This is a genomic window from Mesorhizobium liriopis, assembly GCF_024053505.1.
GTDB classification, from domain to species: domain Bacteria; phylum Pseudomonadota; class Alphaproteobacteria; order Rhizobiales; family Rhizobiaceae; genus Mesorhizobium_B; species Mesorhizobium_B liriopis.
On record NZ_JAMXQS010000007.1, the window covers coordinates 1 to 419,011 of the forward strand.

Annotated in this window: 394 protein-coding genes, 2 tRNA genes, 1 other RNA gene, 1 pseudogene and 1 riboswitch; of the genes and pseudogenes, 220 read left to right on the forward strand and 178 right to left on the reverse strand. The window is 64.4% G+C overall.

Going from position 1 to position 419,011, the window contains the following annotated elements; all coding sequences use genetic code 11:
- Positions 1-202: 202 nt before the first annotated feature.
- Complete coding sequence (locus NGM99_RS14355) at positions 203-1,441, forward strand: CynX/NimT family MFS transporter (RefSeq protein WP_252820084.1); 1,239 nt, start codon at positions 203-205, stop codon at positions 1,439-1,441.
- 61 nt (positions 1,442-1,502) lie between these two features.
- On the opposite strand, the gene NGM99_RS14360 is transcribed toward NGM99_RS14355, so the two are convergent.
- Positions 1,503-2,537, reverse strand: coding sequence for a L,D-transpeptidase family protein (locus tag NGM99_RS14360; protein ID WP_252820085.1), 1,035 nt, complete (start codon positions 2,535-2,537; stop codon positions 1,503-1,505).
- Positions 2,538-2,629: 92 nt separating this feature from the next.
- Positions 2,630-3,025: an SMU1112c/YaeR family gloxylase I-like metalloprotein gene (gloA2, locus tag NGM99_RS14365; RefSeq protein ID WP_252820087.1), complete on the reverse strand. Its 396-nt coding sequence runs from the start codon at positions 3,023-3,025 to the stop codon at positions 2,630-2,632.
- A 161-nt stretch (positions 3,026-3,186) separates the two neighbouring features.
- Between gloA2 and NGM99_RS14370 the strand changes: the two genes are divergently transcribed.
- Positions 3,187-3,753 carry a regulatory protein RecX gene (locus tag NGM99_RS14370; protein ID WP_252820089.1) on the forward strand — a complete coding sequence of 189 codons (567 nt, stop codon included), beginning with the start codon at positions 3,187-3,189 and terminating at the stop codon, positions 3,751-3,753.
- A gap of 26 nt (positions 3,754-3,779) precedes the next feature.
- On the opposite strand, the gene NGM99_RS14375 is transcribed toward NGM99_RS14370, so the two are convergent.
- Positions 3,780-4,016, reverse strand: a complete 237-nt coding sequence (locus NGM99_RS14375; RefSeq protein ID WP_252820091.1) for an Lrp/AsnC ligand binding domain-containing protein — start codon at positions 4,014-4,016, stop codon at positions 3,780-3,782.
- 287 nt (positions 4,017-4,303) lie between these two features.
- Between NGM99_RS14375 and NGM99_RS14380 the strand changes: the two genes are divergently transcribed.
- The 6 genes from NGM99_RS14380 to tam all read left to right on the forward strand — a co-directional run bounded on the left by NGM99_RS14380 (position 4,304) and on the right by tam (position 13,962).
- A complete protein-coding gene (locus NGM99_RS14380; protein WP_252820093.1) occupies positions 4,304-4,606 on the forward strand; it encodes a DUF2934 domain-containing protein in 303 nt (100 codons plus the stop codon).
- Positions 4,607-4,764: 158 nt separating this feature from the next.
- A complete protein-coding gene (gene glgX / locus NGM99_RS14385) occupies positions 4,765-6,852 on the forward strand; it encodes a glycogen debranching protein GlgX (protein ID WP_252820095.1) in 2,088 nt (695 codons plus the stop codon).
- Positions 6,849-8,627: a malto-oligosyltrehalose trehalohydrolase gene (treZ, locus tag NGM99_RS14390; protein ID WP_252820097.1), complete on the forward strand. Its 1,779-nt coding sequence runs from the start codon at positions 6,849-6,851 to the stop codon at positions 8,625-8,627. The genes glgX and treZ overlap by 4 nt, the downstream gene beginning before the upstream one ends.
- Positions 8,624-10,489, forward strand: a complete 1,866-nt coding sequence (malQ, locus tag NGM99_RS14395) for a 4-alpha-glucanotransferase (RefSeq protein ID WP_252820099.1) — start codon at positions 8,624-8,626, stop codon at positions 10,487-10,489. Before treZ ends, malQ begins: the two co-directional genes overlap by 4 nt.
- A 30-nt stretch (positions 10,490-10,519) precedes the next feature.
- The gene (treY, locus tag NGM99_RS14400) at positions 10,520-13,093 is read left to right on the forward strand and encodes a malto-oligosyltrehalose synthase (RefSeq protein ID WP_252820101.1); all 2,574 of its coding nucleotides are present in this window, start codon (positions 10,520-10,522) and stop codon (positions 13,091-13,093) included.
- A 98-nt stretch (positions 13,094-13,191) separates the two neighbouring features.
- Positions 13,192-13,962 carry a trans-aconitate 2-methyltransferase gene (gene tam / locus NGM99_RS14405; protein WP_252820103.1) on the forward strand — a complete coding sequence of 257 codons (771 nt, stop codon included), beginning with the start codon at positions 13,192-13,194 and terminating at the stop codon, positions 13,960-13,962.
- A gap of 29 nt (positions 13,963-13,991) precedes the next feature.
- Here tam and aztC read toward each other — a convergent pair whose 3' ends face one another.
- The 3 genes from aztC to aztA are packed head-to-tail and all read right to left on the reverse strand — an operon-like array spanning position 13,992 to position 16,708.
- Positions 13,992-14,984, reverse strand: coding sequence for a zinc ABC transporter substrate-binding protein AztC (gene aztC, locus NGM99_RS14410; RefSeq protein WP_252820105.1), 993 nt, complete (start codon positions 14,982-14,984; stop codon positions 13,992-13,994).
- 39 nt (positions 14,985-15,023) lie between these two features.
- Positions 15,024-15,899, reverse strand: coding sequence for a zinc ABC transporter permease AztB (aztB, locus tag NGM99_RS14415; RefSeq protein WP_252820107.1), 876 nt, complete (start codon positions 15,897-15,899; stop codon positions 15,024-15,026).
- Positions 15,899-16,708, reverse strand: coding sequence for a zinc ABC transporter ATP-binding protein AztA (gene aztA / locus NGM99_RS14420; RefSeq protein ID WP_252820109.1), 810 nt, complete (start codon positions 16,706-16,708; stop codon positions 15,899-15,901). Before aztA ends, aztB begins: the two co-directional genes overlap by 1 nt.
- Positions 16,709-16,816: 108 nt before the next feature.
- On the opposite strand from aztA, the gene NGM99_RS14425 reads away from it, so the two are divergent.
- Together NGM99_RS14425 and NGM99_RS14430 are read left to right on the forward strand one after the other, a co-directional pair.
- The gene (locus tag NGM99_RS14425; RefSeq protein ID WP_252820112.1) at positions 16,817-17,224 is read left to right on the forward strand and encodes a Fur family transcriptional regulator; all 408 of its coding nucleotides are present in this window, start codon (positions 16,817-16,819) and stop codon (positions 17,222-17,224) included.
- 127 nt (positions 17,225-17,351) lie between these two features.
- The gene (locus NGM99_RS14430; RefSeq protein ID WP_252820114.1) at positions 17,352-18,629 is read left to right on the forward strand and encodes an extracellular solute-binding protein; all 1,278 of its coding nucleotides are present in this window, start codon (positions 17,352-17,354) and stop codon (positions 18,627-18,629) included.
- A 229-nt stretch (positions 18,630-18,858) separates the two neighbouring features.
- On the opposite strand, the gene recQ is transcribed toward NGM99_RS14430, so the two are convergent.
- Positions 18,859-20,658 (reverse strand): DNA helicase RecQ, encoded by a 1,800-nt coding sequence (gene recQ, locus NGM99_RS14435; protein WP_252820116.1) that lies wholly within the window; start codon positions 20,656-20,658, stop codon positions 18,859-18,861.
- A gap of 157 nt (positions 20,659-20,815) precedes the next feature.
- Between recQ and NGM99_RS14440 the strand changes: the two genes are divergently transcribed.
- Both NGM99_RS14440 and NGM99_RS14445 read left to right on the forward strand, forming a co-directional pair.
- Entirely contained in the window at positions 20,816-21,010 is a 195-nt protein-coding gene (locus tag NGM99_RS14440) for a hypothetical protein (protein ID WP_252820118.1), read from the forward strand.
- Positions 21,011-21,164: 154 nt separating this feature from the next.
- The gene (locus NGM99_RS14445) at positions 21,165-21,314 is read left to right on the forward strand and encodes a hypothetical protein (RefSeq protein ID WP_252820120.1); all 150 of its coding nucleotides are present in this window, start codon (positions 21,165-21,167) and stop codon (positions 21,312-21,314) included.
- A gap of 128 nt (positions 21,315-21,442) precedes the next feature.
- On the opposite strand, the gene NGM99_RS14450 is transcribed toward NGM99_RS14445, so the two are convergent.
- The 5 genes from NGM99_RS14450 to bcsN form a co-directional block, all read right to left on the reverse strand.
- A complete protein-coding gene (locus tag NGM99_RS14450; RefSeq protein WP_252820122.1) occupies positions 21,443-23,923 on the reverse strand; it encodes a cellulose synthase in 2,481 nt (826 codons plus the stop codon).
- Complete coding sequence (locus NGM99_RS14455; protein WP_252820124.1) at positions 23,920-24,963, reverse strand: family 8 glycosyl hydrolase; 1,044 nt, start codon at positions 24,961-24,963, stop codon at positions 23,920-23,922. The genes NGM99_RS14450 and NGM99_RS14455 overlap by 4 nt, the downstream gene beginning before the upstream one ends.
- Positions 24,960-27,443: a cellulose biosynthesis cyclic di-GMP-binding regulatory protein BcsB gene (locus tag NGM99_RS14460; protein ID WP_252820126.1), complete on the reverse strand. Its 2,484-nt coding sequence runs from the start codon at positions 27,441-27,443 to the stop codon at positions 24,960-24,962. Before NGM99_RS14460 ends, NGM99_RS14455 begins: the two co-directional genes overlap by 4 nt.
- The gene (gene bcsA, locus NGM99_RS14465; protein WP_252820128.1) at positions 27,440-29,644 is read right to left on the reverse strand and encodes a UDP-forming cellulose synthase catalytic subunit; all 2,205 of its coding nucleotides are present in this window, start codon (positions 29,642-29,644) and stop codon (positions 27,440-27,442) included. Before bcsA ends, NGM99_RS14460 begins: the two co-directional genes overlap by 4 nt.
- Positions 29,645-29,884: 240 nt before the next feature.
- Positions 29,885-30,886 carry a cellulose biosynthesis protein BcsN gene (gene bcsN, locus NGM99_RS14470; protein ID WP_252820782.1) on the reverse strand — a complete coding sequence of 334 codons (1,002 nt, stop codon included), beginning with the start codon at positions 30,884-30,886 and terminating at the stop codon, positions 29,885-29,887.
- 349 nt (positions 30,887-31,235) lie between these two features.
- Here bcsN and NGM99_RS14475 point away from each other — a divergent pair, with 349 nt between their 5' ends.
- Genes NGM99_RS14475 through NGM99_RS14485 form a run of 3 tightly spaced genes read left to right on the forward strand, consistent with a single transcriptional unit; the run spans position 31,236 to position 37,136 of the window.
- On the forward strand, positions 31,236-32,249 hold the full coding sequence (locus tag NGM99_RS14475) for an ImuA family protein (RefSeq protein WP_252820130.1): 1,014 nt from the start codon (positions 31,236-31,238) through the stop codon (positions 32,247-32,249).
- Positions 32,146-33,738, forward strand: coding sequence for a Y-family DNA polymerase (locus tag NGM99_RS14480; protein WP_252820784.1), 1,593 nt, complete (start codon positions 32,146-32,148; stop codon positions 33,736-33,738). Before NGM99_RS14475 ends, NGM99_RS14480 begins: the two co-directional genes overlap by 104 nt.
- On the forward strand, positions 33,735-37,136 hold the full coding sequence (locus NGM99_RS14485) for an error-prone DNA polymerase (protein WP_252820132.1): 3,402 nt from the start codon (positions 33,735-33,737) through the stop codon (positions 37,134-37,136). The genes NGM99_RS14480 and NGM99_RS14485 overlap by 4 nt, the downstream gene beginning before the upstream one ends.
- Positions 37,137-37,182: 46 nt before the next feature.
- On the opposite strand, the gene NGM99_RS14490 is transcribed toward NGM99_RS14485, so the two are convergent.
- The 4 genes from NGM99_RS14490 to NGM99_RS14505 form a co-directional block, all read right to left on the reverse strand.
- Positions 37,183-37,383, reverse strand: coding sequence for a Trm112 family protein (locus NGM99_RS14490; RefSeq protein WP_252820134.1), 201 nt, complete (start codon positions 37,381-37,383; stop codon positions 37,183-37,185).
- 10 nt (positions 37,384-37,393) lie between these two features.
- Positions 37,394-38,065 (reverse strand): LON peptidase substrate-binding domain-containing protein, encoded by a 672-nt coding sequence (locus NGM99_RS14495; protein ID WP_252820136.1) that lies wholly within the window; start codon positions 38,063-38,065, stop codon positions 37,394-37,396.
- Between the two features lie 149 nt (positions 38,066-38,214).
- The gene (gene trxA, locus NGM99_RS14500) at positions 38,215-39,180 is read right to left on the reverse strand and encodes a thioredoxin (RefSeq protein WP_252820138.1); all 966 of its coding nucleotides are present in this window, start codon (positions 39,178-39,180) and stop codon (positions 38,215-38,217) included.
- Between the two features lie 60 nt (positions 39,181-39,240).
- Entirely contained in the window at positions 39,241-39,738 is a 498-nt protein-coding gene (locus NGM99_RS14505) for a prolyl-tRNA synthetase associated domain-containing protein (protein ID WP_252820140.1), read from the reverse strand.
- A gap of 187 nt (positions 39,739-39,925) precedes the next feature.
- Here NGM99_RS14505 and NGM99_RS14510 point away from each other — a divergent pair.
- Positions 39,926-40,000, forward strand: a tRNA-Gly gene (locus NGM99_RS14510).
- Positions 40,001-40,146: 146 nt separating this feature from the next.
- On the opposite strand, the gene NGM99_RS14515 is transcribed toward NGM99_RS14510, so the two are convergent.
- On the reverse strand, positions 40,147-40,851 hold the full coding sequence (locus NGM99_RS14515) for a dihydrofolate reductase family protein (protein WP_252820142.1): 705 nt from the start codon (positions 40,849-40,851) through the stop codon (positions 40,147-40,149).
- Between the two features lie 398 nt (positions 40,852-41,249).
- On the opposite strand from NGM99_RS14515, the gene NGM99_RS14520 reads away from it, so the two are divergent.
- Entirely contained in the window at positions 41,250-42,332 is a 1,083-nt protein-coding gene (locus NGM99_RS14520) for a catalase family protein (protein ID WP_252820144.1), read from the forward strand.
- Positions 42,333-42,424: 92 nt separating this feature from the next.
- On the forward strand, positions 42,425-43,336 hold the full coding sequence (gene yghU / locus NGM99_RS14525) for a glutathione-dependent disulfide-bond oxidoreductase (protein WP_252820146.1): 912 nt from the start codon (positions 42,425-42,427) through the stop codon (positions 43,334-43,336).
- Between the two features lie 6 nt (positions 43,337-43,342).
- Here yghU and bluB read toward each other — a convergent pair whose 3' ends face one another.
- The 3 genes from bluB to NGM99_RS14540 all read right to left on the reverse strand — a co-directional run bounded on the left by bluB (position 43,343) and on the right by NGM99_RS14540 (position 47,922).
- Positions 43,343-43,966, reverse strand: coding sequence for a 5,6-dimethylbenzimidazole synthase (gene bluB, locus NGM99_RS14530; protein ID WP_252820148.1), 624 nt, complete (start codon positions 43,964-43,966; stop codon positions 43,343-43,345).
- 90 nt (positions 43,967-44,056) lie between these two features.
- A complete protein-coding gene (locus NGM99_RS14535) occupies positions 44,057-46,801 on the reverse strand; it encodes a bifunctional diguanylate cyclase/phosphodiesterase (protein ID WP_252820151.1) in 2,745 nt (914 codons plus the stop codon).
- Between the two features lie 44 nt (positions 46,802-46,845).
- Entirely contained in the window at positions 46,846-47,922 is a 1,077-nt protein-coding gene (locus tag NGM99_RS14540) for a TRAP transporter substrate-binding protein (protein WP_252820153.1), read from the reverse strand.
- A gap of 181 nt (positions 47,923-48,103) precedes the next feature.
- On the opposite strand from NGM99_RS14540, the gene NGM99_RS14545 reads away from it, so the two are divergent.
- From NGM99_RS14545 to NGM99_RS14560, 4 genes are all read left to right on the forward strand, one after another.
- On the forward strand, positions 48,104-49,354 hold the full coding sequence (locus NGM99_RS14545; RefSeq protein ID WP_252820155.1) for a sarcosine oxidase subunit beta family protein: 1,251 nt from the start codon (positions 48,104-48,106) through the stop codon (positions 49,352-49,354).
- A 63-nt stretch (positions 49,355-49,417) separates the two neighbouring features.
- Entirely contained in the window at positions 49,418-49,774 is a 357-nt protein-coding gene (locus NGM99_RS14550) for a sarcosine oxidase subunit delta (RefSeq protein WP_252820157.1), read from the forward strand.
- Positions 49,771-52,572 (forward strand): 2Fe-2S iron-sulfur cluster-binding protein, encoded by a 2,802-nt coding sequence (locus NGM99_RS14555; protein ID WP_252820159.1) that lies wholly within the window; start codon positions 49,771-49,773, stop codon positions 52,570-52,572. The genes NGM99_RS14550 and NGM99_RS14555 overlap by 4 nt, the downstream gene beginning before the upstream one ends.
- Complete coding sequence (locus NGM99_RS14560; protein WP_252820161.1) at positions 52,565-53,095, forward strand: hypothetical protein; 531 nt, start codon at positions 52,565-52,567, stop codon at positions 53,093-53,095. Before NGM99_RS14555 ends, NGM99_RS14560 begins: the two co-directional genes overlap by 8 nt.
- A gap of 132 nt (positions 53,096-53,227) precedes the next feature.
- Here the strand turns inward: NGM99_RS14560 and NGM99_RS14565 are convergent, their stop codons facing one another.
- Positions 53,228-54,409 carry an amino acid aminotransferase gene (locus tag NGM99_RS14565; RefSeq protein ID WP_252820163.1) on the reverse strand — a complete coding sequence of 394 codons (1,182 nt, stop codon included), beginning with the start codon at positions 54,407-54,409 and terminating at the stop codon, positions 53,228-53,230.
- Positions 54,410-54,811: 402 nt separating this feature from the next.
- On the opposite strand from NGM99_RS14565, the gene NGM99_RS14570 reads away from it, so the two are divergent.
- The 5 genes from NGM99_RS14570 (at position 54,812) to NGM99_RS14590 (ending at position 59,817) form a co-directional block, all read left to right on the forward strand.
- On the forward strand, positions 54,812-55,096 hold the full coding sequence (locus tag NGM99_RS14570) for a hypothetical protein (protein ID WP_252820165.1): 285 nt from the start codon (positions 54,812-54,814) through the stop codon (positions 55,094-55,096).
- A 639-nt stretch (positions 55,097-55,735) separates the two neighbouring features.
- The gene (locus tag NGM99_RS14575; RefSeq protein ID WP_252820167.1) at positions 55,736-56,557 is read left to right on the forward strand and encodes a helix-turn-helix transcriptional regulator; all 822 of its coding nucleotides are present in this window, start codon (positions 55,736-55,738) and stop codon (positions 56,555-56,557) included.
- Positions 56,554-57,267, forward strand: coding sequence for a helix-turn-helix transcriptional regulator (locus NGM99_RS14580; RefSeq protein ID WP_252820169.1), 714 nt, complete (start codon positions 56,554-56,556; stop codon positions 57,265-57,267). The genes NGM99_RS14575 and NGM99_RS14580 overlap by 4 nt, the downstream gene beginning before the upstream one ends.
- A gap of 142 nt (positions 57,268-57,409) precedes the next feature.
- Complete coding sequence (locus tag NGM99_RS14585; RefSeq protein ID WP_252820171.1) at positions 57,410-57,895, forward strand: putative pterin-binding protein; 486 nt, start codon at positions 57,410-57,412, stop codon at positions 57,893-57,895.
- A complete protein-coding gene (locus NGM99_RS14590) occupies positions 57,892-59,817 on the forward strand; it encodes a putative bifunctional diguanylate cyclase/phosphodiesterase (RefSeq protein WP_252820173.1) in 1,926 nt (641 codons plus the stop codon). The genes NGM99_RS14585 and NGM99_RS14590 overlap by 4 nt, the downstream gene beginning before the upstream one ends.
- Before the next feature lie 31 nt (positions 59,818-59,848).
- Here NGM99_RS14590 and NGM99_RS14595 read toward each other — a convergent pair whose 3' ends face one another.
- From NGM99_RS14595 to motA, 6 genes are read right to left on the reverse strand one after another with little or no spacing between them, the layout of a single operon-like run.
- Entirely contained in the window at positions 59,849-60,283 is a 435-nt protein-coding gene (locus tag NGM99_RS14595) for a BspJ family T4SS effector nucleomodulin (protein ID WP_252820174.1), read from the reverse strand.
- Positions 60,280-61,365 (reverse strand): flagellar biosynthesis protein FlhB, encoded by a 1,086-nt coding sequence (flhB, locus tag NGM99_RS14600; RefSeq protein ID WP_252820176.1) that lies wholly within the window; start codon positions 61,363-61,365, stop codon positions 60,280-60,282. The genes NGM99_RS14595 and flhB overlap by 4 nt, the downstream gene beginning before the upstream one ends.
- Before the next feature lie 19 nt (positions 61,366-61,384).
- A complete protein-coding gene (locus tag NGM99_RS14605; RefSeq protein ID WP_252820178.1) occupies positions 61,385-62,401 on the reverse strand; it encodes a FliG C-terminal domain-containing protein in 1,017 nt (338 codons plus the stop codon).
- A 22-nt stretch (positions 62,402-62,423) separates the two neighbouring features.
- Positions 62,424-62,843 (reverse strand): flagellar motor switch protein FliN, encoded by a 420-nt coding sequence (fliN, locus tag NGM99_RS14610; protein ID WP_435371436.1) that lies wholly within the window; start codon positions 62,841-62,843, stop codon positions 62,424-62,426.
- 21 nt (positions 62,844-62,864) lie between these two features.
- Positions 62,865-63,839 carry a FliM/FliN family flagellar motor switch protein gene (locus tag NGM99_RS14615; RefSeq protein ID WP_252820180.1) on the reverse strand — a complete coding sequence of 325 codons (975 nt, stop codon included), beginning with the start codon at positions 63,837-63,839 and terminating at the stop codon, positions 62,865-62,867.
- Between the two features lie 5 nt (positions 63,840-63,844).
- A complete protein-coding gene (gene motA, locus NGM99_RS14620) occupies positions 63,845-64,711 on the reverse strand; it encodes a flagellar motor stator protein MotA (protein WP_252820182.1) in 867 nt (288 codons plus the stop codon).
- 149 nt (positions 64,712-64,860) lie between these two features.
- Between motA and NGM99_RS14625 the strand changes: the two genes are divergently transcribed.
- The 32 genes from NGM99_RS14625 (at position 64,861) to fliQ (ending at position 93,841) form a co-directional block, all read left to right on the forward strand.
- A complete protein-coding gene (locus tag NGM99_RS14625) occupies positions 64,861-65,982 on the forward strand; it encodes a DUF1217 domain-containing protein (RefSeq protein ID WP_252820184.1) in 1,122 nt (373 codons plus the stop codon).
- A gap of 11 nt (positions 65,983-65,993) precedes the next feature.
- Positions 65,994-66,716, forward strand: coding sequence for a flagellar basal-body rod protein FlgF (gene flgF, locus NGM99_RS14630; protein ID WP_252820186.1), 723 nt, complete (start codon positions 65,994-65,996; stop codon positions 66,714-66,716).
- Between the two features lie 6 nt (positions 66,717-66,722).
- On the forward strand, positions 66,723-68,099 hold the full coding sequence (locus NGM99_RS14635) for a FliI/YscN family ATPase (RefSeq protein WP_252820189.1): 1,377 nt from the start codon (positions 66,723-66,725) through the stop codon (positions 68,097-68,099).
- Entirely contained in the window at positions 68,092-68,658 is a 567-nt protein-coding gene (locus NGM99_RS14640) for a hypothetical protein (RefSeq protein ID WP_252820191.1), read from the forward strand. The genes NGM99_RS14635 and NGM99_RS14640 overlap by 8 nt, the downstream gene beginning before the upstream one ends.
- A gap of 190 nt (positions 68,659-68,848) precedes the next feature.
- Positions 68,849-69,217, forward strand: a complete 369-nt coding sequence (gene flgB, locus NGM99_RS14645; protein ID WP_252820193.1) for a flagellar basal body rod protein FlgB — start codon at positions 68,849-68,851, stop codon at positions 69,215-69,217.
- A 5-nt stretch (positions 69,218-69,222) separates the two neighbouring features.
- The gene (gene flgC, locus NGM99_RS14650; protein ID WP_252820194.1) at positions 69,223-69,639 is read left to right on the forward strand and encodes a flagellar basal body rod protein FlgC; all 417 of its coding nucleotides are present in this window, start codon (positions 69,223-69,225) and stop codon (positions 69,637-69,639) included.
- The gene (gene fliE / locus NGM99_RS14655; protein WP_252820196.1) at positions 69,639-69,971 is read left to right on the forward strand and encodes a flagellar hook-basal body complex protein FliE; all 333 of its coding nucleotides are present in this window, start codon (positions 69,639-69,641) and stop codon (positions 69,969-69,971) included. Before flgC ends, fliE begins: the two co-directional genes overlap by 1 nt.
- A 19-nt stretch (positions 69,972-69,990) precedes the next feature.
- Positions 69,991-70,779: a flagellar basal-body rod protein FlgG gene (gene flgG, locus NGM99_RS14660; protein ID WP_252820197.1), complete on the forward strand. Its 789-nt coding sequence runs from the start codon at positions 69,991-69,993 to the stop codon at positions 70,777-70,779.
- 5 nt (positions 70,780-70,784) lie between these two features.
- Complete coding sequence (gene flgA / locus NGM99_RS14665; protein WP_353937425.1) at positions 70,785-71,249, forward strand: flagellar basal body P-ring formation chaperone FlgA; 465 nt, start codon at positions 70,785-70,787, stop codon at positions 71,247-71,249.
- On the forward strand, positions 71,246-72,349 hold the full coding sequence (locus NGM99_RS14670) for a flagellar basal body P-ring protein FlgI (RefSeq protein WP_252820199.1): 1,104 nt from the start codon (positions 71,246-71,248) through the stop codon (positions 72,347-72,349). Before flgA ends, NGM99_RS14670 begins: the two co-directional genes overlap by 4 nt.
- Positions 72,346-72,837: a MotE family protein gene (locus tag NGM99_RS14675; protein WP_252820201.1), complete on the forward strand. Its 492-nt coding sequence runs from the start codon at positions 72,346-72,348 to the stop codon at positions 72,835-72,837. Before NGM99_RS14670 ends, NGM99_RS14675 begins: the two co-directional genes overlap by 4 nt.
- The gene (gene flgH / locus NGM99_RS14680) at positions 72,834-73,553 is read left to right on the forward strand and encodes a flagellar basal body L-ring protein FlgH (protein WP_252820203.1); all 720 of its coding nucleotides are present in this window, start codon (positions 72,834-72,836) and stop codon (positions 73,551-73,553) included. Before NGM99_RS14675 ends, flgH begins: the two co-directional genes overlap by 4 nt.
- Positions 73,554-73,562: 9 nt before the next feature.
- Positions 73,563-74,132 (forward strand): flagellar basal body-associated FliL family protein, encoded by a 570-nt coding sequence (locus tag NGM99_RS14685; protein ID WP_252820204.1) that lies wholly within the window; start codon positions 73,563-73,565, stop codon positions 74,130-74,132.
- 5 nt (positions 74,133-74,137) lie between these two features.
- The gene (fliP, locus tag NGM99_RS14690) at positions 74,138-74,908 is read left to right on the forward strand and encodes a flagellar type III secretion system pore protein FliP (protein WP_435371437.1); all 771 of its coding nucleotides are present in this window, start codon (positions 74,138-74,140) and stop codon (positions 74,906-74,908) included.
- Positions 74,909-75,135: 227 nt separating this feature from the next.
- A complete protein-coding gene (locus NGM99_RS14695) occupies positions 75,136-76,131 on the forward strand; it encodes a flagellin N-terminal helical domain-containing protein (RefSeq protein ID WP_252820207.1) in 996 nt (331 codons plus the stop codon).
- 268 nt (positions 76,132-76,399) lie between these two features.
- Complete coding sequence (locus NGM99_RS14700; protein ID WP_252820209.1) at positions 76,400-77,335, forward strand: flagellin N-terminal helical domain-containing protein; 936 nt, start codon at positions 76,400-76,402, stop codon at positions 77,333-77,335.
- A gap of 279 nt (positions 77,336-77,614) precedes the next feature.
- Complete coding sequence (locus NGM99_RS14705; protein WP_252820211.1) at positions 77,615-78,721, forward strand: flagellin N-terminal helical domain-containing protein; 1,107 nt, start codon at positions 77,615-77,617, stop codon at positions 78,719-78,721.
- A gap of 277 nt (positions 78,722-78,998) precedes the next feature.
- Positions 78,999-80,006 (forward strand): flagellin N-terminal helical domain-containing protein, encoded by a 1,008-nt coding sequence (locus tag NGM99_RS14710; protein ID WP_252820212.1) that lies wholly within the window; start codon positions 78,999-79,001, stop codon positions 80,004-80,006.
- Between the two features lie 206 nt (positions 80,007-80,212).
- Positions 80,213-81,925, forward strand: coding sequence for a flagellar basal-body MS-ring/collar protein FliF (gene fliF, locus NGM99_RS14715; RefSeq protein ID WP_252820214.1), 1,713 nt, complete (start codon positions 80,213-80,215; stop codon positions 81,923-81,925).
- A complete protein-coding gene (locus tag NGM99_RS14720) occupies positions 81,925-82,596 on the forward strand; it encodes a hypothetical protein (RefSeq protein WP_252820216.1) in 672 nt (223 codons plus the stop codon). The genes fliF and NGM99_RS14720 overlap by 1 nt, the downstream gene beginning before the upstream one ends.
- A complete protein-coding gene (locus tag NGM99_RS14725; protein WP_252820218.1) occupies positions 82,593-83,867 on the forward strand; it encodes a flagellar motor protein MotB in 1,275 nt (424 codons plus the stop codon). Before NGM99_RS14720 ends, NGM99_RS14725 begins: the two co-directional genes overlap by 4 nt.
- Entirely contained in the window at positions 83,864-85,603 is a 1,740-nt protein-coding gene (locus NGM99_RS14730; protein ID WP_252820221.1) for a MotC family chemotaxis protein, read from the forward strand. The genes NGM99_RS14725 and NGM99_RS14730 overlap by 4 nt, the downstream gene beginning before the upstream one ends.
- Entirely contained in the window at positions 85,600-87,042 is a 1,443-nt protein-coding gene (locus tag NGM99_RS14735) for a flagellar hook-length control protein FliK (protein ID WP_252820223.1), read from the forward strand. Before NGM99_RS14730 ends, NGM99_RS14735 begins: the two co-directional genes overlap by 4 nt.
- A gap of 1 nt (position 87,043) precedes the next feature.
- Positions 87,044-87,553, forward strand: coding sequence for a transglycosylase SLT domain-containing protein (locus NGM99_RS14740; RefSeq protein ID WP_252820225.1), 510 nt, complete (start codon positions 87,044-87,046; stop codon positions 87,551-87,553).
- Between the two features lie 175 nt (positions 87,554-87,728).
- The gene (locus NGM99_RS14745; RefSeq protein ID WP_252820227.1) at positions 87,729-88,394 is read left to right on the forward strand and encodes a response regulator transcription factor; all 666 of its coding nucleotides are present in this window, start codon (positions 87,729-87,731) and stop codon (positions 88,392-88,394) included.
- 98 nt (positions 88,395-88,492) lie between these two features.
- Entirely contained in the window at positions 88,493-89,752 is a 1,260-nt protein-coding gene (locus NGM99_RS14750) for a flagellar hook protein FlgE (RefSeq protein ID WP_252820230.1), read from the forward strand.
- A 44-nt stretch (positions 89,753-89,796) separates the two neighbouring features.
- The gene (flgK, locus tag NGM99_RS14755; RefSeq protein ID WP_252820232.1) at positions 89,797-91,242 is read left to right on the forward strand and encodes a flagellar hook-associated protein FlgK; all 1,446 of its coding nucleotides are present in this window, start codon (positions 89,797-89,799) and stop codon (positions 91,240-91,242) included.
- A 6-nt stretch (positions 91,243-91,248) separates the two neighbouring features.
- On the forward strand, positions 91,249-92,292 hold the full coding sequence (locus NGM99_RS14760) for a flagellar hook-associated family protein (RefSeq protein ID WP_252820234.1): 1,044 nt from the start codon (positions 91,249-91,251) through the stop codon (positions 92,290-92,292).
- 42 nt (positions 92,293-92,334) lie between these two features.
- Positions 92,335-92,682: a flagellar biosynthesis regulator FlaF gene (gene flaF / locus NGM99_RS14765; protein ID WP_252820235.1), complete on the forward strand. Its 348-nt coding sequence runs from the start codon at positions 92,335-92,337 to the stop codon at positions 92,680-92,682.
- A complete protein-coding gene (flbT, locus tag NGM99_RS14770) occupies positions 92,679-93,152 on the forward strand; it encodes a flagellar biosynthesis repressor FlbT (protein WP_252820237.1) in 474 nt (157 codons plus the stop codon). The genes flaF and flbT overlap by 4 nt, the downstream gene beginning before the upstream one ends.
- Positions 93,153-93,155: 3 nt before the next feature.
- A complete protein-coding gene (gene flgD / locus NGM99_RS14775; RefSeq protein ID WP_252820239.1) occupies positions 93,156-93,569 on the forward strand; it encodes a flagellar hook assembly protein FlgD in 414 nt (137 codons plus the stop codon).
- Positions 93,566-93,841, forward strand: a complete 276-nt coding sequence (gene fliQ / locus NGM99_RS14780) for a flagellar biosynthesis protein FliQ (protein WP_252820240.1) — start codon at positions 93,566-93,568, stop codon at positions 93,839-93,841. The genes flgD and fliQ overlap by 4 nt, the downstream gene beginning before the upstream one ends.
- 585 nt (positions 93,842-94,426) lie before the next feature.
- On the opposite strand, the gene NGM99_RS14785 is transcribed toward fliQ, so the two are convergent.
- From NGM99_RS14785 to NGM99_RS14890, 22 genes are all read right to left on the reverse strand, one after another.
- Positions 94,427-96,091 (reverse strand): hypothetical protein, encoded by a 1,665-nt coding sequence (locus tag NGM99_RS14785; RefSeq protein WP_252820242.1) that lies wholly within the window; start codon positions 96,089-96,091, stop codon positions 94,427-94,429.
- A complete protein-coding gene (locus NGM99_RS14790; RefSeq protein WP_252820790.1) occupies positions 96,088-97,236 on the reverse strand; it encodes a protein-glutamate methylesterase/protein-glutamine glutaminase in 1,149 nt (382 codons plus the stop codon). The genes NGM99_RS14785 and NGM99_RS14790 overlap by 4 nt, the downstream gene beginning before the upstream one ends.
- Before the next feature lie 35 nt (positions 97,237-97,271).
- A complete protein-coding gene (locus NGM99_RS14795; RefSeq protein ID WP_252820244.1) occupies positions 97,272-98,153 on the reverse strand; it encodes a CheR family methyltransferase in 882 nt (293 codons plus the stop codon).
- Between the two features lie 12 nt (positions 98,154-98,165).
- On the reverse strand, positions 98,166-100,343 hold the full coding sequence (locus NGM99_RS14800) for a HAMP domain-containing methyl-accepting chemotaxis protein (protein ID WP_252820246.1): 2,178 nt from the start codon (positions 100,341-100,343) through the stop codon (positions 98,166-98,168).
- Between the two features lie 82 nt (positions 100,344-100,425).
- Entirely contained in the window at positions 100,426-100,911 is a 486-nt protein-coding gene (locus NGM99_RS14805) for a chemotaxis protein CheW (protein ID WP_252820248.1), read from the reverse strand.
- Positions 100,912-100,936: 25 nt separating this feature from the next.
- Positions 100,937-103,123 (reverse strand): HAMP domain-containing methyl-accepting chemotaxis protein, encoded by a 2,187-nt coding sequence (locus tag NGM99_RS14810; RefSeq protein ID WP_252820250.1) that lies wholly within the window; start codon positions 103,121-103,123, stop codon positions 100,937-100,939.
- A 132-nt stretch (positions 103,124-103,255) separates the two neighbouring features.
- A complete protein-coding gene (locus tag NGM99_RS14815) occupies positions 103,256-103,732 on the reverse strand; it encodes a chemotaxis protein CheW (RefSeq protein WP_252820252.1) in 477 nt (158 codons plus the stop codon).
- Positions 103,729-105,792 carry a chemotaxis protein CheA gene (locus tag NGM99_RS14820; protein WP_252820254.1) on the reverse strand — a complete coding sequence of 688 codons (2,064 nt, stop codon included), beginning with the start codon at positions 105,790-105,792 and terminating at the stop codon, positions 103,729-103,731. The genes NGM99_RS14815 and NGM99_RS14820 overlap by 4 nt, the downstream gene beginning before the upstream one ends.
- Positions 105,789-106,157, reverse strand: a complete 369-nt coding sequence (locus tag NGM99_RS14825) for a response regulator (protein ID WP_252820256.1) — start codon at positions 106,155-106,157, stop codon at positions 105,789-105,791. The genes NGM99_RS14820 and NGM99_RS14825 overlap by 4 nt, the downstream gene beginning before the upstream one ends.
- A complete protein-coding gene (locus tag NGM99_RS14830) occupies positions 106,157-106,522 on the reverse strand; it encodes a hypothetical protein (RefSeq protein ID WP_252820258.1) in 366 nt (121 codons plus the stop codon). Before NGM99_RS14830 ends, NGM99_RS14825 begins: the two co-directional genes overlap by 1 nt.
- Positions 106,523-106,741: 219 nt before the next feature.
- Positions 106,742-107,113, reverse strand: a complete 372-nt coding sequence (locus NGM99_RS14835) for a DUF8776 family protein (protein WP_252820259.1) — start codon at positions 107,111-107,113, stop codon at positions 106,742-106,744.
- The gene (locus NGM99_RS14840) at positions 107,097-107,681 is read right to left on the reverse strand and encodes a chemotaxis protein CheD (protein WP_252820260.1); all 585 of its coding nucleotides are present in this window, start codon (positions 107,679-107,681) and stop codon (positions 107,097-107,099) included. Before NGM99_RS14840 ends, NGM99_RS14835 begins: the two co-directional genes overlap by 17 nt.
- A gap of 2 nt (positions 107,682-107,683) precedes the next feature.
- The gene (locus NGM99_RS14845; RefSeq protein WP_252820262.1) at positions 107,684-108,070 is read right to left on the reverse strand and encodes a response regulator; all 387 of its coding nucleotides are present in this window, start codon (positions 108,068-108,070) and stop codon (positions 107,684-107,686) included.
- Positions 108,070-109,113 (reverse strand): protein-glutamate methylesterase/protein-glutamine glutaminase, encoded by a 1,044-nt coding sequence (locus NGM99_RS14850; RefSeq protein WP_252820264.1) that lies wholly within the window; start codon positions 109,111-109,113, stop codon positions 108,070-108,072. Before NGM99_RS14850 ends, NGM99_RS14845 begins: the two co-directional genes overlap by 1 nt.
- Positions 109,110-110,012 (reverse strand): CheR family methyltransferase, encoded by a 903-nt coding sequence (locus NGM99_RS14855; protein ID WP_252820266.1) that lies wholly within the window; start codon positions 110,010-110,012, stop codon positions 109,110-109,112. The genes NGM99_RS14850 and NGM99_RS14855 overlap by 4 nt, the downstream gene beginning before the upstream one ends.
- Position 110,013: 1 nt before the next feature.
- Entirely contained in the window at positions 110,014-110,496 is a 483-nt protein-coding gene (locus tag NGM99_RS14860; protein ID WP_252820271.1) for a chemotaxis protein CheW, read from the reverse strand.
- Between the two features lie 5 nt (positions 110,497-110,501).
- The gene (locus NGM99_RS14865; RefSeq protein ID WP_252820273.1) at positions 110,502-112,724 is read right to left on the reverse strand and encodes a chemotaxis protein CheA; all 2,223 of its coding nucleotides are present in this window, start codon (positions 112,722-112,724) and stop codon (positions 110,502-110,504) included.
- An 18-nt stretch (positions 112,725-112,742) separates the two neighbouring features.
- The gene (locus tag NGM99_RS14870) at positions 112,743-113,108 is read right to left on the reverse strand and encodes a response regulator (protein WP_252820275.1); all 366 of its coding nucleotides are present in this window, start codon (positions 113,106-113,108) and stop codon (positions 112,743-112,745) included.
- Entirely contained in the window at positions 113,105-113,443 is a 339-nt protein-coding gene (locus NGM99_RS14875; RefSeq protein ID WP_252820278.1) for an STAS domain-containing protein, read from the reverse strand. The genes NGM99_RS14870 and NGM99_RS14875 overlap by 4 nt, the downstream gene beginning before the upstream one ends.
- Positions 113,443-115,374, reverse strand: a complete 1,932-nt coding sequence (locus NGM99_RS14880; RefSeq protein ID WP_252820280.1) for a methyl-accepting chemotaxis protein — start codon at positions 115,372-115,374, stop codon at positions 113,443-113,445. Before NGM99_RS14880 ends, NGM99_RS14875 begins: the two co-directional genes overlap by 1 nt.
- A 49-nt stretch (positions 115,375-115,423) precedes the next feature.
- The gene (locus NGM99_RS14885; protein WP_252820282.1) at positions 115,424-116,014 is read right to left on the reverse strand and encodes a hypothetical protein; all 591 of its coding nucleotides are present in this window, start codon (positions 116,012-116,014) and stop codon (positions 115,424-115,426) included.
- A 238-nt stretch (positions 116,015-116,252) separates the two neighbouring features.
- Complete coding sequence (locus NGM99_RS14890; protein ID WP_252820283.1) at positions 116,253-116,780, reverse strand: GNAT family N-acetyltransferase; 528 nt, start codon at positions 116,778-116,780, stop codon at positions 116,253-116,255.
- Between the two features lie 169 nt (positions 116,781-116,949).
- Here NGM99_RS14890 and flhA point away from each other — a divergent pair, with 169 nt between their 5' ends.
- The 7 genes from flhA to NGM99_RS14925 all read left to right on the forward strand — a co-directional run bounded on the left by flhA (position 116,950) and on the right by NGM99_RS14925 (position 122,156).
- Entirely contained in the window at positions 116,950-119,049 is a 2,100-nt protein-coding gene (gene flhA, locus NGM99_RS14895) for a flagellar biosynthesis protein FlhA (protein WP_252820286.1), read from the forward strand.
- A gap of 33 nt (positions 119,050-119,082) precedes the next feature.
- On the forward strand, positions 119,083-119,835 hold the full coding sequence (fliR, locus tag NGM99_RS14900; protein WP_252820288.1) for a flagellar biosynthetic protein FliR: 753 nt from the start codon (positions 119,083-119,085) through the stop codon (positions 119,833-119,835).
- 3 nt (positions 119,836-119,838) lie between these two features.
- The gene (locus NGM99_RS14905; protein ID WP_252820290.1) at positions 119,839-120,234 is read left to right on the forward strand and encodes a hypothetical protein; all 396 of its coding nucleotides are present in this window, start codon (positions 119,839-119,841) and stop codon (positions 120,232-120,234) included.
- Positions 120,235-120,282: 48 nt separating this feature from the next.
- Complete coding sequence (locus NGM99_RS21800; RefSeq protein WP_252820292.1) at positions 120,283-120,831, forward strand: rod-binding protein; 549 nt, start codon at positions 120,283-120,285, stop codon at positions 120,829-120,831.
- 22 nt (positions 120,832-120,853) lie between these two features.
- Positions 120,854-121,246, forward strand: a complete 393-nt coding sequence (locus NGM99_RS14915) for a hypothetical protein (RefSeq protein WP_252820293.1) — start codon at positions 120,854-120,856, stop codon at positions 121,244-121,246.
- A gap of 7 nt (positions 121,247-121,253) precedes the next feature.
- Positions 121,254-121,796 carry a hypothetical protein gene (locus tag NGM99_RS14920; RefSeq protein ID WP_252820295.1) on the forward strand — a complete coding sequence of 181 codons (543 nt, stop codon included), beginning with the start codon at positions 121,254-121,256 and terminating at the stop codon, positions 121,794-121,796.
- Positions 121,797-121,874: 78 nt separating this feature from the next.
- A complete protein-coding gene (locus NGM99_RS14925) occupies positions 121,875-122,156 on the forward strand; it encodes an SCP2 sterol-binding domain-containing protein (RefSeq protein ID WP_252820297.1) in 282 nt (93 codons plus the stop codon).
- A 258-nt stretch (positions 122,157-122,414) separates the two neighbouring features.
- Here the strand turns inward: NGM99_RS14925 and NGM99_RS14930 are convergent, their stop codons facing one another.
- Together NGM99_RS14930 and NGM99_RS14935 are read right to left on the reverse strand one after the other, a co-directional pair.
- Positions 122,415-122,978, reverse strand: a complete 564-nt coding sequence (locus NGM99_RS14930; protein WP_252820299.1) for a GNAT family N-acetyltransferase — start codon at positions 122,976-122,978, stop codon at positions 122,415-122,417.
- A gap of 105 nt (positions 122,979-123,083) precedes the next feature.
- On the reverse strand, positions 123,084-124,220 hold the full coding sequence (locus NGM99_RS14935) for a type III PLP-dependent enzyme (protein WP_252820301.1): 1,137 nt from the start codon (positions 124,218-124,220) through the stop codon (positions 123,084-123,086).
- A 579-nt stretch (positions 124,221-124,799) separates the two neighbouring features.
- On the opposite strand from NGM99_RS14935, the gene NGM99_RS14940 reads away from it, so the two are divergent.
- From NGM99_RS14940 to NGM99_RS14950, 3 genes are all read left to right on the forward strand, one after another.
- Positions 124,800-125,732: a LysR family transcriptional regulator gene (locus NGM99_RS14940; RefSeq protein WP_252820792.1), complete on the forward strand. Its 933-nt coding sequence runs from the start codon at positions 124,800-124,802 to the stop codon at positions 125,730-125,732.
- Between the two features lie 83 nt (positions 125,733-125,815).
- Complete coding sequence (locus NGM99_RS14945; RefSeq protein ID WP_252820302.1) at positions 125,816-126,472, forward strand: DUF1007 family protein; 657 nt, start codon at positions 125,816-125,818, stop codon at positions 126,470-126,472.
- Positions 126,473-126,495: 23 nt separating this feature from the next.
- Complete coding sequence (locus NGM99_RS14950) at positions 126,496-127,569, forward strand: nickel/cobalt transporter (protein ID WP_252820304.1); 1,074 nt, start codon at positions 126,496-126,498, stop codon at positions 127,567-127,569.
- A gap of 183 nt (positions 127,570-127,752) precedes the next feature.
- Here NGM99_RS14950 and NGM99_RS14955 read toward each other — a convergent pair whose 3' ends face one another.
- From NGM99_RS14955 to NGM99_RS15025, 15 genes are all read right to left on the reverse strand, one after another.
- The gene (locus NGM99_RS14955; protein WP_252820306.1) at positions 127,753-128,406 is read right to left on the reverse strand and encodes a hypothetical protein; all 654 of its coding nucleotides are present in this window, start codon (positions 128,404-128,406) and stop codon (positions 127,753-127,755) included.
- 354 nt (positions 128,407-128,760) lie between these two features.
- Positions 128,761-130,431: a 2-isopropylmalate synthase gene (gene leuA, locus NGM99_RS14960; protein WP_252820794.1), complete on the reverse strand. Its 1,671-nt coding sequence runs from the start codon at positions 130,429-130,431 to the stop codon at positions 128,761-128,763.
- Between the two features lie 376 nt (positions 130,432-130,807).
- Positions 130,808-131,893, reverse strand: coding sequence for an AbrB family transcriptional regulator (locus NGM99_RS14965; protein WP_252820308.1), 1,086 nt, complete (start codon positions 131,891-131,893; stop codon positions 130,808-130,810).
- Entirely contained in the window at positions 131,890-132,300 is a 411-nt protein-coding gene (locus NGM99_RS14970; protein WP_252820312.1) for a VOC family protein, read from the reverse strand. The genes NGM99_RS14965 and NGM99_RS14970 overlap by 4 nt, the downstream gene beginning before the upstream one ends.
- A gap of 201 nt (positions 132,301-132,501) precedes the next feature.
- Positions 132,502-134,517, reverse strand: a complete 2,016-nt coding sequence (locus NGM99_RS14975) for a PhoX family protein (RefSeq protein ID WP_252820319.1) — start codon at positions 134,515-134,517, stop codon at positions 132,502-132,504.
- Between the two features lie 345 nt (positions 134,518-134,862).
- The gene (locus NGM99_RS14980) at positions 134,863-135,744 is read right to left on the reverse strand and encodes a cation diffusion facilitator family transporter (protein WP_252820796.1); all 882 of its coding nucleotides are present in this window, start codon (positions 135,742-135,744) and stop codon (positions 134,863-134,865) included.
- A gap of 292 nt (positions 135,745-136,036) precedes the next feature.
- On the reverse strand, positions 136,037-138,226 hold the full coding sequence (locus NGM99_RS14985; protein WP_252820321.1) for an anthranilate synthase: 2,190 nt from the start codon (positions 138,224-138,226) through the stop codon (positions 136,037-136,039).
- A gap of 203 nt (positions 138,227-138,429) precedes the next feature.
- On the reverse strand, positions 138,430-139,983 hold the full coding sequence (locus NGM99_RS14990; RefSeq protein ID WP_252820322.1) for a DHA2 family efflux MFS transporter permease subunit: 1,554 nt from the start codon (positions 139,981-139,983) through the stop codon (positions 138,430-138,432).
- A 139-nt stretch (positions 139,984-140,122) separates the two neighbouring features.
- Entirely contained in the window at positions 140,123-141,418 is a 1,296-nt protein-coding gene (locus NGM99_RS14995) for an HlyD family secretion protein (protein WP_435371438.1), read from the reverse strand.
- Positions 141,415-141,894, reverse strand: coding sequence for a MarR family winged helix-turn-helix transcriptional regulator (locus tag NGM99_RS15000; protein ID WP_353937426.1), 480 nt, complete (start codon positions 141,892-141,894; stop codon positions 141,415-141,417). Before NGM99_RS15000 ends, NGM99_RS14995 begins: the two co-directional genes overlap by 4 nt.
- A gap of 85 nt (positions 141,895-141,979) precedes the next feature.
- On the reverse strand, positions 141,980-142,963 hold the full coding sequence (mbfA, locus tag NGM99_RS15005) for an iron exporter MbfA (protein ID WP_252820805.1): 984 nt from the start codon (positions 142,961-142,963) through the stop codon (positions 141,980-141,982).
- A gap of 10 nt (positions 142,964-142,973) precedes the next feature.
- Positions 142,974-143,459, reverse strand: a complete 486-nt coding sequence (locus NGM99_RS15010; protein ID WP_252820324.1) for an MgtC/SapB family protein — start codon at positions 143,457-143,459, stop codon at positions 142,974-142,976.
- The gene (locus NGM99_RS15015; RefSeq protein WP_252820325.1) at positions 143,456-143,848 is read right to left on the reverse strand and encodes a DUF1622 domain-containing protein; all 393 of its coding nucleotides are present in this window, start codon (positions 143,846-143,848) and stop codon (positions 143,456-143,458) included. The genes NGM99_RS15010 and NGM99_RS15015 overlap by 4 nt, the downstream gene beginning before the upstream one ends.
- Positions 143,849-143,940: 92 nt before the next feature.
- Entirely contained in the window at positions 143,941-145,620 is a 1,680-nt protein-coding gene (locus NGM99_RS15020; RefSeq protein WP_252820327.1) for a formate--tetrahydrofolate ligase, read from the reverse strand.
- A gap of 114 nt (positions 145,621-145,734) precedes the next feature.
- Positions 145,735-146,910, reverse strand: coding sequence for a DUF2333 family protein (locus NGM99_RS15025; RefSeq protein ID WP_252820329.1), 1,176 nt, complete (start codon positions 146,908-146,910; stop codon positions 145,735-145,737).
- Between the two features lie 251 nt (positions 146,911-147,161).
- On the opposite strand from NGM99_RS15025, the gene NGM99_RS15030 reads away from it, so the two are divergent.
- From NGM99_RS15030 to NGM99_RS15060, 7 genes are all read left to right on the forward strand, one after another.
- Positions 147,162-148,100, forward strand: a complete 939-nt coding sequence (locus NGM99_RS15030) for a choline ABC transporter substrate-binding protein (protein ID WP_252820330.1) — start codon at positions 147,162-147,164, stop codon at positions 148,098-148,100.
- Positions 148,101-148,217: 117 nt separating this feature from the next.
- Positions 148,218-149,087 carry a choline ABC transporter permease subunit gene (gene choW / locus NGM99_RS15035; RefSeq protein ID WP_252820333.1) on the forward strand — a complete coding sequence of 290 codons (870 nt, stop codon included), beginning with the start codon at positions 148,218-148,220 and terminating at the stop codon, positions 149,085-149,087.
- Positions 149,088-149,098: 11 nt separating this feature from the next.
- Positions 149,099-150,286: a choline ABC transporter ATP-binding protein gene (choV, locus tag NGM99_RS15040; protein WP_252820807.1), complete on the forward strand. Its 1,188-nt coding sequence runs from the start codon at positions 149,099-149,101 to the stop codon at positions 150,284-150,286.
- Between the two features lie 75 nt (positions 150,287-150,361).
- Complete coding sequence (locus NGM99_RS15045; RefSeq protein WP_252820334.1) at positions 150,362-151,132, forward strand: heme ABC transporter permease; 771 nt, start codon at positions 150,362-150,364, stop codon at positions 151,130-151,132.
- Between the two features lie 2 nt (positions 151,133-151,134).
- A complete protein-coding gene (gene ccmD / locus NGM99_RS15050) occupies positions 151,135-151,293 on the forward strand; it encodes a heme exporter protein CcmD (protein ID WP_252820336.1) in 159 nt (52 codons plus the stop codon).
- Entirely contained in the window at positions 151,290-151,862 is a 573-nt protein-coding gene (locus NGM99_RS15055) for a DsbE family thiol:disulfide interchange protein (RefSeq protein ID WP_252820338.1), read from the forward strand. Before ccmD ends, NGM99_RS15055 begins: the two co-directional genes overlap by 4 nt.
- Before the next feature lie 289 nt (positions 151,863-152,151).
- The gene (locus tag NGM99_RS15060; RefSeq protein ID WP_252820340.1) at positions 152,152-153,204 is read left to right on the forward strand and encodes a DUF2332 domain-containing protein; all 1,053 of its coding nucleotides are present in this window, start codon (positions 152,152-152,154) and stop codon (positions 153,202-153,204) included.
- Positions 153,205-153,344: 140 nt separating this feature from the next.
- On the opposite strand, the gene NGM99_RS15065 is transcribed toward NGM99_RS15060, so the two are convergent.
- The 7 genes from NGM99_RS15065 to NGM99_RS15095 form a co-directional block, all read right to left on the reverse strand.
- Entirely contained in the window at positions 153,345-153,512 is a 168-nt protein-coding gene (locus NGM99_RS15065; RefSeq protein ID WP_252820342.1) for a hypothetical protein, read from the reverse strand.
- A gap of 182 nt (positions 153,513-153,694) precedes the next feature.
- A complete protein-coding gene (locus tag NGM99_RS15070) occupies positions 153,695-154,348 on the reverse strand; it encodes a septation protein A (RefSeq protein ID WP_252820343.1) in 654 nt (217 codons plus the stop codon).
- Positions 154,348-155,847, reverse strand: coding sequence for a signal recognition particle-docking protein FtsY (gene ftsY, locus NGM99_RS15075; protein ID WP_252820345.1), 1,500 nt, complete (start codon positions 155,845-155,847; stop codon positions 154,348-154,350). Before ftsY ends, NGM99_RS15070 begins: the two co-directional genes overlap by 1 nt.
- A 6-nt stretch (positions 155,848-155,853) precedes the next feature.
- Positions 155,854-157,083, reverse strand: a complete 1,230-nt coding sequence (gene mtaB, locus NGM99_RS15080) for a tRNA (N(6)-L-threonylcarbamoyladenosine(37)-C(2))-methylthiotransferase MtaB (RefSeq protein ID WP_252820809.1) — start codon at positions 157,081-157,083, stop codon at positions 155,854-155,856.
- Positions 157,084-157,142: 59 nt separating this feature from the next.
- Positions 157,143-158,042, reverse strand: a complete 900-nt coding sequence (dapF, locus tag NGM99_RS15085; RefSeq protein WP_252820347.1) for a diaminopimelate epimerase — start codon at positions 158,040-158,042, stop codon at positions 157,143-157,145.
- An 89-nt stretch (positions 158,043-158,131) separates the two neighbouring features.
- Positions 158,132-158,314, reverse strand: coding sequence for a DUF1328 family protein (locus NGM99_RS15090; protein ID WP_252820349.1), 183 nt, complete (start codon positions 158,312-158,314; stop codon positions 158,132-158,134).
- A complete protein-coding gene (locus NGM99_RS15095; RefSeq protein ID WP_252820350.1) occupies positions 158,314-159,363 on the reverse strand; it encodes an MBL fold metallo-hydrolase in 1,050 nt (349 codons plus the stop codon). Before NGM99_RS15095 ends, NGM99_RS15090 begins: the two co-directional genes overlap by 1 nt.
- Positions 159,364-159,564: 201 nt before the next feature.
- Here NGM99_RS15095 and NGM99_RS15100 point away from each other — a divergent pair, with 201 nt between their 5' ends.
- The 11 genes from NGM99_RS15100 (at position 159,565) to lpdA (ending at position 172,446) form a co-directional block, all read left to right on the forward strand.
- Positions 159,565-160,083, forward strand: a complete 519-nt coding sequence (locus tag NGM99_RS15100; RefSeq protein ID WP_252820352.1) for an AprI/Inh family metalloprotease inhibitor — start codon at positions 159,565-159,567, stop codon at positions 160,081-160,083.
- A 16-nt stretch (positions 160,084-160,099) separates the two neighbouring features.
- Complete coding sequence (zapE, locus tag NGM99_RS15105) at positions 160,100-161,278, forward strand: cell division protein ZapE (RefSeq protein ID WP_252820353.1); 1,179 nt, start codon at positions 160,100-160,102, stop codon at positions 161,276-161,278.
- Positions 161,279-161,494: 216 nt separating this feature from the next.
- Positions 161,495-162,463 (forward strand): malate dehydrogenase, encoded by a 969-nt coding sequence (mdh, locus tag NGM99_RS15110; protein ID WP_252820355.1) that lies wholly within the window; start codon positions 161,495-161,497, stop codon positions 162,461-162,463.
- Positions 162,464-162,476: 13 nt separating this feature from the next.
- On the forward strand, positions 162,477-163,673 hold the full coding sequence (gene sucC / locus NGM99_RS15115) for an ADP-forming succinate--CoA ligase subunit beta (RefSeq protein ID WP_252820357.1): 1,197 nt from the start codon (positions 162,477-162,479) through the stop codon (positions 163,671-163,673).
- 5 nt (positions 163,674-163,678) lie between these two features.
- Complete coding sequence (gene sucD, locus NGM99_RS15120; RefSeq protein ID WP_252820359.1) at positions 163,679-164,581, forward strand: succinate--CoA ligase subunit alpha; 903 nt, start codon at positions 163,679-163,681, stop codon at positions 164,579-164,581.
- 284 nt (positions 164,582-164,865) lie between these two features.
- A complete protein-coding gene (locus tag NGM99_RS15125) occupies positions 164,866-167,937 on the forward strand; it encodes a 2-oxoglutarate dehydrogenase E1 component (RefSeq protein WP_252820362.1) in 3,072 nt (1,023 codons plus the stop codon).
- Between the two features lie 28 nt (positions 167,938-167,965).
- Positions 167,966-169,282 (forward strand): 2-oxoglutarate dehydrogenase complex dihydrolipoyllysine-residue succinyltransferase, encoded by a 1,317-nt coding sequence (gene odhB / locus NGM99_RS15130; protein ID WP_252820364.1) that lies wholly within the window; start codon positions 167,966-167,968, stop codon positions 169,280-169,282.
- 17 nt (positions 169,283-169,299) lie between these two features.
- Positions 169,300-170,061 (forward strand): SDR family oxidoreductase, encoded by a 762-nt coding sequence (locus NGM99_RS15135; protein WP_252820366.1) that lies wholly within the window; start codon positions 169,300-169,302, stop codon positions 170,059-170,061.
- The gene (locus tag NGM99_RS15140) at positions 170,058-170,555 is read left to right on the forward strand and encodes a hypothetical protein (protein WP_252820368.1); all 498 of its coding nucleotides are present in this window, start codon (positions 170,058-170,060) and stop codon (positions 170,553-170,555) included. The genes NGM99_RS15135 and NGM99_RS15140 overlap by 4 nt, the downstream gene beginning before the upstream one ends.
- 21 nt (positions 170,556-170,576) lie before the next feature.
- Positions 170,577-170,975, forward strand: coding sequence for an MAPEG family protein (locus NGM99_RS15145; RefSeq protein ID WP_252820369.1), 399 nt, complete (start codon positions 170,577-170,579; stop codon positions 170,973-170,975).
- A gap of 61 nt (positions 170,976-171,036) precedes the next feature.
- The gene (gene lpdA / locus NGM99_RS15150; protein ID WP_252820371.1) at positions 171,037-172,446 is read left to right on the forward strand and encodes a dihydrolipoyl dehydrogenase; all 1,410 of its coding nucleotides are present in this window, start codon (positions 171,037-171,039) and stop codon (positions 172,444-172,446) included.
- 254 nt (positions 172,447-172,700) lie between these two features.
- Here the strand turns inward: lpdA and NGM99_RS15155 are convergent, their stop codons facing one another.
- The 3 genes from NGM99_RS15155 to NGM99_RS15165 all read right to left on the reverse strand — a co-directional run bounded on the left by NGM99_RS15155 (position 172,701) and on the right by NGM99_RS15165 (position 175,288).
- Positions 172,701-173,126: a hypothetical protein gene (locus NGM99_RS15155; protein ID WP_252820373.1), complete on the reverse strand. Its 426-nt coding sequence runs from the start codon at positions 173,124-173,126 to the stop codon at positions 172,701-172,703.
- Positions 173,127-173,204: 78 nt separating this feature from the next.
- Complete coding sequence (locus tag NGM99_RS15160; RefSeq protein WP_252820375.1) at positions 173,205-174,239, reverse strand: TraB/GumN family protein; 1,035 nt, start codon at positions 174,237-174,239, stop codon at positions 173,205-173,207.
- A gap of 110 nt (positions 174,240-174,349) precedes the next feature.
- Positions 174,350-175,288 (reverse strand): tyrosine recombinase XerC, encoded by a 939-nt coding sequence (locus NGM99_RS15165; protein ID WP_252820377.1) that lies wholly within the window; start codon positions 175,286-175,288, stop codon positions 174,350-174,352.
- Between the two features lie 83 nt (positions 175,289-175,371).
- Between NGM99_RS15165 and rimM the strand changes: the two genes are divergently transcribed.
- From rimM to leuC, 10 genes are all read left to right on the forward strand, one after another.
- Complete coding sequence (rimM, locus tag NGM99_RS15170) at positions 175,372-175,926, forward strand: ribosome maturation factor RimM (protein WP_252820379.1); 555 nt, start codon at positions 175,372-175,374, stop codon at positions 175,924-175,926.
- Entirely contained in the window at positions 175,923-176,603 is a 681-nt protein-coding gene (gene trmD / locus NGM99_RS15175; protein ID WP_252820381.1) for a tRNA (guanosine(37)-N1)-methyltransferase TrmD, read from the forward strand. The genes rimM and trmD overlap by 4 nt, the downstream gene beginning before the upstream one ends.
- 231 nt (positions 176,604-176,834) lie before the next feature.
- The gene (gene rplS / locus NGM99_RS15180; RefSeq protein ID WP_252820383.1) at positions 176,835-177,320 is read left to right on the forward strand and encodes a 50S ribosomal protein L19; all 486 of its coding nucleotides are present in this window, start codon (positions 176,835-176,837) and stop codon (positions 177,318-177,320) included.
- Between the two features lie 75 nt (positions 177,321-177,395).
- The gene (locus NGM99_RS15185; protein WP_252820385.1) at positions 177,396-178,217 is read left to right on the forward strand and encodes a class I SAM-dependent methyltransferase; all 822 of its coding nucleotides are present in this window, start codon (positions 177,396-177,398) and stop codon (positions 178,215-178,217) included.
- A gap of 119 nt (positions 178,218-178,336) precedes the next feature.
- Entirely contained in the window at positions 178,337-179,134 is a 798-nt protein-coding gene (locus NGM99_RS15190; protein ID WP_252820387.1) for a transporter substrate-binding domain-containing protein, read from the forward strand.
- A gap of 146 nt (positions 179,135-179,280) precedes the next feature.
- A complete protein-coding gene (locus tag NGM99_RS15195) occupies positions 179,281-180,096 on the forward strand; it encodes an amino acid ABC transporter permease (protein WP_252820389.1) in 816 nt (271 codons plus the stop codon).
- Complete coding sequence (locus NGM99_RS15200) at positions 180,093-180,728, forward strand: class I SAM-dependent DNA methyltransferase (protein WP_252820391.1); 636 nt, start codon at positions 180,093-180,095, stop codon at positions 180,726-180,728. The genes NGM99_RS15195 and NGM99_RS15200 overlap by 4 nt, the downstream gene beginning before the upstream one ends.
- A gap of 27 nt (positions 180,729-180,755) precedes the next feature.
- The gene (locus NGM99_RS15205; RefSeq protein WP_252820394.1) at positions 180,756-181,319 is read left to right on the forward strand and encodes an MgtC/SapB family protein; all 564 of its coding nucleotides are present in this window, start codon (positions 180,756-180,758) and stop codon (positions 181,317-181,319) included.
- On the forward strand, positions 181,320-181,475 hold the full coding sequence (locus NGM99_RS15210; RefSeq protein ID WP_252820851.1) for a hypothetical protein: 156 nt from the start codon (positions 181,320-181,322) through the stop codon (positions 181,473-181,475).
- Positions 181,476-181,546: 71 nt separating this feature from the next.
- Complete coding sequence (gene leuC / locus NGM99_RS15215) at positions 181,547-182,959, forward strand: 3-isopropylmalate dehydratase large subunit (RefSeq protein WP_252820395.1); 1,413 nt, start codon at positions 181,547-181,549, stop codon at positions 182,957-182,959.
- 74 nt (positions 182,960-183,033) lie between these two features.
- Here the strand turns inward: leuC and NGM99_RS15220 are convergent, their stop codons facing one another.
- The gene (locus NGM99_RS15220) at positions 183,034-183,351 is read right to left on the reverse strand and encodes a hypothetical protein (RefSeq protein WP_252820397.1); all 318 of its coding nucleotides are present in this window, start codon (positions 183,349-183,351) and stop codon (positions 183,034-183,036) included.
- Between the two features lie 210 nt (positions 183,352-183,561).
- Between NGM99_RS15220 and NGM99_RS15225 the strand changes: the two genes are divergently transcribed.
- Positions 183,562-184,806: a GGDEF domain-containing protein gene (locus NGM99_RS15225; protein WP_252820399.1), complete on the forward strand. Its 1,245-nt coding sequence runs from the start codon at positions 183,562-183,564 to the stop codon at positions 184,804-184,806.
- Here the strand turns inward: NGM99_RS15225 and NGM99_RS15230 are convergent.
- The 3 genes from NGM99_RS15230 to NGM99_RS15240 all read right to left on the reverse strand — a co-directional run bounded on the left by NGM99_RS15230 (position 184,713) and on the right by NGM99_RS15240 (position 187,431).
- On the reverse strand, positions 184,713-185,603 hold the full coding sequence (locus NGM99_RS15230) for a COG3904 family protein (RefSeq protein WP_252820401.1): 891 nt from the start codon (positions 185,601-185,603) through the stop codon (positions 184,713-184,715). The two genes, NGM99_RS15225 and NGM99_RS15230, sit on opposite strands and share 94 nt — an antisense overlap.
- Positions 185,600-186,856 (reverse strand): hypothetical protein, encoded by a 1,257-nt coding sequence (locus NGM99_RS15235; protein WP_252820811.1) that lies wholly within the window; start codon positions 186,854-186,856, stop codon positions 185,600-185,602. The genes NGM99_RS15230 and NGM99_RS15235 overlap by 4 nt, the downstream gene beginning before the upstream one ends.
- A gap of 203 nt (positions 186,857-187,059) precedes the next feature.
- On the reverse strand, positions 187,060-187,431 hold the full coding sequence (locus NGM99_RS15240) for a hypothetical protein (RefSeq protein WP_252820403.1): 372 nt from the start codon (positions 187,429-187,431) through the stop codon (positions 187,060-187,062).
- Between the two features lie 110 nt (positions 187,432-187,541).
- Here NGM99_RS15240 and NGM99_RS15245 point away from each other — a divergent pair, with 110 nt between their 5' ends.
- The 8 genes from NGM99_RS15245 (at position 187,542) to msrA (ending at position 193,132) form a co-directional block, all read left to right on the forward strand.
- Positions 187,542-187,958, forward strand: coding sequence for a hypothetical protein (locus tag NGM99_RS15245; protein ID WP_252820405.1), 417 nt, complete (start codon positions 187,542-187,544; stop codon positions 187,956-187,958).
- Between the two features lie 362 nt (positions 187,959-188,320).
- Positions 188,321-188,722, forward strand: coding sequence for a succinate dehydrogenase, cytochrome b556 subunit (gene sdhC / locus NGM99_RS15250; protein ID WP_252820406.1), 402 nt, complete (start codon positions 188,321-188,323; stop codon positions 188,720-188,722).
- Positions 188,723-188,727: 5 nt separating this feature from the next.
- Entirely contained in the window at positions 188,728-189,123 is a 396-nt protein-coding gene (sdhD, locus tag NGM99_RS15255) for a succinate dehydrogenase, hydrophobic membrane anchor protein (RefSeq protein ID WP_252820409.1), read from the forward strand.
- A 3-nt stretch (positions 189,124-189,126) separates the two neighbouring features.
- On the forward strand, positions 189,127-190,959 hold the full coding sequence (sdhA, locus tag NGM99_RS15260) for a succinate dehydrogenase flavoprotein subunit (RefSeq protein WP_252820411.1): 1,833 nt from the start codon (positions 189,127-189,129) through the stop codon (positions 190,957-190,959).
- A gap of 30 nt (positions 190,960-190,989) precedes the next feature.
- Positions 190,990-191,232 carry a FitA-like ribbon-helix-helix domain-containing protein gene (locus NGM99_RS15265; RefSeq protein WP_252820413.1) on the forward strand — a complete coding sequence of 81 codons (243 nt, stop codon included), beginning with the start codon at positions 190,990-190,992 and terminating at the stop codon, positions 191,230-191,232.
- Positions 191,229-191,663: a type II toxin-antitoxin system VapC family toxin gene (locus tag NGM99_RS15270; RefSeq protein WP_252820415.1), complete on the forward strand. Its 435-nt coding sequence runs from the start codon at positions 191,229-191,231 to the stop codon at positions 191,661-191,663. The genes NGM99_RS15265 and NGM99_RS15270 overlap by 4 nt, the downstream gene beginning before the upstream one ends.
- Positions 191,663-192,442 (forward strand): succinate dehydrogenase iron-sulfur subunit, encoded by a 780-nt coding sequence (locus NGM99_RS15275; protein ID WP_252820417.1) that lies wholly within the window; start codon positions 191,663-191,665, stop codon positions 192,440-192,442. Before NGM99_RS15270 ends, NGM99_RS15275 begins: the two co-directional genes overlap by 1 nt.
- A gap of 99 nt (positions 192,443-192,541) precedes the next feature.
- Positions 192,542-193,132: a peptide-methionine (S)-S-oxide reductase MsrA gene (gene msrA / locus NGM99_RS15280; RefSeq protein ID WP_252820419.1), complete on the forward strand. Its 591-nt coding sequence runs from the start codon at positions 192,542-192,544 to the stop codon at positions 193,130-193,132.
- A 101-nt stretch (positions 193,133-193,233) separates the two neighbouring features.
- Here the strand turns inward: msrA and NGM99_RS15285 are convergent, their stop codons facing one another.
- Both NGM99_RS15285 and NGM99_RS15290 read right to left on the reverse strand, forming a co-directional pair.
- Positions 193,234-193,659, reverse strand: coding sequence for an OsmC family protein (locus tag NGM99_RS15285; RefSeq protein ID WP_252820421.1), 426 nt, complete (start codon positions 193,657-193,659; stop codon positions 193,234-193,236).
- 92 nt (positions 193,660-193,751) lie between these two features.
- The gene (locus NGM99_RS15290; protein ID WP_252820423.1) at positions 193,752-195,068 is read right to left on the reverse strand and encodes a ubiquinone biosynthesis hydroxylase; all 1,317 of its coding nucleotides are present in this window, start codon (positions 195,066-195,068) and stop codon (positions 193,752-193,754) included.
- A gap of 275 nt (positions 195,069-195,343) precedes the next feature.
- On the opposite strand from NGM99_RS15290, the gene NGM99_RS15295 reads away from it, so the two are divergent.
- The 6 genes from NGM99_RS15295 (at position 195,344) to ybaL (ending at position 203,483) form a co-directional block, all read left to right on the forward strand.
- Complete coding sequence (locus NGM99_RS15295) at positions 195,344-196,771, forward strand: MFS transporter (protein ID WP_252820425.1); 1,428 nt, start codon at positions 195,344-195,346, stop codon at positions 196,769-196,771.
- A gap of 55 nt (positions 196,772-196,826) precedes the next feature.
- Positions 196,827-198,086 carry an arsenic transporter gene (locus NGM99_RS15300; RefSeq protein WP_252820427.1) on the forward strand — a complete coding sequence of 420 codons (1,260 nt, stop codon included), beginning with the start codon at positions 196,827-196,829 and terminating at the stop codon, positions 198,084-198,086.
- Positions 198,087-198,222: 136 nt separating this feature from the next.
- On the forward strand, positions 198,223-199,164 hold the full coding sequence (locus NGM99_RS15305) for an acyl-CoA thioesterase (RefSeq protein ID WP_252820429.1): 942 nt from the start codon (positions 198,223-198,225) through the stop codon (positions 199,162-199,164).
- Between the two features lie 252 nt (positions 199,165-199,416).
- Positions 199,417-199,755 carry a P-II family nitrogen regulator gene (locus NGM99_RS15310; RefSeq protein ID WP_252820431.1) on the forward strand — a complete coding sequence of 113 codons (339 nt, stop codon included), beginning with the start codon at positions 199,417-199,419 and terminating at the stop codon, positions 199,753-199,755.
- Between the two features lie 53 nt (positions 199,756-199,808).
- Entirely contained in the window at positions 199,809-201,233 is a 1,425-nt protein-coding gene (locus NGM99_RS15315) for an ammonium transporter (protein ID WP_252820813.1), read from the forward strand.
- A 276-nt stretch (positions 201,234-201,509) separates the two neighbouring features.
- Positions 201,510-203,483 (forward strand): YbaL family putative K(+) efflux transporter, encoded by a 1,974-nt coding sequence (ybaL, locus tag NGM99_RS15320; protein ID WP_252820433.1) that lies wholly within the window; start codon positions 201,510-201,512, stop codon positions 203,481-203,483.
- 121 nt (positions 203,484-203,604) lie between these two features.
- Here ybaL and NGM99_RS15325 read toward each other — a convergent pair whose 3' ends face one another.
- Positions 203,605-203,922 carry a hypothetical protein gene (locus NGM99_RS15325; RefSeq protein ID WP_252820435.1) on the reverse strand — a complete coding sequence of 106 codons (318 nt, stop codon included), beginning with the start codon at positions 203,920-203,922 and terminating at the stop codon, positions 203,605-203,607.
- A gap of 292 nt (positions 203,923-204,214) precedes the next feature.
- Between NGM99_RS15325 and NGM99_RS15330 the strand changes: the two genes are divergently transcribed.
- The 3 genes from NGM99_RS15330 (at position 204,215) to NGM99_RS15340 (ending at position 209,044) form a co-directional block, all read left to right on the forward strand.
- Positions 204,215-207,385 carry a DNA translocase FtsK gene (locus tag NGM99_RS15330; protein ID WP_252820437.1) on the forward strand — a complete coding sequence of 1,057 codons (3,171 nt, stop codon included), beginning with the start codon at positions 204,215-204,217 and terminating at the stop codon, positions 207,383-207,385.
- A gap of 117 nt (positions 207,386-207,502) precedes the next feature.
- Positions 207,503-208,174 (forward strand): outer membrane lipoprotein carrier protein LolA, encoded by a 672-nt coding sequence (locus NGM99_RS15335; RefSeq protein ID WP_435371439.1) that lies wholly within the window; start codon positions 207,503-207,505, stop codon positions 208,172-208,174.
- Between the two features lie 63 nt (positions 208,175-208,237).
- Positions 208,238-209,044: an exodeoxyribonuclease III gene (locus NGM99_RS15340; RefSeq protein WP_252820441.1), complete on the forward strand. Its 807-nt coding sequence runs from the start codon at positions 208,238-208,240 to the stop codon at positions 209,042-209,044.
- Positions 209,045-209,112: 68 nt separating this feature from the next.
- Here NGM99_RS15340 and NGM99_RS15345 read toward each other — a convergent pair whose 3' ends face one another.
- Positions 209,113-209,565: a cyclic nucleotide-binding domain-containing protein gene (locus NGM99_RS15345; protein WP_252820443.1), complete on the reverse strand. Its 453-nt coding sequence runs from the start codon at positions 209,563-209,565 to the stop codon at positions 209,113-209,115.
- Between the two features lie 117 nt (positions 209,566-209,682).
- Entirely contained in the window at positions 209,683-210,366 is a 684-nt protein-coding gene (locus NGM99_RS15350) for a response regulator transcription factor (RefSeq protein WP_252820445.1), read from the reverse strand.
- A 181-nt stretch (positions 210,367-210,547) separates the two neighbouring features.
- Here NGM99_RS15350 and NGM99_RS15355 point away from each other — a divergent pair, with 181 nt between their 5' ends.
- Positions 210,548-211,027 carry a L,D-transpeptidase family protein gene (locus NGM99_RS15355; RefSeq protein ID WP_252820814.1) on the forward strand — a complete coding sequence of 160 codons (480 nt, stop codon included), beginning with the start codon at positions 210,548-210,550 and terminating at the stop codon, positions 211,025-211,027.
- Positions 211,028-211,083: 56 nt separating this feature from the next.
- Here NGM99_RS15355 and NGM99_RS15360 read toward each other — a convergent pair whose 3' ends face one another.
- Positions 211,084-211,326 carry a YjiS-like domain-containing protein gene (locus NGM99_RS15360; RefSeq protein ID WP_252820447.1) on the reverse strand — a complete coding sequence of 81 codons (243 nt, stop codon included), beginning with the start codon at positions 211,324-211,326 and terminating at the stop codon, positions 211,084-211,086.
- 101 nt (positions 211,327-211,427) lie between these two features.
- Here NGM99_RS15360 and gcvA point away from each other — a divergent pair, with 101 nt between their 5' ends.
- Positions 211,428-212,342, forward strand: a complete 915-nt coding sequence (gene gcvA, locus NGM99_RS15365) for a transcriptional regulator GcvA (protein WP_252820449.1) — start codon at positions 211,428-211,430, stop codon at positions 212,340-212,342.
- Here gcvA and NGM99_RS15370 read toward each other — a convergent pair.
- Genes NGM99_RS15370 through tsaD form a run of 6 tightly spaced genes read right to left on the reverse strand, consistent with a single transcriptional unit; the run spans position 212,339 to position 216,206 of the window.
- Entirely contained in the window at positions 212,339-212,713 is a 375-nt protein-coding gene (locus NGM99_RS15370) for a DUF1761 domain-containing protein (protein ID WP_252820451.1), read from the reverse strand. The genes gcvA and NGM99_RS15370 overlap by 4 nt on opposite strands.
- Positions 212,710-213,414 (reverse strand): class I SAM-dependent methyltransferase, encoded by a 705-nt coding sequence (locus tag NGM99_RS15375; protein ID WP_252820453.1) that lies wholly within the window; start codon positions 213,412-213,414, stop codon positions 212,710-212,712. The genes NGM99_RS15370 and NGM99_RS15375 overlap by 4 nt, the downstream gene beginning before the upstream one ends.
- On the reverse strand, positions 213,381-213,797 hold the full coding sequence (locus NGM99_RS15380; protein WP_252820454.1) for an EVE domain-containing protein: 417 nt from the start codon (positions 213,795-213,797) through the stop codon (positions 213,381-213,383). Before NGM99_RS15380 ends, NGM99_RS15375 begins: the two co-directional genes overlap by 34 nt.
- Positions 213,797-214,093 (reverse strand): YciI family protein, encoded by a 297-nt coding sequence (locus NGM99_RS15385; protein WP_252820456.1) that lies wholly within the window; start codon positions 214,091-214,093, stop codon positions 213,797-213,799. The genes NGM99_RS15380 and NGM99_RS15385 overlap by 1 nt, the downstream gene beginning before the upstream one ends.
- Before the next feature lie 39 nt (positions 214,094-214,132).
- Positions 214,133-215,107 (reverse strand): NAD(P)H-dependent glycerol-3-phosphate dehydrogenase, encoded by a 975-nt coding sequence (locus tag NGM99_RS15390; protein WP_252820458.1) that lies wholly within the window; start codon positions 215,105-215,107, stop codon positions 214,133-214,135.
- Between the two features lie 13 nt (positions 215,108-215,120).
- A complete protein-coding gene (gene tsaD, locus NGM99_RS15395; protein ID WP_252820816.1) occupies positions 215,121-216,206 on the reverse strand; it encodes a tRNA (adenosine(37)-N6)-threonylcarbamoyltransferase complex transferase subunit TsaD in 1,086 nt (361 codons plus the stop codon).
- A 125-nt stretch (positions 216,207-216,331) separates the two neighbouring features.
- Here tsaD and hemC point away from each other — a divergent pair, with 125 nt between their 5' ends.
- From hemC to NGM99_RS15425, 6 genes are all read left to right on the forward strand, one after another.
- Positions 216,332-217,261 carry a hydroxymethylbilane synthase gene (hemC, locus tag NGM99_RS15400; protein ID WP_252820460.1) on the forward strand — a complete coding sequence of 310 codons (930 nt, stop codon included), beginning with the start codon at positions 216,332-216,334 and terminating at the stop codon, positions 217,259-217,261.
- Entirely contained in the window at positions 217,219-217,959 is a 741-nt protein-coding gene (locus NGM99_RS15405; RefSeq protein ID WP_252820462.1) for a uroporphyrinogen-III synthase, read from the forward strand. The genes hemC and NGM99_RS15405 overlap by 43 nt, the downstream gene beginning before the upstream one ends.
- Before the next feature lie 79 nt (positions 217,960-218,038).
- Positions 218,039-219,709 (forward strand): COG4223 family protein, encoded by a 1,671-nt coding sequence (locus NGM99_RS15410; protein WP_252820464.1) that lies wholly within the window; start codon positions 218,039-218,041, stop codon positions 219,707-219,709.
- Positions 219,709-221,202 carry a heme biosynthesis protein HemY gene (locus tag NGM99_RS15415; protein WP_252820466.1) on the forward strand — a complete coding sequence of 498 codons (1,494 nt, stop codon included), beginning with the start codon at positions 219,709-219,711 and terminating at the stop codon, positions 221,200-221,202. Before NGM99_RS15410 ends, NGM99_RS15415 begins: the two co-directional genes overlap by 1 nt.
- 12 nt (positions 221,203-221,214) lie before the next feature.
- The gene (locus NGM99_RS15420; protein ID WP_252820468.1) at positions 221,215-221,688 is read left to right on the forward strand and encodes a tellurite resistance TerB family protein; all 474 of its coding nucleotides are present in this window, start codon (positions 221,215-221,217) and stop codon (positions 221,686-221,688) included.
- Between the two features lie 231 nt (positions 221,689-221,919).
- Positions 221,920-222,651, forward strand: coding sequence for a glutamine amidotransferase (locus tag NGM99_RS15425; protein WP_252820470.1), 732 nt, complete (start codon positions 221,920-221,922; stop codon positions 222,649-222,651).
- Here the strand turns inward: NGM99_RS15425 and NGM99_RS15430 are convergent.
- The gene (locus tag NGM99_RS15430) at positions 222,648-223,895 is read right to left on the reverse strand and encodes an MFS transporter (protein ID WP_252820472.1); all 1,248 of its coding nucleotides are present in this window, start codon (positions 223,893-223,895) and stop codon (positions 222,648-222,650) included. The genes NGM99_RS15425 and NGM99_RS15430 overlap by 4 nt on opposite strands.
- Positions 223,896-224,053: 158 nt before the next feature.
- Here NGM99_RS15430 and NGM99_RS15435 point away from each other — a divergent pair, with 158 nt between their 5' ends.
- A complete protein-coding gene (locus NGM99_RS15435; RefSeq protein ID WP_252820474.1) occupies positions 224,054-224,392 on the forward strand; it encodes a hypothetical protein in 339 nt (112 codons plus the stop codon).
- A gap of 4 nt (positions 224,393-224,396) precedes the next feature.
- Here the strand turns inward: NGM99_RS15435 and cysN are convergent, their stop codons facing one another.
- The 4 genes from cysN to NGM99_RS15455 form a co-directional block, all read right to left on the reverse strand.
- Positions 224,397-226,316, reverse strand: coding sequence for a sulfate adenylyltransferase subunit CysN (gene cysN / locus NGM99_RS15440; RefSeq protein WP_252820476.1), 1,920 nt, complete (start codon positions 226,314-226,316; stop codon positions 224,397-224,399).
- Positions 226,316-227,251 (reverse strand): sulfate adenylyltransferase subunit CysD, encoded by a 936-nt coding sequence (cysD, locus tag NGM99_RS15445; RefSeq protein WP_435371442.1) that lies wholly within the window; start codon positions 227,249-227,251, stop codon positions 226,316-226,318. Before cysD ends, cysN begins: the two co-directional genes overlap by 1 nt.
- A gap of 84 nt (positions 227,252-227,335) precedes the next feature.
- Entirely contained in the window at positions 227,336-228,124 is a 789-nt protein-coding gene (gene cysQ / locus NGM99_RS15450; RefSeq protein ID WP_252820818.1) for a 3'(2'),5'-bisphosphate nucleotidase CysQ, read from the reverse strand.
- A gap of 14 nt (positions 228,125-228,138) precedes the next feature.
- Positions 228,139-229,491 carry a phosphohexomutase domain-containing protein gene (locus NGM99_RS15455; RefSeq protein WP_252820480.1) on the reverse strand — a complete coding sequence of 451 codons (1,353 nt, stop codon included), beginning with the start codon at positions 229,489-229,491 and terminating at the stop codon, positions 228,139-228,141.
- 144 nt (positions 229,492-229,635) lie between these two features.
- Here NGM99_RS15455 and NGM99_RS15460 point away from each other — a divergent pair, with 144 nt between their 5' ends.
- Both NGM99_RS15460 and NGM99_RS15465 read left to right on the forward strand, forming a co-directional pair.
- Complete coding sequence (locus NGM99_RS15460) at positions 229,636-230,856, forward strand: PQQ-dependent sugar dehydrogenase (protein WP_252820482.1); 1,221 nt, start codon at positions 229,636-229,638, stop codon at positions 230,854-230,856.
- Between the two features lie 73 nt (positions 230,857-230,929).
- Positions 230,930-232,891 carry an acetoacetate--CoA ligase gene (locus tag NGM99_RS15465; protein ID WP_252820484.1) on the forward strand — a complete coding sequence of 654 codons (1,962 nt, stop codon included), beginning with the start codon at positions 230,930-230,932 and terminating at the stop codon, positions 232,889-232,891.
- A gap of 60 nt (positions 232,892-232,951) precedes the next feature.
- On the opposite strand, the gene NGM99_RS15470 is transcribed toward NGM99_RS15465, so the two are convergent.
- From NGM99_RS15470 to NGM99_RS15485, 4 genes are all read right to left on the reverse strand, one after another.
- Complete coding sequence (locus NGM99_RS15470; protein WP_252820485.1) at positions 232,952-234,400, reverse strand: YadA-like family protein; 1,449 nt, start codon at positions 234,398-234,400, stop codon at positions 232,952-232,954.
- A 242-nt stretch (positions 234,401-234,642) separates the two neighbouring features.
- Positions 234,643-235,674 (reverse strand): sensor domain-containing diguanylate cyclase, encoded by a 1,032-nt coding sequence (locus NGM99_RS15475; protein WP_252820487.1) that lies wholly within the window; start codon positions 235,672-235,674, stop codon positions 234,643-234,645.
- Positions 235,675-235,848: 174 nt separating this feature from the next.
- Positions 235,849-237,138 (reverse strand): L-rhamnose catabolism isomerase, encoded by a 1,290-nt coding sequence (rhaI, locus tag NGM99_RS15480; protein WP_252820488.1) that lies wholly within the window; start codon positions 237,136-237,138, stop codon positions 235,849-235,851.
- A gap of 27 nt (positions 237,139-237,165) precedes the next feature.
- Positions 237,166-239,268 carry a bifunctional rhamnulose-1-phosphate aldolase/short-chain dehydrogenase gene (locus tag NGM99_RS15485; protein WP_252820490.1) on the reverse strand — a complete coding sequence of 701 codons (2,103 nt, stop codon included), beginning with the start codon at positions 239,266-239,268 and terminating at the stop codon, positions 237,166-237,168.
- A 191-nt stretch (positions 239,269-239,459) separates the two neighbouring features.
- On the opposite strand from NGM99_RS15485, the gene NGM99_RS15490 reads away from it, so the two are divergent.
- The 13 genes from NGM99_RS15490 (at position 239,460) to NGM99_RS15550 (ending at position 252,584) form a co-directional block, all read left to right on the forward strand.
- Positions 239,460-240,287, forward strand: a complete 828-nt coding sequence (locus NGM99_RS15490; RefSeq protein WP_252820492.1) for a DeoR/GlpR family DNA-binding transcription regulator — start codon at positions 239,460-239,462, stop codon at positions 240,285-240,287.
- A gap of 64 nt (positions 240,288-240,351) precedes the next feature.
- A complete protein-coding gene (gene rhaS / locus NGM99_RS15495; RefSeq protein WP_252820494.1) occupies positions 240,352-241,347 on the forward strand; it encodes a rhamnose ABC transporter substrate-binding protein in 996 nt (331 codons plus the stop codon).
- 70 nt (positions 241,348-241,417) lie between these two features.
- The gene (locus tag NGM99_RS15500) at positions 241,418-242,959 is read left to right on the forward strand and encodes a sugar ABC transporter ATP-binding protein (protein ID WP_252820495.1); all 1,542 of its coding nucleotides are present in this window, start codon (positions 241,418-241,420) and stop codon (positions 242,957-242,959) included.
- Positions 242,956-243,936, forward strand: coding sequence for an ABC transporter permease (locus NGM99_RS15505; protein ID WP_252820498.1), 981 nt, complete (start codon positions 242,956-242,958; stop codon positions 243,934-243,936). The genes NGM99_RS15500 and NGM99_RS15505 overlap by 4 nt, the downstream gene beginning before the upstream one ends.
- Entirely contained in the window at positions 243,933-244,961 is a 1,029-nt protein-coding gene (locus tag NGM99_RS15510) for an ABC transporter permease (protein ID WP_252820499.1), read from the forward strand. The genes NGM99_RS15505 and NGM99_RS15510 overlap by 4 nt, the downstream gene beginning before the upstream one ends.
- Entirely contained in the window at positions 244,961-245,278 is a 318-nt protein-coding gene (rhaM, locus tag NGM99_RS15515) for an L-rhamnose mutarotase (protein ID WP_252820501.1), read from the forward strand. Before NGM99_RS15510 ends, rhaM begins: the two co-directional genes overlap by 1 nt.
- Entirely contained in the window at positions 245,275-246,648 is a 1,374-nt protein-coding gene (locus NGM99_RS15520) for an FGGY-family carbohydrate kinase (protein WP_252820503.1), read from the forward strand. The genes rhaM and NGM99_RS15520 overlap by 4 nt, the downstream gene beginning before the upstream one ends.
- 65 nt (positions 246,649-246,713) lie before the next feature.
- Entirely contained in the window at positions 246,714-247,451 is a 738-nt protein-coding gene (locus NGM99_RS15525) for an SIS domain-containing protein (RefSeq protein ID WP_252820504.1), read from the forward strand.
- Between the two features lie 141 nt (positions 247,452-247,592).
- Positions 247,593-248,708: an alkene reductase gene (locus NGM99_RS15530; RefSeq protein WP_252820506.1), complete on the forward strand. Its 1,116-nt coding sequence runs from the start codon at positions 247,593-247,595 to the stop codon at positions 248,706-248,708.
- Between the two features lie 178 nt (positions 248,709-248,886).
- A complete protein-coding gene (locus NGM99_RS15535; protein ID WP_252820507.1) occupies positions 248,887-249,981 on the forward strand; it encodes an inositol-3-phosphate synthase in 1,095 nt (364 codons plus the stop codon).
- A 34-nt stretch (positions 249,982-250,015) separates the two neighbouring features.
- Positions 250,016-250,789, forward strand: coding sequence for a CDP-alcohol phosphatidyltransferase family protein (locus NGM99_RS15540; protein ID WP_252820510.1), 774 nt, complete (start codon positions 250,016-250,018; stop codon positions 250,787-250,789).
- A 61-nt stretch (positions 250,790-250,850) separates the two neighbouring features.
- On the forward strand, positions 250,851-251,858 hold the full coding sequence (locus NGM99_RS15545) for a dimethylarginine dimethylaminohydrolase family protein (protein ID WP_252820512.1): 1,008 nt from the start codon (positions 250,851-250,853) through the stop codon (positions 251,856-251,858).
- Between the two features lie 48 nt (positions 251,859-251,906).
- Entirely contained in the window at positions 251,907-252,584 is a 678-nt protein-coding gene (locus NGM99_RS15550) for a glutathione S-transferase family protein (RefSeq protein WP_252820514.1), read from the forward strand.
- Positions 252,585-252,729: 145 nt separating this feature from the next.
- Here NGM99_RS15550 and NGM99_RS15555 read toward each other — a convergent pair.
- A tRNA-Ala gene (locus NGM99_RS15555) sits at positions 252,730-252,805 on the reverse strand.
- A gap of 161 nt (positions 252,806-252,966) precedes the next feature.
- On the opposite strand from NGM99_RS15555, the gene NGM99_RS15560 reads away from it, so the two are divergent.
- Positions 252,967-253,260 (forward strand): YggT family protein, encoded by a 294-nt coding sequence (locus NGM99_RS15560; protein ID WP_252820516.1) that lies wholly within the window; start codon positions 252,967-252,969, stop codon positions 253,258-253,260.
- A 72-nt stretch (positions 253,261-253,332) separates the two neighbouring features.
- Here NGM99_RS15560 and ppa read toward each other — a convergent pair whose 3' ends face one another.
- From ppa to NGM99_RS15585, 5 genes are all read right to left on the reverse strand, one after another.
- On the reverse strand, positions 253,333-253,872 hold the full coding sequence (gene ppa / locus NGM99_RS15565) for an inorganic diphosphatase (RefSeq protein WP_252820518.1): 540 nt from the start codon (positions 253,870-253,872) through the stop codon (positions 253,333-253,335).
- Positions 253,873-254,056: 184 nt separating this feature from the next.
- The gene (locus tag NGM99_RS15570) at positions 254,057-254,563 is read right to left on the reverse strand and encodes a GNAT family N-acetyltransferase (protein WP_252820520.1); all 507 of its coding nucleotides are present in this window, start codon (positions 254,561-254,563) and stop codon (positions 254,057-254,059) included.
- Positions 254,564-254,771: 208 nt separating this feature from the next.
- Positions 254,772-255,407, reverse strand: coding sequence for a TPM domain-containing protein (locus NGM99_RS15575; protein ID WP_252820522.1), 636 nt, complete (start codon positions 255,405-255,407; stop codon positions 254,772-254,774).
- A complete protein-coding gene (locus tag NGM99_RS15580; protein ID WP_252820524.1) occupies positions 255,407-256,237 on the reverse strand; it encodes a TPM domain-containing protein in 831 nt (276 codons plus the stop codon). The genes NGM99_RS15575 and NGM99_RS15580 overlap by 1 nt, the downstream gene beginning before the upstream one ends.
- 45 nt (positions 256,238-256,282) lie before the next feature.
- The gene (locus NGM99_RS15585) at positions 256,283-256,945 is read right to left on the reverse strand and encodes a LemA family protein (RefSeq protein WP_252820526.1); all 663 of its coding nucleotides are present in this window, start codon (positions 256,943-256,945) and stop codon (positions 256,283-256,285) included.
- A gap of 124 nt (positions 256,946-257,069) precedes the next feature.
- On the opposite strand from NGM99_RS15585, the gene NGM99_RS15590 reads away from it, so the two are divergent.
- Positions 257,070-257,288, forward strand: a complete 219-nt coding sequence (locus tag NGM99_RS15590; protein ID WP_252820528.1) for a hypothetical protein — start codon at positions 257,070-257,072, stop codon at positions 257,286-257,288.
- Positions 257,285-258,157 carry a pyridoxal kinase PdxY gene (gene pdxY / locus NGM99_RS15595; protein WP_252820530.1) on the forward strand — a complete coding sequence of 291 codons (873 nt, stop codon included), beginning with the start codon at positions 257,285-257,287 and terminating at the stop codon, positions 258,155-258,157. The genes NGM99_RS15590 and pdxY overlap by 4 nt, the downstream gene beginning before the upstream one ends.
- A 45-nt stretch (positions 258,158-258,202) precedes the next feature.
- Here the strand turns inward: pdxY and NGM99_RS15600 are convergent, their stop codons facing one another.
- The 6 genes from NGM99_RS15600 to NGM99_RS15625 form a co-directional block, all read right to left on the reverse strand.
- Positions 258,203-259,585, reverse strand: coding sequence for an MFS transporter (locus NGM99_RS15600; RefSeq protein ID WP_353937427.1), 1,383 nt, complete (start codon positions 259,583-259,585; stop codon positions 258,203-258,205).
- Entirely contained in the window at positions 259,585-264,333 is a 4,749-nt protein-coding gene (locus tag NGM99_RS15605; RefSeq protein WP_252820534.1) for an NAD-glutamate dehydrogenase, read from the reverse strand. Before NGM99_RS15605 ends, NGM99_RS15600 begins: the two co-directional genes overlap by 1 nt.
- 114 nt (positions 264,334-264,447) lie before the next feature.
- The gene (locus tag NGM99_RS15610) at positions 264,448-265,059 is read right to left on the reverse strand and encodes a LysE family translocator (protein WP_252820535.1); all 612 of its coding nucleotides are present in this window, start codon (positions 265,057-265,059) and stop codon (positions 264,448-264,450) included.
- 188 nt (positions 265,060-265,247) lie between these two features.
- Positions 265,248-267,065 carry a translational GTPase TypA gene (gene typA, locus NGM99_RS15615; RefSeq protein WP_252820537.1) on the reverse strand — a complete coding sequence of 606 codons (1,818 nt, stop codon included), beginning with the start codon at positions 267,063-267,065 and terminating at the stop codon, positions 265,248-265,250.
- Positions 267,066-267,241: 176 nt separating this feature from the next.
- A complete protein-coding gene (locus tag NGM99_RS15620) occupies positions 267,242-268,213 on the reverse strand; it encodes a small ribosomal subunit Rsm22 family protein (protein ID WP_252820539.1) in 972 nt (323 codons plus the stop codon).
- Between the two features lies 1 nt (position 268,214).
- Positions 268,215-270,260, reverse strand: coding sequence for a M3 family metallopeptidase (locus tag NGM99_RS15625; protein WP_252820541.1), 2,046 nt, complete (start codon positions 270,258-270,260; stop codon positions 268,215-268,217).
- An 88-nt stretch (positions 270,261-270,348) separates the two neighbouring features.
- Here NGM99_RS15625 and NGM99_RS15630 point away from each other — a divergent pair, with 88 nt between their 5' ends.
- Positions 270,349-271,167 carry a DUF429 domain-containing protein gene (locus NGM99_RS15630; protein ID WP_252820542.1) on the forward strand — a complete coding sequence of 273 codons (819 nt, stop codon included), beginning with the start codon at positions 270,349-270,351 and terminating at the stop codon, positions 271,165-271,167.
- 136 nt (positions 271,168-271,303) lie between these two features.
- Here NGM99_RS15630 and purH read toward each other — a convergent pair whose 3' ends face one another.
- The 4 genes from purH to htpX form a co-directional block, all read right to left on the reverse strand.
- A complete protein-coding gene (gene purH / locus NGM99_RS15635) occupies positions 271,304-272,920 on the reverse strand; it encodes a bifunctional phosphoribosylaminoimidazolecarboxamide formyltransferase/IMP cyclohydrolase (RefSeq protein WP_252820544.1) in 1,617 nt (538 codons plus the stop codon).
- Between the two features lie 106 nt (positions 272,921-273,026).
- Positions 273,027-274,691: a heparinase II/III family protein gene (locus NGM99_RS15640; RefSeq protein ID WP_252820820.1), complete on the reverse strand. Its 1,665-nt coding sequence runs from the start codon at positions 274,689-274,691 to the stop codon at positions 273,027-273,029.
- Between the two features lie 93 nt (positions 274,692-274,784).
- Entirely contained in the window at positions 274,785-276,167 is a 1,383-nt protein-coding gene (locus NGM99_RS15645; RefSeq protein ID WP_252820546.1) for an RsmB/NOP family class I SAM-dependent RNA methyltransferase, read from the reverse strand.
- A complete protein-coding gene (gene htpX / locus NGM99_RS15650; protein ID WP_252820547.1) occupies positions 276,158-277,141 on the reverse strand; it encodes a zinc metalloprotease HtpX in 984 nt (327 codons plus the stop codon). The genes NGM99_RS15645 and htpX overlap by 10 nt, the downstream gene beginning before the upstream one ends.
- A 78-nt stretch (positions 277,142-277,219) precedes the next feature.
- Here htpX and NGM99_RS15655 point away from each other — a divergent pair, with 78 nt between their 5' ends.
- On the forward strand, positions 277,220-277,450 hold the full coding sequence (locus tag NGM99_RS15655; protein WP_252820549.1) for a DUF1674 domain-containing protein: 231 nt from the start codon (positions 277,220-277,222) through the stop codon (positions 277,448-277,450).
- Between the two features lie 81 nt (positions 277,451-277,531).
- Positions 277,532-278,401, forward strand: coding sequence for a transglutaminase-like domain-containing protein (locus NGM99_RS15660; RefSeq protein WP_252820551.1), 870 nt, complete (start codon positions 277,532-277,534; stop codon positions 278,399-278,401).
- 623 nt (positions 278,402-279,024) lie between these two features.
- Here NGM99_RS15660 and acs read toward each other — a convergent pair.
- Complete coding sequence (gene acs / locus NGM99_RS15665; RefSeq protein WP_252820552.1) at positions 279,025-280,980, reverse strand: acetate--CoA ligase; 1,956 nt, start codon at positions 280,978-280,980, stop codon at positions 279,025-279,027.
- A 177-nt stretch (positions 280,981-281,157) separates the two neighbouring features.
- Between acs and NGM99_RS15670 the strand changes: the two genes are divergently transcribed.
- Together NGM99_RS15670 and NGM99_RS15675 are read left to right on the forward strand one after the other, a co-directional pair.
- Entirely contained in the window at positions 281,158-281,448 is a 291-nt protein-coding gene (locus NGM99_RS15670; RefSeq protein ID WP_252820554.1) for an usg protein, read from the forward strand.
- A gap of 9 nt (positions 281,449-281,457) precedes the next feature.
- Positions 281,458-282,531: a phospholipase effector Tle1 domain-containing protein gene (locus NGM99_RS15675; RefSeq protein ID WP_252820556.1), complete on the forward strand. Its 1,074-nt coding sequence runs from the start codon at positions 281,458-281,460 to the stop codon at positions 282,529-282,531.
- A 3-nt stretch (positions 282,532-282,534) separates the two neighbouring features.
- On the opposite strand, the gene NGM99_RS15680 is transcribed toward NGM99_RS15675, so the two are convergent.
- Genes NGM99_RS15680 through NGM99_RS15690 form a run of 3 tightly spaced genes read right to left on the reverse strand, consistent with a single transcriptional unit; the run spans position 282,535 to position 286,285 of the window.
- Positions 282,535-283,581 carry an aldo/keto reductase gene (locus NGM99_RS15680; protein WP_252820558.1) on the reverse strand — a complete coding sequence of 349 codons (1,047 nt, stop codon included), beginning with the start codon at positions 283,579-283,581 and terminating at the stop codon, positions 282,535-282,537.
- A gap of 31 nt (positions 283,582-283,612) precedes the next feature.
- Positions 283,613-285,583 carry an acyltransferase family protein gene (locus tag NGM99_RS15685; RefSeq protein WP_252820560.1) on the reverse strand — a complete coding sequence of 657 codons (1,971 nt, stop codon included), beginning with the start codon at positions 285,581-285,583 and terminating at the stop codon, positions 283,613-283,615.
- A 39-nt stretch (positions 285,584-285,622) separates the two neighbouring features.
- Positions 285,623-286,285 carry a YggS family pyridoxal phosphate-dependent enzyme gene (locus tag NGM99_RS15690; protein WP_252820562.1) on the reverse strand — a complete coding sequence of 221 codons (663 nt, stop codon included), beginning with the start codon at positions 286,283-286,285 and terminating at the stop codon, positions 285,623-285,625.
- 143 nt (positions 286,286-286,428) lie between these two features.
- Between NGM99_RS15690 and leuS the strand changes: the two genes are divergently transcribed.
- Complete coding sequence (gene leuS / locus NGM99_RS15695; RefSeq protein ID WP_252820563.1) at positions 286,429-289,029, forward strand: leucine--tRNA ligase; 2,601 nt, start codon at positions 286,429-286,431, stop codon at positions 289,027-289,029.
- A complete protein-coding gene (locus NGM99_RS15700) occupies positions 289,016-289,597 on the forward strand; it encodes an LPS assembly lipoprotein LptE (protein WP_252820564.1) in 582 nt (193 codons plus the stop codon). Before leuS ends, NGM99_RS15700 begins: the two co-directional genes overlap by 14 nt.
- A 69-nt stretch (positions 289,598-289,666) precedes the next feature.
- On the opposite strand, the gene fsa is transcribed toward NGM99_RS15700, so the two are convergent.
- The gene (gene fsa / locus NGM99_RS15705) at positions 289,667-290,320 is read right to left on the reverse strand and encodes a fructose-6-phosphate aldolase (protein ID WP_252820566.1); all 654 of its coding nucleotides are present in this window, start codon (positions 290,318-290,320) and stop codon (positions 289,667-289,669) included.
- Between the two features lie 121 nt (positions 290,321-290,441).
- Here fsa and NGM99_RS15710 point away from each other — a divergent pair, with 121 nt between their 5' ends.
- The gene (locus NGM99_RS15710) at positions 290,442-292,634 is read left to right on the forward strand and encodes a primosomal protein N' (protein ID WP_252820568.1); all 2,193 of its coding nucleotides are present in this window, start codon (positions 290,442-290,444) and stop codon (positions 292,632-292,634) included.
- 24 nt (positions 292,635-292,658) lie between these two features.
- Here NGM99_RS15710 and NGM99_RS15715 read toward each other — a convergent pair whose 3' ends face one another.
- Positions 292,659-292,862 (reverse strand): hypothetical protein, encoded by a 204-nt coding sequence (locus tag NGM99_RS15715; protein WP_252820570.1) that lies wholly within the window; start codon positions 292,860-292,862, stop codon positions 292,659-292,661.
- Positions 292,863-292,929: 67 nt separating this feature from the next.
- Here NGM99_RS15715 and NGM99_RS15720 point away from each other — a divergent pair, with 67 nt between their 5' ends.
- From NGM99_RS15720 to NGM99_RS15755, 8 genes are all read left to right on the forward strand, one after another.
- Positions 292,930-293,190, forward strand: coding sequence for a BrnA antitoxin family protein (locus tag NGM99_RS15720; protein ID WP_252820572.1), 261 nt, complete (start codon positions 292,930-292,932; stop codon positions 293,188-293,190).
- A 63-nt stretch (positions 293,191-293,253) separates the two neighbouring features.
- A complete protein-coding gene (locus NGM99_RS15725; protein WP_252820574.1) occupies positions 293,254-293,646 on the forward strand; it encodes an AGROH133_08824 family phage infection protein in 393 nt (130 codons plus the stop codon).
- A gap of 303 nt (positions 293,647-293,949) precedes the next feature.
- Positions 293,950-294,510 (forward strand): F0F1 ATP synthase subunit delta, encoded by a 561-nt coding sequence (locus NGM99_RS15730; protein ID WP_252820576.1) that lies wholly within the window; start codon positions 293,950-293,952, stop codon positions 294,508-294,510.
- The gene (atpA, locus tag NGM99_RS15735) at positions 294,510-296,042 is read left to right on the forward strand and encodes a F0F1 ATP synthase subunit alpha (protein ID WP_252820578.1); all 1,533 of its coding nucleotides are present in this window, start codon (positions 294,510-294,512) and stop codon (positions 296,040-296,042) included. The genes NGM99_RS15730 and atpA overlap by 1 nt, the downstream gene beginning before the upstream one ends.
- Before the next feature lie 9 nt (positions 296,043-296,051).
- Positions 296,052-296,948 (forward strand): F0F1 ATP synthase subunit gamma, encoded by an 897-nt coding sequence (locus NGM99_RS15740; protein WP_252820580.1) that lies wholly within the window; start codon positions 296,052-296,054, stop codon positions 296,946-296,948.
- A gap of 62 nt (positions 296,949-297,010) precedes the next feature.
- Positions 297,011-298,447, forward strand: coding sequence for a F0F1 ATP synthase subunit beta (gene atpD, locus NGM99_RS15745; protein ID WP_252820582.1), 1,437 nt, complete (start codon positions 297,011-297,013; stop codon positions 298,445-298,447).
- 230 nt (positions 298,448-298,677) lie between these two features.
- Positions 298,678-299,082 (forward strand): F0F1 ATP synthase subunit epsilon, encoded by a 405-nt coding sequence (locus NGM99_RS15750; RefSeq protein WP_252820584.1) that lies wholly within the window; start codon positions 298,678-298,680, stop codon positions 299,080-299,082.
- A 37-nt stretch (positions 299,083-299,119) separates the two neighbouring features.
- Complete coding sequence (locus NGM99_RS15755; protein ID WP_252820585.1) at positions 299,120-299,350, forward strand: hypothetical protein; 231 nt, start codon at positions 299,120-299,122, stop codon at positions 299,348-299,350.
- Between the two features lie 102 nt (positions 299,351-299,452).
- Here the strand turns inward: NGM99_RS15755 and NGM99_RS15760 are convergent, their stop codons facing one another.
- From NGM99_RS15760 to rplU, 13 genes and pseudogenes are all read right to left on the reverse strand, one after another.
- Positions 299,453-299,986 carry an RNA pyrophosphohydrolase gene (locus NGM99_RS15760; RefSeq protein WP_252820587.1) on the reverse strand — a complete coding sequence of 178 codons (534 nt, stop codon included), beginning with the start codon at positions 299,984-299,986 and terminating at the stop codon, positions 299,453-299,455.
- A gap of 6 nt (positions 299,987-299,992) precedes the next feature.
- Complete coding sequence (locus tag NGM99_RS15765; RefSeq protein WP_252820589.1) at positions 299,993-301,123, reverse strand: divergent polysaccharide deacetylase family protein; 1,131 nt, start codon at positions 301,121-301,123, stop codon at positions 299,993-299,995.
- Between the two features lie 88 nt (positions 301,124-301,211).
- Positions 301,212-302,534, reverse strand: a complete 1,323-nt coding sequence (locus NGM99_RS15770) for a S41 family peptidase (protein ID WP_252820591.1) — start codon at positions 302,532-302,534, stop codon at positions 301,212-301,214.
- Positions 302,524-303,801: a murein hydrolase activator EnvC family protein gene (locus NGM99_RS15775; protein ID WP_252820593.1), complete on the reverse strand. Its 1,278-nt coding sequence runs from the start codon at positions 303,799-303,801 to the stop codon at positions 302,524-302,526. The genes NGM99_RS15770 and NGM99_RS15775 overlap by 11 nt, the downstream gene beginning before the upstream one ends.
- Positions 303,802-303,894: 93 nt before the next feature.
- The gene (rlmH, locus tag NGM99_RS15780; RefSeq protein WP_252820597.1) at positions 303,895-304,377 is read right to left on the reverse strand and encodes a 23S rRNA (pseudouridine(1915)-N(3))-methyltransferase RlmH; all 483 of its coding nucleotides are present in this window, start codon (positions 304,375-304,377) and stop codon (positions 303,895-303,897) included.
- Positions 304,378-304,393: 16 nt separating this feature from the next.
- Positions 304,394-304,774, reverse strand: coding sequence for a ribosome silencing factor (rsfS, locus tag NGM99_RS15785; protein ID WP_252820599.1), 381 nt, complete (start codon positions 304,772-304,774; stop codon positions 304,394-304,396).
- Between the two features lie 152 nt (positions 304,775-304,926).
- Positions 304,927-305,541 carry a nicotinate-nucleotide adenylyltransferase gene (locus NGM99_RS15790; protein ID WP_252820827.1) on the reverse strand — a complete coding sequence of 205 codons (615 nt, stop codon included), beginning with the start codon at positions 305,539-305,541 and terminating at the stop codon, positions 304,927-304,929.
- 142 nt (positions 305,542-305,683) lie between these two features.
- A complete protein-coding gene (locus tag NGM99_RS15795; protein WP_252820601.1) occupies positions 305,684-306,976 on the reverse strand; it encodes a glutamate-5-semialdehyde dehydrogenase in 1,293 nt (430 codons plus the stop codon).
- Positions 306,969-308,114, reverse strand: a complete 1,146-nt coding sequence (proB, locus tag NGM99_RS15800) for a glutamate 5-kinase (RefSeq protein WP_252820602.1) — start codon at positions 308,112-308,114, stop codon at positions 306,969-306,971. The genes NGM99_RS15795 and proB overlap by 8 nt, the downstream gene beginning before the upstream one ends.
- A gap of 1 nt (position 308,115) precedes the next feature.
- Entirely contained in the window at positions 308,116-309,156 is a 1,041-nt protein-coding gene (obgE, locus tag NGM99_RS15805; RefSeq protein ID WP_252820604.1) for a GTPase ObgE, read from the reverse strand.
- A gap of 40 nt (positions 309,157-309,196) precedes the next feature.
- Positions 309,197-309,772 (reverse strand): GNAT family N-acetyltransferase, encoded by a 576-nt coding sequence (locus NGM99_RS15810; protein ID WP_252820606.1) that lies wholly within the window; start codon positions 309,770-309,772, stop codon positions 309,197-309,199.
- Positions 309,773-309,921: 149 nt separating this feature from the next.
- Positions 309,922-310,194 carry a 50S ribosomal protein L27 gene (gene rpmA, locus NGM99_RS15815; protein ID WP_252820608.1) on the reverse strand — a complete coding sequence of 91 codons (273 nt, stop codon included), beginning with the start codon at positions 310,192-310,194 and terminating at the stop codon, positions 309,922-309,924.
- A 133-nt stretch (positions 310,195-310,327) separates the two neighbouring features.
- A pseudogene (rplU, locus tag NGM99_RS15820) lies at positions 310,328-310,789 on the reverse strand (50S ribosomal protein L21); the annotation flags it as partial.
- Positions 310,790-311,203: 414 nt separating this feature from the next.
- Between rplU and NGM99_RS15825 the strand changes: the two are divergent.
- The 4 genes from NGM99_RS15825 to NGM99_RS15840 all read left to right on the forward strand — a co-directional run bounded on the left by NGM99_RS15825 (position 311,204) and on the right by NGM99_RS15840 (position 316,819).
- Complete coding sequence (locus NGM99_RS15825) at positions 311,204-312,799, forward strand: peptide ABC transporter substrate-binding protein (RefSeq protein ID WP_252820610.1); 1,596 nt, start codon at positions 311,204-311,206, stop codon at positions 312,797-312,799.
- A gap of 328 nt (positions 312,800-313,127) precedes the next feature.
- On the forward strand, positions 313,128-314,051 hold the full coding sequence (oppB, locus tag NGM99_RS15830) for an oligopeptide ABC transporter permease OppB (RefSeq protein WP_252820612.1): 924 nt from the start codon (positions 313,128-313,130) through the stop codon (positions 314,049-314,051).
- A complete protein-coding gene (locus NGM99_RS15835; protein ID WP_252820614.1) occupies positions 314,044-315,192 on the forward strand; it encodes an ABC transporter permease in 1,149 nt (382 codons plus the stop codon). The genes oppB and NGM99_RS15835 overlap by 8 nt, the downstream gene beginning before the upstream one ends.
- Position 315,193: 1 nt before the next feature.
- Positions 315,194-316,819, forward strand: a complete 1,626-nt coding sequence (locus NGM99_RS15840; protein ID WP_252820615.1) for an ABC transporter ATP-binding protein — start codon at positions 315,194-315,196, stop codon at positions 316,817-316,819.
- Positions 316,820-316,924: 105 nt separating this feature from the next.
- Here NGM99_RS15840 and NGM99_RS15845 read toward each other — a convergent pair whose 3' ends face one another.
- From NGM99_RS15845 to NGM99_RS15855, 3 genes are all read right to left on the reverse strand, one after another.
- The gene (locus tag NGM99_RS15845; protein WP_252820830.1) at positions 316,925-318,226 is read right to left on the reverse strand and encodes a nucleotide sugar dehydrogenase; all 1,302 of its coding nucleotides are present in this window, start codon (positions 318,224-318,226) and stop codon (positions 316,925-316,927) included.
- A 157-nt stretch (positions 318,227-318,383) separates the two neighbouring features.
- Positions 318,384-319,574: a SagB/ThcOx family dehydrogenase gene (locus tag NGM99_RS15850; protein WP_252820616.1), complete on the reverse strand. Its 1,191-nt coding sequence runs from the start codon at positions 319,572-319,574 to the stop codon at positions 318,384-318,386.
- 505 nt (positions 319,575-320,079) lie between these two features.
- Positions 320,080-320,841, reverse strand: coding sequence for a helix-turn-helix domain-containing protein (locus tag NGM99_RS15855; protein ID WP_252820617.1), 762 nt, complete (start codon positions 320,839-320,841; stop codon positions 320,080-320,082).
- A gap of 156 nt (positions 320,842-320,997) precedes the next feature.
- On the opposite strand from NGM99_RS15855, the gene NGM99_RS15860 reads away from it, so the two are divergent.
- The 6 genes from NGM99_RS15860 to alr all read left to right on the forward strand — a co-directional run bounded on the left by NGM99_RS15860 (position 320,998) and on the right by alr (position 326,869).
- Positions 320,998-321,363, forward strand: a complete 366-nt coding sequence (locus tag NGM99_RS15860; protein ID WP_252820618.1) for a hypothetical protein — start codon at positions 320,998-321,000, stop codon at positions 321,361-321,363.
- 104 nt (positions 321,364-321,467) lie between these two features.
- The gene (locus NGM99_RS15865; protein ID WP_252820619.1) at positions 321,468-321,761 is read left to right on the forward strand and encodes a hypothetical protein; all 294 of its coding nucleotides are present in this window, start codon (positions 321,468-321,470) and stop codon (positions 321,759-321,761) included.
- A gap of 95 nt (positions 321,762-321,856) precedes the next feature.
- The gene (locus tag NGM99_RS15870; RefSeq protein WP_252820621.1) at positions 321,857-324,280 is read left to right on the forward strand and encodes an ATP-binding protein; all 2,424 of its coding nucleotides are present in this window, start codon (positions 321,857-321,859) and stop codon (positions 324,278-324,280) included.
- 23 nt (positions 324,281-324,303) lie between these two features.
- The gene (locus NGM99_RS15875) at positions 324,304-324,738 is read left to right on the forward strand and encodes a response regulator (protein ID WP_252820623.1); all 435 of its coding nucleotides are present in this window, start codon (positions 324,304-324,306) and stop codon (positions 324,736-324,738) included.
- The gene (locus tag NGM99_RS15880) at positions 324,738-325,766 is read left to right on the forward strand and encodes a sensor histidine kinase (RefSeq protein ID WP_252820625.1); all 1,029 of its coding nucleotides are present in this window, start codon (positions 324,738-324,740) and stop codon (positions 325,764-325,766) included. Before NGM99_RS15875 ends, NGM99_RS15880 begins: the two co-directional genes overlap by 1 nt.
- Positions 325,763-326,869 (forward strand): alanine racemase, encoded by a 1,107-nt coding sequence (gene alr, locus NGM99_RS15885; protein WP_252820627.1) that lies wholly within the window; start codon positions 325,763-325,765, stop codon positions 326,867-326,869. The genes NGM99_RS15880 and alr overlap by 4 nt, the downstream gene beginning before the upstream one ends.
- On the opposite strand, the gene NGM99_RS15890 is transcribed toward alr, so the two are convergent.
- Positions 326,866-327,762 carry an aldo/keto reductase family oxidoreductase gene (locus tag NGM99_RS15890; protein ID WP_252820630.1) on the reverse strand — a complete coding sequence of 299 codons (897 nt, stop codon included), beginning with the start codon at positions 327,760-327,762 and terminating at the stop codon, positions 326,866-326,868. The two genes, alr and NGM99_RS15890, sit on opposite strands and share 4 nt — an antisense overlap.
- A gap of 95 nt (positions 327,763-327,857) precedes the next feature.
- Between NGM99_RS15890 and NGM99_RS15895 the strand changes: the two genes are divergently transcribed.
- Entirely contained in the window at positions 327,858-328,757 is a 900-nt protein-coding gene (locus NGM99_RS15895; protein WP_252820632.1) for a LysR family transcriptional regulator, read from the forward strand.
- Positions 328,758-328,816: 59 nt separating this feature from the next.
- Here NGM99_RS15895 and NGM99_RS15900 read toward each other — a convergent pair whose 3' ends face one another.
- Entirely contained in the window at positions 328,817-329,698 is an 882-nt protein-coding gene (locus NGM99_RS15900) for a LysR family transcriptional regulator (RefSeq protein ID WP_252820634.1), read from the reverse strand.
- A 139-nt stretch (positions 329,699-329,837) separates the two neighbouring features.
- On the opposite strand from NGM99_RS15900, the gene NGM99_RS15905 reads away from it, so the two are divergent.
- Both NGM99_RS15905 and NGM99_RS15910 read left to right on the forward strand, forming a co-directional pair.
- A complete protein-coding gene (locus NGM99_RS15905; RefSeq protein ID WP_252820636.1) occupies positions 329,838-331,334 on the forward strand; it encodes a CoA-acylating methylmalonate-semialdehyde dehydrogenase in 1,497 nt (498 codons plus the stop codon).
- A 352-nt stretch (positions 331,335-331,686) separates the two neighbouring features.
- Entirely contained in the window at positions 331,687-331,992 is a 306-nt protein-coding gene (locus NGM99_RS15910) for a hypothetical protein (RefSeq protein ID WP_252820638.1), read from the forward strand.
- Positions 331,993-332,066: 74 nt separating this feature from the next.
- Here NGM99_RS15910 and ampC read toward each other — a convergent pair whose 3' ends face one another.
- The gene (gene ampC / locus NGM99_RS15915; RefSeq protein ID WP_435371440.1) at positions 332,067-333,242 is read right to left on the reverse strand and encodes a class C beta-lactamase; all 1,176 of its coding nucleotides are present in this window, start codon (positions 333,240-333,242) and stop codon (positions 332,067-332,069) included.
- A 490-nt stretch (positions 333,243-333,732) separates the two neighbouring features.
- On the opposite strand from ampC, the gene NGM99_RS15920 reads away from it, so the two are divergent.
- The 10 genes from NGM99_RS15920 to NGM99_RS15965 all read left to right on the forward strand — a co-directional run bounded on the left by NGM99_RS15920 (position 333,733) and on the right by NGM99_RS15965 (position 347,278).
- Complete coding sequence (locus NGM99_RS15920; protein WP_435371443.1) at positions 333,733-334,977, forward strand: NAD(P)/FAD-dependent oxidoreductase; 1,245 nt, start codon at positions 333,733-333,735, stop codon at positions 334,975-334,977.
- A 13-nt stretch (positions 334,978-334,990) separates the two neighbouring features.
- Complete coding sequence (locus tag NGM99_RS15925) at positions 334,991-335,992, forward strand: 4-hydroxyproline epimerase (protein ID WP_252820645.1); 1,002 nt, start codon at positions 334,991-334,993, stop codon at positions 335,990-335,992.
- 161 nt (positions 335,993-336,153) lie between these two features.
- Complete coding sequence (locus NGM99_RS15930; protein WP_252820647.1) at positions 336,154-337,056, forward strand: branched-chain amino acid ABC transporter permease; 903 nt, start codon at positions 336,154-336,156, stop codon at positions 337,054-337,056.
- A 4-nt stretch (positions 337,057-337,060) separates the two neighbouring features.
- Entirely contained in the window at positions 337,061-338,455 is a 1,395-nt protein-coding gene (livM, locus tag NGM99_RS15935; protein WP_252820649.1) for a high-affinity branched-chain amino acid ABC transporter permease LivM, read from the forward strand.
- Positions 338,455-339,507: an ABC transporter ATP-binding protein gene (locus NGM99_RS15940; RefSeq protein WP_252820651.1), complete on the forward strand. Its 1,053-nt coding sequence runs from the start codon at positions 338,455-338,457 to the stop codon at positions 339,505-339,507. Before livM ends, NGM99_RS15940 begins: the two co-directional genes overlap by 1 nt.
- Positions 339,504-340,235: an ABC transporter ATP-binding protein gene (locus tag NGM99_RS15945; protein ID WP_252820832.1), complete on the forward strand. Its 732-nt coding sequence runs from the start codon at positions 339,504-339,506 to the stop codon at positions 340,233-340,235. The genes NGM99_RS15940 and NGM99_RS15945 overlap by 4 nt, the downstream gene beginning before the upstream one ends.
- A gap of 19 nt (positions 340,236-340,254) precedes the next feature.
- The gene (locus NGM99_RS15950) at positions 340,255-340,605 is read left to right on the forward strand and encodes a DUF6867 family protein (RefSeq protein ID WP_252820653.1); all 351 of its coding nucleotides are present in this window, start codon (positions 340,255-340,257) and stop codon (positions 340,603-340,605) included.
- 198 nt (positions 340,606-340,803) lie between these two features.
- A complete protein-coding gene (locus NGM99_RS15955) occupies positions 340,804-341,928 on the forward strand; it encodes a branched-chain amino acid ABC transporter substrate-binding protein (protein WP_252820654.1) in 1,125 nt (374 codons plus the stop codon).
- Positions 341,929-342,158: 230 nt separating this feature from the next.
- On the forward strand, positions 342,159-345,620 hold the full coding sequence (gene pyc / locus NGM99_RS15960) for a pyruvate carboxylase (RefSeq protein WP_252820656.1): 3,462 nt from the start codon (positions 342,159-342,161) through the stop codon (positions 345,618-345,620).
- 467 nt (positions 345,621-346,087) lie between these two features.
- Positions 346,088-347,278, forward strand: a complete 1,191-nt coding sequence (locus tag NGM99_RS15965) for an MFS transporter (RefSeq protein WP_252820658.1) — start codon at positions 346,088-346,090, stop codon at positions 347,276-347,278.
- A 63-nt stretch (positions 347,279-347,341) separates the two neighbouring features.
- On the opposite strand, the gene NGM99_RS15970 is transcribed toward NGM99_RS15965, so the two are convergent.
- Positions 347,342-347,500: a DUF3309 family protein gene (locus NGM99_RS15970; protein WP_252820660.1), complete on the reverse strand. Its 159-nt coding sequence runs from the start codon at positions 347,498-347,500 to the stop codon at positions 347,342-347,344.
- A gap of 168 nt (positions 347,501-347,668) precedes the next feature.
- Here NGM99_RS15970 and ispG point away from each other — a divergent pair, with 168 nt between their 5' ends.
- Together ispG and NGM99_RS15980 are read left to right on the forward strand one after the other, a co-directional pair.
- Positions 347,669-348,928 carry a flavodoxin-dependent (E)-4-hydroxy-3-methylbut-2-enyl-diphosphate synthase gene (ispG, locus tag NGM99_RS15975; protein WP_252820663.1) on the forward strand — a complete coding sequence of 420 codons (1,260 nt, stop codon included), beginning with the start codon at positions 347,669-347,671 and terminating at the stop codon, positions 348,926-348,928.
- Positions 348,903-349,769 carry a lytic transglycosylase domain-containing protein gene (locus tag NGM99_RS15980; protein WP_435371444.1) on the forward strand — a complete coding sequence of 289 codons (867 nt, stop codon included), beginning with the start codon at positions 348,903-348,905 and terminating at the stop codon, positions 349,767-349,769. The genes ispG and NGM99_RS15980 overlap by 26 nt, the downstream gene beginning before the upstream one ends.
- A 3-nt stretch (positions 349,770-349,772) precedes the next feature.
- On the opposite strand, the gene NGM99_RS15985 is transcribed toward NGM99_RS15980, so the two are convergent.
- Together NGM99_RS15985 and NGM99_RS15990 are read right to left on the reverse strand one after the other, a co-directional pair.
- A complete protein-coding gene (locus NGM99_RS15985) occupies positions 349,773-352,094 on the reverse strand; it encodes a response regulator (RefSeq protein ID WP_252820668.1) in 2,322 nt (773 codons plus the stop codon).
- Between the two features lie 84 nt (positions 352,095-352,178).
- A complete protein-coding gene (locus tag NGM99_RS15990) occupies positions 352,179-353,105 on the reverse strand; it encodes a polyprenyl synthetase family protein (protein WP_252820670.1) in 927 nt (308 codons plus the stop codon).
- A 194-nt stretch (positions 353,106-353,299) separates the two neighbouring features.
- On the opposite strand from NGM99_RS15990, the gene mtgA reads away from it, so the two are divergent.
- The 3 genes from mtgA to NGM99_RS16005 all read left to right on the forward strand — a co-directional run bounded on the left by mtgA (position 353,300) and on the right by NGM99_RS16005 (position 354,865).
- Positions 353,300-354,049, forward strand: coding sequence for a monofunctional biosynthetic peptidoglycan transglycosylase (gene mtgA / locus NGM99_RS15995; protein WP_252820834.1), 750 nt, complete (start codon positions 353,300-353,302; stop codon positions 354,047-354,049).
- Between the two features lie 156 nt (positions 354,050-354,205).
- Complete coding sequence (rpmF, locus tag NGM99_RS16000) at positions 354,206-354,385, forward strand: 50S ribosomal protein L32 (protein ID WP_252820672.1); 180 nt, start codon at positions 354,206-354,208, stop codon at positions 354,383-354,385.
- Between the two features lie 84 nt (positions 354,386-354,469).
- Positions 354,470-354,865 (forward strand): hypothetical protein, encoded by a 396-nt coding sequence (locus tag NGM99_RS16005; protein ID WP_252820674.1) that lies wholly within the window; start codon positions 354,470-354,472, stop codon positions 354,863-354,865.
- A gap of 24 nt (positions 354,866-354,889) precedes the next feature.
- Here NGM99_RS16005 and phaR read toward each other — a convergent pair whose 3' ends face one another.
- Positions 354,890-355,492, reverse strand: a complete 603-nt coding sequence (gene phaR / locus NGM99_RS16010) for a polyhydroxyalkanoate synthesis repressor PhaR (protein WP_252820676.1) — start codon at positions 355,490-355,492, stop codon at positions 354,890-354,892.
- 214 nt (positions 355,493-355,706) lie between these two features.
- Between phaR and NGM99_RS16015 the strand changes: the two genes are divergently transcribed.
- From NGM99_RS16015 to NGM99_RS16050, 8 genes are all read left to right on the forward strand, one after another.
- A complete protein-coding gene (locus NGM99_RS16015; RefSeq protein WP_252820677.1) occupies positions 355,707-356,903 on the forward strand; it encodes an acetyl-CoA C-acetyltransferase in 1,197 nt (398 codons plus the stop codon).
- Positions 356,904-356,934: 31 nt separating this feature from the next.
- Positions 356,935-357,660, forward strand: coding sequence for an acetoacetyl-CoA reductase (gene phbB, locus NGM99_RS16020; RefSeq protein WP_252820679.1), 726 nt, complete (start codon positions 356,935-356,937; stop codon positions 357,658-357,660).
- Positions 357,661-357,686: 26 nt separating this feature from the next.
- Positions 357,687-358,793 carry a hypothetical protein gene (locus tag NGM99_RS16025; protein ID WP_252820681.1) on the forward strand — a complete coding sequence of 369 codons (1,107 nt, stop codon included), beginning with the start codon at positions 357,687-357,689 and terminating at the stop codon, positions 358,791-358,793.
- A 432-nt stretch (positions 358,794-359,225) separates the two neighbouring features.
- On the forward strand, positions 359,226-362,723 hold the full coding sequence (locus tag NGM99_RS16030; RefSeq protein WP_252820683.1) for a helicase-related protein: 3,498 nt from the start codon (positions 359,226-359,228) through the stop codon (positions 362,721-362,723).
- Between the two features lie 11 nt (positions 362,724-362,734).
- Positions 362,735-363,115: an RNA-binding S4 domain-containing protein gene (locus tag NGM99_RS16035; protein WP_353937428.1), complete on the forward strand. Its 381-nt coding sequence runs from the start codon at positions 362,735-362,737 to the stop codon at positions 363,113-363,115.
- 130 nt (positions 363,116-363,245) lie between these two features.
- Positions 363,246-363,584, forward strand: a complete 339-nt coding sequence (fdxA, locus tag NGM99_RS16040; protein ID WP_252820685.1) for a ferredoxin FdxA — start codon at positions 363,246-363,248, stop codon at positions 363,582-363,584.
- Between the two features lie 513 nt (positions 363,585-364,097).
- On the forward strand, positions 364,098-364,682 hold the full coding sequence (locus NGM99_RS16045; protein WP_252820686.1) for a CarD family transcriptional regulator: 585 nt from the start codon (positions 364,098-364,100) through the stop codon (positions 364,680-364,682).
- A 234-nt stretch (positions 364,683-364,916) separates the two neighbouring features.
- Entirely contained in the window at positions 364,917-365,783 is an 867-nt protein-coding gene (locus tag NGM99_RS16050) for an RNA polymerase factor sigma-32 (protein ID WP_252820688.1), read from the forward strand.
- A gap of 57 nt (positions 365,784-365,840) precedes the next feature.
- On the opposite strand, the gene NGM99_RS16055 is transcribed toward NGM99_RS16050, so the two are convergent.
- The 5 genes from NGM99_RS16055 to thiB form a co-directional block, all read right to left on the reverse strand.
- On the reverse strand, positions 365,841-366,290 hold the full coding sequence (locus NGM99_RS16055; RefSeq protein ID WP_252820690.1) for a DUF1284 domain-containing protein: 450 nt from the start codon (positions 366,288-366,290) through the stop codon (positions 365,841-365,843).
- Between the two features lie 19 nt (positions 366,291-366,309).
- Positions 366,310-367,806 (reverse strand): M48 family metalloprotease, encoded by a 1,497-nt coding sequence (locus NGM99_RS16060; protein WP_435371445.1) that lies wholly within the window; start codon positions 367,804-367,806, stop codon positions 366,310-366,312.
- A 92-nt stretch (positions 367,807-367,898) separates the two neighbouring features.
- Entirely contained in the window at positions 367,899-368,654 is a 756-nt protein-coding gene (gene thiQ, locus NGM99_RS16065; RefSeq protein WP_252820693.1) for a thiamine ABC transporter ATP-binding protein, read from the reverse strand.
- Positions 368,651-370,234: a thiamine/thiamine pyrophosphate ABC transporter permease gene (thiP, locus tag NGM99_RS16070; protein ID WP_252820694.1), complete on the reverse strand. Its 1,584-nt coding sequence runs from the start codon at positions 370,232-370,234 to the stop codon at positions 368,651-368,653. Before thiP ends, thiQ begins: the two co-directional genes overlap by 4 nt.
- A 7-nt stretch (positions 370,235-370,241) precedes the next feature.
- Entirely contained in the window at positions 370,242-371,228 is a 987-nt protein-coding gene (gene thiB, locus NGM99_RS16075; protein WP_289852522.1) for a thiamine ABC transporter substrate binding subunit, read from the reverse strand.
- A gap of 55 nt (positions 371,229-371,283) precedes the next feature.
- Positions 371,284-371,409: riboswitch (TPP riboswitch) on the reverse strand.
- A 72-nt stretch (positions 371,410-371,481) separates the two neighbouring features.
- On the opposite strand from thiB, the gene NGM99_RS16080 reads away from it, so the two are divergent.
- Genes NGM99_RS16080 through NGM99_RS16090 form a run of 3 tightly spaced genes read left to right on the forward strand, consistent with a single transcriptional unit; the run spans position 371,482 to position 374,241 of the window.
- Complete coding sequence (locus NGM99_RS16080; RefSeq protein WP_252820696.1) at positions 371,482-372,117, forward strand: thiamine diphosphokinase; 636 nt, start codon at positions 371,482-371,484, stop codon at positions 372,115-372,117.
- A gap of 13 nt (positions 372,118-372,130) precedes the next feature.
- The gene (locus NGM99_RS16085) at positions 372,131-373,945 is read left to right on the forward strand and encodes an ABC-F family ATP-binding cassette domain-containing protein (RefSeq protein ID WP_252820697.1); all 1,815 of its coding nucleotides are present in this window, start codon (positions 372,131-372,133) and stop codon (positions 373,943-373,945) included.
- On the forward strand, positions 373,942-374,241 hold the full coding sequence (locus tag NGM99_RS16090) for an Rdx family protein (RefSeq protein WP_252820698.1): 300 nt from the start codon (positions 373,942-373,944) through the stop codon (positions 374,239-374,241). Before NGM99_RS16085 ends, NGM99_RS16090 begins: the two co-directional genes overlap by 4 nt.
- A gap of 84 nt (positions 374,242-374,325) precedes the next feature.
- Here the strand turns inward: NGM99_RS16090 and rpmE are convergent, their stop codons facing one another.
- Positions 374,326-374,547: a 50S ribosomal protein L31 gene (rpmE, locus tag NGM99_RS16095; protein WP_252820699.1), complete on the reverse strand. Its 222-nt coding sequence runs from the start codon at positions 374,545-374,547 to the stop codon at positions 374,326-374,328.
- 236 nt (positions 374,548-374,783) lie between these two features.
- Between rpmE and NGM99_RS16100 the strand changes: the two genes are divergently transcribed.
- Positions 374,784-376,604, forward strand: a complete 1,821-nt coding sequence (locus tag NGM99_RS16100; protein ID WP_252820700.1) for an ABC transporter transmembrane domain-containing protein — start codon at positions 374,784-374,786, stop codon at positions 376,602-376,604.
- 64 nt (positions 376,605-376,668) lie between these two features.
- The gene (locus tag NGM99_RS16105) at positions 376,669-377,652 is read left to right on the forward strand and encodes a Bug family tripartite tricarboxylate transporter substrate binding protein (RefSeq protein ID WP_252820702.1); all 984 of its coding nucleotides are present in this window, start codon (positions 376,669-376,671) and stop codon (positions 377,650-377,652) included.
- Between the two features lie 10 nt (positions 377,653-377,662).
- On the opposite strand, the gene NGM99_RS16110 is transcribed toward NGM99_RS16105, so the two are convergent.
- From NGM99_RS16110 to NGM99_RS16120, 3 genes are all read right to left on the reverse strand, one after another.
- Positions 377,663-378,694: a peptidoglycan -binding protein gene (locus NGM99_RS16110; RefSeq protein ID WP_252820705.1), complete on the reverse strand. Its 1,032-nt coding sequence runs from the start codon at positions 378,692-378,694 to the stop codon at positions 377,663-377,665.
- Between the two features lie 3 nt (positions 378,695-378,697).
- A complete protein-coding gene (locus NGM99_RS16115) occupies positions 378,698-379,807 on the reverse strand; it encodes a MotA/TolQ/ExbB proton channel family protein (RefSeq protein ID WP_252820707.1) in 1,110 nt (369 codons plus the stop codon).
- 149 nt (positions 379,808-379,956) lie between these two features.
- The gene (locus tag NGM99_RS16120; RefSeq protein ID WP_252820708.1) at positions 379,957-380,706 is read right to left on the reverse strand and encodes a YebC/PmpR family DNA-binding transcriptional regulator; all 750 of its coding nucleotides are present in this window, start codon (positions 380,704-380,706) and stop codon (positions 379,957-379,959) included.
- 112 nt (positions 380,707-380,818) lie between these two features.
- Between NGM99_RS16120 and NGM99_RS16125 the strand changes: the two genes are divergently transcribed.
- The gene (locus tag NGM99_RS16125) at positions 380,819-381,307 is read left to right on the forward strand and encodes a GFA family protein (protein WP_252820710.1); all 489 of its coding nucleotides are present in this window, start codon (positions 380,819-380,821) and stop codon (positions 381,305-381,307) included.
- 63 nt (positions 381,308-381,370) lie between these two features.
- Complete coding sequence (locus NGM99_RS16130; protein ID WP_252820712.1) at positions 381,371-382,213, forward strand: MBL fold metallo-hydrolase; 843 nt, start codon at positions 381,371-381,373, stop codon at positions 382,211-382,213.
- Between the two features lie 94 nt (positions 382,214-382,307).
- Here NGM99_RS16130 and NGM99_RS16135 read toward each other — a convergent pair whose 3' ends face one another.
- The 6 genes from NGM99_RS16135 to ada all read right to left on the reverse strand — a co-directional run bounded on the left by NGM99_RS16135 (position 382,308) and on the right by ada (position 386,522).
- Positions 382,308-383,147 (reverse strand): TerC family protein, encoded by an 840-nt coding sequence (locus tag NGM99_RS16135; protein ID WP_252820714.1) that lies wholly within the window; start codon positions 383,145-383,147, stop codon positions 382,308-382,310.
- A 115-nt stretch (positions 383,148-383,262) separates the two neighbouring features.
- The gene (locus tag NGM99_RS16140) at positions 383,263-384,087 is read right to left on the reverse strand and encodes a TIGR00282 family metallophosphoesterase (protein WP_252820716.1); all 825 of its coding nucleotides are present in this window, start codon (positions 384,085-384,087) and stop codon (positions 383,263-383,265) included.
- Complete coding sequence (locus NGM99_RS16145) at positions 384,084-384,686, reverse strand: 5-formyltetrahydrofolate cyclo-ligase (protein WP_252820718.1); 603 nt, start codon at positions 384,684-384,686, stop codon at positions 384,084-384,086. The genes NGM99_RS16140 and NGM99_RS16145 overlap by 4 nt, the downstream gene beginning before the upstream one ends.
- A 35-nt stretch (positions 384,687-384,721) precedes the next feature.
- Positions 384,722-384,879: non-coding RNA, 6S RNA (gene ssrS, locus NGM99_RS16150), on the reverse strand.
- 4 nt (positions 384,880-384,883) lie between these two features.
- On the reverse strand, positions 384,884-385,300 hold the full coding sequence (locus NGM99_RS16155; RefSeq protein WP_353937429.1) for a DUF4345 domain-containing protein: 417 nt from the start codon (positions 385,298-385,300) through the stop codon (positions 384,884-384,886).
- Positions 385,301-385,439: 139 nt separating this feature from the next.
- The gene (gene ada, locus NGM99_RS16160; RefSeq protein WP_252820722.1) at positions 385,440-386,522 is read right to left on the reverse strand and encodes a bifunctional DNA-binding transcriptional regulator/O6-methylguanine-DNA methyltransferase Ada; all 1,083 of its coding nucleotides are present in this window, start codon (positions 386,520-386,522) and stop codon (positions 385,440-385,442) included.
- Between the two features lie 171 nt (positions 386,523-386,693).
- Here ada and NGM99_RS16165 point away from each other — a divergent pair, with 171 nt between their 5' ends.
- Positions 386,694-388,283: a gamma-glutamyltransferase family protein gene (locus NGM99_RS16165; RefSeq protein ID WP_252820724.1), complete on the forward strand. Its 1,590-nt coding sequence runs from the start codon at positions 386,694-386,696 to the stop codon at positions 388,281-388,283.
- Between the two features lie 337 nt (positions 388,284-388,620).
- On the opposite strand, the gene pyk is transcribed toward NGM99_RS16165, so the two are convergent.
- Together pyk and NGM99_RS16175 are read right to left on the reverse strand one after the other, a co-directional pair.
- Positions 388,621-390,060 carry a pyruvate kinase gene (gene pyk, locus NGM99_RS16170; protein ID WP_252820726.1) on the reverse strand — a complete coding sequence of 480 codons (1,440 nt, stop codon included), beginning with the start codon at positions 390,058-390,060 and terminating at the stop codon, positions 388,621-388,623.
- Between the two features lie 69 nt (positions 390,061-390,129).
- The gene (locus NGM99_RS16175) at positions 390,130-390,633 is read right to left on the reverse strand and encodes a DUF1036 domain-containing protein (protein ID WP_252820836.1); all 504 of its coding nucleotides are present in this window, start codon (positions 390,631-390,633) and stop codon (positions 390,130-390,132) included.
- A 231-nt stretch (positions 390,634-390,864) separates the two neighbouring features.
- Here NGM99_RS16175 and NGM99_RS16180 point away from each other — a divergent pair, with 231 nt between their 5' ends.
- From NGM99_RS16180 to NGM99_RS16205, 6 genes are all read left to right on the forward strand, one after another.
- A complete protein-coding gene (locus NGM99_RS16180) occupies positions 390,865-391,686 on the forward strand; it encodes an N-formylglutamate amidohydrolase (RefSeq protein ID WP_252820728.1) in 822 nt (273 codons plus the stop codon).
- Between the two features lie 73 nt (positions 391,687-391,759).
- Entirely contained in the window at positions 391,760-392,059 is a 300-nt protein-coding gene (locus tag NGM99_RS16185; RefSeq protein ID WP_252820730.1) for a DUF1244 domain-containing protein, read from the forward strand.
- A gap of 115 nt (positions 392,060-392,174) precedes the next feature.
- Positions 392,175-392,429, forward strand: a complete 255-nt coding sequence (locus tag NGM99_RS16190) for a DUF2312 domain-containing protein (protein WP_252820732.1) — start codon at positions 392,175-392,177, stop codon at positions 392,427-392,429.
- A 340-nt stretch (positions 392,430-392,769) separates the two neighbouring features.
- On the forward strand, positions 392,770-394,491 hold the full coding sequence (locus NGM99_RS16195; protein WP_252820734.1) for a methyl-accepting chemotaxis protein: 1,722 nt from the start codon (positions 392,770-392,772) through the stop codon (positions 394,489-394,491).
- Positions 394,492-394,578: 87 nt separating this feature from the next.
- The gene (gene cobF / locus NGM99_RS16200) at positions 394,579-395,337 is read left to right on the forward strand and encodes a precorrin-6A synthase (deacetylating) (protein WP_252820736.1); all 759 of its coding nucleotides are present in this window, start codon (positions 394,579-394,581) and stop codon (positions 395,335-395,337) included.
- A gap of 77 nt (positions 395,338-395,414) precedes the next feature.
- Positions 395,415-396,629 (forward strand): aminotransferase-like domain-containing protein, encoded by a 1,215-nt coding sequence (locus NGM99_RS16205; RefSeq protein WP_252820738.1) that lies wholly within the window; start codon positions 395,415-395,417, stop codon positions 396,627-396,629.
- A 92-nt stretch (positions 396,630-396,721) separates the two neighbouring features.
- Here the strand turns inward: NGM99_RS16205 and NGM99_RS16210 are convergent, their stop codons facing one another.
- The 3 genes from NGM99_RS16210 to ykgO all read right to left on the reverse strand — a co-directional run bounded on the left by NGM99_RS16210 (position 396,722) and on the right by ykgO (position 398,764).
- Positions 396,722-397,777, reverse strand: a complete 1,056-nt coding sequence (locus NGM99_RS16210) for an alpha/beta hydrolase (RefSeq protein ID WP_252820740.1) — start codon at positions 397,775-397,777, stop codon at positions 396,722-396,724.
- A gap of 19 nt (positions 397,778-397,796) precedes the next feature.
- A complete protein-coding gene (locus NGM99_RS16215) occupies positions 397,797-398,534 on the reverse strand; it encodes a tetratricopeptide repeat protein (RefSeq protein WP_289852499.1) in 738 nt (245 codons plus the stop codon).
- 104 nt (positions 398,535-398,638) lie between these two features.
- Positions 398,639-398,764, reverse strand: coding sequence for a type B 50S ribosomal protein L36 (ykgO, locus tag NGM99_RS16220; RefSeq protein WP_252820742.1), 126 nt, complete (start codon positions 398,762-398,764; stop codon positions 398,639-398,641).
- Between the two features lie 248 nt (positions 398,765-399,012).
- On the opposite strand from ykgO, the gene NGM99_RS16225 reads away from it, so the two are divergent.
- Both NGM99_RS16225 and NGM99_RS16230 read left to right on the forward strand, forming a co-directional pair.
- Positions 399,013-399,336, forward strand: coding sequence for a hypothetical protein (locus tag NGM99_RS16225; protein ID WP_252820744.1), 324 nt, complete (start codon positions 399,013-399,015; stop codon positions 399,334-399,336).
- 127 nt (positions 399,337-399,463) lie between these two features.
- Complete coding sequence (locus NGM99_RS16230; RefSeq protein ID WP_252820840.1) at positions 399,464-399,916, forward strand: DoxX family protein; 453 nt, start codon at positions 399,464-399,466, stop codon at positions 399,914-399,916.
- Positions 399,917-399,959: 43 nt separating this feature from the next.
- Here NGM99_RS16230 and NGM99_RS16235 read toward each other — a convergent pair whose 3' ends face one another.
- Genes NGM99_RS16235 through NGM99_RS16250 form a run of 4 tightly spaced genes read right to left on the reverse strand, consistent with a single transcriptional unit; the run spans position 399,960 to position 402,420 of the window.
- A complete protein-coding gene (locus tag NGM99_RS16235; protein ID WP_252820746.1) occupies positions 399,960-400,607 on the reverse strand; it encodes a YoaK family protein in 648 nt (215 codons plus the stop codon).
- Between the two features lie 18 nt (positions 400,608-400,625).
- Entirely contained in the window at positions 400,626-401,702 is a 1,077-nt protein-coding gene (locus NGM99_RS16240; RefSeq protein WP_252820748.1) for a 5-(carboxyamino)imidazole ribonucleotide synthase, read from the reverse strand.
- On the reverse strand, positions 401,699-402,184 hold the full coding sequence (purE, locus tag NGM99_RS16245; RefSeq protein ID WP_252820842.1) for a 5-(carboxyamino)imidazole ribonucleotide mutase: 486 nt from the start codon (positions 402,182-402,184) through the stop codon (positions 401,699-401,701). Before purE ends, NGM99_RS16240 begins: the two co-directional genes overlap by 4 nt.
- A gap of 32 nt (positions 402,185-402,216) precedes the next feature.
- Positions 402,217-402,420, reverse strand: coding sequence for a YdcH family protein (locus NGM99_RS16250; protein ID WP_252820845.1), 204 nt, complete (start codon positions 402,418-402,420; stop codon positions 402,217-402,219).
- Between the two features lie 280 nt (positions 402,421-402,700).
- Here NGM99_RS16250 and NGM99_RS16255 point away from each other — a divergent pair, with 280 nt between their 5' ends.
- Positions 402,701-402,877, forward strand: a complete 177-nt coding sequence (locus NGM99_RS16255) for a YdcH family protein (RefSeq protein ID WP_252820749.1) — start codon at positions 402,701-402,703, stop codon at positions 402,875-402,877.
- Between the two features lie 81 nt (positions 402,878-402,958).
- On the opposite strand, the gene NGM99_RS16260 is transcribed toward NGM99_RS16255, so the two are convergent.
- Together NGM99_RS16260 and NGM99_RS16265 are read right to left on the reverse strand one after the other, a co-directional pair.
- A complete protein-coding gene (locus NGM99_RS16260; RefSeq protein ID WP_252820752.1) occupies positions 402,959-404,233 on the reverse strand; it encodes an MFS transporter in 1,275 nt (424 codons plus the stop codon).
- A gap of 147 nt (positions 404,234-404,380) precedes the next feature.
- Positions 404,381-405,394, reverse strand: a complete 1,014-nt coding sequence (locus tag NGM99_RS16265) for a zinc-binding alcohol dehydrogenase family protein (protein ID WP_252820753.1) — start codon at positions 405,392-405,394, stop codon at positions 404,381-404,383.
- Positions 405,395-405,498: 104 nt separating this feature from the next.
- Here NGM99_RS16265 and NGM99_RS16270 point away from each other — a divergent pair, with 104 nt between their 5' ends.
- On the forward strand, positions 405,499-405,858 hold the full coding sequence (locus tag NGM99_RS16270) for a winged helix-turn-helix transcriptional regulator (protein WP_252820756.1): 360 nt from the start codon (positions 405,499-405,501) through the stop codon (positions 405,856-405,858).
- Here the strand turns inward: NGM99_RS16270 and NGM99_RS16275 are convergent.
- Positions 405,855-406,049, reverse strand: coding sequence for a DUF1192 domain-containing protein (locus NGM99_RS16275; RefSeq protein WP_252820758.1), 195 nt, complete (start codon positions 406,047-406,049; stop codon positions 405,855-405,857). The genes NGM99_RS16270 and NGM99_RS16275 overlap by 4 nt on opposite strands.
- A gap of 119 nt (positions 406,050-406,168) precedes the next feature.
- On the opposite strand from NGM99_RS16275, the gene NGM99_RS16280 reads away from it, so the two are divergent.
- From NGM99_RS16280 to NGM99_RS16290, 3 genes are all read left to right on the forward strand, one after another.
- The gene (locus NGM99_RS16280) at positions 406,169-407,149 is read left to right on the forward strand and encodes an NAD(P)H-quinone oxidoreductase (RefSeq protein WP_252820847.1); all 981 of its coding nucleotides are present in this window, start codon (positions 406,169-406,171) and stop codon (positions 407,147-407,149) included.
- A gap of 382 nt (positions 407,150-407,531) precedes the next feature.
- Positions 407,532-409,361: a potassium/proton antiporter gene (locus tag NGM99_RS16285; RefSeq protein ID WP_252820760.1), complete on the forward strand. Its 1,830-nt coding sequence runs from the start codon at positions 407,532-407,534 to the stop codon at positions 409,359-409,361.
- A 64-nt stretch (positions 409,362-409,425) separates the two neighbouring features.
- Positions 409,426-410,622 (forward strand): phosphoglycerate kinase, encoded by a 1,197-nt coding sequence (locus NGM99_RS16290; protein WP_252820762.1) that lies wholly within the window; start codon positions 409,426-409,428, stop codon positions 410,620-410,622.
- Positions 410,623-410,638: 16 nt separating this feature from the next.
- Here NGM99_RS16290 and NGM99_RS16295 read toward each other — a convergent pair whose 3' ends face one another.
- Positions 410,639-410,809: a hypothetical protein gene (locus NGM99_RS16295; RefSeq protein ID WP_252820764.1), complete on the reverse strand. Its 171-nt coding sequence runs from the start codon at positions 410,807-410,809 to the stop codon at positions 410,639-410,641.
- A 125-nt stretch (positions 410,810-410,934) separates the two neighbouring features.
- On the opposite strand from NGM99_RS16295, the gene NGM99_RS16300 reads away from it, so the two are divergent.
- Both NGM99_RS16300 and NGM99_RS16305 read left to right on the forward strand, forming a co-directional pair.
- The gene (locus NGM99_RS16300) at positions 410,935-411,306 is read left to right on the forward strand and encodes a VOC family protein (protein ID WP_252820766.1); all 372 of its coding nucleotides are present in this window, start codon (positions 410,935-410,937) and stop codon (positions 411,304-411,306) included.
- Positions 411,307-411,348: 42 nt separating this feature from the next.
- Positions 411,349-412,095, forward strand: coding sequence for a helix-turn-helix transcriptional regulator (locus tag NGM99_RS16305; protein WP_252820768.1), 747 nt, complete (start codon positions 411,349-411,351; stop codon positions 412,093-412,095).
- Here NGM99_RS16305 and NGM99_RS16310 read toward each other — a convergent pair.
- Positions 412,061-412,759 carry a DUF1013 domain-containing protein gene (locus tag NGM99_RS16310; protein ID WP_252820769.1) on the reverse strand — a complete coding sequence of 233 codons (699 nt, stop codon included), beginning with the start codon at positions 412,757-412,759 and terminating at the stop codon, positions 412,061-412,063. The genes NGM99_RS16305 and NGM99_RS16310 overlap by 35 nt on opposite strands.
- Positions 412,760-413,133: 374 nt before the next feature.
- Here NGM99_RS16310 and corA point away from each other — a divergent pair, with 374 nt between their 5' ends.
- Complete coding sequence (gene corA, locus NGM99_RS16315) at positions 413,134-414,126, forward strand: magnesium/cobalt transporter CorA (RefSeq protein ID WP_252820771.1); 993 nt, start codon at positions 413,134-413,136, stop codon at positions 414,124-414,126.
- 53 nt (positions 414,127-414,179) lie between these two features.
- On the opposite strand, the gene NGM99_RS16320 is transcribed toward corA, so the two are convergent.
- From NGM99_RS16320 to tkt, 3 genes are all read right to left on the reverse strand, one after another.
- On the reverse strand, positions 414,180-414,743 hold the full coding sequence (locus tag NGM99_RS16320) for a putative glycolipid-binding domain-containing protein (protein WP_252820773.1): 564 nt from the start codon (positions 414,741-414,743) through the stop codon (positions 414,180-414,182).
- A 20-nt stretch (positions 414,744-414,763) separates the two neighbouring features.
- Positions 414,764-415,771, reverse strand: a complete 1,008-nt coding sequence (gene gap, locus NGM99_RS16325) for a type I glyceraldehyde-3-phosphate dehydrogenase (RefSeq protein WP_252820775.1) — start codon at positions 415,769-415,771, stop codon at positions 414,764-414,766.
- A 75-nt stretch (positions 415,772-415,846) separates the two neighbouring features.
- The gene (tkt, locus tag NGM99_RS16330; RefSeq protein ID WP_252820778.1) at positions 415,847-417,889 is read right to left on the reverse strand and encodes a transketolase; all 2,043 of its coding nucleotides are present in this window, start codon (positions 417,887-417,889) and stop codon (positions 415,847-415,849) included.
- 289 nt (positions 417,890-418,178) lie between these two features.
- On the opposite strand from tkt, the gene NGM99_RS16335 reads away from it, so the two are divergent.
- Together NGM99_RS16335 and NGM99_RS16340 are read left to right on the forward strand one after the other, a co-directional pair.
- Complete coding sequence (locus NGM99_RS16335) at positions 418,179-418,484, forward strand: DUF4164 domain-containing protein (protein WP_435371441.1); 306 nt, start codon at positions 418,179-418,181, stop codon at positions 418,482-418,484.
- An 11-nt stretch (positions 418,485-418,495) separates the two neighbouring features.
- Entirely contained in the window at positions 418,496-418,858 is a 363-nt protein-coding gene (locus NGM99_RS16340; protein ID WP_252820780.1) for a cell division protein ZapA, read from the forward strand.
- The last annotated feature ends 153 nt before the right edge of the window (positions 418,859-419,011 follow it).

Genomic DNA, 419,011 nt, shown 5'->3' on the forward strand with positions numbered 1-419,011 from the left:
CCGCAGGTTCAAATCCTGCCCCCGCAACCATGAACAACAAAACCCGCCAAACCCATGGCGGGTTTTGCCGTTTGAGACATCCGAAACCCGCTCCAGAAATAACGGCAGGAGGAGGACGGGGGGCTAGTGGATTAGAAAAGGCGGAGGCGTCACAGGTGATCGTAACCCGCTCGATCTCACCATCGGCAGTGATCACGACGCCATGACTGCAAGCGAAATTGCCGTTCCATCGCCACCTGAAGCCAAGACGAGCACCTCTGCTCGCATTATCCTGGGTGCCAGTCTCGTACTGATCGCACTCAATCTGCGCCCCTTGTTCTCAAGTGCATCGGCGCTGCTGCCGGAAATCCAGGCGCAGCTCGCCCTGTCATCGTTTGCCGCCAGCCTTTTGACGACATTGCCGGTGGTCTGTCTCGGCTTGTTCTCGCCATTCGCCGCGCGGTTTGCGGGACGAATCGGTTCTGAGCGAACGATGCTCGTCGTGCTTGTCTTGCTTGCGATCGGCACATCTCTGCGAGGGCTCTCCTCCATATTCATGCTTTTCGTGGGGACAGCGCTCGCGGGCGCCTGCATCGCCATCGGTAATGTCCTTCTCCCAGCCTTGGTGAAGCGCGATTTCCCGCATCGAACGGCCTTGATGACTGGGCTCTACACCATGGCACTCTGCGCAGGCGCAGCGAGTGCGGCCGGGTTGACGCTGCCGCTCGAGCGCGCATTTGGCGGTTCGATGAATGCTGCCCTTGCAATCTGGGCACTTCCCGCGGCGGTCGTGGCCCTGATCTGGTTGCCCCAGGTCATTCTTACGCGCGGCCAGACTGTTCGAACACGCTTCACGGTGTCGGGGCTCTGGCGCGATCGGCTCGCCTGGAACGTCACCCTCTTCATGGGTTTCCAATCAGCTTTGGCCTATTGCGTCTTTGGCTGGCTCGTTCCGATCCTGCGCGAGCGCGGTCTGGACGGCGTGACCGCCGGAGCCGCCGTGTCGGTGTCCGTCATGGTTCAGGCTGCGTCGTGCCTCGTCGTTCCCCATCTCGCGATCAAGGGGCGAAATCAAAGCGCTCTCAACGTCGCCCTCTGCGTGATCGCGGTCGGGGCGTTGCTCGGACTTCTCTTCGCACCACTTTGGACGGTCTGGTTCTGGGCAGTGCTGCAAGGGATCGGTCAGGGCGGGCTCATCGCTGCGGCCATGACCGTGATCGTGCTGCGCTCGCGCGACTCCCATGTGGCATCGCATCTATCGGGCATGGCGCAATGTGTCGGCTATCTTCTGGCTGCGTCCGGTCCCCTGCTTGTCGGCTTCATCCACAGTTGGACCGGAAGCTTCGCGGGCAGCGCTGTCCTGTTTGCCGTCCTTGGGTCGATCGCAGCGGTCAATGGCTGGCTTGCCGGCCGGCCGCATTATGTCGGTGCTATTTCACGGCAAGCCGATGCTGTATCGTGAGACCGAGGCGCGAACGCCTTCGGTCGTTCCCAGCCTCTCGGTCTAAGCGATACAGGTGCCTTTACTGCGCAAAGTGGACGGTCGCGATTTCGGGCTCGAGGAGATCGGCAAGCGTCGCGGCATCCCAGTTGGTCAGGCGCACGCAGCCATGGCTTTGCGTCTTGTCGATCTTGGATGGTTCGGGCGTGCCGTGGATCCCATAGGTCGGTTTCGACAGGTCGATCCAGATATTCCCCACCGGTCCGTTGGGACCGGGCGGGATATCGAGCACCTCGTCGTTCTTGCCCTGCTTGAAGTTCTTCTTCGGATTGTAGGTGTAGCCCGGATCGCGAACGATCTTGCCGACCTTCAACTCGCCTTCGGGTGATGGATTGTCTTCCGATCCGATGGTCGCCGGGAAGGCCGTGACGAGGTTGCCCGCACCGTCATAGGCGCGCAGCAAACCTTCGGATTTCACCACCTCGACGCGCGTGACCTTGGCGGCCGGCTCGGTCGAAGGGTCCGCGACCGTGATCTCCGTGCCTGCTTTATCGAAATCGGCTTTCGGGTTGAGTGTCTTCAGCAGCGTTTCGTCCATATGAAAACGCTCGGCCAGCATCTCGCTCGGGCTCGTGAAGCCGAGATATTTCATTTCGGCGAGCTTGGCGTAATCGTTCGGAATGCGTTTGGCGAAGCGCTGGTCGAGATCCTTTTTCGTGATCGTGTAAGTGATTATCGCAGGGCGTTGGTCCTTGAGCAGGGCGTCCCAAAGCGGCTGGTCGATTTGGCCATCGACGGGCAGCTTGTTCATTTCCTCGTAGGTCCGCACTGCCTTGATCAGATTGTCGCCTGGGTAGCCATCGATGACGCCTGGCGAAGCGTGCGCGCGATCAAGCAGAACCTGCAGGCGGACTAGCATCGGGTTCGGCTTCTTTTCTTCCTCGCTTTTGGGCGCTTCCGCCTTCGCATCCTTTGCCGGCTCGTTCTTGTCGGAGGTCAGGACCATGGCCGTGAACCCGGCTTCGTTGATGCTGTCCGCTGTCAGTGTGTCATCGGCCAGCGCGGGCGATGTGCCGGACAAGAGGAGAAGGCTGAAAGCGACAAGGGAGCGGTTCACGGCAGGCCTGAAGGAGCAGAAAAATCGGACGAGCTATCAGCGCGACAGAGCGCCATTTGTTCCCCGAACAGGCCGCCGAAACTGCGCTGGCGTCAGTCCGTCTCGTAGAGTTCCAGCGGCAGGCCGTCCGGGTCGGCGAAAAAGGTGAAGCGACGGCCGGTGTGCTCGTCGATGCGGATGGGCTCTACCGTGATGCCCGCCTCTTCCAGCGCGGCTCGGGCTGCCTCGATGTCCCTCACCCCGAATGCCAAGTGGCGCAGGCCTCGGGCTTCTGGATAGGAGGGACGCGCCGGGGCGTCGGGAAACGAGAACAGCTCGATCTGCGCCGAGCCCAGTGCCAGGTCGCATTTCCAGGATTGCCGTTCGGCGCGCCAGACTTCGCGAATGATGGGGAGGCCCAGAAGCTCGTGATAGAACCGTCGCGCGGCCGCGTAGTCCGAGGCGATGATCGCGACGTGATGGATCGCTTCGAGTTTGAGGCCGGTCATCTTCGTCTCCACGAGCAGGGTTCGTTTCGGGTGTGCGTGGCTTCGCCTGCTTTTCCATGAGAGGAAACGGACGGCAACATGCTTCACATGCGTTGAGGCTCCGGCCCTTGAGACTGTTGCCCGTCGCCTTACACTCGAAACGGCGAAGAATGGCGGCGCGGATGGGCGAAGCGGACGACGAAGAGAAGGGGGCTGCGGCGATCACGGCGCGAATGCGCCAGTGGGCGCGGCGGTCGGCCATGGATTACCTATCCAAGCACGCATCGAGTTCGGAGAACCTGCGGAAAGTCATGCAGCGGCGTGCCCTCCGGCGTTTCCCCGAAGCGGGGCCGGAAGGGGCGGCATTGCTTGCACAGGAAGCACTCGACTTCTGCCGCGAGCACGCTTTCGTGGACGATCAGGCCTATGCCGAAATGAAAGTACGCTCGGGCGTGCGCAAGGGGCATTCACAGCGACGCATCGCGCTGACGCTCGCAACCAAAGGCGTGGAGCGCGAGGTTTCACATGAGGCGCTGAAGGCATCCGACGATCTGGCAGCCGCGGCGGCACTTGCGCGGCGCAGGCGCATGGGACCTTGGCGAAGGAATGAGCTCGATCCTGAAAGCCGGCGCAAGGAGATGGCGGCATTCGCGCGCAACGGCTTTTCGGGCGATGTCGCCTTCCGCGTCATGGATATGAGCATCGAGGAGGCGGAAGACGCGATCGACGAGGCCGAGCGCAGTGCCTGAATTCCAGGCGGCCCAGAAGGCCTTGCTCAGAAAGCCTTGAAAGTCAGTGTGGTGAAGCAGCGGGTGATGCCGGGTACGTTGGCGATGTTGTCGTTGACGAATTTGCCGATGTCGATCTCGTTCTCGACATAGACCTTGAGAAGCAGATCGTATTCGCCGCTGGTGGAATAAAGCTCGGACGCCACCTCGCGCGCGTAGAGCTCGTCGGCCACCTCATAGGTCTTGCCGGGGCTGCATTGAAGCTGGACGAAGATGGCGCGCATATCGAAACTCCGCTCGCTTCGAGGGGGTGGTCGCACCGCTCATACGGCAAACCCGCTTGAAGCGCGACCGTTTCCAGTGCTTGACGCGGTCAATCTGTCACGGAAAAGTTGGCCCCTTCCGCGCGTTGACGGGCAACCAGCTATTTCTAAATGTTTTAAGGCCCGCGCGGCCTTGTTCGAACCCTTGCTTAACAAAGGTTGGCGTCCGGGCTCGGTGCCCGTGCCACTTTCGCGTGAATCAAGCTCGCGCCGAAGCAGCCTCGGGTGGGAAGAGAAAGGGACAAGAAATGTCAGACCAAGGAAGAGAAGATCGTATCCGCTCTCGCGCCTACGGCAAGTGGGAGAGCGAAGGGCGTCAGGACGGCCATCATGACCGCCATTGGGATGAGGCCTCGCGTGAGGTCGATGGCGAAGGCGATGGCCTGCCGGCGGATGCCACGCCTTCGGATGTGGCCCCTGCCAGCGAAACCGACGAAACGTCTCTCGATGCGGCCGGTGCAGTCGAGCGTGACGATGCACCTGCCAGAACGTCGAAATCCCGTTCAGCCAGAAAAGGCACCAACGGCATCGAAGCGGCTGGCCGTTCCTGAACGGAGGGCGTCATTCCATGAGCGCGGAGCCGGATGCGGCTCCGCAGCATTCTGCCGCAGGATAACCGATGCAACTTGATGGTGGGACTGGCCATTCACACGGCGCGCCATAGTTCGGTGTGTATCCTCCCTCCTCGCAGGTTCCACGAAACAACCCCATGACGAGTTCCAGATACCGTGTCTCGCACGGCTCTCCCTTTCCGCTTGGCGCGCATTGGGACGGCTCGGGCGTCAACTTTGCCCTCTTCTCGGCAAACGCCACCAAGGTCGAACTGTGCCTGTTCGACCAGACCGGCCGCCGCGAGATCGAGCGGATCGTTCTGCCCGAATACACGCATGAGGTCTGGCACGGCTATCTGCCGGATGTGCGCCCCGGCCAGCTCTACGGTTACCGCGTTCATGGCCCCTACGAGCCGCAGGCTGGACACCGCTTCAATCCGAACAAGCTCGTGCTCGACCCTTACGCGCTCGAACTGCGCGGCGACATGCGCTGGCATGACGCGGCCTTCGGCTACCGTATCGGTTCGAAGCAGGCGGATCTTTCGTTCGACAAGCGCGACTCCGCGCCGATCATGCCGAAATGCGTGGTGGTCGATCCAGCCTATACCTGGGGGCAGGATATCCGCCCCAACACGCCATGGGCCGAGACGATCACCTATGAAGCCCATGTGAAGGGCATGACGGCACAGCGCGAGGAGCTGCCGCCGCAACTGCGCGGCACCTTTGCCGGCCTCGCCGACCCGAACGTGGTCGAGCATCTCGCCAAACTTGGCGTGACGGCCGTCGAACTGATGCCCGTGCAGTCCTTCTTCGACGATCGCTACCTCATCGAAAAGGGGCTGACGAACTATTGGGGCTACAACACGGTCGGCTTCTTTGCGCCGGCCACCCGCTTCATTTCGCCCGGCGGCGGCATTCACGAGTTCAAGCTCATGGTGCGGCGCCTGCATGAGGCGGGCATCGAGGTGATCCTCGACGTGGTTTACAACCACACGGCCGAAGGCAACCAGATGGGGCCGACGTTGTCCTTCCGCGGCATCGACAATGCGAGCTATTACGTGCTCGCCGACGACCCGCGCTATTATTTCGAGACCACCGGCTGCGGCAACAACCTGAACCTGACGCATGAGCGCGTGCTCATGATGGTCATGGATTCGCTGCGCTACTGGGTCGAGGAGTGCCACGTCGATGGCTTCCGCTTCGATCTCGCCTCGACGCTGGGGCGCGACCGCGACCAGTTCTCCAGCCACGCCGTCTTCCTCGACGCCGTGCGCCAGGACCCGGTGATGTCCAAGGTGAAACTGATCGCCGAGCCCTGGGATACGGGCCCCGGCGGCTATCAGGTCGGCAATTTCCCGCCCGGCTGGGCCGAATGGAACGACAAGTATCGCGACACCGTGCGCGGCTACTGGAAGGGCGAGGAGGGCTTGGCCCCCGATCTCGCAAGCAATCTGCTCGGCTCGGCCAATCTCTTCGACAAGCGCGGTCGCCGGCCTTGGGCCAGCGTCAACTTCGTCACCGCCCATGACGGCTTCACGCTGCTCGACGTCGTTTCCTTCAATGACAAGCACAATGAGGCGAACGGCGAGGACAACAAGGACGGTCATTCGCACAATCTGAGCTGGAACTGCGGCGCGGAAGGCCTGACCGACGACCAGGGCATTCTCGATCTGCGCGACCGGATGCGGCGCAACCTCATTGCCACGACGCTTCTGTCGCAAGGCACACCGATGCTCCTGATGGGGGATGAGGTCGGCCGTTCCCAGGGCGGCAACAACAATGCCTATGCCCAGGACAACGAGATGAACTGGCTGAAATGGGAAGGCATCGGCGAACGCGACGAGGCTTTCCGCACTTTCGTGCAGAACGTGATCCGCATCCGCCGCGATCGCGAGCTCCTGCGCCAGCGCAAGTTCCTCCACGCCCAGCCGGTGGATGAGGAAGGCACGCTCGACGTGCAGTGGCTACGCCCAAGCGGCGAGCCGATGGAAGATGGCGACTGGCAGAACCCGCATACGCGCTCCATGGCCGTGGCCTTGGCCGGGCCAGACGAGCGGATGCTGCTGCTTCTCAATGCCTATCATGAAAGCCTCGACTTCCAGCTGCCGCAAGGCTTCGAGAATGGCTGGGTGAAGCTGATCGACACCGCGACGGGTGCTGCCCATGTGCGCCGGGGCGAGAAGGTCGAGGGCTCGACTTTCACCGTCGAGGGCCGAACGCTGATCCTGCTGGAGACCGTGAAGTGAGTTCTGCACGTCGCTACGAGCCGACATGGGGCGTCGAACTCCATGACGGCGACAAGGCACGCTTCCGCATCTGGGCGCCGGGCACGGAAGGCCTGTCGCTCAGGCTCGGCGGCGAAGACCGGGCAATGGATCGCGCGGATGACGGCTGGTTCACGCTCGACGCTTCTGATGTCTCCGCAGGCACCGCTTATGCCTTCGTCCTGCCCGACGGGCTCGTGGTGCCGGATCCGGCCTCACGGGCTCAGGAAGGGGATGTGCACGGGCCGTCAGTCGTCTGCGATCCTGACAGCTACCAGTGGCAGAACGCGGAATGGAAGGGGCGCCCCTGGGAAGAAACGGTGATCTCCGAAATCCATATCGGCACCTTCTCGCCCGCAGGCACGTTCCGGTCGGCGATCGAAAAGCTGCCGGAACTGGTGGAGGCCGGCATCACGGCGGTCGAGGTCATGCCGATCGCGCAGTTCGGCGGCGAGCGGGGCTGGGGCTATGACGGCGTGTTGCTTTATGCGCCGCACCGCGCCTATGGCACGCCCGACGACTTCAAGGCTTTCGTCGATGCCGCTCACGGCCATGGGCTGATGGTTTTCCTCGACGTGATCTACAACCATTTCGGTCCGGACGGGAATTATCTGCCACGGCTCGCGCCGGACTTCTTCCATCCCGAGCGCCACACGCCATGGGGGGCGGCCATCGCCTATGAGAAGACGCCGGTGCGGCGCTTCTTCATCGAGAACGTCCTTTACTGGTTGGACGAATTCAGACTGGATGGCTTGCGCTTCGATGCCGTGGATCACATCCGCGATGTGGAGTCCAAGCCCGATATCCTTACCGAAATGGCCCTGCGCGTGCGCGAGGTGTTTCCGGACCGGCCGATCCATCTGGCGACCGAGGACAACCGCAACATCACGAGCCTGCACGAGCGAGGGGAAGACGGTTCGGTGCCGCTGCACACGGCGGAATGGAACGACGACTTTCACAACGCCGCGCATGTGGTCGCAAGCGGCGAGACGGACGGCTACTACGAGGATTTCGCCGACGATCCTATCGGTCACGTACGGCGCATCCTCGCTGAGGGGTTCGCCTATCAGGGCGAGCCCTCGCGACATGCCGACGGCGAAACGCGCGGCGTGCCGAGCGCACATCAGCCACCGCAGGCTTTCGTGGATTTCCTGCAGAACCACGACCAGATCGGCAACCGCGCGATGGGCGATCGGCTGATCACCCTGTCGCCGGAGCCGCGCCTGCGCGTGCTGTCGGCCATCCTTCTGCTGTCGCCGCATATTCCGCTGCTCTTCATGGGAGAGGAGTGGGGCGAGACCAACCCGTTCTTCTTCTTCACCGATTTCCACGGCCAACTGGCGGATGCGGTGCGGGAAGGGCGGCGCAACGAGTTTTCGAAGTTCAGCTCCTACGCCAAGGAGACGATCCCCGACCCGAACGACCGCGACACCTTCGAGCGCTCCAAGATCGACTGGCTGCATGCGGAAAGCGCGCGTGGCCAGGAATGGCGCACATGGACGAAGACGCTTCTCGCGTTGCGGCAAAAGCATGTCGTGCCTGCCCTGAAACAGGCCGGCGGCCATGCGGGGCGGATGCTCGATTCCGGTGCTGAAGCGATCGCGGTGGACTGGACGCTCGGCAAGACCGTTCTTCGCTTGCGCGCACGCTTCGCGAAGGATGCCGCCCTGCCGGAGGCCGATGGCAAGACCGTCTTCGAATATGGCAGCGGCGACGACGCCTATGTCCGCGTGTCGGTCAGCGAAGGCGCAGCATGAGCAAGAAACTCGCCCGCCTCGCGGAAAAGCTCGGCATCGCTTCCGACTATATCTCGATGACGAAGCAGCGCGTGGAGATCGACGATGACGGGCGGCGGCGCATGCTGGCCGCCCTGGAGGTCGATGCGAGTTCAAAGGAGGCGGTCGAGGCGGCGCTCGAGCGTTTCAAGGACACCAAGCCTCCGGTCATGAAGCCGGCGAAGAACAGCGCCTGCTATCTGCCGAAATGGCTCGAAGACAAGCCCGCCTGGGGCATTCCGGTGCAGCTCTACGAGCTGCGCTCTGGTCGCAACTGGGGCATCGGCGACTTCAAGGATCTCGCGGATTTCTGCCGTATCGCAGGCGCGCACGGCGCGGATTTCGTGGGCGTCAACCCGCTGCATGCGCTGTTTCTGTCCGAGCCTGAACGCAACAGCCCGTTCTCGCCGTCGAGCCGGCTCTTCCTGAACCCGATCTACATCGCCGTGGATCGCTTGCCCGGCGGTGAGTTGCTGGAAGAAGAGCGCGACGAGTTCAATCGCCTGCGCGAGACCGCGCTGGTCGATTATCCCGGGGTCACCGCGCTCAAGCTGCGCGCCTTGCGCCGCGCCTGGGAAAAGGCGGATCGCAACGATCCCGCTCTGGAAGCTTTCCGCGACAAGGGCGACGAGGCGCTGGAGCGCCATGCGCTGTTCGACACGCTGGCGCTGCATCTTGCCCAAAGCGGCACGAAGGGCGGCTGGAAGACCTGGCCCGCCGAATACCAGAATCCGGAAAGCGAAGCGGTGAAACGCTTCGCGGAAGAACGCCGCGACGAGGTGATGTTTCACGTGTGGCTGCAATATCTTGCGCGCACGCAGCTCGAAGAAGCCGATGAGGCGGCCAAAGGGGCTGGCCTGCGGGTCGGCATCTATCTTGATTTCGCGGTGGGCGAGGCGCCCGACGGCTCGGCGACGTGGAGCAAGCCGAACCTTCTCGTTTCCGGCATGACCATCGGCGCGCCGCCTGACATGTTCACGCTGCAAGGGCAGGACTGGGGCTTGGTGCCGATGTCGCCGCTTGCCATGCGCGAAGAGAATTTCGCGACATTCAAGGCCATCATGGAAGGACTGATGGCATCGGCCGGTGCGCTTCGCATCGACCATGCCATGGCGCTCTGGCAGCTCTTCTTCGTGCCGCAAGGTTTGACGCCCGCCGACGGCGCCTATCAGCGCTATCCGATCAGGGAGCTTCTGGCACTGCTCACGAAATCATCGCGCGAGAACGAGACGGTGGTGATCGGTGAGGACCTCGGCATCGTGCCGCCCGGCTTTCAGGACGTGATGGCCCAGAGCAACATCTTGTCCTACCGCATCCTTTATTTCGAGCAGACGGAAAAGGGCTTCAAACGGCCCAAGGAGTATCCTGCGAAGGCTCTCGCCTGTCTCGCGACACACGATCTGCCGACATGGCGGGGCTGGTGGAAGGCGGACGATACCGACCAGCGGCTGAAAGCGGGGTTGATCGACGAGAGCATCAACAAGCGCCAGCACAAGGAGCGTGCGAAAGAACGCAAGCGGCTGGTGAAGGCGCTGGCGGCGGAGAAGCTCTTGTCGAAATCCGACGAGGAAACGGCAAAGGCTGCGATCGAGGATTGGCGAGCGCCCTTGCCGGACGCGCTGGCTGTCGCCGTTCACCGCTACATGGCGCGCACTCCGAGCCTGCTTGCCGGCGCAAGGCTGGCCGATCTCGTGGGCGAGGCGGGTCCGACGAATGTGCCGGGCACCACGAACCAGTTTCCAAACTGGTCGCCCAAGCTCGACATCGCGATCGAGGACATGCCGGCACTGCCGCTGTTCAAGGCGATCACCGTGGCACTCGCCGCTGAACGCCCGCGTCGCTGAACTTTTCTCCCAAACCGCTGTTCGAGTGCCATGACCCTGCCACGCGCCACTTATCGCCTTCAGTTCCGTGAAGGCATGACATTCGACCGGGCCGCGGGCCTGGTGCCCTATCTCAAGACGCTCGGCATCAGCCACCTCTATGCCTCGCCGATCTATACGGCGCCCGAAGGCTCGACCCACGGCTATGACGTTGCCAACCACAACGAGATCGACCCATCCTTGGGCGGGCGCAAGGGCTTCGACCGGCTGAGCGCGGCGCTGAAGGAAGCGGGGCTTGGCCTCGTGCTCGACATCGTGCCCAACCACATGGCGGCATCACTCGAGAATCCGTGGTGGCGCAGCGTGGTCGAGTGGGGGGCGGACAGCCCCTATGCGCACCATTTCGACATCAACTGGAAAGAGCGGCTGACGCTGCCGAACCTCGGCAAGACATTCGACGAGGCAGCGCAGGATGGTGAAATCAAGCTCGCCTTCGACGCACAAACCGGCGCGCTGGCGCTCGGCTATTACAGCACGCTGGTGCCGCTGCACCCGCGCACCTATGAGCAGGCCTTGGCGGCAATCGAGCATCCGCTGAAAAGCGAAATCCTCGATGCCGCGAAAACCGCTTCGCCGGATTCGGATCGCCTCCACGAGACGTTGCGCCGGCTCACCGCCGACGAAGCCTTCAAGGCCGAGCTGGAGAAGATTTCCGCCGATCCGAGCTTCCTGAAACAAATCCACGATGCGCAGCCTTGGAAGCTCTGCTTCTGGAAGGAAGCGCGCGAGCATCTGAGCTATCGCCGCTTCTTCGAGGTGACCGGTCTGGCCGGCGTGCGCGTGGAAGACGACAAGGTCTTCGACGACGTGCACCGGCTCACCCTTGAACTGGTGGACAATGGTCAAGTCGATGGCTTGCGCATCGATCATGTCGACGGCCTCGCCGACCCGCGCGCCTATCTCGCTCGCCTGCGCGGGAAGATCGGGCCTGAGACCTATCTCGTGGTCGAAAAGATTCTTGGCGAAGAGGAGCAACTGCCGAACGATTGGCCGATCGAAGGCACCACCGGCTACGAGTTCGCCGCGCGCATGCCGGAACTGTTCGTGGAGGGGGCCGGGCTTAAGGCGCTGGCGCATGCGCATGACGCGCTTCTCGGCCGTCACTTCGATCCTGAAGCAGAGGGCGCCAAGGCCAAGCGGCTGATGGTGACGCATAATTTCGCGACCGAGCTCAAGGGCCTCGCACGGATGGCTGCAGGTTTGAGCGATGGAAGATGGAGCGAAGAGGCCTTAGCGCAGGCCATTGCAGCGCTCATCGTCGCCTTTCCCACCTATCGCACCTATGGCGACAGGAATGGCATGCCCGAAAGCGACCAGCGTCTTTTGGCGGAGTCCGCCCAGAAGGCCGACAAGGCCGATCTTGATGCGCTGGGTTTCGTGCTGAAACAGCTGAACGAAGGCAAGGGTGACGAGGCCGGTGAGTTTCGCGTCCGCTTCCAGCAATTGACCGGGCCAGCCACCGCGAAATCGGTCGAGGACACGCTGTTCTACCGCGCCAATGCGTTGATCGCGATGAACGAGGTGGGCGGCGAACCGGAACAGGGCGTGGGATCGGTCGAGCGCTTCCACGAGGCGATGCTGGCGCATGCGCGGCGCCAGCCGCACGGCTTGCTCGGTTCCTCAACGCACGACACCAAGCGCGGCGAGGATGCCCGCGCGCGGCTCTACGCCTTGAGCGAGGCACCCGATGAGTGGGCGCAAGCGGTCGAGCGCTGGCGCGAGACGAACAAGAGCAAGGTCGAGACGCTCGAAAAGGGCGCGGCGCCCGAACCTGAAACCGAATGGCTGCTGTATCAGGCGCTGGCCGGCAGTTGGCCCGAAGACATCGATATATCCGACGAGGCCGCGCTCGAAGCCTTGTCGGAGCGCTTTGCGCAATATGTCGAGAAGGCGTTGCGCGAGGCGAAGCTGCGCACAGGCTGGAGCGATCCGGACGAGGCTTACGAGAATGCGGTAAAGGCCTATGCCGCCCACCTGCTCGATCCGGCGAACGGCGCATTCCTTCAGGATTTCTCGAAGGCGCTCGCGCCCTTCGCGAAGACAGGAAAACGCAACAGTCTGGCACAGACCTTGATCAAGCTTACGGCGCCTGGCGTGCCTGATATCTATCAAGGCACGGAAGGTTGGGATTTGAGCCTTGTCGATCCGGACAACCGCCGCGCACCGGATTTCGATGCGCTCGCCCAGCGTCTCGAGAGCGTGAAGGATAAGGCTGTTGCCTGGGACCTCAGCGAGACCGGCAAGATGGCGCTGACGGCAGCCGTGCTCGCGCTTCGCGAAAAGGAGTCGGTTTTCTTCGAGCAGGCTTCATACAAAGTGCTCGATATCGAAGGGCCGGGCGCTGAGACGCTTGCAGGCTTCGTGCGCGAGCATGAGGGCAAGGCACTGCTGCTGCTGGTTCCGCGCCTGACGTTGAAGGGTACGGACTGGTCCGAAACCGCGATCGTCACCTCTGCGCGTGCGTGGACGGATGTCGAAACGGGGAAGGAGATGGCTCCCAGCGAGCGCTTGTCCGTGCGTGACGTTCTCGGCCAGCGGCAGGTCGCGCTTCTATGGAGCGAGTGAGGACGCTCGGGCATCGGTGAGGGAGACGTCTCCGCTGCCTTTTCATTTCCTGCCACTTTGCATCGACGCTGCCTTTCTTCAAGGATAGAACGCGTCTCATGTCACAGTGGTCACCCAACCAGTATCTGAAATTCGCCGACGAGCGCACGCGCCCGGCCTCTGATCTGCTCGCCCGGGTGCGGAGCGAGCGGGTCGAGACGGTGACCGATCTGGGCTGCGGCCCGGGCAACTCGACGGAGCTTCTGGCAAGGCGCTTTCCTCACGCGCGCCTGTTCGGCATCGACACTTCGGCGGCGATGATCGAGGCGGCGCAAAAGCGCCTGCCGGATGCGCGGTTCGCGATGGAAGCCATTCAGGACTGGAGCCCGGACACGTCACAGGACCTGATCTTCGCCAATGCCTCGCTGCAATGGGTGCCGGGTCATGCAAGGCTCTTTCCGCGATTGGCCGGATTCCTGGCTGAGGGTGGGACCCTGGCGTTCCAGATTCCGGACAATCTCGATGCGCCGAGCCACACGACGATGAGCGAAGCCGCGCGTGATATCGGGCTCGGTGAAATCGTCAGCGCGGCCGAGGTGGAACGGACAAAAATCGCTTCCGCGAACGACACTTACGCCATGCTCAAGCCTGTCTGCCGGCGGATCGATATCTGGCGCACGACCTATTATCACCCGCTGGCCGGACTCGACAGCATCGTTGAATGGCTGAAGGGCACGGGCTTGCTGCCCTACCTTTCGCGCATGGCGCCTGAGCGGCATGAGGATTTCCTCCAGGCCTATCGGCAAAGGCTCGTGCCGCATTTCCCGGAAATGGATGACGGCACGGTGCTGTTGCCGTTTCCGCGCCTCTTCATCGTCGCGGTGCGGTAGGCGCCGGTTGCCCGGCGCCTCACTCTCAATCAGCTACCGCTGACCGCACCTTTGATGGTCGTGATGTTGTGATGCATCATGTCGAGATAGGTCGAGGCCGGGCCATCGGGGCCTGAGAGCGCGTCCGAGTAAAGCTCGCCGCCGACCTTCAGGCCCGTTTCCGATGCGATCTGCTCGATCAGACGCGGATTGGTGATGTTCTCGACAAAGATTGCCGCAGCCTTGTCCTTGCGCACCTCCTCGATCAGCTTGGCGACATCGGCGGCCGACGGGTCGGCGTCGGTCGAGATGCCTTCGGGCGCGCGGAAGGTGATACCATAGGCGTTTTCGAAATAGCCGAACGCGTCATGGCTGGTGATGATGGTGCGCTTGGCCTCAGGGATCGAGGCGACCGTTTCCTTCACGTCCTTTTCCGCCGCGTCGAGCTTGGCATCATAGGCGGCGGCGTTCTGCTGGTAGGTCGCGCAACCGTCCTTGTCGGCCCCGCAGAACGCGTCCGCGATATTCTTCACATAGATGCGCGCATTGGCGATCGACTGGAAGGCGTGCGGGTCGGTATCGCCGTGATCGTGCCCATGAGCGTGGCCAGCTTCCTCATGAGAATGGTCGTGACCGGCTTCGCCTTCAGCATGATCGTGGCCTTTTTCGGCCTCTTCGCCTTCCGCGAACTCTTCCTTCATCTCGATCGGCGCCACACCTTGGGTGAGTTCCACCACAGGCGCCTTCGTGCCGCTCGTGTCGACGAGGCGCTGCAGGAAGCCCTCGAAGTGCAGGCCGTTGACGAGAATGACATCGGCCCGCGCCATGGCTTTCGCATCGGCCGGTTTGGGCTCGTAGACATGGGCATCGCCATCCGGACCCACGAGGGTGGTGATGTTCACCCGGTCCCCGCCGACATTCTTGGCGAGATCGGCAATGATCGAGAAGCTCGCAACCACGTCGAGCTTGTCCTGCGCGAAAGCTGTCAGTGGAGTAAATGTTATAACGCTCGCAAGGGCGGCGCGCTTGATGTGCTTGAGCATGAGGAGCAATCCTTCTGCGTTTCGGTTGGAGAAGAGGGGTCAGGCCGCGCGGTGGCGCAAGCTTCGCGACCGGCGGCTGGGTAAACCGCGCGGACCGACGAGAACGGACAGAAGATAGACCACGCCAGCCGACAGGATGATCGAGGGGCCGGACGGCAGCGACAAATGAAAGGACAGAAGCAGGCCGCTGATCACCGAGGCCGCGCCGACCAGGGTCGCGACCACGCACATGGATATGACCTGTCCGGTCCAGAAGCGGGCGGCGGCAGCCGGTAGCATCATCAGCCCCACCGACAAAAGCGTGCCGAGCGCCTGGAAGCCACCGACGAGGTTGAGCACGACGAGGCCCAGGAACACGAAATGCACCGGCGGCCCGAGTTTCGAGACCGAGCGCAAGAAGAGCGGATCGAGGCATTCTGCGATCAGCGCACGCCAGAAGACGAAGAGGCCGGCAAGCGTAACCGCGGTGATGCCGCCGATCAGACCGAGCGCCTCGTCGTTGAGTGCCAGCACGGTGCCGAACAGCACATGCATGAGATCGATGGGCGAGCCGCGCAAGGACACGATCAACACGCCAAGCGCGAGGCTGATCAGGTAGAAGGCCGCCATCGAGGCGTCCTCCTTCAGCACGGTCAGGCGTGAGACGGCGGCAGCACCGAGTGCGACAACCACGCCGGCAACGAGGCCACCGACCGTCATCGGCACGATTTCGAGGCCGTAGAGCAGGAAGCCGGCGGCAGCACCCGGCAGGATCGCATGCGCCATGGCGTCACCCGCCAGGCTCATGCGGCGCAGCATCAGAAACACCCCGACCGGACAGGCGCTGAGGCAAAGGAGAAGCGCGCCGCCGAGTGCGCGCTGCATGAAGCCGAACTCGATGAAGGGCGCGAAGATGATGTCGTAGAGCGCATTCATCACGCGGCTCCGCGATGCTGGTGGGCATGATGGTGATGCTCGTGCGCGTGGTCATCGCGAGCATGATCGTGCGTATCACCCGGCGCACACCAGGGGGCGTTGTCGTCCCAGGCCTCATGGAAATGGAGGGCGAGCGCAAGATTGGCAGGGGTCAGCACCTGCGCGGTTGGACCCCAATTGACGAGACGGCGCGCAAGCAACAGCGTTTGTGGGAAATGGGCGCGGACGAGTTCAAGATCGTGCGCGACGACCAGCACCGTGCGCTTCTCGGCATGCCACTGCTTGATGAGAGCGACGAGATCCTCGACCGTCTTGTGATCGACCGCGTTGAAGGGTTCGTCGAGCAGGATCAGGTCGGCATCCTGCAACAGCACGCGGGCAAAAAGCGCGCGCTGCAGCTGGCCGCCCGACAGGGTATCGATGCCGCGCGTGGCGAAACCCTTGAGGCCGACAGCGGCAAGTGCTGCTTCGAGGCGGTCGCGATCTTCCGCCTTGTGGCGTCCGAGCAGGCCGCGACGCGGCCAGAGACCCAGCGAAACCAGATCGAAGACACGGGCGGGGAAGGAGCGGTCGAGTTCGGACTGTTGCGGCAGGTAGGCGAGGCGCATGGATGCAGGGCGCAGGATCGCGCCGTCCATCGGCTTCAGCACACCCACGATGCCCTTCAAAAGCGTGGACTTGCCTGAACCGTTGGCCCCGACAATGGCCAGAAGCGAACCGGCCGGCACCGTTCCGGATAGGTGGTGAACAGCCGGATGGCGGTCATAGCCGAGCGTCAGGTCGCGAAAGGCGAGGCTTTGTTGGGACATCAATTCGTCGCGAAAGAGCCGATGCGCGAAAGGCGCGTTCTTGAGCCTCTCTCTATGTCATGTTATTACATCTGACAAGTTGGCGAAACCAAGACGGTGGGTAAAGAGATGACGGAAGCGAAGGCGCTCACGAAAAACCAGACACTGGTGCTCGGTGCGCTTTCAGGCGCGAACGGGCCATTGAGCGCCTATGACATCCTCGACCGGTTGCGCCCCGAAGGGTTGCGTTCGCCGCTCCAGATTTATCGTGCTTTGGCGCCGTTGGTCGAACAGGGACGCGTGCACCGGCTCGAAAGCCTGAACTCCTTCGTCGCCTGCGCGCATGACCATACGCATGGGCACCATTCCCATTCGCCGGTGGTGTTCGCGATATGCGAAACCTGCGGGCAGGTAACAGAATTTTCGGATGAAAAGGTCGCCCAGCAATTGAGGGGTTGGGCCAAGGATGTAGGGTTCAAAACGGGTAAGACGACTTTAGAACTGCGTGGGACGTGTAGGACGTGTCTGGCGGCTTGAAGACGCCTGAGCAGGCTTTAAATCAGGCCTGATTCCAAGCCGATCATCCGTCTGCCTGACCTTTTCGTGTTCTCGCTGGACGCCCCGTTCCCCCGTTCCATATCGCTCCCCAACGGGAGGAATGAGCATGACATCGAAGCGATGGACGATGCCGGTCGCAGCATGCGCCGGACTGGTGGCGTTTGGATTGAGCCTGCCGGTTCTGGCGCAGGACAAGATCACGCTTACCTGGGGTGCGCACTACACGGATGCGCAGATGGCGCCGCTGACGGCATGCTTCCGCCGCTATGAGCAGGAAAACCCGACCATCACGATCCGCTACCAGCAGTCGGGTATCGAAGATTTTCTGCAGACCATCCTCACCTCGCGCATCGGCGGGACGAGCCCCGATATCTACAATGTCTATTCGATCTGGGGAAAGCAGCTGACGGATAGCGGCATCTTGGCCGAGCCGCCGAGCGACATCGCGGATTTCATCGCGCAGAACTACGAGCCAACGACCGTGAAGGCTGCGACGCTGGACGATAAGGTTTGGGGCGTGCCAGCCGAAGTCAGCCTTTACATGCTGATCTACAACAAGGCGCTGTTCGCGGAAGCGGGAATCGCGCAGCCGCCTTCCACTTGGGCCGAGGTGCTGGAGGATGCCAAGAAGATTGCCAAGCGCGATGCCGATGGCAAGGTGGTGACGGCCGGCTACGCTTTCGGACCCTCAGTGGCCAATGCCACCCACCCGTTCCGCACGCTGATGTTCTCGGCCGGGCTGCCGCTGTTGAAGGACGATTTGATGTCCACCAATCTCGCCGATCCCAAGGCGGTCGAGATCCTGTCGGGCGAGGTGGAACTTTTCAAGCAAGGGCTCACCAGCCCCTCCAATGTGGTCAAGGATTTTCCTTCGAGCCGCAACGGGATGCAGATCACGGCGAACTGGTTCAAGCAGACGCTTCGCGAGGGCATGGGAGAGGATTTCCTCGACAAGGTCGGCGTGGCGCCTATCCCGGCCGGGCCGGACTGGAAGACCTATCAGTATTCGTTCTACCAGTCGGTGGACGCCAACAGCGCGCATCCAGAAGAGGCGTGGAAGCTGATCCGCTGGCTGAACTCGCCGCAGGCGACAGGCAAACGCTCCTGCGTGGGCGACATGCTGGTGGCTCTGGGCGGGTTGACGGCCAATAATGCGGATATCGCCGCAAGTGCCGAGGCGTTCGGCGACAGCTTCACCAAGCCCTATGTGGACGCGCTGCAAAGCGGGCGGGCTTTGTCGGAACCGCCGGTCGCGCAGACGGCCGAAGCGGATCGAGCCCTGCGCTCGGCTATCGAGGCCGCTTGGCTCGGGCAATTGTCGCCTGAGGACGCGCTGAAGAAGGCGGATGCCGAGATCACGAATATTCTGGCGCTGCCGCAGTAAGGGGAAGTGGATGTTCGGGTTGGGGTTGTGCAGGTTGAGACGCTACCCCCACCCCTTACCCCTCCCCACAGGTGGGACGGGGACATGCGCGTAGAGCTGTAGCCTTGGAGCTTGACGCCAAGCTTCGAGAATTCGATGCGGCTTCGGTGTCTCCCTCCCACCTGTGGGGAGGGGTAAGGGGTGGGGGTGACATCTCCGTTTTCGCCAACACCGAGAGATTCACACCATCTCACCCCGCCCGCAAAATCTCGACGAACCGTTCCCCATACCGCTCGAGCTTGGTCTGTCCGACCCCATTCAGCGCCGCGAGTTCCCTCAGCGTCGTCGCGCCCGCGCGGACCATGTCGACCAAGGTGCGATCGTGGAAGATCACGTAGGGCGGCACGTTCTGTTCGCGGGCGATGGCCATGCGCTCGGCCTTGAGGCGTTTCAGAAGCTCGTTGTCGGCTTCGTCGTCGAGCACGGCGTCGGTGCGGACGGCTGACTTGCGCTTCGGCTTGGGCCGCGCATCGATGCGCAATTCGAGACTTTGGCGCTCGCGCAGGAAAGTGGCGCCGGCATCCGTCAGGCGAAGCGCGCCATAGGCATCGGAATCCGCTTCGACCAAGCCGTGCACCATCAGCTGGCGAAGCACGCCACGCCATTCGCGGTCGCTGTGGTCCTTGCCGATGCCGAAGGTGCTCAGCTGGTCGTGACCCAGGCGCTTGATGCGCTCGTCGTCCGTGCCCAGCAGCACATTGATCACATAGACCGCGCCGAAGCGCTCACCGGTGCGATAGATGCAGGACAGAAGCTTTTGGGCTGCCACCGTGCCGTCAAAGGTTTCGGGCGGCTCGAGACAGGTGTCGCAATTGTTGCAGGGCTCGCAGGCGTCGCCGAAATAGGCGAGCAGGGTCTGGCGGCGGCAACGGGGCGCTTCGCAATAGGAGAGCAGCAGTTCGAGCTTGGTGCGCTCGACGCGCTTCTGCTCTTCGGGGCCCTCGCCATCGTCGATCATGCCGCGTAACTGCACGACATCGTTGATGCCATAGACCATCCAGGCGGTGGCGGGCAGGCCGTCGCGGCCGGCACGTCCGGTTTCCTGATAATAGGCCTCGATGTTCTTGGGCAGGTCGAGATGGGCGACGAAGCGCACGTCCGGCTTGTTGATGCCCATGCCGAAGGCGACAGTCGCCACCATCACCACGCCCTCGTCATTGAGGAAGCGGCGCTGGTTGCCGGCGCGCACATGGTGCTCCAGCCCCGCATGATAGGGCAGCGCGTCGAAACCCTTGGAGCGCAGCCATTCGGCCGTGTCCTCGACGCGGCGGCGCGACAGGCAGTAAACGATGCCGCTCTCACCCTGTTTGCGGGTTTCGAGGAAGCGCAGAAGCTGGGTGCGTGGGTTTTCCTTCAGCCCGACGCCGTAAAAGATGTTGGGGCGGTCGAAGCTGCCGGTGAAAAGCTTCGGCAGCGAAAGCTTCTCCACGATGTCGGCGCGTGTCGGCCCATCGGCGGTCGCCGTGACTGCGATGCAGGGCACATGGGGAAAGCGCTCGCGAAGTGCCGAGAGCTCGCGATATTCGGGGCGGAAGTCGTGGCCCCATTGCGAGATGCAGTGCGCTTCGTCGATGGCGAAAAGCGCGATCTCGATGCGCTCGAGGCTGTCGAGGAAGCCGCCGAGCATCAGGCGCTCGGGCGCGACATAGAGAAGGTCGAGCTCGCCGGCGCGCAACGCCTCGCGCGTCTGGCGCTGCTCGTCTTGCGGCACGGCGGAGTGCAGCGCCGCGGCACGCACGCCGAGTTGGCGCAGCGCGGCCACCTGATCGTCCATCAGCGCGATCAGCGGCGACACGACGATCCCTACCCCTGAGCGGCAAAGGGCGGGGATCTGATAGCACAGCGACTTGCCCGAGCCGGTCGGCATCAAGACGCAGCAGGAGCCGCCCTCCGTCACATGAGTGATGATGTTTTCCTGCTGCCCGCGAAATTCTGCGTAACCGAAAGTTTCGGTCAGCACCGTGCGCGGGTCGGAATGGGGCTTGGGCATGGTGCGGGAAATGGCGGGCGTCTCGAAAAACAGGCAGGCGGGAAAGGGTGCGGATTAACCCTTTCTTCATTTTGGAGCCAAGTCACAAAGGCAGGAGTGAAACTGGTTTATAGGCAGGCCGTATCGCTTTCCAAAGGAAAACCAAGGAGGCATTTCCATGAACGACGACATGCCGCGCCCCGAAACCTGGGTTTCGATCGCAGCCGAAAGCGGCGAATTCTTCGTCCATGTCCGGGAGGGCGAGAGCCGCGACCGGTATGGGCCCTACCAGACGAACCGGGAGGCGACGCTCAAGGCGCGCAGCGAGTCCGAACGACTGGGGCTCGATCGCCGCCAAGCACTTGCGGTCTGAGGACCCGCTTTACCATTCTCTTTTTCATGCAACCTGAGAATGCAACCATTGGCTGTTGTCGCGATTGGAAACGACAGGGAGATGTTTGCAGGCGGCGGTGATGCGCAGGATCTATCCACCGGAACGACCGGAATTCGCGGTTCAGGAGAGTTGCATGGATGCGCTCGAACCGGCTTTCGAGCAACTGATCGACCGTGCCGTTCTGGCGGGCTGGCCGCGGGAGATGGTGATCGTCGCGCTTGTCGGGCTGGCGCAGGGGGGATTGGGGAAGCGGAGCGTGGCCGTATTGAACGAGACGGCGTGAATTTGCCGGATCGTCAAGGCGCCGCCCTTACCCCGCCCATGACCTTTCCCTACCTCGGGGAAAAGTTAGGGGCGGGGGTGACGTTCACACTCATCCAAGCCTTTGACGTCGCTCTTGGAGTCTCACGCTCAGCGCGGCAGCTGCCCTGCTCCTCGCTCGGCCCGGCGCTCTCTGACCAGTAAAAGTCCACGCCTCGCATTCTCGGAGCCGGATGCGGCTGCAGCGCCGAAGATTTGTTCGGCATCGTTGAAGCGATTGAGGCCCAGAAGCGCGTAGCCGCGCAGCGCCATCAGGCCGACATCTTCCGGCATCAGGCGCGAGCGCTCATCGAGGGCGATCAGGGTCTCGTTGTAGCGCTTCGCCTGGAAGGCGTCGTTGGCGCGCGCAGCGAGAAGTGCGATCTGAAGCTCGGTCGAGCGTTGCTGGCTCTGGCGCGACTTGGACGCCGAGAGTGCCGCCTTGTTGATCAGGCCCGCCTGCATATAGGCCAAGCTCTGGCCATAGGCCGCGTCTTCCTTGTCTTTCGCGTTGCGGGTCATCAAGCCCCGCTCGAAGGCCTCACCCGCTTCCAGTGGACGCTTGAGATTGAGCAGGCACCAGCCGCGCTGAAGGGCCGCGCGGGGCGAAAGCAGGTTGGGATCGACCGTGTTCGAGCAGCCGCGCGCCGAAACGCGTGAGCCGGTCGATGTGTTGTTCTGGGCGACCACGACTTCTTCGCGCGTCGCGGGCCGGGCCGGTGCGCTTTCGTCTGCCGTGATGCGCGGCGCGCGTTCGGCACGTTGGGGGACGGTTTCCTGTTCGGGTGCCGTCTGCACTTGAGCGAATTGCTGCACGCGGTTGTAGGCGGGCGTCGCCGGTTGGATTTCGGAATAGGCGGCAAGCGTCGTGCCGTAGCGTGACGGATCGGGCTCGGGTGCGGCCTGCGCATAGCGCTGCGGCACGGATGGGATCGCATCGGTGCGCTGGTCGGCTGAGCCCGTGCTCTGCTGCTGTTGCGGCGTGTATTGCTGCGGCTGGGGCGCATATTGCGGCTGCACGCGCTGCTGTTGCGGCTGCGGCTGCTGGGTCGCACCTTGCGGGCCGAACTGGCGGGGAATCGCGCTTTGCGCGGGCTGGCCCTGTTGCGGCTGGGGCTGGCCCACGGTTGCGATACGGTCCGAGCGCCCGGCCCAGAGCCGCTGCATCTGGGTCACGCCCTGCTTGTTGTTCAGCTTCCAGAACATCAAGGTCAGGCCATAGGCCGATGGCTCGTCGCCGGGCTTCCAGCCGAGCGCCGTTTCGAACCATTGCTGCGCAGTCGGGAACTGGTTGAGCGCATCGGCATACCAGCCGAACTGCTGGGCGGCGGCGGCATCACGCACCTTGCCGACTTCCGCTGCGATGCGCGCCAAACGATCGGGCGCCAGTTCGAGCGGGGGCACGATGGCGAGCATGTTGGCCACGGCCGCCATATAGGTCTTTTGCGTGTCCTCGTTCTCGTCGCGCCACTTGTAGAGCACGTCCTCGGCATCCGGCGACTTGCCGAGCGCGATCTGGGCCAGCGCGAGGCCCTGGCTCGCCTGCGCGCTGTCTTCCGCCTGGCGAGCCTGCGTGAACCAGCGCTCGGCATCCTGCGGTTTGTCGCGAACGATGTTGTACCAGCCGAGCAGCAATGCATCGGATGGCTGCTTCTTGTCCTGGGCCAACTCTTGTACGCGGTCCAGATCTGCCTGTGCAACCTCGGCCTTGGGGTCTTCGCCACCCTTGCCGACACTCTGGCGCGCAAGATCGTCGCGGATGGAATCGAACTCGCCCACCCCTTGCGGCGACTTCTTCTCAAGGGCCAGCAACTGGTTGAATTCATCGCGCGGCAACACGGCCAGCGCCTTTTGTACGGTCGCCAGCCGTTGCGGGCCTTCGTCCCCGCAGGATTGCAGCACGTAGCGATAGGCATCGAGCGCGCGGCTCGCGCGGTCTGTCTTGCCGAACGCTTCGGCCACGCGCCACAAAACGTCGAGATCGCCGCAGGTGAGCAGGCTCGGCGTGGTCGAGGCCTGGCGGATCACCGTGTCATATTGCTTGAGGTCGGAGGCATTGATGATGCGCTCGCGCGCTTCGGCCACCGCCAAACGATCGAGCAGGTCGGCCGGCACCTCCCAGCCCGGTTCCTCGGCCTGCCGGTCGGAGATGGCCTTGCGCACCTCGGCGATCTTGTTCTCCGAATAAAGCTTCCACATCGCGTCGAGCTTGGCGTCGCGCTGAACGGGAACGGCGAGCGGATCGGCGGGCGGTGTCCAATTGGGGTAGAGCGCACGCAGCCGCGCGATCTCGGCTTCGAGGCGCTTGGTGTCGCCCTGCTGGGCGAAATAGCGCAACGCGGATTCGTCGACTTCCGGCTGCGGCTGCGCTTGAGCCTGCGTTGGGGGCTGATCCTGCGCGGGCAGGGGGGCGACGCTCGAGGGCGCCGGGCTGGCGGCGGCCGGCGGCTGTGGCACGGTGCTGCTGTTCGATTGGGAACCGCTGGTTGAGGCGGGCGGCGTCGAAACCTGGGCGATGGACGCGAAGCGGCCGCCGCTCGAATAAAGCAGAACGGCCGTGCCGAGCAGAAGGACGGCGATTCTCTGGTTCATAAGCATTCCCCGTGCCTGCGCGCCACGAATGACAGCGCGAGAAGCTGGAGGGTGGACGGATAATAATTGGTCGGCTGGAAAGTCTTGAGTTCGTTCGGGATCGGCGTGCGGTCGAGCACGCAGGCGCCCATGGCCAGGATCATGCGATAACCGGGATCGCTCAAGACATCCTTGGTGACATTCGTCAAAAGAACGGTGCGCGGGTTGCCCTGTCCGTCGGTCATGCCTTTCAGAAGCGGTTCCAGCGTCTTGCGGTCGTCGATGCCGGCACGCATCAGGTAGAGCGGAATGCGGATCGCGTTGTAGCCGAACTCGGCAGGAAAGCCGTCGGCGGGTTTGGGCTCGCCGTTGAGCGAAAGCCAGTCGGGCGGCATCTGTGCATTGCCGAGCTTGATGTCGCGCGCCAGCCCCAGCCCCGCGCTGCGCAATGCCTGCCAATCGACGTTCGGCGCGAGGTTGGACAGAACCGGGAAGGCTTCGAACACCCAATAGGAGATGTTGATCACCGGACCATCCGTGCGGTCCTTGGCGCCGAAGCCGTTCGCGGCAGGCAGGATGAGGACCTCTTTTCCATCGCGCAGAAGGGCTGCGCGACCGATGGCGTCCGCGATGCCCTTGCCGGCGTCGAGCAGGTCCTGACGACGCCAGCTTTCGCCGGCCAGCCCCAGCGCATAGGCGATCAGCATGTCGCCATCCGTCGCATTGTTGGGGTCGGTCACATGCGGATTGGCGTTGGGCTCCCACTTCCAAACGGCCAGCCCGTCGTCGCGAAGCAGAAGCTCGGTCTTGGTGAAACTCCAGATCAGGTCGAAATCGGCACGTGCGCCCGCGAGATAGGCGAGCAGCAGGCCGTAACCCTGACCCTCGCTATGGCTGATATTGCCGTTGGCATCATCCACGATGCGGCCCGAGCCATCGAGGAACTTGGCCTTGTAGGCGTTCCAATCCGCGGACGAGATGGCATTGTTCTGCGCATAGGCAGCACCGATGCCGGAAATCAACGCGGCGCCCAAGGCCAATATGCGCAGAAATGCTTTCACCGATCTCTCCCAAGAGCCGACAGCATAATGCTCGTAGCAAGCCCGAGGATGACCGCGAGACCGGCAAGCGCGCCCGAATAGGCGAGGACGTTGGCGGAAAGCCAGTTGGCCGCGATCAGGCGATAGTTCGAAAGAGCGGCCGGCTGTGGGTCCGACAGGTTGAATTGACCGACCGGGATTTGGGACAGCCGGTTGTTGGACGGGTTATAGGTGGTGATATGGCCGCCGATTTCGGCCCAACTCGCGCCGCGCGCGACCGCGTTGACGCCATCCGCGAGCATGGCTGCACTCGGTGCCGTCACCACGGTCCAGGTCGCAGTGCCGCTCGGGCTCGGGTTCTGCGCCACAACCAGGCTGGCATCGCCCCCTGGCGTAAACACCTCGGACGCTGCAGGCCGGATCCGCAGGGTGTCGAGCGAGATATCGAAATTGCGCTCCAGCCAGTCCTGGAATGACGAAACCTGGCCGCGCCAGTCGCTGCCGCGCAACTGGTCGCGCCAGCGCTCGAAGGTGGCATCCGTGTTGTCGGGCGCCTGCGGCTGTTCCCCGCTCTGGCTCCATCCCGTGCGGCTCGTCTCGGAGATGCCGACCTGGGAAAGGATTTCCGGGGCGATCGAAGCAATGGGGCCGACGAAAAGCGCATTGCGGTCGCTCGCTGCAGCGGGCGATGCATTGAGGTCGATATTGACAGGCCGCCCGGCAGCGACCGACATGCGGCCGAGAACCGTCGCAGCTGCCGAAAAGCTGGCAGGGTCGGCGCGGTCGAACAGAACAGGTACCGGATGGTCGGAGCGGCCGTAAGGCGCACCGGTCCCCCCCGTGGCTGAAAGGTTCGGCCGCTGCGTGATGCGGGCATAATCCGGCATCACCCATTCGGAACTGTCGAAGAGAACGAAACGGCTGCCAGGCAGGGCCGTGGTGCCCGGTGCGCAGAGATTATCGGCTTCGGTCAGCAGGATCGCCTCGAACGCGACCGTGTTCACGCCCGGCCTGAAATGCGTCATCGGCACCTTGATGGGCAGATGGCGCAGGATCGAGCCGCCGGTGTTGGTGATCGGCAGGGTCGAGGCGATCGAACCGTTCACGTAGATGTCGATGTGGGAGCCCGGCTGCACGTCGGGACTGTAGGCCGCATCGAGCAGAATTCGCGCTTCACCATAGGATTGGGCGTAGAAGTCCGATGGCACGCCGACCGTGAATTCGGTGCGAAAGCGGCGCCCCGAGAATTCTTGGGTGGCGACGCCAAGATCGGCGAAGCGGACATTGCTTCGCGTGAACAGCATGGGCGGTTCAGGCGTGCGCCACGATCGCGTGGCGATCACGGTACGCTGAACATCACGACTGCGGTCGAGCGGGGTGAGAAGGCTTTCCACCGCTCCGTTGATGGCGTTCCAGTTGGGACCGGAGATCACAAGGGTCGAAGGGCCGAAGGTCTTGTCTTCGATCAGCCCCGCCACGCCGTCGATGTCGCTTCCCAAAGGCAGGCGTTCGACAAGCCCAGCGAGTTCTTGGGGTGTTCCCATCAGCACGTTGAGCGAACCAGGGCCTGGCTTGGGCGCTGTGCGCGCCGAGATCGCGACCGACTGGTTGGGCATGTCGGCGGTCAGGGCCAAGGCTTCCGAAAGACGGAGGGCGGGTGCGGCCGTTGCCGGCTGCGCGAGACCCGGCACGACGAGATTGAAGCGCGTACGACCGTCGGCATCCACGCCGATCGCGCGCAGGTCGTCGAGCGAAGAAAGCTTGATGGCCTCGGGGGACGAGAAATCGATGAACGTGCGCGCCGGGTCGATCTGGGTCCAGAGTTCGTAGGTGGACTGGATCGTGCAGTCGGTGCGGTGGCGCTGGGTTGCCACGAACTCGATATCGTTCCAGCCGGGCTTCAGGCTGTTGGACGGCAGCGAAAAGGACTGTTCCTTGACGTTGGAGGATGATGAGATGGGCTCATCCACAAGCTTCTGGCCGTTGATGTGCATTTCGAGGCGGGACGCCTCGGGCGCGACCACCACGGCGTTCTGATAGGCAAGCCGCAACCGTGCTTCGGATGCGGCCTGAACCGGCGTGAGGTAGATCGACCACGCGCGGCGGCTGTTTTCACCCGACAGAGTGAAGTCGTCGAAGGGAAGAAGGTAGCGGCGCGTGAGCGTGGGGTCGCCGACATTGAGCGGCGCGCCGGTGCTGGTGCCGTCCACGCTTGTGCCGTTCGCCGGCTGTTCGGTCTCGCCCGTTTGCGTGGGCGCAGGGGGCGCTTCGTCCTGTGCCGTCGGATCGGGCGTTGCAGGGCTCGGCTGGGGTGCTGCCGGCTGCGCAGGGGTCGGCTGGGCAGGAGTCGGTTGCGGTGCTGCGCGCGGCGCTGGTGCAGGCGTGCCGGCAGGCCGCTCGGTGCCCATGTCGAAGGGAGCGGCCGGTTGCGCGGCATCCTGCGCGGCTGCGGCGTTCAGGAGAACGAGAAGAGCGGTGGCGGAAAGAAGCAGCGATCTCACAGCGTGCTCTCCGCGATGCGGGCTTCCACAGCCTCGTTGCCGCCGCGCGTGCGGGCCGCGCGCCAGAGATAGACCAGTCCGCGATAGGTCTGGAACAGAGCCATACGGAAGAAGCGGATCGTTCCCATCAGCAGGCCGGGATTACCGCGTCGCGACAGCTGGAACTGCGTCCACTGGTTGGAATTGGCGAAGATCAGGTCGGCCACGAAGCGATGGTGGTCGGGAATGGAGGGCCGATAGCGGCAGCCGATGAAACCGCCATCGGGCGTGCGCTCGAAATTGCGGATCAGGATCGGCAGGCCGCCTTCGCGCTTTTCGGCGAAGGTCTGGAACTGCAGCTCGCCCATCATGTCCTGGGTGAGTTCCGGCAGCTGGCCGAAGACCTGGACGCGTGCGCCATGGACGGACACGTCCTCGATGGTCGCCTGGAAGCTCTGCTCGCCGATCTGGAAGCGGGCACGGCGGCTGACCTTGACGCGGCGCGTCGCGGCGCGTTCGCCGCGCTCGGACACGACGCCCAGCGCACAGCCCGCCATCACGAGGTTGAGCAGGTTCCAGGCACCCACCACCAGCGTCACATCGGCCTTGTAGGGCTCGTGATAAACGCGCCATGCGGTGACGAAGACGGCCGCGAGCAGAATGAAGAAGATGATGAAGAAGGGTGCGGCGATCTCCGAGAGACGGCTTTTGGCGATCGACTCGTCCTTGGCGGTCACCTTGAAGGTGGGCTTGCGCGGGTTGAGGATCACCGAGATCACGGCCGGCAAAAGGTGGATCGTCTGAACATATTCGTAGAGTTCCGAGATCCACGGCCAGCGGAACTGCCCGTAAAGGTAGTTCTGCATGATCAGGTTCACGAGCATGTAGCTCAGCGTATAGGCCATGAACTCGCCGCCCGAGGCGGTGAAGATCTCAAGATCGAAGAACAGGTAGAAAAGTGGGGCGACCAGGAAGATCGCGCGCGGAAAGGGAAACAGCCAGAACAGCGTCGAGGACATATAGCATAGGCGCTGCGGCAGCTGGAGCCCACGCTTGAGCGGAGGAAACCGGAAGCGCAGGATCTGCAGCATGCCTTGCGCCCAGCGCGAACGCTGGCCGATGAAGGAGGCGAAGGTCGCAGGCTGGAGGCCGGCGATCAGCGGCTTGTCGACGTAAAGCGAGTGCCAGCCGCGACCATGCAGTTCAAGCGCGGTTTCGCAGTCCTCGGTGATCGAGATGCCTGAGAAGCCGCCGGTTTCCATGAGTGCCGCGCGGCGCAGCACAGCTGCCGAGCCGCAGAAGAAGGCAGCGTTCCACTTGTCGAGGCCACGCTGGATGACGCCGTAGAACATCTCGTTCTCCGACGGCATCTTCTCGAAGGTCTGGAGGTTGCGCTCGACCGGATCGGGGTTGAGGAAGAAGTGCGGCGTCTGAACGAGAAAGAGCTTCGGGTCGTCCTTGAAGTAGCCGACCGTTTCGGTGAGGAAGTCGCGTGCGGGTGCGTGGTCGGCGTCGAACACCACGATCAGCTCGCCGGTGGACTGCGCCAGCGCATTGTTCATGTTGCCGGCCTTGGCGTGCTCGTTGCGCTCGCGCGTGAGGTAACGGCAGTCGAGATCGGCGGCGAGCTGCTGGAGCTCGGCATGGCGGCGCTCGGCGCGGTTGGCCTCGGCCACCTTGTCGGCATTGCGCTTCTGCGCCGTGCCGCCATCGTCGAGCAGCCAGACGGTGAACTTGTCGGCCGGATAGTCCATCGCCTTGGCGGCGGCCAGCGTGTTGGCGAGAAGTTCGGCATCCTCATTATAGGTCGGCACGAAGACGTCGACGGTGGGCAGCTGGTCGCGCGGGCCGATATTGGCCGAGCGCGAGGGGCGCGGCGGCAGGGGGGCTGCCACCACGAACAGGCTGAGCGCCAGCATGAGCACGCTGTACATCTCGGCCAGATAAAGCAGGAAGCCGGGAATGAAGTTCTCGGGCTGGTTGAAGGGCGGCAGCGTCGAGGTCGTGCGCCAATAGACGTAGCGCAGCACGATGGCCGTGCCGAAGGCGAGCGAGATCAGGCGGAACACGCCTTCGGGCCGCAACAGCTTCAACAGCATCATGCAAAGCACGATCGAAACGCCGGTGATGAGCTGGCCCTGAATGTTGATGGGCAGGGTGATCAAGGCAATCACGAATGCCGCGATCATGGCCCAGACGAGGAGGATGAGAGCCTTTTTCATGCCGAGACAGCCTTCATGTCCGCCGGGCATGGGGCGTGTGGTTCCCATGCGCCGATCACTTCAAGCCGGCCGGCTTGTCTCTGTTCCCAAACAAGACCTGCCTGGAACCAGTCAAACGCGACCTGGCTCCAAGTATAAGCAGAAGTCCCCTGCCGAAGCATGAAGCTCAATGATCGGGATACGGGGACAGATACCATGGAGTTTCGCGGATACTTAAAGAAGCGTTAAGCCGAGCATGGCTCAGTTTCGTGACGGGGCTGAGGGATCTGGCGGCGAACCGGCGGGCGGCGGCGGAACAACTGTGCCGGATGCGGGAGCTGTCAGCGCGGGCGCAGGCGCCAACGGAACCTGTCTAACCGGCTGAACGAACTCAAGCGACTGGCGCGGGCTTTGCTGGGCCGGCACCGCGCGCACCGGTTGCTGGCCGGGGGGCGGCGGAACCAGCGGGCCGATCGGCTGCGGAATGGGCTGCGGCTCGACCATCACGGCGGGCGCGGTGGTCTCGGTCCGCACGGCAGCTCGTGACACGCGGCGGGGAGCACTGCTTCTCGGGCGGGCGGGTGCGGCCGGCGCTACGTTGTTGAAGCCCGTTTCGCCTGTCGGATAGATCGCACTGCCCGGACGGCCCAAGCCCACCGCTGGCGGCAGGGTCGCGCCATAAGGGTTCCAGTGACGGTCGCGATAGAAGGCGTTCAGCGTGAAATTATACATCAGGCCGAGCAGGTTCGCCTCGCTCGAGCCGGCGCGGCACACCCGCATGCGGATGCGGATGGCGCCTTTCTCGCGAAACAACGTACGCGTCGAATTGGTCGATGACAGGGTCTGCCAGGCATACATGCACAGATCGCCGCCGCGCGTGCGGCCCATCGCATAGCCGAACGGGCCATAGCGGTTCTGCACATAGAAGGGCGACAGGTTCATCTTGACGCCGGGAATGGCGCTGCGCGCTTCCGAGCGCCATTTCAGGTCGGTGCGGAAGCCCTCGGCCACACCGTTCTGGGAACCGAAGCGCGCATCGCGCGGCCCGAAAAGCTGCACCAGAATATAGTTCTGGCCCGGCACGGCTGCGTCGGTTTCGAGATAGATGCGCTGCTCAACCGTGTTGGCGAGTTGCTCCTGCGTGACCGACGTGATGGTCGGTCCGCCCGGATCGGGCATGGCAAAGGCGGTCTCGTTGGAAACGGTCTGCAGTCCGGAGGTGGTCTCGATCGGCACGGGCGAGGCGCAGCCTGCAAGGCCCATGAACAAGCCGAAGCAGCCCGCCCAAAGGGGTGCGAGCCGGAAAGCGGCGTCTCTTTTTTCAGACCAAGGCACTATGCTCAAGCCTTCTCGTGGCAGTGGGCGTTGCTGCTTAGGGCAACTCGGTTAGGAGCCAAGGGTTAAGACTTGCAACTTGCGCGAAGCGGGAGTGTCGGAAACGTTCCGCAAGGGCAAGCATTTTCGTGAAACTGGTTTCCGTTTGATTGCCTGTGTTGCATGCATCCAACACAGGTGGATAACAAGAAAAAATTCCTCTCGGTTCTTGACTCTCCGAAGCGCTGTGGAATTTATAGAACATAACAAGAACTCGTGATCCGGAGAGACGACCGTCATGGCCCCCGCCACGGCGCATGACGCCGTTTTTGCCTTGCGTCGGGAAATCGCCCGCATCGAAGGACGGATCGCCGAGACGCTCGATGGGTCGGGCGTCTTGCATCGGTCATGCGAAGAGCCGGACGCCATTCCGCATGGCACGGTGCTCAGGCGCGAGGGCAGGGCGGATGCGCTGCTTCGCTTGCAAACCGGCGTGGAGCGGTTCGACGCGGCACTGCATGGCGGCGTGCCTTTTGCCGGTTTGACGGAAATCCACGGGGCTGCGAGCCGCGATGCGGGCGCCGTGCTGGGCTTTACGCTCGCGCTTCTTGGGGCTTCCTCGCGTGTGAATGGCGCAGCGAAACCGCTGCTCTGGATCGGCACCAAGGACGGTGTCGCCGAGGCGGGCTTGCCTTATCTCGCCGGGCTCTACCGGCTTTACGGCATTGGGCCCGAGCATCTCATCCTGTCACGGGGCGACCGCGCGGCGGATGCCTTGTGGATCGCGGGTGAAGCGGCTGGCTTGCCGAGCTTGGGTGCTGTGCTGATCGAACTGCGCGGCAGCCCGTCCGCGCTCGATCTCAACGCCACGCGGCGCCTTCAGGTGCGAGCACGGGAAGCCGGGCGCCCGGTTCTGCTGCTTCGCCAGAACGCTGTCTCCGAACCCACTGCCGCGCCCACCCGCCTCCATGTCGCGCCCGCACCCTCGGCTTTACGCGAGACGCTGGCCGGGCCGCTCGACGGCACCGTCGGCTACCCGGCCTGGCGCGTGAGCTTGAGCAAAAGCGCCAACGGCGCCGCACCGTCTGACTTCACACTGGAATGGAACTTCGATGCCAACAGTTTCCGAGAGCGAACCGAGCGGGAAACGGCGCTTCCTGGCGCTCTGGTTTCCGTATCTCGCGGTGGAGCGGATCAGGCGCGCCCAGATGGGGCCGAACTGGCGCAAACACGAAGCGAACCTGCCGCCCTTGGTCACGAGCCGGCGCGAGGCGAACGCCCAGCGCATCGCGTCCTGCGACAGGCGGGCTGAAGCTCTGGGCCTGCGCCCCGGCACCGGTATCGCCGATGCGCGTGCGCGCCATCCTGAGCTCGTCGTCGAGCCGGAAGACACTCACGCCGACCGCCATCTGCTTCTGACATTGGCCGACTGGTGCGACCGCTACACGCCTTTGGTCGGGCTCGATGAGCCGGACGGGCTTTTTCTCGATATTTCCGGCTGCGCACATCTGTTCGGCGGTGAGGAGGCCATGCGAACGGATGCCCTGGCGCGGCTCGCACGACAGGGTTTCGAGGCCCGCGCCGGGCTTGCCTCGACGCCCGGTGCCGCTTGGGCGCTGGTTCGCTACGGCTCGGAAGCGATGCAAAGCCGAGGCATCGCGCAGGCTGAGGAGCGCCAAGCGCTTGCCGCCATGCCGCTCGGTGCGCTTAGGCTCGAGGCGCAGGCGCGCCAGGGGCTCGAAAGCGTTGGGCTGAAAACGGTGGGCGTGGTGGCGGATGCACCCCGCGCGCCGCTCGCGCGCCGTTTCGGCACGGCCTTGATCGCGCGGCTCGATCAGGCCTTTGGCGCTTCGGACGAGGCCATCTCGCCGCGCTTTGCACCGGCTCCCCTATCGGCCGAACGCCATCTGTTCGATCCGCTCCAGGAGCCGGACAGAATCGAGGAGCTTTGCGGCCATCTCGCCGTCACCCTGCGCCCCGACCTCGAGCGCCAGGGGCTCGGCGTGCTCGAACTGGAACTGGCGCTGTTTCGTGTCGATGGCGTGGTGAGCCGTGTCCGCATCGCGCTGTCGCGGCCGACGCGTGAGCCTGCCGTGATCCGCCGCATCTGCCGCGAAAAGCTGAGCGCCTTGGGCAATGCGCTCGAACCCGGCTACGGTTTCGACCTCGTGCGCCTGTCGGTGACGGCGAGCGCGCCTTTTGAAACGCCGCAAACGAGTTTGGTTGCGGAAAGCCGCAAGGGCGACGAGGCCGCAATCGCGCTTCTCGCCGACCGCATCACCGCACGGCTCGGCGAAAGCACGGTGCGCCAGCCGACTTTACGCGACACGCACTGGCCCGAGCGCGCGGTGGGCTTCGTGCCCTTCGGCCGGCTCGACGGCACGCCATCCGACAACCTCGCCATCCCTGCGCGCCCGATGCGCCGCCACCCCGTTCGTCCCATCTATCTTTTCGCGCCGCCCGAGCGCATCGAGGTGACGGCGGCCGAAGTGCCCGAAGGGCCGCCCCGCCAGTTCCGCTGGCGCCGCGTGACGACCCGCGTGGTGCGCTCCGAAGGCCCCGAACGCCTTGCCCCCGAATGGTGGCTCGACCCACAGCCGTGGGACCCGCCACTGATCGATCCCAAGACCGAGGAGACGCAGGAAAGCGATCTCGGCTGGACCGGCCAGAAGGCGATCATGCGCGACTATTTCCGCATCGAGGACGAAGACGGCCGCCGCTACTGGCTGTTCCGGCAGGGTCTCTACGGCACCGGTCCTAACGGCGTGCCGCGCTGGTTCCTGCATGGGCTTTTCGCATGACGGAGAACGTCATCGCGCTGCCGGTTAGCGAGGCGCGTGAGAGAAAGGCCGAGACGGAAATCGCCTATGCCGAGTTCGGCATGCGCTCGAGTTTTTCTTTTCTGGAAGGCGCGTCCAAGCCTGAGGAAATGATGCAGGCATCCGGCGAACTGGGCTTTCACGCTGTGGGTCTTGCCGATCGCAACACGGTGGCCGGCGTGGTACGGGCCTGGGGCCAGATCAAGGTTCTTCACGCCAAGGCCGACAAAGAGCGCAGGGAGGGGGCAACGGATGTCGGAACCCCTCCCTTTTACCATCCCGGCGTCAGACTGGTTTTCGCCGATGGCACGCCCGACATCCTTGCCTATCCGCGCGACCGGACCGGCTGGGGTCATCTCTGCCGGATGCTGACCGAGGCCAACTTCGCCGGCGAAAAGGGCGCGCCCCGGCTTTTGCGCGAAGGGCTCCTGCGCTGGGGAAGGAACCTGTCGCTGATCGTTCTGCCCGATCTCGATAAGGCCGAAGTCGCTCTGCCTCTTCTGCGTGAGTTTTGCTCAGCCTTCGGCCGAGCCGTGCGTGTCGGGACCGCGCCACTTTATTGCGGTGAAGATCAGTTCCGTTTCGCACAGGCTTCAGTTCTCGCACAGGCGGCTGGCCTGCCGATGATGGCGGTGGGCGATGCACTCTATCATATGCCATTTCGCCGTCCGCTTCAGGATGTGGTGACGGCCATTCGTCACAAGACCACGGTCGCCCGGGCTGGCTTCGCGCTGGAAGGCAATGCCGAGCGTTTTCTGAAACCTCCCTCCGAGATGAAGCGGCTTTTTTATCGATACCCTGAGGCCATCGCGGAAACGATCCGATTCACAAGTGAACTCGGCTTTTGTTTAAGTGAATTGCACCACAACTATCCTGATGAGCCGACCCGTGACGGGGCCACTGCCCAAGAGGAACTGGAGCGTCTGACTTGGGAAGGTGCAGCCAAGCGCTGGCCCAGAGAAATCCCGCCCAAGCACCGCAAAACCATCCTGCACGAATTCGCGCTGGTCCGTGAAAAGGAATATGCCCGCTACTTCCTGACCGTGCACGACATCATGCGCTTCGCCCGCGACGAGGCCGGTATCCTGTGTCAGGGTCGGGGGTCGGCTGCGAACTCGGTGATCTGCTATTGTCTCGGTATCACCGATGTGAACCCGGATCTCGGCACCTGCCTTTTTGAGCGTTTTATCTCCCGCGAGCGTGATGAGCCGCCCGATATCGATGTCGATTTCGAGCACGAGCACCGCGAGAAGGTGATCCAGTACATCTACCGGAAGTATCGGGAGAAGCACACGGCGCTCGCCTGTGCCGTGATTTCCTATCGCCCGCGCTCGGCCCTGCGCGAGGTCGGCAAGGCGCTTGGCTTCACCGACGATGCACTTTCGGCTCTTTCAGGCGTCACTTGGCGCTGGAAGGGCACGGCACTGGACGAGACGGAGGCGAATGGCGCAGGTCTCAAGATGGGTGATCCCGAAACCACGCGGCTTTTTGCACTCGCCAATTCGATCATTGAGCACCCCCGCCACCTGTCCCAGCATGTCGGTGGGTTCGTCATCACCAAGGACCGGCTCGACGAGATCGTGCCCATCGTCAAAACGGCGATGGAGGATCGCAAGATGGTGGAGTGGGACAAGGACGATCTCGACGCCGTCCAGCTCCTCAAGGTCGATATACTCGCGCTCGGCATGTTGAGCTGCCTGCAGCGCTGCTTTGGATTGCTCAAAGCCCATTACGGCATGGACCTGACGCTTGCCGCGATCACGGAACGCCAAACAGAAGAACCTGCCGTCTATGCCATGATCCAGCGTGCCGACACGCTCGGCGTGTTCCAAATCGAAAGCCGCGCGCAGATGTCGATGCTGCCGCGGCTGAAGCCGAAACAGTTCTATGATCTGGTGATCGAAGTTGCCATCGTGCGGCCCGGTCCGATTCAGGGCGAGATGGTGCATCCTTACCTGCGGCGGCGGGAAGGCAAAGAGCCGGTCGAGTATCATCAGCCACAGCTCGAAGCCATTCTGGGCCGAACCTACGGCGTGCCGCTCTTTCAGGAGCAGGCCATGCGAATTGCCATCGAGTGCGCCAAGTTCACACCGGGCGAAGCCGATGAACTGCGCCGCTCGATGGCGACGTTCCGTCGAACCGGTACCATCAAATATCATGAAGAGCGCATGATCGCAGGCATGGTTAAGAACGGCTATCCGGAAGAATTCGCCAAGCGCTGCTTCGCCCAGATCAGAGGCTTCGGCGAATACGGCTTTCCCGAATCTCACGCCGCATCCTTCGCGCTGCTTGTCTATGCCTCCTGCTGGTTCAAAGCCTGGTACCCGGACGTGTTCTGCGCGGCGATCCTGAACTCGCAGCCGATGGGCTTCTATGCACCCGCCCAGCTCGTGCGCGATGCGCGGGAGCATGGGGTCGAGGTGCGCGTGGTGGATGTCAATCATTCCCTCTGGGATTGCACGCTTGAGGACGATGCGGGCGCCTATCGCTTCGATCCTACGCAGATTGCCAAGCGCCATGCGGAGATGCGCGACACGATCCGCAGCCGTTATGCGGTGCGGCTCGGTTTTCGCCTCGTCAAAGGCTTGCGCGAGGAGGATATGACGGCCCTCGCCGCCGCGCGGGGAGAGGGCTACGACTCCGTGCGGGACGTCTGGTTGCGTACGCGCCTTTCCGCTTCGGTGATCCGGCGTCTGGCTGAAGCCGATGCCTTCCGTTCGCTGGGGCTCGACCGGCGCGAGGCGCTTTGGGCCGCGCAAGCGCTCGATCCGGGCTCGGCCACCGAACGCCTGCCGCTCTTCGATAGCACCAAGACAGGCTTTCGCGAGCATGAGCCGGAAACCAGGCTGCCGCCCATGCCGCTGGGGGCGCATGTGGTGCACGATTATCGGGCCATGGCACTTTCGTTGAAGGCCCATCCTGTCTTGTTCTTACGTTCCCGCCTTGTCCAGGCGCGTGTGATGCCCTCGGCGAGACTGGCCGATACTCCCAGCAACCGGCGCGTTTCGGTGGCTGGTCTCGTGCTGGTGCGCCAGCGGCCGGGCTCGGCCAAGGGCGTGATCTTCATGACGCTCGAAGACGAGACCGGCGTGGCGAACATCATCGTCTGGAAAAAATGCTTCGAGCTTCACCGCGCCGTCGTGCTCGGTGCCCGCTTCGTGCGGGTGGAGGGACGGTTGCAAAGTCAGTCGGGCGTGATCCATGTCGTGGCCGAAAGAATCACTGACCTGTCATCCTGGCTCGGCCTGCTCGCCGAAGAAGGGCCGACCATTAAGACGCTGACCCGCGCGGACGAGATCGGTCACCAGAAGGGCAGCATGGATATGAACCATGTGGAGCCCGTGCGGCGGGTGATGCCGAAGGGGCGGAATTTTCATTGAGGGTGGGTTGCTTATCGTTGATGACGCAATGCTCGCGAGCAGAACTCTATCCCTCGTCCTCCAACGTCCGCGCTTCGGACGGCAGCAGAACCGGAATGCCATCACGCACCGGGTAAGCCAGTCGCGCGCTTCTCGACACCAGTTCGCTGCGTACGCCGTCCCATTCCAGCCGCCCCTTGGTCAGCGGGCAGACGAGCAGTTCCAGAAGCCTTGGATCGATGCGTGACTGTTCGGAGATGCGGCTCATGGGACGCACCCTATTGCAGGCTGGTGGAAAAGTCCTCGTTTTCGCGGGCGAGCGCGATCTCGGTGATGGCGATCAGGGTTTCGGCGCGCGCCTTCAAATCAGGGGCTTCGAGAAGCGCCTGTTTCTCGGCTGGCCCGTAAGGCGCCATCATGGCGAGCGCATTGACCAGGGTCGCCGTTTCCGCGCGGCTCACGCTGTCCCAGTCGGCCTGAAGATCGTTCGATTCGAGATAGGCACGAAACGCCTTCAAGAGAGCCGCGCGATCGACTTCATTGGCGCGCGCATCCTCGCCGAGATCGGTGGCGAAGGGCACCGGCTTCACGAGCCGGAACGGCGTTCTCACCGGGAGTTCCTCGGCAATGCGGAAGCGGCACAGGCCGCCGAGCGAGATCAGGTAGCGCCCATCACCTGTTTCCGTCAGCGAGATGATGCGACCGAGACAACCCACCGCACAGAGCTCGGGCTCGCCGTCCCGACGCAGCTTGCCGTCGAGCGCCGGCTGGATCATGCCGATCAGCCGCGAGCTGCCCATCGCTTCGTCCACCATCTGCAGGTAGCGCGGCTCGAAGATGTTGAGCGGCATGCGTCCGCCGGGGAGAAGGAGTGCGGCCGAAAGCGGAAAGACCGCCACCGTTTCCGGCAGGTCTGAAAGCTTGCGGTAATGGGCGTTTCCCGCCTGCAATGAACTCCACTCCCCTAGAGACGCGGCACCGACAAAAACCTTGCCGGCGCAAGATCCCGGGGCTTCATGAGCCCAAGGTGCATCAGGTTCCTAACTTGGCGCGCAGGCGTCTAATCTCAAGGTCACGAAACGTCACGCTCTTCACATGTCTAGGAGAACAGGAGCGAGGAAAGCCTGCGACGGGCGGAAAGCGTTGCCGGGTCAGTCGGGCCCCAGGCCTCGAAGAAGCGCAGAAGCTGGGCGCGTGCGCCGTCCTCGTTCCAGGTGCGGTCGGCTTTGACGATGCTGAGCAGGCTTTCGGCTGCGTCCGCGCGGTTGCCGAGCGCATTCTGGATCATGGCCAAATCGAAACGCGCCTGATGATCGTTCGGATCGGCAGCCAGTCGCCGCTGAAGTGCTGCCGGATCACCCAGCTTGGCAGCTTCCTCGGCCAGCGCCATCTTGGCCTTGAGCGAGGCCAGTGCGGCATTGTCACCCTTGCCCTCGGGCGCCATGGCGAGCACTTCCTGTGCGGCTTCGGCGTCGCCTGCATCGTAGAGAATGCCGGCAAGGCCTGCGATGGCGTCGAGATTGTCGGGGGCCTGGCTGAGCACGGCGTCGAACAGCTGCATGGCCGTTTGCAGGTCGCCCTGCGCCTGCGCCTCCTGGGCGGCCTTGATGGCGTCGCCAAGCTCGGGATCAGGACCGTTGCCGGCCACGCGCGCAATGAATTCCTTGATCTGGCTTTCAGGCACCGCGCCCATGAAGCCGTCCACCGGCTGGCCGTTCTTGAAGGCGATCACGGCAGGAATCGACTGGATGCCCAACTGCCCCGCGATCGATGGGTGCTCGTCGATGTTCATCTTGACGAGCCGGACGCGTCCGCCTGCTTCCGCCACCGCCTTTTCGAGCGCGGGCGCCAACTGTTTGCAAGGGCCGCACCAAGGTGCCCAGAAATCCACCAGAACCGGCTGACGGCGCGATTCCTGAATGACATCGGCCGCAAAGCCTGCCGTTGTCACATCCTTGACGGACTGTGTCGCCGCTGGCGTGGAAGCTTCGCCGAAAAGACCGGCGGTCGGGCTTGGCTGCTGTGCTGCAGGCTGGTTGCCGAAAAGCAGGCTCTTGTCACTCATCGGTTTCGTCCTCGGCTTTCAGCTTGCGGGCTTGGATTCGCTTGGGGCGGCATGTGGCGATCAGCTGTCGAGTTTCAAGATCGTGACAGGGTGGCCGGTGGCCTCGGCGAAGCGCTGGAGATCGGCGGACCTGATCGTCGTCGTCGCCTCGTTGGAAAGCGGATGGCAGTTCACGGTCTCGCTTTCGGCCAGTGTCGCGTCGAGGAAGAAGCGCACGCGGTGGGCCTCGTCATTGATCAGGCCGAACGCGGACACCGCACCCGGAATGACGCCGAGCAGTTCCATCAGCGCTTCCGGTTTGCCGAAGGACACGCGGCTGGCCGCACCGATCACGTGGTGGATGCTTTTCAGATCCACCACCGCTTCCTCTTCCACGGTGAGAAGAAAGAAGTTGTCCTTCTTGTCCTTGAGAAACAGGTTCTTGGTGTGCGCGCCGGAGATCGTGCCGCGCAGGGCTTGCGAATCGGCCACCGTGAAAAGCGGCGGATGCTCGGTCGTTTTCGTCTCGATCCCTAAGCTTTGGAGAAAACGGAAAAGCTCGTCGGGTGTTTTCGGCATGGCCTGACTGTCTCTCGCACCTCGGTCGGCCGAGGCTTTAGCGCCGAAGCGAGGCCGCGAACAAGCATCTCTTCACGGGCCTGCCGATGCGTCATACGCTTCATTCGAAAAGGCCCATCAGTTTCCTGTTGCAATCCCGAAGCGGTTCGGCCATAGAGGCCTCACTTGCGGCGAACGAGCCGCGCGAGCGGGTGTAGCTCAGGGGTAGAGCACAACCTTGCCAAGGTTGGGGTCGAGGGTTCGAATCCCTTCGCCCGCTCCAAATTTTCCAACCATCTCTGTTTCCGGCATGACGGTCTTCGGACCGTCGCTGGTGCTTTTGCGATGTATTCCGGTGGGCGTTGCGCAGGCGCGAACCGGCTTATCGCCGATTTACATGCTTTGGTTAGAGCACGAATGCTGAGCCCATCAGCCGGGCGTGACCGTGTAGCGCAAATGCACGGCGCCGTGATCGAGCTTTTCGACACCGGCAAGCGAGAGCCTGCTCTTTCCCTTCAATCCGCCCTCGAAGGCGGCGATACCGTCGACATCGAGCCCGCCATCGAGAGCCGGCGCAATCACCACGCTGAACTCATCGACCAGGCCCGCCGCCAGAAACGAGCCGTTGATGCCGGCCCCGCCTTCGAGAAGCAGGGTTTCGATCCCGAATTCTTTCTTCAAGGTTGCAAGGGCTTCTGAAAGGTCGATCTCGGGCTCCGGTGACACGATGTATGAGATGCCATCATCTGCAAGCTCCGCGAGATGCGTGTCCGCGATTTCGCCGCCGAGCAAAACGATGACCGGATCGCCGCCGATATCGGGCTTGGCGAAATGCACCTTGCCCGAAGGATCGAGCGCGATCGCATAGGTTTCCGCATCGGGCACGGCAACGTGGAGCGGGCGCTCGACCGAGCCGGCTTGTGCCGGCGCATGCGGCTCGCCTTTCGCCATTTCCGCCATGGTCACGCGCCCGACGATCCAGGCATCGGCATTGAAGCCGTCGTGGATGGTCTCGTAGATCCCGCTCCAATCCTTCACCACGCCGTCGGGGCTCTCCGTATAGCGGCTGGGATGCAGACGGCCGTCGATCGAGGACGTCATGTGGCAGATGATGGTCGGGCGCGTTTGCGGCATGATGTGCTTTCCAAGATCGACGGGTCTCGCGGCACCCATGGCCCACGAGGCGAGGGAGGGCAGCGGACCGTCGCTTCGCCTCATCCCAATGCGGAACAGATTGAGCGGATGCTCTCGCTTTCAAGGCTGATGCCGTCCAGCCACGCTTGAGACCTGGCCGCCGGCCGATGACGGAAAAGCGATCTGCCGTCAGGGGAGCCATTACAGCGAATAGGCGTTCTGTAGCTCCCGTATGGAGGAGTGTCGCGTGTCGAAAATATCGTGGGTCGTCGAACTCGCGACGTCCGGATGAGGCTCATGCGGCCTGCTCTGGCTGAACCGTCGAACCCGCACGGTTCGCCAAACCGATCTCAATTCCAGCGTCAACCGATCTTGTCAGCCAGCCGAAAGGGTCAGCCATGGCATCCTCAACCCCTGTTCGCTTTTCCCCTTCGGTCGAGGAGATCATGCCCGACGAGCGCGAAACCATTGAAGAGCTGAACAAGGCTTTCGACGAAATTCTGGAAACCACCTCCAAGGACTACGGCCATGCGGTGCGCTCGGTTCATGCCAAGGCACATGGTATTCTGGAAGGCACGCTGAGGATCGGCGAGAATCTGCCTCCGGAACTCGCTCAGGGGATTTTCGCCAAGCCTGGCGAGCACAAGGTCTATCTGCGCATCTCCACCAATGCCGGCGACATCCTCGAAGACGCGATCTCGCTGCCGCGCGGGGTTTCGATCAAGGTGCTCGACGTGGAAGGCGAGCGCCTGCCGGATGCGGAAGGCACGACGCAGGACTTCATCATGGTCAACGGTCCGGTCTTCCAGGCCAAGACCGCAGACAAGTTTCTCGGCAACCTGAAGCTTCTGGCGAAAACCACCGATGTGGCCGAAGGCGGCAAGAAGGTGATGTCCTCGGTGCTCCGTGGCGTTAACACGGCGCTTTCGGCGGTCGGCATCGAAAGCACGGTGGTCCAGTCGCTGGGCGGCGCGCCGAACGTCGATCCGCTCGGCGAGACCTATTACAGCGTCACCCCGTTCCGCTTCGGCGACTACATCGCGAAGTTCAGCCTGAAGCCCGTTTCGCCCGATCTGACGGCACTCTCCGGCAAGGAAATCGATGCGAGCGGTCGCCCCGATGCCATTCGCGAAACCGTGCAAGAGGAGATGAAGGGCATCGTCGGCGTCTGGGAGTTCCGCGTGCAGCTATGCCGGGATCTGGAAAAACAGCCGGTCGAAGACCCGACGGTCGAGTGGAAGGAAGACGAGGCGCCCTTCCAGACAGTGGGCACGATCACCGTCGGCCATCAGGACAGCTGGGACCCGCAGCGCGTGCAAAAGGTGGACGAGGAGATGCGCTTCAGCATCTGGACGGGCATCACGGCGCATCAACCGCTCGGCAATATCAACCGAGCACGCAAGGATCCGTATCGTCACTCGGCGAACTTCCGCCAACGCTTCAACGGCTGTCCGATCCACGAGCCGTCGGCACGCGCGTAACAGGGCAGGTCGTTCTGCAAAGAGCAATCTTGACCTTGACTTGACGGGGATCAATCGAATGATCCCCGTCTTCGCAGACACAGAGAACTCTCATGACCGACAACAAATTCCCGCCTGAAAACAACCTTCCGGCCGGCTATGTGCCGCCGACTGTCTGGTCGCCGGAAACCAAGAGCGGCGGGCAGTTCGCGAGCATCAATCGCCCTGTCGCCGGGCCGACGCATGAGAAGGTGCTGCCGGTCGGCAAGCATCCGCTGCAGCTCTACTCGCTGGGCACGCCCAATGGCGTCAAAGTGACGATCTTGCTGGAAGAGCTGCTCGCGGCCGGACATACGGACGCCGAATACGATGCCTGGCTGATCAAGATCGGCGATGGCGACCAGTTCGGCTCGGGCTTCGTCGAGGTCAATCCGAACTCCAAGATCCCGGCCCTTCTCGACCGCGCGCCCAAGGGGGAAGGCGAGGCGGTGCGGGTGTTCGAGTCGGGTTCGATCCTCGTCTATCTGGCAGAGAAATTCGGCGCCTTTCTGTCGAACGACCTGCGCACGCGTACCGAGACGCTGAACTGGCTGTTCTGGCAGATGGGCTCCGCTCCCTTCGTCGGCGGTGGGTTCGGTCATTTCTTCGCCTATGCGCCGGTCAAGATCGAATATGCGATCAACCGCTATGCGATGGAGGCCAAGCGACAGCTCGACGTGCTCGACCGCCATCTGGCGAGCCATGAATATCTGGCGGGCAGCGAATATTCGATCGCCGACATGGCGGTGTGGCCCTGGTATGGGCTGCTCGCCGCGAACGAGTCCTATCCCGATGCCGGCACCTTCCTTGCGACCGAAGGCTACACCCATTTGCAGCGCTGGCAGAAGCTCATTGGCGAACGGCCCGCGGTGAAGCGCGGGCGGATGGTCAATCGCACTTCGGGCGAGCCGTCCTCGCAACTGCGCGAGCGCCACGATGCATCGGACTTCGAAACCAGAACGGAAGACAAGATCGGCGGCGCCTGAGCGCCATCACACGACCTCCCAACTTGTCTGGCAGTTTTGCTGCCAGCCGTTGCGATGAAGGAGCGGCTGGCTGTCGTTATGTTGCGGCCAGCCGATGCAGAGGTAAAGGCTGAACCGCCAGTCTGCGGGCACGGCGAAGAGTTGTGCCATCGCCTCCGGGTCGAGGATCGACACCATGCCCACGCCCAGGCCATAGGAGCGGGCGACGAGGTTGAGGTTCTGCACCGCCATCGCCGTGCTGTGTTCGAGCGTTTGCGGGACCGAGCGACGCCCGAGGCCTGCACCCTCCTGCGGGTCCTGCGCGGTGAAGATCGCGAGTTGGACCGGTGCGATCTCGATGCCTTCAAGCTTGAGGCTTTGGTAGTGCGCGAGTTGTGCACCCTGGTAAGCCGATGCGGCCCTGTGGTTCGCCTCGCCGAAGATCGCGCGAACGGCCTGCCTGTGTTTTGCGCTTTCCACGCTGAGCACCCGCCAAGGCCGCGAGTTGCCGACGGACGGCGCCAGGTCCATGGCGCAACGCAAATCCTCCACCAATGCGTCGGGCACCGGATCGGGCAGGAAATGGCGGACGTCGCGCCGCCATTCCAGCAGCCGAAACAGGGCAGAACGTTCGGCATCAGTGAATTGCATCGCGCGGAATGAAGGCTCTTGGGTCGAGCCTGCTTCTTAATCTGATTCCGGGCAACAGAAGGGCCGGCAACACGCCATGCGATGGCGCTTTCAGCCCAGGAGGCGCGGGGCGATCTTGTTGCTCTCTTCGTTCCCGGGCATCACGAAGTCGCTCAGTCTCCTGCGTGGGTGGCCCAGGAGGAAGCCTTGCGCCTCGCGGCAGCCCGCAGCGCGCACCAGTGTCAGCTGGTCTTCCGTTTCCACGCCTTCCGCCGTGGTGTCGAGACCGAGCTGGTCGGCGAGCCGCACGATGGTGGACACGATCGCCGCCGAATTCGGATGCGTGGTCATCTCCCGCACGAATGACTGGTCGATCTTGATCTTGCTGAAGGGAAACGAACGCAGATAGCCCAGTGCCGAATAGCCGGTGCCGAAATCGTCCAGCGCGATCTTGATGCCTTCATCATGGAAGCGGCGCAGCAGTTGCGCCACGCGGTCGCTGTCGGCGAGGAGGGCTGATTCCGTGATTTCAAGCTCAAGCCGGCTCGGCGGCATGCCCGAATGCTTGAGCGCATCCATCACGGTCGTGAATATCCCGTCCGAGCGCATCTGCACCGGCGAAAGATTGACCGCGATCCTGAGCGGCACGCTCATCTGGCTCGCTTCGAGGCAGGCTTGCGCCAGTACATAAGCCCCGATCTCCTCGATCAGGCCGGTTTCCTCGGCGAGCGGCACGAAATCCGCAGGGCTGACGCGTCCACGCTCGGGGTGGTCCCAGCGGGCAAGCGCTTCAAAGGCCACCGGTGCGTTTGTCTTGAGGTCGAAGACCGGCTGGTATTCGACCACGATTTCCTGTCGCAGAATCGACTGCTGAAGGTCCTGCGCGAGGTCGTGGCGATGCAGAAGGCGGGTTTCCACAGCCGGGTCGAAGAAGCGGCAGGTGCCGCGCCCGGCGCCTTTCGCCTCGTAAAGCGCCATATCGGCCATGCGCAACAAAGTGTCGGCATCGTGCGCGAGCTTGTTGGCGATCATGATGCCGACGCTCGCGCCGATGGTGACGGGCCGCCCCTTCAGGCGGAAGGGTCGCGACAAGCTGGCAACGATCTTCTCGCCCAGCCGGCGCGACTGAAACACCGGCTCGGCGAACAGGCAGGCGATCGCGAATTCGTCGCCGCCGAGTCGCGCGACCAGGCCGCTTTCACCCACGCAGGCCTCGAGCCGCCTCGCGACCTCGCGCAGGAGCATGTCGCCCACGGGATGGCCGAGCGTGTCGTTGACCTCCTTGAAGCGGTCGAGATCGAGATAAAGCAGTGCCAGCGTGCCCGAGCCGCCGAGCTCGGAGGCGAGCGCCATGCGGTCGAGCTCGGTGCGAAACAGCGCGCGGTTGGTCAGGCCGGTCAACGGGTCGTGATGGGCAAGGAAGCGGATCTGGCGCTCCTGCTCGATCAGAACCGCGTTGCGCGCTTCCGCCTCGCGATGGGCGCGCTCGGCTTCCAGTCTTGCTGCTTCGAGGGCGGCCTGAGCCTGTTTCAGCGGTGTGATGTCGGTGCGGATACCGACCCATTCGCCGGCTTCGGTGCGTCGCTCCTTGGCCAGGAGCCAGCGTCCGTCGGCCAAGCGATATTCGAGCGAGCCCTCGGCCTTGCGATGCCAGTTCAGCAGATCGCCGATCCAGTGGTCGCGGTCGGCCTCATCTTCGCGGTGATAACGGCCGTCTCGCGCGGCGTCCCGCACCATGTCCTCGAATGAGGTGCCGGGAACGAAAAGCTCGCCGGTTTGCAAGAAGAGGTCGCGAAACTTCGCATTGGACATGATCAGCCGGTCATCGGCGTCCCACATGGCAAAACCGTCGGACATCGCATCGATGGCGTTTTCGAGCGTGCGGCGGGCGCGCATGCGTTCCTGTTCCAGCTGCTCGCGGCGGCGCAGGGCCGCGAGCAGGCCACCGGCCGACGCGAGCATCAAAAGCTCGGCAAGGGAAACGAGCATCAGGAGCCGGTCCTGATCCTGACGCCAGTCCGCCATGGTTACGGACGCATCGGCTACGACCTCCACAATCACATCGTCGTAAAGCGTGGTTCGCGTCGTGCTGAAGGAAGACGACCCGTCGGATGGTTCGGCTGCCTGCTTCCCCATGGCGAGTTCGTCATGGGGAAGGCTTGCGAGCAACGTCTTGTTCGGGCGCTCGAGACGGATTTGAAGCGTCGGGCTTCCGGCCGCCTCGAGCAGAAGCCGGGTCAGGCGCGCCGCCGGCACTTCCGCGGCGGCCCAGAACGGCTGATTGCCGGAAAGGGATACCGGGCGCACGAGATAAAGCGACCATTCACCGGTTTGCGGGTTGCGCACCGGTCCCATCAGACGCGAACGGCCGCCCAACCGTTCACCATCACCCGCGCCTGGAGCAATGCCGATCGCTTGGCCGAGCGGGCGCGAACGGCCCGATGCCCAGACCGTGCCGTCGGGCGACAGAAGAACGAGATCGCGAAAAACAAGGCTTTGCGCGTTGAAGCCCTGTAAAAGCCGCGACGCCGTTTCCGAGCTTGCAGCCGCTCCGTTCGAGCCCGCCGCTGCGAAGAGGTCAGGCAGGCTCGCCAGCACGCTGTCGATCTGAAGCAACTGGCGGTTCACCGTGCTTTCGATGATGGTCGCGGTGCGGGCAAGCGAATTCTCCGCAGTGGAACGCGCCATCTGCCAGCTGCGCTGAAGCAAAAGGGCCGAGGTGCCGATCAGCCCCGCTGAGAGAATTGCGGTGACAATCACGACGGCAGTGACGAGGCGAGCGCGGAACCCGGTCAGGAATCGACGAGCCAAGCGAATGGGGAGAGACAATGCGGCGTGAAGCGGGCGCTGCCGCATCTGACCACCGGTCCTGTTGCCGAATCTATTGCTTTCCTTTCGCGTCATCGCGTTGGAACCTTCGATCCCACCACCGGTGCGATGTACCGGTTCCACGATGTGCCGCAAGAGGATCCGCAGCGATCCAGCCAACGCGGAAGCAGGACTTCAGCCAACAGTCTTTCCCTCTCCCGTTCATCTTCCGCTTTTCGTGGAACGATCAGCATATGCGCCAGGCCTGCGGGGTCTTCGCAGGCCGTGGTGTTCAAGGCGCATTCGAAAGGCAGTGCCGTTTCTCTGGCGGCCGCATCCCAGATGCGGCTTTCGAGATCCGAAAGCCCGCGCAGTATGGTGTCGCGCCTGTCGGCCTGGATCTTGCGCCAGGCACCGTGATTGGCGGCAAAAAGCGAAATGCCCCAGCTCAACGCCATCGCATGCATATGCGAGGCGAGCTGCGTCACGCCGATCTGCCTGCCGCTCGACGCGCTGGTGATCACGCAATCCACTACATCGGCCTGAAAGGCTTCGCGTAGTTCGGCGAAGGGAATCACCACGCCGACCGCGCCCAGGCCTGATACGAAGTCGGACTGGGACGCCGAAGAGGTTCGAATCCGTCGTCCGCGCAAGTCCTCGAAAGAGGAGAAAGGTGTTCGGCAGAGCATGACCTGCGCCGGGTAGGTATAAACTGCCAGCAGTTCGGCATCGTAACGGTCGGACAGGATCTCGCTCAAGCGAGGCCGAAAGGCTGCCACCACGCGCCGCAACGTGGCAATGTCCGGATTGAGGCCGGGCAGATCGACCGCCGCGAGTTCCGGCTCATCGGCAGATGCGACCGCCGCCAGTACGGTGGCAAAAGGCACGACGCCCAGCCGCAACAACGGCAGCAGATCCTCGCTGCTCAAACCGCTCCGGTCGAATGGAGCGATGGTCGCACGGATGCTGCCGTCGGACAGGTGTTCGATCTCACGGGTCCAGAACGGCTCCTCGAATTCGCGATACTGTGCGACTGCACCCAGGCCGCCGACGATCTTGAGCTCGAGCGCTTCATGCGCGCGCGCGCCAGTCACGAGCAGCAGCAGCGCGCAGATCGCGAACAGGCCTCTTTCGAATCGCAGGCCGCTGAATGGCGGTCGGTGGAACACTAAGATCTGCCTGTGGCTAAAAACTCCGCGCCCGACCTGACCGCAAAAACTTTAAGAAGAACGAAAGCCGTTCGTTCAACTTGAACCCCGGACTGCGAGATGATCACGCCGCATTGACTTCCGCTGGCTGTCCGGCGACGAACCTATGAGCAATGGGGCGAGACAGCATGATAGGTCGGGCGTGAAGCGCTATTCGGCATGGGAACTGGTTCGCGAAGGCCTGCGCGACCACAAAGGCTGGCAGCCGGCCTGGCGCGATGCGACCCCCAAATCCTCCTACGACGCCGTGATCGTGGGCGGCGGCGGGCATGGGCTCGCGACCGCCTATTATCTTGCCAAGAACCACAACATCACGCGGGTGGCGGTGATCGAGAAGGGTTGGCTCGGCGGCGGCAATACGGGGCGCAACACGTCCACGATCCGCTCCAACTACTTCTATCCCGAAAGTGTGGCGCTCTACGATTTCGCGCTGAAACTCTATGAAGGGCTGGGGCGCGAGCTCAACTACAACATCATGCTGTCGCAGCGCGGCGTGGTGACGGTGGCGCATTCGGAAGCCGAGATGGAAATCGCAGCGCGCACCGTGAACGCGATGCAGATCAACGGCACGGATGCCGAACTGCTCGACCGCCACGACGTGCTCAAACGCGCGCCGCTGTTGAACGACAGCCCGCAAGCGCGCTTCCCGATCTTCGGCGGCTCGTGGCAGGGCCGCGCGGGCGTCGCACGCCACGATGCGGTGGCGTGGGGCTATGCGCGCGGGGCCAGCGATCTCGGCATCGACATCATCCAGAACTGCGAGGTCGCGGGCTTCCTCATCGAGAACGGACGTTGCCGGGGCGTGGAAACGTCGAGGGGCACGATCCGGGCGGACAATGTCGGGCTGACGGTGGCGGGCAGTTCCTCGGTGCTCGCGAACCTCGCCGGGTTCGAACTGCCGATGCGCACCTATTCGCTGCAGGCCATGGTGTCGGAGCCGATCAAGCCGGTACTCGATACGGTGGTGCTTTATCTCGGCACGGGCACTTACCTCTTCCAATCGGACAAGGGCGAGATCGTCGTCGGCGGCGGCATCGACCGCACGCCGTCCTATGCCCAGCGCGGCAATCCGCCGGTGCAGACGCAGGTGATTTCGGGCCTGCTCGAAATGTTTCCGTCTTTCGGTCAGTTGAGGATGCTGCGGCAATGGGCAGGAGCCGTGGATGTGGTGCCCGATTCCTCGCCGATCATCGGACCTTCCCCCGTGCCGGGCCTTTATCTCAATTGCGGCTGGGGCACGGGCGGGTTCAAGTCGATCCCGGCCGGCGGCTGGCTGCTCGCGCACCTGATCGCCAATGGCAGCCATCATGAGATCAGCCGTCCCTTCGATCTCGACCGCTTCCGCACCGGCCGCCTGATCGACGAGGCGGCGGGGTCGGGCATCGCGCATTGAAGCCTGATCCCGAAAAGTTGCAGACTTTTCGGATAAGATCATGCGCCCTTGAGAGAACAGACTATGCAGATTTTTCCCTGTCCGTTCTGCGGTTCGCGCGACGAGACCGAATTCACCTTCGGTGGTGAGGCCGGCAAGGTGCGCCCTGCACCCGCAGATGCCGTGTCGCCGGAAGACTGGTCGCGCTTTCTCCATCTTCATCCCAATCCGCGCGGGGCCGTGCGCGAGATATGGCGGCACGACACCTGCGGTGAGTTCTTTCTGATGGAGCGGGATACGCTGACGCATCGGGTTTCAGCCACGCATTCCCTGCGCGAGGAAGGCGCGCAGGCATCCTCGGCCTCCGTGCCGCACCAGGGCGAAAGCTTCGGCACGCTGACGCCGGGCGTCGAAACAGGAACCAGCGAGGCCGGCCTGTGACATCGCGGCGTTTGGGTGAAATCGGCCCGCTTTCCTTTTCCTTCGACGGCAAGCCCTATCGCGGGCGTGATGGCGATACGCTCGCCTCAGCACTTCTCGCCAATGGCGTGCGCCTGGTCGGGCGATCGTTCAAATATCACCGCCCGCGAGGGGTATGGGGTTTTGGGGCGGAAGAGCCCAATGCGCTGTTCGACGTGACGGAAAACGGCAAGACCACGCCCAATCTGCGCGGAACGACCGAACTCTTACGCGATGGCATGGCCCTCCGCTCGGTGAATGCGGCACCTACCGCCGCAAGCGATCGCTATGGCGCGCTCGACCGGCTCGCGCGCTTCCTGCCCGCCGGCTTCTACTACAAGACCTTTCTGTGGCCCGACTGGCACCGTTTCGAGCCGAGCATCCGCAACATGGCTGGACTGGGCCGGCTGGACGGGGCGCATCAGCCGGCGGCCGAGGTGGCGACGGTCAGTGCGCAGTGCGATAGGCTGGTGATCGGTGCGGGGCCGGCCGGGCTCACGGCCGCGCGGGCAGCGGCGGGTCTTGGCTCGGTCATGCTGGTGGACGACCGCGTCCTGCCCGGCGGCTCGCTGCTTTGGTGCGAAGCGGAGGTCGAGGGACGGGCGGGGCCGGACTGGGCGCGCTCTATCACGGACGATCTGCAGGCGGGGGGCCACACGGTCCTGTCCCGCGCCACCGCATACGGCATCTACGACCACAACCTCGTCGCCATCTGGGAGCGCCGCGAAAACCTGCCCGACCGGGTCTGGCGCGTGCGGGCCAAGGAGATCGTGGTCGCAACCGGTGCCATCGAGCGGCCGCTCGTCTTCGCCGACAATGACCGGCCCGGCGTGATGTCGGCCGAAGCAGGGCTCTATTACCTCAAACGGCACGATGTGCTGGTGGGCGAGCGCGTCGCGGTCTTCACCAACAATGACAGCGCCTATCGCACGGCCGGTGAACTGGCACGGGCAGGCGCCCGCGTGATCCTGGCCGACACCCGTCGTCAGGCTGGTGTCGTCGCGCCCGAAGGCGTCGAGTTGCGCATGGGAGCATCGGTCGAGGCCGTTTATGGCGCGCGTGGGGTCGAAGCGGTTTCCATGGACAAACGGCGCCGCGAGGCGGATGCGGTTCTGGTGTCGGGCGGCTTCACGCCCACAGTCCACCTGTTCTGCCAGAACAAGGGCAAGCTGCACTACGACGAGAAGCTCGGCGCACTGGTGCCGCGCGAGCCGGTGGAAGGCATGCGCGTGGTGGGTGCCGCGAACGGCGCATTCGGGCTCGATGCCGCCTTGAGCGATGGCGCCGGCGAGGAAGCGCTGGGCGAAACCTACGGCATCGCACCGCTCTGGCCGAAATCGTCGGGCAAGAGCCGCCAATGGATCGACTTTCAGAACGACGTGACGCTGAAGGACGTGGAACTCGCCGCGCGCGAGAACTTCCGTTCGGTCGAGCACCTCAAGCGCTACACCACGCTCGGCATGGCGACCGACCAGGGTAAGACCTCGAACATGAACGGCTTGGCCGCCATGGCTGCGATCACGGGGCAGGGGATCGAGGCGACGGGCACAACGACCTACCGCCCGCCCTTCACGCCGGTGCCGCTCACCGCCATTGCAGGCCGCAGGCGTGGTGAGCTTTTCAACCCTGTGCGGCGCCTCCCACTCGAAGCGCGGCATCGTGCGGCGGGTGCCACCTTCCGCGAATATGGCGGCTGGCTGCGTCCGGCCTGGTTCGGCGAGGGCACCAAGGACGAGGCCGTGCGCCGGGAGGCTGAGCGGGCACGCGAAACCGTCGCCATTCTCGACGGCTCGCCGCTCGGCAAGATCGAGGTCATGGGGCCGGATGCCGGGCGGCTCGCGGATTTCAACTCCTACAACACGCTTTCGACGCTAAAGCCTTGCCGCATCCGCTACGGCTTCATGCTGACCGAAAGTGGCGTGGTCTATGATGACGGCGTGTCGCTGAAAGTGGCGGACGACCATTATCTGGTGTCGTGCTCGTCGGGCCATGTCGCGGGCGTTTATGCGCGGCTCGAAGAATGGCGGCAGGACGGGTTCGATCCGGGGCGCGTCTTCGTCCACAACGCCACGCCGCAGTGGGCGACGCTGACGGCGAGCGGCCCGCGTGCCAAGGCCTTGGTCGAGGCGCTGAGCCTCGGCGTCGATCTGAGTGATGAAGCCCTGCCGCATATGGCGTTTGCGCAAGGCCGCTTCGGTGCCGTGCCTGCGCGCGTAGCGCGGGTGAGCTTCACCGGCGACCGATCCTATGAAATCTCGGTGCCGTCCAGGGCGGCCGGCGCGTTGCTCGATGCCATGCTGGAAGCAGGCCGTCCGCTCGATGCCGGGCTGATGGGCTCGGAAGCGCTTCTGCTGCTGCGCGCCGAAAAGGGCTATCTCATCGCCGGCAAGGACACGGACGGCACGACCATGCCGCATGACCTTGGCGTGTCGGGGCCGCGGAGCAAGCGCAAAGACGAATTCATGGGCAAGCGCTCGCTCTTCACTGAAGAAGCCGAGCGCGAGAACCGTCAGCAATTCGTCGGGCTCGAAGCCGAGACCTTATTGCCGACCGGTGCACACGGCGTTGAGCGCGTGAGCGAGAAGCGGCGCTCGATCGGCTTCGTAACGTCGAGCTACCAGAGCCCGACGCTCAAGCGGCCCATCGCGCTCGGGCTGATCGAGCGGGGTTTGAGCCGGGTTGGTGAAGAGATCGAGCTGGTTCATCTCGGGCAGACGTTCCGCGCGCGTATTTCCACGCCTTGCGCCTTCGATCCGGAAGGAGTGCGCCTCAATGCTTGACCGCCCGAGCGACAAGGAATTGCAGAGCAAGTGGTCGCCCACGCCTGATTGGCTCAGGGCCGCAATCATCCGTGGTGATTGGTCAGCGCACGCAGTACGGGGCTTGGGCCAGACGCTGGTGAGCGGTGATCTGGTGAAGGCGCGGGAAGCCCTGGCACCGGGCGCGAGCGAGGTCGGGCTTTGGGATGAGACGGGTGCCTTGCCGGTTCAGGTGCGGATTGGCCGCGACCGGGCGCTTTTCGTGACGGAAAACCCACTCGGGACTGAGAGCGGCTGGCGCGACGGGTTCGCGGTGAGCAGTGCCGATGATCTCTGGCTGGTGATCGATCTCGAAGGCGAGGGCGTGCGCGAAGTTTTGCGAGAGGGCACGGCGGCCGATCTGGATGGCGGGAGCGCATCCGCTTCAGTGCTTTTTGCCGGCGTCCCCGCGCTGCTCTACCGGTTCGAGGGGCGAACGCGGCTGCATGTGGAGGCACCGCTTGGGGCTTATCTCTGGCGGTGGTTGGAGACGCGGGTGGGGTAACGGGGGCCACACCTTACCTCATCATCGAACCTTGGCGGCTTGGAAAAATTCTCAAAGAACGAGGTGCGGGTGAAGTGGCCGTCCTATCGACTTTTCCAGCAAGCGAGATGGACAGAATTCAGCGTCTGACCCTTAAAGCACCGACACGATCGCCGCTGCCACCTCGTCCAGCCGATCTCCCGGCAGTCCCGCCACGTTGATGCGGCTGTCATCCACCATGTAGATCGCATGTTCGGTGCGCAGCCGGGCGACCTGTTCGGGTGTGAGACCCAACCGCGAGAACATGCCGCGATGGCGCGCGACGAAGTCGAAGTGGTCGGAATTCGATTTGAGGCGAAGCGCATCGGCCAAGCCCACACGGAGGTCGAGCATCCGCGTGCGCATGGATTCCAGTTCGCTCTTCCAGTCCGCCGTCAGCGCGGCGTCTTCGAGAACGATGCGCACGGCCGCGGCACCATGGTCCGGCGGCATGGAATAGGAGCCGCGCGCCACGCCCATCAACTGGCCGGCTGCAATCGTCGCTTCCTTCTCGTTGCGCGCCATGAGCATCGCGGCACCCACGCGGTCGCGGTAAACGGCGAAGTTTTTCGAGCACGAGGCGGCAACGACCATTTCAGGCACGTGGGCCGCGACCGTACGCAGGCCGGCGGCATCTTCTTCGAGCCCATCGCCGAAACCCTGATAAGCGATGTCGATGAAGGGGAAGAGGTTTCGTGTCGCCAGCAGTTGCGCAATCCGTTCCCACTGCGCCCCATTGAGGTTGGCACCCGTCGGGTTGTGGCAGCAGCCGTGCAGTAGGACGATGTCGCCGGGTGCGGCAGTTTCGAGTGCTGCGACCATCGCCTCGAAGCTGACCGTGCCGGTCTCGGCATCGAAATAGGGATAGGTTTTGATGGTCAGCCGTGCTGCCTGCATCATGGGAACGTGGTTGGGCCAGGTCGGATCGGAAATCCAGATCGTGGCATCGGGCTTTGCCCGCTTCAGGAGCTCGGCCAGAATGCGCAACGCGCCCGAGCCGCCCGGCGCCTGCACCGTGCGGATGCGCGACACGTCGAAGCCTTCCCCGAACGCAAGCGTGGTCATCGCATGGTTGAAGCCGGTATCGCCGGCGAGCCCGAGATAGCTCTTGCTGTTCTGCTCCATCAAGAGCCGCTCTTCTGCCTGACGCAAGGCACGCATGACCGGCGTCTGGCCGGTGTCGTCCTTGTAGACGCCGACACCCAGATCGACTTTGTTCTCCCGCGCATCCTCACGGAGCATGCCGATCAGGGCCAGGATCTTGTCGGGTTTGGCGGCTTCAAGCGTTTCGAACATCGGCGAACTCCTCGGGATCGCGCCTGCCATAGACGCACTGCGTCACCCCGCCAAGAGGATCGAGCTTTTCGATCGAGGAAGACGCGTTCTTCCGCGTCCCGCGATGGCGGAGCCAGCTTGGTGTGGCACGCATGCACCAATGCCGCTCTGCGCTCGCTTGCGACCTTTTGCCGGCTCGCCGGTATTAAGATTTCGGTAACTATCCGGTGGAACCATCGAAGGAGCCTAAAGAATGGGCGCGCCTCAAGAAGAGGCAGCCGACTTCGGGAACACGCTTCGGTTCGAGTGCACGGAAATATCCGGCAGGCGGGTCGAGGAAACAACAAGACGGGCCGATGTGCCGAGGGCGCATCCTGATCCCAGGCAGGATGCTTCTCAGCCCGAAGGCCGAGGGGACATTCCATGTGGAAGATCAATATTCAGGACGATTTGCGCATCAGCTTTCCCGCCCGTGATGCGGCCTTCTCCGAGGGCGTCGAGATCGGCATGCTGGCGACGCTGATGAGCATGGGCAAGACGGAGTTCTCGCGCGTGGTTTCCGCGCGCGGCCTCGAACAGGCAAGGCGGCTTGGCGAGAAGCTCGGTTACCATCTCGTGGAAAGCGAGCCGACCGAGCAGGGTTTCGTGCGCCTCACCTTCCGCGACCGCACCCAGCGCGCCAGGCTCAAGCTCGTCGCGGCCGGCTAGGCTTTCCGGCTGACGCAACGGCTGCCCTTTCGGCAGTCTAAATCCATCGGGCGAGCCGGTTTTGCTTTGCCGCCTGCCCGTTGCGAGAGTGTAAAAAAATTATTGCCGCGGTCCGGGCAGAGCAACTTGCCCGGAAAACAAGGACTTCGTCTCGGGGAGGTGTTGCACGGATGCTTCAGCACCCTCTTTCCACCCTTTTTGCGGCCTTGTGGCGAGACTCGCGGCGAATAAACTGACTGCGAATCAGCCGGCCATTCGGGGGGCAGGGCGGAGTGCATGCGAACCGTCCGCGTGAGAGCGCGATGGAAGCCTGCAGTCACGTTCAGGCGCAGGGGAGTAGGCCTTGCGCTTTTGCCGAACGGGCCGGGCGTTTCTTGCGGCGTATGCGCCGGCACCTCGGAGAGGGGCTGTCCGGCGTTCTCGTGAAGTCAATCGGACGTTTACCGCACCGCTGCCATCGCGATGGCTGGCGGGCAACGTCTTTCGTCGGCCTTTCGTGAGGTATGCGAAGGGTCTTGAGTTGCGTCTCGTTGAGGATTCTCAAGGACCTGAGCCGAAGCACCGACCAAACACATGCCTTTGCCTTCCTCCAAACCTCGATCCGCGAACAAGGCCTCACCCAAGGCGGATGTTGTTCGCGTGGAATCCACCGAGCAAAGGAGCGAGACAGAAGCTTTTCAGGCCGGCGACGCAGAGTTCGGAACGGCGGTGATCGGCGCGCTGATGTCGGCCGCGCCCATCCTGTCTTCGATGACCAGCCCGATCGAATTGCAGGATGTGTCGGGCCTTGCCATGCGCCTGCGTTCGCGCGGCGATCTCACGGCCTTCCTGACCGAGCTCGCGGGCTCGGTCGGTGCGGAAAGCTACATGCTTCTGGCCGTGCCGCAGGGACGCGCGGCAAGCGAGGCGCGTATCCTCTCGTCCAACTGGGTGTTCGACGTGATCGAACTGCTCGGTCACGGGCTGATCCAGCGGATCGCCGCGAGCCACTGGTCGGCCATGCCCGGCGTCGAGGCCCAGCCGATCCTTGCCGCCGGCAGCTTCGACAGCGAAGGCGTGGTGAACGGCGAAGAGGCGCGGCTTCTCGACGTGCTCGGCCATGGCGAATTGTGGTCGCTCAGGGTCAATGTCGGCCGCCGCCGCTTCTTTCTTTTCCTTTCGCATCCCGTGCCGGGCCGCATCATGCGCGAGCAACTGGTCGAGGCTCAGATGGAGTGCGGCTATGCGCTGTCACGCATGCCGGGCCTGCTTCTCGCCGCGGCGTCCGAGGACCCACTGTCAGACCGTGAGCGCGAATGCCTGCTCTGGGTCAGCGAAGGCAAGACCACGGAAGATGTGGCGATGATCCTCGGCGTGTCGGGCAACACGGTCAGCTCCTATATCACCCATGCCATCCGCAAGCTCGGCGCGCTGAACCGGCCGATGGCCATCGCCAGCGCCATCCGGAGCGGCATCATTTGAGCGCGGCGAAGAAGAAAGCGCCCGCCCGCGAGCGGTCGATCGACCCGGCCACCATCACCGAGGCAAGAGCGCGGTTGTTCGAGGCGGCACGTGCCGTCGATGCAGAGGGATTCGCGGCCTTCGCCGTTTCCGCGACCGCCGAGCGCCAGCTCAATCTGCGGCTCGACAGCGGCAATCCGTCGGCCGCGCAGTTTCTTTCCGGCTTTCCCCCTCACCTCGCCAGCGAGGGCGCGCGGCATGCCCAGGCGTCCGGCGCCGCCTTCTGGTGGTCGGCCGGCTCGCTCGACGGGCGGGAGATCATCGCCTCGCATTGGGCATTGCACAGCGCCTGGAGCGGGTTGCCGCAGCCGGGCGTGGGTCTGCCTTGTGCCACGGAAAGCGGGCAATGTGGGCTCGTCCTGTTCTGGGGAACCGGCCTTCATGTGGGAAGCGGGCGCGAACTGGCCAAGCTTCACGCTCTGGCTTCGGCGGTCTTCCTGTCAGTGGCGGCAGGCCGGCAGAAAAGCGAAAAACTGCCCCACATTTCCAAGCGTGAGCTCGAATGCCTCAAGCTCACGGCCAAAGGGCTGACCAGCGACGAGATCGCCGTGCAGCTCGCGCTTTCCGTGCATACCACCAACCAGTATCTCGGCAGTGCCTCGGAAAAGCTCGACGCCGTCAACCGCATCCATGCCGTCGCAAAAGCCTTGCGAAGCGGCATGATCGACTGATCTCGACTGCGGCGACAGCACCGATCATCGCGAACGCGGCAGCGCAAGCGGGCGTTAAGCATGGCACTCGGTTCATGCTGCACCTGCTCACTTCGTTAACTCGTGGAACCTAGCGTGAAACGCATCGCATATCGAGTGTTGCATGCCTTTCCGCCTCCTTGCCCTTACTTCGGCCATTGCTCTCGGTCTCGCTTCGCTATCCGCTCCCGCAAGCGGTGGCGCACCGATCCTCGTTCTGGGCGGGACGGCGGCCAAGCCTGCACAGGCGCTCGATCTGGCCGGGCTCGATGCGATGCCCCAGACGAGCTTCGAGACGAACACGCCGTGGCATAAGGGACCGGTTACATTCTCCGGTGTGCTCCTGAAGGATTATCTGGCGACGCTCGGTGCGCATGGCACCCGGGTGCAATTGATCGCGCTCAACGACTACACGGTGGAAGCGCCGGTCGATGAACTCGTGGAAGGCGGCGCTCTTCTGGCGACACGGCAGAACGGGCAGCCTATGCCGGTCAGCGAGAAAGGGCCGGTCTTTCTGCTGTTTCCGTTCGACAGCCGTAAGGAATTGCAGCACCAGACCTATTACAGCCGCTCGGTCTGGCAGCTCAGCGAGATCGACATTCTCGAATGAGTCTGCCTGCCGATCAGGAACCGTTCAGAGGCTTTCGCCGTCTGCGCATCGGGCTCATGACGGTCACCGTATCGCTTGCGATCATGGCGGTCGCCTGCTCCGTTCTGGCTGTCGGTTATCAGCAGCGCATCATTCAGGCCTCGCGCTACAACAACACCTTCGATTTCGGTCAGATGTCGGCGGAACTCCTGCGTTTCCAGTTGTCGCTGGCGCAGGTCACAGCGGGCGGCAGCGGCAGTGACGTCTCGCTGCGCTACGGGATTCTGCTCAACCGTCTCGATATCATCACAGCGAACGAAACGCTCGACGCCATCGACCATGATGGGTTGATCGCTCGCCTCCAGAGCACCGTCCGAAGAATGGGCCGGCTCGCCAACGACGTTCCCAGCGTGGTTGAAGCACACGCAGCAGGCGAAGAGCTGCGACCCTTCACGCGGCCCATCCTCCAGTTCGTCTCGCTGTCTCACGCTCAAGCCGGTGACGACGTGCTCGACAACCAGCGGCGGTTGTGGACGGTTTTCGCGGCCTTGTGTGGCGTGACACTCGCGCTGGTCCTGTTCGGTGCCGCACTGATCGCCTTCGTTTTCCGTCAGAACCTGCGGCTGACCCGCGTGTTGCGCACCGATGCGCTGACGGGCATCGCCAATCGCTTCGCCTTCAGCGCGAAACTGCGCAAAGTCGCCGAAGGCCAGCGGGCCATCGTGATTGCCGGTGTCGATCACTTCAAATCGCTCAACGACACGCTGGGCCATGAAGCGGGGGACCGGCTGCTGCTGGCGCTTTCGGAACGCCTGAAAGACGCTACGGCCGATGCTGCGATGCTTGCGCGCGTCGGCGGCGACGAGTTCGCCCTGCTTTATGCAGGCCCCGGCGCGCTCGAGATGGCACAAGCCGCAAGCGCGCGAATGCTCGCTGCGATGCACGAACCGTTCTCGCTCGAAGGCCGTTCCTTACGCGCGAACATCACGCTCGGCATGAGCGCAACTGCGCTCGATGGCGCGGGCTCGTCACTCTCGCTCTTCAAGGAAGCCGATATCGCGCTCGCCGCAGGCAAGAAGGATGCGCGGGCCAGGGCCACGCTGTTCCACCCTGATATGAAGCAGAGCTTCGAACGCCGCCAGAAGCTCAAGGCCGACCTGCGAGACGCCATTGCTCGCGGCGAACTGTTTCTGCTCTTCCAGCCGATCGTCAACATCGTGAGCGGACGAACGCGCGGCTTCGAGGCCCTTCTGCGCTGGCATCACCCGGAATTCGGCCTGATTTCGCCGGTGGAGTTCATCCCGATCGCAGAGGAAGACAACCAGATCGTGGTGATCGGTCGGTGGGTGATCGCGGAGGCCTGCAAACAGGCCGCGCTTTGGCCCGGCGACATCTTCGTCTCGGTCAACGTGTCGGCGCGGCAACTCGCGGATTCAGGTCTCGCCACCCATTTCCGCGACTGCCTCGCAGACAACGCTGTCGGCTACCGCCGCATGACGGTGGAGATCACGGAATCGACGCTGATCGAGAACGACGATGTGGCGCTCGGCGTGCTTCACGAGCTGCGCGCGATGGGCTGCCGCATCGCGCTCGACGATTTCGGCACGGGCTATGCGTCGCTCAGCTATCTGCGGCGCTTCCCCTTCGACAAGCTCAAGATCGACAAGTCCTTTCTGCACGGCAGCGCCATGGCAGAGGACAGGGCAGCAATCATCGGCATGATCTGTGCGCTTGCCCAGCGCCTGGGCCTCGAAGTGGTGGGTGAAGGAATCGAGACGGAGGAGCAGCGATTGATCCTCGCGCAAACAGGTTGCGCGCTCGGTCAGGGCTACCTTTTCGATAAGCCGCTGTCGCCCCTCGACGGGACGGCTCGTCTCATGCAGGAGGCCACTGTGAGAGGCGGCATGAGCCTGCCGAAGCAACCCGCACGAGCGGTCGCCTGAAACTCAGAACCTGTCTGCGTCGGACATCCGCTTAAAAGGAAACCGGCTCCTCGCGCCGGATCATCGCGTCTTCCAGCGCGCGCTCCAGAAAGTCCGTGTTGCGTTCCGGCTCGGCATGGGATTTAGCGAAGGTCACGTAGTTGAGCTCGACGCTGGCGCGCTCGGCTTCCAGTGTCAGCGCAAACCAGACTGTCGCGCCGCGCAGATGCAGTTCGAGGTCGAGCACGATCTTGGGCCGTGTGTCCCAGTCGAGATGCACTTCCCCCGCATGTCCCAAGCGCAGCGCGCCGGGCAGGAAGAACAGCTCGGAGGCCGACGAGACGAGATCCGCGAGGCTGGCGAACTGTTCCAAGCGGACGAAGGCAACATAGTCGGCCGCGTCCACGAGGCGCAGTTCGGCCACGACCGGGGCAATAGCCTTGGCCACGATCCTCTCGCGAGCGCCCGAGTGGGATTGCCGGATCATGCGCGTCCTCCGCCTCCAGAACCCTTTTTGGCATAGACGATGCGGACGAGTTCCGCGACCGCCTGATAGAATTGAGGCGGGATCACGCTATCGACCGAAACTTGTTTGTACATGGAACGCGCGAGCGCCACTTCCTCGAAGACGGGGATGCCGTTCTGGGCCGCGATCTCCCGGATCTTGAGTGCGAGCAGGTCTTGGCCCTTGGCGACCACGACAGGCGCGTCGTTTTCCTCGCGCACATAGCGCAGCGCAATCGAGAAGTGGGTCGGGTTGGCGATGACGAGCGTGGCCTTGGGCACCGATGCGATCATGCGCCGTCGCGCGCGGTCGCGCTGCATGGAGCGGATGCGGCCCTTGACGATGGGATCGCCTTCGGATTGCTTGAACTCGTCCTTGATCTCCTGCTTGGTCATGCGCAGCTCACTCTTCCAGTGATAGCGCGTCCAGACGAAATCGGCGGCCGCGATCAGGCCCGTGGTGAGGGTTAGCGAAACCAGCACGCGTGTGGCGATGCCGAGAACCGTGTGGCCGAAGGCATCGGCTGGTGAGATCGAGCCCGACAGGAGCTGCGGCACCACGCCGTCGAGCGAGAGGTAGACGACCACGAAGGCCAGTCCGACCTTGGCGACCGATTTCGCGAATTCGACGAAGCCCTGGGTGCCGAAGAGCCGCTTCCAGCCGGCGGCAGGCGACACGCGCGACCATTGCGGACGGATGCGCTCGCCCACCATTTGCGGGCTGTGCTGCACGAGCGTCGCGCCGATGCCGGCAATGATCAGAAACAAAAAGAGCAGGCCGACCGTGCGCCCGCATTCGGCGGCGATGATGCCGAGCAATGTTTCGAGGTCGCGCTCGCTTTCGAGCGGCCATTCCTCGGGGCTTTCGAGGAAGCGGCCAAGAAACAGGCTCAGATCGGTCACCGACTGGCCCAGAAAGAACAGCGTGAAGACCAGAACCGCGCCGAAGGAGGCGACGATCGCGGTTTCGCGGGAATGGGGCAGGTTGCCCTTTTCCACTGCGTCACGGATCTTCTTCTCCGTGGGCTCTTCTGTTTTGCTGTCCTTGTCCGCGCTCTCGCTCACGATGAGCCGCCTCTAGGTCTCAAGCGGCCGCGGGCGTCGCGGACGGCAGTTCGAACGCGCCTTCATTGGCCATGCGGATAGCCGTCGAGGCGATAGTGCGGCGGGCACGAACGATGTCGGCCGGGTTGATGCTGTCGCCCCCTTGCGCCAGCTCGGCCTCGATCATGCGACGCGCACGGGCGCCCATCGCGGACAGGACTGCTTCCACGAGGCCGGCGCCGGCATTGCGCAGGGCAAGCGTGACGAGTTCGGCGGAAATGTCGTCGAACAGCGCCACGCGTGCCTTCTGCGTGAGATTGACGATATCCTCGAAGGAGAACAGACGGGCGCGGATCGCGGCGAGATCGGGGGTGCCGGCCTCCTCCAGGTCCTGCATCACTTCGTCCAGGACGGTCTTGTCCATCTCGTTCAGGACGCTCGCGACCTTGATCTGGGCGACCGAGCTGTCGCGCGCGCCGCCTTCTGCTTCGAGCCTGCGGCGCAAGCTGTTCTCGATCAGCGCGAGACCGGCCGGCGCGATGTTGCCCATGCCGATCATGCGCTGAACGACTTCCGCGCGCGCCGGCTTTTCCAGGGCAAGCAGGGCAGCGGATGCCGCGGCCGGCGCGAGGTTCGACAGGATCACGGCTGCGACCTGCGGATGCTCCGCCTCGATCAGGGTGGCCACGCGCGCGGGCGCCAGCTTCTCGATATCGGGCCAGACGGGAGGCAGGTCGACCGGGCCCATCTCACCCGACGAGAAGCCCATCAGGGCGTTCATCTCGTCGGATGAAAGCGTTTCGCTGAACAGCGAGTCCATCTCATCAGCCGAATCGAGCAGGCCCGCGCCTTCCGTGAATTCCACCTCGAATTCACCGACGATACGTTCGAGATCGCTTTGCGGCACGGCGCGCAATTCGCGCGCGGCCTCGATCAGCGCCTTCAGCTCATCCTGCTTGAAGAACTTCAACAGACGGCTCGCCGTGGGCTTGCCCATCGCCACCAGGATCACGGCGGCCTTCTGGGTTCGCGACAGGGATTGGGCGGTAACCGTCATGGATGAAGGGTCCGGAAAAGCGTCAGGCCGAGGGTTGCGCCGAGACGATCTCGGTCAGGCGAATGCCGAAACGCGACGGGTCATGGTCGAGCACGGTGATCTCGCCGCGCGCCACATGGCGGCCATTCACCATTACATCCACCGGCTCGCCGATGCGGCGGTCGAGCGCCACCGTGGAGCCCTTGCCGAGCGCCATCAGTTCGGACACCGACATCTCGGTCGAGCCCAGCACGATCTGCACCTCGACCGGGATGTTCATGATGACGTTGCCGGATCGCGCGGCGGTGGCACCCAGCGGCGGCGGAGGCGGAGGGGGCGCGAACTGGTTATCCTCGGCGCTCATCGCGCCCTGAAGGGCTGCCATGGCACTGTCGAGGTCTTCCGCTTCCCCGAATTCCCCACCCAGCATGTCTGCGAACGGGGCTTGCGCTTGCGGCATCATGGACAATCGAACTCCGAAGGATCAGGCGAAAGGAAAAGGGGAGGCGGCGGGCGGCGCCACCAGCGTTTCGAGAAAGTCCTGCGCGTCGCTGAACGGCTCGTTGACGCGCAAGGTGTAGTTGTCGCCCAAACGGCCGAACTCGCAGGAGAACAGAGCCTTGCCCCGGGCCGAAATCTTGGCCGAGGAAGGGCCCAAAGCGTCGATGGGCACCACCACGCCCGGCGCGAACTCGGCGACCGCGCCGAGCGTCAAGCGGCCGAGCGGCATGGTGGCTTCGAGCGTGACCGAGGAACGCATCAGCTCCTCCTCGATGCGCGAGCCCCAGTCGGCTTCGGCACCGCCTTGCGCATCGGGGCGCTTCAGCACCAGGCGCTGCGGCAGGAAAAGGGCCACGCTGCCGCCGGAACCGAACTGGAAGACGAGGCGGACCGCAGGCCCGTCGCGCAGGGCCTCGCGGGCCATGGGCGTGCCGCAGAGTGGGAGCCCGAGCGGGCGGGCGAGCCGGAAGGCCGCGCCTGCCGCATCGAGCGCATCGGCCAGCGTTTCGAAGAGGAGGCCCGCCACATCGAGTTCGATCGCCGTCGGCTCGCGCGTGAGGGGCACGGCCGGCTTGGTGGGATCGGCACCGAAGAGGAGTGCGACGAGCAGGCCGAGCGCCTCGGCGTCGAGCGCCAGCACGGCATGTTCGGTGGACTGCGCGACGGAAGCCACCAGCATCGTCGCCCCCGCATCGGATGGCCTTGCATGGGCCAGGCGTGCGATCAAACAGTCGCCCGGCTCGATTTCGGCGGCAACACCGAAGCGGTTTTCGAAGCTCGTGCGAAACGCAGCCGCCAAAGCCTCGCTCAAGCCGTGCGCGGCGTCGAGCACGGCATCCGGCTCCCCCGTGTCGCCGGTCAGGCGCTCGAGAATATAGGCGCGCATCGCAGCCGGCGAGGAAAGGTCGGCGGGACCTTCCCCGTGCGGCTCGCCCGATATGGGGTTGACCGAAGCCATGGTGGTCAGGCGGCCTTGGCCGGCGTGTTCATGGTGCTCTGCTCGACCGCATCGATCGAAGGCCGCTCATAGGCCGAGATCGTCTTGCGGCCGAACTCGATGGCGACCTGCGGCAGCGAGCCGTTCATGTGGGCGAGCAGCGTCTGCTTCACGATCACATAAAGCCGGTTCTTCTTTTCGCGCACGACCTTGATCTTGGTCGCGATCGGCGCGCACACGCAATAGGACATGAAGATGCCGAGAAACGTGCCGACGAGCGCCGCGCCGATGAGGCCGCCCAGGACTTCCGGCGGCTTGTCGAGCGCGCCCATGGCTTTCACCACGCCCAGAACGGCGGCCACGATGCCGATGGCGGGGAAGCCGTCGCCTACTGCCGTCACCGCATGGTAGGCCTTGAGGCTGTCGGCGCGGATCGTCTGGATTTCCTCGTCCATCAAGGCTTCGATCTCGTGCGAACGGGCATTGCCGATGATGATCAGGCGGCAATAGTCGCAGATGAAGGCGGTCAGTTCCTTGTCCTTGAGGATCAGGGGAAAGGCCTGGAAGATCGGTGATTCCGCCGGCGCATCGATATGGGCCTCGACCTCGGAGCGCGACTTCGACTTGATCTCGCGCAGGATCGAATGAAGGATGCCGAGCGTTTCGAGATAGTCCTTCTCCTTCGGGACCGCGCCCTTGAAGGCCTGGACGCAGGCCTTGCCCGTGTCCTTCACCACCTTCATCGGATTGGCGACGAGAAAGGTGCCGAGTGCGGCGCCGCAGATGATCACGACTTCCCAGGGCTGAACCAGCACCTCGATGTGCCCGCCCATGGCCATGAAACCGCCGAGCACGCAGCCGAGCGTGACGACGAGACCGATCAGAATGCCCACAGGCCCACACCTTCCCCACGAAACCGGAAAAGCTCTAGCCATGCAGCCTTGCGTGGGGCTGATATCGCATGGGCCCAACAGCCTCGCACAAGGGTCTTCGCCTTAAGGATCGATCCATTGGCGGAACGTGGGTCTTTGGGGGACAGCGGGTGCTCAACACCAATCTGAGCTACAAGCTCATCACCAAGGACCTTGAGAAGTCGCTCGACCGGGTCGAGAACCAGCCGCTCGTCAACCGCGATACCAAGTATTACCTCGAGAATATCGGCAAGGTGACCACGGTCGACGAGTTCCTCAAGGACGACCGGCTCTACAAATATGCCATGAAGGCCTATGGCCTCGAGGACATGATCTACGCCAAGGCCTTCATCAAGAAGGCGCTCAAGGAAGGCGTTTCCTCGACCACCTCTTTCGCCAACAAGCTGACCGACACGCGCTACCGCCAGTTCGTGGCGAGCTTCAACTTCGCTGCCAACGGCGCGGATGCCACGAGCTACAACAAGGCGCAGCAGCAGACCGTCAAGAACTACGCGACGCAGGCCGAGATCAATGGCGTGAAGCCGGACTCCGCCTTCGTGAAGACCGAGACCGCCTATTACCTGGCCAATATCGGCCAAGTGAAATCGGTCGACGACCTGATGAACAACAGCCGCCTCTACACCTATGCGCTGGCGGCCTACGGTCTCGACAACACCAAGGAAAGCAAGACCTATATCCGCAGCGTGCTGGAAGGCGGGGTGCGCAACGCGGACAGCGTCGCCAACAAGAACGACAACCCGGCCTATGCCGCCCTGGCCTCGGCCTTCAACTTCGAGCAATATGGCGAGGACGCCACCACGATCGTGACGGCCCAGCAGCCGACGGTCGACAAGTATCTGCGCCAGACGCTCGAAGAGAATGCGGGCAAGGAGAACGAGGGGGTGCGTCTCGCCCTTTATTTCGAGCGCAAGGCATCAGGCCTGACGAACTTCTATGAGGTCCTGGCCGACAAGGCGCTTGCAAGCGTTGTGCGCACCGCGCTCAGTCTGCCCGACGAATTCGCGCAGACGGATGTGGACAAGCAGGTCAAGTATTTCGAGTCCAAGCTGAAGATCGAGGATTTCAAGGACACCAAGAAACTCGACAAGTTCCTCCAGCGCTACACCTCGCTCTACGAACTCAAGAACCCGACCTCCACGTTGCAGAGCCAGGTCGCCGGCCTCTTCTCGCAATCCACCGCATCCACCATGTCCACCAATCTGCTGCTCGCCATGCAGAGCATGAAGCGCTGAAGGCCTGAACGATGCAGGACGGTCTCTACGTCACCCTGTCGGGGCAGATGGCGCTGGAAAAGCGCATGAACACGATCGCCGACAATGTCGCCAATATGAGCACGGTGGGCTTTCGTGCCACCGGCGTGCGCTTTTCCGATCTGGTCGAAGGCACAGGCGCAAGCCAGGTCTCGTTTGCATCCACGGGCGAGGAATATCTCTCGACCCAGAGCGGCGCGCTGCGCCAGACCGGCAACCCGCTCGACTTCGCGGTGCGCGGCGAAGGGTGGTTCGCGATCGACACGCCCGCGGGCATGGTCCTGACGCGCGACGGCCGGTTCGAGCTCAATGTGGAAGGGGGCCTGCAGACGCTGGAAGGCTATCCGGTGCTCGACGCGGGTGGCGCGCCGATCCAGCTCGATCCGAATGGCGGGCCACCCGTCGCAGGCGCGGACGGCTCCCTGCGCCAGGGCGAACGGCGTGTTGGCGCGCTCGGTCTTTTCGCGCATGCGCCGGGCGCGGATTTCAAGCGCTTCGGCAATTCCGGCATTATTCCGCAGAACGAGCCCGAACCCATCGTGGACCGCATGGATGCTGGCGTGCGCCAGGGTTTCGTGGAGGATGCCAACGTCAATCCGGTGACCGAAATGATGCGCCTGATCCAGGTCCAGCGCGCTTTCGAGGCGCAGGCCGCGGCGACGCGCGAAACCGAGAATTCCTTCGACAGCGCGGTCAAGACGCTGGCGTCCAAGTAAGCCCCGATGGCCGCTCTTTCGGCTTTCCCCCAAACGCGAACCGACGCGCTCGGCCGGCTTCAGGCGGTCGCGGATCGCTATGCCGCGCCGTGCAAGCTCGTGGAAACCGGCGGGCGCATCACGGAAATCGCGAGCACCGCGTTTCGCGTGGCGGGGCTGTCCGCGCGGGCGCAACTGGGCGACCTCGTGGAGCATCGCAAAGGCGGGCGTCTGAGCCTGGGCGAAATCGTGCGCATCGACAATCATGGCGTGCTGGTCTCGCCTTTCGATGCGGGCATGGAGGCGCGACTCGGTGATGTCGTATTCCATCTCGGCCCGTTTTCGCCCGAACCTTCGCCGCTCTGGCGCGGCCGCGCGGTCAGCGCGCTGGGGCGGCCGGTGGATGGCATGGGACCGCTCTCCAACGGTGCGCCCTTGCCGGCAAAGGCGCAGGCCATCGCGGCCCTGTCGCGCGGACGCGTCGGCAATGCGCTGCGAACGGGCGTGAAGGCCGTCGATATCTTCACCCCGCTCTGCTTCGGCCAGCGCATCGGCATTTTCGCGGGCTCAGGCGTGGGTAAATCCACGCTGCTCGCCATGCTGGCCAATGCGGATGCCTTCGACACGGTGGTGGTTGGCTTGGTCGGCGAGCGCGGGCGCGAGGTGCGCGAGTTTCTCGAAGACACGCTCGGCGAGACCGGGCGGCAAAAGACGGTGGCCGTGGTGGCGACCGGCGACGAGAGCGCGCAACTGCGCAAGCGCGCCCCCGATACGGCCATGCGTGTCGCCGAATATTTCCGCGACCGGGGCGATCAGGTGCTGCTCGTGCTCGATTCCGTGACGCGCTTCGCGCATGCCGCGCGCGAGGTGGCCTCCGCAGCCGGCGAGCCGCCGGTGGCGCGGGGCTATCCGGCTTCCGTCTTCACCGAACTGCCACGCCTGCTCGAACGCGCGGGGCCGGGCACGGAAGGCACCGGCGGGTCGATTACCGCCGTCATCTCCGTTCTGGTCGATGGCGATGACCACAACGATCCCGTCGCCGACAATGTGCGCGGCATTCTGGATGGCCACATCGTGCTCTCGCGCGCGATCGCGTCGGAGAACCGTTATCCGGCCATCGACCTTCTGGGTTCGCTGTCGCGCCTGTCACACAAGGCGTGGAGCGAGGAAGAGCGCACGCTGGTGGGCCATTTGCGCGCCATGATCGCGCGCTTCGAGGAAACCCGCGACATTCGCGCCATGGGCGCCTACCAGTCGGGGGCGGACGCGTTTCTCGATGGTGCGGTGCGGCAGGTGCCGGCGATCTTCGAGGCGCTCAACCAGAAGCCGGGCGACCAGCCCTCGCTCAACGCCTTCGCCGACCTGGCCCACTTCTTGAGGAACCGCGAGACGCGCGATGGCTGAACTCGTAACGGCGAAACCGAAACAGAACCGGTTTCTGGCGCTGATCCAGCCTCTGCGCCGCGACGATCTCACCATCGCCGCACTCGGCATCTGCCTTGGCCTCATCTGCGCGCTGTTTCCCTGGTACATCTTCTTCAATCAGGACAAGTTCGGGCCGCCGAGCGTGACACTCGACAGCGCGGGCGAGATGGCCGGCGCGCGTGGCGGCGTGGCAGGACAGGGCAGCACGGGCGCGGGATTCGTGCTCGGCGATCCGCGGGATCCGCTCGCGCCCGGTGACCTCGATCTGTTCGCGACCGGTTCCAGCGCGCCTGCCGAGGATGAGGAAAAGAAACCCGAAGGGCAGGCCAAGGCGCCGCCTCCGCCGCTGCCGCCCGTGATCTTCCGCGTGGTCCATGTCGCCAATGGCCGCGCGATGATCGACGATGGCAGCGGGCTCTTCGTGGTCGGTCCCGGCGATCAGCTGCCCGACAACTCGTTTGTCGCGCGCATCGCAGAGGAAGGCGGCAAGGGAGCCGTGATCACCTCCACCAAGGCCGTGCTGCGCGCGAGCGAATAGCGCAACGGTTTTTCTCAGGCCTGCTCTCGGTGGACGCGTTCGCGTGCTCGGAGCCGAGCCTGCGCGCGAAGCACCATAACGTTTGCGCGACTGCCGTTCCGCCCAAGCCTCCGCAAGGCCCGCGCAAGACAATGACGTTAACCATGAGACACGCTTCAAACCCTTGCGTGCTCTGGATTCCGCCGCTCCCATGCAGTCCGTCAACCTCTTCGGTCTTGCTTCCACCCAGGCACGCTGGCTTTCGGCGCGCCAGACGGCGGTTGCCGGCAATATCGCGAACGCCAACACCACCGGCTATGTCGGACGCGACGTGGTGTCCTTCGACAAGGTTCTGAACAACACCCAAGTCACGCTCGCTTCCACCAATCCCGGCCACACGCAGGCGCCATCGATCGGCATGGAAAACCAAGCCGACGCCACCACCGTCATGCCATCGGGCAACACGGTGGTCGTCGAGGACGAATTGGTGAAGGCCGGCGAAGTGCGGCGCGGCATGGAAATGAACACGGCAATCGTAAAGGCCTTTCACCGCATGATCATGCTGTCAGCGAAGGTCTGATCGCGATGGACGCGCTTTCCGCCGCTCTCAAGGTTTCGGCATCGGGCCTCGGCGCCCAGTCCGACCGCCTGCGCGTGGTGTCCGAAAACCTCGCCAACTCCCAGAGCACGGGCACGACGCCCGGTGCCGACCCTTATCGGCGCAAGACGATCTCGTTTGCTGCCACGCTCGATCGCGAGTCGGGCGGTTCGCTCGTCGAGGTCGTCCGAACGGCTCGCGACCAGACAGCGTTTCCGACCGAATTCATGCCCGGCCACGAGGCGGCCGATGCCAATGGCTACGTCAAGACACCCAATGTCAACATGATGGTCGAGATGGCCGACATGCGCGAAGCCAACCGCTCCTATGAGGCCAATCTTCAGGTCTTCAAACAGGCGCGCGACCTCATTTCCATGACTATCGACCTGATGCGAGGCACGTGATGGTTTCGGCACTCGGCCCTCTCAATTCGGCTTCGCTTTTCGCCTCGCAACTCGGTGGCGGCTCGTCCTCGTCGGCGTCGTCTTCATCGAGCGCCACGAAGATCGGCGGCGTGCAGGCGTCCTTCGCCGCGACCCTGCAGGGTCTCGCGACGCAGACCGTTTCGACGCTGCAGAACGCCGAGCGGGTCTCGATGCAGGGGCTGCAGGGCAAGGCGGATACGCGTGAGGTGGTGGATGCGGTGATGGGCGCGGAACAGTCGCTGCAAACGGCGGTCGCCATCCGCGACAAGATCGTGACCGCCTATCTCGAAGTCAGCCGCATGGCCATTTGAGTTCGGAGTAAGGGTATCCATGAGAGCGCTCGCGATTGCCGCAACCGGCATGACGGCACAGCAGACCAATCTCGAGGTGATCGCGAACAACATCGCGAACATCAACACCACGGGCTTCAAGCGCGCGCGTGCCGAGTTCACCGATCTTCTCTACCAGACCGACCGCCTCCAGGGCGTGCCCAACAGGGGCGATGGCAGCCTGGTGCCCGAAGGCGTGTCGATCGGTCTCGGCGTGAAGACGTCTGCCGTGCGCAACGTCCATATCCAGGGCTCGCTGACCACCACCGGCAACAAGTATGATCTGGCCCTTGTCGGCAATGGCTGGTTCCAGATCGAGGGCGCCGACGGGCAGACGCTCTACACCCGCTCGGGCGCCTTCAACACCAATGCGACGGGTCAGCTCGTCACCATCGACGGCGCCACCGTGATGCCCGGCATCACCGTGCCGGCGGACACGGTGGAAGTGGTCGTCAACAAGACCGGCCAGGTCTTTGCCCGCATCGATGGCCAGACCGCGCTCCAGCAGCTCGGCCAGTTGCAGCTCGCCAATTTCCCCAACGAAGCGGGTCTGGCGCCGATGGGCGACAACCTGTTTGCGGAAACCGAAGCCTCGGGTGCCGCCACGACGGGCGTGCCGGGCGATCCGGGCTTCGCCACCGTCAACCAGGGCTATCTCGAAAACTCCAACGTCGATCCGATCAAGGAAATCACCGAGCTGATCTCGGCGCAGCGCGCTTACGAGATGAATTCCAAGGTGATTCAGGCCGCCGACGACATGTCGTCCGTGGTGTCCAAGAACCTGCGGTAATCACTGTGCGCTTGCCTCTTCTCCTCGCCACGCTTCTTCTCGTTGCCCCGCTCAGCGTCGCAAACGCCGCCGAGACGGCGCTGACGGCGACGCGCGTGATCTATCCGGGCGAGGCCATCGAGGCGGGCGCGGTGACGGAAGTCGCCTTGCGCAACCCCAAGCGCCGCTCGGCTTTCGACGGCGCGGTCGCCACCAGCCTCGTGGAAGTGGAAGGCAAGGTCGCCAAGCGCACGCTGCTGCCCGGTCGTCCGATCCCGATCGCCGCCCTTCGCGAAGCGTGGCTGGTCGAGCAGGGCAAGGCCGTGGAAGCGCATTTCAACGCCGGCGTCTTGTCGATCTCGGCAACCGTTGTCGCGCTTCAATCGGGCTCTGCGGGAGACCTCATCCGCTTGCGCAACCCCGACAGCGGCAAGAGCTTTTCCGGCACGGTGATGGGCGACGGCACGGTGCTCGTGGGCCCCGCCCAATGATGCGCGCGCTTCTTCTCGGCGTCGCGCTGGCGCTGGCCGCCTTGGCACCGGCGCAGGCCGCCTCGCGCATCAAGGACATCGCGACGCTTCAAGCCGCGCGCGACAACCAGCTCGTCGGCTATGGCCTTGTGATCGGCCTTCAGGGTTCGGGCGACAGTCTTCGCAATTCGCCCTTCACCGAACAATCGATCCGCGCCATGCTCGGCAATCTGGGCACGGCGACCGAAGGGGGAGCCGCACGCTCCAAGAACGTCGCGGCCGTGATCGTCACCGCCAACCTGCCGGCCTTCGTGCAGTCGGGCGCGCGCATCGACGTCAACGTTTCCTCGCTGGGTGACGCGTCCTCGCTGACCGGCGGCACGCTCGTCATGACGCCGCTTCGCGCGGCGGATGGCCAGATCTATGCGGTGGCGCAAGGGTCGGTCGTGGTGTCCGGCTTCGCGGCCAAGGGGCAGGCGGAAAGCCTGACCCAAGGTGTGCCGACCTCCGGCCGCGTGTCGGATGGCGCCATTGTCGAGCGACAGGTTTCGGCCGACTTCAAGGGGCTGGACCAGCTCACGCTTCTCCTGCGCAACCCGGATTTCTCGACCGCCGTCACGATCGCGGACGCCATCAACACGCATGCCGCCAATCGCTGGGGCAAGCGCGTGGCGCAGGAAGAGGATGCGCGCACGGTTTCCATCCGCAAGCCCGCCAATATCTCGCCCGCGCGCTTCTTCGCCGAGATCGAGAACATCCCCGTCCTCGTCGATGCGCCCGCGCGCGTGGTGGTGGACGAACGCACGGGCACCATCGTGATCGGCGCCGATGTGCGCCTGTCGCGCGTCGCCATCAGCCACGGCACGCTCACCGTGCGCGTCACCGAAATGCCCAAGATCATGCAGCCCGAGCCCTTCTCGAGCGGTGTGACGGCGGAAGAACCCTATACGGTGATCGACGCCCAGCGGCCCGATGCGCGTGTCAACATGCTGGATGGGCCCGACCTCCAGACACTGGTGGGTGGCCTCAATCGCTTGGGCGTCAAGCCGGACGGCATCATCGCGATCCTCCAGGCGGTCAAATCCGCCGGTGCGCTTCAGGCGGAGCTGGTGTTCCAATGACCGTTCTCAAGCGCCTTCTTTCTTCGGCCCTGCTTTTCGCGGCCCTCGGCGCCGGTGCGAGCGCCCAGACCTCGCCTGTGCCCGCCGCCGCTCAAAGCGATGTGGACCGCTTCTGCGCCAATATCGCGGATGCTGCGCGCGACCGCCGCTATGCGGTGCAGGCGGAGGAGCTGAAGAAGCTTCAGGCCGACATCGACGCGCGCATGGCGGCACTCGAAAAGAAGCGTGCCGAATACCAAGGCTGGCTTCAGCGTCGCGAAGCCTTTCTTGCGCAAGCCGGCGACGGCGTCGTGAAGATCTATGGCACGATGAAACCCGATGCGGCGGCCGAGCGGCTGGCCGAACTCAAGTCGGACTTGGCTGCCGCGATCCTGATGAAGCTCGACCAGCGCAAGGCGGGTACCATCCTCAACGAGATGAAGGCCGACAAGGCCGCGACGCTGACCGCCGTGATGGCGGCGGCCGTGCGCAAGGAGGACCCGTCATGAGCCGTCCTCTCACATGTCTCGCCCTTCTCGCCACGCTCGCGCTCGCCGGCTGCGCGACCAAGCAGCAATTGGCTGAGATCGGGCGCGAGCCCGCGCTGTCGCCTGTCGGTTCCGGCATCGTGCCAACCGAAGGCGCGCTTTATTCCTACCCGACGCGGGCGCCTTCCACCGTGCGCCGCTTTTCGCTCTGGGACGATCGCCAGAGCCGCCTCTTCACCGACCCGCGCGCGCTGGCGCCCGGCGATATCCTGACCGTGAAGATCGAGATCAACGACCGCGCCCGCTTCAAGAACGAAAGCGAGCGCTCGCGCGACGTGGACCGCGACATCGCACTCGAAGGCGGCTTCACCTGGGCCGGCGTGAAGTCGCCTGCGGCTTCCATCGATGGGACTGCCAAATCCGGCACGGGCACCAAGGGCAAGGGCTCGACCGCACGTTCGGAGGACCTGCAGCTGCTGGTCGCGGCCGTCGTCACCAACGTCCTGCCCAACGGCAATCTCGCGATCAGGGGCAGCCAGGAGGTGCGCGTCAACGCCGAGCTGCGCGAGCTGACCATCGCCGGCATCGTGCGCCCGACCGATATCGGGCCGGAAAACACGATCTCCTACGAGCGTATCGCCGAAGCTCGCATCTCCTATGGCGGGCGCGGGCGTCTCACGGAAGTCCAGCAGCCGCCTTACGGCCAGCAGCTGGTCGACACGATTCTGCCCTTCTGACGCGCACCGATGGCGACGCCCGTCTTTCCCGAACTGCCGATCGAAGGGCTCACGCCGCCCAAGAAGGGGCCGTCGCTCATCGTCCAGGGCGGCATCCTGCTCGCGCTGACTCTGGTGGCAGCGGGCATGGGCTGGGCGACAGGCGGGCAACTGACGCCGACGGGCGGGGCCACGCCGCAGGCCGAAGCACCCGCCGATGCGCATGGCGCATCCGGTGGCCATGGCGAGGCGAAAAGCGGCGGGCATGGCGGGGGAGGAGAGCACGGCGAAGCCGCAGCCCCGCTTCTGCCCGGTCACCCGATGGTCGTGCCGCTCGCGCCCATCAACGTCAACCTCGCGGCGCCCAGCGATGTTTGGCTGCGACTGGAACTGGCGCTCGAGTTTCCGAATACGCCGGAGCCGGGCGTGGCGGACTCCGTGCACCAAGACCTGCTTGCGTTCACGCGCACGCTGAAGCTCTACCAGATCGAAGGTCCGCGCGGCATCGTCCATCTCAAGGCGGATCTCGACGAGCGCGCCAAATTGCGCTCGGCGGGCAAGGTCGCGCGCGTGCTCATCCGGACCATGCTTTTCGAATGAGAGTCTTGTCGCGCCTCGCCTTATCTGCGCTTCTGCTTCTGGCAGGGGTGGGTGCCGCCTGGGCGCAAGGCACGCCGGCCACGCCTCCGCCCGGGGGGCTCAACCTCAACGGTCTCAATCTCGGCGCGCTCAATGCCGATGGCTCGACGATCGGCACCATCCTGCAGATTTTCGGCGTGGTCACGGTGCTGTCGGTCGCGCCGGGCCTGCTCATCATGGTGACGAGCTTCACGCGCTTCATCATTGCGTTTTCAATCCTGCGCGCCGGCATCGGCTTGCAAACGACGCCGGCCAACCTGATCCTGGTTAGCCTGTCGCTGTTCATGACCTTCTATGTGATGGCGCCGACCTTCGACCGTGCCTGGTCGGAAGGCCTGCAACCGCTCGTCAACAACCAGATCACCGAACAGGAAGCGCTGCCGCGCATCGCCGATCCGTTCCGCGAATTCATGCTGCGCAATGTGCGCGACAAGGATTTCGACCTTTTCGCCGACCTTGCCCGCTCGCGGGGACAGGAAGTGTCGGCCGAGAGCCCCGATCTGCGCGTGCTCGTGCCCGCCTTCATGATCTCTGAAATCCGGCGCGGCTTCGAGATCGGCTTTCTGATCGTGCTGCCGTTTCTGGTGATCGACCTCATCGTCGCCACCATCACCATGGCCATGGGCATGATGATGCTGCCGCCCACCGTCGTCTCGCTGCCTTTCAAGATCCTGTTCTTCGTCCTGATCGATGGCTGGAATCTTCTGGTCGGCAGCCTGGTGCGATCTTTCACTTAGACGCGCATTTCTTCACCGAAGATTCACCAATTCCCGACAGCGTCGCCTTCTCTGGCCGATCAGCAGGCTTTTAACCATTTCCTCTAAGGCTTTGGTGAGGCGATCCCCGCTACTGCTCCCTGCCATGGCGGGTTGATCCAGAACCTCAGTGATCATGGGCATGATGCCGCTCCGCCATGCCGGCCGATCCGGCATGTTTGTTTGCGTTCTGGATCAGCAGAGTCACCATGGCCAACAGCATTCTCACCAACGCCTCGGCGTTGAAAGCCCTTCAAAGCCTGAACACCACCAACAAGAGCCTGGAGACCACGCAATCGCGCATCTCGACCGGCCTGCGCGTGGCGGAAGCCTCCGACAACGCCGCCTATTGGTCGATCGCGACCACGATGAAGTCCGACAATCAGGCGCTTTCGACGGTTCAGGATTCGCTCGGCCTCGGCGCTTCCAAGGTCGACACGGCCTATACGGGCATGCAGAAGTCGATCGACACCGTGAACGAGATCAAGAACAAGCTCGTCGCTGCCTCGAACGCGACCGATTCCGACAAGGGCAAGTACCAGACCGAGATCAAGGCCCTTCAGGACCAGCTGACGGCCTATGCGAGTGCCGCGACCTTCTCGGGCACCAACATGCTGTCGGTCGATAGCGGCTCGACCGCGACCACCGCTTCGGACGTGAAGGTCGTCTCGGCCTTCAACCGCACGGCGGCGGGTGCTGCCTCGATCTCCACCATCGACATCAAGGTCGAGGACATCAAGCTCTTCGAGGCCGGCACGGCATCGGGCGTGAACAAGGGCATCCTCGATTCCAACCGCAAGTCGGACGGCACCGAATTGGCGACGGCCGCGGCTCCGGCCTCCCTCGGCATCGCTGCTGCCGCAGGTGACACCTATACGGTTTCCACGCTCAAGATTGCCGATAGCGGCACTTTCGCGAGCTCCACGCAGATCGGCGCCATGCTGGGCGTCGTGGAATCGGCGCTGAAGGATATGACGACTGCGGCCACCAAGCTCGGTTCGGCGAAGAACAGCATCGACCTGCAGAAGACGTTCACGTCGAGCCTGATGGACTCGATCGATCGTGGCGTGGGGCAGCTCGTTGACGCCGACATGAACAAGGAATCGACACGCCTCCAGGCGCTGCAGACCCAGCAGCAGCTGGGCATTCAGGCGCTGTCCATCGCCAACGGGAATACGTCCTCGATCCTGTCGCTCTTCCGCTAAGAGCACGCGCCGCTCGCGCGGCGCATTGAAAGCGGGGCCGCGCCGTCCTTCGGGCTGGCGCGGCCCTTTTCATTATGGCGGCCACCGCGTCGCTTGCCGATACATCCCGTTAACCATGCCTTTTCAGGCTTTGGTGATGGGGCTCGGATAGGGTCCTTTCCATGGCGGGTTGATCCTCGAGTTTCTCGGATCATGGGCATGATGCCGCTCCGTCATACCGGCCGGCCCGGTATGCCAGTTCGCGTTTCCCAATCCGCATAGGTCCCTCATGGCCAACAGTATTCTGACCAACGCCTCCGCGTTGAAGGCTCTTCAGAGCCTGAACACCACCAACAAGAGCCTGGAGCAGGTTCAGAGCCGCATCTCGACGGGTCTGCGCGTCGGCGAAGCGTCCGACAATGCCGCCTACTGGTCGATCGCGACCACGATGAAGTCCGACAACCAGGCACTTTCGACGGTTCAGGATTCGCTCGGCCTCGGCGCGTCCAAAGTCGATACCGCCTATACCGGCATGACCAAGTCGATCGAGACCCTGAACACGATCAAGACGAAGCTGACGGCCGCTGTCGGCTCGACGGGCGCGGACAAGGAAAAGTACCAGACCGAGATCAAGGCCCTGCAGGATCAGTTGAAGGCCTATGCGGATGCCGCGACCTTCTCGGGCACCAACATGCTGTCGCAGTCGAACGCTTCGGGCACGGCGGCCGACGTGAAGGTCGTCTCGGCCTTCAACCGCACGGCGGCGGGTGCTGCCTCGATCTCGACCATCGACATCAAGGTCGAGGACATCAAGCTTTACGACGGTGGTGCTGCGCCGACCAAGAAGGGCATTCTCGACCTCAAGCGCGATGGGACCGGCGCCGCCGACACCGCCGGCACTTCGGTCGCGGATATGGCGATCTCGTCTAGCTCGACCGATGCTGACATCACGGGGAACATTCAGCGGGTCGAAAACGCGCTCAAGGAAATGACGACGGCTGCAACCAAACTCGGCTCGGCCAAGACCAGTATCGACCTGCAGAAGACCTTTACCGCGAGCCTGATGGATTCGATCGATCGTGGCGTGGGCCAGCTTGTCGATGCCGACATGAACAAGGAATCGACGCGGCTCCAGGCGCTGCAGACCCAGCAGCAGTTGGGCATCCAGGCGCTTTCCATCGCCAACGGCAACACATCCTCGATCCTGTCGCTTTTCCGCGGCTGATACCGCGATCCTCGATTCGGGCGAAAGCCTGAGCATCCCAGAAACCGCGTTCGCCCAATCCGGGCGAGCGCGGTTTTTCTTTCTGCGCTTCGCGGCGAATGGGGCGAATTACCTTCGGTTAACCATACCTCTTCAGCGTTTGGTTATGCCGGTTCGCTAGGTTGATTTCATGACGGGTTGGTCCTCCATCGTGAGTGACCACAGGCATGATGCCGCTCCGTCATGCCGGCCGCTCCGGCATGTCAGTCGCATTCCCTGTTCCCCGATAGGTCGAGTTTCATGGCCAACAGCATTCTGACCAACGCTTCCGCGTTGAAGGCCCTTCAGAGCCTGAACACCACCAACAAGAACCTCGAACAGGTCCAGAGCCGCATTTCGACTGGCCTGCGGGTGGGTGAAGCGTCCGACAATGCCGCTTACTGGTCGATCGCGACCACGATGAAGTCGGATAACGCCGCCCTTTCCACCGTTCAGGACTCGCTCGGCCTGGGCGCCTCCAAGATCGACACGGCCTATACCGGCATGAACAAGTCGATCGAGGTGGTCAACCAGCTCAAGACCAAGCTGGTCGCCGCCGTCGGCTCGACGGACGCCGACAAGGCCAAGTACCAGACGGAGATCAAGGGCCTGCAGGACCAGCTCAAGGCTTACGCCGATGCTGCGACCTTCTCGGGCACCAACCTGCTTTCGGTAACGTCCGACAAGACCTCGGCCGGTGCCGCCGCAGGCACGGCGGATGCCGTCCAGCAGGACGTGAAGATCGTTTCCGCCTTCAACCGCACGGCGGCGGGCGCTGTGTCGATCTCGACGATCGATCTCAAGACCGAAGACATCAAGCTCTTCGATGGTGGTACGGCTTCTGCCGTCAAGAACGACGGCATCCTCGATCGCGAAACGGCCATCTACGACTCGGCCCAGGCGCAGAACGCGTATGAGAAGAAGTTCGCCGAGCGTCGCGCGGCAGGCGACACGGACACCGCCGCAAAGACGGCGGCGGCGACGTCAGCCACGACCCCTGCCGATGGCGGCGTCACGGGTGCGACATCCTCTCTCACCAAGTCGGTCTACAATCTCGATATCACCGCAGCCGGTGTAACGGATGGCGTGATCGGCGCGATGGTCGCCAAGGTCGACTCCGTTCTCAAGGAGATGACGACAGCCGCGACCAAGCTCGGCTCAGCGAAGAACAGCGTCGATCTGCAGAAGACCTTTACCGCGAGCCTGATGGATTCGATCGATCGTGGCGTGGGCCAGCTTGTCGATGCCGACATGAACAAGGAATCGACGCGGCTCCAGGCGCTGCAGACCCAGCAGCAGCTGGGCATCCAGGCGCTGTCCATCGCCAACGGCAACACCCAGTCGATCCTGTCGCTCTTCCGCGGCTGATCACTTTCGCGCCTTCGGGCGCGCTCTGTCACAACTCAAATTGCTCGCCGCGCTTTCCGAAAAAGGAAGCGCGGCGTTCGGCGTTTCATTTTTCTTACACTTTTCGCGGAACGCCCCTTTCGTTTAATCCGTCGTTAACCTTGTCCGCCTATCCATGGTTAACAGATGGTCTCAATGGGTGTTTGGTCGTTTCCGACAGGGAAAGGTTAAGCGCTCTTCCGAGGCCAGAGCGTCCGGCACACAAAGCCGGATAACCGGTTTAGAGGGGTGAGTTTCCGTGCCCAGCAGCATCTTGACGAATGCGTCCGCTCTTCGGGCGCTCCAGACCCTGAACAGCACGAATGCCTCGCTCGAAAGCGTGCAGAAGCGCATCTCGACCGGCCTTCGGGTGGGTGAAGCCGCCGACAACGCCGCCTACTGGTCGATCGCGACCACGATGAACTCGGACAAGGCCGCCCTCTCGGTGGTGCAGGACAGTCTGGGCCTTGGTGCTTCGAAAGTGGACACCGCCTACACCGCTATGAACGGCGCTTTCGAGCGAGCCAAGGAAATCCGGCTCAAGCTGATTGCGGCGGTGGGTACCAGCGACGACAACAAGGCCAAGATCCAGACCGAAATCAAGACGCTTCAGGATCAGATCAAGAGCTTCGCCGAGTCGGCGACCTTCTCAGGCACCAACTGGCTGGCAGTCAATTCAACCGTTGCAAGCGGCAACCCGTCCGCTGGCACGCATGCCGACGCGCAGGTTGTCTCGTCCTTCTCGCGGCTGGCAAATGGCAGCGTCGATCTCTCGACGATCGACATCAACGTCCAGAACATCAAGCTCTTCGACGCTGCCGCTACGACGAACGAGACCAAGGGCATCGTGGAAGGCCTACGCCTGGCGACGGGCGTCGATGCCGGCAAGCGCGACGACACCGCCGTGGCGACGGTGGCGGGAACCACCACTGCGACGAGTGGCTACTCGATCATGACCATGACCGTGGTCAGCTTCAACGACGACCAGATCAAGGACATGATCAACGTCGCCGACAAGACCATCGCCGACATGGCCGACGCCTCGACCGTGCTGGGTGCCGCCAAGACGCAGATCGACCTGCAGAAGAGCTTCACCACGAGCCTCATGGACTCGATCGAGCGCGGCGTTTCGCAGCTGGTCGATGCCGACATGAACAAGGAGTCGACCCGTCTTCAGGCTCTTCAGGTGCAGCAGCAGCTGGGCATCCAGGCGCTCTCCATCGCGAACGGCAACGCGCAGTCGATCCTTTCGCTCTTCAAGGGCTGATCGGTTCTCCCGCAACGTCATTCGGAACGGCGTCGAAGCACTCCGCTTCGGCGCCGTTTTTCTTTTTGTTTTCAACGGTTCGCGCGGGTTTCGCGCACTGGCGTTTTCATCCTCGCACAAGCTTCATTTCGTAGCTTTCCCGGACCGGTGTTCTCGGCTCTGCGCCTGGGAAAATACCTTCCTCTTTCGTGCGTCTGATCCGTCCCGTGCCCGAGCAGCTCCAGACCATCGTCAACAATCTGAAGGCCTTTGGACCGCAGCGCCTCGCCATGATGGGCGGCGTGCTGGTGGCCGTGATCGGGCTCGTCGCGGCAGCCGCCGTCTTTCTCAACCGGCCCGCTTACGAGACGCTTTATGTCGGGCTCGAACGCTCCGACGTGAACCAGATCGGCATGGTGCTGGGCGAGGCCGGCATCGATTTCGACGTGAAGTCGGACGGCACCTCGGTGCTGGTCGCCGCCGGCCAGACGGCCAAGGCGCGCATGTTGCTCGCCGAAAAGGGCCTGCCGACCTCGGCCAATGCCGGCTACGAGCTGTTCGACAATGTCGGCTCGCTCGGCCTCACCTCCTTCATGCAGCAGGTCACGCGTGTTCGCGCGCTCGAAGGCGAGATCGCGCGCACCCTGCAGTCGCTGCAGGGGATCAAGGCGGCGCGTGTCCATCTCGTCTTGAGCGAGCGTGGCTCGTTCCGCCGCGACGAACAGAAGCCCTCGGCCTCGGTCGTGATCCGCACCTCCGGCATCGATGCGCGTGCCGAAGCCAACGCCATCCGCCATCTGGTGGCCGCCGCCGTGCCGGGTCTGGACGCCGAAAACGTCACCGTGCTCGACGCGAGCGGCCAGCTACTCGCCGCCGGTGAAGATCCGACCAGCACGAGTGCGGCCCGCTCGCTCGGCGTGCAGCAGACGCTGGAAGCGGCGGTCGAGGATAGCATCCGCCGCGCTTTGATGCCCTATCTCGGGCCCGAAAACTTCCGCGCCTCAGTGAAGGCCGAGGTCAACACCGACACGCGCCAGACCGAGGAAACGATCTTCGATCCCGAGTCGCGCGTCGAGCGCTCGACGCAGACCACGCGCACCAACGAGAACAGCAGCCAGAACACCGCGGCCGCGCCCGCTTCGGTCGAGCAGAACCTGCCCGAAACCGAAAGCCAGAGCTCGACCGGCCCGCAATCCACCGAGCAGAACGAGCGCAAGGAGGAGGTCACCAATTACGAGATCAACTCCAAGCGCATCGCGACCACGTCCAACGGCTACTCGGTCAACAAGATGTCGGTGGCCGTCGTCGTCAACCGCGCGCGCATCGCCGCGATCCTGGGGGAGGGGGCGACGCCGGAGCAGATCGAGGCACGCGTCAACGAGATCCGCACGCTCGTGATGGCGGCGGCCGGCATGGACGAAAAGCGCGGCGACGCGGTGACCGTTTCGGCCGTCGAGTTCATCGACGGGCTCGACGGCGTGGACGTGCCTGCACCCGGCATCATGGATTCGCTGTCCACACAGGCCGGCACGCTGATCAATGCGGGTGCGTTCATCATTGTCGCCGCACTCCTCGCCTTCTTCGGCCTGCGTCCGCTAATGAGCGCCATTCGCGGCGACACGCCGGCGGCAGCGGCGGCTGGCGGCATGCCCGGCATGGATATGCCGATGCTGGGTTCGAACGGCTTCGATCCGATGCCCTTGGCGCTGCCCAATGCCGACATGGCGGCAGCCCTCATCGCCAATGCCCAGGCCGGCGACATGCCCCCGCCGATGATGGGCTTCCCCGACATGATGCCCGGCAATTCCGCGCTCGACGACCTGCGCCAGAAGATCAAGCCCGCGCCGCAGGATCGCCTTGCACGCATGGTGGACCTCAACGAGGAGCGCACGGCGCAGATCCTGCGCAAATGGACCGCGCATGAGGCGGCCGCCGCGTGATGAGCCGCAACAGCCTGCTCCATAGCGCGCTGCGCGATTTCGGCGCGGCCAACAGCGGCTCGACACCGATCCGCATGCCGGAACCGGTGATCGCCTTCGACGAGCCGTTCCCGATGGCTTTCCCCGAACCGATCGCGCTTGCCCCGGTCGTGGATGTCGAGGCGGCGGTGGCGGAAGCCGTGGCCCAGGCCGAGGATGCATTGCGCCTCGAACTCGAAGCGCAGCACCAGGCCGTGATCGAGGAAATGCGCGTCGCGCATCGGGCCGAGCTCGAACGGCTCGCGGCCGAACTCGGCCACAGCGCCGCCGAGCGGATCGATCGGGGACTGACGGTTCTTGCCGATCAGGTGTCCGAGGCGCTGACTGAACGCGTCGCCCATCTGCTCGCTCCTTTCATCGGCGAAAAGCAGACCGCGCGTGCGGTTGACGCTCTGGTCGATGCCTTGCGCCAGGCGCTTGCCGAGCGCGGCGAGGCGCGTGTCGCCGCTCGCGGCCCGCGCCTGCTCTGGGAACAGCTTCAGCCGGCGCTCAAGCGTGCGGGCATCGAGGCCGAGTGGGAAGAAGGGGCGGGCGTCGATCTGTCCGTTTCGCTCGGCGACACGCTGTGGCGGACCAAGCTCGACGGCTGGTTCGGCGAACTGAGTGATGCCGTGGGTAAGGAAATGCCATGAGCGCCCATGCCGAGGATGGCCAGCAGCCGATCATCATCGTCCGCCGCCATGCCGACCATGAAGATGGCCACCATGGCGGCGCGTGGAAGATCGCCTTCGCCGACTTCATGACGGCCCTGATGTGCTTCTTTCTTGTGATGTGGCTGATCAATGCCGCCAACGAGCAGACCAAGGCATCGGTCGCGAGCTATTTCAACCCGGTGAAGCTGGTCGATCGCAACACGGCGCGCAAAGGGCTGGAGGATGTGGGCGACGGCAAGAACCAGGCGGGCTACGAGGGCGAGAATGCCACGAAGCCGGCCAAGGACGATTCGTCGGTCGGCACCGGTTCCGGTGGCACTGCTGGCGGCAAGGCATCCTCTTCGACGGCACCGCAGACCGACAGCACCGATGCATCGCTTTTTGCGGACCCTTATGCGGTTCTGGCCGAGATCGCGAGCGAGACCGGCACGAAGCAGAATGTCAGCGACAAGGGCGACGGCGGCGCGCAACTGTCGGGGCCTGCAACGGGGGCATCCGGCGGTGAAGCCTTCCGCGATCCTTTCGCGCCCGATTTCTGGAGCCAGCAGGTGGCCGTGCCGGGCGCGCAGGCTAGCAGCGAACGCGGCGGTTCGCAGCCGAGCGAGACGCCGGTCGCGACGCTGAGCGAGGCGCCGAAGGCAGAAGCAGCCGAAGCTGAGAAGGCGAATGAGCCCAAGCCGTCCGAGAAGGCCGAGGAAGTCGCCGCGCAACTGCGCGAGGCACTGGCCAAAGCCTTTCAGCCCGGCGACAAGGCCGCCGAAGGCATCTCGGTGACGGCCACCGATCGCGGCGTCGTGATTTCGGTCACCGACAAGCTCGATTTCGGCATGTTCCAGATCGGTTCGGCCATGCCCGCGCGCGAACTGGTGCTTGCCATGGACAAGATCGGTGCGGCCATCCGCGACGAGCCTGAGGGCACGATTTCGGTGGAAGGGCACACCGACGGCCGGCCCTTCCGCTCACGCTCCTATGACAACTGGCGGCTCTCCACCGCGCGCGCGCAGGCCGCCTATTACATGCTGGTGCGCGGCGGCATCGACGAGCGTCGTGTCACGAGCGTTTCGGGCGCGGCAGACCGCAAGCTGAAGCTGCCGAACGATCCGATGGCGGCCGAAAACCGTCGCATCGATATCCTGATCGAACTGCCTGCCGGCAAGTCGGCGAGCGCTGCTCCTGCGGATAGCGAACCATCAGCCGTCCTGCCGAGCCCCGCGCCCCGCAAGGCCGGGCATGGCGGGGACCACGGATGACTGCGCGCCGCTGGTGGGGAGCGGCCCTTTCCGGCCTTCTCGCCGGCATGAGCGCATCGCCGCTTCGCGCCGAGGCGAGCGATCTCACGCCTGCCGCCATGCTGCGCTCGCTGGAACTCGTGCAGGACCGCATCGCCAATGGCGACCAAGCCGCGATGCCCATGCAGCGCAAGCTTCTGGAGATGATCGACAAACGGTTCCGCGAGGCCGCCGACCAGGACTTTTCTTCGCCCGACGGTTTCCAGGCCGTGCTGATCTACGCCATGAGCGGCGGCAATCCCACCACTTTCGACGTGCTGATGCCGCGCCTGATGAAGGCGGCCGACGGCTTCGAGGCGGCGCGTGAGGATAAAGCGCGAAAGGCGCGGATCGAAGCGGGCGAAGAAGAGGAAGAGCCCGCCGAGGACGCCGGTCATGGAGAGGCTCCAGCCGAGGCGCATGGGACGACCGCTGCCTCGGACAGTGGTGACGCGCATGGCGAGGCAAAGCCGGCAGCCGCGGATCATGGCGAAAGCGGCCACGGTTCGGACAGCCACGCCGACGCCGCGCCGCGTGAAGGCGGACATGGCAACGCCGAGACCGGCCATGGCGAAACTGAAGCCGAAGCCGAAACGGACCACGGCGCTGACACTCACGGTGAAGCCAAAGCCGATGCCCATGGCGAGGGTGGCCACGGCAACAAAGGTCATGGCGGGGAAGAGGCCGCGCCCAAGCCGAAAGCCGCGCCGAAGGAGCGGATGCTTCTGCTCGGTGTCTACAACTACCTGCGTGGACGGCCGCAGGATGCACGCGCGGCGCTCGCCACCATGGACCCGATGGCCGAAACGCCCGAACTCGGCGCCTTCGTGGCGCTGGTGCGCGGCACGGTGGAGGCTGATGGTGACGCAAAAGCCGCGATGGGGTTGCTCGACAGCGCGCGGCTTCTGGCGCCCGGCAGCCTGATCGAGGAAGCCGCCCTGCGCCGCGCGGCACCTCTCGCGGTAGCACTCGGCGACCGCGCGGACTTTCTCCACCTGAGCGAAGATTACGCGCGGCGCTTTCTGTTTTCGCCTTATGCCAGCCAGTGGGCAGACAGCTTCGTCAATGGCGTGATGGCGCTGCGCGACGGGCTCGAGCTCTCGGCGCTCGATGGCGTGGCGACCGTGCTCGATACCGAGCGGCGGCAGGTGCTGTTTTTGCGCATCGCGCGCCGCGCGGCCATCGAACACGATCAGGCGCTGGCCGACTTCGCCACCTCGCGTGCGGAAGGCGGGGCGACCAAAGGCGGCGACGCGCAGGCGAAACTTTATGCCGCGCTCCCCGCGATCACGTCGGAAAAAGGGGCAGAGGCGTTGAAGAGCCTCGAAAGCATCGATCCGATGGGGCTTTCAGAGAGCGACCGTGATCTGCTCGCCACCGCCAAGGCGCTTGCCGCCGCGCTTTCCGCGCCGCCGCCAACGGCGATGGTCGAGGCAGCGCCAGGTGCCTCACCTGCTGAAACCACTGCGCTTGTGCTGGCCGCGCCGGCATCGGTTGCTGAGCCTGCCGTGGCTCATGCGGACGAAGCAGCACCTCTTGCAGTGCCTGCCTCTGCCGAGAAGCCGGAACCCCTGGCCGAAACCGCCGAAGCCGCAGGCACAAGGCCAGCTCCGGCGCCATCGCCCGACGAAGCGGCCGAGACTGCGGCAAGCGCTCAACTGAACGAGGCGCGCAAGACGCTCGCCGATATCGACAGACTTCTGGAAGCCACGAATTGATTCCCGCATCTTTCCTGCCCGCGCCTGTTGCTAGTTCCCAAGGCCCGCAATCCAAGGGATCTGGCTCTTCATCGAGTGAGCCCGGCAAAGGGTTCGGCGCGCTCGTGCATGGCGGCGCCAAGGGATTTGCCAAGGATGCCTCGGCCAAGGATGCCCATGCTTCGGCCAGGAATGCTGCGCATGCGGGAGGGCTTCACTCGGCTGATGAGACGCCGGTGACGGAGGAGAATGCGGCCGAGACGCTCGCCGATGTGGTGCAAACCGACGACGTCGCAAGGGACAGCCTCGGCAATCCTGAGGAGGCCCAGAGCAAGGCAGAGGACGAAGCGAATGCGTCGAACCACTTCGCCTTCTCGCCTCTCATGCTGATGCAGAGGCGGATGCCGCAGGATCTCGGGCGCGGCGCGAAGACAGGCGATCCATTAGGCGATCCAGTCACAGGCAGCGATGGCACGGCAGCGAACGGCGACGCAGTTCTGCCTGACGAGGCCGGTGCCGCGCTCAAGGGCGAAGCTATCCAAGCCAAGCCGGCATCCGGGCCGCTCGATACGATTTCGGCTGCCTCGACCGATGCGGCAGCGTCCGCGTTGCAGGTGGTGCCTTCCGACGCCACCAAGCCGCGATCGCCCGCCGCCTCCTCGGCGGTCGCCGAGGCCGTTCGTGCGCTCGGCCTGCCATCGGCGGCAGGAGCCGGCGTTGTGGCGGCGCAAGGTGGAACCTCAAGCCAGCTCTCCTGGGAGCGTGATTCGGACGGCGGCGCGTCCGGAGGACGGTCCTCCCTGCGCAACGCGGAGGCCGCGATCGGGCTTTGGGGTTCGAAGCTTGCGGAGGACGCGTCGGTGCAGGGGGCAAGCGCGGATGCCGGGGAGCCGTTACCATCGCTGCCTTCCGTTTCCGCCACGCCTGCCGCGCTCGCTTCGGCTCTCGCGAAGCCGGCGGAAAGCGTGCAGATGGCTCCAAGTACCCAGCCTTTGCTTGCGCATGCGCTCGACCACGCCGCGAGCCAAGGCCAGCGCACGCTGAGATTGCAGCTTCACCCGACCGAACTGGGTTCGGTCACCGCCAAGCTGCGCGTGACGGGTGGTGGTCTTGCAGTCGAGCTTCAGGTCGAAACGGATGCGGCGCGCGAAAAGCTCGGCGCCGACAATGGCGAGGCGATCCGTGCGGCACTCTCCGCGCTCGGCCTGCAGATCGACAGCGTTTCGGTTCAATCCGCACCCAACGGCAGCGCCGCGCAAGCCGGCGCGGATAGTGGTTCGGGCGGAAACGGCAATGCGAATCGCCAGGCAGGCTTTGCGGCCGAAAGCGGCGAGGGCAGGGGGAACGGGCGTGGGGCCGGTGGCAACGCGGAAGGGCAGGGTCAGGGCGGGCAGAGCGAGCGCGTGGGTGGTGCTCGGGCGGACGGCGTGGGTCGCGCTCAGTCTGGCGTCTTCATCTGAGATGGCCAAAGCGGCTTCGGCCAACCCTTGCGAGGGCGAAATCCTGCGCGCGGCCGAACGCTACAAGATTCCGGCCGGCATCCTTTACGCGGTCGGCCTCACCGAGACCGGCAACAAGGGCAGCCTTCAGCCGAATGCCCTCAATATCGGCGGCAAGCCGGTCTTCGCCAAAAGCAGGGCGGAGGCGATCCAGCTGGCGGAGCAGGCGGATCGCGATGGGGTCAAGCTGGTCGATCTCGGCTGCATGCAGATCAACCGGCGTTATCACGGGAACAAGTTCGAAAGCCTCTCGGCCATGCTCGATCCGGCGAAAAACGTCGATTACGCTGCGCGCTTTTTGCAACAGTTGCACGCCCAGCACATGACATGGTCGATGGCGGTCGCACGCTATCACGCCGGTCCCGACAACGACCCTGCGCAGAAACGCTATGTGTGTCGCGTAATTGCCAACCTCGTGGCCACCGGCTTCGGCCAGTGGACCCCGAATGCCAGGCAGTTTTGCGGTGGATAGCTCGGTCGGCCTAGCTCTGTTCCTTTTGTGTTCCTGATTTGGACCGATATTCAGGACTAATTCCCCCAATTCCCTAGAAACAGCCTCCAAGATTTGACCGGTTGGTCCCGCGTTAGGGTCTCCTTAACCATGTTCTCGCCAACATGGTTAACGGCGATTCGAACGGGGGCTGACGATGATCGTAATCGTGGATGAACGGGAACTGGTGACCGAGGGGTATCACTCCATGTTCGACCGTGAAGGCGTGGCCTCCACGGGCTTCCGCTCCGCCGAATTCGGCGACTGGGTGTCGAGCGCCCCGGAAGAGGATTTGAAATCGGTCCGCGCCATTCTGATCGGCGACTGCCGTGACGATGTGTTGCCGGCAAAGCTGCGTGACCGCACCGGCGCGCCGGTGATCGCGCTCTCCGAACAGCACAGCCTGGAAAACACGCTTCGCCTGTTCGAATCGGGCGTGGACGATGTGGTGCGCAAGCCTGTTCATATCCGCGAGATCCTGGCGCGCATCTCGGCCATCCGTCGCCGCGCGCAGGAAGAAGCCCGCTTCGCCCAGATCGGCCCGATGCGCGTCTTCACCGATGGCCGCGATCCCGAGATCGAAGGCGTGCCGATGCCGCTCCCGCGCCGCGAGCGCCGCATTCTCGAATATCTGGCGGCCAATTGCGGCCGTCGCGTCACCAAGACCCAGGTCTTCAACGCGATCTATGGCCTGTTCGACGACGAGGTCGAGGAGAACGTGGTGGAAAGCCACATCTCGAAGCTGCGCAAGAAGCTGCGCGAGCGCCTCGGCTTCGACCCGATCGATTCCAAGCGCTTCCTCGGTTACCGCCTGGTCATGTGAGGGGTGGGGCTGCCCGTTTCGCCCCGCAAAAGCCAGCCCCGCGCAAGCGCTCTGCCTTACGCTGGACTTCCCTTCATGTGTGTTCGGAGTCTTGTTGGATGAGCCTTTATGGAATGATGCGGACAGGTGTCTCGGGCATGAATGCCCAGGCCAACCGGCTGTCCGCCGTCGCAGACAATATCGGCAATTCCGGCACCACCGGCTACAAGCGCTCGCGCACCGAATTTTCCACCATGGTTCTGCCCGCGACTGCGGGCTCGTATAATTCGGGCGGCGTCAATTCGGCCGTCCAGAGCCTCGTTTCCGCCCAGGGCGCCCTGGCCTATACGACCTCGGTCACCGATCTCGCCGTCAACGGCAACGGCTTCTTCGTGGTCCAAAGTGCGAGCGGCCAGCCCTTTCTGACACGCGCCGGCGCTTTCGTGCCGAACGGTGAAGGCCAACTCGTCAACGCGGCGGGTTATCAGCTGATGGGCTACAGCCTGGCCAATGGCGAGCCGTCGGTCGCAGCCAACGGGTTCGGCGGTCTCGAGCCGGTCGTGCTGGCCGACGACAAGCTCGTCGCGACGCCGTCCACGAGCGGCAGCTTCACGGCCAAGCTTCCCGCTGGCGCGACGGCGGTGACCGGCGACACGCCGGGCGACAACTCGGCGACCTCCGCCTGGAACCAGAAGACCTCGCTGACCGCCTACGACAATGTCGGCAATCAGGTCACGCTCGACATGTATTTCACCAAGACCGGCGCCAACACCTGGGAGGTCTCGGTCTATGACAAGCGCGGCGCGGATGCGACGAGCGGCGGTTTCCCGTACGCGTCCGCCGCGCTTTCGACCCAGACGCTCAACTTCGATGCGACGACGGGCCAGCTGACCGCGGGAAGCACGAAGGAGCTTTCGCTCGCCATCCCGGGTGGCGGAACGATCGACCTCGACATGGCGAATATGAGCGAGCTCGCCGGCGACTACACGCTTCTGAAGGCGCAGATCGACGGCAATGCGCCGAGCGCCATCGACAAGGTGCAGATCGCCAAGGACGGTACGGTCTACGCCCAGTACCAGAACGGCACGCTCAAGGCGATGTACCGCATCCCGCTCGCCACCGCGACCAGCCCCGACAAGCTGCAGGTGGCGAACGGCAACGTTTATTCGCAGGGCACCGACTCGGGCGATATCCGCATGGGCTTCCCCGGGGCGGGCGGCCTGGGCGACGTGGTTTCGGGCGCGCTCGAGAACTCCAACGTCGACATCGCCGAGGAACTCACCGGCATGATCGAGTCGCAGCGTTCCTACACGGCCAACTCCAAGGTGTTCCAGACGGGTTCCGACCTGATGGACATTCTCGTCAACCTCAAGCGCTGAGTTCGTCTCGGCGCTTTTTATCCTGAAAGGTCCACTTTTCCGCCATGTCGCTTTCCACCGCCCTCACGATCGCGCAATCCGCGCTGGGCTCGACATCGCGGCAGGTGGGCACCGTTTCGCGCAATGTCGCGAACGTCAACAATGCCGACTACAACCGCCGCACCGCCGTTCAGGTCACCACCGTGCCCGGCGCGCGCGTGGCCCAGATCCAGCGTGCGGCGGACGAGCAGCTGTTGCGCCAGAACATCGCGGCCATCTCCGCCTATAGCGGGCAGTCCACGCTTTCGGCCGGTCTCGACCGGCTGACCACTTCGGTCAACGGCGTGGACAATGCGAGCGCGGCGGCGACCGCGCTCAGCAAGCTCGCGACGGCACTTCAAACCTACAGCGCGACACCCTCCAACAACAATCTGGCCGCAGTCGCCGTGCAATCCGCGCGCGACGTGGTGACGGCGCTGAACGAAGGCTCGGCCGCGATCCAGAACACGCGCCAGCAGGCCGACGAGGAGATCGCCTCTTCGGTCAGCCAGCTTAACGACCTCTTGAAGAAATTCGAGCAGGCCAACAATGAGGTGGTCAGCGGCACGCGGCTCGGGCGCGACACGTCGGACGCGCTCGACGCGCGCGACGCGACGCTCAAGCAGATCGCCGAACTCGTGCCGGTCTCGGCCATCACGCGCGGCTCCAACGATGTGGTGCTGGTGACGAATGACGGCACGACGCTCTTCGAGACCACCCCGCGCGAGGTGAAGTTCACGCAGACCTTCGGCTTCGGCGCGAATACGAGCGGCAACGCGGTCACCATTGACGGCGTGCCGGTCAAGGGCGGCAGCGGCGCATCGGGCAAGATCGCGGGGCTCGTCGAACTGCGCGACGGCGCCACGGTCAAGCTGCAGGCGCAGCTCGACGAAGTGGCGCGCGGCGTCATCATGGCGTTCCGCGAAACCGACCAGACCGGCGGCGGTTCTCTCGACAAGGCGGGACTTTTCTCCTGGAGCGGTGGACCCGACCTGCCCGGTGCCAGCCTGCAAAGCGGGCTGGCTGCCGCGATCACGGTCAATGCCGCCTTCGACGTGGCCCAGGGCGGCAATCCGGTGCTGTTGCGCGACGGCGGCGCGAACGGCACTGCCTACAAGGCGAACACGACGAACAGCGCATCCTATGCGAGCCTGATCATCGGCTATGGCGACCGGCTGGAAGCGCCGATCGCCTTCGATCCGGCGGCGGGCCTGGGGGCATCGGCCGGGCTCAACACATTCGCGAGCGCCTCGGTCGGCTGGCTCGATGGCGCGCGCCAGCAGGCGACCACGGGTGCCGAGACCAACGAGGCGCTGGTGTCGCGCATCTCGGAAGCGCTGTCGAACGCGACCGGCGTCAATCAGGACACCGAGATGTCGCTGCTGCTCGACCTCGAAAACAGCTACCAGGCGACCGCGCGCCTCATCAAGGCGGTGGACGAGATGATGCAATCGCTGATGGCTGCGGTGTAACGGCTCATGGCGATTTCCGGCGTTTCCACCCGTACCCTCGCGCAAAGCCTGCGCACCGCGCTCGTTCGCTCGCAGAACGAGATGAACAATGCGCAAAAGGAGGCGACCACCGGACGGCTGGCCGATCCGGGGCTCAAGCTCGGCTCGCTGACCTCGCAGACCGTGACGCTCAATCGCGAGATGGAGCGGCTCAACAACATCATCGACACCAACGCGCTGGCGGGCTCCCGGCTCTCCGCCACGCAGAACTCGCTCAAGGACCTGAGCACGCAGGCGCAGACATTCCTGTCCACGCTGATCGCAGGTTCGAGCGGCGACGCGACACCCGCGGTGATGCTGGCCTCGGCCAAATCGGCGCTGAGCTCGATGGGGTCGATCCTCAATGCCTCGTTCAACGGCGAGCAGATTTTTTCCGGCATCAACACGGATGTGAAGCCGTTCAAGGGCTTCGAGGCCGGCTCGGATGCGAAGACCGCCTTCGACACGGCGTTCCAGTCCTATTTCGGCTTCACCCAGACCGATCCCGGCGCGGCCAATATCTCGAAGACGGACATGGAAGGCTTTCTCGCTTCCGTCGAGCCGGATTTCCTCGGCGCCGGCTGGGATGCCAACTGGTCGAACGCGACGGATGCCACGATCCAGAGCCGCATCGCCCTCAACGAGACGGCCAGCACCTCGGTCAGCGCCAATATCGACCCCGTCAAGAAGCTCGCGATGGCAGCCGCACTCACCGCCGATCTCTATAGCGGCAATGTGAGCGAGGGCGCGCGGGAGGCCGTGAATGCGCGGGCACGCGCGCTGGTCTCCGAAGCGGTCGCCGGCATCGCCAACCTGCAGGCCTCGGTCGGCGTCACGGAAAACCGCATCACCGCCACCAGCGAGCGGCTCAAGATGCAGGCCGACGTGATGGAACTGCATATCCAGAAGCTGGAGGGTGCCGACCCCTACGAAGCGTCCACGCGCGTTTCGACGCTGATGACGCAGATCGAGACATCCTACGCGCTGACCGCGCGCATCCAGCAGCTGAGCCTCGCGAAGTATCTTTCGTGATGGCCGCGCTGCCCGCCCATTCCGCTCATCTGAAGCCCTGACATGTACCAGTTCGCCTACGACGATATCCAGACAGACTCCGTGGCCGAGGCGCGCGACCGGGAATACCAGGTCCTGTCGCGCTCGATCGAGCTGCTCGACGCCGCACGCCGGGCCGGCAGCAATTCGCATGAGGCGGTGGAGGCCATCCATTATCTCAACCGCGTCTGGACGGCACTTCTCGAAGACCTCGGCAGTTCGGAGAACGAACTGCCCAAGGAATTGCGCGCCAACCTGATCTCGATCGGCCTCTGGCTCATGCGCGAGGCCGACGAGCTGCGCCAGGGCCGGTCCGACAATTGGGACGGGCTGATCGAGGTTTCCGCCATTATCCGGGACGGCATGAAATGAAGCAGAACACGCTGAAAATCTCGCTCAAGCCCGGCGAGAAGATCTATCTCAACGGCGCCGTCATCCGCGTCGACCGCAAGGTCACGCTGGAACTGCTCAACGATGTGCAGTTCCTGCTCGAAAGCCATGTGCTGCAGGCGGCCAACGCCTCGACGCCGCTGCGCCAGCTTTATTTCGTGCTGCAGATCATGCTGATGAACCCGGAAGGGGCGGAGCAGGCGCGCGTGATGTTCCGCCGCTCGCTGCCGCTGCTTCTCGCCACCTTCGAGAACGAGACCATCCGTTCCTCTCTCAAGCATGTGGACGTGCTCGTTTCCGAGAACCGCCTGTTCGAGGCGCTGAAGGAGATCCGCGGCCTCTACGCGGTCGAGGAAAAGAGCCTCGCCGGCGCGCTGGCGGCGAAGAGCGCCCAGAGCGCCCAGACTGCGCCCGCTCATCTTCAACCCGAACCCATCGCCGCGAGCGCCTGAGCCATGGACGTTTCCGCTCTTTCCACAACGCCTCCGGCCGGCACGACGACCAAGACCGCTGCCACCAAGGCGCAGACGGACTATCAGTCCTTTCTGAAGCTGCTCGTCGCGCAGATGAAGAACCAGGACCCGACCAAGCCGAACGATTCGACCGAGTTCGTGGCGCAGCTCGCGCAGTTCTCTCAGGTCGAGCAGTCGATCCAGCTCAACACCAAGCTCGACGGCCTGCTTCAATCCTCCTCGCTTTCGCAGGCCGATGCCTTGATCGGGCGGACGATCACCTCTTCCGATGGCGCTGTCACCGGCACCGTCAAGGAAGTGAAGATCGCTTCCTCGGGTGCCACCGCCGTTCTGGTCAACGGGCAGGAAGTGGCGATCGGCGCGGGCATCAAGATCTCGGCGGGAGCGTCGTCGTGAACGAGGCGGATGCGCTCGATCTCGTGCAATATGCCATCTGGACGGTGCTGACGGCATCGGGCCCGGCGGTGGCCATCGCGATGGTGGTCGGCATCGTCATCGCGCTTTTCCAGGCACTGACCCAGATCCAGGAAGTGACGCTGACCTTCGTGCCCAAGATCCTTGCGATCCTGCTCGCGGTCGCGCTGACCGGACCCTTCGTGGGTGGGCAGATCTCGGCCTTTTCCAATGTGATCTTCGACCATATCGAGCACGGCTTCCATAACGGCTGAGTCTTCCCGCGCGCGTGAACACGCGTCGTCGCTGCCGCGCTCGGGTTTCGAGCCGGGGTATGGGGTGGTTGGGGTCCAAGAGACGGCGCATGGCGCTGGCCTCTGGACTTGAGTGAAGTGCATGACCCGCGCCATGCGCCGCTTTCGGTGTTCTTGCCCTAGGTCCACAGAACGGGGCGTCACCCACCGCTCCTCACTTGGGGCCCGGACTTAGGGGCTCATCACCCAGCCGCGCTACGTTGGCACGACCAGTCCGGCACCGTCCGCTCCACAGGATCGCCGTCGCGATCTGGCTCCCGATGAAGCGGTGAGCGAAATCTACGGCAAGGCGCGGAGGGGGTGGATGAAGAAAGTGCGGAAACGCGCGGATGTGGGGGATCGCGACCCTGCAGCCGCAATTTCGTCCATCACCGTGCCGGATCAGTTCCGGCGAGAGCGCGCAGCGGTTTTACTGTAAGAGCAGGGCTCAAGGCCGGTTCCGGCTTGCCGCATCCACGGCGCCGAACAGCGCCGTGGGCTTGAGATGCACAGCCCAGGGGAGGGCAAACGGAAGGGGAGGGGAGACGACGCGCCTTCCCCCGCTTCCTAGGCGTTGGCGAGCGAACCGATGAAGCGGTCGTGGACCACGCGCTCGCTCTGCATCGTGTAGCGCATGCGCAAGGTGGCCATGATGCTTTCGTCCGCCGCGCCGAGCGGCTGGCCTTGCGCGAAGCTTCCCTCGCTTTCGAGCCCGTCCGCCGCGCGCGTGATCTCGCCCGCGATGCCGATCTGGCCCGAGAAGGCCGTGGCGGCCGACACCAGCAGGTTCGAGACCTGCTTGTTTTCGACCGACAAAACCGAGCCCGCCGCCTTCAACCGTTCCTCGACGGCATCGAGAAGGTTGAGTGCGAGGCGCACCTGCTCTTCGATGCGGCCCACTTCGCCGGCCCCGCTCGCATGCGCGGCTTTCGCCACATGGGCTGCCAGTTCCGACACGCGCGACAGGCCACCGAGCGTTTCCTCGGCTGCCGAGACGGTTTCGGCCGTGAGTTCGCGCAGCTGCTGGGCGATCACGTTGAGCGCACGGCCTTCCTGACCCAGACGCGCGCAGCGCATGGTGGCGTTGAGGCTTAAGAGCCGCATATTGGCTTCGATGGCCTTCACCGAGGCGACATGGCCGAGCAGGGTTTCCACGACCTCCACCGCGCCGCTGGCGAGATGATCGAGCTTGGCGCGCTCGGCCTCGCAGGAGCGCAGGAGTTCGACGGCACCGCGCAAGGCGCCTGTCAGCTGGGCGAGCGCCGACTCCGAACCCTTGCCGGATGCGCCCGTCATCAGCTTGCTTTGGCGCACGATCTCGGAGGCGTCCGACACCAGCGAGCGCAGGTTCTTCTCGCCCGTCGCGGCATCCTGGCCGAGTTCAGCCGCGAGCGCGCGCATCTGCAGGGCCTGAAGGGTGCGCACATGGCCGCCCGTCGCGTCGCTGGGGTTGAGGGCCTGAAGCTGGTCGAGCGCGGCTTCCACATGTTCGAGCCGCTGGCGCGTGCTGTCGCCGACCTGCAGCGAGAACACGACCGTTCCCACGCGCTCGGCGATGCGGCCGGTGATCTCGTTCGTGCGCGAAGCCGCGTCCGCCGCCGTGCGGCGGTTCGCGGCCAGTTCCTCGAGCCGCCAGGACAGGTTGCTCGCGAGATCGACGAGGAGCGTGCGGTGGCCGGTCTCGAACTGGATGCGCTGGCTTTCGGTGCGCCGCACATGGTCGATCAGGTGCGCGAAGGCTTCCGAGAACTCGCGCACCGTGCCGCCGGCCTGCGAAGACAAAGTGGCGATGTCGCCGGTGAAGTCCTCGAAGCCTTCCATCTCGCCGATGCTCGCCGCCATCACGCGGGCGTTCACCGCCATGATGCCGATCATCTTCACCGTGCGGGCGAGGTTGGCGATCGGCACCTCGGCCGCGAGCAGCGCCTTGATGAGCTCGGCCATCGCGTCGCGCTCGGTGCCGAAGGAGGCCGCGACCTCGCGCGCCTGCGCGCCGATGCCGCTCAAGCCGTTGCTCGCCTCGATCAGTTCGGGGCTTTCGATGTCGCGCGGAATGGCCTGCAGGATCTTCGAGTGCCGGGACAGGATTTCCATGCAGCGGCCGAGCTGCGAGCCGACATCGAGAAACGAGCCCTCGATGGCCGCGCGGCGCTGGGCCAGCATGCCGGCGATCTCGTCGGCCGCGTCGGGCCGGGTGGTGTCCCAGTTCTCTCGGAGGGCAAGAGCGCTCATCGGGCGACCCGTCTTTCCGCGTGGGGGAGCGCCACGCTTTCGATTTCGTGAGCCACGCGGGAAAGCGGAACGACGCGCATCGCCGCTCCCCGCTCGACCGCTTCCTTGGGCATGCCATAGACCACGCATGTCGCCTCGTCCTGCGCGACGGTGTAGGCGCCCGCACTGCGCATTTCGAGGAGGCCCGCGGCGCCGTCGTCGCCCATGCCGGTCAGGATGATGCCGGTCGCGTTCGGGCCCGCATTCTGGGCGGCCGAGCGGAACAGCACATCCACGGACGGACGGTGGCGCGAGATATGCGGACCGTCGATGACGTTCACGTGGTAGCCGCGGCCCGTGCGCTTGAGCAGCATATGGTGGTTGCCGGGTGCGATGAGAGCCAGACCGGGGCGCACCTCGTCGCCATCCTCGGCTTCCTTCACCGTGATGGCGCACAGGCTGTCGAGACGGCGGGCGAAGGTGTTGGTGAACTTTTCCGGCATGTGCTGGACGATCACGATGCCCGGCGCGTTGGCGGGCAGGCGTTCGAGCACCTCGCGCAGGGCTTCCGTGCCGCCCGTCGAAGCACCGATGCAGACGACCGGTTCGGTGCGGGGAAGGGTGGTCTTCAGCGCGGCGAGCTTGGTGGGCGAAAGCGGCGGCATGATCACGTCGGCCTTGAGCTTGGCCTCGACCTGGATCGGGGGCGCGGCCTTGCGCAGGGATTTCAGCTTCTGGTGGCCGGCGGCCTTGGCGGCGTCGCAGATCTGCATGCGCGAATCGTGAAGCGCCTGGGCCGTGTCGGCGCGCGGCTTGGTGACCACATCCACGGCACCCGCCGCAAGCGCTTCGAGGAAGAGGTCCGAGCCCTTCTCGGTGTGGCTCGAACAGATCACCACCGGGATCGGGCGCTGCGCCATCAGCTTGCGCAGGAATGTGATGCCGTTCATGCGCGGCAGTTCGATGTCGAGAAAGATCACGTCCGGGATCTCGGCCTTGATCTTTTCGGCGGCGATATAGGGGTCGGCCGCCGTCGCCATCACTTCCAGCTCGGGATCGGAATTGACGATGTCGCTGAGCACGAGCCGCACGGAGGACGAGTCGTCCACGATCAGGACGCGCAGCTTGGGACCGTTCGCGGCGGTGCGACGCTCTTGAGTGGGCATAAGGGGAGCGGGCATGAGGGGGGCAGTCATCGCGGTCATGCCTTCTGGAACACGGCAGGCGCGACCTGCGTCAGGGCCAGGCCGTTGCCGATCATGGATTCGGAGTGGCCGAGGATGAGATATCCTTTCGGCCGCAAATGGTTGGTGAGACGGTTGATGACCGCGATCTGGTCATCCTTCTCGAAATAGATCAGTACGTTGCGCAAAAAGATCACGTCCACGTCCCGATCATAGGGATAGGACTTGTCCATCAGGTTAAGGTGCTCGAAGCGCACGAGGCGGCGAAGCTCGGGCACGATGCGCGCTTCCGGGCGCAGCGCGTTGCGCCGGTTCCACATCAGAAAGCGTTCCCTGACGCCTGCGGGCACCGGCGCCATCATGTCGGCCGGATAGACCGCGCGTTCCGCCTGTTCGAGGATCGAGGACGAGATGTCGGTGCCGAGGATGGCGAAGCGGAAGCCGCCGCGCGCGCTCGCGAGGTCGGCCAGGACCATCGCGGCGGTGTAGGCCTCCGCACCCGATGATGCGGCGGCACTCCAGATCTTCAGCAACGGCATCTGCTCGCGCCGGCGCTCGGCCAGAAGGGCGGGCACGAGCTTCTGTTTCAGAAGCTCGTAATGCTCGGGCTCGCGGAAGAAATCGGTCTTGTTGGTGGTCACCGCATCGATCACGAAGGGGAGTTCGGTCTCCAGCCCCCCTTCGTCGAAGAGGAAACGGCAGTAGCTTGCAAAGTCGGCGGCGCCGACCACGCGGAGCCGCTTGCGCAGGCGGCCTTCGACCATGGTGCGCTTGGTCGCCGGCAGCTTGATGCCCGTCTTGCCCGAAATCAGGCCGGCGAGCCGGTCGAAATCGCGGGGGGACAGGGTGTCGAGATCGCTCGTGTCGCGATCCCAAGTTTGAAGTGCCGCCTGAGCCAAGGGTGTTTTCCTTTACGCCACGCGACCGCGTGTGAACTCGGTGTCGAGGTCATCGTGGGCATCGCCGAGGTCGAGAGCGAAGCCGCCTTTGGCATGCCCATTCGATTGGCCGCTGGTGGCCTTGGCTGCAAGCCTGGGCTTGGTGGCGCGGACCGGGCTGGTGTGGGCGGCGGGCTTCTTCAGGTGCGGGGACGAGGCCATCACCGCGTCACGCAGATCGTCACGCGCAGGCGCCTTCAGCTGGATCGGCTGCACGGCTTCGCTGCTGGCGTGGGCGTCGGCATGGGTTGTGGCGGTCTGGGTCTCGTCCACGCGGAAGAAGCTGATCGCTTCCTGCAACTGCTCGGCCTGGGCCGCGAGCTCTTCGGAGGTCGAGGACATCTGTTCGGCGGCCGACGTGTTCTGCTGGGTCACCTTGTCGAGCTGCTGGATCGCCGCGTTGATCTGGGCGGCACCCGCATTCTGCTCGCGCGAGGCGCCCGAGATCTCTTCAACGAGTTCCGCCGTCTTCTGGATGTCGGGCACGAGCTTCTTGAGCATCTCGCCCGCAGCCTGTGCCGCCTGCACCGTGTCGGTGGACAGCGTCGAGATCTCGGCGGCGGCCGCCTGCGAGCGCTCGGCGAGCTTTCTCACTTCGGACGCCACCACCGCAAAGCCACGGCCATGCTCGCCCGCACGCGCCGCTTCCACCGCAGCATTCAGGGCAAGCAGATCCGTCTGGCGCGCGATCTCCTGCACCACGTTGATCTTCTGCGCGATGGTCTGCATGGCGGACACCGCACGGCCCACCGCTTCGCCGGACGCCTGAGCATCGAGTGCCGACTGACGCGCAATCGCTTCCGTCTGGCCCGCATTGTCGGCCGACTGCTTGATGGTCGCTGCCATCTCTTCCATGGACGCAGACGCTTCTTCCGTCGATGAGGCCTGCTCGGTCGCGCCCTGGCTCATCTGCTCGGCGGTGGCCGACATCTCCTGCGAGCCGGACGCCACATTGCGGGCAGCCATCGTCACTTCGCCGACCACCGAACGGAGCTTCTGGGTCATGCCGTTCAAGGCATCCACCAGATCGCGCACCTCGTCATGGGTCTTCACCGACGCCGACGCGTTCAAGTCGCCATCCGCCACCGAACGCGCCAGACCGATCGCCGAACGAAGACCACGCCCGATCGACAGAATGATCCATGTCGCCGCAATCGCCGCAATCAAAACAGAACCGATCAGAAGGCCCAGAAGCAAAGTGCGGCTCGTGGAATAGAGCGCGGCGCCCGCGGCTTTCTCCTGAACGATGCGGTTGTTGCTGCTCGTCACGATCTGCTCGAGCAGGCTGTTGGCCTTGTCGCGCAGCGGATTCATCTGGGTGATCAGCGCTTCCGCCTGCGTGTTGGAGCGCAGCGCGGCCGTATCCACGACCTTGTTCATCGCGTTGCGCATGGCCATGAAATCGCTCTGCGCCTGGTCCAGCGCCTTGACCTGCGTGCGATCCAGCGAGCTGCGGATATTGAGGAAACCGCCCGTGAGATCGGCGATCAGGGCCTTGTACTGCTTGATCGAGCCTGCCTGCTTTTCAGCATCCGTGCTGTTGAGAAGAACCGCGGTCGATGCGCCGTTGATGTCGGACACCGTCTTGCTCATCTGCATAACGGCCGCAAACGGGCGCGCGCTTTCCGTGTCACCGGCCAGAAGGCGCGACCGGATATCGTCGACGACGCGCTGCATCGAGGCATCGAACTTCTTCTTGGCCGCAGCCACTTCGGTCGTGGCAAGGTTCGCGGCCACGAAGTCCGTGTTCATCAGCGTCGCGCTTTCCGCCTGCTTCGCGAGCTTGCGGTATTCCGGCAGCACGGCCAGGAACTGCTTCATGTTCTCGGCGCTGGTCGGGTTGGTCAGCGTGCCGGAAAGTGCTTCCGCACTTTTCTGGAGGCTCAGATAAGTCTGAGACATGTTGGCCTGGAGCTGACGCATTTCGAGTTCGTCGGTGGACAACACCATTTGCCGGATGTCGCGACCGATGGTGCCGAGCTCGATCTGTATGTCGCGCATGGAAACCGCGCGGCCCATGATATCCGATGTCAAATTCATCGAACCGTTCAGTTTGCCGAGATTATCCATGGCGACGAACATGCTGACGCCCGAAAGGGCGATCACCGCCGTGAAGACCGTGGCCAGCTTGGCCTTGATCGTCAGTCTCATCTTTCTTCCATTCTGCCTGTTTGTTTACCGGCTTCCGAACCTCATCGGTTCGGGTGCGGAGGGGTGCTGCTGGGTATGGGGTTCATGCTGCCCGGTCGGCACGCGATGGCGCGTGCTCGACCAGGTCGGGGGTTGCGAAGAGCTGATCGAGGTCGAGCACGGAAACGAAGGCGCCGTTGCGCCGGCCGATGCCGGCAATCGCTTTGACCTGCCAGCGCGCGCCGATCTCGGGCTGCGGATCGAGCGCCTCGTCGTCGAGCACGGTGACCTCGAAGACGCGGTCGGTCTTGAGCGCCAGCGTCGTTTCGAGCCCGCCCTTGGGACAGACCTTCAGCACGACGATGCGCGTGCTGTCGGTGTCGCCCGCATCCGCCATGTCGAGCGTGCGGCGCAGGTCGACGACCGGGATGCCCTGGCCGCGCAGATCGATCATGCCGAGCAGGTTGGCGGGCGCCTTGGGCAGCTTGGCGATCGGGCGCAGTTCGAGGATTTCCTGCACCCGTTCGACGGGGGCGGCGAAGAGCTCCTCGCCGACACCCAGGGTGACGTATTGCCTTGTTCCGTTCATGGGGCTTTTCCGGGATGGACCGAGTTTACGCCACGCGACCGCGTGTGAACTCGGTGTCGAGGTCATCGTGGGCATCGCCGAGGTCGAGAGCGAAGCCGCCTTTGGCATGCCCATTCGATTGGCCGCTGGTGGCCTTGGCTGCAAGCCTGGGCTTGGTGGCGCGGACCGGGCTGGTGTGGGCGGCGGGCTTCTTCAGGTGCGGGGACGAGGCCATCACCGCGTCACGCAGATCGTCACGCGCAGGCGCCTTCAGCTGGATCGGCTGCACGGCTTCGCTGCTGGCGTGGGCGTCGGCATGGGTTGTGGCGGTCTGGGTCTCGTCCACGCGGAAGAAGCTGATCGCTTCCTGCAACTGCTCGGCCTGGGCCGCGAGCTCTTCGGAGGTCGAGGACATCTGTTCGGCGGCCGACGTGTTCTGCTGGGTCACCTTGTCGAGCTGCTGGATCGCCGCGTTGATCTGGGCGGCACCCGCATTCTGCTCGCGCGAGGCGCCCGAGATCTCTTCAACGAGTTCCGCCGTCTTCTGGATGTCGGGCACGAGCTTCTTGAGCATCTCGCCCGCAGCCTGTGCCGCCTGCACCGTGTCGGTGGACAGCGTCGAGATCTCGGCGGCGGCCGCCTGCGAGCGCTCGGCGAGCTTTCTCACTTCGGACGCCACCACCGCAAAGCCACGGCCATGCTCGCCCGCACGCGCCGCTTCCACCGCAGCATTCAGGGCAAGCAGATCCGTCTGGCGCGCGATCTCCTGCACCACGTTGATCTTCTGCGCGATGGTCTGCATGGCGGACACCGCACGGCCCACCGCTTCGCCGGACGCCTGAGCATCGAGTGCCGACTGACGCGCAATCGCTTCCGTCTGGCCCGCATTGTCGGCCGACTGCTTGATGGTCGCTGCCATCTCTTCCATGGACGCAGACGCTTCTTCCGTCGATGAGGCCTGCTCGGTCGCGCCCTGGCTCATCTGCTCGGCGGTGGCCGACATCTCCTGCGAGCCGGACGCCACATTGCGGGCAGCCATCGTCACTTCGCCGACCACCGAACGGAGCTTCTGGGTCATGCCGTTCAAGGCATCCACCAGATCGCGCACCTCGTCATGGGTCTTCACCGACGCCGACGCGTTCAAGTCGCCATCCGCCACCGAACGCGCCAGACCGATCGCCGAACGAAGACCACGCCCGATCGACAGAATGATCCATGTCGCCGCAATCGCCGCAATCAAAACAGAACCGATCAGAAGGCCCAGAAGCAAAGTGCGGCTCGTGGAATAGAGCGCGGCGCCTTCCTCCAGCTCTTTCTCCACCAGCTGGGCATTACGTGCGGATATGTTTCCCAGAAGCGTCTCCGCCTGAGCGGTGACCGGGTTAAGCTTTTCCGTCAGGATCGCGTCCGCATTGATGCTGCTATGCTTGACCGAAAGATCCACAGCCTTGTTCATCGCAGCTACGAGTTGCGTGAAGTCGTCCTTCACCGACTTGAACAGAGGGGCCTCGGACGGCGCCAGGGTTTGGCCCAGGCGCGTCATCTTGCCTTCCAGCTTTGCGGCGGACGCCTTGTAGTCCTTGACCCATTCGTCCTGCTTGGCGATCGACATGCTGCCTGCCAGGAGCACGTTGCGCTGCTGGCGGAACACGTCGCTGACATTCAGGGTCGTTTCCGCAAGCGTCGAATAAGCGTTGAAGGCGGTCGGATCGCCGCTGGCCACACGCGACGCAACAGTCGAGCGCAGCTTTTCAAGCGATGCTTCCATCTTGCCGATCGCCTGGGAGCCCTCCGTGGTCGAGACTTCGAAAGCCCGCAAATCGGTGTTCTTGAGGGTTTCAGTCTGGGCCTTGGTCGATGCATCCCAATACTGGTCGAGGGTAGAAAGGAAGGTGCGCATGTCGTCACGATTGGCCGGCAGGAGGAACTCGCCTTCCAGCTTCTCGCCGTCCGCCTTGATGTTCTGGAAGCCCGCGCGAAGCTGCGCCTGGCTCTGGCGCATCTCGAGCTCGTCGGTCGAGGCGATCATCTTCTGAAGGACGCCGTTGAGATCGCTCATATCCTTCTGCATGTCCTGCAATGCGGAAGAGCGCTTGATCGGACCCCGAACGACGCTTTCCAGCGATGTGTTCAGCGTGCCGAGATTCTGGACGGCGACGAACATGCTGACGCCAGACAGCGCCACGACGGTCGTGAAGACCGCGGCCAGCTTGGCCTTGATAGTCAATCTCATGATGGTGTCTTTCGCGCGACGCTAACCCCGGCGCCGCAAAGGAGGGCTTTGGCCAATCATCGGCCGAAGACGGCGACCATCATGGCGCCGGCATGCCAGCTCTGGCCGCGTCGCAGACGCGGACAGGCAATTTCAGTGCGCGGCAGCGATGCTGCGTGCGAAGATCTCGTTCACATCGGGAACGATGATGAACTGGTTGTCGCGCTTGGCGATGGCCCGCACGAAGCCTTGCGGCCAGCGCATGCCGATGCGCGGCGCGGGCTCCATGCTCGCGGCGTCGAGGTCGGTCACGTCATGCACCTTGTCGGCAAGCACGCCGGCCACGGTCTTTTCGCCGTCGATCTCGATCTCCATGACGACGATGCGGGTGTCCTCGTCCGCAACGGGACGCGGCATGTTGAAGGACACGCGCAGGTCGGCGAGCGGCACCACCGTGCCGCGCACATTGATGAGACCGCCGACGAAATCGGGCGCGTTGGGCACGCTCGTGACCGTGCCGATCTCGAGGATTTCGCGCACGCAGTTCGCTTCCACCGCGAAGATCTCATCGCCGAGACGCATGGTGAGCGCACGCATCGCGCCCGGCATGGTTTGGACCCTAAGGCTCATGCGGCCCTCCCGAAAGTCTGCTCGGCATGCGTGCCATCGCCATGCTGGCCGAAGGTGGCGAGCTGCATGGGGTCGAGGATCAGGGCCACCGTGCCGTCGCCCAGGATCGTCGCGCCCGAGAAATGGCGCACGCCGGCATGGAGCTTGGACAGCTGCTTGATGACCGTCTGGTTGTTGCCGAGGATCTGGTCGACCACGAGCCCCACACGCATGTCGCCCGATGAGATGATGACCACCTTCTGGTACTGGCCGGGCGGGGTGGACAGGTTGAACACCTCGCGCAGGCGGATGAAGGGCACGAGGCTGCCGCGAATGTTGAGGAAGGCGCGGCCACGGCCCTCGCCATCGGCATCCAGAGGCAGCTCGACGCATTCTTCGACGGCGGCCAGCGGGATCGTATAGCGCCCGTCGCCGATCCGCACGAGCAGGCCGTCGATGATGGCGAGCGTGAGCGGCAGGCGCAGCGTGGCGGTGGTGCCTAGGCCCATCTGCGAGGAGAGGTCGATCGAGCCGCGCAACCCGTCGATGGTGCGCTTGACCACGTCCATGCCCACACCGCGGCCGGAAAGGGCGGTGATTTCCTTCGCGGTGGAGAAGCCCGGCTGGAAGATCAGCTGGAAGAGTTCCTGCTCGGAGAGCTTGGCCTCAGACGTGATCAGCCCGGCTTCCTCGGCCTTCTGGCGGATGCGTGCGGGGTCGAGCCCGGCACCGTCGTCTGACACCGAGATCGCCACTTCGGCGCCGGCATAGGTGGCGGAGAGGCGCACGGTGCCGCCCGAAGGCTTGCCGGCGGCGAGGCGCTTGTCCGCACTTTCGAGGCCGTGATCGACCGAGTTGCGGATGAGGTGGACGAGCGGGTCGGCCAGGTGCTCGATCACGGTCTTGTCGAGCTCGGTGTCCTCGCCCGCGGTGACGAATTCGATCTCCTTGCCGAGATCATGGCTCAGATCGTGGACGAGGCGACGGAAGCGGCCGAACAGCGTGCCGATCGGCACCATGCGGATGCCCATGGTGGTGTCGCGCAAGGACGAGGACAGGCGTTCGATGTCCTCGGCGACCGATTTGAGGTTCGGATCGTTGGCTTGGGCTGCCAGCTGGTTGAGGCGGGCCTGGGCGATCACGAGTTCGCCGACGCGGTCCATCAGAGCGTCGAGACGCTCGGCGGGCACGCGGAGGGAGGAATTGCTCTTGTCGGACGAAGCCGCCTTCTGGGGGGCGGGGGATTCGGTCTTGGGCTTGGTCTTTGGCTTCGCGGCCTGCGCGGGGGCAGGGGCGGGCGCGACAGCCGGTGCGGCTGCGAGCGATGGCGCGGCTTCGGCGATGGGGGGCGCTGCGGGGGCCGGCGCTTCGGAAGCGGGTTCGCCGAGCGCTTCGACAGTCAGCTCCATGTCGTCGCTGAGGAACATGAAGACATCGTCGATCTGGGCGCGCGAGACGTCGCCGCGAAGAACGACTTCCCAGCCGAGCGCCGACCTTGTGGGGTCGAGCGTGTCGAGGCTCGCGACGCCGGCGATCCTCGCGCGGACGTCGCAGGGGCCGAGTTCCGCGAGCTCGTCGATCAAAAGCAGCGGGTTCGAGCCCATCGCCAGCGCATCGGCGGGGAGGCTGAAGCTGATCTTCCAGCCGGACGGCCAGGCTTCGGCAACAGGTGCTTCGATCACGAGTGCTGGCGCGGCTTCGGCCTTCGCTTCGCCTTCCACGGCCTGACGCAGGGCCGCCAAAAGGGTCTCGCCTTCGCTTCCGGCCGAATCCGGATCCTCGATCAGGATCATGATGTGATCGCGGGCCTGCAACGCGACGCGGATCAGCGCGGGGGTCGCGGTCTTCTCGCCCTTGCGGACGCGGTCGAAGGCGGTTTCGAATTCGTGGACGAAGGACGCGGCTGCCGTGAAGCCGAACATCGCGCCCGAGCCCTTCAGCGTGTGCAGCGCGCGGAAGGCGCTGTCCACCACGGCCTTGTCGTCCGGCGTCTCGTCGAGCTGGAGGAGGTTGGCTTCCAGCGTTTCGAGAAGCTCAGTGGCTTCCTGCCGGAAGATCGCGACCGGATCGGGCTGGCTCATGCGCCGGCGACCTTCTTCACGACGGCGACCAGCTGTTCCTGCTTGAAGGGCTTGACGATCCAGCCGGTGGCGCCCGCGGCCTTGGCCTCGCTCTTCATGCCGTCGTCGGATTCGGTGGTGAGGAACACGATCGGCACGCCCTGGCCCGAAGGATGGGCGCGGAAGGCGCGGATGAATTCGAGCCCGTTCATGTTGGGCATGTTCAGATCGGTCAGGATCGCATCGACGCGGTTGCCCGTCGCCTTGGCGAGACCATCCGCGCCGTCTTCGGCCTGCAGGACGTCATAGCCGGCGGCGGTCAGCGTCATGGAGACCATCTGCCGGACGGAAGCCGAGTCGTCGATCGTCAGGATTGTCTTGGTCATCAATGCAGTTCCGGTGAAGAAAGCAGGTCCGGTGAAGAGAAATCCAGGCCGATCCAGTTGCGGCCTTCCCAGAGAAGGCGGGCGTCGAGCGGGTTCGCGATGCCCGAGCGCGCAAGGGCCGCGTCGAGTGCGCCGCCTTCAGGCACCGTGATGGCGAGCTGCCTGTTTTGAGCCGCCGCCATGCGATGGGCGCCGACGAGAATCTGGAGATGGCTCGCGTCCACGCTTTCCACCTCGTCGGTCTCGACGAGCGTGTGGGCGTGAAGTGTCAGGGCTTCGGAAAGGTGGCGGGCGGCGTCCGCGCTGTCGCGCAGAGACAAGCTTCCCTTCCACCGCACGATATGCGGATGGCCGGCAAGTGGCATCGGTGTTTCCTGTGTGTTGAGAAAGCGAGCCCGGCATTCCCGCCAGAAAACCCGATCGGGACTCGCTTTGGTTGTGGAGGACGTTACGGGCGGTAAGTTGCTGGACTCTTAAACTTTTTCACGATTGCGAGAGAATAAACGTTTTGGACTCGAATTTGTGGGCGGGCGCCTTACCGGCAGACTCCGCCCCTTGGTTGGAAACAGGTCTCTCAGGGGTTGTCAGAAGAGGTCGAGTTCGCCCGCGGGCTCGGGCGTTTCTTCCGTGAAATCCTTGCCCAGCAAGCGTCCGGCGAGATCCGACAGGGTGATGCGGCTCGCTGCCTCGTCGGCATCGACCTCCCAGCCGATAGGGATCGTCTGGCTGATTTCGTCGAGAAAAAGGGCGAGGGCCGCTGTCTTCTGGCGGACGAGGTCCACGGCCTGAAGGTTGTGCAGGTGGTTGTGGTCGGTTGTGCCGTTCGCCAGCGCACCGAGCGCCGTTTCGACACTGGCGAGATCGCGGTCGAGACCGCCCATTTCGCCCGCCAGCCGGCCGACGAGATCGCTCCATGCCATGGGCTCGGGCTCCCAAACTTCAGAAGAGTTCGACATCGCCCCTCCCTTCATTCCCCCTGGGTGCGGGCGCGACTGGCATCGGCACCGGTGCTTCCGCCGCCTTGATGCTTTGCGCGCGGGTGACCCCTGAGACCGGCCAGAACTCGACGCGCCGCCCCTGGTTCCCGCCCAGGCTTCCGCGCACCACGCGGATGCCTTCATAGCCCAGGAAACTCTCCGCGAAGGCCGCGTTCTGGCGCCCGATCTCGGACAGGCCGGCGAACATGTTCGCCCCGCCGAAAAGCCGCGCTTCGAGATGCTGGCGCCGCGCGCCGCGCTGGAACAGGCCGTTCAGGAGAAGCTCCATCATGTGGACGCCCTCGCGCTGCGCTTCCTTCTCGGCCGCGCGCTCCATCGCGCCGGGCAAGAGGAAGTGGTTCATGCCGCCCACCCCCGCCTGAGGATCGCGGATGCAGGCGGCGACGCAGGAGCCGAGAACCGTGGTCAAGAGGATCTCGGGGTCGTCGGTGACGAAGAACTCGCCCTGAAGCACGTGATGCCGCTTGCCCACCCGGCTCTGCACGGCGGCAAGGCTCGAAGACTGGTGGCGCAAAGCGGTGCTCATGCTCACATGCGGCCGAAGATGCGCTCGATATGTGCCTTGACGATCGGCGCGGTGAAGGGCTTGGCGAGATAGCCCGCGACACCATAGGGCTTGGCCTTGTCGATGAGCGCCTGATCGCCCTTGCCGGTCATCAGGATGAAGCCGCATTTGCTGGTAGGCTGATAGGCGCGCAGCGCGCGGAGCAGGCCCAGACCATCGAGCTTGGGCATGTTGAAATCCGAGATCACGAGGGGCAGCGGCTGCACCATCAGCGCCTTCAAGGCCTGTTCGCCGTCGGCGGCCATGGCGATCTGGTTGATGCCGAGCTCTTCGAGCGCGCCGCGGATCAGCATGCGGCTCGTGGTCATGTCGTCCACGATCATGACGCGGAGATGCGAGAGATAGGACATCAGTTCTTCCCTGAGTTTTCTTGGTTCGTTGTTTCCAGGATGGCCGCGGCCATGCGCCCGAGCGGCAGCTGGCGCTCGACGGCACCTGCTTCGAAAGCCGCCTTGGGCATGCCGTAGATGAGGCTCGTCGCCTCGTCCTGGCCAAATGTTGTGGCGCCCGCCTGACGCAACGCCAGCATGGCATCCGCGCCGTCGCGGCCCATGCCGGTCAGCATCACGGCGACGATGCGCTTGGGCTCGGCCGTGACGCCCGAGCGGAACAGGCGCTCGACGGACGGGCAGTAGCCGTTGACCGGCGCGCCCTCGCGCACCACGCAGGTCCAGGGGCGGGTGTCGGACACTTCGAGATGCTGATTGCCGCCCGGCGCCAGATAGACATGGCCGGGCACCAGCGGAGCGCCGTGGGTGGCGATGGCGATCTTGGGCGCGAAGCGGTTGTCGAGCCGCTGGGCGAGGTTCGAGAGAAACGATTCCGGCATGTGCTGGGCGACTACCACAGGCGGGCAGTTGGCCGGCAAACCGCCGAGCACGGCCGACAAGGCCTCGACGCCGCCGGTGGACGAGCCGATCATCACGAGCCGACGGCCCGGCTGATAGGTGCTCGGCATGGCAGCCGGCGCTTGCGGAACAGGGGACTGGTGACGCCAGAGCTTGGCGCGGGCGGCGGCCTTCACCTTGGCGGGCAGCTGGTCGAGCCCGCCGGCGCGGCCCGGCACCGGTTTCGCCACGCAATCGACCGCGCCCGCTTCCAGCGCCCGGATGCTTTCATCCGCGCCGCGATGGGTCAGGCTCGACACCATGATCACGGGTGTGGGGCGCAGGCGCATGATGCGGTCGAGAAAGTCGAGGCCGCTCATGCGCGGCATCTCGACATCGAGCGTCACCACATCGGGCGACAGCGCCTTGATGGCCTCGCGCGCCTCGTAAGGGTCGCCCGCTTCGCCGACCACCTCGATCTCCTTGTCTTTCAGGAGAATCGAGGAGATCAGGCCGCGCATGGTGGGGCTGTCGTCCACGATCAGAACGCGAACAGGTGTTGTCATGGGCGCCGACCCTCCAGGCGACGGTAAGTGGTGAATTCGTCCTGCACAAATACTCTCGCGGGCTCCTCGCCCATGCGTTCGGAATGGCCCACGTAAAGTGTGGCGCCGGCAGGCAGGAGCGAGGCGAAGCGGCACCAGATGCGGTCGCGCGTTTCGGGCTCGAAATAGATGGTGACGTTGCGGCAGAAGAGGGCCTGGAACGTGCCCTTCATGGGCCAGTCGCCCATCAGGTTCAGCTCGCGGAAGGCGATCAGCTCGCGTAAGGGGCCGGTCGCTTCCCAGGCGGGGAGGCCGTCCGGGGTGCGAGCCTTGCGGAACCAACGCGATTTCTGGTCGGTGGAAACCGGCTCCATTACCGTTTCGGGGTAGAGGCCGCCGCGGCCCTTGTCGAGGACGTTGGGGTTGATGTCGGTCGCCAGAATCCTGACATCGTACTGGCCGGCATCGGGCATGACGCTCAGAAGCGTCAAGGCGATGGAATAGGGCTCCTCGCCGCTCGAACAGCCGGCCGACCAGATGCGCAGGCGCCCGCCCCGCCGGGCTTCTTCCACCAGCGGCGGCAGGACCTTGGTCGCGAGATGCTTGAAGTGGTGCGGCTCGCGAAAGAAGCTCGTCATGTTGGTGGTGAGCGCGGCGATCATCTTCTGGCGCTCGTCCAGTCCGGTCTGGCTGGCCACCAGACGGCAGTAATTGTTGAAGCTTTCGAGCCCCAGCGCACGCAAGCGCTTGGCGAGGCGCGAATAAACCATGGCCGACTTGTAGTCCGGCATGGTGATGCCGGTGGAAGCATGCACCATCTCGGCGATCTGGCGGAAGTTCTCGGGCGTGAAGGCGAACTCGCCCCGCGCGGGCGCCCGCCCGCCGCCGTCTCCTCCGCTCGGTCGGCCCAGGGCATTCATGTCAGGCGGCTTCCGCGCGGATTTCGCCGAGCACGTTTTCGAGGCGCAGGATGTTGATCATCCGCCCGTCGAGCGCGACCAGCCCGCCCACGAAGGACCGCGAGGCTTCGGACGCCACCGCAGGCGTGGGCTGGATCATGCTGTCGGCCAGCGTGATGATGTCGGACACCGCATCGACCAGCATGCCCACCACCTGCGCGCCGATCTGCACCACCACGATCACGTGGCGCGAAGTCGGATCGACGGAGGGCAAGTCGAGGCGCTGGGCGAGGTCGAGGATCGGCAGAACCGTGCCGCGCAGGTTGATGACGCCGCGGATATAGCCGGGCGAGCGGGGAAGCATGGTGGCCGGCGTCCAGCCCCGGATCTCGCGCACCGTCATGATGTCGATGCAGAATTCCTGCGGGCCGACGCGGAAGATGATGGCTTCGCGGGCGTCGCCGGTCTCGCGGCCCGGATCGCGATTGGCAAGCTCAGTGGACATGGAACTCATCCTGCGATGGCAAAAGAGAAGTCGGAGGCGGATGCCGAGGCTTCGGAAACGAGCGCATCCACGTCGAGGATCAGCGCCACGCGGCCGTCGCCCAGAATGGTCGCCGCCGCGATGCCGGGCACCGAGCCGTAATTGGTCTCGAGGCTCTTGATCACGACCTGGCGCTGGCCCTGGATCTCATCGACCAGAAGCACGGTGCGCGTGTTGCCCTGCGTTTCGACGACGAGGCCCACACTTTTCGTGAGATCTGCCGGAGCATGGCGGTAGCCGAAATGGCGGCCGACATCGATCATGGGCGTGAAGGCGCCACGCAGTGTCACGAGCTTCGACGAGCCCAGCGCGTGGATCTCCTCGGGCTTGAGCTTGAGCGTCTCGACGGTGGAGGTGAGGGGCAGAACCAGCGTCTGGTCGGCCACCGTCACCAGCATGCCGTCGAGCACGGCGAGCGTGAGCGGCAAAGCGAGGGTGAAGGTCGAGCCGCGACCGGGCCGCGAGGCGATCGAGATGCGGCCGCCCAGCGCCTGCACCGAGCGCTTCACCACGTCGAGCCCGACACCGCGGCCCGAGATGTTGGAAATGGTGGAGGCGGTCGAGAAGCCGGGCAGGAAGATGAGGTTGTCGGTTTCCTCGTCGCTCAGCTGGGCATCCGCCGGAATGAGGCCCTTGGACACCGCGATGTCGCGCACGCGCGGCCGGTTGAGGCCGCCGCCATCGTCGGACACCTCGATGACGATATGACCCGAAGCGTGGCGCGCCGAGAGATGCACCGTGCCGGTCAGCGGCTTGCCCGCTTCGAGGCGCTTTTCGGGGCTTTCGAGGCCGTGGTCGATGGCGTTGCGGATCATGTGGGTGAGCGGGTCGGTGAGGCGCTCGACAATGGTCTTGTCGACCTCCGTGCCTTCACCCTCGACCACGAGCTGCACCTGCTTGTTGACCGCTTCGCCCACTTCGCGCACGAGGCGCGACATGCGCTGGAAGACCGAGCGCACGGGCTGGGCGCGAAGCGCCATTACATTGTCCTGGATTTCGCGGGTGAGCTGTTCGAGCTCATCGAGCCCGACCGAGACTGCGGCCGTGTTGGACAGGCCCGCTTCCACCACGCGCTGGGCGACCATGGCGCGGTTGATCACGAGTTCGCCGACGAGGTTCACGAGCCGGTCGAGGCGGTCGAGATCGACGCGGATCGTGGCACCCGCCGCGGGGGCGGGTGCCGAGCTCGCCTTGGATTCCTCGGTCTTGGCCGGGCTTGCGGCCAAGACGGGGGCGGCCACCGGCTCGACAGCCGGCGCGGGCGACGGCGCGGGCGTTTCCACCGGGCGCATGTCAGCGAGATCGACCACATTGCTGAAGTCGGCGCTGAAGTCGGGCGCGAAGGGCATGTCGAAGGGGGAGGGGGTGGCTTCGGGCGCGGGGCCATCGCCCAATTCGGCCTGCATGCGGGCGAGAAGGGCGGCCACGTCGAAGCCGTCGCCTTCTTCGACGACCGCAGGCTCTTCCACGACCATTGGCTCACCGGCGATCACTTCGAGAATGCAATCGCCTTCCACGAATTCGAAGACCTCGCGGATCGTGTCTTCGCTTTCCGTGGTTTCGAGCGCGACCGTCCAGGACAGGTAGGCGCCTTCCGGGTCGAGTTCGGAAAGATCGGGAACATGGCTCGCGTCACAGGACACGGTGGCCGTGCCCAAACGGTGCAGCTCTCGAACGAGGAGGGCCGGATCGCCGGCATTGGCGTAAAGGGCGGCGAGCGGGGTGAAGCGGATGTCGTAAAGGCGCGAAACGGGGCCGGCGGGCAGCTCAGGCGCGTCGAAGGCGGACGGGGCGGCATCCGCCACGCCGCCGGACAAGGCGGCGAGCTCGGCCATCAGCACGGCCTCGCGACCCGCTTCCATCTCTTCGCCGGCGCGCGCGGTGCGGACCAGATCGGACAGGAGGTCGGCCGAGCGGAGCATGGTCTTCAGGCCATTCGCTTCGAGGCCGATCTTTCTGGAGCGCAGGTCGTCGAGAACGGTCTCGAAGGCGTGGGCGAAGCTCACCAGGCGGTCGAGCTCGAACATGCCCGCGCCGCCCTTGATCGAGTGCACCGCGCGAAAGATCGCGTTGACCGTTTCGCTGTCCCTGTCGCCTTCCTGAATGAGGATCAGGCCGCGTTCCAGCTCGCCGAGCAGTTCCTCGGCTTCCTGGAAGAAGGTGTCGCGGATTTCGTCCATGCCTTCCATGATCGCGCGCCTCTACGCTCAGCCGGCCACGCGACGGATGGCGTCGCAGAGCTTGGTCGTATTGAAGGGCTTGACGATCCAGCCGGTGGCGCCGGCCTCTCGCGCGCGGGCCTTCTTGGCGGCGTCGCTTTCGGTGGTGAGCACCAGAATCGGGATCACGCGGCAGCGCTGGTCGCGGCGCACGTTCTCGATGAAGCCGAAGCCATCCATGCGCGGCATGTTGATGTCGGTGATGATGACGTCGGGCGAGTTCTGGGCGAGCACTTCGAGCCCGTGCACGCCGTCTTCGGCCTGCACGACGTTGAAGCCCGCGCCGGTGAGCGCCACGCGGAGCATGTCGCGCATGGTGCGCGAATCGTCCACCGTCAGGATGGTCTTGGTCACAGCACGTCCCCTGTCTTGTTATGGCCGAGCAGGTCGGCCTCATCGATGCCGAGCAGCGCCATGCTGTCGTGGAAGGGCTCGAAAGCGCCCTGAATGCTCAAGGAATGGCCGTCCGCATCCCATGAGCGGCGGGCGGAAATCATCAGCTGAAAGGCCTGCGCGCTGACGCGAACCGTGCGGGAAGCGTCGAGCACCAGATCCTGGCCGCGCGCTTCCGTGATTTCAGCGGCGAGCGGCTTCAGGCTGTTGAGGTCGAGGACTTCGCTCAGTTCGATTGTGCGGGCGGCGGCAGGGGCCGCTTTGCGGCGCGAGGCGGGCGTTTTGCGCGGAGCCATCAGAATTCCTCCCAGCCGTCGATATCGGCATCGGCCGAAGGCTTGCTCTGGAGAGCCAGCGCGCCGCTGATTTCGGGCTCGGGCTGGACCGCGCGGATCACGGGCGCGGGCGCAACTGTACGGCGGGGCAGTTCGATGATCTTTTCCTCGACCGGGGCCGAGTAAGCGGCGCGGCCACCTTCCTCGACCTTGAACTGCTTGACGAGGCGCACGAGGCGGTCGGTTTCGCCGGCGAGCGAGGCGGAGGATGCGGTGACCTCCTCGACCATGGCGGCGTTCTTCTGCGTCACCTGATCCATCAGGTTCATCGCCGAATTGATCGACTGCAGGCCTGCCGCCTGTTCCTCGGCGCTCGCCGCGATATCGGTGACGACCTTGTTGATCTCGCCGATATGGCCGACGATGCGCTCGAGCACCTTGCCGGTCTCGGCAACCATGTTCACGCCGTTCTCGACATGGGCGGTAGAGGCCGAGATCAGCGTCTTGATCTCCTTGGCGGCTTCCGCCGAGCGCTGGGCGAGCGTGCGCACTTCGGACGCCACCACCGCGAAGCCGCGACCGGCTTCACCCGCACGCGCCGCCTCGACGCCGGCATTGAGAGCCAAGAGGTTTGTCTGGAAGGCGATCTCGTCGATCACGCCGATGATCTGGCTGATCTGCGAGGAGGACTGCTCGATCTGGCCCATGGCGGCGATGGTCTGGCGCGCGACGTCGCCGCTCATCTCGGCATCCGTCTTGGCGGAGGCGACCACGTTGCGGGCGCGGCCCGTGCTCTGGGCGGTCTGGGTCACGGAGGTGGTGATCTGGTCGAGGGCCGCCACCGTTTCCTCGAGGTTTGCCGCCTGCTGCTCGGTGCGGCGGGCGAGGTCGTTCGCCGCTTCGCGGATTTCCTCGGAATTGGCGCGGATGCCTTCGCCGGACACGATGATGCCGCCCATGGTCTGACGCAGGCGCGCGGTCGCCTCGTTGTAGTCCTGGCCGAGCTTGCGGTACTCGGCCGGGAAATTCGCGCCGACTTCCTGCATCAGGTTGCCATGGGCGATCTCGGAGAGACCGGCGCCGAGTTCGGACACGACATGGTCGAGCTGCTCGGCGGCTGCCGCGCGCTCGCGCTCGGCCAGAGCGCGTTCTTCTTCCATGGCTGCCTGACGGGCTGCCGCCTCGCGCTCGCCGGCGAGCTTGGCGATGGAAGTCTGGCGGAACTCCTCGACGGCGCGGGCGATCACGCCGGTTTCGTCCTGGCGCTCCTGATAGCTGACGGGCGAGTCGAGATCGCCGGCGGAAAGCGCGCCGATGCGGGTGGTGATGCCCTTCAAGGGACGGATGACCCAGGCGCGGAGTGCCAGGATCATGGCGCCCGCGACGGCGAGCACGCCGAGCGCCTGCATGCCGAGAAGGGCGAGGCCGGCGGCCGTCGCGTCGCGCTCGAGCGCCGCCGTGCTCCAGGCAAAGGCGACATGGCCGAGCGGCTTCTTGTCGATGCCTTCGCCGGAGGGGGCCACCACGAGATAGGAATTGTCGAGGCTGCGGGTGGAGACGCCCGCCGGGTCGCTCGCCACCGCTTCGCGCACGGCCTGGTCGAGGCCGCCCGCATCGGTGCCGCGCAAGGTGTAATCCGACAGAACATCGCCGTTGCGCGACAGCACCAGCGCGCGGTTGAGCGGCTGCTCGGGCGTTTCGGCCAAGGCATCCGTGCGCCGGTCGATCACGTCGGGCTTGTTCCATTTGACGGCGCCCGCGACATTCTTCGCGAAATCGGCGGTGACGCGCTCCCAGCCCTGCTCGGCGACATGCGACAGCGAGGAGCGCATGAATTTCTCGGCGAAGAAACCGGTGGCAGCCAGGCCCAGCACGCTCACCGCGATGATGCTGACACCGAAGCGCGTCGTCAGCGAGGTTTGGGACATCATCCGCCCCATCGTTGTCTTCATGGCACTCACGCTTTCGTCTTGATTGGGAGAACCGGGCTGGAAGAGCGCTTCACAGCCGGTCCATGTCGATGCCGACCGTCATGGCGCCGATGGGCTGGCCGCTTTCGGGGTCGGTGATGGTGATGGAGACCTGGGTCTGGAGGATCCCGGTGGACTCGTCCTCCTCGATGTCGTCCACGAAGATCGCGCCGCTGCCCGCACTGAACGATTTCTGGAACTTGGCCTCGTCGCCCTGCCAGAAGTCGGAGGTGGCATCGGTCTGGGCAGTGTTGAGGCCCCTGGCATCCATCAGGATGATCTCGGTGACGAGACCGTGGGTCTCGTCGCGCCTGGTGCGCAGGAACTTCGAGGCTTCATGCGAAAGAAGCGCCTGGATCTCGGGCTTGTTCGGGCGCTCGACTTCCGCGCGCCATTCCTTGTCGAGCCCGTCGATCCGGGCCTGATCGAAGCCGGCGGTCTCGGCATTCTGCCTGAGGATGGCGTCGACGATCACCGGATCGTTCGCCCAGGGCAGGACGTGTTCCTTCACGAAATTGGTTGCGGCCGAAACGTAATTGCCTTCTTCACCGGCCAGCGTGGGCCAGGCGGAACAGGAAAGGGCAAGGGCTGCCGCCCCTACGAGGCGGAAAAGGCCGCGCATGGAAGAGGTTTCCGAGAAGTCCGGTCCATACGAGCCTTGGGCATGGGAATGCCCGGCCGCTGGCGCATCATGCGCCGGCTGTCGCCCTGTCCGCTCGGGAAAGCTTCAATCCGGATGTGAACCGGGTCTGGACGGGCAACGGGAATTTGGGTTCCAGCTCGCGAAGGGAACCCTAGACGCGCCGAGGTTAAGCAAGTTTGATTCAAATGTGGCGGAACCGATGCGCTTATCCGTATGGTTAGCCAACGGATAACGGCGCGCCGCTCGATGCGCCTTGGCTTCGGGCCTCAAGCTCGCGGGCGTAGTAACTGACCCTCTTCTTGCCGCCGTGGATCGCCGCTTCGCCGACGCGGGCAAAACCCATTCGAGCATGAAACGCATCCGAAGCGAGGTTCGGCGGGTCGAGGTTGACCTCGCACGTCACCACCGTGTGGCTGGCTTTTCGCGCGGCATCGAACAGGTCCTCGTAAAGCGCACGCCCCGCGCCTTGCCCCCGCGCCGTTTCCGCGACCACCACGCGGTCCACGTAGACGAAGCGCGGATAGCGCTCGCGGAACCAGTGGAAGTTCGGGCTCGTATAGTCGGCCGTCTGGTCGAGCGCGATCATCAGGGCATCGGCCTGGTTCAGCCGCGTCACACGGAAGCCGGTCGCGATCAGCTGCCGGAACTCGTCCAGCGTGAGCCACGACAAGTCGGCTGCGTGGGCGTTATTGAGCGCAAGCAAGGGCTCGAGGCCTTCGGAGGTGGGTGAAACCGCTTCGATCATGGTCTATCCTGCTGTTTCGGCTGTCCGGGCGGGCAAACCGGATTCCACTTTGCCCTGGCAGCCTCTGGGCCCATGCCCCGCCTCCCACCTTCGCGCAAGCTCTCGGGCCTAGTCTGGCCGGCAGGATTCGGGCCCGCGTTCGCGTGGCCGGGCAGGGGTTTTTGGCTGAATGGCTCTGAGCGAGGTAGCGGGGAAAGCTGCAAGCGCGCCGGCGAAGAGCGGCGGCGGACGCGACATCTTCTTCGCGCTCGGCATCGTCGTCATCCTCGCCGTCCTGTTCCTGCCGATTCCCGCCTTCATGATCGATCTCGGCCTTGCGATCTCGATCGCGCTGTCGGTGTTGATCCTGATGGTCTCGCTCTGGATCGCGCGACCGCTCGATTTCACCTCGTTTCCGACCGTCTTGCTGATCGCGACCATGCTGCGCCTGTCGCTCAACATCGCGACCACGCGCGCCATTCTTTCGCACGGCGCGGAAGGCACGCATGCGGCGGGCTATGTGATCGCGGGCTTCGCCAACCTCGTGATGTCGGGCGATTTCGTGATCGGCCTGATCGTGTTCATGATCCTCGTGGTGGTGAACTTCATCGTCATCACCAAAGGCGCGACGCGTATCGCGGAAGTGGGCGCGCGCTTCACGCTCGACGCCATTCCCGGCAAGCAGATGTCGATCGACGCCGACCTCAATGCCGGCATCATCGACGACAAGACCGCGCAGCTGCGCCGCCGCGAGCTCGAAGAAGAATCCTCCTTCTTCGGCGCCATGGACGGTGCCTCGAAATTCGTGCGCGGCGATGCGATCGCCGGTCTCATCATCACCGCCATCAACATCGTGGGCGGGATCACCATCGGCGTGTTCCGCCATGGCCTGACGGTGGGCGAGGCGACGGACGTCTTCATCAAGTTGTCGGTGGGCGACGGTCTCGTCACGCAGATCCCCGCGCTGATCGTCTCGCTCGCGGCGGGCCTGCTCGTGTCCAAGGGCGGCACGCGGGGCTCGGCGGAAAAGGCGGTGTTCGGCCAGCTCGGCGCCTATCCCCGCGCGCTTACGGTCGCGGCGCTGCTGCTGCTTCTCCTGTCGCTGATGCCCGGCCTGCCGATGATGCCGTTCCTGATCCTGGCTGGCGCCATGGGCGGCTTCGCCTATGCGATCCCGCGCAACCTCGCGCGTGCCAGGGCGGAAGAGGAGCAGGCCGTTCAGACGGAAGCGCAGAATAAGGAAGAGGCCGAAAAGGACTCGGTCAAGAATTCGCTCAAGACCGCCGAGATCGAGCTTCTGATCGGCAAGCAGCTTTCGGCCAAGCTTCTCAACGCGCATCAGGAACTCGCCTTCCGCATGGGCAAGATGCGCAAGAAGTTCGCAACGCAATACGGCTTCGTGGTGCCGGAGGTGAAGCTCACTGACGAGTTCGGCATTCCGCCCAAGAGCTACCAGATCAAGATCCACGGCACGGTGGTGGCCGAGCATGGCTTGCGGCTGGGCGAGGTGACCGCCCTTCTGGGAAACCGCGAGCCGCCCGAAATCCCCGGCGAGGAAGTGCGCGAGCCGGCTTTCGGCATGCGCGCATGGTCGGTGCCCGAAACCTTCACCGAAGACCTCAAGCGCGAGGGCTTCCCCTTCGCCGACAACATGTCGATCCTGCTCACTCACCTCTCCGAAGTGGTGCGCAACAACCTGCCGCAGCTCTTGTCCTACAAGGACATGAAGGCGCTGATCGACCGGCTCGACCCCGAATACAAGAAGCTCGCCGACGACATCTGCGCCAACCACATCTCCTATCCGGGCCTGCAGGCGGTGTTGAAGCTGTTGCTCGCCGAGCGCGTCTCGATCCGCAACCTGCACCTGATCCTCGAAGCCATCGCCGAGATCGCGCCGCATATGCGCCGCACCGAAGGCATCGTCGAGCATGTGCGCATCCGCATGAGCCAGCAGATCTGCGGCGACCTGACCGAGGCCGGCGTGCTCAAGGTGTTGCGCCTGGGGAACCGCTGGGACCTTGCCTTCCACCAGAGCCTCAAGCGCGACGCCAAGGGCGAGATCCGCGAGTTCGACATCGACCCGCGCCAGCTCGAAGAATTCGGCGCGGATGCCTCCAAGGCCATCCGCCAGCATCTGGAAGGGGGCGAGCGCTTCGCCATCGTCACCGCGCCCGATGCGCGGCCTTATGTGCGCATGATCGTCGAGCGCCTGTTCCCCACGCTGCCGGTCTTGTCCCATGTCGAGATCGCCAAGGGCGTCGAGATCCGCGTGCTCGGCACGATCTCCTGACGCCATGTGCGGCCCTGACGAGAACCACGGAGCATGAACGGCGAGGCCGAACGGCTGGTGATCGCCGTTTTTCTGGCCTTCTGCCGGATCGGCGCCTGCTTTCTGGTGATGCCGGGCACCTCCAGCGTGCGCGTGCCGACGCAGGTGCGCCTCTTCGTGGCGCTCGCCGCGACCTTTGCCATCTTCGCGCACCTGTCCGATTCGCTTCTGCCGGTCGCGACGCGCAACATGACGGTGCTCGTTCCGGCGATCGCGGGCGAGCTGATGGTGGGCGGGCTGATCGGGCTGCTCGCGCGCCTGTATGTGATGGCGCTGCAATTCATGGGCACGGCCATCGCCAATCTCGTCGGCTACGGTGCAGCGGGCGGGGCGGCGGTGGAAGAGCCCGAATCGCAGTCGCCGCTGGCGAGCCTGATCTCGTTTTCGGCCCTTCTGCTGCTCTTCGTGTTCGACTTCCACCACGAGGTGGTGCGCGCGCTGGTGGAGAGCTATCGCATGGTGCCGGTGGGGGCCGCCTTCGACGCGCGCGCGGCGCTCACGGATGTCACGGACACGCTCAGCGAGGCGTTTCAGGTCACATTGCGGTTAGGCAGCCCTTTTGTCGCATATGCGATCCTCGTGAATCTTGCCATCGGCTTCATCAACAAGCTGGTTCCGCAGATACCTGTTTATTTCATCTCACAGCCCTTCACGATCGCAGGTGGTTTGGTGCTTCTTTACCTTGGAGCAGGAACATTGCTGTCACTCTTCGCCGACGGCTTCGTGCCGGTCAGTTTGGGAAAATAGTTGATGCCGCTTGGCCGACGAAAAAAACTGGAAAAGCTGCTCAGTCTCCATGGCAAGCTTTCCGCCTCGCACGAGGCGCGCCGCACCGCCTGCCTGGCCGCCGCCGCCGCCGCCCGCTGCGACGCTGAAACGCTGAAGTCGCGCTTCGATGCGCCGGGCTCGATGTTCGCGCTGTTTCCCGAACTCTACCATGAACGCATCGCCCGCGCGCAGGCCCGCGAAACCGAAGAGCGACAGCGTGCCGACGAGGAGGGCCGGGCGCTCGCGCGTCTCGCCATGCGTGAAAAGGCGCTCAAGCGCCATCTCGACCAGGAACGCGCCTGGGAAGCCCGCATGGGCGAGGAACGCGCGCTTCTCGAATGGGTGGAAACCCGCACCAGTCAGGCTCCCGCAAGCTGACAAGGGCACACTGGCACCGGTCGAGAAACTCCCGGAGCCAAGAAGTCAGTGGCCATTTCCCCGGTCAGCGACATCGTCAAGGATGTGGTGGACGCCGCCGAACCCCAGGCGGTCGCGGCAGCGCGTGCGCGACTGGCGCAAAGCGCAGTGCCGGCATCCGCTGAAAGCTTCGAGACGGTCGCAGCCAATCTGGATGTGAAGCCCGCAGCCGACGCTGTCGCGCGGCCCGCGCAGGAGCTCGACCCGACCCAGAAATTCGAAGCCATGGTGCTCGGCACCTTCATGGAAACGCTTTTGCCCGATGACACCGAAAGCGCCTATGGCGGCGGCATGGCGGGCGGCATGTGGAAGAGCCTGTTGGCCCAGAAGCTCGGCACCGAACTCGCCCAGCGCGGCGGCATCGGCATCGCCGATCGTTTGCTGAAAGATCACTACACCGCCGACGGCAAGACGGTGCCGGTGGGCGAGCGCAGCGCGACCTCGGATCAGGCGAAGGCCGGCGAGGCCATGCTTTCCGCTTCGCTCGTTTCCGAACTGCAGCGCAAGGCGATGAGCACGCTGCAAGCGCCCGCGCCTCAGCCTGCTTCCGGTCGCTGATTTTTTCGAAGGAACGATCTTCATGGAATACTCGCCCTTCGCCAGCACGCCCGCACGCAGCTTCGCATCGCCCGCGGTTTCGGTCGGCAACCTCGCCATCATCATCGAGCGCACGGCCGAGGCGCTGGACGAGGAAACGGTCGGCATCCGCACCGATGTGCGCTTTGATCTGAAAGCCTCCAACGCGCGCAAGAGCCGCTGCCTCTACGAATTGAGCAAGGCGACCAAGGGCATGGCCGAGGCCGACATCCTCGCCCAGCACGGTCCCGCATTGAAGGCCTTGCGCGACAAGCTCAACCGCAACGAGGCGACGATCCGTGCGCATTTGAGCGCAGTGGGCGAGGTGGCCGCGCTGCTGCAGGATGTGATCGAGCGTTCGCAGTCCGACGGCACCTATTCCGCCGGTGGCTTCTAGAATTCCCATGATCAAGTTCGCGCTCGCCGGTTTGTGGCTCTGCATCGCGGCACTGGGCGCGGCATTCTATGCGGCGCAGGAAAAGCCCGCGGTGGCCGAGACCGGCGAGCCGGCAAAGCCGGTGGTGAAGCTCGACACGTTGAAGACCGAGATCATCTCGGTGCCGCTCGTGCGCAATTCGGCGGTGCAGGGCTATATGCTCGCGCGCCTCGCCTTCACGATCGAGGCCGGCAAGGCGGCCAAGCTCCAGGTGCCGCCGGATCTGCTTTTGACCGACGAGGTCTATACCTGGGCCTATGGCCATCCGCCCTTCGATCTGAAGGCGCCCAAGCCCGTCGATGTCGAGGCCTTCCGGGCCGGCGTGCGCGAAAGCGTCAACAAGCGCGTCGGCGAGGAGCTTCTGCACGATGTGCTGATCGAGCAGATCGACTTCCTGTCCAAGGACGAAATCCGCGACAACGCCATCCGCCGCCGCACCTCCAAACCCAAGACGGATGATGCCGAGAGCGGGGGCGGGCACAAGGTGGCCTCGCCCGACGCGCATTTCTGAGCGCCGATCGGTTTTCCTGCGGCTGCGGCGCGCCTATATCGGTGCGACCCGAACTGTCATCTTCGCAAGGAATGCACCATGGACATCGAGACCATCGCCCAGAAGATCAACGAGCGCATGGCCGGCTCCGGCTTCAGCCGCACGGTGAAGGTGGATTTCAAAGGGGAAGGCACGGTTCTGATCGACGGCGCCTCGGCGCGCGTCGGTGACGGCGATGCGGATTGCACGATCTCGGTGTCGAAGGACGACTTCGCGGATATCGTGTCAGGCGACCTGAACCCGACCACGGCGTTCATGACGGGCAAGATGAAGATCGACGGCGATATGAGCGCCGCCATGGCGCTGGGTCAGGCGCTGTAGGGGGATCGAGGGGGCGGCTGAGAGGCTGCCCTTTTTGTTTGCCGGTTTCTGGGGGCATGGTGTGGGTGGAGAGGTTACCCCCACCCTATATCCCTCCCCACAAGGGGGAGGGAGACGTCACCGCCGCGCTAACTCTTGAAGCTTGATACCTAGCTTTGAGAAAGAAGCGCAGCGCTTGTGTCCTTCCCTCCCCCTTGTGGGAAGGGATAAAGGGTGGGGGTGGCCTAGCCGCCTCTCGACCATAGCAAAACCCGGCACTCAAGCCGCCAGCCGCAGAGCCTCGAGCTTCACCTTGCGTCCTGCCGCCAGCAGCGTGCCCTTGGCGCCGTCGAGCACGCCCTCTTCGAACTCGACGGCCAGGAACCGCTCGCGCTCATAGGGCCCCGGCATGGCCAAGCCACCGGTCTTCTGGGCCGAAAACCCGAAGCGGGCATAATAAGGCGCGTCGCCCACGAGCAGCACGGCCTTGTGGCCGCGTGCCTTGGCTTCCGCCAGCGCATGGTGCATGAGTGCCGAGCCCAGGCCCGCGCCCTTCAGCGCCGGATCGACCGCGAGCGGCCCGAGCAGAAGGGCGGCCGGGCCCCCTTCGCCGCAGCGCACATGCCAGAGGCGGACGGTGCCGATCACGCCGCCCTCTTCATCGCGCGCGACGAAGGACAGGCCCTTAGCCGGCAGGCGGCCACGGCGCAGCTTTTCGGAGCTCTTGCGCTTGCGGCCCAGACCCATCGCGCAGTTGAGGAGAAACTCGCGCGCGAAGACGTCCGAGGTGCGCTCGGCTTCGATCGTGAAGGCGGGTTGGGCGGGGAAAGGCGATGCGGACATGATGAAAGGGCAATCCTTCACGCGCGGAGGTGGTTCCACAGGCGAACCGAACCGGGCGCGAGATCGTCACGTCCGGCTCGGGGATCTGCCGGGCGGAAAAGCCCGTCAGATCGCGTAGGATCGGAGCGGCGGGAAGCCGTTGAAGGCGACCGCCGAATAGGTCGTGGTATAGGCGCCCGTGCCTTCGATCAGCACCTCGTCGCCCACCGAAAGCGTGATCGGCAGCGGGTAGGGGGCCTTCTCGTAGAGCACGTCGGCCGAGTCGCAGGTGGGGCCTGCGAGCACGCAAGGCTCGGTCGCGTCGCCGTCGCGCGGGGTCACGATCGGGTAGCGGATCGCCTCGTCCATGGTTTCGGCGAGGCCGCCGAACTTGCCGATGTCGAGATAGACCCAGCGCACCGGATCGTCCGACGACTTGCGCGACACGAGCACCACTTCCGAACGGATCACGCCCGCATTGCCGACCATGCCACGGCCCGGCTCGATGATGGTTTCCGGGATCTGGTTGCCGAAATGCTTGCGCAGCGCCGAGAAGATCGCGCGGCCGTAAGCCTCGGCCTGCGGCACGTCGCGCAGGTAACGGGTGGGGAAGCCGCCGCCCATGTTGACCATGCGCAGCACGATGCCTTCGGCCGCGAGCGTCTGGAACACGTTCGCCGCATCACTCAGCGCGCGGTCCCAGGCCGAGAGATCGCACTGCTGCGAGCCGACATGGAAGGACACGCCGTAAGCGTCGAGGCCGAGCGCTCTGGACGCGCGCAAGACATCGACGGCAAGCGCGGGCGTGCAGCCGAACTTGCGCGACAGCGGCCATTCCGCACCTTCGCCATCGGTCAGAACGCGGCAGAACACGCGCGCGCCGGGAGCCGCGCGGGCGACCTTCTCGGCCTCTTCCACGCAGTCGATGGCGAACAGCGAAATGCCGAGCGCGTGAGCGCGCGCGATGTCGCGCTCCTTCTTGATGGTGTTGCCGAAGGACACGCGATCGGGCGTGGCACCGGCGGCCAGCGCCATCTCGATCTCGGCGACCGAGGCCGTGTCGAAGGACGAGCCGAGCGAGGCGAGCAGCGACAGGACTTCCGGTGCCGGGTTCGCCTTCACCGCATAGAAGATGCGCGAGTCGGGCAGGGCATGCGCGAAGGCTTCGTAGTTGTCGCGCACGACGTCGAGATCGACCACGAGGCAGGGGCCGTCGTTCGGGGTCTGTGCGAGGAAATCGAGAATGCGGCGGGTGGCGGCCATCGAAACTCTCCAAAGCGCTGCCCGGAAGGCAGCAGGCAGGGTTCGGATGCGAGGCGCTTTTCAAAGCGCGCATCCGTTCAAGGACAAAGTGCGAAGGAGAAGGAGCGAGCGTCCCGGCAGGTGGAAACACCGGGCACGTTCTTCCGCATCCTGCGCGGCGATGGACCGAGCCTCGAACGGCTCCTGTCCGCTTTGTCTGCCTTGGCTTGGAAGGGAAATCCCTGTCCGCACTTTCGGCAATGAAGGTGTGCCTCTTCAGTAACCCCGGTCTTTGGACAACCGGCAGACACCAGAAAGGCCCGCACCGTCGTTGCTTCAAGGTGTCCTCGTTTTTCGCGGTTGGCCGCGAGAACGACTGGATCGGTTAGCTCCAGGTACCTTGCCGATTTCCTCACCATTCGAGGAAGCGGCGGACACCCACAGGCACGTGCGACTTTGGGCAAGCGCGATATAGAGATTCGCACCCGCTTGATCAATCGGAAACAGGCCGTGTGCTTGAAAAAATCGATCGGGCAAGTGATGGTTCCCCCTGCTGTGGATTGACGGCCACAGCAAGGGTCGCAAGAGGGGTTCAAGCCGCTGGATACGCTGACACGGATGCGCGCTTTCATTGATGTGGTGGAGGCGGAAGGGTTCTCGGCCGCGGCCCGCAAACGCGGGCGTTCCAAAGCGCTTTTGTCGAAATATGTGCGCGAGCTGGAAGACGAGCTGGGCGCGCTGCTGCTCAACCGCACCACGCGGCAGTTCTCGCTGACCGAAGCCGGCCAGACCTATTTCACCCGCGCAAGCGAGATCCTGCGCGAGGTCGACAGTCTGGCGGATGCCGTGCGCGAAACCTCGGGCGATATCGGCGGGCGCATCAAGCTGTCGGCACCCCGATCATTTGCCGACGCCCCCATCGGGCGTTCGCTGGTGGATTTCGCCAAGGCGCACCCGAACATCGTGCTCGATATCAGGCTCGACGACCGGTTCGTGGACCTCGTGGAAGAAGGCTTCGACCTCGCCATCCGCATCACGCGGCTCGAAAGCTCGTCCTTGATCGCCAGGAAGCTCGCTTCCTTCTCGATCCATATCTGCGCGGCACCCGGCCTGATCGAACGCGTCGGCCGCCCGACCAGGCCGCAGGACCTGGCCGAGCTGCCCTGCATCGTCGACACCAATGCGCGCCATCTCGGCAACTGGCCCTTCCGCTCGGAAGGCGGCGAGCCGGTGAGCGTGTCGGTGAGCGGGCCGATCGAGGTGAACAGCCCCTTGGCGACCGCATGTGCCGCCGCTGAAGGGCTCGGCTTTGCTGCCCTGCCGGATTTCGTGGCAGCCCCCGAGATCGCGGCGAGACGGCTCGAAACCGTGCTGGGCGAATGGCTTTTGCCGGGGGCGGGCATCTATGCGGTCTATCCGCATCGCCGCCATCTGCCGGTGAAGGTGCGGGCGCTGGTGGATTTCCTCGCGCAATGGTTCAAGGAAAACGGGGCCGCGCACGGGTGCAAGCTCGGGGAAGGCGCGGGCGCCTAGGAATCGGTCCCAGTCCCAATTTCGCCCGCTTGTTCTGGTGTCTCACTCGCAGCACCGCCCGAATCGAGGCCTTCTTCCTGCTTATGCGCCGCCCTTCCACCCTCGCGCTTGCCGCCTCGCTGTTTGTCGGGCTCCTGCCTTTCCAAAAGGCCGAGGCGCATCCGCATGTGTTCGCCGAAGCGCGGCTCGAAGTGGTGGTGAATCCGGACCAGACGGTGAAGGCGCTGCGCCATGTCTGGCGCTTCGACGACGTGTTCTCTTCCACCGTCGTCATGGAGTTCGACAAGAACGGCGATCTGAAGCTCGACGACACGGAGATGGCGGAGGTCTCGAAGACGATCTTCGACTCGCTCGGCGAATACAAATATTTCCAGCTGGTGACGGTGGACGGCAAGGATGCCGCGATGAAACCGCCGCCGCAGCTCATCGCGCAATATCAGGACGAGCAGCTGATCGTGCTGTTCGAAAGCGAGCCGGCCCAGCCGCTCAGGCTCAAGGGCAAGGTCGATTTCGGCGTCTATGACCCGACCTTCTATACGGCCATCGACTTCACCGACGACAAGGAGCTGGTGGTCGACAACATGCCGTCCGCCTGCACGAAGTCGGTGATCCGGCCCGACCCGGATGAGGCCATCGCCCAAAACCAGGGCACGCTGACCGAAGCCTTCTTCAACGACCCGACCGGCACGGATATGAGCAAGATCTTCGCCACCAAGCTCGAACTGAACTGCCCGGCCTGAGCCATTCGAGAAGAGGGGTGCCCATGAAACCTCGTTGCGTCGCACTCGCCGGCCTGGCGCTTCTCGCTCTTGCCGCACAGGCGCATGCGCAGAGCTCGCTCGGCATCGGGGCGAATGAAGCCACGCTGCCCTCGACGGGCCTGTTCGCCGGCACGCTGAACACGATCAACCAGTGGCAGCAGCATTTCTACCGGGCGCTGACCGGTGCGTTGAAGACCATGCGCGACGGCGGGGGCGGGGCCTGGGTGCTCGTCGGCCTGTCCTTTCTCTACGGCATCTTCCATGCGGCGGGGCCGGGACACGGCAAGGCGGTGATCTCGTCCTATATGCTCGCCAACGAGGTGGCGCTGCGACGCGGTATCATGCTGTCCTTCGTGTCGGCCTTTTTGCAGGCGGTGAGTGCCATCGTCATGATGCTCGCGGTCTATCTCGTGCTGCGCGGGTCTTCCATCTCGATGACCGATGCGACCTATTTCCTGGAAGTGTCGAGCTATGTGCTGGTGACCCTGTTCGGCGCGTGGCTGCTTTGGCAGAAGCTCGCTCCACGGCTCGCGCGGTTCTCGGCACGTGCTCCGGCCCACAGCCTGTCGGCTGCTGCCGTTTCCCATGCTCATTCCGACGACTGCGGCTGCCTGCCCGTTTCGCGCCTGCGCTATGCGCCGCGTGGGAGCAAGCCCGAGCCGGTTCACAGTTTCCAGGCGAGTTCTGCCGAGGCGGACGTCTGCGCCACCTGCGGGCACGCGCATATGCCCGACCCGGCACTGTTGGCCGGCGACCGGTTCGACTGGCGCACGGCATGGTCGGCGGTGCTGGCCGTGGGCCTGCGCCCCTGCACGGGTGCCCTGATCGTGTTGTCCTTCGCGCTGTTGCACGGGCTCTGGCTCGGCGGTCTGGTTTCCGTGCTCGCCATGTCGTTCGGGACGGCCATCACCGTTTCGGCTCTGGCGACGCTTGCCGTGGTTGCCAAGAACTGGGCCGTGGCCTTCGCGGGCAACGGCCGCACGGGCAACACCATCCATGCGGCCATCGAGATCGGCGGGGCCGCGCTGGTGTTGCTGCTGGGGCTGACGCTTCTGTCGGCGAGCCTTGCCGCTTAGAGCGGTTTCCGACCATCTTGCACTGCGTCATCGCCCTTCGGGCGCCCGCTGCGCGTCGGCCCGCTTTCGGCCCGGCGCAGTGTTGCTCGTCGGTTACGATGCAACGGCATCGCGCCCTCCTCGCGCCTCGCGCCGAACCGAAATCGTCGCCGTGCCGACAATGCAAGATGGCCGGAAACCGCTCTAATTCCCCAAATTCATGCTGTCGAGATAGGCCTGCACGCGGTCCCAGAAGACGAGGGCGGCAATCGCGAGGCCTGCCAGAGCGCCGCTGACGATCAGAAGCAGGCCGGAAAAGAACTTCTGGGCAGGCGAGGACGGAACGGGCTCGGCGGCGAGGGCTGCCGGGGTGGGAGCAGCAGGCTCCTGTGTTTGAAAGGGTTCGGCCACGGTCTGCCGCGTTTCCGTGACCGTCGGCTCGGCTCGGGCCACGACCGGTCCGTCCAGTGCGCGCTCGCGCTCGACGATGCGCTCGGCGATGTAGCGGGTGACGGTTTCGACGATCGTGGGGATGGCGGCCGATTCCGCCAGCACCACACGACCGGCGCGCGTGTCGCGCTGGAAGAGGTAGGTGCGGCGGTCACGCCCCAGCGCCACATGGGCGACGTGGTCGATCCAGAGGCGTGGCTGGAGGCCTGACGACACGGCGAAGTCGAAGATGTCCATCTCGGGCGGGATGTCGGCGATGATGGGTTCGAGTTCGGCCAAGAGCAGTTCGAGGCGGGTACGCGAGGCTTCGCGCAGTTCCACCACCACATCGTCACGATCCGCCGCCCGCGTCCTGATCTCGCGCACGGCCTCGCGCAAAGGCGAGACGGGCTTGTCGCCGCTGGTCATCGAACACTCTCCCCGCTGCCACACCCAGACAGCATGTTTAGCGGGAACGTGCGAGTACGGCAAAAGGTTGGCGGTGGGGTGAATTCTTGGGGAAGCCGGCCTTTGCCAGGGCTCATCGCGAAGCACCGAGCGGCGGAGGCGTCACCCCCACCCCTTACCCCTCCCCACAGGTGGGAGGGGGACGTCTTCGTTGCGCCCAGCCCTTCAAGCTTGGCGCCTGGCTTCCCGTACAAGTGAGGCGGGGGTGACGTCTCGATCCCAACAACCCCCTGCCTGCCTTTCGCATGGCTCAAGGCGTTCGAAGCTCGAAAAGTCATCTCCATGGCTTTTCGCCGGCCTGATGGCCGTCGCGTCTCACCCTTTGGCCAGCACCCGGTTCGCCGCCGACACCACCGCTTCGAGCGAGGCCGCGACGATGTTCGTGTTGACGCCCACGCCCCAGACGCGGCCAAGGGCTGTGTCCATCGCCATGTAGCAGACGGCGGAAGCATTCGAGCCGACCTGCAGCGAGTGCTCCGAATAGTCGTGCACGGAAAGCTCCAGGCCGGTATGGCGCGAGAGGGCGTCCACGAAGCCGTCGACCGGGCCGTTGCCGGTGCCGGTGATGGTCAGTTCCTTATCCCCGTCGCGGATCACCGCTTCGAGAATGCGCTGGCCGCGCTTTTCGTGGTCGGGCAGCGTGGTGTGCTCGACAAGCTTCAGCCGGGCCTCGGGCTGGTCCACGTAAGTCTCGCTGAAGCGCTCATAGATGCGCTTGGCGGAGACTTCCTTGCCTTCGGCGTCGGTGATCGCCTGGATGTCCTGGCTGAACTCGACCTGAAGCCCGCGCGGCAGGTGTAGGCCGTAATCGGCCTGGAGCACATAGGCGATGCCACCTTTGCCCGACTGCGAGTTGATGCGGATGATGGCCTCGTAGGAACGGCCGACATCCTGTGGGTCGATCGGCAGATAGGGCACTTCCCAGATCGGCGAGTTGGCCTGCGCCTTGGCCTTCATGCCCTTGTTGATCGCGTCCTGATGCGAGCCGGAAAAGGCCGTATAGACCAGTTCGCCGACATAGGGGTGGCGCTCTGGGATGCGCAGCTGGTTGGAATATTCATAGACGTCGCGCAGGCGCGTGATGTCGGAGCAATCCAAGGCCGGGTCCACACCCTGCGTCAGCATGTTGAGAGCGAGCGTCACCACATCGACATTGCCGGTGCGCTCGCCATTGCCGAACAAGGTGCCTTCCACGCGATCCGCGCCCGCCAGAAGGCCGAGTTCGGTCGCGGCGATGCCGGTGCCACGGTCGTTGTGCGGGTGGAGCGAGACGATGATGGCGTCGCGGTTGTCCAAATTGCGGCACATCCACTCGATCTGGTCGGCATAGATGTTGGGCGTGGACATCTCGACCGTCGAGGGCAGGTTGAGGATGAGCTTGTTCTCAGGTGTCGGGCGGACGATCTCCGTCACCGCGTTGCAGATCTCGAGCGCGACTTCGAGCTCGGTGCCGGTGAAGCTTTCCGGCGAATATTCGAAGCGGTAGTCGCCGCCCGCTTTCGCCGCCATGTCGGTGATCATCTTGGCCGCATCGGTCGCGATCCGCTTGATGCCGGCCACGTCCTTCTGGAACACCACGCGGCGCTGCAATTCGCTGGTGGAGTTGTAGAAGTGGACGATCGGGTGCCTGGCCCCTTCCAGCGCCTCGAAGGTGCGCGAAATCAGTTCGGGGCGGCACTGGACGAGCACCTGGAGCGAGACGGCATCGGGCACATTGCCTTGCTCGATGCACCAGCGGGCGAAGTCGAAATCGGTCTGCGAGGCGGAGGGAAAGCCGATCTCGATCTCGGGGAAGCCCATTTCGAGCAGGAGCGCGAACATGCGGCTCTTGCGCTCGTGCCCCATCGGATCGACCAGCGCCTGATTGCCGTCGCGCAGATCGACCGAGCACCAGACCGGCGCCTTTTCAATGCGCCTGTCGGGCCATGTGCGGTCGGGGAGCGCGATATGCGGGTAGGCCTGATATTTCGCGGCGGCGTTCGCCATGCCCTTGATCGGACTGCTGCCAGCGATGCCCGGTTTGGACTGGATGTTCATGGTATGCTCCTGAGCATTCCGGGGTCTCATGGCCTCACGGGAATGCCGTTCTCTGTCTCTTGTGCTCGTTCAACCAGCATTCGCCGGCGGGTTTGATCCGAGGAGCGGAGCCGCGTTCAGACGAGAACACATGCGGCCCAATCCGACCGCCGGGTGCCCCTTAACGAGCCCGACGGTCGCCGGTAAGGCCGAGAAGAAGAAGCGTCGAACGAAGCGCGCGCAGCGTCTCGCCGGCGAAGCCGGTCGGACGGTGCTCGATGTTGCGGGCGCGGGGTCGCATGACTGGCTCTCTACAGGAGGGCATAAGGCGCCGCAAGCCCGCCGCTCACTCCTTCACGGTTCGCGACACGAGCCGTGCCAGAGGCGGGCCGACGAGCAGCACTAAGAGGAAGCGCGCCATCTGAAGCGCCATCACGAATGAGAGGTCCACCTTGCCGGAGGCGGCCGCGATGATCGCCACCGAATCCATGCCGCCGGGGCTCGTCGCGAGATAGGCGGTGAGCGGGTCGAGGCCGAGAAGCTTGGTGAGCAGGAAGGCGATGCCGCCGCAGAAGATCATCAGTGCGAGGATCGAGCCCACCACCTGCGGCAGGGCGCGTGCCGCGTGGAAAAGGACGGGCCGCGTGAAATTGAGGCCGATCGTCCAGCCGATCATCGCATAGCTCAGGCCGAGCAGCCAGCGCGGCAGCTGGAAGGAGAGATCGAGCCCCAGATGCAGGGCGATGCCGACGATCATGCTGCCCAGAAAGAAGGGCGTCGGCAGGCACAAGGCGCGGCCCAGCAACCCGCCGGCCAGCGCCACGCCGAGGGTCGCCGCGAAAGCCTGCGGTTCGATCGGGGGAAACCACGGTGCGGGCGGCGGGCCTGCGACCGTGCTCGTGTCCACCCAGAGACCGGCCACAAGGGCTGCTGCGCCCGACACCATGATCACGCGCAGATATTGCATGAAGGCGACGAGCCGCGCATCCGCGCCGAAGGCGTCGGCCATCAGAACCATGGCGCTCGCGGCACCGGGTGCCGAGCCCCAGACGCCGGTGGTGCCGGGCAAAGCGGTCCAGCGGCTGATGCCGTAGCCGAGAATGCTGGAGGCAAGAAGCGTCGCCACCACCGCGCCGCCGATCAGCGGCCAGTCTTCCAGAATGAACTGGACGATGCGCCATTCGATGGAAGAGGCGATCAAGACGCCGACCACCGCCTGGCCCGCCCAGAAGAGCGGCCGTTTGGGGCGGACCGTGGCGCCGTTCACGCCTGACACGATGGCCGCGAGCATCGGTCCGAGCAGAAGGGCTGCCGGCAGTCCGGCCCAGTCGATGAGAAAGGCGAAGAGCGCCGAAAGGGCAAGCAGAAAGGCCCATTGTGCGATGCGCGGCAACTGGCCGAGGCGTTCGGGGGGCGGTGCGGTATGCTTCAAGGCGTCGTCAAAACCACGGAAGGGGCGGAGCGCGTATGGACCCCGTGCCAGACGGCCTCGATATTGTTGCCGTCGGGGTCGAGCACGAAGGCGGCGTAATAGCCGGGGTGATAGGATCGCTCGCCGGGCGCGCCGTTGTCCGTGCCGCCGGCAGTCAGGGCCGCTTGGTGGAAACGCCCCACCGTTTCGCGGTCGCGTGCCTGAAAGGCCAGATGAACGCGGCTCGGACCCTGCGCATCCATCGCGTCGATCCAGAGCTCGTCGGCGGCGAAGTGTGTCGGGCTTTCGTGGATGGCATCGGCGCGGCCGATCGCAGAAAGCACGGCGCGATAGAAGCGTTTCGATTTCTCGAGATCGGCCACGCGCAGATGCAGATGGTCGATCAGGCGGCCCTGATGGAATTCCATTGCCCGACTCCGTTGCGTGGGTCAGTAGGCCCGTGAGGGGAAGGGGGCAAGGGGAAAGAGGAGGTGCGGCTCCCGGCCCTTCGCATGGCTCAGGGCGTTCGACACTCGAAGAGCCATCTCCATGGCTCTTCGTCGGCCTCTGGCCGACCGCGTCTCACCCCCCTTGAGGGGAGGGTGACCTCACGCGCTATTGTTGGACGATCAGGCGATCCTGCCGCCGCCCTGTTTGGTGATGGCCACGACCGCCGGACGGACCGGCATGTCGGGCTTGAAGTCGGGCCAGCGGGTGGAAAGGTCCTCGTAGTAGGACAGGCGGCCGAAGCCTTCCCAGTCCTCACCGCCATCGCCCGGATGCTGCACGGCGACGAAGGCCGTTTCTTCATCCGGCGTGAACTGTGGGCCGCACATTTCCGCACCCACCGGCACGCGGAAGAAGAGCTTGGAGGTGGCGCGTGCGTCGCCTTCCGTGTCGACCGCCCAAAGGCCGTCCGTGCGGCCCGTGCCCTTGGGGCTGTTGCCGTCGGTTGAAACCCAGAGGCGGCCTGCGGCGTCCACCGCGCAGTTGTCGGGCATGCCGAACCAGCCATTCGCGGTGGTGGCGGTCGAGAACGACGCGCCGACTTCGGCCACGCTCGGGTCGCCGCATTTGAGCAGCACTTCCCACTTGGCCGTGGTGGCCGCGAAGTCGCCACCGTCCTCGGCGATCTCGATGATGTGGCCGAAGGCGTTTTCCGCGCGCGGGTTGGCGGCGTCGATCTGGCTGTCCTTGCGCTTGGTGTTGTTGGTCAGCATGACATAGACCTTGCCGTTCATGCCGTTGGGCTGCACGTCCTCGGGGCGGTCCATCTTGGTGGCGCCGAGCAGGTCGCCCGCGCGGCGCGCTTCGATCACCACATCGGCCTGGGAGTTGAATCCGTTTTCAGGCGTGAGCGGGCCGGTGCCGTGCGTGAGCGGCAGCCACGCAACCGTGCCGTCCTCGCCGAACTTCGCCACATGGAGCGTGCCGTGGTCGAGCAGGTCCATGTTGGCGGCGCGGTCCTGCGCGTTGAATTTTCCCTCGGTCACGAATTTGTAGACATAGTCGAAGCGCTCGTCGTCGCCGAGATAGAAGACCACGCGGCCATCCTTGTTGACGATCGATTCCGCGCCCTCGTGCTTGAAGCGGCCGAGTGCCGTGCGCTTCTTCGGCACGGAATTGGGGTCCATCACGTCCACTTCGACGACCCAGCCGAAGCGGTTCGGCTCGTTGGGCTCCACCGACACGTCGAAGCGGTCGTGGAACTCGTTCCAGGCATAGGTGCCCTCGGGAAGCCCCAGGCGCTTGTAGTTCGCGGCCTCGGGGTGGTCAGCCGGCAATTCGCCGCCGAAATAGCCGTGAATGTTTTCTTCCGACATGATGTAGGTGCCCCAGGGCGTGACGCCGCCGGCGCAGTTGTTGATCGTGCCGAACACCTTCGTGCCGGTGGCGTCGGCATGGGTCTTGAGGCGGTCATGGCCTGCGGCGGGGCCGGAAATCCGCATTTCCGTGTTGGCCGTGATGCGGCGGTTGAGCTTGCCTTCGCGGTTCGCGCGCCACTTGCCGTTTTCACGCACGATCTCGACGATCGTGCCGCCATGGGCCGCCATCTCGATGTCGACGCGGTGTCTGTCCGCCGGCTTGATCTCGAGCTCGGCGACGGTCTCGGACGGGTCTTTCTTGTCGGCCTTCTGCACCACCTGGACGATGCCGGGGAACATCAGGTGCTCGTTGGTGTATTCGTGGTTCACCACGAGCAGGCCGCGGTTCTGAGCGCCGTCGAGCGGGATGAAGCCGACATAATCGTTGTTGTAGCCGAACTGGCGGGCCTGCGCTTCCGGTGTCTGGTTCAACGGATCGAAGTCGGGCGCGTCGGGAAAGAGCGGGTCGCCCCAACGCAGCAGCACATCGGCGTCGTAGCCCTTGGCGACATGGTGATGCTCATCGACGCCGGCCTCGACCTCGTCGAAACTGAAGGCCGAGCCGTACGCTGCCTTGGCCTCGTCGGCCGCAACGAGCGCCAGCGGGGACACGGTCGCGGTGATGGCCGAAACGGCGAGCGCGCCGCGCAGGAAGCCGCGGCGCGAGAAACGGGCCGAGATGATCTCGCCCATGGTCGGATTGGCGGAGGGGTTATGACCGGGACCATCGGCCTCTTCGAGCAGGCTCGTGCGGAAGGGTTTGTGGTTCTCTGCGGTCATGGTCGTCCTCTTCGCGGGCTGCCTGGGGCGGTGGCTTGCGGGGTGGGGACTAGGACAGGGGGATGACAGGGGGATGACGGTTTCGGGCGATGAGGCCGCCTGAATGGTTGGCGGTGGGGAATGTGGCGTCGTGCGATCAGAGGTTCGCGATGTGGCCACGTCACCCCCACCCCGTACCCCTCCCAACAGGTGGGAGGGGAGACGTCATCGTTTCACTCACACTTGGAGCTCGATACCTGGCTTGAAAGAAAAGGCGCGACGGGCATGTCCTCCCCTCCTCCTTGTGGGGAGGGGTAAGGGGTGGGGGTGAGGTCTCCGCCCGCACCACCCCACCGAACCATCGCCTCAAGCGAACGGCACGGCGGTTGCGCCCGGCGGCAGCTTGGCTTCCTGGTCGGGCTCGACATGGATGACCACACGCACGCTCGGGATATCGGCCTTGAGGGCCTCCTCGATACGGTCGCAGATGGCATGGGCGTCGCCGACGCTCATCGCCTGATCGACCACCAGATGAAACTCGATAAAGGTCGCGCGGCCCGCGACGCGGGTCTTGAGATCGTGGATCTCGAGCGCGCCCTGGGCATGGGTCGAGATGATCGTGCGGATGCGATAGGTTTCCGCCATATCCACACCGGTATCCATCAGGCCTTGGACTGAGCTGTTCACCAGCTTCCAGCCCTGCCAGAGGATGTTGATGCCGACCAGAAGCGCCAGAAGCGGGTCGAGGATCGGGATGCCGCTCATGACCGCCGCGACGAGGCCGACGATCACGCCGATGCTGGTCACCACATCGGTCATGATGTGATGGCCGTCGGCGACGAGTGCCGGCGAGCGGTGCTTGTTGCCGCCGCGGATCAGGAGAAGCGCCCAGACGGCATTGACGGCGGCCGCCACGCCGTTGATCGCCAAACCCTCCCAAGGGGCGTCGATGGGGGCCGGGGCGCGTAAACCCACAAAGGCTTCCCGCGCGATCAGAAGGGCCGCCACGATGATCAGCACGCCTTCGAGCACGGCCGAGAAATATTCCGCCTTGTGGTGGCCGAAGGGGTGTTCGTCATCGGCCGGGCGGTGGGAAACGGTGATGGCATAAAGCGCGACGGTCGCCGCGATCACGTTGACGATGGATTCGAGCGCGTCCGAAAACAGCGCCACTGAGCCGGTGACGCGCCAGGCGAGGAACTTCAGCGCCATCACGCCGAGCGAGACGACGATCGACGCGAACGCCATGCGCGCGACGAAGCGCTTGCCGTCGGTTTCGGGAGCGGCACCGGTCACTGTGTGCGAGTCGGCCTGGATCATGGGGCAGCTATGGCCGAGCGGTCCGGCTCTGTCGAGATGGTGCCGATGCCCGACGCATGCCGCCGCGTCGACGCAAGGGCGTGATCGACGGCATGATCGAGGGGCCGCGCGCGGTCGGCGTCCGGGTGATGGCCGGCGCGCCCGGGCGCTGAAGCAGGAGGCCGCCCCAGTACCCTGAGCCGGCTTACCTCAGGCGGAAATCAGAATGCGGCGGCGGCGCTCAGGCCGCCTTTTCCCTTTTCCGCTTGGGCAGGTGCGCCACGACGTTCTCGATCATGCGCATGCCGGCATCCGAGCCGAGCGACATGATCGATTCCGGGTGGAACTGAACGGCCGCGACCGGCTCCTTGCGGTGCTCGAAGGCCATGATCACGCCGTCCTCGGTTTCGGCCGTCACCGTGAAGTCGTCGGGCAGGCGCACGGGATCGGCGAAGATCGAGTGGTAACGGCCGACCGTCACTTCCTTCGGCAACCCCGAGAAGATCACGCCCGGCTTCGACACGTTGATGCGCGAGGGTTTGCCGTGGACCGGCACATGCAGTTGCCGCAAGGTGCCGCCGTAAGCCTCGGTCAGCGCTTGCAGCCCCAGGCACACGCCGAAAATCGGCAGATCGCGGCTGCGCGCCTTCTTGATGGTTGCCGCGCAGTCGAAATCCTTGGGCAGGCCGGGGCCGGGGGAAAGCACCACGAGGTCGGGCTTGAGGCGCTCGAAGAGTTCCTCGGGCACCGGCGCGCGCACGGTGGAGACATTGGCTCCCGTCTGGCGGAAATAGTTCGCGAGCGTGTGGACGAATGAGTCCTCGTGATCGACGAGGAGGATGTTGACGCCTTCGCCGACGCGCGAGGGCACGCGCTCGGGCGCGGGCGCATTGCCCGCGCGGGCTTCGCGAATGGCGGCGAGCATGGCCGATGCCTTGAGTTCGGTTTCAGCTTCCTCCTCCTCGGGGATCGAATCGAAGAGCAGCGTCGCGCCCGCGCGGACCTCGGCGATGCCGTCCTTCAGCCGGATTGTGCGCAAGGTGAGGCCGGTGTTGAGGTCGCCGTTGAAATGCACCATGCCGACCGCCCCGCCATACCAGGCGCGCGGGCTCTTCTCGTGCTCCTCGATGAAGCGCATGGCCCAGAGCTTGGGCGCGCCGGTGACGGTGACGGCCCAGGCGTGGGAAAGGAACGCGTCGAAGGCGTCCATCTCGGGGCGCAAACGGCCCTCGATATGGTCCACGGTGTGGATCAGCCGCGAATACATCTCGATCTGGCGGCGGCCGATCACGCGCACCGAACCCGGCTCGCAGACGCGGCTCTTGTCGTTGCGGTCCACATCCGAGCACATGGTCAGCTCGGACTCGTCCTTCTTGGAGTTGAGCAGTTTGATGATCTGCTCGGAGTCCGCGATCGCGTCCTCGCCGCGCTTGATGGTGCCCGAGATCGGGCAGGTCTCGACGCGGCGGCCCTGCACGCGCACGAACATCTCGGGCGAGGCGCCGATCAGGAACTCGTTCTCGCCGAGATTGATGAAAAAGGAATAGGGCGAGGGGTTGATGCTCTTGAGCCGCCGCGAAATGGCGGAAGGCCGCGAGGCGCAGGTCTCGTAGAAGGTCTGGCCCGGAACCACCTCGAACAGATCGCCGCGATGAAAACTCGGCATGGCCTTGCGCACGAGCGCCGCATATTCGCCGGGCTCATGGTCGCCGCGACCGGGAATGCGGTCGGTGGTCTGGAAGGGCGCCTCGGTTTCCTCGCGGGCGATGCCGTCGGTCGCGAAATCCTCGCCCGAAAACTCATAGGCGTCGATCCAGGCCTTGGCCGAGTAGTGATCGACCACGAGGATTTCGTCGGGCAGGTAGAGCACGAGATCGCGCTGGGTCTGGGGCCGCGCGAGCGTGTGGGTGATGGGATCGAACTGGAAGGCGAGATCGTAGCCGAAGGCGCCGAACAGGCCGAGATTGGGGTCCTCGGAGGAGCGGAACAAGGCGACGATGGCGCGGAGCACGGAGAAGACGGAGGGCGCGCGGGAGCGTTCCTCTTCGGTCAGGATCGCGGGCGGCGTGGCAACGCGCAAATGGAGCAGCGTGCCGGTTTCCTCCTCGACGCTCACCTCACTGAGCGCCTTCACCGCGCGGGCGAAGGCCGGCATCAGCGCCTCTCCGCGCTTGTTCAGCGCTTCGATGCGCACCGAACGGTCGCGCGAGGACACCATCAAGGGCGGATCGACGATGGCCGTGTCCCAGCGCGTGTAGCGGCCCGGATATTCGTAGTTCGAGGAAAAGACCGCGCCGCGCCGCGTGTCGAGCGCGTCGATGAAGCCATCGATGGCGCCCTGATAGGGCACGGCCCGGCGGCGGCGGGCGACCTCGATCCCGCCTTCGGTCGTGTAGCGCTCGGTCCCGTCCGCCGAAACTTCTGCTGTCATTGAACCCGTTCCCTGATCTTTGTTCGGGCGACGGTCAAAGAAAAAGGCCGCCCGGAGAATTCCGTTGCGGCCACTTGGAGTGTCTTGCACGCATGCGCAAGGGAGCGGCCGCTAGTTCGGCTGCCACCACCAGTTCGCGTTTGCGTGCTTGACGATCATGGGAGGAGTGTTAGCGGGGAACCGCGCCGCACGCAATGGCTCATTCAATCCATGTGCACCGCAGGAGCCCCCGCGCCACCTGCAGCCTGCGGCTTGCGCAGGAAGAGGGCGAGCGGCATGGCGGCGAGCGTCACCAGCATCATCAGCTTGAAGTCGTCCACGTAAGACACCATCAGCGCCTGCGCGTTCACCAGACTGTCCACCTGCGACAGTGCGGTCGGATCGCCCCGCGCGGCGAGCGGCGAGATGGCCCAGAGATTCGGGTTGAAGGGCGTGACGGCCGTGCTGAGCTCGGCATGGTTGATCTGCGTGTTGCGCGTCAGGATCACCGTCACGACCGAGATACCGATCGAGGAGCCGAGGTTTCGCACGAGGCTGAACAGGCTCGTCGCGTCGGTTCGGAAGCGCGGCGGGAGCGTGGCGAAGGCGACCGTGGAAAGCGGCACGAAGACGAGGCCCAGGCCCAATCCCTGCACGACACCCGAGACGATGATGATGTGATCGTCCATCTGCGGCGTGAAGCCGGTCATCCAGTAGAGCGAAAGCGCGGTCAGCGAGAGCCCGGCGGTGACCAACAGACGCGCGTCGATCAGCTTCACCAGTTTGCCCACCAGAAGCATCGAGATCATGGTGCCCACGCCGCGCGGGGCCATCACGAGGCCGGTCAGCGTGGTGGAATGGTTGAACAGGCGCGACAGCATCGGCGGCAAGAGTGCCAAGCTCGCGAGCAGGATCACGCCGACCACGAAGATGAAGATCAGACCGGTCACGAAATTGCGGTCGCGGAAGATGGTCGGATCGATAAACGGGTTCTTGGCGGTGGCCAGATGAATGGTGAACACCCAGAAGCCGGTGAGCGACAGGCCGAGCTCGATCCAGATTTCGGCCGCCGAGAACCAGTCCACCTCGCCGCCGCGGTCGAGCATCAGCTGCAGCGCGCCCACGCCCAGCGAGAGCATGGCGAAGCCGAAGAAATCGAAGCCGCGCAGGCGCGTCGCAATGCGGGGGAGATAGGCAGCGGAGCCCAGAAACGCGATGATGCCGACCGGCAGGTTGACGAAGAACACATAGCGCCAGTTGAGCGTCTCGGTCAGCCAGCCGCCGAGCGTCGGGCCGATGATCGGGCCGACCATGATGCCGGCACCCCAGAGCGCCATGGCCGAGCCGTGGTTTTCCTTAGGATTGATGTCGAGCAGAAAGGTCTGGCTGAGCGGCACGATGGCGGCACCGAACAGGCCCTGCAGCACGCGGAACAGCACCATGGTTTCGAGGCTCCAAGCGAGCCCGCACATCATGGAGGTGATCGTGAAGCCGGCAATGGAGGTCAAGAACAGCTCGCGGCGGCCGAAGCGGTCGGACAGCCAGCCGGTGAGCGGCGTCATGATGGCGGCGGCGACGATATAGGAGGTCAGGACCCAGTTGATCGTGTCCTGGCTGGCGTTGAGATCGCCCACCATGTCCGGCAAAGCCACGTTCGCGATCGTGGTGTCGAGCACCTGCATGATGGTGCCGAGCATGATCGAAACGGTGATCAGGCCGCGATGGGGAAACCCGCCGGCAGCGGCGGCAGGTGCCTGCATGGTGGTGGTGGCGCTCATTGGCGGAACAGCTCCTCGGACGCGGGCTTTCCGCGCCACAGGCCGCAAGCGCGCATCGGCAACGCGGGCGGCGACAAACTTCCGGCCTCGAAGAAAAGGAGACCCACCCGGCCGAGGTCAAGCCGGGTGAGCCTTAAGGTCAGTTCGCCTTGTTCAGGTCGGCCGCCCAGGCGGTGGACCAGCCGGGCGCCCATTCCGCGATCCAGTGCGGAATGCCCCGCGCCATGCCCGTATCGACGGACACGTCCGCGCTCATGCCGGTGCGCAGCAGAAGCTTGGCGTCGTTCTCTTCGAGCTTGAGCCGCACCGGGATGCGCTGGGTGACCTTCACCCAGTTGCCGGTGGCGTTCTGGGCGGGCAGGAGCGAGAACTCCGCACCCGTGCCGGCGCCGATCGCGTCGACCTTGGCGTGAAGCGGCTGGCCGGGGAAGGTGTCGAGCTCGACTTCCGCTTCCTGGCCGACCGTCATATGGGTCAGCTGCGTTTCCTTGAAGTTCGCATCGATCCAGGTGTCGCCGGTCTCGACCAGCGAGAAGAGGCCGGTGCCGATCGCCACGAACTGGCCGGCCTTGACGGACGCCGCCTGCGAGATGATGCCGTCGGTCGGCGCACGCACGGTGGTCTGGTCGAGATCGTAGGCGGCCTTGTCGCGGGCGGCGAGAGCCGCGAGCACGCTTGGATGGGTGTCGGTTTCGATATCCGGATCGCCGCCGAGCGCCGCCTTCGCACCCGCCACGGCCTGGGCTGCCGCACGGCTCGCGTCACGCGCCTTGTCGAGATCGCGCTGGGCGGTGTCGAGCGAGGAGCGGGCCGCGATGCCGCGCGTGTTCAGCGCCGACTGCCGGCCGAGTTCGGTCTTGAGGTAGGACACCTCATTGTTCGCCGACTGTTCCTGCGCCACCGCCTGGCCATAGGCCGAGCGCAGCTGCTCGACCTGAAGGCGCGCGCCGGCGAGCGAAGCTTCAGCCTGTTGAAGCGCGATGCGGTAGGGCGCGGGATCGACCGTGAAGAGCACGTCGCCGCCCTTGACCGTCTGATTGTCGGCGAAATTGACGTTCTGGATGCGACCAGACACCTGGCTCGCCACGATCACGCGCGGCTGGCGGATATTGGCGTTCTCGGTTTCCTGGATGCGCCCGCCGGTGACATAGACGTAGGAGCCGCCGGCCACCAGCGCGAGCGGCAGGGCCGCCATCAGGAAATAGCGGGTGTCCCGGCGCTTAGGCTTGCCCGGTGCCGGCTGCGGCTCGGGCGCCATGGCGGGCGCGGGCGCGGCAACCGGTGCCGAAGCGGGAAGGGCGGCCGGGGCTGTCGGCTCGCGCTTGGCTTCCGCCTCGCGGTTCACCTCGCCCAGCGCCTCGCGCGCGGGCTCGTCGTTGAGCGCCTCGGGGAGCTTTGCCGGCTCAGCCTTGTCGAATTTCGTGATCGCGTTCATGCCGTCACCTTTGCGTCCGCCTGGCAGGCCAGTGCCGCGCCATCGGACAGATTCTCTGACATCACCTGAAGCCCATGGATCAGGGCCTTGCGCTCGTCGGGGGAGAGACCTTTGAGCGCTTCCTCATAAACATCGCCCGCCACGCTTCGGACCTCGTGGAGCACCGCGCGGCTCTTGTCGGTCGGATAAACGCTGCGCACGCGGCGATCGGTGGGATCGGGGCGGCGCTCGACCCAGCCGCCATCTTCCATGCGGTCGAGCAGGCGGGACACGCTGATCGGCTCGATTTCGAGCAGGTCGGCTAGCCGCGCCTGCGGCATGCCTTCGCTTTTCGCGACCAGAATCAGCGCGCGGCCTTGCGTCGCCGACAGGCTGCCATCGCTGATCCGCCGCTCGAAAGAGCGGCGCAGCAGGCGGGCCACATCGTGGACCAGCGGGCCTAAGCGTTCATAACCGGGCGATTCCATAAGCCACATATAATATATGCATGCTTACTATCAAGCGGTGATGGGCCCGGGTTCATCACATCATGCTGAATTGGCTAACGCTTCGTGATGCGGCTCAGCCACTGCCGATCAGGATGCCGGCCGCGAGCACGAGGCCGCCGCCGAGCAAAACCTGAACCGCCGCGCGAAAGAACGGGGTTTCCATATAGCGGTTCTGGATCCAGACGATGGCCCACAGTTCGGCGAAGACCACCACGAGCGCAAGCGCGGTCGCCGTCCAGAAGGATGGAATCAGATAGGGCAGGGCGTGGCCCAGGCCGCCGATCGCGGTCATCACGCCGGACGCCAGCCCCCGCTTGAGCGGCGAACCACGGCCCGAAATCTTTCCGTCGTCATGGGCGGCTTCGGTGAAACCCATGGATATGCCGGCGCCGACCGACGCCGAAAGCCCGATCAGAAATGTGGTCCACGGATCGCGTGTGGCAAAGGCGGTCGCGAAGATCGGGGCGAGCGTGGAAACCGAGCCGTCCATGAGCCCCGCGAGACCCGGCTGAACCCAGGTGAGAATGAACTGCCGGCGCTCGGCCAGATCCTCTTCCGAGCGGGTGTCGAGGGGCAGGTTTTCCTGTTCCAGTCTTTCGGCGGAGCGCATATGGCCGCTTTCGGCCGCAGCCAGGTCGCCCAGCAACTGGCGCGTCGCGGCATCCCCCGTTCGTCCTGCCGCGGCGAAGTAGAAGTCGCGCGCCTCCTTTTCCATGTTCGCGGCCTCGGCGCGGGTGCGCTCGAGACCGAGCGTCTCGACCAGCCAGACGGGGCGACGCGGGTAGAAATCGGCGACATGCTCGCGCCGGACCGGCAGGATCACCTCGCCGAAGCGGCGGCGGTAGGCCTCGATCAGCCGACGGCGGTGCTCGTCCTCTTCCGCCGCCATGCCGTCGAACACGGCGGCGGATGCCGGATAGGTACTCCGCAGGCGCTCGGCATAGGTTGCGTAGATGCGGCCGTCCTCTTCCTCGGAGGAAATCGCCAAAGCGAGGATTTCCTGATCGGTCAGGCTGGCGAAAGGGCGTCTTCCGTCGAAGCGGAACCGGCTGAACATCATGATACGATCATTCCCGCGCGTCGGGCTCCTGCTTGGCTTCCCTCACTTCATCGGGGAAACTGTCGGCCACGAAAAGGATGATGGCGGTGACAAGCCCGACCACGAGCCCCAGGCCCCAATAGTTCGTCGCGATCGCCAGTCCCAGCGCGCCGGTGATCCAGATGGCGGCGGCCGCCTTGATGCCCTTCACGTCGAAGCCGCTCTTGAAGATCACGGCGCCGCCCAGGAAACCGATGCCCGACAGGAAGCCTTGCAGCGTGCGGCTGACCGAACTCGGATCGGTTTCGGCAAGACGCGTGGCGAGCAGCATATAGGTGGTGGAGCCCACCGCGATCAGGATCATGCCGGCAATGCCGATGGCCTTGTGGTGCACACGCCGCTCGAAGCCGATCATGGCGCCGAGCAGGCCGGCGGCGAGAAGGCGCAGAAAGATGTCGAGCGCATCCTGTTCGAGCGTGTTCAACCCCAGCGCATGCAGGTCCCAGCCGGTCATGACGCGGTCTCCTTGCGCTCGGGGCTCCACGGCCAGCGGCCTTCGATCTCGACGGTGAGCGAGGTGGACAGGAAGGTGCGGATCAGAACGATCAGCGCGAGGATCAGCACGTTCTGAAGCGTGGGTTCGACCGCGACCGTGCCGATGATGTCGGCGGCGACCAGGAGTTCCAGCCCCAAGAGGATGGTTCGCCCGAGCCTTTGGCGAAAGGCATGATAGGCGAGGTGGGCCGTATCGGACGAGCGCAGCAGCAAAAGCGCCTGAACCGCGGCGATCACCGCGCCCAGGACGATCACCGAAACGCCGGCCACCTCGACGCCGCGCGACACCCATTCGAGCGCGGCGTCGATCAGCCCGCCCCCGCCCCGTGCAATCACGGCTTCGCCCATGATCCCTCTCCCCTTCTCGCTGCGCCGAAGGGGCGCCGCATCGAAAAGAATGGCGCGAAAACGGGGTTCCTCAAGCCTCCGGGTGCGAAGCTTTAGAACAAGCCCTCGATCTGTCCCTGTTCGTTGAGAAAGATCTTCTCCGAAGACGGCACCCTGGGCAGGCCCGGCATGGTCATGATCTCCCCGCAGATGGCCACCACGAAGCCGGCACCCGCGGAAAGCCGCACTTCGCGGATCGGCACCACATGATCCACCGGCGCGCCACGCAGGGCCGGATCGGTCGAGAAGGAATACTGCGTCTTTGCCATGCAGACGGGCAGGTTGCCGTAGCCCGCCGCTTCCCAGGCATGGAGCTGGTCGCGCACGGGCTTGTCGGCGATGGCTTCCAGCCCGCGATAGATGCGCTTCACGACCGTATCCATCTTGTCGAACAGCTTCATCTCGTCGGGATAAAGCGGCGCGAACTGCGCGGCGCCGGATTCGGCCAGCTGCACCACCTTGTGCGCCAGCTCCTCGATGCCCGCCGAGCCGTTCGCCCAGTGCTTGCACAGAATGGCTTCCGCGCCGAGAGACGCCACGAAATCCTTCATCGCCTGGATTTCGGCGTCGGTGTCGGCGGTAAAGTGGTTGACCGCGACCACAACCGGCACGCCGAACTGCTTCACGTTCTCGATGTGGCGGCCGAGATTGGCGCACCCCTTTTTCACGGCCTCGACGTTCTCGTGGCCGAGATCGTCCTTCTTCACGCCGCCATTCATCTTCATCGCGCGTACGGTCGCGACGATGACGGCGGCGGCCGGCTTCAGACCAGCCTTGCGGCATTTGATGTCGAAGAATTTTTCCGCGCCGAGATCGGCGCCAAAGCCCGCTTCGGTCACCACATAGTCGGCGAGCTTGAGCGCGGTGGTCGTCGCCACCACCGAATTGCAGCCATGGGCGATATTCGCGAATGGCCCGCCATGGACGAAGGCCGGGTTGTTCTCGAGCGTTTGCACGAGGTTGGGCTGCATCGCGTCCTTCAAGAGAACCGCCATGGCACCGTCAGCCTTGAGGTCGCGCGCGAAGACCGGGCTCTTGTCGCGGCGATAGGCGACGATGATGTCGCCGAGCCGCTTTTCGAGGTCCTCCAGATCGCGCGACAGGCACAGGATCGCCATCACCTCGGACGCCACCGTGATGTCGAAGCCCGCTTCGCGCGGGTAGCCGTTGGCGACGCCGCCGAGCGAGGTCACCACCGAGCGCAGCGCGCGGTCGTTCATGTCCATCACGCGGCGCCACGTCACGCGGCGCGTGTCGATCTCAAGCTCATTGCCCCAATAGATGTGGTTGTCGACCAGCGCAGAGAGCAGGTTGTGGGCGGTCGTGATCGCGTGGAAATCGCCGGTGAAATGGAGGTTCATGTCCTCCATCGGCACGATCTGCGCATGGCCGCCGCCGGCCGCGCCCCCTTTGACGCCGAAATTGGGGCCGAGCGAGGCTTCGCGGATGCAGGTGATGGCGCGCTTGCCGATGCGGTTGAGCCCGTCGCTCAGGCCCACCGTGGTCGTGGTCTTGCCTTCGCCGGCCGGTGTGGGGTTGATGGCCGTCACGAGGATCAGCTTGCCGTCGGGCTTGTTCTCGAGGCCCTTGATGAAGCGCGCTGAAATCTTCGCCTTGTCGTGACCGTATGGAACCAGGTCCTCGGCCGGAATGCCGAGTTTCGCGCCGATCTCGGTGATCGGCCTCTTATGCGCTGCGCGCGCGATCTCGATGTCTGTCTTGAACTCGGCCATTTCTTCCCCTCGTTTGTTTTTCCGAGGCGATGCTTTGGTGCACCGCTCAACAAATGAAAGGAATAAGGGCAGCGATTGATGCCGTCAAAGCGCTATTCGCATCAGGGAAAACGCTCAGCGCTCCAGCACCGAGCGCGTTTCTTCCAGCACCGCGTTCACGCGCAGGACATAGGCGTTGATGGTGGCAAGGTGGGAGGGCATCAGGATGCTGTCTTCCGCGCCGTTGGCGATGATCGCGGGCTGAACGCGCAGGGCACGCGCGAGCTGTTCCTCGAGGCGGGTCCAGAGCTGGGTCAGGCCGCGCTGGGCGATCACGTCGCGGAAGTCGGCATGGGCCGCAGTCAGCACGCCGTAATAGCCGTACAGTTGGCCATAGGCGAACCAGAAGCGGTCGTCGGCACGCGTGTCGAACCAGCCGCCGTCATAATTCTCGGAGCGCTCGGACAGGATCGCGGCGGTGGAGCCGAGATCGTTGGACACGCGGTCGATGAAGCGGGCGAGATTGTCGGCGCGGGCATCGAACACGGCTTCGCATTTCTGCAAGCGGTCGTTGAAAGCGCGCAGTGAGGTGATGGCCGAACGGTAATAGGTCGGCGTCGGCGTGCGAAGCCAGGGCGGGGTCGCGCCGAGATACCAAGTTTCCTCGTCGAATTGCAGATCGCCGCGCGCCTTTTGCAGGTCGTTGTCGATGGAGGAGGTGGCGCGCACCCGGCCCAAGACTTCGACGAGTTCGGTGGACGTGCGCCGTGCCGCCTGGTTGATGCCGCGCTGGAAGGCCGCCTTGTTGTCGAAGAAGGGCGTGCGGTCCCAGTCGAGGCCGAAGAAGCCGAGCTTGTAGAGCACCATGGAGGAGACCCATGGGTTCTGGTTCACGTTGAAATCGGTGAGATCGGCGGTGACGCGCACGATCTGCGAACTCAAACAGGTGCGGGCCGCCCCTTCGCCGGCGGTCGCCGCATCGGCCGCGGCCGGCGCCGTCGCGCCTGTTTCAGGCACCACGGCCTGACCCACCGGCTGGCCGGCATCGGCATTGGCCGCGTTGACGCCATAGGCCTGCGCATAGAGAGGATCGAAATTCGTCCAGCGCTGGGTGGTCCAGAAGAAATAGCCGTAAAGCCCGACGACGAGCACGAGCAATGCGCCGAGCACCGCCTTCAGGATCAGCCCGCGCGTGCCGTACCAGCGCCCGAGCCAGAGGAAAGGCCAGAGGATCAGCCCGACCAGATAACCGATGCCGCGTCCGATCCAGTAGAACAGGCGGGTGAAGAATGAGATGATCGGATCGAGCATGGGCAGTCGTCGGCTTTCGGTCAGTCACGCGGCTGTGAGCAGCGGAGATAGGGTGCGGGAGGGCTCACAACAATCTCCTGCGGGTATCTCCTGCGGGCGATTGGTCTTCGCACGGCAGGGAATGACGTGCTCCGTGCCTTGAACCGCGCGCCAAATGGTGATTGCTTGACGCATTCAGGCGGAACATCGTTTCAGCCGATCCATTCGCAGCCTTGGGCTCTCGCCAAGGCCAATCAGGGGGATTTCCGATCATGCGCCACCAAACCGTTCTCGCCGCTCTGGCACTGTCCGCGCTCGCGGTGCCGGCGCTCGCCGCCGAGCCCGAAGCCTGCAAGACCGTGCGCTTCTCGGATGTCGGCTGGACCGACATCACCGCCACCACCGCGACCGCGTCCGTGGTGCTCGAAGCGCTCGGCTATACGCCCGAAACGCAGATCCTGTCGGTGCCGGTGACCTATTCCTCGCTGTCGAGCAAGGACATCGACGTGTTCCTCGGCAACTGGATGCCGACCATGGAAGCCGACATCAAGCCATACCTCGAAAACAAGACGGTCGAGACGCTGCGCACCAATCTCGAAGGCGCGAAATACACGCTGGCCGTGCCCGAATACACCTATAGCCAAGGCCTCAAGAGCTTTGCCGATATCGCGAAGTTCAAGGACAAGCTCGACAACAAGATCTACGGCATCGAGGCCGGCAATGACGGCAACCGCCTGATCCAGACCATGATCGACGGCGACAAGTTTGGGCTGAAGGGCTTCGAACTGGTGGAAAGCTCGGAAGCGGGCATGCTTTCGGCGGTGCAGAAGGCAGGCGGCTCGAAGCAGGACGTGGTCTTCCTCGGCTGGGAGCCGCATCCGATGAACGCCAACATCAAGATGAAATATCTGGAAGGCGGCGACGAGGTGTTCGGGCCGAACTATGGCGGTGCCATCGTCGCTACCAATGTGCGCGCGGGCTATACGAGCGAGTGCCCGAATGTCGGCAAGTTCCTGCAGAATCTGTCCTTTTCCTTGCCGATGGAAAACGAGATCATGGGCAAGATCCTGAACGACGGGGCCGAGGGCAAGGCGGCCGCGACCGAGTGGCTCAAGGCCAACCCGGATGCGGTGACGCCATGGCTTTCGGGCGTGACGACCTTCGATGGCGGTGACGCCGCGGCGGCGGTGAAGACCGCGCTCGGCTCTTAACCTTTCGCTCTTATTCAGACGGCGCCGCGCATTTTTTCGAGCGGCGCCGTTTTCTCATTCATCAATGCTGCCGCAATTTTGGGCGCAAAACCGCTGCACAGTTTCGCTGGACTTGCGATGGGAGGACCCGCTCCATTGAATTGGCTGCCTGAAATCCTTTCCGAGAAGATCCCCGTCGGGCGATGGGGCAAGCTCTTCTTCGATTTCCTGACGGCCAATTTCGCGTGGTTCTTCGACTCGATCGCCAGCGCGCTTTCTTCCGTGCTGGGCGGCGCGTCCGCCTATCTCCTGATGGTCCCGCCGCTCGTGCTGGTGATCCTGATCGCGGCCCTTGCCTGGTTTCTCCAGCGTTCGTGGAAGCTCGCGCTCGGCGTCGCGCTCGGGCTGCTCTTCATCATCAATCAGGGGCTCTGGAAGGAAACCATCGAAACGGTGGTGCTGGTGGTTTCGGCCGCCGCCGCTTCCATGGCCATCGGCGTGCCCGTCGGCATCTGGGCCGCACACAATCCGCGTGTGTACCACCTGCTCCAGCCGGTGCTGGACCTGATGCAGACCATGCCGACCTTCGTTTATCTCATTCCCGTGCTGATCCTGTTCGGGCTGGGTGTCGCGCCCGGGCTGATCGTCACCGTGATCTTCGCGGCCCCTGCGCCGATCCGTTTGACCTATCTCGGCATCACCTCGGTGCCCAAACCCATGCTCGAAGCGGGCGAGGCGTTCGGGGCTACCAGGCGGCAACTGCTCTGGAAGGTGGAACTGCCGGCAGCCCTTCCCACCATCATGGCGGGGCTGACCCAGTGCATCATGCTGTCGCTGTCCATGGTGGTGATCGCGGCGCTTATCGGGGCCAACGGGCTCGGCAAGCCGGTGGTGCGGGCGCTGAATTCGGTCAACATCCCGCTCGGGCTCGAAGCGGGCTTGGCCATCGTCGTGCTCGCCATCATCCTCGACCGGATGAGCCGCATCGGCGGAGGTGTTCGCCGATGACCAGTGCTCCCGTGACCCATGCCGTCGAATTCAAGGACGTCGATATCGTTTTCGGCGAGGAGCAGCGCCGGGCGCTGGCGATGATCGACCAAGGCGCGAGCCGCGAGCAGATCCTGCGCGAAACCGGTGCCGTGCTCGGCTGCGCGGGCGCGAGCCTCGCGATCGCCGAGGGCGAGATTTCGGTGCTGATGGGCCTGTCGGGTTCGGGCAAGTCCACGCTTCTGCGCGCGGTCAACCTTCTCAACGTGCCCTCGCGGGGTACGGTGATGGTCAAGGACGGCGACCGCGCCGTCGATGTGACGGCTTGCGACAAGGCAACGCTGCGGCGCATCCGGCAGGAGCGTGTGGCGATGGTCTTCCAGCAATTCGCGCTTTTGCCCTGGCGCACGGTGGCCGAGAATGTCGGCTTCGGGCTTGAATTGGCCGGCGTCTCCGCATCCGAGCGCAAGGAGCGCGTGGCGCGCCAGTTGCAGCTCGTCGGTCTCGACCAGTGGGCGGGCAAATATGCGCATGAACTGTCGGGCGGCATGCAGCAGCGCGTGGGCCTGGCGCGCGCCTTCGCCACCGAAGCGCCGATCCTGCTCATGGACGAACCCTTTTCCGCGCTCGATCCCCTGATCCGCACCAAGCTTCAGGACGAGTTGCTGCAGCTGCAGAAGACGCTGAGGAAGACGATCATCTTCGTGTCCCACGACCTCGAGGAAGCGCTCAAGATCGGCAACCGCATTTCCATCATGGAGGGCGGGCGCATCGTGCAGACCGGTGCGCCGGAAGAGATCGTCCTGAAACCCGCCAACGATTATGTGCGCGAGTTCATTTCCAACGTGAACCCGATGTCGGTGCTGACCGCCTGGAACGTGATGCGCGACCGGCGCGATCTGGAGCCTGCCGGCGAGGATGGCTGGCTCTGGCTCGACCGCCGCAACACCACGCGCTTCAAGGTCGGCCCGGACGGGTTGGTGGTCGCCGCCGAACGCGAGGGCCGCCCCGCCGCCTGGGTTTCGTGCGACGACCTCGACGCGCTGCCGGCCGACGCGCCTTTCGTGTTCTGGGCCAGCCCCGGGACGCCACTCAAAACCGTGATGCTCGCCATGCACCGCTCGCAGACCGCGCCCGTGGCACTGCTGGACGACACGTCGCGGTTCGTGGGGGCGATCGGGATAAGGGACGTGCTGCAGGGGGTGCTGCGGCGGAGTTAGGGGCTGCGGCCTTTGGTCGATTGCCTCCGCACTTTCCAGCCCGTAAAAACTCCCCATAAACGCCGGACCGGAACCATGAGCGAAGCCAGCAGGCAGGGGGAGCGCGCACCGACGGGGCTGATCAGCAGCCTCGCGAACCCGACGCGCTTTCTCCAACTGTCCGGCCGCATCCTGCCTTGGCTTATCGCACTCGCGATCACGGTGACCGTCGCCGGGCTCGTGCTCGGCTTTCTGGCGCCCGAAGACTACCAGCAGGGCACCACCGTGCGGATCATGTATATCCACGTGCCCTTCGCCTGGTTGTCCATGCTCTGCTACACGGTGATGGCGTGTTCCGCGCTCGGCACGCTGATCTGGCGCCATCCCCTTGCGGATGTGGCGCTGAGGGCCGCGGCTCCGATCGGCGCCGTTTTCACCGCGCTTGCACTGGCCACCGGCTCGATCTGGGGCAAGCCGATGTGGGGGACGTGGTGGGTGTGGGATGCGCGGCTCACCTCCGTCTTCGTGCTTTTCCTGATGTATCTCGGGCTGATCGCGCTCAACCGTGCGCTCGACGACCCCGGCCGGGCCGCGCGCGTGGTGGCGGTTCTGACCCTGGTCGGCTTCGTCAATATCCCGATCATCAAGTTCTCGGTCGAGTGGTGGAACACGCTGCACCAGGGCGCGTCCGTGTTCCGCATGGATGGGCCGACGGTCGATCCCTCGATGCTCGTGCCGCTGCTGGTTTCCGCCACCGGCTTCTCGCTGCTGTTCTTCGCGCTGCATCTGGCCGCGATGCGCGTCGAGATCTGGCGGCGCCGCGTTGCCGCCATGCGCCGGGTCGCGGCACGCCGGGCAGGGGGGTAGGCGTGGACCGGCACGACCTCTTCGTTCTGGCGGCCTATGGGGTGGCCTTTCTCGGCATTGCCGGCCTGGCCCTCTGGGTCGCGATCGACGGCCGCCTGCGCCGCAGGGAGCTTGCCGCGCTCGACGCGCAGGGTGTCAGGCGCCGGTCGAACGCGCGATGACGGAAACGCATGACGCGTCGCCACGGCGCATCCGCCCGCTGCTGCTTCTGCCGTTCCTGCTCTTTGCCGGGCTGGCAGCGCTGTTTCTGGCGCAGCTTCTGTCGGGCCGTGATGCCGCGACCATTCCGTCCGCGCTGATCGGTGCGCCTGCGCCCAACGACCCGCTTCCCGCCCTCGAAGGGGCCGGCCTGCCCGGTTTCGAGCCCGCGCGCTTCAAGGGGCGCGTGACGCTGGTGAATGTCTGGGCCTCGTGGTGCGCGCCCTGCCGCGAGGAGCATCCGCTGCTCCTCGAACTCGCGCGCGACCCGCGCGTCACCATCGCCGGCATCAACTACAAGGACCAGGGCCCGAAGGCGCTGGGCTTCCTGCGTGAACTCGGCAATCCGTTTCGCGAGATCGGCGTCGATCCGGCGGGCCGGGCGGCGATCGACTGGGGCGTGTATGGCGTGCCGGAAAGTTTCGTGGTGGGGAAGGATGGGACGATCCTGTTCAAGCATGTCGGACCGCTGACAAAGGAGAGTTTGCGGGGCGAGGTGATGCTGGCAATCGAGAAGGCGCTGGCGGGGTAGGCGTGCTGTGGCGCTGGGGTAGCAGGCGTCGTGTTTGGTATCGACGTCACCCCCACCCCTTACCCCTCCCCACAAGGGGGAGGGGGTCGCCAACCTCTCATCATCCTCTCTAAGCTCGGCGCCAAGCTTCGCGAGCTTTCTCGACAATAACGTCCTCCCCTCCCACCTGTGGGGAGGGGTAAGGGGTGGGGGTGGCGTCTCCGCTCGCATTGCTGACCCACACAACCTCTTCCAAAAAATCCCCTTAACCAAATTCCGCTAGACTGCTTCTGACCAAAGCGGGGACCAGTTGGCGGATCGGGGCACTATCGCGGAGCATTTCGAGGCGCAGGCGCAGGCCTGCGAACGGCTCGGCTCGCCTTTCACCGCAGGCCTCTGCCGCGCGGTGATCGCTGCGTTGGACGAGAGCACCGAGACGGGCCGGCGCGTTCTGGGCTGGGATGGCGACCCGAATGCCGATGCGTTGGCCTTGCGCCTGTGCGGCGGGCTTCATGCGCTCGTGCTCAACCAGCGCGATCCGGTTCTGTCGGCCGCTTTTCCGCCGCGCGCGGCCAATGCCTTCATCCTGCGGGCGCTTCTGCCAGCCACGTTCCGCAACCATGACCGCGCCTTGTCGCGCGCGCTCGACAGCCCGCCCCAGACCAACGAAGTGGGGCGCTCGGCGATGCTGCTGCCGGGCCTGCTTCTGCTGTCGCGCGAATGGAACCTGCCATTGGCGCTTCACGAGATCGGTTCGAGTGCCGGGCTCAATCTCTGTCTCGACCGGTTCCATTACCAGTACGGCGAACAGGCATGGGGCGACCCGCAATCGGCCGTGCAACTCGCGCCCGAATTGCTGGCCGAGCCCGTGCCGCTCGAGGGGGACCTGCGCATCGTCAGCCGGCAGGGCAGCGACCGTGCGCCGGTCTCGCTCTTCGTGCCCGAGCAGGTCACGCGCCTGCGCTCGTTCGTGTGGCCCGACCAGACGGCGCGGCTCGAACGGCTCGATGCGGCGGTGGGCATCGCGCAGGAAGAGCGCGTGCGGGTGCGTCGCGCCGAGGCGACGGATGCCGTGCGGCGCATGCTTTCAGAGCGCAAGAGCGGTGAGGGCACCGTGCTGATGCATTCGGTGGTCTGGCAATATCTGCCCGAGGAAACGCGGCAGGCGATCGTGGAACTGATGGTCGAGGCGGGGGAAGGGGCCAGCGCGGACAGGCCGCTTGCATGGCTCCGGATGGAGCCGGCCAGCGCACCCGCCGGCACTGAGCCTTTCGCCGCGCTGACGCTCACCACATGGCCGGGCGCGAAGACGCGTCATCTGGCGGATTGCGACTTCCACGGCCGCTGGATCGCGTGGAAGTAGACCTGCCCAACGGTTTCGCCTCGTTGCGTATTGGCTGGCTGACCGAACCAGTCTTGATCCTGGCACCAGAAACAAAACGGCCCCGAAGGCGATGTGCCTTCGAGGCCGTCTAGTTTGGGAAATTAAGTTACGGGCCGATATCAGGCGCCGTAGACCTCGCGGTAGGCGTCGCGCAGCATCTGGCCACGGTCGGCGCGCAGGTCGGAGATGTCACGGCTGGACATGCCGACGATTTCATTCACGAGGCGGTTGTAGCGGCGGCGCTTTTCCATACGGTCCTGAGCACCGGCGAGAAGACGAGAGATCATCATGTTACCCCTTGATGTTGGAGCCCTTGGCACCCTTGCCGCCGGCCCAGTTGTTCCTCCCTGTCGCTGGGTAATATGAATCGATTAGTGCTGCGCCGCAATGTGAGATGCTGCAACGCAGCAATGCACAGTTTGCAAGCCTCGCTTAAACGCTGTGCAACCTTAACGGACTGGAAAGCCACTCATGCCTCGGGCTTCTCTTCCACCGTGTGGCGCATGATCAGCGGCAGCTGGGTCAGCGTGAAGAGAAGCGTGATAGGCATCACGCCGACCACCTTGAAGAGCGCCCAGAACTCTTCGGAAAAATTGCGCCAGATCACCTCGTTGAGAACGGCGAGGAAGAAGAAGAACAGGCCCCAGCGGAAGGACAGCTTCCGCCAGCCTTCGGCATCGAGCGAAAAGGCCGAGTCGAACACATAGGCCAGAAGCGAGCGCTTGAAGACCAGCCCGCCGAGCAACACCGCGCCGAACAGGGCGTTGATGATGGTCGGCTTCATGAAGGCGAAGACCTTGTCCTGAAGGTAGAGCGCCAGCGCCCCGAACACGAAGACCACCACGGCGGATACCAGCGGCATGACGGGCAGCGAACGCGTCAGCACCCAGGATACGCTGAGCGAGATGGCGGTCGCGGCCATGAAGAAAGCGGTGGCGAGCAGGATCGGTTCGCCGAACGCAGCCAATGCCGGAAACTTCTCCGTCAGCCATGCGCCGCGCAGGGTCACGAACAGGAAGACGAGGCCTGGACCCATTTCGAGCGCGAATTTCAGCGCGGGACTGACCTTCTCGCGCTTGCGCGGGTCGGTGGGCTCGCGCTCGATGATCGGCTGCTCGGCCATCAGGCAAGGCTCCCGGCAATCGCACGCGCGAAGTCGCGCGCCTTGAAGGGTTCGAGATCGTCCACGCCTTCGCCCACGCCGATGAAATAAACGGGCAGCTTGTGGCGCGCGGCGATGTTGACGAGGATGCCGCCGCGCGCGGTGCCGTCGAGCTTGGTCATCACCAATCCGTTCACGCCCGCCACATTGCGGAAGATCTCCACCTGATTGAGCGCGTTCTGGCCCGTCGTCGCGTCGAGCGTCTGAAGCACGGTATGCGGCGCGTCGGGGTCGAGCTTCTTCAACACGCGGACCACCTTTTCGAGCTCGGCCATCAGCTCGGCCTTGTTCTGAAGCCGTCCGGCGGTGTCGATGATGAGCACATCGGAGCCGGCTTCTTTGGCCTTTTCGAAGGCTTCGAAGGCGAGGCCCGCCGCATCCGCGCCGAGGCGCGTCGAGACGACCGGTGCGCCGGTGCGCTCGCCCCAGATCTTCAGCTGCTCGATGGCGGCCGCGCGGAACGTGTCGCCGGCGGCCAGCATCACGGACAGGCCGCCTGCGGTCAGCTTCGCCGCGAGCTTGCCGATGGTGGTGGTCTTGCCGGTGCCGTTGACGCCGACCACGAGGATCACGTGCGGGCGGTGGCTCATGTCGAGTTCGAGGGGCTTGGCGACCGGATCGAGCACGCGCACCATCTCGTCGGCCATGACCTGGCGCACCTGGGCTTCGGTGGTCTGGAAGCCGTAGCGGCCCGATGCCAGCGCGTCGGAAATGCGGAGCGCCGTATCGGCGCCGAGATCGGCGCGGATCAGGACCTCTTCCAGTTCCTCGACGATCTCTTCGGTCAGGCGGCCCTTCGTGAAGACGCCGGACAGGTTGCCGCTGAGTTCACGCGAGGAGCGTTGCAGGCCGGCGCGCATGCGCTGGAGCCAGCCGGTGGGGGCGGCAGCCGGCGAAAGGGCCGCCACCTCGCCTTGGCGTTCCACGGACTGGCCGACGCTGACGCGGCCAGCGAAACGCGGCTCCGCCGGTGGGATGGGCGCAGGCGAGATGGGCGCAGGCGAGATGGGCGCCGGCGCAGTAAAGCTGGGCTCTGGCGCGATCTCGCTCGCGATCGGGTCGCTCATCACCGTCGGCGGCTGGCGCAAGGGCGGCTGCACTTCCGCCGGCGGCAGGTCGGTCAGCGGATAATTTGGCTGGGCGGGCGAGGTGTCGGGGATTTCCGGCGCAGGTGCGGGCGGCACCTCGACGGGTGTCTGAGGCACTTCCACAGGAGGCGTTGCGGGAACCTCGGGCTGCGGCGTCGGGATTTCGGGCGGTGCCGCGGGCGTCTCGGGTGCCGGTGCAGGCTGCTCGGGCGCCGGGATTTCCGGCGCGGGTTGAGGGGCGGGCTCCGGCGCGGGCGCGGGCGGGGTTTCGGGCGCGGGCTCGGCGGGAACCTCGGCAGGCGGCAGCGGCTCCTGCGGCTCTTCCGCTTTGGGTCCGAAGGAAAAGACCTTCTTGAGGAAATCGAATGCCATCGGAACTCAGGCCGCCGCGCGGGAATGAAGAGGAATGGCGAGAAGCTTCTCGCCGTCATGCGCGGTGATCCGCGCGTCCAGGATCGCGCCCGGCTCGCCGGTTTCGACGCCCACAAGCGTGAAGTTCTCGGCGCGGCCTATGCCATCGCGTTCGAGCAAAAGGCGCTGGGTGGTGCCGACCATGCTCGCGAGATGGCGGCGATAGGCGCGCTCGCCCGCCTCGCGCAGGTGTGCGGCGCGTTCCTTGACGAGTTCGCGCGGCAACTGCGGCATGCGCGCCGCCGGCGTGCCTTCGCGCGGCGAAAAGGGGAAGACGTGGAGAAAAGCGAGCCCGCATTCTTCCACGAGCTTCACCGAGTTTTCGAACATTTCCTCGGTTTCGGTCGGAAAGCCGGCGATCAGGTCGGCGCCGAAGGCGATGCCGGGACGCGCGGCCCGCATATCCTCGCAGAAGCGGATGGCATCCATGCGGGAATGGCGGCGCTTCATGCGCTTGAGGATCATATCGTCGCCCGACTGGAGCGACAGATGCAGATGCGGCATCAGGCGCGGGTCGTTCGCGATGGCATCGCGCAGGTCCGGGTCGGCCTCGACGGAATCGATGGAGGACAGGCGCAGGCGCGGCAGTTCGGGGACGTTCCTGAGCACTGCCTTGACCAGCTTGCCGAGCGTCGGTGCGCCGGGAAGGTCTGCGCCGTAGCTCGTGGCATCGACGCCCGTCAGCACCACCTCCGCGTGGCCGTTGAGCGTGATGCGGCGGATCTCTTCGACCGCCGCCCCCATCGGCACCGAGCGCGAAGGGCCGCGGCCGAAGGGGATGATGCAGAAGGTGCAGCGGTGGTCGCAGCCGTTCTGGATCTGCACGAAGGCGCGCGTGCGTCCTTCCACGGCAGCCACCATATGCGCCGCCGTTTCGCGGATGCTCATGATGTCGTCCACGCGCAGCTTCTCGGTGGAGTTCACGCCGAAATCGGGCAGGGCGCGATAGGAATGGGCTTTGAGCTTGTCCTCGTTGCCGATCACCAGATCGACTTCCGCCATCTCGGCGAAATTCTGGCCTTCGGTCTGCGCGGCGCAGCCGGTGACGATGATGCGCGCATCCGGGTTTTCGCGGCGCGCCTTGCGGATGGCCTGGCGCGCCTGGCGCACGGCTTCCGCCGTTACCGCGCAGGTGTTGAAGACGACCGCACCGCCTTCGAGCTCGCCCAAGCCGGCGCTCTCGGCCTCGCGGCGCATCACTTCGGATTCGTAGGTGTTGAGCCGGCAGCCGAAGGTGACGATGTCGAGACCCCGGCTCACGACGCCACCGCCTCGGCGTCCGCGCGCTCCCAAGCGCCGGTGGCGGGATCGAAGCGGCCGGAAAACTCCCACTCGGCCGGGCCGGTAAGGATCACATGATCATCAGTGCGCCATTCGACGAGAAGCTCACCGCCGGGGGCGACGACCGTGGCCGTGCGCTCCGTGCGGCCGGTGCGCGCTGCACAAGCGAGCGCGGCACAGGCCGCCGAACCGCAGGCGCGCGTGAGGCCGGCGCCGCGTTCCCAAGTGCGGATCACGAGGCGCTCGGGCGATTGCACCTGCGCGATCGTGATGTTGGCGCGCTCGGGAAAGAGGGGATGGTTTTCGAGAAGCGGGCCGAAGCGGTCGAGCGCATAGGACCAGACATCCTCATCGACCCAGAACACCGCATGCGGGTTGCCCATGGAGGCGACGGAGGGCGAGTGCAGCACGGGTGCGTCGATGGGGCCGATCTGGAGTTCGATCGCGCGGGTATCGCGGAATTCTTCGGCGAGCGGAATATCCTGCCAGCCGAAGCGGGGCGCGCCCATGTCGACGGCAATCAAGCCGTCACCGCGCACTTCTGCTGTGAGAATGCCGCTTTGCGTTTCGAAGGTGAAGCTCGAGCGCCCGTTTTCGGCAGCGAGTGCTTCCACCACGCAGCGCATGCCATTGCCGCAGGCGCCGGCCGCGGAGCCGTCGGCGTTCAGGATGCGGATGAAATAATCGGTGCCCGGCGTCTCAGCGTCATGGATCGCCATGATCTGATCGAAATGCGTGGCGGGGTCGCCCGCGAGCGCAATCGCGGCCCCGGACGAAACGCGGGCCGTGCCTCCGCGCATGTCGGCCACGATGATTTCGTTGCCGAGGCCGTTCATCTTGGCGAAAGGGGCGGTGGGTTCGTGGGGCGCAGACATCGTAACGCCGGGAGTCCTGTTCTTTTCCGGCGTCTATATGGCGGAAACGACTCCTGAATACCAGCGCGAGCCCGCCGCTCTCCCTCCGATCAGGTGATGGAGCCGGCGGCGAAGTAGAAGAGCAGGCCGATCAGGATGATGCCGATCACGAGAATGGCGAGCAGGATCTTGGCGCCGCCGCCGGCAATCCGCGACACGCCGCCGAAGCCGAGCCAGCCCGCGACCACCGCGACCACCGCGAGGATCAGGATCCATTTCACCAAATCGCCCATCAGGCTTCTCCACTCGTGACATGCTCTGCAGGGTGTTCGAGGGGAGGGATGTCCCAGCTTTCGCCCGCTTCCAGCGCACGAAAACGTGTGCGTGGGATATTGGCTCCATCGAGCTCCGCAAAAAGCATGTCGCGCGGCGCTTCGACGCCCTCGTTGGTCAATTGCACCATGCCCCAGTGGATGCCGACCGCGTAAGCTGCGCCGCAAAGCTGGAAGGCCTTGACCGCCTCGTCCGGACCCTCATGCTGAGACGCCATGAACCAGCGCGGCTCATAGGCGCCGATGGGCAGGAGCGCCAGGCGGATCGGGCCGAAGCGCTCCGTGAGCCGCTCGAACGGGCGGCCGCCATCGAAGCCGGTATCGCCGGCAAAGAAGACGCGGGCACCATGGCCTTCGATCATGAAGCCGCTCCACAATGCCATGCGGCGATCACCGATCCAGCGGGCCGACCAGTGATGGACCGGCGTGAGCGTGACGGAAAGGCCTGCCACTTCCACCCGCTCGTCCCAGTCGCGCGCGGCGATCCGCATCTTCGGGATGCTGGCATGGATGATGCTGTCATTGCCGAGCGGCGTGATCACCAGCGGGTCGTGCACTGCATGAAGCCGCTTCAGCGTCGGCATGTCCATGTGGTCGTAGTGATTGTGCGAGACGAGCACGCAGTGGATCGGCGGCAGATCCTCGAAGCTGATGCCAGGCGCGGTGACACGTGCGGGCCCTGCGAACGAGAAGGGCGAGACGCGGTCCGACCAGACCGGGTCGGAGAGGATGTTCACGCCGTCCATCTGGATCAGCGTCGAGGAGTGGCCGACCATGGTGATGCGCAGATCGGCAACCGATTTTGCCGGCTTGGCCTGCGGGAACGGGCTTGGCCGCGCCTTCGGCCACCTCGCCCGCTCGGTCCAGAATTTGCGGTCGAAGATCTCGACGAAGGGCTTGGGCAGGGTGCCGTCCGGATTGAAGAAGCGGCTGCCGTCGTAATGGTCGCTGGGTGGCCCCTGATAATAGCGATTGGGCTTCGGCGTTCGGGAGCGAAACGGGTTCTTCATCGCCTGCGCAAATAGGGTCGCGCGGCCAGCACTCCAAGTTGCGGCAATCAGGCAACACAGCCTGCCTCAAAACGGTCAAGCCGCCCGTGTTTGTTAACCCTGTCCTGTTGTCTTCAACTCCGATTCGGCAGAGATGTCGTGCTATCCATGCCCGGCTTCGGGTGAACCATGCGGAGTTCCGAGGCTCCGCCGGAGGACTGAATGGCTCTTTCACGTGGCGGGATCGGATTGGTGCTCGCCCTTGCACTCGCAGGCTGCACCTCGTCCCGCATGGCAAGCGTCGATACCGGCCCGGCTCCGCTGACGCCGGTTCCATCCGGCACGGTCACCGGCAACAGCCTGCCGCCTCCGTCTGCGCCGATGCCGCCCGCACCGCCGCCGGCAGCGGAGCAGCAGGTCGCGGCCTTGCCGCCTGCGAATGCACCGGCCGCCAATGCGCCCGACCTGACACCTTCGACGGTGGCCGGCGTGTGGAGCGCGAATGTTTCGGGCCAGAACTGCCGCATCGCGACACCGCAGACCAAGTTCGGCCAGGGCTTCCGGGCCGGCCCGCTGCGCTGCCCGGCACCCGTGGATGGCGTCAAGTCGTGGAACGTCGCGGGCAAGCAGCTGACGCTTTACAGCGACGGCGGCGATCCGCTCGCGCGCCTTTACGCGTCGGGTCCGGAAAAGTTCGACGGCCAGACCACCAGCGGCGTGCCGATCTCGCTTTCGCGCTAAGCTCCAACTTTCTTCCATGAGTGAAACGGCAGGCGTTGCCGCGCGCCTCGATCAGATGGTGGGCGAGGGGCTGTTGCGCCCCGACCCGATCCAGCGGCAGGCGGCCGATGCGCTCGATGCGCTGAGTACAGCCATCGTCAAGCATCAGAACGCGTCGAAATCCGGTGCGCTGGGCTGGCTCTTCGCGCGCGGCCGCGACAAGAAGGCCGCGCCCCTCGGGCTTTATTTCCATGGCGGGGTCGGTCGCGGCAAGACCATGCTGATGGACCTGTTCTTCCAGAACCTGCCCATCGCCCAGAAGCGCCGCGCCCATTTCAACGACTTCATGGCCGATGTGCACGACCGCATCGGCGCGCAGCGCGAAGCGCGCAAGAGCGGTGCGTCGAGCGAGGACGATCCGATCCCGCCCGTGGCGCGGGCGCTCGCGGCCAAGGCCTGGGTGCTCTGCTTCGACGAATTCACCGTCACCGACATCGCGGATGCGATGATCCTGTCGCGGCTGTTCTCGGCGCTCTGGGCGGAAGGCGTGGTGCTGGTCGCGACCTCCAATGTGGCGCCGGACAATCTCTATCGCGACGGGCTCAATCGTGCCCTGTTCCTGCCCTTTATCAGTCAGCTCAAGAAGCATTGCACGGTCATGCCGCTCGACAACGGCGTGGATTACCGCATGCTGCGCTTGAGCGAGGTGCCGTCCTATCTCTCGCCGCTCGATGACAGGACGCGCGCCTTGATGGACGGGGCTTGGGACGCGGTGACCGCCGGACAGGTGGTGAAGCCGGCCACGATCGAGGTGAAGGGGCGGACCATCCCCGTACCGCTCGCCTCGGCGCATGCCGCGCGCTTCTCCTTCGCTGAACTCTGCGCCCGACCGCTCGGCGCACGTGACTTTCTCGCCATCACCGAACGCTATTCGACGCTGTTCGTCGAAGGCGTGCCGGTGCTGAAAGAGGCGCAGCGCAACGAGGCCAAGCGCTTCATCCTGCTCGTGGATACGCTCTATGACCGTCATCTGCGCGTCGTGTTCAGCGCCGAAGCTCCCCCTGAGGAGATCTACCTCGCGCGGAACGGAACCGAGGCTTTCGAGTTTGCCCGGATAGTCTCACGCCTGCACGAGATGCAGAGCGCGGAATGGGCGAAAGAGTGGGAAAGCCGTCAGACTGCCCTTGCGGATTCTAAGGCAGCGGCCCTCCGATAACGTTCTATTTACGATTTACTTGACCTTTACGTAAGATATTTATCGGTTAACCGATTGAAATTGTTCAGGTCAAAATAATGGTTTGAAATTTTTCGTCACTTTGTCTATGGCCTTGCCGCACACATCGCGGCCCTTGCTGACCTTTCGCCTCGCTGCGGTGTTCCACTTTTTACGGCCCCGGTCCGTTTTCGGGGCACTCGAAGGGAAATCGGCTTCATGGCACGCAACAAGATCGCCCTGATCGGATCGGGCATGATCGGCGGCACGCTCGCCCATCTGATCGGCCTCAAGGAGTTGGGCGACGTCGTCCTCTTCGACATTGCCGAAGGCACCCCGCAGGGCAAGGCGCTTGACATCGCGCAGTCCTCGCCGGTGGAAGGCTTCGATGCCAAGCTCAAGGGCGTCAACGAATATGCCGGCATCGAGGGAGCGGATGTCTGCATCGTCACCGCCGGCGTGCCGCGCAAGCCGGGCATGAGCCGCGACGACCTGCTCGGCATCAACCTGCGCGTGATGGAGCAGGTGGGCGCGGGCATCAAGAAATATGCGCCCAACGCCTTCGTCATCTGCATCACCAATCCGCTCGACGCCATGGTCTGGGCGCTGCAGAAGTTCTCGGGGCTTGCGCCTGAGAAGGTCGTCGGCATGGCCGGCGTGCTCGACTCCGCCCGCTTCCGCCTCTTCCTCGCCGAAGAGTTCGGCGTGTCCGTCGAGGACGTGTCGGCGATGACGCTCGGCGGTCACGGCGACGACATGGTGCCGCTGATCCGCTACTCGACGGTTGCCGGCATTCCGCTGCCCGACCTCGTGAAGATGGGCTGGACCACCCAGGAAAAGCTGGATGCCATCGTCGAGCGCACGCGCAAGGGCGGCGGCGAGATCGTCGGCCTGCTCAAGACCGGCTCCGCCTATTACGCGCCGGCGGCTTCGGCCGTCGCGATGGCCGAAAGTTATCTCAAGGACAAGAAGCGTGTGCTGCCCTGCGCCGCGCATCTTTCCGGCCAGTACGGCCTGAACGACACCTATGTCGGCGTGCCGGTGGTGATCGGTGCGGGCGGCGTCGAGAAGATCGTCGAGATCGCCTTCAACAAGGACGAGCAGGCGATGTTCGAAAAGTCGGTTCAGGCTGTTTCCGGCCTCACCGACGCCTGCCTCAAGATCGTGCCGGCTTTGGCCGAGCGCTGAGCGGAGATTTTCCATGAACATTCACGAGTACCAAGCCAAGGAACTCCTGCGCGGCTATGGCGTGCCTGTCGCCAAGGGCGTGCCGCTGACCAGCGCCGACGAGGCCGAGGCCGCGGCCAGGCAGCTGCCCGGTCCGCTTTATGTGGTGAAGAGCCAGATCCATGCGGGCGGCCGCGGCAAGGGCAAGTTCAAGGAGCTCGGCCCCGATGCCAAGGGCGGCGTGCGCCTCGCCAAAACGGTCGAGGAGGTCGTTTCCAACGTCAAGGAAATGCTCGGCAACACGCTCGTCACCAAGCAGACGAGCGAGGCCGGCAAGCAGGTCAACCGTCTTTATATCGAGGACGGCGCGGATATCGATCGCGAGCTTTATCTCTCGATTCTCGTGGACCGCACGGTCGGCCGCATCGCCTTCGTGGCCTCCACCGAAGGCGGCATGGATATCGAGCAGGTGGCGCATGACACGCCCGAGAAGATCGTCACCGTTCCGGTCGATCCCTCGACAGGCCTGGGCGACGCCGAACTCAAGCAGTTGATCGAAGCCTACAAGCTCGACGGGGCAGCGGCGGAAGACGCCAAGTCGCTCTTTCCCGCGCTCTACAAGGCCTTCACCGAGAAGGATATGAGCCTGCTCGAAGTGAACCCGCTGATCGTCATGACGGACGGCCATTTGCGTGTTCTCGACGCCAAGGTGTCCTTCGACAACAATGCGATGTTCCGCCATCCGGAGCTCGCCGAACTGCGCGATGTGACCGAAGAGGACGAAAAGGAAATCGAGGCGTCGAAATACGACCTCGCTTATGTCGCGCTCGACGGCAATATCGGCTGCATGGTCAATGGCGCGGGCCTTGCCATGGCGACCATGGACATCATCAAGCTCTATGGCGCCGAGCCTGCCAACTTCCTCGATGTCGGCGGCGGCGCTTCCAAGGAAAAGGTTACGGCGGCGTTCAAGATCATCACAGCGGATCCCGCGGTGAAGGGCATCCTCGTCAACATCTTCGGCGGCATCATGAAATGCGACGTGATCGCCGAAGGCGTGATCGCGGCCGTCAAGGAAGTGGGCCTGAAGGTTCCGCTGGTGGTGCGCCTGGAAGGCACGAATGTCGATCTCGGCAAGAAGATCCTGCGCGAGTCGGGTCTCGACGTGGTGCCGGCGGATGATCTGGACGACGCCGCGCAGAAGATCGTGGCTGCGGTGAAGGGGAACTGAGTTTCATGTCCATTCTGATCGACAAGAACACCAAGGTCCTCGTTCAGGGCCTGACCGGCAAGACGGGCACGTTCCACACCGAGCAGGCGCTCGCCTATCACGGCACGCAGATGGTGGGCGGCATCAACCCGAAGAAGGGCGGCGAGACCTGGGAAGGCTCCAAGGGCGAAAAGCTGCCGATCTTCGCAACGGTTGCGGAAGGCCGCGACAAGACGGATGCCAACGCTTCCGTGATCTATGTGCCGCCGGCAGGTGCTGCGGCCGCCATCATCGAGGCCATCGAGGCCGAGATCCCGCTGATCGTCTGCATCACCGAGGGCATTCCGGTGACGGACATGGTCAAGGTCAAGGCACGGCTCGAAAAGTCGTCCTCGCGCCTGATCGGCCCGAACTGCCCGGGCGTTCTGACGCCCGACGAGTGCAAGATCGGCATCATGCCCGGCAACATCTTCCGCAAGGGTTCGGTCGGCGTCGTGTCGCGCTCGGGAACCCTGACCTATGAAGCCGTGTTCCAGACCACGAATGCCGGCCTCGGCCAGACCACGGCTGTCGGTATCGGCGGCGATCCGGTCAAGGGAACGGAATTCATCGACGTGCTGGAAATGTTCCTGGCCGACGCCGAAACCCAGTCGATCATCATGATCGGCGAGATCGGCGGCTCGGCCGAGGAAGACGCCGCGCAGTTCCTTCGCGACGAGGCGAAAAAGGGCCGCAAGAAACCGATGGCAGGCTTCATCGCGGGCCGCACAGCACCCGCCGGTCGCACCATGGGCCACGCAGGCGCGGTGATCTCGGGCGGCAAGGGTGGCGCCGAAGACAAGATCGCGGCCATGGAAGCGGCCGGGATCAAGGTCTCGCCATCGCCGGCCCGCCTCGGCCAGACGCTGGTGGAAGCAATCGGCCGTTAGGAGCCTATTTGAGAATGTCCTCGGGTCGGTCCATCGGTCCTTTTCGCCGCCCGCTTCGTTGCTCGTGGGCGAGCCACGCGTCTCGCCCGCCCTTCGGGCCCTCTTCGATGCCGTCGGCATCGCTTACGTTCGGCGCCTCGCGGGCGTACGAAAATGCCTCGCTGGCACTCTGCCGATGAATTCTCAAACAGGCTCCGAGTCCCCATATTAAGAACAAGAAGGAAAGGAAAAGAGCGTCAGTCCCCAATCCGACCGCAAGATGGCGCTCTTTCAAGGAACCCCCGATGGCACGCCAAGACCAGGCCAATGACCGTTTCGCACTGACCTCCTTTCTATATGGAGGCAATGCGGACTACTTGGAGAAGCTGCACGCGCAGTATCTTGCCGACCCGGCAAGCGTGAACGACGAATGGCGCGCCTTCTTCGCCGGTATCGCGGACGACGCGGCATCGGTGAAGCGAAATGCCGAGGGCCCCTCCTGGGAAAAGAGCAACTGGCCGATCGCGGCCAATGGCGATCTGGTGTCGGCGCTCGACGGCAATTGGGGTGCGGTCGAGAAGCGCATCGAAACCAAGCTGCGCGACAAGAACGGCAAGGTCGACGGAAAGAAGGCCGGCGAGGCCACGCCGGCGGCTCCTGCCGTTGCCACGCCTTTGTCCGACGAGCAGCTGGCGGCGGCGGCGCGCGATTCCGTGCGCGCCATCATGATGATCCGCGCCTTCCGCATGCGCGGCCACCTTCATGCCGATCTCGATCCACTCAAGATCGCAGCGCCGCTCGAGGATTATCACGAGCTGTCGCCCGAGAATTACGGCTTCACGGAAGCCGATCTCGATCGCAAGATCTTCCTCGACGGCGTGCTCGGCCTGCAATACGCGACCGTGCGCGAGATGCTCGACCTGCTCAAGCGCACCTATTGCTCGACGCTGGGCGTCGAGTTCATGCACATTTCGGACCCGACCGAGAAGCAGTGGATCCAGGAGCGCATCGAGGGCACCGAGAAGGGCATCGCGTTCACGGCGGAAGGCAAGAAGGCCATTCTGTCCAAGCTGATCGAGGCGGAAGGCTTCGAGCAGTTCATCGACGTCAAGTACAAGGGCACGAAGCGCTTCGGTCTCGATGGCGGCGAGGCGCTGATCCCCGCGCTCGAGCAGATCATCAAGCGCGGCGGACAGCTCGGCCTCAAGGAAGTCGTGCTCGGCATGGCCCATCGCGGCCGTCTCAACGTGCTTTCCCAGGTGATGCAGAAGCCGCATCGCGCCATCTTCCACGAGTTCAAGGGCGGCTCCTATGCGCCTGACGACGTGGAAGGCTCGGGCGACGTGAAGTACCATCTGGGCGCTTCGTCGGACCGTGAGTTCGACGGCAACAAGGTTCACCTTTCGCTGACCGCCAACCCCTCGCATCTCGAGATCGTCGATCCGGTGGTGATGGGCAAGGCGCGCGCCAAGCAGGATATCCTGTTCGGTCGCGGCCGCGACGAAGGCGTGCCGCTCGAAGAGCGCGCCAAGGTCATGCCGCTTCTGCTCCATGGCGACGCGGCCTTCGCGGGGCAGGGTGTGATCGCGGAAATCCTCGGCCTGTCAGGGCTGCGCGGCCACCGCGTCGCGGGCACGTTGCACTTCATCATCAACAACCAGATCGGCTTCACCACCAATCCGCGCTTCTCGCGCTCCTCGCCCTATCCGTCCGATGTGGCGAAGATGATCGAGGCGCCGATCTTCCACGTGAACGGCGACGACCCTGAGGCCGTGGTCTATGCCGCGAAGATCGCCACCGAGTTCCGGCAGAAGTTTTACAAGCCGGTCGTGATCGACATGTTCTGCTATCGCCGCTTCGGTCACAACGAGGGCGACGAGCCGGGCTTCACCCAGCCGATCATGTATCGCAAGATCCGCGCGCAGCAGACCACCGTGCAGCTCTACGCCGCCAAGCTGATCGCCGAAGGCCTGCTCTCGCAGGACGAGTTCGACGCGATGAAGGCCGACTGGCGCAAGAAGCTCGAAACCGAGTGGGAAATCGGCCAGGCCTACAAGCCCAACAAGGCCGACTGGCTCGACGGCGCGTGGACGGGCCTGCGCTCGGCCGACTCGCAGGACGAGTTGCGCCGCGGCAAGACCGCCGTGCCGGCCAAGACGCTCAAGGAAATCGGGCGCAAGCTCACGGAAGTGCCGGAGGGTTTCGAGGTCCACAAGACCATCGGCCGCTTCCTCGACAATCGCCGCAATGCGATCGAGTCGGGCGAAGGGCTCGACTGGGCGACCGGCGAGGCGCTCGCCTTCGGTTCGATCCTGCTCGACGGCAACCCGATCCGCCTGTCCGGCCAGGATTCCGAGCGCGGTACCTTCTCGCAGCGCCATTCGGTTCTCTACGACCAGCGCGAGGAAACGCGGTACATTCCGCTCAACAATCTTTCGCCGGCTCAAGGCAATTACGAGGTCATCAATTCGATGCTCTCGGAAGAAGCGGTGCTCGGCTTCGAATATGGCTACAGTCTTGCCCAGCCGCAGGCGCTGACGCTGTGGGAAGCACAGTTCGGCGACTTCGCCAATGGCGCGCAGGTGGTGTTCGACCAGTTCATCTCGTCGGGCGAACGCAAGTGGCTGCGCATGTCGGGCCTGGTCTGCCTGCTTCCGCATGGCTATGAGGGCCAAGGCCCCGAGCATTCTTCGGCGCGCCTGGAGCGTTTTCTCCAGCTTTGCGCCGAAGACAATATGCAGGTTGCCTATCCCTCGACGCCGGCTAACTACTTCCATATCCTGCGCCGGCAGCTCAAGCGCGACTTCCGCAAGCCGCTGATCCTGATGACGCCGAAGTCGCTGCTGCGCCACAAGCGTGCGGTGTCCTCGCTGGCCGATATGTCGGGCGAGAGCTCGTTCCACCGGCTCTTGTGGGATGACGCGCAGTATCACGACAACGGGCCGATCAAGCTCGTGCGCGACAACAAGATCCGTCGCGTGGTGCTGTGCACCGGCAAGGTCTATTACGATCTGCTGGAAGAGCGCGAGAAGCGCGGCATCGACGACATCTACCTGTTGCGCGTCGAGCAGCTTTATCCGTTCCCGGCCAAGGCACTCATCACCGAGCTGCAGCGCTTCCGCAATGCGGAGATGGTGTGGTGCCAGGAAGAGCCCAAGAACATGGGCGCGTGGAGCTTCATCGACCCTTATCTCGAATGGGTGCTCCAGCACATCGAGGCCAAGCATCAGCGCGTGCGCTATACGGGCCGCCCGGCGGCAGCCTCGCCGGCGACCGGCCTGATGTCCAAGCATCAGGCGCAGCTCGCGGCCTTCCTCGAAGACGCGCTGGGCGACGAGAGCGCCCGGCAATCCAGCAGCAGCCGCTCGGCGGCGTGATCTCAGTTCCACCGTTTAGGAAACCGTAATGGCTACCGAAATCCGCGTTCCAACACTGGGCGAGTCCGTCACCGAAGCCACTGTCGGCCGCTGGTTCAAGAAGGCAGGCGACGCGATCGCAGCCGACGAGCCCGTGGTCGAACTCGAAACCGACAAGGTGACGGTGGAAGTGCCCGCACCCGCCGCCGGCACGCTCGGCGAGATCGTGGTGAAGGATGGCGAAACGGTCGAGGTCGGCGCGCTGCTCGGCATGATCGAGGCGGGCGGCGCCGGTGCCGCGCCCAAGAGCGAGGCGCCTAAGGCCGCAGAGTCCGCCAAGCAGGAGGCCGTCGCGCAGGCAAGCGGGTCGGCCGGGGCTTCGACGATGAAGGAAGCCGCGAAGGAAACGGCGGACACGGCCGGCGACGCCGGTGGGATCGAAAGCCGCGACATGCCGCCCGCACCCTCGGCCGCCAAGATCATGGCCGACAACAACCTGTCCGCAGGCCAAGTCGAAGGCTCGGGCAAGCGCGGTCAGGTGCTCAAGGGCGACGTGCTCGAAGCGCTCGCCAAGGGCATCTCGGCGGATAGCGGCACGTCCGCGCCGTCGGCCCCCGCGCCTGCATCGACCCCGGCTCCCACCGCTGTCCGCGCGTCTTCGGAAGAGGGCGGCGAGGAGCGCGTGCGCATGACCAAGCTGCGCCAGACCATCGCGCGCCGCCTGAAGGACGCCCAGAACACGGCCGCCATGCTCACCACCTTCAACGAGGTGGACATGAAGGCGGTGATGGAGCTGCGTTCCAAGTACAAGGACGTGTTCGAGAAGAAGCATGGCGTGAAGCTCGGCTTCATGGGATTCTTCACCAAGGCCGTGACGCATGCGCTGAAGGAAATCCCGGCGGTCAACGCCGAGATCGACGGCACGGACCTCATCTACAAGTCCTATGCCCATATCGGCGTGGCGGTCGGCACCGATAAGGGCCTTGTCGTGCCGGTGGTGCGCAACGCGGATCAGATGTCGATCGCCGAGATCGAAAAGGAGATCGGCCGTCTGGGCATCGCCGCGCGTGACGGCAAGCTGGGCGTGGCCGACATGCAGGGCGGCACCTTCACCATCTCGAATGGCGGTGTCTATGGTTCGCTGATGTCCACGCCGATCCTGAACGCGCCGCAGTCGGGCATTCTGGGCATGCACAAGATCCAGGAGCGGCCGGTCGTGGTCGGCGGCCAGATCGTGGTGCGCCCGATGATGTATCTCGCCCTGTCCTATGATCACCGCATCGTGGACGGCAAGGAAGCGGTGACCTTCCTCGTTCGCGTCAAGGAAAGCCTGGAGGATCCCGAGCGCTTGGTGCTCGATCTCTGAGGCGGGACGAAACCGGCATGGAGAGCAAGGGCGTCATGATCGTCACGGGCAGTGCCCGCGGCATCGGCGCGGCGACCGCTCTCCGGGCCGGGCAGGCGGGCTATCATGTGGTCGTCAATTACGTGACGAAGCGTGAGGCCGCGGAGCGGGTGGTGGAAGCCATCATGAGCGAGGGCGGCAAGGCGAATGCCGTTCAGGCCGATATCGGTTCCGAAGATGAAGTGCTCGCGCTGTTCGAGGCGGCCGACCGCTTCGGCCAACTGACCGCGCTGGTCAACAATGCCGGCATCGTCGATCAGGCTGCCCGCGTCGATGCGATGGACTGGGCGCGGCTGGAGCGTATGATGCGGATCAACGTGATCGGCACGGTCGCCTGCTCGCGCGAGGCCGTGAAGCGCATGTCCACGCGAAAGGGCGGCAAAGGTGGGGCGATCGTCAATGTCTCGTCGGCCGCCGCCAAACTCGGCGCGCCGGCCCTTTATGTGGACTATGCCGCCTCGAAGGGGGCGATCGATACGTTCACGGTCGGTCTGGCGCGCGAAGTGGCGGATGAGGGAATACGCGTGACGGCGGTGCGACCCGGCATCATCGAAACCGAAATTCACGCATCCGGCGGCCAGCCCGAGCGCGTTGCGCAAATGGCTTCGCAACTGCCCATGAAGCGGGCGGGAACCGCGGACGAAGTGGCGCGTGCCATTCTCTGGCTTGCCTCCGACGAGGCCAGCTACTCGACGGGTGCCATTCTCGACGTTTCAGGCGGAAGGAGCATTCTTCCATGAGCATCAGATTGTCGGCCACTGCGCCCTTCCTTGCCGGCCTGCTCGTCGCGGGCTCGGCTTTCGCCCAAAGCGAAACGCCGCCGGACTACAAGGACGACCGCTCGACGGCGGAAACCGTGGTGCAAAGCCTCTACAACGCCATCGAGCGTAAGGAATATCTGCGTGGCTGGAGCTATTTCCGCGACGAGCCGGACCGGCCGACTTTCGAGAGTTTCGCCAAGGGCTACGAGACCACCGAGCATGTGCGCGTGAAGGTGGGCGAGGCGATCAGCGACGGTGCTGCGGGCTCGATCTACTATGCCGTGCCGACCGTGGTGGAGGCTGTCGGGAAGGATGGCCGCCAAGTGTTTCGCGGCTGCTACGAGTTGCGGCTCGTCCAGCCGGCGGCACAGCTCGAGCCGCCTTTTCAGCCGCTCGGCATCGTCAAGGGAACATTGGAAAAGACCGACGCTTCGTTCGACGAGGCGAAGGGCCGTTGCGCGAACGGTGGCTGACAACGCGCGGGGAGACACAGCATGGAAGCCCTGCCGACCGAACTCGTCGTTCTCGCCTGGAGCGTGGTGCTGCTCTTCGTGCATATCATGCTGCAGGGGGCGGGAGCCACGCGCGACAACGGGCTCGATTACAATGCGAGCGCGCGTGACGAAGAACGGCCGGTCTCGAAGCTGACCGGACGGCTGAACCGCGCCAAGAACAACTTCCTCGAAACCTATCCGGCTTTCGTCGCGCTGGCCCTGGCGCTGGCGGTGTCGGGGCGCACCGGCGGCTGGGCGGCGACGGGTGCGGTGGTCTGGATCGTGGCGCGTATCGTCTATCTGCCGCTCTATGCGGCAGGCGTGCCGGTGATCCGTTCGCTCGCCTATGTCGTGTCGGTGGTCGGCCTCGCGCTGATGTTCGTCGGGCTGCTTTTCTAGGGCGCTGCTGTTTTGAACGGCGCTCCACCAATCACAGAGAACAAGAAAAGGAACAGGCGCGATGGCGGCCTATGATGTTGTGGTGATCGGAACCGGGCCGGGCGGCTATGTCTGCGCGATCAAGGCAGCCCAGCTGGGACTGAAGACGGCCGTGGTCGAGAAACGTCCGACCTTCGGCGGCACCTGCCTCAATATCGGCTGCATCCCGTCCAAGGCGCTGCTCCACGCGTCGGAAATGCTGGAAGAGGCCAAGCACTCCTTCGGCACGCTCGGCATCACCACGGGCGAGGTCGGCTTCGATTTGACCAAGATGCTCGCGCATAAGGACGCGACGGTGGCGGCCAATGTCGGCGGCGTCTCCTTCCTGTTCAAGAAGAACAAGATCGACACCTTTCGGGGTATCGGCCGCGTGCTGGGCAAGGGCCGGGTCGGCTTGATCAAGGAAGACGGCTCGACGGAAGAGATCGAGGCCAAGAACATCGTGATTGCTACGGGCTCGGACGTGGCCGGCATTCCGGGCGTGGAAGTGGCGATCGACGAGGAGGTGATCGTGTCCTCCACGGGCGCGCTCGATTTCACATCCGTGCCGAAGCATCTCGTGGTGGTCGGCGGCGGCGTGATCGGGCTCGAGCTCGGCTCGGTCTGGGCCCGTCTGGGCGCGGAAGTCACGGTGGTCGAATATCTCGACACGGTGCTGGGCGGCATGGATGGCGAGGTCGCCAAGCAGTTCGCGCGCATCATCGAGAAGCAGGGCCTCAAGCTCAGGACGGGCGCCAAGGTCACGCACGTGGCGCGTACCGGGGATGGCGCGGAAGTGGTGTTCGAGCCGGTCAAGGGCGGCGAGGCGCAGACGATTTCCGCCTCGCACGTGCTGGTCGCCACCGGCCGCCGTCCTTACACGGAAGGGCTTGGCCTCAAGGAGGCGGGCGTCGAACTCGACAATCGCGGCCGCATCGCCATCGACAAGAATTTCCGCACGGCCGTTGAGGGCGTCTATGCCATCGGCGACGTGGTGGCAGGGCCGATGCTCGCGCACAAGGCGGAGGACGAGGGCGTGGCGGTGGCCGAGATCATCGCCGGCGCCCATGGCCATGTGAATTACGAGGTGATCCCGAGCGTCGTTTATACGAGCCCGGAAGTGGCCTCGGTCGGACGCACCGAGGAGCAGCTGAAGGAAGCCGGCGTGAAATATCGCATCGGCAAGTTCCCGTTCTCGGCCAATGGCCGCGCGCGCGCCATGCTGCACACGGACGGTTTCGTGAAGGTGCTGGCCGATGAGAAGAGCGACCGCGTACTGGGCGTACACATCCTGGGCTTCGGTGCGGGCGACATGATCCATGAGGCGGCGGTGCTGATGGAATTCGGCGGTTCGTCCGAGGATCTGGCCCGTACCTGCCATGCGCACCCGACCATGTCGGAAGCCGTGCGCGAGGCGGCCTTCGCGGCTTTCGCAAAGCCGATCCATATTTAAAAGCCTATCTGAAAATGTCCTCGGGTCGGTCCAGCGGTTCTTTTCGCTGACCGCTTCGTTTCCGAGCCTCGCCGATGCGAGCCACGCATCGTCTGCGTTCGGCGCCTCGCGGATCAGCGAAAATCCCTCGCTGATCCTCCGCCGATGAATTCTCAAACAGCCTCTAGGGGAAGGGCGCGGTTTTCTCACGCCTTTCATCTCCATAAAACAAAACGGCCCGCCGAAGCGGGCCGTTCCGCGTTCGAGGCTTTGGCTTACTGAGCCGGAGCCGCCGGGGCGGGCGCTGCCGGGGCCGTTGCATCAGGCGCAGGCGTCGCGGGTGCCGGTGCGGGCTCGGCCGGGGTTGCCGGAGCGGGTGCCGGTTCAGCCGGAGCGGCGGGAGCCGTCGAAGACGGTGCCGTCTCGGTCGAAGCGGGCGGTGTCGCCGGCGTCGCAGGTTCCGAAGTCGTGGTGCCGGCCGGCGTGGACGGCGTGGTGGTGGTCGCAGGCGCGAACACGAAATAGGCGATCACGGCCAGAACCAGGATCACGGCGGCGATCAGCAAGCCGTTGCCGGACGACGAGCGCACCACGGTGCGGTTATCGACGCGCGGATCGGCGGCGGTGTTGCGGGGCGCAAGCGGATCGGCGCCGAGCGGCGGGACCGGGCTGACGGGATCGGGGCGGTTCGGATCGGCCATGGGCGTTCTCTCCATCGGTTATGGTGGAAAGCACAACGCGCCAGATGCGTTTCGGTTTCACGACAACGTGATGGATGGTCATTCCACGTCGGAAAGGGTGAATCCTTCCTTGCGCAACAGCTCGACGAGGCCTTCCTCGCCCGGCAGATGGAGGGCGCCGACGGCAACGAATGCGCCTCCCTTTTCAAGGATCGGCTTGGCATTCAGAACCATGCCCTTGTTGCGGGTCTTCACCATGGTTTCCTCGAACTCGGCATAGCCGGCCTCGTCCGCGGCTTCCGCCGGTTCCTCGGCGCGCAGGAGCGGCCAGAACATGCCGGTCTCGCCCCGCACATAAAGAACGGTCATGGTTTCCATCACATCGTCGATGCGCTTGCCGAGCTTCAGCGTTTCGATGAGCCCCTTCATGTGGAACTCGATCGGCAACGAGGCCATGGCTTCGAGCTGGCTCGCGGCCGTTTCGAGCCCCAGCACCGCCTTGCCGGCCTTCTTGGCTTCTTCCGCGAGCTGCACGTCGAGAACCGGCAAGCCCTCCGCCTTTCGCTTCATCTCGCATTCGGGCAGCGACAAAAGCGTGGCGATCATCCACGGTTTCATCTTGCTAACGCTGGTGGGCGGAATGCCGCGCGCTTCGAGACCTTTATGGAGGATTTCACGGTCGCCCTCGCTCAGGAGAGAGTCGAGCGTGGTGGCGTCGGTAAACATGCTGAGCTCGGGCTTGGCCATGATCTTGGCCGCCAGCGCGTTCTGGTCGAGCACGTCGGTGGTTTCGATGACCAGCGTCTTCGCCTGATCGAAGGCATCTTGCGCCGGTCCGTCGAGCTCGGTCACGCGGTCGTCCGTGACGTGCATGGTGCCGAAGAGATAGGAGGGCGCGACGCCCGCCTTCTCGATCTTCCAAAGAATGCCTTCGCCGTTGGGAATCTTGGCGGCTTCCGCCCGCATGGCTTCGAGCTTTTGCGGCTCGTTTTCCTGAAGTGTTTCGAGGAGGTTCTCGCCGCGGCAAATGGTTTCGGCATGGGCGGCCGAGGGGGCGAGGAGGGCTGAGAGAAAGGCAACCTGCAGCGCGAGCGCAATGCGGAGAGGAAGAGGGGTGAGGCGGGCGGTTGTCATGCGCTCTCCTTACGGGAGAAAGGCGGCAATTTTGTTAAGGGAGTTGGTGGGGTTTTGCGGATGGGTGGGGTGACGTGGCCGTCTGCATCGCGTTCGACGGCTCAAGCTTCTCAAGCCCGCGGATGCGCGCTCTCATATACCGCGAGCAATCGCTCGGTATCCACGCCCGTATAGATCTGCGTGGTCGACAGGCTCGCATGGCCCAGCAATTCCTGGATCGTCCGCAGATCGCCGCCGCGCCCGAGCAGATGGGTGGCAAAGGAATGGCGCAGCGCGTGGGGCGTGGCCGTTTCGGGAAGGTCGAGTGCGGAGCGGAGGCGGCGCATGGCGCGCTGGAGGACGCCGGGGTTGAGCGGGCCGCCTTTGGCGCCGCGAAAGAGCAGGCCCTGCGCTTCGAGCGGAAACGGGCAGAGGCGGCGATAGGCGGCAACCGCATCGAGCGTGACGGGCAGGATCGGGACGAGCCGCGTCTTGCCGCCCTTGCCGGAGACGCGAATCGTGCGGTCGGCGCTGTCGGCCAGCTCACGCGCCTGCAGGCCGAGCGCTTCGGAGATGCGGAGGCCCGAGCCGTAGAGCAGCGTCATGATCGCGGCGTCGCGGGCGGCGATCCATGGCTCCTCGGTGAGCTGTTCATGCGCATCGGTGATGCGGCGGGCGTCGACCGCGTTGAGGGGCTTGGGCAGGGATTTCGGTTGGCGCGGCGCGCGAAGGGCTGTCGCACCCGCCGCATTGACCAAGCCGCGTCGTTCGAGATGGCGCAGGAAGGATCGGAGCCCCGCAAGGCCGCGACCGAGCGTGCGGGCGCCGGCGCCGTCATTGCGGCGAAAGGCGAGGAAAGCGCGGAGGTCGGCGGCGCGCAGATTCTTGATGTCGGAAAGGCTCGGCGGGCCGGCGAGGTGGCCGGTGAGGAACTGGAGAAACTGCCGCGTGTCGCGCTCGTAGGCATCGACCGTCAGCGGCGACATGCGCCGTTCCCGCGCGAGCGTGCGAAGCCAGGCGTCGCGCGCCTGGGCGAGATCGGGTTTCGCGGAAACAAGGAATTCCTGCATAGAGTTCCTCTCGAATCGGAACGCCGATTGTGCGCGGCTCGCCTTACGGGCAAGTGAAGACAGCTTGAGAGCAACGGGTAGTGATGAGCAAAGACCCCAATCTGGTCGAAATGGCGGTGGTCGGCGCGGCCCAGGGGCTGAAAGGCGAAGTGCGCGTGAAAAGCTTCACGGGCGACCCGTTGGCGCTTGGAGACTACGGAGCGCTCGTGTCGGAAAAGGGCCGGAACCTGACGATCACCAACCTGCGTCCCTTGGGCAAGGATATGCTGGTCGTGCGTTTCGAAGGGGTGGCGGACCGGACTGCGGCGGAAGCGCTCAACGGCACCCGGTTGTTCGTGTCGCGCGACAGGCTGCCGGAAGCAGAAGAGGACGAGTTCTACCATGCCGACCTGATCGGTCTTGCGCTGCGTGAGGCGGGCGAGACGGTCGGCCGCGTGATCGCGATCCACGATTTCGGCGCGGGCGATGTGCTGGAAGTGGATTATCGCAACAAGCGGGTGATGATCCCCTTCACGCAGGCCGCTGTGCCGGTGGTGGATGTGAAGCGCGGCTTCGCGGCCGTCGAGCCGGAAGCGGCCGGCTTGCTGGAAGGCCAAGACGATGAGGGACCGGACGGTGAAGAGGCCGACGGGGCATGAGCTTTCGCGCCACGGTCCTGACGCTTTATCCGGAAATGTTTCCGGGCCATCTCGGCACTTCCATGGCGGGCCGCGCGCTGGAGCGGGGGGATTGGTCGGTGGATGCGGTGCAGATCCGCGATTTCGCCCATGACCGTCACCGCACGGTGGACGACACGCCGGCCGGCGGCGGGGCGGGCATGGTGTTGCGCGCCGATGTGGTGGCTGCAGCGCTCGACCATGCGGCGCCCCAAGGCGACCCGCGTCCGAAGATCTTGATGAGCCCGCGCGGGCGTCCACTGACTCAAGGGCGCGTGCGCGAACTGGCGGCGGGGCCGGGCGCGGTGATCCTGTGCGGGCGCTTCGAGGGCGTGGACCAGCGCGTGATCGACGCGCGGGAACTCGAAGAAGTGTCGGTCGGCGATTTCATCCTGTCGGGCGGGGAGCCTGCGGCGCTGGTGCTGCTCGACGCGGTGGTGCGACTGCTCCCCGGCGTGATGGGCAATGCGCTGTCGGGCATGCATGAGAGCTTCGAGAACAATCTGCTCGAGCATCCGCACTATACCAAGCCGCCCGTCTGGGAGGATCGTGCGATTCCGCCCGTGCTGCTTTCGGGCAATCACGGCGCCATCGAGCGCTGGCGGCGGGAAGAGGCGGAGAAGCTGACGCGGGAGCGGAGGCCCGATCTGCTGGCTTGATCTCTACAAGGTGTAGAGTTTCTCTCTACAAAACGTGGTGACAGCGTTCCACAAAACGTGTATCTGCCCGGCCCGACACGGATTTCCCTTGGGAAGCCCGTCCGGCAAACCGTCAATCAAGAACGGCGAAACCGCCCCTGCCGCTTGCGGCATCAATGCGCGGCACTCAACGAGCTGCAATTGAAGCGTCGGGCGCTCTGGCTGTCGGAACAAGAAAAGGCAAAAGGTCCCATGGACATCATTCGCGAGCTCGAGGCCGAACAGGCCGCCAAGATCGAAGCCAAGCGTACGCTTCCCGAATTCCAGCCCGGCGACACGGTGCGCGTGAACGTGCGCGTCACCGAAGGTTCGCGCACCCGTATCCAGGCCTATGAAGGCGTGGTGATCGCGCGTTCGGGCGCGGGCTTCCAGGAAAGCTTCACGGTCCGCAAGATTTCCTACGGCGAAGGCGTGGAGCGCGTGTTCCCGGTCTATTCGCCGCTGGTCGAAGGGGTCGAAGTCGTCCGTCGCGGCAAGGTGCGTCGCGCCAAGCTCTATTACCTGCGTGATCGTCGCGGCAAGTCGGCCCGCATCACCGAGAACACCGGCGTGCGCGCCCGCAAGCTCAACGACGCCGAGCGCGCGGCCCTCGACGCCGAGCGCGCTCGCATCGAGGCCGAAAAGGTCGCCGCTGCCCAGAAGCTCGCAGCCGAGACCCCGAAGGAAGCCGCCGAATAAGATCGGCCAGTTCGACACCAGAAGTTCAAAGGCGGTCCATCGTGGCCGCCTTTTTCATGTCCGGGGAGGGGACGCGTGACGGACGACTATTCGAGTGCCAACAGGTTGAACTGGGAAGACCGCGCGGAACTCCACGCCTCCGACACGACCGGCTCCTACCGGATCGCCGAAGTCCTGGGCGGCGGCTCGTCTCTCCATGCGCTGGAAAGGGCGGAGATCGGCGACATTTCGGGCAAGCACATCGTGCACCTGCAATGCCATATCGGGCTCGACACGATCAGCCTGAAGCATCTGGGCGCGGCATCCGTCACGGGCCTCGACTTCTCGCCGCGCGCGATTGCGGCCGCACGCGATTTCGCGGCCCGCGCTGGCACGGATATGCGCTTCGTGGAAAGCGATGTGATGAAGGCGCGCGAGGCGCTCGGGCGGACCTATGACATGGTCTATGTCACCTGGGGCGCCATCAACTGGATCGGCGACATCTTCGCCTGGGCGCGCGTGGTGGCCTCGCTCCTGGAGCCGGGCGGCAGGCTCTATCTGCTCGAAGGTCATCCGCAGATGAACCAGTATGAGGCACGCGAGGACAGGCTGGAGCTCCTCTTCGACTGGAAGACGCCACTCGACACGCCTTTGGTCTTCGATGAGGCACAGACCTATACGGGCGACGCGCGCACGATCACGCATACGCGCAACTATGAATGGATCCATCCGATCTCGGACGTGGTCAATGCGCTGATCCAGGCGGGGCTCGTCCTCGACTTCCTCCATGAGCACGACGTGGTGGTGTGGAAGGCGTTTCCGTTCGTGGAGGCGACGGGACGGGTGGACGAGTTCCGTTTGCCCGAGACCCAGGTCAAGATCCCGATGTCGTTCTCGCTTCAGGCCTCCAGGCGATAGAAAATTCGCTCTCTTGCTCGGCCGCCGTGGAGAGGCCCCGGTGCCTGCTTTGCAAGGGAATGCGGCCCGGCTAAGGTCGCGGCCGAATTCCCTCTCCCGCTTTCCCGGAGCGCTTTCCGATGTCCCGTTTTCTTTCCCTCCTCGCCGGCATGGTTGCCGCAGCACTTCTGCCGGCCGCGGCCTCGGCGCAGACCTTGCCCGACCTGAAGGGGCGCACCGTCACGGTGGTGACGGAAAACGCCTATCCGCCGCTGCAATTCGTGGACCCCAAGAGCGGCGAGGCGATCGGCTGGGAATATGACGCCATGAACGAGATGGCCAAGCGCCTCAACTTCACCGTGGAATACAAGAACACCTCCTGGGACGCGATGATCCAGTCGGTGTCGGACAAGCAGTTCGACATCGGCATGACCGGCATCACCATCAAGGACGACCGCAAGGAGAAGGTGGACTTTTCCGACCCCTACATGCGCTCGGAGCAGTTCATGCTGGTGCGTGCCGACGAGACGCGCTTCACCGATGCGAAAAGCTTCGGGCCCAACGACAAGCTCCTGATCGGCGCGCAGGCCGGCACCTCGCCCTTCTACTCGGCGGTCTACAATGTGCTCGACGGCAACGAGCAGAATCCGCGCATCAAGTTGTTCGAGACCTTTGCGGCGTCCGTCGCGGCCCTGCAGGCGGGCGATGTGGACACGGTGCTGACCGACAGTGCGGCCGGCAAGGCGCTTGCCGCGAACTCGAACGGCGCGCTCAAGATCGTGGGCGAGCCGCTGGGCACGGAGGATTTCGGGTTCATCTTCCCGAAGGGCTCTGATCTGGTGGCGCCGATCAATGCGGGGATCGCGGCGCTGAAGGCAGATGGGACGCTGGACAGGCTGACGCAGAAGTGGTTCGTGGATTACAAGCCGGGCGAGTGAGTGGGGTTGCCGGCTGATTGGGTAATGGGTGCCGGGAACGACGTGGTGCAGGTGACCAAGTTACCCGCACCCTGTACCTGCCTTTCGCATGGCTCAAGGCGTTCGAGGCTCGAACCGAATACCCTCCCGCCCATCTGCGCCCGCTCATGAGCGCCAGACCTTCGGTTCCTGCTCGCGACTTCCCGTGGTGGCTGGTCGCGGCCGCCGCAATGGCCATCGTTGCCGCGGTCGGCATCGCCTCGAGCGATCTCTACACCCAGGTCTTCACGACCCTTCTCAAAGGTCTCGGCATCACGATCGGCGTGACGCTGATCGCCTTCGCGCTGGCGTCCGCGCTCGGGCTCCTGCTCGCGCTGATGGCGCTGTCGTCTTCGGTGGTCCTGCGCCAGACGGCGCGCTTCTATGTGGAGATCGTTCGCGGCATCCCGATCCTCGTTCTCCTGTTCTGGATCGCCTTTGCCGGCGTGCCCGTCTTCGTGGCGGGCTGGAATGCGGCGCTCGCGCCCTTGCGCGGAGCGGGGCTCGTGGACGAGCTGCTGGTGCGCGACATCTCGCTGCTCTGGCGCGCGGTGATCGCGCTGACGATCGGCTATTCGGCCTTTATCGCCGAGGTGTTCCGTGCAGGCATTCTATCCGTCGAGGCGGGGCAGATCGAGGCAGCCAAGGCACTCGGGCTTTCGCCCTTCCAGCGCTTCCGGCTGATCGTGATGCCGCAGGCGCTTCGCACGATCCTGCCGCCGCTCGGCAACGACTTCGTGGCGATGGTGAAGGACTCTTCGCTCGTCTCGGTGCTGGGCGTGGCCGACATCACCCAGATCGGGAAGGTCTATGCGGCGGGCTCGTTCCGCTTTTTCGAGACCTATTCCATCGTGGCTTATCTCTATCTCATCCTCACGGTCGGCCTCTCGCTCGCGCTGCGCGGGCTGGAGAAGCGGCTGCGGCAGGGACAGGCGGCGGCATGAGCGCGGAGCCGTCGGACGCCCTCGACGGGGTTTATGCGGCACAAACGCCCGAGGAACTGAACGCGGCCTACCAGCGCTGGGCAGAAACTTACGACCGCGAAACCATCGCGCTCGGCTATTGCCTGCCTTTCGTGGTGACGGCCTGGGTCGCGCGCCATGTGCCGCGCGAGGCGGGGCCGGTCCTCGATGTCGGCTGCGGCACGGGTCTGTCCGGCCCGGTGCTGGCAGCCCTCGGTTATGCCCATGTCGAGGGGCTCGATTTCTCTCCCGAAATGCTGCGGCTGGCCGAGGCGCGCGGGACTTACCGGCGGCTCACACAGGCGACGCTCGGCGAAACGCTGCCATTCGCGGATGGTGCTTTTGCCGCCCTGTTCTCGACGGGCGTCTTCACGGAAGGCCATGCGCCGGCTTCGAGCATGACCGAACTCGCGCGGATCCTCGCGCCGGATGGCAAGGCGGTGCTGACGGTGCGCAGCTCGATCTTGCAAAGCGGCGGTTTCGAACAGGAATTCGCGAGGCTTGAAGCGGCGAAGATCTGGCGAGAAGTGGAGCGAAGCGAACCCTTTCGTGCCTTTGTTATGGCCGAACCCGAAGTGCTCGTGCAAAGCTTCGTCTTTGAAAGGAACGGCTAGCGAGAGGCGAGGGGAGGCGCCGCGGCGATGTTCAGCGAATTGGCAGACGAATTCACCCATCCGACCTTCACGGCTTTTCCCGTGATCGTCGCACGGCTGCTCTTTGCCGCCGGGCTCGGCGCGCTGATCGGCTTCGAGCGGGAATGGCGCAACCATCCGGCGGGTCTGCGCACGCATATCCTCGTCTGCCTTTCCACCGCGACCATCGCCATCCTCACCATCGAACTCGCCCACAGCCCGGTGTTTCGCGGCGAGGAGATGACCTTCGACCCGATCCGCATGGTGGAAGCCACCACCGCCGGCATCGCCTTTCTCGCCGCCGGGCTGATCGTTTTCGCACGCGGCAAGGTAAAGGGGCTGACGACCGGCGCCGGGCTCTGGTTCGCGGGGGCGATCGGCCTTTGTTGCGGCTTGGGCCTTTGGCAGATAGCGCTCTTCGCGACGCTGCTTTCGGTGGTGGTGCTGGGCGTGCTCGGGTTTCTCACCGACAGGCTCGAAAAGACCTCGCCCGACGACGAGCGGATGGATGGCGCGATGGGTGGCCCAATGGATGGCCCAATGGCCGGCTCGAACGAGAGCAAGGCATCGTGATTGTTTGCGCTTCGCAGTTCTGCTAAAGCGCTCGCCACCATGGAAGAACTCTTCGGAGATCCGGCTTACCGCCGCTTCACGCTGCAGGATCGCAAGCGTCTGCCTGCGCGCTTCTTCGCGCGGGTCGTCGGCGCGCGGACCAGCCGACTTCGCTGACCTTTTCTGGCGCGCCTCACGCGCCGAGATGTCAGCTTTCATCTTCCATATTCAATGCCTAGGAACGCGCCATGAGCGGAAACCCACGCACCCTTTACGACAAGATTTTCGACGACCACGTGGTCGACCGTCAGGATGACGGCACCTGCCTTCTCTATATCGACCGCCACCTCGTGCACGAGGTGACGAGCCCGCAGGCTTTCGAAGGCCTGCGCATGGCCGGCCGAAAGGTTCGCCATCCGGAGAAGACGCTGGCAGTCGTCGATCACAACGTGCCGACCAGCCCCGATCGCATCTTCGGCATCAAGAACGAGGAAAGCCGCATCCAGGTCGAGGCGCTGGCCAAGAACGCGCATGATTTCGGCGTGGAATATTATGACGCGGCCGACCGCCGTCAGGGCATCGTCCACATCGTCGGCCCCGAGCAGGGCTTCACGCTGCCGGGCATGACCATCGTGTGCGGCGACAGCCACACCTCGACGCATGGCGCCTTCGGAGCGCTCGCGCACGGCATCGGCACCTCCGAGGTCGAGCACGTGCTCGCGACCCAGACGCTGATCCAGAAGAAGGCCAAGAACATGCTGGTGCAGGTGGACGGCCAGCTGCCGCCGCATGTCACGGCGAAGGACATCATCCTCGCCATCATCGGCGAGATCGGCACGGCCGGCGGCACGGGCTATGTGATCGAATATGCGGGCGAGGCGATCCGGTCGCTGTCGATGGAAGGCCGCATGACGATCTGCAACATGTCGATCGAAGGTGGCGCGCGCGCCGGCCTCATCGCGCCCGACGAGACCACCTTCGCCTATGTGAAGGACAAGCCGCGCGCACCCAAGGGTGCGGCATGGGACATGGCGCTCGACTACTGGAAGACGCTGCACACGGATGAAGGCGCGCATTTCGATGCGGTCGTACGCCTCGATGCCGCGAAGCTGCCGCCCATCGTGTCCTGGGGCTCTTCGCCTGAGGACGTCATCGCGGTGACCGGCGTGGTGCCCGATCCGGCCGCGATCGCGGACGAGACCAAGCGCCTCTCCAAGATCCGCGCGCTCGACTATATGGGTCTGACGCCCGGCACGCCGATCACCGATATCCGGCTCGACCGCGTGTTCATCGGCTCGTGCACGAATGGCCGCATCGAGGACCTGCGCGCCGTCGCGAGCGTCGTGAAGGACCGCAAGGTCGCCTCCACGATCTCCGCGATGATCGTGCCGGGTTCGGGGCTCGTGAAGGAGCAGGCCGAGGCCGAAGGGCTCGACGTGATCTTCAAGGCGGCCGGTTTCGACTGGCGCGAGCCGGGCTGCTCCATGTGCCTCGCCATGAACGACGACCGCCTCAAGCCGCACGAGCGCTGCGCCTCGACCTCCAACCGCAACTTCGAAGGCCGCCAGGGCTTCAAGGGCCGCACCCACCTCGTCTCGCCGGCCATGGCAGCCGCGGCGGCGATTGCGGGCCACTTCGTGGATATCCGCGAGTGGCAGTGAGTTGAAACGACTTTAAAAATGAAAAGGGCGGGAGCACAGGTCTCCCGCCCTTTTCGTGTGAGACTTGAGGTGACTCAACCTTCGCGCCGGACCATTTCGTAGAAGCTGTCTTTGACGGGAACGTCCGGGTTTTCCTCGGCCACGACGAGTGCCAGTTCCTGCTTGTCGAACTCGGCGAACCAGTCGTCCCACTCCACGAGTTCGATGCCGCCGGCGTTTTCCGGGCGTTCGGGGGTGTCCTGGTCCTGATAGGCGCGCTGGTCGAAGACGATGCGCAGGAGCGGCTGGGTGCCGGCTGTGGGGGAGATGTCGACGATGGCCGGTGAGCCGATGCGCGCGGCTGCCCAGTCGCGAATGGCTTCGTGGTCGGTCAAGGTGACGGTGTCGGTCATCGGGCTTGGTCCTGCTGTCGCTGTGAATTCTCCCGCTTGAAGCGGGTGTTATCGCCAAACGTCAGGCGCGGTCGCGAGTTCCGAGAGCTTCACAAGCGCGTGAGGTCTTCGACGATGCTTGCCATTTGCCGTAGCGTCAGCAATTGCGGTCTCGATCTTAAACACTTCTTCGTCGCTTACTGCTTGAAGGGCCCGAGGGAATAGAGGGTCATGAGCAGCGCTGGCGTCGCACTCTTCACGAATCTGGTTGTCGCCGTGCTTCTGGCATCGGCCTTTCTTGCGATCAGCTTCTATGACGGCCGGCGTGCTGCGCGCTGGATCGCGCTGTCCTATGCCACAGGCATGGCCGCGCTCAGTCTGGAATTCGTGATCGCCGGCTTCGGTGCTTCCCGACCGATGGTGGTCGTCAATTTCGGCGGCTTTCTCCTGGCGACCCTGTTCTTCAATGTCGGTGTCGCGCGACGCATCGGCGCGCGCGTGCCTTGGGCGCTGATGGGCACGCTGTTCGGCGTCTCGCTTTTGACAACTTGGCTCAGCGCCGACTGGACCGGGCACCTGTTCTGGGGCTCGGTCGTTTATCAGCTGCCTTATGCGCTGATGCAGTGGATCGGTGTCGGCATCATCTTCTCCGACAGGAAGCGCGACCGCCTCGACACGATGCTCGGCGTGGTGCTCGCCATCTCCGGCGTGCAGTTTCTTCTCAAGCCGGTGATGAAATGGCTGTCGGGTGGGCTGGGGCAGGACCCGGCGCTTTACCTCGAAAGCACCTATGCGGTGATCTCACTCTCGATGAGCGCCATCTGCGCCCTGGCGCTGGCGCTCACCATGCTCGCGATGTTCGCGCGCGACGTGTTGCGCGACGTCACCCAGCGCGCCGAAATCGATCCGATGTCGGGCGTGCTCAATCGCGGTGGCTTCGCGCGACAGGTCGAGATGGCACTGCGCGACGCGGTTGCGCACGGACTGCCGGTTTCGCTCGTGCTGGCCGATCTCGACCACTTCAAACAGGTGAACGACACGCTCGGCCATGCCTCGGGGGACCGGGTGATCGAGGCCTTCGGGACCTTCATCCGCTCTGCCGGCGAGCACCGGCTGATCGCCGGGCGTATCGGCGGCGAGGAATTCGCGATGGTGCTGCCGGGCGTCAATCTCGCCGCGGCGCGCCTCTTCGCGGAGACCGCACGCAGCAGTTTCGGCAGTCTGGCGATTGCCGGTCTGCCTATCCAGCGGCGCTTCACGGCGAGCTTCGGCGTGGCCGAAGGCTATCCCGACGAGGGGCTCGACAGCATGCTGCGACGTGCGGACGAAGCGCTTTACCGCGCCAAGGCCGAGGGGCGGAACGCCGTGCGAACCGCGCTTCCTTATGTTCCAGATGCGCTCGGGCTGGCTTCGGCGACGGGGGCCTCACCGGTCGTCAGGCGGTACCGCACCAGCTCCTCGGGTGCGAAGCGGTAAAGCGCACGCGGCGGCGTTTCGAGCGCATGCAGCCAAAGGGCCGGATCGACGCCCATTTCAGTCAAATGGCGCGTGATGAGTGCCGTGGTCGCTTGCGCATCCGCCATCACTTGGGCCGAGGGGCGGCTGCGGTCGTTGGCGGGCGCATAGAACTGATGGACGCCGAGCGAGGCCTTGGGCGCGGCGCTGCGGTTGGTGCCGCCGACGAAGATCAACGGGCAGGATGAGGCGCATTGCGCGCCGTCATCGACGCGGGTGTCGATCTTGCGCTCGCGGATGAGCTTCGCCATGGCGATGGCGTCGTGCAGCGAGCCGCCGGGGGAGTCGAGCGCGACGGTCTTCACATATTCGCCGCGCGCATCGAGCTCGGTCTTGAAGCGCTCCGCGGCACCCGGATCGATCGAGCCCTTGGCCGAAAGCGTGCCGCCTTTTTCGAGCGTGAATTGCATCGGGTTGCGTGCGAGGTCCGGGTCGGACGGCACGAATGGCTCGGTGTTGCCGGGTGCCGTCGGGCCATCGGTCTCGACGTCCGGCGGCATGAAGGTCGGGGCGCCCGGGACCGACGGAGCGCTCACGAAATCGCTGCGCTGCTGGAGATGGTAGAAGTCGAGGCCGAGCACGCAAAGCGTGCCCAAGAGCATGCCGCGAAACACGACGCGCACCATGGCGCCATCGTCGATGCGCGCGAGGAGCTGCTTGGCGCGCTCGACGGGGTCGGTCCGGGTCCGTGATACGTGATCATCTGCCGGCGCGCCGGGCAGGGGGCTTTCCGGGGAAGGGGCTTGCGAGGCGTTCATGTTTCGCCTCGCTTGCGCTCAGGGCCGGCGGCTGTGATCGGTGTGACGTTCTGGGGCGCGGCAGGGGCGGTCTCGACCACCTCTGAGATGGCCGCCGCATCGGCGACTTCCGTGGCACGCTGGCGCGCGCGCAGAGCCTCGTGCAGGTCGAGCGAGCGGAGAAGGTCGCCAGCGGTCAGGCGGTCGGCGTCGATCATGCCTTCCTCGTTGCGCCGCATCGCTGAATGCACCACCGCCATGATGCCGACGAGCACGCCGGGAAGGAGGTCGATGGAGATGGCGCCGGCCCAGGAGGGGATGAAGTCGCCCGCATAGCGCAACACGGCTTCGGCCGAGGTGAGCGGCACATAGCGGCGCTCCTGGACCTTCGGCTGGGCGAGGATTTCGGCCGCCGCATCCGACAGCGCCTTGGACTGGGCCGCGACGGACGCGCGGATCGTGTCCATCACCTGATCCTGCCGCCCGGCGAGATCGGCGGTGCCGCCGTCGGCCACGGGCGCGATGAAGCCGACCGAAAGATCTGCTGCCGCACGCGATACGGAGGGCGCGATCGAGGTCTGTTCGAGCGAGGAGATGATGCCGGCGAGCGCGACGGATTCGGTCGCAAAGCCGTCGGACCGCTCGGCGATGGGACCGGAGGCCGACACCAGCGCGCGCATGGCGGACAACCGCGCCTGACCTTCCGTGAAGCGGGCTTCCACCGTTTCACGCGAGGCGGCGACCGTGTTCTCCAGTTCCTTCATCTGGGCCGACATCTGGCTGAGCAGCTGCACCACTGAGCCCGAGCCGGTTGTGCCGGTCAATGCGCCCGAGGTGCGCTCGACATCGGCCAGGCGTGCGAAGCGTTCGCCTGCGCGCTGGATGTCGGGCAGAAGCGAGATGGCGCCCAGCGCATTGCTGTGCGCCTGATCGAGGTCGGCTGTATAGCCTTCGACGGTGATCGCCAGATGCTGCTCGACGGCCGCCGAGCCTGCAAGCGCCGCTGCATTCAGCCACGAGGCCATGGCGACGATCATCGCCGAGCCGACCGCCATGATCACGATCAAGGCCATGCGCGAGCCGTTGTCGATCATCTCGGGCAGGAAGCGGATGAGGTAGGTCCAGAAGCCGTAGATCGCGACAGACACCGACACCGAATACATCAGGGCCGCGAAGAACACCTCTGTCGCCGAGCCGTCGAGCAGTGAGCGGACGCCAAGATAGGTGTAAACGCCCGATCCCAGCGCCAGCGTGGCGAGCACGAAGCGCGTCATGGTTTCGAGCCCGGCAAGCTGCTGCCGGAGCCGGTTGGCCTGCACGGCCCGGCCCGAAACGGCGGCGGCCAGTGGTTCGTTCATGACGGACGCTTCCTCACTCAAACACTTGGACTGGATGCGGAGGGGAAGATCGTGGTTAAAAGAGGGCTGACGGCACGGTGGCGCCGGTGGTCACGCGAAAGCGAACGCTTTTCCCCGACCTAGCGCGTCTGGCAGGGTGAGAGCTCGGGCATTTCGCCATCCGCGAGGCCATACATGTAGCCGCGCCCTTTCACGAAGACCGGCGGCCGGTAGCAGTCGCCGTCGTGCTCGGCGTATCCGGTTTCCTGCTCGGTGCGAGGCTGCGTGCCATAGACCACGCGTGGCGCGTCGGCGCGGGCATAGCCCCGCATCTCCTGCGCGAGATGGCCCTTGCCGACCACGATGCGCTTGTAGCCGGCGCGGCTCCAGATCACGAGATTGTCATAGGAATCGGCCTCGATCTGGTCGTGGAGACGGTCGGCCTGCGCGGGCGCGGTGAAGAAGGCACCGATTGCGAGTCCACAGGAGAGCAGAAGGGCTTGCAGTCGCATCGTCATCTCCAATCTAAGCGCGAGTGGCGCGGGTGATTCCCTGGATTTAAGCCTTCCTTAATCTTTCTTAACGCCGCAAGTTGCACAAATGGCCGAGCCGAACGGATTTCATGGTTAACAGAAGCTTTTTCGGCGCCGGAGCGGTTTGTCGAAGCAGTGCGGCGGCACTTCTGGTGGTTCTTGCCGGCTGCGTATCGTCGCAAGGTGACACGCTTGCCGCCATGACGCCGCCTGCTTCGCTGCCCACCTCGCTGCCGGCCGACTCCGATGCGGTTCCCGTGCCCGCCCAGCAGCCGCGTTACGCGGCCTACCTCTGCGAGGGTGGCGGGGCGCTGACCGTCGAGAACTTCCAGACCTCGGCGCTGGTGGTCGGACCCAATCGGGAAAGCGCGGAACTGCCTGCGTCGCCATCGGGCCAGACCCGGCGCTATGCGGCAGCGCCTTACGTGCTCGAACTCGACGGCACCCGTGCGACCTTTTCGCGAAAGGGCAGAAGGCCCCTTTCCTGTGCTCGAACAGAGCCTTAGAGTGCCCGACAGAACCCCGAGGGTCTGACCGCCGGTTCTTTTCCGCTTTCGCATCGTTGCCGATGCTCACCTATGCTCTGCATAGGCTGTGCTCGGCGCCTCGCGACAACGAAAAAGCCCTCGCTAGCCCTCAGCCAGTGGTTCTCTCAGGCACTCTTAATCGATTGGAAGAACTTTCAGGGCTTTCGCAGCGCAACATGGCGCGTTAAAGCCCTTTCACTGAAGCGCTTCGCGCTTTGAACCCGGACGTCGAAGCCATGCAGCGGGCGGCCGGAACAAGTTCGGAGCCGGGCGCCGCGAGCCGCCTCTCCTGCCAGCGTCGTGGGAAACCGCGCCGCAAGCCGACAAGGACCGGAACCAGAATGAGCCAGCAGGCAGCCTCGCGCCCCAGGCCGCTTTCTCCCCACCTGACGATCTACAAGCCGCCGATCACCATGGCGATGTCGATCATCCACCGCATCACCGGCGGCGCGCTCTATTTCGGCACGTTGCTCGTCGCATGGTGGCTGCTTGCCGCAGCCACCTCGCAGAGCCAGTTCGTGTTCCTCAGCGAATGGTCAGAGACGATCATCGGCCGCCTCATCCTCGTGCTCTACACCTGGACGCTGATGCACCACATGATGGGCGGCATCCGCCATCTCGTCTGGGACACCGTGCATGGGCTGGAAAAAAACAATTCCCGCAAGATCGCCTGGGCGACGCTTGTCGTCTCGATCACGCTGACCGCGCTGATCTGGGCCACCGTCATCTGGACCAAGGGCTGATCACGATGGCACATGAGAATTCCAAGATGCAGACGCCACTGCGCCGCGTTCGCGGGCTCGGCACCGCACATGAGGGCACCGGCCATTTCTGGGTGCAGCGCCTGACGGCGGTTTCCAACATTCCTCTGGTGCTGTTCTTCGTCGGCCTCATGATCGCGCTCGACGGGCGCAACTTCGCGGACACCCGCGCGGTGATCGGCAATCCGATCGTCGCGCTGCCGCTTCTGCTCGCATTGCTGTCGATCCTGACCCATATGAGGCTCGGCATGCAGGTCATCATCGAGGACTACGTGCACAGCGCGCTGCTCAAGCCCGTCCTCGTGATGCTCAACACCTTCTATGTGGTGGTGATCGGCGCGGTCAGCGCCTTCGCCATCCTCAAGCTCGCCTTTGGAGGCTGACCTTTGGCCGACACTTCCGCAGCTGCCGGCAGCGGCTATTCCTTTGTTGACCACAAGTTCGACGTGGTCGTGGTGGGTGCCGGCGGCGCAGGCTTGCGCGCGACGCTCGGCATGGCCGAGCAGGGCCTGAAAACTGCCTGCATCACCAAGGTCTTCCCGACCCGCTCGCACACGGTCGCCGCGCAAGGCGGCATCGCGGCTTCGCTCCAGAACATGGGCCCCGACAGCTGGCAGTGGCACATGTACGACACCGTCAAGGGGTCGGACTGGCTCGGCGACGTGGATGCCATGGAATATCTCGCCCGCGAGGCGCCGGCCGCCGTCTACGAGCTCGAGCATTACGGCGTGCCGTTCTCGCGCACCGAGGAGGGCAAGATCTACCAGCGGCCCTTTGGCGGCCACATGATGAATTTCGGCGATGGACCGCCCGTGCAGCGCACCTGTGCCGCCGCCGACCGCACCGGCCACGCGATCCTGCACACGCTTTACGGCCAGTCGGTGAAGCATCACGCGCAGTTCTTCGTGGAATATTTCGCGCTCGACCTGATCACCGACCCCGATGGGACGGTGACGGGCGTGGTCGCCTGGAACCTCGACGACGGGACCATTCACCGTTTCGCGGCGAAGATGGTGGTCCTGGCGACCGGCGGCTACGGGCGCTCCTATTTCTCGGCGACTTCGGCGCATACCTGCACGGGCGACGGCGGCGGCATGGCCTCGCGCGCGGGTCTGCCTTTGCAGGACATGGAATTCGTGCAGTTCCACCCGACCGGCATCTATGGCGCGGGCTGCTTGATCACCGAAGGCGCACGCGGCGAGGGCGGCTATCTCGTCAATTCCGAAGGCGAGCGCTTCATGGAACGCTATGCGCCGTCCGCCAAGGATCTGGCGTCACGCGACGTGGTTTCGCGCTGCATGACGATGGAGATCCGCGAAGGCAGGGGCGTGGGCAAGAACAAGGACCACATCTTCCTCCACCTCGACCATCTCGACCCGGCCGTGCTCGCCGAGCGCCTGCCCGGCATTTCGGAATCCGCACGCATCTTCGCGGGCGTCGATGTCACGCGCGAGCCGATCCCGGTTCTGCCGACCGTGCACTACAATATGGGCGGTATCCCCACGAACTATTGGGGTGAGGTGCTGAACCCGACTGCGGAAGAGCCCGACCGTATCCACCCCGGCCTGATGGCCGTGGGCGAGGCAGGTTGCGCTTCCGTGCACGGCGCCAACCGTCTGGGCTCGAACTCGCTGATCGACCTCGTGGTGTTCGGCCGCGCGGCAGCGATCCGCGCGGGCGCCGTGATCGACCGCGAGTCGGCTGTGCCGACGCCCGACAAGGCATCGCTCGACAAGATCATGACGCGCTTCGACCGTATCCGCTACGCTGACGGCTCGACGCCGACGGCCGTGCTGCGCGAGAAGATGCAGCGTGCCATGCAGGAGGACGCCGCCGTGTTCCGCACGGAAGAATCGCTTCAGCAGGGCGTGCGCCGCATGAAGGCGATCTGGGACGAGATGAAGGACATCAAGGTCTTCGACCGCTCGATGATCTGGAATTCGGACCTGGTCGAAACGCTCGAGCTCGAAAATCTCATGATCAACGCAATGGCGACCGTGGTTGGGGCCGAAGCCCGCCACGAAAGCCGCGGCGCGCATGCGCATGAGGACTATCCGAGTCGCGACGACCAGAACTGGCGCGTCCACACGCTGTCCTGGGTCAAGCCCGACGGCGAGGTGCCGCTGGCCTATCGCCCGGTTCATGTCGAGCCGCTGCTGAAGCAGGAAGACGGCGGCATCGATCTGGCGAAGATCGCGCCGAAGGCGCGGGTGTATTAGGATAAGGGTCGAAACGACGGACCATAGGCCATGGAAACGCTGACGATCCCCGATCTGGACGAGCAGACTTTCTCTTCCCTGCAAGAGCAGGCGCAGAGGGATGGAAAATCTGTCGAGCAGGAGGCGGCCGATCTGATCCGACAGGGTCTGCGGCGGAAGGCCTGGGATCCTGTGGCTTTGGTTGCAGAAGCCAAGCGAATTCAGGCCATGACGCCGAAAGGGGTGAAACAGACGGACTCCGCGCTTCTTCTGCGAGAAGATCGCGACCGGTGAGCCTCGTTATCGATGCCTCGGTGGCCATCAAATGGGCTGTCGGTGAAGAGGGTAGCGATGCTGCGACAGCTCTTCTCGGTCGTGATGAACCGCCCGTTGCTCCACAATTCGTTCTTCCCGAAAGTGCGAATGTGCTTTGGAAGAAGGTGGCGCGTCGGGAGCTCGATGCAGGCCAGGCTGAGGTTGGTTTGGCTCTGATCGCAAGAGCGTTTCCGAGCCTCATCCCCGACGCCAGCTTGATCGATCGCGCGCTCTCGATCGCTCTGGAATTATCGCATCCCGTCTACGACTGCCTTTACCTCGCCTGCGCTGACAGCACGGGCTTTCCTTTGGTGACGGCGGATAAACGCTTATATGAGAAGGCAAGATCGAGCCGACATGCCGGCCTCCTGCGCTTTCTCGATCATCCCACTTCAACGGGGTCAACCTGATGGTCGAACTCACACTCCCCAAGAACTCCAAAATCCGCACCGGTAAGACGTGGCCGAAGCCGAAAGGCGCGACGAACTTGTCGGAATTCCGCATCTATCGCTGGTCGCCCGATGACGGCGAGAACCCGCGTGTCGATACCTACTATGTGGATCGCGACGATTGCGGGCCGATGGTGCTCGATGCCCTGCTCTGGATCAAGAACACGATCGACCCGACGCTGACGCTGCGCCGTTCGTGCCGCGAAGGCATTTGCGGGTCGTGTGCGATGAACATCGACGGCGGCAACACGCTGGCCTGCACCAAGGGCATGGACGACATTTCGGGTGCGGTGCGCGTTTATCCCCTGCCGCATATGCCGGTGGTGAAGGACCTCGTGCCCGACCTCACCGTGCCTTATGCGCAGTTGTCCTCCATCGAGCCATGGCTGCAGACGGTGTCGCCTGAGCCTGCGGCCGAATGGAAGCAGAGTCATGAGGACCGCCAGAAGCTCGACGGGCTTTACGAGTGCATCCTGTGCTTCTGCTGCCAGACCTCGTGCCCGTCCTACTGGTGGAACGGCGAGCGCTATCTCGGCCCCGCCGTGCTGCTTCAGGCCTATCGCTGGCTGATCGATTCTCGTGACGAGGCGACGGGCGAACGGCTCGACAATCTTGAGGATCCGTTCCGCCTCTACCGCTGCCACACCATCATGAACTGCACCCAGACCTGCCCCAAGGGCTTGAACCCGGCCAAGGCGATTGCCGAGATCAAGAAGATGATGGTGGAGCGTCGGGTCTAAGCCCGCTCTCGGACGTTTCACGAAAGCTTTTAAAGCCGGCCTCTACCCTTGAGGCCGGCAGTGGCGCTACTGATTCTCCTCTGACGACCGGAGAGTTCGATGCGCATCCTTCTCGCTCTAAGCCTCACCTTCGCGGCCTGGGCCATGCCCGCAGCGGCCGAGACCAAGACCGCGATCTTCGCGGGCGGGTGCTTCTGGTGCGTGGAATCGGATTTCGACAACGTGCCGGGCGTGCTTTCCACGACATCGGGCTATATCGGCGGCGAGAACCAGAGCCCGACTTACGAGAACCATCCCGGTCATCGCGAGGCGGTGCGGATCGAGTACGATTCCGCCAAGACCGACTACAACAAGCTCCTGACGGCATTCTGGCATTCGGTGGATCCGCTCGATGGCGGCGGGCAGTTCTGTGATCGCGGACATCCTTACACGACCGCGATCTATGCCGTGGGTGACGCCGATCTGGCTGCGGCCAAGGCGTCCAAGGATGCAGCGGAAAAGGAACTCGGACAGAAAGTGGCGACGGAAGTGGCCGCCGCACCGCAGTTCTGGGCTGCGGAAGACTATCACCAGGATTACTACAAGAAGAATCCGGTGCGGTATAAGTACTATCGCTATGCCTGCGGCCGGGACGCCCGCGTCGAGGAAGTCTGGGGCGACAAGGCGCATGAGGGGATTCTGGCGCACTGATGCATGGTTGGCGTCGTGCCGGGGGAGACCTTTTTAGCGTGCTTGCAGCTTCGAAACAAAAGGGCGCCAAATAGGCGCCCTTTATTCGATCCGGGACCTGATCAGGCCAGGCTGGCGTCCAGCGACACCTCGATGGCACCGAGTGCCTTCGAGACCGGGCATTCCGTCTTGGCCTTTTCCGCCAGTTCCTTGAACTTCGCCTCGTCAATGCCGGGCACAGTTCCCTTGAGGGTGATGGCACTCTTGGTGATGCCCGTGCCGGGGATCAGCGTCACCACTGCCTTGGCGTCGAGCTTTTCGGCAGGCGTGCCGTTTTCGGCCAGGAAATGCGAGAGCTGCATGGCATAGCAGCCGGCGTGCGCCGCTGCGATCAGCTCTTCCGGGTTGGTGCCCGAACGGCCGCTCTCATCCTCGAAGCGTGCCTTGAACGAATAGGGCAGGCTGCTGATCGCGCCGCTCTGGCTTTCGAGCGAGCCGGTTCCATCCTTGAGGCCGCCCTTCCAGACGGCAGTTGCGTGGCGATCCATCCTGGTTCTCCTTTGAAACTGTTTGCGCGGTCTCGTGCGCCGCGAGCCCGATATAGGGCGCTCGCGGCGAAGGCCACGGCACCCCGCGGAGATTAGATGCGCTCGCCCCGCAACAGGCGTGGCGCGTCGGTCGAGAGACCGGCGGCTTGGCCGATAAAGAACCCCTTCACGCGCGGCAGGCGGTCGACGATCCCCAGACCCACATCGCGGAGGGTGCGAAGCGGGCCGAAATCGTTCGAAAAGAGGCGATTGAGCACGTCCGTCGACGCGCCCAGCTGGAACGTGTCCCAGCGGCGCCAGCGTTGGTAGTTTTCGAGCACGTCGAGCGCGCCGATGTCCCGGCCGTGGCGGTCGGCCTCGACGATGACTTCGGCGAGTGCCGCCGCATCCTTGAAGCCGAGATTGAGGCCCTGGCCGGCGATCGGGTGGATCCCGTGCGCAGCATCGCCCACCAGTGCGAAGCGGGGCTTCACGAAATCGCGTGCGAGCGTCAGCGACAGTGGCCAGGCCTTCGCTTTGCCATCCACACGGATCTCGCCGAGCTTCAAGCCAAAGCGTTCTTCGAGTTCGACCTCGAACAGCAATTCATCCGCCTCGACCAGCCGGTTCGCGTCTTCCTTTTTCTCGGTCCAGACGATCGAGGAACGGTGGCCCTTCTCGTCCGCCTTCAACGGCAGGATCGCGAAGGGGCCGGCAGGCAGGAAATGCTCTTCGGCGCGGCCTTCATGCGGGCGCGAATGGCGGACGGTGCAGACGATGCCCGATTGGCCGTAATCCCAGCGCACGGTCTTGATGCCGGCCTGATCGCGCAGGCGCGATTTCACGCCGTCTGCCGCGACGAGCAGGCGAGTTTCGAGCGCCCGGCCATCGGCGAGGCGGACGGAAACCCCGTTCTCCGCGGTGTCGAAACTGTCCACGCCCACGCCGTCGATGAAGCGCACGCCGGCTTCCTCGGCTTTGGCGCGCAACGCGCCGTTCATCGGCCCGTTCGGCACCATATGCGCAAAGGGCTCGCCGGGGCCGACCGCGCCGTCGAAGGTGAGGAAGACGGGGCGGATCGGATCGGTGCGGCGGGAATCGGTGACGACCATCTCGGTGATGGCTTGCGCCTGTGGCGCGATCTCGTCCCAGACGCCGAGGCTCTTCAACATGCGGCAGGCAGCGGCGGCGATGGCGGAGGCCCGGCCGTCGCGCGCGGACGCACCCTTGGGCGCCTGGTCCGCCACGAACACTTCCAGATTCGGCCGTGCCTGCTTCAACCCGAGCGCGGTGGCCATGCCGACATAATTGCCGCCCGCGACGAGGATGTCCGCCTTGAGCGGAAGCGCATCCGCAGCCCCGTTCTCCGCTGATGCGTCACCGGCACCGGTTCCAAGGGGCGCATCGATCGTCCTGGCGCGTCGGGCCATGCTTTGACACCTTCTGATCGGTTCAGTCGAGGCGGATATAGGGCAGCGCAGCGCAAACTGCCCGCAACATCCCTGTGTCATCCGCATGGAGCCTGACGGCTTCGGGTGACCACACGACTAGCCATTTGGGCGTCGCGAATCAATTCAGCCTGGATGACGCCCAATGCAGTTGTCCGACGCGCCGCGCAACCAGTTGCGACCTTCCGCATTCCTGGCCGCAGCCGGATCGATGCCTCAGGCTCCGTTGACCCGTTTCCGATGCCAGGAGAGCATCCATGAGCACGCTTGCAGCAGCGCTTCCGGCTGGACGAGCCGAGCCACGATCACGCTCGGTTCGCGCGCTTGGCGCGGTGAACTTCTTTCTGGCCGATGTTCGCGACGGGCTCGGGCCGTTTCTCGGCATCTTCCTGATCGGACAGGGCTGGAGCACGGCCACGATCGGTCTGGTGATGACGATCGGCGGCATTGCCGGCATGCTGGCGACCACGCCCCTCGGGGCGCTTGCGGATGCATCCAAGGCCAAGCGCTTCATGGTCGGCTTCTGCGCGGCTCTGGTGATCATCGCCTCGCTCGCCATCCTGTTCATTCCGAGCTTCGCCTTCGTGACCGCTTCGCAGATCGCCACCGGCGTGGCGGGCGCTGCGATCGGCCCCGCCATTGCGGGGCTGACGCTCGGCCTTGTCGGGCAAAAGGGCTTGGCGCCGCAGCTCGGGCGCAACGAGGCGTGGAACCATGGCGGCAATGTCTTCGCCGCCGCCGGTGCCGGCTTCTTCGGCTACGAGTTCGGACTGACCGCCGTTTTCATCCTGATGACGCTGATGGCGGTCGGCTCGATCGTCGCGGTTCTCATGATCAAGCCCGAAGACATCGATCACAACGTGGCACGCGGTCTCGAAAAGAAGGGCGATGCCGAAGCGGAAGCGCCTTCGGGCTTCAGCGTGCTTTGGAAATCGACGCCGCTCCTCGTACTCGCCGGGACCCTGATGCTGTTCCACTTCGGCAATGGCGCGATGCTGCCGCTTCTGGGTCAGCAGGTGGCGACGCAGGCCGAAAGCGGCGAGGCCGTTCCTTCCGGCGGAGCCACCGCATCGCCCGGCGCCTCCACGCAAGGCGCGACCCCACCTGCGCAAACCGACCCTTCCGTGCAAACCACTATCGCGCCGGGGCAGGCGACGGCCGGGCGGCCGAGCACCGAACCTGTGCGTCAGAATTCCACGCTCGAAACGCTCCTGGCCGACCCGGTCTCCTACACGGCTGCGACCGTCATCATCGCGCAGCTGACCATGATCCCGATCGCGTTGCTCGCGGCGAGCTTCGCCAACCGCCGGGGCTACTTCCTCTTGCTCGTCGCAGCGCTTGTCGCCCTGCCGATCCGCGGGCTGATCGCGGGATTGTGGCCCAATCCCTATGCGCTGATCCCGATCCAGATGCTTGACGGCGTTGGGGCCGGTCTGCTGGGTGTCGCTGTGCCCGGCCTCGTCGCGCGGATGCTGCGGGGCACCGGGCACATCAATGCGGGCCTTGGCGCGGTGATGACGGTTCAGGGCGTCGGCGCCTCGCTCAGCCCGGCCATTGCGGGTCTGATCGTGGCGCGCTACGGCTTTTCCGTCGCCTATCTCGTTCTGGCGGGCTTTGCCGTGTGCGGCCTGGCTCTCTGGTTGATTTCCTCTCCCAAGATCGCTTCCGCCTGCTCCGGCGATTAAACGGAGGCGGGCACCGCCATCGCTTCCGTGTTTTTCCAACCGTGCCTGCCAGCCCATGCTTTTCAGCCTGAACACCGCGACCTGGGTGCTGAGCGCCTTGACGGTCTTTGGCGTCATCTTCCGGCCCATGCGCTGGCCCGAATGGGTCTTTGCCGTTGGCGGCGCGGTTCTCCTGGTGGTCTCCGGCCTCCTACCATGGGCGGAAGCCCTGCATGGGATCGAAGAGGGCACGGATGTTTATCTGTTTCTCGCCGGCATGATGCTTCTGGCGGAGACCGCCCGTCGGGAAGGGCTGTTCGACTATCTCGCAGCCTTTGCGGCACGCATGGCGAAGGGGTCGCCACGCCGGCTCTTTACGCTGGTCTATCTGATCGGAACGCTGGTCACGGTGTTTCTGTCGAACGACGCCACGGCCGTGGTGCTGACGCCGGCCGTGATCGCGGTGACGCGCGCGGCAGGCGTGTCTTCACCGATCCCCTATCTTCTGATCTGCGCCTTCGTGGCGAACGCCGCCTCTTTCGTGCTGCCGATCTCCAATCCCGCCAATCTGGTGGTGTTCGGACAGGATATGCCGGCGCTGGGTGAATGGCTCACCCGCTTCGCGTTTCCTTCGCTCCTTGCCGTCCTTGCCACCTTTTTCGTGTTGCGCTGGACGCAAGGGCGCGAACTAGAGGGAACTACGAACACGGAGCTTGCGATCCCGCGCCTTTCCACCGGTGGGCGCATCGCTGCCATCGGCTTGGTGGTGGCGGCATTCGTGCTGGTGGGCTCCTCGGCGCTCGGCCTGCAACTCGGAATGCCAACGCTCGGCGCCGGCGTGCTGACCGCGCTGGCCGTGACGGTGGGAGAGCGCTCGAACCCTTTGCCGCTCGTCAGGGAAATCGCATGGGATACGCTGGCGCTGGTCGCTGGACTGTTCGTGGTGGTCCGCGCGCTCGAACTGAGCGGCCTTCAAAGCATGCTCGTCGATGCGTTGCAGGGGCCCTTGAACGAGGCGCCGCGCCTCGGCGCGTTTCTGGCGGGCGTGGTGATGGCCTTCGGCACCAACCTCACGAACAATCTGCCCCTCGGCCTGCTGGGCGGCGCCTTCACGACTGCCGCCGATCTGCCCGAAAAGGTCGTCGACGCCATTCTGGTCGGCATCGATCTGGGGCCGAACCTGTCCGTCACGGGATCGCTCGCGACCATTCTGTGGCTGACGGCGCTGCGTCGGGAGGGTCTGTCCTTCAGCGCGTGGCGCTTTCTCAAGATCGGCTTTCTCGTGATGCCGCCGGCTCTCCTGCTGGCGCTGGGCGCGGTGATCCTTCATCCCTGAACCCGCCTGCCTTCGCGGCAAAAACTTGCTGTGTCACCGCCCCGTCTGCCCCGCAATGGTCGCCAACAGGCGGACGGCGCGAAAATTTTGCCTATCTATGGTGACACGTCAGCACCAAAAGGAATGCCTTTCGCCGATGACCGACCGCCCGTCCGCAAGCCAGTCGCGTTCCACGCGCGCGACCGACGCGGAAATTTTCACGCCGACCACCGATCCGGTCGCGGACCTGCTTGCCATTCTCGACCTCGAAACGATCGAACGCGATCGTTATCGCGGCTTGAGCCCGCGCTCGGCCTGGCAGCGGGTGTTCGGCGGCCAGGTCGCGGCACAAGCGCTGGTGGCGGCCCAGCGCACGGTGCCCGCGGATCGTTTCGTGCATTCGCTGCATGGCTACTTCATGCGGCCGGGGGATATTTCCGTGCCCATCCTCTACGAGGTCGCGCGCCCGCGTGACGGCGGTTCGTTTTCGACACGGCAGGTGCTCGCCATCCAGCATGGCGAGGCGATCTTCTCTCTCAGCGCTTCATTCAAGCGCGACGAAGACGGGCTCGACCATCAGATCGCGATGCCCGAAGGCGTGCCTGATCCCGAAATGCTGCCGGGGCGCGAGGCCTTGATGGCGATGATGGGGGAGAATGCACCCGATACGATCCGCCGCTACTGGGCGCGGCCCCGGCCTTTCGAGCTCCGGCCCGTGGGGCTCGACCATTATGTGAGCCGCAAGAAGCTCGCGCCCCGCCAGGATGTGTGGGTCAAGGCGATGGGACCGATCCCGGAGGATCGCCTGACGCAGGCGGCGGTGCTCGCCTATCTCAGCGACATGACCCTGCTCGACACCGCGACCTTCGCACACGGCTTGAGCGTGTTCGACGCGGACGTGCAGGCGGCGAGCATCGACCATGCGGTGTGGTTCCATCGCCTAGCACCGCTCGACGACTGGCTGCTTTATTCGCAGGACAGCCCGTCGGCATCCGGCGCGCGCGGCTTTACGCGCGGTTCCATCTTCACGCGCGACGGCAGGCTTGTCGCCTCCGTGGCGCAGGAGGGGTTGATACGCCTAAGAACTAGGCAGAGTTAAGCCGCTACCTCTTAACTGCATTCGAATTAGTCATCCTGCCTATTCCGTATCCGGGTCTTCCGGACCGCGGATCGCACTTCCTTCCGCCTTCGAGCAGCCGGTTCGAAACTGGCACGAAGCTTGAATGGCGTTTGCCGCGCTTCCCTTCGAGAGGGCTTTTCCTGCGGCTTTGGCCCACGGATCGGACTGAGGGGACGCATGGGGCGAACCGGCCGCAAACTCCTTCGCGGCCGTGAAAAGAAGGGCAACCGCATGAAGATTGTGATGGCGATCATCAAGCCATTCAAGCTCGACGAGGTGCGCGAAGCGCTCACCGCGATCGGGATCCAGGGCCTGACCGTTTCAGAGGTCAAAGGCTACGGCCGTCAGAAGGGCCATACCGAAATCTATCGCGGCGCCGAATACGCCGTTTCGTTTCTGCCGAAGATCAAGATCGAGATCGCGGTGCCGACGGACCTCGTGGACCGCACGGTGGAGGCCATCGCATCGGCTGCCAAGACCGGCCAGATCGGCGACGGCAAGATTTTCGTGATCGGGCTCGACCAGGCTTTGCGCATCCGCACCGGCGAAACCGATCAGGACGCGCTGTGAGCGGGCGGGGGACTATTCCTATGGAGAATTCAATGACTGTTTCCGACCGCCTGATGCGCGTTGCGCGCACGGGCCTCGCCGGAGCCCTGGTGCTGGGGGCACTGGGCACCGTGGCAGCCTTCGCACAGGAAGCCGCGCCGGCCGGCGTCGCTGCCGGCACCGAAGCGGCAGCCGCCGCACCCGCCATGACCGTGGACAAGGGCGACACCACCTGGATGCTGTTGTCCACCGTGCTGGTGCTCCTGATGACCATTCCGGGCCTTGCCCTCTTCTATGGCGGCCTCGTGCGCGCCAAGAACATGCTCTCGGTCCTGATGCAGGTGTTCACGATCACCGCAGTGGTGATGATCATCTGGGTGTTCTACGGCTACAGCCTGGCCTTCACCCCCGGCAACGCCTTTGTCGGCGGCTTCAGCAAGATGTTCCTGGCTGGCGTCGACACGACGACGCTTTCGGAAAGCTTCACCAAGGGCGTGGCCATTCCCGAACTGGTCTTCGTCTGCTTCCAGATGACCTTCGCCTGCATTACGCCGGCTCTGATCGTCGGCGCCTTCGCCGAGCGCATCAAGTTCTCGGCCCTGGTGCTCTTCGTCATCCTCTGGGTCACCTTCGTCTACTTCCCCATCGCCCACATGGTCTGGTTCTGGGGCGGTCCGTCGGCCTATTCCGACCCGAACACCGGCCTGATCTTCTCCTTCGGCGCGATCGACTTCGCCGGCGGCACGGTGGTTCATATCAATGCGGGTATCGCGGGTCTCGTCGGCGCGCTGATGGTGGGCAAGCGCATCGGCTACAAGCGTGACATCATGGCTCCGCACTCGATGACCATGACCATGATCGGCGCCTCGCTCCTGTGGGTCGGCTGGTTCGGCTTCAATGCCGGCTCGAACCTCGAAGCCAATGCCTATGCGGCGCTCGCCATGATCAACACCTTCGTCGCCACCGCCGGTGCGACCGTGATCTGGATCGCGCTGGAAGGCGTGCTGCGCGGCAAGGCCTCCATGCTGGGTGCCGTGTCGGGTGCCGTCGCCGGCCTGGTGGCCGTCACGCCGGCCGCCGGTTTCGTCGGTCCGATGGGCGCCATCGTGCTCGGCATGGTTGCATCCGCCGTGTGCTACTTCTTCGTCTCGGTGGTGAAGAACGCGTTCAACTATGACGACAGCCTCGACGTGTTCGGCATTCACGGCGTGGGTGGCATCATCGGCGCCATCGGCACCGGCATCCTGGTCAATCCGGCACTCGGTGGCGCGGGCATCGTCGATTACTCGACGGCCGATTTCGCCGCGGGCTATGCCGGCATCGCGACCCAGGTCTGGGCGCAGCTCAAGGGCGTGCTGGTGACGGTGGCCTGGTCGGGCATCGGCTCCGCGATCCTCTACAAGATTGTGGATCTGATCATCGGCCTGCGCCCGTCCAAGGAAGCCGAGACCGAAGGCCTCGACCTCACCTCGCACGGCGAAGCAGCCTACCACTCGTAAGAGTTCAACCGAGGCGGCCGGCACGTGACCGGCCGCCCTCCAGAGGGGCGATCCGCAAGGATCGAGAACAAGAAGCCCGGCACGCTCAAACGTGCCGGGCTTTTTCATGTCGGAGGCGCAGCCATACGGAAGACGCGCAAATTGCCGCGAAGAGAGAGAATCACGGGCGCGTGAGGTTGCGCATGCCGGCCGCAAACCTCATCTTGGAACCGGTCCCAATGCTCTGGCAGCAGGGCCGCCCCGCCACATGACCGCCCTGGAGTTCCGCGACAGCCCATGCCGCATGACACCCCTTTGATCGCCACCATCGTTGCAGGTCTGGGCTTGGCCTTCGTGTTCGGCGCCATCGCCCAGCGCCTTCGGATCCAGCCTTTGGTGGGCTATCTCCTGGCGGGTGTCGCGGTCGGTCCCCATACGCCGGGCTTCGTGGCGAGCCAGGAACTGGCGCCGGAGCTGGCCGAGATGGGTGTGATTCTGCTGATGTTCGGCGTCGGCCTGCACTTTTCGCTGAAGGACCTGCTTTCCGTGCGCGCCATAGCGCTGCCGGGCGCGGTGGTGCAGATGGGCGTGGCAACCGCGCTCGGGGCGGGGTTCGCGTCGCTGATGGGCTGGCCGCTCGCGGGCGGGCTTGTCTTCGGTCTCGCTCTCTCGGTCGCAAGTACCGTGGTGCTGCTGCGCGCGCTCGCCGAGCGGCGGCTGGTCGAGACCGAGAAGGGACGGATCGCGGTCGGCTGGCTGATCGTCGAGGACCTCGCCATGGTCCTGGCTCTCGTTCTGCTGCCGGCCATCGCAGGTCTTCTCAGCACCGGCGCGGAAGGGAATGCCACCGCAAGCGGGGTCGTCGCGCACTGGTTCGAGGCGAACGGCTATGGTTTCGGCCTGTGGGAGATCATCGGCATCACGCTTCTGCAGGTGGCGATATTCGTCGTGCTGATGCTGGTCGTCGGCCGGCGCGTGATCCCCTGGCTGCTGCATTACATCGCCCATACCGGCTCGCGCGAACTGTTCCGTTTGTCCGTGCTGGCGATTGCGCTGGGCGTGGCCTTCGGAGCCGCCAAGCTCTTCGGCGTGTCGCTGGCGCTGGGTGCATTCTTTGCCGGCATGGTGCTGGCCGAATCCGAGCTCAGCCATCGCGCGGCGGAAGAGTCGCTGCCGTTCCGCGACGCTTTCGCAGTGCTGTTCTTCGTGTCCGTCGGCATGCTCTTCGACCCGACCAGCCTCATCCGCGACTTCTGGCCGGTTCTCGCCACCGTCTTCATCATCATCATCGGCAAGTCGCTGGCGGCGTTTCTGATCGTGAAGGCGTTCCGCTATCCGACCGCGACCGCGCTGACGATCTCGGCCAGTCTGGCGCAGATCGGCGAGTTCTCGTTCATTCTGGCCGAACTCGGCGTGGGGCTCGGCGTGTTGCCCGAGCAGGGGCGCAGCCTGATCCTGGCGGGCGCCATTCTGTCGATCCTCTTGAATCCGTTGGTCTTCATGTCGATCGACTGGCTGGCGCCACGGCTCGAGCGGCGCGGGCGCGTTCCGGTGCCGGCTACGGCCGCACCGGCTGCGGAAAGCGGCGAGGCGATCGCGCCGGTTGCCGTGGACGACGACGTGCCGGCACAGACCATGCAGACGGGCCACACGGTTCTCGTCGGCTATGGCCGCGTCGGCACGCTGGTCGCCGCCTCCCTGCGCGAACGGGGCGTGCCGCTCGTCGTGATCGAGGATGCCGACAAGCGCATCGCGGAACTGCGCAAGGAGGGCATCGAGACGATCATCGGCAATGCGGCGAGCACCGTCATTCTGCGCGCGGCGAACCTGCCGGCGGCCCGGCGGCTGGTGGTTGCGATCCCGAATGCCTTCGAAGCGGGGCAGATCGTAGAGCAGGGCCGCGCGGCGAACCCGGATCTGCACATCGTCGCGCGCGCTCATTCGGATGCCGAGGTCGCCTATCTTTCCGATCTCGGTGCGGCAGACGTCGTCTTGGGCGAGCGCGAGATTGCGCGTGGGATCGTTGAGAGGCTAGCCGATGATGGCCCTTTTTCGGGACCGCTCGTCGATGGCGGAAACGCGGAGGAACTTGTCGGCGAGGGAGGGGCTGGCCTGTCGCGACACGGGTCGTTCGATCAAGAAGGCACTGGCAGCGGCGAAGCCAGCCAGTTGGCCATGGGGAGTGATCCCGCACCCGGAAATTCTTCGCCCGACACTGCTCCCGCATCGGACGATCCGGATCGGGCGGGCTCGAACAAGCCATCTGGGTAGTGATGTGGGTGGGAAACCGATTCCGCCAGCTTAGCGAAAACCACCTGAGAGCATTGCGGTAGGCAAGAAAAAGGCCCGGCAGGACTTCCTGCCGGGCTTTTTCAATTCGATCGCTGAAAGATCAGAAGTTCTGGTCTTCCTGCGGCGCATTCACGCCTTCGCCCAGGATCGAGCTGCTGGCCTCGGGGGTGGGGGCGCTCGCCGAGCCGATGCCGCGGTCGTTCCGCTCGATCGAACGGGTCGTGCCATAGTCCACACCGTAGTTTGCGGCGGGGACGTTGGTTTCGGCGCTCGGATCATTGAAGCCGCCCGTCGAGTTATTCATCCAACGCGAAGGCTGGTCCGAAATGTTCGGGGACAGACGATCCTGAACGTTCTGGGCCAGAACAGGCGAAGCCATGGTGAGTACAAGTGCGGTTGCTGCAAGAATCTTTTTCATGATCATATCCAATCGTTCCAAACTATTCTCTGTTGGACGCCTGCTTGGGATCAGAAGCGCCCTGTTGACAGCCGGATAAGTTTGGCGACCTTTCATGTTTCCATCACAAAAAAGTTGAGTTCGGTGAACACTCCGTCGCGTGGTTGCGGTTGAAACTCTTTCGGCTTGCCCCGTGTGCGCCCAAAAACGGTTGCGCGCGCTCCATGGTTAATGGCCCCTTTACCAAGCGATTCTAGTCTCCTCGCGATTCCGTCCGGGCATGGGTTCGCTCGGGCGCACGGGAGCCTGTTTCATGCCTTCATCCGCGCATATCCTGATCGACGAGCCGCAGTCGGGCTTGAGCGAGTGGACACGCCGCTCGCTCAAGCGGCTGGCCGGATTGGGGGTGATCGCGGGACTGGCAGGTGCGGTCGCCGCGCTCGCCACCTGGAACGTGGCCGATCCCTCGTTCTCGAATGCGACCGATACGCCGATCACCAATGCGTTGGGCTATCCGGGTGCCGTATTCGCCGATGTGGCTGCGCAGTTCTGGGGGCTGGCAGCACTTGCCGGGCTGTTGCCGATCCTCAGCTGGGGCGTGATGCTCGCGCGTGCGACGCCGATCTACCGCCCCGTCTGGCGCGGGCTTGCAGCCTTTGGCGGCTCGCTGCTCGCCGCCGGCATTGCCGGCTGCATCACGCCGCCGCCGACCTGGCCGCTGCCGATGGGCCTGGGGGGCGTCTTCGGCGATGCCGTGCTGTGGTTGCCGAGCCTCGTCATCGGCGAATATCCGCAAGGTTTCAGCGCCATTCCGGTCGCCGTCATTCTGGCGGCCCCGACCGTCTATCTTTTCCTGTTCGGGGCCGGGCTGATCATGCGCGATCCGCCGGTCTATGAGGAAATCGAGGGCGACGACGAGGACGGTGAGGACCGCGTCAGCTTCTGGGCGTCGCTTTTCGGCATCCTGTCGCATTACTGGCTGTTCCTGCGTGCGCAGAGCCGCCGCCATCTGGCCGGCATGCGCAAGGAGCGTGCATCTTCCAACAATCCGCTCCTGAACCCCGAGCGCGGCTGGCGCCGTGCGGCCGAGCGGGTGGAAATGGAAGAAGCCGCCGAGTTCCGCGCCGAGCCTCGCATGGCGAGCCATCGCAGCGACCCGCAGATCCGGGCGCGCGTCGAGCCCGAATTCTTCGCAGCCATGGTCGCCGACAACCGTTCGCACCGCGTGAGCGAACCGGTAATGGACGAAGCGCCATGGGCCTCGCCCGCTGCCGACCCGTTCGCGGGCCAGCAGGACCGGTTTGATGCGCCCGCCTGGGATGAGACGCCCGTGGAAACCGACCTGTCGCTCGAGCCGCATGAATTGGCGGGCGATCCTTATAGGCAGCAGGATGGGTTCGAGCAGGCTTACGCTGATCCTGCCTATGCCGAACCAGCCTATGATGCGACCGCTTACAGCGAACCTGCCTATGCGGAGCCGGTTGCGCCACGCCCGCGCACGCCGGTCGGGCCCAATACGCAGGTGCGCAACTACCGTACGCCGTCGCCGTCGGCTTTGCGTGAAGCCGCCCAGCGTGAGGAAGAGTGGCGGCGTGCGCGCAGCCCCGCGAGCCTGCCGGTGGATGCAAGCGAGTTCGCAGCCGCCTTCGAAGACGAGGATGCGCCCTTCGACATGGAAGACGACTTCGCCGCTGCCCTGGAGGCCGAGCCGCTGGTGGATATTCCCGCAGCCGTCCAGCCGCAGGCCGTGCAGCAGGGGCTTCCGCGCGTGAAGATCCCGGCACTGTCGCGGCCCGCGCCTTTGCCGCCGGTGGTTCAGGCGCCGGCCGCGATGGCCACGGCCACGGCCGCCATCGCGGCACCGGCTGCCGTCGCGACCGCTGCCATGCACCGGATGCCCGCCCCATCGCGCGAGCTTGTCCGTTCCTTTGCAACCGGCGGCTTCGAGATGCCGGATCTGTCCTTCCTCGCCCAGCCCAAGGGTGCGGTGCGCGACCCCTCCCTTTCGCCCGAGGCGTTGCAGGAGAATGCGCGGCTGCTCGAAGGCGTGCTGGAAGATTTCGGCGTGAAGGGCGAGATCATCCAGGTTCGTCCGGGTCCGGTCGTGACGCTTTATGAACTGGAGCCCGCGCCTGGCATCAAGTCTTCCCGCGTGATCGGTCTGGCCGACGACATCGCGCGTTCGATGTCGGCCATCGCCGCGCGCGTCGCGGTGGTGCCGGGGCGCAATGCGATCGGCATCGAACTGCCGAACACGCGGCGCGAAACGGTCTATCTCCGCGAGATGCTGGCGAGCCAGGATTTCGCCGACAGCCAGGCCAAGCTCGCGCTCGCGCTCGGCAAGACCATCAATGGCGAGCCGGTGATCACCGACATCGCCAAGATGCCCCACGTGCTCGTCGCCGGCACCACCGGTTCGGGCAAGTCGGTGGCGATCAACACCATGATCCTGTCGCTGCTCTACCGCATGTCGCCCGAGCAGTGCCGCCTGATCATGATCGATCCGAAGATGGTGGAACTCTCCGTTTATGACGGCATCCCGCATCTGCTGACGCCTGTCGTGACCGACCCGAAGAAGGCCGTGGTCGCGCTGAAATGGACCGTGCGCGAGATGGAAGACCGTTATCGCAAGATGGCGAAGCTTTCGGTGCGCAACGTGGACGGCTTCAATGCGCGTGTGGCGCAGGCGGCCGAAAAGGGCGAGATGTTGTCGCGCACCGTGCAGACGGGCTTCGACAAGCAGACGGGCGAGGCGATCTACGAGACGGAAGAGCTCGATCTCGAGCCGATGCCCTATATCGTCGTGATCATCGACGAAGTCGCCGACCTGATGATGGTGGCGGGCAAGGACATCGAAGGGGCCGTCCAGCGCCTCGGCCAGATGGCGCGTGCGGCGGGCATCCACGTCATCATGGCGACGCAGCGTCCCTCGGTCGACGTCATCACCGGCACGATCAAGGCGAACTTCCCGACCCGTATCTCCTTCCAGGTGACGTCGAAGATCGACAGCCGCACGATCCTGGGCGAACAGGGCGCGGAACAGCTGCTCGGCCAGGGCGACATGCTGTTCATGGCCGGCGGCGGCCGCACGCAGCGCGTGCACGGGCCGTTCGTGTCGGACCAGGAAGTCGAGCGCGTGGTCAGCCACCTCAAGCTTCAGGGCGTGCCGGAATATCTCGACGCCATCACCGAGGACGAGGAGGAAGACGGCGAGGATGAGCGTCCGGCCAAGGGCGGGAATGGCGGCGGCGGAGCGTCGGGTGGTGAGACGTTCGACGATTCGGATGATCCGTACGATCAGGCCGTCGCGGTCGTCCTGCGCGATGGCAAGGCGTCGACCTCGTATATCCAGCGGCGACTCGGGATCGGCTACAACCGTGCGGCCTCGATCATCGAGCGCATGGAGCAGGAAGGGATCGTGGGCCCCGCGAACCATGCGGGCAAGCGTGAGATCCTGGTGCCGACGGAAGAGGACAAGATGTGAGGGATGGGGTCAAGGTTTCCGCGAAGGCTGAGCGCCCTCGAAGCTGAACTCAACCCTCGCAAGACCTTGTCCGCTTCCCCCTTGCTTCACCCCCTCCCGTGCCCCACTTCCGCCCGGATGGGACGGCACCACACGGAGATGAGCACCATGACCCTTTCGACCCCTTTCCGCCGTCTCGCGGTGGCCGCTGCGGCCGCTCTCTCTCTGAGCTTCGCCACGCCGGTCTTCGCGCAGCAAGGTGCGGCGACCGCGCAGAAGATCGCCGACCATTTCGCCTCGATCCGTTCCATGTCGGGCGAGTTCGTGCAGTTCGGGCCCAAGGGCGAGCAGACGGGCGGCAAGTTCTTTATCCAGCGGCCGGGCAAGATCCGGTTCAACTACGAGTCGCCCTCGGCCTATCGCGTGATCGCGGACGGCAACAATGTCGTCATCGACAATCGCAAGCTGAACACGTCCGACCTTTATCCGCTGTCCAAGACCCCGCTGAAGCTCCTGCTCGACGACCGCATCGACCTTTCCGACGGCAAGCTGAAATCGGTCAAGGAAGACAACGACCTGACCACGATCCAGCTCGCCGACAAGTCGGTGTTCGGCAATTCGCGCATCACCATGATGTTCGACCCGAAGACCTTTGACCTGCGCCAGTGGACGATCACGGACGCGCAAGGGAAGGACACGACGGTGATGATCTTCAACGTGCAGGAGGGCGCCAAGGTCGATCAGAGCCTGTTCGCCATCGACTACACGCGCAACCGTGTCGTGAACCAGAAGAAGAGCCAGTTCCGCTGAGCGGCGGAACGCGCTTTCAAGGCCTCTTTTCAGGCAAGGGCAGGGTAGGCTAAAGCCGCTCCCATGCCCTTCACCATCGCCACTTGGAACATCAACTCCGTCCGCCTGCGCATCGGCTTAGTCGAGCGCTTCCTGAGCGAATACGCGCCAGACGTGCTGTGTTTGCAGGAAACCAAATGCCCGGACGACCTCTTTCCGCACAACAACTTCCACGCGGCCGGCTACGAGGTGGTCGGCGTCAGCGGGCAGAAAGGCTATCATGGCGTGGCGGTGGTTTCGCGCCGGCCCTTCGAAGTGGTCGAGCGGCGGCGCTTCTGCTCCAAGGACGATTGCCGCCACATGTCGGTGCGCGTGCAGGCTGGCGCGAAATCGCTGCTCGTCCATAATTTCTACGTGCCCGCCGGCGGCGACGAGCCGAACCCGGACGTGAACCCGAAATTCCGGCACAAGCTCGATTTCATCGAGGAAATGCGCGAGGTGCCGGCCGAGCACAGCGCGGATTCCGGTTCGATCCTGGTGGGCGATCTCAACGTCGCGCCGCATCCCAACGATGTCTGGTCGCACAAGCAGATGTTGGGCGTGGTCAGCCATACGCCTGTCGAAACCGAAGGGCTCGAATCCATGCGCAAGGCAGGCCAATGGGTCGACCTGATGCGCCATGGCGTGCCGGACGACGAGAAGCTCTACACGTGGTGGAGCTATCGTGCGGCGGACTGGCTGGCTTCGAACCGGGGGCGGCGGCTGGATCACGTCTGGGGCTCGCCGGGAATGGAGAGCCACTTGACGGGGATCAGGATGCTCAAGGATTTGCGCGGATGGGAGCGACCGTCCGATCACGTCCCGGTGCTGGCGACGTTTGATCTGGATTGAGGGCAGGGGCTGGCTTTGCCTCGGTGAAGCGGCGAAGTTACCTCCACCCGTCGAAGAGCCAGACAGCCCTAGCTGAACCGCGGTGTGAGCCGGTCGATCTCGTCCACCATCGTCTGAAAATCCGTCGCGATGCGCCGGTAAAGGCGCACGGCCAGATCCGGATATTCTTCCAGAATGCGCCGGAAGGAGCGGCGATCGACTTTCAGCAGGGACACGGCGCCTGCCGCCACCGCACTGGCCGGGCGTTGCGTGGTGGTGATCAGTGCATATTCGCCGATCAAGGCGCCGGGTTCCAAGGTGCCGACGGGCACCTGCTTGCCCTGCCTTTCGCGGAAAAGTTCGATCGTCCCTTCTGCGAGGATGAAAGCGGCTTCCGCCTTGTCGCCCTCGCGAAACACGATCTCGCCGCGCCGGAAATCCAGACGTTCGGCACCGAAGGCCAAGAGGCGCAGCTGGTCGGGCGCAAAGCCCTCGAAAAGGGCCACGCCTGACAGGATGCGGATGTCGTCATCCAGTGCCATCGTGTCCTCGAGGGTTCAATCGTTCTCCGATTACCTCAAGAACACCCAAAGTTGAATTAACTTGGCGGTTCTTCTCGCCGGCAAATTGAAAGACGCTGCGTCAGCGCAACTTTCCTCTTATGGGATAAGCTTATAGCCGCCGCTTTCGGTCACCAGAATTTCGGCATTGGACGGATCGCGCTCGATCTTCTGACGCAGGCGATAGACGTGGGTTTCGAGCGTGTGGGTGGTGACGCCCGAATTGTAGCCCCACACCTCTTCCAGGAGCACGTCGCGAGTGACGACCTTCTGGTCGGCACGGTAGAGATATTTGATGATCGCCGCTTCCTTCTCGGTCAGGCGCACCTTGCCGCCCTTGCCGTCGATCAAAAGCTTCTGGCTGGGCTTGAAGGTGTAGGGACCGACGGTGAAGGTCGCGTCCTCGCTCTGCTCGTGCTGGCGCAACTGGGCACGGATGCGGGCGAGAAGCACGGCGAAGCGGAAGGGCTTCGTCACATAGTCGTTGGCGCCGGCTTCGAGGCCGAGGATCGTATCCGAATCCGTGTCGTGGCCCGTCAGCATGATGATCGGCGCCTTGTAGCCGCCTTTGCGGAGAACCTTGACCGCCTCGCGGCCGTCCATGTCGGGCAGGCCGACATCCATGATCAGGAGATCGACCGTGTTGCTGCGCGCGGCGGCAATGCCCTTGGCGGCATTGTTTTCTTCCTTGACCGCGAATTCCTCATAGAGCGCGAGCTGCTCGACCAGCAGGCCGCGGAGATCGTCGTCGTCATCGACCACAAGAATGGTGCGTGAAGTCATCGGTTTCCTGTCAGCGGGGCGTGGCAAGACGGCCGGGCCCGGCTAAAAGGTGCGCGCAGGCTATGAGGGACGTTTCTTGCGTTCATTTCAACAATATAGGGTCTCGGACAACGCAACAAAGGCCGAAAGTGCCTCTTGGTTCCTTTCCGTTCGTGCGAGGCCGGGAAATCCACAACAGGGAATCCTGCGGATCGGCGCGCAGACATTCCCCTGTGCGCTCGGCAAAGGGGGAATATCGTCGAACAAGCGGGAAGGCGACGGGGCGACGCCGCTGGCGCGGATGCGCGTGGTGAAGGCCTATTTCAGGCCACGGCACTCGCTCGACCTGATGCCCTGGCGGGCAGGGGTGCCGCTGGAGGGGATCGAGCGAGACTTGGGCTGGTGCGACGCTTCGGGCGACCGCAACTACAACCAGCCGGTGCGCCTGCCTTACCCTGCGAGCCACGAAAAGATGGCGCGCGACGACCGGCTCTACGACACGGTGCTGGTGCTCGACTGGAACCTCCGTCCGGCCAAGCGCGGGCGGGGCAGTGCCATCTTCCTGCACCTCGCCCGGCCGGGTTTCACGCCGACCGAAGGTTGCGTGGCGGTTTCGCGGGCAACCATGCGGCGGATCCTGCCGCTGTTGCGGCAGGGCTCGGTGGTTCAGGTGCTGCGCTAGCCGTTTCTCTTTCCAGTTTTACGATGACGACGTGAAGCCGCTTTGTCTGGAAGCGCCTAGAGCTGAGGGTTGAAGCCCCGGCCGCGCAGGGCGGATTGCTCGTGATCCACCAGTGACGCGATGTCGTTGCGCTCGAGTCCGATATCGCGCAGCCGCTCGTCGGACAGTTCCATGAGATGCTTGTAGAGCTTCCGGTCACGGTGAAGGCGATTGTTCAGGGAAATCAGAAGATCCTTGACGCGCGAGACGATGCCGGGTTGCGTGGTGTTCCATTCCATGACGGCCATAACAGCCTCCATTCCTTGGATATTTCCTTTTCTTGAAGCCGAAGATAGGAGCGTGACGGGCGAATGAGAAACGAATAGATTTCAGGAGATCGGCAAAGGAAATTTGAAGATCGATGGCGAGCTTTGTTCCCGGTACGCGGGCCTTGCGGGTGTTCGATGCGGCCGCACGCCACCTCAACTTCACGCGGGCGGCGGATGAGGTCGGGCTGACGCCGGCGGCGGTCAGCCATCAGATCAAGGAAATGGAAGAACAGCTGGGCGCGGTGCTCTTTGCGCGCACCAGCCGGACGATCCGGCTGACGGAAGCGGGCGTGCTATTCCGCGATGCGGCGGCCGAATCGCTCGCATTGCTCGACCATGCCGCCCTGCGCCTGCGCAAGCTCCAGCGCACGGCTTCGCAGCTGACGCTGTCGCTCGATGCCAACTTCGCCACCAAATGGATGCTGCCGCGTGTCGACGAGTTTCGTGCGGAGCATCCCGAGATCGACCTGCGCTTCGACATCTCGCATGCCCTGCGCGATTTCTCACGCGACGAGGTGGATGCAGCCGTTCGCTTCGGCAAGGGCCACTATCCGGGGCTGGTCTCGTTGCGGCTCTTCGACAACATCATCGTGCCGGTCTGCAGCCCGGCCTTGCTGAAGGGGCCGAAACCCCTGCGCGAGCCGCGCGACCTTCTCAACCATATGCTGGTCCATATCGAATGGAGCGGGCAGGGCATCACATGGCCCAACTGGAGAAGCTGGATGGCGGCGGCCGGCGTTTCGGGCTTCGACAACAGCCGCTCGCTCGTTTTCGAGGACACGGCGCATGCCGTGCAGGCGGCGATCGCAGGACAGGTGGTGGCGCTGGCCGATCTCGCGATGGTGGCCGACGACCTCGCTGCGGGCCGCCTCGTGCGGCCCTTCGAACTCGGCATCAAGCTGCCGGAAGAGTTCGGCTATTTCTTTGTTTATCCCGAAAGCTCGGCGGGTGACGTGCGGATCGAGGCGTTGCGGGATTGGGTCCTGAAGGGCTTCGGAAAGTTCTAGATACCCACGCCGCCGATCACCGCGCCGATGACCAGTGCCGCACCGAGCCAGTGGGCGGCATCGCGAAAGAAGCGCGACCAGGGCTGGGCGTTGCGCTGAAGGGTGACGGCGAGCGTCGGCAGGATGAAACCGGCCCAAAGGAAGAGTGCGGTGATGATGGCGTTTCGCAGGGTGATCTGACCGACGCCCAGATGGCCCACGGAACCGGCGAGCACCCAGGCCATGGCGAAGCATGAGACGACCGTGGTGGCGACGAGGCCGAGGCGGAGAGATGTGGCCTTGTCCAACAGCCTATGCCAGCCGAGGCTCCACAGGGTGGCCAGGAGGGCCGAGATGACGATCGCGAAAGGGTTGAGGCCGCCGAAGCTCATGGTGTGTTCTCCGAAAGAGGCGCGAAACGCCAGACGCTGGTGCGCTTGATTTCCGCATCTTCCAGCGCGCGGGAGACGGGCACCTCATAGGTGGCGAGAAGCGACAGATGTTCGCGCGGCAGATAGGAGCGGCCGGGATCGCCGACGAGGACCGCGATGCCGTTTGCCGCGAGGTGGCCGAACCATGGGAGCAGGCTTTGCGCCAGTTCACGGTCGAAGAAGACATCGCCGGCGAGCAGCACGTCCGTGTCGAGCATGTCACCGATCAGGTTTTGCGTGGTGAAAAGCAGGTTTGCGCCGTTCAGAGCCGTGTTGAGGCGAAAGGCGGTTTCGCTGAACAGGTCGATATCGGCGCCGCGCACATCGCTCGCGCCCGCCATATGCGCGGCAATCGCAACGAGGCCGGAGCCCGTCGCGAAATCCACCACGCGTTTGTTGCGCACCGTTTCGGGGTGATCGAGCAGGTAGCGTGCGAGGGCTTGCCCGCCGGCCCAGGCGAAGGCCCAGAAGGGGGGAAACAGGCCGATTTCAGCGAGTTCCCCCTCGGTCTTCAGCCAGAGGTCGTGGGCTTCCGCAGCGAGGTGAAGCTCGATCTCGGGCACGTGCGGCGGCGCCGCGACCGTCGTGTTCGCGCGGATGAACTCCGCCGCGCTTTGCGGCGTCAGGCTCAAAGCCCGCCCATGCGGCAGACTTCGGTCCATTCAACATCCGTCACCGGCTGCACGGACAGGCGCGACTGGGTGACAAGGGCCATCTGGGCGAGGGCAGGGTTCGTCTTGACGGCCTGAAGCGTGACGGGCTGCGGCATGTCCTTCAGCGCACGAAGATCGACGCATTCCCAGCGAAGGTCGTCGCCGGCGGTGGAGTCGGGGTGGGCGAGCGCGCAGACTTCCGCGATGCCGACCACGGCCAGTCCTTCATTGGAATGGTAGAAGAAGCCCTGATCGCCCAACTGCATGGCGCGCATGTTGTTGCGCGCGCCGTAGTTGCGCACGCCATCCCACTCCTGGCCTTTTTCGCCGAGTGCTTTCAGCATGTCCCAGGAGAACTTGAAGGGCTCGGACTTGAAGAGCCAATAGGCCATCAGAAGGCATCCGCCTTGTTGAAGACCCAGTTCCACGCGCTCGCTTCGACCGTCTCGAAGAGGCCGGCCTTGGCATAAGGATCTTGCGCCATCACGGCTTGGGCGGCTTCCACGCTGTCGGCCTTGATCACGACAAGGCTGCCGGTGGGCTTGCCGTCATTGCCGAGGAAGGGTCCGGCGAAGGCAAGGGTGCCTTCGGCGTTCAGCTTGTCGAGGAACGCCACATGGTCGGGGCGGGCCGCCATGCGGGTTTCGAGATGGTTGGGGCGGTCCTGGGCGATGAAGGCGACGAGCATGGGAGCGGGGTCCTTAGGGATAGCTGCCGCTCTCTTGCGTCAGATGTCTTCGCTCTTCAAGGGACGCGTCATCAAGGCTTCCACGGCATCCCCGATCGTCAGCCGGCCAGCGAGGATTTCGGTGACCGCGTTGATGATGGGCGCCTCGATGCCGTGTTGCACGGCGAGGTGTGCCGCGATGCCCGCGGTGGGCACGCCTTCGGCGAGCTTCAGCCCTTCGCGGCTCTCGCCCCGTCCCAGCGCCAACCCATAGGCGAAGTTGCGGGACTGCGCCGACGAGCAGGTGAGAAGGAGATCGCCCAGGCCCGACAGGCCCATGATGGTCTCGGGGTTGGCGCCCAGGCGAGTGGCAAGGCGGCGCAGTTCCACGAAGCCGCGCGTGACGAGCGCTGCCTGCGCGCTCGCACCCAGCCCTGCGCCTGCCGCCGCGCCTGCCGCGAGTGCAAACACGTTCTTCAAGGCGCCGCCGGCTTCCACGCCGCGCAGGTCGCCGTTCGAATAGCAGCGGAACGAGCCGCTCGACATGAACCTGGCGATCTCGCCGGCGAGCGCCTCGTCCTGCGCGCCGACCACCACGGCCGTGGGCAGGCCGCGGCCGACATCGGCGGCGAAGCTTGGGCCTGATAACGAAAGGAGCGGGTTGGCGGTGGTCTCCCGGGCGATGTCGGAGGGAAGGAGGCCGGTGTCGCGCTCGATGCCCTTGGCGCAAAGCACGAGGGGGATGAGAGGCGCGAGGTGAGGCGCGAGCTGCGGCAGGACCTGACGCAAGGTCTGGGCCGGCACGACGACGAGAACGGCTTCCGCGTCGCTCAGGGCTTCGGACAGGTCGGCGGTCGGCAGAATGGCGGAGCCGAGTGGGACGCCCGGCAATGCTTTCGCGTTCTCGCCCGTTTCGCGCATGGCTTGCACCTGCGTCCCATCGCGCGCCCAGAGGCGGACGCTTTGTTCCGCGCGGGCAGCGGCGAGCGCGAGTGCGGTGCCCCAGGCGCCGGCACCGATCACGGCGAGCGTCATGCGAAAGGATCCTTCATGCCTTGGCGCCGCGCCGGCCAGCGCCGATCAGCGGTGTCGCCGCGCTGTCCAAGGGCCAGCGGGTGCGCGGTGCGAAGCTTGCGGCATCCTCTACCAGCATGCCGGCGGCGAGTCGTTCGGCCCCCGCCCACGCGATCATCGCGGCATTGTCGCCGCACAGGCGCAAGGGTGGCGCGAGAAAGCGGAAGTGGTGCGTGGCACAGAGATCCGTCAGCGTGCCGCGCAAGGTCTCGTTCGCGGCCACGCCGCCGGCCACCACCAGCACCGGCTCGCCGAGATCGGGATAGGCGTTTCTGAAGCGTTCGAGCGCGCGCGACACGCGGTCGGCGAGGGCGTCGGCGACGGCTGCCTGGAACGAGGCGCCGAGATCGGCGATGTCCTGCTCGCTCAAGGGCTGCGCCTTCTCGGCGGCTTGCCGCACGGCGGTCTTGAGGCCCGAGAAGGAGAAGTCGGGCCGCTTTTCGCCTTTCAGCGGGCGGGGAAAGGGGAAGCGCGCGGGGTCGCCGCTCGTCGCAGCCTTTTCCACCGAAGGACCGCCGGGATAGGGAAGCCCTAAGAGCTTCGCTACCTTGTCGAAGGCTTCGCCCGCCGCATCGTCGATGGTCGAGGCATAGCGCTCATAGCGGCCGAGAGCGTGGACGGCCAGGATCTGCGTGTGGCCGCCCGAAACGAGCAGGAGAAGGAAGGGGAAGGCGACATTGTCGGTCAGCCGCGCGGTGAGCGCGTGGCCTTCGAGGTGGTTGAGCGGTAGAAGCGGCACCGCGGCGACCGCCGCCAGCGCCTTCGCCGTCATCAGGCCGACCAGAAGGCCGCCGGCGAGCCCGGGGCCGGCGGAGACTGCGACGGCATCCACCTGATCGAGCGACAGGCCGGCATCGTTCAATGCGGCCTCCACCACGCCGTCCAGGGCTTCCACATGGGCGCGGGCGGCGATCTCGGGCACCACGCCGCCAAAGGCCGCGTGTTCGGTGGTCTGGCTGAGCACGATGTCGGACAGAATGCGCGCCCGGCCGTCTTCATCGCGCGCGACGACGCTTGCGGCGGTCTCGTCGCAGCTCGTTTCGATGCCCAGCACGGTCAAAGTGCCTCGCATGGGGTTTTGCTCGTTTCCTTGCATTCAGGGGGGCGGGGGCTTTAAGGGATGCGCCATCCACCAAAAGACGCCCGCCATATTCACTGGCCGGGGCGTTAGCACGAAAAGAACGGATGCGAACACCCATCCTCACCATCGGCACGCGCGGCAGCCCGCTCGCCATCGCGCAAGCCACCGAATTGCGCGATCGGCTGATGGCGGCCCATGGCCTGCCTGCCGACGCCTTCTCGATCATGCCCATCACCACCAGCGGCGACCGCATCCAGGATCGACCGCTCTCGGAGATCGGCGGCAAGGGGCTCTTCACCAAGGAGATCGAGGAAGCGCTTCTGGAGGGGCGCATCGATGTCGCCGCGCATTCGTCGAAGGACATGCCCGTTCTTCTGCCACAAGGGCTGGCAATGCCCTATTTCCTGCCGCGCGAAGACCCGCGTGATGCGTTCATAGGACGCGACGTGGCACGGCTGAAGGAACTCAAGCCCGGCAGCGTGGTGGGTTCGGCCTCGTTGCGGCGCGGCGCGCTGATCCGCCGCTTGCGGCCCGACCTGCGCGTTGAAAGCTTTCGCGGCAATGTGCAGACGCGGCTGCGCAAGCTGGAACAGGGGCAAGCCGACGGCACGCTTCTGGCCTATGCGGGCCTCAAGCGGTTGCAGCTGGAGCACGTCGCGACGGAAGTGATGGATGTTGGGGCATTTCCGCCCGCACCCGGTCAGGGCGCCATCGGCATCGAGACGAGGATCGGCGACAAGCGGGTCCATGAGTTGATGGCGGCCGTCCACCACAAGGAAACCGGTGAAGCGCTGGCCGCCGAACGTGCTTTCTTGGGCGTGCTCGACGGCTCCTGCCGCACGCCCATCGCGGCCCATGCGCTGATCAAGGGTGAGCGGCTACAGTTTCACGGCATCATCCTGACGCCGGACGGCACGGAAGCGCATGAAATCCGCGAGGAGGGCCTGGCCGCGGATGCTGTGCGGATCGGCAGGCAAGCAGGTGAGGCCGTATGCGCCAAGGCAAGCCCGGCCTTTTTCGAAAGCTGGGCGTGATCCGCGTCCTCGTGACGCGTCCCGAACCCGATGCCACGCGCACCGCGCAGGCTTTGACCGAAGCCGGTTATGAGCCGGTCGTGCTGCCCCTATCCGAAACGGTGCCGATCGAAGGGGCTGTGCTGCCGGCTATCACAGCGGATGCCGTGGCGGTGACGAGTGCCAATGCGCTGCATTTCGCGCCGCTCGCGCTCCTCGAACCGCTGCTCAGCATGCCGCTTTTCGCGGTCGGGCCGCGAACGGCAGAGGTCGCGCGGCAGGCGGGCTTCAGCGATGTGCGCGAGGGGCCGGGGGATGCGGTGCGGCTCGGTGATGTGCTGCCGGCCCATATTCGAACGGTTCTCTATCTTTGCGGGCGGGTGCGGCGGCCCGAGTTCGAACGTGATTTGGGCGCGCGCAACGTGACGGTTTCGGCGGTCGAAACATATGACACGCGCAAGTGCATGCCTTCGCCGGAAGAGGCTCGGCTCATCCTGGGCGCTTGGCCGGTCGATGCAGCGCTGCTTTATTCCGCGTTCTCGGCAGAGGCTTTCCTGCGCCTGAAAGAGAGCGTGCCCGACCTTCTCGGCGATGCCAGATGCTTCGCACTTTCCCCTCGGATCGCTCAATCGGCGGGCCTGCACGCTTTTGCGCCCACGCAGCCGAACGAAGAGGCGCTTCTTGCGTTGTTGGCGGCGCGGGCGAGCCCACGTGGTTGATTCCGCGCGGCTGTTTCAACCGACACGAAACATGGTAGGGCCTCTGCGACCCTGAATAAAACCGAGAGGGAGCCGGCGAATGGCCAAGACGCCCAGAGCAGGATCGCGCGGAACAGGAGCGAGCGGAAGCGCCAAGGCTCCGCCGACTATCGATCTGACGGCGGAAGAGGCCGGCACACTGAGCGGGGCACAGTCTGAAACGCCTGAAGCTTCGAGCCCTCTCGACTCCGCACCGACGAGCGAACCTTTTGCCGGTTCGGCTTCGGCGAGCCAGTCCTTTCCCGAAGCTCCGTCGTTGAGTGAACCGAAGGGTGATGATCCGTTGCCGGATGCGCCGCTCTCAACGACCGTCTCGACCGCAGGCGAGGCGACCGGGCTGAATGAGCCGAGAACCGGCACGTTCGCGACAGAGACATCGGGGGCGCCGCAGCCTGCATTGGGTGAAGAGGCGGGTTCGGCTGGTGCGGAGAAATCGTCTTTCGAGCCGTTCGATGATGGTGAGCCGCTGACAGCCAGAGAGCCTGTGCCGGCTGACGCGATGATTTCAAATCTGGGCCATCGCGCGGACACGACGAATATTGGAGCTTCCGAAACGGATACGGACACCTCGGACGCTGTGTCACGCGATACGAAGACGGCGACGAGCAGCGCCCATTCCAGCAGTGCCGGTTCTTCCCGCACTTCGAGCAGCACGAGCACGGGCGGCACCTTCGGCGGTCGCAGCACGAGTTCCTACACGCCGCCGCCGCCAGCGCCGGAGCGCGGCAAAGGAGGGCTTTTCCTCGCCGGCCTGCTTGGTGGCGTAGCAGCGCTTGCCCTTGGCGCCGCTTTACAGTTCGCCGGTCTCCTGTCAGGCCCCCGCGCGCAGGGCGACGCCGCGCTCACCCAATTGCGCTCCGAGGTGGCTGTTTTACGCAATGCGCAGGGTCAGAACGGCGCAGTGGCGGGTGAAATCCAGTCGCTTCGTGGCGAACTGGCGCAACTGCGCGAGAGCGGCAATGCGGTGCCAGAGGCGATCGAAGAACGCTTAGGCGCGCTCGAGACGCGGGTGAACGACGCGGCGCAGCAGGCGCAACAGGGGGCCTCGACGGAGAGCGTCAACGAACTCGCGCAGCGCGTGGCGGCCAATCAGGCACTCGCCAATCAGGCAACCGAAGCGGCCAATGCGGCCGGCAATCGTGTCGCCACGGTCGAGCAAAGCGTCAGCGAAATCCAGGGCAGGCTCGAAGCGCTCGGCCAGCAGCCCAAAGTGGCGCTGGCGATTGCCGCCTCCGGGCTGAAATCGGCTGCCGATCGCGGGGCGCCTTTCGAGGCCGAGCTTCAAACCTTGCGCGCGGTTTCGCCCAACCTTCAGGGCACCGAGGCGCTCGACCCCTTCGCCAAAGGCGGTGTGCCGACGCGCGAGGCGCTGAAAGCCGAGTGGGACGAGGCGGCGAATGCCATGATTGCTTCCGAGCAGCAGGAAGCCCCCGCCGATGCCGGTGTGCTCGACCGGCTGTCGAGCAGCATGCGCGGCTTGGTATCGGTGCGGCCAGTTGGCAATGTGCAGGGCACCGGCACGGGGCCCACGGTGGCACGCATGGAGGTAGCCGTCGAGAACGGCAACCTGCAGGCGGCCTTGGCCGAATATGATACGCTGCCCGAGCCCGCGAAGGCGGCCGGCAAGGCATTCGCCGACAAGATGCGGGCGCGCGTCGAGATCGAGCAGCTGATCGATGCCACGATCGCCAATGCGATGAAGGCGTCCTGATGCTGCGCGTTCTGTTTTATCTCCTTCTTGTTTTCCTGATCTGCCTCGGTCTCGCCTGGGTGGCCGACCGCCCCGGCGAGATGATCGTCACCTTCAACGGCTATCGCTATCAGGTGAGCGTGCTGGTGGCGGCCGTGGCGGTCGTTGCGGTGGTGGCCGCCGTGATGGTCGCGTGGTGGTTGCTTAAAGGCATCTGGCGCTCGCCGCATGCGGTGTCGCGCTACTTCCGGGCGCGCAAGCGGGATCGCGGCTATCAGGCCCTGTCCACCGGCATGATCGCGGCGGGTGCGGGCGACGCCAGCCTCGCGCGCAAGATGAACGGGCAGGCGGTGAAACTGCTTCGCGCCGACCAAGAGCCGCTGATCCAGCTTCTCGACGCGCAGGCCTCGCTGCTCGAAGGCGACCATGCCGGCGCGCGCGCCAAGTTCGAGGCGATGCTGGAGGGCGGCGAAACGCGGCTGCTCGGCCTTCGCGGCCTTTATCTCGAAGCGGCACGTTTGGGTGACCGGGCGGCTGCACGTCACTATGCCGGGCGCGCCGCCGAAATCGCGCCGCAGCTGCATTGGGCCTCCGAAGCGACGATCGAGGAAAAGACCGAAACCGGCAATTGGGACGGTGCACTCAAACTGATCGATGCGCGCAAGCCGGCGAACGAGGACGAGCGTATTCGCGTCACCAACGAACGCGCCGCACTTCTGACGGCGAAGTCGATGTCGCTGCTCGACACCGACCCGAGCGGCGCGCGAAACGCGGCGCTCGAGGCGGTGCGCATCCGCCCCGCTTTCGTGCCGGCCTCGCTTGCGGCGGCTCGCGCACTATTCAGGCTCAACGACACGAAGAAGGGCGCGAAGGTTCTGGAGGCCGTTTGGAGGCTCGAGCCGCATCCGGAAGTCGCCGAGCTCTATGTGCAGGCGCGCCAGGGCGATTCCACGCATGACAGGCTGGCGCGCGCGCGCAAGCTCGCGGCCCTTCGGACCAACAATCCCGAATCCTCGATCACTGTGGCGCGTGCGGCGCTCGCGGCGCATGAGTTCGACGAGGCGCGAGAGGCGGCGGAAGCAGCCCTTCGCATGCAGCCGCGCGAAGGCATCTACCTGCTTCTCGCGGATATCGAGGAAGCCTCGACCGGCGACGAGGGACGCATGCGCCAGTATCTCGCCCGCGCCCTGCGCGCGCCGCGCGACCCGGCCTGGGTGGCCGACAATTACGTGTCCGACACCTGGGCGCCGTCATCGCCGGTTTCCGGGCGTATCGACGCATTCGAGTGGCGTGCGCCGGTGGAGCGCGTAGCGCAGGTGATCGACATGGAAGACTTGCCGCCGCGGCCTGCGCTGACGGACGGAAGTGAGCCGGTGGAAGACGAAACCGTTGACGCCGAGATGGTCGATGCCGAGGCTGTCGAAGCCTTGCCGCCCCCGCGCACGGACCGGCCGCTGCCCGACGATCCCGGTGTCGATCACACCGAAGACGACAAGCGTTTTCGCCTCTTCTGAGCCATGACCCCAATGCTGCACCGTCTCCGCTCTTTTTTCGAATCGCTTGCGGTCGAAACGAACCTGAAGAGTCCACGTGGTGACGACCCGCGCGTTGCAGCGGCGGCACTCCTGTTCCATCTGATGGATGCGGATGGCGTGCGCGACGAGAGCGAGCGGCAGCGCATCCGCACGGTACTGGGCGATTCATATGGGCTCGACGCCGACCAACTCAATGACCTGCTGATGGCGGGCGAGGAGGCGGAAGCCGACGCGGTGGACATGCACGCTTTCACCAGCGTGTTGATGCGCCACTGGAGCGACATGCAGCGGGTGGAGTTCGTGGGACTGCTCTGGGAAGTGGCCTATGCCGACGGTGAGCTGCACGAGATGGAGGACCATACGCTCTGGCGCGTGGCCGACCTGCTCGCCGTGGATGGACGCGAGCGGATGCTGCTGAAGCAGAAAGCGGCGCAGCGTCGCGCAGAGATGCGCGGCGGGGACTGAAGGCTTTGGTTGTGGAGTTTGACTGAGACTTCACCCCACCCTTCATCCGTCCCCACAAGGAGGAGGGGAGGACTTCATCGCTGTGCAATATCTGCGAAGCCAGGCACCAAGCTTGACGGTCGAGCATCGACGCTGGTGTCCTCCCTCGGCCTTTTGGGAACGGATGAAGGGCGGGGGTGAGGTTTCCTTATCGAGTGCCTTTCAAGATATAACCTTGGTCACCTGAATGACATGACCTCCCGCACCAGTAGCAAGCCGCCTCGCTCCATCCCGCCCGTCCTCGTCGTCCTTCACCAGGAAAGCTCGAGCGCGGGGCGGGTGGGGCATGTGCTCGCGGATCTGGGCTTTCCGCTCGATATCCGCCGTCCCGCTCTCGGCGATCGTCTGCCTGAAACCCTTGCCGACCATAGCGGGGCCGTCGTGTTCGGCGGGCCGATGAGTGCGAATGATGCGGACGAGTTCATCCGCCGCGAAACCGACTGGCTGTCCGTGCCACTGATCGAGAACCGGCCGTTCCTCGGCATCTGTCTCGGCGCGCAGATGCTGGCGAGCCATCTGGGCGGCACGGTCGAGGGACATCATGAGGGGTTGGTCGAGATCGGGTGGTATCCGGTCCGTGCGACGCCTGAGGGGCGGGAGCTGCTGCACTGGCCGGAGATGGTCTACCAGTTCCACCGCGAGGGCTTCACGCTGCCCAAGGATGCGACATTGCTGGCGACGTCTGACACCTATCCCAACCAGGCCTTTCGCTACCGCGAGAACGCCTGGGGCATCCAGTTTCATGCCGAGCTGACGCGCGTGATGATGCAGCGGTGGGTGGTGCATGGCGCCCAGCGCTTCGTGCTGCCGGGGGCGCAGCCGGGGCGTGACCATCTCGGCGGGCGGCTGATCTGGGACGCGCATCTGCGCCGCTGGCTGGGCGAGTTTCTCGAACTGATCTTCGGTCGGGCCGCTGTGGGTTAGACCCGCCCGTCCAATCGCCTGACTTTGCGCAGGGCTGGGAACAGCACGGCCCAGATGCCGGCGACCGCGATGGCGCCGACGCCGCCGAAGACGACGGCCGAGACCGTGCCGAAGGCGTGCGCCATGAGGCCCGCGCGGAACTCGCCGAGTTCGTTGGAGGCGCCCACGAAGACCATGTTCACCGCATTCACGCGCCCGCGCACCCGGTCCGGCGTCCAGAGCTGGATCAGGGTCTCGCGCACATAGACGCTGACCATGTCGGTCGCGCCCAAAAGCGCAAGCGCCACGATGGAGAGCCAAGTGATGGTGGACAGGCCGAACACCACTGTCACCGCGCCGAACAGAGCCACGAAGAAGAGCAGGATATAGCCGGCATGGTCACGGATCGGATGGCCGGCAAGCCAGACGGCGACCACGATGGCGCCAATGCCGGGGGCGGAGCGGAGAAGGCCCAGACCCCACGGTCCGAGATGCAGGATATCGCGCGCATAGACCGGCAACAGCGCCACCGCGCCCGAAAGAAGCACGGCGAAGAGGTCGAGCGAGATCGCGCCCAGCACGATCTTCTCGCTCCAGATATAGCGGAAACCGGCGAACAGCGTTTGGAGCGAGGTCGGCTCGGCCTGTTCCTTCGCCTGCGCGGGCTTGGGGATCGAAAAGACGAGCACGGCCGCGGCGAGCATCAAGACGGTCGCCGTACCATAGGCGATCTCGGCATTGAGGCCGTAGAGCAGGCCGCCCGCCACGGGGCCGACGATGGTGGCGGTCTGCCAGGCAGACGAGTTCCAGGCGACGGCATTGGCGAAATCCTCGGCCGGGACGAGATTGGCGACGAGCGAAGCGGCGGCGGGCCCGAAAAAGGCGCGGGCGATGCCGAAGACGAGCAGCGTCGCGAAGATCGGCAAGGGGCTGACAAGCCCGTGGACTGTCAAGGCCAGCAAGGCTGCGGCACATGCGGCTTCGAGAAGCGTCGAAAGGCCCATCACCTTGCGCCGGCCGAAGCGGTCCGACACCGCACCGGTGACGAGCACCAGCAGGAGGGCAGGGGCAAACTGGACGAGGCCGACATAGCCGAGATCGAGCGGGTTGCGCGTCAGGTCGTAGATCTGCCAGCCGACGGAGACGGACACGATCTGGGTCGCGAAGGTGCCGAAGAAGCGGGCGAGCCAGTAGCGCAGGAACGGGCCGTGCCTGAAGGCCGCAAAGCGTTCGCCTTCAGCGGTGGTCTCGGATGCTGTTGTCATGAGGCGATGCGCTCAGGAAGGATGCGAAGGAACGACTCGAAGGCCGCCTTAACGCATGTCACCGCCGAATGCGCGTCCAAAACTTCGGAAACTTCGGCCATCCATCACGTTCTAGGGATAGGCGCGGAACAAGCGACGCCAAAGAGGCTTGCCCAACCATGATGACCCGGACATTCACGCTTCCCGCTCTCGCACTCGGTGCGAGCCTGGTTTTCGGATCGAGCGCCTTTGCGCAGGCCCCTTCCGATCCACCGGCTGGGCCAGGCTCGACTACCGAGGACTGTCAGGCGTCCAACAGCGACAATCCTGTCGACAACGGCACGACGCAAACGCCGTCCACCAATCTCACCCAGACGCTCAACAATTGCGGCAGCGTGCTGCAACCGCCGCCGACGGGCGATTCCGGCGTCACACAGCCGATACCCGATACCGGCGAGATGCCCGTCGTGCCGCCGAGCGCCGTGCCTGCGCAACCGGCACAGCCGCAGGCTCAGTAAGGGGTCAGATCACCCAGTCTTCGCTGCTGACGAGATAGCCGCCCGCACGAAGCCACGAGACCAGCGTCTCGGCATTGTTTTCCGCCGAGACGCTCGCCGTGTCGAGCACCACTTCCGGGTTTTCCGGCGCTTCATAAGGGCTGCTGATGCCGGTGAAGTTCGCGATCTGGCCCTCGCGCGCCTTTTTGTAGAGGCCCTTCGGGTCGCGCTCCTCGGCGACTTCCAGAGACGTCGCGACATGGATTTCCACGAATTCGCCGGGCTGCAGCAGGCTGCGGGCGAGTTCGCGTTCGGCGCGGAAGGGCGAGATGAAGGAAGCAAGCACGATCAGGCCTGCATCCACCATCAGCTTGGCGGTTTCGGCCACGCGGCGGATATTCTCGGCACGATCGGCATCCGAGAAGCCGAGATCCTTGTTCAGACCGTGGCGGACATTGTCGCCATCGAGCAGATAGGTGTGACGGCCCAGCGAGTGGAGGCGCTTCTCGACGAGGTTTGCGATGGTGGACTTGCCCGCGCCCGACAGTCCGGTGAACCACAGCACGGCAGGCTTCTGTCCCTTGAGGTTGGCGCGCGCGCCTTTCGAGATATCGAGCGCCTGCCAGTGTACATTGCTGGCGCGGTGCAGGTTCTCTTCGATCGTACCCGCTGCAATCGTCAGGTTCGACAGCCGGTCGATCAGGATGAAGCCGCCGCCGGTGCGGTTCTCGGCGTAAGGATCGAAAGCCAGCGGTTCCTGCGCGGTCACATGGACCAGTGCCACCTCGTTGAGCTTCAGCGTGTCAGCGGGCTTCTCGCTCAGATCGTTGACATCGACCGTGTGCCTGATCTCGGCAATGCTCGCGCGCACCGTGCGGGTGCCGAGCTTGAGGAGATAGGTGCGCCCTAGCGCCAGCGGCTCCTCGTGCATCCAGATCAGATGCGCGGAGAACTGGTCGGACACGGCGGGGCGGTTATCGGCGGCGGAAAGCACGTCGCCGCGCGAGATGTCCACCTCGTCTTCGAGCGTCAGCGTGACGGCCTCGCCGGCGATGGCGCGGGCTTTATCGTCCTCGCCCATCGCGACGATGCTCTTGACCGCCGAAACGCGGCCGGAGGCGGCGACTGCGAGCTTATCGCCCACTTGCACCGTGCCGCTCGAAATCGTGCCGGAGAAGCCGCGGAAGTCGAGGTTAGGACGGTTCACCCACTGAACCGGCATGCGAAACGGCTTGTCGTTGAGGTCGCGCGAGACGTCGACCGTTTCGAGTTCCTCGATCAGCGTCGGGCCTTCAAACCAGGGCAGGTTCTCGCTGCGCGCAAAGACATTGTCGCCATAGCGCGCCGAAAGCGGAATGGGCGTGATGCGCTCGAAGCCGAGCTCGGCGGCAAAGGCCCTGTAGTCCGCCACGATGCGATCGAATACGTCCTGGCTGTAATTCACGAGGTCGATCTTGTTGACCGCGAGGACCACCTGCCGGATGCCAAGCAGCGAGACAATGAATGAGTGGCGACGTGTCTGGGTCAGTACGCCCTTGCGCGCGTCGATCAGGATCACGGCGAGGTCGGCGTTGGAGGCACCGGTCGCCATGTTGCGCGTGTACTGTTCATGGCCCGGTGTGTCGGCCACGATGAATTTGCGCTTTTCGGTGGCGAAGAAGCGGTAGGCGACGTCGATGGTGATGCCCTGCTCGCGCTCGGCCTCCAAGCCGTCCACGAGAAGCGCGAGATCCATCTCCTCGCCCACCGTGCCGTGCTTCTTGGAATCGCGTTCGAGGCTTGCGAGCTGGTCGGCGAAAAGCAGCTTGGTGTCGAAGAGCAGGCGGCCGATGAGCGTGGACTTGCCGTCATCGACGCTGCCGCAGGTGAGGAAGCGCAGGAGGTCCTTGTTCTCGTGGCGGTCGAGATAGGCCTCGAAATCGTTCGGGGCGAGGGGCTTGTTCATCAGAAATAGCCCTCGCGCTTCTTCTTCTCCATCGAGCCCTGCTCGTCATGGTCGATGAGGCGGCCCGAACGTTCGGATGTGCGCGCGACAAGCGTTTCGGCGACGATCTCGGACAGGTTCGAGGCATCCGACTCGACGGCTGCCGTCAGCGGATAGCAGCCGAGCGTACGGAAGCGAACGACACGCGTTTGCGGCGTTTCGCCGGGGCGCAGCGGCAGGCGGTCGTCGTCCACCATGATCAGCTGCCCGTCGCGTTCCACCACCGGACGGGGTGCTGCGAAGTAAAGCGGAACGATCGGGATGTCTTCCTTCAGGATATACTGCCAGATATCGAGTTCGGTCCAGTTGGAGAGCGGAAAGACGCGGATCGACTCACCCGGGCGGATGCGGGCATTGTAGAGGTTCCACAATTCAGGGCGCTGGTTCTTGGGGTCCCAGCCGTGGTTCTCGGTGCGGAAGGAGAAGATGCGCTCCTTGGCGCGGCTCTTTTCCTCGTCGCGTCGCGCGCCGCCGAAGGCCGCGTCGAAGCGACCCTCGTTCAGCGCCTGCTTGAGCGCCTCGGTCTTCATGATGTTGGTGTAGGTCGAGGAGCCATGGGTGAAGGGCGTGATGCCGGCTTCGACACCGGCATGGTTGGTGTGCGCGATGAGCCGCATGCCGGCGCGTTCCGCCGCCTCGTCGCGGAAGCGGATCATCTCGCGGAACTTCCAGGTCGTATCGACATGAAGCAGCGGGAAGGGTGGGCGCGAAGGATAGAAGGCCTTCATCGCCAGATGAAGCATCACCGACGAATCCTTGCCGATGGAATAGAGCATCACCGGATTGCGGAACTCGGCCGCCACCTCGCGGATGATATGGACGGATTCCGCCTCCAGCCGTTTGAGGTGGGAAAGGCGGTCGGGGGAGACTGCGCTCTGCCGCTCCCCGGTCTTCATCAACATGGTACTCACTGTCCAGACTTGGCCGGAACCGCTCCGGTCCTCGGGCCCTTGCCGCCCGAAAGCGTCGAAACCATGGAATCAGAAAGCAAAATCGGGGTCGCCATAGGCAATAAAGCCCTGATTGGCGAAGTCCACGTCGGATGCCTGGCCGCGCTTGTTGTAGCGCAAGGGCCGGCCTTCCAGATCGTGCACCACACCGCCGGCCGCGCGAAGGATCGCGTCGCCCGCTGCAGTGTCCCACTCCATGGTTCGAGTGTGGCGAGGATATAGATCGGCCTCGCCCGCTGCGAGGAGACAAAATTTCAGGGAGGAGCCGCGAGCGACATAATTTTCTACTGAATGGCGCTTCAGCCACTCGTTTGTTTCAAGACTGCCATGGGAGCGGCTGGCGACGGCAGTGGGCGCGGATGGGCATGGACGGGCGGAAATCGGCGTTCTCGTGCCGGCTTTGCCATTCTCGACTCCGGCGCGGAATGCGCCGAGCCCGTTTGCGCCCGCGAAGAGCTCGCCGCAGGCTGGGGCGAATACCACGCCGAGCGTCGGCTCACCATTTTCGACCAGCGCGATGTTGACGGTGAAATCGCCGTTGCGCGCGAGGAATTCACGGGTGCCGTCGAGGGGATCGACGATGAAGAACTTGTCCGCCGTTTCCGGCACGCGGCCAGCCGCGCATTCCTCCTCGGCGACGATGGGAATGGCGGGGTAGCGCGCGCGTAGCCCTGCCAGAATGATCGCTTCGGCACGCGTGTCGGCTTCGGTGACCGGCGAGGCATCTGATTTGATGTGATGCTCGAAGCTTGGCGCTTCATAGACTTCCATGATCGCACGGCCGGCATCGAGTGCCAGCAGGCAGAGATGGTCGAGCATGGTTTGCTTGTCGCTCATGCGCCCACCAGATCTCCGATGCGTGCGGCCATGTCGGCCACGAGCGCGGGGTTGCCGCGCGATTCCACGTTGAGGCGCAGAAGCGGTTCGGTGTTCGACCCGCGCAGGTTGAAGCGCCATTCGGGGAAAGCCATGCTCAAGCCGTCGAGCGTGGTGATCTCAGGGCTCTCGCCGGCGAATGCGGCCTGAACCTTGGCGATGGCGTCTTTCGTGCTTGCGACCTTGAAGTTGATTTCACCCGAGCAGGGAAAGGCTTTCATCCGCTGATCGACCAGTTCGCGAAGCGTGGCGCCCGTGCGGCTCAGTTCCGCCAGCACCGCGAGCCAGGGCAGCATGCCGGTGTCGCAGGAGGCGAAGGAGCGGAAATAATGGTGCGCGCTCATCTCGCCGCCATAAGCCGCGTTCTCCGCGCGCATCTTCTCCTTGAAGAAGGCGTGGCCCGTCTTGCACATCACCGCCCGCCCGCCGGCCTTCGAAACGATGTCCTCGGTGTTCCATGTCAGGCGAGGGTCGTAGAGGATCGTGGCACCAAGCTCATCGCGCAAGGTGCTCTGGGCGATCAGGCCGACGAGATAGTAGCCTTCGATGAAGGCACCGTCTTCATCATAGAAGAAGCAGCGGTCGAAATCGCCGTCCCAGGCGAGGCCAAGGGCCGCGCCGCTCCGCTTCACCGCTTCGCTTGCCGCCGCGCGCTTTTCCGGCAGAAGCGGGTTCGGCACGCCGTTGGGCAGGCGCGGGTCGGGCTCGTGCTCGATCTTGATCCATTCGATAGGCAGGTGGGGCTCGAGCAGGTCGATGACCGGCCCGGCGCAGCCATTGCCGGGATGGGCCACGATCTTCATCGGCTTGAGATCGATGTCGCGGACGCTGGCAATCAGGCGCTCGATATAGGGCGCCTTGCTCGGTTGCGGTTGAAGACTGCCGCGTTCGCTGAAGCTTGTAGCTATGGCGAAGTGCTCGTCGCCGTAAGTACGACCCTCGATGGCGTTGAGGCCGCCGGCGCGGGTGATGGCGGTCGCGCCGCGGCCGATCGGCTTGATGCCGTTATAGCTTTCCGGATTGTGGCTGGCGGTGACCATCAGTCCTAGATCGGCCGCTGCATAGTCGGTATGGAAATAGACTTCTTCCGTGCCGCAAAGACCGAGCGGCAGGACGGAAACGCCACTGTCCAGAAAGCCCTGTGCAAGCGCATGAGCGAGTGCGGGGCTGTCCTGGCGCATGTCGTGGCCGATGACCACGGTGCGAGGCTTCAATTCGGCAGCGGAGGCCTGTGCAATGCGATAGGCGAGGGGAGCGTTGAGTTCGGCCGGGATCTGGCCACGAATATCATAGGCCTTGAACGCGGACATCAGAGCGCGGCGCCGCACGCATGACGCGTTTCTGACATTTGCGTCAGAACCTTGCGCTCACGGATCTGGCTCCCAGCTTGAAGGGTGATGTCGCACCAATTCCGCTGCGGCACCTGCTCAACTCGTTTCCGAAATGAGGTCCCCATGAAACGTCTTGCCCTTCTTCTTGCCGCCACCGCGCTCGGCGCCGGTTCGGCTTTCGCACAGGCGGGGGCTCCCGTCGAGGTGGGCCGCCCCAACGCGCCCGACCAGAAGCCTGCCTTCGAAGGCCAGACCCGGGTCGGCCAGCCGGAAAACCCGGCCAAAGTGAAGGCCGAGACCGTGGCGGAAGGCCTGCCGCATCTGTGGGGCATGGAAATCCTGCCCGACGGGCGAATGCTGGTAACCGCAAAGGATGGTGAAATGCACATCCTCTCGAAAGACGGCAAGCCGGGCGACGCGATTTCTGGCGTGCCGGATGTGGCCTCGGGCGGTCAGGGCGGCTTGCTCGACGTGGCGCTAGCGCCGGACTTCGCGCAAAGCGGCCAAATCTACTTCTCGTTCTCCGAACCGCGCGAGAGTGGCGGCAACGGAACCAGCGTGGCGCGCGCGACGCTGAAGGCAGACGAAGACAATTCGGGCTCGGTCGAGAATGTCGAGGTCATCTTCCAGCAGACGCCGGCCTATGACGGCAACAAGCATTTCGGCTCCCGCCTGACCTTCGCACCCGACGGCAAGCTGTTCATCACGGTGGGCGAGCGCTCCGACGAGCCGATCCGCGACCAGGCGCAGGACCTGAACTCAGGCTTGGGAAAGGTCTTCCGCATCAATGCGGATGGGTCGACGCCGCAGGATAATCCGTTCGTCGGGCGTCAGGACGCGCAGGAGCAGATCTGGTCCTATGGCCTGCGCAACGTGCAGTCGGCCGCGCTTGACGGACAGGGCCGGCTCTGGACGGTGGAGCATGGCGCCAAGGGCGGTGACGAGTTGAACCGGCCGGAAGCCGGCAAGAACTATGGCTGGCCGGTGATCACCTATGGCATCGCCTATAGCGGGCGGCCGATCGGCGAGGGCATCACCGCCAAGGAGGGTATGGAACAGCCGGTCTATTACTGGGACCCGGTGATCGGCCCCTCGGGCATGGCCTTCTACGAGGGCGATGCGATCCCTGAATGGAAGAATGCATTCCTCGTCGGCGGGCTCGTGACGCAGGATCTCGTGGTGCTCCATATGGATGGCGACCGGGTGAAGGCCGAAGAGCGCGTGCCGCTCGATGCGCGCATCCGCGACGTGAAGGTCGGGCCGGACGGTGCGGTCTATGCGGTGACGGAGTCGCGCGGTGGTGCCAGCACCATCCTGCGGATCACGAAGGACAGTGCATCATAAGCTGTCGCTTCTGGCACATACCCTGGCCAAGAATATCGTCTATGGATCGGGCCTCCATCGGGAGGCCCTTTTCATGTCGGCACCTGCCTCAGACGCTCCGCTCTGGAAACCGTCGCATGCTATCCTCGAAGCGAGCCCGATGGCGCGCTTCATGCACTTTTGCGCTGACCGGGCGGGAGTGGCATTCGCCGATTACGATGCTTTCCACCGCTGGTCGGTGGACGATCGCGGTGCGTTCTGGAGCGCGGTCTGGGAGTTCTGCCAAGTTCTGGGCGAGCGCGGGGAAACGGCGCTGGTCGATCATGGGCACATGCTCGACGCGCGATTCTTTCCGGATGCCCGGCTGAATTTTGCGGAAAATCTCCTGCGCCTGGACGGCGAAGAGCCGGCGCTGATCTTTCGCGGCGAGAATAAGGCGCGCGCCGTCTGGTCCTGGCGTGAGTTGCGTGAAACAGTCTCCCGCTTGCAGCAGGCGATGGAAGCGCTCGGCATCAAAGCCGGCGACCGGGTGGCGGCCATGATGCCGAACATGCCGGAAACGGTGGCAGCAATGCTCGCGACGGCCTCGCTGGGGGGCGTCTGGTCGTCATGTTCCCCGGATTTCGGCGCGGAGGGCGTGCTCGACCGGTTCGGACAGATCGAACCGAAGCTGCTGATCGCCTCGGACGGCTACTGGTATAACGGCAAGCATCAGGACACGGGCGAAAAACTGCGCGTCATCGTGGACAGGCTCGGATGTCCCGTGCTGGTCGTGCCCTATGCGGGCAACGGCGAAACGCTTGCGGCTTCGCTGCCTGATGGCCGAAGCTGGGATGCGTTCGTCGCCCCCTTCGCGCCCCAGACTTTGCAGTTCGAGCGCCTGCCTTTCGATCATCCGCTTTACATTCTCTTCTCGTCGGGAACGACAGGGGTGCCGAAATGCATCGTGCATGGAGCGGGCGGCACGCTGCTGCAGCACCTCAAGGAGCACCGCTTTCATTCCGGCGTCGAGGAAGGGCAGCGGCTCTTCTACTTTACCACCTGCGGCTGGATGATGTGGAACTGGCTGGTGTCGGGTTTGGCGAGCGGTGCCACCGTCTGCCTTTACGATGGCTCTCCCTTTTTTCCTGATGGCAACGTTCTGTTCGACTATGCGGCCGAAGAGCGTTTCGCCGTCTTCGGCACGTCTGCCAAATTCATCGACGCCGTGCGCAAGAGCGGGCTGAGGCCTGCCTCTACCCATGACTTGTCGCATCTGAGACTGATCGCTTCGACCGGCTCGCCGTTGTCGCCTGAGGGGTTCGATTTCGTTGACGAAGGCATCAAGCCCGGCATTCAGCTGGCTTCGATCTCGGGCGGCACGGATATCGTGTCGTGCTTCGTGCTCGGCATTCCGCTCAAACCTGTCTGGCGCGGCGAGATCCAGGGGCCGGGTCTCGGCATGGCCGTCGATGTCTGGAGCGAGAACGGTGAGCCGGTGCGCGAGGAAAAAGGCGAACTCGTCTGCACGGCGGCGTTTCCGTCCATGCCGGTGATGTTCTGGAACGATCCTGAGGGGGCGAAATACCGTGCCGCCTATTTCGAGCGTTTTCCCGATGTCTGGTGTCATGGCGATTTCGCCGAATGGACCGCGCATGGCGGCATCGTCATCCATGGCCGCTCGGATGCGGTGCTGAACCCCGGTGGAGTGCGCATCGGCACGGCGGAGATCTACAACCAGGTCGAGAAGCTACCGGAGATCGTTGAAGCGATCGCGATCGGGCAGGACTGGGAAGACGATGTGCGCGTGGTGCTGTTCGTGCGCCTCGCACCCGGCATGGCACTCGATGAGGCTTTGGAGGCGCGTATCCGCGCGCAGATCCGCAAGGGTGCGAGCCCGCGCCATGTGCCGGCGCGCATCGTGGCCGTGGAGGATATTCCGCGCACCAAGTCGGGCAAGATCGTTGAACTCGCCGTGCGCGAGGTGGTGCATGGCCGTCCCGTCAGGAACAGCCATGCCTTGGCCAACCCGGAAGCGCTCGAGCTCTTTCGCGACCGGCCCGAACTTCGGACCTAGGGCATTGTTCGTGCTCCGATGCCGAGGGCAAAGCCGCCGCACGCCCTTGCCGGAATTGTTCTAGTTGAACGTGAAGCTCATCCCGGCGCCGCCGCCGACCTTACCGCCGGCGGTGCTCGCCGTGGCGTTCAAGCGCATGCGACCGCTTTCGTTGGTGTAGCCGAGGCCCGCGGCAAAGGCGCCTTCGCCGCGCCAGACGCCCGCGCCGATGCCCATCGATACCTTGCCCGGCGCGTCGTCGAAGCGGAGCGAGGCCGCGGCCAGGCCGATGGCTGCGGCCTGATGGGCTTCGTCGCGCACTTCATCCACGCGGGCATCGGTGTAGGCGCGGGAGCGACGATAAACATCCTCGGCATTGTCGACGGGGCCGGCTGCGACCGCCTCACGCAATTGCTGAAGATTGACGGCATCCGTCGCCTCTTCCGCCGCCGCCACGTTGCGGACGCGGACCGGCGCATCGGTGTTGCCACCTTGCAGCGTGATGCTGTTGGTCTTGTTGCCGGCAGTGTCGGTGTCATAGCGGACGGAAACATTGTTGAGGGCCGCAAGCGCCTGGTTGGTTTCATGCAACTGCGCGCCGGTGACCGCATCGCTCGACGTTTCGTTGAGGATCGCGGGGCGCAGATTGGTGAGGCGGGTGCCGCCCGTACCCGTGAGTGTGGCGATCGTGCGCGTGGCATCGTCATAGCGGATGCCGCCATCGGCCACCGCGCGAAGCTGAGTGATGTTGGCCGCATCGGTGTCGGCGCTGCCCGCCGCGACATTGGTCAGGCGGCGCTCCGCACCGGTCGCGCCGATCGAGACTTCGCCCACGGCCGTGCCGCCTGCAAGCGGCGTCGTGCCTGGATTGTAGGCTGCGGCCGCCAGACTGGCGTTTGTCGCGGAACCGGCACCGAGTGCGACGCTGTTGGCAGCCGTAGCATTCGCGCCCCGGCCGATGGCCACCGCGCCCGCCGCATTCAATCCGACTTCCGCGCCCGTGCCCAGCGCGAGGGCACCCGTCGCGCCGGTTGCGGTCGAAGCGCCATTGCCCAGCGCGACGGCATCGAGGTCGGCAGCACTCGCGGTTGCGCCGTTCGTTCCCAAGCCGCTGATGCGGTTGCCGCCGATCGCGATGCCGGCTTCGGTGTCGAGCTGGACCCCGTCGGCGGTGGTGATGCACTCATCGGAGGGTGCAATGACGGCGCCCGAGGTGGTGAGAGCAGACAGGCTGATCGGCTGGCCGCTCGCGGCGTTGCTGAGCACACCTGCGGCATCGACGCTGACGGGCTGCGGCAAGGTGCCGAGAAGCGTGCCCAAGACTGTGCTTCCAAGCAGGCCGTTCACAGCACTTTGTGTCGGCGCGATTACGTCAGTCACCACCGGGCGGAGGATATCGGTCACGACCGAGCGTGACAGGCTGACGCCGCTGCAGGCGCTGACGAGCGCGGTCTGCGCCTCGGCACTCGACGCCCAGCCGATTGCAGCAACGGACGCGGCCCATAAAAGTTTTCGTTTGGTTAGTTGCATATTTCGTCGACCCCAAGTTGTGGGTGAAACAATTGCAACCTATGGTTAAGAAAGCGAGGTTGTGCGATACAACCTTAGCGCACAGCCGATTGTATCGACGAGCGCGAGCATGACAGTCTGGCACCAACCAGCAGACGCTTCCGTCAAAAATTTAGGGATGCAGGCAGATAGCGCACGTCCGCTGTCGATCCTGAGGCGGACCGGTGCCTCACCGAGGTGTCGGTCCGATGCTCCAGTCTCGATCAGGCTGCGATGCGGAAGGTGCCGCGTCCGGCTTCCTTGGCGCGATAGAGTGCGATGTCGGCCTGATGCGCGATACCTTCGCGCGTAGTCGCGTGGGTGGGGGCAAGGGCCGCGCCGACGCTGATCGAGCAGCGCAGGTCACGGTCAGGAAGCGTAATCGGCCGTTTGAAGGCGTCCACGAGGCGGGTTGCAATCGTCTCGACCTCGCGCAGGCCCGGCACGTCGCGCAAGACGACGCAGAACTCGTCGCCACCGATGCGCGCGACCAGATCCTTCCCGCGCACCACGCCCTTGATGCGGTTCGCCACTTCGCGCAGCACCGTGTCGCCCGCAGGGTGGCCGAAGCTGTCATTGACCGTCTTGAAGTGATCGATATCGACGTAAACGAGGCCCGCGCCGTGATTGGGATCGATGGCGAGTTCGAAGAGGTTGCCGATTTCCTCCCGCAGGCCCAGACGGTTGAGGCAACCGGTCAGTGGGTCCGTATTGGCCGCGTCCTTGAGCGCCTTCTCGTTGGTGGTCAGCTTCACATTGGCCTGTTCGAGCTGCAGCATGTTCGCGGCGAGCAGGCCGAGATCGCGCAGACGCGCTTTGTCGTGCTCCGAGAACTCGCGCGGTTCGGGGCCCAGCAGGCAGAGCGATCCGATATTATGGCCGGGATGGATGCTGAGCGGGATGCCGGCATAGAAGCGCAAGAACGGCGCTCTTTGAACATAAGCAAGATGTGCGAAGCGCTCGTCCGCCCAGAGGTCCGGCACGATGAAGATATCGTCCTGCATGATGGCATGGGCGCAGATCGAATCAGAACGCGGCAGCCCGGGCTCGTCGAAACCGCAAGATGCCAGCGCATGCTGCCAGTCATTGTCGATGAGGTTTACCACTACCACGGGCAGGTCGAAGAGCTCGCGGCCGATATTGACCAGCGCCATGAGAGCGGGGGAACGGACGGACTGGTTGATCAGTCTTTCGGACAGGCCGAGACTGTCGACCGTTGCCTGGCGTTCTTTCTCGTTCGCGGGAACCGGGTACAATTCTCCAAGCCTCCAAAACTTCTCGCGGTCGGCGCAGTGGCCGAACCAATCCTGCCTTTCAAAGGAGCGCGACCTCGCCCACATCGGGCAAGGTAGCGCATAACACATGAAAGGCGCGGAAGTTCGAGAGTTTTGGTTAAGCGTCGGGTTGACCCAAGGGCAAAGGGCGCCAACCTAAACGATGCCCCCGCTGCCGCCCGCGACGGCGGGACGCTCGGCCGCAACTCTGGCGCGGTAGCCGCTGGCACGATAGGCCGCGACCGGGTCGATGGCACCGCCGCTCTCAAGCCGCGCCAGCGCTAGGATCGGCTCCACATCGGTGCGGAAGGCAGCCTTCAGCGTCTGCGTCGCCTGAAGGGCATCGTTTTCCTCCTGGAAGCCCAACAGCTTTTCGCGGTTCACGAGCAAGGCCTGCGCATAGGCACGCTGCACTTCGGTCGCGGACAACATCAGGCTTTCGATCGGGTCGGTGACATTGTGGCTCTGGTCGAGCATGTGGGCGGGGTGGAAGCTCTCATCGGCGAGTTCGGCTTCCACCAGTTCGTTGAAGACGAGGAACAGGCGGTAGGGATCGATCGAGCCGGCGTCGAGGTCGTCGTCGCCATATTTTGAATCGTTGAAGTGGAAGCCGCCGAGCTTGTTGCGGCTGATCAGGCGCGCCACGATCTGCTCGATATTGGTGTTGGGCGCATGATGACCGAGATCGACCAGGCAGTAGGCCTTGGGACCGAGCTCGGAAGCGATGATGTAGTTGGTGCCCCAGTCCTGCACCACCGTCGAGTAGAAGGCCGGCTCGTACATCTTGTGCTCGGAGAAGAGCTTCCAGTCGTCAGGCAGACCATCATAGATCGCACGCATGGCATCCATGTAGCGATCGAAGGCGCGCGAGAAATTGACCTGGCCGGGGAAGTTCGAGCCGTCGCCGATCCAGACGGTGAGCGCCTTGGAGCCGAGCGTCTTGCCGATCTCGATGCATTCGAGATTGTGCTCGACGGCCTGTGAGCGTGCGCCCTTGTCCGCATGGGTCAGCGAGCCGAACTTGTAGGAATGGCTTTGACCGGCCGCGTCCGAGAAGGTGTTGGAGTTCATCGCGTCGAAGCCGAGGCCGAAGCGCGACGCGGCCTGCTTGAGGCGGTTGGGCTCCGCCTTGTCCCACGGAATGTGGAGCGACACCGTGGGCGTGGCGCGGGTCAATTCGTTGATGACGGCGCAGTCCTCGATCTTGTCGAAGATGTCGCGCGGCTCGCCGGTGCCGGGAAAGCGCGCGAAGCGCGTGCCGCCCGTTCCTACGCCCCATGAGGGGACGGCGACGCCGAAGCCTGCGACCTTTGCCTTGATGGCATCGATCGCGATTCCACGGCGGTCGAGGCGCTCGCTGAGCGTCTCGTAGTCGCGGCGCAGATCGGCCTCGCGGGCGGCGTTGTCGTGGGCCACCACATCGGTGGCGATGATGGTCTCGCTCATTTCTCTCTCCTCCCTTTCAACCAGGCTTCAGCGCGGGAAGCTCTGGGCGTTGCCGGCATCCACGTTGATGATGTTGCCGGTGGACTTGGCGGAGAGTTCGGAGGCGAAGAAGTAGATGGCTTCGGCGATGTCCTCGGGGAAGACCGAGCGCTTGAGCATGGAGCGCGAGCGGTAGTGCTCTTCGAGCTCGTCGGTGGACATCTTGTAGGCGGCGGCGCGCTGTTCCTTCCACTCGCCCGTCCAGATCTTGGAGCCGCGCAGCACCGCGTCCGGGTTCACCGTGTTGACGCGGATCTGCTCCCCCGCACCCTCAAGCGCCAGGCAGCGCGCGAGGTGGATTTCCGCAGCTTTCGCCGTGCAATAGGCCGCGGCATTGGGCGAGGCGGCAAGGCCGTTCTTGGACGAGACGAAGACGACATTGCCGCCCAGTTTCTGCGCGCGGAACTGGCGGAAGGCCTCGCGGCTGACCAGGAAATAGCCGGTCGAAAGGATGTCCATGTTCTTGTTCCACAATTCCAGCGAGGTGTCCTCGATGGGCGCGGAGGAGGCGAGGCCGGCATTGGAAACGAGAATGTCGATGCCGCCGAATTCGACGGCGGTATCCACGAAGCCCTGCGCGACCGCCGTTTCGCTGGTGACGTTCATGGAAACGCTGCGCACCACATCCTTGCCGTGGAGCTTGGTCAGTTCCTGCTGCGCTGCGTCGAGCGCGGCGTGGTCGATGTCGGCCAGAACCACGCAGGCGCCTTCGCCGAGCAGGCGACGGGCGGTGGCCTTGCCGATGCCGCCCGCGCCTCCGGTGACGAGCGCGATGCGGCCAGCCAGCGATTTGGGCTTGGGCATGCGCTGGAGTTTGGCTTCCTCGAGCAGCCAGTATTCGATGTCGAAGGCTTCCTGTTCGGGCAGGCCGACATAAGTCGAGACGCTGGACGCACCGCGCATCACGTTGATCGCGTTCACATAGAACTCGCCCGAAATGCGCGCAGTGGCCTTGTCCTTGGCGAAGGTGAACATGCCCACGCCCGGCATCAGATAGACCACGGCATTCGGGTCACGCACGGGCGGCGAGTCCGAATGCCTGGAGCGGTCGTAGTAAGCTTGATAATCGGCGCGATAGGCCTCGATGTCCTGGCCGAGCTTTTCCACGACCGCATCGACATCAGGCTTGGCAGGATCGAAATCGATCACGAGCGGGCGGATCTTGGTGCGCAGGAAATGGTCGGGGCAGGAGGTGCCGAGGGCCGCCAGGTCGCGCAGGTTCTTCGAATTGACGAATTCGAGCACCGCAGGCGAATCGTCGAAATGGCCGAGCTTGTGGCTGTCTGCCGAGATGAAGCCGCGAATGCGGGGCATCAGCTTGGCGGCCACCGCACGGCGCTCTTCCACGCCGAGCGGCTCGACCACCGCACCGCCGAAAGCCGGCTTGTCTTCGGTTTTCTCGGCAAACCACGCGATCGCCTTGTTGATGGTCGAGATTGTGGTCTCGTAGCACGCGCGCGGCGTGTTGCCCCAGGTGAAGAGGCCGTGGCTTTCGAGGATCACGCCCTTGGCGTCGGGGTTCTCCAGGCAGAACTTTTCGAGCCAGAGGCCGAGCTCGAAGCCGGGGCGCTTCCAGGGCAGCCAGCCGATTTCCTTGCCGAAAATTTCTTCCGTCAGCGCCTTGGAATCTTTCGAGGCCGCGATCGCGATGATCGCGTCGGGGTGCATGTGATCCACATAAGCATGCGGCACATAAGCGTGGAGCGGCGTGTCGATCGAGGCCGCGCGCGGGTTGAGGTTGAAGGTGGCGTGGGGCAGATAGCCGACCATCTCGTCCTCGTGCTCGACGCCACGATAAAGGGCTTTCAGCGCGCGAAGCTTGCTCATGTAGAGCGTGGCGAAACCGTCGAGCTTGATCGAGGCGCTGTCGCCGCCGGAGCCCTTGACCCAGAGCACCTCGACCTCCTCGCCCGTCAGCGGGTCCTCCTGCCAGATCTTGGAGGAAGTGTTGCCGCCGCCGTAATTGGTGACGCGCTTGTCGGAGCCGAGGATGTTCGAGCGGTAAACAAGCCGCTCGGGCTCGCTCATGCCAGCTGCCTTGCTCTCGTCCCACAGGTCGGCGAGGCCCAAGGCCGGGTTCTTGGTGAGCATGGCTTCCTCCGCTTTTTCAGCTCAGGCGATCATTAAGTCGCCATTTGCGCGGGAAGTTTCCACGATCTCTCCGTCTCGTCAATCGCAAACGATCATTTTCAATCATGCTGCGCTGCACAATGATTTTTCATGATCGATCATGATTGACAATGGAGCGTGAAGCTCGCAGTCTGCTGATCAGGGAGGCGTTCATGCACGAGAAAGAGCGACAGCGCGTGATCCTGTCGGCCGTTCAGGAGCGGCCGGTGGTGACCGTGCAGGACATGGTGGACCTGACCGGTGCGTCGGAAGCCACGATCCGTCGCGATATTTCGGGCCTGCATGACCAGAAGCGCCTGCGCCGCGTGCGCGGGGGTGCCGAAGCGATTTCGCCGCCACAGGTGACTGGTCTCCTCGGGCGGCCCTTCAGCGTCAACGAAGCGCTGCATGTGGCGAAGAAGCGCGCGATTGCGCGGGAGGCCGTGGCACTATGCCAGGATGGCGAGCCGATCATCATCAATGGCGGCACGACGACCTTCCAGATGGTGCATCCCCTCGCCAACCGGCGGATGACCATCTTCACCAACTCGTTTCCGATCGCCGAGCATCTGCTCAAACATTCCAAGAACACGGTGATGCTGTCGGGCGGTACGATCTATCGCGAGCAGAACATCGTGCTTTCGCCGTTCGACAACGACGTGACGCGCAATTTCTATGCGCGCCGCATGTTCATGGGCGCTCAAGGGCTCGGACCGCTGGGGCTGATGGAAAGCGACCCGCTCCTGATTCAGGCGGAGGGGAAGCTGATCGATCAGGCGGACGAGCTGGTGGTGCTGGTGGATTCGTCCAAGTTCGCCCAGCGCTCGAGCCTGATCCTGTGCGGGCTGTCGCGCATCGCCTGCGTGATCACGGACGAGGACATCGAGGACGAGCATCAACGGATGCTGGAAGATGCGGGCGTCGCCGTGCGCATTGCGAAGAGCGCGGCGCCCACGAAAACTGCGCAGGGCACCGCGGAGGAATCGTCGCTGCCGGCCTGAAGAGGATCGGAAGGCAGTGCGGGTGGAAGACTGAATAAAAGGTTCAACGGGAGGAACCCAGAACATGAACATCATCAAGAAACTCGGCCTCGCGGCCGCCATGTCGGCGGCACTCTTCGCGAGCGCCGCCCATGCCGAAACGGTCAAGATCGCGCTGGTCGTGAAGTCGCTCGGCAACGGCTTCTTCGATGCCGCCAACAAAGGCGCGCAGGAAGCCGCCAAGGAACTCGGCGATGTCGAGATCATCTATACCGGCCCGACCAAAGCGACCGCCGAAGGCCAGATCGAGGTGATCAATTCACTGATCGCGCAGAAGGTGAATGCGATTGCCGTGTCCGCCAACGATGCGGACGCGCTGGTGCCGACGCTGAAGAAGGCCATGCAGCGCGGCATCACGGTCGTCTCATGGGATTCGGGCGTCGCACCCGAGGGCCGTCAGGTTCATCTGAACCCGTCCGACACCAACCTGATCGGCGAAACCATCATCAAGCTCGCGGCCGATCATCTGCCCGAGGGCGGCGATGTCGCGATCCTTTCGGCGGCTTCCACCGCGACCAACCAGAATGCCTGGATCGACGCCGCCAAAAAGGCGCTGCCGGAGAAGTTCCCGAAAATCAATCTCGTTGCCACCGTTTACGGCGACGACGATTCCGCCAAGAGCACCGACGAGGCCAAGGGGCTGTTGAAGTCCTACCCGAACCTCAAGGCTATCATCGCGCCGACCACCGTCGGCGTTGTCGCTGCCGCCCAGGTCGTGACCGATCAAAACCTGATCGGCAAGGTGAATGTCACGGGCCTCGCTCTGCCCTCCGAATTCAAGAAATTCATCGACAACGGCACGAGCCAGGGCGTCGCGCTGTGGAACCCGATCGATCTCGGCTATTCGGCCGTCTACCTCGCCTATGATCTCGCGGTGAAGAAGGACGAAGCGAAGCCCGGCGCCAAGCTTTCCATCGGCCGCGTCGGCGAAGTGACGCTGGACGACACCAACTCGGCGCCGATGGCGGCACCCTTCACCTTCGACAAGAAGAACATCGAAGAGTTCTCCAAGATCTACTGATCCGGGAACAGGTTTTCGCGGCGGGATCGCGTCCCGTCGCGAAGGCCCCTCTACTCCAGTGGAAGTTCCGATGAACGCCCAAGCCTCGATCAGCGCTGCCGCGCCTGCGGTGGCCGACCCCGCACCGCGTCTCGTGCTCGACGGCATCGCCAAGTCCTTTCCGGGCGTGCGCGCGTTGAAGAGTGTCGGCCTCAAGCTTTATCCCGGTCAGGTCACGGCGCTGATCGGCGAGAACGGCGCTGGCAAGTCGACGCTGGTGAAGATCCTGACCGGCATCTACCAGCCGGATGCCGGCACGATCAGCGTGGGCGGTGAGGCCGTCACGCTCGGCAGCGCGCACCGGGCGTTCGAACTCGGCATCACCGCGATCCATCAGGAAACCGTGCTGTTCGACGAGCTCTCGGTCGCCGAAAACATCTTTCTCGGCCACGCGCCGCGCAACCGGTGGGGCATGCTCGACTGGCGCCAAATGCGCGCCCGTGCCCGCGAAGTGCTCGGCCGGATGCATGCCGGCCATCTCGATCCGGATACGCGACTCAAAGACCTCGGCATCGCCAACAAGCATCTCGTGGCGGTAGCCCGCGCGCTGTCGATCGACGCGTCGGTCGTGATCATGGATGAGCCGACCGCAGCCTTGTCGGCCAAGGAGATCGAAGAGCTCTACGAGTTGATCGAGCTGTTGAAGGCGCAAGGCAAGACCATCCTCTTCATCAGCCATAAATTCGATGAGATCTACCGCATCGCCGACCGCTACACCGTCTTCCGCGACGGTGAGATGGTGGGCGAGGGCGTGCTCGCCGGCACGCCGCAAAGCACCATCGTGCGCATGATGGTGGGGCGCGCGGTGGATCAGATCTTCCCCGAGCGCACGCCCAGGCTGGGCGCGCCCGTTCTTTCCGTGCAGGGCCTGTCACACCCGACCGAGTTCGAGGATATCGGCTTCGAGCTTCACCAGGGGGAAATCCTCGGCTTCTACGGGCTGGTGGGGGCGGGCCGCTCCGAGGTGATGCAGGCGCTGTTCGGGACTACGCCCACAAGCGGCGGCACGATCACGCTCGAAGGCAAGCGCCTCACGCCCCGATCGGCTGCGGAAGCCATCGAAGCGGGCATTGTCTATGTGCCCGAAGAGCGCGGGCGGCAGGGCATCGTGGCGGACATGCCGATCTTCAAGAATGTCTCGCTGCCCTCGCTCAAGCGCACCTCACGCTCGGGCGTGTTGCAGCTCAAGAACGAGTTCGACCTCGCGCGCACCTATACCGAGCGGCTCGACCTGCGCGCGGCCTCGCTCAGCCAGAATGCCGGCAACCTTTCGGGCGGCAACCAGCAGAAGGTGGTGATCGCCAAATGGCTGGCCACCAAGCCCAAGGTGATCATTCTCGACGAGCCGACCAAGGGCATCGATATCGGCTCCAAGGCCGCCGTCCATGCCTTCATGGCGGAGCTGGTCGCCGAAGGCTTGGCCGTCATCATGGTCTCGTCAGAAATTCCCGAGGTGATGGGCATGTCGGACCGCGTGGTGGTCATGCGCGAGGGGCGCATGGTCAAAACGTTCACGCGGGAGGAATGTTCGGCCGAAAGCCTCGTCCAGACAGCCGCGGGGATCGCCGCATGAGTGCCTCGCTCTTCCGTCAGCGCGAGTTTTGGCTGGCCCTTGCCGTGCTGCTGCTGATCGCGCTCGTTTCGGCGCGCTTTCCCGGTTTCGCCAATCCCGGCAATCTGGCGCAGATCTTCAACGACACCTCGTTGCTCACCATGCTCGCGCTCGGCCAGATGGTGGTGATCCTGACGCGCTCCATCGATCTTTCTGTCGCCTCCAACCTCTGCTTCACCGGCATGGTGGTGGCGATGCTGAATGCGAACTATCCGGCGGTTCCCGTCCCGGCACTGATCGTGGTCGCACTTGGCGTCGGCTTGGTGCTCGGCGTGGTCAACGGGTTCTTCGTCTGGCGGCTCAACATTCCGTCCATCGTCGTGACGCTCGGCACGCTCACCATCTATCGCGGCGCGACATTCGTGCTGTCTGGCGGCGCCTGGGTGAATGCCGACCGCATGAGCCCGGATTTCATCGCGTTCCAGCGCCAGCTTCTTCTCGGCGTGCCGGTTCTGTCCTGGGTAGCACTTCTGACGATACTACTATTCTTTCTGTTTCTCACGCGCACGCCACAGGGACGCTCGCTTTATGCCATCGGCGTCAATCCGACGGCGGCCGTTTATACGGGCATCGATGTGGGCCGCACCAAGTTCATGGCCTTCTGCATTTCGGGCCTCGTGTCCGGCCTTTGCGGCTATCTCTGGATTTCGCGCTACGTGATCGCCTCGGTTGAGGTGGCGAACGGCTATGAGTTGAACGTGATCGCAGCCTGCGTGATCGGCGGCGTGTCGATTGCGGGCGGCATCGGTTCGGTGCTGGGCACCGTGCTCGGCGCGCTTTTTCTGGGGGTGATCGCGAATGCGCTGCCGGTGATCAACGTCTCGCCCTTCTGGCAGATGGCGATCTCGGGCTCTGCCATCATCCTTGCGGTGGTCTTGAATGCGCGCGGCGAGCGCAAGACGGGACGCATCATCCTGAAAAAGGCCGAAGCCCTATGACGCTCGTAGCCTCCGCCGCGCCGCAGACCACCTCGTCCCAAGGGCGACGCCTTCCCGACCGGCTCGACAAGCCGTTCCGCTCGGCACTTCTTTCCTGGGAGATGCTGCTGGTTCTGATCGTGGTGGCGATCTTCGTGGTGAACAGCTTCGCCTCGCCTTACTTCCTCGACCCATGGTCGCTGTCGGACCTTTCCTTCAATTTCACGGAGAAGGGGCTGATCGCGCTGGCGATGGCGCTGCTCATCATCTCGGGCGAGATCGATCTGTCGGTGGCCGCCATCATGGCGCTCGGCTCGACCCTGATGGGTATGGCTGCGGAAGCGGGCATCGCCACACCGGGCCTCGTTGCCATCGGCATCGGCACGGGGCTCGCCTGCGGGGCGTTCAACGGCGTGCTCGTCACCAAACTCGGGCTTCCCTCGATCGTGGTCACCATCGGCACGATGAGCCTGTTTCGTGGGCTCGCCTTCATCATCCTGGGCGATCAGGCCTACAAGAACTATCCCGCCGATTTCGCCTTTTTCGGCCAGGGCTATGTCGCCTGGGTTTTCTCGTTCGAGCTGGTGCTGTTCGTGGTGGCGGCGCTCGTCTTCTGGTTTCTTCTTCATCGCACCAATTTCGGGCGGCGGGTTTTCACCATCGGCAACAATCCGATTGCCGCGCAGTTCTCGGGCGTACGCGTCGAGCGCATCAAGTTCGTCCTGTTCTGCCTGACCGGGCTGATGGCCGGCATCGCCTCGGTGCTGATCACCTCGCGGCTGGGCTCGACGCGGCCCTCGATCGCGCAGGGCTATGAGCTGGAAGTGATCACCATGGCCGTGCTCGGCGGCGTGTCGATCCTGGGCGGCTCGGGCTCGATCCTGGGCGTGGTGCTAGCGGCCGTCATCATGGGACTGGTCACCTTCGGGCTCGGGCTTTTGAACGTGCCTGGCATCGTCATGTCCATCGTGATCGGCGTGCTTCTGATTTCCGTGATTGCACTGCCGATCCTTTGGAACCGCTACGGGCCGAGGAAGGCGTTCTGATGCCGGAAAAATACGCTTTCCGCATGCGTCTCAATCCCGGCATGCGCGCCGAATACCAGAAGCGCCATGATGACATCTGGCCTGAACTTGAAGCCTTGCTACGCGAGGCGGGCGTGTCGGATTACTCGATCCATCTCGATGAGGAGACCAACGCGCTGTTCGGCGTGCTCTGGCGAACGGACGGTCACGGCATGGACGATCTGCCGAAGCATCCCGTGATGCAGCGCTGGTGGGCGCATATGGCGGACATCATGGAAACCAGAACAGACAACGAGCCGGTCGCGGTGCCGTTGCCCACGCTTTTCCATATGCGATGACCAACCCCATCCGCTTCGTCGCCGTTGTCGATATCGGCAAGACCAATGCCAAACTCGCACTGGTCGATCTCTTTTCCATACGTGAAACGGCCATCCGCCGCATGCCCAACCGCGTGCGGCGCGACGGGCTCTATCCGCATCACGACCTCGAGGCGCTCTGGCGCTTCATCCTCGAAGGGCTCACCGAGCTGAACCGCGAAACGCCGGTCGATGCCGTGTCGGTCACGACCCATGGCGCAACGGTCGTCGTGCTCGATGCAGACGGCGCGCTGGCCTTGCCGGTGCCGGATTACGAGCATGATGGGCCCGACGAGCTGGCGGATGCTTATGATCGCGTGCGGCCTCCCTTTACCGAGACGGGCAGCCCGCGTTTGCCGGTCGGGCTCAATTACGGCGCGCAGCTGTTCTGGCAGCAGATGCGATTTCCGGATGAATGGGCGAGGGTCAAAACGATCCTGCCTTACGCGCAGTACTGGTCCTATCGGCTGTCGGGCGTGATAGCAGGCGAGGCCACCTCGCTCGGGTGCCATTCCGATCTCTGGAACCCATGGGAGAAGAAGCCGTCTTCGCTCGCCGAGAGCCAAGGCTGGGTGCCGTTGATGGCGCCTGTGCACCAGGCGAGTGACCGGTTGGGGCCGATCCTTCGCGACGTGGCGCAGGCAACGGGGCTCAGGCCCGACACGCCGGTCTTCTGCGGCATCCATGATTCCAACGCATCGCTCCTGCCGCATCTTCTCGCAAACCGACCACCCTTCTCGGTGGTTTCGACGGGAACCTGGGTGATTGCGATGGCGGTGGGCGGCCAAGCGCTCAGTCTCGATCCCATGCGCGATACGCTGGTCAATGTCAGCGCGCTCGGCGAGCCGGTCCCCTCGGCTCGCTTCATGGGCGGGCGGGAGTATGAAGTGCTGATGGGCAGCGAGGCCGTCTCATGGGGCGAGGCGGATGTCGCGATGGTGATCGAGCGACAGGCCATGCTCCTGCCATCGGTGCAGGCGGGCTCGGGGCCGTTTCCTCATCGCGCAAGCGCGTGGGTGAACGGCGACGACCTTTCAACCGCCCAGCGATATGTCGCTGTCTCCTTCTATCTCGCGCTGATGACCGTGACCTGCCTCGACCTGATCGGAGCGGAGGGCGAAACGATTCTCGAAGGCTCGTTCACGCAGAACCCGCTTTTCGCGCGGATGCTGGCATCGGCCACGGGCCGGCCCGTTCGCGTCGCGGCCTCGGGCGGCACGGGAACGAGCATCGGCGCGGCTCTGCTTGCGGCGCCTGACGGGGCGCGGTTCTCCGAAGAGGGAAGGGTGATCGCGCCCGAGCCAGCTTTTGCGCCCTATGCCGAGACCTGGAAGCAGAAGGTCGAAGGCTGACCGTTGTTCTTGGCAATCCCGCTGCGATCTGATCTGAGCTCTCGCGCTGCCAGCCGGAGAGCGTCATGACCCCCATTCCTACCGCCACCGCCTACCTCGCCGAACTCGCCGCGCGGATGGCCGTGCTCGGCGAGCGGAACGCCGAAGCACTCGCGCGCGCAGCCGATGCGGTCGCAGCGACGGCCAAGCGCGACGGGCTGGTTTACATCTTCGGCACCGGCCACAGCCACATGCTGGGTGAGGAAGCGCATTACCGCGCGGGCGGGCTTGCCTTCACCGTGCCGATCCTGGCTTCGGCCACCATGCTGCATGAAGGTGCCGTCGCGAGCACCGCATTCGAGCGCATGACGGGCGTTGCGGCACCCATTCTGGCACGCTACCCGATCGGGCCGAACGACGTGCTGGTCGTGTCCTCCAACAGCGGCGTCAATGCCGTGCCCGTGGAAGCGGCGCGAATCGGCAAGGAGCGCGGCGCTATGGTCATCGCCATCACGTCCGAAACCTATTCGCGCGAGGCGGCCAAAGGGCGCACGCGTCTGGCGGAGGTGGCCGATATCGTGCTCGATAATGGCGCGCCGGCGGGGGACGCGGTGGTCGAAGTCGAGAACAGCGCGCTCAAGGTCGGGCCGATCTCGACCGCGATCGGCGTGGTGCTGCTCAATGCCGTCTTCGCGGAGGTGGCGGCGCGATTGCAGGCTTCAGGCGCCGACGCGCCGATCTATCTCAGTGCCAATATGCCGGGAGCGGCCGAGATCAATGCGCGCCTCGTGGAACGTTACCGCCCGCGAAACCCGCATCTATAGGTTTCGCTGCTCCGGTTTGCGCCCTGCGGATAACAGGATTGCAAGCTTGTGACTCTCCGTCATGTCGGGGATGACGGCTCGCTTTGCCTTTCCTATTTGAGCAACGCGTCATTTTTCGGCGCGAGACAGTAAAGGCTTTTCATGACCACGCTTTTCGATCCCGTACAGGTCGGCGACCTGTCCCTTTCCAACCGTATCGCCATGGCGCCCCTCACGCGCAACCGGTCGCCCAAGGCCGTGCCAGGCGAACTCACCGTCGAATATTACCGCCAGCGCGCCTCGGCCGGTTTGATCATCACCGAAGCCACCGCCATCACCCACCAGGGGCAGGGCTATGCCGACGTGCCGGGCCTTTATGCGCCCGAGCAGCTTCAGGGCTGGAAGCGCGTGACGGATGCGGTGCATGCGGCCGGCGGCAAGATCGTCACCCAGCTCTGGCATGTGGGCCGCATCTCGCATTTCGAATTGCAGCCCGACAAGGGCAAGCCGGTGGCGCCTTCCGCGATCACGGCGAAGTCCAAGACCTATCTCGTCAACGAAGACGGCACCGGCTCCTTCGAGCCGACCTCTGAGCCCCGCGCACTCGAAACCAGTGAATTGCCCGGCATCGTGCAGGATTATGTGCGGGCTGCGACCGCTGCCGTGAACGAGGCCGGCTTCGACGGCGTCGAGGTGCATGGCGCGAACGGCTACCTGCTCGACCAGTTCCTGCGCGCGAACACCAATCACCGCACCGATCAGTATGGCGGCTCGATCGAAAATCGTGCGCGCTTGCTGCTCGAAGTGGTGGATGCGGTGGTTGGGGCCATCGGTGCCGGGCGCGTGGGCATTCGCCTGTCGCCCGTCACGCCGGCCAACGATGCGTCCGATCCCGATCCGCAGCCGCTGTTCGATTATGTGGTGGGCGAACTCGCTTCGCGCGGGCTGGCCTATATCCACCTCATCGAGGGTGCGACGGGCGGCGCACGGGATTTCAGCCAGGGCGACAAGCCGTTCGACTGGGCGGCCTTCAAGGCGAGCTACCGCGACAAAGGCGGAAAGGGCGCGTGGATCGTCAACAACGGTTATGACAAGGCGCTGGCCGAAGAGGCGATCGCGAGCGGCCGCGCCGATCTCGTCGCCTTCGGCTCGTTGTTCATTTCGAACCCGGACCTCGTGAAGCGCCTGCGCGAGGATGCGCCGCTGAACGCGCTGGACAAGGCGACGCTCTATGGTGGCGGGGCCAAGGGCTACACCGACTATCCGGCGCTGGCCTGAGTTGAGCAACAGAATGAAAGGGCGGGAGATGACCCCGCCCTTTTCATTTGGCGCCCTTCCTCCTTGGGCAAAAGCCGAATGGCGCTTTTCCTCGGGCAATCAGTCGGCTAGGGAGTCTGCCGGTTCGGCTTCCGCCACTCGCTTGTGCGGAAATGACTGATTTGGAGACGTTGCGTTCATGGCATCACGCGCCAAGGTTCGAGTGGGTATCGTCGGTGTGGGCAACTGCGCCTCATCGCTGGTTCAGGGCATCGCCTATTATCGCGATGCGAAAGGCAACGAGCCGATCCCCGGCCTGATGAACCTCGATCTCGGCGGCTATCATGTCGGCGATATCGAGATTTCCTGCGCCTTCGACGTGGCGAAGAGCAAGGTCGGGCGCGACGTGGCCGAGGCCATTCATGCAGCCCCCAACAACACCATCAAGTTCGCGGAGGTCTCGTCCTCTGGCGTGAAGGTCGAGCGCGGACCGACGCTGGACGGCATCGGCAAATATCTGGAAGACGAGGTCGAGGAATCTGAGCTCGAGCCGGCCGATGTCGCGCGCATCCTGCGCGAGACCGAGACCGACGTGCTCGTCTCCTACCTCCCGGTAGGCTCGCAGGCCGCGACCGAATGGTATGTCGCCCAAGCGCTCGAAGCGGGCGTGGGCTTCGTCAACTGCATCCCCGTCTTCATCGCATCCGACCCCGAATGGCGCCAGCGCTTCGAGGAAAAGAACCTGCCCATCGTCGGCGACGACATCAAGAGCCAGGTGGGTGCAACCATCGTGCATCGCATGCTCGCCAACCTGTTCCGCGAGCGCGGCGTGCAGGTGGACCGGACCTATCAGCTGAATTTCGGCGGCAATACCGACTTCCTCAACATGCTGGAGCGCGAGCGGCTGGAATCGAAGAAGATTTCCAAGACCCGCGCCGTCACCTCGCAGCTCGACGTGCCGCTCGAGCCCGAAAACGTCCATGTCGGTCCGAGCGACCACGTGCCGTGGCTGACCGACCGCAAATGGGCTTATATCCGCCTCGAAGGCACGACCTTCGGCGGCGTACCGCTCAATGCCGAACTCAAGCTCGAAGTGTGGGACAGCCCGAACTCGGCAGGCGTGGTGATCGACGCCGTGCGCTGCGCCAAGATCGCGCTCGACCGCGGCATCGGCGGCGCACTGACGGGCCCATCGAGCTACTTCATGAAATCACCGCCCAAGCAATTCACCGATGATGAAGCGCGCCAGCGCACGGTGGAGTTCATCCAGAACGCACCGGCCCGGCCGAACTGACCACCTTTTTGGTTGAGGGCAAAGGGTTGAACGCGTGACCGAGACGATCGAGGATTGGCTTCAGACGGATGCCGCGAGCGCGCGCTTCTTTCTGGGCTTCTTTCTGTTCCTGATCCTCGGTTTCGCCTCGGCGGTCTTCGCGAAAAAGCGCGAGCGGCCGGCCAAGGTGCAGGCAGCTGCAGTTCCCTCGCAACCGCGCCGCGGGCTGCATCACGTGGCGGGCGACTGGCTTCGCGCGTGCACGCGCTGGGTGGCGCGCCAGAACATCACACCCAACCAGATCACTCTCATCGGCCTCGTGCTGGTGGCCGTCAACTGCGTGGCCTATGTCTGGCATCGCGACCCGATGCTGTTCGGCGCGAGCCTGATCGCGGCCTATCTCTTCGACATGCTCGACGGCGTGGTTGCGCGCACTCAAGGCTCGGCCTCGAAATTCGGCGGCTATCTCGACGCGGTGGTGGACCGCTATCAGGAGGTCGTGACCTTCCTCGTGGTCGGGCTCGTGACCGAACTCTGGCTGCCGTCCTTTCTCGTCATCACCGGCTCGATGATGGTGAGCTACAACAAGGCGCGCGCCGCCATCGAAGTGCCGGTGGACAACAAAGGCTGGCCTGATTTGATGGGCAAAGGCGCGCGACAGTTTTTTCTCTGCGCCTCGCTGATCCTGACGCCGAGCCTGCCCTGGCTTCTGCCCTTCACGCTGTGGTCGATGGTGTTCCTCACCTATTTCACCGCGCTCCAGCGGATTTTCCGCGCCTACTTCCTGATCCGCGAGGAAGAAGCGAAGGGGCCTCTGGCCCAAGGCTGAACGCTTGTCGCGCGCACGGTTTTGGTGAACCCTAAGGCTCTTCGATTTTCGGGAGCCGCGCTTGTCCAGCCAGAGCAATCCGCATTGGGTCTATACCCAGACCGTGAAGATGTTTGCGGCCCCCGCTTCACCGCCCTTCGAGGACGAGAGCGAGCTTGAAGCGAACTGGGGCCGGGTCTGGGGCATCGACAACGATGTGGGCCGCATCCGCTCGATCCTCGTTCACCGTCCCGGGCCGGAAATGGCCGTGATCGATCCCAACAAGCGCATTGCCGAGATCGGCTCCTTTGGTGACCCCGAACAGGGCTGGTACTTCCAGAGCGACACGCCCCCCGACGTGCCCGCCATGCAGAGCCAGCATGACGGGCTGACGCAGGCGCTCGAAGCGGAAGGGATCGAGGTCTTCCATGTGGAGGGCGTCGAGAAGGGACGGCTCAAATCGTGCTACACGCGCGACCCGCTGATCATGGTCAAGGGCGGGGCCATCGTCTGCCGCATGGGCGCGCGCATCCGGCGCGGCGAAGAGTTGCCGATCACGCGCACGCTCGCCAGGCTCGGCATTCCTATCCTGCGCACGATCTCGGGCACCGGCGTGATGGAGGGCGGCTCGTTCGCCTGGATCAACGAGAAGACGGCGGCGATCGGTGTGGGCGTACGCGTCAACCGCGAGGGCGCCGAGCAGGTGGGCGAGGTCTTGAAGCGCCAGGGTGTGGAACTTCTGATCGTGGAACTCACGGGCTACGACATCCACATCGACGTGTCGTTTCTGATGATCGACAAGGATCTGGCGCTCGTGAACCCGTTCGGCCTGCCCTTCTCCTTCATGGAAGACCTGAAAGCACGGGGCGTGCAGCTGGTGGAGATCGATCCGGCTGACGATCCCTGGATCAACAACTCGCTGGCGATTGCACCCGGCAGGCTCCTGATGCCCGAAGGCGCGTCCAACCGCACGCTCGACCGCCTCGCAAGCCATGGCGTGACGTGGACCACGCTGCCTTACGCCGCCATGCAGAAGAACGGCGGCGGCATCCACTGCTCGACCACACCACTCAGGCGGGATCCGGTTTGACGGAAAGCGGCGCGAGTCCTAGCCTCCCTTGAAAGAGGGGAGCAATCGATGATCACCGTCACCGCCTTCAAATGGGTGCCGCCCTTCGCGTCGGGCCAAGTTCGCGACCATCGCGTGCGGTGGGTGCTGAACGAAGTCGGCTGGCCGTATGAAATGCGGCTGATCGATGCGAAGACGCAGAAGGACCCCGCCTATCGCGCCGTGCAGCCCTTCGGGCAGGTGCCGGCCATGGAGGAAGAGGGGCGGCCACCCTTGTTCGAAACCGGCGCGATCCTGCTCGATGTGGCCGAGCGCTCGGGAAAACTTCTGCCGCAGGATGATGCCGAGAAGGCGCAAACCAGGGCCTGGCTCATCGCCGCGCTGAACTCGATCGAGCCCTTCCTTGCGAATGTCGCCGAGGTCGATTTCTTCATGAAGGACGAGGACGTCAAGGCCAAGCGGCGGCCTGATGTGGAGAAGATGGCGAGGCAGCGGCTCGGCGAGCTTTCGGCTGCGCTCGGAGATCGGGACTATCTGGTGGGCGACCAGTTCACCGTCGCCGACATGATGGTCGCCTCGGTGCTCAAGGTCGTCGGCCACACCGACATGCTCGACGAATGGCCGAACCTCGTCGCTTACCGCGACCGCATCTTCGCCCGCCCGGCCTATCAGAAGGCCGTGGCCGACCAGCGCGCCGACCACGCCCGGCATTCACCGGCCGACATGAAGTACGGCGCGAGCGCGTGAACCTGCTGGCATATCAATGCTGATTGCAACCAAGTCGATGAAGTAAAGGCCTAGTCGGAAACAATGGTCCGATCAGCCTGTCGCGATTGAGACACGCGCTCAACCGTTTCCGTTTAGGCTCGCATTTCTTGACTCAAGGAAACACTGGTGGAGCTGAGGGGGATCGAACCCCTGACCTCGTCATTGCGAACGACGCGCTCTCCCAGCTGAGCTACAGCCCCGTCCCAGTGCGGCTGCTTCTAGTGGGCCCGAGGGCGGGGTGTCAAGGCGAGTGATGGCGGGCGCGGGGCGGAATTTACCGTGAGTGGAGGGAGGGTCCGGAGGCCATCTTGTGCGGGGGGCCGCGCGTGGCTACATCAGGCGCGTTCCACTGGAGTTCGCCATGCTGGCCCTGATCCAAACCGTTCTTCTGGCGCTCGACATCTATTGGTGGATCATCATCCTCTCTGCCGTGTTCTCGTGGCTCTACGCGTTCAATGTGGTGAACTCGCGCAACGAGGTCGTCGGCATGATCGGCAACTTTTTGTTTCGCGCGACGGAACCCGCATTGCGTCCCATCCGCCGGGTGCTGCCCGATCTCGGCGGGCTCGATATCTCGCCGATCATCCTGTTGCTGCTGCTGTTTTTCGTGCGTCAGCTGATCGTGACGACGATCGCGCCGGCGCTGCTGGCGTGAGGCCAGCTTTTCGAGGCTGAAACGAAAAAGGGCGGCTCGGGGCCGCCCTTTTTGCATCAAGAGTGCAAGGCGTTATGCACCGGGCGTGTTCTTGGCGCGCTCGATGGCTTCCACGATCATCTTGCGGGCATAGGCCGCATCGTGCCAGCCGCCGATCTTGACCCATTTGCCGGGCTCGAGATCCTTGTAGTGCTCGAAGAAGTGCTCGATCTGCTTGAGCGTGATTTCGGGCAGGTCGGTGTGGTTGAAAGTCTTCTCGTAGCGGCGGGTGAGCTTGGGTGTCGGCACCGCGATCACCTTCTCGTCCTGGCCGGCATTGTCTTCCATGATCAACACGCCGATCGGGCGCACATTGATGACGCAGCCCGGCACCAGCTCGCGCGTGTTGCAGACGAGCACATCGATCGGGTCGCCGTCGCCCGAGAGCGTATGGGGCACGAAGCCGTAATTGCCTGGATAGGTCATGGGCGTATAAAGGAAGCGATCGACCACGAGAACGCCGGCTTCCTTGTCCATCTCGTACTTGATCGGCTGGCCGCCGACGGGAACCTCGATGATGACGTTGACGTCTTCCGGCGGGTTGTTGCCGATGCTGATGGCGTCGATGCGCATGGATTGGGGGTCTCCAACCGAAGCAGTTTCACCGAAGCCGCTTCGTCTCTTCGTTTAGCCGCAATTCCGGATGCAAAACCGTTTCGCGCTTTTGCCGGAATTCCTTGTGCGTTCCGCATAGCGGGCGCGGGCGAAGAGAGCAACCGGAGCGTAGAAGCGAGGTTAGGGCGCCCTTAAAGTGCGCTCAGGGCCAGACGAAAGCGAGCTTGCGCAAGGCACGGCCATCGAACACCTCGACGCCTTCCGCCACATCGCGCCCGCCGCGCCCCCGGTAGAAGTCGAGCGCGTTGAGGTTTTCCTCGAGCGCCCAGACGACCAGACCCTTGAGGCCGTTGGCCTGGAGCCGCTCGCGGGCAGCAGTGAACAGCCGGCTGCCCAAGCCCACGCCCTGGCATTCGGGGGAAAGGTAGAGCTCATAGATTTCGCCCGCCTGGGGCAGCTCGCGAGCGCGGTTGCGGCCCAACGTGGCATAGCCGACCACATCGCCTTCCATTTCGACCACGAGCACGGACGCCGCGCGGCCGAGCGCGCCGGTCCACCAGCGCGCACCGCGCCGGCCGATCATAGTGTTCAGCGCGCGATAGGGGATGATGCCGGAATAGGCGTTGCGCCACGCGGCCTCATGGACGGCCGCGATCGAGCCGGCATCCGCTGGTTCCGCCTTGCGGATATCGATGGTCAGCGTGCTCATCGGCTCGCGCGCCCAAATCAGTTAACGACCTGTTAACCATAAAGGGCGCGCGGACTCGGCGGCAACGAGTCCAAAAAGTGAACCTGCTTGACGGCAAGCGGAATTCGAGTCCGCAGGTTGAGTCGGGGCATGCCAGTGGTTTGACGGGGCGTGGTGTGGGTGACGTTTCAACTCGCACTTCGCCTGCAAGCGATCGTCTGAAGCTACCTCAAATCTCCACCACGTGATCCGGCAGCTCGTTCCTGTCACGCTGTGTCGGTGGAAAGTGCTGAGCCAAGTGGCGGCCGACTTCACCCACCGCCTCCACCAGCCCATCGGCCAGCCGATCCTCATGCGCTTTCTCAAGCAGTGCTTCGATCAGGTCGTTCCATGTGTTGCCGGGCACGCGCGTGTGGATGCCGCTGTCGGCGAGGACTTCGGCGTAGCGCTCGGCGAGCGAGACGAAGATCAGCACGCCGGTATGGGCCTCCGTGCGGTGCATGTTACGCGCGAGAAACTGGCGGCGGGCATTGTCATGGGCGAGGCGCAGCCGTGTGGAAGGGAGCGTGAAGCGCAGGCGCAGGCGCGGCACGCAGGCCAGAACGAAAAGCAGGCAAAGTGCGGCAGCGATTTGGGCGAGCGCGAAGAGCGGCAGGTCCAGCACTATCCATTGCCCAGACAGGAAGAGCGAGACAACAAAGCCGGCGCCGAGCACCACCAGGAGTGCGGTGGTGGCCGCGGGGAAGAAATAGTCGCCGCTGGCTCGCGCGACCACGCAGACGATCTCGCCACTGGTGGCGGTTTCGGCCTGCCGGATGCTCTCAGCGATGCGCCGGTGTTCGGCGTCGGACAAGGCGCGTGCCATCACCAGCCCCCGCTCGCGCCGCCGCCGCCGGATGAGCCACCGCCACCGGAGAAACCTCCCCCGCCACCGCCACCCGACCATGAGCCACCGCCCGAGTTCCAGCCGGAGCCCGAACCCCAGACCGAGCCGGGCGCCGTGGTCCAGATGGTTCTGCGCCCATAGCGGTCGGTGCGGACCACACGCCGGCCGCGTCTGCCCGAGCCGACGATGCTGCCGATGAAGCCCATGAAAAAGATCGCGAAAAAGACGGTGGCGAACAGGATGAGGCCCGGATCGACACGGGATCGGTTGGCCTCTTCAGCTTGTGCATTCCGTGCCCGCCGTGCTTCGAGTTCCGCGCCCTGGCCTTCGAGCACGCGAATGATGTCGTCCACCGCTCCTGTGATGCCTCGGGCAAAATCACCGGCACGGAAGGCCGGGACCATAGTGTCTTCGATGATCAGTTTGGAATGAAGATCGGTCAGCGTGCCTTCGAGCCCGTAGCCCACCTCGATGCGCATCTTGCGATCGTCGCGAGCGACGAGCAGCAGGATGCCGTTGTTCTCGCCAGCCTGGCCCAGGCCCCAGGCGCGGAAAAGGCGATTGCTGTAGGGTTCGATTTCTTCACCAGCGAGGCTCGGGATCGTGGCGACCACGATCTGGTCGGAACTCTTCTGCTCGAAGGCTGCAAGCTTCCGGTCGAGCGCTGAAACGGTGGCGGCATCGAGCATTCCCGCATCGTCCACCACGCGGCCCGTGAGCTTGGGCAATTCCGCGGCAAAGCCGGGGAGGGCGCATAGCAGGATGAAAAGGACGAGCAGCCCTCGTGCATACCCTTTGATGTCATGCATGAAAGGCGCCCGGCTCGGAGACTGCGACGAGGCCATGAACCGGCCTCAGCCGCCGTTATTGCCGGTTCCGGTGCTCGTGCCGCCACTGTTGCTGTTCGTGCCGAAATTGACGCTGGGGACCTGGATCTTGTCCTCGGGCACCGTGAACGTCTCGAAGGGCTTCGCATCGCGGAACCAGAGATTGGCCCAGATCACCGAAGGGAAGGTGCGCAGGGTCGTGTTGTACTCGCGCACGCGCTCGATGTAGTCGCGACGCGCCACCGCGATGCGGTTCTCGGTGCCTTCGAGTTGCGCCTGAAGTGCCAGGAAATTCTGGTTGGACTTGAGGTCGGGATAGCTTTCCACGATCGCCAGCAGGCGCGACAGTGCGCCGGTGAGCTGCGCCTGATTTTCCTGCAGCTGGCGCACGGCATTCGGATCGTCGGGCAGCGCGACATTGGTCTGGGTCGCCTTGGCGCGAGCGGCCACCACCGCTTCCAGCGTTTCACGCTCCTGCGCGGCATAGCCTTTCACGGTCTCGACGAGGTTCGGGATCAGGTCGGCGCGGCGCTGATACTGATTGAGCACTTCTGACCACGCGGCGCGGGCCTGCTCTTCCTGGGTCGGAATCGTGTTGTAACCGCAGGCCGAAAGCACGGGCAGTAGCAGAAAGACGGCAAGAAGGCGGAAGGAAAAGCTGGGAAACGGGCGGGCGAGGCTTGCGACCATCACGAGGGCTCCGGGGCATGGATACGTATGAGGCATAACATAATGGTGCGCTTCTGAAAGTCCGCCAGTCTTGTCGCGTCCGGACCGTGCCCATATCAGTCATGGACGAGCAGGAGGGGGCGCCTTGGCATCCGATCACCACAGCGAGCAGGAGGCCCGCCGGACCCTCGATCGCCTGTCGCGCGAAAGCGGCGAGCCGCCGCCCGGACCGGCAACGCCCGACAATGACTGGGCCGAATATTGGGGCCAGCGCATTGGGCGCGTTCTGGGGCTCGTGATCACGGCCGGGCTCCTGGTGGCACTGGCGCTGTTTCTCCTCGGTCGGCCAGGGGGACATTCGTGAGCGAGAGGACGGATCAGCCGCGCGCGGTGATCGTGGCATCGAGCCATGTGGTGCGGGGCAGTCTCGGCAACCGGGCTGTGGTGTTCGCCTTCGAAACGCTCGGTTTCACCGTCTGGGCGTTGCCGACGGTGACGCTCCCCTGGCATGAGGGACGGCGCGAGGCCACGCGTATCGTGCCGGCCCCCGGCGATTGGGAAAAGCTCGTCGATGACCTGATCGCGGCGCCGTGGCTCGGCGAGATCGGCGCGGTGCTGACGGGCTTTCTGGGCAGCGCGGAGCAGGCTGTTCAGCTCTCGCGGCTGGTGCGGGCGGTGAAGGAAAAGAACCATCGCGCCACCTATCTTTGCGATCCGGTTCTGGGGGATGACGGCGAGATCTATGTCGAGGAGGCGATTGCGGAGGCGATCCGCGACCATCTCTTGCCGCTCGCCGACATCGCGACGCCCAACCGTACGGAACTCGAATGGCTGGCCGGCGCGCCCGTGCCGGATATCGAGCATACGATCGCAGCGGCCCTCGATCTCGGCCCGCGCATGGTTTTGACCACTTCGGCACCCGTGGCGCATGAGGGAAGCACCGGCAATCTTCTGCTGACACCGACCGAAGTTCTGCTGGCCGAGCATCGGCGGATTTCATCCGCCCCGCATGGCACGGGCGACCTGACAGCCGCCCTGTTTCTCGCAAGGCTGAGCGAGGGCATGGCGCCGGCAAAGGCTCTGCAGGCGACCACGGCCTCCGTGTTCGACCTCGTGGCGCGCACGGCGAGCCGTGAGGCGGATGAACTGACCCTTGCGACCGATCGACATAGCTTGGTCGAGCCGATGGGGATGGTTCAATTGCGAAAACTGGCGCATCCCGGTGGGGAGTGAGTAGGCTTGGCTGGCGGGGCTTGCCGAGCGCCGAGCGGCCGAGCTTTAATCACTTCCTCCTCCGGCCGGATAAGGTGTCCCGCGCAACACCCCTAATCCCACCACGAAGAACACCGCGATCACCGCCATCCCCAAGCGTGGGCTCCCGCTCCAGGCCGTGACCGTCGCCACCGAGAACGGAGCCAGGAAACTCGTGGCCCGGCCCGCCAGCGCATAGATGCCGAAATAGCGACCGGCATCCTCGATCGGAACGGAACGCGCCAGATAGGAGCGCGATGATGCCTGCACTGGTCCGAAGGCCACGCCGATCAGAAGGCCGTAAACGAGATAGGCCTTCTCCGCCGCCGTGCCGAACAGCCCGTGCGAATCCGCCGTTCCGAGATCGACGAGGAAGAGCGTGAAGCCCGGTCCGGTCGAGACAATGCCGACGAGTGCGATAAGCAGCAGCACGAGCGAGATCGTCACCACGCGCTTCGACCCCAAACTCACATCCAGCTTCGCCGCGACCACGCAGCCGAGGATAGCCACCACGTTCAGGATGATCCCGAACAGCCCGATTTCGGTGATGCTCCACCCAAACATCGCTGCGGCAAATGTCCCGCCCAGTGCGAGAAGCGCGCCGACCCCGTCCTGATAGATCATGCGCGCCACGAGAAAGCGCAGGATGCCTGGCCGTGTCCGCACTTCCCGCAAGGTCGAGCGCAGCTCGCTCATGCCCCGGCGCACGGCCTGCCGAACGGCGAGCCCGCGCTTCTGATCGGGCGTGAACCAGAACATCGGCAGAATGAAAAGAAAGTACCACAGCCCCGAGATCGGTGCGCTCGCGCGCGCATCCTCGCCCTGTGCCGGGTCGAGCCCCCATAGAGGCGCGCTGCCCAGAAGCGTGCGTCCTGTTTCCGGCGAGGCCGACAAGAACAGCACGACGAAGATCAGGACGATCATGCCGCCAAGATAGCCGAGACCCCAGGCGAGGTTGGACAATCGTCCGACTTCTGCCGAGGGCACCAGGCGCGGCATCATGGAATCGTTGAAGACCGTGGAGAATTCGGCCGCAACGGAAGCCAGCGAGAACAGGAGCACTACCCAGAACAGGCTTGAGCCGGGTGCCGCGAACCAGAGCAGGCAAAGACAGATGATTTTCACTGCCGCAAAGCCCGCGATCCATGGTTTGCGCGCGCCGGTCTGGTCCGCGATCGAGCCCAGAACCGGCGAAAGCACGGCGATCACGAAGCCGGCGAGCGCCACGCCATACCCCCATACCGCCTGGCCCGTCGCCGGATCGCTCGCCATGCGGCTCACGAAATAGGGGCCGAAGATGAAGGTCGTGACCACCGTGAAAAAGGGTTGGGCCGCCCAGTCGAACAGCATCCAGCCCCAGAGCCCGGCACGGGTGGTTCGTGCCGCGTCGCGCGTGGCGAGCGCCACCATCAATGGCGCGCTTGGGCGAGATCGCCCATCAGGCCGGCGGCGACGGTCAGGCGCGACAGGCTCATCTCGCCGCCTTCGGTCAGCGCCTGAAGCCGGTCGCGCACGCCGTCGAGCCGCGCGCCAAACCCATTCGTCCAAGTCTTTTCCGGTTCCTTCGGATCACTTCGGAGGGCAGTGACTGCGAGCCTGCGCCGTGCGGCGCTGACGGCATCGAGCGCGTGGCCGAGTGCCAGCGCGTCGAAATAGTCGGTTGGGCTCAAGGTCCGCGCAGCCTCTTCGATGCGTCCCACGCGGAAGGTCTCGCCCACGACGAAATAGCTGCGCGCCGCCGCTTCGAGCGAGACGTCGGCCTCGTCGGCGACGAGCAGGATATCGGGCACCGCTTCGAGTGCAGGCAGACGCGCCAGACGACGGGCCAGCGTCTCGTCGAGACCGAGTTCCACCAACCCAGCCGCTTCCTCGCGCGCCAGTGCAGACAGGCTTTGATCGAAGATCGGCTCGAGAGCTGCCGTCGCTGCTTTCAGCCGGTCCGTCTGCGCTTGCGTATCAGTGCCCGATCCGTCCTTTAGCAGACGCGCGGCGATGCGTTCGAGCGCGGCATTCACGCGGAGATAAAGGTCGAGTTGCGCCGTGCCGTCGATGCGGTTGTCGAGCGCGTCGATGCCGGCATGAAGCGAAGCGAAGTCGAAGCCGTCGCGTGCGATAGCAAAGGCCAGCACCACATCGGCGACGCTTGCCCCCGTCGCTTCCGTCAGCTTCTGCACGATGGCAGGCCCGCCTTTGTTCACGAGGTCGTTGACGAGCACCCGTGTGACGATCTGCGGACGCAGGCGGTGTGCCTCGATCTCGCCGGCATAGTCGTCCCGCATGGTCGCCGGGAAATAGCCGAGGAGGTCGTCGCGGAAGGCCGGATCGGCCGGCACGTCGGTGCCGACGAGGTCGGAAAAGATGACGATCTTGGCGTAAGCCAGAAGCACGCCGAGTTCGGCGCGTGTGAGTCCCAGGCCCCGCGACTGGCGGTCGGTCATCGCCGCCGGGCTCGGAAGGAACTCTACCGCGCGGTCGAGCAGGCCGCGCTCCTCATACTGGCTCATCAGGCGCTTGAGATGCGGCACTTCCGACCCGCCCTTACGCTCCAGAAGCGAGAGCGCCAGCGTCTGCTCGTAATTGTTGCGCAAAACGAGATCGGCCACTTCCTCGGTCATGGAGGCGAGCAGTCTGTTGCGCGCGCCGCGGTCGAGCCGGCCGGCACGCATGGCGTTGGCTAGCGCGATCTTGATGTTCACCTCGACGTCGGACGAGTTCACGCCACCCGAATTGTCGATAGCATCCGAATTGCAGCGTCCGCCGAGCAGGCCGAACTCGATGCGCGCGCGTTGGGTAACGCCGAGATTGGCCCCTTCGCCGATCACCCTGGCGCGCACCTCGTTGGCCGAGACGCGCACCGGGTCGTTGGCGCGGTCACCGGCATCAAGATGGGACTCGCCGCTCGCCTTCACATAAGTGCCGATGCCGCCGAACCAGAGCAGGTCGACCGGCGCCTTCAGGATGGCGTTGATCAGCGTGGCAGGCGTGTATTTTCCGCCCTCGACGCCCAGAGCCTTGGCAGCTTCCGCACCGAGCTTGATCGATTTCTCATTGCGCGCAACGATGGTGCCGCCTTTCGACAGCTTTGCTTGATCGTAATCCGCCCAGGACGAGCGCGGCAGCGCGAAGAGCCGTTGCCGCTCGGCGAGCGACAATGCGGGGTCCGGCTCGGGATCGATGAAGATGTGGCGGTGATCGAAGGCGGCGATCAGGCGGATTTCAGGCGAAAGCAGCATGCCGTTGCCGAACACGTCGCCGCCCATGTCGCCCACGCCGGCCACCGTGAAGGGCTCGCGCTGGATGTCGCGGTTCATCTCGCGGAAATGGCGCTTCACCGCCTCCCACGCGCCGCGCGCGGTGATACCCATCTTCTTGTGGTCGTAGCCGGCCGAGCCGCCCGAGGCGAAGGCGTCGTCGAGCCAGAAATGGTGTGCCTGTGCGATGCCGTTGGCCGTATCCGAGAAGGTGGCGGTTCCCTTGTCGGCGGCGACAACGAAGTACGGATCGTCGGCGTCGTGGCGCACCACGTTTTCGGGCGGTACGATATGGTCGCCCTCGATATTGTCGGTCACCGAAAGCAGGCTGGAAACGAAGTTGACGTAAGCCTGCTTGCCGGCTGCCGCAAAGGCGTCGCGGTCGCTGGCGCTCGGCAGTTGCTTCGGGAAGAAGCCGCCTTTCGCGCCCACCGGCACGATCACAGCATTCTTCACCTGCTGCGCTTTCACGAGGCCCAACACTTCCGTGCGATAGTCCTGCGCTCGATCCGACCAGCGCAGGCCACCGCGCGCAACGGGGCCGAAGCGCAGATGGACGCCCTCGACCTCCGGACCATAAACGAAAATCTCGCGCCAGGGGCGTGGCTCGGGCAGGAATGAGAGACGTTGCGCATCGAGCTTGAACGCAAGCGAGCGATCATCCAGCGTGGGTGCAAAGAAATTGGTGCGCAAGGTCGCATTCACCAGAAGCAGGATGCGACGGAGGATCGTGTCGTCGTCGAGGCTCGGCACCTCATCCAACTGCGCTTCGATGCGGGCCGATAACTCTTCTGCCCGGGCCTCCCGATCCTCGTCACCCTTCGGATCGAGCCGGATGTTGAAGAGCTCCCAAAGCCCCCCGGCAATCGCCGGATAGCGGTTGAGCGTGGCGGCTACGAAATCCTGATTCTGCGGAATGCCGGCCTGCTGCAGATAGCGGCCATAGGCGCGCAGGATGCGGATGGCCGGATCAGGCAGGCGCGCGGTCTGCACCAACGCGTTGAACGGGTCGTTGTCGGCCTCACTGCTCCAAACGGCCAGAAACAGGGCCTCGATCAGCGCACCGCCATCCGACAGGTCCACCGCGCCGTCAAAGGCGTTTTCGAGTTCCATGTCGTGGATGAAGACCGGTGCACCATCGCGCTCCTTCAATTCGAAGGTGCGTTCGGAAATGACGCGGAAGCCCATATTCTCGAGCATCGGCACACGGCGCGACAGCGAAACGGGCTCGCCGAGGTGGAAAATCTTCAGCGCCGCACCGTCGTTCCGCGCACCATTCAGGCGGCGGAAATCGATGGCGATGGGCTTTTCGGGCGCCAGATCGCGGATAGCCGCCGCGTCCGCCAGCGCTTCATCGGGCTGGAAACTGTCGCGATAGCTTGCAGGATAGCGAAGTGCGGCCTGCATGAGATCGGGCGTCACGCGGCTGGCGGACGCTGCCTCGCGCAAGGCATCGTCCCATGTGCGGACGATGGCGCGGATGCCGGCTTCGAGTGCTGCCGGGTCAGGCGTCGGCACTTCGCCGCCCGAACGGCCGATGATGAAATGCACGCGCGCCAGCCCGCCTTCGGGAAAGGCCGGGTAATAGGCCGAAACGCGGCCCTGGAATGCATCCTTCAGAAACAGCCCGATCTTTTCCCGTATATCGGAATCGTAGCGGTCGCGCGGCACGAAGACGATGACCGACACGAAGCGGTCGAACTGGTCGTGGCGGATCAGCACGCGCACGCGCGGCCGGTCTCCAAGCGCAAGGATGGCTTCCGCGTGCTCCTTCAGAACCGGCACCGGCACCTGGAAGAGTTCGTCGCGCGGATAGGATTCGAGCACATTCACCAAGGCCTTGCCGGAATGATCGTGCACATCGAGGCCCGACTGCCGGATGACGCTCTCGGCCTTGGAGCGCAGGAAGGGGATCTTGAAGACGGAGCGCGTGTAGGCGGTCGAAGTGAACAGCCCGACGATGCGCAATTCGCCAATCAGTTCGCCCGCATCGCTGAATGTCTTGACCCCGATATAATCAAGATAGGCGCGTCGGTGGACCAGGCTTTTCGAGTTCGCCTTGGTGACGATGAGGGGCTCGGGGCCGGACAGGAAGGCTCGTACTTCAGGCGTTGTTGTCGCCGTTTCGACATCGCGGCGAAGGACGAGCAGATCGGGATCGCGCAGAATGCCCAAGCCCGGTGCTTCCGCCCGCGTGAGCGCGCCGCCTTCCTCGTTCGGTGTGAACAGGAATTCGCGCATGCCGAGAAAGGTGAAATTGCTGTCGCGCAGCCATTCGAGGAAGGCGACGGCTTCCGTCACCGCTTCCGGGGCGAGCGGTGTCTCGCCGTAGCGGAAGGAGGAGATGGCGCGATCGAGCCGGCCGAGCATCGGCTTCCAGTCGCCGATCGCGCGGCGAACCTGAAGCAGCACCGACTCGATACGGTCTTTCAGCAGTTGCGCCGCTTCCTCGCCGAGCCTCGGCACATGGACGTGGATCAGGCTGATCCGGCCCTTGGCCTTGGGTGAAGCGGCTTCCGGGCCGTCCTTGTGCGCGTCGTGGATGCTTGCGATGTGTCCGTCGCCATCGCGCTCTACCAAGAGCACGGGATGCAACACCAAGCGGGGCTCGGCGCTGTGCACTGCGATCTCACCCAGCACCGAATCGAAAAGAAATGGCATGTTGTCGTTGACGACGGTGATGGCTGACAGCGCCAAGCCATGAGCATCGAGCGGATCGACCCGCACCTCGCTGTGGCCAGGCCGATGCGCTTCGAGGGCCGAAAGCGCCAGATCGGCGGCCTGGGCAAGCGTAGCCTGATCATACTGCGCGAGGTCTTCCTCGGTGCCCCGCGCAGTCAGGATCGAAAGAAGCGCGTTTTCTTCGCTTTTCACGCGCTTCGACCCGGATTTCTGGCTTTGAGCCATCGTTCAGCATTTCCCGTGCCTGCTTTTGCGCGCGAACCTAGCGGGCCGTCACCGGTTTGGCGACAGGCCTTGGCCTTATCGCCCATTCGCGAAACGATTAAATGACGGGACGCCTCAGCGCGAGGCGATGGCAGCCGCCGCACCCGCCATGGTGGTGGCGCTCAAGCGGTTGACGATCCGCATCGCGCAGGGACTGCGCAGGAGCCGGCGGGCGCCTTGGGCTGCCACCGCCCAGCCGAAATCGATGACCATCAGCACGAGCACCATGGTCGCCACCAGTTCGGCCCAGCCGAATAAGGACACGCGCGTGAGATCGAGCAGTGTCGGCAGGAGCGCCAGATAGAACATCATGATCTTCGGATTGCCGAGCGTGACGGCAAGGCCCGCCAAGAACATGCGCCAAGGCGCGGTGCGCTCGGGCACCACGGTGGTTTCAGCCGCGACCGGGGCGTGCCACATCTTCCAGGCGAGAAAAGCGAGATAACCGACGCCCGCCCATTTGATGGCGAGAAAGAGCCAGTGAAAACTCTCCGCCACCTGTGCAAGGCCCCAGATGGCCAGCGACAGCCAGATCGCCTCTCCCACCCACATCGCAGCAAGGAAAGGCAGCACATCGCCAATGCCGCGTGACAGCACACGGGACACGAGGGCTGCGATACTGGGGCCTGGGGTGCCGGCCGCGACGAACAGGGCTGCGGCAAAAAGGAGAAGAGAGGCGAGGGTCATAGGGGCAGCCCGAAGTGGAGCGGCGAGGATAGTGGATTTCGGCGTGGTTGCCATGGAGAATTGGATGGGTCGGTGAGGTCCCCGCCACCCCTTCGTCATGCGGCGCTCTGCTCGAAAACGCAAAAGAGCCGGAAGCGTCTCCGCTTCCGGCTCTTCGAACTCAACGCTCGGCGCGGCGCTTGCGCTGCTTAAGCGACCTTGCTCTTCTCGAACCGCTTGCGCTCATGGGTGTCGAGATAAAGCTTGCGCAGACGGATCGACTTCGGGGTCACTTCCACCAGCTCGTCGTCCTGGATCCAGGCGAGCGCGCGTTCCAGCGTCATGCGCACGGGCGGGGTCAGCTTCACCGCCTCATCCTTGCCGGCGGCGCGGATGTTGGTGAGCTTCTTGCCTTTCAGCACGTTCACTTCGAGATCGTTGTCGCGGGTGTGGATGCCGATGATCATGCCGGCATAGACCTTGACGCCCGGATCGATCACCATCGGACCACGATCCTCGAGGTTCCACAGCGCATAGGCCACGGCCTCGCCCGGCTCGTTGGCGATCAAAACGCCCTGGATGCGGCCCGGGATGTCGCCCTTATATGGCTCATAGGCGTGAAACAGGCGGTTCATGATGGCCGTGCCGCGCGTGTCGGTCAGAAGCTCCGACTGGTAGCCGATAAGGCCGCGCGTCGGGGCATGGAACACGAGACGCTGGCGGTTGCCGCCCGAAGGACGCAACTCCTTCATCTCGGCTTTGCGCTCGCTCATCTTCTGAACGACGATGCCGGCATGCTCCTCATCGACGTCGATCACGACTTCCTCGACGGGCTCGAGCAGCTGGCCGTTCTCGTCCTTCTGCATGACGACGCGCGGACGCGACACGGCGATCTCGAAGCCTTCGCGGCGCATGGTCTCGATCAGAACCGCGAGCTGAAGCTCGCCGCGGCCGGACACGAAGAACGAATCCTTCTCGGACGATTCCTCGATCTTGAGCGCGACATTACCTTCGGCCTCACGGAAGAGACGGTCGCGGATCACGCGGCTCGTCACCTTGTCGCCTTCGGTGCCGGCAAGCGGGCTATCGTTGACGATGAAGCTCATGGTCACGGTCGGCGGATCGATCGGCTGCGCTTCGAGCGGCTCACTGACGGACGGATCGCAGAACGTGTCGGCGACGGTGCCCTTGGACAGACCGGCGATCGCCACGATGTCCCCGGCATTCGCCTCGTCGATCGGCTGACGCTCGAGGCCGCGGAAAGCGAGGATCTTGGAGATGCGGCCCTGCTCGATCATGTTGCCGTCGCTGCCCAGAACCTTGACGGCCTGGTTGGGCTTCAGGTTGCCTGAATGGACGCGGCCGGTGATGATGCGGCCAAGGAATGGGTTGGCTTCGAGGATCGTGCCGATCATGCGGAACGGGCCGGACGCCACCTTGGGCTCGGGCACGTGACGGACGACGAGATCGAACAGCGCCGCGAGACCCTGGTCGGTCGGCCCTTCCGGGCTCTCGGCCAGCCAGCCGGCGCGGCCCGAACCGTAAAGGATCGGGAAATCGAGCTGCTCATCGGTGGCATCGAGGGCGGCGAAGAGGTCGAACACCTCGTTGACCACCTCGACATGGCGCGCGTCGGGGCGGTCGATCTTGTTGATGACGACGATGGGCTTCAAGCCAACCTTGAGTGCCTTGCCGACCACGAACTTGGTCTGAGGCATCGGGCCTTCGGCAGCGTCGACGAGCAGAACCGCGCCGTCCACCATTGACAGGATGCGCTCCACCTCACCGCCGAAATCGGCGTGGCCGGGGGTGTCCACGATGTTGATGCGGCAATCCTTCCATTCCACCGAAGTGGCCTTGGCGAGGATCGTGATGCCGCGTTCCTTTTCGAGGTCGTTGGAATCCATGGCGCGCTCGGCGACGCGCTGGTTGTCGCGCACGGCGCCCGACTGCTTGAGCAGCGCATCGACGAGCGTGGTCTTGCCATGATCGACGTGCGCGATGATCGCGATATTGCGAAGGGTCATTTTAACAGAGATCTCGGAGTTTGGCGGCGGGCGCCCAAGCAAGTCTGGTGGCTTCGGGCTGGGTTAAGACGTCTCGCACCGCTGAATTCGGATGCGCTCATACCCTCTTTTTCGCAATTGCGAAAGAGGCCGTTAACACATCCCTGTCATGCGCCCCTGCTTTGGCTCCGAATGGTTTATGAAGCGGGGAAGGGGCCGCCCCAGTCCGCGCGCCGTGCCTGCTTGAACGCCTCGCCTTCGCGGCGGGTGACGAGCCGCTCTTCCAGCACTCCGCTGTTTCGGCAGAGCTTGAGCGCGACCTTGCCGCTTCCCGTGCGTGCAGGCCCGACGATCCGTGCCTGTGGCATTGGGACGTTCAAGCGGGTTGCTGCGAGGTAGATGTATTTCTCATCCTCCCAAGGCACTTCAGCACCTTTGGTCAGCCGGTGCGTGCGCGAGCGGGACACGCGCTGGGCGAAATGGCACCAGTCGGGTGCGATGATAGGGCAGGGCTCACGGTGCGGGCATGGGGCGACGAGCGCGGCGCCCTTCGCAATCAACTGCCCGCGGACGGCCAGGATGCGTTGCCAGCCAGCCGGCGTGCCGGGCTCGACCACGAGCAGCACCCCTGCGGTCGCTTCCCACAACCGGTCGATCAGCCCGTCGCGCGTGGGAGGTTCGAGCTCGTCCAGAACATAGGAAAGCGTGACGAGATCGGCTTTTGCGCGGGGCGCGAGATCGCGCGTGATGTCGCCTGCGCGCCATTCGACATGGGCCACACTGCCCGTTTGTGCGAGCTTGTTGCCAAGCGTCCTGATCGGCCCGCTCGCTTCCCATAGCTCGGCGCGCTCCAGTTCCAGCCAGCAATCCTCGGCGGCCCAGAGCGCGGTTCCCGGTCCAGCACCGCAGTCGAGCAATGTGCGTGGAGTGAAATCCGGCAGCCCTTCCGCCACCCGCTCCATCGCCGCGCGCAAGGCGGCGAATGTCGCGGGCATGCGGGCCGCAAGATAAGCGAGCCCAGCTTTTTCATCGCTCAGATGGAGCATGCCATCGCGCGTTTCCGCCCGGTAGCGCGTGGAAAGGCGCGTCGAGGCGCTTCGCAACTCGTCCTGCGAGGCACCGTCGAGGATCTGGTCGAGCGCCGCCGCGAGCGCGCCGGGCAGTTGCACCTCAGATCAGCCCGCGCTTTGCCATCATGGCCTCGGCCGTCGGCATCTTGCCGCGGAAGCGCGTATAGAGCTCTTCCGGGTCGGCCGAACCGCCGGCGGCATAGATGAAGTGCTTGAGCTTGTCCGCGAGTGCCGGATCGAACGGATCGCCGGTTTCGGTGAAGGCGGCGAAGGCGTCCGCATCCAGCACTTCCGACCACATGTAGGAATAGTAGCCGGCCGAATAGCCGTCGCCCGAAAACACGTGCTGGAAGTGCGGGGTGCGGTGGCGCATGACGATGGCGTCGGGCATGCCGATCCGGTCCAGCACCTCCTTTTCGAACGCCATCGGATCGATGGGCGCCTCCGCCCGTGCGTGGTAGGCCATATCGACCAGTGCGGACGAGGTGAACTCCACCGTTGCGAAACCCTGGTTGAAGTTGCGCGCGGCTTCCATCTTTTCGATCAGGCTTTTCGGCATTGCCTCGCCCGTTTCGGCATGGCGCGCATGGCGCTCCAGGATTTCCGGCACGGTCAGCCAGTGCTCGTAGAGCTGCGAGGGCAGTTCCACGAAGTCGCGCGAGACGCTGGTGCCCGATACCGACGGCCACGTCACCTCGGACAGCATGCCGTGCAGGGCATGGCCGAACTCATGGAACAGTGTCCGCGCTTCATCGAGCGACAGCAGCGCAGGTTGGCCTGCCGGCGGCTCGGCGAAGTTCATGACATTGTAGATGATGGGTGCCGAGCCCTCGCCGAGCTTGTAGCTCGAGCGCAAGCCGCTCATCCACGCGCCGGAGCGTTTGGAAGGGCGGTTGAAATAGTCGGCGAGAAACAGCCCGCGCGGCGAGCCGTCCGCGTTCATCACCGCGAACACGCGCACCGACGGGTGCCAGCCAGCGACATCCGCCAGCTCATCGAATTTCAGCCCGAACAGCCGTTCCGCGACATCGAAGGAAGCCGCGATGACGTTTTCCAGTTCGAGATAAGGCTTCAGCTCGGCCTCGTCGAAGGCATAGCGCTGGGCGCGCAGCTTTTCCTGGAAGAAGCGCCAGTCCCAGGCGGCGATCGGTTCGTTGGTGCCGCCTTGGGCCGCGAGTGCCTGCAAATCTTCCTGATCGCTTGCCGCCTTGGCGCGAGCGCGCTCCCAGACGGGATCGAGCAGGTCCCACACAGCCTGCGGGGTCTTCGCCATGGTGTTGTCGAGCTTGAGGCTGGCGAAATCGGGATAGCCGACGAGCCTGGCTTTTTCCGCGCGCAGCTTCAGCGTCTGAGCGACGATCGGCCGGTTGTCGTGTTCGGCCACCAGTTCGCCGCGACCGATAAAGGCGCGGAAGGCCTGCTCGCGCAGGTCGCGCCGCTCGGAGAATGTCGTGAACGGCTCATAGATCGAGCGCGACAGCGTCACCGCATAGCGGCCCTTCTGTCCACGCGAGGTAGCAGCCTCGGCCATGGCGCTTTTCAGAAACTCGGGCAGACCGGCAAGGTCGCCTTCGTCCAGAAACAACACCCAGTCCTTTTCGTCGCCAAGCACGTTCTGGCCGAAGCGCGCGCCCAGTCCCGCCAGTTCCTCATTGATGGCCTTCAGCCGCGCTTTGCCGGCATCGTCGAGCTTGGCGCCCGCGCGCACGAAGCGCTTCCAGGAGAGTTCGAGCACCCGCAGCGTCTCAGCATCGAGCCCAAGCGTCTCACGTTCCTGATAGAGCGTGTCGATACGGGCGAAGAGCGCCGGGTTCATCGAGATTTCCGACCCGTGCCGCGCCATTTTCGGCGCGATCTCGCGCTCGAGCCCTTGGATCGTTTCATTGGTGTTGGCGCCCGCCAGCGCCCAGAAGATCGCCGACACGCGCTCCAGGGGCTCGCCTGAAAGCTCGAGCGCCTGGAGAGTGTTTTCGATTGTGGGCTTCTCGGGGTTGTTCGCGATCCGCTCCACATCCGCCATGTGGTTTCCGAGCGCGGCATCGAAAGCCGGCCCGAAATCCTCGTCGCGCACCAGTTCGAAAGCCGGCAGGCCATGCGGACCGTTCCACGCGGTCAGGGGATGCGTCTGAAGATCAGGACTGGACATGGTGGCTCCGAGTAAAGTCGTGCGGCTGGCATAAGGCTCGTCAGCGCCGCATGTAAGCAGGCAAAGCGCGGGAGGCAATCAAACCGGCATGATCATTCGCGGCATCGACTTCACCTCGCGCCCAACGAGGCGCAAACCGATCACCTGCGTCGAGGCGCGGCTTGATGGCGAGGTGTTGAAGGTCGAGCGACTGGAAAAGTGGGAAAGCTTTGGGGGCTATGGAGAGGTGTTGCGGCGCCCCGGTCCCTGGATCGCCGGTCTCGATTTTCCTTTCTCGCAATCGCGTCGTTTCATCGAAAACATCGGCTGGCCGCGTGAGTGGCGCGCCATGATCCGCCATGTCGCCGGCATGGATCGCGCCGCCTTCCGTGCAGCTCTCGAAGCCTACCGACTGCCACGCGCCATCGGCGACCGCGAGCACAGCCGCGCAACCGACAGGTCGGCCCGTTCGGTCAGCCCGCAGAAACTTTATGGCGTACCGGTCGCCCTGATGTTCTTCGAAGGCGTGCCACGCCTGCTCGAAGCGGGTGTCACGGTCGCCGGGTTGCACGAGGGAGATCCGGAGCGTGTCGCGGTGGAAGCCTATCCCGGCGTCCTTGCCCGCCACCTGATCGGACGGCGATCCTACAAGAACGACGATCTCAGGAAGCAGACCGCCGACCAGCAGGCGGCGCGGGAGGAGATACTCAGGCACCTTGGCAGCGGCACGCTTCTCCCCACCCATGGCGTGATCGTCGAAACCGATATTCCCTTTGCGGACGATCCGAGCGGCGACACGCTCGACGCCCTGCTTTGCGCTGTACAAGCCGCATGGTGCTGTCGCGAAAGAGACCACGATTTCGGCGCACCGGAAGGGTTCGACCTGCTGGAAGGCTGGATCGCGGATCCGACACTTCCAACAGTGTGACGTCCGAGCTTCAAGCCTGTGAAAACCGGACCGGGACGCCTGTCCCGCGTAAGAGCTCAATTTTTGGCGCACGGTCGGCGTTCTGCAGCCGGTTGGCTTGCCGTCCCCTGATATTTGTCAGGCGGATGACCCAGCCTTAGTGCCGGAAGTGTCGGACCCCGGTGAACACCATCGCCAAACCGGCCTCGTCCGCTGCCTTGATCACATCCTCGTCGCGCATCGAGCCGCCCGGCTGGATCACGGCCGTGGCACCCGCTTCCGCAGCCGCCAGCAATCCGTCGGCAAAGGGGAAGAACGCGTCGGACGCGACCACGGAACCGAGCGTCTGCGGCTCGGCCAGACCAGCTGCCTCCGCCGCATCACGCGCTTTCCAGGCGGCGATGCGCGAAGCATCCACACGGCTCATCTGGCCGGCACCGATGCCGACCGTCGCGCCATTCTTGGCATAAACGATGGCATTCGACTTCACGTGTTTGGTCACACGGAAGGCGAAGCGCATGTCGGCGAGTTCCTGCGCGCTCGGCTCCCGCCTGGAAACGATACGCAGGTCGAGATCGTCCACGCTCTGCGCGTCGCGGTTCTGAAGCAGGAAGCCGCCGGCAATGGTGCGAAGAACACGGCCACCGGCGCGCGGATCGGGCATGGCGCCGGTGAGGAGCAGGCGCAGGTTCTTCTTGGCGGCGATTACCTGAAGCGCCTCGTCACTCGCCTCGGGCGCGATGATCACTTCGGTGAAGATTTCGACCACGGCGCGCGCGGTGTCCGCGTCGAGTTTCTGGTTGAAGGCGACGATACCGCCAAATGCCGAGATCGGATCGCAGGCGAGCGCCTTGCGGTAGGCATCGAGCAGGTCTGGCCCCTCGGCCACACCGCATGGATTGGCGTGCTTGACGATGATGGCGGCAGCGGTTCGGCTCGCATCGAACTCGGCAGCGAGCTCGAACGCGGCGTCGGTGTCGTTGAGATTGTTGAAGGACAGCGCCTTGCCCTGCACGACGCGGGCAAGTGCGGCCCCTGGGCGCTGCTCGCCGGTCAGATAGAGCCCCGCCTGCTGGTGCGGGTTCTCGCCATAGCGCATGGAGGAGGCGAGCTTGCCGCCGAGCGCAAAGCGGGCGGGCGCCTGGATGTCGAGCGCGTCCGCAAACCAGCCTGCGATGGCCGCATCATAGGTCGCGGTGCGGGCGAAGGCGCGGGCGGCGAGCGTCTTGCGGAACTCGTAAGACAGCGCGCCATCGCCTTCATCCAGCGCATCAAGCACGGACGCGTAGTCGGCCGGATCGGTGACGCAGGCGAGATAGGCGTGGTTCTTCGCCGCCGCGCGGATCATGGCCGGGCCGCCGATGTCGATGTTCTCAACCGTGTTGGCCCAATCCGCTCCCTTCTGGCGCACTTCCTCGAAGGGGTAGAGGTTGACGACAAGCAGATCGATCGGCGCGATCTTGTGCGTTTCCATGGCCTGCGCATGCTCGGCATCGTCGCGAATGCCGAGGAGTGCGCCATGGACGCCGGGGTGAAGCGTCTTCACGCGGCCGTCCATGATTTCGGGGAAACCGGTGAGTTCGGAGACGTCGCGGACGGCAAGGCCCGCTTCAGCAAGGCTCTTGCGCGTGCCGCCGGTCGAAACCAGCTCGACGCCGCGTGCAGCGAGCGCCTGGGCGAACTCGATCAGGCCGGTCTTGTCGGAAACCGAGAGGAGCGCACGTCGGATGGCAACGCGGTCGGGCGGGGTGATGGACTTGGCGGCGACGGCCATTGGCGCGGCTTCCTGTGAGAGAAGTGATGCGCTGCGGGTTAGCCGGGCTCCGCCCTCAAGATCAAGCGTTTCCGCCTGAGAGGCTATTCCTGGTCCATGACAGCCTCTAAATCCGCACAAAGCTCCAGCCGATCTCGGCATTGTCGCCCGCCTCGAAACGGATCACGATCTGCCGTGTGCGGCGTGGGCCGGCGATGCCGGCGAAGAAGATCGACTCTTCCACCTGCGGCTCATGCTCGCGGCAGCGGAAGGTCCAGGCCTCGTTGCCGCGTGCGACCAGCACCAGCGCACCGTGCTCGTCGCGGAAGAGCTCGACATCCGGATGAAGGTGAAAACGCAGGGTTCCCTGAACGGTATTCCGGGTAGCCCGGCCTCGTGCGACGAGCCTGTCGAGGCCCGACAGGCGCGTGCCGTTGCGGTCGAGGCGCAGGGCTCGATCATGGATGAAACCGAAGCGGGAGAGATAGCCGTCATGGCTGGCGGTGAAGCCTTGCGCATCGCGCTCGTCCTGCCTTTCAACCGTAACCTGGCGCGGGCCGTCGATCATGGGCGCAGCGGGCGCATCCCTGGCGCCACGGGGGAGCGCGAAGCGGGCGGAGGAGGTGTCGTCGAGCACCAGCGTCGAGTGCGCGGCGGTGGCGCGGGCAAGCGGGCGGAAGTCGGCCGCACCGCGATGATCGACGCCGCTGTTCACCACGAGGCTGCGCCCGTTGGCCGAGAACTCGAATGACAAGCAGCCCGCATGGGCTTCGAAGGAGAGATCGAGCGGAGGAATGGCACCGCAATCGGCGATCACCACGGTGCGCGCTTGGTTGAGCCGCGTGTAGCCTGAGTGAGCCGCATGCGTCAGCGGCGTGCCGCGCGATTCGTCGTGGCGCATGATGGCGGCGATGCGCTCGTGTGGTGTCGCGCCGACGCCGTTGAAGCGCGCCAGCGTATCGTCGGCATGACGGAAGAAGCGCAGCATGGGCAGCATGCGCTCGATGGCATGCAGAAGGGCTGGTGGCGGGGCTTCGCCTTGCGCGGCGTAGGTGTGGCGCAAGGGCAGGAGGTCGCTCAACAGACTGACCAGCATTTCCGGGTTTCGCCCGCGATGCCCGCCATCGGGCAGGATCTGGCGCTCGAGTTCCTGCGACAGATGCCGCGTGGCAAACAGCAAGGCGCGTTGGGAGACGGGGAGCGAAAGGGCCGAAAAAGCCAGCGCGATGCGCGCCTGCAGCCGGTCGCTGCCCGCCGGCAGGTCGGGCGTGACGGCACGCAAGTAGCGCACTTGAACCATCATCGAGCGGAGAAAGGCGCGGTGGAAGGACCGTTCGGCCCCTTGCAGCAGCATGGGAGAATGCACGAGCCATGCGTTCAGCCTCGTCGCAACGGTGCGCGGCTCCCAAGCGTCGCCCCCGATGCGCCGGCCGGGGCCTTCGATCCAGTCGGATACGAGCGCCCGGGCGTTCGCATAAGCGAGTTCTGTGCGGGCGGCGCGGCAGTGGCGCAGCCAGCCGAAGCCGTGCAGTTCCTCACGCCAGCCCCGATGGGGCACGGAAAGCGAAAAGGGCGAACTGCCATGGGTTTCCACCATCCGCCCGCCGAGCGGAAAGCGGCCATGGTAGATATCCTGGGCGATCAGCGGGTCTGCGGCGCGGAGGTCGGGCGGGGAGGCAAGCACGCGACTTGGCGTGGTGCCGGCGAAGCGCCACCGATGCAGCCACCCGATCCGGAGCCGCCGTCGCGTTCGGCGCAAGCCATCGCGCAAAGCTAGCCCCCAGATGGGCATCCGGCTATCCGCCGTGATTGCCACCACCACTCCTTGGATTGTTTCCCCGACGGTGATTCTAGCTGATTCACGAGGGCAGAAGAAATACTTCCTTTACTTTACGATGCGGAAGCGAGCGGCGAAAAATCCGTCGAGGCCGGAAACACTCGGATCCGATGAGAACCAATCGGCAGGCGTCGTGCGCAATGTGCCGGCTTGGGTGACAAAAGGCGCGATGCCTTCGATCTCGTCCGCACGGAAGGGCTCGGGCTCGATCCCGGGTACCTCACGCAGGAAGGCGGCCCACAGGTCTTCACCTTCTTCGGGCATCAGCGAGCAGTTGGAAAAGACCACGCGCCCGCCGGGCTTCACGAACTGGACCGCGCGTTCAGCAAGGCGACGCTGCAAGGCAGCGAGCTTGGCGACGTCCTCCGGGCCCTTGGTCCATGGCACGTCCGGGTGACGGCGCACGGTGCCGGTGGACGAGCAGGGTGCGTCGAGCAGGATCGCGTCGAAAAGCTCAGCGGGCTCGTGGCGCAGAATATCGGCCTCGACGGTTTCGGCTTCGAGCCCGAGGCGGTCGAGATTGTGGCGCAGGCGCTTGAGGCGTGATCGGGAGATGTCGAAGGCCGTGACCTTTGCGCCCGCCAGAGCGAGCTGTGCGGTCTTGCCCCCGGGCGCGGCGCAGAGGTCGGCGACACGCAGGCCTGCCACATCGCCGAGCAGGCGTGCCGGCAGGCTCGCAGCTGCATCCTGCACCCACCATGCCCCTTCGGTGAACCCGGGTAAATCGGGCACGGGGGCTGGGAGGCGAGCGACCCGGACGCTGCCATTGGGGAGAACGGTGCCGTCGAGACGCTCGGCCCACAGAGCGGGATCGGCGCGCATCGTGAAATCGACGGGCGCCTCGACGCGGTGGGCCTGAAGGATGGTGCGCGCCTTCTCTCCGCCATAGGCCGCTTCGAGGCCGGAGCGGAACCAGTGCGGGGCGTCCTCCGCACGGTCGAGCGCGGGCGGCAGAGCGGTTTCTTTTTCGCGTGAAAGGCTGCGCAGGAGGCCGTTCACGAGGCCACCGAAACGCGCGGTGCGCGGGTCGCTCTTGGCGTGGGTGACGGCAAGGTCGACGGCGGCGGAGTCCGGCACGTCGAGGAAAAGGATCTGGGACGCACCCGCATGCAGAATATGCTCGAGAGCGCGCGCCTTGGGCGGTAGCGCGTCGCGCAGGCGGGCGGCGATCAGCTGCGCGATAGTGCCGCGAAAGCGCAGGGCGCTCAGCAGGATCGCCCGGACGAGCGCACGATCGGGAACGCTCAGCGCGGCATATTGCGGATGACCATGCTCGGCATCGACCATGCCGTCGAGCGGCGTTTTCGCATCGACCACTGCCGCCAGGAGTTTGGCCGCGGCCTTGCGGGAGGCGAGGCCGGGCACATCGGGCTGGGTTTCGGAAGAGTTGTCAGGCTGCCGTCGCCGCGCGGGGCTCCGGCTCAAGACCATGGCCCCTTGTTGCCGGTGTTCGGCACATTCGAACGACGCGGCGTCGAAGACGCACTGCCGCCACCCCACGGCCCGGACGGGGTCGGGCTTCGGGGCGCCGCAGGGCGGACGGGCACGGCGCCTGCGAATTCACCCGCCATCTGCTGCAGCGCCGCGATGCGGTTCTCGGTTGCCGGATGCGTCGAGAACAGGCTGTCCATGCGCTGGCCCGAGAGCGGGTTGATGATGAAGAGCGGCGCGGTGGCCGGGTTGCGCTCGGCTTCCTCGTTGGGAATGCGGCCCGCAGCGATCGCGATCTTCTGCAGGGCGGAGGCGAGCCAGATCGGATTGCCACAGATTTCGGCACCTCTGCGGTCGGCTGAATATTCGCGCGTGCGGCTGATGGCCATCTGCACGATCATGGCGGCGAAAGGCGCCACGATCATCGCGACGATCACGCCAATGGCGCCCAGCGGATTGTTATTCTCGCGGTTCGAACCGCCGCCCATGAAGAAGGCGAAGTTGCCGAGCATGGAAATGGCACCTGCGAGCGTGGCGGTGACCGTCATGATCAGCGTGTCGCGGTTCTGCACATGCGCCAGTTCGTGCGCCATGACGCCTGCGACCTCTTGCGGCGTCAGGCGCTGGAGCAGGCCTGTGGTGGCGGCAACGGCGGCATTCTGCGGATTGCGGCCCGTGGCGAAGGCGTTGGGCTGGTCCTCGTTGATCAGATAGACCTTGGGCATGGGCAGGCCGGCATTCTGGGCGAGGCCCCGGACGATCTCGTAATATTCGGGCGCCGTGCGTGCATCGACCTCCATCGCATTGTGCATCCGGAGCACCATCTTGTCGGCGTTCCAGTAGGAAAAGAGGTTCATGCCGGCGGCGAAAAGAAAGGCGATGCCCATACCTCCGGTGCCGCCGATCAGGTAGCCCACGCCCATGAAGAGCGCCGTCATGAAGGCAAGCAGCATGGCGGTGCGCATGATGTTCATCGTCGAAGGGCCCTCCTGAGCCCGAAACTGTTTGGCGGTTCAGTCCGCTTTCACCCTATATGATGGGAAACAAGCGAAATGGTTTCAATCGAACAGGCTGGACGAACGGATTTGGAACAGAACGACGAAAAAGAAGCGCCCGCGCGAAGGGAACTGAGCCCTGCTGCCCAGCGAGCATTGGCCGAAGCCGAGGCGCGGCGCGAGGCGCTGAGGCCCGACACACTGCCGCCCGAGCGCGGCGGGCGTGGCGGCAAGGAGCCGGTGCGTTACGGCGACTGGGAGGTCAAGGGGCTCGCAGTGGACTTTTAACCAAAACGAACAGGAACCGTGCTCGTTTAAAATCGTTGGAAATTTTTCGGTTCGCTGCAGATTTTCCGAGGTGTCTCTCCAATGCTGATCCGCTTGGGCTATGAAATCGCGGTCGACTGCGCGCAGCCTTTGCCGATCATCTCGCTTCTGGTGATCCATGATGACCGCCAAAAGGACATCCAGCGCGAAACCAAGGTGCTGACCTCGCCCAAGGTGAAGGCAGTGCCGTATCGCGACATTTTCGGCAATCGCGGCCATCGCTTTCTGGCGCCCGCGGGCCGCTTTTCCATCATTTACGACGCGGTGATCGAGGATTCGGGTGAGCCCGACGAGGTCAACAGGATTGCCGTCGCAGCACCCGTCGAGGACATGCCCGACGAGGTGATGGGTTTCCTGCTCGGCTCCCGCTATTGCGAAACGGACCACTTGAGCCAGCTCGCCTGGAGCAAGTTCGGGCATATCCCCGCCGGCTGGGCGCGGGTGCAGGCGATCTGCGACTATGTGCATGACCGCATCTCGTTCGGTTACGGCTATGCAAGGGCGACGCGCACGGCAGCGCAGGCGCATGAGGAGCAGGTCGGCGTCTGCCGCGATTTTGCGCATCTCGCCATTACGCTCTGCCGCTGCATGAACATCCCGGCGCGCTATGTGAACGGTTATCTCGGCGATATCGGCGTGCCGGCCGACCCGGCCCCCATGGATTTCTCGGCTTGGTTCGAGGCCTGGATCGGCGGCAAGTGGTATGCTTTCGATGCGCGTCACAACATGCCACGCATCGGTCGGATCCCGGTCGCGCGAGGTCGCGACGCGACCGACGTGCCGCTGCTCCACTCATTCGGGCCGCATACACTTGCGACCTTCAAGGTGTGGACCTACGAGCAGGATGCCAATCCGGCGAAGCCCCCGCATATGCTTCAAAATCGGACGGCGGGTCGCGAAATTCTATCCTGACCTAATTTGGGACATGTGGCCTATTTTGGACGAGTTCTGAGTCCCGATCTGGCACACTCAAGATTAAGCCAAACGCTGGATTTAAGCACTTGTTAAGCTTACGCTGCGCACAGTGAAAGCGATTTCAATGCGTTAGCGCGCACCTCTCGGCCTCAGGCCATGAACTGTCATGTGTCTTGCAACGATGAAATCGAAACGGCGCGGGAGATGGGTGAGCAAGATGCTCCAAGTCATTTTCCGGCCGGACGGTCCAGCGAGACCGGATGCTGCGAGACATTTGTGACACCGCTGCCGGCTTAGGGGTTAAGCGAGGCGGCAAAAAAGGAAAGGCCGCTTTCAGGGGGTGAAAGCGGCCTTTCCCGTGTTTCGTCCGTGATATCGCGGCTCGTGGCGACGATGAAGTCGTCAGCCGCGCTTCATGCCGTCAGCGAAGGAGCTGTCCTTCACCGAGGCAATCCGCCGAGACCACGTAACGGGACAATTCACTCGACATTGGACCACCTCCTTTCAATTGTTGAACACGAGGGGAATGTGGGTCGGGCGAAACCGGAACGCAAGATAAGTTAGGCGGCGTGCCCTGACCTTTTCGTGAACGGGCAGGGCACCTTCTCCTTCGTCGCGTCTCAGCTTTTCTTGTTCTGCCTGTTCGCCACGAGATCGTCGACGACCGCGGGGTCGGCGAGGGTCGAGGTGTCGCCCAGCGCGCCGAACTCGTCTTCGGCGATCTTGCGCAGGATACGCCGCATGATCTTGCCCGAGCGTGTTTTCGGGAGACCCGGCGCCCACTGAATCTTGTCCGGTGATGCGAAGGGCCCGATCTCCTTGCGCACATGCGCGACGAGTTCCTTGCGCAGGTCCTCGGTGCCCTCGATGCCGTTCATCAGCGTCACGTAGCAATAGATGCCCTGGCCCTTTATGTCGTGCGGATAGCCGACCACTGCGGCTTCCGAGACGGCATCGTGGCTGACGAGGGCCGATTCCACCTCCGCCGTGCCCATGCGGTGACCGGATACGTTGAGCACATCGTCCACGCGGCCGGTGATCCAGTAATAGCCGTCGGCATCGCGGCGGCAGCCGTCGCCGGTAAAATACTTGCCTTTGTAGGTGGAAAAGTAGGTCTGCACGAAGCGCTCGTGGTCGCCATAAACGGTTCGCATCTGACCGGGCCAGGAGTCGGTGATGCAGAGATTGCCGTCGGCGGCCCCTTCGAGCACCTGGCCGTCATTATCCACGAGCTGCGGCTTGATGCCGAAGAAGGGACGGGTGGCCGAGCCGGGCTTGAGGTCGGTCGCGCCGGGGAGCGGCGTGATCAGGATGCCGCCGGTCTCGGTCTGCCACCAGGTGTCGACCACCGGCACTTTTCCGCCGCCGACCACGTTGAAGTACCACTCCCAGGCTTCCGGGTTGATGGGCTCGCCGACCGAGCCGAGAACCTTGAGAGAAGCTCGCGAGCTTTTGGTGACGTGGGCATCGCCCGCACCCATCAACGCGCGGATGGCGGTGGGCGCGGTGTAGAAGATGTTGACCTGGTGCTTGTCCACCACCTGCCAGAGCCGGCCCGCATCGGGATAGTTCGGCACGCCCTCGAACATCAGTGTCGTCGCGCCGTTCGCGAGCGGGCCGTAGACGATATAGGAATGGCCCGTCACCCAGCCGACATCGGCCGTGCACCAGTAGATGTCGCCGTCATGGTAGTCGAAGACATATTGATGCGTCATCGACGCATAGACGAGGTAGCCCGCAGTCGTATGCAGCACGCCCTTGGGCTTGCCGGTGGAGCCCGACGTGTAAAGGATGAAGAGCGGATCCTCCGCATTCATCGCCTCGGGCTCTGAAACCGGCGAGGCCCGTTCGACCGCCTCGTGATACCAGACATCGCGGTTCTCTCTCCATGCGATGTCGCCGCCCGTGCGTTTGACGACGAGCACTTTCTCGACCGCGACGCCGTTGTTCCCGGCGATCTCTATGGCTTTATCGGTGTTGGCTTTCAACGGCACCTTGCGGCCGCCGCGCAACCCCTCATCCGCCGTTATCACGAAGGTGGATCCGCAATCGACGATGCGGCCCGCAAGGGCATCGGGCGAGAAGCCGCCGAAGACCACCGAATGCACCGCGCCCACACGCGCGCAGGCGAGCATGGCATAAGCCGCTTCGGGGATCATCGGCATATAGATCGTCACGCGGTCGCCGCGGTTAACACCATGATCCTTGAGCACGTTCGAAAGCCGGCACACGCTCTCGTGCAACTCGCGATAGGTGACCTTCTTCTGCTCATTGGGATCATCGCCTTCCCAGATGATGGCGACCTGATCGCCGCGGCTTGCGAGATGGCGGTCGATGCAGTTGGCGGCCACATTGGTCTGCCCGTCCGCAAACCACTTGATCGAGACATTCTCGTCGAAATTCTTTTCCTTGACGCGGGAAAACGGCACCATCCACTGGATGCGCTTGCCGTGTTCGGCCCAGAAGCCTTCCGGGTCGGCAACCGAACGCTCGTACCATGCGCGATAGGTGGCATCATCGATCAGCGCGCGCTCGCGCCATGCCGGCTGGACGGGATGGACGTGCGTGTCCGTCATCTGGCTTTCCTCCAATATGCGTGGCGCCATGACCCGAGCGCCTCTCCCAGCAAGCGGATTAGCCTTGTTCGCCCGCCCAACGCAATCGCCCTTCGGGGCGCATGCGCCGTTTAACTTTGGTTAATCATGACGGGGCACCATCACATTTGGCGAGGCCGTCGTCGGAAGGGACGAAGCATGCGCAGAGCAGATAAAGGACCGTCTCGTTCCGAGACCGAACTGATGCTGGAAGGCTACGGCCTGCTCACAGCCGAGTTCTTCTATCATCTGCCCGACCATCCGCATGTGCTGCAGACGTTTCTTTGGCAGACCTACGATCTCGCACCGAATTTCCCGAAGCTGTTTTCGTTCATCGAGTTCTGGAAGTCGCGCCTCGATGGCTCGCTCCACTCGGTCCGGTTTTCGCATAACGAACTGATCAAGCCGGTCGAGTGGCGTAACGTCGAGGGCGAGTTCGCGCTGCACTGAGGCCTGCCTATGCCTACGCCATGGTGCCTGATCTTTTCCGACGGAACGGGCCAGCGCGGCGTGCGCGACGATGACAGCGTCAAGAACACGAACGTGTTCCAGATGTTCGTCGCTGCCGAAAACAAGATCTACCTCGAAACCTTCTACGATCCGGGCCTCGGCGCACCGGACGAGGGTGAGCGCGACCTTGGCCGCGTGCTCCGCGACTGGTGGAGCAAGGCGACGGGCTGGGGCATCACCGCCAATATCGTGGACTGCTATGAGGCGCTGATCCTCAAATGGCAGCCCGGCATGAAGATCGGGCTGTTCGGCTTCAGCCGCGGAGCATTCACCGTGCGCTGCTTGAGCGGCGTCCTGGCGACCTGTGGTATCGCGCAGACAGACAATGGTGTGCCGATCTCGCGCGACGAAAAAGGCGAGGGGGCAAAGCGGCGGCGAGCCATTGCCGAGAAAGGTGTCGCGGCCTACAAGCTCAAGGGCAGGCGCGCCCGTAAGGAGACCGGCGAGGCGTTCCGGCGCGCATATGGTGCCGTTGACGAGGTGGCCGATGTGGTCGGCGTTTATGACACGGTGAAGGCGCTCGGGCTTCCCGGCGTCACCAATCTCGTCAATCCATGGCAGTTCGATTTTCACGACACCAGCCTGTCGCCGCGCGTGCCGCTGGGGCTTCAGGCCCTGTCCGTGGACGAGAACCGCAAGGTTTTCGCACCCATTCTGTGGGATGCGTCGGCACCCGGCCAGCAGATCGAGCAGGCATGGTTTCCAGGTGTGCATTCCGATGTGGGCGGGGGCTATGCCGATGACTGGCGGCTCGCCGATCTATCGCTCGACTGGATGCTGTCACGCTTGCGCGACGAAGCCGGGCTGCATATCCCGCTCACGGTTTCGATGAACGACAATCTGGTCGGCCGCGCCCATAACGAGCGGACGGGCTTCGGCATCTTCTGGCTGCCTGGGGAGCGTGTGGTCACCCGCACTGCATCGCTTTGCGACAATATCGAAGCGCGGTTCGAGAGAATGGTGCCGCCCTATCGGCCGGCACACTTGAAGGATCACCCGCAGGTGAAGCGCTTCTACCCGTGACGATCAGTATGGCTTGAAGGGCTCGGGACGGCGGCCCGTGTCCTGACGCGTCAGCATCCAGCCGGGATATTCGGGTGCCAGCGCGCTGGCCTCGTCGAGCCGGGCGAGATCGTCCGCATCGAGCGTCAAACCGGTGGCGGCGAGGTTCTGCTCCAGCTGGTCCCCATTCTTGGCGCCGATGATGATGCTCATCACGAAGGGCTTGGCGAGCACATAGGCCAGCGCGACCGTGGCGACGCTGGTGCCATGCTTCTCCGCAATCGCGCGCATCGCCTCGACGCATTTCCAGGCGCGATCCTCATCGACCGGCGGGAAGTTGAACTCGGCGCGGCGGCCCTCGCCATTGCCCGGTGCACCGGGGCCGTATTTGCCTGAAAGCAAACCGCCGGCGAGCGGGGACCAGACCATCAAGCCAAGCTTTTCCTCGTTGATCAGCGGCACGATCTCACGCTCGAGGTCGCGGCCGGCAATCGAATAATAGGACTGGATGGTCTCGAAGCGGGCATAGTCTCTGGCTTCCGAGATGCCGAGCGCCTTGGCAATGCGCCAGGCCTGCCAGTTCGAAACGCCGACATAACGCACGAGACCTTGCGATACGAGGTCATCCAGCGCGCGCAGCGTTTCCTCGACCGGCGTGACGCTGTCGGTGCCGTGAATCTGGTAAAGGTCGATATGGTCGAGCCCCATGCGATCGAGGCTGCCTTTCACGGAATCCATGATGTGACCGCGCGAGGCGCCACGATCATTGGGTTTATCGCCGGTCGAGCCAAAGACCTTGGTGGCGATCACGACATCCTCGCGGCGGGTGCCGAGATTCTTGAGCGATTGGCCGAGGATGCGTTCGGACTGCCCAAAGGAATAGACATCGGCCGTGTCGATGAAGTTGACGCCTGCTTCCAGCGAGCGCTGCAGGATGCGATCGGCGGCGCTCTGATCGACGCCAGCGATCTTTCCCCATTGGGCCTGTCCGCCCGCTTCTCCGAAAGTCATGGTGCCAAGGCAGATTTCCGAAACGAATAGGCCGGTGCGGCCCAGCTGATTATATTTCATTGAAAATGCCTTTCCCGGAAAGGACAGTCAGCTAGGGTCGGTTCGATGGCCCGCCAAGGGGATCGGTGCCCGAAATGCTTCCCGTATGGTCCTCACCGGTGTCCCGCAGCCCGAAAAGGTTGCGCAAGGCGGGGCTGCCCGCGATCAGGCGCTCGCCGAACTCCTCCTCACCTTCCGCTGCCCAGTGATCAGTGTCGGAATAGGTGAACTGGCCGTCGATGATGAAGAGGTCTAGGTTCAAGGGACCAAGAATGTCGAGCTTCGAGACGTAGGTGAGCGGCGGTTTGCGTTCGGTAACCTCGCTTTTGAGCAGGTCATCGACTTGGCGGATCGCGCCGATATTGTCCTTGAAGAAGGGAACGCCTCCCGGCGGCAGCATCACCGAATACTTCTCGACCTCGAAATAAGGCTCCCATTGCGGGCCGACCCAGATCATCGGCAGGTTCGGCTCGGCGATGGTTTGAAGGAAAGCAAACACGTTATCGACCGCTTTCTGATCAACCGGCAGATGCTTGCGGTCGGGCAGCAGATAGCTGCCCTTCTGGGTGAACACCACGCCGCTCAGATTCGCCTTGTTACGCTCGATGAAAGGCCGCAGATTCTTGTAGTAGCAGTGATCCTCGGGCTCACTCGGGCGGCAGCCGGGCTGGCTGATGCCGGCCACATGCATCCTCGTGCCGTTATAGGCCAGCGCGTGGAACAGGTCTTCGCCATGGCTGTCGCCGAAAACAAGGACGGCCTTGCCCGTTTTGGCCACGCAGGCGTCGAACTTTTTCTGAAATGCACTGTCCAGCGTCGCCCAGAGATATTGGCACTCGCTGGTCAGAACCGTCTTGCGCTCGGGGCTGGTGACGAGCTTGGCGACGTCGGGCGGCAGGCGTGAGGGGAGGCCGCCGCCCAGCATCAGGGCGCCACCGATGGCGACCGTCAGGGCGGCTGTCGCGGCGGAGCGGATGACGAAAGGCCGGTTGCCGCCACTCGCGGCTTCGCGCGGTCGGCGGAAGGGCTGCTCCACGAAGCGCCATGAGGCCCAGGCGAGCGGGAAGCAGAGCGCAAAAAGCAGAGCGCGATCCCAAGGGCCGAGCGGTTCGAAGGTGACATAGGCCGCGAAGATCAGCAGCGGCCAGTGCACAAGGTAGAAGGAGTAGGAGATCTTGCCGATCCAGACGCTGAGCGGATTACTCGTCACATAACCAAGGGTCGGTGCGCGGCCCGCATAGATCACCAGCATGGTGCCGAACACGACCGGCAGGGTCAGAAGCCCCGGCAGGTGCGACGTGCCGTCGAGCATGACGAAGCTCGCGCCGATCAAAACAAGCCCTGCAAGAAGCAGGGCCTCCAGCACCGTCTTGTTTCGAGGTTGCCGCTCCACGACCTCGATCATCAAAGCACCGAGCGCGAATTCGAAGGCGCGGAATGGCGTGAGGTAGAAAGCCGACATGCGACCGCGCTGAAGTTCCGCGAGCACCAGCGTGACGACGGCAAGAACCGCCAACACGGAAAAGAGCCCGCGTCGTCCGCCCTTCATCGCCCAGACGACCATGAGCGGTACCACGATGTAGAATTGTTCCTCGACGCTCAGCGACCATGTGTGGAGCAGCGGCTTGAACTCGGCCGCGACATCGAAGTAGCCGGCGGTTTCCTTGAAATAGATGTTGGAGACGGAAAGGATTGAAGCGATCAGTTCCTGCCCGAACATCTTCAAATGGCCGGGTGAAAGCAGCAGGAAGGCCGCAGCCGTGCTCGCCAGAAGCGTTGCGACGAGGGCCGGAAACAAGCGGCGGATGCGGCGCAGGTAGAAATGCCGGAAGCGGAACGTGCCGGTCCGTTCAATTTCGTCGCGGATGATGCGGATGATCAGGAAGCCACTGATGACGAAGAAGGCATCGACGCCCAGAAACCCGCCCGGCAAGAAGGGCAGGCCGAAATGGAACAGCACGACGCCGAGCACGGCAATCGCGCGGAGCCCGTCAATATCGGGCCGGTAGGAGGATGACTGCATAAAGAAATCCGAAGGCAGGAACGGCAGCGTTGTTGGCGCTCACCTTGACCCAAAAATGGCGGAGCCGACACGGACCGAAGTCGCACCGAAAGGAATGGCCTTCTCGAAGTCGGCGGACATGCCCATCGAAAGCTTCTCTACGGCGGCCTCCTCAGCGAGTTTCTGAAGCAGCGCGAAATGCGGTCCCGGATGCTCCTCGAACGGTGGGATGCACATCAGGCCATCGATCGTGAGGCCATGGGTATCTCGGCAGCGGGAAACGAATGCCACCGCCTCGCGCGGGTCGATGCCGGCCTTCTGCTCCTCGAGGCCTGTGTTCACCTGCACATAGAGGCGAGGAGCCTTGTTCTGCCTTTCAATCTCTTTGGCAAGCTCGGCCGCAATCTTCTCGCGGTCCACCGTTTCGATCACATCGAAAAGCGCCACCGCATCCGCCGCCTTGTTGGATTGCAACGGGCCGATCAGGTGAAGCGTGATGCCGGGGAATTCTTCTCGCAGCGCGGGCCATTTCCCTTGCGCTTCCTGCACGCGGTTCTCGCCGAACACCCGCTGGCCGGCTTCGAGAACGGGGCGGATACTGTCGGCCTCGAAGGTCTTCGACACGGCAACGAGCTCGACCGAACCCGCCCTGCGCACTGCCTCCTTCTCGGCGCGAACAATCGCGCTGCGGACGGCTTGCAGGTGCTCCACTGCTTCGCTCATGGCCTTTCCGTATCCTGCTTTCCGTTGACGGTCGGGCAAAAGCATGGTGAAGGTCCGCCCGCTTTTGTCGCCGTGGCTTGTGGAGCGCTTTGCCTCCTCTGGCAAGCCGCGCCGTGTTTCTCAGTGCCCACCCGGAATTCGTGATGGCAACCGAACGCTACAATCCGCGCGCAGCCGAACCCCGTTGGCAGAAGGCCTGGGACGGGGCGGGGCTCTTCACGACTTCCAACGAGAGCGAGGCGCCCAAGCATTATGTGCTGGAGATGTTCCCTTATCCGTCGGGGCGCATCCATATGGGCCATGTGCGCAATTACGCGATGGGCGACGTGGTGGCGCGCTACAAGCGCGCTAAGGGTTTCAACGTCTTGCACCCGATGGGCTGGGATGCCTTCGGCCTGCCCGCCGAGAACGCCGCGCGCGACAACAAGGTCAACCCGCGCGATTGGACCTACAAGAATATCGAGACCATGAAGGCGCAGCTCAAGACCATGGGCCTGTCGCTGGACTGGAGCCGCGAGATCGCGACCTGCGATCCGTCCTATTACAAGCACCAGCAGAAGATGTTTCTCGACTTCTGGCAGGCGGGCCTCGCCGAGCGCCGTTCGGCCAAGGTCAACTGGGACCCGGTGGACCACACCGTGCTCGCCAACGAGCAGGTGATCGACGGACGCGGCTGGCGCTCGGGTGCGGTGGTCGAGCAGCGCGACCTGACGCAGTGGTTCCTGAAGATCACCGCCATGGCGCAGGAATTGCTGGACGGGCTCGATACGCTCGACCGTTGGCCCGAGAAGGTCAAGGTCATGCAGCGCAACTGGATCGGCCGCTCGGAAGGTCTCACGATCCGCTGGGCGCTGGAAGAGGCGACTGCGCCCGAAGGCGAGACCGAACTCGAAATCTACACAACGCGGCCCGACACGCTCTTCGGCGCCTCCTTCATGGCCATCGCCGCCGATCACCCGCTGGCAAAGAAGGCGGCCGAGAAGAATCCAGAGCTTGCCGCCTTTATCGACGAATTGCGCCATGCCGGCACCTCGGCGGCGGAGCTGGAAACGGCCGAGAAGCGCGGTTTCGACACGGGCGTCCGCGTGGTGCATCCGTTCGACGAGAGCTGGACGCTGCCGGTCTATGTCGCGAATTTCGTGCTGATGGACTACGGCACGGGCGCGATCTTCGGTTGCCCGTCCGGCGACCAGCGCGACCTCGACTTCGCGCGCAAATATGATCTGCCCGTGGTGCCGGTCGTGATGCCGAAGGATGGTGATGCCGCGAGCTTCACCGTGGGCACGGAAGCCTTCACCGATGACGGCGTGATGATCAACTCGCGCTTTCTGGATGGGCTCGACACCGACGCGGCGTTCGAGGAAGTCGCGAAGCGCCTCGAAGCGCGGTCGGTCGGCGAGCGCAAGGTCAATTTCCGCCTGCGCGACTGGCTGATCTCGCGCCAGCGCTATTGGGGCTGTCCGATCCCCGCGATCCATTGTGAGGTCTGCGGCACCGTGCCCGTGCCGGCCAAGGATCTGCCGGTGGAGCTGCCCTCCGACGTGTCCTTCGACAAGCCCGGCAATCCGCTCGACCACCATCCGACATGGAAGCATGTCTCCTGCCCGCAATGCGGGGGGGCTGCGCGCCGCGACACGGACACGATGGACACCTTCGTGGACTCGTCCTGGTACTTCGTGCGCTTTACCGACCCGTTCAACACGGAGGGCCCGACCACGGCGGGCGTGGCGGATGGCCCGAAAGGCTGGATGCCGGTCGATCAGTATATCGGCGGCATCGAGCACGCGATCCTGCACCTGCTCTACTCGCGCTTCTTTTCTCGCGCGATGACGGCGACAGGGCATCTCAAGGAAACGAGTGAGCCTTTTGCAGGCCTCTTCACCCAAGGCATGGTGGTGCACGAGACCTATCGCGGGCCCCACGGCTTCGTGACGCCGGCCGAAATCCGCATCGAGGATCGCGAGGGCAAGCGCACAGCGGTGCTCTTGAGCGACGGCACACCGGTCGAGATCGGCTCCATCGAAAAGATGTCGAAGTCGAAGAAGAACGTGGTCGATCCCGACGATATCATCGGCTCCTACGGCGCCGACACCGCCCGCTTTTTCATGCTTTCCGATTCGCCGCCCGAGCGTGACGTGCTTTGGACGGAGGCCGGTGTCGAAGGCGCGCACCGTTTCGTGCAGCGCGTTTGGCGGCTCTTGGTGGAAGCCGCACCGGCGCTTGCCGCCGTCGAGCCCAGGGCTGGCACCGGTGCAGTGTCGCGCGCGGCGCACAAGGCGCTGAAGGCGGTGGGCGAGGATATCGAGCGCTTGGCCTTCAACAAGGCGGTCGCCCGCATCTACGAACTGGTCAACACGCTGGCCGCACCGCTCGCTGACGCTGCCGCAGGCAATGGCAAGGATCTGCCCGCGCTGCGTGAGGCGGTCGAATTCCTTCTCTCGATGGTGGCGCCGATGACGCCGCATCTGGCAGAGGAATGCTGGGCAACACTCGGCGGAGAGGGGCTGGTCGCGGCCAAGCCCTGGCCGGTCTTCGAGCCTGCGCTGACGGTGGATGACGAGATCACGCTGCCTGTTCAGGTGAACGGCAAGAAGCGTGGCGACTTGACCGTGGCGCGTGACGCGGACAATGCTACGGTCGAGGCAGCCGCGCTCGCGCTGGAAGCCGTGCAGCGCGCGCTGGAAGGCAAGGCGCCGCGCAAGGTGATCGTGGTGCCGCAGAGGATCGTGAATGTTGTTGCGTAAGACCGTGAAGCGTTCCTCCGGCCTGCTTGCCGCGCTTGGCCTAAGCGTGGCGCTCGGTGTCACCGCGGGCTGCACCGTGCGTCCGCTTTATGCCACTTCGCATACGGCGCCCGGCGAGGCACCAAACGGTGTCGCGGCGGCCTTGCGCACGGTGGCGGTGGCGCCGGTTCGCACCCGCGATGCGCAGGAAGTGCGCAACCAGCTGATCTTTCTGTTCAATGGCGGCAAGGCACAAGCGGCGACGCCGGCCTATACGGTCAATCTCGCGGTGTTGACGACGAGCGAATCGTCGGCCGACATCCAGGTGGCCGACGACACGGAGCCGACGGCGGCGGCCATCGTGATGGACGCGACCTATTCGGTCACCGATGCCGCCACGGGTGCTGTCGTCGCGAACGGCAAGCGTTCGATGTCATCATCCTATGACGTGCCACGTCAGGAATTTGCAGTCTTGCGCGCCCAGCGCGATGCCGAGAACCGCGCCGCGCGTGAATTGGCGGAGCTTCTACGGCTCGCGATCGCGCAGGACATTCTCAACATCCAGTCCGTGCCGAAGGCGCTCAAATAGGTTTTCGTTGTATCGAAACAAAAAAGGCGGGCTTGCGGCCCGCCTTTTTGTTTTCGGTCACAGCAGGGATCAGCCGATGCTCTGGCCGGTCTTCTTCCAGTCCGACAGGAACTGCTCGATGCCCTTGTCGGTCAGCGGGTGCTTGACCAGGGTCTTCAGCGTTGCAGGCGGAATGGTCGCCACGTCGGCGCCGATGATCGCGGCCTGCTTGACGTGGTTGATGGTGCGGATCGAGGCCGCGAGGATTTCGGTTTCGAAGTCGTAATTGTCGTAGATGGTGCGGATCTCGGCGATCAGCTCCATGCCGTCGATGCCGATATCATCGATGCGGCCGATAAAGGGCGAGATGAAGGTCGCGCCGGCCTTGGCGGCGAGAAGCGCCTGATTGGCGGAGAAGCAGAGCGTGACGTTCACCCAGCGACCGTCATCGGTGATCGCCTTGCAGGCCTTGAGGCCGTCGAGCGTCAGCGGCACCTTGATGCAGACATTGTCGGCGATCTTGGACAGGAAATCGGCTTCACGCATCATTTCCTTGTATTCCACGGCTGCGACCTCGGCCGAAACCGGGCCCTCGGTGATGGCGCAGATTTCCTTGATGATCTCGGCCATCGGACGGTTGGCCTTCATGATCAGCGACGGATTGGTGGTCACGCCATCGATCAGGCCCGCATCCTGAAGTTCCTGGATCTCGTTCACATCCGCCGTATCGACGAAGAATTTCATGGGAGTGGGTCCTTTCAACCTTGGCTTTGCGCCATCAGATAGGGCGCCTGGGACGCTCTGTCGCTCCCATAAAGCAGCTTTGCGTCGCGTGAAAGACGGAATAAAAGGGGAACGCAGTTCCATGACCCCCGACCTTTTCGCCCCCTCTCTCGCAGTCGTTCCCGTGCTGGTGCCAATGCCGGCCGAGCGGCCCTATTCCTATGCCGTGCCGCAAGGCATGGTGGTGGAGCCCGGCTCGATCGTGCAGGTGCCGCTTGGACCGCGACAAGTGGCGGGCGTCGTATGGGATGGCGACGGTGGCGATGTCGATCCGCGCAAGCTGCGTCCGATCACCCATGTTTTCGACTGCCCGCCGATCCCCGAAGCCATGCGCCGCTTCGTGGACTGGATTGCGACCTACACGCTGTCCGCGCCTGGCATGGTTGCACGTATGCTCTTGCGCGCGCCGGAAGCGTTTGATCCCGAGCCTTGGGCGGAGGGGCTGGAGCGCATCGAGGGCGCCGTGCCGCAGCGCATGACGCCGGCCCGCGCGCGGGTCCTGGAGTTGGCCGAACCGGGTGCTGCATGGACGCGCTCGGGCCTGGCGCAGGCGGCGGGCGTCTCCTCGACCGTGGTGGATGGTCTGGCGGCCGCCGGCGTTCTCGCCGCCATACGACTTCCGCCGCCCCCCATCGTGGCCGCGCCCGATCCGGCTTTCGCGCGACCGCAACTGAGCGAGGATCAGGGAGCCGTTGCGGAGGCGCTCCGTGAAAGCATCGCCGAGAACCGCTTTTCCGTCAGCCTCGTCGATGGCGTGACGGGTTCGGGCAAGACCGAGACCTATTTCGAGGCGATTGCCGCTGCCCTCGATGCCGGCAAGCAGGCGCTGATCCTGTTGCCCGAGATCGCGCTGACCCAAGCCTTTCTCCAGCGCTTCGAGGCGCGATTCGGTGCGCCACCCGCGCAGTGGCACTCGGATGTCGCCCCGCGTTCGCGCGAGCGGGTCTGGCGCCAGGTGGTGGAAGGCTCGGTGCGAGTCGTGGCCGGCGCACGCTCGGCACTCTTTCTTCCCTTCAAGGAGCTCGGGCTGATCGTCGTGGACGAGGAGCACGATCCGGCCTTCAAGCAGGAAGACCGCGTCTTCTACAACGCCCGCGACATGGCGGTCCTTCGCGGACGGCTGGGGGATTTTCCGGTGGTGCTCGCCTCCGCCACGCCATCGGTGGAAAGCCGCGTGAATGCGGCGCAGGGGCGCTATTCACGGCTGATCCTGCCCGGCCGCTTCAACGAAGCGGCTCTGCCGCGTCTCGAAGCCGTGGACCTGCGCCGTGCGCCGCCGCCGCGTGGCAAGTTCCTGTCGCCGCTGATGGTCTCGGCGATGCGCGATACGCTGGCCAAGGGCGAGCAGTCACTCGTCTTCCTCAACCGGCGCGGCTATGCACCGTTGACGCTCTGCCGCTCATGCGGGCATCGCTTCGGCTGTCCATCCTGCTCGGCATGGCTGGTCGAGCACCGCTTTCGCGGTGCACTGGTCTGTCACCATTGTGGGCATTCCGAAAAGAAGGCGGATGCCTGCCCCGAATGCGGCACCCTCGATCATCTCGTGGCCTGCGGGCCAGGCGTCGAGCGCGTGGCCGAAGAAGTGGTCGAGACCTTCCCCGATGCACGCGTGATCGTGCTGTCCTCCGACATGCTGGGCGGTGTGCGGCGATTGCGGCTCGAGCTTCAGGCCATCGCCGATGGCGAGGTCGATATCGTCATCGGCACCCAGCTCGTTGCCAAGGGCCACAACTTTCCGAACATGACCTTGGTCGGCATCGTCGATGCCGATCTCGGTCTTGCGAACGGCGACCCGCGTGCATCCGAGCGCACGTTCCAGCTGCTCGCCCAGGTCACGGGCCGCGCGGGCCGTACCGGCAAAGCGAGCCGCGGCCTGATCCAGACCTACCAGCCCGACCATCCGGTGATGCGTGCGATCGTTTCAGGCAATGCCGAGAGCTTTTACGCGCGTGAGATCAACGAGCGCGAGCAGAGCGCGATGCCGCCCTTCGGTCGTCTCGCCGCACTGGTCGTCAGCGCCGGTACGCGCGGGGAGGCTGAGGAGCATGGTCGCGCTCTGCGCCGTGCTGCACCCGACTCGGAAGAAATCCGCGTTCTCGGCCCCGCCGAAGCGCCGCTTGCCGTGGTCGCCGGTCGCCACCGCTTCCGTCTCCTCGTCCAGGGCAAGCGCTCCGCCGACATGCAAGGCTTCCTGCGCACCATGATCGGCCAGGCACCAAGGCCGCGCGGCAGCGTGCGGGTGCAAGTGGACGTCGATCCGCAAAGCTTTCTTTGAGGTTGTTTGTAGCTACATCTGTAGTTACATTGCGAGGACGGGATGTTCGAGTGGGATGAGGCTAAGAACCAATCGAACATCGAAAAGCATGGTGTCAGCTTTGCGATGGCGAGCCGCATTTTTTAAGGTTTTACGCTGACTGCTGTCGATGCGCGAACGGACTACGGCGAAATCCGCGAGATCGGTCTCGGCATGGTCGATGATGTGGTGATCCTGAGCGTGGCGCATAAGGATCGCCGTGGACGAAGCAGTATCATCTCTGCCCGGCCCGCCAGTCGAAAGGAGCGAGCACTTTATGAAGAAGCGCTACGAACAGGCTCTTAAGGTTGAGGCGCTTGTGCAAGTGGAGGATGAAGATATCGATTTCAGCGATATCCCTGAACTTGATGGCACCTTCTTCGAGAAGGCGCGTTTGATCGCGCCAAATGAAAGAAAGCAACAACTCACCATCCGCTTCGATCCGGACATCGTTCAGTGGTTCAAGGCGCAGGGCAAAGGCTATCAAAGCCGGATGAATGCCGTGCTTCGTGCCTATGTGGATGCGCATCGCCGCTAGATGGTTGTTTGCGCCCGCCCCTCCGGCCTATAGCCCTCCCATCACAATCTTCGAGAGGGGCTTATGGGGCTCGACTTTCCTTGGCCGATCACGACCGGCGAGTGGCTCGCATGGACGAGTGCGGCGGCAACCGCGATGATCGGGCTGCTTTATCTTTTCGCTCCCCGCCTGATGCTGCGGCTCTCGGGGCTCGCCGTGCCGTTGGAGCGGCAACAGGCCTTGGCGCATTTGCGTGGACCAATTGCCGGCTTCCTTTTGGGTGTCGGCTTGGGCGCGATTCTGCTCGGTCAGCCGCTCGTTTACCTTGTGCTGGGTTTTGCGTGGGGTTTCACCGCATTCGGTCGGGTGATCGGGATGCTTTCCGACGGCGCGGGCCTGCGCAATTTCCTCCATCTGATCGCGGAAACTGGCTTGGCCGTGCTGGCTTTGCTGTTTGCTACGGGCATCGTGCCCTGAATTTTCCACATATGAGGAAGATGCTACTCAAGCCGCCTTGCGCGTGTTGCGGGGCTGGAAAGCCTATGCTAGACGGCCCTCGATTGATCCACGCGCGAGGCCTCACTTGAGCCCGGATGCAGCTGGATCGGCTTGAGGAGCCAGGGAGCGGGCGGCCAAATCGCGACGTGACCCAAGTTCCTCGAAGCGCAGGCTTCGGTAAGTTTGAACTTGCCATTCGCGAGCCGCGCTTTACGGACATGAAGCAGGGTTGCAGGCCGCATCCTTCGGGCGTGCGGCAGGCAAGGGAACAAGAGAAAGCGCGTGGCAGCAAACAATTCGCCAATATCCGGTGTCGCTGACCGCTATGCGCGGTCGCTCTTCGATCTCGCCCGCGAAGGCAATGCTCTGGACAATGTCGAACAGGATCTCGCCCGATTCGAGGCCCTTCTGAACGAGAGCGCCGACCTGCAGCGTCTGGTGAAAAGCCCGGTTTTCTCTGCGGAAGATCAAGAGCGCGCCGTCGCTGCCGTTCTGTCGAGCGCGGGTATTTCCGGTCTTGCCGCCAACTTCATCCGCGTGGTCGCCAAGAATCGTCGTCTTTTCGCTGTGCCGGACATGATCCGCGCTTATCGCCGCATCGCAGCCGAAGCGCGCGGTGAGACGTCAGCCGAGGTGACGAGTGCGCACGCGCTTTCGGCCTCGCAGGAGGACGAGCTTCGCGCTGCCCTGCGCCAGGTTGCCGGGCGTGACGTCACCATCAATGTTTCCGTCGATCCAAGCCTGCTTGGCGGCCTCGTCGTCAAGATGGGCTCGCGGCAGATCGACACTTCGCTGAAAACAAAGCTCAACGGGCTCAAGCTCGCACTGAAAGAGGTCGGCTGATGGATATCCGCGCTGCGGAAATTTCCGCAATTCTCAAGGATCAGATCAAGAACTTCGGCCAGGAAGCCGAGGTTTCGGAAGTCGGTCAGGTTCTCTCAGTCGGTGACGGCATCGCGCGCGTCTACGGTCTCGACAATGTTCAGGCCGGCGAGATGGTGGAATTTCCCGGTGGCATCCGCGGCATGGCGCTCAACCTCGAGGCCGACAATGTCGGCGTCGTGATCTTCGGTGCCGACCGCGACATCAAGGAAGGCGACACCGTCAAGCGCACGGGCGCCATCGTGGACGTGCCGGTCGGCCCGGCTCTTCTCGGCCGCGTGGTCGACGCCCTCGGCAACCCGATCGACGGCAAGGGGCCGATCGAGGCGACCGAACGCCGCCGCGTGGACGTCAAGGCGCCCGGTATCATTCCCCGCAAGTCGGTGCATGAGCCGATGTCGACCGGCCTCAAGGCCATCGACGCGCTGATCCCCGTCGGCCGCGGCCAGCGCGAGCTGGTCATCGGCGATCGCCAGACCGGCAAGACCGCGATCATCCTCGACACGATTCTGAACCAGAAGGCGATCCACGTTTCGGGTCCCGACAAGGAAAAGCTCTACTGCGTCTATGTCGCCGTGGGCCAGAAGCGTTCCACCGTCGCCCAGTTCGTGAAGGTCCTCGAAGAGCGCGGCGCGCTCGAATATTCGATCATCATCGCGGCCACCGCTTCGGATCCCGCGCCCATGCAGTTCCTTGCACCGTTCGCGGGCTGCACCATGGGCGAGTATTTCCGCGACAATGGCCAGCATGCGCTGATCGCCTATGACGATCTGTCCAAGCAGGCCGTGGCCTACCGCCAGATGTCGCTGTTGCTGCGCCGCCCGCCGGGCCGTGAAGCTTACCCCGGCGACGTGTTCTACCTGCATTCCCGCCTGCTCGAGCGCGCGGCGAAGATGAACGACGAGCAGGGTGCGGGTTCGCTCACCGCGCTTCCCGTTATCGAGACGCAGGCCAACGACGTGTCGGCCTATATCCCGACCAACGTGATCTCGATCACCGATGGGCAGATCTTCCTCGAGACCAACCTATTCTTCCAGGGCATCCGTCCGGCCGTGAACGTCGGCCTCTCGGTGTCGCGTGTCGGCTCGGCCGCGCAGGTCAAGGCGATGAAGCAGGTGGCAGGCTCGATCAAGGGCGAGCTCGCGCAGTATCGCGAGATGGCGGCCTTCGCGCAGTTCGGCTCGGATCTCGACGCCTCGACCCAGCGCCTGCTCAACCGTGGCGCGCGCCTGACGGAGCTTCTGAAGCAGCCGCAGTTCTCGCCGCTCAAGACGGAAGAGCAGGTCGCGGTGATCTTCGCCGGCGTGAACGGCTATCTCGACAAGCTGCCGGTCAACCAGGTCGGCAAGTTCGAGCAGGGCCTGTTGTCCTATCTGCGTTCGGAAGGAGCTGGCCTGCTCGACCAGATCCGCGCCGAGAAGCAGCTGACCGACGACATCCGCGGCAAGCTCAAGTCGTCGATCGACGCTTACGCCAAGAACTTCGCGGCATAAGGCTCGACGATGCCCTCGCTGAAGGACCTCCGCAACCGCATCTCCTCGGTCAAGGCGACCCAGAAGATCACCAAGGCCATGCAGATGGTCGCGGCCGCCAAGCTGCGTCGCGCCCAGGAAGCGGCCGAGGCCGCGCGCCCTTATTCGGCGCGCATGGCTTCGGTTCTGGCCAACATCGCGCAGGCCGCCGCGGGCGAGGGCGATGCGCCGACCCTGATGACCGGCACGGGCCAGGAGCAGACGCATCTTCTGATCGTCTGCACTGCCGAACGCGGTCTGGCCGGCGGCTTCAACGCCCAGATCGTGCGTCTGGCGCGCGAGCACATTCGTCGCCTTCTCGCCGAAGGCAAGACGGTGAAGATCCTCGCGGTCGGCAAGAAGGGCGTGGACATGCTGCGCCGTGACTATGTCAACCTCATCATCGACCGCATCGATCTGCGCGAAGTGAAGACGCTGGGCTTCGTGGATGCCGACAGGATCGCCAAGCGCGTGATCGGCCTCTTCAATGAGGGGCAATTCGACGTCGCGACCCTGTTCTATTCCGAGTTCAAGTCGGTGATCGCACAGATTCCGACCGCCCAGCGCATCATCCCGGCGGCGGCTCCTGCTGCCGCAGCGGAGGTTTCTGCGACGCCGGCTGGCACTGCTGCCGCCGTCTACGAGTATGAGCCGGATGCCAATGCGATCCTCGAAGACCTGATCCCGCGCAACATCGCGGTGCAGATTTTCCGGGCGCTGCTCGAGAACGCGGCTTCCGAGCAGGGTGCGCGCATGTCGGCGATGGACAATGCGACCCGCAATGCGGGCGACATGATCAACCGTTTGACGCTGAGCTACAACCGCCAGCGTCAGGCGCAGATCACCAAGGAACTGATCGAGATCATTTCGGGCGCGGAAGCGCTCTAAGCTACACCAGTTGGTCCGGCGTGTGCGTGTCACCCGAACCGGCTAAGGAGAAGGAAAAGAGGATGGCCATCGAGAACGGAAACGGCGGGACCGGCAAGGTCCGCCAGGTGATCGGCGCCGTGGTGGACGTTGCCTTCGAAGGGCAGCTGCCCGCGATCCTGAACGCCCTCGAGACCGAGAATGTGGGCAACCGCCTCGTTCTCGAAGTCGCGCAACATCTGGGCGAGAACACCGTGCGCTGCATCGCCATGGACTCGACCGAAGGTCTGGTTCGCGGCCAGAGCGTGCGCGACACCGGCGCGCCAATCACGGTGCCCGTCGGCCCCGAAATGCTCGGACGCATCATCAACGTCATCGGCGAGCCGGTCGACGAAGCCGGCCCGATCCCGGCGACCCAGAGCCGCGCTATCCACCAGCCGGCCCCGGAATATGTGGAGCAGTCCACGGAAGCCGAGATCCTCGTGACGGGCATCAAGGTCATCGACCTGCTCGCCCCTTACGCCAAGGGCGGCAAGATCGGCCTGTTCGGCGGCGCGGGCGTCGGCAAGACCGTGCTGATCCAGGAACTGATCAACAACGTCGCGAAGGCGCATGGCGGCTATTCCGTGTTCGCCGGTGTCGGCGAGCGTACCCGCGAGGGCAACGATCTCTACCACGAGTTCATCGAGTCCGGCGTGAACAAGGCCGGCGGTGGCGAGGGTTCCAAGGCTGCACTCGTTTACGGCCAGATGAACGAGCCGCCCGGTGCGCGTGCGCGTGTCGGCCTCACCGGCCTGACCGTCGCCGAATATTTCCGCGATCAGGGCCAGGACGTGCTGTTCTTCGTGGACAACATCTTCCGCTTCACGCAGGCTGGCTCGGAAGTGTCGGCTCTTCTCGGCCGTATTCCTTCGGCCGTGGGCTATCAGCCGACGCTCGCAACCGACATGGGCGCTCTGCAGGAGCGCATCACGACCACGACCAAGGGTTCGATCACGTCCGTGCAGGCCATCTACGTGCCGGCCGACGATTTGACCGATCCGGCACCGGCGACGTCGTTCGCGCACCTTGACGCGACGACCACGCTGAACCGCTCGATCGCCGAAAAGGGTATCTATCCGGCTGTCGATCCGCTCGACTCCACCTCGCGCATGCTCGATCCGCTGATCGTCGGCGACGAGCACTATCAGGTGGCTCGTCAGGTGCAGTCGATCCTCCAGCGCTACAAGGCGCTTCAGGACATCATCGCGATCCTGGGCATGGACGAGCTTTCCGAAGAGGACAAGCTGACGGTGGCCCGCGCTCGCAAGATCGAGCGCTTCCTTTCCCAGCCCTTCTTCGTGGCCGAAGTGTTCACCGGCTCGCCGGGCAAGCTCGTCGATCTCGCCGACACGATCGCGGGCTTCCGCGATGTTGCGGCGGGCAAGTACGATCACCTGCCTGAGGCTGCCTTCTACATGGTGGGCGGCATCGAGGAAGCGGTCGAGAAGGCGCAGCGTCTGGCAGCGGAAGCAGCCTGAGCTGAAACATGACGGTCTGTTGCAAGGAACCCAAGGTTGCTTACAGCAGATGACCCGGACTCCACGGATGAGGCATTTTTCATCGAGGAGGACGATATCTTGCGCACCGTCCTGCGCCGTATCCCACCTCGGGACAGCACGGCGTATGACGAGCGCGTTGTGATGCACTGCCCCTTCTGCGGAGTACAGCCGCAGTCGGACGGCGGTTTAGCGGCAGGGGTCCAGCACTGATGGCTGACAGCTTTCCCTTCGAACTGGTTTCGCCCGAGCGCCTGCTTGTTTCAGAGCAGGTCGAGGCGGTCGTGCTGCCCGGCTCGGAGGGCGAGATGACCATTATGGCGCACCATGCGCCGCTGATGACCACGCTCAAGCCGGGCGTGATCCGCGTGCGCGGCGGTGCAGGTGCCGAGACGCGCTACCTCGCTTTCGGCGGCTTTGCCGACATCACGCCGGAAGGCTGCACGGTTCTGGCGGAAGCCGCCATTCCCGCCGAACAGTTCAGCCGCGCCGATCTCGATGCACGCATCGCGGCGGTCCAGGCTGAGCTCGATGCGGCTGAAGACGACCATCACCGCACGAAGCTGGAAGAGTTCCTCTCGAACCTTTCGCATATCGAGTCGCACATCAACAGCTGAGCCTCACGGCATTCAAGTCCAAGCGGCCCGCGTTCTGGTGGAACAGAACGCGGGCCGCTTCGGTTTTGGGATGTCACAGCAAGCCGGTGCCTGTTTTTGGCGGCGGTTCATGGAGGTTGAGATGGCGCACGACAAGAAACTTGAAGATCATCCCGAGCAAGACCCCGCGGAAGGTTCACGCGAGATCGTGGATCATGAGCTCGACCGAAAGGGTGGCGAGAAGCCGCCTGTGAAGGGAGGCGAGGAACAAGGCGAGAGGAAAGGCTAAGAGACCGCTCTCAGTCGTTGACTGGCGCGACGGGTCGCTTGGCAGGTTCCCGGCAAACGCCAGCCTCTTAGGACCTGGGCTATGACGCATGAGGTGCTCCAGTTAGCCTCGTGTCGCTGCCAGCGGCGCAAACACACTCACCACTTCATCATAAACTGCCCGTTTGAATGGTACGATCAAACCGGGCAGTTCCTCCATCGGCTTCCAGGCCCATTCGTCGAATTCTGCCTCATGCCCTCCCGGCGGCGGGTTGATGGCGATCTCGCTCTCGCTGCCTTCGAAGCGGAAGGCGAACCAGCTTTGGACCTGCCCGCGATAGCGGCCCTTGAAGGCCAGGCCGACCAAGTGAGGCGGAAGATCATAGAAGACGGGCTTCGGGGCGCGGGCGAGGAGAGAGACGGTTGTCATACCGGTTTCTTCCCAAAGCTCACGTTTGGCGGCTTCGAGATGGTCTTCGCCTTCATCCACGCCGCCCTGCGGCATCTGCCAGAGCTGGGCGGCGCCTGCCATTTCCCCATCAGGTTCGGCGATGCGGCGGCCCACCCAGACGAGGCCATCCCGGTTCAGCACCATGATGCCGACGCAAGGGCGGTAGGGCAGGGTTTCGGGATCGATGGGGCGCTTTTGCTTGTTCATGCTACTTCATCGTTCAGGATCGGCGGCGAGTGCGGAAAGGGGAACGATCTCCACGCCGCGCTTGGCCGCCTGCGCCGACCACTCGCGCACGGCATCGACTGTCGCTTCGAACGCGTAGCCCATGCCGATGGCGGCGCCGCGCGAGTGCGCGGTCTTCTCCAGGGCATCCAGCTGGGCGAAGATAGCAGTGCGATCACGCGATCCGTCGATGACGAGATCGGCACGCGCAAACGGCGCGCGGGCGGCAGGCGCGAGATCAGCTGCCAGGCTACGCGGCGTGGAGCCGTCGTCGAAATACATCAGGCCACGCTGGCCGATCTCGTCCATGACGGGCTTGAGCGCATTTCCATCCGCTGAAAACCGGGCGCCCATATAGTTCATCACACCGGCATAGTTGGTGGTCCGCCCGAGCGACCAGTGCAGGCGCTTCGCATTCTCATCCGCGCCGGCATCGACAGTCAGCGTGTTGCGGCCGGGATCGACCTGCGGATAGTCGAAAGGCTCGAGCGGCAGTTGCAGCAGGATTTCACGATTGTCGCGCCGTGCCTCCTGCATCCAGCGGTTCAGGCTGTTGCCGCTGGTGGCGAAGGCCAGCGTCACGTCGGGGGGCAGCTTCTGGATGGCGGCCTGCGTGCCTGTTTGCGAAAGCCCCAAGCCGCCGATGACGATGGCAACCCGCGCGCCGCGGCTGGAAGAGAGTGGCCGCTTGTAGACGTCGAAGGGCCGTCGCCCGTCGGCCGCGCGAACCGGCAGCTGGCCCTCAGGCGTGCGCTCGATCAGTGCCGGGTCGGGCAGGTAGGGCGCGACCGTGCTTTTCGAGAAACTGGCGGGGTCAGTCAGGGTCGCCGAGCCGCGCGTGCCCGGATCGACATGAATGATCTGCGGTCCGCCCGCCTGCTGCTGCTTTGCTTGAGGAGGCGCGGCGGGCTGCGAAGAAGGAACGGCAGGCTGTGCGGCTTCAACTGGAGCTTGCGGTGGCGTTGCCACGCGCCACGGACGCGGCGCTGTCGCGACCCACGCCGACAGTCCAATAACAGCGACGCCGACCACTGCCGCCGCCGCATCGGAGCGCGTGAACCGGCCACGCTTGGCGGGACCGAGACCCAGCGGTTTGTCGAATTCCTTGTTCAGCACCACGCGCCGGCCCCTTACGGCGAGAAGGGCCCGGCGCCCCCAGCGCCCAGGCCCATATGAAACGGGCGGCCCGTGAGCCGCCCGAAGCTTTTTACTGGTTCATCACCGCTTTTTGCGGGTTCGGCGGGAATGCCGGATCGGTCTTCACGCCGCGCAGCAGATCCAGCGCGTAGTTGAGCTGGATGTCGTCCTTGGCTTCCGGCGGCACATAGGCCGAGGAGCCCGAGCCCTCGTCGTTCTCTTCCACGCCCTTGATGTGGCCCTTGAGGTCGGATTCGCCACGCGTCACATCGCGGCCCTTCAGTTCATCGGGCAGCGGCTGATCGACTTTGATGTCGGGCGAGATGCCACGACCCTGGATCGATTTGCCGGACGGCGTGTAATAAAGCGCCGTCGTCAGACGCAGCGCGCCGTTTTCGGGTAGCGGAATGATGGTCTGCACCGAGCCCTTGCCAAAGCTCTGCGAGCCCACGACGGTGGCGCGGCGGTGATCCTGTAGCGCACCGGCCACGATTTCGGAAGCCGAGGCCGAACCGCCATTGACCAGCACGATCACCGGCTTGCCGTCGATCTCATCGCCTTGGCGGGCGTCGAAGCGGGTCACGTCCTTCGGGTCGCGGCCGCGCGTCGAGACGATCTCGCCACGGTCGAGGAAGGTGTCGGACACGCTCACAGCCTGGTCGAGCAGGCCGCCCGGGTTGAGGCGCAGGTCGAGCACATAGCCCTTGAGCTTGTCGGCCGGCACCTGCTTCTTGATCTCGCGGATCGCGGTGTCGAGGTCGTCCTGCGTCTTTTCGGTGAAGGACGCGATCTTCATGTAGCCGACATCGTTCTCGACGCGGAACTTGACGGCCTTGACCTTGATGATGTCGCGCTTGACCGAAACCTCGATCGGCTTGTCGGCGCCCTTGCGGATGATGGTAAGCTTGATCGAGGTATTGACCGGCCCGCGCATCTTCTCGACGGCGTCGTTGAGCGTCAGCCCGCGCACTTCGTCGTTGTTGATCTTGGAGATGAAGTCGCCCGCCAGCACGCCGGCCTTGGCGGCGGGCGTGTCGTCGATCGGGGTGATCACCTTGACGAGTTCGTCTTCCATGGTGACTTCGATGCCGAGACCACCGAACTCACCCTTGGTCTGCACCTTCATGTCGGCCGCGGCTTCAGCATTCATGTAGGAAGAATGCGGGTCGAGCGAGGTCAGCATGCCGTTGATGGCGTTCTCGACCAGCGATTTGTCATCGGGCGGCGTCACATATTGCGCGCGCACGCGCTCGAAGATGTCGCCGAAGATGGCGAGCTGCTTGTAGGTCTCCGAGCCGGCGGCAACGGCTTGGCCAGAAACGTTCTGGAACAGGCCCATCGCGGTGGCGCCCATCAAGGCACCGGCAAAGAGAAGCGACGTCTTACGTACCATTCCCAGTCCTTCCAGAACCGAGCGCCCACCAAGGCGCGGGGTCGACGGGCTTGCCGTCCTTGCGAAATTCCACATAGAGCTCGGGTCCGCCGGCCGTCCCAAAGGAGGCGATGCTGGCGACCCTTGTCTCTCCCATCGCCCCGACCGGCTCGCCCGCGACGACAGGCTGGCCTTGAACGACGTTGATTCGATCCATCCCGGCCAGGACCAGATGATAGCCATCGCCTGCGTCAAGGATCAAGAGTTGCCCGAAGGAACGGAACGGCCCCGCATAAAGAACGGTCGCGTCTGCAGGCGCCGTGACGATCGAGCCAGATTGTGTCGCAACCATGTCTCCGAGCATCACTCCGCCGTTACCGTCATCGGCCCCAAACCGGCGCGCTACATGGCCCGCAACGGGCAGGACGACCTGTTTGCGCAAGCGAGCGAAGGGGCTTGCGGGAGCCAGCCGGTGGGCTTCCGGAACGGGCAGTGAGGCAAGCTTGGCTTCGCGCTCTTTGCGCGCTTCCGCCGCCATGCGTTCGGCCTCGGCCTGCGCTTCGAGGCCCGCGATGAGTTCCTTGAGGCTTCCGGCCTTCTGGGCAAGTTCGGCCGAGCGCGCCTGTTCGGTTTGTAGTTGAGCCTGGCTCTGTTCCGACAGGCGCTTCTTCTGCTCGATCAGAAGCTCCAGCCGGCGCTTTTCGGAGAGTTGGGCCGCGACCTTATCGCCGAGCGCCTTGCGTTCGTTCTCGATGGCACCTGCCACGAGCTTTAGCGCGTCGAGATCGGAAACGAGCTTGTCGGTTTCCTTCTTCAAGCCGGGCACGACCGTGCCGAGCAGGATGGCCGAGCGAACGGAGGCCAGCGCATCCTCGGGCTCGACCAGGATGGCGGGCGGTGGGTTGAGGCCCATACGCTGCAGCGCGCCCAGCACTTCGGCCAGGACCTCGCGGCGTTCCATCAATGATGCCTTGATGCCCGCCTCCTGTGCTTTCAGCGGCTCAAGTCGTGCGACGATGGTTTCGATCTCGGTGCCATATTCGCGCTCGCGGGCGGCGGACTGGACGAGGGCTGCGGTCAGCGATTCGGAATCCTTGCGAACCGTGGCGATCTCGGCGGCAAGTCCTGCCGCGCGCTGGTCGGAAAGCGCTATCTCCTTGGCGATGCGGTCATATTCGGATTGCTGAACCGCAATGGCACGGGCATCGGCTGCCTGAGCGATGTGCGTAGCGAAACCCAGGCTCGCAAGAGCCAGCACCGTCACGCCGATCTGCCTGATCCTTCGCATGGATTCCTCCAGTGCGAACGACCCTAGTCCCGCTTCCTTAACGAAGCATCAACCATGTCGGGAAGGCTCGACGGGCTCCACGGGGTCGAGCACTCAAGCGCGATGGTAGGGATGTCCGCCGAGGATCGTCACGGCGCGATAAAGCTGCTCGGCCAAGAGCACGCGGACGATCTGGTGGGGCCATGTCGCGCGCCCGAAGGAGAGGAGAAGGTCGGCTTCACCGCGCAAGGAAGGGTCGTGGCCGTCAGCGCCACCGATCGCAAAAAGGAGATCGCGCCGGCCGCCATCGCGAAGATCGCCGATGCGCGTGGCGAGATCGGGGGAGGAGAGATCACGTCCCCGCTCGTCGAGCAGGAAGAGGGCGCTTCCCGGCTTGCGATGCGCGCGAAGCGCCTCGGCTTCCTCGCGCATGCGCTCGGGCGCGGATTTCGCGCGGCCTTCAGGCGTTTCCATCGTGCCGCCCCATTCGAGGCCGAGTTGCGGCCCGGCGCGCGCGAAGCGTTCGGCGTAACGGTCGGCAAGTTCACGCTCGGGGCCGGCCTTGAGACGGCCGACCGCATGGAGGCTCACGCGCATCAGAACATGCGATGCGTCAGTGGAGCGTGTCCTCGTCGAGATCGGGCGCCTGCCACATCTTCTCGATATTGTAGAAGTCGCGGACCTCGGGCCGGAAGACGTGGATGATCACATCGCCCGAGTCGATCAGCACCCAATCGGCGCTTTGCAGGCCTTCGACTCGCGCCTGACCGAAGCCCGCATCCTTCAGCGCCTTCAAGAGGTGCTCGGACACGGCTGCGACATGGCGGTGCGAACGGCCGGAGGCGACCACCATATGGTCAGCCATTGCCGATTTGCCCTGGATGTCGATGGGGACGATGTTCTCGGCCTTTGAGTCTTCCAGACTCGACAGAACCGTTTGAAGGGCGCGGGCAGACTCGTCAGGACGGCTTACCCCGGCCAGGGAAAGCGGCACTTCCGCCTTCTTCCTCAGTGCTGTTCTCAGTGTCTTTCCTTTCAAGACGAACAACAACCGCAAACACGATGCGGCACGTCAAATAAAATAGGCGCTGTGTGGTAAAGGTTTCAAGACAGGCGGTGGAAAACTGCGGTTGTCCACCGATCAAATCATTTGCTGAACCCATCACCTTTCGAAGGGGCTTCCATGCCGTTCCGGATGGCGGTGGAGGAGAGGGGTGAGCGGGGACCGTGGATGAATGTCCAGGCCGGCGGCCTCTTTCGCGCCAGCACCTCGGCATCCGACTCGTCGAGCCGCGCATAGTCGAAGGTTTTGGCCATTTTGGAGGACAGAAAGGCGAGCGTCGCGCCGGGCCGGTCGATCACGGCGATGGGAAATGTCGCGGCGATCCTCTGCCAGCGCTGCCAAAGGTGAAAGTCGCGCAGGTTGTCGGCACCCATGATCCACACGAAGCGGATATGCGGGTTGCGCAGCTTGATGGTCCGCAATGTGTCGGCGGTGTAACGCGAATTGAGCGTGGCTTCGAAGGCCGTGACCTTGATGCGCGGATCGGGCGCGAGCGCTTCAGACAGGCGAATGCGCTCTTCGAGCGGCAGAAGCTCGCGTGTGCTTTTCAGCGGATTGCCCGGTGTGACCATCCACCAAAGCTGGTCGAGGCGCAGGCGACGCAGCGCGATTTCTGCCACGAGCGCATGGCCGGCATGGGGTGGGTTGAACGAGCCGCCGAACAGCCCGATCGCCATGCCCGGCTCGGCGTAAGGCATGCGGAGATGGGGGGAGGCGGAGGTCAAGAGGAGGATTGGGCCGAATGATTGCGGCGAGGTGTCCGCACCTCATAGGCGCACGCCTTCTGCCATGCCGGGTCTGGTCCCTCGCTTGCGCTCGGAATGCTGCGTGAACCGCTTCTCACCCCCGCACCTGCCCCGTGCCTCGCACCCGGTACTTGAACGAAGTCAGCTCCTCCACGCCAACCGGCCCGCGCGCATGCATCCGCCCTGTCGCGATCCCGATCTCGCCGCCGAACCCGAACTCCCCACCATCCGCGAACTGCGTCGAGGCGTTGTGAAGCAGGATCGCGGAATCCACCTCGCGGAAGAAGCGCTCAGCTGCCGCCGCATCTTCCGCCACGATCGCCTCGGTGTGATGTGAAGAATAGTGCTCGATGTGCTCGATGGCACCGGAAACGCCGTCCACCAATTTTACCGAAATGATGGCTTCGAGATATTCGGTGCGCCAGTCTTCTTCCGTGGCCGGGGTGGCGAGCGGGAAAAAGGCACGCACTTCGTCGGTGGCACGGATGGCGCAGCCGGCACCGTGCAGCGCTTCCAGAACCGGCACGAGATGGGTGTCGGCGACCGCGCGGTCCACCAGCAGCGTCTCGGCGGCGCCACAGATGCCGGTGCGGCGCATCTTGGCGTTGACCGCGATTTCCACCGCCATTCCGAGTTTCGCGGAGCGGTCGATATAGAGATGACAGAGGCCCTCGAGGTGGGCGAAGACGGGCACGCGTGCCTCTGTCTGCACGCGCTCCACAAGGCTGCGGCCGCCGCGCGGGACGATCACGTCGAGATTGCCATCGAGCCCGGCCAGCATTGCGCCCACGGCCGCACGATCGGGCGTGGGCACGAGCTGGATGGCCGCCTCAGGCAGGTTCGCCGCGCGCAGCCCTTCGAGAAGCGACGCATGAATTGCCGCGGATGAAAGCGTCGAGTCGGAGCCGCCACGGAGGACCACCGGATTGCCAGCTTTCAGGGCAAGCGCCCCGGCATCGGCCGTGACGTTCGGGCGGCTTTCATAGATCACGCCGATCACGCCCAGCGGCGTGCGGGCGCGCTCGATGAGCAAGCCGTTGGGCCGCGTCCAGCTCTCGGTGACTTTTCCGACCGGATCGGGCAGCCCGGCAACCGTGCGCACACCCACGGCAGTCGCGCGGATGCGCTCGGGCGTGAGCTTGAGACGATCCATGGCGGCAGAGGTCAGCCCGGATTCTTCCGCGCGCCGCATGTCGGCTGCATTGGCGACAAGGATCGCCGCCTCGTTGCGGATCAGCGCATCGGCGGCCGCATTGAGCGCGAGCGTCTTGGCTTCCGGCGAGGCGAGTGCCAGCGGCCGGCCGGCGGCGCGCGCGTTGCGGCCGATCTCGGCCATCAGGGCCGCTGTGTCGCTTGCACCGTCAAGCATGGGCACACGGTCAAGCATGAGATGTCTCCACGGAAACGGCTGCGCGGCTGCTGAGCACGAGGTCGTCGCGGTGGATCATCGCCGCGCGGCCCTCATGGCCGAGAACGCCCGGAATCTCGGCAGTCTTCAGGCCGGCGATACGAACGGCATCACCGGAATCGTAGGAGACGAGCCCGCGCGCGATCTCGCGCCCGTCGGGACCTGCCACCTGGACCGTATCGCCGCGCTGAAACACGCCCTGTATGCTGCGCACACCGGCGGGCAGGAGCGAACGGCCGCCCAGAAGGGCCGCCACCGCACCCTCATCGACCACGAGCCGGCCCGACGGCTCGAGCTGTCCGGCGATCCAGCTCTTGTAGCCGCGCACGGGCGAGGGGTGGGGCGCAAAGAAAGTCGCGCGCTCCCCGCGATCGATGGCGTTGAGCGGGTTCATCCGCGTCCCCGCCGCGATGATCATCGCGGTGCCGGCATGGGTCGCGATGCGGCCGGCATCGAGCTTGGTCTTCATGCCGCCACGCGAGAGTTCGGATGCTGCCGCTCCCGCCATCGCCTCGATCTCGGGCGTGATGCGCTCGACATGGGGAATGAAGCGCGCGTTCGGATCATGCGCGGGCGGGGCCGAATAGAGGCCGTCTATGTCGGAGAGGAGAACGAGCAGGTCGGCGTTCAGCATGGTGGCGACGCGGGCAGCAAGGCGGTCGTTGTCGCCATAGCGGATTTCGGATGTGGCGACGGTGTCGTTCTCGTTGATGACGGGCACTGCGCCCATCTTCAGAAGCGTGGAAACGGTGGCGCGCGCATTGAGATAGCGGCGCCGTTCCTCCGTGTCGCCGAGGGTCACGAGGATTTGGCCCGATTTCAGCCCACGCGCGTGCAGCGCGTCCGACCATGCACCGGCGAGCGCGATCTGACCCACGGCCGCGGCCGCCTGGCTTTCCTCGAGCTTCAACGCCCGGCGCCCAAGGCCCAGGATCGTGCGGCCAAGCGCGATGGCACCGGACGAGACCACGAGCATATCCGTGCCGGACTTCGCCAAGGCCGCGATATCATCCGCCAGCCCATCCAGCCATTCACGCTTCAGGCCGCGCTCGCGATCGACCAGCAGCGCCGAGCCGATCTTGACGGTGATGCGGCGATAGGAGGCGAGGGGCTTCATGTCAGAGATCCCAGGGCCGGTCCGCCGTGACGGGCGCGGGCGCATCGAGTGCGCGAGCGTCCACGATCTCGGCCATCAGCGCACGTTGCGCTGCCTCCACGCCTTCCCCGGTTGCGGCGGAAATCAGTAGCGGTTCCTTTTTCGCTGCCTTCTTGAGCGCCTTGAGCTTGGCCTTGCGCTCGTCTTCGTCGAGGAGGTCTGCCTGGCTCAAGCCCACGATCTCGGGCTTGTCTTCGAGGCCGTTGCCATAGGCGTCGAGCTCGCCGCGCACGGTACGGTAAGCCGCCGCGACATCTTCCTCACGGGCGGAAACCAGATGAAGCAGCACGCGGCAGCGCTCGACATGGCCGAGGAAGCGGTCGCCGATGCCGGCCCCTTCGTGCGCGCCTTCGATCAGGCCGGGAATGTCGGCCAGGACGAATTCGCGGGCATCGACACGGGCCACGCCCAGGCCCGGATGAAGCGTCGTGAAGGGATAGTCCGCGATCTTCGGCTTGGCAGCCGTCACCGTCGCAAGGAACGTGGACTTGCCTGCATTGGGCAGGCCGACGAGACCCGCGTCCGCGATCAGCTTGAGCCGCAGCCAGATCCACTTCTCCTGACCGGGCAGGCCGGGATTGGCGCGGCGCGGCGCCTGATTGGTCGATGACTTGAAATGCTGGTTGCCGAAGCCACCATTGCCACCGGCAGCGAGGCGTACGCGCTGGCCGACTTCGGTCAGATCGCAAAGCAGCGTTTCCTCGTCCTCGTCCAAGACTTGTGTGCCGACAGGTACTTTCAACACCACATCCGAGCCCTTGGCGCCCGTGCGGTTGCGGCCCATGCCGTGCACGCCGGTCTTGGCACGGAAATGCTGCTGGTAGCGGTAGTCGATCAGCGTGTTCAGCCCATCGACCGCTTCCACCCACACATCGCCGCCGCGTCCGCCATCGCCGCCGTCGGGGCCGCCGAATTCGATGAACTTCTCGCGGCGGAACGAGACCGAGCCCGCGCCGCCATCGCCTGAGCGGATATAGACCTTGGCCGAGTCGAGGAATTTCATGACTTGCTGTCTTTCTTGTCGGGATCGCGCTTACACGGCTTCAGGCGCGCGGCCAACTGCGAAGCGCGATCCAGGTGGAGCGGCTCAAGGCGTAATGCTCGGTGGCGACACGGCCGGCGGCCAGCGAATCCATCATGCCCTGTCCCGTATATTGGAAGCCGCATTTGTGGATCACGCGTCGCGACGCCTCGTTGATGACGCGGCACGAAACAAGGAGCTGGTCGATTTCCGAGTTGCGGAAACCGAGATCGACCAGCGCATGCGCCGCTTCCGTCCCGTAGCCTTTGCCCCAGAAGGGTTCGCCGATCCAATAGCCGAGCGCGAGACCCTTGGGTGTCGGGTCGAGCCCCGCGCAGCCGATGAAGGCACCCGTCATGCTCAAGGTCAGCGCATAGGTGCAGCCCTGGCCCTCGCCGGTGCGGCGGACGAAATCCTCGGCATGCGCTTCCGAGTATGGGAAAGGCATGCGGGCGAGCATGTCGGCCACGCGACGGTTGTTGGCGAGCTGGGCCAGTTCGGCCACATCATCCCGGTGCGGTCTGCGAAGGATCAAGCGCTCGGTGACCAGAACCGGGCAGCTCAGCGGTGTTTCGGTATCGTGCCTTTCCGCGATCATGGCGGCGTCCTCCCGGCGGCTCCCCCGAACCACCGTCAAAAGAAAAGGGGGAGATGGCGCCCATCTCCCCCTTGATCTTCTGCTGGCCGCTTCAACCAGACACCGGTCCCTTGGGAGGGGCGCCGGTGGTTGGTGTTCGCAGAAACCGGCTATTCCGCTGCTTCGAGTGCCGGGTTGTTCACCGACACGTAGGTACGGCCATTGGCTTTGCGGGCGAACGAAACGGCGCCTTCCTGCAAAGCGAAAAGAGTGTGGTCCTTGCCCATGCCGACATTCTGGCCGGGGTGCCACTTGGTGCCGCGTTGGCGAATGATGATGTTGCCGGCGATCACGCGCTCGCCGCCGAACTTCTTGACGCCAAGGCGCTTGGACTCGGAATCGCGACCGTTGCGCGAGGAGCCGCCTGCTTTCTTGTGTGCCATGTGAAACTCTCCTGTTCAGGCTTCCTTACCCGATTGCCGGCGCGTTTGAAACCGCGAAAGCCGGCAAGGGCCAGGTCGATTGCTTTTCAAGTCATGTGGCGGCAAATGGTGCCGCCACCAAACGAAATTCTTATTCGGCCTTCTCAGCCGCCGCCTTCTTGGCGCGGGGCTTCTTGGCCGGAGCCGCAGCCTCGGTGCCTTCGGAAGCAACGTCAGCCTGGGCGGTCTCGGCCTTCGGCGCGGCCGCCTTGGTCTCAGCCTTCCTCGGCGACGCCTTCTGGCCGGCGGTCAGGATCTCGCTGATGCGGATCACCGTCTCGTGCTGGCGCTGGCCGCGCTTGCGGCGCGAATTCTGGCGACGGCGCTTCTTGAACGCGATGACGGTGCGCGAACGGTCCTGCGACACGACCTCGGCCGAAATCGAAGCGCCTTCCACGAGCGGGGCGCCGATCGTGACGCTTTCGCCTTCGCCGACCGCGAGCACTTCGCCGATCTCGATCACGTCGCCCGGCTCACCGGCCAGACGGCCGACCGTGATGACGTCGTTGGCGGCAACGCGATACTGCTTGCCGCCGGTCTTGATGACTGCGAACATTTCTCAAACCTCTTTGTTCGTCACGGCTCTGAGCGCGAAGCGCCCGGCCGCCTTCTTGTTCAGTCTTTTGGGAGTTCGGGGCTCAGTCCCCGAAAGCCGACCGGCGCGGAATGCTGGCACTCCACGCCGGAAACGGCGCGCAGATAACGCGGGGGCAGGGGAAAGTCAAGCTGCAGCGCCGCTATCACAGGCTTTCCGAATGCCAATGGCAACAGATTTGCCCGTTCCCTTCCGCTGGATCAGCATCACACGGTTGTGGGCCAGACGCCGCAAGGTTGCGCGACAGGATTCGGACGCATAGTTTGCCGGCCTTCTGCTCACAAGGCAAAGGCGTGAAAACGCACAAGAACAACTGCCGCGAGCCAACGGGAAACTCTGGCGCCACCCATGGCGCAATGACGGGAGACTGGAACGATGATGAAATCCGTTCTCAAGGCCGCGCTCGTGGCGGCGACACTGACAGTCGCGCATGGCGCGCTGATCGCGAGCGCTTCGGCCGAGGTTGTCTATAATCGCGGCAACGACACCGACCCCACCACGCTCGACCACCACAAGACCTCGACGGTCGCCGAAGGCAATGTGATGCGTGACCTCTATGAAGGTCTCGTCGTGCAGGACGCCAAGGCCGAGGTGCAGCCGGGTGTGGCCGAGAAGTGGGAAATCTCGGATGATGGCCTGAAGTACACGTTCCACCTTCGCGAAGGCGCCAAGTGGTCGAATGGCGATCCGCTCAAGGCGAGCGATTTCGTGTTCGCCTATCGCCGCGTGCAGGAGCAGGCGACGGCTGCCCCTTACGCCAACATGCTCTACCCTATCATCAATGCCGAGGCGATCAACAAGGGTGAGAAGAAGCCGGAAGAGCTCGGCGTCAAGGCAATCGACGACCGCACGCTCGAAATCACGCTGAATGCGCCGACGCCCTACTTTCTCGAGCTTCTGACGCACCAGATTTCCTACCCGCTGCACGAGGCGTCGGTGACGAAATTCGGCAATGATTTCGTACGCCCGGGCAATATGGTGACCAACGGCGCCTATATGCTCGAGTCGTTCACGCCCAACGACAAGATCACGCTCCGCAAGAACCCGAATTTCCACGACGCCGCGAACGTCAAGATCGACGTCGTGAACATCATTCCCTTCGAGGACCGCTCGGCCTGCCTGCGCCGCTTCGAGGCGGGCGAGGTGCAGTCCTGCTCGGATCTGCCCTATGAGCAGCTCGCTTCCATGAAGCAGAAGCTCGGCGAACAGGTACACATCGCACCCTATCTCGGCACCTATTACCTGCCGATCAAGGTGAAGAAGGACAAGTTCAAGGATGTGCGCGTGCGCCAGGCCATTTCCATGGCCATCGACCGCGACTTCCTCGCCAACGAAATCTGGAAAGGCGGCATGCTGCCCGGCTATTCCATCGTGCCGCCGGGGATTGCGAACTACGAGAACCCCGTATTCCTGCCCTACAAGGACCAGGACGTGCTCGACCGCGAGGACGAGGCAAAGAAATTGCTCGAGGAGGCTGGCGTGCAGCCCGGCACGATGCAGGTCGAGCTTCGTTACAACACCTCGGAGAACCACAAGGCGACCATGACGGCGGTGGCCGACATGCTGAAAAATATCGGCATCACCGCCACCCTCTTCGAAATGGAGGGCACGGGCTATTTCGACTACATGAAGAACGACGGCGATTTCGACATCACGCGTGCCGGCTGGATCGGCGATTACTCCGATCCGCAGAACTTCCTGTTTCTGTTCGAAAGCCAGAATCTCGGCTTCAACTATCCCCGCTGGTCGAATGCCGATTACGACAGGCTGATGCAGGAAGCCGGCAAGACCGGCGACCTGAAAGCGCGGGGCGAACTGTTGCGGCAGGCGGAAGACCTGTTCCTCAAGGAAGTGCCGGCAATCCCGGTCATGTACTATGCCTCGGGTTCGCTGGTGTCTTCAAAGCTCAAGGGCTGGGAAGACAATATCATGAACGTTCACGGGACGCGGTATCTGTCTCTCGAGAATTGAGTGTGAGGCGAGGGGGCTCGGCTCGGCTGGGCTCTCTGTTGGCTGTGAGTGATTTGTCTGTGGCGTTGTTAGGCGATTTGCCGGCAGCGTCACGCGAGTGGGAGCGTCACCCCCACACTTTGTCCCTCTCCACAAAGGGGAGGGAGGACGCCCTCGTTGCCACACGCCCTCAAAGCTTGACGCCTGGCTTGAAGAGTCAATCGCGAGGTTCTTGCCCTGCCCCTCCCTTGTGGGAAGGGATAAAGGGTGGAGGTAGCCTCGCCATCTGCGCCTTGTTCCCCACAGGCCGCGCTCAAAGACTTTCCCAATCCCAATTACGAACAAGCTGATGCTTTCTTACGTCCTGCGTCGCTGTCTCGGCGCCATTCCGACCCTTTTCGTGATCGTCACGCTGGCTTTCTTCATGATGCGGATCGCGCCCGGCGGGCCGTTCAGCCTGGAGCGGCCGCTGAACCCCGACATTCTCGAAAACATCAATCGCGCCTTCAATCTCGATAAGCCGGTCTGGCAGCAATATCTGCTTTATCTCGGCGGGCTGCTGCAGGGCGATCTGGGGCCCAGCTTCACCAAGCGCGACTTCTCGGTGAACGATCTCTTCGCCACCGGCCTTCCCGTTTCGGTCCAGATCGGCGGGCTCGCGATCCTGTTGGCGCTTCTGATCGGCACCACGCTTGGCGCGCTGGCGGCCCTCAAGCAGAACAGCTGGGTCGATTATCTCGTGGTCGGCACGGCCACCTTCGGCATCACCATTCCGCCTTTCGTGGTCGCGCCCATTCTCAGCCTGATCTTCGGCGTCTGGATGGGCTGGCTGCCGGCGGGCGGCTGGGGCAACGGGGCGATCCAAAACAAGATCCTGCCCGTCGCGACCCTCGCGCTGCCGCAGATCGCCATCATCGCGCGATTGACGCGTGGAGCGACAATCGAGGCACTGCGCTCCAACCATGTGCGCACCGCACGTGCCTATGGGTTGCCGAACCGTACGGTGCTCGTCGTGCACACCTTGCGCGCGGCGATCCTGCCGGTCGTGTCCTATCTGGGGCCGACGGCGGCGGCCCTTCTCACCGGGTCGGTCGTGGTCGAGACGATCTTCGGCATCCCCGGCATCGGCCGCTATTTCGTGCAGGGCGCACTGGGCCGCGACTACACCTTGGTGATGGGCACGGTGGTGGTGATCGCGGTCTTCACCGTGATCTTCAACTTGATCGTGGACATCATCTACGCGCTTCTCGATCCGAGGGTTCGCTATGACTGACCATCTCGTCATCGACCCCAAGGAAGAACTGGCGGGCGGGCTGTCGCCCGTCGCCGGCCGCTCGCTCTGGCAGGATGCCTGGCGGCGCCTGCGGCGCAACAAGGCTGCGGTGGCGAGTGCAGTGGTGCTGGTGCTGCTCGCTGGGCTCGGCATTGTCGGCCCGTTCTTTGCCTCTCATCCGTATGACCGCATCTATCCGCAATATGTGCGCGTGCCGGCGAGCTTCGAGGCTTACCCCAAGGAAGACGCCATCGTGCCAGCCTTCGAAAGTGCGGTGGCGCGCTCGCGCGTCACCAAGGGCGCGGTGGAGGTCGATGCCTCTTCCGTAAGGATGCCGATCTCCAGCGACAAACCGCTCGATCCGCGCATCACGCGCTATGTCGATCGCTCGGATCTCTTCGAGAATGCGCGCATCGAGGATTTGAGTGCGGATGGGCGCAGCGGCACGATGGTGGCCGACGTCGATCGCGTCCGCTTCGTCTTCGGCACCGACTCCAACGGGCGCGACCTCTTCGCGCGCATCATGGTCGGTATCCGCATCTCGCTCGCCATCGGCGTGCTGGCGTCTGTGATGTCGCTGGTGCTGGGCGTTTCCTATGGCGCGGTCGCCGGCTATCTCGGCGGGCGCGTGGATGGCGTGATGATGCGCGTGGTGGACGTGCTCTATTCGCTGCCTTTCATCTTTTTCGTGATCCTGCTGGTGGTGTTCTTCGGGCGAAGCTTCGTTCTGATCTTCATCGCCATCGGCTGCACGGAATGGCTCGATATGTCCCGCATCGTGCGCGGACAGACGCTTTCCATCAAACGGCAGGAATATGTGCAGGCAGCCGAAGCGCTCGGTGCGTCGAGCCCGGCCATTCTGCGCCGTCACATCATCCCGAACACGCTCGGGCCCGTGGTCGTTTATGTGACGCTCTTGGTGCCCAAGGCCATCCTGCTCGAAAGCCTGTTGTCCTTCCTGGGCCTTGGCGTGCAGGAGCCGCTGACGAGTCTGGGCCTGCTGATCTCGGAAGGTGCCGCCAATATCGGCGGGGCCACATGGCTTCTCGTTTATCCCGCCATCACGCTGACCGCGATCCTGTTTGCCCTGAATTTCCTCGGCGACGGCTTGCGTGATGCGCTCGATCCGAAGGACCGCTGAGATGAGCGAAAGTGAAGCGATCCTCCAGGTGCGCGACCTCCATGTGGGGTTCCGCACCGATGACGGGCCGGTCGAGGCCGTGCGCGGCATCGATCTCGATGTGCGGCGCGGTGAAACGCTCGCGATCGTGGGCGAATCCGGTTCCGGCAAAAGCCAGGCGATGATGGCCCTGATGGGCCTGCTCGCCAAGAACGGCACGGCGCTCGGTTCGGCCCTTTATCGTGGCACCGAACTGATCGGCCTGCCCGAGCGCAAGCTGAACGCCATCCGGGGTGCCAGGATCACCATGATCTTCCAGGAGCCGATGACCTCGCTCGACCCGCTCTACCGGATCGGGCGGCAGATGGCCGAGCCGCTGATCTATCATAGGGGCATCAGCGGCAGGGAAGCACGTCCGCGCGTGCTGGAGCTGTTGCGCCTCGTCGGCATTCCCGATCCCGAGCGGCGCATCGATGCCTATCCGCACGAATTATCGGGCGGCCAGCGCCAGCGCGTGATGATCGGCATGGCCCTCGCCAACGATCCCGATATCCTGATCGCCGACGAGCCGACCACGGCACTCGACGTGACGGTGCAGGCGCAGATCCTCACGCTGCTCGCCGATCTTCAGAAACGGCTCGGCATGGCCATCGTCTTCATTACGCATGACCTCAACATCGTGCGCCGCTTCGCGACCCGTGTCGCCGTGATGCGGCGCGGCGTTGTGGTGGAGGAAGGCGAGGCCGGCGCGCTCTTCGCAGCACCCCGGCACCCCTACACGCAGATGCTGCTCGCTTCCGAGCCGACCGGCACCAAGGCGCCGGCGGATGAAAGCACGGCCCCGCTGCTTGAAGGCCGCGATGTGGCCGTCACCTTCAAGCTCGGCGGCGGTTTCCTTGAAGGGCCAGCGGTCGATCTCAAGGCCGTGGATCGCATCTCGATCGCGCTGCACAAGGGGCAGACCATCGGGATCGTCGGTGAATCCGGCTCGGGCAAGTCCACGCTGGGCCGCGCGCTTTTGCGGCTTTTGCCGAGCGAGGGCAGCCTGCGCTTCATGGGCAAGGATATTTCCAATGCCGACCGAGATGCCATGCGGCCTTTGCGCAAAGGGTTGCAGATGGTGTTCCAGGACCCGTTCGGCTCGTTGAGCCCGCGCATGACGGTGGGCCAGATCGTGGGCGAGGGGCTGTTGATCCATGAGCCTCATCTTTCGCGCAAGGAACGCGACGCGCGGGTGGTGGACGCGATTAGCGAGGTGGGCCTGGAGCCCTCTGCGCGCAACCGCTACCCGCACGAGTTCTCAGGCGGCCAGCGTCAGCGCATCGCGATCGCACGCGCGATGATCCTCAAGCCGCGCGTGGTGGTGCTCGACGAGCCGACCTCAGCGCTCGACCGCTCCGTGCAGAAGCAGATCGTGGAACTGCTCAAGCGGCTGCAAGCGGACAACGACCTGTCCTACCTCTTCATCAGCCACGATCTCGCCGTCGTGCGAGCCATGGCCGACCATGTGATCGTCATGCAGCGGGGGCGGATCGTCGAGGAAGGACCGACGGAAGCCATCTTCGCGAGCCCGCGTGAGGATTATACCAGAACGCTGATGGCGGCAGCGATCGACCAGCGGCCGTTTCGGGAGGCGCGGGTAGCGTAAGTAATATGGCCCTGTCGCGGACACCTGGCGCAGGCGGCCATCATTTCGCTGCGCGCCATCTGGAGCCCTGTGAACGGGGGCTGTTCGGTTCCAAGCGGACGAACCTCATGCCTTCACGATATGTCCGCCCCTCAACCCCATCCGTGCGCAGACATTGCGGGTATCGACCACCAGCGGTGCATGGCTCACCACCTGCGCATAATCCACACCGTCATGGTCTGTGGCGATCAGCACCGCATCGGTCCGCGACAGCGTCGCATGGCAAAGTGCCACCGATCGCTCTCCTGCGAGCTCGGGATGCTCGCGGGTTACCGGGATCTCCGGCACCAGCGGGTCATGATAAGCGACCTTCGCCCCACGCTCTTTCATGAGCGATATGAGCTTCAACGCCGGGCTTTCGCGGGTGTCCTCGATATTCTTCTTGTAGGCGACGCCCAGCACAAGCAGGTTCGCTCCGTTCAGTCCGCGTCCACCTTGTTTGTCGAGCGCCCACGCCAGGCCTTCCACCACACGATGCGGCATCGCCGTATTGATCTCGCCTGCCAGTTCGATGAAGCGGGTCGCGACAGAGAACTCGCGTGCCTTCCATGTGAGGTAGAATGGGTCGATCGGAATGCAGTGACCGCCCAGGCCTGGGCCGGGATAGAACGGCATGAAGCCGAACGGCTTGGTCTTTGCCGCCTCGATCACCTCCCAGACATCGATCCCCATTGGCGTGAAAACGGTCTTCATCTCGTTCACGAGCGCGATGTTGACGCCGCGAAAGATGTTTTCCAGAAGCTTCACGGCTTCGGCGGTCGCCGTCGATGAGACCGGAACGGTTCTCGATACCAGCGCATCGTAAAGCGCGGTCGCCAGCTGCCGGGCATCATCGCCGTCGCCGCCGATGACTTTGGGAATGGAAGCGGTCGAAAACTGCTGGTTGCCGGGGTCCTCCCGTTCGGGGGAGTAGGCGAGAAAGAAGTCTATGCCGCTCCGCAAACCCGTCGCCTCAAGGCGCGGTTTGAGGATTTCCTCCGTGGTGCCGGGCCATGTGGTAGATTCGAGCACCACCAGCTGGCCGGGGCGTAAGGTCCTTGCGATGCAGTCGGCTGTGGCTTCCACGAAGGACAGATCGGGTTCGCGCTGCTTGGAGAGGGGCGTGGGGACGGCAATCAGAATGGCGTCGGCTTCGCCTAGGCGGGCGAAATCGTCCGTCGCGCAAAAGCGTCCATCTGCCAGGGCGCTTGCGATCGGCTCCGTCGCGATGTGGCGGATGAAGCTTTCGCCACTGTTCACGACTGCAACGCGGGCGGGATCGATGTCGAAGCCGAGAACAGGAAAGCCGGCCTTGAGCGCAGTCACGACGAGCGGAACGCCGACATAGCCCAGCCCGACCACCGCGATCGTCCAGTCCCGCCGTGCCATCCTGTCAATGGACGCACCGACGTTTCGATGAAATGTCAAATCCCCACCCTGCCATGCTCATGCCCCGGTCAAGCAAAAAGCATGGCGATACTCGCGCCACCAAGTTCAGAAGCGTTGTATCGACAGAATTATTCTCCGAGAACGCGCGCGAACACTCTCAGCGCTTGAAATTCTCGATTTCGGCCTCTGCCATCGCAAGCAGAAGACGCAGCTCATCGCTGCTTTCGGTACCGGCCGGCGCGGCCGGATCGTTCTGTCCGGTTGAAGCCAGCGCATTTTTCCATCGAGGAAAACGTGAAATCTCAGGCTCGGCATCGGGCACGCCGAGCGCCAGCGCATAAACGGGCGAGATCGTCACGCCTTCGAGACCGATGGCCGAGCGGATGGTCTCATGAGAAAGTGCGGCGCTCGGGCAGGCGGTCAGACCGTGCTGCGTGGCGGCCAGCATGATGTTCTGGCCCACATGGCCCGCTTCGATCAGCACCACGCGATAGGCGTTCGGGTCATCGTACTTCCACATGGTCCGCTCGAAATGCGCGCAAAGCACGATCGAGCACGCCATGCTGTCGGCCCAGTCCTGCCCTCCGATCACTTCGCCGCCCGAGGGCAGGGCGTCCGAGGGCACGCGACCGAGTGTGTGTTCAGACGCCGAATAGTGATAGATGCCCGGCTCCAGCCCTTCGACCCGATAAGCGAAGACATAGGCCTCGTAAGGGTTGCGTGCTCCGCCCGATGGCGTCAGCTTGAGTGGCAGTCGACCGGCACGGTTCGTCGTTTCGCCCAGAATGCCAAGCCCGGCGAAAAGCGTTTCGGAGAGCTGGGATAGCGTGATGGGTGCTGCGGTCGCGCCACGGACCGTGCGGCGCCCGGCCATGAAACGCAGGAGGGCGCTGGTTTCGAAGGGATCGGGAAGTTCTACGACCTCGGCCAGATCACGATTGGTCCTGGCAAGCTCCGGCACATTGCCGAGCGAGGCTTTCTCGACCTGCCGGTCCTCAGCCTCTTCGAGCGCCATGAAGGGCCGGTCTTCGAGCGTGAAATGCATCAGGGCCGTGGGAACCGACCATGCCCAATGCGCGGCAAAGTCGTCTTCGCGCAAAGCCTCGGCGGAATCGGCACGCACCAGCGCCGAGACGTCGATCAAGCGTTGCAGGAGGTCACGCGTTTCAGGAACCGAAAGCTCATAACGCTGGGCTAGATCCGCAGCATCGGTCCACTCGGACAGATCGCTCAGCAGGCGGAGCGTTTCGACTTCACAATGAAAGACCTGTTTGGTCAGGAAATTGCAGGCGACCAGCGCATCGCCTTCCGGCGAATAAACCAGCGTGGAGGCCGCTTTGACCCGCATATCCCGATCTTGCTCGGGCGAAGGGGAGGCTTCCGGTTTGGGGGAGCGGTCCAGTGCGGAAGACGCCATCTGGAAGTGCCTTGGCGAAATTTTAAGGGCCGCCCGTGGGGGTTAGATCACGGGCGGCCCTGACGACATCAGCGCTTGGTGAAGTGCTGAGCCGGAACGATGAACTTCTTGGTCTCGACGGTCGCGATACGAGCAACGGCAACGGCGAGAGCAGCGGTATTCGGCTTCATTTGACTGTCCTTCTTCGATGCGCCCTTCAGGGGTTATGGACGCACGTGAATTCTTGTCTGCCGGCCGATTAACGCGATATCACATAGTTCATTAGAATGCGCGGCAATCCGTTTCGGCCTCCGCGAACTTGCGCGATTTGAGATATAATTTGCCGCTTTGATGCATAATTTTGCGCTGGATTGAGTATTTTGACGCAAGTGCCTGAGTATTTCGTCGTGTAGCTTTGGCGCGAAAGGCTCTGGTGCGCTGTCGGGTCAGGACCGGATCAACCTTGCGAAGCCTTGCGCTCCATGATCTCCACAACGATCGGTCCGACGAACTCATCATTCATCCGATACACATGGGCGGCACGCAGCAGTCGTCGCAGGCTCATACCAAGCGGACACGGGCGGATGACCACCGGTGTGCTTGTCGGCCCGGTCGGCGTCATGACATTGGCGAAGCCCGACAGGACTGGAACCGAGAGAGGTTCCCAGCGCACTACGAGCAGTGAGGGCTCGCGCGCCTCGCCCTCGTTCAGGCCGACAAAAAACACATGGTTCAGCCGCTCCACGATGAAGCCGCGATGGTCGCCCTTGGCATAGGACCAGTACGAGCCCTCGCGTTCGGCGACACCCGTCAGGCGGCGGAATGTCACCGCCTCTTCCTCACGCCTGACCACCGTTGCCGCACAAATCACCCGGCCTGGATCGTCGGGAACGGCGAAGAACGTGTAGTAGAAGCCGTCGCGAAATGTCGGCATGGGCTGGGCGAAGCGTTCCAGCATTTCGCTGCGGTTGCCGAATGTCAGTTCGGGTCTGACCTTCCTGCTTCCGGGCGGCTCAGCGTAGAGTTCGCTTTCGTTGATGTTGAAGAAAGCGCAAATGCGCTCCGTGGTGCGCTTGTGGGGCAGGCTGCGCGCTTCGAGGTAGCGCTCGAACTGGCTGCGGTTGATGCCGATGCCGCGACAGGCCTGACTGATGCTCATGCCGCGTTCGGCGCAAAGCCGTCGCAGGTTGAAGGCAAGGCTGGTGCGCAGCTCGGCCATCGATTGTTCCTTGATATGGCCATCCGCCGTGGCGCGGATGGGTATGCACTGCTTTGCCGATGAACGGGATGCCCATCCGGTGCGTGAACATATGACCAAGGCTGGCATTTTGAACAGGTTTGTTGCACAAGTTCGCACAGGGAAGAGTTGGGTGCCATGGCGGAGCGGCCTTTCTTGGAGGGCGACCAGTCCATGTCATCGCATCACCCGGCAACCGAGCGCTCTCAGGCCTTTGGCGTTTCCGAACATTCATCGTCGCGACTGCGCGACGTCGCCCGGGCAATGCGCAAGGCTCGAGGCGGAGAGCAAAGTGACCTGAACGATCCGCTCGGTCAGCAGCGGCAGGTGACGCGCGCGGCTGCGCTGATGTGCCGCCTCTACGGGGCCGATGCCCCGGCACAAGCGCGCAGGATCGCGCAGCACTTCGACAACGGCACATTCGCGCAACGGGTCATGGCTGCCGTGGAATTCATGAGCCGTTCCGGGCATCAGGCCTCGACACCGAACCGCGAAACCTGTTGAGCGCTTCGTTTCCTGCGGAACCGACTTTGGTTCCTCGCGCTTAACCCGACCAAGCAGGTCTCGTCACGCCGACCTTTAGGTTCGTCTCGAAACAGGGCCCGAATTTGCCAGAAACGCAGACCCCTGAACCCGGTACGCTCATTCGTGCCATGATCGGCGGCAAGACCGACATCGATCTCGGACTGATGCGCCGTGCGGTCGCGCGTTTTTGCGGCGAGGCGGAAGGGAGTCATCCCTCGGAGAGCCAACCCCTGCACGGACTGTGCGAGGAACTGGTGCAAGCTATCGAGCTTCTCGACTTGGCGATCATGCACGGTCTGCCGTCCTCCATGGTCCAGCGCCTCAGGCTCGACGCGCAGCGGCGGCTCGATCGCGTGGAAGGTGCCGGCCGTTCCTGAACTTCCGTGACCGTAGTCGCATGTCGATGCACCGGAGTTGTGGACGCGCGAAGTGAAGGCTAGGAAACTCGCTTCGCTCTCATTCTCTTTCGTCCATGACCAGTTCCGATCCGTCCCTCCTCGCCACCGACCTCAGCACGCGTAGAAAGAACGCCTTGCCGCTTGCCCGCATCGCGGGGTTGATGGGCGTTCTAGGACTTTCGCTGATCGTCGCGGTGTCGGTATGGCTTGCTTGGCGTGATTACCAGCGCGCCTTCGAGCAGGCGCGCCGCGAAGTCGGAACCGCGGCCTTCTCGCTTTCCGACCATGCCGGTCGTCTCGTCGAATCCGCCAATGTGGTGTTGAAGAGCACGCTCGGTCTCGTCGGTGGCAGTTCCTGGGACGCGGTTGCGAGGGACGAAGAGTTGCAGCGGCAGATCAAGGGATTTGCCACGGCCTCATCCTATATCGACAATGTCTGGCTGAACGACGAGACCGGCGTCCTTAGGGTGACGAGTTTCGCGTTCCCTGCGCCTGCATCGAATGCTTCCGACCGCGAAGCGTTCAAGGCGCTTCGAGCGCCGACCGATCGGCTTTCCATCGGAGAGCGTATCGTCGGCAAAGTCACGGGCAAGCCGACTTTTCTGATCGCGCGGCGTATCGAAGATGCCGATGGCGGTTTCAGAGGGATGGCCTCGGTCACGGCCGATCTCAGCTATTTCAACGAATATTGGAGCCGGGTGCAGTTGCCGGTGGATACCCGTGTGCGCCTCGTTCGCGCCGGTGAACTCGATGTTCTGGCGCAGCATCCCGCGCCGAAGAGCGGCGAGCCGTTCATTCCCTTCGACCGATCATTGGTGCGTTCGGCTATCGAGCGCTCGCCCATTTCGGGAGAGGTCGACCTGCCTGCCAACGAAGCCGATGCGCCGAGGATCATGGCCTATCGTCAGGTCGGCACGCTGCCGCTCTATATCACCGTGGGCGTTTCGACCGACGCTGTCGCCGAACTCTGGCGCCAGTCGCTGAGAAGCTTCGTACCGGTCGAGGGGGGGGCCTTTCTGGTGCTCCTCGCCTTGACGCTTCTGGCGTTTCGGCAGGCCAAGCGGGAAAAGGAGGACGCGGAACGGATCGAGGCGGCGCGGGAGGCGCTGGCATCTGCCAATTTGCGTCTGGAAGAGCGCGTGGCGGAGCGCACGGCCGAACTGAGCGAGGAAACAGAGCGTCTCGATACGCTCAATCAGGTCGGCATGGCGCTGGCTTCGGAGCTCGATGCCGCACGCCTGTCGGAAACGGTGATCCAGGCTGCGACCCGCCTCGTGGGGGCGGCCTATGGCGCCTTGTTCGAGCGCGTGCCCGCCGGCCGGGAGGGGAACGCGGAAGACCTTTGGCGTCTTGCCGCGCTTGCCGGTGCACCGACTGAAAGCTTCACCCGCTTCGGCCTGCCGCGCGCGACTAACCTGTTCGGGCCGACCTTTCGGGCGGAAGGTCCGGTGCGTTCCGACGATGTTTCCACCGATCCGCGCTACGGTTCGCTCGGCGGGATGCCGGAGGGCCATCTGCCGGTGCGCTCTTATCTCGCGGTGCCGGTCGTTTCGCGATCGAGCGAAGTGCTCGGCGCACTGCTTTTCGGCCACCCCAGGCCTGCCCGCTTTTCCGAGCGCGAAGAGCGTCTCATCATGGGGTTTGCCGGCCAGACGGCGGTTGCGCTCGACAATGCGCGCTTGTTTTCCGCCGTGCAACGCGAAAACGAGGATCGTCGCCGCGCCGAGGAAGAGCTGAAGGAGTCCAACGAGGAAATCCAGCGCTACGCCTATATCGTCAGCCACGACCTGCGCGCGCCGCTCGTCAATGTCATGGGCTTCACGAGCGAGCTGGAGGCGATCAAGCCGGAGATCATCGCGGCCGGCGCGAAGCCGGCCGACGACCCGGTGCGGAAGCAGGCGGAAGAGGATTTCGACGAGGCCTTGTCCTTTATCAAGGCCGCGATCTCCAAGATGGACCGGTTGATCAACGCGATCCTCAAATTGTCGCGCGAGGGACGCCGCAATTTCCGGGCCGAGCCACTCGACATGAGTGCGGTGCTGACCGATCTCGCGGCGGCCCAGCGCCATCAGGCCGCTGCCAAGGGCGCTGAAGTCCATATCGCCGCCGACCTTCCGCATCTTGTGGCTGACCGGCTCGCGGTAGAGCAGATTTTCGCAAACTTGCTTGACAACGCCTTGAAATACCTGTCCCCCAAAAGGGCCGGCCAGATCGAGATTTCAGGGGAGCGCGCGGGACCGACGCGGGTGCGCTTCAAAGTGAGGGATAATGGGCGTGGCGTGGCGCCCGAAGATCATGGGCGCATTTTCGAGCTGTTCAGACGCTCGGGCGTGCAGGATGTCGCGGGCGAGGGTATCGGCCTTGCGCATGTGAAGGCGCTCGTGCGCAGCATGGGCGGCACGATCGCCGTGTCATCCGAGCTCGACAAAGGCACGGTGTTCACGGTGGTGCTGCCGGCCATGCCGATGCGCGGAACGGGCGTCGAAGCGGCCGGGTAGAGTTCGAAGAAGGGGTTGAGGCGATGAATCCAGTCAACATCGTCATGGTCGAGGACGACGAAGGCCACGCGCGCCTCATCGAGCGCAACATCCGTCGCGCGGGCGTCAATAATCCGATCGAACAGTTCCGTGACGGGCGCTCGGCTCTGGAATACCTGCTCGGCCCGGATGGCTCGGGCGCGCCGTCGGCCAAGCGACACCAGATGGTTTTGCTCGACCTCAACCTGCCCGACATGAGCGGCATCGACATTCTCGCCAAGATCAAGGCCAACGAGCACACGCGCCGCTCGCCGGTCGTGGTGCTGACGACCACCGATGACAGCCGCGAGATCCAGCGCTGCTATGATCTGGGCGCCAACGTCTACATCACCAAGCCGGTGAATTATGAGGGCTTCGCCAACGCGATCCGCCAACTCGGCCTGTTCTTCACCGTGATGCAGGTGCCCGAGAACGGCTGATGGCATCCGCGCGCGTCCTTTATATCGATGACGATCCGGGACTCGCGCGTCTCGTGCGCCGGTCGCTCGAAGCGGCCGGCTATGCCATGGAGCATGCGGTTTCGGGCGAGGACGGTCTTGCGCGGCTTGCCGAAGAAGGGATCGACGCCGTGGCGCTCGATCATCATTTGCCGGGACAAAGCGGGCTCGACGTCTTGCAGGCGATCCGCGCGCATGAGAACGCGCCGCCCGTCATCTATGTCACGGGATCGGAAGATACGCGCATTGCGGTCGCGGCCCTCAAGGCCGGTGCGGCCGATTATGTCTTGAAGGATGTCGCCGGACATTTCCGCGAGCTTCTGGTGGAGGCCATCGCCGCCGCACTTCAGAGCGAGCGCCTGCGCCGTGCCAAGGAAGAGGCGGACCGTGCGGTTCGTGAAGCCCGCGACCGGGCCGAAATGCTGCTCAAGGAAGTGAACCACCGCGTCGCCAATTCCTTGAGCCTCGTCGCATCGCTGACGCGGTTGCAGATGAATGCGGTGGAGGATCCCGCCGCAAAGGCAGCGCTTGCCGAGACACAGGCGCGCATCAGTGCGGTCGCGGGCGTGCATCGCCGTCTCTACACATCGGCGGATGTGAAGGCCGTCGATATCCAGGCCTATCTCGAGAGCCTGATCGAGGAGCTGGAGGTGACGATGCGCATGGAAGGCCGTTCGCATACGATCCGGCTGCAATCGGATGCCATGCTGATCGATACGGACAAAGCGGTATCCATTGGCGTGATCGTGACCGAACTCGTCACCAATGCTTTCAAATATGCCTATCCTGATGGAAGCCGTGGCGAGATCCGCGTGCGCATCGCGGCTCAGGACAAGACCGTCGAACTGTCGGTCGAAGATGAAGGGATCGGCTGGCAGGGTGATGGACCGGTGAGCGGCACGGGCCTGGGCACGCGCATCGTGCAGGCCATGGCGCGCAATCTGCAATCGTCGCTCGTCTTCGAAAAGCCTGCCAAGGGCACGCGCGCACAGATCTCCTTTCCGCTTTGACCAAGCCTGCTTCCTTTGAAGACGCGGGTGCTGTGCTCGACGTCTCGCTTTCCGCGTTGAAGAGCAATTATCGACTGCTGGCCAAGCAAGCCGGCGCCGCGCGCTGCGGCGCCTCCGTGAAGGCCGATGCCTATGGCCTGGGCGCCTCATCGGTCGCTCAAGCTCTGGCCGAAGAAGGGTGCCGCGACTTCTTTCTTGCCCATCCGTCCGAGGCCAAGCGGCTCGTGGGGCTCGTGCCGGACGATGCCAGGCTCTTTGTCCTCAATGGTCTTCCGAAAGGCACCGAAGCCCTTACCGCCGATCTTCCGCAGCTCGTGCCGGTTCTGAACTCGGTTGCGCAGGCCGAAGCATGGGCGGTTGAATCCCAGAGGCAGGGCAGGGCGCTGCCGGCCGCACTTCACATCGATACCGGCATGTCGCGTCTCGGCCTCTCTGCCGGCGAGGCAATGCGGCTGAAACAGGAAGGGCTGTTGAGCCGGTTCGACCTGCAACTGGTGATGAGCCATCTCGCGAGTGCGGAAGATGCCGGCGCTGTGTCGAACAAGAGGCAACTCGACGCCTTTATCGCGATCCGTGTGGCTTTCGCCGATGTTCCTGCATCTTTAGCCAACGGCTCGGGCGTCTTTCTCGGAGCGGCCTATGCCTTCGATCTGGTCCGGCCGGGTGCCGCGCTCTACGGGCTGAACCCGCAAGCGAATACGACGAATCCGATGCACCAAGTCGTCCGGCTCAGCGCGCCGGTGATCCAGAACAGAATGGTCGAGGCCGGTGCTTCGGTGGGCTATAACGGCATCTTCACCGCCCCGCGCGCCATGCCGGCCGCGACCATCGCCATCGGTTACGGCGACGGCTGGCTTCGGCGCGCCGGCGGCCTTGCGGGGTTCTTCGAAGGTGTCCGCCTGCCGATTATCGGCCGTATCTCGATGGACACGACCGTTCTCGATTGTTCGGCGCTGGGCAAGCGCCTGTTGCAGCCCGGCGATCATGTCGAGCTGCTTTGCGAGAGCCAAACCCCCGACCAGGTGGCGGCGGCCTCTGGAACCATCGGCTATGAAATCCTGACTGCGATCGGCTCCCGCGTCAGACGCAACTACGTCGCTTAAGCCGCCGCACTTTTCTCGCCGATGCTGTCGAGTGCGCTAAGCGCATCGGCCGGCAGAACCAGATCGACGGCCGCCAGATTTTCCCGCAGATGCGCCACCGACGAGGTGCCGGGGATGAGCAGGATGTTGGGCTTGCGCTGGAGAAGCCAGGCGAGCGCCACCTGCATCGGCGTGGCGTTCAACTTCGCCGCCACGTCCGAAAGCGTCGAGGACTGCAGCGGCGTGAAGCCGCCGAGCGGGAAGAACGGCACATAGGCGATGTTCTGCTCTGCCAAGGCGTCGATCATCGCGTCGTCATCGCGGTGCGCGAGGTTATACATGTTCTGCACGCAGACGATCTCGGCGATGCTTTGCGCCTGCTTGAGCTGGGTCGGCGTCACGTTGCTGACCCCGATATGCTTGATCAGGCCGCGACGCTGAAGCTCGGCCACCGCCGTCATCTGTGGTTCGATCGAGCCTTCGCTCGGCCCATGTCCGTCGCCCATGATGCGCATATTGACGACTTCGATCGCGTCGAGGCCGAGATTGCGCAGATTGTCGTGCACGGCACTTTCGAGCTCGGCCGGGCTTTGAGCGATGTTCCACGATGCGTCATCGCCGCGCACGGCGCCGATCTTGGAAACGATCACGAGATCGTCGGGGTAAGGATGAAGCGCCTCGCGGATGATCTGGTTGGTGACGTGAGGGCCGTAGAAATCGCTGGTGTCGATATGATCGATGCCGCTTTCGACGGCTTCGCGCAGAACGGCGACTGCCGCCGCGCGATCCTTGGGCGGACCGAAAACGCCGGGGCCGGCCAGCTGCATGGCGCCATAGCCCATGCGCTTGACGGTGCGGCTCCCGAGCTTGAACGTGCCCGCCTTCTCGATATCGACTTTTTCGATGTTGGTCATAGTGACCTCCTTTGGAAACACGCCCCATAGCTAGCGCTTGCCTGTTCGCGCGATAACCGGTCAATATCCGTACGGGCTGTGCGGGAAAGCGAACAATGAAAGCTGCTCTGGGCGATCTCAACGCGTTCGTCGCAGTGGCGCGGGCGCGTGGCTTTCGCGATGGCGCGCGACTCCATGGGGCGAGCGCATCCGGATTGAGCGAAGCGGTGCGCCGGCTGGAAACCGGATTGGGCGTGCGGCTCTTCAACCGCTCGACGCGGAGTGTGGCGTTGACCGAAGCAGGTGAACGGCTGCTCGAACGGTTGAGCCCCGCACTGAGCGAGGTTGAAGCCGCGCTCGATGTGGTGAACACGTTTCGCGAGCGCCCGGCCGGCACCTTGCGCCTCAACGTGCCGGTCAGCGCCGTGCGTCTCGTCTTGCCCGCCATCGTGCCGGCTTTCCTGGCGGCTTATCCCGATATCAGGCTCGAAGTGACCGCCGAAGACGGGTTCGTCGATGTGCTCGCCGGGGGCTTCGACGCCGGCATCCGCTATGACGAGCGCCTGGAGCAGGACATGATCGCCGTGCCGATCGGGCCTCGGGTCCAGCGGTTCGCGGCCGCCGCTGCCCCATTTTATCTCGAGCGGTGCGGGCGGCCGGCGCATCCTCGCGATCTTCTTTCGCACGCCTGCCTGCGCGGACGTTTCTCGAGCGGCACGATGTTTCCCTGGGAGTTCGAACGCGCGGGCGAAACCGTGATGATCGAACCCGGCGGGCCGCTGGTCGTGCATGTAGGGCCGGCGACCGATCTGGCGGTCGATGCGGCTCTTGGCGGAACAGGCATCGTCTATCTGTTCGAAGATTGGCTGCGGCCCTTTCTCGACAGCGGGGCTTTGGAGCCGGTGCTGGAAGACTGGTGGCCGAGCTTTTCGGGGCCGTTTCTTTATTATTCTGGGCGCCGCCTTCTGCCTGCGCCCCTGCGCGCCTTTGTCGATTTCATCAAAGCGCGGGGGTAGAACATTCTTGTTGCCGCAATTCCGGACGCTAAACCGCTTGGCGCTTTACCGGAATTGCTTCAGCCGAACAGCGCGCGTTCCTTCTCGACTGCTCGCGTGATGAAGTTTGTCACAGCCTGCACATGGCGCAGCGGGCGGACGCTCTCGTGGTAGACCAGCCAGTAGGCCCGGCGCACAGGCGGAATGGCCGGGACGGCAACGAGATCGGGATGGGAACGGGCAATGAAAGCATGAAGAATGCCCAGACCCGCGCCCGCGCGCACCGCTTCGACCTGACCCAGCGCGGAAGACACCGCAAGCCCTGCTGGCCAGTCGCTCGCGAATTCCTGCGCATAGTCGAGCGAGGGGGTCGCGACCAGATCGGGAACGTAACCGACGAGCCGATGCTCTCCGAACTCGGCTCGCGACTTCGGGAGTCCATGTGCTTCGACATAGGATTTCGACGCGTAGATGCCGAGCGCATAATCGACGAGCTTGCTTGCCACCAACCGCCCTTCCGTTGGCCGCTCGACCGTGATCGCGATATCCGCTTCGCGGCGCGAGAGCGAGAAGGAAAGGGGCACGGGAACGAGCTGCACGCGCAGGCCCGGATGCTCGGCGGTCAGTGTGCCGAGATGACGAGCGAGAAAGGCCGTGCCGAACCCGTCCGGCGCACCGATGCGCACGGTGCCACTGACGGTTTCCGCCTCGCCCTCCATTGCGGCCTGCGCCGCGATCAATTCCGCTTCGAGGCGCTCGGCAGTCGGAAGTAACCGCTGACCGGCTGCGGTCAACGCGCTGCCGGTGGTCAGGCGACGGAAGAGCTTGGCATTGAGTGAAGCTTCGAGCGCGGCGATCCGGCGGGAAACAGTGGCATGGTCGAGCCTGAGCTTGCGCGCCGCTCCCAGAATCTGGCCCGCACGGGCAACGGCCAGAAAGATGCGCACATCGTCCCAGTTCACTTCACGTGTCTCCGCGCAATTTCGTATCTCTCGTTTATGTGTTCATGCATCTATGCACAACGGTTCGGCTTCCCTTGGCATTGCGTCCTGCGCCTCGCATCGCGACAATGCAGTCACCAGAACAAAGGGAGCGAAACGGATGGAAGACGTCGGACACTTCATCGGCGGCAAGCGGGTGCCGGGCAAGAGCGGCCGCGCACAGGATATCATGCAGCCCATGGACGGCACCGTGCGGGGACGCGTGGCGCTCGCCACCAAGGCCGAACTGCGCGAGGCGGTCGAGAATGCGAAAGCCGCGCAGCCGATCTGGGCCGCCACCAACCCGCAGCGCCGCGTGCGCGTGCTGGCGAAGTTTCTCGAACTCGTTCATCGGGAATATGACGAACTGGCCGAACTGCTCGCCCGCGAGCACGGCAAGACCATCGCGGACGCCAAGGGCGACATCCAGCGCGGCCTCGAAGTGGTCGAAGTGTGCCTCGGCGCACCGCATATGCTGAAGGGCGAGTTCACCGATGGTGCCGGCCCCGGCATCGACACCTATTCCATGCGCCAGCCGCTCGGCGTGGTGGCGGGCATCACGCCTTTCAACTTCCCGGCCATGATCCCGCTTTGGAAGATCGCGCCCGCGCTTGCGTCCGGCAACGCCTTCATCCTCAAGCCTTCCGAGCGCGATCCGGGCGTGCCGATGCGCATCGCCGAACTCTTCATCGAGGCTGGTCTGCCGGCGGGCGTTCTCAATGTCGTTAACGGCGACAAGGAAGTGGTGGACGCGATTCTCGACGATCCGGACATCAAGGCCGTCGGCTTCGTCGGGTCCTCGCCGATTGCGCAGTATATCTACAGCCGCGCGGCTGCGAATGGAAAGCGCGCGCAGTGCTTCGGCGGCGCTAAGAACCACATGATCATCATGCCCGATGCCGACATGGACCAGACGGTCGATGCGCTGATCGGCGCGGGCTACGGCTCGGCCGGCGAGCGCTGCATGGCGATCTCGGTGGCGGTGCCGGTAGGCGAGGAAACCGCGAACCGGCTTGTCGAAAAGCTCATTCCGCGTGTGGAAAGCCTGAAGGTCGGGCCTTCCACTGATTCCACTGCCGATTACGGCCCGCTGGTGACCGCTCAGGCACTGGAGCGCGTGAAGGGCTATGTCGATCTCGGCGTCGAGGAAGGCGCCAAGCTCGTTGTCGACGGTCGCGGCTTCAAGATGCAGGGCTACGAGAACGGTTACTATCTCGGCGGCTGCCTGTTCGACCATGTCACGCCCGACATGCGCATCTACAAGGAAGAAATTTTCGGACCCGTTTTGTCGGTCGTGCGCGCCAAGAATTATGAGGAGGCACTGCGCCTGCCCAACGAGCATGAATACGGCAATGGCGTCGCGATCTTCACCCGCGATGGCGATGCGGCCCGCGACTTCGCGTCAAAGGTCGAGGTCGGCATGGTCGGCATCAATGTGCCGATCCCCGTGCCGATTGCCTACTACACTTTCGGCGGCTGGAAGGCGTCGGGCTTCGGCGACCTCAACCAGCACGGACCAGACGCTTTCCGCTTCTACACCAAGACCAAGACCGTTACCTCACGTTGGCCGTCCGGCGTGAAGGAAGGCGCGGAGTTCGTGATTCCGACCATGAACTAGAGCCTCTCCTCCCTCTGTTTTCAGGGGGAGGGGAATCATTTCGGAGGAGCCGCCGCAGCCATTCCACCGAATGGTGTCCGGCCTTCTTCCTGTGTTAAGAATCGAGCGTTCCGATAAGCCATCGGAGCGCTCAAATTTTTTGGGATACGTCCAGCGAAAATTAACCGACCGTCAACTTTCTCACAGAAGCGTGATGGAACGTCGAGGCTGGCAATCGCCTTTTTTGTGCAATCCGGACGGCGGGAATGCCCACCCCGGAAAAGAGTTCAAAACAAGCCGGTCAGGGGGTTGCCGGGTGTGCTCAGGGGAGCGCGCCATGGACAGCGCAGGGCCGTGGCCTTTGGAGATCGTCATGTCCCGTATCGCACTCGGCCTTGCTGCCATCGCGTCGGTCGGCGCGGCATTCCTTCCCTCCACCGCTTCCGCTGGTGAGAACCTCTGTGGCGCGCGTGTCGAGATCGTTTCCAAGCTTTCCCAGCATTACAAAGAGCAACCTTCGGCGGTCGGCATGGTCGACAAGAACGCGGTGCTTGAGGTGTTCGTGTCCGATACCGGCACATGGACCATCATCGCCACAGGCACCGATGGCAATTCCTGCGTGCTGTCGTCCGGCGATGGCTGGCAGGCCAAGGATTTCGTGGTCGGCAAGGACGCCTGACCACCCTCTACTCATCACAGTTCCCTGCCCGACTTGGCCCGATGCGAAAGCGTCGGGCCTCGTTGGTTTGGGGGCTATTTTTCGGAAGCCAGGACTTCCAGCACCGCATGCGCAGCCTTGATGCGGGCCGCGTTGGGGAAGTTGCGGTTTGCGAGCATGACGATGCCGATCCGCTTCTCTGGCACGAAGGCGGCATAGGCGCCGAAGCCGCCCGTCGATCCGGTCTTGTTGAAGAGCGTCGCTTCGGAGGGCTTCTGCGGCGTGTCGAGCCGGGTTGCGGTTTTCGCTTCGGTTGCCATCTCGGTCGAATTGCCCTCGAGCAGCCGATCGAGTGTCACAGGGAAGGGATACTTCTCCCAGCCGAGCCCCTGCACCATCGGCCCGATCCTGAAATAGCCGAGATGCGTGCCCGCGATTGCCTTGCGCATGGTGGGCTCGAGTTTGCTTGGATCGATGTTCGCTTCGATGAAATGGATCATGTCGGCGGCGTTCGACTTGATGCCATAGGCTTCCGCGTCGAAGGCGCCCGGATTGACGCGGATGAGTTTGCCGGCTTTGCTCGTGCCCCAGGCGTAGCGCGCCATTTCGGTTTCGGGCACACGAATGAAGCTACGCTTCAGCCCGAGCTTGGGCAGAACCGTTTCTTCCATCTCAGAGCCAAATCCGCCGCCCAGCGCAAGTCCTGCGACATGGCCGAACAGGCCGATGCTCGGATTGGAATAGCGTCGCTTTTCGCCGGGCGCCGCATCGGGTTTCCACTGGCTGAGATATGAGACGGCTTTTCCGTCGTCGGACACCTCGTCCGGGAACTGCAGAGGCAGCCCGCCGACCGTGTAGGTGCCGAGTTCGAGCACGCTTGCCTTGTCGATCCGCGCGCCCTTGAGCTGCGGCAGGAATCGGCTTGGATGGTCGTCCAGCGCCATCTTGTTCTGCGCCACGGCATAAGTGCCGAGCGTAGCCGTGAATGTCTTACTGACCGAGCCGAGCTCGAACAGCGTATCCTTGGTAACAGGCACATCCTTGCCCTTGGCGGCGGTACCGTAGCTGACGAAATACTCCTCGCCGTCGAGCGTCACGCCAATCGCCATGCCGGGCACATCATATTCGTCGAGAAGCGGGCGAAAGGCCTGGTCGATCGCGCTGGTGACAGTCTCTGCACGGTCGGCGGCGCCCGCGGCTTGGGAAAAGAAGCAAATGGCGAGAAGTGCCAATGCGGCTTTCTTCGTGGGTGTCAAAAGAGGATCTCGCATGGGTGAAAGTCAGCCGGTTCGCGGCGGCGGCATAAAGGCACGCGCAATATGGCGTGAGCGAGACCGGCGCGTCCTGCTTCCTTAGGCTGCCTATGGCGTGAAAGCGGAACCAGAGGTGGCGGCTGCGGGGCTACAGCGCTTTTGCGTCGCGGGGCGCGAAGGGGGGCGGCAACCGGGTCCACCGCCTTCATAAGAGGATGCGTTCGCGGAACGAGAAAATCGTTTCCAGCGCACTCAGCGCACCACTGGAGCGGCCGGAACTGCCAAATATCCTATAACCCCCGTTCAGCGCTCTGTGGCTATCACCACGCCTCTCCGCCCCGCCTGGTATTTCTCATGCGGGGAGAGAGAATGGCCTGCCACCTCGGTTTTGCCTTTCGCCGACATTGTGGAAGCCACAATGATCACGAAGCTGCCTCTCTCCTCTTGTGGGAGAGATGTCCGGCAGGGCAGAGAAGGGCAACCGTCGCTCTAGGTGCCTCGCGTGGCCATTTCAGACCCTAATCCTTCCATCACCATTCTTGGTGCCGGCATCCTCGGCATCGCGATTGCTGCCGAACTGGCGGAAGCCGGCCACGCCGTTTCCGTTTTCGACCGGACCGGCATCTGCGAGGAAACGAGTTCGGGCAATGCTGCCGCACTCGCCTTTCCGGATTACCTTCCACTCGCGCATAAAGGCATGTTGCGCCAACTGCCGCGCTGGCTGCGTGATCCGCTCGGCCCGCTTTCGATCCCGCCCGCCTATTTCCTGCAGCTTTCGCCCTGGCTGATCCGCTTCGTGCGCGCCGGTCATCCGCGCCTTTTCGAGGCGGGCGTCGCCGCACAGGCCGCGATGATGCGGCTGGCGGCAGACGAATGGGCGGGGCTTTCCGAGCGAGCGGGCATGGCCGGCATGATCCGGCATGACGGCTCGATCGATCTTTACGAGGGGGAGCGGGAGTTCCAGGCTTCGCTTCCCGGTTGGATGGTGCGGGAGAAGGCGGGAGTGCCGTTCGAGCATGTTACCGGCGCGCGGCTTGCCGCGTTGCAGCCCGGCCTCTCGCCGCGCTTCACCCATGGCACCTTCATGCCGACATGGAAAACCGTGTCGGACCCGAAGGAGTTCGGCAAGGCGCTCTGGACTTATGCTGAAAGCAAAGGGGCACGCTTCGCGCGGAAGACCGTAACCGGCATCGAGCGTTCGGGTGAGGGCGCGATGCTCCGTTTTGCCGATGGCACGACGCATCATTCTGCGCGGCTCGTGATTGCGGCCGGCGCATGGTCGCATCATTGGGCACGCCTGTTCGGCGACCGTATCCCGCTTGAAACCGAGCGCGGCTACAACACGACACTGCCGGCCGGTGCGTGGGACCTCAAACGCCAGCTGACATTCGTCGGCCACGGCTTCGTGGTGACGCCGCTCGCCCACGGCATCCGCATCGGTGGGGCGGTGGAACTGGGCGGGCTCAAGCGTCCGCCCAATTATGGGCGCTCCAAGGCGATGCTGAGGAAAGCCGAGCAGTTCCTGCCCGGCTTGAAAACGGAAGAGGGGCGCGAATGGATGGGCTATCGGCCATCGCTGCCCGACTCTCTCCCCGTGATAGGAAGATCGAGCGCGCCCAACATCTTCTATGCCTTCGGCCACGGCCATTTGGGCCTTACCCAGGCTGCGGCGACGGGGCGCCTTATGCGCGAGCTGGTTTCGGGCGAAAAGCCCTCGCTCGATCTCGCACCCTTTTCGCCCAAGCGTTTCTGAAAGGCGTCTTGCCATGGCCCGCCACAGTTTCTTCTGCATCGATGGCCACACCTGCGGAAATCCGGTGCGCCTCGTAGCCGGTGGCGGCCCACGCCTCGATGGCGCCACGATGATGGAACGCCGGGCGCATTTCCTGCGCGACTATGACTGGATCCGCACCGGTCTGATGTTCGAGCCGCGTGGCCACGACATGATGTCGGGCTCGATCCTTTATCCGCCAACACGCGAGGACTGCGATATCGGCATCCTGTTCATCGAGACCTCCGGCTGCTTGCCGATGTGCGGCCATGGCACCATCGGCACCGTCACCATGGCGCTCGAACAGGGGCTGGTATCGCCGAAAGTGCCGGGTACGCTGCGCCTCGACACGCCTGCCGGCCTCGTCACCGCCGAATATCGGGAAGAGAACGGCTTTGTCGAAGAAGTGCGCATCACCAATGTGCCGGCCTTCCTTTATGCCGAGGGGCTCGAAGTGGACTGCCCGGTGCTGGGGGTGCTTACGGTCGATGTCGCCTATGGCGGTAATTTCTATGCGATCATCGAGCCTCAGCCGAACTACCGCGACATGGCCGACCATTCGGCGGGCGATCTCGTCGCCTGGAGCCCGGTGCTGCGCCAGCGCCTCAACGAACTCTATTCCTTTGTCCATCCACTGAACGAGAACATCCGCGGCTTGTCGCACATCCTGTGGACCGGCGAACCGACGGTGGAAGATGCGGACGCGCGCAATGCGGTGTTCTATGGCGACAAGGCCATCGACCGTTCCCCATGCGGCACCGGCACATCGGCCCGCATGGCGCATCTTCATGCCAAGGGGCGGTTGAAGGCGGGCGACAGCTTCAACCACGAATCGATCATCGGCTCGCTGTTCAAAGGCCGAATCGAGCGCGAAGTGCCGGTCGGGAATCGCACTGGTATCATCCCATCCATCGGCGGCTGGGCGCGTCAGACGGGCTTCAACACCATCTTCATCGACGATCGCGACCCTTTCAGGCATGGCTTCACGGTGAAATGAGCGGCAAAGCCGTGACCAAAATGCCCACACGGTGGGCAACCGCCCATCGTCATGAAAATTGGCGTTGCTTTTATGACTTGAGCCTCTAGAGACTTGGTCCAAACAACCAAAAGGGCTGCGCCAACTTGCGCGCGAAAGCCCTCGGGGAGCCGCGAGGCAACATGGAATATTTTATCCAGCAGCTCATCAACGGGCTGACCCTGGGGTCCATCTACGGTTTGATCGCCATCGGTTATACGATGGTCTACGGCATCATCGGCATGATCAACTTCGCCCATGGCGATGTGTTCATGATCGGCGCCTTCATTGCCCTGATCGTTTTCCTGGTCCTCACCACGGTCTTCTATTCGATTCCGGTCGCGCTCGCACTTTTGATCATGATGATCGTCGCGATGCTTCTGACCAGTCTTTACAACTGGACGATCGAGAAGGTGGCCTACCGTCCCCTGCGCGGCTCGTTCCGTCTGGCGCCGTTGATCACTGCCATCGGCATGTCGATCGCGCTTTCGAATTTCGTGCAGGTGGCGCAAGGCCCGCGCAACAAGCCGATCCCGCCGCTCGTCGGCCGTGTCTACGAGATCGGCGGCGTGGTGATCTCGCTCAAGCAGATCATCATCGTGGCGGTCACCGCCGTGCTCTTGACGCTGTTCTGGTATCTGGTGAACAAGACCGCGCTTGGCCGCGCCCAGCGCGCCTGTGAGCAGGACCGCAAGATGGCGGCGCTTCTCGGCATCGACGTCGACCGCACCATTTCGATCACCTTCATCATGGGCGCCTCTCTCGCCGCCGTCGCCGGCACGCTGTTTTTGATGTATTACGGCGTGATCGTCTTCTCCGACGGCTTCGTGCCGGGCGTGAAGGCCTTTACCGCGGCCGTTCTCGGCGGCATCGGCTCGATCCCCGGCGCGGTTCTGGGCGGCCTCCTGATCGGCTTCATCGAAAGCATGTGGTCGGCCTATTTCTCGATCGACTACAAGGACGTGGCCGCGTTCTCGATCCTCGCCATCGTGCTCATCTTCATGCCTTCCGGCATTCTCGGTCGGCCCGAAGTGGAGAAGGTTTGATCCGATGACGCAAGCTGTCTCCCTCTCCGCTCCCGCCACCACTGCGCCAAGTCCGATCGCACGGGCTGTTCGCGAAGCGCTCTTCGCGGGCGTCATCTCCTTCGGCCTCTTCGTGCTCTTCATCGGGCTCAAGAGCGACCAGAACATCGACAACCGCCTGATCGTCGTCACGCGCTGGGGCACGCTCGCCATCGTGGTGGCGCTCACCATGCTCGGCCGCTTCCTGTTTGTGGGTTTCCTGGCACCCGCCTTCCAAGCCCGCAAGGCCCGCAGGGCCAAGGTCGAGGTCGTTTCCGAAGCCGGTTTCGTCAAGCGCAACCTGCTGGCGATCGCGATCTTCGCGCTCTTCCTCTACCCCGTCTTCATCATCTCGACAGCGGGGCTGCAGGGCTCGCTGAAATGGGTCGATAATTTCGGTATCCAGATCCTCATCTATGTGATGCTTGCCTGGGGCCTCAACATCGTGGTCGGCCTCGCAGGCCTTCTCGATCTGGGCTATGTCGCCTTCTACGCTGTCGGCGCCTATTCTTATGCGCTCTTGGCCAGTGAACTCGGCTGGTCGTTCTGGATCCTGCTGCCCACTGCCGGCATTCTTGCCGCCTTCTGGGGCGTCATCCTCGGCTTCCCCGTGCTGCGCCTGCGCGGCGACTACCTCGCCATCGTGACACTCGCCTTCGGCGAGATCATCCGTCTGGTGCTCATCAACTGGCGTGAAGTGACCAACGGCTCCGCCGGCATCTCCGGCATTCCGAAGATCGACTTCTTCGGCTGGTTCACCTTCAACGTGTCCGACCCGAACTATTTCGGCAAGGTGTTCGGACTCGGTGTGTCCGGTGCCTACTACAAGATTTTCCTCTACTACCTGATCCTGCTCCTGGCGCTTCTGACGGCTTTCGTCACGATCCGCTTGCGCCGGATGCCGGTGGGCCGTGCCTGGGAAGCGCTGCGCGAAGACGAGATCGCCTGCCGTTCGCTCGGCATCAACACCACCAACACCAAGCTGACGGCCTTCGCCATCGGTGCGATGTTCGGCGGCTTCGCCGGCTCTTTCTTCGCCGCGCGCCAGGGCTTCGTCAGCCCGGAAAGCTTCGTGTTCCTCGAATCCGCGATCATCCTCGCCATCGTGGTCTTGGGTGGCATGGGCTCGCTGCCGGGTATTGCCATCGCCGCCGTCGTCATGATCGGCGGCACCGAGATCCTGCGCGAGATGAATTTCCTGAAGCTCATCTTCGGCCCGTCCTTCACGCCCGAGCTCTACCGCATGCTCTTGTTCGGTCTCGCCATGGTGATCGTGATGCTGTGGAAGCCGCGCGGTTTCGTCGGCTCGCGTGAACCCACCGCCTTCCTGCGTGCTCGCAAAGCCGTTTCCTCCAGCTTCACCAAGGAAGGTCACGGCTGATGGCTGCCACCGCGACGCAGAAAGTTGCCGGCGCCATGCCGGAGGGCGCGATCCTCGCGGTCGAGCACCTGTCCATGAAGTTCGGTGGGCTGATCGCCATCGGGGACCTGTCCTTTGAGGCGCAGCGTGGCGAGATCACCGCGCTGATCGGCCCGAACGGTGCAGGCAAGACCACCGTCTTCAACTGCATCACGGGCTTCTACAAGCCGACCGAGGGCATGATCCGGATGCAGCGCAAGACGGGCGAGGAGTTCCTTCTGGAACGCATGCCCGACTTCCAGATCCCGGCCAAGGCCAAGGTCGCGCGCACGTTCCAGAACATCCGTCTGTTCTCAGGCATGACGCTGCTCGAAAACCTGCTCGTCGCCCAGCACAACAAGCTGATGAAAGCCTCGGGCTTCACGGTGATGGGCTTGTTGGGTCTTGGCGGCTATCGCAAGTCGGCGGCGGAAGCCAAGGAACTGGCGCAGTTCTGGCTGGAAAAGGCCGATCTCGTGGATCGCGCCGACGATCCCGCAGGCGACCTTTCCTATGGCGCACAGCGCCGTCTCGAGATCGCGCGCGCCATGTGCACGGGTCCCGAGCTTCTCTGCCTGGACGAACCGGCCGCCGGCCTCAATCCGCGTGAAAGTCTCGCGCTCAACACGCTGCTCAACGACATCAAGGACACCACCGGCACCTCGATCCTCTTGATCGAGCACGACATGTCGGTGGTGATGGAAATCTCCGATCACGTCGTGGTGCTCGAATATGGCCGCAAGATCGCGGATGGCACACCTGCCGAGGTCAAGGCCGATCCGCGCGTGATCGCTGCATATCTCGGCGTGGACGACGAGGAAGTGCAGGACGTGCTTGTCGAAGTGGGCGACGCGGAAGTGATCCACGAGCTCGACGCCGAACCCAGACCCGACCAGGCGCCGGAAAATTCCGCATCCATGCTCGCCGGTCCCGTCGAGGAAACGATCGCGCAGAGCGGCGACGAGGTCGCCATCGCCGATCCGGGTGCGTCAAAGGCCGCCCAGATCGATCGACTGAACGAGGAGAAGCGCTGATGGCGCCCAACGCGCTTCTCGATGTGCGCAATGTCGAGACCTATTACGGCAATATCCGTGCGCTGAACGGCGTCGATGTCTCCGTCAACCAGGGGGAGATCGTGGCACTCATCGGTGCCAACGGTGCCGGCAAGTCCACCCTGATGATGACGATCTTCGGCTCACCCCGCGCGCGCTCGGGCCAGATCGTGTTCGACGGCACCGACATCACGCAGATGCCGACCCATGAGATCGCACGCCTGCGCATCGCGCAGTCGCCGGAAGGTCGCCGCATCTTCCCGCGCATGACCGTTCTCGAAAACCTCCAGATGGGGGCTTCGCTCGACAAGCTGAAGTTCTTCGACGAGGACGTGGAAAAGGTCTTCACGCTTTTCCCGCGTCTCAAGGAACGCATCAACCAGCGTGGCGGCACGCTGTCGGGCGGCGAGCAGCAGATGCTTTCCATCGGTCGCGCGCTCATGGCCCGGCCGCGCCTTCTTCTGCTCGACGAGCCGTCGCTGGGGCTCGCGCCCTTGATCGTGAAGGGCATCTTCGACGCGATCCGCGAACTCAACCGGACCCAAGGCCTCACCGTGTTCCTGGTCGAGCAGAACGCATTCGGCGCGCTGAAGCTCGCCACACGTGGCTATGTGATGGTCAACGGTTCCGTCACGATGAGCGGCACCGGCAAGGACCTTCTGGCCGATCCGGAAGTGCGCGCAGCCTATCTCGAAGGCGGCAGGCACTAGGGGCGAGGGGAGAGACACGATGTTTCAGGGAATCCTCCACGAAGAGCCGTCGATCTGGCAGTTCGCGCTCGTCACTGTCGTGCTCGGTGGCTGGGCCGCCTGGATGACGGGCCGCGCCTGCGCCAAGACTTGGCGGCATTGGCCATCGTTGATCGTTTACCTGCTGGGCCTCGGACTTGCCGTGCGCTTCATCCATCACGCGCTCTTCAACGGCACCATGCTGACGCTGCAGTACTACTTGGTCGATACGGTGATTCTCATCGTCTTCGGCGTGCTCGGCTACCGCTACACGCGCGCCGGACAGATGACGCGGCAGTATCACTGGCTTTATGAGCGCTCTGGGCCTCTGGCCTGGAAGCTCAAGGGCTGAAGGGCCAAGGTTTCAGCCATGGTTCCAGGTGGATTCACTTCGTTTGGAGCCGGCAATCCAAGTATCACGAATCGGCGTGACAATGACCGAGAAATCGGCAAACTGGCCTTTCTGCGATCCAGGGGTGGGCATCGCAAGAAGGGCGGAGAACACGCCCGAGCCACTCAAGCCTGCCTTGATTTCAATGGGAGTTCAGGAATGAAGAAGTCACTCATGTCCGCCGTGGCCCTGACCGCGCTCGTCGCGTTCAGCGGTTCCGCCTGGGCGGACGTCATGGTCGGCGTCGGCGGTCCGGTCACCGGCCCGAACGCCGCCTTCGGTGCCCAGCTCCAGAAGGGCGCCGAGCAGGCAGCAGCCGACATCAATGCGGCCGGCGGCATCAATGGCGAAAAGATCCAGGTCGTTGTCGGCGACGACGTGTCTGATCCCAAGCAGGGCGTTTCGGTCGCCAACAAGTTCGCTGCCGACGGCGTAAAGTTCGTGGTCGGCCACTTCAACTCGGGCGTCTCGATCCCGGCTTCCGAAGTCTATGCCGAAAACGGCATCATGGAAGTTTCCCCGGCCTCGACCAACCCGCAATATACCGAGCGCGGCCTGTGGAACACGTTCCGCACCTGCGGTCGTGACGACCAGCAGGGCAAGGTCGCCGGCGACTACCTGACGAAGAACTTCAAGGATGCGAAGATCGCCGTCATCCACGACAAGACGCCTTATGGTCAGGGCCTTGCCGACGAAACCAAGAAGACGCTCAACGCCAATGGCGTGACCGAAGCCGTCTATGAAGGCATCAATGTCGGCGACAAGGACTTCTCGGCTCTCATCGCCAAGATGAAGCAGGCCGGCGTCACGATCGTGTATTACGGCGGTCTGCACACCGAAGCCGGTCTGATGATGCGCCAGCTCGCCGACCAGGGCCTCAAGATCCCTCTGATGTCGGGCGACGGCATCGTGTCGAACGAACTTGCCTCGATCGCGGGCGATGCCGTGGACGGCACGCTGATGACGTTTGCGCCGGACCCGCGCAAGAACCCGGCCTCCAAGGAACTCGTCGAGAAGTTCCGCGCTGCCGGCTTTGAGCCAGAGGGCTACACGCTCTACGCGTACACCGCGCTGCAGGTGATCGCGGAAGGCGCCAAGGCCGCCGGCTCCAACGATCCTGAAAAGGTCGCCGAGGCCGTCAAGGCCAAGGGCCCGTTCAAGACCGCCATCGGCGAACTCGGCTTCGACGAGAAGGGCGACATCACCCGTCCGGACTACGTGATGTACAAGTGGGGCAAGGGCTCCGACGGCAAGTACACCTACACCGAAGAAGCCACTCAGTAAGCTGAGGTTTCTCGTCTGACTTGATGGTGCCCGGCGCTTGCGTCGGGCATTTTCATTTCAAAGTTGACCAACGTCGTCGGGCAGACAGCAGTTCAATCTGTGCCGCGCTTGCCATCCCTTCCCTGGGGATTTCCAAACCGATTTAACTCCGCCCGCAGTTTCCGTTTGCACTGCAGCACCGCTGCGCTAATCATGCGCCGCTTTTCACTTTCCCCTGCGGAGCGCCGCCCTTGCCGATCAAGAAGATTCTCGTCGCCAATCGGTCTGAAATCGCCATTCGCGTGTTCCGCGCGGCCAACGAACTGGGCCTCAAGACCGTGGCGGTCTGGGCGGAAGAGGACAAGTATTCTCTCCATCGTTTCAAAGCCGACGAGAGCTATCCGATTGGGCGTGGGAGCCATCTCGAAAAGGATCTTGGGCCGATCGAAAGCTATCTTTCGATTTCCGAGATCATCCGGGTCGCCAAGCTGTCGGGCGCGGATGCCATCCATCCCGGCTACGGCCTTCTTTCCGAAAGCCCCGAATTCGCAGAGGCCTGCGCAGAAGCTGGCATCACCTTCATCGGGCCCAAGCCCGAAACCATGCGCCGTCTTGGCAATAAGGTCGCCGCGCGCAATCTGGCGATCGAGATCGGCGTGCCGGTGGTGCCCGCCACCGAGCCGCTGCCCGATGACCTCGGCGAGGTCGCCAGGATGGCGGAGGCGATCGGCTATCCGCTGATGCTCAAGGCCTCATGGGGTGGCGGCGGGCGCGGCATGCGCGTGATCCGCTCCGAAGGCGACCTTTCGCGCGAGGTGACCGAAGGCCGCCGCGAGGCCAAGGCCGCGTTCGGCAAGGACGAGGTCTATCTCGAAAAGCTCGTCGAACGCGCTCGCCACGTGGAAGTGCAGGTACTGGGCGACACGCATGGCAATGTCGTCCACCTCTTCGAGCGTGACTGCTCGATCCAGCGACGCAACCAGAAGGTCGTGGAGCGCGCGCCGGCGCCTTACATGGACGATGCGTCACGCGCGGCCTTGGCCGAAAACGCCATGAAGCTCGCACGCGAGACCGCCTATATCGGTGCCGGTACGGTCGAGTTCCTGATGGATGCCGACACGGGCGAGGCCTATTTCATCGAGGTCAATCCGCGCATCCAGGTCGAGCATACGGTGACGGAGGAAGTCACCGGCATCGACATCGTCAAGGCGCAGATCCACATCCTGGACGGTCATGCCATCGGCACGCCTGAAAGCGGCGTGCCCGCGCAAGCGGACATCAAGCTCAACGGTCACGCGATGCAATGCCGCATCACGACCGAAGACCCCGAGCACAACTTCATTCCCGATTATGGGCGCATCACAGCCTATCGCGGCGCGACGGGTTTCGGCATCCGGCTCGATGGCGGAACGGCCTATTCGGGCGCCGTCATCACGCGCTTCTACGACCCGCTGCTCGAAAAAGTCACGGCTTGGTCGCCGGATGTGAAGGAAACCATCGCCCGCATGCACCGCGCGCTGCGCGAGTTCCGCATCCGCGGCGTGGCGACCAACCTGACCTTTCTCGAAGCCATCATCAGCCACCCGAAATTCCAGGACAATTCCTACACCACGCGCTTCATCGACGAGACGCCGGAACTGTTCGAGCAGGTCAAGCGGCAGGACCGCGCGACCAAGCTCCTGAATTATCTCGGCGACGTCACCGTCAACAGACACCCCGAGACGCGCGGGCGGCCCAAGCCCAACCCGGCGGCTGCGGCCCCCATCGTGCCTTTCCTGAACGGTGCGCCGATTCCTGACGGTTCCAAGCAGCGCTTCGATTCACTCGGGGCGGAAGGCTTCTCACGCTGGATGCGCGAGCAGAGGGAGGTGCTCGTCACCGACACGACCATGCGCGACGCGCACCAGTCGCTTCTTGCCACGCGCATGCGCACCAACGACATCGCGGCCATCGCCGGCACCTACGCACGTGCCCTGCCGCAACTGCTTTCGCTCGAATGCTGGGGCGGGGCGACCTTCGACGTGTCCATGCGCTTCCTCACAGAAGACCCTTGGGAGCGCCTGTCGCTGATCCGCGAAGGCGCACCGAACCTGCTTCTCCAGATGCTGCTGCGCGGCGCCAACGGTGTCGGCTACACCAACTATCCCGACAATGTCGTGCAGCACTTCGTGCGCGAGGCGGCAAAGGGCGGCATCGATCTCTTCCGTGTCTTCGACTGTTTGAACTGGGTCGAGAACATGCGTGTCGCGATGGATGCGGTGCGTAGCGAAGGCAAGCTCTGCGAAGCGGCGATCTGCTATACCGGCGATATCCGCGATCCGAACCGCGCCAAATACAATCTCGACTATTATGTGAAGCTTGCGGGCGAACTCGAGCGCGCGGGCGCCAACATCATCGCGGTCAAGGACATGGCAGGCTTGTTGAAGCCCGCCGCCGCACGCACTTTGTTCAAGGCGCTGCGCGAGGCGACCGATCTGCCGATCCATTTCCACACGCACGACACGTCGGGGCTTTCGGCTGCAACGGTGCTGGCCGCCGTCGACTCCGGCGTGGACGCGATCGATGCGGCGATGGACGCGCTGTCCGGCAACACCTCGCAGCCCTGCCTGGGGTCGCTGGTCGAGGCACTCAAGGATAGTGAGCGCGATCCGGGGCTCGATCCTGAATGGATCCGACGCATCTCGTTCTACTGGGAAGCTGTGCGCGCCCAGTATGCGGCCTTCGAAAGCGACCTCAAGGGGCCGGCTTCGGAAGTCTATCTGCACGAGATGCCCGGCGGGCAATTCACCAACCTCAAGGAGCAGGCCCGCTCGCTCAACCTCGAAACGCGCTGGCACGAGGTGGCGCAGGCCTATCACGACGCCAATCTCATGTTCGGCGACATCGTGAAGGTCACGCCCTCGTCGAAGGTCGTGGGCGACATGGCCTTGATGATGGTCTCCCAGGACTTGTCGGTGGCGGATGTCGAGAACCCGGCCAAGGATATCGCCTTCCCGGATTCGGTCGTGTCCATGCTGCGTGGCGATCTGGGCCAAGCTCCCGGCGGCTGGCCGGAGGGTTTGCAGAAAAAGGCACTGAAGGGCGAGACGCCCATCACCGAACGCCCCGGCGCGCTGCTGGAGGCCGCCGATCTCGACGCGTTGCGCAAGGAGGGCGAGGAAAAGGCCGGGCGCAAGCTCTCCGAGCAGGAATTCGCGTCCTACCTGATGTACCCGAAGGTCTTCACCGACTTCGTGGCAGCCCATGAGAATTACGGCCCGGTCAGCGTGCTGCCGACGCCGGTCTATTTCTACGGCATGGCGGTCGAGGACGAGATCCTGATCGACATCGAGAAGGGCAAGACGCTCGTCGTGCGCCTGCTCGGCATCGGCGAGGCGGACGAGAAGGGCATGGTGACGCTCTTCTTCGAGCTCAACGGCCAGCCCCGCCGCGTCAAGGTGCCCGATCGCGTCCGCAGCGCTTCGGCTTCCAAGGCTCGTCGCAAGGCGGAGCAGGGCAACGACGCCCATGTCGGCGCGCCAATGCCGGGCGTGGTGTCGGGCCTGTCGGTGAAGCCGGGACAGGCTGTGAAGGCCGGCGATATCCTGCTTTCCATCGAAGCGATGAAGATGGAAACCGCACTCCATGCGGAACGGGACGGGACGGTGGCCGAAGTGCTGGTGAGCACGGGCGAGGGGATCGACGCCAAGGACTTGCTGGTGGTGTTCGAGTGAGAGGATTGGCTTCTCGCCTGGATCAGCCGGCCAGTTCCTGCTGATCAATCGAGAGGGCGACCTTGCTCCCACCCTGCATCCCTCGCACAAAGGGGGACGGTGGACGTGACCGCGGGCCTTCCTCCAAGCTGGCCGCCAAGCTTAGAAGCAGAGCGCGGCATGGATCTCTCCCCTGCCACCGGAGGGTGAGAAGCGACGGCGTTCACGGCGGCGAAAAGCCACGGGATGGCTTTTCGGGCTTTGAGCGCCTTGAGCCATGCGGAAGGCAGGTAAGGGGTGGGGGTGACGCTCACACCTGAATTCCGCCATTCGCAGTCTCGGTCAGAGCGCCCATACCGTAACGGTCCAACTATCCGCGAAGGGGCAGGCTTCATTGTTTCATACCAGCCACCAAAAGTGACTACCCGCCCCGCTGTCGCGTTTCCTGCCTTCCCTTTATAAGCCGCTCGGCACACAGGGGGATGTTCGTGGACGCAGCCAATCATCTTGTTGCAGCACGCCGCGCTCGCTGGGCCGTTGCAGCACTGTTTCTCGGCAACGGCTTCATGGTCGGCAGCTGGGCGCCGCATATCCCGCTGCTGGTTGGGCGGCTCGAGATCAGCGCGGGCGTGCTCGGTATCCTGATCTTCTTCTTCGGTGTCGGTGCACTGGTCAGCATGCCTTTTGCGGGCTGGCTGATGAGCCGCTTCGGTCAGAAGCCGGTTCTCCGCTTCTTTGCTCTCATGCAAGGCCTGGGGCTTCTTCTGGTCGAGCTGTCGCCGGCTGTGCCGGTGGCTGCGCTCGCCATGGCGTTCTTTGGCGCGTCCATCGGCTGCACGGATGTGGCGATGAATGCCTCGACCGTCACGGTGGAGCGACAGTTGGGCAAGGCCGTGATGTCGTCCATGCACGGCTTCTGGAGCCTGGGTGGCTTCGCAGGCGGCGCTTTGGGTGGCTTGCTGATCAAGACGGTCGGTGTTCTGCCGCATGCGGTGATCGTTGCCGTGCTTGTCGTGGGTGTCGGCTTCCTGATCCGACCGCTCTTCATCGAGACCGATGAGAAAGCGGCAGCGACTGCCGGCAATGCAACGCGCAGCAGCGGCTTTCCACGCCAGCCCATCCTCTACATTCTGGGCCTGTTGGCGCTGTTCTGCTTTGTGAGCGAAGGCGTGGTGCTCGATTGGGCCGCGCTCTATCTCACGCGCGAACTCGGCTCGGACGTCGCGGTGGCGGGCCTGGCCTATGCTTTCTTCGCAGGCGCCATGGCGCTGATGCGCTTTGCGGGTGACGGAGTGCGTAACCGCTTCGGCGCGGTGCCGACCATGCGGGCATCCGCGCTCGTCGCAGGATTGGCCATGCTCGCCGCATCATTGGCGCCGATGCCGTGGCTCGTCATCGCAGCTTTTGCGGTCTGCGGCCTCGGCGTTGCCAACACTGTGCCGATCATCTTCTCGGCTGCCGGCAACCAGCCCGGCGTGAGTTCGGCTGCCGGCATGAGTGTGGCAACGACCATGGGCTATGCCGGCATTCTGCTGGCGCCGGGCTCGATCGGCTTTGTCGGTGATCATGTCGGCTTCGCGCCCGTCTTCGCCGCGATGGCCGCGCTTCTTTTCGTGGTTTTCCTTGCCAGTCCCCTCACGCGTTCGGCGGACAGCGACCACGGCGGCGCCGGCCATTAAAGAGACGGACGCGGAACGCCTCTCCGCGTTCCGCGCCCGTCATGCGACTGACTTCAGTTCGTCTTAGATTCTTCCGAGCAGAAGCAGGATCAGAAGCACCACCAGCACCACGCCCAGAATGCCGCTCGGGCCATAGCCCCAGCCGCGCGAATAGGGCCATGCCGGGATAGCGCCCACGAGCAGGAGGATCAGAATGATGAGAAGGATCGTGCTGACAGTCATGGTGTTTGAGCCCCTCCGGCTAAACAAGTGTTGAAACAAATGTGAAATGCTTTTGCCGGTCGCCGAGTTCCGTGGATCGGCGCGTCGTGGCACCCATGGTTGACAAGCTGTTGCAGCTTGGCCACCTGAGGCCGATTGAACTCATGCATCTTTGTCGGGAGGTCGCTCTTGGCCGCTGATCCAACCAGTCTCAAGCCGCGCCGCCAATCGGTGGGCGTCAGCGTCGGCGGCGTAGTCGTGGGCGGTGATGCGCCGATCGTCGTGCAGTCCATGACCAATACCGACACAGCGGATATCGATGGCACGGTGGCGCAGGTCGCAGCGCTCCATAAAGCGGGCTCCGAGATCGTGCGCATCACGGTGGACCGCGACGAGGCCGCGGCCGCTGTCCCGAAGATCCGCGAGCGGCTGGAACGGCTCGGGCTCGATGTGCCGCTGGTCGGCGATTTCCACTATATCGGCCACAAGCTGCTTGCCGATCATCCGGCCTGCGCCGAGGCGCTGGCAAAGTACCGCATCAATCCCGGCAATGTCGGCTTCAAGGACAAGAAGGACAAGCAGTTCGGCGCGATCATCGAGACGGCGATCCGCTACAACAAGCCCGTGCGCATCGGCGTCAACTGGGGATCGCTCGACAACGAGCTGCTCACCAGCCTGATGGACGAGAACCAAGCCAAGGGCTTCCCGATGACGGCGGCCGAAGTGACGCGCGAGGCCATCGTGCGCTCGGCCATCATGTCGGCGGAACTCGCCGAGGAAATCGGCCTGCCGCGCGACAAGATCATCCTGTCGGCCAAGGTCAGCCAGGTGCAGGACCTGATTGCCGTTTACAGCGAACTCTCGCGCCGCTCGAACCACGCGCTGCATCTGGGCCTGACCGAGGCCGGCATGGGCACCAAGGGGATCGTGTCCTCGTCGGCCGCGCTCGGCATCCTGCTTCAGGCCGGCATCGGCGACACGATCCGCATCTCGCTGACGCCCGAGCCTCGTGGCGACCGCACGCGCGAGGTGCAGGTGGCGCAGGAATTGTTGCAGGTCATGGGCTTCCGCCAGTTCCTGCCCGTGGTCGCCGCCTGTCCGGGCTGCGGGCGCACCACCTCGACCGTTTTCCAGGAATTGGCCGAGAAGATCCAGGGCGACATCAAGCGCAACATGGCCGAATGGCGGGTGCGCTATCCCGGCGTCGAAAGCCTGAAAGTGGCCGTGATGGGCTGCATCGTGAATGGGCCGGGCGAATCCAAGCACGCCGATATCGGCATTTCGCTGCCTGGCACCGGCGAGATGCCGTCCGCGCCTGTGTTCATCGACGGACGCAAGGCTGCGACCCTGCGCGGGCCCGACATCGCCGCCGATTTTGAGCAGATGGTCGCTGATTATGTGGAGCGCCGCTTCGGCGTTGCCACTGAGGCGCCGGCCGCTGCCGAGTAAGTTCGCTCTTTTCCTTGCAATCCTCGGGCTTCTGGCGCTCGCCGCCCCGGCCAGCGCCGACCCGCCGCGCAAGCGCACCGACCGCTCCATCAATCGCGTCTGCGAACTGATTGCCATCCATGCGGAGAGCAACGGCCTGCCCCCGGCCTATTTCGCGCGGTTGATCTGGAAGGAAAGCCGCTTTTCGGCCAGCGCGGTCAGTCCCGTGGGTGCCGAGGGCATTGCGCAATTCATGCCGGGCACGGCCCGCTTGCGCGGCCTTGCCGACAGTTTCGACATCGAGCAGGCCATTCCGGCGTCCGCGCGCTATCTGGCCGAAATGCGCGCCGGGTTCGGCAATCTCGGTCTGGCCGCCGCTGCCTATAATTCGGGCGAGGGGAGGGTGACCCGCTGGCTGGGCAGCGGTGGTTTCCTGCCCCTCGAAACAGAGAACTACGTTCTCGACATCATGGGCGAACCCGCCGACAATTTTACCGATCGCAACCACGAACCCGAAACGCGACCGCTCGACAAGACTAAGGACTTCCAGGCCGCCTGCCGCAATCTGCCTATGACCGAGCCGGATACGATCGCCATGTCCACGGTCGTTTCGAAGCCTTGGGGCGTGCAGGTGGCCGGCAATATCCGCCGCGCGGCCGCCTTGCGCCAATGGCAGCGCGTCAGTGCGCGTTTCGGGATGCTTTCCGCCTATGATCCGGTCGTCAGTCGCGTTCGCAACGGGCGGAGCCGGCGTGGCATCTATGCCGTGCGCATCGGCGCTGAAAGCCGCAGGGAAGCTGGTGACATCTGCCGCCAGCTGCAAAGTGCCGGCGGCTCATGCGTGGTGCTGCGCAACCGCTGAGCCTCAAGCCCGCAATGCCGACCTGTCTCCCTCACGCGCCAGCCAATCAGCGATCTTGGCGCTGAGGCGGTCGGGCGAGATGGGCTTGGACAGGTAGTCGTCCATGCCGGCTTCGAGGCACTTCTCGCGGTCGCCTTTCAACGCATGTGCCGTGACGCCGATGATGGGTGTGTGGATGTCGAAACCCTCCTCCGCGCGGCGGATCGCGGCCGTGGCTTCCAGCCCGTTCATTTCTGGCATCGACACATCCATCAGGATCAGCCGGGGTTTGAGCATCCGGTGCATCTCCACGGCGGTGCGGCCATTGCCGGCGATGCGATAGCTCAGGTCGAGCCCGCTCAGGATCTGGCCGAAGACGAGCTGGTTCACCTCATTGTCTTCGGCCACAAGCACGTCGAGCCGCTCGCTCTCCGCGTGTTTGACCGGCGTTGCAACCGGCTTGACGATGGCGAGTGTCGGGCGTTCGGTTGGCAGTGGGGCGGTGCGTGTGAAGCTCGCGGAAACGGGTTTCGCGCGTGATTTCTGAATGGCGCTGACGATGGTGCCGAGCAGTTGCACAGAGCGTGCCGGCTTCGTCAGGTGTGCTGCGATATTGGCTTCGAGCGACAGCCGACCGAAATCGACCTGATCGACCGAGGTCAGAAGCACGATCGGGATCGGGCTCTTGCGCGTATCCGCGCTCATCGCACGCGCCACGTCCGCACCGCTCATGCCGGGCATCTGGTAATCGAGCACCACGCAATCGACGCGCAAACCCACTTCCGCGGCACGTTCGAGGAAGGCGAGCCCCACCGCGCCGCTTTCGGCCGCCGCCGATTCGAAGCCCCAGGACCGCAGCTGTTCGGTCAGGATCTCGCGGTTGACGGGGTTGTCGTCGATCACCAGCACGCGCGCGCCGGATACGTCGAACGGCACGGGTCGCACCTCTTCCTGGTCCTCTCGAACGGGGAGCGGCAGCGAAAACCAGAAGGTCGAGCCGCGTCCGACTTCGCTTTTCACGCCGATCTTGCCGCCCATCATGTCGACGAGGCGCGCGGCGATAGCGAGGCCCAGTCCCGTGCCTTCATGGCGCCGGGTGGACGAACCATCGACCTGTGCGAACTTCTCGAAAACATGGGTGAGCTTCTCGGGCGGAATGCCGATGCCCGTATCCTCGACCGCGATCGTCAGATGCGCGAGGCCGTCTTCCACCACGCCCGACACATCGACCAGCACATGGCCGCGCTCGGTGAACTTCACCGCATTGCCGATGAGGTTGGTGACGATCTGGCGCAGGCGGCCTGCGTCGCCTTCGAAGCTCTTGGGCAGGCGCGGGTCGATGCGCAGGACCAGCTCGAGGTTCTTTTCCGCCACGCGTGTTGAAACGAGTGCCGCGACATCCTCAATGCTTTCGGCAAGCGAGAAGGGGGCCGGGTCGAGCATCAGCTGGCCGGCATCGATCTTCGAGAAATCGAGCACGTCGTTGATGATCGTCAGCAGCGCGTTGCCGGATTTGACGATGACGTCGGTGAACGTCTTCTGACGTGGGCTGAGTTCGGTCTTGGCGAGAAGTTCGGCCATTCCCAGCACACCGTTCATCGGCGTGCGGATCTCGTGGCTCATATTGGCGAGGAACTCGGACTTCGCCCGATCAGCACCTTGCGCCCGGGCAAGCGACGCGGCGCTCGCTGCAAAGGCGTGGCGGATGACCCTTTCGACGGGGCGCAGGATCGCAAAGGCGACAAGCACCACCAGCGCGAGAAGCAGACCGCCATTCCACAACAGCGCGCCATTGCTGCGCGATTGTTGCCACTGGCGCTCATCTTCGATCGCAGCGCGAGCGCGACTGAGCATCGGCTGTGCGAAGAGGTCGTTCTGGTTGCGGATCGCGCGGGCATCCCAGTCGCGATAGGCTTTGGCCGTGCGCAACCGGTCGACATTGCGAACGATATCGCGCGCCGACCAGAACAGGTCACCATTGACGGATGCCGAACGGACAGCCTGCTGCGCGGCTTCGCGCAGGAGCGGCCGCACCTCGGAGAGGGCAAGCTGGGCATTGCGGATGGTTACGAGGATCGCCGTCTCGTGAGAGTTGGCTGCTGCCACGAAATCCCCGCGGTTCTCCACCGTCCAGCTTTGATCCGCCTGATCGGCGTAGATCGAGACGTTGCGAAGATGATCGGATAGTGTCGAAAGCTGCAGTCCGACCTCTTCGAGATCGCGCCGTGCCTGATCGATGCTGGCGACGTGCCAAAGCAGTCCACCCGCCGCGAGTGCGATCAGCACCAATCCCGCGAGCACATAGCCCCGGATCGTGCGGATAACAGTCTGCGCCTCCCTAGCCAAACTCCGGTCCCCCAACCAATACGCAACGCGGCTCTTAACCAAGAAGCATTACGCATTGTCAGGCTTAAGATTTGGTGTGACCGCTCAACTCTCGCGCGTGGCGATGAAGCGCGTGGCGGCGCGCAGCGTGGCGGCGCGAATGCCGTGCGGTGCCAGCAGCGCTTCAGCCTGATCGACGAGGCCGATCAACTGCTTTCGCGTCCAGTCGAGGCCGTGCAGCGCGACCAGCGTTCCTTTGCCCGCTTGCGCATCCTTGCCGGCGCGTTTTCCCAGTGCTTCGGTCGAGGCGGTGGCATCAAGGATGTCGTCGGCGAGCTGGAAGGCCAAGCCGATGGCGGCACCGTACTCGCCCATGGCTTCCACCTGTGCGGCACCCGCGCCGCCCGTGATGGCGCCGGCTTCACAGGCGAACTTGATCAGCGCGCCGGTCTTCATCGCCTGCAGCGTGATGATGCCGGCCTCGTCCGGCGCGTCGCGTTCGGCCGCAAGGTCGAGCGCCTGCCCACCTGCCATGCCGCCGATGCCGGCCGCGCGTGCGAGGCCGCTCACCAGCCTTACCTTGGCGAGCGGATCGAGTGCCGTCCTGTCGCTCGTGATCGCGTCGAAGGCGAGCGTCACGAGCGCATCGCCTGCAAGGATCGCGGTCGCCTCGTCATAGGCCTTGTGCACGGTCGGTTGGCCCCGTCGCAGGTCGTCGTCGTCCATGGCGGGCAGGTCGTCGTGGATCAGCGAATAGCAGTGGATGCATTCGAGCGCGGCGCCAACGCGGCGGGCAGCGTCGAGCAAATCCGCCGAGCGCGTGAAGAGAGCCGCCGTCTCGACCACGAGAAAGGGCCGCAGGCGCTTTCCGCCGTTCAGGACACCGTGGCGCATGGCGGCGAGCAGCCGTTCGGGACGCGTGATCTCACCTGTCTCGGCGCGGGCATCAAGGAGGTCGGCCAGCACCGTTTCCACCTCGCGCGCACGGGCGGCGAGGCTTGCCTGAAAATCCATCTGTGGCTGATCACTCATGAGGAGGCGGTACTGAAGCGCCGGTCGTTGCGCAAGCGCCTCCGGCCCATTATGCCAAGTGGAGATGCTTCCCGGAAGGACCCTGCTTGACCGAGCCGACGCTCAACGGCGAACCAGCGGAGCTGCGCGCTGAGCGGCTGGACGGTCGCGCTCCCGTGGTCGAGCCCGTGGACGATCCCAGAACGGTCGGACCCATGGCAGCGGAGCCCATGCGGGCCGAGCCGATCCAGCACCGGGATGATCCGGTGAGCCGCTCGCGGCGCTGGAACACGCGACGCGTGCTGCGGCGAGCCGTTCTCGTCGCGATCGTGCTGGCTGCTATCCCCCTGGTGCTGACGCTTCTGTACTTCCCTTCTTTCGTCCATCCGGTCTCGACGCTCATGGTCAAGGACCTCGCGACCTTTCAGGGCTATGACCGCCGGTGGGTGGGTATCGAGGAGATCGCGCCGGTGCTGGTGCAGTCAGTGATCATGTCCGAAGACGGCCAGTTCTGCCGCCATCACGGCATCGATCTGGGCGAAATGCGCGGGGTTGTCGAGGATGCGCTGAAGGGAGAGTCCACGCGTGGCGCGTCCACGATCCCGATGCAGATGGTGAAGAACCTTTACCTCTGGCAGGGCCGCTCTTTCATCCGCAAGGGCATGGAAGCGCCGCTTGCGGTCTATGCCGATCTGGTGCTGCCCAAGCGCCGGATCATGGAGATTTATCTCAACATCGTGGAGTGGGGGCCGGGCATCTATGGCGCGGAAGCGGCCGCCCAACACCATTTCGGCATTTCGGCATCGCGTCTGACGCGCCGGCAGGCAGCACTTCTCGCGGTCGCCCTGCCCAACCCGATCACCCGCAACCCGTCCAAACCGGGGCCGGGCCTGCGCCGTCTGGCGAGCGTGGTCGAGCGCCGGGCCTCACGCTCGGGTGCCTATGTCGGCTGTGTGCTGAACTGAGGCCTTGTGCGATTATCGCAAAAAAGTTGATGCCGAAGCTGGAAATCGGCGACTTGGGCGTGTATAGGCCCCTCAACTTTCATTCCCATGGCTGCTGGCTGGGGTCTTCCCGTTCGGGAGGCGAACGCTGCGGCCGTTTCGAGTTGGAGCAGATCCATGGCCGTCCCTAAGCGAAAGACCTCCCCTTCCAAGCGTGGCATGCGCCGTGCAGCCGACGCTCTCAAGGCGCCGACCTATATCGAGGACAAGAACTCGGGTGAAATGCGCCGTCCGCACCACATCGATCTCAAGACCGGCATGTATCGCGGCCGTCAGGTGATCGAGCCGCGCGGCTGAACAGCATCCCGACGGGCATGATTCTGCCCGGTTGAGTTGAAAAAGACCGGCCCTCGCGCCGGTCTTTGTGTTTGGGAGAGCCCGTTGCTTGCTTCCGTGCCGCTTCTCGTGATTCCTCTGATCCTGTTCAATCTAGGACTTGGGGCTTTCAGCGATCTCGATCCCTGGCAGCAGCCGCTACTCTCCTTCGTGATGGTGCAAGGCAACCTGTTCACGCTCGATCGCGGCACTGCCCTCGTGGTTCTCGCGCTGGTGCTCTTGTTCTTCGAACTTCTCAAATCGACGCGCACCTCGAATGCCTCGGTGCTCGACCATCTCCTGTCGATCTTCGTTTTCGTGGCATTTCTGCTCGAATTCCTGCTCGTGCCGGCGGCGGGGCAGGGCATGTTCCTGGTGCTGACCGTGATCGCGCTGGTCGATGTGCTGGCAGGCTTCACCGTGTCGCTCAGAGCGGCGGGAAGGGACGTGCATTTCGGGTGATTGTGCCGGGAAAGCCTTCCGGCCTCACATCGAATCGATCTTGCGCTGCATCGCTGCGATCTGCTCCTTGAGTTCCGCCAGCTCGCCGCCCGTCGCTTCCGGCTTCCTGTCCGGCTCCGGTGAGGCAGGGGGCGGGGAGAACGGGGTGAACATGCGCATGGCGTTCTGGAAGAGTTCCATGTTGCGCCGCGTCTGCTCTTCGAGTGCCTTCATGGAGGGCGCCATCTTGGACAGGTCGGGTGCGACCATGCCACCGGCACCCTTGCCCCAGACGCTGGTCATCTGCTCGCGAAAGCGCTCCTGCTCCTTGGCAAAGGCCGCCATGGACTGTTCGAGATAGCTCGGCACCAGCATCTGCATCTGGTCACCGTAAAAGGCGATCAACTGGCGCAGGAACGAGACCGGCAGCATGGTCTGGCCGTTGCTGTTCTCGAGTTCGAAGATGATTTGAGTCAGGACCGGATGGGTGATGTCCTCGCCGGACTTGGCATCCTGCACAGTGAACTCCTCGCCCTTCTTGACCATGGTGGCGAGGTCTTCCAGCGTCACATAGGTGCTGGTTCCGGTGTTGTAGAGCCGCCGGTTGGCGTATTTCTTGATGACGACTGGCTCGTTCTTCGCTGCCATCCCGTCTTTTCTCCCCTGACAGGCCGCCGAGACGACCGCGGCCTGCAATGTTGCGCCTGCGAAAACATGACCGCCTTTTGAGCAGAGGTCCAGCCCGATCAGCCAAGGTTGATCAAGAGAACGGCACGTTCCACACGAATGGCTATTTGACGTGCCGCATTTCGCAGCGCACAACTTGCCGGAAAGATCATTGCTTTACTTTCGAGGAGCGCCCATGCCGCAGTCCCCCTTGCCGCAGTCGATCGTCGTCGCTTCTGCTGCCCGCACGCCGGTCGGTTCGTTCAATGGAGCGTTTGCCAACCTCGCGGCGCATGAATTGGGGGCGGTCGCCATCCGCGAGGCGCTCGCCCGTGCCGGTGTCGAGGGCGGCGAGGTCGATGAAGTGATCCTGGGCCAGATCCTCACTGCCGGCCAGGGCCAGAACCCAGCGCGTCAGGCCGCCATGGCCGCAGGCTGTCCGGCCGAGACGACCGCCTGGGGCCTCAACCAGCTCTGCGGTTCGGGCCTTCGCGCGATCGCCATCGGCCTTCAGCAGATTGCAACGGGCGACGCGAAGATCGTGGTCGCGGGCGGGCAGGAGTCGATGTCCATGGCACCGCACTGCGCGCATCTACGCTCGGGCGTGAAGATGGGCGACTTCAAGATGATCGACACCATGATCAAGGATGGCCTGACCGACGCCTTCTACGGCTATCACATGGGCATCACCGCCGAGAACATCGCGCGCCAGTGGCAGCTGACGCGCGAGACACAGGACACGTTCGCGGTCGCTTCCCAGAACAAGGCGGAAGCCGCGCAGAAGGCGGGCCGTTTCCGCGACGAGATCGTGCCGGTGACCGTGAAGGGTCGCAAGGGCGACACGGTGGTGGAAGACGACGAATATATCCGCCATGGCGCGACGCTCGAGAGCATGCAGAAGCTGCGCCCGGCTTTCGACAAGGAGGGCACGGTGACGGCGGGCAACGCGTCGGGCATCAATGACGGGGCCGCGGCCGTCGTTCTGATGTCGGAAGAGGAAGCCGAGCGCCGGGGCGCGACGCCGCTCGTGCGCATCGCCTCATGGGCGACGGCGGGCGTGGACCCCCAGATCATGGGAACAGGTCCCATCCCCGCCTCGCGCAAGGCGCTCGAAAAGGCGGGCTGGTCGGTGTCGGACCTCGATCTCGTGGAAGCCAACGAGGCGTTTGCCGCGCAGGCCTGCGCAGTCAACAAGGATATGGGCTGGAACCCGGAGATCGTGAACGTCAATGGCGGAGCGATTGCCATCGGCCATCCGGTCGGCGCGTCGGGCGCGCGCGTGTTCAACACGCTGGTCTACGAGATGAAGCGCCGGGGCGCGAAGAAAGGTCTGGCCACGCTCTGCATCGGCGGCGGCATGGGCGTCGCCATGTGCGTGGAATCGATGCAATAGATAACAGGCATTCTTGGCTCGGAGGACAAGCATGGCGCGAACGGCACTCGTTTCAGGCGGCACGCGGGGGATCGGTGCGGCCATCGCGGTGGCGCTGAGGGAGGCCGGCTACACAGTCGGGGCGACTTATGTGGGCAGCGACGATGCGGCAAACGAGTTTCGTAACCGCGTGGGCATTCCCGTCTTCAAATGGTCGGTCACGGATTACGAGGCCTGCGGCGAAGGTGTCGCCCAGGTCGAGGCCGAGCTCGGACCGATCGACGTGCTCGTCAACAATGCCGGCATCACGCGCGATGCGATGTTTCACAAGATGACGCCGGCGCAATGGCGCGAGGTGATCGACACCAACCTCACAGGCGTCTTCAACATGACCCATTGCGTCTGGAACGGCATGCGCGAGCGTCGCTTCGGGCGCGTGATCAACATATCCTCGATCAATGGCCAGAAGGGGCAGGCGGGGCAGGCCAATTATTCGGCGGCCAAAGCCGGCGATCTCGGCCTGACCAAGGCACTTGCGCAGGAGGGCGCGCGGGTGGGCATCACGGTGAACGCCATCTGCCCCGGCTATATCGGCACCGATATGGTGCGCGCGATCGATGAAAAGGTTTTGAACGAGCGCATCCTGCCGCTGATCCCGGTCGGCCGCTTGGGCGAGCCGGAAGAGATCGCGCGCTGCGTGGTATTTCTCGCTTCCGACGATGCGGGTTTCATCACAGGCGCGACGATTTCCGCGAATGGCGGCCAGTATTTCGCCTGAGTGAGCGTGTAAATGGCGGTGCCGTGATGCTCCGCCTTTTCCGCACCATCGTCTCGCTGGTCACCACCTGCGCGCTGCTTTTGAGCGGCGTGGTCTTCGTGCCGCAAGGTGCCGTGGCATTGCGCTTGCTGCGGAGTTGGGAAGCGCCCGACACCACGGCGCTGCTTCATCTCGATCTGCTGCAGCCAGCAGACTATGCGCGCGAAGCGAAAGCCGCGCTTGCGGAGAACGATCCCGAACTCGCGCAGAGTATCCTGCACCTCGCCGCAGAACGCCATGTCGCGATGCCAGCCGATCTCGCGCCGAAGGTCGATGCGGCGTTGGAAGCGAGGGGAGGGACCTTTTCCGAGATCTGGAACGGCGCGGTCTATGGTGAGGCGGATGGCACGGCGGGCTTTGCGGCGGCCCTCGCGACCGATCTCATGGTGATCGGCGACATCCGCGATCTCGCCCGACAAGCCTGGGCCTATCCCGATTACGATCCGGTCGTGGTGGCGCTCGCGGCATTCGGCATCGGGCTGACGGCCGCAAGTGTGGCTTCGGTCGGCGCCGCAACGCCGGTGAAGCTCGGCGCGTCGGCGCTCAAACTCGCGCGGAAGACGGGACGGCTAGGCGCTTCCCTGTCCGCCGATCTCCTGCGGCTTGCGCGCCGTGCCGTGGATGGGGCCGTGGCCGAAGACCTGTTCCGCGCGGCGCGCCGGCTCGATCGCGCCGAGGTCCGCCGCCTGTCCTCGCGCGTGCTGCGGCGCGAGGCGACGGAAGAGCTTGGCGCATCCGCGCGAGCCCTGGGAAGCATTGCCGGCACGCAGGGACCGAAAGGCGCGCTCGATGCGTTGCGCGTATCAGACAGCACGAGCGAGGTGGTGCGCCTGTCCCGCGTCGCCGAGCGCACTGGTCCCGGCTTTCGCGGGGCGCTGCGTCTTGCCCCGAGGCTCGTGAAGATGGTCGCAAAGGCGTCTTGGATCTTCGTGAAATGGGCGCTCTGGTTCGCGGCCGGCGTGCTTTGGCTGCTTTGGCTCGTCTGGATCTCGTGTCGTCTCGCTATCCGTATCACGCGGCTCATGGCGCGCCTCGCCGCTGGTATATTCCGATCCTTCCAGCCATCTCCGCCTGTGACGGCCTGGAAAACGTGAACAATACGGGAACTGGTGCCTGTCCGTGATTCGTCGGCGATTCGTTCCCGGTTCGCCCCGGAGGGCTTAACTTTCTTAAATGTTTATTAGTCTTTGTTTTACCATTTGGTAGAAAATCTTAATGAATTCCGAGGCCTTGGGCGCTCGTCGCTTTGCGGCGGCCGCGAACCGCTCGAGCGTTAACCTTTGCGGCACTTTCGTCTCGGCGTCGCAGGACATCCTCCCTGCATCTCGATGCGTAAAATTCTATCGATCTATATCTAGCGGTGAACGAATCCGGAACTCGGCTGGATCGATGATTCGTCCGTGATTTGTTCGGTGGTCGTTCCAATGGTTAACGCCCGTGCCCGTTGCGCTTTGCTTTTCGCGTTCGCCATGCCTATGTGAAAGCCATCCCGCCGCTTGCGCGCTTGAAAGACCCGACGCCACCTGATGAATATCGAAGGCAAGAGGTTCGAGCCCCTCTCCCAATCCCCTCTCATTCTGTCCGGCCGCGACGTCACCGCCGTGCTCGGGCCCACCAATACCGGCAAGACGCATCTCGCGATCGAGCGCATGGTGGCGCACGAGTCGGGCGTGATCGGCCTGCCGCTGCGCCTGCTCGCGCGCGAGGTCTATGGCCGCGTTTGCGAGAAAGTCGGCGCGCATCAGGTGGCGCTGATCACCGGCGAGGAAAAGATCGTGCCGCCGCAGGCGCGTTTCTCCGTATGCACGGTGGAAGCCATGCCGCGCGAAACGGATGCGGCCTTTGTCGCCATCGACGAGGTGCAGCTCGCGGGCGATCTCGAGCGCGGTCATATCTTCACCGACCGCATCCTGCACTTGCGCGGCCGGCAGGAAACGCTGCTGCTGGGTGCCGCCACCATGCGCGGCATTCTCGAAAAGCTCCTGAAGGGCATTTCGGTCGTCACCCGGCCGCGCCTGTCGCATCTGGCCTATGCCGGCTCCAAGAAGATCACGCGCCTTCCGCGCCGCTCGGCCATCGTCGCCTTTTCGGCCGACGAGGTCTACGCCATCGGCGAGCTGATCCGCCGCCAGCGCGGCGGGGTTGCGGTCGTACTCGGCGCGCTCAGCCCCCGCACGCGCAACGCGCAGGTGGCGCTCTATCAGTCGGGTGACGTGGACTATCTCGTCGCAACCGACGCCATCGGCATGGGCCTCAATCTCGATGTCGATCATGTCGCCTTCGCGCAAAGCCGCAAATTCGACGGCTACCAGTTCCGCGACCTGAACCCGGCCGAGATCGGCCAGATCGCGGGCCGTGCGGGGCGCCACATGCGCGACGGCACCTTCGGCGTGACGGGGCAGGTCGATCCGTTCCCCGACGAGATCGTGGAGCGCGTCGAGGCGCATGACTTCGACCCTGTGAAGGTCTTGCAATGGCGCACTTCGCGCTTCGATTTTTCCAGCATCGACACCCTGCGCCGCTCGATCGACACGCCGGCACCCGTCGAGGGCCTGACGCGCGCACTGCCGGCGGTCGATGCGCAGGCGCTCGACCAGCTTTCCAAGGACGAGCAGGTGCGCAAGCTCGCCACCAGCCGCGAGCGCGTGAAGCTCCTTTGGGAAGCCTGCGCACTGCCCGACTATCGCCGTATCGCGCCCGCGCAGCACGCTGATATCGTGGCGCAGATCTTCTTCGATCTCGCCCGACGCGGCCATGTGGACGAGGATTACATGGCCGAGCAGGTGCGCCGGGCCGACTCGACCGAAGGCGAGATCGACACGCTTTCGCACCGCATCGCGCAGATCCGTACCTGGACCTTCGTGTCCAACCAGCCGAACTGGCTGGCCGATCCGGCACATTGGCGTGAAAAAACACGTGCCATCGAGGACCGATTGTCCGATGCCTTACATGAGCGGTTGACGAAACGCTTCGTAGACCGCAGGACATCCGTCCTTCAAAGGCGTTTGCGGGAAAATACCATGCTCGAAGCCGAGATCAGCCCGGCCGGCACCGTTTCGGTGGAAGGCCACCATGTGGGCGAGCTCCAGGGCTTCCGTTTCACGGCAGACCAGACGGGAAGCGGCGAGGAAGCGCGCGCCGTGCGCGGTGCTGCGCAGAAGGCGCTGGCCACCGAGTTCGAAACGCGCGCCGACCGTTTCGCGATCGCGCCCAATGGCGATATCGCGCTGGGCTCCGACGGCACCCTGCGCTGGATCGGCGCGCCAATCGCGACGTTGGTCGCGGGCGACGATCCATTGCGCCCGCGTCTTGTGCTGTTCGCCGACGAGCAGCTGACCGGCCCCGCACGCGACAAGGTGATGGCGCGTGCCGAGCGTTTCGTGGGCTTCCAGATCGAGACGCTCCTCAAGCCGCTCACCGACCTGCGCGATGCCGCCAATCTGTCGGGCATCGCACGCGGCATCGCGTTCCGTCTGGTCGAGAATTTCGGCCTTCTGCCGCGCCGCGACGTGGCGGAGGAAATCCGCTCGCTCGACGGCGAAAGCCGCGCGAGCCTGCGCCGTTTGGGTGTGCGCTTCGGCGCCTACCACATCTTCGTGCCGACCCTCGTGAAACCGGCGCCCGCCGGTCTCGTGACGCTGCTCTGGGCGCTCAAGAACGATGGCAAGGACCTGTCGGGCTTCGGCGACGTGGTCCATGCGCTGGGCTCCGGCCGGACTTCGCTCGTGGTCGATCCCGCTTATGACCAGTGCTTCTACGCGCTGGCCGGCTTCCGCGTGCTCGGCCGCCGTGCCGTGCGCGTCGATATCCTCGAACGCCTCGCCGACCTGATCCGTCCTGCCCTTGCCTGGAAGCCCGGTGCTGCAGGCGCACGGCCCGATGGTGCGCTGGATGGCGCTGCCTTCATCGTCACCCCGCCCATGATGTCGATCCTTGGGGCGGGCAGCGATGACATGGAAGAGGTCCTGAAAAACCTCGGCTATCGGGCCGAGCCCAAGCCCGCGGCCGAGATCAAGACCAAGCTGGCATCGCTCGACGCGGCAGTGGTCGCAGCCCAGGAAGCCGCTGCTGCTGCCAAGGCTGCGGAGCAGGCTGAGAAGGCTTCTACCGAGAGCCTGACGCTGGCGAGTGACGAAGCGGCGAGCGAGGTTTCGATCGAAGAGACAGCCGACGCCGGTGCAGTGGATGCGTTGGCCGGTGAGCCGGAAGCGGTTGCCGAGGACGCTACGATTGAAGTGGCCAGTGCCGAAGGCGAAACAACTGTTGCCTCTGAAGCAGTAGACTCTGCTGATGCGCCTGCTCTCGACCCTGAAGCCGCGAGCGAGGAGGCCGAGCAGGGCTCCGCTGTTGCGCCGGAAGCCGTGTCCGCCGAAGCAGGCGTGAGCGAGGCAACGGAAACTCCAGCCGATCAAAGCGCTGATGTCGCAGCTGCCGATGCGTCTGCGGAAGCCGTTGAGCCGACACTATCCTCCAGCGACACGACTGAACCGGTCGCCGCGCAAGCTGCGGCCGAGCCCGTCGAGGAAGCCAAGCCGATCCTGGTCTGGCGTCCCGGCCGCGTCGATGGCCGTCGGCCTCAGCATGCACGCGACAATCGCGGCGGACGTCATGGTGGCAATCGCCGCGAGGGCGGGGCCGAGGGTGGTGAGAACAATCGCGGTCGCAACTTCCGCCAGGGTGGCGGTGGCGAGCGCGCAGGTGGTGAGCGCCAGGGTGGCGAACGGCGCGAGCGTGCCGAAGGCGGTGGCGAGAACCGGCGCGACAATGCGTTCCGCGGCAAGAGTGGCGGTAACGATCGCGACCGGCGCGAGGGCCAGGATCGCAAGCCGTGGAACCGCGACAACAAGCGCCCCGATAACAAGCGAGCCGGCGAGCGCGACGAGCGTAAGGGTGGCGAGCGCAATCGGAGCGGACAAGGTGCTCCCCGCGACTTCGGCACGTCCAAGCCGCGCGAGGAACGCGCGCCCGATCCGAACTCGCCCTTTGCCAAGCTCGCGGCTCTGCGCGAGCAGTTGAAGAAGTAGCGCTCGCGCGGATGCCGGGGGAGGGCCGTCAGCGTATCGACAAATGGCTCTTCTTCGCGCGGCTCGTCAAATCGCGGTCGCTCGGTGCCAAGCTCGTGGAACTCGGACGCGTGCGCATCAACCGGCGCAAGGCCGAAAAGCCGTCCGATGCCGTCCATGTCGGCGATGTGCTGACGCTCAATCTTGACCGGCGCATCGCGGTTCTGAGGGTTCTCGATCTCGGAGAAAGGCGTGGGCCCGCGCCCGAGGCGCAGGGACTGTACGAGGATCTGGCGCCAGAGGAAGCGCAGACCGGCGACGGCGAGGGGCGCGTGCATTTTCCCGATGCCGCACCCGCTTTGCGTCGCGCCAAGCGCGGCGATCCGGTTGGCGGCACGCTCGAGGATGAATGAGGCGGCGCGTTTCGTCGCGGGTGTGTTTCGAAGGATGCCCCCGCCCTTGTCAGGTTAAGGCAAAGCCGCTACCTGCACGCCGATCAGGGCTGGTCTTGTTCAAAGGCGCGGCCCAGAGGAGCCGCCTTCAATGACCTATGTCGTCACCGACAACTGCATCCGCTGCAAGTACATGGACTGCGTGGAAGTGTGTCCGGTGGATTGTTTCTATGAAGGCGAGAACATGCTCGTCATTCATCCCGACGAGTGCATCGATTGCGGCGTGTGCGAGCCGGAATGTCCTGCGGATGCGATCAAGCCGGACACCGAGCCGGGGCTCGACAAGTGGCTCCAGCTGAACACCGAATATTCGGCGAAGTGGCCCAATATCAGCCAGAAGAAAGAGCCGCCGGCCGACCACAAGGAATGGGACGGCGTCGAGAACAAGCTCGAGAACCACTTCTCGGCAGAGCCCGGTTCCGGCGACTGAGCCGCCGCTTTGACCGAAGCACAAAATCGTCGATTTCGCGTTAAGCGCATCCTTGACAAAAGGATGTGAGGAAACGGTGCTGGCGCACTAAAATCTTGATTCTCGCGGGTTTTTATGCTAGCCAAACAGTCACTGCCGGTGGCTTAGGCGATCCATGATGGATGCCGGCCTCACTCCATGAAAGGTGGCATTGGCGTTCAAGGCTGGAATCCTTCAAGGAATTCCGGTCCTGAAGAAGCGTTCTGGCGTGAATGAGCTCACGCGAGGACGAAGAACAGGCCTTCGATTTCGAATCGATGCCGGTCCTTTTTCCCGCATCTCGCTCTGTCCCGCAAGCTTCCATTCGCCGATCGCCGTTTTTTATCGAGAGGGCCATCTCCGGCTCGGCATGGCGCGCGAAGGGCATGGGTGCCCGATCCGCCGCGCGCCTTACGAATGATTTCGCGGCCATGATGGCCGCCTCGAACGGCCGGGCCCGTTTTGGGCCTGGCAACTTTAGGAGTGCAGGGCGTAATGGCAACCACCCCCCAGAAGAAGTCGACCGCGCGTCACGGTTTCAAAGCCGGCGAATCCATCGTTTATCCGGCCCATGGCGTGGGCACGATCACGGCCATCGAGGAGCAGATCGTCGCCGGTCACACGCTGGAACTCTTCGTGATCGATTTCCAGAAGGACAAGATGCGCCTCAAGGTGCCGGTGGCGAAGGCAACCTCGATCGGCATGCGTAAGCTGGCCGAAACCGACTATGTCGAGCGTGCCTTGAAGGTCGTGCAGGGTCGTGCCCGCGTGAAGCGCACCATGTGGTCGCGTCGTGCGCAGGAATATGATGCGAAGATCAATTCCGGCGACCTGATCTCGATCTCGGAAGTGGTGCGCGACCTTTATCGCGCCGAGAACCAGCCCGAGCAGTCCTATTCCGAGCGCCAGCTTTATGAGGCCGCGCTCGACCGCATGGCGCGTGAGATCGCAGCCGTGAACCGCATGTCGGAAACCGAAGCGGTCCGCCTGATCGAAACCAACCTCAACAAGGGTCCCAAGCGCGGTGCCAAGGTCGAGGAAGAGGCCGACAACGACAGCGAGCAGGAAGAAGCGGCATAAGCCGTCTCCCTCCCGTCAAGACAAGAACCCGGCCTTCGTGCCGGGTTTTTTGTTGGGCCATGAGAAAATGTTCCGCAAAGTGACGCGGTGAGGAGGAACCAACCTCGCAGGGGCAACGTTTGGTGATGTCGATTGCCGTGCGTTTTCGGCTGAGAGCGCGCGACGGAAGCGGTGCCAGGGACGGTGCCAATTTCAACCAGCGTTCGGAAAAACGCCAAAGCCGGAGGGTGTTCCATGGAAGAAGCCGCCAAGAGGACCCTCATTCAGGCCGCAATGCGCGCGCCCTATCTCGAGCGCGACGAAGAGCAGGAACTGGCGATCCGGTGGAAGGAAAACCGCGACCAGGAAGCCCTGCACAAGATCACCATGGCGCATATGCGCCTCGTCATCTCGATGGCCGCCAAGTTCCGCTATTTCGGTCTTTCCATGGGCGACCTGATTCAGGAAGGCCATGTCGGGCTCCTTGAAGCTGCCGCCCGCTTCGAGCCGGAACGCGACGTGCGTTTCTCGACCTATGCCACGTGGTGGATCCGCGCCTCGATCCAGGATTACATCCTGCGCAACTGGTCGATCGTGCGCGGCGGAACCTCGTCGGCCCAGAAGGCGCTGTTCTTCAACCTGCGCCGCCTGCGTGCCAAGCTTGCGCAGAATTCCGGCACGCTGTCCTCCAGCACGCTCTACAAGGAAATATCCGAGGCGCTGGGCGTATCCGAAGCCGATGTGGCGATGATGGATTCGCGCCTGTCCGCTCCTGATACCTCGCTCAACGCGCCGATCGTCGAGGACGGTTCGGGCTCGGTCGATCGCATGGATTTCCTCGTCAGCGACGATCCGTTGCCCGACGAAGTGGTGGGAGAGCAGATCGATGTGGAGCGCCGCTCGGGCTGGCTCAATACGGCACTCGGCGTGCTCAACGAGCGCGAGCTGCGCATCATCCGTGAACGCCGTCTGCGCGACGAGGGGGCCACGCTGGAATCGCTCGGTGAAACACTGGGTATCTCCAAGGAACGCGTTCGCCAGATCGAAAGCCGCGCGCTTGAGAAGTTGCGGACCGCGCTCACGCGCAACAACACCGCCTTTGGCGAGATCGCCTACGCCTGATCCTTCGGGATCGCGTTCAGATCAGTGAAACGCGGCATGTCCATGCATGCCGCGTTTTCATTTGCGTATGAGCTTACGCCCTGTTGGGGGAAGAAGGCGCGCACCCTCGAAGCCAGTGTCCGCGATGGCGCTGCACAGGTTGTGCCACTCGCATCCCATGCAGGCCTGCCGTGTTTCTCCCGCCGCGAACGCCGCTCGCATGCGCTCGACAAAAGCATGATCGAGTCGGATCAGTGAACCTAATTGGATCGGAAAACCGAGAAGTCTTGCCACGTCACGCGCGCTGATCTTGTCGCGCTCGACAACGCTGTCGCGCCAGCAATGCGGCTCCTTCTCGCTCAGAAGCGGTGTGCAGATGTCATCCGGTCCGTCCACGATCACCATCGTCTCGCCGTCAGACAGGCGGCGGGCGATCCGGTCGTAGTTCGCCGTAAACGGCGGCGTGTAGCCCTTGCCGACATAAGACAGCATGCAGAGCAGGTGATGCGGCCGGATGCGGATCGTCATGGCAAAGCGAGGCTATCGCTCAACGGTCGGTGATGATCTTCACCTTGTCGCCGGGCCTGACCGACTCGCCCGCCGACAGGCCGTTGATGACCTGGAACAGTTCGAGCTTGCGATCGACGCCCGTCATCTGGGCCGCCAGCGTGCCGGCAGTGTCGCCACCGCCCACCGTGACGACCCGCACGCGCAAGGGCTTGAGCGCAGCCTTTTCCGATGCGCTCAGAAAATGGAAGCTGCCGCTGACCGCACGTGCCGCAGGTTCGAGGGCCGCGCTCGTGGCAGGGGCCGCGGTCAGCAGGCGATAGACCTGCCCGCCATCGCGAACCACCGCCACGTCGAACTGCCAGCCATCGGCGCGAGCCTTGGCGAATGCGCCGGGCCGGCCGCCGATGGTGCCGGCCTGGACACTGGCAGGATCGAGACCTGCCACCCAGCCACTGCGCAAATAATCTTCGAGCGCCACGGACTGGTCGATCGCGACACCGTCAAAGCGGATCGCCGTGTCGCCCGGACCCGTCGCGGTGACGGCTGCGGCCGAGTTGTCGATCACGAACCCGTCCGGCACGGAAAAGCCGATGCCGAGCTTGGGATGGAGGAAGGTCGTGCCGCGAATGAAGCCTTCTTCCGGCTTGTCACCGAAAAGCAGGCCGTCGATGCCTTTCAGGAACGCTTCGCGGTCGGTGTCGCCGATGCCGGGCTGGCCGAACTGGCGTGCATGGCGCATGGCGAGGTCGATGCGCTGGGGCGCGTTCGGGTGGCTTGCCAGGAAGTCGAGGCTCGAATCGCTGGCGCCGCTGACGCTGCGCAGGTTGCCATAGGCCGCCATCGCCTGAAGGAAGCGCGCGGCGGCATAGGGGTCGAAGCCCGCACGGCCGATGGTGCGGATGCCGATGGCGTCGGCTTCCAGCTCCTGGTTGCGTGAGAACTGGGCGAGGCGCAGCTTGCCCCGCACGAGCGCCGCATTGGCATCCGTGTTGCCGCCGCCCAGAACGTCGCTGACGACCTGACCGGCCAGTGCTTCCTCGGCTTCCTTGCGCTGGCGCTCGATGCCGTGATTGGCGGTGACGTGGCCCATCTCGTGGGCGAGCACGGCGGCAAGTTCGGCCGAATCGGTGGCGAGCGCGAGCAGGCCGCGCGTCACATAGAGATAGCCCCCAGGCAGCGCGAAGGCGTTGACGTTGGGCGAATCGAGGATCGTGATCCGGTAGGTCTGGTTCGGATTGTCGGGGTCGAAGGTCAGGCGGCCCACGACCTTCGCCACCATGCGCTCAAGCTTGGGGTCGGAATATTCGCCGCCATAGGTCCCAAGAATGCGGGGATGCTGCGAACGCGCAATCTCGGCAAGCTTGTCGTTCTTGGACACGTTGTCGAGCGTGAAAGGCTTGGCTGAAGGCTGGAAGGCCTGCTCGCTGAACTCACCGCCCGTGCCCGGCATCTGGCAGCTCGACAGCAGGGTCGCGAGCGCGAGTGCAGTCGCGCCGAGGCGCGCGCGCTTCAGCGGTCGAGACCATGTCGGCAGAGAGGCAGTCGAAATAGACAGCGCAATTTCCCCCGGGAACTGTTCGGCTTACCAAGCCCAGGCTTCAGCCACGCACCGCTTCTCCAGGCGAATTATGTCGGCTTTGGGGGCGGTGCGGGACGGTTGAGCTTCTGGTGAGCCATTCCGATATAGGCCTTGAAAGCGGGCGGACCAAGCGGCCCGAAGAAATCGCCCGCATTTCCCGACAGGCTGTTGCCTTTCTGTTCCAGAAAAAGGACCGTATCCGCGATTGCTTCGGCATCCTCGGGCTGGTGGGTGACGAAGAGAACGGTGAGGTTCCGCTCCCGGCGCTGCGCGTCGATGATGGTGAGCATATCCTGGCGCAGTGCCGGCCCGAGTGCCGCGAAGGGTTCGTCCAGAAGCAGCACGGGCCGATCGCGCAGGGCGGCGCGGGCGAGCGCCACGCGGCTGCGCTCACCGCCGGACAGCTCGCGAGGAAGACGCTGTTTCTTTCCCGCAAGACCGACGCGGTCGAGTGCGGCGGAAACAGCCGTGCGCTGTTGAGTGGAAAGGCGAAGGCCGGGGTCGAGCCCCAGACCCACATTCTGTGCCACGCTTAGATGCGCGAACAGGTTGTTTTCCTGAAACACCATGGAGACCGGGCGGCGGTCGGGCGGCATGGCGGAAACATCCGTGTCGCCGATCAGGACACGGCCGGATCGGGGGCGCTCGAAACCGGCGATCAAGTGCAGCAACGTGGTCTTGCCCGCCCCACTCGGTCCCATGACCGCGGTCACCTTTCCAGTCGGAAAGCGGTGGTCGAACAGAAAGGACGTGTCGCGATAGGCGAAACCGACTTGGTCGAGCGTGATGCCGGGTGCGTTCATGCGGGCTCCCTGTCGCGGCCGAGCCGATTGGCCGCGAGCATCAGCGCAAGGCAGAGCAGGCCCAGAAGAAGTGCCAGCCCGGCGGCATCCGCCGTGCGATAGCTGCCCATGCGCTCGAAGAGCAGATAGGGCAGGGTCTTCAAGGCATCGCTGCCGAACAGCGCGATCACGCCGAGATCGCCCAGCGACAGCGCCATGCCGAAGGCGAGCGCGGTGAAAAGCGGGCGGCGCAGGTTCGGCCAATCGACCAGCCAGAGGCGGTTCACGCCGCGCAGGCCAAGCGACAGGCAGAGCCGGTCATGGCGCGCGGCCGCAGCATCGAAGGCCGGGCGCACCACGCGAAGCGCGAAGGGCACCGCCATCAGCGCATTGACGGAGGCGACCATGACCGGTGCCACCGTGAAAACCTGCCCCGTTTCGCGCAGCGCCATGAACCAGCCCGCACCGATCAGGATCGGCGGCACGACGAGGCTGAACGACGCGCCGGTGCCGAATAGGGCACGGGAGAAGCGCGAGCGGGATGCATGGCGTGCAGCCGCGAGCGACCATGCGAGCAGGGCGGCGAGCAGCCCCGAAACGGCGGCGAGCGCGAGGCTGACCCCTGTCGCGCGGCGTACGGCATTCTCGCCGACGAGGCGCCAAAGGTCGGCCTGCAACCCGCTCCAAAGCACGGCCACCATCGGCGCGCCGACGAAAATGAGCGCGAGCAGGATCACGAGCGCGTCGAGAGCTGTTTGAACCCTGCCGCCGTTCGCGAACCGGCGGGCGGATATCGACAGGTTCGGCTCGGCATCGGTGTCGGCGCCGAGCAGGCCGAGAAGGGCAACCGCAGCACCGGCGAGAACGAGCTGGACGACGGTGAGAAGAGCTGCCCGCGCAGGGTCGAAATCGAAGCGCAGGGCTTGGTAGATCGCGACTTCCAGCGTCGTCGCCCGCGGCCCACCGCCGAGTGTCAGAACGATCGTGAAGGACGTCACGCAGAGCATGAAGACGAGGCCCGCCACGCCGGGCAGGCTCGTGCGCAGAGGGGGCCATTCGACCAAGCGAAAAGTCTGGCGCGCATTGAAGCCGAGCTGGCGTGCAAGCCGCCACTGATCCGCCGGTACGGTTTCCAGCGCGCCGAGAAAAAGGCGCGCGGCAAGCGGCATGTTGAAGAAGGCATGCGCGATCAGAATGCCGGACAATCCATAGATGCCCGGCCACGGTTCGCCGAGAACCGCATTCAACGGCTTCGCCAACAGCCCTTCGCGCCCGAGCAGCGCCAGAAGCCCGAGTGCCGCCACGATGGCCGGCAGGGCCAGCGGCACGGCGAAAAGCCCGAGCAGCAGCGAGCGGCCCGGAAAGCTCTCTTGCCGATGCAAAGCGCGCGCCACGATCAGTCCGGGCACCACCGACACGAGCGTCGAAAGCACGGCCTGCCAAAGCGTGAAGCCGGTGATACGCGCCAGATAGAAGTCGAATCCACCCGTGCTTCCGCCTGAACGCAGCACTTCGAACAGCATTCCGGCAAAAGCGCCGCCGAGCAGCACGCCCGCGAAAAGCAGCGCCGTCCACCCGGCCCAAATGCGACGGTCGGTCAAGCCTCGGCTACCGGCTCATCGCGGCGAGCCACTCGTCGATCCAGGCTTTGCGCTTTTCGGCCACTTCTTCCGGCGGAAAGGAGAGCGTCTTCGCCGGCTTCACCAGCGTCGCGAAGGCCGGATCGAGCGGCTTGTCGGTCTTGCCTGCGGGAAACATCCAGTTGGTTTCGGGGATCGCGTCCTGAAAGCCGGGGCCGGTCATGAACTGGAGGAACTGCTTGGCAAGCGGATTCTGGGCACCCTTCACGGTTTGCCCCGCGACCTCGACCTGCAGATAATGCCCTTCGCTGAAGCTCGCGACCTTGTAGCGGTCGGTCTTCTCGCTGACGAGATGATAGGCGGGGGAGGTGGTATAGGACAGCACCATCGGTGCTTCGCCTTTGGTGAAAAGCCCATAGGCCTCGCTCCAGCCCGGCGTGACGGTCAGCACCCGGCGCTTGAGTTTCTCCCAGGCCTGCGGGGCGTCGTCGCCATAGACGGCACGAACCCAGAGCAGGAGCCCGAGGCCCGGCGTGGAGGTGCGTGGGTCCTGAATCACGATCTTCTGGTTGGGGTCGCCCTCCACCAGTTCCTTGAGGCTTGCGGGCGGGGTCTGAACGGCCTGCGTGTCGTAGACCACCGCGAAATAGCCGTAGTCGAAGGGCAGGAAACTCGTGTCGCTCCAGCCGCCCGGAACGGTCAAACCTTCCGCGCTGACGCCATGCGGCGCGAAGAGGCCTGTGCTTTTCGCCTCAGCCGTCAGGTTGGTGTCGAGCCCAAGCACCACTTCCGCCGGCGACGACGCACCTTCGAGCCTGAGGCGGTTGAGAAGTGCCACGCCGTCGGCGACCGACACGAATTTCACGTCGCACCCGCACTGCGCCTCGAAGGCCTTTTCCACCTGCGGCCCCGGGCCCCATTCCGACGTGAAGCTTTCATAGGTGTAGACGGTGAGCGAGCCCTGCGCGAAAGCGGGTGCGACAAGCGCGAGAACGGCCAGGCCGCCGAGGATCATGGACTTCACAGGCACCTCCATGGTCGAAAGGAAAGCGCCGGTTTCCGTCGGGGATCCCTGGAAAGCGTCTAATCCCTCCGCCGGTATCAACCGGATCAGGTTCAGCGGGTTGGCGGACGCGAAACGCCTTGCCTCTCAGCCGGCCCGCTTGAAAAAGCAGCCGGCACCCCGTTAGAGCGGCCGCGACATTAGCGGGGTGCACGAGGTGCGGCAAGCTTTCCCCGCGCGGAATTCATGCTAGGTCGCTGCTCACATGACCCGTTTCCTGATCCTGCTCGGCGGCGAGCTCGAACCCACCCCGCGCCTGCTCGCGCAGGTGCACGGCGCACGCGTGATCGCGGCCGATAGCGGGATGCGCCATGCCAGGGCGCTGGGCGTGATACCGGAGCTTTGGATGGGTGATTTCGATTCCACCGACGCAGCCTTGCGCCAGGAATGGCCCGGTGTCGCCCAGATCGCCTTTCCGCCCGCCAAGAACATGACCGACGGCGAGATCGCGGTCGCCGAAGCGCTCAAGGCCGGCGCGGAGGAGATCGTGCTGGCCGGCGCCTTCGGCGGACCGCGTGCCGACCATGCCTTTCTCCACCTCACGCTCGCCCTTCGCCTCGCGGAAGGCGGCACGCCTGCGCTGCTGACCAGCGGCTTGCAGGAGGGGAGGCCGCTCCTGACTGGTGAAACGGTGTTCGACTACCCGCCGGGCACGCTTTTCAGCGTGCTGGCCTTCTCCGATCTCAACGGCCTCTCGATCGAAGGCGCGCATTGGCCGCTCGAGCGCGTCCGCGTGCCCTCCGGCTCCTCACTCACGATGTCGAACGTGATCGCTACGCGCTTGCGCATCCGGCTCGAAGAAGGCAAGGCCCTGCTGCTCGCCCATCCCGTTCAGGCATAAGCCACAAGTTGATATGGCCCCACCGCTTCTTCTTCTCGACGATATCCGCCTGACCTTCGGCGGCACGCCGCTTCTGGCGGGTGCCGGCCTGACCGCATCCGCGGGCGACAAGATCGCGCTGGTGGGGCGCAACGGGTCGGGCAAGTCGACGCTGCTCAAGATCGCGGCGGGCATGGTCGAGCCGCAGGATGGGACCGTTTTTCGCCAGCCCTCGGCCACGATCCGCTATCTTGCGCAGGCCCCCGACATGGACGGCTACGCCACGATCCGCGCCTATGTGGAGGCAGGCCTCGGCCCGGCCGACGATCCGCATCGCGCCACCTATCTGATCGAATCGCTCGAACTCGACGGCGAAGCCTCGCCGCATAATCTCTCGGGCGGCGAAGCGCGCCGCGCAGCGCTCGCGCGCGTGATGGCGCCCGAGCCCGATGTGCTGCTTCTCGACGAGCCCACCAACCATCTCGACCTGCGCGTGATCGAATGGCTCGAAGGCGAACTCGCGCGCACTTCCTCCGCCGTCGTGCTCATCAGCCACGACCGGCGCTTTCTCGAAAACGTCTCGCGTGCCGTGGTCTGGCTCGACCGGGGCACCACGCGCCGGCTCGACAAGGGCTTCGCCCATTTCGAGGAATGGCGCGACAAGGTGCTCGAGGAAGAAGAGCGCGAGCAGCACAAGCTCGGCCGCCAGATCGGCCGCGAGGAGCACTGGCTGCGCTATGGCGTCACCGCGCGGCGCAAGCGCAACATGCGCCGCTTGGGCGAACTGCAATCGCTGCGCGAGCGCTTCCGCTCGCACAAGGGCGCGGAAGGCACGGCGAAGCTCGTCGCGAGCGAGGCCAACGAATCGGGCAAACTGGTGATCGAGGCGAAAAGCATCGGCAAGGCTTACGACGATGTGCCGATCGTGCGCGACTTCTCGACCCGCATCGCGCGCGGCGACCGCATCGGCTTCGTCGGTCCCAACGGGGCTGGCAAGACCACCCTTTTGCGCATGCTGATCGGCGATCTGCCGCCCGACAGCGGCACGGTGCGGCTCGGCGCCAATCTGGAGATCGCAACGCTCGACCAGAAGCGCGCGGCCCTCGATCCGAACGAAACGCTCGCGCATTTCCTCACCGACGGGCGCGGCGAGAACCTCGTGGTCAATGGCGAAGAGCGCCATGTCGTGTCCTATATGAAGGACTTCCTGTTCAAGCCGGAACAGGCGCGCACGCCGGTCACCGAGCTTTCGGGCGGCGAGCGCGCGCGACTGATCCTCGCGCGCATCCTGTCGCGCCCTGCCAATCTCTTGGTGCTCGACGAGCCGACCAACGATCTCGACATGGAAACGCTCGACCTGCTGCAGGAACTGGTCGCGGGCTTTCCCGGCACGGTTCTGCTCGTCAGCCACGACCGCGATTTCCTCGATCGTACGGTGACGAGCACGATCGCACCGCTCGAAAGCGACGGGCGCTGGGTGGAATATGCCGGCGGCTATTCCGACATGCTCGCCCAGCGCAAGGAAGCCGCGCTCACCGCCAAGCGCGCGAATGCGCCGAAGGCCGAGACCAAAGGCAAGCCCGAAGCTGCGGCCAAGCCGGCCTCGTCGTCCAGGAAGCTTTCCTTCAAGCAGAAATTCGCGCTCGAATCGCTGCCGAAACGGATGGCGGATGCCGAGAAGAGCATTGCCGACCTCGAAGCCAAGCTCGCCGACCCGGCACTCTTCGCGCGCGATCCGGCCAAGTTCAACGCAATCGCAGCCGACGTCGCCAAGGCGCGTGACGGTTTGAGCGCCATGGAAGAAGAATGGCTCGAGCTCGAAATGCTGCGTGAGGAGATCGAAGGATGAGTGCCACCCCCCGCGTTTCCATTGCTTTCTGCACGCAATGCCGCTGGCTGCTGCGTGCCGGCTGGATGGCGCAGGAACTGCTTTCCACCTTCGGCACCGAGCTCGGCGAGGTGGCGCTGGTGCCCGGCACCGGCGGCGTCTTCAAGGTCGAGGTGGATGGCACGCTCGTCTGGGAACGCGAGCGCGATGGCGGCTTTCCCGATGCTGCCGAACTGAAACGCCGCGTGCGCGACGTGATCGCGCCCGAAAAGAGCCTGGGGCATTCCGAGAAGAAGAGCACCGCGCCTGAAGCATAGGCGGTCTTACTGCCGCCGATCCGCGCCCAACAAAAAACCCGCCTCGAAGGCGGGTTTTTGCATTCCTGCGCTGAGATGCCGGGCTTAGATGCCCAGGCCTTCGTAGCGCTTCTTGAACTTGGAGAGACGGCCGCCGCGGTCGAGCAGGGTCTGCTGACCACCGGTCCAGGCCGGGTGGGTGGTCGGGTCGATGTCGAGGTTCATCTTGTCGCCGGCTGCACCCCAGGTGGAGCGGGTCACATATTCGGTGCCGTCGGTCATCACCACGGTGATGTCGTGGTAGTCGGGATGGATGTCTGCCTTCATCGGATCAATTCCTGGATTTCTCGGGGCGCCGCCCCGCCGGTCAGGACGAGGCCAAAAAACATGAAGCCGCGAGCTTCAATCGGCCGCAGCTTCAAAAACGTTCGCCGGGCCTATACATCACGAGCCGTGACGGCACAAGACAGGCGAGGGGTTGATCTGGATCATGCCCATTCGCGCATCCCGGCCTGACGCACTTCACCGGAATGCTCCAAGGCGTGACCGAGAACGGGAAGAGAATGACTGAAACGTCCAGCGCGGCCGATACGCCGACGCCCCAAGCCAAGGCCAAGCCTGCCCGCCTCAAGCCGCTGCGCGTGCTGCTGCCCTACGTGACACGCCATCGCCGCACCGCGCTCTTCGCCTGCTTGTTTCTCGCACTCGCCGCCATCACCACGCTGACCTTGCCGCCCGCCCTGCGTCGCATGATCGACCAGGGCTTCTCGGGCGCCGATCCGCATTTCGTCGGGCAGTATTTCGCAGGGCTGATCGGCTTGGCGGCGCTGCTTGCCTTCGCCTCGGCCGGGCGCTTCTTCTTCGTGGTGATGCTCGGCGAGCGCGTGGTGGCCGACCTGCGCCGCGATGTGTTCGCCCATGTCACCAAGCTCTCGCCTGGCTTCTTCGACACCGCCCGCTCGGGCGAGATCGCGGCCCGGCTGGGCGCCGATACGACGCAGATCAAGGGCGTGGTGGGCGCCACCGCCTCGCTTGCCTTGCGCAACACGATCCTGGGCCTCGGCGCACTCGCCATGATGGTGGTGACGAGCCCGAAGCTTTCCGGGCTTGTTGTGGCGGCCATTCCCCTAGTGCTGTTGCCGCTGCTCGCCTTCGGCCGCACCGTGCGTGCCCGCTCGCGGCTGGCGCAGGACAGACTGGCGGATGCGACGGCTTACGCCGGCGAGCAGATCGGCGCCGTGCGCACGCTCCAGGCCTTCACCAACGAAGCGCGTGCCAACAGCCGCTTCGCGCAGGCCGTGGAGGACGCTTGGAACGCGTCGAAGCTCTCCACGCGCTCGCGGGCGATCCTCACCTTCTTCGCCATTCTCGCGATCTTTTCGTCCGTCGTCGGCGTGCTCTGGATCGGCTCGCATGATGTGATGACGGGCGCGATGTCGCCGGGCACGCTCGGCCAGTTCGTGATCTATGCGGTGTTCGCGGCAGGCGCCGTGGGCGCGCTTTCCGAAATCGGCGGTGAGATCCAGCAGGCGGCGGGTGCCGCTGAACGGCTGAGCGAGCTGCTCGCGGAAGAGCCACAGATCAGGGCGCCCGCCGACCCTTTGCCGCTGCCGGGGCCGCAACCCGGTGCGCTCGCCTTCCACGATGTCAGCTTCTCATACCCGGCGCGGCCTGATCTGCCGACGCTCGATCGGTTGGATTTTGCTGTCAGGCCCGGCGAGACCGTGGCGCTTGTCGGACCCTCGGGGGCTGGCAAATCCTCGGTCTATGCGCTCCTCCTGCGCTTCTATGATGCGCAACAGGGCTCCGTGACCGTGGACGGCGTGGATGTGCGCCGGCTCGATCCTTTCGCGCTCCGACGCAACATCGCCCTGGTGCCGCAGGAAGCCGCGGTCTTTGCCGGCACCGTCCGCGAAAACATCGCATACGGCCGCCCCGACGCGAGCAACGATGAAATCATCCAAGCCGCGCGTGACGCCTATGCGCTTTCCTTTATCGAGCGCCTGCCGCAGGGCTTCGACACGGAGATCGGCGAGCGCGGGGTGCAATTGTCGGGCGGCCAGCGCCAGCGCATCGCCATTGCGCGCGCCATCCTCAAGGATGCGCCGATCCTCCTGCTCGACGAAGCCACGAGCGCGCTCGATGCCGAGAGCGAACGGCTGGTGCAGGCGGCTCTCGACCGCCTCGCCCAGGGCCGCACGACGCTCGTCATCGCGCACCGGCTCGCCACCGTGCTGAAAGCCGACCGCATCCTCGTGATGGAAAAGGGCGCGGTGGTGGAGGAGGGGACGCATGGCGAACTGATCCGTCGCGGCGGCACCTATGCGCGGCTCGCGCGGCTGCAGTTCGAGCAGCCCGAAGAGGTGGTTGCGGCTGCGGAGTAGGGTTGCCCTATCCCTCCCGTTCCTTCATCCTCTCCCACATTCACGCGCTTTGGGAGGAGATGGCATGAAACGAGGATTGAGCCGCCGCGCGGTTCTGGCACTGGGCGCCGCGGCGACCACATTGGCTCTCGGCAGCGCTGCGCAAGCCCAGAGTTTCCCGGACCGCACGATCACGCTGGTGGTGCCCTTCGCGGCAGGCGGCTCGACCGATCTCGTCGCGCGGGTGATCGCCGAAAAGATGTCCGAGAATATCGGCAGCCAAGTCATCGTCGAGAATGTCGGCGGGGCAGGCGGCAATCTGGGTGCCGATCGCGTCGCCCGCTCGGACCCGGACGGCTACACGATCCTGATGGGCACGGTGGCGACGCACGCGCTCAACCCGCTGATGCTCAAGCAAAGCCCCTACAACCCCGAAACCGATTTCGCGCCGATCTCGCTTCTGGTGGTGGTGCCGAACGTGCTGGTGGTGAACCCGGAATTCCCGGCCAAGACCGTGCCGGAGCTGATCGCGCTTCTGAAAGAAAAGCCCGACGAGTATTCCTACGCTTCGTCGGGCAACGGCACGCCGCTCCATCTGTCGGGCGAGCTGTTCAAGAGCCTTGCCGGTGTCGAGATGCAGCACATTCCCTACAAGGGCTCGGGCCCTGCTTTGCAGGATGTGATCGGCAATCAGGTGCCGATCATGTTCGACAATCTGCCGTCCTCGTCGGGCTACATCAAATCCGGCACGCTGCGCGCGCTGGGCGTCACCACCAAGGAGCGCGCGGCATCGTTCCCCGATATCCCGACCATCGGCGAGACCGTGCCGGGCTACGAAACCTATACCTGGAACGCCTTCTTCGCGCCGGCCAACACACCGCCGGAAGTGGTCGCCAAGCTCAACGAGGCCTCGAAGGCGGCTCTTGCCGACCCGAAGGTGGCGGAGCGCATGAAGGAGTTCAGCGCGACGATCGTCGGCTCCTCGCCGGAAGAGCTGGCGGCTCATGTGAAGGCCGAGATCGCCAAGTGGACGCCGATCGTCAAGGAGGCCGGCGTAACCCTGGACTAGGGATGAGCGACTAGCGCTCGGTGAGCTTCAGCTCGATACGCCGGTTGCGGTCACGCGCTTCCGGCGTGTCGGCCGTATCCAGCGGCTGATACTCGCCGAAGCCGGCCGCCACCAACCGGTTGGCCGGCACGCCGTTGGCGATCAGGAACTTCACCACCGAGGTCGCGCGCGCGGAAGACAGCTCCCAATTGTCGCGATAGCGCCCCGTTCCGGCCAGCGGGCGGTTGTCGGTGTGGCCGTCCACGCGCAAGACCCAGTTGATCTCGGGCGGGATCTCGCGCTGCAATTCGATGATGGCTGCGGCGAGCTTCTTCATTTCGTCTTCGCCGGCCGCATTGATCACATCGGAACCGACGGGAAACAGCACTTCCGACTGGAACACGAAGCGGTCGCCGACGATGCGGATGTTCTCGCGGTCGGACAGGATTTCGCGCAGGCGGCCGAAGAAGTCGGAGCGGTAGCGGTTCAGTTCCTGCACGCGCTGGGCGAGCGCCACGTTCAAACGCTTGCCGAGATCGGCGATCTTGGCGTTGGATTCCCGATCGCGGGATTCCGACGCATCGAGCGCCGACTCGAGTGCGCCGATCTGGCGGCGCAACGCTGCGATCTGCTGGTTCAAGAGCTCGACCTGACTCAGCGCGCGCTGGCTAACCTGGCGCTGGTTGTCGAGTTCGCCCGAGAGCGAGCCGATCCGCGCCTCGGCCGCAGCCCCCTGGCCTGATCCCTGGTCCAGCAATGTCTGGAGACGGGAGCGGTCGGCTTGCGCGGCTTCGAGCGAGGCGCGCAGATCGGCGAGCTGATCCTGCGAATCCTGGCCAGTCGCGCGTTCGAGCGCGAGCAGCTGCGTCAGCTCGTTGATCTGCGAATTGAGGCGGTTTAGCACCTCGTCCTTGCCCGCCACCTCGCGGCTGAGCAGGAACTGCGCCAGCACGAAGACGGAGAGCAGAAACATGATGGCGAGCAGCAACGTCGAAAGCGCGTCGACGAAGCCCGGCCAATAATCGATGCGCCGGTCGCTCCGGCGTCCACGCGCGAGCGCCACCGGTTAGGAACCCTGCCGGTGCAGCGCGTCGGCCAGACGGTCGAGCGTTTCGCGCAGCGCCTTCTGTTCTTCCGACTGCGCTTCCACCCAGTCGCGCATCATCTGCTGCTCGGAGCGCATGTTGCGCACGAGGCCTGAAATGCCGTCGGCCAGGTTCGCCATGGCGGTCGCCACGCGCTGGTTGGAGCCGCCCGTTTCCTGCACGGCGCGTAAGCGTTCGGCGATCTCGCGCAACTCGTCGGAGGGCTCCAGCGTGCCCGAGCGGGTCTCGACCGCAGCAGCAGGGGCGATGTCGGAAGAAAGATCGGTGACGGTGGAAAGCCAGTTTTCGAGCTCGGTATAGAACCGCGTCTGCGCCCGGCCCGCCTGAAGGTCGAGGAAACCCAGCACCAGCGAGCCCGACAGGCCGAACAGCGAAGACGAAAACGCCGTGCCCATGCCCTGCAAGGGGGCGGAGAGGCCGGCCTTCAATGCATCGAGCACGGCATTGGTGTCGCCTGTGCCGGGGTCGAGCGACTGGATCGTGTCGCCGATCGAGCCGATCGTGGCGAGCAGGCCCCAGAAGGTGCCGAGCAGGCCGAGGAAGACCAGCAGGCCGATCAAGTAGCGCGAGATGTCACGGCTTTCGTCCAGACGGTTCGCGATCGAATCCAGCATGGTGCGCAGGGAATTGGTCGAGAACGCCATGGAGGAAGAGCGGCCGAGCAGCGACTTCATGGGCGCGAGCAGCACCGGCTCGGTGGTTTCCGAGCCTTCGCGGAACGAGTTCACCCAGCGCACTTCGCGGAACAGGCGGATCACCTGTCCGAAGGACAAGAGGATGCCAATGAGAAGCACACCGAGGATCAGGCCGTTGAGACCCGGATTGGTGGTGAAGGCCGCCTGAATCTGGCGCGTCAGGATCACCGCCACGAAGGCGACGATGGCCAGAAAGATGATCATGGAAAGCAGAAAGACCTGCGGGCTGGACAGCCGGTCGGGATTGCGGCGGAACAGGCGTCGGCGCGAACGCTCGCGCGGCTCCTCCCGCCGCTCGCCACGGATGGGCGCGAATTCGTCGTCGTCGCGCCGAACCCGGGGAGAGGTGTCGTCTTCGTTTCCAGCGATAGCCATTCCCACGCCTTCTGCCATCCGCCCGCATTCAAACGCCGGGCAGCACTCCAAGCCGGAACGGTCTAACCGAAATTGTGTTCAAAATGAATGGCGGACAAGGGCCGGACAGCCTTGCGCCCGGCACTTCTCAACATGTGATGCCTGCGTGATCAGGCCGCGCTGAGGCGCGCCATGGTCTCGTCGTCCACCTCGAAATTGGCATAGACGTTCTGCACGTCGTCGTCGTCCTCGAGCGTGCCGACAAGCTTCATCAGCGACTGCGCGCGATCCTCGTCAACGGGGATGTTGTTCTGCGGACGCCAGATGACCTTCACGCTTTCGGCCTCGCCCAGCGCGTCTTCGAGCGACTTGGCGACATCGCCGACGCTCTCGAACCCGCAGATGATGGTGTGGCTTTCCTCGTCGGATTCGACATCGTCCGCGCCCGCCTCGATGGCCGCGTCCATCACCTTGTCGGCGCTGCCAGCGGATGCCGGATAGGTGATCTCGCCGGCGCGGTCCCACATGAAGGACACCGAGCCCGTTTCACCAAGCGCGCCGCCGGCCTTGGTGAAGGCCGCGCGCACGTTCGATGCGGTGCGGTTGCGGTTGTCGGTGAGCGCTTCCACGATCAGGGCCACGCCACCCGGGCCATAGCCCTCGTAGCGGACTTCCTCGTAGTTCTCGGAGTCGCCGCCGCTCGCCTTGTTGATGGCGCGCTGGATGTTGTCCTTGGGCATGGACTGCGCCTTGGCGTTCTGGATAGCCAGGCGCAGGCGCGGGTTCATCGCGGGGTCGGGCGTGCCACCCTTGGCGGCGACGGTGATTTCGCGTGCGAGCTTGGAGAACATCTTGGAGCGGACCGCGTCCTGGCGGCCCTTGCGGTGCATGATGTTCTTGAACTGACTATGGCCGGCCATGGCACTCCCGCTTCAGGCGTTTTCCGCTTCAGGCGTTTTTGAGATTTCGAGATTGGCCGGCTTATACTCAAAGCCTCGCCAGCCGTCCAGAAGAAGGGGTCGAGAAGCGCTCATGGTCCAGCCCGTCAGGCTTCCCGCGCTGCCGCTGCATGGCGGCTGCCAGTGCGGCAAGGTGCGTTACGCAGTCAGTGGCGTGCCACTCGTTCTCTATCTCTGCCACTGCACCGAGTGCCAGCGGCACACGGCAAGCGCGTTCGGGCAATCGATGTGGGTCAGGCGGGAGGAATTCAGCCTTTCAGGCGAACTGGGCCATACCAGGCGTCCCAACAGTTCCGGCGAAACGCACGGCCATTTCTGCCCCTCCTGCGGCGTGCGCATCTTTCACGACGAGCCGGGGTCGGAGGAGATCACGCTGAAAGCCGGTACGCTGGATGACACGAGCTGGCTCTTTCCCGCCGGCCATATCTGGACGCGCTCACGCCAGCCATGGATGACGATCGGAGCAAGTGAGCTGTCCGCGCCGGCCGAGCCCGAGAGCTTCGAGCCTTATCTCGCACGCTGGCGCGACATGCTGGAGGCTGGTGCGGTCGCGAAGATGTGACGCTGCGTTTCGGGGTGTTCCGCTCATAGTCACCAGCGAGACGTGCCAGCCGGAGACTGCCTTATGCCCCGACTTCGCCTTCTATTCCCGCTGCTTCTTGGCTTCCTCGCGATGCCCGTCTGGGCGCAGGACGCACCCAAGCCGCCGGATGAACCGATCCCGTCCTCCTGCCTTGCCATGGCGCAGAGCGTTCCCGGTGCGACCTATGCCAACTACTCGCCTGCGGCCGGTGCGCCGCTGCGCAACGTGGCCGAGAGTGGGGAGGTGACGATCACCTATGCGGGCCACTCGACCTATCTGATCGACACGCCGAAAGGCGTGCGCATCGCAACCGATTTTTCCGGCGTTTATGGCGGCAACCCGGCGCCGCGCGTGGCGACCATGAACCATGCCCACCGCACGCACTACACAGACGCGCCAGATCCCCAGATCGAACACGTGCTGCGTGGCTGGAACCCCCAAGGCAACGGCCCGGCCAGGCACGCGGTCGTGGTGGATGACGTCACTATCCGCAACGTGCCCACCGATGTGCTCCGCTGGGGCCGCGAGGAAAAGGACGGCAATTCGATCTTCATCTTCGAGGTCGCCGGCCTCTGCATCGGCCATCTCGGTCATCTCCATCACAAGCTGACGGACGCCCATTACGGCGCCATCGGCCGGCTCGACGTGGTGATGGTGCCGGTCGATGGCGGCATGACGCAGTCTCTTGCGAATATGAGCGAGATCGCCACACGGCTGATGTCCTCGGTGATCCTGCCGATGCACCGGCACTCGACCCCGATGGGCGAGTTTCTCGGATTGATGGGCGAGAAGTTCGCGGTGGACTATCGCTCCGGTCGTTCGCTCACCGTCTCGCTGCGCAGCCTGCCGAAACAGCCCACCATCGTGGTGCTGGACGGGGTTTAGAACCCGCATGTCATCGCTCGAATAACAACGTGGGCTCAATAAAAACGGGGCCACACAGGCCCCGTTCTTTTTAAAGCGTCAAACCAAACCGTGCTCAGCGATGAGGCTCTTGGGCCACGGGACGCGAAGCCGGCACCGTGCCGCCATCCGGCTTGGGGTGATTGTCGGCCGTCACGCCTGCCGCGGTCTTCGCACGCCGTGACTTGCGCGAGCGCTGGAGCATGTTGAGGCCTTCCACCAACGCCGAGAAGCCCATCGCTGCATAGATGTAGCCCTTGGGCACATGGTAGCCCATGCCGTCGGCGATCAGCGTCATGCCGATCATCAACAGGAAGCCCAGGGCCAGCATGACGATGGTCGGGTTCTTCTCGATGAAGGCGGAAAGCGGATTGACCGCGAGCAGCATCACCGTCACCGCGAAGATTACGGCGATATACATGATGGCGATGTGATCGGTCATGCCGACGGCGGTGATGATCGAGTCGACCGAGAAGACCAGATCGAGCAACAGGATCTGGAACACGGCCGCGCCCATCGACAGCTGCAGAGCCTCGCCGACGAGGTTGTCCTTGCCGTCCTCGTGATCCACCGAGTGATGGATTTCCTTGGTGGCCTTCCAGACGAGGAAGAGGCCACCCGCGATCAGGATGATATCGCGCCACGAGAACTCGTTGCCGAGGATCGTAAAGGCAGGGGCCGTGAGGCCGACGATCCAGGAAATGGTCGCCAGCAGCGCCAGGCGCATCAGGAGTGCCGCGCCGATACCCAAACGTCGTGCCGCGACGCGCTGTTCGGGCGGCAGGCGGTTGGTGAGGATCGAGATGAAAATCAGGTTGTCGATGCCCAGAACCACTTCCAGCACGATCAGTGTCAGAAGGGCGACCCAGGCGGTGGGGTCATTCACGAAAGTGAAGTACTGGGCTAACCACTCCATCGGCGGCGCTTATCCTTTTCCGGCAGGTTCAAATTGCCGTGACAGGTGGGGGCGCGTACGGGTCCGTTCAACAGGTGAAGGAGACACTGAGCAAAATAGTTCGCTCCTGCATGTATCAGCGCCAGAATGGAGGAATTGTTTCCTCCAGACGCGGCCCGATCCGCAAAGGCGCGACCTTATCGGCCAATCCTGTGCGGTCGGAAATCTCGACGCCGACGCCGCAGATCGTCGCTGGGCCGCCGGCCGCCTCGAAACGTCCTTTCGGCACCTTCGACAAGAAGCGGTTGAGGGGCTCCTCTTTGTCCATGCCGAGCGAGGAATCGTAGTCGCCGCACATGCCGGCATCCGACAGATAGGCCGTGCCGCCGTTCAGAATCTGATGATCGGCCGTCGGACAGTGGGTATGCGTTCCCACTACGAGGCTCGCGCGGCCATCCACGAAATGGCCGAAGCACATCTTCTCGGAGGTGGCTTCCGCATGGAAATCGATGAGCGCCGCATCCGCCTGTTCGCCGAGCGGACAGGCCGCCAGTTCGCGCTCGGCGGCGGCAAAGGGGTCGTCGAGGTCGGGGCTCATGAAGACGCGGCCCATGATGTTCATCACCAGCACCCGCGCCCCGTTGCGCGCGACGAAGACGCTCGCGCCCCGGCCGGGCGTCCCCTTCGGAAAATTGACCGGACGCAGGAAGGCCTGCTCGTAGGAGGCCCATTCCAGCGCCTCGCGTTGGTCCCAGACATGGTTGCCGGTGGTCACCACATCGGCGCCCGCTTCCAGCGTGCGATGAAGGATGTCCTGCGTGATCCCGAAGCCGCCAGCCGCGTTCTCGCCGTTCACCACGACGAAATCGAGGTTCAGATCATTGCGAAGGGCAGGCAACTGTTCCCACACCGCCGTGCGGCCGGAGCGGCCCACCATGTCGCCAAGGAAAAGCAGTCTCATGAAAACACGTCCGAAAACCGGCGCAGACCGGATTCTGAGAAAAGGGCGGGCAGGGGAACGTCGTGAGGCTCGTCGGGCACCCGGGCAACCTCCTGGCAGTCGAAGGCGATGCCGAACAGCGCCGGCGCGATGCCCTTCTGTTCGAGCACGGCGATAGCCCGGTCGTAATAGCCCGCGCCATAGCCGATGCGATGGCCACGCCCGTCGAAAGCCGCGAGCGGCACGAGCATGATGGTGGGATCGAGCACCGCCGCGTTCTCGGAGGGGCCTTGTGTGCCGAAGCCCATATCGACCATGGCGATGTCAGGGTGGAATTCGCGAAAGACGATCGTGGTCTTGTCGAGGATCGCCGGCAGGCAAAGCCGCGCGCCGCGTTCGGCAAGACGCGTCATCAGCGGACGCACATCGAATTCCGAGCGCATCGGCCAGAAGCCGGATACCACCGTGCCGGGCGCGAACCGTATGACATTCGCGCCCGTTTCCGCCAGCTGCAGGGCGGCTTTCGCACGCCAGCCGGGATCGAGCGCATCGCGGCGGCCGAGCGCCTCGGCTCGCAAAGCCTTCTTGATCTGTTTGGAGTCTTCGGTCGCCACGCTCATGATGCTCTTATGGCGGGGCAGACAGGAAATTCAAAGTGCGATCCACGACATCCGGTGAAGCAGTCGATCCCGGGAACCTACAGCGTAGGTGGGCGCCGTGTGAAAAGGCCCAGGAGCCAATTCAGGGACAGCTCCCTTAAGGATCGATAAGGCCCCGGGGAAATGTCGCTCCTGCCGAGAAGCGCAGACCGCAACCTTTATATAGCGCTGCTTCGTGCCTTCCGCCAGCGGGGGATGCGCGCCACGCGCGCCTGCCAGATCACGAGCATGGGAGTTGCGACCAGTTCAAGCATGAGCCCGATCTGATGCCCGAGCGAGGGTGCACCCACCATCCCGAAGGATAGAAACCGGCCCAGGCCGCCCAGCACAGTGAGGGCCGCGAGCAGGCGAAAGCGCTCGCCTTTGCTTTCGATCTCCGGCACGCAGGACCACCAAGCCAACCCAAGCCCGAGAAGCAAACCGGACAAATAGCGGAAATGACTGTCGAGATCGCCGCTCCATGGCGGATCGATCCCGACGAACCCTGGACCTGCCACCAACCCCGCCGTGCCGGCGAGAACTGGAACCACGGCGAGCACCCCTACCACGCCCTGCAACACACCCCGTTCGCTCATCATCTCTCCGCTGGCAGTGAGGCGGGCAGTAACGAAAAGTCGCTCATCAGAGTTTCAGGTGTAGCGCAAAATGTCCAATATTTGCGCGATTGGAGCGTAAGTTTTCTCGGTTAAGGAAAATTGATCGAGCAGCGTCGATTCAAGCGCCGATGGCAGTTTCCCGTTCGCGATGCAGCAGTTCGCGCTTGCGCTCCACGCCCCAGGCATAGCCCGAAAGCGCGCCATCGCTTCGCACCACGCGATGGCAGGGCACCGCGATAGCCACATTGTTGGCGGCGCAGGCTTGTGCCACCGCACGCACGGCTTTCGGCGCACCGATCTGCTCCGCGATCTCCCCATAGCTCGCGGTCGTGCCCACCGGGATCGCGCGCAGAGCCTGCCAGACACGCTGCTGAAACACCGTGCCATGGATGTCGAGCGGCAGATCGAGCCCAAGGCCGGGCGCTTCCACGAGGCCCACCACCTTGGCCACCAAGGTTTCGAAGCTGCCGTCACCGCCGATCAAGCGAGCCCGTGGGAAGCGGTCCTGGAGATCGCGCAACAAGGCCTCGGGATCGTCGCCGAGCAGGATCGCGCAGATGCCTTTTTCGCTCTGTGCGACAAGCAGGGCACCCAGCGAGCTTTCCGCGATGGCGAAGCGGATTTCGGCGCCCCCGCCGCCCTTGCGGAAACGGGTCGGCGTCATGCCGAGCACCGCATTCGACTGTTCGTAGAAGCGGCTCGAGGCGTTGAAGCCGGCATCATAGATCGCCGCCGTTACGCTGCCGTTTCCGTCCACAAGCGCTTCACGCACGCGCTTCGCCCGATGTGCCGCGCCATAGGCCTTGGGCGTCAAACCCGTGGCCGCCTTGAACAGCCGGTGAAGGTGGAAGGGGCTCAGATTCAGTTTGGCCGCGAGCGCGTCGAGGCTTGGCATCTCCTCCGCCGTTTCGATCAACCGGCAGGCCTCGGTGACCAGGACCGCGTTGCGCGTCTCCACGCTCTCGCCCTTCGGCTTGCACCGCAGGCAGGCACGAAAACCCGCGTCTTCCGCCTCGATGGGTGACGCGAAGAACGAAACATTTTCCCGCTTGGCCGTGCGCGAAGCGCAGGACGGACGGCAGTAGATGCCCGTGGTGCGCACGGCATAAACGAATTCATCGTCCGCAGCCTTGTCGCGCCTGAGCACGGCCTGCCAGCGCGGATCGTTCGTATTTGTTTTGGTTTCAAGAGCGAGTGTCATGGCTTCAAGCGCCTTTCTATCAGCTTTGAGCCGAAACTACGCCTGCTCTCGCTCGTGCTCACTCCGATCCTTGCTTTCAAATCCTCTCGGCTGGCCCAGCATGCGAGCGGTTGCATGATCCACCGAATTGCCCATTGTGCGGATGACGCAAGATCAGGATGCCCTTCCACGATGCACGACTACACCCGTCCCGGCCGCGCGGTGGCCTATGCGGCGAACGCCATGTGCGCCACCTCGCATCCTCTCGCAGCCAAGACCGCGCTCGACATCATCGCGCAGGGCGGCAATGCGGTGGATGCGGCGGTGGCCGGCGCGCTGGTGCTGACCTTCTGCGAGCCGATGATGTGTGGGCTTGGGGGCGATGTCTTTGCGATGATCCGCCTGCCCGAAACCGGCGAACTGATCGGGCTCAACGGTTCGGGCCGCGCCCCGGCTGGGCTCGATGCACAGGTCCTGCGCGATCAGGGATTCGACAAGGTGCCGCCCAATTCCGTGCATGCGGTGATGGTGCCGGGTGCGGTCGATGCGTTCAGCCGGCTGATCGGCGAGCGCGGCAATCTCGATCTGGTCGCCGTGCTCGCACCCGCTATCCGGGCAGCGGAAGAAGGTGTTCCGGTTTGCCGCCGCTCGGCCTTCGACTGGCGCGACGAATGGGGCCAGTTGCAGGCTCACGGACGCGACCATTACCTGAAGGACGGGGCGCCATACGCGGAAGGCGATCTGTTTCGCTCACAGGCGCAGGCCGAGGCGTTGAAACTTATCGCGCGCGAAGGGGCCGACGCCTTTTATCGCGGCGCCATCGCCGAGGACATGGTGGACAGTTTGCGCGAAGCCGGCGGCCTGCACACGGCTGACGACTTCGCCGCCACGCGCGCCACGGCCGTCACACCCATTTCCACCGATTATCACGGCACGACGCTCCACGAACTGCCGCCGAACGGGCAGGGCGCGACGGCACTTCTGCTCGCCAACATCCTCGCCCGCTTCGATCTTGCCAAGCTCGATCCCAATGGTGCCCAGCGCATTCACATCGAGGCAGAGGCCACGCGACTCGCCTATGATGCGCGGCGTCGTTTCCTGGCCGACCCCGACCATGCGACGCTCAGGCTCGACCATATGCTGAGCCTCGACACCGCCGACAGGCTCGCTTCCCTGATCGATCCGAAGCGCGCGAGCCACGATCTCGACCGCCGCGCGGAAGCCGTGCATCGCGACACGGTCTATATCACGGTCGTCGACCAAAACCGCATGGCGGTGTCGCTGATCTATTCGGTGTTCTGGGCCTTCGGCTCAGGCCTTGCCTCCAGGCGCTTCGGCATCTCCTTGCAGAACCGCGGTGCCGGCTTCAACCTGTTCGAAGGGCACTTCAACGAGTTGAAGGGCGGCAAGCGGCCGCTGCATACGCTGATCCCCGGCTTCGCCGAGCGGGCAGGGGCCTATTCGATCCCCTTCGGCGTCATGGGTGGCATGTATCAGGCCACCGGCCACGCGCATTTTTTGTCCAATGTGGTGGATTGGGGGATGGATGTTCAGGCGGCCATCGATGCGCCGCGCGCCTTCGCCGATCCCGAAACGGGCCTGCTCGACATCGAGGCCGGCTTCGAGCCATCTGTCATGGCCGAACTCGAGGCCATGGGCCACAAGATCAACCGCGTGCCGATCGGCATGGGCGGTGGTCAGGCGATCCAGATCGACTGGCAACGCGGCGTGCTGGCGGGCGGAACGGATTTCCGCAAGGATGGCCTGGCGCTGGGGTTCTAGAGCGGAAACAGCTCCAAGGGCGCATTGGTCTGGGTGCTGACCGTTGAAGCGTCCGGGAGGCGGCACCATCACCGCCACTCCTTATCCGACAAGGGGAAGGAAGGACGTCATCGTTGAAATCACCTTCGAAGCTTGAGGCATAGCCTGAGGGTCAAGGCGCTACGCCAGTGCCCTCTCTCCCCCTTTTTTGGGAGTGAGAAGCGACAGAAGCAGGCTGGCGAAAAGCCATGGAGATGGCTTTTCGAGCGCCGAGCGCCTTGAGCCACGCGAAAGGCAGACAAAGGGCGGGGTGATGTCTCCGCCCGCGCGCCCATCAACAAGCAGCCGAGCTCAGCCTTCAGCGAGGTCCGACGCCGTTCGCGCTGCCGAGATAAGCGATCCTCAGCATGTTCGTGGTGCCGGGTGTCCGCAGCGGCACGCCGGCCATGATGATCACGCGCTCGCCGGCATTGCCGAATTTTTCTTCCTGGGTGATGCGGCAGGCGCGGTTGACCATGTCGTCGAGATCGGCCGCATCTTCGGTCACCACGCAATGGGTGCCCCACAGAAGCGACAGGCGGCGCGCAGTGCCGAGCACGGGCGAAAGCGCGATGATCGGCACGCGGGGACGCTCGCGGGCGGCGCGCAGGCCCGTATTGCCCGATGCCGTATAGGTGACGATGGCGGCGAGCTTCAGCGTGTCCGCCATCTGGCGCGCGGCGGCCGAGACGGCATCCGCACTGGTCGCCTGGGGGTCCGTGCGCTGGGCGTGGATGATGCCATCATAGGTCGGATCGGCTTCCACCTTGCGCGCGATGCGGTCCATGGTGGCGACGGCTTCCGTCGGATACTGGCCCGCCGCACTTTCGGCCGAGAGCATGATGGCATCCGCGCCTTCGAACACGGCGGTCGCCACGTCCGACACTTCCGCGCGCGTCGGTACGGGCGCGGTGATCATCGATTCGAGCATCTGGGTCGCGACCACCACCGGCTTGCCAGCGCGGCGCGCCGCGCGCGTGATCTGCTTCTGCACCCCCGGCACCGATTCGAGCGGCATTTCGACGCCCAGATCGCCACGCGCCACCATGATGGCGTCCGACAGGTCCATGATCTCGGGCAGGCGCTGGACGGCCTGCGGCTTTTCGATCTTGGACATGATCAGCGCCCGGCCGCGTGCGATCTTGCGCGCCTCGGCCAGATCCTCGGGCCGCTGCACGAAGGAAAGCGCGATCCAGTCGACATCGTTTTCGAGCGCCGCGTCGAGGTCCTTGCGGTCCTTCTCGGTGAGCGCGCCGACCGGCAGGTCGGTGTCGGGCAGGCTCACGCCCTTGCGGTCGGAGATGGTGCGGCCGGCGACCACCTCGCAAATGATCTGGCGGCCATTCGTTTCAACCGCGCGCAACTCGAGCTTGCCGTCATCGATCAGGAGGCGATGGCCCGGCTCGACCGATTCGAGGATTTCGGGATGGGGCAGGTGAACGCGCGTGTTGTCGCCGGGCTCGGTGTTGTCGTCGAGCGTGAAGAGCTGGCCGAGCTGCAGCTCTTCCTTGGTGTTCTTGAACTTGCCGACGCGCAGCTTCGGGCCCTGAAGGTCCGCGAGAATGCCGATGGGCCGGCCGACTGCCGCTTCCACCGCGCGGATGCGGCCGACAAGCGCCTTCAGGAGAGCGTGGTCCGTATGGCTCATATTGATGCGGAAGACATCGGCTCCCGCCTCGAAGAGCTTGCGGATCATCGCCTCCTCGCTGGAAGCAGGGCCCAGCGTGGCAAGAATCTTCACTTTGCGGTTGCGTCTCATTGCATCACTCTCGGTGCGGCCCGAAAATTCGGGCACGCACTGAAGCGACGCACCCGACAGGCCCGGTCTTTATGGATTGCCGACGGGCGCCGTCGGCGTCGTGGGCGCAGGTGCAGCCCCGGCTTCGTTGTTGGCGGCAGGCGCGTTCTCGTCGGTCAGCTGGACCATCCAGCTCGACTGCTCGCCCGTGTCGTATTCCTGGAAACCCGAACGCTGGAAGCCGCGCGCCAGGCAGTCGGACACGCCGGCCACCTTGAACTCTTTTTCGGCGACGCACATGTTGATCGGGCCTTCCCAGCGTCCGCCGCGCTCGGCATCCTCGGCATAGAGGTAGTAGAAGCGCGAGGACAAGGCGCCCTCGATCAGCGTCTTGCAGCTCGAGCCTTCCACATGCCACCAGCCTTCGGTAACCCAGCCGGCCTGCGCGCGATAACCGATGGCGACGCCGACGAGGTTCTGCGTGGCGTTGCAGACGCGAAAGTCGGCATGGGCCGCGGGCGCGAAGAAGAAAGACGCGCCGCAGGCCGCAAGCGCCCCCAGAGCCCAGCGGCGAAACGCGCCCCGAGACGTCATGGCTTGCGTGAAAATGTCCGGCGACATGGGCTTCCCATCTTTCTGCGCCCTTTTGAGAGAGTTGCAGCACGCTGTCAACGCGTGACAGCATGTGCTTCAAACCGATTTAAGAGCGAACAACCCCTATGAAACCCGGCTTCACTTGCCTGCAACTGGAACGGCTTGATGGCATTGCCCGCGTTGCACGGCTCAAACTCTCGTGAAACAAGCGGCGCGGTTGCAACGGGACGCATGGCTTTGACCCAAGATCGACAGGCTGTTTCCGCTTTCGAGACGATCGCCGGCGACTTCTCGCGCGGCCTTCTTCTCGTCTGCGACCATGCCCGCAATGCGTTGCCCCCCGAATATGGCGATCTCGGCCTGCCACCCGAAGCGCTGGGGCGCCACATCGCCTACGATATCGGCGCGGAAGCCGTGACGCGCGCTTTGAGCCGCCGGCTCGGTGCGCCGGCCGTGATGGCCGGTTTCTCGCGCCTTTTGATCGACCCCAATCGCGGCGCGGACGACCCGACGCTGATACGCCAGCTCTATGACGGCACGGTGATCCCGCGAAACTATCCCTTGAGCGCGCAAGAACGGGAGCGCCGGCTCGACACTTGGTACCGCCCCTATCATCGCGCGGTCGAGGAAGCGGCCGCACGGGTGGCTGAAACCAGCGGCCATGCGCCCTTCATCCTGTCAGTCCACTCCTTCACGCCACGCCTCGTTTCGCGTGAGGGAAGCGAGCCGCGCCCTTGGCATGTCGGCATTCTCTGGGACACCGACCACCGCGCCGCATGGCCGCTGATCGAGGGGCTCGCCGCCTTGCCCGCCGGCATCGTGGTCGGCGACAACGAACCCTATGACGGGGCTCTGCGGGGAGATTCCATGTTTCAGCATGCGATCGTGCCGGGCTATGCCCATGCGCTGGTCGAGATCAGGCAGGACCTCATCGCCTCGCTGGAAGGTGCGGAAGAATGGGCCGAGCGCCTGGCGCCCATCGTTGACGCGGTGAACCGGCGTCCCGATATGCACGAGGTGCAGCATTTCGGCTCGCGTACGGGGCCGCTTTAGAGCAATTCCAGCAAACTGCGGAGCGGTCTTGCGCCCGGAATGGCGACCGTATCGATGCTTCAAGGAGATCAGCATGGACGACGCGCAGAAAGAAAAGTTCGAGGCCGCCGCGTTTCGCCGCCTCGTCGCGCATCTGCGGGAGCGAACCGATGTGCAGAACATCGACCTGATGAACCTCGCTGGCTTCTGCCGCAACTGTCTGTCGAACTGGTATCGCGAGGCGGCGGAAGCGGAGGGCGAGCCGATCTCCAAGGATAAATCACGCGAAGTGATTTATGGCATGCCCTATGCCGAGTGGCAGGCGCGCTACCAGCGCGAGGCGAGCCCCGAGCAGAAAGCGGCGTTCGAGGAGAACAAGCCGCAAGGCCACTGATCCTCTTCCGTTCTCGTTAACCATGGCTCAACCGCTCGCGAGGCATGAGGAGGAGAACCCAAGCGGGCCCGTCGCCTTTGGCGATTCCCGCGTGAGCACTTCGAGGGATGCAACGGTGAGCGAACAAGACGAAGTCCAGAATGTCGCCGCAGGCCAGCTGCGTGCGATCATCGAGCGCATCGAGCGCCTGGAAGAAGACAAGAAGCAGGTGCAGGAAGACATCAAGGATGTCTATGCCGAGGCCAAAGGCACGGGCTTCGACACGAAAGCCCTGCGCTCCATCGTGCGCCTGCGGAAAAAGGAAGCGTCCGAGCGCGAGGAAGAGGAAGCGATCCTCGACCTCTACAAGGCCGCGCTCGGCATGGTCTGAGCGCAGACGCGCCCACTGACCTGAAATTTTCCGGCAATTTTGGCAGGGTGCGTGAAAACGCACCCTGTTTTGCTGCGTGGAATAAGCACCTTGAGCGCTGCGCCCAGCGGGAGCCGGTTCGCGTGATGAGTGCACATCAGTGGCAGAGTTCTTGCAGCATTCATCTTCCGGGAGATAGTTCGGTATCGCCGGCTTCTGTATTTAACTATGTTAATTCAACTCGATGCAACCTGATTACACAGACGCGATAACAAAAATTTTAATCATTACTGGTGATCATGCTTTCCCAGAAAGCAAGTTAACCCGCTTTGCTCAAGTATCACCTGGGTCGACACGCATCATGCGATTTCTGCCGCGTTCGGATAGCCAGAACACGCTCGAAGCCCTCAAGCTCTCGCTGGCCGTGATCGAGTTCGACCCCACCGGGCAGATCCTGGACGCCAATCCGCGGTTCTGCGAGACGCTCGGCTGCACCGTGGATGCGATCAGAGGCAAGCATCACCGCATCTTTGTGGTTCCGGAAGACCAGAAGTCGGAAGCCTATCGCCGCTTCTGGGCGGAGCTGGCGGCGGGTCAGTTCATGGCCGGTGAGTTCCGAAGGCTCGACAGCCGCGGCGAGGAGATCTGGATACAGGCGACCTACAATCCGGTGCGCAACGCTTCGGGGAAAGTCTACAAGGTCGTCAAGTTCGCGTCCGACATCACGCAGGCGAAGCACCAAGCGCTCGACGATGCGGCGCGGCTGAAGGCGCTCGATGCGTCGCAGGCGGTGATCGCGTTCACGCCTTTTGGCGAGATCCTCGACGCCAATGCGAATTTCCTGGCCACGACCGGTTACGCCCTGGACGAAATCCGGGGCCGCCATCACCGGATGTTCGTCGATCCCGCCTATGCGGCGAGCGCCGAATATGAGGCGTTCTGGGAAACGCTGCGCGGGGGCCGGTTTCAGGCGGCGGATTTCAAGCGCTTCGGCAAGGGCGGCAGGGAGATCTGGATACAGGCCTCCTATAATCCGATCTTCGACGGGTGCGGCAATGTCCGTTCGATCGTCAAATTCGCGACCGACCTGTCCGAACATATGCGGGCGGTGACTGCCGTCGGCGCGGCCCTTCGGCACCTGTCGGACGGTGACCTTTCCCACCGGATGACGGAAGCCTTCGTGCCCTCGCTCGACGGCTTGCGCACGGATTTCCGGCTGGCGGCAGAACGGCTGCAGGCGACCATGGCCACGATCGACCAGAGCGCGCAGGTGATCCGCAACGAATCCGACCAGTTGCGCATGGCGGCCAATGATCTCGGGCGGCGCACGGAGCAGCAGGCGGCCGCACTTGAAGAATCCTCTGCGGCCCTCACGCAGGCCACCGAGCAGGTGCGCCAGACGAGCCGGAGTGCGGACGATGTGGGCGTGCTCGTGCAGACCACCAAGGCGCGCGCGGATGCGTCGAGCAGCGTGGTTCGCCAGGCGGTCCTCGCCATGGGTGGCATCGAGCGCTCGTCCGGCGAGATCGGCAAGATCATCGGCGTGATCGACGAGATCGCCTTCCAGACCAACCTTCTGGCACTCAATGCCGGCGTCGAGGCGGCGCGTGCGGGCGAGGCGGGCCGTGGTTTCGCGGTGGTCGCACAGGAGGTGCGCGCGCTGGCGCAACGCTCGGCGGAAGCGGCCAAGGAGATCAAGAGCCTGATCGCGTCCTCCGCGTCACAGGTGAAGCAGGGCGTGGCGCTGGTGGGCGAAGTGGGTTGCGCGCTCGGGGAGATCGAAAACAAGGTGTCCGAGGTGCATGAGCATGTCACCTCGATCGTGGAAGCCGCGCGGCATCAGGTGATCGCCCTGAAGGAGATCAACATCGCCTTCGGCACGCTCGACCGGAACACGCAGCAGAATGCGGCACTCGTCGAGGAATCGACAGCGTCTTCCAACGATCTCGCGGCCAAGGCCAACATGCTCTTCGAGCTTCTTTCGACCTTCCGCATGGATCGGACGGCACCGATCGCCGCCCGTTCGGCACCCGCGGCGCAGGTCATCGCTTTCGATGAACGGCGGCTGGCGGCCTTCGGCTGAAAGGGCGCGCGAGGAAAAGGCACGACGATGCGGCTGCACCGGCCGCCTCTTTCTCAGACGCATCGAATGTCGTAACGCCTCGTTCCCATGAAGCGCAGACTGCTTGTGATCGGCATCGGGGCCGGCGACCCGGACCATCTGACGGTGCAGGCCATCAAGGCCATGAACCGCGCGCAGGTATTCTTCATCCCCGAAAAGGGTGCCGAAAAGGATGGGCTCGCGCGTATCCGCCGCGAGATCTGCGAGCAGTTCATCGAAAACGACACCTACCGTCTCGTGCCCTTCGCGATGCCGGTGCGCCGTGCGGCCGGCGACAGCTATGGTGCTGCGGTGGACGACTGGCATGCGGCGATGGCCGGCATCTATGGCCGGCTTCTGGCGCATGAGCTCGACGAAGACCGGGTCGGCGCCTTTCTCGTCTGGGGCGACCCGATGCTGTACGACAGCACGCTGCGCATCCTGGACCGGCTGAAAAGCCAGGGCGGCTTGGATCTGGCGGTCGAGGTCGTGCCGGGGATCACGGCAATCCAGGCGCTGGTCGCGCGGCACGGCATTCCGCTGAACGCCATCGGCGAGCCAGTGCTCGTCACCACCGGACGGCAGTTGCGGGACGGATTTCCGCGGGATGCCGACAGCGCGGTGGTAATGCTCGACAATGGCGAAACGCTTCGCGCCGTGGCCGAAGACTGCGACATCTGGTGGGGCGCCAATCTCGGCCTGCCCGAGGAGATGCTGGTTTCGGGCCGCCTCCGGGATGTGGTCGACCGGATCGAAGCGAACCGGAAGGAAACGCGCGAAAAGCAGGGCTGGGTGATGGATACCTATCTCCTGCGCCGCCGAAAGTGACCGCTCTGGCATAGGTCAGGGTGATTGACGCTTTTGTTGTCGCGTGGAATGGAGCGCCCCGAAGGATACGCCGTTCCATGACCCTGCCCGACCTTTTCGCTTCCCGCTCTTCCCGCATGAAGGCGTCCGAAATTCGCGAGCTTTTGAAGCTCCTGGACCAGCCGGACATCATCTCGTTCGCAGGCGGCATTCCCGACCCGGCCCTTTTCCCGCACGAAGCATTCCGTGAAGCCTATGCGACGATCCTGTCGGGGCCGAGCGCGAATGTGGCGCTGCAATATCAGGTCAGCGAAGGCTATCTGCCCCTGCGCCAGTGGATCGCAGGCGAGATGGGCAAGCTCGGCGTGCCCTGCGACGAGGGCAACATCTTCATCACCTCGGGCTCGCAGCAGGGGCTCGACTATCTCGGCAAGCTCTTCCTGTCGCCGCGCGACACAGCACTCGTCACATGGCCGACCTATCTCGGCGCGCTGCAGGCCTTCAACGCCTATGAGCCCCATTATGAGCGGTTCAACCCGACCGGCGGCAACATGACGCCCGCGGCCTATCGCACGGTGGCGTCCCAAGCGGGCGGGCGGTCGAAATTCATCTATCTCGTGCCCGATTTCGCCAATCCGAGCGGCGAAACGCTGTCGCGCTCGGAGCGCGAAGGCGTGCTCGATCTCGCGGCCGAACTCGATATCGCCGTGATCGAGGACGCGCCCTATCAGGCCCTGCGCTATTCGGGCAAAACCGTGCCGCCCATCATGGCGCTCGACTGCGCGCGTTCGGGCGGCATCGAAAAGGCGCGCACGATCTATTGCGGCTCGTTCTCCAAGGTGCTCGCACCGGGCCTGCGCGTCGGCTGGGTCTGCGCGCCGCGTGCGGTGATCGAGAAGCTGGTTCTGGCCAAGCAGGCTTCCGACCTGCACAGCCCGTCCATCAACCAGCTTGCGATCCACCACGTGGCGCAGACGAGCTATGCGGACCAGATCGCGAAATGCCGGACAGTCTATGGCGCGCGCCGCGATGCGATCCTCCAGGCCTTGCGCTCGGCGATGCCGCGCGGGGCCGAATGGACCGAGCCGGAAGGCGGTATGTTCATCTGGATGACGCTGCCCGAGCACATCGACACCGTGTCGCTTCTGGCGCGCTCGATCGAGGAAGCCCGCGTCGCCTTCGTGCCGGGCCATGCATTCTTCGCGGACGGGTCAGGACGAAACTCGCTGCGGATGAGCTTCACGCTCGCGGACGAGCGCGCCGTGACGCAAGGCGTGCCGCGCTTCGGGGAACTGCTCGCAAAGGTGCTTTGAGCGGAGCGGATCGAACGATACCTTCTGCGTCCGGGTGGTGAGCCAGGTTCATTCGCTTGGCTCGCTGCGATGAACCGAGGCGAATGCTCACGCTATTGCGGCGCGAGTTCTCCGCTCGTTTCTTCCTCCCGCTTCGGCAAGGCCCTGTCGCCCGCTATGCGCGCCTCGACCGCTCTCGCCATTTCCTGCAGATCGACCGGCTTGCCGGCGACTTTTTCGATCGCACCGACCACCAGATCGGGCGCGACCCAGTCCGGCTTGTGCCCGAGATTATGCACCCAGGCGAGTTCCGCCCCGGGAATGTCGCGTGCGAGCCCCAGACTGTGGATCTCCTCGTAAACCACGGTGTCGCTGTCGCCCGACACGACAACGGTAGGGGCGGTGATCGTCCGGTAGCGCGGTGCTTCCTCCGAGACGAAATCGTGCAGAGCTTCCACATCGCGCGCGTTGGCCCGGAAGGCTAACGGGCGCAGCACCAGCGGGATCGCCGCGCGGCGCAGGTAATCGTCCGGCACCGGGTTCGGCGCGAACACCGATTCCACTGCGGGCGTCAGGCGCGACCAGCCCGCCGGCAGCGTCAGCGTCTGGCTGAACAGCCAGCCGAGCACAGGCATGTCCGTCACCTTGTAGTACCACGACGTCTTGCGGTCGGGCCAAGGGTGGGTGGCCGCCGAAAGAAAGACGAGGCCCGCCACGCGGTCGGGGTGCTCGACGCCGAGCACGGCGGTGGCCGCGCCGCCGAATGAATGGCCGACGATGATCGCGCGGCGGATGCCGACATGGTCCATCAGCGCGAGGATCGCGCGGGCCTGCGCACGCGGCGTCTCGTGATCCGCGCCCCGCTCGGACCAGCCATGACCCGGACGGTCGAGGAAAAGCAGTTCGGCGCGGTTTTCGAGCAGAGGACGCAGTGGCACCATCTGATCGTTCAGATTGGCGCTGGCGCCGTGGATGAAGACGACCGGGGGCAGGTCCGCACCGGCCGGAGGGGCTAGGTGAACATAGTGCAGGCGGATGCCGTCCACATCGGCGAACGCGCCCACCGGCGGATAAAGCCGTTCGATCCGCCATGCGCCGATCCGCGTGACACCGGCCAGCGCGAAGCCCAGCGCCAAGAGAAAGCAGAGAACAGCGATCAGGAGGTTCATGCGGGAATGGCAGGAAAGGTCAGAGGCTCTGGCCGGCGATCTCGTCGGACAATGTCGAAACCTCGTTCTGCGCCGAACGCAGCATCGGGTAAACGGCAAGGACGCGGGTGAAGGCGTCGAGCGCCAGTTCCTTGTTGTCGCGGTTCTTCATGATGGCGGCGAGGCCCGACAGCGCGCCCCAATGGCGCGGCTCGAGCTCCAGAGTCCGCTCGATATCGGCCATCGACAGGGCGTAATTGTTCATGGCGAAATGCGTGGTCGCACGCATGTTCCAGCCCTCGGCATAGTCGGGCCGAAGCGTCACGACCTGATCGAGAAAGTCGAGCGCGACCGGATATTTCTGTTCCTGCAAGGCCTTCGCCGCCCAGCCCATCATGAGATCGACCGAGGCGCTGCCCGAACGGCTCCATTCGCGCTGGATACGGCCGGCGATGCGCTCGGCGGCCTTTTCGTTGCGCTCGCGCTTGAGCGAATCGAACAGCTTGTCGAGGCGGACGTTCTGCGGCTCCGGCGGCGCGAGCGGCGGGCGTTCGGGTTTCGCGGCTTCGGCCTTGGAGGCAGGTTCGGGTGCGGGGAGGGGCTGCACATCGAAGCCCGGCACAGTGTCGGGAACCGGCACCTCTTCGGGCTGCGCGCCTCCGTCGGGCAGCTGGACCCCCGGCAGGTTCGGATCCGCGAAATCCGGGCGCGGCAGATCCTGTGCGAGCGCGGGCAGGCCGAAGACTGCGAGAAAGGGGAGAACAAGCAAAGGCCGCATGCGGGGCAAGCTAATCCCCCTCACGCGGCCGTCAAACTGAAAAATGCGTGAGACCGCGAACGGTCCTGGAAACGCGCGAGCCTGAAGCTCGGACGTTTCCGCGATCAGCCCTGGCGCGCCTTGTAGCGCGGGGCTTCCTTGTTGATGATGTAGATGCGGCCCTTGCGGCGGACCATGCGGTTGGCGCGGTGGCGGCCCTTGAGCGCTTTCAGCGAGTTCTTGATCTTCATGGCTCTGCTCGACACTTGGACAAGGGCCAGAAGGCCCGGAGTAACTTGGACAAGGGCCGTGAAGCCCAGAAATTGAAAGCGCGCCGAAACGGGCGCGCGAAGTTGGGCTGGCTCTTAGCGAAGGCGGGTTCTGGTGTCAACCGCGTGACAGGCCAGGGGCAAGTGCCGAGAATGGCATTCCGCATGCAGTCGAACCGGCAGGAAAGCAGTGTCTTGAGCTTGTCGCCCGCAGCTTCTAAAGACAACCCATGCGCGCGGTTATCCGCCTTTTCTGCCTGTTGTCGCTCCTGGCTGGCTTGATGATGCCCGCCGGCGCTTCTGCGTTCGAGCCCAAGTTCGAGCCCAGGCCTTGCCCGTCCAGGAAGATCGTCGAAGCGTCCTGCATCGACGTCACGACGCGCGCGGCCCTGGCACCGAGCCTGCCCGAGCCGCAATGCCAGACGCAGGGTCTTGCCGTGGACACGGTCGTCCTCGCGCCCCGGCCCCGCGAGGCGCGCATCACGTTCTTTTCCACGCATGAGACGCGAGCCGGCCACAGCCTGTTTGCAGTCGATCCACCACCCCGAGCCTGACGCCGTTTCGCGCACGTGATCAGTGCGTCCCGACCGCTTCAGCCACTCTTCGCGGATCGATGAGCCCGTTGCAGCACCGTGCTGGCCGGCCATCCTCCGCATCGCTCAGGATCATCTCATGACGACCATTTCGGACACCCGCGCTTCAGCGCGCAACCGCTTCTTCATCCCCGCACTGGGCCGTTTCTACGCAAACCTCGACACATCCGCCGAAACGCTTCTGCGCGTCGTCGCGGGCCTAGCCCTCGTCACCCATGGCCTGCCCAAGCTCATGAACCCATTCGGCGCCGTCGGCATGGTCGAAGGCTTGGGCTTCTATCCCGGTGTATTCTGGTCGCCGCTTCTGGCGCTGACCGAAACCTTTGGCGGCTTGGCTGTCGCGCTCGGCCTCTTCACGCGGCCGGCAGCATTCGCCTCGGCCATCGTGCTCGCCGTGACGGTCTGGTTCCACTGGATCACGCAGGGCCAGGGCTATGGCGGTTCGGAGAAGTCGATCCTGTGGCTCGCCATCATGCTGTTCTTCGCGATCCGCGGCGGCAATCGCCAGTCGGTCGACGCCAGGATCGGCCGCGAGTTCTGACACCAGTTCGGCATGGGCGGCACCAACGCCCATGCCGCGCTTTTCACGCGTTCGATCGAACCGGTCCGAGCCGGTAGGCGAGAAAAGCGAGGACGAAGGCGACAAGGGCGGCGCCCCAAAGGCTGTCTGCCCCAATCACGGGATAAAGGCTCGCGCCTGCCAAGGCACCGGCGACAAGGCCGCACCAGAGCAGCAAATAGGGCACCCAGGCGAAGCGCTCTCCGCCCACGAGTGCACCCGCAAGGCGCTGCCCCAGCTTCACCAGCGTGCCTGTCATGTAGGTCACGCCGATGCTCACCTCGCCATTGCGCTGGAACACGCAGTTCAGGGCGCCCATCGCGAGCGCCATGACGAGCGGCGACCACCGGTCATCACCCAACCGGTCGAGACCGGCCGCGAGCCCCAGAAGCGCGCCCACGAAAACCAGAACCACCGGCTTGCGCCATCGCTTGGCGGCATGCGCCACCAGCGCGCCGAGAACGACGCCGAGCAGGAAGGCTCCGATCAGGCCGGCGGCAACCGCGGCGATCCCCGAATGGGTCGCGAGACCGACAGCCATCCGCGTGGAGTTGCCGCTCATGAAGGACACGAAAAGCCCGCCGAGCTTCAAAAAGCCGATGGCATCCACATAGCCGGCAAGGCTTGCGAGGCACACGGCCAGAACCCAGTGGCGCCTGTCGGTGCGAAGCACGGCGCGGGATCGCCCGGCTCAGCCGAGGCGGGGCGTGAGGCGCGTGACATGGCCCATCTTGCGGCCCGGCCGCGCTTCGGCCTTGCCATAAAGATGCACCATCGCACCCGGCTCGGCGGCAAGCGTGGGAGCCTGCGTGACCTCGTCGCCGATCAGGTTCTCCATCACGCAATCGGAATGGCGGAACGCGTCGGGCAGAGGCAATCCGACCAGCGCGCGGATATGCGCCTCGAACTGCGAGAGCACGCAGGCCGCTTCCGTCCAGTGGCCGGAATTGTGCACGCGCGGGGCGATCTCGTTGGCGAGCAGGCGGTCGTCATGGGTCACGAAGAACTCGACGCCGATCACCCCCACATAGTCGAGCGCGTCCAGAATCTTGCGCGCTGCGTCCTTCGCGTCATGCGCCACCTGCGGCGTGACGGTCGCGGGCACGGTAGAAGTGTGGAGGATGCCGTCGCGGTGGACGTTCTCGGCGGGATCGAAAGCGAGAAACGCGCCGTCCTGTCCGCGTGCCGCGATCACCGAAATCTCGCGCTCGAAGGGCACGATGCCTTCGAGGATCAGCGGCACGCTGTTGAACGAAGCGTGGAGCCCGCCGAGATCGTCGCTGCCGCGCAGGCGCAGCTGCCCCTTGCCGTCATAGCCCATGCGGCGCGTCTTGATGATGCCGGTGCCGCCGAGCTCGAACAGCGCATCCTGCGCATCCCGGTCGCTGTCGACCGCGTGGAAGGGGGCCGTCTCTATGCCGAGATCGTTCAGAAAGCGCTTTTCGGTCAAGCGGTCCTGCGCGGCTTCGAGCGCTGCGGGTGGCGGAAACACCGGCGTGCGCGCCTCGATGCGGCGCGCGGACGCGACCGGCACGTTTTCCCACTCGAATGTCACCACGTCCGCTAACGCCGCCAGTTCGTCGAGCGCGCTTTCGTCCTCGTAAGGGGCCGCGATATGGATGTTGGCGACCTGGGCCGCGGGTGCGGACTTGTCAGGGTCGAGGATCGCCACGCGATAGCCGAGGCGGGCCGCAGCCAGCGCCAGCATGCGGCCCAACTGGCCGCCGCCCAGGATTCCGATCGTGCTGTTGGGAGGAAGCGGTGTCATGCGTCGGCCGGGGTTTCGGCGACGGAAGCCGTCTGCTCGGCGCGGAACGCATCGAGGCGCCCGGCGAGCTCCGTATCGGACAGCGCGAGCACGGAAGCGGCGAGAAGGGCGGCATTCACCGCGCCCGAACGGCCGATGGCGAGCGTGCCGACAGGAATGCCGGCCGGCATCTGCACGATGGACAAAAGCGAATCCTGGCCTTTCAGCGCATGGCTTTCCACCGGCACGCCGAAGACGGGCAAGGGTGTGAGCGCCGCGACCATGCCGGGCAGGTGGGCCGCACCGCCTGCGCCCGCGATGATGATCTTGAAGCCCTCGTCGCGCGCGCCCTTGGCGAAGAGCACCATGCGGTCCGGTGTGCGGTGGGCGGAGACCACACGCGCCGAAAAGCCGATGCCGAGCTTCTCCAGCGTTTCGGTGGCATGCCGCATGGTTTCCCAATCGGAGCGGCTGCCCATGATCACGGCGACGGGTGTGGAAATTATCACGAATGGCCTGCTGGTTGAGTGGGCGGTCAGGCGATGATGTCCGGAACGATCCGGTCTTCGAGGTTTTTGAGCTTGTCCTTCAGCGTCAGCTTCTTCTTCTTCATCCGCTGGATCTGCAGTGGATCGCAGCCGGTCGCCATCATCGCGTTGATCGCCGCATCGAAGTCGGCATGTTCCTGGCGGAGCCTCGCGAATTCGAGGCGAACTTCAGCCTGTTCCTGATCCGGCATCGTGGCGGTAACGCAATCCTGAACGGCGCGCGGATCCGCGCGCGACAAACGGTGAGAAGCCTTGGATTCCCGTTTCCGTGATCCGGCTGGAGCCCGAATAACATGTTTCAAAGCGTGATGAAATCGGTCCCGCTTTCGTTCGACAAGCGGAACCAAGAGTGTCATTCTCCTCTTTGCTTCGGTCGCCGGCTAACGCCTTCTGGCTGATTTCAGGAGGATGAACGGCCCACGCGGCGCGCAAGCGAAACCCCCACCGGAAACCTGAAGGGAGCATCCGTTCATGTCGCTTTCCAACCACCTTGATGAACTGAAGCGCAAGCACGGCGATCTGGACCGTGAGATCGATGCAGCCAAGCTGCATCCATCACGAGACCCACTCGAAGTGGCTTCGCTCAAGCGACGCAAGCTGGCCTTGAAGGACGAGATCGAGAAGCTTCAGCCGCCATCAACGCATTAGCGGCTTTGCATAACCGTTGATCCAAGAAGACGCGGCGCGGAGAGCAATCTCCGCGCTGTTTCTTTGAGGGGGCCGGGCCCCTCAGGCAGCCTTGGCTTCTTCCGGCGTTGCCGTGTCGTCCTCGGCGGGCCCACGCGGATCGAGGCGCAACGCCTCGGGCGTGACGGCGCGTTCGGCCGGCAAGGTCTGGAACGCCTCCTTGGCCTCCTCCGGCACGGCGGCACGGGTGCGAATGCGAAGGATGGTGTAGGCGCACAAAAGGGCGTGGGCCATCGCCGTTGCCAAAAACAGCGATTCGGGCCGCATCCGGGCCATCAGGAAGGCGCCGATCACCGGTCCGACCATGGTGCCGAAGCCGTAAAGCAGGAGCAGCCCGCTCGACACTTTCATGAAGTCTTGCTGCGAGGCATGGTCGTTCGCATGCGCCACCGCGATCGAGTAGAGCGTATAAGCGAGCGCGCCGTAGCCGGCGGTCAGAAACAGCACCAGCGCGCCCGAGCGCGGGCTGATGAAGAAGACGAGCAGCGCGAAGATGCACGAGCCCAGTGCCGCGCCCGCCAGCACGAAGCGGCGATCCATGCGGTCGGAAAGCCGTCCGACCGGCATCTGCATGGCCGCACCCGAGACGACCACGAGGCTGACCATCAGGGCGATTTCCGCCGTCGAGATGCCGATGCGCGCACCATAGACCGCGCCCAGCGTGCCCCAGGCGCCGTTGGCGATGCCGATCAGGAAGCAGCCGATCAGCGACACGGGCGAATTGGCGTAGAGCGCTTTCAGGTCGAGCTTCACATCAGCCGGCGGCTTCGGGCTTTCGGCGGACGACACGGCGGTGGGAATGAGCGAGCAGCAGAACAGGATGCCCGCCACCATGAAAAGCGAATCGTTGCCCACATCGCCTGCCGCCACCACCATCTGGCCGGCCATGATCGAGGCATAGGTCACCATCATATAGAGGCCGAACACGGTGCCGCGGTTCTCGGTGGTCGCGCGCTCGTTGAGCCAGCTTTCGATCACCATGAACGCGCCGGCCATGGTGAAGCCGGTACCCATGCGCAGCACGATCCAGGCCCATTCGTTGATGATCAGCCCTGTCAGCAGCGCGATGATGGCGCCCGCCGCGCAAAGCGCCCCGAACGAGCGCACATGGCCGACTGAGCGCACGAGGCGAGGGGCCAGAAAGCAGCCCGTCACGAAGCCGCCCGCCCATGCCGAGCCGAGCAGGCCGAGCGAGGCGGTCGAGAAGCCCTCGGCCTGACCGCGCAAGGGGAGGAGCAGGCCATGCAGTCCCGTGGCGGCAAGCAGAAAGGCTGTGCCGCGCAGCAGCGACAGGATCGGCCGGTAGGCTGCAAACATCGGCTGGTGATCTCCCGGCAATGGTCTCGCGAAACGCCTGATGCCAACACTATCAAGGCCGGAGCATGACGAGCCCCGAAGGAAACGACGAATCGTGCCGGAAGATGGTCTGGGGCGGGCTCTCGCCCAGCCCCATCCGGTCTTCCGTCAGAAGCCTTCGAGAACCAGCTTGCCCCGCGCCTTGCCGCTTTCGATCAGTGCGTGGGCCTTTTTGAGATTGGCGGCATTGATGGGTGCCAGATGTTCGGTGGCGGTTGTCCGGATCTTGCCCGCGTCCACGAGACGCGCGATTTCGGCCAAGAGCTTGCCCTGCTCGTCCATGTCGGGCGTCTGATAAACCGAGCGGGTAAACATCGATTCCCAGTGCAGCGAAACCGCTTTGCCCTTGAAGAGATTCGCGTTGAACCCCTGCGGATCGTCGATCAGGCCCACCCGGCCCTGTGGCGCGATGAGGTCGGCCACATCGGCCTGGTGCTGATCCGTTCCGTTGGTAAGGAAGACGAAGCCCGGCTTGCCGAGTCCCAGAGCCTCGACCTGCGGCGTCATCGGCTTCGAATGGTCGATCACGTGATGCGCGCCGAGATTTTCCACCCATTCGCGCGTTTCGGGCCGCGAGGCGGTTGCGATCACGGTCAGATCGGTGAGCTGGCGGGCGAGCTGGATGGCCACCGAACTGACGCCGCCCGCACCGCCGATGACCAGGATCGCGTTTGCCGCGCCCGGTACGGGACGACGCACCTCGATCCGGTCGAACAGTGTTTCCCAGGCCGTGATTGCGGTCAGCGGCAGGGCGGCAGCCTCTGCGTCGCTTAGCGTTTCGGGCTTCGGGCCCACGATCCGCTCGTCCACCAGATGGAACTCGCTGTTGGTGCCGGGGCGGTTGATGGTACCCGCATAGAACACCGCATCGCCTGGTTTGAAATCGCGCACATCGGGCCCGATCTCGGCAACCACGCCCGATGCGTCGAAGCCCAGCACCTTCCAGCCGTCGCCTTCGGCGCCTGCGCGCTTGCGCACCTTGGTATCCACCGGATTGAGCGAAACGGCCTTCACTTCCACCAGCAGGTCGCGCCCTTGCGGGACCGGACGGGGCAGGTCGATGTCGGTCAGTGAGGTCTCGGCGTCGATGGGACCGGGCGTCTTGTAACCGATGGCGCGCATGGAAAGCTCCTTGGGATTGGATTGAACGCAAACCAAATGCGGACTAACGTTTCTCAACGCAAGAACGCACAATTTTCGCCCATAGTGCCGAAAAGGATACCGTGATGGCTCGCCCACGCCATGCCTGTATGGATTGCTCGCCCGGCTGCGTGGTGGAAGCGACGCTGAGCCTGATCGACGGCAAGTGGAAAGGCGTGGTGCTTCATCACCTGCTTTCGGGCACCAGGCGCTTCTCCGAACTGCGTCGAAAGGTGCCGAACTGCACGCAGCGCATGCTCACCAACCAGCTGCGCGAACTCGAAGCCGATGGGCTGATCCACCGTGAAGTCTTTCCGCAGGTGCCGCCGCGCGTCGAATACAGCCTGACGGAACGGGGCCGGAGCCTCGAACCCGTGCTGAAGGCTTTGAAGGACTGGGGCGATGCGCATGTGGTTCCAGGCGTCACCGAGCGCGCCGCGGCTTAGCTTCGCTTGAACAGCGCTTCCGCCGCGCTCATCGTCTTGCCCTTGGAGCCCAGCTCCACCTCGATGCGGCCGATCTCGCCCTGCAGAAGCGCGATGCGCGCCTTGAGGTCTTCGACCGAAAGCGCTGAAAGATCCTGCCCGATCTCGTGCACCAGCTTCTTTTTCGGCTTGTCGTCTTCGATGAAGGCCATGTGCTCTCCTCCTCTGGCAAACGGTTTCGGCTGGTCGATATAGGGCGGCACCTTTTCAAAGGGCACCGCCCCTTCATCCGGTTTCGCGAGGCTCCATCATGACCGATCTTCCCTCAACCATGCTGGCGATGGCGATCACCGAACCCGGCGGCCCGGAGGTTCTGGCGCCGTCCGAGCAGCCCCTGCCGAGCCCCAGGCCCGGCGAGATCCTCGTCCGCGTTCACGCGGCGGGCGTCAACCGGCCGGATGTGCAGCAGCGCAAGGGCGCTTACCCGCCGCCGCCCGGGGCATCGCCTTTGCCGGGGCTGGAAGTCGCGGGCGAGGTCGCCGAAGTCGGGGAGGGGACGGGGCGCTGGAAAGTCGGCGACAAGGTCTGCGCGCTCACCAATGGCGGCGGCTATGCGGAATATGTCGCGGTGCACGGCTCGAATGCGCTGCCGGTCCCTGCCGGTTTCTCCATGCGCGAGGCGGCGGCGATCCCCGAAACCTTTTTCACCGTCTGGCACAATGTCTTCGAGCGCGGCGCGCTCAAGCCCGGCGAGACGCTTCTGCTCCATGGCGGTTCCTCGGGCATCGGCACGACCGCGATCCAGCTTGCCACCGCGCTCGGCTCGAAGGTGATCGTCACCGCCGGCTCAGCCGATAAATGCGAAGCCTGTCTCAAGCTCGGCGCGGTGCGCGCGATCAACTACCGGGACGAGGATTTCGTGCAGGCGGTGAAGGACGAGACCCAAGGCAAAGGGGCGGATGTCATTCTCGACATGGTGGGCGGCGACTATGTCGCCAAGAACTATCATGCCGCGGCAACCGATGGCCGCATCGTGCAGATCGCCACACAGAAGGGCGCGGTCGCCGAGGCCGATTTCGCCCGCCTGATGATGAAACGCCTGACCCACACCGGCTCGACGCTTCGACCCCGCACAATCGAATTCAAAGGAGGCGTCGCCGCAGCCCTCGAAGCCAGAGTCTGGCCGCTTCTCGAAGCGCGGAAAATAGCACCCGTCATGGACCGCGCCTTTTCCTTGCGCGAGGCCGCGGAGGCGCATCGGCGGATGGAAGAAGGCACCCATATCGGCAAGATCGTGCTGGACGTGGTTTAGTCACCTCAGAGATCCGACAACCTGAAACGCGTGTGGCCGATGGTGAGGTTACCCCCACCCCGTACCCCTCCCCACAGGTGGGAGGGGAGCCGCCCGCGCTGAACTTCACTTCAAAGCTTGTCACCAAGTTTCAGGGAACAAGCACCACGCTCACGTCCCCCTCCCACCTGTGGGGAGGGGTAAGGGGTGGGGGTGACGTTTCCACTTGCACGGTCGCCCGGCAAACAAACTCATCTCGCGCGTGACTCCTCAGCCGTCACCCCGGCAACAGAAGCCCACATACGCCAACAAAACCCGAAGAACCGCCTTTTCAGCCATGTCTTTGCCGTAACTTCCCTTATGACTGAAACAGGGGCATGAGCAGGAAGGGACGACGCGGCGGATGGAGCAGGCTTTATACCTCGCCACGCTGGTGGGCACGGCCCTCATGCTCGCCGCAGCCTTTTCGAGCCTCATCGCCTTCCGCTTCGGTGCCCCGCTTCTGCTTCTCTTCCTCGGCATCGGCCTTCTGACCGGCACGGACGGTCTGGGAATCCAGTTCGACAATGCGGGAGCGGCCTATTTCGCGGGGTCGCTGGCGCTGGCCGTGATCCTGTTCGATTCGGGCTTCGGCACGCCCGCCGGCATCCTGCGCCAGGCGGCGGGTCCCGCACTGACGCTGGCAACCGCGGGCGTGGCATTGACCACCGCCCTTTTCGGCATCGCGGCCCATTATCTCGCGGGCTTCTCCTGGGCGGAGTCCTTTCTGCTGGGCGCTGCCGTCGCCTCGACCGATGCGGCCGCTGTGTTCTTTCTGCTTCGCGCCGGCAACATCAACCTGCGCGAACGCACCCGCGCGACGCTTGAAATCGAATCCGGCACCAACGATCCCATCGCCATCTTCACCACGATCACGCTGGTGGAACTCTTGTCGGGGCACCTTCAGGTTTCCGGCGACACAGTCTGGCTCGAACTCCTGAGCGGCTTCCTGCTCGACATGGGGCTGGGCGCGGCGGTGGGCATCGGCGGCGGCATGCTGATCGTGCGTTTGGTCGGCAAGCTCGACCTCGATCGCGGCCTGCAGCCGATCTTCGTGCTCACCCTCTCGCTGCTGGTCTTCTCGGCAGCGGGCGCCATTGGCGGCTCGGGCTTTCTCGCGGTCTATCTCGCCGGCCTCGTCGCCGGCAACTCGGCGATCCGCTCGCATGCGGCCCTCAAGCGCTTCAATGACGGCATGAGCTGGCTCGCCCAGATCGTGATGTTTCTCGTGCTTGGCCTGTTCGCGACGCCGAGTCAGTTCGGCGCGATCCTGCCCGTCGGCATCGCCCTGGGCCTGTTCCTCATCATCGTGGCGCGCCCCGTCGCCGTCTGGCTCTGCCTTCTGCCCTTCCGCTTCGCCCGCAACGAGGCGGCGTTCATCTCATGGGTGGGCCTGCGCGGCGCGGTGTCGATCCTGCTGGCGATCACGCCCATTCTGGGCGGGCTGGAGAACGGCCGCGCCATCTTCAACACGGCCTTCATCGTGGTGCTCGTCTCGCTCGTCGTGCAGGGCTGGACGGTCGGGCCGCTGGCGCGAAGGCTGGGCCTCATCATGCCGCAGAAGATCGGCCCGCTCGAAAAGGTCGAGCTGGAATTGCCGGGCTCCGTCCATCACGAGCTCCTCGCCTATACGGTCGTGCCGGGCAGCCCGGTGACGCGCGCAGGCCGCCGCCTGCCACGCTGGGCTCGGCCTTCGCTGATCGTGCGCGACGGGCGCTCCATGCGCTGGAACGATGCGGGCCGGCTCCAGGCGGGCGACCACGTCTATATCTTCGTGCATCAGCGCTCCTCGCGCCTTCTCGACCGTCTCTTCGCCAGCCCCGCCCGCGTCGAGCCCGAGGATGCGGATTTCTTCGGCGAGTTCGCGGTCGATCCGAGCCGCCCGGCGGGCGACCTCGAAGCGGCTTACGGCTCGACGCTGACCGAACCCGAGCGCAAGCTGACGATCGGCGCGCTCGTCACCCAGCGTTTGGGCGGCCAGGCCGAATATGCCGACCGCATCTCGCTCGGCCCCATCGATCTCATCGTTCGCGACGTGGACGAAAACGGCCGCATCACCTCGCTCGGCCTGTCCTTCGAGCCGGTGACGACGGAGGTGATGCCGATCGTGCCCGGTGCCGCGACCGCGTTCCGGCGGATCTCGCAGTGGCTCTCGCGCAAACCGGCAGATGAGACGCAGGCGGAAGCCTCGTAAAAGGCTTGCAACCAAGCGGTCGGCGGGCAATATCCCGCCCATTCAACCACCGAGGAGTGCGCATATGCCGAAGTTCCGGACGCTCGACGATCTGGCCGATATCCAGGGCAAGCGCGTGCTGCTCCGTGTCGATCTCAACGTGCCGACCGAAGATGGGAAGGTCACCGACAAGACCCGCATCGAGCGCGTCGCGCCCACCATTCGCGAGCTTTCCGAAAAGGGCGCCAAGGTGGTTCTGCTCGCCCATTTCGGCCGCCCCAAGGGCGCACCGGATGCGCAATATTCGCTGGAGCCCATCGCCGCGGCCACGGCGGAGGTGCTCGACCTGCCCGTTGCCTTTGCCGCCGACGCGATCGGCGAAGAGGCCAAGGCCGCCGTCGACGCGCTGAAGGACGGCGATGTCGTGCTTCTGGAAAACACCCGCTTCCACAAGGGCGAGGAGAAGAACGACCCGGATTTCGTGCAGGCGCTCGCCGCGAACGGTGACATCTATGTCAACGACGCCTTCTCCGCCGCCCACCGCGCCCATGCCTCGACGGAAGGCCTCGCGCGTGTTCTTCCCGCTTACGCCGGACGCACCATGCAGGCCGAGCTTCAGGCGCTGGAAAGCGGTCTCGGCGAGCCGCAGCGCCCCGTTCTCGCCATTGTCGGCGGCGCCAAGGTTTCTTCCAAGATCGACCTTCTCATGAACCTCGTTCGCAAGGTCGATGCGCTGGTCATCGGCGGCGGCATGGCGAACACGTTTCTCGCCGCGCGCGGGGTCAAGGTCGGCAAGTCGCTCTGCGAGCACGATCTGACGGGCAAGGCGCGCGACATCGAGCTCGAAGCGGCGGATGCCGGCTGCGCCATCGTGCTGCCCACCGATCTCGTGGTCGCCAAGGAATTCAAGGCCGGTGCCGCCCACGAGGTCCTGAACCTCGACGCCGTGCCGGAAGACGGCATGATCCTCGATGCGGGCCCGAAGACGGTGGAAGCGGTCAAGAGCTGGATCGACCGCGCCAGGACGCTGGTCTGGAACGGCCCGCTCGGCGCTTTCGAGCTCCAGCCCTTCGACACGGCGACGGTGGAAGCCGCGCGCTATGCGGCCGCGCGCACGAAGGGGGGAGACCTGACCTCGGTCGCCGGCGGCGGCGACACGGTGGCAGCGCTCAACCATGCCGGCGTGGCCGACGATTTCTCCTATGTCTCCACCGCGGGCGGCGCCTTCCTGGAATGGATGGAAGGCAAGGAACTGCCGGGCGTGGAAGCGCTGAAAGCCTGACGCCTCCTGGCGGGCGTCAAAGGACGCCCGTCACTTCCTTGAGAAGAACCGTGGCCATCATCGCCACCATGGCGAGCAGCGCCAGCTTCCAGAAATCGCCGCGCTTCTTCAGCCCCGGCAGGCCGAGCGGCCAGATCAGCTGCACCGCCATGAGCGCGATCATGAAAATCGAGACGGCCTTGGTCATGGCTCTGCTTTAGGCAGGCGCGCTCGCTTCTGTCAAAGTGCCGACCGCTGAAACATCCTGACAGAAGGCTGTCAGGAGCCCTTTGCTAGTGTCCCCTCCGCCAACCGACCCGAAGGAGACCTCCGATGCAAAGCCCGCTTCCCGAACACGCCGCCGTCTGGTTCGAAATCCCCGTGACGGATTTCAGCCGCGCCAAGAGCTTCTATGGCGTCGTCACCGGCAACGCGCTCACCGACGAGGAGGGTGCCCCGAACCCAATGGCGAACTTCGCCAAGGCGCATGACCGCTCGGTGGCGGGCCATGTCTATCCCGGCAAGCCCGCGCCCCGCGGCACCGGCATCACCATTCACCTCGTCGTGCCCGATCTCGACGCAGCTCTTTCCCGCGTGTGGGACAATGGCGGCGAGGTCGCGTCCCCCGTTCTGTCGCTGCCCGACGGCCGCTTCGCGTATTGCCTCGACCCGGACGGCAACAGCTTCGGGCTTTTCACGCGCTGAGGAACTGGGAACGATCACTGCAAGTCTGCTAGACCCGAACCCATGCGCCGCGCCGACCGTCTCTTCGCCATCGTCCAGCACCTGCGCGGCGGTCGGCTCGTCACGGCGCGGCGGTTGGGCGAACGGCTGGAAGTGTCCGAGCGCACCATCTACCGCGATATTGCCGACCTTCAGGCCTCGGGCGTGCCGGTCGAGGGCGAGGCCGGCGTGGGCTACATCCTGCGCGACGGCTTCGAGCTGCCGCCGCTGATGTTCTCGCGTGACGAGATCGTGGCGCTGGTCGCGGGTGCGCGCATGGTGCAGGCCTTTGGCGGCGCCGAGATGGCGCGTTCGGCTGCCGAAGCGATGATCAAGATCGCCGCCGTCCTGCCCGAGGCCGAGCGCGCGCGGGTGGGCCAGACCGGCATCCACGCGCATCATGCGGGCGCGGTGAGCGACGCGCACCGCGCGCTTCTCGACAGCCTCGACCGTGCCGCCGAGCGCCGCGAGGTGGTGCATCTGTCTTACTGCGACGAGCAGAGCCGCCCGTCCCGGCGCGACGTGCGCCCCTTGGGCCTATGGTTCTGGGGCAAGGTCTGGACGCTCGTCGCCTGGTGCGAACTGCGTGACGATTTTCGCATGTTCCGCGTCGATCGCATCGCGGAACTGATGCCGGCCGGGCGCTCGTTCAAGCCTGCGCGCGGCCAGCTTCTGGTCGATTTCTTCCGCCGGATGGAGATCTGCGGACCATCCGATCCGGCGGACATGAAACCGATTATTCCTCGTCGTCTTCCTCCGAACGGCCCTTGAGCGCGGTCAGCTTGGCGAACACGCTTTCGGCCGACAGTTCCTCGTCGTCGCGGTCGCGATCCACTTCCGAAGGCGTCATGCGCTCGGTCAGGGTGGCGGGCAGCAGCGTGTCGCCGGTGACCGCCGTAGGCTGCGCGCCGCGTGCGGCCGCCGCACGGCTCACTTCGAGGTCGAGATCGATCTGCGAGCACAGGCCCAGCGCCACCGGGTCCATCGGCGTCAGCGTCGCCATGTTCCAGTGCTTGCGCTCGCGGATCTGGTCGATGGTGGACTTGGTGGTGCCGACGAGACGCGAGATCGCGGCGTCCTTGAGCTCGGGATGGTTCTTCACCAGCCACAGGATCGCGTTCGGGCGGTCCTGGCGCTTGGACAGCGGCGTGTAACGCGGGCCCTTGCGCTTGGATTCCGGCACGCGGACCTTGGGCTCCGACAGCTTCAGGCGATAGTTGGTGTCTTTTTCCGCGCGCGCGATCTCGTCGCGGGTCAGCTGCCCCGTCATCACCGGGTCCATGCCCTTGATGCCCTGCGCCGACTCGCCGTCCGCGATGGCCTTCACCTCGAGCGGATGCAGCCCGCAGAAAAAGGCGATCTGGTCGAAGGAGAGCGCGGTGTTGTCGACCAGCCAGACGGCGGTCGCCTTGGGCATCAGAAGCGTGTTGGCCATGGGAAAACGTAAACCTCCTCGTTCGCCCGAAGCCCTGTCCGGAGCCTCGGGCGGTGGCGAACAAGTGCCACCGGATTGTTGGGAAAACCGTCTTCGATATAACCATAGTGGCACGGCTGTTCAACGGAAAACGAAAGCCCGCCCACAGTGGCCCGCCTGCGACAGTGCCGCGATTGACAGAAAGCCCGTCCGGGCGCATCTGAATGGCGCGCGACGGGGGCGGTCTCACCCTCCTGTCACACACAAGAAAGAACCCTCTGCCATGAACCCCGACAGTCGAAGTTCCTCTTCGACCGCATTCACGATCCGGACAGCCTCTCCTTCCACGTGATCCGTCGGAGGGCGGCACCGGAGCGCATATCCGGAGCCTGCCCATGCTGCACCTGTTCAGCAACACCAACGGCCAGCTCGTATCCGCCAGCGGCGACGTCGTGTCGAACGAAGCGCTGTGGATCGATCTCGTTTCGCCCGAGCCGACCGAAGTCGCGCGGGTCGAAGCGCTTCTCGATATCGAACTGCCGACCCGCGCCGAAATGGAGGAGATCGAGCTTTCCGCCCGCCTCTACACGGAAGCCGGTGCGGAGTTCATGACGCTGACCGCACTCGCGCGCCTCGACACCGAGGAGCCGATCAAGACGCCGGTGACATTCATCCTGAAGAACCGCTCGCTCGTCACGCTGCGCTATGCCGAAGCGAAACCCTTCGCCGCCTATTCCATGCGCGCCCAGCGCCCGAGTGCCGCGCCTTGCGCCAGCGGCGAGGAGATCATGCTCGGCATCATCGAGGCGATGATCGACCGCACGGCGGATGCGCTCGAGCGCGTCGGCAACGAGATCGATGGCATCTCGCACGAGATTTTCGGCCGCAACGGCAAGCGGAACGGCCATGTGAAGGCCGACAAGAAGACGCGCGATCTGCAATCCCTGCTCGACCGCATCGGCGACAAGACGGAGTTGCTGACGATGATCCAGGAAAGCCTGATCAGCGTGTCGCGCCTCGTCGCCTATCATGCGGCGCTCGACCGCCGTGGTCAGAAGGTCGGCAAGGAAAGCCGGTCGGTGGCGAAGCTGATCCAGCGCGACGCGTCTTCGCTCGCCGATCATGCCCGCGCGCTCACCGCGCGCCTGAATTTCATGCTGGATGCCACGCTCGGCATGATCAACCTCGAGCAGAACCAGATCATCAAGATCTTCTCGGTCGCGTCCGTCGCCTTCCTGCCGCCGACGCTGGTGGCGTCGATCTACGGCATGAACTTCCAGATGATGCCGGAACTCAACTGGGAATTCGGCTATCCACTGGCGATCGGCGTGATGGTGATGTCGGCGGTGGTGCCGTATCTTTATTTCAAGCGGCGCGGCTGGTTGTAAGGGGGCAGGCTGACGTTTCCGCCTCACGATCTCCTCCGCGAACTGCCGAGGCTTCAAACCCGCCGAAACAAGTCCGGATAATCCAACACCAGCCCGTCCCCATCCACCGGCAGTTCTGCAGTGAAGCTCCGGTTCGCCGCCTCGTAGCGATAAAGCCCGCCTCTCAGGCAGGTGTAGCGCTGACCATCGCGAACCGGCCTGAAGCTGTCGAACGGCACGTAGAGCATTTCGAGCGCGACCGTGCCTTGGTCGGGCGACAGGTTCAGCCTGCGGATCGGCAGCGTGTTGGTGAAGGGCGTGCCGGCGAGGTCGATGTCGAGGCAGCCGTCGAAAAGGGGAAGAGGGGCACCTTCCGCATCGAGCCATCGCCCCGGCTCGGGCGAGGAGAGGGCGAGCATCACGCCATCGGTCGTGGCAACACTGAACCCGGTGACCTGCCAGCGAAGATCACAGCGGATGCGATACAAGACCCCGTAAGGCGCGCTGCCACGATCGCCGATGACGGCGCTGCGGATTTCGATGTCATCCCTGAAAGGCTCGACGGTGCAATGTTCGAGCCCCTGGCCGTCCGCCGGTTCCCAGCGGACGGTGCGTGTCGTGCCGAGCGGCTGAAACACCGATCCCAGCCGCCCGATACTTAGAGGGTCTTGCCGAAAGCCACGGCCGTGTCGGCCATGCGGTTCGAGAAGCCCCACTCATTGTCGTACCAGGACAGGACCGACACGAAATTGCCGTCCATCACCTTGGTCTGGTCAAGGGCAGCCGTGGAGGAATGCGGGTCGTGGTTGAAGTCGATCGACACGTTGGGATGACGGGTCACCGCGAGCACGCCCTTGAGCTTGCCTTCGGACGCCGCGACCAGCGCATTGTTGATCTCTTCCACCGTGGTGTCGCGCTTGGCGATGAACTTGAAGTCCACCACGGAGACGTTCGGGGTCGGCACGCGGATCGAGATGCCGTCGAGCTTGCCCTTGAGGTCGGGGAGCACGAGGCCGATGGCTTTCGCCGCACCGGTCGAGGTCGGGATCTGGCTGAGCGCTGCCGCACGGGCGCGGTAGAGGTCCTTGTGCATCGTGTCCAGCGTCGGCTGATCACCCGTATAGGAGTGGATCGTGGTCATCATGCCCTTCTCGATGCCGACCGTCTCATGCAGCACGGCGGCGAGCGGGGCGAGGCAGTTGGTGGTGCACGATGCGTTCGAGATCACCTGATGCTCGGCCGTCAGCTTGTCGTGGTTGATGCCGTAGACCACGGTCAGGTCGGCGCCATCGGCGGGAGCCGACACGATCACGCGCTTGGCGCCGGCGGTCAGATGGGCCGCGGCCTTGTCGCGGGCGGTGAAGATGCCCGTGCATTCGAGCGCGATATCGACGCCGAGATCCTTCCACGGCAGCTGCGACGGGTCCTTGATCGCGGTGACCTTGAAGGACTGGTCGCCGATCGCGATCGAGTCACCCGACACGGAAACCTCGTGCGGGAACTTGCCGTGCACGCTGTCGAAGCGCAGCAGGTGGGCGTTGGTCTCGACGGGGCCCAGATCGTTGACGGCAACGACCTCGATATCCTTGCGGCCCGATTCATAGATGGCGCGAACGATGTTGCGCCCGATGCGGCCGAAGCCGTTGATGGCAACCCTGACGGTCATGGTCATTTCCTCACTGACGATGTTGGGCTCAAAGCGTGAAACCGTGGAACGTCGGACGCCCCACGGCATGAAGTCTCACGGATGCGGACGCGCCGGCTCGCTGTCGGGGATCTGGCGCGCATCCTCGCCCTGCGGCACGCCGTTCTTGACGCGCTCGCGGGCGGCATCGGCCACGGCTTCCGCCGTGATGCCGAAATATTTGTAGAGCTCTTCGGCCGGCGCCGAGGCGCCGAAGCCCGTCATGCCGATGAAGGCGCCGTCCGATCCGATGAAGCGGTCCCAGCCGAGACGGATCGCGGCTTCCACGCCGACGCGGACCGGTGCATTGCCCAGCACGCTTTCGCGGTAAGCCTTGTCCTGTTCCTCGAAGAGCTCGAAGCAGGGCACGGACACGACGCGGGTCGGGGTGCCTTCGCCCTCGAGGATCTTCTTGGCGTCGAGCGCGATCTCGACCTCGGAGCCCGATGCGAAGATCGAAACCTTGGCTTCGCCGCCTTCGGCCGCCGCCAGCTCGTAGGCGCCGCGCGCGGTCAGGTTCTCGTCCGTGTATTCCAAACGCACGGCACGCAGGTTCTGGCGCGTGAGAACCAGCGTCGAAGGCGTCTTGGTGCTTTCGATGGCCTTCTGCCAGCTTTCGGCCGCTTCGGTCGCGTCCGCCGGGCGGAACACATAGTGGTTGGGGATCGCACGAACGGCCGCCAAGTGCTCCACCGGCTGGTGGGTCGGGCCGTCTTCGCCGAGACCGATCGAATCGTGGGTCATCACGAAGAGCGAGCGGAGGCCCATCAGGGACGCCAGACGCATCGCGGGGCGGGCATAATCGGAGAAGCAGAAGAAGGTGCCGCCATAGGCGATCACGCCGCCATGCAGCGTCAAGCCGTTGAGAGCCGCGCCCATGCCGAACTCGCGAATGCCGAAATGGACGTAGCGGCCGCCATATTCGCCCGGCTTGATCGAGTGCAACTGGCTCGTCTTGGTGTTGTTGGACGGCGTCAGGTCGGCCGAGCCGCCAATGGTCTCGGGCAGGAAGCCGTTGATGACTTCGAGCGCCATTTCCGACGACTTGCGGGTCGCGACCTTGGGCTTGTCGGCCGCGAGCTTGCGCTTGTAGTCGGCGATGGTCTTGCTGAAATCGGGCAGAAGCTCGCCGCGCATGCGGCGGTCGAACTCCGCGCGCTTGTCGGACTGAGTGCCTTCCCACTTCTCGCGAACAGAGGCGCCGCGCACCCCGGCCTCGCGCCATGCGTCGAGAATGTCGGAGGGGATTTCGAAAGGCGGGTAGCTCCAGTTGAGCTTTTCGCGGGCGCCGGCGATCTCTTCCTTGCCGAGCGCCGAGCCATGCACCGCCTTGGTGCCGGCCTTGGTCGGCGCGCCGAAGCCGATGATGGTCTTGGCGGCGATCAGCGTCGGACGGTCGGACGCCTTGGCTTCCTCGATGGCGCGGCCGATGGCTTCCGGGTCATGGCCGTCGATGCGGATCGTGTGCCAGCCCGAGGCCGCGAAGCGGGCGCACTGGTCGGTCGAGTCCGACAGGTTCACCGCGCCGTCGATGGAGATGCTGTTGTCGTCCCAGAACACGATCAGCTTGTTGAGCTTGAGGTGACCGGCAAGCGAGATGGCTTCCTGGCTGACGCCTTCCATCAGGCAGCCGTCGCCCGCGATCACGTAGGTATGGTGATCGACCAGCGCATCGCCGAACTCGGCGTTCAGGTGACGCTCGGCGAGCGCGAAGCCGACCGAATTGGCGAGACCCTGGCCGAGCGGGCCGGTGGTCGTCTCGATGCCGGGCGCGAAGCCGTATTCGGGGTGGCCGGCCGTGCGCGAGCCCAGCTGGCGGAAGTTCTCGATCTCCTCGATCGTCATGTCCGGATAGCCGGTGAGATAGAGAAGCGAATAAAGCAGCATCGAGCCGTGGCCGGCCGACAGGATGAAGCGGTCGCGATCGGCCCAGGTCGGGTTCGCCGCGTCGAATTTCAGATATTTGGTGAAGAGCACGGTCGCCACGTCTGCCATGCCCATCGGCAGGCCCGGATGACCGGAATTGGCCTTTTCGACCGCATCCATGGAAAGGAAGCGAATGGCGTTCGCCATCCGGTCGTGCTGTTCACGCGAAGCCATCGTCGCTGTCTCCAGTCTATCCGGCACAAGCTCTGTGCCCCGTTCCAAGCGCGGGGAGACATAACAGTTGCCAATGACCTGTCAACAAAGGAGACGGAGTTTGTTAATCGATTTAATTTGAGGGCAAGCAGGGTGCGCAGCGATCCGGGCGCGCTCTGTCGGGGCCGGCCGGATCGCGCAAAGAAGGGGGATGACGGGCGCTCCTTTGTTGACGCGGGCTTCATCCAGCGCCTAATCATTCAGGTGCAAGGTGCTCATTTCATGGGGCGCGAATCGGCTGGAGAGCCTGTTGGACGCAAGGTCTTCTGAAAGCGAACTCGGGTCTTCTCCGGCTGTGACCCTGCCGGAAGCCGTGGCGCGACTGGCGCGGGCGCTCGACGCGCTCGAAGCGGCCGCGGGCGCGCGGCTCGAGCGCGACGCGGACTATGGCGAGGCGGATGCCGAACTGCAGCGCATGAATGCCGACCGTTCGCGGCTCGCGCAGGAACTCGACGGTTCGGAAGCGCGCGCAGAGCGTTTGGCGGAGGCCAACAAGGAAGTGTCGCGCCGTCTGGTGACCGCCATGGAAACCATCCGCGCCGTTCTGGACCGCTGAAGGACAAGACGATGCCCCAGGTCACGGTCACCATCGACGGCAAGCAGTATCGCATGGCCTGCGACGAAGGGCAGGAGCAGCACCTGATCGGGCTCGCAAGCCGGTTCGACCGCTACGTCTCGCATCTCAAGGAGTCGTTCGGCGAGATCGGCGACAGCCGGCTCACCGTGATGGCCGGCATCATGATCATGGACGAGATGGCCGAATTGCAGAACCGCGTGCAACGGCTCGAGGAAGAGGTCGAGGCCTCACGCGAAGAGCGCGACCACGCGCTTCGCCGCAATACGCAGGAAGATGCCGCCGTGGGCGATGCACTCGTGGTGCTCGCCGAGCGCATGGAACATCTTGCTCAGCGCCTGGGTTCGTCGGCCTGATCTTCTACGGTCTTCCTATCTGCAAACAAACAAAGGGCGGGCTGCAAATGCGGCCCGCCCTTTGTTTGTCTCGGTGATACGCAGAGATAACGCGTACGCAGTCTATGTGCAGTCTATGTTCAGCGGCTCTGGGCGCCGAAGGTGTCGCCTTGG

Bases quoted from the DNA above. Each gene is read 5' to 3' on its own strand.
- NGM99_RS14355 (WP_252820084.1), top strand. From the start codon at position 203: ATGACTGCAAGCGAAATTGCCGTTCCATCGCCACCTGAAGCCAAGACG.
- gloA2 (WP_252820087.1), bottom strand. From the start codon at position 3,025: ATGACCGGCCTCAAACTCGAAGCGATCCATCACGTCGCGATCATCGCC.
- NGM99_RS14370 (WP_252820089.1), top strand. From the start codon at position 3,187: ATGGGCGAAGCGGACGACGAAGAGAAGGGGGCTGCGGCGATCACGGCG.
- NGM99_RS14375 (WP_252820091.1), bottom strand. From the start codon at position 4,016: ATGCGCGCCATCTTCGTCCAGCTTCAATGCAGCCCCGGCAAGACCTAT.
- NGM99_RS14380 (WP_252820093.1), top strand. From the start codon at position 4,304: ATGTCAGACCAAGGAAGAGAAGATCGTATCCGCTCTCGCGCCTACGGC.
- glgX (WP_252820095.1), top strand. From the start codon at position 4,765: ATGACGAGTTCCAGATACCGTGTCTCGCACGGCTCTCCCTTTCCGCTT.
- malQ (WP_252820099.1), top strand. From the start codon at position 8,624: ATGAGCAAGAAACTCGCCCGCCTCGCGGAAAAGCTCGGCATCGCTTCC.
- treY (WP_252820101.1), top strand. From the start codon at position 10,520: ATGACCCTGCCACGCGCCACTTATCGCCTTCAGTTCCGTGAAGGCATG.
- tam (WP_252820103.1), top strand. From the start codon at position 13,192: ATGTCACAGTGGTCACCCAACCAGTATCTGAAATTCGCCGACGAGCGC.
- aztC (WP_252820105.1), bottom strand. From the start codon at position 14,984: ATGCTCAAGCACATCAAGCGCGCCGCCCTTGCGAGCGTTATAACATTT.
- aztB (WP_252820107.1), bottom strand. From the start codon at position 15,899: ATGAATGCGCTCTACGACATCATCTTCGCGCCCTTCATCGAGTTCGGC.
- aztA (WP_252820109.1), bottom strand. From the start codon at position 16,708: ATGTCCCAACAAAGCCTCGCCTTTCGCGACCTGACGCTCGGCTATGAC.
- NGM99_RS14425 (WP_252820112.1), top strand. From the start codon at position 16,817: ATGACGGAAGCGAAGGCGCTCACGAAAAACCAGACACTGGTGCTCGGT.
- NGM99_RS14430 (WP_252820114.1), top strand. From the start codon at position 17,352: ATGACATCGAAGCGATGGACGATGCCGGTCGCAGCATGCGCCGGACTG.
- recQ (WP_252820116.1), bottom strand. From the start codon at position 20,658: ATGCCCAAGCCCCATTCCGACCCGCGCACGGTGCTGACCGAAACTTTC.
- NGM99_RS14440 (WP_252820118.1), top strand. From the start codon at position 20,816: ATGAACGACGACATGCCGCGCCCCGAAACCTGGGTTTCGATCGCAGCC.
- NGM99_RS14445 (WP_252820120.1), top strand. From the start codon at position 21,165: ATGGATGCGCTCGAACCGGCTTTCGAGCAACTGATCGACCGTGCCGTT.
- NGM99_RS14450 (WP_252820122.1), bottom strand. From the start codon at position 23,923: ATGAACCAGAGAATCGCCGTCCTTCTGCTCGGCACGGCCGTTCTGCTT.
- bcsA (WP_252820128.1), bottom strand. From the start codon at position 29,644: ATGAAAAAGGCTCTCATCCTCCTCGTCTGGGCCATGATCGCGGCATTC.
- bcsN (WP_252820782.1), bottom strand. From the start codon at position 30,886: ATGGGCCTTGCAGGCTGCGCCTCGCCCGTGCCGATCGAGACCACCTCC.
- NGM99_RS14475 (WP_252820130.1), top strand. From the start codon at position 31,236: ATGGCCCCCGCCACGGCGCATGACGCCGTTTTTGCCTTGCGTCGGGAA.
- NGM99_RS14480 (WP_252820784.1), top strand. From the start codon at position 32,146: ATGGGGCCGAACTGGCGCAAACACGAAGCGAACCTGCCGCCCTTGGTC.
- NGM99_RS14485 (WP_252820132.1), top strand. From the start codon at position 33,735: ATGACGGAGAACGTCATCGCGCTGCCGGTTAGCGAGGCGCGTGAGAGA.
- NGM99_RS14490 (WP_252820134.1), bottom strand. From the start codon at position 37,383: ATGAGCCGCATCTCCGAACAGTCACGCATCGATCCAAGGCTTCTGGAA.
- trxA (WP_252820138.1), bottom strand. From the start codon at position 39,180: ATGAGTGACAAGAGCCTGCTTTTCGGCAACCAGCCTGCAGCACAGCAG.
- NGM99_RS14505 (WP_252820140.1), bottom strand. From the start codon at position 39,738: ATGCCGAAAACACCCGACGAGCTTTTCCGTTTTCTCCAAAGCTTAGGG.
- NGM99_RS14515 (WP_252820142.1), bottom strand. From the start codon at position 40,851: ATGCCGCAAACGCGCCCGACCATCATCTGCCACATGACGTCCTCGATC.
- NGM99_RS14520 (WP_252820144.1), top strand. From the start codon at position 41,250: ATGGCATCCTCAACCCCTGTTCGCTTTTCCCCTTCGGTCGAGGAGATC.
- yghU (WP_252820146.1), top strand. From the start codon at position 42,425: ATGACCGACAACAAATTCCCGCCTGAAAACAACCTTCCGGCCGGCTAT.
- bluB (WP_252820148.1), bottom strand. From the start codon at position 43,966: ATGCAATTCACTGATGCCGAACGTTCTGCCCTGTTTCGGCTGCTGGAA.
- NGM99_RS14535 (WP_252820151.1), bottom strand. From the start codon at position 46,801: ATGCGGCAGCGCCCGCTTCACGCCGCATTGTCTCTCCCCATTCGCTTG.
- NGM99_RS14550 (WP_252820157.1), top strand. From the start codon at position 49,418: ATGCAGATTTTTCCCTGTCCGTTCTGCGGTTCGCGCGACGAGACCGAA.
- NGM99_RS14560 (WP_252820161.1), top strand. From the start codon at position 52,565: ATGCTTGACCGCCCGAGCGACAAGGAATTGCAGAGCAAGTGGTCGCCC.
- NGM99_RS14565 (WP_252820163.1), bottom strand. From the start codon at position 54,409: ATGTTCGAAACGCTTGAAGCCGCCAAACCCGACAAGATCCTGGCCCTG.
- NGM99_RS14570 (WP_252820165.1), top strand. From the start codon at position 54,812: ATGTGGAAGATCAATATTCAGGACGATTTGCGCATCAGCTTTCCCGCC.
- NGM99_RS14585 (WP_252820171.1), top strand. From the start codon at position 57,410: ATGCCTTTCCGCCTCCTTGCCCTTACTTCGGCCATTGCTCTCGGTCTC.
- NGM99_RS14590 (WP_252820173.1), top strand. From the start codon at position 57,892: ATGAGTCTGCCTGCCGATCAGGAACCGTTCAGAGGCTTTCGCCGTCTG.
- NGM99_RS14595 (WP_252820174.1), bottom strand. From the start codon at position 60,283: ATGATCCGGCAATCCCACTCGGGCGCTCGCGAGAGGATCGTGGCCAAG.
- NGM99_RS14605 (WP_252820178.1), bottom strand. From the start codon at position 62,401: ATGACGGTTACCGCCCAATCCCTGTCGCGAACCCAGAAGGCCGCCGTG.
- fliN (WP_435371436.1), bottom strand. From the start codon at position 62,843: ATGATGCCGCAAGCGCAAGCCCCGTTCGCAGACATGCTGGGTGGGGAA.
- NGM99_RS14615 (WP_252820180.1), bottom strand. From the start codon at position 63,839: ATGGCTTCGGTCAACCCCATATCGGGCGAGCCGCACGGGGAAGGTCCC.
- flgF (WP_252820186.1), top strand. From the start codon at position 65,994: ATGCAGGACGGTCTCTACGTCACCCTGTCGGGGCAGATGGCGCTGGAA.
- NGM99_RS14635 (WP_252820189.1), top strand. From the start codon at position 66,723: ATGGCCGCTCTTTCGGCTTTCCCCCAAACGCGAACCGACGCGCTCGGC.
- NGM99_RS14640 (WP_252820191.1), top strand. From the start codon at position 68,092: ATGGCTGAACTCGTAACGGCGAAACCGAAACAGAACCGGTTTCTGGCG.
- flgB (WP_252820193.1), top strand. From the start codon at position 68,849: ATGCAGTCCGTCAACCTCTTCGGTCTTGCTTCCACCCAGGCACGCTGG.
- flgC (WP_252820194.1), top strand. From the start codon at position 69,223: ATGGACGCGCTTTCCGCCGCTCTCAAGGTTTCGGCATCGGGCCTCGGC.
- fliE (WP_252820196.1), top strand. From the start codon at position 69,639: ATGGTTTCGGCACTCGGCCCTCTCAATTCGGCTTCGCTTTTCGCCTCG.
- flgG (WP_252820197.1), top strand. From the start codon at position 69,991: ATGAGAGCGCTCGCGATTGCCGCAACCGGCATGACGGCACAGCAGACC.
- NGM99_RS14670 (WP_252820199.1), top strand. From the start codon at position 71,246: ATGATGCGCGCGCTTCTTCTCGGCGTCGCGCTGGCGCTGGCCGCCTTG.
- NGM99_RS14675 (WP_252820201.1), top strand. From the start codon at position 72,346: ATGACCGTTCTCAAGCGCCTTCTTTCTTCGGCCCTGCTTTTCGCGGCC.
- flgH (WP_252820203.1), top strand. From the start codon at position 72,834: ATGAGCCGTCCTCTCACATGTCTCGCCCTTCTCGCCACGCTCGCGCTC.
- NGM99_RS14685 (WP_252820204.1), top strand. From the start codon at position 73,563: ATGGCGACGCCCGTCTTTCCCGAACTGCCGATCGAAGGGCTCACGCCG.
- NGM99_RS14695 (WP_252820207.1), top strand. From the start codon at position 75,136: ATGGCCAACAGCATTCTCACCAACGCCTCGGCGTTGAAAGCCCTTCAA.
- NGM99_RS14700 (WP_252820209.1), top strand. From the start codon at position 76,400: ATGGCCAACAGTATTCTGACCAACGCCTCCGCGTTGAAGGCTCTTCAG.
- NGM99_RS14705 (WP_252820211.1), top strand. From the start codon at position 77,615: ATGGCCAACAGCATTCTGACCAACGCTTCCGCGTTGAAGGCCCTTCAG.
- NGM99_RS14720 (WP_252820216.1), top strand. From the start codon at position 81,925: ATGAGCCGCAACAGCCTGCTCCATAGCGCGCTGCGCGATTTCGGCGCG.
- NGM99_RS14725 (WP_252820218.1), top strand. From the start codon at position 82,593: ATGAGCGCCCATGCCGAGGATGGCCAGCAGCCGATCATCATCGTCCGC.
- NGM99_RS14730 (WP_252820221.1), top strand. From the start codon at position 83,864: ATGACTGCGCGCCGCTGGTGGGGAGCGGCCCTTTCCGGCCTTCTCGCC.
- NGM99_RS14740 (WP_252820225.1), top strand. From the start codon at position 87,044: ATGGCCAAAGCGGCTTCGGCCAACCCTTGCGAGGGCGAAATCCTGCGC.
- NGM99_RS14745 (WP_252820227.1), top strand. From the start codon at position 87,729: ATGATCGTAATCGTGGATGAACGGGAACTGGTGACCGAGGGGTATCAC.
- NGM99_RS14750 (WP_252820230.1), top strand. From the start codon at position 88,493: ATGAGCCTTTATGGAATGATGCGGACAGGTGTCTCGGGCATGAATGCC.
- flgK (WP_252820232.1), top strand. From the start codon at position 89,797: ATGTCGCTTTCCACCGCCCTCACGATCGCGCAATCCGCGCTGGGCTCG.
- NGM99_RS14760 (WP_252820234.1), top strand. From the start codon at position 91,249: ATGGCGATTTCCGGCGTTTCCACCCGTACCCTCGCGCAAAGCCTGCGC.
- flaF (WP_252820235.1), top strand. From the start codon at position 92,335: ATGTACCAGTTCGCCTACGACGATATCCAGACAGACTCCGTGGCCGAG.
- flbT (WP_252820237.1), top strand. From the start codon at position 92,679: ATGAAGCAGAACACGCTGAAAATCTCGCTCAAGCCCGGCGAGAAGATC.
- flgD (WP_252820239.1), top strand. From the start codon at position 93,156: ATGGACGTTTCCGCTCTTTCCACAACGCCTCCGGCCGGCACGACGACC.
- NGM99_RS14785 (WP_252820242.1), bottom strand. From the start codon at position 96,091: ATGAGCGCTCTTGCCCTCCGAGAGAACTGGGACACCACCCGGCCCGAC.
- NGM99_RS14790 (WP_252820790.1), bottom strand. From the start codon at position 97,236: ATGCCCACTCAAGAGCGTCGCACCGCCGCGAACGGTCCCAAGCTGCGC.
- NGM99_RS14800 (WP_252820246.1), bottom strand. From the start codon at position 100,343: ATGAGACTGACGATCAAGGCCAAGCTGGCCACGGTCTTCACGGCGGTG.
- NGM99_RS14805 (WP_252820248.1), bottom strand. From the start codon at position 100,911: ATGAACGGAACAAGGCAATACGTCACCCTGGGTGTCGGCGAGGAGCTC.
- NGM99_RS14810 (WP_252820250.1), bottom strand. From the start codon at position 103,123: ATGAGATTGACTATCAAGGCCAAGCTGGCCGCGGTCTTCACGACCGTC.
- NGM99_RS14815 (WP_252820252.1), bottom strand. From the start codon at position 103,732: ATGAGCCTTAGGGTCCAAACCATGCCGGGCGCGATGCGTGCGCTCACC.
- NGM99_RS14820 (WP_252820254.1), bottom strand. From the start codon at position 105,792: ATGAGCCAGCCCGATCCGGTCGCGATCTTCCGGCAGGAAGCCACTGAG.
- NGM99_RS14825 (WP_252820256.1), bottom strand. From the start codon at position 106,157: ATGACCAAGACAATCCTGACGATCGACGACTCGGCTTCCGTCCGGCAG.
- NGM99_RS14830 (WP_252820258.1), bottom strand. From the start codon at position 106,522: ATGCCACTTGCCGGCCATCCGCATATCGTGCGGTGGAAGGGAAGCTTG.
- NGM99_RS14835 (WP_252820259.1), bottom strand. From the start codon at position 107,113: ATGTCGAACTCTTCTGAAGTTTGGGAGCCCGAGCCCATGGCATGGAGC.
- NGM99_RS14840 (WP_252820260.1), bottom strand. From the start codon at position 107,681: ATGAGCACCGCTTTGCGCCACCAGTCTTCGAGCCTTGCCGCCGTGCAG.
- NGM99_RS14845 (WP_252820262.1), bottom strand. From the start codon at position 108,070: ATGTCCTATCTCTCGCATCTCCGCGTCATGATCGTGGACGACATGACC.
- NGM99_RS14850 (WP_252820264.1), bottom strand. From the start codon at position 109,113: ATGACAACACCTGTTCGCGTTCTGATCGTGGACGACAGCCCCACCATG.
- NGM99_RS14855 (WP_252820266.1), bottom strand. From the start codon at position 110,012: ATGAATGCCCTGGGCCGACCGAGCGGAGGAGACGGCGGCGGGCGGGCG.
- NGM99_RS14860 (WP_252820271.1), bottom strand. From the start codon at position 110,496: ATGTCCACTGAGCTTGCCAATCGCGATCCGGGCCGCGAGACCGGCGAC.
- NGM99_RS14865 (WP_252820273.1), bottom strand. From the start codon at position 112,724: ATGGAAGGCATGGACGAAATCCGCGACACCTTCTTCCAGGAAGCCGAG.
- NGM99_RS14875 (WP_252820278.1), bottom strand. From the start codon at position 113,443: ATGGCTCCGCGCAAAACGCCCGCCTCGCGCCGCAAAGCGGCCCCTGCC.
- NGM99_RS14880 (WP_252820280.1), bottom strand. From the start codon at position 115,374: ATGAAGACAACGATGGGGCGGATGATGTCCCAAACCTCGCTGACGACG.
- NGM99_RS14885 (WP_252820282.1), bottom strand. From the start codon at position 116,014: ATGCGCGGCCTTTTCCGCCTCGTAGGGGCGGCAGCCCTTGCCCTTTCC.
- NGM99_RS14890 (WP_252820283.1), bottom strand. From the start codon at position 116,780: ATGATCGAAGCGGTTTCACCCACCTCCGAAGGCCTCGAGCCCTTGCTT.
- flhA (WP_252820286.1), top strand. From the start codon at position 116,950: ATGGCTCTGAGCGAGGTAGCGGGGAAAGCTGCAAGCGCGCCGGCGAAG.
- fliR (WP_252820288.1), top strand. From the start codon at position 119,083: ATGAACGGCGAGGCCGAACGGCTGGTGATCGCCGTTTTTCTGGCCTTC.
- NGM99_RS14905 (WP_252820290.1), top strand. From the start codon at position 119,839: ATGCCGCTTGGCCGACGAAAAAAACTGGAAAAGCTGCTCAGTCTCCAT.
- NGM99_RS14915 (WP_252820293.1), top strand. From the start codon at position 120,854: ATGGAATACTCGCCCTTCGCCAGCACGCCCGCACGCAGCTTCGCATCG.
- NGM99_RS14920 (WP_252820295.1), top strand. From the start codon at position 121,254: ATGATCAAGTTCGCGCTCGCCGGTTTGTGGCTCTGCATCGCGGCACTG.
- NGM99_RS14925 (WP_252820297.1), top strand. From the start codon at position 121,875: ATGGACATCGAGACCATCGCCCAGAAGATCAACGAGCGCATGGCCGGC.
- NGM99_RS14930 (WP_252820299.1), bottom strand. From the start codon at position 122,978: ATGTCCGCATCGCCTTTCCCCGCCCAACCCGCCTTCACGATCGAAGCC.
- NGM99_RS14935 (WP_252820301.1), bottom strand. From the start codon at position 124,220: ATGGCCGCCACCCGCCGCATTCTCGATTTCCTCGCACAGACCCCGAAC.
- NGM99_RS14945 (WP_252820302.1), top strand. From the start codon at position 125,816: ATGCGCCGCCCTTCCACCCTCGCGCTTGCCGCCTCGCTGTTTGTCGGG.
- NGM99_RS14950 (WP_252820304.1), top strand. From the start codon at position 126,496: ATGAAACCTCGTTGCGTCGCACTCGCCGGCCTGGCGCTTCTCGCTCTT.
- NGM99_RS14955 (WP_252820306.1), bottom strand. From the start codon at position 128,406: ATGACCAGCGGCGACAAGCCCGTCTCGCCTTTGCGCGAGGCCGTGCGC.
- leuA (WP_252820794.1), bottom strand. From the start codon at position 130,431: ATGGCGAACGCCGCCGCGAAATATCAGGCCTACCCGCATATCGCGCTC.
- NGM99_RS14970 (WP_252820312.1), bottom strand. From the start codon at position 132,300: ATGGAATTCCATCAGGGCCGCCTGATCGACCATCTGCATCTGCGCGTG.
- NGM99_RS14975 (WP_252820319.1), bottom strand. From the start codon at position 134,517: ATGACCGCAGAGAACCACAAACCCTTCCGCACGAGCCTGCTCGAAGAG.
- NGM99_RS14980 (WP_252820796.1), bottom strand. From the start codon at position 135,744: ATGGCGTTCGCGTCGATCGTCGTCTCGCTCGGCGTGATGGCGCTGAAG.
- NGM99_RS14985 (WP_252820321.1), bottom strand. From the start codon at position 138,226: ATGACAGCAGAAGTTTCGGCGGACGGGACCGAGCGCTACACGACCGAA.
- NGM99_RS14990 (WP_252820322.1), bottom strand. From the start codon at position 139,983: ATGAGCGCCACCACCACCATGCAGGCACCTGCCGCCGCTGCCGGCGGG.
- NGM99_RS14995 (WP_435371438.1), bottom strand. From the start codon at position 141,418: ATGAACGCGATCACGAAATTCGACAAGGCTGAGCCGGCAAAGCTCCCC.
- NGM99_RS15000 (WP_353937426.1), bottom strand. From the start codon at position 141,894: ATGTGGCTTATGGAATCGCCCGGTTATGAACGCTTAGGCCCGCTGGTC.
- mbfA (WP_252820805.1), bottom strand. From the start codon at position 142,963: ATGTTCAGCCGGTTCCGCTTCGACGGAAGACGCCCTTTCGCCAGCCTG.
- NGM99_RS15010 (WP_252820324.1), bottom strand. From the start codon at position 143,459: ATGACCGGCTGGGACCTGCATGCGCTGGGGTTGAACACGCTCGAACAG.
- NGM99_RS15015 (WP_252820325.1), bottom strand. From the start codon at position 143,848: ATGGGCGAAGCCGTGATTGCACGGGGCGGGGGCGGGCTGATCGACGCC.
- NGM99_RS15020 (WP_252820327.1), bottom strand. From the start codon at position 145,620: ATGGCCGAGTTCAAGACAGACATCGAGATCGCGCGCGCAGCGCATAAG.
- NGM99_RS15025 (WP_252820329.1), bottom strand. From the start codon at position 146,910: ATGCTCGATCCGATCATCTCATTCTTCACCCGCCTGTTCTACTGGATC.
- NGM99_RS15030 (WP_252820330.1), top strand. From the start codon at position 147,162: ATGCGCCACCAAACCGTTCTCGCCGCTCTGGCACTGTCCGCGCTCGCG.
- choW (WP_252820333.1), top strand. From the start codon at position 148,218: ATGGGAGGACCCGCTCCATTGAATTGGCTGCCTGAAATCCTTTCCGAG.
- NGM99_RS15045 (WP_252820334.1), top strand. From the start codon at position 150,362: ATGAGCGAAGCCAGCAGGCAGGGGGAGCGCGCACCGACGGGGCTGATC.
- NGM99_RS15055 (WP_252820338.1), top strand. From the start codon at position 151,290: ATGACGGAAACGCATGACGCGTCGCCACGGCGCATCCGCCCGCTGCTG.
- NGM99_RS15065 (WP_252820342.1), bottom strand. From the start codon at position 153,512: ATGATCTCTCGTCTTCTCGCCGGTGCTCAGGACCGTATGGAAAAGCGC.
- NGM99_RS15070 (WP_252820343.1), bottom strand. From the start codon at position 154,348: ATGGCCGAGCAGCCGATCATCGAGCGCGAGCCCACCGACCCGCGCAAG.
- ftsY (WP_252820345.1), bottom strand. From the start codon at position 155,847: ATGGCATTCGATTTCCTCAAGAAGGTCTTTTCCTTCGGACCCAAAGCG.
- mtaB (WP_252820809.1), bottom strand. From the start codon at position 157,083: ATGCGCCGCGAGGCCGAGAGCGCCGGCTTGGGCGAGCTCGAAGGCGGT.
- dapF (WP_252820347.1), bottom strand. From the start codon at position 158,042: ATGTCTGCGCCCCACGAACCCACCGCCCCTTTCGCCAAGATGAACGGC.
- NGM99_RS15090 (WP_252820349.1), bottom strand. From the start codon at position 158,314: ATGGGCGATTTGGTGAAATGGATCCTGATCCTCGCGGTGGTCGCGGTG.
- NGM99_RS15095 (WP_252820350.1), bottom strand. From the start codon at position 159,363: ATGAAGAACCCGTTTCGCTCCCGAACGCCGAAGCCCAATCGCTATTAT.
- NGM99_RS15100 (WP_252820352.1), top strand. From the start codon at position 159,565: ATGGCTCTTTCACGTGGCGGGATCGGATTGGTGCTCGCCCTTGCACTC.
- zapE (WP_252820353.1), top strand. From the start codon at position 160,100: ATGAGTGAAACGGCAGGCGTTGCCGCGCGCCTCGATCAGATGGTGGGC.
- mdh (WP_252820355.1), top strand. From the start codon at position 161,495: ATGGCACGCAACAAGATCGCCCTGATCGGATCGGGCATGATCGGCGGC.
- sucC (WP_252820357.1), top strand. From the start codon at position 162,477: ATGAACATTCACGAGTACCAAGCCAAGGAACTCCTGCGCGGCTATGGC.
- sucD (WP_252820359.1), top strand. From the start codon at position 163,679: ATGTCCATTCTGATCGACAAGAACACCAAGGTCCTCGTTCAGGGCCTG.
- NGM99_RS15125 (WP_252820362.1), top strand. From the start codon at position 164,866: ATGGCACGCCAAGACCAGGCCAATGACCGTTTCGCACTGACCTCCTTT.
- odhB (WP_252820364.1), top strand. From the start codon at position 167,966: ATGGCTACCGAAATCCGCGTTCCAACACTGGGCGAGTCCGTCACCGAA.
- NGM99_RS15135 (WP_252820366.1), top strand. From the start codon at position 169,300: ATGGAGAGCAAGGGCGTCATGATCGTCACGGGCAGTGCCCGCGGCATC.
- NGM99_RS15140 (WP_252820368.1), top strand. From the start codon at position 170,058: ATGAGCATCAGATTGTCGGCCACTGCGCCCTTCCTTGCCGGCCTGCTC.
- NGM99_RS15145 (WP_252820369.1), top strand. From the start codon at position 170,577: ATGGAAGCCCTGCCGACCGAACTCGTCGTTCTCGCCTGGAGCGTGGTG.
- lpdA (WP_252820371.1), top strand. From the start codon at position 171,037: ATGGCGGCCTATGATGTTGTGGTGATCGGAACCGGGCCGGGCGGCTAT.
- NGM99_RS15155 (WP_252820373.1), bottom strand. From the start codon at position 173,126: ATGGCCGATCCGAACCGCCCCGATCCCGTCAGCCCGGTCCCGCCGCTC.
- NGM99_RS15160 (WP_252820375.1), bottom strand. From the start codon at position 174,239: ATGACAACCGCCCGCCTCACCCCTCTTCCTCTCCGCATTGCGCTCGCG.
- NGM99_RS15165 (WP_252820377.1), bottom strand. From the start codon at position 175,288: ATGCAGGAATTCCTTGTTTCCGCGAAACCCGATCTCGCCCAGGCGCGC.
- rimM (WP_252820379.1), top strand. From the start codon at position 175,372: ATGAGCAAAGACCCCAATCTGGTCGAAATGGCGGTGGTCGGCGCGGCC.
- trmD (WP_252820381.1), top strand. From the start codon at position 175,923: ATGAGCTTTCGCGCCACGGTCCTGACGCTTTATCCGGAAATGTTTCCG.
- rplS (WP_252820383.1), top strand. From the start codon at position 176,835: ATGGACATCATTCGCGAGCTCGAGGCCGAACAGGCCGCCAAGATCGAA.
- NGM99_RS15190 (WP_252820387.1), top strand. From the start codon at position 178,337: ATGTCCCGTTTTCTTTCCCTCCTCGCCGGCATGGTTGCCGCAGCACTT.
- NGM99_RS15195 (WP_252820389.1), top strand. From the start codon at position 179,281: ATGAGCGCCAGACCTTCGGTTCCTGCTCGCGACTTCCCGTGGTGGCTG.
- NGM99_RS15200 (WP_252820391.1), top strand. From the start codon at position 180,093: ATGAGCGCGGAGCCGTCGGACGCCCTCGACGGGGTTTATGCGGCACAA.
- NGM99_RS15205 (WP_252820394.1), top strand. From the start codon at position 180,756: ATGTTCAGCGAATTGGCAGACGAATTCACCCATCCGACCTTCACGGCT.
- leuC (WP_252820395.1), top strand. From the start codon at position 181,547: ATGAGCGGAAACCCACGCACCCTTTACGACAAGATTTTCGACGACCAC.
- NGM99_RS15220 (WP_252820397.1), bottom strand. From the start codon at position 183,351: ATGACCGACACCGTCACCTTGACCGACCACGAAGCCATTCGCGACTGG.
- NGM99_RS15225 (WP_252820399.1), top strand. From the start codon at position 183,562: ATGAGCAGCGCTGGCGTCGCACTCTTCACGAATCTGGTTGTCGCCGTG.
- NGM99_RS15230 (WP_252820401.1), bottom strand. From the start codon at position 185,603: ATGAACGCCTCGCAAGCCCCTTCCCCGGAAAGCCCCCTGCCCGGCGCG.
- NGM99_RS15235 (WP_252820811.1), bottom strand. From the start codon at position 186,856: ATGACGCGCTTCGTGCTCGCCACGCTGGCGCTGGGATCGGGCGTTTAC.
- NGM99_RS15240 (WP_252820403.1), bottom strand. From the start codon at position 187,431: ATGCGACTGCAAGCCCTTCTGCTCTCCTGTGGACTCGCAATCGGTGCC.
- NGM99_RS15245 (WP_252820405.1), top strand. From the start codon at position 187,542: ATGGTTAACAGAAGCTTTTTCGGCGCCGGAGCGGTTTGTCGAAGCAGT.
- sdhC (WP_252820406.1), top strand. From the start codon at position 188,321: ATGAGCCAGCAGGCAGCCTCGCGCCCCAGGCCGCTTTCTCCCCACCTG.
- sdhD (WP_252820409.1), top strand. From the start codon at position 188,728: ATGGCACATGAGAATTCCAAGATGCAGACGCCACTGCGCCGCGTTCGC.
- NGM99_RS15265 (WP_252820413.1), top strand. From the start codon at position 190,990: ATGGAAACGCTGACGATCCCCGATCTGGACGAGCAGACTTTCTCTTCC.
- NGM99_RS15275 (WP_252820417.1), top strand. From the start codon at position 191,663: ATGGTCGAACTCACACTCCCCAAGAACTCCAAAATCCGCACCGGTAAG.
- msrA (WP_252820419.1), top strand. From the start codon at position 192,542: ATGCGCATCCTTCTCGCTCTAAGCCTCACCTTCGCGGCCTGGGCCATG.
- NGM99_RS15285 (WP_252820421.1), bottom strand. From the start codon at position 193,659: ATGGATCGCCACGCAACTGCCGTCTGGAAGGGCGGCCTCAAGGATGGA.
- NGM99_RS15290 (WP_252820423.1), bottom strand. From the start codon at position 195,068: ATGGCCCGACGCGCCAGGACGATCGATGCGCCCCTTGGAACCGGTGCC.
- NGM99_RS15295 (WP_252820425.1), top strand. From the start codon at position 195,344: ATGAGCACGCTTGCAGCAGCGCTTCCGGCTGGACGAGCCGAGCCACGA.
- NGM99_RS15300 (WP_252820427.1), top strand. From the start codon at position 196,827: ATGCTTTTCAGCCTGAACACCGCGACCTGGGTGCTGAGCGCCTTGACG.
- NGM99_RS15305 (WP_252820429.1), top strand. From the start codon at position 198,223: ATGACCGACCGCCCGTCCGCAAGCCAGTCGCGTTCCACGCGCGCGACC.
- NGM99_RS15310 (WP_252820431.1), top strand. From the start codon at position 199,417: ATGAAGATTGTGATGGCGATCATCAAGCCATTCAAGCTCGACGAGGTG.
- NGM99_RS15315 (WP_252820813.1), top strand. From the start codon at position 199,809: ATGCGCGTTGCGCGCACGGGCCTCGCCGGAGCCCTGGTGCTGGGGGCA.
- ybaL (WP_252820433.1), top strand. From the start codon at position 201,510: ATGCCGCATGACACCCCTTTGATCGCCACCATCGTTGCAGGTCTGGGC.
- NGM99_RS15325 (WP_252820435.1), bottom strand. From the start codon at position 203,922: ATGAAAAAGATTCTTGCAGCAACCGCACTTGTACTCACCATGGCTTCG.
- NGM99_RS15330 (WP_252820437.1), top strand. From the start codon at position 204,215: ATGCCTTCATCCGCGCATATCCTGATCGACGAGCCGCAGTCGGGCTTG.
- NGM99_RS15335 (WP_435371439.1), top strand. From the start codon at position 207,503: ATGGGACGGCACCACACGGAGATGAGCACCATGACCCTTTCGACCCCT.
- NGM99_RS15340 (WP_252820441.1), top strand. From the start codon at position 208,238: ATGCCCTTCACCATCGCCACTTGGAACATCAACTCCGTCCGCCTGCGC.
- NGM99_RS15345 (WP_252820443.1), bottom strand. From the start codon at position 209,565: ATGGCACTGGATGACGACATCCGCATCCTGTCAGGCGTGGCCCTTTTC.
- NGM99_RS15350 (WP_252820445.1), bottom strand. From the start codon at position 210,366: ATGACTTCACGCACCATTCTTGTGGTCGATGACGACGACGATCTCCGC.
- NGM99_RS15360 (WP_252820447.1), bottom strand. From the start codon at position 211,326: ATGGAGGCTGTTATGGCCGTCATGGAATGGAACACCACGCAACCCGGC.
- gcvA (WP_252820449.1), top strand. From the start codon at position 211,428: ATGGCGAGCTTTGTTCCCGGTACGCGGGCCTTGCGGGTGTTCGATGCG.
- NGM99_RS15370 (WP_252820451.1), bottom strand. From the start codon at position 212,713: ATGAGCTTCGGCGGCCTCAACCCTTTCGCGATCGTCATCTCGGCCCTC.
- NGM99_RS15375 (WP_252820453.1), bottom strand. From the start codon at position 213,414: ATGGACCGAAGTCTGCCGCATGGGCGGGCTTTGAGCCTGACGCCGCAA.
- NGM99_RS15380 (WP_252820454.1), bottom strand. From the start codon at position 213,797: ATGGCCTATTGGCTCTTCAAGTCCGAGCCCTTCAAGTTCTCCTGGGAC.
- NGM99_RS15385 (WP_252820456.1), bottom strand. From the start codon at position 214,093: ATGCTCGTCGCCTTCATCGCCCAGGACCGCCCCAACCATCTCGAAACC.
- NGM99_RS15390 (WP_252820458.1), bottom strand. From the start codon at position 215,107: ATGACGCTCGCCGTGATCGGTGCCGGCGCCTGGGGCACCGCACTCGCG.
- hemC (WP_252820460.1), top strand. From the start codon at position 216,332: ATGCGAACACCCATCCTCACCATCGGCACGCGCGGCAGCCCGCTCGCC.
- NGM99_RS15405 (WP_252820462.1), top strand. From the start codon at position 217,219: ATGCGCCAAGGCAAGCCCGGCCTTTTTCGAAAGCTGGGCGTGATCCGC.
- NGM99_RS15410 (WP_252820464.1), top strand. From the start codon at position 218,039: ATGGCCAAGACGCCCAGAGCAGGATCGCGCGGAACAGGAGCGAGCGGA.
- NGM99_RS15415 (WP_252820466.1), top strand. From the start codon at position 219,709: ATGCTGCGCGTTCTGTTTTATCTCCTTCTTGTTTTCCTGATCTGCCTC.
- NGM99_RS15420 (WP_252820468.1), top strand. From the start codon at position 221,215: ATGCTGCACCGTCTCCGCTCTTTTTTCGAATCGCTTGCGGTCGAAACG.
- NGM99_RS15425 (WP_252820470.1), top strand. From the start codon at position 221,920: ATGACCTCCCGCACCAGTAGCAAGCCGCCTCGCTCCATCCCGCCCGTC.
- NGM99_RS15430 (WP_252820472.1), bottom strand. From the start codon at position 223,895: ATGACAACAGCATCCGAGACCACCGCTGAAGGCGAACGCTTTGCGGCC.
- NGM99_RS15435 (WP_252820474.1), top strand. From the start codon at position 224,054: ATGATGACCCGGACATTCACGCTTCCCGCTCTCGCACTCGGTGCGAGC.
- cysN (WP_252820476.1), bottom strand. From the start codon at position 226,316: ATGAACAAGCCCCTCGCCCCGAACGATTTCGAGGCCTATCTCGACCGC.
- cysD (WP_435371442.1), bottom strand. From the start codon at position 227,251: ATGAAGACCGGGGAGCGGCAGAGCGCAGTCTCCCCCGACCGCCTTTCC.
- cysQ (WP_252820818.1), bottom strand. From the start codon at position 228,124: ATGCTCGACCATCTCTGCCTGCTGGCACTCGATGCCGGCCGTGCGATC.
- NGM99_RS15455 (WP_252820480.1), bottom strand. From the start codon at position 229,491: ATGTCCGCGTTCAAGGCCTATGATATTCGTGGCCAGATCCCGGCCGAA.
- NGM99_RS15460 (WP_252820482.1), top strand. From the start codon at position 229,636: ATGAAACGTCTTGCCCTTCTTCTTGCCGCCACCGCGCTCGGCGCCGGT.
- NGM99_RS15465 (WP_252820484.1), top strand. From the start codon at position 230,930: ATGTCGGCACCTGCCTCAGACGCTCCGCTCTGGAAACCGTCGCATGCT.
- NGM99_RS15470 (WP_252820485.1), bottom strand. From the start codon at position 234,400: ATGCAACTAACCAAACGAAAACTTTTATGGGCCGCGTCCGTTGCTGCA.
- rhaI (WP_252820488.1), bottom strand. From the start codon at position 237,138: ATGAGCGAGACCATCATCGCCACCGATGTGGTGGCCCACGACAACGCC.
- NGM99_RS15485 (WP_252820490.1), bottom strand. From the start codon at position 239,268: ATGCTCACCAAGAACCCGGCCTTGGGCCTCGCCGACCTGTGGGACGAG.
- NGM99_RS15490 (WP_252820492.1), top strand. From the start codon at position 239,460: ATGCACGAGAAAGAGCGACAGCGCGTGATCCTGTCGGCCGTTCAGGAG.
- rhaS (WP_252820494.1), top strand. From the start codon at position 240,352: ATGAACATCATCAAGAAACTCGGCCTCGCGGCCGCCATGTCGGCGGCA.
- NGM99_RS15500 (WP_252820495.1), top strand. From the start codon at position 241,418: ATGAACGCCCAAGCCTCGATCAGCGCTGCCGCGCCTGCGGTGGCCGAC.
- NGM99_RS15505 (WP_252820498.1), top strand. From the start codon at position 242,956: ATGAGTGCCTCGCTCTTCCGTCAGCGCGAGTTTTGGCTGGCCCTTGCC.
- NGM99_RS15510 (WP_252820499.1), top strand. From the start codon at position 243,933: ATGACGCTCGTAGCCTCCGCCGCGCCGCAGACCACCTCGTCCCAAGGG.
- rhaM (WP_252820501.1), top strand. From the start codon at position 244,961: ATGCCGGAAAAATACGCTTTCCGCATGCGTCTCAATCCCGGCATGCGC.
- NGM99_RS15520 (WP_252820503.1), top strand. From the start codon at position 245,275: ATGACCAACCCCATCCGCTTCGTCGCCGTTGTCGATATCGGCAAGACC.
- NGM99_RS15525 (WP_252820504.1), top strand. From the start codon at position 246,714: ATGACCCCCATTCCTACCGCCACCGCCTACCTCGCCGAACTCGCCGCG.
- NGM99_RS15530 (WP_252820506.1), top strand. From the start codon at position 247,593: ATGACCACGCTTTTCGATCCCGTACAGGTCGGCGACCTGTCCCTTTCC.
- NGM99_RS15535 (WP_252820507.1), top strand. From the start codon at position 248,887: ATGGCATCACGCGCCAAGGTTCGAGTGGGTATCGTCGGTGTGGGCAAC.
- NGM99_RS15550 (WP_252820514.1), top strand. From the start codon at position 251,907: ATGATCACCGTCACCGCCTTCAAATGGGTGCCGCCCTTCGCGTCGGGC.
- NGM99_RS15560 (WP_252820516.1), top strand. From the start codon at position 252,967: ATGCTGGCCCTGATCCAAACCGTTCTTCTGGCGCTCGACATCTATTGG.
- ppa (WP_252820518.1), bottom strand. From the start codon at position 253,872: ATGCGCATCGACGCCATCAGCATCGGCAACAACCCGCCGGAAGACGTC.
- NGM99_RS15570 (WP_252820520.1), bottom strand. From the start codon at position 254,563: ATGAGCACGCTGACCATCGATATCCGCAAGGCGGAACCAGCGGATGCC.
- NGM99_RS15575 (WP_252820522.1), bottom strand. From the start codon at position 255,407: ATGGCACGCGCCTTGTCCGACGCCGAACACCGGCGCATCGCTGAGAGC.
- NGM99_RS15580 (WP_252820524.1), bottom strand. From the start codon at position 256,237: ATGCATGACATCAAAGGGTATGCACGAGGGCTGCTCGTCCTTTTCATC.
- NGM99_RS15585 (WP_252820526.1), bottom strand. From the start codon at position 256,945: ATGGTCGCAAGCCTCGCCCGCCCGTTTCCCAGCTTTTCCTTCCGCCTT.
- NGM99_RS15600 (WP_353937427.1), bottom strand. From the start codon at position 259,585: ATGGTGGCGCTCGCCACGCGCGACGCGGCACGAACCACCCGTGCCGGG.
- NGM99_RS15605 (WP_252820534.1), bottom strand. From the start codon at position 264,333: ATGGCTCAAAGCCAGAAATCCGGGTCGAAGCGCGTGAAAAGCGAAGAA.
- NGM99_RS15610 (WP_252820535.1), bottom strand. From the start codon at position 265,059: ATGACCCTCGCCTCTCTTCTCCTTTTTGCCGCAGCCCTGTTCGTCGCG.
- typA (WP_252820537.1), bottom strand. From the start codon at position 267,065: ATGACCCTTCGCAATATCGCGATCATCGCGCACGTCGATCATGGCAAG.
- NGM99_RS15625 (WP_252820541.1), bottom strand. From the start codon at position 270,260: ATGTCCAGTCCTGATCTTCAGACGCATCCCCTGACCGCGTGGAACGGT.
- NGM99_RS15630 (WP_252820542.1), top strand. From the start codon at position 270,349: ATGATCATTCGCGGCATCGACTTCACCTCGCGCCCAACGAGGCGCAAA.
- purH (WP_252820544.1), bottom strand. From the start codon at position 272,920: ATGGCCGTCGCCGCCAAGTCCATCACCCCGCCCGACCGCGTTGCCATC.
- NGM99_RS15640 (WP_252820820.1), bottom strand. From the start codon at position 274,691: ATGCCCATCTGGGGGCTAGCTTTGCGCGATGGCTTGCGCCGAACGCGA.
- NGM99_RS15645 (WP_252820546.1), bottom strand. From the start codon at position 276,167: ATGGTCTTGAGCCGGAGCCCCGCGCGGCGACGGCAGCCTGACAACTCT.
- htpX (WP_252820547.1), bottom strand. From the start codon at position 277,141: ATGAACATCATGCGCACCGCCATGCTGCTTGCCTTCATGACGGCGCTC.
- NGM99_RS15655 (WP_252820549.1), top strand. From the start codon at position 277,220: ATGGTTTCAATCGAACAGGCTGGACGAACGGATTTGGAACAGAACGAC.
- NGM99_RS15660 (WP_252820551.1), top strand. From the start codon at position 277,532: ATGCTGATCCGCTTGGGCTATGAAATCGCGGTCGACTGCGCGCAGCCT.
- acs (WP_252820552.1), bottom strand. From the start codon at position 280,980: ATGACGGACACGCACGTCCATCCCGTCCAGCCGGCATGGCGCGAGCGC.
- NGM99_RS15670 (WP_252820554.1), top strand. From the start codon at position 281,158: ATGCGCAGAGCAGATAAAGGACCGTCTCGTTCCGAGACCGAACTGATG.
- NGM99_RS15675 (WP_252820556.1), top strand. From the start codon at position 281,458: ATGCCTACGCCATGGTGCCTGATCTTTTCCGACGGAACGGGCCAGCGC.
- NGM99_RS15680 (WP_252820558.1), bottom strand. From the start codon at position 283,581: ATGAAATATAATCAGCTGGGCCGCACCGGCCTATTCGTTTCGGAAATC.
- NGM99_RS15685 (WP_252820560.1), bottom strand. From the start codon at position 285,583: ATGCAGTCATCCTCCTACCGGCCCGATATTGACGGGCTCCGCGCGATT.
- NGM99_RS15690 (WP_252820562.1), bottom strand. From the start codon at position 286,285: ATGAGCGAAGCAGTGGAGCACCTGCAAGCCGTCCGCAGCGCGATTGTT.
- leuS (WP_252820563.1), top strand. From the start codon at position 286,429: ATGGCAACCGAACGCTACAATCCGCGCGCAGCCGAACCCCGTTGGCAG.
- NGM99_RS15700 (WP_252820564.1), top strand. From the start codon at position 289,016: ATGTTGTTGCGTAAGACCGTGAAGCGTTCCTCCGGCCTGCTTGCCGCG.
- fsa (WP_252820566.1), bottom strand. From the start codon at position 290,320: ATGAAATTCTTCGTCGATACGGCGGATGTGAACGAGATCCAGGAACTT.
- NGM99_RS15710 (WP_252820568.1), top strand. From the start codon at position 290,442: ATGACCCCCGACCTTTTCGCCCCCTCTCTCGCAGTCGTTCCCGTGCTG.
- NGM99_RS15715 (WP_252820570.1), bottom strand. From the start codon at position 292,862: ATGCGCCACGCTCAGGATCACCACATCATCGACCATGCCGAGACCGAT.
- NGM99_RS15720 (WP_252820572.1), top strand. From the start codon at position 292,930: ATGAAGAAGCGCTACGAACAGGCTCTTAAGGTTGAGGCGCTTGTGCAA.
- NGM99_RS15725 (WP_252820574.1), top strand. From the start codon at position 293,254: ATGGGGCTCGACTTTCCTTGGCCGATCACGACCGGCGAGTGGCTCGCA.
- atpA (WP_252820578.1), top strand. From the start codon at position 294,510: ATGGATATCCGCGCTGCGGAAATTTCCGCAATTCTCAAGGATCAGATC.
- NGM99_RS15740 (WP_252820580.1), top strand. From the start codon at position 296,052: ATGCCCTCGCTGAAGGACCTCCGCAACCGCATCTCCTCGGTCAAGGCG.
- atpD (WP_252820582.1), top strand. From the start codon at position 297,011: ATGGCCATCGAGAACGGAAACGGCGGGACCGGCAAGGTCCGCCAGGTG.
- NGM99_RS15750 (WP_252820584.1), top strand. From the start codon at position 298,678: ATGGCTGACAGCTTTCCCTTCGAACTGGTTTCGCCCGAGCGCCTGCTT.
- NGM99_RS15760 (WP_252820587.1), bottom strand. From the start codon at position 299,986: ATGAACAAGCAAAAGCGCCCCATCGATCCCGAAACCCTGCCCTACCGC.
- NGM99_RS15770 (WP_252820591.1), bottom strand. From the start codon at position 302,534: ATGGTACGTAAGACGTCGCTTCTCTTTGCCGGTGCCTTGATGGGCGCC.
- NGM99_RS15775 (WP_252820593.1), bottom strand. From the start codon at position 303,801: ATGCGAAGGATCAGGCAGATCGGCGTGACGGTGCTGGCTCTTGCGAGC.
- rlmH (WP_252820597.1), bottom strand. From the start codon at position 304,377: ATGCGCGTGAGCCTCCATGCGGTCGGCCGTCTCAAGGCCGGCCCCGAG.
- NGM99_RS15790 (WP_252820827.1), bottom strand. From the start codon at position 305,541: ATGCCTTACGCCGAGCCGGGCATGGCGATCGGGCTGTTCGGCGGCTCG.
- NGM99_RS15795 (WP_252820601.1), bottom strand. From the start codon at position 306,976: ATGCTTGACCGTGTGCCCATGCTTGACGGTGCAAGCGACACAGCGGCC.
- proB (WP_252820602.1), bottom strand. From the start codon at position 308,114: ATGAAGCCCCTCGCCTCCTATCGCCGCATCACCGTCAAGATCGGCTCG.
- obgE (WP_252820604.1), bottom strand. From the start codon at position 309,156: ATGAAATTCCTCGACTCGGCCAAGGTCTATATCCGCTCAGGCGATGGC.
- NGM99_RS15810 (WP_252820606.1), bottom strand. From the start codon at position 309,772: ATGATCGCGGAAAGGCACGATACCGAAACACCGCTGAGCTGCCCGGTT.
- rpmA (WP_252820608.1), bottom strand. From the start codon at position 310,194: ATGGCACACAAGAAAGCAGGCGGCTCCTCGCGCAACGGTCGCGATTCC.
- NGM99_RS15825 (WP_252820610.1), top strand. From the start codon at position 311,204: ATGATGAAATCCGTTCTCAAGGCCGCGCTCGTGGCGGCGACACTGACA.
- oppB (WP_252820612.1), top strand. From the start codon at position 313,128: ATGCTTTCTTACGTCCTGCGTCGCTGTCTCGGCGCCATTCCGACCCTT.
- NGM99_RS15835 (WP_252820614.1), top strand. From the start codon at position 314,044: ATGACTGACCATCTCGTCATCGACCCCAAGGAAGAACTGGCGGGCGGG.
- NGM99_RS15840 (WP_252820615.1), top strand. From the start codon at position 315,194: ATGAGCGAAAGTGAAGCGATCCTCCAGGTGCGCGACCTCCATGTGGGG.
- NGM99_RS15845 (WP_252820830.1), bottom strand. From the start codon at position 318,226: ATGGCACGGCGGGACTGGACGATCGCGGTGGTCGGGCTGGGCTATGTC.
- NGM99_RS15850 (WP_252820616.1), bottom strand. From the start codon at position 319,574: ATGCGGGTCAAAGCGGCCTCCACGCTGGTTTATTCGCCGGAAGGCGAT.
- NGM99_RS15855 (WP_252820617.1), bottom strand. From the start codon at position 320,841: ATGGCCGAGCTGCGCACCAGCCTTGCCTTCAACCTGCGACGGCTTTGC.
- NGM99_RS15860 (WP_252820618.1), top strand. From the start codon at position 320,998: ATGGCGGAGCGGCCTTTCTTGGAGGGCGACCAGTCCATGTCATCGCAT.
- NGM99_RS15870 (WP_252820621.1), top strand. From the start codon at position 321,857: ATGACCAGTTCCGATCCGTCCCTCCTCGCCACCGACCTCAGCACGCGT.
- NGM99_RS15875 (WP_252820623.1), top strand. From the start codon at position 324,304: ATGAATCCAGTCAACATCGTCATGGTCGAGGACGACGAAGGCCACGCG.
- NGM99_RS15880 (WP_252820625.1), top strand. From the start codon at position 324,738: ATGGCATCCGCGCGCGTCCTTTATATCGATGACGATCCGGGACTCGCG.
- NGM99_RS15890 (WP_252820630.1), bottom strand. From the start codon at position 327,762: ATGACCAACATCGAAAAAGTCGATATCGAGAAGGCGGGCACGTTCAAG.
- NGM99_RS15895 (WP_252820632.1), top strand. From the start codon at position 327,858: ATGAAAGCTGCTCTGGGCGATCTCAACGCGTTCGTCGCAGTGGCGCGG.
- NGM99_RS15905 (WP_252820636.1), top strand. From the start codon at position 329,838: ATGGAAGACGTCGGACACTTCATCGGCGGCAAGCGGGTGCCGGGCAAG.
- NGM99_RS15910 (WP_252820638.1), top strand. From the start codon at position 331,687: ATGTCCCGTATCGCACTCGGCCTTGCTGCCATCGCGTCGGTCGGCGCG.
- ampC (WP_435371440.1), bottom strand. From the start codon at position 333,242: ATGCGAGATCCTCTTTTGACACCCACGAAGAAAGCCGCATTGGCACTT.
- NGM99_RS15925 (WP_252820645.1), top strand. From the start codon at position 334,991: ATGGCCCGCCACAGTTTCTTCTGCATCGATGGCCACACCTGCGGAAAT.
- NGM99_RS15930 (WP_252820647.1), top strand. From the start codon at position 336,154: ATGGAATATTTTATCCAGCAGCTCATCAACGGGCTGACCCTGGGGTCC.
- livM (WP_252820649.1), top strand. From the start codon at position 337,061: ATGACGCAAGCTGTCTCCCTCTCCGCTCCCGCCACCACTGCGCCAAGT.
- NGM99_RS15940 (WP_252820651.1), top strand. From the start codon at position 338,455: ATGGCTGCCACCGCGACGCAGAAAGTTGCCGGCGCCATGCCGGAGGGC.
- NGM99_RS15950 (WP_252820653.1), top strand. From the start codon at position 340,255: ATGTTTCAGGGAATCCTCCACGAAGAGCCGTCGATCTGGCAGTTCGCG.
- NGM99_RS15955 (WP_252820654.1), top strand. From the start codon at position 340,804: ATGAAGAAGTCACTCATGTCCGCCGTGGCCCTGACCGCGCTCGTCGCG.
- NGM99_RS15970 (WP_252820660.1), bottom strand. From the start codon at position 347,500: ATGACTGTCAGCACGATCCTTCTCATCATTCTGATCCTCCTGCTCGTG.
- NGM99_RS15990 (WP_252820670.1), bottom strand. From the start codon at position 353,105: ATGAGTGATCAGCCACAGATGGATTTTCAGGCAAGCCTCGCCGCCCGT.
- mtgA (WP_252820834.1), top strand. From the start codon at position 353,300: ATGGCAGCGGAGCCCATGCGGGCCGAGCCGATCCAGCACCGGGATGAT.
- rpmF (WP_252820672.1), top strand. From the start codon at position 354,206: ATGGCCGTCCCTAAGCGAAAGACCTCCCCTTCCAAGCGTGGCATGCGC.
- phaR (WP_252820676.1), bottom strand. From the start codon at position 355,492: ATGGCAGCGAAGAACGAGCCAGTCGTCATCAAGAAATACGCCAACCGG.
- NGM99_RS16015 (WP_252820677.1), top strand. From the start codon at position 355,707: ATGCCGCAGTCCCCCTTGCCGCAGTCGATCGTCGTCGCTTCTGCTGCC.
- phbB (WP_252820679.1), top strand. From the start codon at position 356,935: ATGGCGCGAACGGCACTCGTTTCAGGCGGCACGCGGGGGATCGGTGCG.
- NGM99_RS16025 (WP_252820681.1), top strand. From the start codon at position 357,687: ATGCTCCGCCTTTTCCGCACCATCGTCTCGCTGGTCACCACCTGCGCG.
- NGM99_RS16030 (WP_252820683.1), top strand. From the start codon at position 359,226: ATGAATATCGAAGGCAAGAGGTTCGAGCCCCTCTCCCAATCCCCTCTC.
- NGM99_RS16035 (WP_353937428.1), top strand. From the start codon at position 362,735: ATGCCGGGGGAGGGCCGTCAGCGTATCGACAAATGGCTCTTCTTCGCG.
- fdxA (WP_252820685.1), top strand. From the start codon at position 363,246: ATGACCTATGTCGTCACCGACAACTGCATCCGCTGCAAGTACATGGAC.
- NGM99_RS16045 (WP_252820686.1), top strand. From the start codon at position 364,098: ATGGCAACCACCCCCCAGAAGAAGTCGACCGCGCGTCACGGTTTCAAA.
- NGM99_RS16050 (WP_252820688.1), top strand. From the start codon at position 364,917: ATGGAAGAAGCCGCCAAGAGGACCCTCATTCAGGCCGCAATGCGCGCG.
- NGM99_RS16055 (WP_252820690.1), bottom strand. From the start codon at position 366,290: ATGACGATCCGCATCCGGCCGCATCACCTGCTCTGCATGCTGTCTTAT.
- thiQ (WP_252820693.1), bottom strand. From the start codon at position 368,654: ATGAACGCACCCGGCATCACGCTCGACCAAGTCGGTTTCGCCTATCGC.
- thiB (WP_289852522.1), bottom strand. From the start codon at position 371,228: ATGATCCTCGGCGGCCTGGCCGTTCTCGCGCTTGTCGCACCCGCTTTC.
- NGM99_RS16080 (WP_252820696.1), top strand. From the start codon at position 371,482: ATGACCCGTTTCCTGATCCTGCTCGGCGGCGAGCTCGAACCCACCCCG.
- NGM99_RS16085 (WP_252820697.1), top strand. From the start codon at position 372,131: ATGGCCCCACCGCTTCTTCTTCTCGACGATATCCGCCTGACCTTCGGC.
- NGM99_RS16090 (WP_252820698.1), top strand. From the start codon at position 373,942: ATGAGTGCCACCCCCCGCGTTTCCATTGCTTTCTGCACGCAATGCCGC.
- rpmE (WP_252820699.1), bottom strand. From the start codon at position 374,547: ATGAAGGCAGACATCCATCCCGACTACCACGACATCACCGTGGTGATG.
- NGM99_RS16100 (WP_252820700.1), top strand. From the start codon at position 374,784: ATGACTGAAACGTCCAGCGCGGCCGATACGCCGACGCCCCAAGCCAAG.
- NGM99_RS16105 (WP_252820702.1), top strand. From the start codon at position 376,669: ATGAAACGAGGATTGAGCCGCCGCGCGGTTCTGGCACTGGGCGCCGCG.
- NGM99_RS16115 (WP_252820707.1), bottom strand. From the start codon at position 379,807: ATGGCTATCGCTGGAAACGAAGACGACACCTCTCCCCGGGTTCGGCGC.
- NGM99_RS16120 (WP_252820708.1), bottom strand. From the start codon at position 380,706: ATGGCCGGCCATAGTCAGTTCAAGAACATCATGCACCGCAAGGGCCGC.
- NGM99_RS16125 (WP_252820710.1), top strand. From the start codon at position 380,819: ATGGTCCAGCCCGTCAGGCTTCCCGCGCTGCCGCTGCATGGCGGCTGC.
- NGM99_RS16130 (WP_252820712.1), top strand. From the start codon at position 381,371: ATGCCCCGACTTCGCCTTCTATTCCCGCTGCTTCTTGGCTTCCTCGCG.
- NGM99_RS16135 (WP_252820714.1), bottom strand. From the start codon at position 383,147: ATGGAGTGGTTAGCCCAGTACTTCACTTTCGTGAATGACCCCACCGCC.
- NGM99_RS16140 (WP_252820716.1), bottom strand. From the start codon at position 384,087: ATGAGACTGCTTTTCCTTGGCGACATGGTGGGCCGCTCCGGCCGCACG.
- NGM99_RS16145 (WP_252820718.1), bottom strand. From the start codon at position 384,686: ATGAGCGTGGCGACCGAAGACTCCAAACAGATCAAGAAGGCTTTGCGA.
- NGM99_RS16155 (WP_353937429.1), bottom strand. From the start codon at position 385,300: ATGAGCGAACGGGGTGTGTTGCAGGGCGTGGTAGGGGTGCTCGCCGTG.
- ada (WP_252820722.1), bottom strand. From the start codon at position 386,522: ATGACACTCGCTCTTGAAACCAAAACAAATACGAACGATCCGCGCTGG.
- NGM99_RS16165 (WP_252820724.1), top strand. From the start codon at position 386,694: ATGCACGACTACACCCGTCCCGGCCGCGCGGTGGCCTATGCGGCGAAC.
- pyk (WP_252820726.1), bottom strand. From the start codon at position 390,060: ATGAGACGCAACCGCAAAGTGAAGATTCTTGCCACGCTGGGCCCTGCT.
- NGM99_RS16175 (WP_252820836.1), bottom strand. From the start codon at position 390,633: ATGACGTCTCGGGGCGCGTTTCGCCGCTGGGCTCTGGGGGCGCTTGCG.
- NGM99_RS16180 (WP_252820728.1), top strand. From the start codon at position 390,865: ATGGCTTTGACCCAAGATCGACAGGCTGTTTCCGCTTTCGAGACGATC.
- NGM99_RS16185 (WP_252820730.1), top strand. From the start codon at position 391,760: ATGGACGACGCGCAGAAAGAAAAGTTCGAGGCCGCCGCGTTTCGCCGC.
- NGM99_RS16195 (WP_252820734.1), top strand. From the start codon at position 392,770: ATGCGATTTCTGCCGCGTTCGGATAGCCAGAACACGCTCGAAGCCCTC.
- cobF (WP_252820736.1), top strand. From the start codon at position 394,579: ATGAAGCGCAGACTGCTTGTGATCGGCATCGGGGCCGGCGACCCGGAC.
- NGM99_RS16205 (WP_252820738.1), top strand. From the start codon at position 395,415: ATGACCCTGCCCGACCTTTTCGCTTCCCGCTCTTCCCGCATGAAGGCG.
- NGM99_RS16210 (WP_252820740.1), bottom strand. From the start codon at position 397,777: ATGAACCTCCTGATCGCTGTTCTCTGCTTTCTCTTGGCGCTGGGCTTC.
- NGM99_RS16215 (WP_289852499.1), bottom strand. From the start codon at position 398,534: ATGCGGCCTTTGCTTGTTCTCCCCTTTCTCGCAGTCTTCGGCCTGCCC.
- ykgO (WP_252820742.1), bottom strand. From the start codon at position 398,764: ATGAAGATCAAGAACTCGCTGAAAGCGCTCAAGGGCCGCCACCGCGCC.
- NGM99_RS16225 (WP_252820744.1), top strand. From the start codon at position 399,013: ATGCGCGCGGTTATCCGCCTTTTCTGCCTGTTGTCGCTCCTGGCTGGC.
- NGM99_RS16240 (WP_252820748.1), bottom strand. From the start codon at position 401,702: ATGACACCGCTTCCTCCCAACAGCACGATCGGAATCCTGGGCGGCGGC.
- NGM99_RS16250 (WP_252820845.1), bottom strand. From the start codon at position 402,420: ATGCCGGATCAGGAACAGGCTGAAGTTCGCCTCGAATTCGCGAGGCTC.
- NGM99_RS16255 (WP_252820749.1), top strand. From the start codon at position 402,701: ATGTCGCTTTCCAACCACCTTGATGAACTGAAGCGCAAGCACGGCGAT.
- NGM99_RS16260 (WP_252820752.1), bottom strand. From the start codon at position 404,233: ATGTTTGCAGCCTACCGGCCGATCCTGTCGCTGCTGCGCGGCACAGCC.
- NGM99_RS16265 (WP_252820753.1), bottom strand. From the start codon at position 405,394: ATGCGCGCCATCGGTTACAAGACGCCCGGTCCCATCGACGCCGAGACC.
- NGM99_RS16270 (WP_252820756.1), top strand. From the start codon at position 405,499: ATGGCTCGCCCACGCCATGCCTGTATGGATTGCTCGCCCGGCTGCGTG.
- NGM99_RS16275 (WP_252820758.1), bottom strand. From the start codon at position 406,049: ATGGCCTTCATCGAAGACGACAAGCCGAAAAAGAAGCTGGTGCACGAG.
- NGM99_RS16280 (WP_252820847.1), top strand. From the start codon at position 406,169: ATGCTGGCGATGGCGATCACCGAACCCGGCGGCCCGGAGGTTCTGGCG.
- NGM99_RS16285 (WP_252820760.1), top strand. From the start codon at position 407,532: ATGGAGCAGGCTTTATACCTCGCCACGCTGGTGGGCACGGCCCTCATG.
- NGM99_RS16290 (WP_252820762.1), top strand. From the start codon at position 409,426: ATGCCGAAGTTCCGGACGCTCGACGATCTGGCCGATATCCAGGGCAAG.
- NGM99_RS16295 (WP_252820764.1), bottom strand. From the start codon at position 410,809: ATGACCAAGGCCGTCTCGATTTTCATGATCGCGCTCATGGCGGTGCAG.
- NGM99_RS16300 (WP_252820766.1), top strand. From the start codon at position 410,935: ATGCAAAGCCCGCTTCCCGAACACGCCGCCGTCTGGTTCGAAATCCCC.
- NGM99_RS16305 (WP_252820768.1), top strand. From the start codon at position 411,349: ATGCGCCGCGCCGACCGTCTCTTCGCCATCGTCCAGCACCTGCGCGGC.
- NGM99_RS16310 (WP_252820769.1), bottom strand. From the start codon at position 412,759: ATGGCCAACACGCTTCTGATGCCCAAGGCGACCGCCGTCTGGCTGGTC.
- corA (WP_252820771.1), top strand. From the start codon at position 413,134: ATGCTGCACCTGTTCAGCAACACCAACGGCCAGCTCGTATCCGCCAGC.
- gap (WP_252820775.1), bottom strand. From the start codon at position 415,771: ATGACCGTCAGGGTTGCCATCAACGGCTTCGGCCGCATCGGGCGCAAC.
- tkt (WP_252820778.1), bottom strand. From the start codon at position 417,889: ATGGCTTCGCGTGAACAGCACGACCGGATGGCGAACGCCATTCGCTTC.
- NGM99_RS16340 (WP_252820780.1), top strand. From the start codon at position 418,496: ATGCCCCAGGTCACGGTCACCATCGACGGCAAGCAGTATCGCATGGCC.